The sequence below is a fragment of the Burkholderia sp. Z1 genome (assembly GCF_014893795.1).
In the GTDB taxonomy this organism is placed as follows: Bacteria; Pseudomonadota; Gammaproteobacteria; order Burkholderiales; family Burkholderiaceae; genus Burkholderia; species Burkholderia theae.
This window is the reverse complement of record NZ_JACFYL010000001.1, coordinates 3191050-3642691: the sequence shown is the minus strand read 5'-3', so window position 1 is coordinate 3642691 and position 451642 is coordinate 3191050. Positions and strand designations below refer to the sequence as shown.

Annotated in this window: 412 protein-coding genes, 2 tRNA genes and 1 pseudogene (1 of these 415 cut by a window edge); 225 read left to right on the top strand and 190 right to left on the bottom strand. The window is 67.6% G+C overall.

Translation table 11 applies throughout. The features are described 5' to 3' along the window. Positions 1 to 182: 182 nt before the first annotated feature. From rsmB to H3H55_RS16835, 10 genes are all read left to right on the top strand, one after another. On the top strand, positions 183 to 1574 hold the full coding sequence (gene rsmB / locus H3H55_RS16880) for a 16S rRNA (cytosine(967)-C(5))-methyltransferase RsmB (RefSeq protein WP_193099400.1): 1392 nt from the start codon (positions 183 to 185) through the stop codon (positions 1572 to 1574). After that, positions 1571 to 2161, top strand: a complete 591-nt coding sequence (locus H3H55_RS16875) for a DUF4390 domain-containing protein (RefSeq protein WP_048244696.1) — start codon at positions 1571 to 1573, stop codon at positions 2159 to 2161. Before rsmB ends, H3H55_RS16875 begins: the two co-directional genes overlap by 4 nt. Beyond that, positions 2151 to 4568, top strand: a complete 2418-nt coding sequence (esaS, locus tag H3H55_RS16870) for a sensor histidine kinase EsaS (protein ID WP_129513256.1) — start codon at positions 2151 to 2153, stop codon at positions 4566 to 4568. The genes H3H55_RS16875 and esaS overlap by 11 nt, the downstream gene beginning before the upstream one ends. After that, entirely contained in the window at positions 4569 to 5270 is a 702-nt protein-coding gene (gene esaR, locus H3H55_RS16865; RefSeq protein WP_048244693.1) for a response regulator transcription factor EsaR, read from the top strand. A 61-nt stretch (positions 5271 to 5331) separates the two neighbouring features. Further along, positions 5332 to 5407, top strand: a tRNA-Phe gene (locus H3H55_RS16860). 351 nt (positions 5408 to 5758) lie between these two features. After that, positions 5759 to 6493 carry a 7-cyano-7-deazaguanine synthase QueC gene (gene queC / locus H3H55_RS16855; RefSeq protein WP_193099399.1) on the top strand — a complete coding sequence of 245 codons (735 nt, stop codon included), beginning with the start codon at positions 5759 to 5761 and terminating at the stop codon, positions 6491 to 6493. A 75-nt stretch (positions 6494 to 6568) separates the two neighbouring features. Beyond that, a complete protein-coding gene (queE, locus tag H3H55_RS16850; RefSeq protein WP_048244690.1) occupies positions 6569 to 7201 on the top strand; it encodes a 7-carboxy-7-deazaguanine synthase in 633 nt (210 codons plus the stop codon). Positions 7202 to 7219: 18 nt separating this feature from the next. Next, complete coding sequence (gene queD / locus H3H55_RS16845) at positions 7220 to 7672, top strand: 6-carboxytetrahydropterin synthase QueD (RefSeq protein WP_006477472.1); 453 nt, start codon at positions 7220 to 7222, stop codon at positions 7670 to 7672. A gap of 303 nt (positions 7673 to 7975) precedes the next feature. Continuing rightward, the gene (locus H3H55_RS16840) at positions 7976 to 8761 is read left to right on the top strand and encodes an HpcH/HpaI aldolase family protein (RefSeq protein ID WP_193099398.1); all 786 of its coding nucleotides are present in this window, start codon (positions 7976 to 7978) and stop codon (positions 8759 to 8761) included. Beyond that, positions 8758 to 9519 (top strand): tetratricopeptide repeat protein, encoded by a 762-nt coding sequence (locus H3H55_RS16835; RefSeq protein WP_193099397.1) that lies wholly within the window; start codon positions 8758 to 8760, stop codon positions 9517 to 9519. The genes H3H55_RS16840 and H3H55_RS16835 overlap by 4 nt, the downstream gene beginning before the upstream one ends. A gap of 89 nt (positions 9520 to 9608) precedes the next feature. On the opposite strand, the gene rodA is transcribed toward H3H55_RS16835, so the two are convergent. From rodA to H3H55_RS16810, 5 genes are all read right to left on the bottom strand, one after another. Next, a complete protein-coding gene (rodA, locus tag H3H55_RS16830) occupies positions 9609 to 10757 on the bottom strand; it encodes a rod shape-determining protein RodA (RefSeq protein WP_069746727.1) in 1149 nt (382 codons plus the stop codon). Positions 10758 to 10768: 11 nt separating this feature from the next. Next, positions 10769 to 13054, bottom strand: a complete 2286-nt coding sequence (gene mrdA, locus H3H55_RS16825) for a penicillin-binding protein 2 (protein ID WP_193099396.1) — start codon at positions 13052 to 13054, stop codon at positions 10769 to 10771. Positions 13055 to 13155: 101 nt separating this feature from the next. Then, entirely contained in the window at positions 13156 to 13668 is a 513-nt protein-coding gene (mreD, locus tag H3H55_RS16820) for a rod shape-determining protein MreD (protein ID WP_009687274.1), read from the bottom strand. After that, positions 13665 to 14726, bottom strand: coding sequence for a rod shape-determining protein MreC (mreC, locus tag H3H55_RS16815; protein WP_193099395.1), 1062 nt, complete (start codon positions 14724 to 14726; stop codon positions 13665 to 13667). Before mreC ends, mreD begins: the two co-directional genes overlap by 4 nt. Before the next feature lie 126 nt (positions 14727 to 14852). Continuing rightward, positions 14853 to 15896, bottom strand: coding sequence for a rod shape-determining protein (locus H3H55_RS16810; protein WP_004189550.1), 1044 nt, complete (start codon positions 15894 to 15896; stop codon positions 14853 to 14855). Positions 15897 to 16266: 370 nt separating this feature from the next. Between H3H55_RS16810 and gatC the strand changes: the two genes are divergently transcribed. The 5 genes from gatC to H3H55_RS16785 all read left to right on the top strand — a co-directional run bounded on the left by gatC (position 16267) and on the right by H3H55_RS16785 (position 21376). Continuing rightward, a complete protein-coding gene (gene gatC, locus H3H55_RS16805) occupies positions 16267 to 16566 on the top strand; it encodes an Asp-tRNA(Asn)/Glu-tRNA(Gln) amidotransferase subunit GatC (RefSeq protein ID WP_006477478.1) in 300 nt (99 codons plus the stop codon). Between the two features lie 69 nt (positions 16567 to 16635). Then, a complete protein-coding gene (gatA, locus tag H3H55_RS16800) occupies positions 16636 to 18126 on the top strand; it encodes an Asp-tRNA(Asn)/Glu-tRNA(Gln) amidotransferase subunit GatA (RefSeq protein ID WP_129513249.1) in 1491 nt (496 codons plus the stop codon). A gap of 2 nt (positions 18127 to 18128) precedes the next feature. Then, positions 18129 to 19604 carry an Asp-tRNA(Asn)/Glu-tRNA(Gln) amidotransferase subunit GatB gene (gene gatB, locus H3H55_RS16795; RefSeq protein WP_129513248.1) on the top strand — a complete coding sequence of 492 codons (1476 nt, stop codon included), beginning with the start codon at positions 18129 to 18131 and terminating at the stop codon, positions 19602 to 19604. A 118-nt stretch (positions 19605 to 19722) separates the two neighbouring features. Continuing rightward, the gene (locus H3H55_RS16790; RefSeq protein WP_193099394.1) at positions 19723 to 20562 is read left to right on the top strand and encodes a polyphosphate kinase 2 family protein; all 840 of its coding nucleotides are present in this window, start codon (positions 19723 to 19725) and stop codon (positions 20560 to 20562) included. A gap of 40 nt (positions 20563 to 20602) precedes the next feature. Beyond that, positions 20603 to 21376 carry an exodeoxyribonuclease III gene (locus H3H55_RS16785; RefSeq protein WP_129513246.1) on the top strand — a complete coding sequence of 258 codons (774 nt, stop codon included), beginning with the start codon at positions 20603 to 20605 and terminating at the stop codon, positions 21374 to 21376. 104 nt (positions 21377 to 21480) lie between these two features. On the opposite strand, the gene H3H55_RS16780 is transcribed toward H3H55_RS16785, so the two are convergent. Beyond that, positions 21481 to 22533 carry an NAD(P)-dependent alcohol dehydrogenase gene (locus H3H55_RS16780; RefSeq protein WP_193099393.1) on the bottom strand — a complete coding sequence of 351 codons (1053 nt, stop codon included), beginning with the start codon at positions 22531 to 22533 and terminating at the stop codon, positions 21481 to 21483. A 229-nt stretch (positions 22534 to 22762) separates the two neighbouring features. Between H3H55_RS16780 and H3H55_RS16775 the strand changes: the two genes are divergently transcribed. Next, a complete protein-coding gene (locus H3H55_RS16775) occupies positions 22763 to 23707 on the top strand; it encodes an AraC family transcriptional regulator (RefSeq protein WP_193099392.1) in 945 nt (314 codons plus the stop codon). A gap of 3 nt (positions 23708 to 23710) precedes the next feature. Here the strand turns inward: H3H55_RS16775 and H3H55_RS16770 are convergent, their stop codons facing one another. The 4 genes from H3H55_RS16770 to metX form a co-directional block, all read right to left on the bottom strand. Next, positions 23711 to 24754, bottom strand: coding sequence for a M48 family metallopeptidase (locus H3H55_RS16770; protein WP_193099391.1), 1044 nt, complete (start codon positions 24752 to 24754; stop codon positions 23711 to 23713). Further along, a complete protein-coding gene (locus H3H55_RS16765) occupies positions 24744 to 26165 on the bottom strand; it encodes an AmpG family muropeptide MFS transporter (RefSeq protein WP_193099390.1) in 1422 nt (473 codons plus the stop codon). The genes H3H55_RS16770 and H3H55_RS16765 overlap by 11 nt, the downstream gene beginning before the upstream one ends. Positions 26166 to 26261: 96 nt before the next feature. After that, positions 26262 to 26870, bottom strand: coding sequence for a methionine biosynthesis protein MetW (metW, locus tag H3H55_RS16760; protein ID WP_021156285.1), 609 nt, complete (start codon positions 26868 to 26870; stop codon positions 26262 to 26264). Beyond that, entirely contained in the window at positions 26867 to 28012 is a 1146-nt protein-coding gene (gene metX, locus H3H55_RS16755) for a homoserine O-succinyltransferase MetX (protein ID WP_129513241.1), read from the bottom strand. The genes metW and metX overlap by 4 nt, the downstream gene beginning before the upstream one ends. 696 nt (positions 28013 to 28708) lie before the next feature. Between metX and H3H55_RS16750 the strand changes: the two genes are divergently transcribed. The 3 genes from H3H55_RS16750 to H3H55_RS16740 all read left to right on the top strand — a co-directional run bounded on the left by H3H55_RS16750 (position 28709) and on the right by H3H55_RS16740 (position 43475). Continuing rightward, positions 28709 to 40264, top strand: coding sequence for a YadA-like family protein (locus tag H3H55_RS16750; RefSeq protein WP_193099389.1), 11556 nt, complete (start codon positions 28709 to 28711; stop codon positions 40262 to 40264). A 156-nt stretch (positions 40265 to 40420) separates the two neighbouring features. After that, positions 40421 to 41143: an OmpA family protein gene (locus H3H55_RS16745; protein ID WP_193099388.1), complete on the top strand. Its 723-nt coding sequence runs from the start codon at positions 40421 to 40423 to the stop codon at positions 41141 to 41143. Between the two features lie 154 nt (positions 41144 to 41297). Then, positions 41298 to 43475, top strand: a complete 2178-nt coding sequence (locus H3H55_RS16740) for an Ig-like domain-containing protein (RefSeq protein WP_193099387.1) — start codon at positions 41298 to 41300, stop codon at positions 43473 to 43475. Here H3H55_RS16740 and H3H55_RS16735 read toward each other — a convergent pair whose 3' ends face one another. Then, positions 43476 to 43667, bottom strand: a complete 192-nt coding sequence (locus tag H3H55_RS16735; protein ID WP_193099386.1) for a hypothetical protein — start codon at positions 43665 to 43667, stop codon at positions 43476 to 43478. Positions 43668 to 44051: 384 nt separating this feature from the next. Between H3H55_RS16735 and H3H55_RS16730 the strand changes: the two genes are divergently transcribed. The 5 genes from H3H55_RS16730 (at position 44052) to H3H55_RS16710 (ending at position 52730) form a co-directional block, all read left to right on the top strand. Then, a complete protein-coding gene (locus H3H55_RS16730) occupies positions 44052 to 46187 on the top strand; it encodes an Ig-like domain-containing protein (RefSeq protein WP_193099385.1) in 2136 nt (711 codons plus the stop codon). A gap of 572 nt (positions 46188 to 46759) precedes the next feature. Then, on the top strand, positions 46760 to 49069 hold the full coding sequence (locus H3H55_RS16725; RefSeq protein ID WP_193099384.1) for a type I secretion system permease/ATPase: 2310 nt from the start codon (positions 46760 to 46762) through the stop codon (positions 49067 to 49069). Continuing rightward, a complete protein-coding gene (locus H3H55_RS16720) occupies positions 49066 to 50313 on the top strand; it encodes an HlyD family type I secretion periplasmic adaptor subunit (RefSeq protein ID WP_193099383.1) in 1248 nt (415 codons plus the stop codon). Before H3H55_RS16725 ends, H3H55_RS16720 begins: the two co-directional genes overlap by 4 nt. A 1-nt stretch (position 50314) precedes the next feature. Next, positions 50315 to 51784, top strand: a complete 1470-nt coding sequence (locus tag H3H55_RS16715) for a TolC family protein (protein ID WP_226800057.1) — start codon at positions 50315 to 50317, stop codon at positions 51782 to 51784. 55 nt (positions 51785 to 51839) lie between these two features. Continuing rightward, the gene (locus tag H3H55_RS16710) at positions 51840 to 52730 is read left to right on the top strand and encodes a hypothetical protein (RefSeq protein ID WP_193099382.1); all 891 of its coding nucleotides are present in this window, start codon (positions 51840 to 51842) and stop codon (positions 52728 to 52730) included. 254 nt (positions 52731 to 52984) lie between these two features. On the opposite strand, the gene slmA is transcribed toward H3H55_RS16710, so the two are convergent. Genes slmA through argB form a run of 3 tightly spaced genes read right to left on the bottom strand, consistent with a single transcriptional unit; the run spans position 52985 to position 55307 of the window. Continuing rightward, positions 52985 to 53653: a nucleoid occlusion factor SlmA gene (gene slmA / locus H3H55_RS16705; RefSeq protein WP_048244654.1), complete on the bottom strand. Its 669-nt coding sequence runs from the start codon at positions 53651 to 53653 to the stop codon at positions 52985 to 52987. After that, positions 53620 to 54411, bottom strand: coding sequence for a pyrimidine 5'-nucleotidase (locus H3H55_RS16700; RefSeq protein ID WP_129513233.1), 792 nt, complete (start codon positions 54409 to 54411; stop codon positions 53620 to 53622). The genes slmA and H3H55_RS16700 overlap by 34 nt, the downstream gene beginning before the upstream one ends. Next, positions 54408 to 55307 carry an acetylglutamate kinase gene (argB, locus tag H3H55_RS16695; protein WP_006754950.1) on the bottom strand — a complete coding sequence of 300 codons (900 nt, stop codon included), beginning with the start codon at positions 55305 to 55307 and terminating at the stop codon, positions 54408 to 54410. The genes H3H55_RS16700 and argB overlap by 4 nt, the downstream gene beginning before the upstream one ends. Before the next feature lie 284 nt (positions 55308 to 55591). Here argB and H3H55_RS16690 point away from each other — a divergent pair, with 284 nt between their 5' ends. From H3H55_RS16690 to H3H55_RS16680, 3 genes are all read left to right on the top strand, one after another. After that, complete coding sequence (locus H3H55_RS16690; protein ID WP_193099381.1) at positions 55592 to 55816, top strand: cysteine-rich CWC family protein; 225 nt, start codon at positions 55592 to 55594, stop codon at positions 55814 to 55816. Positions 55817 to 55907: 91 nt separating this feature from the next. Next, a complete protein-coding gene (locus H3H55_RS16685) occupies positions 55908 to 57326 on the top strand; it encodes an ATP-binding protein (protein ID WP_129513231.1) in 1419 nt (472 codons plus the stop codon). 13 nt (positions 57327 to 57339) lie between these two features. Then, positions 57340 to 57882 (top strand): response regulator transcription factor, encoded by a 543-nt coding sequence (locus tag H3H55_RS16680; RefSeq protein WP_021156278.1) that lies wholly within the window; start codon positions 57340 to 57342, stop codon positions 57880 to 57882. Between the two features lie 101 nt (positions 57883 to 57983). Here the strand turns inward: H3H55_RS16680 and hslU are convergent, their stop codons facing one another. The 8 genes from hslU to dapF all read right to left on the bottom strand — a co-directional run bounded on the left by hslU (position 57984) and on the right by dapF (position 66153). Beyond that, the gene (hslU, locus tag H3H55_RS16675) at positions 57984 to 59327 is read right to left on the bottom strand and encodes an ATP-dependent protease ATPase subunit HslU (protein ID WP_048244649.1); all 1344 of its coding nucleotides are present in this window, start codon (positions 59325 to 59327) and stop codon (positions 57984 to 57986) included. Positions 59328 to 59337: 10 nt separating this feature from the next. Then, positions 59338 to 59874: an ATP-dependent protease subunit HslV gene (hslV, locus tag H3H55_RS16670; protein ID WP_006477497.1), complete on the bottom strand. Its 537-nt coding sequence runs from the start codon at positions 59872 to 59874 to the stop codon at positions 59338 to 59340. Between the two features lie 234 nt (positions 59875 to 60108). Then, positions 60109 to 60525, bottom strand: a complete 417-nt coding sequence (gene dksA / locus H3H55_RS16665; protein ID WP_006477498.1) for an RNA polymerase-binding protein DksA — start codon at positions 60523 to 60525, stop codon at positions 60109 to 60111. Between the two features lie 494 nt (positions 60526 to 61019). Next, complete coding sequence (locus tag H3H55_RS16660) at positions 61020 to 62102, bottom strand: CobW family GTP-binding protein (RefSeq protein ID WP_129513229.1); 1083 nt, start codon at positions 62100 to 62102, stop codon at positions 61020 to 61022. A 193-nt stretch (positions 62103 to 62295) separates the two neighbouring features. Then, positions 62296 to 63510 carry a class I SAM-dependent rRNA methyltransferase gene (locus tag H3H55_RS16655; protein WP_129513228.1) on the bottom strand — a complete coding sequence of 405 codons (1215 nt, stop codon included), beginning with the start codon at positions 63508 to 63510 and terminating at the stop codon, positions 62296 to 62298. A 76-nt stretch (positions 63511 to 63586) separates the two neighbouring features. Next, positions 63587 to 64507 (bottom strand): tyrosine recombinase XerC, encoded by a 921-nt coding sequence (xerC, locus tag H3H55_RS16650; protein ID WP_193099380.1) that lies wholly within the window; start codon positions 64505 to 64507, stop codon positions 63587 to 63589. A 13-nt stretch (positions 64508 to 64520) separates the two neighbouring features. Then, complete coding sequence (locus H3H55_RS16645) at positions 64521 to 65246, bottom strand: DUF484 family protein (RefSeq protein ID WP_129513226.1); 726 nt, start codon at positions 65244 to 65246, stop codon at positions 64521 to 64523. 37 nt (positions 65247 to 65283) lie between these two features. After that, the gene (gene dapF, locus H3H55_RS16640; protein WP_193099379.1) at positions 65284 to 66153 is read right to left on the bottom strand and encodes a diaminopimelate epimerase; all 870 of its coding nucleotides are present in this window, start codon (positions 66151 to 66153) and stop codon (positions 65284 to 65286) included. 416 nt (positions 66154 to 66569) lie between these two features. Between dapF and H3H55_RS16635 the strand changes: the two genes are divergently transcribed. Both H3H55_RS16635 and H3H55_RS16630 read left to right on the top strand, forming a co-directional pair. Further along, the gene (locus H3H55_RS16635) at positions 66570 to 66848 is read left to right on the top strand and encodes a type II toxin-antitoxin system RelE/ParE family toxin (RefSeq protein ID WP_193099378.1); all 279 of its coding nucleotides are present in this window, start codon (positions 66570 to 66572) and stop codon (positions 66846 to 66848) included. Positions 66849 to 66861: 13 nt separating this feature from the next. Next, the gene (locus H3H55_RS16630) at positions 66862 to 67164 is read left to right on the top strand and encodes a HigA family addiction module antitoxin (protein WP_193099377.1); all 303 of its coding nucleotides are present in this window, start codon (positions 66862 to 66864) and stop codon (positions 67162 to 67164) included. 36 nt (positions 67165 to 67200) lie between these two features. Here H3H55_RS16630 and H3H55_RS16625 read toward each other — a convergent pair whose 3' ends face one another. Beyond that, positions 67201 to 68085, bottom strand: coding sequence for a lipid A biosynthesis lauroyl acyltransferase (locus tag H3H55_RS16625; protein ID WP_193099376.1), 885 nt, complete (start codon positions 68083 to 68085; stop codon positions 67201 to 67203). A 265-nt stretch (positions 68086 to 68350) separates the two neighbouring features. On the opposite strand from H3H55_RS16625, the gene metK reads away from it, so the two are divergent. Then, on the top strand, positions 68351 to 69538 hold the full coding sequence (gene metK, locus H3H55_RS16620; protein ID WP_048244636.1) for a methionine adenosyltransferase: 1188 nt from the start codon (positions 68351 to 68353) through the stop codon (positions 69536 to 69538). A gap of 110 nt (positions 69539 to 69648) precedes the next feature. Here metK and H3H55_RS16615 read toward each other — a convergent pair whose 3' ends face one another. Continuing rightward, positions 69649 to 69996, bottom strand: coding sequence for a hypothetical protein (locus tag H3H55_RS16615; RefSeq protein WP_193099375.1), 348 nt, complete (start codon positions 69994 to 69996; stop codon positions 69649 to 69651). Between the two features lie 353 nt (positions 69997 to 70349). On the opposite strand from H3H55_RS16615, the gene H3H55_RS16610 reads away from it, so the two are divergent. After that, positions 70350 to 71123, top strand: coding sequence for a phytanoyl-CoA dioxygenase family protein (locus tag H3H55_RS16610; RefSeq protein ID WP_193099374.1), 774 nt, complete (start codon positions 70350 to 70352; stop codon positions 71121 to 71123). A gap of 154 nt (positions 71124 to 71277) precedes the next feature. Here H3H55_RS16610 and H3H55_RS16605 read toward each other — a convergent pair whose 3' ends face one another. Further along, positions 71278 to 71484, bottom strand: a complete 207-nt coding sequence (locus H3H55_RS16605; protein ID WP_193099373.1) for a DUF3185 family protein — start codon at positions 71482 to 71484, stop codon at positions 71278 to 71280. A gap of 184 nt (positions 71485 to 71668) precedes the next feature. On the opposite strand from H3H55_RS16605, the gene mgrA reads away from it, so the two are divergent. Next, positions 71669 to 72712: an L-glyceraldehyde 3-phosphate reductase gene (gene mgrA / locus H3H55_RS16600; RefSeq protein ID WP_129513219.1), complete on the top strand. Its 1044-nt coding sequence runs from the start codon at positions 71669 to 71671 to the stop codon at positions 72710 to 72712. A gap of 107 nt (positions 72713 to 72819) precedes the next feature. Here the strand turns inward: mgrA and H3H55_RS16595 are convergent, their stop codons facing one another. Both H3H55_RS16595 and H3H55_RS16590 read right to left on the bottom strand, forming a co-directional pair. Then, positions 72820 to 73005, bottom strand: a complete 186-nt coding sequence (locus H3H55_RS16595; RefSeq protein WP_014895742.1) for a hypothetical protein — start codon at positions 73003 to 73005, stop codon at positions 72820 to 72822. A 300-nt stretch (positions 73006 to 73305) separates the two neighbouring features. Beyond that, on the bottom strand, positions 73306 to 74187 hold the full coding sequence (locus H3H55_RS16590; RefSeq protein ID WP_129513218.1) for a DMT family transporter: 882 nt from the start codon (positions 74185 to 74187) through the stop codon (positions 73306 to 73308). Positions 74188 to 74837: 650 nt separating this feature from the next. On the opposite strand from H3H55_RS16590, the gene H3H55_RS16585 reads away from it, so the two are divergent. Next, on the top strand, positions 74838 to 75050 hold the full coding sequence (locus H3H55_RS16585) for a hypothetical protein (RefSeq protein WP_011353523.1): 213 nt from the start codon (positions 74838 to 74840) through the stop codon (positions 75048 to 75050). 49 nt (positions 75051 to 75099) lie between these two features. Next, positions 75100 to 76131 (top strand): serine/threonine protein kinase, encoded by a 1032-nt coding sequence (locus H3H55_RS16580; protein WP_193099372.1) that lies wholly within the window; start codon positions 75100 to 75102, stop codon positions 76129 to 76131. 70 nt (positions 76132 to 76201) lie between these two features. On the opposite strand, the gene H3H55_RS16575 is transcribed toward H3H55_RS16580, so the two are convergent. Beyond that, on the bottom strand, positions 76202 to 77644 hold the full coding sequence (locus H3H55_RS16575; RefSeq protein ID WP_193099371.1) for a coniferyl aldehyde dehydrogenase: 1443 nt from the start codon (positions 77642 to 77644) through the stop codon (positions 76202 to 76204). A 728-nt stretch (positions 77645 to 78372) separates the two neighbouring features. Between H3H55_RS16575 and H3H55_RS16570 the strand changes: the two genes are divergently transcribed. Continuing rightward, positions 78373 to 80013 carry a GMC family oxidoreductase gene (locus H3H55_RS16570; protein WP_193099370.1) on the top strand — a complete coding sequence of 547 codons (1641 nt, stop codon included), beginning with the start codon at positions 78373 to 78375 and terminating at the stop codon, positions 80011 to 80013. 27 nt (positions 80014 to 80040) lie between these two features. Here the strand turns inward: H3H55_RS16570 and H3H55_RS16565 are convergent, their stop codons facing one another. From H3H55_RS16565 to fliF, 6 genes are read right to left on the bottom strand one after another with little or no spacing between them, the layout of a single operon-like run. Next, entirely contained in the window at positions 80041 to 81447 is a 1407-nt protein-coding gene (locus tag H3H55_RS16565; RefSeq protein ID WP_193099369.1) for a flagellar hook-length control protein FliK, read from the bottom strand. 30 nt (positions 81448 to 81477) lie between these two features. After that, positions 81478 to 81936, bottom strand: coding sequence for a flagellar export protein FliJ (gene fliJ, locus H3H55_RS16560; RefSeq protein WP_048244615.1), 459 nt, complete (start codon positions 81934 to 81936; stop codon positions 81478 to 81480). Between the two features lie 5 nt (positions 81937 to 81941). Continuing rightward, the gene (gene fliI, locus H3H55_RS16555) at positions 81942 to 83492 is read right to left on the bottom strand and encodes a flagellar protein export ATPase FliI (RefSeq protein WP_193099368.1); all 1551 of its coding nucleotides are present in this window, start codon (positions 83490 to 83492) and stop codon (positions 81942 to 81944) included. Further along, complete coding sequence (gene fliH, locus H3H55_RS16550) at positions 83486 to 84169, bottom strand: flagellar assembly protein FliH (protein WP_129513210.1); 684 nt, start codon at positions 84167 to 84169, stop codon at positions 83486 to 83488. The genes fliI and fliH overlap by 7 nt, the downstream gene beginning before the upstream one ends. Beyond that, positions 84162 to 85157, bottom strand: coding sequence for a flagellar motor switch protein FliG (gene fliG, locus H3H55_RS16545; protein WP_048252004.1), 996 nt, complete (start codon positions 85155 to 85157; stop codon positions 84162 to 84164). Before fliG ends, fliH begins: the two co-directional genes overlap by 8 nt. Then, a complete protein-coding gene (gene fliF / locus H3H55_RS16540) occupies positions 85147 to 86910 on the bottom strand; it encodes a flagellar basal-body MS-ring/collar protein FliF (protein ID WP_193099367.1) in 1764 nt (587 codons plus the stop codon). The genes fliG and fliF overlap by 11 nt, the downstream gene beginning before the upstream one ends. A 250-nt stretch (positions 86911 to 87160) precedes the next feature. Between fliF and fliE the strand changes: the two genes are divergently transcribed. From fliE to H3H55_RS16510, 6 genes are all read left to right on the top strand, one after another. Next, positions 87161 to 87505, top strand: coding sequence for a flagellar hook-basal body complex protein FliE (gene fliE, locus H3H55_RS16535; protein ID WP_129513208.1), 345 nt, complete (start codon positions 87161 to 87163; stop codon positions 87503 to 87505). Positions 87506 to 87663: 158 nt separating this feature from the next. Then, complete coding sequence (gene fliS / locus H3H55_RS16530) at positions 87664 to 88098, top strand: flagellar export chaperone FliS (RefSeq protein ID WP_129513207.1); 435 nt, start codon at positions 87664 to 87666, stop codon at positions 88096 to 88098. Continuing rightward, on the top strand, positions 88095 to 88427 hold the full coding sequence (locus tag H3H55_RS16525; RefSeq protein WP_129513206.1) for a flagellar protein FliT: 333 nt from the start codon (positions 88095 to 88097) through the stop codon (positions 88425 to 88427). The genes fliS and H3H55_RS16525 overlap by 4 nt, the downstream gene beginning before the upstream one ends. 94 nt (positions 88428 to 88521) lie before the next feature. Next, entirely contained in the window at positions 88522 to 89892 is a 1371-nt protein-coding gene (locus tag H3H55_RS16520) for a flagellar hook-length control protein FliK (RefSeq protein WP_193099366.1), read from the top strand. Then, entirely contained in the window at positions 89889 to 90206 is a 318-nt protein-coding gene (locus H3H55_RS16515) for an EscU/YscU/HrcU family type III secretion system export apparatus switch protein (protein WP_129513204.1), read from the top strand. Before H3H55_RS16520 ends, H3H55_RS16515 begins: the two co-directional genes overlap by 4 nt. A 269-nt stretch (positions 90207 to 90475) precedes the next feature. Next, positions 90476 to 91195 (top strand): PepSY-associated TM helix domain-containing protein, encoded by a 720-nt coding sequence (locus H3H55_RS16510; protein WP_193099365.1) that lies wholly within the window; start codon positions 90476 to 90478, stop codon positions 91193 to 91195. Positions 91196 to 91286: 91 nt separating this feature from the next. Here the strand turns inward: H3H55_RS16510 and H3H55_RS16505 are convergent, their stop codons facing one another. The 10 genes from H3H55_RS16505 to H3H55_RS16460 form a co-directional block, all read right to left on the bottom strand. After that, positions 91287 to 92312: an XdhC family protein gene (locus H3H55_RS16505; RefSeq protein WP_129513202.1), complete on the bottom strand. Its 1026-nt coding sequence runs from the start codon at positions 92310 to 92312 to the stop codon at positions 91287 to 91289. A gap of 265 nt (positions 92313 to 92577) precedes the next feature. Continuing rightward, complete coding sequence (locus tag H3H55_RS16500) at positions 92578 to 93081, bottom strand: hypothetical protein (RefSeq protein ID WP_048252171.1); 504 nt, start codon at positions 93079 to 93081, stop codon at positions 92578 to 92580. A 546-nt stretch (positions 93082 to 93627) separates the two neighbouring features. Then, complete coding sequence (locus tag H3H55_RS16495) at positions 93628 to 95034, bottom strand: amino acid permease (protein ID WP_129513201.1); 1407 nt, start codon at positions 95032 to 95034, stop codon at positions 93628 to 93630. A gap of 216 nt (positions 95035 to 95250) precedes the next feature. After that, the gene (rqpR, locus tag H3H55_RS16490; protein WP_048248296.1) at positions 95251 to 95907 is read right to left on the bottom strand and encodes a response regulator transcription factor RqpR; all 657 of its coding nucleotides are present in this window, start codon (positions 95905 to 95907) and stop codon (positions 95251 to 95253) included. Positions 95908 to 95914: 7 nt separating this feature from the next. Next, positions 95915 to 96730 carry a quorum system sensor histidine kinase RqpS gene (rqpS, locus tag H3H55_RS16485; protein ID WP_193099364.1) on the bottom strand — a complete coding sequence of 272 codons (816 nt, stop codon included), beginning with the start codon at positions 96728 to 96730 and terminating at the stop codon, positions 95915 to 95917. A 416-nt stretch (positions 96731 to 97146) separates the two neighbouring features. Further along, positions 97147 to 97917 (bottom strand): ferredoxin--NADP reductase, encoded by a 771-nt coding sequence (locus tag H3H55_RS16480; RefSeq protein WP_129513199.1) that lies wholly within the window; start codon positions 97915 to 97917, stop codon positions 97147 to 97149. Between the two features lie 227 nt (positions 97918 to 98144). Then, a complete protein-coding gene (locus tag H3H55_RS16475) occupies positions 98145 to 98792 on the bottom strand; it encodes a LysE family translocator (protein WP_193099363.1) in 648 nt (215 codons plus the stop codon). Between the two features lie 109 nt (positions 98793 to 98901). Next, entirely contained in the window at positions 98902 to 99717 is an 816-nt protein-coding gene (locus tag H3H55_RS16470; RefSeq protein ID WP_129513197.1) for an endonuclease/exonuclease/phosphatase family protein, read from the bottom strand. Between the two features lie 5 nt (positions 99718 to 99722). After that, positions 99723 to 100211 (bottom strand): hypothetical protein, encoded by a 489-nt coding sequence (locus H3H55_RS16465; protein WP_129513196.1) that lies wholly within the window; start codon positions 100209 to 100211, stop codon positions 99723 to 99725. Positions 100212 to 100357: 146 nt separating this feature from the next. Next, entirely contained in the window at positions 100358 to 101077 is a 720-nt protein-coding gene (locus H3H55_RS16460; protein WP_193099362.1) for a nitroreductase, read from the bottom strand. A gap of 239 nt (positions 101078 to 101316) precedes the next feature. On the opposite strand from H3H55_RS16460, the gene H3H55_RS16455 reads away from it, so the two are divergent. The 10 genes from H3H55_RS16455 to H3H55_RS16410 all read left to right on the top strand — a co-directional run bounded on the left by H3H55_RS16455 (position 101317) and on the right by H3H55_RS16410 (position 112613). Next, positions 101317 to 102297, top strand: a complete 981-nt coding sequence (locus H3H55_RS16455) for an AAA family ATPase (RefSeq protein ID WP_129513194.1) — start codon at positions 101317 to 101319, stop codon at positions 102295 to 102297. Between the two features lie 121 nt (positions 102298 to 102418). After that, a complete protein-coding gene (locus tag H3H55_RS16450) occupies positions 102419 to 103528 on the top strand; it encodes an NAD(P)/FAD-dependent oxidoreductase (RefSeq protein WP_129513193.1) in 1110 nt (369 codons plus the stop codon). 137 nt (positions 103529 to 103665) lie between these two features. Next, positions 103666 to 103977, top strand: a complete 312-nt coding sequence (locus H3H55_RS16445; protein ID WP_048248305.1) for a high-potential iron-sulfur protein — start codon at positions 103666 to 103668, stop codon at positions 103975 to 103977. Positions 103978 to 104165: 188 nt separating this feature from the next. Beyond that, entirely contained in the window at positions 104166 to 105473 is a 1308-nt protein-coding gene (locus tag H3H55_RS16440) for an MFS transporter (RefSeq protein WP_048248306.1), read from the top strand. A gap of 314 nt (positions 105474 to 105787) precedes the next feature. Then, positions 105788 to 107416 (top strand): ABC transporter substrate-binding protein, encoded by a 1629-nt coding sequence (locus tag H3H55_RS16435; protein ID WP_193099361.1) that lies wholly within the window; start codon positions 105788 to 105790, stop codon positions 107414 to 107416. Positions 107417 to 107532: 116 nt separating this feature from the next. After that, on the top strand, positions 107533 to 108543 hold the full coding sequence (locus H3H55_RS16430) for an ABC transporter permease subunit (protein ID WP_011353491.1): 1011 nt from the start codon (positions 107533 to 107535) through the stop codon (positions 108541 to 108543). A 4-nt stretch (positions 108544 to 108547) separates the two neighbouring features. After that, positions 108548 to 109465 carry an ABC transporter permease subunit gene (locus H3H55_RS16425; RefSeq protein ID WP_129513191.1) on the top strand — a complete coding sequence of 306 codons (918 nt, stop codon included), beginning with the start codon at positions 108548 to 108550 and terminating at the stop codon, positions 109463 to 109465. 1 nt (position 109466) lies between these two features. Further along, a complete protein-coding gene (locus tag H3H55_RS16420; RefSeq protein WP_193099360.1) occupies positions 109467 to 110465 on the top strand; it encodes an ABC transporter ATP-binding protein in 999 nt (332 codons plus the stop codon). After that, entirely contained in the window at positions 110462 to 111475 is a 1014-nt protein-coding gene (locus tag H3H55_RS16415) for a peptide ABC transporter ATP-binding protein (protein WP_129513189.1), read from the top strand. Before H3H55_RS16420 ends, H3H55_RS16415 begins: the two co-directional genes overlap by 4 nt. Then, positions 111468 to 112613: a TraB/GumN family protein gene (locus tag H3H55_RS16410; protein WP_193099359.1), complete on the top strand. Its 1146-nt coding sequence runs from the start codon at positions 111468 to 111470 to the stop codon at positions 112611 to 112613. The genes H3H55_RS16415 and H3H55_RS16410 overlap by 8 nt, the downstream gene beginning before the upstream one ends. Positions 112614 to 113180: 567 nt before the next feature. On the opposite strand, the gene pxpA is transcribed toward H3H55_RS16410, so the two are convergent. Genes pxpA through pxpB form a run of 3 tightly spaced genes read right to left on the bottom strand, consistent with a single transcriptional unit; the run spans position 113181 to position 115721 of the window. After that, on the bottom strand, positions 113181 to 113945 hold the full coding sequence (gene pxpA, locus H3H55_RS16405) for a 5-oxoprolinase subunit PxpA (RefSeq protein WP_034190296.1): 765 nt from the start codon (positions 113943 to 113945) through the stop codon (positions 113181 to 113183). Positions 113946 to 114000: 55 nt separating this feature from the next. After that, positions 114001 to 115068, bottom strand: a complete 1068-nt coding sequence (locus tag H3H55_RS16400; RefSeq protein WP_129513186.1) for a biotin-dependent carboxyltransferase family protein — start codon at positions 115066 to 115068, stop codon at positions 114001 to 114003. After that, positions 115065 to 115721 (bottom strand): 5-oxoprolinase subunit PxpB, encoded by a 657-nt coding sequence (pxpB, locus tag H3H55_RS16395; RefSeq protein ID WP_193099358.1) that lies wholly within the window; start codon positions 115719 to 115721, stop codon positions 115065 to 115067. The genes H3H55_RS16400 and pxpB overlap by 4 nt, the downstream gene beginning before the upstream one ends. Before the next feature lie 148 nt (positions 115722 to 115869). Here pxpB and H3H55_RS16390 point away from each other — a divergent pair, with 148 nt between their 5' ends. After that, positions 115870 to 116382, top strand: coding sequence for a winged helix DNA-binding protein (locus H3H55_RS16390; protein WP_129513184.1), 513 nt, complete (start codon positions 115870 to 115872; stop codon positions 116380 to 116382). A 74-nt stretch (positions 116383 to 116456) separates the two neighbouring features. Here H3H55_RS16390 and H3H55_RS16385 read toward each other — a convergent pair whose 3' ends face one another. Next, positions 116457 to 117065 (bottom strand): 5-formyltetrahydrofolate cyclo-ligase, encoded by a 609-nt coding sequence (locus tag H3H55_RS16385; RefSeq protein WP_193099357.1) that lies wholly within the window; start codon positions 117063 to 117065, stop codon positions 116457 to 116459. A gap of 8 nt (positions 117066 to 117073) precedes the next feature. Between H3H55_RS16385 and H3H55_RS16380 the strand changes: the two genes are divergently transcribed. From H3H55_RS16380 to H3H55_RS16365, 4 genes are all read left to right on the top strand, one after another. Next, on the top strand, positions 117074 to 119026 hold the full coding sequence (locus H3H55_RS16380) for a lytic transglycosylase domain-containing protein (RefSeq protein WP_193099356.1): 1953 nt from the start codon (positions 117074 to 117076) through the stop codon (positions 119024 to 119026). Positions 119027 to 119085: 59 nt separating this feature from the next. Beyond that, positions 119086 to 120048, top strand: coding sequence for a complex I NDUFA9 subunit family protein (locus H3H55_RS16375; RefSeq protein ID WP_193099355.1), 963 nt, complete (start codon positions 119086 to 119088; stop codon positions 120046 to 120048). Positions 120049 to 120110: 62 nt separating this feature from the next. After that, positions 120111 to 120758, top strand: a complete 648-nt coding sequence (locus H3H55_RS16370) for a glutathione S-transferase family protein (protein WP_193099354.1) — start codon at positions 120111 to 120113, stop codon at positions 120756 to 120758. Continuing rightward, positions 120755 to 121996: a multifunctional CCA addition/repair protein gene (locus tag H3H55_RS16365; RefSeq protein ID WP_193099353.1), complete on the top strand. Its 1242-nt coding sequence runs from the start codon at positions 120755 to 120757 to the stop codon at positions 121994 to 121996. Before H3H55_RS16370 ends, H3H55_RS16365 begins: the two co-directional genes overlap by 4 nt. A 30-nt stretch (positions 121997 to 122026) precedes the next feature. Here the strand turns inward: H3H55_RS16365 and H3H55_RS16360 are convergent, their stop codons facing one another. Then, positions 122027 to 122812, bottom strand: coding sequence for a helix-turn-helix domain-containing protein (locus H3H55_RS16360; RefSeq protein WP_193099352.1), 786 nt, complete (start codon positions 122810 to 122812; stop codon positions 122027 to 122029). A 430-nt stretch (positions 122813 to 123242) separates the two neighbouring features. Between H3H55_RS16360 and H3H55_RS16355 the strand changes: the two genes are divergently transcribed. Next, positions 123243 to 125093 (top strand): M24 family metallopeptidase, encoded by a 1851-nt coding sequence (locus tag H3H55_RS16355; protein ID WP_193099351.1) that lies wholly within the window; start codon positions 123243 to 123245, stop codon positions 125091 to 125093. A gap of 89 nt (positions 125094 to 125182) precedes the next feature. Here the strand turns inward: H3H55_RS16355 and H3H55_RS16350 are convergent, their stop codons facing one another. The 4 genes from H3H55_RS16350 to flgA form a co-directional block, all read right to left on the bottom strand. Next, a complete protein-coding gene (locus H3H55_RS16350) occupies positions 125183 to 126526 on the bottom strand; it encodes an SGNH/GDSL hydrolase family protein (RefSeq protein WP_193099350.1) in 1344 nt (447 codons plus the stop codon). A 169-nt stretch (positions 126527 to 126695) separates the two neighbouring features. Continuing rightward, positions 126696 to 127136: a flagella synthesis protein FlgN gene (locus tag H3H55_RS16345; RefSeq protein ID WP_034208608.1), complete on the bottom strand. Its 441-nt coding sequence runs from the start codon at positions 127134 to 127136 to the stop codon at positions 126696 to 126698. 76 nt (positions 127137 to 127212) lie between these two features. Further along, positions 127213 to 127539, bottom strand: a complete 327-nt coding sequence (flgM, locus tag H3H55_RS16340; protein WP_193099349.1) for a flagellar biosynthesis anti-sigma factor FlgM — start codon at positions 127537 to 127539, stop codon at positions 127213 to 127215. A gap of 118 nt (positions 127540 to 127657) precedes the next feature. Beyond that, the gene (gene flgA, locus H3H55_RS16335) at positions 127658 to 128908 is read right to left on the bottom strand and encodes a flagellar basal body P-ring formation chaperone FlgA (RefSeq protein WP_193099348.1); all 1251 of its coding nucleotides are present in this window, start codon (positions 128906 to 128908) and stop codon (positions 127658 to 127660) included. Between the two features lie 204 nt (positions 128909 to 129112). On the opposite strand from flgA, the gene flgB reads away from it, so the two are divergent. The 13 genes from flgB to H3H55_RS16270 all read left to right on the top strand — a co-directional run bounded on the left by flgB (position 129113) and on the right by H3H55_RS16270 (position 142595). Then, entirely contained in the window at positions 129113 to 129601 is a 489-nt protein-coding gene (gene flgB / locus H3H55_RS16330) for a flagellar basal body rod protein FlgB (protein ID WP_129513173.1), read from the top strand. Between the two features lie 84 nt (positions 129602 to 129685). Beyond that, entirely contained in the window at positions 129686 to 130111 is a 426-nt protein-coding gene (flgC, locus tag H3H55_RS16325) for a flagellar basal body rod protein FlgC (RefSeq protein WP_006485701.1), read from the top strand. A 64-nt stretch (positions 130112 to 130175) separates the two neighbouring features. Then, positions 130176 to 130937, top strand: a complete 762-nt coding sequence (gene flgD / locus H3H55_RS16320; RefSeq protein ID WP_193099347.1) for a flagellar hook assembly protein FlgD — start codon at positions 130176 to 130178, stop codon at positions 130935 to 130937. A gap of 27 nt (positions 130938 to 130964) precedes the next feature. Continuing rightward, positions 130965 to 132206, top strand: a complete 1242-nt coding sequence (gene flgE, locus H3H55_RS16315; protein WP_193099346.1) for a flagellar hook protein FlgE — start codon at positions 130965 to 130967, stop codon at positions 132204 to 132206. Positions 132207 to 132226: 20 nt separating this feature from the next. Next, positions 132227 to 132985, top strand: coding sequence for a flagellar basal-body rod protein FlgF (gene flgF, locus H3H55_RS16310; protein WP_129513170.1), 759 nt, complete (start codon positions 132227 to 132229; stop codon positions 132983 to 132985). Positions 132986 to 133019: 34 nt separating this feature from the next. Further along, entirely contained in the window at positions 133020 to 133808 is a 789-nt protein-coding gene (gene flgG, locus H3H55_RS16305) for a flagellar basal-body rod protein FlgG (RefSeq protein ID WP_021164160.1), read from the top strand. Between the two features lie 20 nt (positions 133809 to 133828). After that, positions 133829 to 134518 carry a flagellar basal body L-ring protein FlgH gene (flgH, locus tag H3H55_RS16300; protein ID WP_193099345.1) on the top strand — a complete coding sequence of 230 codons (690 nt, stop codon included), beginning with the start codon at positions 133829 to 133831 and terminating at the stop codon, positions 134516 to 134518. A gap of 5 nt (positions 134519 to 134523) precedes the next feature. Next, on the top strand, positions 134524 to 135702 hold the full coding sequence (locus H3H55_RS16295) for a flagellar basal body P-ring protein FlgI (RefSeq protein ID WP_193099343.1): 1179 nt from the start codon (positions 134524 to 134526) through the stop codon (positions 135700 to 135702). Next, the gene (gene flgJ, locus H3H55_RS16290) at positions 135703 to 136671 is read left to right on the top strand and encodes a flagellar assembly peptidoglycan hydrolase FlgJ (RefSeq protein ID WP_193099341.1); all 969 of its coding nucleotides are present in this window, start codon (positions 135703 to 135705) and stop codon (positions 136669 to 136671) included. Positions 136672 to 136888: 217 nt separating this feature from the next. Beyond that, positions 136889 to 137644, top strand: a complete 756-nt coding sequence (locus tag H3H55_RS16285; protein ID WP_129513166.1) for a flagellar brake protein — start codon at positions 136889 to 136891, stop codon at positions 137642 to 137644. A gap of 195 nt (positions 137645 to 137839) precedes the next feature. Next, positions 137840 to 139774 (top strand): flagellar hook-associated protein FlgK, encoded by a 1935-nt coding sequence (flgK, locus tag H3H55_RS16280; RefSeq protein ID WP_193099340.1) that lies wholly within the window; start codon positions 137840 to 137842, stop codon positions 139772 to 139774. 17 nt (positions 139775 to 139791) lie between these two features. After that, positions 139792 to 141027 carry a flagellar hook-associated protein FlgL gene (gene flgL, locus H3H55_RS16275; RefSeq protein ID WP_129513164.1) on the top strand — a complete coding sequence of 412 codons (1236 nt, stop codon included), beginning with the start codon at positions 139792 to 139794 and terminating at the stop codon, positions 141025 to 141027. A 260-nt stretch (positions 141028 to 141287) separates the two neighbouring features. Further along, positions 141288 to 142595, top strand: a complete 1308-nt coding sequence (locus H3H55_RS16270; RefSeq protein WP_193099338.1) for a solute carrier family 23 protein — start codon at positions 141288 to 141290, stop codon at positions 142593 to 142595. A 40-nt stretch (positions 142596 to 142635) separates the two neighbouring features. Here H3H55_RS16270 and H3H55_RS16265 read toward each other — a convergent pair whose 3' ends face one another. After that, complete coding sequence (locus H3H55_RS16265) at positions 142636 to 143520, bottom strand: transcriptional regulator GcvA (RefSeq protein WP_048248346.1); 885 nt, start codon at positions 143518 to 143520, stop codon at positions 142636 to 142638. Between the two features lie 96 nt (positions 143521 to 143616). On the opposite strand from H3H55_RS16265, the gene H3H55_RS16260 reads away from it, so the two are divergent. Together H3H55_RS16260 and H3H55_RS16255 are read left to right on the top strand one after the other, a co-directional pair. Then, positions 143617 to 144240 carry a chromate transporter gene (locus H3H55_RS16260; protein ID WP_193099336.1) on the top strand — a complete coding sequence of 208 codons (624 nt, stop codon included), beginning with the start codon at positions 143617 to 143619 and terminating at the stop codon, positions 144238 to 144240. Next, entirely contained in the window at positions 144240 to 144767 is a 528-nt protein-coding gene (locus H3H55_RS16255; protein WP_065499028.1) for a chromate transporter, read from the top strand. The genes H3H55_RS16260 and H3H55_RS16255 overlap by 1 nt, the downstream gene beginning before the upstream one ends. 49 nt (positions 144768 to 144816) lie before the next feature. On the opposite strand, the gene H3H55_RS16250 is transcribed toward H3H55_RS16255, so the two are convergent. After that, a complete protein-coding gene (locus tag H3H55_RS16250) occupies positions 144817 to 145155 on the bottom strand; it encodes a hypothetical protein (protein WP_193099333.1) in 339 nt (112 codons plus the stop codon). A gap of 289 nt (positions 145156 to 145444) precedes the next feature. Here H3H55_RS16250 and H3H55_RS16245 point away from each other — a divergent pair, with 289 nt between their 5' ends. The 7 genes from H3H55_RS16245 (at position 145445) to H3H55_RS16215 (ending at position 152377) form a co-directional block, all read left to right on the top strand. Next, the gene (locus tag H3H55_RS16245; RefSeq protein WP_129513158.1) at positions 145445 to 146158 is read left to right on the top strand and encodes a YoaK family protein; all 714 of its coding nucleotides are present in this window, start codon (positions 145445 to 145447) and stop codon (positions 146156 to 146158) included. A gap of 448 nt (positions 146159 to 146606) precedes the next feature. Beyond that, positions 146607 to 147728, top strand: a complete 1122-nt coding sequence (locus H3H55_RS16240; protein WP_048248353.1) for a porin — start codon at positions 146607 to 146609, stop codon at positions 147726 to 147728. A 376-nt stretch (positions 147729 to 148104) separates the two neighbouring features. Then, positions 148105 to 148335 (top strand): hypothetical protein, encoded by a 231-nt coding sequence (locus H3H55_RS16235; RefSeq protein ID WP_048248366.1) that lies wholly within the window; start codon positions 148105 to 148107, stop codon positions 148333 to 148335. Between the two features lie 234 nt (positions 148336 to 148569). Further along, complete coding sequence (gor, locus tag H3H55_RS16230; RefSeq protein ID WP_193099331.1) at positions 148570 to 149925, top strand: glutathione-disulfide reductase; 1356 nt, start codon at positions 148570 to 148572, stop codon at positions 149923 to 149925. A gap of 566 nt (positions 149926 to 150491) precedes the next feature. Continuing rightward, entirely contained in the window at positions 150492 to 151163 is a 672-nt protein-coding gene (locus tag H3H55_RS16225; protein WP_193099503.1) for a CsgG/HfaB family protein, read from the top strand. A 94-nt stretch (positions 151164 to 151257) separates the two neighbouring features. Beyond that, positions 151258 to 151701 (top strand): DUF4810 domain-containing protein, encoded by a 444-nt coding sequence (locus H3H55_RS16220; protein ID WP_193099329.1) that lies wholly within the window; start codon positions 151258 to 151260, stop codon positions 151699 to 151701. 10 nt (positions 151702 to 151711) lie between these two features. Continuing rightward, positions 151712 to 152377, top strand: coding sequence for a DUF799 domain-containing protein (locus tag H3H55_RS16215; protein ID WP_048248357.1), 666 nt, complete (start codon positions 151712 to 151714; stop codon positions 152375 to 152377). A 122-nt stretch (positions 152378 to 152499) separates the two neighbouring features. On the opposite strand, the gene H3H55_RS16210 is transcribed toward H3H55_RS16215, so the two are convergent. The 11 genes from H3H55_RS16210 to H3H55_RS37300 all read right to left on the bottom strand — a co-directional run bounded on the left by H3H55_RS16210 (position 152500) and on the right by H3H55_RS37300 (position 165399). Continuing rightward, positions 152500 to 153801, bottom strand: coding sequence for an NAD(P)/FAD-dependent oxidoreductase (locus tag H3H55_RS16210; protein ID WP_193099327.1), 1302 nt, complete (start codon positions 153799 to 153801; stop codon positions 152500 to 152502). Between the two features lie 25 nt (positions 153802 to 153826). Continuing rightward, positions 153827 to 155131, bottom strand: a complete 1305-nt coding sequence (locus H3H55_RS16205; protein WP_193099325.1) for an NAD(P)/FAD-dependent oxidoreductase — start codon at positions 155129 to 155131, stop codon at positions 153827 to 153829. Between the two features lie 108 nt (positions 155132 to 155239). Then, a complete protein-coding gene (locus tag H3H55_RS16200; RefSeq protein ID WP_193099323.1) occupies positions 155240 to 156814 on the bottom strand; it encodes a DUF3138 family protein in 1575 nt (524 codons plus the stop codon). A 101-nt stretch (positions 156815 to 156915) separates the two neighbouring features. Next, positions 156916 to 157755 (bottom strand): ABC transporter permease subunit, encoded by an 840-nt coding sequence (locus H3H55_RS16195; protein ID WP_048252093.1) that lies wholly within the window; start codon positions 157753 to 157755, stop codon positions 156916 to 156918. Further along, positions 157752 to 158738, bottom strand: coding sequence for an ABC transporter permease subunit (locus tag H3H55_RS16190; protein WP_193099321.1), 987 nt, complete (start codon positions 158736 to 158738; stop codon positions 157752 to 157754). Before H3H55_RS16190 ends, H3H55_RS16195 begins: the two co-directional genes overlap by 4 nt. Before the next feature lie 10 nt (positions 158739 to 158748). After that, positions 158749 to 159903, bottom strand: coding sequence for an ABC transporter ATP-binding protein (locus H3H55_RS16185; RefSeq protein ID WP_129513150.1), 1155 nt, complete (start codon positions 159901 to 159903; stop codon positions 158749 to 158751). Positions 159904 to 160091: 188 nt separating this feature from the next. Beyond that, the gene (locus H3H55_RS16180; RefSeq protein ID WP_129514708.1) at positions 160092 to 161207 is read right to left on the bottom strand and encodes a polyamine ABC transporter substrate-binding protein; all 1116 of its coding nucleotides are present in this window, start codon (positions 161205 to 161207) and stop codon (positions 160092 to 160094) included. A gap of 61 nt (positions 161208 to 161268) precedes the next feature. Then, complete coding sequence (locus H3H55_RS16175) at positions 161269 to 162702, bottom strand: aspartate aminotransferase family protein (protein ID WP_193099319.1); 1434 nt, start codon at positions 162700 to 162702, stop codon at positions 161269 to 161271. 37 nt (positions 162703 to 162739) lie between these two features. Further along, the gene (locus tag H3H55_RS16170) at positions 162740 to 164077 is read right to left on the bottom strand and encodes a glutamine synthetase family protein (RefSeq protein ID WP_129513148.1); all 1338 of its coding nucleotides are present in this window, start codon (positions 164075 to 164077) and stop codon (positions 162740 to 162742) included. Between the two features lie 28 nt (positions 164078 to 164105). After that, positions 164106 to 164891, bottom strand: a complete 786-nt coding sequence (locus tag H3H55_RS16165; protein ID WP_193099317.1) for a gamma-glutamyl-gamma-aminobutyrate hydrolase family protein — start codon at positions 164889 to 164891, stop codon at positions 164106 to 164108. Positions 164892 to 165174: 283 nt separating this feature from the next. Beyond that, a complete protein-coding gene (locus tag H3H55_RS37300) occupies positions 165175 to 165399 on the bottom strand; it encodes a hypothetical protein (protein ID WP_072437498.1) in 225 nt (74 codons plus the stop codon). Between the two features lie 413 nt (positions 165400 to 165812). Between H3H55_RS37300 and H3H55_RS16160 the strand changes: the two genes are divergently transcribed. Beyond that, the gene (locus tag H3H55_RS16160; RefSeq protein ID WP_129513146.1) at positions 165813 to 166364 is read left to right on the top strand and encodes a cupin domain-containing protein; all 552 of its coding nucleotides are present in this window, start codon (positions 165813 to 165815) and stop codon (positions 166362 to 166364) included. An 88-nt stretch (positions 166365 to 166452) separates the two neighbouring features. After that, a complete protein-coding gene (locus H3H55_RS16155; RefSeq protein ID WP_193099315.1) occupies positions 166453 to 167943 on the top strand; it encodes an aldehyde dehydrogenase in 1491 nt (496 codons plus the stop codon). Between the two features lie 56 nt (positions 167944 to 167999). Here the strand turns inward: H3H55_RS16155 and H3H55_RS16150 are convergent, their stop codons facing one another. Continuing rightward, on the bottom strand, positions 168000 to 168200 hold the full coding sequence (locus H3H55_RS16150) for a heavy-metal-associated domain-containing protein (RefSeq protein ID WP_193099313.1): 201 nt from the start codon (positions 168198 to 168200) through the stop codon (positions 168000 to 168002). A 347-nt stretch (positions 168201 to 168547) separates the two neighbouring features. On the opposite strand from H3H55_RS16150, the gene H3H55_RS16145 reads away from it, so the two are divergent. Then, the gene (locus tag H3H55_RS16145) at positions 168548 to 168880 is read left to right on the top strand and encodes a cupredoxin domain-containing protein (RefSeq protein ID WP_193099311.1); all 333 of its coding nucleotides are present in this window, start codon (positions 168548 to 168550) and stop codon (positions 168878 to 168880) included. A gap of 12 nt (positions 168881 to 168892) precedes the next feature. Continuing rightward, positions 168893 to 169729 (top strand): FTR1 family iron permease, encoded by an 837-nt coding sequence (locus H3H55_RS16140; protein ID WP_193099309.1) that lies wholly within the window; start codon positions 168893 to 168895, stop codon positions 169727 to 169729. A gap of 110 nt (positions 169730 to 169839) precedes the next feature. Here H3H55_RS16140 and H3H55_RS16135 read toward each other — a convergent pair whose 3' ends face one another. The 9 genes from H3H55_RS16135 to H3H55_RS16095 form a co-directional block, all read right to left on the bottom strand. Beyond that, positions 169840 to 170058: a hypothetical protein gene (locus H3H55_RS16135; protein WP_048247805.1), complete on the bottom strand. Its 219-nt coding sequence runs from the start codon at positions 170056 to 170058 to the stop codon at positions 169840 to 169842. Then, positions 170058 to 170510 (bottom strand): hypothetical protein, encoded by a 453-nt coding sequence (locus tag H3H55_RS16130; protein WP_193099307.1) that lies wholly within the window; start codon positions 170508 to 170510, stop codon positions 170058 to 170060. Before H3H55_RS16130 ends, H3H55_RS16135 begins: the two co-directional genes overlap by 1 nt. An 82-nt stretch (positions 170511 to 170592) precedes the next feature. Then, positions 170593 to 170913, bottom strand: coding sequence for a helix-turn-helix domain-containing protein (locus H3H55_RS16125; RefSeq protein WP_048247801.1), 321 nt, complete (start codon positions 170911 to 170913; stop codon positions 170593 to 170595). Beyond that, entirely contained in the window at positions 170906 to 171058 is a 153-nt protein-coding gene (locus H3H55_RS16120; protein WP_193099305.1) for a type II toxin-antitoxin system RelE/ParE family toxin, read from the bottom strand. The genes H3H55_RS16125 and H3H55_RS16120 overlap by 8 nt, the downstream gene beginning before the upstream one ends. 130 nt (positions 171059 to 171188) lie before the next feature. Next, positions 171189 to 173006: a glutamine--fructose-6-phosphate transaminase (isomerizing) gene (gene glmS, locus H3H55_RS16115; protein WP_193099304.1), complete on the bottom strand. Its 1818-nt coding sequence runs from the start codon at positions 173004 to 173006 to the stop codon at positions 171189 to 171191. Between the two features lie 55 nt (positions 173007 to 173061). Continuing rightward, on the bottom strand, positions 173062 to 174423 hold the full coding sequence (gene glmU / locus H3H55_RS16110; protein ID WP_193099302.1) for a bifunctional UDP-N-acetylglucosamine diphosphorylase/glucosamine-1-phosphate N-acetyltransferase GlmU: 1362 nt from the start codon (positions 174421 to 174423) through the stop codon (positions 173062 to 173064). 135 nt (positions 174424 to 174558) lie between these two features. Then, entirely contained in the window at positions 174559 to 175554 is a 996-nt protein-coding gene (gene ttcA / locus H3H55_RS16105) for a tRNA 2-thiocytidine(32) synthetase TtcA (protein ID WP_193099300.1), read from the bottom strand. Further along, on the bottom strand, positions 175551 to 175955 hold the full coding sequence (locus H3H55_RS16100; RefSeq protein ID WP_048247794.1) for a dihydroneopterin aldolase: 405 nt from the start codon (positions 175953 to 175955) through the stop codon (positions 175551 to 175553). Before H3H55_RS16100 ends, ttcA begins: the two co-directional genes overlap by 4 nt. Before the next feature lie 78 nt (positions 175956 to 176033). After that, positions 176034 to 176777: an SDR family oxidoreductase gene (locus H3H55_RS16095; RefSeq protein WP_193099298.1), complete on the bottom strand. Its 744-nt coding sequence runs from the start codon at positions 176775 to 176777 to the stop codon at positions 176034 to 176036. Between the two features lie 13 nt (positions 176778 to 176790). Here H3H55_RS16095 and H3H55_RS16090 point away from each other — a divergent pair, with 13 nt between their 5' ends. Next, positions 176791 to 177987 carry a class I SAM-dependent methyltransferase gene (locus H3H55_RS16090; protein WP_193099296.1) on the top strand — a complete coding sequence of 399 codons (1197 nt, stop codon included), beginning with the start codon at positions 176791 to 176793 and terminating at the stop codon, positions 177985 to 177987. A gap of 297 nt (positions 177988 to 178284) precedes the next feature. After that, positions 178285 to 178479: a DUF2905 domain-containing protein gene (locus H3H55_RS16085; protein WP_193099294.1), complete on the top strand. Its 195-nt coding sequence runs from the start codon at positions 178285 to 178287 to the stop codon at positions 178477 to 178479. Between the two features lie 25 nt (positions 178480 to 178504). Here H3H55_RS16085 and H3H55_RS16080 read toward each other — a convergent pair whose 3' ends face one another. From H3H55_RS16080 to H3H55_RS16055, 6 genes are all read right to left on the bottom strand, one after another. Then, complete coding sequence (locus tag H3H55_RS16080; RefSeq protein ID WP_129513135.1) at positions 178505 to 178726, bottom strand: hypothetical protein; 222 nt, start codon at positions 178724 to 178726, stop codon at positions 178505 to 178507. A 118-nt stretch (positions 178727 to 178844) separates the two neighbouring features. Beyond that, complete coding sequence (locus H3H55_RS16075) at positions 178845 to 179753, bottom strand: carbohydrate kinase family protein (protein WP_193099292.1); 909 nt, start codon at positions 179751 to 179753, stop codon at positions 178845 to 178847. Beyond that, positions 179750 to 181030, bottom strand: coding sequence for an AGE family epimerase/isomerase (locus H3H55_RS16070; protein ID WP_193099290.1), 1281 nt, complete (start codon positions 181028 to 181030; stop codon positions 179750 to 179752). The genes H3H55_RS16075 and H3H55_RS16070 overlap by 4 nt, the downstream gene beginning before the upstream one ends. Then, positions 181027 to 182046 (bottom strand): LacI family DNA-binding transcriptional regulator, encoded by a 1020-nt coding sequence (locus tag H3H55_RS16065; RefSeq protein WP_048247783.1) that lies wholly within the window; start codon positions 182044 to 182046, stop codon positions 181027 to 181029. Before H3H55_RS16065 ends, H3H55_RS16070 begins: the two co-directional genes overlap by 4 nt. Before the next feature lie 368 nt (positions 182047 to 182414). Then, positions 182415 to 184253 carry an EAL domain-containing protein gene (locus tag H3H55_RS16060; RefSeq protein WP_193099289.1) on the bottom strand — a complete coding sequence of 613 codons (1839 nt, stop codon included), beginning with the start codon at positions 184251 to 184253 and terminating at the stop codon, positions 182415 to 182417. Positions 184254 to 184431: 178 nt separating this feature from the next. Continuing rightward, positions 184432 to 185466 carry a bile acid:sodium symporter family protein gene (locus tag H3H55_RS16055; protein WP_193099287.1) on the bottom strand — a complete coding sequence of 345 codons (1035 nt, stop codon included), beginning with the start codon at positions 185464 to 185466 and terminating at the stop codon, positions 184432 to 184434. A 346-nt stretch (positions 185467 to 185812) separates the two neighbouring features. Here H3H55_RS16055 and H3H55_RS16050 point away from each other — a divergent pair, with 346 nt between their 5' ends. The 3 genes from H3H55_RS16050 (at position 185813) to H3H55_RS16040 (ending at position 188872) form a co-directional block, all read left to right on the top strand. Continuing rightward, positions 185813 to 186304 carry a peptide-binding protein gene (locus H3H55_RS16050; RefSeq protein WP_193099285.1) on the top strand — a complete coding sequence of 164 codons (492 nt, stop codon included), beginning with the start codon at positions 185813 to 185815 and terminating at the stop codon, positions 186302 to 186304. A 345-nt stretch (positions 186305 to 186649) separates the two neighbouring features. Next, a complete protein-coding gene (locus tag H3H55_RS16045; RefSeq protein WP_048247776.1) occupies positions 186650 to 187726 on the top strand; it encodes a porin in 1077 nt (358 codons plus the stop codon). Positions 187727 to 187909: 183 nt separating this feature from the next. Next, entirely contained in the window at positions 187910 to 188872 is a 963-nt protein-coding gene (locus H3H55_RS16040) for a LysR family transcriptional regulator (protein WP_129513129.1), read from the top strand. Between the two features lie 117 nt (positions 188873 to 188989). Here H3H55_RS16040 and H3H55_RS16035 read toward each other — a convergent pair whose 3' ends face one another. Then, positions 188990 to 189949, bottom strand: coding sequence for an NAD(P)H-dependent flavin oxidoreductase (locus tag H3H55_RS16035; RefSeq protein WP_129513128.1), 960 nt, complete (start codon positions 189947 to 189949; stop codon positions 188990 to 188992). 284 nt (positions 189950 to 190233) lie between these two features. Here H3H55_RS16035 and H3H55_RS16030 point away from each other — a divergent pair, with 284 nt between their 5' ends. After that, the gene (locus H3H55_RS16030) at positions 190234 to 191130 is read left to right on the top strand and encodes an alpha/beta fold hydrolase (protein ID WP_193099283.1); all 897 of its coding nucleotides are present in this window, start codon (positions 190234 to 190236) and stop codon (positions 191128 to 191130) included. A gap of 30 nt (positions 191131 to 191160) precedes the next feature. On the opposite strand, the gene H3H55_RS16025 is transcribed toward H3H55_RS16030, so the two are convergent. Further along, a complete protein-coding gene (locus tag H3H55_RS16025; RefSeq protein ID WP_048247769.1) occupies positions 191161 to 191652 on the bottom strand; it encodes an Lrp/AsnC family transcriptional regulator in 492 nt (163 codons plus the stop codon). A 112-nt stretch (positions 191653 to 191764) separates the two neighbouring features. On the opposite strand from H3H55_RS16025, the gene H3H55_RS16020 reads away from it, so the two are divergent. Then, positions 191765 to 192667, top strand: a complete 903-nt coding sequence (locus H3H55_RS16020) for a DMT family transporter (protein WP_193099281.1) — start codon at positions 191765 to 191767, stop codon at positions 192665 to 192667. Positions 192668 to 192922: 255 nt separating this feature from the next. Here the strand turns inward: H3H55_RS16020 and H3H55_RS16015 are convergent, their stop codons facing one another. From H3H55_RS16015 to H3H55_RS16000, 4 genes are read right to left on the bottom strand one after another with little or no spacing between them, the layout of a single operon-like run. Beyond that, positions 192923 to 193135 carry a DUF1289 domain-containing protein gene (locus H3H55_RS16015; protein ID WP_193099279.1) on the bottom strand — a complete coding sequence of 71 codons (213 nt, stop codon included), beginning with the start codon at positions 193133 to 193135 and terminating at the stop codon, positions 192923 to 192925. Then, a complete protein-coding gene (locus H3H55_RS16010) occupies positions 193132 to 193638 on the bottom strand; it encodes a YbaK/EbsC family protein (protein WP_048247763.1) in 507 nt (168 codons plus the stop codon). Before H3H55_RS16010 ends, H3H55_RS16015 begins: the two co-directional genes overlap by 4 nt. A 26-nt stretch (positions 193639 to 193664) precedes the next feature. After that, positions 193665 to 194597: a hydroxymethylglutaryl-CoA lyase gene (locus tag H3H55_RS16005; RefSeq protein WP_193099277.1), complete on the bottom strand. Its 933-nt coding sequence runs from the start codon at positions 194595 to 194597 to the stop codon at positions 193665 to 193667. A gap of 39 nt (positions 194598 to 194636) precedes the next feature. Further along, positions 194637 to 195578, bottom strand: coding sequence for a 2-hydroxyacid dehydrogenase (locus H3H55_RS16000; protein WP_193099275.1), 942 nt, complete (start codon positions 195576 to 195578; stop codon positions 194637 to 194639). A gap of 348 nt (positions 195579 to 195926) precedes the next feature. On the opposite strand from H3H55_RS16000, the gene H3H55_RS15995 reads away from it, so the two are divergent. Then, positions 195927 to 196550: an RBBP9/YdeN family alpha/beta hydrolase gene (locus tag H3H55_RS15995; protein ID WP_048247756.1), complete on the top strand. Its 624-nt coding sequence runs from the start codon at positions 195927 to 195929 to the stop codon at positions 196548 to 196550. Between the two features lie 61 nt (positions 196551 to 196611). Here H3H55_RS15995 and H3H55_RS15990 read toward each other — a convergent pair whose 3' ends face one another. The 3 genes from H3H55_RS15990 to H3H55_RS15980 all read right to left on the bottom strand — a co-directional run bounded on the left by H3H55_RS15990 (position 196612) and on the right by H3H55_RS15980 (position 200158). Next, positions 196612 to 198732, bottom strand: coding sequence for a phosphocholine-specific phospholipase C (locus tag H3H55_RS15990; protein WP_193099273.1), 2121 nt, complete (start codon positions 198730 to 198732; stop codon positions 196612 to 196614). A gap of 45 nt (positions 198733 to 198777) precedes the next feature. Then, positions 198778 to 199062: a hypothetical protein gene (locus tag H3H55_RS15985; RefSeq protein ID WP_129513121.1), complete on the bottom strand. Its 285-nt coding sequence runs from the start codon at positions 199060 to 199062 to the stop codon at positions 198778 to 198780. A 175-nt stretch (positions 199063 to 199237) separates the two neighbouring features. After that, a complete protein-coding gene (locus H3H55_RS15980; RefSeq protein WP_193099272.1) occupies positions 199238 to 200158 on the bottom strand; it encodes a LysR substrate-binding domain-containing protein in 921 nt (306 codons plus the stop codon). 112 nt (positions 200159 to 200270) lie between these two features. Here H3H55_RS15980 and H3H55_RS15975 point away from each other — a divergent pair, with 112 nt between their 5' ends. Next, positions 200271 to 200909 (top strand): glutathione S-transferase family protein, encoded by a 639-nt coding sequence (locus tag H3H55_RS15975; protein ID WP_193099270.1) that lies wholly within the window; start codon positions 200271 to 200273, stop codon positions 200907 to 200909. A 55-nt stretch (positions 200910 to 200964) separates the two neighbouring features. Here the strand turns inward: H3H55_RS15975 and H3H55_RS15970 are convergent, their stop codons facing one another. Continuing rightward, a complete protein-coding gene (locus H3H55_RS15970; RefSeq protein ID WP_193099268.1) occupies positions 200965 to 202239 on the bottom strand; it encodes an MFS transporter in 1275 nt (424 codons plus the stop codon). 106 nt (positions 202240 to 202345) lie between these two features. Here H3H55_RS15970 and H3H55_RS15965 point away from each other — a divergent pair, with 106 nt between their 5' ends. The 3 genes and pseudogenes from H3H55_RS15965 to H3H55_RS15955 all read left to right on the top strand — a co-directional run bounded on the left by H3H55_RS15965 (position 202346) and on the right by H3H55_RS15955 (position 204096). After that, positions 202346 to 203398: a LysR substrate-binding domain-containing protein gene (locus H3H55_RS15965; RefSeq protein ID WP_193099266.1), complete on the top strand. Its 1053-nt coding sequence runs from the start codon at positions 202346 to 202348 to the stop codon at positions 203396 to 203398. Between the two features lie 115 nt (positions 203399 to 203513). Further along, on the top strand, positions 203514 to 203717 hold the full coding sequence (locus H3H55_RS15960; RefSeq protein WP_193099264.1) for a hypothetical protein: 204 nt from the start codon (positions 203514 to 203516) through the stop codon (positions 203715 to 203717). Then, positions 203717 to 204096: pseudogene (locus tag H3H55_RS15955) on the top strand (type II toxin-antitoxin system VapC family toxin). Before H3H55_RS15960 ends, H3H55_RS15955 begins: the two are co-directional and overlap by 1 nt. Positions 204097 to 204152: 56 nt before the next feature. Here H3H55_RS15955 and dapA read toward each other — a convergent pair. Continuing rightward, positions 204153 to 205046, bottom strand: coding sequence for a 4-hydroxy-tetrahydrodipicolinate synthase (dapA, locus tag H3H55_RS15950; protein ID WP_193099263.1), 894 nt, complete (start codon positions 205044 to 205046; stop codon positions 204153 to 204155). 451 nt (positions 205047 to 205497) lie between these two features. On the opposite strand from dapA, the gene H3H55_RS15945 reads away from it, so the two are divergent. After that, positions 205498 to 206517 carry a sulfate ABC transporter substrate-binding protein gene (locus tag H3H55_RS15945; protein ID WP_193099260.1) on the top strand — a complete coding sequence of 340 codons (1020 nt, stop codon included), beginning with the start codon at positions 205498 to 205500 and terminating at the stop codon, positions 206515 to 206517. 191 nt (positions 206518 to 206708) lie between these two features. After that, entirely contained in the window at positions 206709 to 207671 is a 963-nt protein-coding gene (locus tag H3H55_RS15940; RefSeq protein WP_193099258.1) for an ion channel, read from the top strand. Between the two features lie 32 nt (positions 207672 to 207703). On the opposite strand, the gene H3H55_RS15935 is transcribed toward H3H55_RS15940, so the two are convergent. Beyond that, positions 207704 to 208318 carry a glutathione S-transferase family protein gene (locus tag H3H55_RS15935; protein ID WP_193099256.1) on the bottom strand — a complete coding sequence of 205 codons (615 nt, stop codon included), beginning with the start codon at positions 208316 to 208318 and terminating at the stop codon, positions 207704 to 207706. 346 nt (positions 208319 to 208664) lie between these two features. Between H3H55_RS15935 and H3H55_RS15930 the strand changes: the two genes are divergently transcribed. Both H3H55_RS15930 and H3H55_RS15925 read left to right on the top strand, forming a co-directional pair. Continuing rightward, positions 208665 to 209222 (top strand): sugar O-acetyltransferase, encoded by a 558-nt coding sequence (locus tag H3H55_RS15930; protein WP_193099255.1) that lies wholly within the window; start codon positions 208665 to 208667, stop codon positions 209220 to 209222. A 1735-nt stretch (positions 209223 to 210957) separates the two neighbouring features. After that, positions 210958 to 214530 (top strand): indolepyruvate ferredoxin oxidoreductase family protein, encoded by a 3573-nt coding sequence (locus H3H55_RS15925; RefSeq protein WP_193099254.1) that lies wholly within the window; start codon positions 210958 to 210960, stop codon positions 214528 to 214530. 85 nt (positions 214531 to 214615) lie between these two features. Here the strand turns inward: H3H55_RS15925 and H3H55_RS15920 are convergent, their stop codons facing one another. Next, positions 214616 to 216283, bottom strand: a complete 1668-nt coding sequence (locus H3H55_RS15920) for a Na+/H+ antiporter (RefSeq protein ID WP_193099252.1) — start codon at positions 216281 to 216283, stop codon at positions 214616 to 214618. A 296-nt stretch (positions 216284 to 216579) separates the two neighbouring features. Between H3H55_RS15920 and H3H55_RS15915 the strand changes: the two genes are divergently transcribed. The 5 genes from H3H55_RS15915 (at position 216580) to H3H55_RS15895 (ending at position 220794) form a co-directional block, all read left to right on the top strand. Continuing rightward, positions 216580 to 217866 (top strand): EAL domain-containing protein, encoded by a 1287-nt coding sequence (locus tag H3H55_RS15915; RefSeq protein ID WP_129513106.1) that lies wholly within the window; start codon positions 216580 to 216582, stop codon positions 217864 to 217866. A 165-nt stretch (positions 217867 to 218031) separates the two neighbouring features. Then, a complete protein-coding gene (locus H3H55_RS15910; RefSeq protein WP_129513105.1) occupies positions 218032 to 218418 on the top strand; it encodes a hypothetical protein in 387 nt (128 codons plus the stop codon). Then, positions 218415 to 218822, top strand: coding sequence for a hypothetical protein (locus H3H55_RS15905; RefSeq protein WP_193099251.1), 408 nt, complete (start codon positions 218415 to 218417; stop codon positions 218820 to 218822). Before H3H55_RS15910 ends, H3H55_RS15905 begins: the two co-directional genes overlap by 4 nt. An 83-nt stretch (positions 218823 to 218905) precedes the next feature. Further along, the gene (locus H3H55_RS15900; protein WP_193099249.1) at positions 218906 to 219631 is read left to right on the top strand and encodes a copper homeostasis protein CutC; all 726 of its coding nucleotides are present in this window, start codon (positions 218906 to 218908) and stop codon (positions 219629 to 219631) included. A 74-nt stretch (positions 219632 to 219705) separates the two neighbouring features. Continuing rightward, positions 219706 to 220794: a suppressor of fused domain protein gene (locus H3H55_RS15895; protein WP_193099248.1), complete on the top strand. Its 1089-nt coding sequence runs from the start codon at positions 219706 to 219708 to the stop codon at positions 220792 to 220794. 36 nt (positions 220795 to 220830) lie between these two features. Here H3H55_RS15895 and H3H55_RS15890 read toward each other — a convergent pair whose 3' ends face one another. The 6 genes from H3H55_RS15890 to H3H55_RS15865 all read right to left on the bottom strand — a co-directional run bounded on the left by H3H55_RS15890 (position 220831) and on the right by H3H55_RS15865 (position 226791). Next, positions 220831 to 222186 (bottom strand): purine-cytosine permease family protein, encoded by a 1356-nt coding sequence (locus tag H3H55_RS15890; RefSeq protein WP_193099246.1) that lies wholly within the window; start codon positions 222184 to 222186, stop codon positions 220831 to 220833. A 238-nt stretch (positions 222187 to 222424) separates the two neighbouring features. Next, positions 222425 to 223420: a biotin-dependent carboxyltransferase family protein gene (locus H3H55_RS15885; RefSeq protein ID WP_193099244.1), complete on the bottom strand. Its 996-nt coding sequence runs from the start codon at positions 223418 to 223420 to the stop codon at positions 222425 to 222427. After that, the gene (locus H3H55_RS15880) at positions 223410 to 224285 is read right to left on the bottom strand and encodes a 5-oxoprolinase subunit B family protein (protein WP_193099243.1); all 876 of its coding nucleotides are present in this window, start codon (positions 224283 to 224285) and stop codon (positions 223410 to 223412) included. Before H3H55_RS15880 ends, H3H55_RS15885 begins: the two co-directional genes overlap by 11 nt. Next, positions 224282 to 225739, bottom strand: a complete 1458-nt coding sequence (locus tag H3H55_RS15875) for an acetyl-CoA carboxylase biotin carboxylase subunit (protein WP_193099242.1) — start codon at positions 225737 to 225739, stop codon at positions 224282 to 224284. Before H3H55_RS15875 ends, H3H55_RS15880 begins: the two co-directional genes overlap by 4 nt. 4 nt (positions 225740 to 225743) lie before the next feature. Next, positions 225744 to 225986, bottom strand: a complete 243-nt coding sequence (locus H3H55_RS15870; protein WP_193099240.1) for an acetyl-CoA carboxylase — start codon at positions 225984 to 225986, stop codon at positions 225744 to 225746. A gap of 22 nt (positions 225987 to 226008) precedes the next feature. After that, a complete protein-coding gene (locus tag H3H55_RS15865; RefSeq protein ID WP_193099239.1) occupies positions 226009 to 226791 on the bottom strand; it encodes a 5-oxoprolinase subunit PxpA in 783 nt (260 codons plus the stop codon). 259 nt (positions 226792 to 227050) lie between these two features. On the opposite strand from H3H55_RS15865, the gene H3H55_RS15860 reads away from it, so the two are divergent. Next, complete coding sequence (locus tag H3H55_RS15860; RefSeq protein ID WP_176049534.1) at positions 227051 to 227968, top strand: LysR family transcriptional regulator; 918 nt, start codon at positions 227051 to 227053, stop codon at positions 227966 to 227968. A gap of 81 nt (positions 227969 to 228049) precedes the next feature. Here H3H55_RS15860 and bioB read toward each other — a convergent pair whose 3' ends face one another. The 9 genes from bioB to aceK form a co-directional block, all read right to left on the bottom strand. Further along, complete coding sequence (bioB, locus tag H3H55_RS15855) at positions 228050 to 229069, bottom strand: biotin synthase BioB (RefSeq protein WP_193099238.1); 1020 nt, start codon at positions 229067 to 229069, stop codon at positions 228050 to 228052. Between the two features lie 41 nt (positions 229070 to 229110). Continuing rightward, positions 229111 to 229830, bottom strand: a complete 720-nt coding sequence (gene bioD, locus H3H55_RS15850) for a dethiobiotin synthase (RefSeq protein WP_193099236.1) — start codon at positions 229828 to 229830, stop codon at positions 229111 to 229113. Beyond that, on the bottom strand, positions 229827 to 231011 hold the full coding sequence (bioF, locus tag H3H55_RS15845; protein WP_193099235.1) for an 8-amino-7-oxononanoate synthase: 1185 nt from the start codon (positions 231009 to 231011) through the stop codon (positions 229827 to 229829). Before bioF ends, bioD begins: the two co-directional genes overlap by 4 nt. After that, the gene (gene bioA / locus H3H55_RS15840) at positions 231008 to 232354 is read right to left on the bottom strand and encodes an adenosylmethionine--8-amino-7-oxononanoate transaminase (protein WP_193099234.1); all 1347 of its coding nucleotides are present in this window, start codon (positions 232352 to 232354) and stop codon (positions 231008 to 231010) included. The genes bioF and bioA overlap by 4 nt, the downstream gene beginning before the upstream one ends. A 514-nt stretch (positions 232355 to 232868) precedes the next feature. Further along, positions 232869 to 234137, bottom strand: a complete 1269-nt coding sequence (locus tag H3H55_RS15835) for a dienelactone hydrolase family protein (RefSeq protein WP_193099232.1) — start codon at positions 234135 to 234137, stop codon at positions 232869 to 232871. A gap of 106 nt (positions 234138 to 234243) precedes the next feature. Next, the gene (locus tag H3H55_RS15830; protein ID WP_193099231.1) at positions 234244 to 234681 is read right to left on the bottom strand and encodes a YchJ family protein; all 438 of its coding nucleotides are present in this window, start codon (positions 234679 to 234681) and stop codon (positions 234244 to 234246) included. A 39-nt stretch (positions 234682 to 234720) separates the two neighbouring features. Beyond that, positions 234721 to 235398 (bottom strand): SDR family oxidoreductase, encoded by a 678-nt coding sequence (locus H3H55_RS15825; protein ID WP_129513088.1) that lies wholly within the window; start codon positions 235396 to 235398, stop codon positions 234721 to 234723. A gap of 90 nt (positions 235399 to 235488) precedes the next feature. Continuing rightward, positions 235489 to 236256, bottom strand: coding sequence for a carbonate dehydratase (can, locus tag H3H55_RS15820; RefSeq protein WP_193099229.1), 768 nt, complete (start codon positions 236254 to 236256; stop codon positions 235489 to 235491). 56 nt (positions 236257 to 236312) lie between these two features. Beyond that, positions 236313 to 238130, bottom strand: a complete 1818-nt coding sequence (gene aceK, locus H3H55_RS15815; protein ID WP_129513086.1) for a bifunctional isocitrate dehydrogenase kinase/phosphatase — start codon at positions 238128 to 238130, stop codon at positions 236313 to 236315. A gap of 305 nt (positions 238131 to 238435) precedes the next feature. Here aceK and H3H55_RS15810 point away from each other — a divergent pair, with 305 nt between their 5' ends. Continuing rightward, entirely contained in the window at positions 238436 to 239515 is a 1080-nt protein-coding gene (locus H3H55_RS15810) for an MBL fold metallo-hydrolase (RefSeq protein WP_193099228.1), read from the top strand. Between the two features lie 16 nt (positions 239516 to 239531). On the opposite strand, the gene H3H55_RS15805 is transcribed toward H3H55_RS15810, so the two are convergent. The 6 genes from H3H55_RS15805 to argS form a co-directional block, all read right to left on the bottom strand. After that, on the bottom strand, positions 239532 to 241172 hold the full coding sequence (locus tag H3H55_RS15805; RefSeq protein WP_193099226.1) for an ABC-F family ATP-binding cassette domain-containing protein: 1641 nt from the start codon (positions 241170 to 241172) through the stop codon (positions 239532 to 239534). Positions 241173 to 241361: 189 nt separating this feature from the next. Continuing rightward, the gene (locus H3H55_RS15800) at positions 241362 to 242957 is read right to left on the bottom strand and encodes an ABC transporter substrate-binding protein (protein ID WP_193099224.1); all 1596 of its coding nucleotides are present in this window, start codon (positions 242955 to 242957) and stop codon (positions 241362 to 241364) included. Between the two features lie 356 nt (positions 242958 to 243313). Continuing rightward, a complete protein-coding gene (locus H3H55_RS15795; RefSeq protein WP_129513081.1) occupies positions 243314 to 244087 on the bottom strand; it encodes an SDR family oxidoreductase in 774 nt (257 codons plus the stop codon). A 19-nt stretch (positions 244088 to 244106) separates the two neighbouring features. Next, on the bottom strand, positions 244107 to 244745 hold the full coding sequence (locus H3H55_RS15790; RefSeq protein WP_193099223.1) for a thiol:disulfide interchange protein DsbA/DsbL: 639 nt from the start codon (positions 244743 to 244745) through the stop codon (positions 244107 to 244109). Positions 244746 to 244814: 69 nt separating this feature from the next. Further along, positions 244815 to 245705, bottom strand: a complete 891-nt coding sequence (locus H3H55_RS15785) for an SPOR domain-containing protein (RefSeq protein ID WP_193099221.1) — start codon at positions 245703 to 245705, stop codon at positions 244815 to 244817. Between the two features lie 89 nt (positions 245706 to 245794). Then, positions 245795 to 247576 carry an arginine--tRNA ligase gene (gene argS / locus H3H55_RS15780; RefSeq protein WP_193099220.1) on the bottom strand — a complete coding sequence of 594 codons (1782 nt, stop codon included), beginning with the start codon at positions 247574 to 247576 and terminating at the stop codon, positions 245795 to 245797. A gap of 199 nt (positions 247577 to 247775) precedes the next feature. On the opposite strand from argS, the gene H3H55_RS15775 reads away from it, so the two are divergent. Next, positions 247776 to 248099, top strand: a complete 324-nt coding sequence (locus H3H55_RS15775; RefSeq protein WP_048251702.1) for a DUF1840 domain-containing protein — start codon at positions 247776 to 247778, stop codon at positions 248097 to 248099. 110 nt (positions 248100 to 248209) lie between these two features. Here the strand turns inward: H3H55_RS15775 and metH are convergent, their stop codons facing one another. The 5 genes from metH to H3H55_RS15750 all read right to left on the bottom strand — a co-directional run bounded on the left by metH (position 248210) and on the right by H3H55_RS15750 (position 255000). Next, positions 248210 to 250927 carry a methionine synthase gene (gene metH, locus H3H55_RS15770; RefSeq protein WP_193099218.1) on the bottom strand — a complete coding sequence of 906 codons (2718 nt, stop codon included), beginning with the start codon at positions 250925 to 250927 and terminating at the stop codon, positions 248210 to 248212. 40 nt (positions 250928 to 250967) lie between these two features. Further along, on the bottom strand, positions 250968 to 252035 hold the full coding sequence (locus H3H55_RS15765; protein WP_129513077.1) for a homocysteine S-methyltransferase family protein: 1068 nt from the start codon (positions 252033 to 252035) through the stop codon (positions 250968 to 250970). Positions 252036 to 252239: 204 nt separating this feature from the next. After that, positions 252240 to 252497: a DUF3567 domain-containing protein gene (locus tag H3H55_RS15760; protein WP_006477667.1), complete on the bottom strand. Its 258-nt coding sequence runs from the start codon at positions 252495 to 252497 to the stop codon at positions 252240 to 252242. 245 nt (positions 252498 to 252742) lie between these two features. Continuing rightward, entirely contained in the window at positions 252743 to 254014 is a 1272-nt protein-coding gene (locus tag H3H55_RS15755) for a DUF3108 domain-containing protein (protein ID WP_193099216.1), read from the bottom strand. 119 nt (positions 254015 to 254133) lie between these two features. Continuing rightward, positions 254134 to 255000, bottom strand: coding sequence for an IclR family transcriptional regulator (locus H3H55_RS15750; protein ID WP_129513075.1), 867 nt, complete (start codon positions 254998 to 255000; stop codon positions 254134 to 254136). 128 nt (positions 255001 to 255128) lie between these two features. On the opposite strand from H3H55_RS15750, the gene H3H55_RS15745 reads away from it, so the two are divergent. From H3H55_RS15745 to rfaE2, 6 genes are all read left to right on the top strand, one after another. Continuing rightward, positions 255129 to 256121 carry a fumarylacetoacetate hydrolase family protein gene (locus H3H55_RS15745; RefSeq protein WP_129513074.1) on the top strand — a complete coding sequence of 331 codons (993 nt, stop codon included), beginning with the start codon at positions 255129 to 255131 and terminating at the stop codon, positions 256119 to 256121. A 104-nt stretch (positions 256122 to 256225) separates the two neighbouring features. After that, the gene (locus tag H3H55_RS15740) at positions 256226 to 257053 is read left to right on the top strand and encodes an enoyl-CoA hydratase/isomerase family protein (RefSeq protein ID WP_193099214.1); all 828 of its coding nucleotides are present in this window, start codon (positions 256226 to 256228) and stop codon (positions 257051 to 257053) included. Positions 257054 to 257132: 79 nt separating this feature from the next. After that, a complete protein-coding gene (locus tag H3H55_RS15735) occupies positions 257133 to 257882 on the top strand; it encodes a PhaM family polyhydroxyalkanoate granule multifunctional regulatory protein (protein WP_193099212.1) in 750 nt (249 codons plus the stop codon). A 24-nt stretch (positions 257883 to 257906) separates the two neighbouring features. Further along, positions 257907 to 259133, top strand: a complete 1227-nt coding sequence (locus H3H55_RS15730; protein ID WP_193099210.1) for a patatin-like phospholipase family protein — start codon at positions 257907 to 257909, stop codon at positions 259131 to 259133. 466 nt (positions 259134 to 259599) lie between these two features. Continuing rightward, entirely contained in the window at positions 259600 to 260478 is an 879-nt protein-coding gene (locus H3H55_RS15725; protein WP_011353352.1) for a diiron oxygenase, read from the top strand. Positions 260479 to 260625: 147 nt separating this feature from the next. Continuing rightward, on the top strand, positions 260626 to 261111 hold the full coding sequence (gene rfaE2 / locus H3H55_RS15720; RefSeq protein WP_129513070.1) for a D-glycero-beta-D-manno-heptose 1-phosphate adenylyltransferase: 486 nt from the start codon (positions 260626 to 260628) through the stop codon (positions 261109 to 261111). Between the two features lie 16 nt (positions 261112 to 261127). Here rfaE2 and H3H55_RS15715 read toward each other — a convergent pair whose 3' ends face one another. The 3 genes from H3H55_RS15715 to H3H55_RS15705 form a co-directional block, all read right to left on the bottom strand. After that, entirely contained in the window at positions 261128 to 261370 is a 243-nt protein-coding gene (locus H3H55_RS15715) for a hypothetical protein (protein ID WP_048247171.1), read from the bottom strand. Between the two features lie 251 nt (positions 261371 to 261621). Further along, positions 261622 to 262410 (bottom strand): type III pantothenate kinase, encoded by a 789-nt coding sequence (locus H3H55_RS15710; protein ID WP_193099208.1) that lies wholly within the window; start codon positions 262408 to 262410, stop codon positions 261622 to 261624. Continuing rightward, on the bottom strand, positions 262407 to 263327 hold the full coding sequence (locus H3H55_RS15705) for a biotin--[acetyl-CoA-carboxylase] ligase (protein WP_193099206.1): 921 nt from the start codon (positions 263325 to 263327) through the stop codon (positions 262407 to 262409). The genes H3H55_RS15710 and H3H55_RS15705 overlap by 4 nt, the downstream gene beginning before the upstream one ends. 470 nt (positions 263328 to 263797) lie before the next feature. On the opposite strand from H3H55_RS15705, the gene H3H55_RS37295 reads away from it, so the two are divergent. Genes H3H55_RS37295 through H3H55_RS15690 form a run of 3 tightly spaced genes read left to right on the top strand, consistent with a single transcriptional unit; the run spans position 263798 to position 265223 of the window. Then, positions 263798 to 264409, top strand: coding sequence for a PAAR domain-containing protein (locus tag H3H55_RS37295; RefSeq protein WP_226800056.1), 612 nt, complete (start codon positions 263798 to 263800; stop codon positions 264407 to 264409). Then, positions 264385 to 264972, top strand: a complete 588-nt coding sequence (locus H3H55_RS15695; RefSeq protein WP_080970864.1) for a type VI secretion system amidase effector protein Tae4 — start codon at positions 264385 to 264387, stop codon at positions 264970 to 264972. Before H3H55_RS37295 ends, H3H55_RS15695 begins: the two co-directional genes overlap by 25 nt. Then, positions 264969 to 265223, top strand: a complete 255-nt coding sequence (locus tag H3H55_RS15690) for a hypothetical protein (RefSeq protein WP_155420244.1) — start codon at positions 264969 to 264971, stop codon at positions 265221 to 265223. Before H3H55_RS15695 ends, H3H55_RS15690 begins: the two co-directional genes overlap by 4 nt. Before the next feature lie 998 nt (positions 265224 to 266221). On the opposite strand, the gene H3H55_RS15685 is transcribed toward H3H55_RS15690, so the two are convergent. The 3 genes from H3H55_RS15685 to H3H55_RS15675 form a co-directional block, all read right to left on the bottom strand. Continuing rightward, the gene (locus tag H3H55_RS15685) at positions 266222 to 266764 is read right to left on the bottom strand and encodes a hypothetical protein (RefSeq protein WP_193099204.1); all 543 of its coding nucleotides are present in this window, start codon (positions 266762 to 266764) and stop codon (positions 266222 to 266224) included. Positions 266765 to 266953: 189 nt separating this feature from the next. After that, positions 266954 to 267799, bottom strand: coding sequence for a tetratricopeptide repeat protein (locus H3H55_RS15680; RefSeq protein ID WP_193099203.1), 846 nt, complete (start codon positions 267797 to 267799; stop codon positions 266954 to 266956). Positions 267800 to 267807: 8 nt separating this feature from the next. Further along, on the bottom strand, positions 267808 to 269877 hold the full coding sequence (locus tag H3H55_RS15675; protein ID WP_193099201.1) for a bifunctional 2',3'-cyclic-nucleotide 2'-phosphodiesterase/3'-nucleotidase: 2070 nt from the start codon (positions 269875 to 269877) through the stop codon (positions 267808 to 267810). Positions 269878 to 270159: 282 nt separating this feature from the next. Between H3H55_RS15675 and H3H55_RS15670 the strand changes: the two genes are divergently transcribed. The 10 genes from H3H55_RS15670 (at position 270160) to H3H55_RS15625 (ending at position 279280) form a co-directional block, all read left to right on the top strand. Further along, entirely contained in the window at positions 270160 to 271284 is a 1125-nt protein-coding gene (locus H3H55_RS15670) for an MlaE family ABC transporter permease (protein WP_193099199.1), read from the top strand. Continuing rightward, positions 271281 to 272141 (top strand): ABC transporter ATP-binding protein, encoded by an 861-nt coding sequence (locus H3H55_RS15665; protein WP_193099197.1) that lies wholly within the window; start codon positions 271281 to 271283, stop codon positions 272139 to 272141. Before H3H55_RS15670 ends, H3H55_RS15665 begins: the two co-directional genes overlap by 4 nt. A 27-nt stretch (positions 272142 to 272168) precedes the next feature. Then, positions 272169 to 273098, top strand: a complete 930-nt coding sequence (locus tag H3H55_RS15660) for an MlaD family protein (RefSeq protein WP_193099195.1) — start codon at positions 272169 to 272171, stop codon at positions 273096 to 273098. Between the two features lie 23 nt (positions 273099 to 273121). After that, a complete protein-coding gene (locus H3H55_RS15655; RefSeq protein WP_412022957.1) occupies positions 273122 to 273760 on the top strand; it encodes an ABC-type transport auxiliary lipoprotein family protein in 639 nt (212 codons plus the stop codon). A 19-nt stretch (positions 273761 to 273779) separates the two neighbouring features. Next, complete coding sequence (locus tag H3H55_RS15650) at positions 273780 to 274931, top strand: VanZ family protein (RefSeq protein ID WP_193099192.1); 1152 nt, start codon at positions 273780 to 273782, stop codon at positions 274929 to 274931. Between the two features lie 150 nt (positions 274932 to 275081). After that, positions 275082 to 275399: a (2Fe-2S) ferredoxin domain-containing protein gene (locus H3H55_RS15645; RefSeq protein WP_006485233.1), complete on the top strand. Its 318-nt coding sequence runs from the start codon at positions 275082 to 275084 to the stop codon at positions 275397 to 275399. Between the two features lie 13 nt (positions 275400 to 275412). Further along, positions 275413 to 276057, top strand: coding sequence for an alpha/beta hydrolase (locus tag H3H55_RS15640; protein ID WP_048247130.1), 645 nt, complete (start codon positions 275413 to 275415; stop codon positions 276055 to 276057). Between the two features lie 623 nt (positions 276058 to 276680). Further along, positions 276681 to 277997: a D-alanyl-D-alanine carboxypeptidase family protein gene (locus H3H55_RS15635; protein ID WP_048247128.1), complete on the top strand. Its 1317-nt coding sequence runs from the start codon at positions 276681 to 276683 to the stop codon at positions 277995 to 277997. Between the two features lie 48 nt (positions 277998 to 278045). Beyond that, entirely contained in the window at positions 278046 to 278972 is a 927-nt protein-coding gene (locus tag H3H55_RS15630) for a D-amino acid aminotransferase (protein ID WP_048247127.1), read from the top strand. Continuing rightward, positions 278972 to 279280: a YbeD family protein gene (locus H3H55_RS15625; protein WP_011546305.1), complete on the top strand. Its 309-nt coding sequence runs from the start codon at positions 278972 to 278974 to the stop codon at positions 279278 to 279280. The genes H3H55_RS15630 and H3H55_RS15625 overlap by 1 nt, the downstream gene beginning before the upstream one ends. Here H3H55_RS15625 and H3H55_RS15620 read toward each other — a convergent pair. Further along, complete coding sequence (locus H3H55_RS15620) at positions 279264 to 280250, bottom strand: transcriptional regulator GcvA (RefSeq protein WP_193099190.1); 987 nt, start codon at positions 280248 to 280250, stop codon at positions 279264 to 279266. The two genes, H3H55_RS15625 and H3H55_RS15620, sit on opposite strands and share 17 nt — an antisense overlap. Positions 280251 to 280352: 102 nt before the next feature. On the opposite strand from H3H55_RS15620, the gene H3H55_RS15615 reads away from it, so the two are divergent. The 8 genes from H3H55_RS15615 (at position 280353) to H3H55_RS15580 (ending at position 287572) form a co-directional block, all read left to right on the top strand. Then, positions 280353 to 280679 carry a DUF2917 domain-containing protein gene (locus H3H55_RS15615; protein ID WP_048247164.1) on the top strand — a complete coding sequence of 109 codons (327 nt, stop codon included), beginning with the start codon at positions 280353 to 280355 and terminating at the stop codon, positions 280677 to 280679. A gap of 83 nt (positions 280680 to 280762) precedes the next feature. Beyond that, on the top strand, positions 280763 to 281509 hold the full coding sequence (lipB, locus tag H3H55_RS15610; protein WP_129514705.1) for a lipoyl(octanoyl) transferase LipB: 747 nt from the start codon (positions 280763 to 280765) through the stop codon (positions 281507 to 281509). Next, a complete protein-coding gene (gene lipA / locus H3H55_RS15605; RefSeq protein WP_048247121.1) occupies positions 281502 to 282494 on the top strand; it encodes a lipoyl synthase in 993 nt (330 codons plus the stop codon). Before lipB ends, lipA begins: the two co-directional genes overlap by 8 nt. Positions 282495 to 282823: 329 nt before the next feature. Continuing rightward, a complete protein-coding gene (locus H3H55_RS15600) occupies positions 282824 to 283192 on the top strand; it encodes a helix-turn-helix domain-containing protein (RefSeq protein WP_193099188.1) in 369 nt (122 codons plus the stop codon). A 7-nt stretch (positions 283193 to 283199) separates the two neighbouring features. Beyond that, a complete protein-coding gene (locus H3H55_RS15595) occupies positions 283200 to 284525 on the top strand; it encodes a type II toxin-antitoxin system HipA family toxin (RefSeq protein ID WP_193099186.1) in 1326 nt (441 codons plus the stop codon). A 237-nt stretch (positions 284526 to 284762) separates the two neighbouring features. Next, entirely contained in the window at positions 284763 to 285779 is a 1017-nt protein-coding gene (gene tauA / locus H3H55_RS15590; RefSeq protein ID WP_193099185.1) for a taurine ABC transporter substrate-binding protein, read from the top strand. A 30-nt stretch (positions 285780 to 285809) separates the two neighbouring features. Next, positions 285810 to 286607 carry a taurine ABC transporter ATP-binding protein gene (locus H3H55_RS15585; protein ID WP_048247118.1) on the top strand — a complete coding sequence of 266 codons (798 nt, stop codon included), beginning with the start codon at positions 285810 to 285812 and terminating at the stop codon, positions 286605 to 286607. Continuing rightward, a complete protein-coding gene (locus tag H3H55_RS15580; RefSeq protein ID WP_129514704.1) occupies positions 286607 to 287572 on the top strand; it encodes an ABC transporter permease subunit in 966 nt (321 codons plus the stop codon). The genes H3H55_RS15585 and H3H55_RS15580 overlap by 1 nt, the downstream gene beginning before the upstream one ends. Positions 287573 to 287624: 52 nt before the next feature. On the opposite strand, the gene ggt is transcribed toward H3H55_RS15580, so the two are convergent. Both ggt and H3H55_RS15570 read right to left on the bottom strand, forming a co-directional pair. Beyond that, the gene (ggt, locus tag H3H55_RS15575) at positions 287625 to 289499 is read right to left on the bottom strand and encodes a gamma-glutamyltransferase (RefSeq protein WP_193099183.1); all 1875 of its coding nucleotides are present in this window, start codon (positions 289497 to 289499) and stop codon (positions 287625 to 287627) included. Between the two features lie 93 nt (positions 289500 to 289592). Continuing rightward, positions 289593 to 290555 (bottom strand): LysR family transcriptional regulator, encoded by a 963-nt coding sequence (locus H3H55_RS15570; protein WP_193099181.1) that lies wholly within the window; start codon positions 290553 to 290555, stop codon positions 289593 to 289595. 151 nt (positions 290556 to 290706) lie between these two features. Between H3H55_RS15570 and H3H55_RS15565 the strand changes: the two genes are divergently transcribed. From H3H55_RS15565 to H3H55_RS15525, 9 genes are all read left to right on the top strand, one after another. Then, on the top strand, positions 290707 to 292842 hold the full coding sequence (locus H3H55_RS15565; protein WP_193099179.1) for a 3-hydroxyacyl-CoA dehydrogenase NAD-binding domain-containing protein: 2136 nt from the start codon (positions 290707 to 290709) through the stop codon (positions 292840 to 292842). Between the two features lie 29 nt (positions 292843 to 292871). Next, positions 292872 to 294080 carry an acyl-CoA dehydrogenase family protein gene (locus tag H3H55_RS15560; RefSeq protein WP_129513055.1) on the top strand — a complete coding sequence of 403 codons (1209 nt, stop codon included), beginning with the start codon at positions 292872 to 292874 and terminating at the stop codon, positions 294078 to 294080. A 14-nt stretch (positions 294081 to 294094) separates the two neighbouring features. Next, positions 294095 to 295231, top strand: coding sequence for an acyl-CoA dehydrogenase family protein (locus H3H55_RS15555; protein ID WP_193099177.1), 1137 nt, complete (start codon positions 294095 to 294097; stop codon positions 295229 to 295231). Positions 295232 to 295261: 30 nt separating this feature from the next. Beyond that, entirely contained in the window at positions 295262 to 296467 is a 1206-nt protein-coding gene (locus H3H55_RS15550; RefSeq protein WP_193099175.1) for a CaiB/BaiF CoA transferase family protein, read from the top strand. Positions 296468 to 296564: 97 nt separating this feature from the next. Further along, positions 296565 to 296870, top strand: a complete 306-nt coding sequence (locus H3H55_RS15545) for a DUF485 domain-containing protein (protein ID WP_048247102.1) — start codon at positions 296565 to 296567, stop codon at positions 296868 to 296870. Positions 296871 to 296881: 11 nt separating this feature from the next. Next, positions 296882 to 298567: a cation/acetate symporter ActP gene (gene actP / locus H3H55_RS15540; protein ID WP_193099173.1), complete on the top strand. Its 1686-nt coding sequence runs from the start codon at positions 296882 to 296884 to the stop codon at positions 298565 to 298567. A gap of 397 nt (positions 298568 to 298964) precedes the next feature. Beyond that, positions 298965 to 300254, top strand: a complete 1290-nt coding sequence (locus tag H3H55_RS15535; RefSeq protein WP_048247097.1) for a dicarboxylate/amino acid:cation symporter — start codon at positions 298965 to 298967, stop codon at positions 300252 to 300254. Positions 300255 to 300258: 4 nt separating this feature from the next. Further along, positions 300259 to 302259, top strand: a complete 2001-nt coding sequence (locus tag H3H55_RS15530) for a sensor histidine kinase (RefSeq protein ID WP_193099171.1) — start codon at positions 300259 to 300261, stop codon at positions 302257 to 302259. Between the two features lie 97 nt (positions 302260 to 302356). Continuing rightward, the gene (locus tag H3H55_RS15525) at positions 302357 to 303712 is read left to right on the top strand and encodes a sigma-54-dependent transcriptional regulator (RefSeq protein WP_129513049.1); all 1356 of its coding nucleotides are present in this window, start codon (positions 302357 to 302359) and stop codon (positions 303710 to 303712) included. 91 nt (positions 303713 to 303803) lie between these two features. Here H3H55_RS15525 and H3H55_RS15520 read toward each other — a convergent pair whose 3' ends face one another. Next, positions 303804 to 304340, bottom strand: coding sequence for a TlpA disulfide reductase family protein (locus H3H55_RS15520; RefSeq protein WP_048247089.1), 537 nt, complete (start codon positions 304338 to 304340; stop codon positions 303804 to 303806). A 162-nt stretch (positions 304341 to 304502) separates the two neighbouring features. Here H3H55_RS15520 and H3H55_RS15515 point away from each other — a divergent pair, with 162 nt between their 5' ends. Continuing rightward, entirely contained in the window at positions 304503 to 305075 is a 573-nt protein-coding gene (locus H3H55_RS15515) for a hypothetical protein (RefSeq protein ID WP_193099169.1), read from the top strand. Between the two features lie 333 nt (positions 305076 to 305408). Here the strand turns inward: H3H55_RS15515 and H3H55_RS15510 are convergent, their stop codons facing one another. Both H3H55_RS15510 and H3H55_RS15505 read right to left on the bottom strand, forming a co-directional pair. Further along, complete coding sequence (locus H3H55_RS15510) at positions 305409 to 307007, bottom strand: YifB family Mg chelatase-like AAA ATPase (protein ID WP_193099167.1); 1599 nt, start codon at positions 307005 to 307007, stop codon at positions 305409 to 305411. Positions 307008 to 307296: 289 nt separating this feature from the next. Continuing rightward, positions 307297 to 307548: an accessory factor UbiK family protein gene (locus H3H55_RS15505; protein WP_006489451.1), complete on the bottom strand. Its 252-nt coding sequence runs from the start codon at positions 307546 to 307548 to the stop codon at positions 307297 to 307299. A gap of 355 nt (positions 307549 to 307903) precedes the next feature. Here H3H55_RS15505 and H3H55_RS15500 point away from each other — a divergent pair, with 355 nt between their 5' ends. From H3H55_RS15500 to ptsP (H3H55_RS15470), 7 genes are all read left to right on the top strand, one after another. Next, on the top strand, positions 307904 to 308242 hold the full coding sequence (locus H3H55_RS15500) for a P-II family nitrogen regulator (protein ID WP_038711752.1): 339 nt from the start codon (positions 307904 to 307906) through the stop codon (positions 308240 to 308242). Positions 308243 to 308279: 37 nt separating this feature from the next. Then, complete coding sequence (locus tag H3H55_RS15495) at positions 308280 to 309797, top strand: ammonium transporter (RefSeq protein WP_129513044.1); 1518 nt, start codon at positions 308280 to 308282, stop codon at positions 309795 to 309797. Between the two features lie 243 nt (positions 309798 to 310040). Continuing rightward, positions 310041 to 311330, top strand: coding sequence for a glutamate--cysteine ligase (gene gshA / locus H3H55_RS15490; protein WP_048247079.1), 1290 nt, complete (start codon positions 310041 to 310043; stop codon positions 311328 to 311330). A gap of 27 nt (positions 311331 to 311357) precedes the next feature. Beyond that, positions 311358 to 312314: a glutathione synthase gene (gshB, locus tag H3H55_RS15485; protein ID WP_193099165.1), complete on the top strand. Its 957-nt coding sequence runs from the start codon at positions 311358 to 311360 to the stop codon at positions 312312 to 312314. Positions 312315 to 312545: 231 nt separating this feature from the next. Beyond that, the gene (locus H3H55_RS15480) at positions 312546 to 313016 is read left to right on the top strand and encodes a PTS sugar transporter subunit IIA (RefSeq protein ID WP_193099163.1); all 471 of its coding nucleotides are present in this window, start codon (positions 312546 to 312548) and stop codon (positions 313014 to 313016) included. 39 nt (positions 313017 to 313055) lie between these two features. After that, complete coding sequence (locus H3H55_RS15475) at positions 313056 to 313325, top strand: HPr family phosphocarrier protein (RefSeq protein ID WP_072437289.1); 270 nt, start codon at positions 313056 to 313058, stop codon at positions 313323 to 313325. A gap of 201 nt (positions 313326 to 313526) precedes the next feature. After that, entirely contained in the window at positions 313527 to 315299 is a 1773-nt protein-coding gene (gene ptsP / locus H3H55_RS15470) for a phosphoenolpyruvate--protein phosphotransferase (protein ID WP_193099161.1), read from the top strand. 68 nt (positions 315300 to 315367) lie between these two features. Here ptsP (H3H55_RS15470) and H3H55_RS15465 read toward each other — a convergent pair whose 3' ends face one another. The 3 genes from H3H55_RS15465 to gpmA all read right to left on the bottom strand — a co-directional run bounded on the left by H3H55_RS15465 (position 315368) and on the right by gpmA (position 318768). Beyond that, positions 315368 to 316120, bottom strand: coding sequence for a HesA/MoeB/ThiF family protein (locus H3H55_RS15465; protein ID WP_129513041.1), 753 nt, complete (start codon positions 316118 to 316120; stop codon positions 315368 to 315370). A gap of 105 nt (positions 316121 to 316225) precedes the next feature. Further along, positions 316226 to 317776: a S41 family peptidase gene (locus H3H55_RS15460; protein WP_129513040.1), complete on the bottom strand. Its 1551-nt coding sequence runs from the start codon at positions 317774 to 317776 to the stop codon at positions 316226 to 316228. 245 nt (positions 317777 to 318021) lie between these two features. Then, the gene (gpmA, locus tag H3H55_RS15455) at positions 318022 to 318768 is read right to left on the bottom strand and encodes a 2,3-diphosphoglycerate-dependent phosphoglycerate mutase (protein WP_021164239.1); all 747 of its coding nucleotides are present in this window, start codon (positions 318766 to 318768) and stop codon (positions 318022 to 318024) included. A gap of 134 nt (positions 318769 to 318902) precedes the next feature. Here gpmA and H3H55_RS15450 point away from each other — a divergent pair, with 134 nt between their 5' ends. The 5 genes from H3H55_RS15450 to H3H55_RS15430 all read left to right on the top strand — a co-directional run bounded on the left by H3H55_RS15450 (position 318903) and on the right by H3H55_RS15430 (position 321813). Further along, the gene (locus tag H3H55_RS15450) at positions 318903 to 319325 is read left to right on the top strand and encodes a rhodanese-like domain-containing protein (protein ID WP_048247066.1); all 423 of its coding nucleotides are present in this window, start codon (positions 318903 to 318905) and stop codon (positions 319323 to 319325) included. Beyond that, on the top strand, positions 319322 to 319582 hold the full coding sequence (gene grxC, locus H3H55_RS15445; protein ID WP_129513039.1) for a glutaredoxin 3: 261 nt from the start codon (positions 319322 to 319324) through the stop codon (positions 319580 to 319582). The genes H3H55_RS15450 and grxC overlap by 4 nt, the downstream gene beginning before the upstream one ends. A gap of 107 nt (positions 319583 to 319689) precedes the next feature. Continuing rightward, positions 319690 to 320172, top strand: a complete 483-nt coding sequence (gene secB / locus H3H55_RS15440; RefSeq protein ID WP_047899099.1) for a protein-export chaperone SecB — start codon at positions 319690 to 319692, stop codon at positions 320170 to 320172. A 25-nt stretch (positions 320173 to 320197) separates the two neighbouring features. Further along, positions 320198 to 321196, top strand: coding sequence for an NAD(P)H-dependent glycerol-3-phosphate dehydrogenase (locus H3H55_RS15435; RefSeq protein ID WP_193099159.1), 999 nt, complete (start codon positions 320198 to 320200; stop codon positions 321194 to 321196). A 92-nt stretch (positions 321197 to 321288) separates the two neighbouring features. Further along, positions 321289 to 321813, top strand: a complete 525-nt coding sequence (locus tag H3H55_RS15430) for an O-acetyl-ADP-ribose deacetylase (protein WP_129513037.1) — start codon at positions 321289 to 321291, stop codon at positions 321811 to 321813. A gap of 34 nt (positions 321814 to 321847) precedes the next feature. Here H3H55_RS15430 and trmL read toward each other — a convergent pair whose 3' ends face one another. Together trmL and H3H55_RS15420 are read right to left on the bottom strand one after the other, a co-directional pair. Beyond that, a complete protein-coding gene (trmL, locus tag H3H55_RS15425) occupies positions 321848 to 322318 on the bottom strand; it encodes a tRNA (uridine(34)/cytosine(34)/5-carboxymethylaminomethyluridine(34)-2'-O)-methyltransferase TrmL (protein WP_193099158.1) in 471 nt (156 codons plus the stop codon). Positions 322319 to 322419: 101 nt separating this feature from the next. Further along, positions 322420 to 323226, bottom strand: a complete 807-nt coding sequence (locus tag H3H55_RS15420) for a ComF family protein (protein WP_193099502.1) — start codon at positions 323224 to 323226, stop codon at positions 322420 to 322422. 83 nt (positions 323227 to 323309) lie between these two features. On the opposite strand from H3H55_RS15420, the gene H3H55_RS15415 reads away from it, so the two are divergent. The 8 genes from H3H55_RS15415 (at position 323310) to H3H55_RS15380 (ending at position 330357) form a co-directional block, all read left to right on the top strand. After that, positions 323310 to 324275 (top strand): methyltransferase domain-containing protein, encoded by a 966-nt coding sequence (locus H3H55_RS15415; RefSeq protein WP_129513036.1) that lies wholly within the window; start codon positions 323310 to 323312, stop codon positions 324273 to 324275. Between the two features lie 195 nt (positions 324276 to 324470). Further along, positions 324471 to 324995, top strand: coding sequence for a DUF2244 domain-containing protein (locus tag H3H55_RS15410; RefSeq protein ID WP_129514702.1), 525 nt, complete (start codon positions 324471 to 324473; stop codon positions 324993 to 324995). A 57-nt stretch (positions 324996 to 325052) separates the two neighbouring features. After that, positions 325053 to 326642, top strand: coding sequence for a cytochrome c oxidase subunit II (gene coxB, locus H3H55_RS15405; RefSeq protein ID WP_193099156.1), 1590 nt, complete (start codon positions 325053 to 325055; stop codon positions 326640 to 326642). Positions 326643 to 326685: 43 nt separating this feature from the next. Next, positions 326686 to 328293, top strand: a complete 1608-nt coding sequence (gene ctaD, locus H3H55_RS15400) for a cytochrome c oxidase subunit I (RefSeq protein WP_048247050.1) — start codon at positions 326686 to 326688, stop codon at positions 328291 to 328293. Between the two features lie 69 nt (positions 328294 to 328362). Continuing rightward, positions 328363 to 328503 carry a cytochrome oxidase small assembly protein gene (locus tag H3H55_RS15395; protein ID WP_034179107.1) on the top strand — a complete coding sequence of 47 codons (141 nt, stop codon included), beginning with the start codon at positions 328363 to 328365 and terminating at the stop codon, positions 328501 to 328503. A gap of 35 nt (positions 328504 to 328538) precedes the next feature. Beyond that, positions 328539 to 329147, top strand: coding sequence for a cytochrome c oxidase assembly protein (locus H3H55_RS15390; RefSeq protein ID WP_129513034.1), 609 nt, complete (start codon positions 328539 to 328541; stop codon positions 329145 to 329147). Positions 329148 to 329163: 16 nt separating this feature from the next. Further along, the gene (locus H3H55_RS15385; RefSeq protein WP_048247046.1) at positions 329164 to 329361 is read left to right on the top strand and encodes a DUF2970 domain-containing protein; all 198 of its coding nucleotides are present in this window, start codon (positions 329164 to 329166) and stop codon (positions 329359 to 329361) included. A 138-nt stretch (positions 329362 to 329499) separates the two neighbouring features. Further along, positions 329500 to 330357: a cytochrome c oxidase subunit 3 gene (locus tag H3H55_RS15380; protein WP_048247044.1), complete on the top strand. Its 858-nt coding sequence runs from the start codon at positions 329500 to 329502 to the stop codon at positions 330355 to 330357. Positions 330358 to 330541: 184 nt separating this feature from the next. Here H3H55_RS15380 and H3H55_RS15375 read toward each other — a convergent pair whose 3' ends face one another. Beyond that, a complete protein-coding gene (locus H3H55_RS15375; RefSeq protein WP_048247042.1) occupies positions 330542 to 330751 on the bottom strand; it encodes a twin transmembrane helix small protein in 210 nt (69 codons plus the stop codon). 84 nt (positions 330752 to 330835) lie between these two features. On the opposite strand from H3H55_RS15375, the gene H3H55_RS15370 reads away from it, so the two are divergent. Genes H3H55_RS15370 through H3H55_RS15350 form a run of 5 tightly spaced genes read left to right on the top strand, consistent with a single transcriptional unit; the run spans position 330836 to position 334918 of the window. Continuing rightward, positions 330836 to 331546 carry an SURF1 family protein gene (locus H3H55_RS15370; protein ID WP_226800240.1) on the top strand — a complete coding sequence of 237 codons (711 nt, stop codon included), beginning with the start codon at positions 330836 to 330838 and terminating at the stop codon, positions 331544 to 331546. Between the two features lie 60 nt (positions 331547 to 331606). Continuing rightward, a complete protein-coding gene (locus tag H3H55_RS15365; RefSeq protein WP_193099153.1) occupies positions 331607 to 332233 on the top strand; it encodes an SCO family protein in 627 nt (208 codons plus the stop codon). A gap of 25 nt (positions 332234 to 332258) precedes the next feature. Further along, positions 332259 to 333371: a COX15/CtaA family protein gene (locus tag H3H55_RS15360; RefSeq protein ID WP_129513031.1), complete on the top strand. Its 1113-nt coding sequence runs from the start codon at positions 332259 to 332261 to the stop codon at positions 333369 to 333371. 8 nt (positions 333372 to 333379) lie between these two features. Beyond that, positions 333380 to 334282 carry a heme o synthase gene (gene cyoE, locus H3H55_RS15355; RefSeq protein WP_048247036.1) on the top strand — a complete coding sequence of 301 codons (903 nt, stop codon included), beginning with the start codon at positions 333380 to 333382 and terminating at the stop codon, positions 334280 to 334282. 18 nt (positions 334283 to 334300) lie between these two features. Beyond that, positions 334301 to 334918, top strand: a complete 618-nt coding sequence (locus H3H55_RS15350; protein WP_193099151.1) for an SCO family protein — start codon at positions 334301 to 334303, stop codon at positions 334916 to 334918. A gap of 157 nt (positions 334919 to 335075) precedes the next feature. Here the strand turns inward: H3H55_RS15350 and H3H55_RS15345 are convergent, their stop codons facing one another. Beyond that, on the bottom strand, positions 335076 to 335366 hold the full coding sequence (locus tag H3H55_RS15345) for a YciI family protein (RefSeq protein WP_034179097.1): 291 nt from the start codon (positions 335364 to 335366) through the stop codon (positions 335076 to 335078). Positions 335367 to 335602: 236 nt separating this feature from the next. On the opposite strand from H3H55_RS15345, the gene H3H55_RS15340 reads away from it, so the two are divergent. Together H3H55_RS15340 and H3H55_RS15335 are read left to right on the top strand one after the other, a co-directional pair. After that, positions 335603 to 337237 carry a methyl-accepting chemotaxis protein gene (locus H3H55_RS15340; RefSeq protein ID WP_193099149.1) on the top strand — a complete coding sequence of 545 codons (1635 nt, stop codon included), beginning with the start codon at positions 335603 to 335605 and terminating at the stop codon, positions 337235 to 337237. A 188-nt stretch (positions 337238 to 337425) separates the two neighbouring features. Further along, entirely contained in the window at positions 337426 to 338241 is an 816-nt protein-coding gene (locus H3H55_RS15335; protein WP_129513028.1) for a MetQ/NlpA family ABC transporter substrate-binding protein, read from the top strand. A gap of 110 nt (positions 338242 to 338351) precedes the next feature. Here H3H55_RS15335 and H3H55_RS15330 read toward each other — a convergent pair whose 3' ends face one another. Beyond that, positions 338352 to 338660 (bottom strand): VF_A0006 family four-cysteine protein, encoded by a 309-nt coding sequence (locus H3H55_RS15330; RefSeq protein WP_048247028.1) that lies wholly within the window; start codon positions 338658 to 338660, stop codon positions 338352 to 338354. 333 nt (positions 338661 to 338993) lie between these two features. Here H3H55_RS15330 and H3H55_RS15325 point away from each other — a divergent pair, with 333 nt between their 5' ends. From H3H55_RS15325 to nagE, 11 genes are all read left to right on the top strand, one after another. Then, positions 338994 to 339959 carry an ABC transporter substrate-binding protein gene (locus H3H55_RS15325; protein WP_048247026.1) on the top strand — a complete coding sequence of 322 codons (966 nt, stop codon included), beginning with the start codon at positions 338994 to 338996 and terminating at the stop codon, positions 339957 to 339959. Between the two features lie 138 nt (positions 339960 to 340097). Continuing rightward, positions 340098 to 340994 carry an ABC transporter permease gene (locus H3H55_RS15320; RefSeq protein ID WP_129513027.1) on the top strand — a complete coding sequence of 299 codons (897 nt, stop codon included), beginning with the start codon at positions 340098 to 340100 and terminating at the stop codon, positions 340992 to 340994. 1 nt (position 340995) lies between these two features. Beyond that, positions 340996 to 341790 carry an ABC transporter ATP-binding protein gene (locus tag H3H55_RS15315; protein WP_048247023.1) on the top strand — a complete coding sequence of 265 codons (795 nt, stop codon included), beginning with the start codon at positions 340996 to 340998 and terminating at the stop codon, positions 341788 to 341790. Positions 341791 to 341934: 144 nt separating this feature from the next. Continuing rightward, positions 341935 to 342642 (top strand): translesion DNA synthesis-associated protein ImuA, encoded by a 708-nt coding sequence (imuA, locus tag H3H55_RS15310; RefSeq protein ID WP_048247021.1) that lies wholly within the window; start codon positions 341935 to 341937, stop codon positions 342640 to 342642. Further along, complete coding sequence (locus H3H55_RS15305; RefSeq protein ID WP_193099147.1) at positions 342575 to 344062, top strand: Y-family DNA polymerase; 1488 nt, start codon at positions 342575 to 342577, stop codon at positions 344060 to 344062. The genes imuA and H3H55_RS15305 overlap by 68 nt, the downstream gene beginning before the upstream one ends. A 6-nt stretch (positions 344063 to 344068) precedes the next feature. Next, entirely contained in the window at positions 344069 to 347293 is a 3225-nt protein-coding gene (locus tag H3H55_RS15300; RefSeq protein ID WP_193099145.1) for an error-prone DNA polymerase, read from the top strand. Between the two features lie 309 nt (positions 347294 to 347602). Further along, the gene (locus H3H55_RS15295; RefSeq protein WP_129513022.1) at positions 347603 to 348337 is read left to right on the top strand and encodes a GntR family transcriptional regulator; all 735 of its coding nucleotides are present in this window, start codon (positions 347603 to 347605) and stop codon (positions 348335 to 348337) included. A 98-nt stretch (positions 348338 to 348435) separates the two neighbouring features. Beyond that, positions 348436 to 349539 (top strand): N-acetylglucosamine-6-phosphate deacetylase, encoded by a 1104-nt coding sequence (gene nagA, locus H3H55_RS15290; protein WP_048247011.1) that lies wholly within the window; start codon positions 348436 to 348438, stop codon positions 349537 to 349539. Continuing rightward, complete coding sequence (locus H3H55_RS15285; protein ID WP_048247009.1) at positions 349532 to 350539, top strand: SIS domain-containing protein; 1008 nt, start codon at positions 349532 to 349534, stop codon at positions 350537 to 350539. The genes nagA and H3H55_RS15285 overlap by 8 nt, the downstream gene beginning before the upstream one ends. A gap of 15 nt (positions 350540 to 350554) precedes the next feature. Then, complete coding sequence (gene ptsP, locus H3H55_RS15280) at positions 350555 to 353137, top strand: phosphoenolpyruvate--protein phosphotransferase (RefSeq protein WP_193099143.1); 2583 nt, start codon at positions 350555 to 350557, stop codon at positions 353135 to 353137. A gap of 89 nt (positions 353138 to 353226) precedes the next feature. After that, entirely contained in the window at positions 353227 to 354990 is a 1764-nt protein-coding gene (gene nagE / locus H3H55_RS15275; protein WP_129513020.1) for an N-acetylglucosamine-specific PTS transporter subunit IIBC, read from the top strand. A 157-nt stretch (positions 354991 to 355147) separates the two neighbouring features. Here the strand turns inward: nagE and H3H55_RS15270 are convergent, their stop codons facing one another. The 6 genes from H3H55_RS15270 to rpoH all read right to left on the bottom strand — a co-directional run bounded on the left by H3H55_RS15270 (position 355148) and on the right by rpoH (position 362664). Next, complete coding sequence (locus H3H55_RS15270; protein ID WP_193099142.1) at positions 355148 to 357628, bottom strand: family 20 glycosylhydrolase; 2481 nt, start codon at positions 357626 to 357628, stop codon at positions 355148 to 355150. Positions 357629 to 358177: 549 nt separating this feature from the next. Continuing rightward, the gene (cydX, locus tag H3H55_RS15265) at positions 358178 to 358300 is read right to left on the bottom strand and encodes a cytochrome bd-I oxidase subunit CydX (RefSeq protein WP_006477761.1); all 123 of its coding nucleotides are present in this window, start codon (positions 358298 to 358300) and stop codon (positions 358178 to 358180) included. Between the two features lie 54 nt (positions 358301 to 358354). Continuing rightward, positions 358355 to 359491 (bottom strand): cytochrome d ubiquinol oxidase subunit II, encoded by a 1137-nt coding sequence (gene cydB / locus H3H55_RS15260; RefSeq protein WP_129513018.1) that lies wholly within the window; start codon positions 359489 to 359491, stop codon positions 358355 to 358357. Positions 359492 to 359522: 31 nt separating this feature from the next. After that, a complete protein-coding gene (locus H3H55_RS15255; RefSeq protein WP_193099140.1) occupies positions 359523 to 361103 on the bottom strand; it encodes a cytochrome ubiquinol oxidase subunit I in 1581 nt (526 codons plus the stop codon). Continuing rightward, complete coding sequence (cydP, locus tag H3H55_RS15250; RefSeq protein WP_048246999.1) at positions 361093 to 361371, bottom strand: cytochrome oxidase putative small subunit CydP; 279 nt, start codon at positions 361369 to 361371, stop codon at positions 361093 to 361095. The genes H3H55_RS15255 and cydP overlap by 11 nt, the downstream gene beginning before the upstream one ends. Before the next feature lie 357 nt (positions 361372 to 361728). Beyond that, complete coding sequence (gene rpoH / locus H3H55_RS15245) at positions 361729 to 362664, bottom strand: RNA polymerase sigma factor RpoH (RefSeq protein WP_129513016.1); 936 nt, start codon at positions 362662 to 362664, stop codon at positions 361729 to 361731. 360 nt (positions 362665 to 363024) lie between these two features. On the opposite strand from rpoH, the gene H3H55_RS15240 reads away from it, so the two are divergent. Together H3H55_RS15240 and H3H55_RS15235 are read left to right on the top strand one after the other, a co-directional pair. Then, positions 363025 to 363594, top strand: coding sequence for an acyloxyacyl hydrolase (locus H3H55_RS15240; protein ID WP_193099501.1), 570 nt, complete (start codon positions 363025 to 363027; stop codon positions 363592 to 363594). A gap of 45 nt (positions 363595 to 363639) precedes the next feature. Continuing rightward, positions 363640 to 364023 (top strand): nuclear transport factor 2 family protein, encoded by a 384-nt coding sequence (locus tag H3H55_RS15235; RefSeq protein WP_193099138.1) that lies wholly within the window; start codon positions 363640 to 363642, stop codon positions 364021 to 364023. Between the two features lie 143 nt (positions 364024 to 364166). On the opposite strand, the gene leuA is transcribed toward H3H55_RS15235, so the two are convergent. Both leuA and ybiB read right to left on the bottom strand, forming a co-directional pair. Then, positions 364167 to 365813: a 2-isopropylmalate synthase gene (gene leuA / locus H3H55_RS15230; protein WP_193099136.1), complete on the bottom strand. Its 1647-nt coding sequence runs from the start codon at positions 365811 to 365813 to the stop codon at positions 364167 to 364169. Between the two features lie 380 nt (positions 365814 to 366193). Beyond that, positions 366194 to 367168 (bottom strand): DNA-binding protein YbiB, encoded by a 975-nt coding sequence (gene ybiB, locus H3H55_RS15225; protein WP_193099134.1) that lies wholly within the window; start codon positions 367166 to 367168, stop codon positions 366194 to 366196. Between the two features lie 194 nt (positions 367169 to 367362). Between ybiB and maiA the strand changes: the two genes are divergently transcribed. Continuing rightward, positions 367363 to 368007: a maleylacetoacetate isomerase gene (gene maiA / locus H3H55_RS15220; RefSeq protein ID WP_193099132.1), complete on the top strand. Its 645-nt coding sequence runs from the start codon at positions 367363 to 367365 to the stop codon at positions 368005 to 368007. 75 nt (positions 368008 to 368082) lie between these two features. Here maiA and ftsY read toward each other — a convergent pair whose 3' ends face one another. Then, a complete protein-coding gene (gene ftsY / locus H3H55_RS15215; protein WP_193099130.1) occupies positions 368083 to 369237 on the bottom strand; it encodes a signal recognition particle-docking protein FtsY in 1155 nt (384 codons plus the stop codon). Positions 369238 to 369453: 216 nt separating this feature from the next. Here ftsY and rsmD point away from each other — a divergent pair, with 216 nt between their 5' ends. The 3 genes from rsmD (at position 369454) to H3H55_RS15200 (ending at position 371003) form a co-directional block, all read left to right on the top strand. After that, on the top strand, positions 369454 to 370068 hold the full coding sequence (rsmD, locus tag H3H55_RS15210; protein WP_193099128.1) for a 16S rRNA (guanine(966)-N(2))-methyltransferase RsmD: 615 nt from the start codon (positions 369454 to 369456) through the stop codon (positions 370066 to 370068). A 111-nt stretch (positions 370069 to 370179) separates the two neighbouring features. Beyond that, the gene (gene coaD / locus H3H55_RS15205) at positions 370180 to 370677 is read left to right on the top strand and encodes a pantetheine-phosphate adenylyltransferase (RefSeq protein ID WP_021163047.1); all 498 of its coding nucleotides are present in this window, start codon (positions 370180 to 370182) and stop codon (positions 370675 to 370677) included. Between the two features lie 59 nt (positions 370678 to 370736). Next, complete coding sequence (locus H3H55_RS15200; protein ID WP_193099126.1) at positions 370737 to 371003, top strand: YfhL family 4Fe-4S dicluster ferredoxin; 267 nt, start codon at positions 370737 to 370739, stop codon at positions 371001 to 371003. A gap of 84 nt (positions 371004 to 371087) precedes the next feature. On the opposite strand, the gene hisC is transcribed toward H3H55_RS15200, so the two are convergent. From hisC to H3H55_RS15160, 8 genes are all read right to left on the bottom strand, one after another. After that, on the bottom strand, positions 371088 to 372155 hold the full coding sequence (gene hisC, locus H3H55_RS15195; RefSeq protein WP_193099124.1) for a histidinol-phosphate transaminase: 1068 nt from the start codon (positions 372153 to 372155) through the stop codon (positions 371088 to 371090). A 118-nt stretch (positions 372156 to 372273) separates the two neighbouring features. Next, the gene (gene pth, locus H3H55_RS15190) at positions 372274 to 372873 is read right to left on the bottom strand and encodes an aminoacyl-tRNA hydrolase (RefSeq protein ID WP_048246979.1); all 600 of its coding nucleotides are present in this window, start codon (positions 372871 to 372873) and stop codon (positions 372274 to 372276) included. 108 nt (positions 372874 to 372981) lie between these two features. Further along, a complete protein-coding gene (locus H3H55_RS15185; protein WP_048246977.1) occupies positions 372982 to 373584 on the bottom strand; it encodes a 50S ribosomal protein L25/general stress protein Ctc in 603 nt (200 codons plus the stop codon). A gap of 161 nt (positions 373585 to 373745) precedes the next feature. Continuing rightward, positions 373746 to 374702 carry a ribose-phosphate pyrophosphokinase gene (locus H3H55_RS15180; RefSeq protein WP_129513006.1) on the bottom strand — a complete coding sequence of 319 codons (957 nt, stop codon included), beginning with the start codon at positions 374700 to 374702 and terminating at the stop codon, positions 373746 to 373748. A gap of 45 nt (positions 374703 to 374747) precedes the next feature. After that, positions 374748 to 374824, bottom strand: a tRNA-Gln gene (locus H3H55_RS15175). Positions 374825 to 374879: 55 nt separating this feature from the next. Further along, on the bottom strand, positions 374880 to 375761 hold the full coding sequence (gene ispE / locus H3H55_RS15170) for a 4-(cytidine 5'-diphospho)-2-C-methyl-D-erythritol kinase (protein WP_193099122.1): 882 nt from the start codon (positions 375759 to 375761) through the stop codon (positions 374880 to 374882). 23 nt (positions 375762 to 375784) lie between these two features. After that, entirely contained in the window at positions 375785 to 376405 is a 621-nt protein-coding gene (gene lolB / locus H3H55_RS15165; RefSeq protein ID WP_193099120.1) for a lipoprotein insertase outer membrane protein LolB, read from the bottom strand. Beyond that, the gene (locus tag H3H55_RS15160; protein WP_193099118.1) at positions 376405 to 378228 is read right to left on the bottom strand and encodes a tetratricopeptide repeat protein; all 1824 of its coding nucleotides are present in this window, start codon (positions 378226 to 378228) and stop codon (positions 376405 to 376407) included. The genes lolB and H3H55_RS15160 overlap by 1 nt, the downstream gene beginning before the upstream one ends. Before the next feature lie 367 nt (positions 378229 to 378595). Here H3H55_RS15160 and mutM point away from each other — a divergent pair, with 367 nt between their 5' ends. Together mutM and mutY are read left to right on the top strand one after the other, a co-directional pair. Further along, the gene (mutM, locus tag H3H55_RS15155; protein ID WP_048246970.1) at positions 378596 to 379423 is read left to right on the top strand and encodes a bifunctional DNA-formamidopyrimidine glycosylase/DNA-(apurinic or apyrimidinic site) lyase; all 828 of its coding nucleotides are present in this window, start codon (positions 378596 to 378598) and stop codon (positions 379421 to 379423) included. Between the two features lie 37 nt (positions 379424 to 379460). After that, complete coding sequence (gene mutY / locus H3H55_RS15150; protein WP_129513000.1) at positions 379461 to 380567, top strand: A/G-specific adenine glycosylase; 1107 nt, start codon at positions 379461 to 379463, stop codon at positions 380565 to 380567. 108 nt (positions 380568 to 380675) lie between these two features. Here mutY and H3H55_RS15145 read toward each other — a convergent pair whose 3' ends face one another. The 11 genes from H3H55_RS15145 to kdsD all read right to left on the bottom strand — a co-directional run bounded on the left by H3H55_RS15145 (position 380676) and on the right by kdsD (position 389911). Further along, positions 380676 to 381311: an LON peptidase substrate-binding domain-containing protein gene (locus H3H55_RS15145; RefSeq protein ID WP_048246968.1), complete on the bottom strand. Its 636-nt coding sequence runs from the start codon at positions 381309 to 381311 to the stop codon at positions 380676 to 380678. 27 nt (positions 381312 to 381338) lie between these two features. After that, complete coding sequence (rapZ, locus tag H3H55_RS15140) at positions 381339 to 382247, bottom strand: RNase adapter RapZ (RefSeq protein ID WP_129512999.1); 909 nt, start codon at positions 382245 to 382247, stop codon at positions 381339 to 381341. A 75-nt stretch (positions 382248 to 382322) separates the two neighbouring features. Further along, the gene (gene hprK / locus H3H55_RS15135) at positions 382323 to 383291 is read right to left on the bottom strand and encodes an HPr(Ser) kinase/phosphatase (RefSeq protein ID WP_011353227.1); all 969 of its coding nucleotides are present in this window, start codon (positions 383289 to 383291) and stop codon (positions 382323 to 382325) included. Positions 383292 to 383420: 129 nt separating this feature from the next. Then, the gene (locus H3H55_RS15130; RefSeq protein ID WP_048246965.1) at positions 383421 to 383933 is read right to left on the bottom strand and encodes a PTS sugar transporter subunit IIA; all 513 of its coding nucleotides are present in this window, start codon (positions 383931 to 383933) and stop codon (positions 383421 to 383423) included. Between the two features lie 197 nt (positions 383934 to 384130). Next, complete coding sequence (hpf, locus tag H3H55_RS15125) at positions 384131 to 384490, bottom strand: ribosome hibernation-promoting factor, HPF/YfiA family (RefSeq protein WP_006477786.1); 360 nt, start codon at positions 384488 to 384490, stop codon at positions 384131 to 384133. Between the two features lie 158 nt (positions 384491 to 384648). Continuing rightward, positions 384649 to 386154, bottom strand: a complete 1506-nt coding sequence (locus tag H3H55_RS15120) for an RNA polymerase factor sigma-54 (RefSeq protein ID WP_129512998.1) — start codon at positions 386152 to 386154, stop codon at positions 384649 to 384651. A 160-nt stretch (positions 386155 to 386314) separates the two neighbouring features. Beyond that, positions 386315 to 387091: an LPS export ABC transporter ATP-binding protein gene (lptB, locus tag H3H55_RS15115; protein ID WP_193099116.1), complete on the bottom strand. Its 777-nt coding sequence runs from the start codon at positions 387089 to 387091 to the stop codon at positions 386315 to 386317. Next, a complete protein-coding gene (lptA, locus tag H3H55_RS15110) occupies positions 387088 to 387753 on the bottom strand; it encodes a lipopolysaccharide transport periplasmic protein LptA (protein WP_048246959.1) in 666 nt (221 codons plus the stop codon). Before lptA ends, lptB begins: the two co-directional genes overlap by 4 nt. A gap of 20 nt (positions 387754 to 387773) precedes the next feature. Next, the gene (gene lptC / locus H3H55_RS15105) at positions 387774 to 388388 is read right to left on the bottom strand and encodes an LPS export ABC transporter periplasmic protein LptC (protein ID WP_193099115.1); all 615 of its coding nucleotides are present in this window, start codon (positions 388386 to 388388) and stop codon (positions 387774 to 387776) included. A gap of 3 nt (positions 388389 to 388391) precedes the next feature. Then, a complete protein-coding gene (locus H3H55_RS15100; RefSeq protein WP_129512994.1) occupies positions 388392 to 388928 on the bottom strand; it encodes a KdsC family phosphatase in 537 nt (178 codons plus the stop codon). Then, positions 388928 to 389911, bottom strand: coding sequence for an arabinose 5-phosphate isomerase KdsD (kdsD, locus tag H3H55_RS15095; protein ID WP_129512993.1), 984 nt, complete (start codon positions 389909 to 389911; stop codon positions 388928 to 388930). The genes H3H55_RS15100 and kdsD overlap by 1 nt, the downstream gene beginning before the upstream one ends. Positions 389912 to 390037: 126 nt before the next feature. Between kdsD and H3H55_RS15090 the strand changes: the two genes are divergently transcribed. The 5 genes from H3H55_RS15090 to purU all read left to right on the top strand — a co-directional run bounded on the left by H3H55_RS15090 (position 390038) and on the right by purU (position 395160). After that, on the top strand, positions 390038 to 392044 hold the full coding sequence (locus tag H3H55_RS15090; RefSeq protein ID WP_048247155.1) for a monovalent cation:proton antiporter family protein: 2007 nt from the start codon (positions 390038 to 390040) through the stop codon (positions 392042 to 392044). Positions 392045 to 392122: 78 nt separating this feature from the next. Next, positions 392123 to 392689, top strand: coding sequence for an adenine phosphoribosyltransferase (locus H3H55_RS15085; RefSeq protein WP_011353218.1), 567 nt, complete (start codon positions 392123 to 392125; stop codon positions 392687 to 392689). Between the two features lie 25 nt (positions 392690 to 392714). Next, the gene (locus H3H55_RS15080) at positions 392715 to 393329 is read left to right on the top strand and encodes a LysE family translocator (protein WP_048246952.1); all 615 of its coding nucleotides are present in this window, start codon (positions 392715 to 392717) and stop codon (positions 393327 to 393329) included. A 5-nt stretch (positions 393330 to 393334) separates the two neighbouring features. Further along, positions 393335 to 394201: an NUDIX hydrolase gene (locus tag H3H55_RS15075; protein ID WP_129512992.1), complete on the top strand. Its 867-nt coding sequence runs from the start codon at positions 393335 to 393337 to the stop codon at positions 394199 to 394201. Between the two features lie 74 nt (positions 394202 to 394275). Next, positions 394276 to 395160, top strand: coding sequence for a formyltetrahydrofolate deformylase (gene purU, locus H3H55_RS15070; protein WP_193099113.1), 885 nt, complete (start codon positions 394276 to 394278; stop codon positions 395158 to 395160). Between the two features lie 76 nt (positions 395161 to 395236). On the opposite strand, the gene H3H55_RS15065 is transcribed toward purU, so the two are convergent. Beyond that, the gene (locus H3H55_RS15065) at positions 395237 to 396322 is read right to left on the bottom strand and encodes an AI-2E family transporter (protein WP_193099111.1); all 1086 of its coding nucleotides are present in this window, start codon (positions 396320 to 396322) and stop codon (positions 395237 to 395239) included. Positions 396323 to 396569: 247 nt separating this feature from the next. Beyond that, complete coding sequence (uvrA, locus tag H3H55_RS15060; RefSeq protein WP_193099109.1) at positions 396570 to 399455, bottom strand: excinuclease ABC subunit UvrA; 2886 nt, start codon at positions 399453 to 399455, stop codon at positions 396570 to 396572. A gap of 265 nt (positions 399456 to 399720) precedes the next feature. Here uvrA and H3H55_RS15055 point away from each other — a divergent pair, with 265 nt between their 5' ends. From H3H55_RS15055 to H3H55_RS15015, 9 genes are all read left to right on the top strand, one after another. Then, complete coding sequence (locus H3H55_RS15055; RefSeq protein WP_048246943.1) at positions 399721 to 400908, top strand: MFS transporter; 1188 nt, start codon at positions 399721 to 399723, stop codon at positions 400906 to 400908. Positions 400909 to 401008: 100 nt separating this feature from the next. Further along, the gene (locus tag H3H55_RS15050; protein WP_060067283.1) at positions 401009 to 401563 is read left to right on the top strand and encodes a single-stranded DNA-binding protein; all 555 of its coding nucleotides are present in this window, start codon (positions 401009 to 401011) and stop codon (positions 401561 to 401563) included. 120 nt (positions 401564 to 401683) lie between these two features. Further along, positions 401684 to 402232, top strand: coding sequence for a G/U mismatch-specific DNA glycosylase (gene mug / locus H3H55_RS15045; RefSeq protein WP_193099108.1), 549 nt, complete (start codon positions 401684 to 401686; stop codon positions 402230 to 402232). Beyond that, entirely contained in the window at positions 402219 to 402842 is a 624-nt protein-coding gene (locus tag H3H55_RS15040) for a DNA-3-methyladenine glycosylase (RefSeq protein ID WP_193099106.1), read from the top strand. The genes mug and H3H55_RS15040 overlap by 14 nt, the downstream gene beginning before the upstream one ends. Before the next feature lie 102 nt (positions 402843 to 402944). Then, the gene (locus tag H3H55_RS15035; protein WP_193099105.1) at positions 402945 to 403709 is read left to right on the top strand and encodes a ParA family protein; all 765 of its coding nucleotides are present in this window, start codon (positions 402945 to 402947) and stop codon (positions 403707 to 403709) included. Positions 403710 to 404216: 507 nt separating this feature from the next. Beyond that, positions 404217 to 404801, top strand: a complete 585-nt coding sequence (gene phaP, locus H3H55_RS15030) for a TIGR01841 family phasin (protein ID WP_193099103.1) — start codon at positions 404217 to 404219, stop codon at positions 404799 to 404801. Between the two features lie 284 nt (positions 404802 to 405085). Further along, positions 405086 to 406267: an acetyl-CoA C-acetyltransferase gene (locus tag H3H55_RS15025; RefSeq protein ID WP_193099101.1), complete on the top strand. Its 1182-nt coding sequence runs from the start codon at positions 405086 to 405088 to the stop codon at positions 406265 to 406267. Between the two features lie 216 nt (positions 406268 to 406483). After that, complete coding sequence (phbB, locus tag H3H55_RS15020; protein ID WP_048242790.1) at positions 406484 to 407227, top strand: acetoacetyl-CoA reductase; 744 nt, start codon at positions 406484 to 406486, stop codon at positions 407225 to 407227. A gap of 109 nt (positions 407228 to 407336) precedes the next feature. Next, a complete protein-coding gene (locus tag H3H55_RS15015; RefSeq protein ID WP_129512984.1) occupies positions 407337 to 407543 on the top strand; it encodes a hypothetical protein in 207 nt (68 codons plus the stop codon). An 89-nt stretch (positions 407544 to 407632) separates the two neighbouring features. On the opposite strand, the gene H3H55_RS15010 is transcribed toward H3H55_RS15015, so the two are convergent. The 10 genes from H3H55_RS15010 to H3H55_RS14965 all read right to left on the bottom strand — a co-directional run bounded on the left by H3H55_RS15010 (position 407633) and on the right by H3H55_RS14965 (position 418027). Then, positions 407633 to 407962 (bottom strand): hypothetical protein, encoded by a 330-nt coding sequence (locus H3H55_RS15010; RefSeq protein ID WP_226800052.1) that lies wholly within the window; start codon positions 407960 to 407962, stop codon positions 407633 to 407635. Next, positions 407959 to 408462: a hotdog family protein gene (locus tag H3H55_RS15005; protein WP_193099097.1), complete on the bottom strand. Its 504-nt coding sequence runs from the start codon at positions 408460 to 408462 to the stop codon at positions 407959 to 407961. The genes H3H55_RS15010 and H3H55_RS15005 overlap by 4 nt, the downstream gene beginning before the upstream one ends. Beyond that, positions 408459 to 409277 (bottom strand): beta-ketoacyl synthase chain length factor, encoded by an 819-nt coding sequence (locus H3H55_RS15000; RefSeq protein WP_193099095.1) that lies wholly within the window; start codon positions 409275 to 409277, stop codon positions 408459 to 408461. Before H3H55_RS15000 ends, H3H55_RS15005 begins: the two co-directional genes overlap by 4 nt. 8 nt (positions 409278 to 409285) lie before the next feature. After that, positions 409286 to 410497 carry a beta-ketoacyl-[acyl-carrier-protein] synthase family protein gene (locus tag H3H55_RS14995; RefSeq protein WP_193099094.1) on the bottom strand — a complete coding sequence of 404 codons (1212 nt, stop codon included), beginning with the start codon at positions 410495 to 410497 and terminating at the stop codon, positions 409286 to 409288. A 63-nt stretch (positions 410498 to 410560) separates the two neighbouring features. Further along, complete coding sequence (locus tag H3H55_RS14990; protein WP_193099092.1) at positions 410561 to 411451, bottom strand: polysaccharide deacetylase family protein; 891 nt, start codon at positions 411449 to 411451, stop codon at positions 410561 to 410563. Next, positions 411448 to 413910, bottom strand: a complete 2463-nt coding sequence (locus H3H55_RS14985) for an MMPL family transporter (RefSeq protein ID WP_193099091.1) — start codon at positions 413908 to 413910, stop codon at positions 411448 to 411450. Before H3H55_RS14985 ends, H3H55_RS14990 begins: the two co-directional genes overlap by 4 nt. After that, the gene (locus tag H3H55_RS14980; protein ID WP_193099089.1) at positions 413910 to 414569 is read right to left on the bottom strand and encodes an outer membrane lipoprotein carrier protein LolA; all 660 of its coding nucleotides are present in this window, start codon (positions 414567 to 414569) and stop codon (positions 413910 to 413912) included. Before H3H55_RS14980 ends, H3H55_RS14985 begins: the two co-directional genes overlap by 1 nt. Next, positions 414566 to 415543, bottom strand: coding sequence for an acyl-CoA synthetase (locus H3H55_RS14975; RefSeq protein ID WP_193099087.1), 978 nt, complete (start codon positions 415541 to 415543; stop codon positions 414566 to 414568). Before H3H55_RS14975 ends, H3H55_RS14980 begins: the two co-directional genes overlap by 4 nt. Continuing rightward, positions 415540 to 417309 carry an acyl-CoA synthetase family protein gene (locus H3H55_RS14970; RefSeq protein ID WP_193099085.1) on the bottom strand — a complete coding sequence of 590 codons (1770 nt, stop codon included), beginning with the start codon at positions 417307 to 417309 and terminating at the stop codon, positions 415540 to 415542. The genes H3H55_RS14975 and H3H55_RS14970 overlap by 4 nt, the downstream gene beginning before the upstream one ends. Positions 417310 to 417373: 64 nt before the next feature. Then, entirely contained in the window at positions 417374 to 418027 is a 654-nt protein-coding gene (locus H3H55_RS14965; RefSeq protein ID WP_193099083.1) for a hypothetical protein, read from the bottom strand. Between the two features lie 574 nt (positions 418028 to 418601). On the opposite strand from H3H55_RS14965, the gene H3H55_RS14960 reads away from it, so the two are divergent. From H3H55_RS14960 to H3H55_RS14940, 5 genes are all read left to right on the top strand, one after another. Then, entirely contained in the window at positions 418602 to 418862 is a 261-nt protein-coding gene (locus H3H55_RS14960) for a phosphopantetheine-binding protein (RefSeq protein ID WP_193099082.1), read from the top strand. Between the two features lie 95 nt (positions 418863 to 418957). Further along, on the top strand, positions 418958 to 419674 hold the full coding sequence (gene fabG / locus H3H55_RS14955; RefSeq protein ID WP_193099080.1) for a 3-oxoacyl-ACP reductase FabG: 717 nt from the start codon (positions 418958 to 418960) through the stop codon (positions 419672 to 419674). A gap of 90 nt (positions 419675 to 419764) precedes the next feature. Next, positions 419765 to 421057 (top strand): endoribonuclease L-PSP, encoded by a 1293-nt coding sequence (locus tag H3H55_RS14950; RefSeq protein WP_193099078.1) that lies wholly within the window; start codon positions 419765 to 419767, stop codon positions 421055 to 421057. 125 nt (positions 421058 to 421182) lie between these two features. Beyond that, positions 421183 to 421965 carry a glycosyltransferase family 2 protein gene (locus H3H55_RS14945; RefSeq protein WP_129512969.1) on the top strand — a complete coding sequence of 261 codons (783 nt, stop codon included), beginning with the start codon at positions 421183 to 421185 and terminating at the stop codon, positions 421963 to 421965. Between the two features lie 198 nt (positions 421966 to 422163). Continuing rightward, positions 422164 to 422925, top strand: a complete 762-nt coding sequence (locus H3H55_RS14940) for a M48 family metalloprotease (RefSeq protein ID WP_193099077.1) — start codon at positions 422164 to 422166, stop codon at positions 422923 to 422925. Between the two features lie 112 nt (positions 422926 to 423037). Here H3H55_RS14940 and H3H55_RS14935 read toward each other — a convergent pair whose 3' ends face one another. The 4 genes from H3H55_RS14935 to H3H55_RS14920 are packed head-to-tail and all read right to left on the bottom strand — an operon-like array spanning position 423038 to position 427772. Next, the gene (locus H3H55_RS14935) at positions 423038 to 424753 is read right to left on the bottom strand and encodes a lactate permease LctP family transporter (protein WP_193099076.1); all 1716 of its coding nucleotides are present in this window, start codon (positions 424751 to 424753) and stop codon (positions 423038 to 423040) included. A 57-nt stretch (positions 424754 to 424810) separates the two neighbouring features. After that, positions 424811 to 426256: a LutB/LldF family L-lactate oxidation iron-sulfur protein gene (locus H3H55_RS14930; protein ID WP_193099075.1), complete on the bottom strand. Its 1446-nt coding sequence runs from the start codon at positions 426254 to 426256 to the stop codon at positions 424811 to 424813. Then, positions 426253 to 426978 (bottom strand): LutC/YkgG family protein, encoded by a 726-nt coding sequence (locus H3H55_RS14925; RefSeq protein ID WP_193099074.1) that lies wholly within the window; start codon positions 426976 to 426978, stop codon positions 426253 to 426255. Before H3H55_RS14925 ends, H3H55_RS14930 begins: the two co-directional genes overlap by 4 nt. Next, the gene (locus tag H3H55_RS14920) at positions 426975 to 427772 is read right to left on the bottom strand and encodes a (Fe-S)-binding protein (RefSeq protein ID WP_193099073.1); all 798 of its coding nucleotides are present in this window, start codon (positions 427770 to 427772) and stop codon (positions 426975 to 426977) included. The genes H3H55_RS14925 and H3H55_RS14920 overlap by 4 nt, the downstream gene beginning before the upstream one ends. A gap of 134 nt (positions 427773 to 427906) precedes the next feature. On the opposite strand from H3H55_RS14920, the gene H3H55_RS14915 reads away from it, so the two are divergent. The 5 genes from H3H55_RS14915 to H3H55_RS14895 all read left to right on the top strand — a co-directional run bounded on the left by H3H55_RS14915 (position 427907) and on the right by H3H55_RS14895 (position 433229). Beyond that, positions 427907 to 428620 (top strand): FadR/GntR family transcriptional regulator, encoded by a 714-nt coding sequence (locus tag H3H55_RS14915; protein WP_129512963.1) that lies wholly within the window; start codon positions 427907 to 427909, stop codon positions 428618 to 428620. A 221-nt stretch (positions 428621 to 428841) separates the two neighbouring features. Continuing rightward, positions 428842 to 430467 (top strand): phospholipase D family protein, encoded by a 1626-nt coding sequence (locus H3H55_RS14910; protein ID WP_193099072.1) that lies wholly within the window; start codon positions 428842 to 428844, stop codon positions 430465 to 430467. Positions 430468 to 430614: 147 nt separating this feature from the next. Then, positions 430615 to 431388 carry a class II aldolase/adducin family protein gene (locus tag H3H55_RS14905; protein WP_048242764.1) on the top strand — a complete coding sequence of 258 codons (774 nt, stop codon included), beginning with the start codon at positions 430615 to 430617 and terminating at the stop codon, positions 431386 to 431388. Between the two features lie 354 nt (positions 431389 to 431742). Continuing rightward, complete coding sequence (locus tag H3H55_RS14900) at positions 431743 to 432177, top strand: CHRD domain-containing protein (RefSeq protein ID WP_129512960.1); 435 nt, start codon at positions 431743 to 431745, stop codon at positions 432175 to 432177. Positions 432178 to 432266: 89 nt separating this feature from the next. Continuing rightward, positions 432267 to 433229 (top strand): alpha/beta hydrolase, encoded by a 963-nt coding sequence (locus H3H55_RS14895; protein WP_193099071.1) that lies wholly within the window; start codon positions 432267 to 432269, stop codon positions 433227 to 433229. Here H3H55_RS14895 and H3H55_RS14890 read toward each other — a convergent pair. After that, entirely contained in the window at positions 433199 to 434041 is an 843-nt protein-coding gene (locus H3H55_RS14890) for an EcsC family protein (protein ID WP_193099070.1), read from the bottom strand. The two genes, H3H55_RS14895 and H3H55_RS14890, sit on opposite strands and share 31 nt — an antisense overlap. Before the next feature lie 106 nt (positions 434042 to 434147). Between H3H55_RS14890 and H3H55_RS14885 the strand changes: the two genes are divergently transcribed. Further along, on the top strand, positions 434148 to 435743 hold the full coding sequence (locus tag H3H55_RS14885) for an MDR family MFS transporter (RefSeq protein ID WP_193099069.1): 1596 nt from the start codon (positions 434148 to 434150) through the stop codon (positions 435741 to 435743). Positions 435744 to 435794: 51 nt separating this feature from the next. Beyond that, positions 435795 to 436241 carry a MarR family winged helix-turn-helix transcriptional regulator gene (locus H3H55_RS14880; protein WP_193099067.1) on the top strand — a complete coding sequence of 149 codons (447 nt, stop codon included), beginning with the start codon at positions 435795 to 435797 and terminating at the stop codon, positions 436239 to 436241. Between the two features lie 112 nt (positions 436242 to 436353). Here the strand turns inward: H3H55_RS14880 and H3H55_RS14875 are convergent, their stop codons facing one another. Next, positions 436354 to 436935 (bottom strand): DJ-1/PfpI family protein, encoded by a 582-nt coding sequence (locus H3H55_RS14875; RefSeq protein WP_048242758.1) that lies wholly within the window; start codon positions 436933 to 436935, stop codon positions 436354 to 436356. Between the two features lie 191 nt (positions 436936 to 437126). Then, positions 437127 to 438407 (bottom strand): amino acid deaminase, encoded by a 1281-nt coding sequence (locus H3H55_RS14870; RefSeq protein WP_193099066.1) that lies wholly within the window; start codon positions 438405 to 438407, stop codon positions 437127 to 437129. Positions 438408 to 438525: 118 nt separating this feature from the next. Here H3H55_RS14870 and H3H55_RS14865 point away from each other — a divergent pair, with 118 nt between their 5' ends. The 3 genes from H3H55_RS14865 (at position 438526) to H3H55_RS14855 (ending at position 441451) form a co-directional block, all read left to right on the top strand. Then, positions 438526 to 439455, top strand: coding sequence for a MurR/RpiR family transcriptional regulator (locus H3H55_RS14865; RefSeq protein WP_193099064.1), 930 nt, complete (start codon positions 438526 to 438528; stop codon positions 439453 to 439455). 2 nt (positions 439456 to 439457) lie between these two features. Further along, positions 439458 to 440939 carry an N-acyl-D-amino-acid deacylase family protein gene (locus H3H55_RS14860; protein WP_193099063.1) on the top strand — a complete coding sequence of 494 codons (1482 nt, stop codon included), beginning with the start codon at positions 439458 to 439460 and terminating at the stop codon, positions 440937 to 440939. Positions 440940 to 441064: 125 nt separating this feature from the next. Further along, positions 441065 to 441451 carry a RidA family protein gene (locus H3H55_RS14855; protein ID WP_011353171.1) on the top strand — a complete coding sequence of 129 codons (387 nt, stop codon included), beginning with the start codon at positions 441065 to 441067 and terminating at the stop codon, positions 441449 to 441451. Between the two features lie 124 nt (positions 441452 to 441575). Here the strand turns inward: H3H55_RS14855 and queF are convergent, their stop codons facing one another. After that, entirely contained in the window at positions 441576 to 442406 is an 831-nt protein-coding gene (gene queF / locus H3H55_RS14850) for an NADPH-dependent 7-cyano-7-deazaguanine reductase QueF (protein ID WP_048242752.1), read from the bottom strand. A 12-nt stretch (positions 442407 to 442418) separates the two neighbouring features. Further along, positions 442419 to 443942: a threonine ammonia-lyase, biosynthetic gene (gene ilvA / locus H3H55_RS14845; RefSeq protein ID WP_129512950.1), complete on the bottom strand. Its 1524-nt coding sequence runs from the start codon at positions 443940 to 443942 to the stop codon at positions 442419 to 442421. Between the two features lie 578 nt (positions 443943 to 444520). On the opposite strand from ilvA, the gene H3H55_RS14840 reads away from it, so the two are divergent. The 6 genes from H3H55_RS14840 to H3H55_RS14815 form a co-directional block, all read left to right on the top strand. Then, entirely contained in the window at positions 444521 to 448552 is a 4032-nt protein-coding gene (locus H3H55_RS14840; protein WP_193099062.1) for a DUF3683 domain-containing protein, read from the top strand. A gap of 85 nt (positions 448553 to 448637) precedes the next feature. Continuing rightward, positions 448638 to 449081, top strand: a complete 444-nt coding sequence (locus H3H55_RS14835; RefSeq protein WP_048242749.1) for an HIT family protein — start codon at positions 448638 to 448640, stop codon at positions 449079 to 449081. Beyond that, positions 449078 to 449491 carry a gamma-butyrobetaine hydroxylase-like domain-containing protein gene (locus tag H3H55_RS14830; RefSeq protein ID WP_129512947.1) on the top strand — a complete coding sequence of 138 codons (414 nt, stop codon included), beginning with the start codon at positions 449078 to 449080 and terminating at the stop codon, positions 449489 to 449491. Before H3H55_RS14835 ends, H3H55_RS14830 begins: the two co-directional genes overlap by 4 nt. Before the next feature lie 52 nt (positions 449492 to 449543). Further along, complete coding sequence (gene ubiE / locus H3H55_RS14825) at positions 449544 to 450275, top strand: bifunctional demethylmenaquinone methyltransferase/2-methoxy-6-polyprenyl-1,4-benzoquinol methylase UbiE (RefSeq protein ID WP_193099060.1); 732 nt, start codon at positions 449544 to 449546, stop codon at positions 450273 to 450275. 41 nt (positions 450276 to 450316) lie between these two features. After that, the gene (locus H3H55_RS14820) at positions 450317 to 451357 is read left to right on the top strand and encodes a Tim44 domain-containing protein (RefSeq protein WP_048242746.1); all 1041 of its coding nucleotides are present in this window, start codon (positions 450317 to 450319) and stop codon (positions 451355 to 451357) included. A gap of 164 nt (positions 451358 to 451521) precedes the next feature. Then, positions 451522 to 451642: the beginning of an SCP2 domain-containing protein gene (locus H3H55_RS14815; RefSeq protein ID WP_048242745.1), read on the top strand. The gene runs 506 nt beyond the window's last position; the window shows 121 of its 627 coding nt (coding positions 1-121); its start codon is at positions 451522 to 451524; its stop codon lies off the right edge, out of view.

Here is a 451642-nt window from a genome sequence, read left to right as displayed (position 1 = left end):
GCCACGCCACCCCGCACGCTTCGCGCTGCGGGGTGTTTCATTTGCGCATGCGGTAAAGGGGCCAAAGGGACCGCATGGTCGCACGCTACAATGCGCGGTTTGGGATCGCGAGGCCACGAGGCCAGCGTGATCCCGCCGTTTGCCGCATTTGTTTGCCGCGCCCGTTTGCCGATTTCGCACCGATGACACGAACCCGTTCTTCCGCTCCGTCTTCTTCCGGCCGCCCGGCGCGCCTGTCCGCGCTGCATCTTGCGCCCGAATCGCTCGGCTTCGCACTCGACGCGGCCGCGCAGGCGGTCGATGCGGTGCGGCGCGGCACCGCGCTGCCGGCAGCGCTTTCGACGGTGTTCGCGCAGATGGTGCCCGGTGCGCAGTCGCTCGCGCGCGGCGCGACGCAGGACGTCGCGTACCGGACGATGCGTCGGCTCGGCAGCGCGGACTGGCTGATCGGCCGGCTCGTCAGCAAGGCGCCTCCCGCGCACGTGCAAGCGGTGCTTGCCGGCGCGCTCGCATTGCTGCTCGACCCGGTGGACGACGCCGCGTACTCGCCATTCACGGTGGTCGATCAGGCCGTGACCGTGATCGGCGCGCGCCGCGAATTCGCGTTCGCGAAGGGGATGGTCAACGCGGTGCTGCGCCGTTTCCTGCGCGAGCGCGACGCACTCGTCGCGGCGATGCAGGACGATGCCGTCGCGCGCTGGAATTACCGCGCATGGTGGGTCGACGCGGTGAAGCGCGCATGGCCCGACGCATGGCAGGCGATCCTCGCGGCCGGCGAGCGCCAGGGGCCGCTGACGCTGCGCGTGAACGCACGTCGCGCGAGCGTCGACGCATATCTCGACACGCTGCACACGAGCGGAATCGAAGCGACCGCGATCGGCCGGCATGCGGTGCGGCTTGCGTCGGCGCTGCCGGTCGATCGCATTCCAGGGTTTGCCGACGGTGTCGTGTCGGTGCAGGACGCCGGCGCACAGCTCGCGGCCGAATGGCTCGGCGCGCGCGACGGCATGCGCGTGCTCGACGCGTGTGCGGCGCCCGGCGGCAAGACCGGCCATATTCTCGAGCTGGCCGCCGCGGAAGTCGTTGCGCTCGAAAGCGACGCGACGCGTGCGGCGCGTATCGGCGAGAACCTCGTGCGCCTGTCGCTCGAAGCGGACGTGCGCGTCGGCGATGCGGGTGCACCCGACGCGTGGTACGACGGGCGCCCGTTCGACCGCATCCTGGCCGACGTGCCGTGCTCGGCCTCCGGTATCGTGCGGCGGCACCCCGACATTCGATGGCTGCGCCGCGAGGCCGATATCCCGGCGCTCGTCACGGAACAGCGCCGCATCCTGTCGGCGCTGTGGCCGCTCGTGAAGCCGGGCGGCGAACTGCTTTACGTGACCTGTTCGATCTTCCCCGAGGAAGGCGAGTTGCAGGCCCGCTGGTTTGAAGCGGCCTGTGAAGATGCGGTACGATTGGACGCCCCCGGCCAGCTGCTGCCGGGCGGAGTGCAGGGAGGGGCGGCCGCCGGCGGACTCGACCAGAACACCGATCACGACGGATTTTTCTACGCGCGGTTTCAGAAACGGTGACGATCAAACACCTTTTTCCACTTCGGCTTGCGGCCGTCCTGATGGTCGCGTTGGCGCTGTGCCTGGCCGTCGTCCGGCCGGCGCATGCCCAGTCGATCGCCGTGCAGCGCGCGTCGCTCCAGGCCGACGGAAGCGGCTGGAGCCTCGACGCCCGCTTCGATTTCGAGCTGAATCCGAACCTCGAGGATGCCGTCAACAAGGGCATCCCGCTTTATTTCACGACCGACTTCGAGCTGAGCCGCGCGCGCTGGTACTGGTTCGACGAGCAGCCGGTGTCGGTGACGCAGACCATGCGCCTGTCGTTCCAGCCGCTCACGCGCGAGTACCGCGTGTCGACGGGCGGCTTGCAGCTCGGCTTCCCGTCGCTGAAGGATGCGCTCGCGGTCGTCAGGCACATCACGTCGTGGCACGTGATCGACCGCAACCAGGTGCGCTTGGGGGAAACCTACAACGCATCGGTGCGGATGCAGCTCGACACCGCGCTGATGCCGAAGCCGTTCCAGGTCGACGCCGTGAACAATCGCGACTGGACGCTCGGGTCGGACTGGAAGCGCTTCAACTTCACGGTGACCGAACGTGCTAAATAAAGTGCGCCGCGCGGCCAGCGGGAAGAGCCTCCTCGTTCGCGTGATCGTCTCGACCGTCGCGCTCACCGCGCTGCTGCTGCTCGTGCTGCTCGCGGCCGCGAGCGCGAACACCGAATTCTTCGATCGCTACTACTCGTGGCTGTACGCGACCAACATCGTCGTCGCGCTCGTGTTCCTGCTCGTGGTGCTCGGGCTGATCGGGATGATCGTCGTGCGCCTGAGGAAGGGCAAGTTCGGCACGCGGCTGCTGGCGAAGCTCGCGGTGTTCTTCGCGCTCGTCGGCGTCGTGCCGGGCGGGATCATCTACATCGTGTCGTACCAGTTCGTGTCGCGCAGTATCGAGTCGTGGTTCGACGTGAACGTCGAGACGGCGCTGACGGCCGGCCTGAACCTTGGCCGCGGGATGCTCGATGCGTCGCTGTCCGACCTGCAGACCAAGGCGCGGCTGATGTCCGACCAGCTCGCGAGCGTCGATGCGAACACGAACGGCACGACGCTCACGCTGCTGCGGCTGCGCGATCAGTTCGGCGTGCAGGACGCGACGATCGTCGAGCCGACCCGCGCCGGCTCGGGCGCGGCGCCCGACCTGCATATCGTCGCGCAGGCATCGGGCAATTTCGCGGCGCTGATTCCGGACGACCTGCCGACGTCGCTGATGCTGAGCCAGGCGCGCGAACACGGCGCGTACGCGGCGATCGAGGGCGAAGTCGACGGCGATCCGCGTGCGCACGGCGCGAAGGGCGCGCTGCGGCTGCGCGTCGTGCGGCCGATTCCCGATGCGTCGACGTCGCTGCTGCAGCCGGCCGAACGCTTCCTGCAGCTCACGCAGCCGGTGCCGCCGACGCTCGCGCACAACGCCGACGCCGTGCAGCGCGCGTACCGCGAGTACCAGGAAAAGTCGCTCGGCCGCACGGGCCTGCGCAAGATGTACATCGGCACGCTGACGCTCGCGCTGTTCCTCGCGACCTTCATCGCGATGATGCTCGCGCTCGCGCTCGGCCAGCAGCTCGCACGGCCGCTGTTCCTGCTCGCGCAGGGCACGAAGGAGATCACGGAAGGCGACTACACGCCGAAGCGCGAGATCAAGACGCGCGACGAGCTCGGCTTTCTCACGCAGTCGTTCAACGCGATGACGCGCCAGTTGTCCGAGGCGCGGCTCGCGGTCGAGAAGAACCGCGTCGCGCTCGAGCATTCGAAGACGTATCTCGAAAGCATCCTCGCGAACCTGACGGCCGGCGTGTTCGTGCTCGACCGCCAGTTCCGGCTGACGACGGCCAACCGTGGCGCCGAGCGGATCTTCCGGCAGCCGTTCAACGCGCTGATCGGCACGACGCTCGACCGGATCGGCGTTGCCGCGGGATTCGGCGCGATGGTGCGCAAGGCCTTCGCCGATCGCGAGGCGGCGTCCGACGGCGGCAGCGGCGATCGCGGCCACTGGCAGCAGCAGTTCGCGATCGAGATGCCGGGCGAAACCGAACCGCTGACGCTGCTCGTGCGCGGCGCGCGCCTCGTGTCGACGGTCGAGGGGCAGGCCGACGATCCGCAGACGTCCGGTTACGTCGTCGTGTTCGACGACATCTCCGACGTGATTTCCGCGCAGCGTTCGGTCGCGTGGGGCGAGGTCGCGCGCCGGCTCGCGCACGAGATCAAGAATCCGCTGACGCCGATCCAGCTGTCGGCCGAGCGGCTGCAGATGAAGCTGTCCGACAAGCTCGCGCCGTCCGATGCGGATGTGCTCAAGCGCGGCGCGACGATGATCGTCAACCAGGTGGCCGCGATGAAGCGGATGGTCGACGATTTCCGCGAATACGCGCGCACGCCGCCGGCGGTGCTCGCGAACCTGCAGTTGAACGAACTGGCGAGCGAGGTGCTCGGGCTGTACGGTGTCGGTGATGAAGGCAAGAGCCCGATCGTCGCCGAGCTCGCGCCGTCGCTGCCGGTGATTCGTGGCGACGCGACGCAACTGCGCCAGGTGATTCACAACCTGCTGCAGAATGCGCAGGATTCGGTCGCGGAAGCAGCGCATCCGCGTGTGTTGATCGAAACCAAGACAGTAGAATATGGCGATCCCGACGCCGAGGGCAAAACGCGCGTCGCGGTACGTCTTACCGTGTCCGACAACGGGCCCGGTTTTCCGGCGCGCATCCTGACCCGCGCGTTCGAGCCTTACGTGACGACGAAGGCGAAGGGCACGGGGCTCGGGTTGGCCACGGTCAAGAAAATCGTCGATGAGCACGGTGCGCGGATCGATCTGCGCAATCGCATGCACGGCGAGACCGTCGAGGGTGCGCAGGTGTCGATCCTGTTCCTGCAGATGGCGAGTGATGCGCCAGGCGCCGAAGCGGGCGCGCAGGGCGGGGCGACGCCCGCTAAGACAAAAGCAAGTGTGCAGACAAAGGCAGCGTAAATGGCAACCATCCTGGTGGTAGATGATGAAATGGGCATCCGGGAATTGCTCTCGGAGATCCTCAGCGATGAAGGACATGTCGTCGAGGCGGCGGAGAACGCGCAGGCCGCGCGGGAATACCGGCTGAATCAGGCGCCCGATCTCGTGCTGCTCGATATCTGGATGCCCGATACCGACGGCGTGACGTTGCTCAAGGAATGGGCGGCGCAGGGGCTGCTGACGATGCCCGTGATCATGATGTCCGGGCATGCGACGATCGATACGGCCGTCGAGGCGACGAAGATCGGCGCACTCGATTTTCTCGAGAAGCCGATCGCACTGCAGAAGCTGCTGAAGTCCGTCGAGCACGGTCTCGCACGCGGCGCGGCGCCCGTGTCCGCCAACGCGGCGGCGAAGGCCGGTGCCGGGCAGGCGGCGGGGCCCGCGGCGGTTGCGTCCGCGGCGGCGCTGCCGACGCTCGGCGACGACATGGCGGCGGCACTCGGCCTCGCGGGCCAGACGGCCGCGATCCCGTTCGACATCCCGTTGCGCGAAGCGCGCGATGCGTTCGAGCGCGCGTACTTCGAATATCACCTCGCGCGCGAGAACGGCAGCATGACGCGCGTCGCGGAGAAGACGGGCCTCGAGCGCACGCACCTGTATCGCAAGCTCAAGCAACTCGGCGTCGAGCTCGGCAAGAAGCCGTCCGAAGGCGCGATATAAAATTTTTTGCGAAAAACGCTTGAGCAGGTGGAGAAAGCTCGATATACTTTCATTCTTCGTTGGCCCGGTAGCTCAGTTGGTAGAGCAGCGGATTGAAAATCCGCGTGTCGATGGTTCGATTCCGTCCCAGGCCACCAGCAGTTCCAACCCCAAGAATCGGAAGGTTCTTGGGGTTTTTCGTTTGTGGTGGGTATTGCGTGCCATCGGCGGCGCACCCGGCAGCATTCGCGGGGGCATGATAAAATCCGTGCCCGCTCAATGACTTAGCGCATCGCTTCATGCGCACGGCAGGCCGCCAGCCACGCGCCGCCGTGACGCGCGGCAACGATGCCGCGCGATGGGCGGTATAAGCGCTCCGCCGCGTTCGCGGCCGACCGCGCTGCCTATACTGGTCGAGCCGGCGCAGGCCGGCACGCGTCGGGCCGCCCGGCGGCAGCCGGCCCCGGGGCGCAGCGCGACGCGAGCCTACACATTCACGGAGTATCACGGTGATTCGGACAGACGCTAAAGACGGCGCGCTCGTGTTGTTTTCCGGCGGGCAGGACTCGGCCACGTGCGTGGCATGGGCACTCGAACGCTACCAGACGGTCGAGACCCTCGGTTTCGATTACGGCCAGCGTCATCGTGTCGAGCTCGAATGTCGCGAAGGCGTGCGCGAAGCGCTGAAGCGCAAGTTTCCCGCGTGGTCGGACCGGCTCGGCGACGATCACATGATCGACCTGTCGGTGCTCGGCGCGATCAGCGATACCGCGATGACGCGCACGATCGAGATCGAGACGACGGCGAACGGCTTGCCGAACACGTTCGTGCCGGGCCGCAACCTGATGTTCATGACGATCGCCGCGGCGATCGCCTATCGCCGCGGGCTGCGCGTGCTGGTCGGCGGGATGTGCGAGACCGACTTTTCGGGCTACCCCGACTGTCGCGACGACACGATGAAGGCGCTGCAGGTTGCGCTGAACCTCGGGATGGACACGCGCATCGTGCTCGAGACGCCGCTGATGTGGCTCGACAAGGCGCAAACCTGGCAGCTCGCCGAACAGCTCGGCGGCGAAGCGCTCGTCGAACTGATCCGCGTCGAGACGCACACGTGCTACGTGGGCGAGCGCGCGGAACTGCACGACTGGGGCTTCGGCTGCGGCGAATGCCCGGCCTGCAAGCTGCGCAAGCGCGGCTACGAGGCCTACCTGAAGGGCGAGCGGGTGACCGAAGCGCCGCTGTGACGCGAGTGCGCCGGCAGCGCTTGATGGACAACGGATTCTGATCGACAGCGAGCGGCGCGAGCCGGACGAAGGACGATGACTTACGCGGTCAAGGAAATTTTCTACACGTTGCAGGGCGAGGGCGCGAATGCGGGCCGGCCGGCCGTGTTCTGCCGGTTCGCCGGCTGCAACCTGTGGTCGGGCCGCGAAGAGGATCGTGCGGAGGCCGTGTGCCGCTTCTGCGATACGGACTTCGTCGGCACCGACGGCGAGAACGGCGGCAAGTTCAAGGACGCCGAAGCGCTCGTCGCGACGATCGCCGGCCTGTGGCCGGATGGCGAAGCGCACCGCTTCGTCGTCTGCACGGGCGGCGAGCCGATGCTGCAGCTCGACCAGCCGCTCGTCGACGCGCTGCACGCGGCGGGCTTCGAGATCGCGATCGAGACCAACGGCTCGCTGCCGGTGCTCGAATCGATCGACTGGATCTGCGTGAGCCCGAAGGCCGACGCGCCGCTCGTCGTCACGAAGGGCAACGAACTGAAGGTCGTGATCCCGCAGGACAACCAGCGGCTGGCCGACTACGCGAAGCTCGACTTCGAGTATTTCCTCGTCCAGCCGATGGACGGCCCGTCGCGCGACCTCAATACGAAGCTCGCGATCGACTGGTGCAAACGTCATCCGCAGTGGCGCCTGTCGATGCAGACCCACAAATATCTGAACATTCCCTGAGCCCCGGCTTTTGACATCGTGCTGATTACCCGAAAACTCGAATTCGACGCGGGCCACCGCATTCCCGATCACCGCAGCCAGTGCAGGAACCTGCACGGCCATCGCTACGTGCTCGAAATCACGCTGCGCGGCGATCTCGTCGATACCGAGGGGGCGCCCGACCGCGGCATGGTGATGGATTTCGCCGACGTGAAGGCGCTTGCGATGGAGCACCTCGTCAGCAAGTGGGACCACGCGTTCCTGGTCTATGCGCGCGACGACGTCGTGCGCTCGTTCCTCGAACAGATGGCCGACCACAAGACCGTCGTGATCGACCGGATCCCGACCGTCGAGAACCTCGCGGCGATCGCGTTCGACCTCCTCGCGAACGTGTACGACGCGCACTACGGCGTGAACCTGCGCCTCGAGCGCGTGCGCCTGTACGAAACGCCGAACTGCTGGGCCGACGTCGAGCGCCAGCCCGGCCGCTGATCCTGCCTTCCCGGCAGCCCCGCCAGCCGGCGCGGGCTGCCTGTCACCGCACGCCGCGGCCTGGTTCCGCGCCGGCGCTGCTTCCCCGTCCATTCCCACATTCCGCGTAACGCCGCGCTATGATCGTTGCGTGGCACCGAAAAAAACGCGCCCGCGCGCTGTCAGATCGGGCGCCCTCGGCCGACTGACGTTCAGGGCCCGGTGCGGCGCCGCCGTGCTTTGCTGCCTGGCGTGTTGCGCTCCGCTCCGCTTCGCCTGTTGCTTGTCCCGTTCGATTGCCGTTCCGTCCAGGAGGCCGTATCGATGAGCACGCTCACCAATTCCCTCAAACAACGCCTGCGCGACGGCGACGACCCGCTGTACGGCCTGTGGCTGTCGCTCGGCAGCGACTCGGCCGCGGAAGCGCTCGCGCACGCCGGCTACGACTGGCTCTGCATCGACATGGAGCACGCGCCGAACGACAGCCGCGATGTTGCGTCGCAACTGCGTGCGATCGCTGCCGCGCACCTGCCGAGCGAGCCCGTCGTGCGCGTGCCGGCGCGCGAGCCGTGGCTCGTGAAGCGCGCGCTCGACGCCGGCGCGCGCACGCTGATGTTTCCGTGCATCGAGACGCCCGACGATGCCGCGCACGCGGTGCGGCTCACGCGCTTTCCATCGCCTGAATCGCCGGACGGGCTGCGCGGTGTCGCGGGCATGGTGCGCGCGGCGGCGTTCGGCATGCGCCGCGATTACCTGCAGTCGGCCAACGCGCAGGTCGCGGTGATCGTGCAGATCGAATCGGCGCGCGGCGTCGACGAAGTCGAGCGGATCGCGGCCCTGCCCGGCGTCGACTGCCTGTTCATCGGCCCGGCCGATCTGGCGGCGAGCCTCGGGCATCTCGGCGACATCCGCCACCCGGACGTCGAAACCGCGATGGCGCGCGTGCTCGCGGCCGGCAAGCAGGCCGGCGTCGCGGTCGGCATCTTCGCGGGCGATACGGCGGGCGCGCGCCAGTACCGCGAGGCCGGCTACCGGATGATCACGCTGTCGGCCGACGTGAGCTGGCTGTTGCGCGCGACGCGGCAGGCGCTGCAGGAGGTACGGTCATGAACGGTGGCGAGGGTGCCTGCGGCGCGCGTGCGCAGGGTGCAAACCGGGTGCGTGGGCGGATCGGCGCGATGCTCGGCCTGTGGGCCGTGTGCATCGCGGCCGCCGCGCAGGGCGCGCCGCAAGCGAAGCCCGATCCGTCGCGCGAGACGCAATCGGCGGTCGCCGACTACAACGCCGGCGACTATCGCGCGGCGCTGGTGCAGTTCCACGACGCGGCCGAGCGCGGCGACCGTCTCGCACAATTCAACTACGCGATGATGCTGCTGACAGGCGAAGGCGTGACGGCGAACGTCGACGAAGGGCTGCGCTGGCTGAAGCGCGCGGCCGACGCGAACATGTCGCATGCGCAGTACGTGTACGGCCGGATGTTCGACGACGGCGAGTTCGTCGCGCGCAATCCGGCCGAAGCGCATCGCTGGTTCCTGCGGGCGGCGAAGCAGGGGCACGTGCAGGCCGAGCTGTCGCTCGCGAACCAGTTCCTCGACGGGCGCGGCACGCCGCGCGACAACCGGCAGGCGTTCGCGTGGTACAAGCAGGCCGCCGACGCGGGCGAGCCGACCGCGCAGTACGTGACCGCGTCGTTCTACGAGCGCGGCGGCGACGGTGTCGCGCAGAACCTGAACATCGCGCGTGCGTACTACGCGGCGGCGGCCGCGCAGGGCGACGAGACGGCCGGGCTGAAATTCAAGGAGTTGAGCGCGCGGCTGAAGGGGCAGGCGCCGGCGCCGGCATCGGGCGGCGGCGAGGCACCGCAGTGAGCGGGTGCGGCGTCGCATCGCCGCATTCGAAACACACAAAAAAACGGCGCCGGAGCGCCGTTTTTCTTTGCCGCGGCCGTACCGCGCGGTCAGCTCTTCATCAGCCGCCGCTGCCGCCCGACACTCATGATCATCCCGATCGCGATGCCGAGCGTCGTGAGCGCGGTGCCGCCGTAACTCATGAACGGCAGCGGCACGCCGACGACCGGCAGCACACCGCTCACCATCCCGATATTGACGAACGCATAGACGAAGAACGCGAGCGTGAGCGAGCCCGCGAGCAGGCGCCCGAACAGCGTCGCGCCCTGCGCGGCGATATAGAGCCCGCGCGCGATCAGCGCCATGTACAGCGTCAGCAGCACGAGCCCGCCCGCGAGCCCCCATTCCTCGGAGAACACCGCGAAGATGAAGTCGGTGTGCTTCTCCGGAATGAATTCGAGGTGCGCCTGCGTGCCTTTCAGGTAGCCCTTGCCGAGCACGCCGCCCGAGCCGATCGCGATCACGGCCTGGATCGTGTGGAAGCCCTTGCCGAGCGGGTCCGAGGTCGGGTCGAGCAGCGTGCACACGCGGTGCTTCTGGTAGTCGTGCATCAGCGGCCACTGCACTTCGGGCTGGCAGATGCGCTGCTCGAACACGGCGATCGAGCCGACCGCGATCACGCCCGCGACGAGCACCGGCACGATCAGCTTGAACGACAGGCCCGCGAGGTAGATCACGAAGAAGCCGGCCGCGAACACGAGCAGGCCCGTGCCGAGGTCGGGCTGCTTCGCGATCAGCCCGACCGGCACCAGCAGGATCCCGAACGCGGCGATGAAGTCGTACCAGCGCAGCCCGCCTTCGCGGCGCTGGTAGTACCACGCGAGCATCAGCGGTGTCGCGATCTTGAGGATCTCGGACGGCTGGATCACGACGCCGACATTCAGCCAGCGCTTCGCGCCCTTCTTGGTCATCCCGAACAGCGCGACCGCGACCAGCAGCGCGACCCCGAACGTATAGAGCGGGACCGCGAAGCGCATCAGCGTCGTCGGCGGGATATTGGCGATCACCCACATCAGCACGAACGTCAGCAGGATGTTGCGCAACTGGTCCTCGACGCGGCCCGGCATGTCGATCGCCGCGCTGTACAGCGTGACGATGCCGACACACAGCAGCAGGAACACGATGAGGGCGAGCGGGCGGTCGAAACCCGCGAACATCTGCTTGATCTTGTCGAGCCAGGCGCGCTTGTCGAATTGCATGCCTTTCTCCGTTAATGAGCGGTGCCGGCGTCCGCCGCTTTCGCGGGGGCCGTCGCACGGTGGTTGTCGTCCCGCGGCGTGGCGACGAGCGGTTGCGCGTCGCTGGCGGGCCGGCGCGGCCGGTGCGGGCGCCGGATCGGCGGCAGGCTCGCGGCCATCGGCGCCGCGGCGCTCGCTTCGGCCGGCCGCGTCGCGCTGACGCCCGCCGCCCCCGATGCATCGGGCGCCGACGCGGCCGATGCCGCATCCGCCGCGCTGGCCGCGGTCGGCACGACGGGCTGCGGCAGCGCCTTGAAGCCGGTCGCGACGGCGGCGGGCTTGTTCGCGTCGCCGATCACCGGCGCGTTGACGGGTTCGGTCGCCGACGCCGCGGCAGCCACGGCCGCGGCCTCGTTCTTCGGGTTCTGGCGCTCGACGAGGTAGAAGTCGAGCACGCGGCGCGCGATCGGGCCCGCGGCCTGCGCACCCCAGCCGCCGTTCTCGACGACCAGCGCGACGGCGATCTGCGGATGGTCGACCGGCGCGTACGCGATGAACAGTGCGTGGTCGCGCAGGTGCTCGGCGAGCAGGTGGCCCTTGTAGTTGGAGCCCTGCAGCGAGAACACCTGGGCGGTACCGGTCTTGCCGGCGGCAAGGTACGGCGCGCCGCGGAACACCTTGTACGCGGTGCCGGACGGGTTCTCGATCACGTTCTCCATCCCGCGCTTCACGACGTCGATGTCGGACTGCTTGAGCGGGATCACTTCGCTTTCCTTCGGCACGGTCAGGCGGCGCCCGCGCGAGATCGGATCCTCGATTTCCTTCACGAGGTGGGGCTTCATCACGACGCCGTTGTTCGCGAGCGTCGCGGTCGCGTGGGCGAGCTGCAGGATCGTGAACGAGTTGTAGCCCTGGCCGATCCCGAGGCTGATCGTCTCGCCGTCGAACCACTTCTGCTGCGCGGCCTTCTTGAACGCCTTCTTCTTCCAGTCGGTCGACGGCAGGATCCCGCGCGCTTCGCCCTGGATGTCGATCCCGGTGATCTGGCCGAAGCCGAACGGCTTCATGAAGTTCGCGATCGCGTTCACGCCGAGGTCGCGCGCGAGCATGTAGAAGTAGGTGTCGTTCGACACCATGATCGCCTTGTTCATGTCGACCCAGCCCTGGCCCGAGCGCACGTCGTTGCGGAACGTGTGGCCGCCGAACGTGAAGTAGCCGGGATCCTGGAAGCCCCAGCCCGGCGAGCGCTTGCCGAGCGTCAGGCCCGCGAGCGCCATGAACGGCTTGTACGTCGAGCCGGGCGGGTAGGTGCCGTGCAGCGGGCGGTTCAGCAGCGGCTTGTCGGTCGAGGTGTTCAGCTCGTCCCAGGTCTGCTGGTCGATGCCGTCGACGAACGAATTCGGGTCGAAGCTCGGCGACGACACGAACGCGAGCACGTCGCCCGTCTTCGGCTCGATCGCGACGAGCGCGCCGCGCTTGCCGGCGAACGCCTGCTCGGCGACCTGCTGCAGCCCGATGTCGAGCGATAGCACGAGGTTGTTGCCCGGTGTCGCCTGCGTGCGCGACAGCGTGCGCACGGGCCGGCCGCCGGCCGTCACCTCGACTTCCTCGAAGCCCGTCAGTCCGTGCAGCTCGGTTTCGTAGCTCTGCTCGACGCCGATCTTGCCGATGTAGTCGGTGCCCTTGTAGTTGTTCGCGTCGCGGCGCGGATCGTAGTTTTCCTGATCGCTGTCGTTGTCGTCGCTCATCGCGTCGATACGATCCTGGTCGCGCTTCGAGATCCGGCCGATGTAGCCGATCACGTGCGCGGCGGTCGTGCCGAGCGGATATTGGCGGAACAGCCGCGCGCGCACGTCGACGCCGGGGAAGCGGAAGCGCTGCGCGGTGAAGCGCGCGACTTCCGCGTCGGTGAGCCGCGTGCGGATCGGCAGGCTCTCGAAGTTCTTCGAGTCTTCCTGCAGCTTCTTGAAGCGGCGGCGGTCGCGTGCGTCGATCGGGACGATCTCGGACAGCTTGTCGATCGTGTTGTCGAGCGTGTCGTCGAGCTTCGACGGCGTGATTTCGAGCGTGTAGGCCGAGTAGTTCTTCGCGAGGATCACGCCGTTGCGGTCGGTGATGATCCCGCGGTTCGGCACGATCGGCGCGACCGAGATGCGGTTTTCCTCGGCCTGCAGCGCGTATTTGCCGTGCTGCATCAACTGCAGGTAGAAGAAGCGGCTCGCGAGCAGCCCGAAGCAGACGAACACGAACACGCCCGCCGCCGCGACGCGCAGGCGGAACTTCGAGAGCTGCTGTTGGGTGTCGTTGAATTCGGTCATGCGATTAACGTCTGTCCGGCCCGCGCGCGGGCGGGCGAGGTGCCGCCCCGGAGCGCGGTGCGCGGGCGTGGGGGCGGCGGGTATTCAAGGGGCGGTCCGGCTCAGATGGGGCGCGTATCGTCCGGATCGACCGGGCGGCGTTGCGGCATCAGCAGCAGGTGGCTCGCGATCGGCCACAGCGCGGCTTCGACGAAGCCGTCGACCAGATAGCGCCAGCCGGGGAACGCGGCGCCCATCACGAGACGGATCACGAACGGCACGAGTTGCGCGACGACGAGCAGCGGCGTGACATACAGCACCTGCACGCCGATCGGCATCCACAGCACGCGGCGGTGGATCGTGATCGCGCCGTACGACAGCAGCGTATAGGCGAGCGCATGCTCGCCGAGCAGCCCCGCGTCATGCACGTCCATCAGGATGCCGAGCGCGAACGCGACGCCCATCCCGACCTTGCGCGGCTGGTGGATGTTCCAGAACAGCAGCACGAGCGCGACGAAGTCGGGCACGCCGGGCAGGCGGCCCCACGGCATCAGGTTCAGCAGGAACGCGGCGGCGAGGCTGAAGACGATGAAGTACGGATTGACCGGCTGCAGGATGTATTGCGGGCGGTTCATCGCTGGGCTCCTGATTGCCCGGCTGCAGGCTTCACGGGTGCGGCGGCGGGCTTGGCCGGAGCGGCAGGCGCAGCCGGCGCGGGCTTCGCGCCGGGCTGGGCCGGCTTCGCGTTCGCGTCGGCCTTGTCGGCTTTCTCGCCCTTCGCGGCGGCCTTCGCGCCCTTCTTGCCGCCCTTCGCGTTCTTGTCGGCCGTCGAGTCGGGCTCGGCCGGGCGCGGCGGGATGTCGTTCTGGTAATGCAGCACCAGCATCTGGCGGGCGCCGCGCACGGCGGCGATCGGCGCGCAGGTCACGCGTGCGAACGCGGTATCGGCGAGCTTGTCGACGCGCGCGACCTTCGCGACCGGCAGGCCGGGCGGATAGACGCCGTCGAGGCCGCTCGTGACGAGCTCGTCGCCGACGACGAGATCCGCGCTCGTCGGCACGAAGCGCAGGTCGAGCGAATCGCCCTTCGGCGTGCCGTAGATCACGCTGCGCAGGCCGGTGCGCAGCACCTGCACGGGAATCGCGAGGTCGCGGTCTGTGATCAGCGTGACTTCGGCCTGCAGCGGGAACACGCGCGTGACCTGGCCGATCACGCCGTCCTCGCTGACGACCGGCGAGCCGCCCTGGATGCCCTGCTGCGAACCTTGCCCGATCACGATCTTCTGCGTGAACGGATCGCTCGTGTCGTACTGGATCTCGACCGGCGTCGATTGCGTGGCGATGTGCTGGCGCAGCTCGAGCACCGCGCGCAGATGTGCGTTTTCCTGCGAGAGCACCGCGGCCTGGTTGGCCTGCGTGGACAGTTGCAGGTTGCGCTTGCGGAGGTCGTCGTTCTCGTGGCGCAGCGACGCGCCGGTGACGGCGATGTCGGCCGCGCCCATGAACAGGTCGCGCGGCACGAGCGCCGCGCGCTGCAGCGGATAGAGCACGGTGCCAAGCACGCCGCGAAGGATTTCGAGCGTGCTGAAGCGCGCGTCCGACACGAGGAGCGCGATGGCGAGGGCGACGAAGAAGATGAGCCGCGCGAGCGCGGGCGGACCTTGCTTGAAGAGGGGCGGCGGACTGTATTCCATGGTCGGCGCCGGGCGCGTGGGATCGGTTAAATGATGCTCAGACGCGCAAACGGCGCGGCGGTTCGTTCTAAACGAGCGATCCGGCCACGCCGCAGGTGCGTCATATCAACGAAACTGCCTAGACGATCACTCGTACGAGAAGATGCTGCCCAGCTTGTCCATGCGCTCGAGCGCCATGCCCGAACCGCGTACGACGCAGGTCAGCGGATCTTCCGCGACGAGCACCGGCAGGCCGGTTTCTTCCGCGAGCAGGCGGTCGAGGTCGCGCAGCAGCGCGCCACCGCCCGTCAGCATCATCCCGCGTTCGGCGATGTCGGCGCCGAGTTCCGGCGGGGTTTGTTCGAGCGCGATCTTCACCGACGACACGATCTGGTTCAGCGGATCGGTCAGCGCTTCGAGGATTTCGTTGCTGGAGATCGTGAAGCTGCGCGGGATGCCTTCCGACAGGTTGCGGCCCTTCACTTCCATTTCCTTCACTTCGGAGCCCGGGAACGCGGAGCCGATTTCCTTCTTGATCGCCTCGGCGGTCTGTTCGCCGATCAGCATCCCGTAGTTGCGGCGGATGTAGTTGACGATCGCCTCGTCGAACTTGTCGCCGCCGACGCGCACCGAGCCCTTGTACACGATGCCGCCGAGCGAGATCACGCCGACTTCCGTCGTGCCGCCGCCGATGTCGACGACCATCGAGCCGGTGGCTTCCGACACCGGCAGGCCCGCGCCGATCGCGGCCGCCATCGGCTCCTCGATCAGGTAGACCTGCGATGCGCCGGCGCCGTGCGCGGCTTCCTTGATCGCGCGGCGCTCGACCTGGGTCGAGCCGCACGGCACGCAGATGATGATGCGCGGCGACGGCGAGAACATGCGCGACTCGTGCGCCGTCTTGATGAACTGCTTGATCATCTGCTCGGTGACGGTGAAGTCGGCGATCACGCCGTCCTTCATCGGGCGGATCGCCTCGATGTTGCCCGGCACCTTGCCGAGCATCTGCTTGGCTTCCTTGCCGACCGCCTGGATCGTCTTCTTGCCGTTGGGGCCGCCTTCCTGACGAATCGACACGACGGACGGCTCATCGAGAACGATGCCCTTTCCGCGCATGTAGATCAGGGTGTTTGCGGTGCCGAGGTCGATCGCGAGATCGTTGGAGAAGTAGCTGCGCAAAAAACCGAACATTCAGAATCCTGTTTCGCTCTGAGCCGGCCCTGCGTGGCGTGCAACGCTGAGGGCGGCAGCGGAAAAAATAACAGCCTCGGGAAGCGTGGCGGAAGCGACCGCCGCGGCGCACGAAGCTGCGAGTGATGTCTACCGGGGATCGCACGAAGCACGCACGGCTTGCCGAAGCGGGGCGAAACGGTGCGGGAAAAGGCTGCCGGGTTTGGGTCGAACGCGTAATGATACCTTATAATTTCACGGTATTTGAATCGAAACGGGCGGTATTTTTGCCGCTTCGGTCCCGATTTTTGAGGGTGGGATCGCACCCTCCAACCCCCCGCCGCGGCGCTGCTTTTGATGCGCCGCGCAGCCTTGTTTTTCCGGTGATCGCATGGCCCTGACCCTGACCGATGTGAAACGCATCGCGCACCTGGCGCGACTCGAAATGGCCGACGCCGACGCCGAGCACATGCTCGGCCAGCTCAATGAATTCTTTGGCCTCGTCGAGCAGATGCAGGCGGTCGACACCGCCGGCATCGCGCCGCTCGCCCACCCGATCGAACAGATCCAGGAAGTCGCGCAGCGCCTGCGCGACGACGCCGTGACGGAAGTTGTCAATCGCGACGACAACCAGCGTCCGGCGCCGGCCGTCCAGGACGGCCTCTATCTTGTGCCGAAGGTGATCGAGTAAGCGTTCGATGACAAGTGCGCCGGCCGGCTTGCGCCGCGCGCCACCCAGAATTCCCAGGAAAACCACTCAATGCACGCAAAAAGCCTGACCGAACTGCGCGCCGCGCTCGCTGCCAAGGAATGCTCGGCCGTCGAGCTCGCGCAGCACTACCTGAAACGGATCGACGCCGCGCGCGACCTGAACGCGTTCGTTCACGTCGATACCGATCTGACCCTCGCGCAGGCGAAAGCCGCCGACGCGGAACTCGCGCGCGGCGCGGGCGGCGCGCTCACCGGCCTGCCGATCGCGCACAAGGATGTCTTCGTCACGCGCGGCTGGCGCTCGACCGCCGGCTCGAAGATGCTCGCGAACTACGAGAGCCCGTTCGATGCGACCGTCGTCGCCCGCCTGCAGGCGGCCGGCATGGTCACGCTCGGCAAGACCAACATGGACGAGTTCGCGATGGGCTCGTCGAACGAGAATTCGGCGTTCGGCGCGGTGAAGAACCCGTGGGACACGAACGCGGTGCCGGGCGGCAGCTCGGGCGGCAGCTCGGCCGCCGTCGCCGCGCGCCTCGCGCCGGCCGCGACCGGTACCGACACCGGCGGCTCGATCCGCCAGCCCGCGTCGTTCGCGGGCGTGACGGGCATCAAGCCGACCTACGGCCGCGTGTCGCGTTACGGGATGATCGCGTTCGCGTCGTCGCTCGACCAGGGCGGCCCGATGGCGCAGAGCGCGTCCGACTGCGCGCTGCTGCTGAACGCGATGGCCGGCTTCGACGAGCGCGACTCGACGAGCCTCGAGCGCGACGACGAGGATTTCACGCGCCATCTCGGCCAGCCGTGGGCGGCCGGCAACGACGCGGGCAAGCCGCTCGCGGGCCTGCGCATCGGCTTGCCGAACGAGTATTTCGGCGACGGCCTTGCCGACGACGTGCGCGCGACGATCGACGCGGCATTGAAGCAGTATGAAGCGCTCGGCGCGACGCTCGTGCCCGTGTCGCTGCCGAAGACGGAACTGTCGATCCCCGTGTACTACGTGATCGCGCCGGCCGAGGCGTCGTCGAACCTGTCGCGTTTCGACGGCGTGCGCTTCGGCCATCGCGCCGCGCAGTACGGCGACCTGCTCGACATGTACAAGAAGTCGCGCGCGGAAGGCTTCGGCCCCGAGGTGAAGCGCCGGATTCTCGTCGGCGCGTACGTGCTGTCGCACGGCTACTACGACGCGTATTACCTGCAGGCGCAGAAGATCCGCCGCATCATCGCGCAGGATTTCCAGGAAGCGTTCAAGTCCTGCGACGTGATCATGGGCCCGGCATCGCCGACGGTCGCATGGGATCTCGGCGCGAAGGGCGACGATCCGGTGCAGATGTATCTCGCGGATATCTACACGCTGTCGGTGAGCCTCGCCGGCCTGCCCGGCATGAGCGTGCCGTGCGGCTTCGGCGCGGGCGCGAACGCGAAGCGCCCGGTCGGTCTGCAGATCATCGGCAACTATTTCAACGAAGCCCGGATGCTGCAGGTCGCCGACGCGTTCCAGCGCGCGACCGACTGGCACAAGCAAGTTCCGGCAGGGGTGTAAGCATGGCTACTCAATGGGAAGTCGTTATCGGTCTCGAGACGCACGCGCAACTGTCGACCGTCTCGAAGATTTTCTCGGGCGCGTCGACGCAGTTCGGCGCCGAGCCGAACACGCAGTCGTGCCCGGTCGACCTGGCACTGCCGGGCGTGCTGCCGGTGCTGAACCGCGGCGCGGTCGAGCGCGCGATCCGCTTCGGCCTCGCGATCGGCTCGACCATCGCGCCGCGCAGCATCTTCGCGCGCAAGAATTATTTCTACCCCGATCTGCCGAAGGGCTATCAGATCAGCCAGTACGAGATTCCGGTCGTGCAGGGTGGCCAGATCACGATCCAGGTGCCCGCCAACGAAAAGGCCGGCAAGGAAGCGTACGAGAAGACGGTCAACCTGACCCGTGCACACCTCGAGGAGGATGCGGGCAAGTCGCTGCATGAAGACTTCGCCGGGATGACGGGGATCGATCTGAATCGCGCGGGCACGCCGCTGCTCGAGATCGTCACCGAGCCGGAAATGCGCAGCGCGGCCGAGGCCGTGGCCTATGCGAAGTCGCTGCACGCGCTGGTCGTGTGGCTCGGCATCTGCGACGGCAACATGCAGGAAGGCTCGTTCCGCTGCGACGCGAACGTGTCGGTGCGCCCGGTCGGCCAGGAGAAGTTCGGCACGCGCGCGGAAATCAAGAACCTGAACTCGTTCCGGTTCCTCGAGGAAGCGATCAACTACGAAGTGCGTCGCCAGATCGAGCTGATCGAGGACGGCGGCGAAGTCGTGCAGGAAACGCGCCTCTACGATCCGGACAAGCGCGAGACGCGTTCGATGCGCAGCAAGGAAGACGCGCACGATTACCGCTACTTCCCCGACCCCGACCTGATGCCGCTCGTGATCGGCCAGGACTGGATCGAGCGTGTGCAGTCCGGGATGCCCGAGCTGCCGGCCGCTATGCAGCAGCGCTTCGTCGAGCAGTACGGTGTGTCCGCGTACGACGCGGGCGTGCTCACGTCGAGCAAGGCGATGGCCGCATACTTCGAGTCCGTGGTCGCGAAGGCGGGTGCCGCGAACGCGAAGATCGCCGCGAACTGGCTGATGGGCGACGTGTCGTCGCAACTGAACCGCGACGGCATCGAGATCGACGCGATTCCCGTGTCGGCCGCGCAGCTCGCGCTGGTGCTGCAGCGCATCGCCGACGGCACGATCTCGAACAAGATCGCGAAGGAAATCTTCTCGACGATCTGGGACGAGAAGGCCGACGACGAAGGCGCGGCCGACCGCATCATCGACGCGAAGGGGCTCAAGCAGATCTCCGATACCGGCGCGCTCGAAGCGATCATCGACGAGGTGCTCGCCGCGAACGCGAAGTCGGTCGAGGAGTTCCGCGCGGGCAAGGAAAAGGCGTTCAACGCGCTGATCGGCCAGGCGATGAAGGCGACGAAGGGCAAGGCCAATCCACAGCAGGTCAACGAACTGCTGAAGAAGAAGCTCGGCTGAAGATGACCGCGCGCCTGAACCGCGCTTGACGACGGGCCGCCCCGAACCAGTTCGGGGCGGCCCGTTGCGTTTGGTGGATGCGTTATCGTATGCACCACACCGTCCAACGGAGGAACGAATGGCGAAACAACCGTCGCTCGACGATTTCCGCGTGCCGTACAGCACGCGCGAGAAGGAAACCGCCGCATTCAAGCTCGATGCGTTCGACCCGGCCGCGAAGCCGTTTTCGACCGGTTCGAAGGACGCCGACCGCGAACGGCTGTCGGCCGTGTCGACCGAGCTCGACGTGCAGCAGGAGCGCCTGCACACGCAGCAGAAGAAGCGCGTGCTGCTCGTGCTGCAGGGGATGGATACCAGCGGCAAGGACGGCACCGTGCGCGCGGTGTTCCGCGAGGTCGATCCGCTCGGCCTGCGCGTCGTGCCGTTCAAGGCACCGACGCCGATCGAGGCCGCGCACGACTTCCTGTGGCGCGTGCATGCGCAGGTGCCGGCCGCGGGCGAACTCGCGATCTTCAACCGCAGCCACTACGAAGACGTGCTCGTGCCGCGCGTGCTCGACGCGATCGACGCGAAGGAATGCGAGCGCCGCTACCGGCAGATCCGCGATTTCGAGACGATGCTGGTCGAGAACGGCACGACGATCATCAAGTGTTTCCTGCACATCTCGAAGGACGAGCAGCGCGCGCGGCTGCAGGCACGCATCGACGATCCGGCCAAGCACTGGAAGTTCGACATCTCCGATCTCGACGCGCGCAAGCACTGGGACGCGTATCAGTCCGCGTACCGCGACGCGCTCGCCGCGACGTCGGCCGAGCACGCGCCGTGGTACGTGATCCCGGCGGATTCGAAGACGCACCGCAACGTGATGATCGCCGAGCTGCTGCTGCGCACGCTGACCGACATGAAGCTGGAATTCCCGCCGCCGAAGCCGGAGCTCGAAGGCGTGAAGATCCGTTAAGCTGCCACCCTGTAAAACATCGAACTGAACGGAACCCGACATGATGCGAGTGATTACCGCCAACCTGAACGGCATCCGCTCCGCCGCGAAGAAGGGCTTCTTCGACTGGCTCGGCGAGCAGAACGCCGATTGCGTGTGCGTGCAGGAAATCAAGGTATCGGCCGACGACCTGCCGGCCGAATTCGTCGAGCCGCACGGCTACAAGAGCTATTTCCACCACGCCGAGAAGAAGGGCTACAGCGGCGCGGGCGTGTACAGCCGCCACGAGCCCGATGACGTGATCATCGGCTTCGGCAGCAGCGAATTCGATTCCGAGGGGCGCTACGTCGAGGCGCGCTACGGCAAGCTGTCGGTCGTGTCGGTGTACGTGCCGTCCGGGTCGAGCGGCGAAGAGCGCCAGCAGGCGAAGTACCGCTTCATGGACGAATTCATGCCGCACCTCGCGCAGCTCAAGAAGAAGCGCGAAGTGATCCTGTGCGGCGACGTGAACATCGTCCACAAGGAAATCGACATCAAGAACTGGAAGAGCAACCAGAAGAACTCGGGCTGCCTGCCGGAAGAACGCGAGTGGCTCACGAAGCTGTTCGACGATGTCGGTTACGTCGACGTGTTCCGCACGCTCGACCCGCGCGCCGAGCAGTACACGTGGTGGAGCAACCGCGGCCAGGCGTACGCGAAGAACGTCGGGTGGCGGATCGATTACCAGATCGCGACGCCCGGCGTGGCCGGCACCGCGAAAAGCACGTCGATCTTCAAGGACATCAAGTTCAGCGATCATGCACCGCTGACGATCGACTACGACTACAAGAAGTGACCGCCGACGCTACGCGGTGCGCGTAGCGGTCGAACCGTCCGGTTGCAGGATGCAAAACGGGCCGCATGTCTGACATGCGGCCCGTTTCGTTTGAGGCGCGACGCTTATTGCTTGAGCGACGCCATGTCCACCACGAACCGGTACTTCACGTCGCTCTTCAGCATCCGCTCGTAGGCCGCGTTGATCTGCTGCATCGGAATCGTTTCGATGTCCGACGTGATCCCGTGCTCCGCGCAGAAATCGAGCATTTCCTGCGTCTCCGCGATGCCGCCGATCAGCGAGCCCGCGAGGCGGCGGCGCTTGAAGATCAGGTTGAACACCTGCGGCGACGGATGGTCGTGCTCCGGCGCGCCGACGAGCGTCATCGTGCCGTCGCGCTTCAGCAGGTTCAGGAACGGGTTCAGGTCGTGCTGCGCGGCGACCGTGTTCAGGATGAAGTCGAAGCTGTTCAGGTGCGCGTTCATCTGCGCTTCGTCCTTCGAGATCACGACCTCGTGCGCGCCGACGCGCTTGCCGTCCTCGATCTTCGACGGCGACGTCGTGAACAGCACGACGTGCGCGCCCATCGCGCGCGCCAGCTTCACACCCATGTGGCCGAGGCCGCCGAGACCGACGATGCCGACCTTCTTGCCGGGGCCGACGTTCCACTGCCGCAGCGGCGAGTACGTCGTGATCCCCGCGCACAGCAGCGGCGCGGCGCCGGCCGGGTCGAGCGTCTCGGGCACGCGCAGCACGAACGCCTCGTCGACGACCAGCTGCGTCGAGTAGCCGCCGTACGTAACGTCACCCGTCACGCGATCCTGGCCGTTGTAGGTGCCGACGAAGCCGTTCTCGCAATACTGCTCGAGGCCGTCGGCGCAGCTCGGGCAGGTGCGGCACGAATCGACGAGGCAGCCGACGCCGACCAGCTCGCCGACCTTGAAGCGCGATACCTGCGGGCCGGTCGCGGTCACGCGGCCGACGATTTCATGGCCCGGCACGACCGGATAGATCGTGTTGCGCCATTCGTTGCGGGCCTGGTGCAGATCCGAGTGGCAGACGCCGCAATAGAGGACGTCGATCTGGACGTCGAGGTCGCGCAGTGCGCGACGCTGGAATTCGAACGGGGCGAGCGGCGACTGCGAATCGGTTGCCGCGTAAGCGTAGGTGGTGCTCATGCTAGGGGCTCCTTGTCCGGGACAAACATCCGGCGAATCAGACTGCCGTCGCATCATGTGGCGATGCGGCGAGGCAGGACGTCATCGTAAGGAGCGCGGCGCCGCGGCGAAATACACGAAGGTCTCGAAGATTTGCCTAATCCTCTCGAATTGCACGCGAACAGCCGTCAAAACACCATCATGGTGCTACATTGCGAGCCAGATTCTCTTGCCGAACAGGACCACGCAGATGAGCTTCCAGCCCCTTTTTGCCGACGCGGGCGACCGCGTGCAGCGCCGCATGATCGAGCTGCACGCGCGCCTCGCGCCGAACGAGGGCGATACGCTCGCGGCGCTCGACGGCGTGCGCTTCATCCGCGTGAGCCGTCCCGCGCCGCGCATGCCCGTGCTGTACGAACCGAGCATCATCGTCGTGTGCCAGGGGCGCAAGCTCGGTTATCTCGGCGACCGCTCGTTCGTCTACGACGCGCAGCAGTATCTCGTGCTGTCGGTGCCGCTGCCGTTCGAATGCGAGACCTTCGCGAGCATGGACGAGCCGTTTCTCGCGATCTCGATCCGCGTCGATCTCGCGGTGATCGCCGAGCTCGCGATCCTGCTCGACGAGACGCTCGGCGCGGCGGTCAGCGAGCCGCTCGGCGTCTATTCGACGCCGCTCGATGCGCCGCTGGCCGACGCGGTGGTGCGGCTGCTCGAAGCGCTTGCGTCGCCGCACGACACGCGCGTGCTGGGGCCCGCGATCATGCGCGAGATCGCGTATCGCGTGCTGACGGGAGAGCAAGGCGACGCAATCCGCGCGGCGCTCGTCCAGCAGCATCATTTCGGCCGCATCGCGAAGGCGCTGCGGCGCATCCATGCGGAACTGACGGCCGATCTCGACGTCGAGACGCTCGCGCGCGAGGCCGGGATGAGCCTCGCGGTGTTCCACGCGCAGTTCAAGCACGTGACGGCGACGTCGCCGATGCAGTACGTGAAGGCCGCGCGGCTGCATCAGGCGCGGTTGATGATGGTGCAGGACGGGGTCGGCGCCGGCACGGCGGCCGCGCGCGTCGGTTATGCGAGCGCGTCGCAGTTCAGCCGCGAGTTCAAGCGGCTGTTCGGCCGCAGCCCGGGTGACGAGGTGCGCTGGATGCGTGAAATCGGCGTCCGGCCGGCCGCGGCGGACGTGGACGCCTAGCGCTCAGCGCCGCACGACCTTGCGCCGCTGCGCGCTGATGCCCGCGTAGTCGGGCAGCGTGTCGACGCGTTTGGCCGTAGCCTTTGCGTACAGCGGCATCAGGTCGGGCAGGCGGTTCAGCAGATCCTGACGGCGGGCGGTGCTGTACGGGTGCGTGTAGATGAAGCCCGTCGCCTTGTTCGCGCGCGTCGCGACCGCGAGCTTGTCCCACAGCGTGATCGCCGCGCGCGGATCGAAGCCCGCGCGTGCGGCGATGTCGCCGCCGATCACGTCGGCTTCGGTCTCGTCGGTCGGGTCGTAATGAAGCGCCTGCAGGCGCTCGCCGAGGTTCAGTGCCTGCGGCAGCGGATCGCCGACGCCGAACAGCGGCGGCAGCGCGGCCGCGCGCAGCGATGTCTGCGAGGTCGCGCTGAAGTTGCTGCGCGCGTGTTCGCGCAGCGCGTGTGCGATGCCGTGCGCGAGCAGCACGCCGAGCTCGTCGTCGTTCAGGCGGACGCGGTCGAGCATGCCGCCGTACACGAGCACCTTGCCGCCGGGCAGGCAGGTCAGGCGGATGTCGCGCGAGCGGATCATGTTGACGTCCCACGTCCAGTTCTTCACGCGGTCGTTCCATTTCACCGAATACGGCGCGAGCTTCGCGACGATCGCGCGCAGGCGCTTCACGCGCGGCTGGTTCGCGGGCAGCAGCCGGTCGCTGTCGGCGGCCGCTTGCACGATCTGCGCGTATTCGTTCGCGGTGAGCTGCTCGAGCAGCGGCGACGGGATCAGCGTGCGGAAGGCGATCGCGTTGCCGTAGCGGATCTGCTGCGGCGTCTGCGTATAAGCCTTCGCCTGTACGGCGCCGCCGGTCGGCTGCGCGGCTTCGGCGGCGGATGGCGCGACGGGCGCGGCGGCGGTCGAAGGCGTGGGCGGTGAAGTGGCCGGCGCGGAGCCCGCCGCGCTCGCGCCGGTGTCGGCCGCGTGTGCGAACCCCGCGGCCAATGCCGCGGCACCGACGCTCCATGCAGCCGCAACGCGCGCGAGGCGGTGCAGGCAGTTACTGCGCACGGCTGGCCTCGCCGTTGCGTGCGGTACCGTTCCACGGTGCGATCTTGAACAGCAGCAGCATGCCGGGAATCGCGAGCGCGGTGCACACGATGAAGTAGTCGAACCAGCCGATCTTCGCGACGACGAAACCGCTCGCGGCCGATGCGAGCGTGCGCGGCACCGACGCGAGGCTCGTGAACAGCGCGAACTGCGTGGCCGTATAGCGCGGATCGGTCGTGCTCGCGATATACGCGACGAACGCGGCCATCGTCAGGCCGGTGGTGAAGGTTTCGGCGCCGTAGACGAGCGCGAGCGCGACCGTCATCGGGCTGAATTGCGGCGCGACGGCAATGCCGAAGATCGACAGCGCCGATGCGATCGCGTGGCTCGTCGACACGGTGAAGTCGTAGAGCATCGCGAGCACGGGCGAACCGGGGCCGAGCTGTGCGAGCCACGCGAAGCCGAGCGTCGACACCATCTGCAGCGCGCCGAAGATCCACAGCCCGCGGCCGATGCCGATCTTCACGAGCCAGACGCCGCCGATGATGCCGCCGGCGACGCTCGCGACGAGCGCGGTGGTTTTCGCGACGATGCCGATCTCGGTGCGCGAGAAGCCAATGTCGAGGAAGAACGACGTCGACAGCGTGGTGGCCATCGTGTCGCCGATCTTGAACAGGAAGATGAACGCGATGACGAGCAGCGCGCCGGCCCAGCCGTCGCGCTGGATGAATTCGCGGAACGGCAGCACGATCGCGTCGCGCAGGTTGCGCGGCGGCGTGCCGACCACTTCGGGCTCGCGCACGACGAGCGTCATCAGGATGCCCGGCAGCATGAACGCGCCGGTGATCGCGAACACGACGTCCCACGGCATGTGATCGGACAGGATCAGCGCCAGCGAGCCGGGGATCAGCGCGGCGAGCTTGTATGCGTTCACGTGCACCGCATTGCCGAGGCCCTGCTCGGTGTCGCGCAGCAGCTCGCGGCGGTACGCGTCGATCACGATGTCGGAACTCGCGCCGAAGAACGCGACGAGCGTCGTGAGCGCGGCCACCGTCCAGATCGAATCGCGCGGCGACACGAAGCCGAGCGCGGCGATCGCGCCCGCGACCAGCACCTGCGTGAGCAGCATCCAGCCGCGCCGGCGGCCCGGCCGCCAGCCGGGCAGGCGCGGGAGGTAGCGGTCCATCAGCGGCGCCCACAGGAACTTCCACGTATACGGGAACTGGATCAGCGCGAACAGGCCGATTTCCTTCAGGTTCACGCCCTCGGAGCGCAGCCATGCCTGCACGAGGTAGACGAGCGTGAAGAGCGGCAGCCCCGACGTGAAGCCGAGGAACACGCAGATGAGCATGTGCGTGTTCAGATAGGCTCGCCAGCCGGGGTGATCCTCGTGGGCGGTGAGTGCGGGCGCCTCGTGTGGCGTTTTCGACATGGACTGGAACTGGGTAGCGTTGACTGATTGCGGCGGCAGCGCGCGGCGGAGGGAGCGGCGCGGGCCGGGCCCGGCGTCCGTCAACGGCCCCCCGGCTCAGCTGCGCTTGACACGGTAGACAGCAAGACTACCACGCCAGTTCGCTCCCCATCGAATCGGCTGGCCTTCGTGCAGCACGACGCGATCGAGGATCGTGACGCCGACTTCGGGCGCGAGCGCCTCGAAATCCTTGATCGTCAGCACCCGGACGTTCGGCGTGTTGTGCCACTGGTACGGCAGCGATTTCGACACGGGCATGCGACCGTGCAGCACCGACAGCCGGTGCGACCAGTAGCCGAAGTTCGGGAACGACACGATGCACTCGCGGCCGACGCGCGCCGTTTCGCGCAGGATCGCGGCGGTCTGGTGGATCGTCTGCAGCGTTTGCGACAGGATCGCGATGTCGAAGCTGTGGTCCTCGAACAGGCGCAGGCCGTCCTCGAGATTCTGCTGGATCACGTTGATGCCGTTCTTCGCGCTGGCGAGCACGCCCGCGTCGTTCAGCTCGATGCCGTAGCCGGTGACGTCCAGCTCCTCCATCAGCAGCGCGAGCAGCGAGCCGTCGCCGCAGCCGAGGTCGAGCACGGTCGAGCGCGGCTCGACCCAGCGCGCGATCGTGCGGAAGTCCGCGCGCGCGGACAGGGAATTCAGCGCTTGCTGGTTCATGCACCCACCTCCGTGGCGATTCGTTCGTAATACGCGCGGATCAGGTTGTGATAACGCGCGTCGTCGAGCAGGAATGCGTCGTGGCCGTGCGGCGCATCGATTTCCGCGTAGCTGACCGTGCGCTTGTTGTCGAGCAGCGCCTTCACGATCTCGCGCGAACGCGCCGGCGCGAAACGCCAGTCGGTCGAGAAGCTCGCGATCAGGTATTTCGCCTGCGTTTGCGCGAGCGCGGCCGTCAGGTTGCCGTCGAACGCCTTCGCCGGGTCGAAGTAGTCGAGCGCGCGCGTGATCAGCAGGTACGTGTTCGCGTCGAAGTAGTCGGCGAACTTGTCGCCCTGGTAGCGCAGGTACGACTCGACCTCGAATTCGACGTCGAAGCTGAAGTTGTACGCGTCGAGCGCGCCGTCCGCGCGGCGCAGCGCACGGCCGAATTTCTCGGCCATGTCGTCGTCGGACAAATACGTAATGTGGCCGATCATCCGCGCGACGCGCAGGCCGCGCTTCGGTTTCACGTCGTGCGCGTAGTAGTCGCCGCCGTGAAAGTCGGGATCGGACAGGATCGCCGAGCGCGCGACCTCGTTGAACGCGATGTTCTGCGCGGACAGCTTCGGCGTCGACGCGATGTCGATGCAGTGCGCGACGCGCTCCGGATACATCAGGCTCCACGCGAGCGCCTGCATCCCGCCGAGGCTGCCGCCCATCACCGCGGCGAAGCGCTCGATGCCGAACGCGTCGGCGACGCGCGCCTGCGCGTGCACCCAGTCCTCGACGGTGACGACCGGGTAGCGCGCGCCGTACGGCTTGCCGGTCGACGGATCGATGCTCATCGGGCCGGTCGAGCCGAAACACGAGCCGAGGTTGTTCACGCCGATCACGAAGAAGCGGTTGGTGTCGAGCGGCTTGCCGGGGCCGACCATGTTGTCCCACCAGCCGGTGCTGCGCGGATCGTCCGCGTACACGCCGGCGACGTGGTGCGACGCGTTGAGCGCGTGGCAGACGAGCACCGCGTTCGAGCGCGCGGCGTTGAGCTCGCCGTACGTCTCGACGACGAGCTGATAGTTGCCGATCACGCTGCCGCTTTGCAAGCGTAGCGGTTCGGCGAAGTGCATGGTCTGTGGAGCGACGATGCCGATCGATTCCATTCGTTCCGCCTTATGACTGGGCAGCTAAATGGTGTCGGCGATGCGCGGAGTCGGAGGTGCGCGGCTGACGACCTCTTTAGCCGCATTTGTAGTGAACCCGCCGGGACGAGGCCCCGGCCGGTTCGCGCGCCCGCAATCGAGTCAGCAAATCGGCGCGCTTCCGACATGCCGCCAAGGGGGCGACATGTCGGCAAAGTATAGCGGATTTTTCCCGGGGGGCGAGCGCGCAATCCCGATGGCCGCGACGCATCGGGTGCGAGGGCATGCAGGACACGTTCAGGCGAAACCACGCATCGCCGCGATTTTTAATATCCACAATATTGAATTAATTCTCTAATGTCTTGATGAAGGTAATTTTATAAATTTCTTAACAATCATTAAATCTTAAAAACAATTAGTACTTGTTCCAGATGCAATTATTCCTATTTGGTAATCGTCCTATTTTTGGGACGGATGGCTGTTAATAGAGTTTCATCCAGCTTTCAGTATTCGGTTGAAGCGCGTGATTTCACGGCTTTTCGGCACGGCGCCCCGCCTCCTGGGCGCCGATTTCCCGGAATGCGAGCGCCGCGCTTTTTTCCTCGAAAGCAGTAGGCATGGAGCTACTTGTCACCGCTCTCGCGTAGTCGTCGTGTCGATATGACCGTACCAGCTCGATACGCATCGTGAAGCGTTTTACCAAAGGAAAATGTTCATATGAACAAGTCGTATCGTGTCGTGTGGAACGCCTCGACCAGCACCTGGTGCGCGGCATCGGAAATTGCACGCGGGCGCTCGAAATCGTCGGGGTCCGCCAAGTCGTCGAAGGCCGCGGCTGCCGCTGCGTTCGTCGTCGTTTCGATGGGGTCCGCCTACGCGGAGGAAAGCGGCGCGGCGGACGCGATGGCCGGCGATTCCGCGCAACTCGCCGAAGGGCTGCGGGCCGACTGGACGAGCGCCAAGCGGAGCGTGCCGGCCACCCGGATGGTCGTGCCCGACAACGCCGCATACGTGAAGATCGATGCGAAGGGCGACGGTTCGGACAACGCGCTCGCGCAGGGCGAGAGGTCGATCGCGATCGGCGCCAACGCGAGTACCCGCCCGTCTGCGGCGGGCCTCGGCGGCGCGGTGGCGATCGGCGACGCGGCGACGGCCTCGGGCAATAACGTCGCGCTCGGCGCCAACGCTTCGGCGCTCGGCGACCTGGGGGCGGTGGCCGTGGGCGGCGGCGCGAATGCGAGCGGCAAGTCGTCGATCGCGCTCGGCAACGACGCGCAGGCGACGGGCTGGGGTGCTTACGCGCTGGGCCGGAAGGCGAAGGCGAGCGCGGAATCCGCGCTGGCGATCGGCGATTCCTCGATGGCGACGCGGCAAGGCACGATGGCGCTTGGTTCTCAGGCTGCCGCATCGGCGGAAAACGCGATCGCGATCGGTCAAAGCGCGGCGGCGCGCGGCGCCGATTCCATTGCGCTCGGCTCGTATTCCGAGTCCGATCGGGATCAGACGGTATCGGTGGGCAGCGCCGGGTTCGAGCGCCAGGTCGTGAACGTCGGGCGCGGCACGCAGTCGACCGATGCCGTCAACGTCGCGCAGCTCAAGGGCGTGGCCGAGGTATTGGGCGGCAGCGCCACCATCGACACGAACGGCAACGTCAAGAAGCCGACCTATACGATCGGCAGCAAGACATACGACAACGTCGGTGATGCGTTGCAGGCAGCCTCCTCGTCGGGCGGCGGAACTGAAAACGCGGTGCAGTACGATTCCGATGCACAGAATTCCGTGACGCTCGGCGGTGCCGATGCGGCCGCGGTCAAGCTGACCAACGTACGCGCGGCGGCGCTGTCGGCAAAAAGCACGGACGCCGTCAACGGCGCACAACTGTTCGCGACCAACGGCCGCGTGACCGACATCGAGAAATCGCTGACCGATAGCGGCCTGATCGATTCGTCGACCGGCGAGTCGCTTGCGGTCGTCTACGACAGCGCGACGAAGGGCACGGTCGCGCTGGGCGGCACGGGCGGTACGGCCATCACGAACGTGAAGGCGGGCAAGATCGCGTCGACCAGCAAGGACGCCGTGAACGGCGGCCAGTTGTACGGTGTGTCGTCGAGCATCGCGTCCGCACTCGGCGGCGAATCGGCCGTCAACACGGACGGCACCGTGTCGAAGCCGGCATACAAGATTGGCGACAAGACCTACGACAACGTCGGCGATGCGATTCAGGCTGCGGCCGCGACAGGCGGCGCCGGCGGCGGTGAGGACGCGAGCGCCGTGCACTACGACGGGACGAACAAATCGAGCGTGACGCTGGGCGGCACGGGGGCATCGAAAGCGGTTTCGCTGAAGAATGTCGCGACGGGCGTGGCGGACACGGACGCCGTCAATGTGGCGCAACTCCAGAACGGCCTGAGCGACGTCAAGACCGAAATTACGGACAGCCTCAAAGACGGTTCGCTCGACATGAAGTACATCAAGGTCAATGCGAAGGGGATTCAGGCGAATGCGCTGGGGCCGAACAGCGTGGCGATCGGTTCGTCGGCAAGTGCGACGAACAGGGATACGCTGGCAATCGGCTCCGGCGCGCGGGCGTCGGGCACCAGCTCGGTCGCCATCGGCATCAATTCGGTTGCGACCCAGGCGAATACCGTGTCGGTGGGGAGCAGCGGTGCGGAGCGCCGAATCGTGAATCTCGGCGACGGCGTGGACGATAACGACGCGGTCAACATGAAGCAGTTGCACGACGCGTTCCAGACCGCCGGCTCGCAGGTTCGGGAATGGGTGCAGGAAGGGGTGACCCGGGCGGTGCCGAAGGGGGGCATGACGCGCGACACCATCTCGAAGCCGGGCAGCTTCGTCGCGGTCGAGGGCATGGGTGACGACGGCAGTCTGCCGTCGATCGCGTCGATGAACGGCAGGGATCCGACGTCGGGTACCGCGGCCGCCATCGGCGTGTCGTCGGCCGCGGCCGGCGTCAATGCGATTGCAGTCGGTTTGCAGTCGGTCGCGCAGTCCGACCACTCCGTCGCCATCGGCAGCATGGCGCAAACCGGGGTCGATCAACCCTATTCGGTTGCCATCGGCACCATGGTGACGACGAATGGAACGAAAGCGATCGGTATCGGCGCGGAAGTGAGGTCGAACGGCGAAAACTCGGTGGCTGTCGGGAACAATTTCGTCAGCGCGATTGGCGACAATTCCGTGGCGATCGGCAGCGCGGCGAAAGCGGCGGCCGGTGCCGTCAACAGCATTGCGGTGGGCAAGAGCGCGAACGTTGCACTGAACGTCACGGACGCTCTTGCGCTGGGTGCCAACACGAGCGTAACGGCAGCGGGGGCGGGTGGCGTGGCACTCGGTTCCGGGTCCGTTGCGAATCGTGGCACCGCGGTTTCCGTCGGGTCGGGCAAGGCACAGCGGCAGATCGTCAATGTCGCCAAGGGAACGCAGAGTACCGACGCAGTGAACCTGAGCCAGTTGAAGGGCGTAACGGATGCGCTCGGCGGCGGCTCGGCCATCGGGACGGACGGTGCGGTAACGGCCCCGTCGTATACGGTCGGCGACAAGACGTACAACAATGTCGGCGATGCGCTGGCGGCGATGTCCGAGTCCTCGGGCGGGACGGATCCGAATGCCGTGGCTTACGACGGCGAGAAAAAGGACAAGGTGACGCTGGCTGGCGAGAACGGCACGACGCTGTCGAACGTGAAGGCGGGCAAGGTGAGCGCGGACAGCAAGGACGCGGTCAACGGCGCGCAGTTGCACGGCACGGCGCAGAGCGTGGCGGACGCATTGGGCGGCGGCTCGTCGGTGGACGAGAACGGCGAACTGACGGCGCCGACTTACAGCCTGGCCGATCCCGAGGACGAATCGAAGCAGACCGAATACCACACGGTCGGCGATGCGCTGGAGAACCTTGACGGCCGGGTGGCGGGCAACACGACCGAAATCACGAACATCAAGAATCAGTTCACGAACACAGGGCTGGTGGATGGCGACGGTGATACGCGCGCGGCGGTGACGTACGGCAAGAACGCCGACGGTACGCCAGACTTCAAGTCGGTGAAGCTGGCCGGCGAGGGTGGCACGACGCTGTCGAACGTGAAGGCCGGCGTGGCGGACATGGATGCGGTGAACGTATCGCAACTGAAGTCGTCGGGTCTGATCGGCGGTGATGGCAAAGCGCGCGCGGCGGTGACGTACGACAAGAATGCGGACGGCACGGCGAACTACAAGTCGGCGACGCTGGCCGGCGAGGGCGGCACGACGCTGTCGAACGTGAAGGCGGGCAAGGTGAGCGCGGACAGCAAGGACGCGGTCAATGGCGCGCAGTTGCACGGCACGACGCAGAGCGTGGCGGACGCGTTGGGCGGCGGCTCGTCGGTGGACGAGAACGGCAAGTCGACGGCGCCGACATACAGCCTCGCGGATCCAGCGGACGGTACGAAGGAAATTGCGTATCACAACGTCGGCGACGCATTGGAGAACCTTGACGGCCGGGTGGCAGGCAACACGACAGAGATCACGAACATCAGGAACGAGTTCAAGGACGCGGGCCTGGTGGATGGCGATGGCCATACTCGAGCCGCGGTGACGTACGACAAGAACGCGGACGGCACGGCGAACTACGGTAAGGCGACGCTGGCCGGCGAGGGTGGCACGACGCTGTCGAACGTGGCCGACGGCAAGGCGGACAAGGACGCGGTGAACGTATCGCAACTGAAGTCGTCGGGTCTGGTTGGCGAGGATGGCAAGGCGCGCGCCGCGGTGACGTACGACAAGAAGGCCGATGGCACGCCGGACTACGGCAAGGCGACGCTGGCCGGCGAGGGCGGTACGACGCTGTCGAACGTGAAGGCAGGCGTGGCGGACAAGGATGCGGTGAACGTGTCGCAACTGAAGTCGTCGGGTCTGGTTGGCGAGGATGGCAAGGCGCGCGCCGTAGTGACGTACGACAAGAACGCGGACGGCACGGCGAATTACGGCAAGGCGACGCTGGCCGGCGAGAACGGCACGATCCTGTCGAACGTGAAGGCGGGCGTGTCGGACAAGGACGCGGTGAACGTATCGCAACTGAAGTCGTCGGGTTTGATCGGCGAGGACGGCAAGGCGCTGGCCGCGGTGACGTACGACAAGAAGACCGATGGCACACCGGACTACGGCTCGGTGACGTTCGGGAATGGCAAATCCGCCGATCCGGTGAAGCTGTCGAATATCGCGAAGGGCACCGACGGTGCGGACGCGGTGAACGTCGATCAACTGACCGAGGCGATTCGCAACGTTGAGGGCGGCATGAATCCGCTGTCCTTGTCTTACGACGATGTATCGAAGAGCAAGGCGACGCTGGCAGGTGAGAACGGCACCACGCTGTCGAACGTGAAGGCGGGCGCGGTGAGTGCGGACAGCAAGGACGCGATCAACGGCGCGCAGTTGCACGGCACGGCGCAGAGCGTGGCGGACGCGTTGGGCGGCGGCTCGTCGGTGGACGAGAACGGCAAGCTGACGGCGCCGACGTACAGCCTGTCCGATCCGGTGGACGGCTCGAAGCAGATCGAATACCACACGGTCGGCGATGCGCTGGAGAACCTTGACGGTCGGGTAGCGGGCAACATGACCGAGATCACGAACATCAAGAATGAGTTCAAGGACGCGGGTCTGGTGGACGGCGACGGCCATACGCGTGCCGCGGTGACGTACGACAAGAACGCGGACGGCACGGCGAACTACGGCAAGGCGACGCTGGCTGGCGAGGGTGGCACGATCCTGTCGAACGTGAAGGCGGGCGTGTCGGACAAGGACGCGGTGAACGTATCGCAACTGAAGTCGTCGGGCCTGATCGGCGAGGACGGCAAGTCGGTGGCCGCAGTGACGTACGACAAGAACACGGACGGCACGGCGAACTACGGCAAGGCGACGCTGGTCGGCGAGAACGGCACGACGTTGTCGAACGTGAAGGCGGGCAAGGTGAGCGCGGACAGCAAGGACGCGGTCAACGGCGCGCAGTTGCACGGCACGGCGCAGAGCGTGGCGGATGCATTGGGCGGCGGCTCGTCGGTTGACGAGAACGGCAAGCTGACGGCGCCGACGTACAGCCTGTCCGATCCGGTGGACGGCTCGAAGCAGGTCGATTACCACACGGTTGGCGATGCGCTGGAGAACCTTGACGGCCGGGTAGCGGGCAACACGACCGAAATCACGAACATCAAGAACGAGTTCAAGGACGCGGGCCTGGTGGACGGCGACGGCCATACGCGCGCCGCAGTGACGTACGACAAGAACGCGGATGGCACGGCGAATTACGGCAAGGCGACGCTGGCCGGCGAGGGTGGCACGACGCTGTCGAACGTGAAGGCAGGCGTGGCGGACAAGGACGCGGTGAACGTATCGCAACTGAAGTCCTCGGGCCTGATCGGCGAGGACGGCAAGTCGGTAGCCGCGGTGACGTACGACAAGAAGACCGATGGCACACCGGACTACGGCTCGGTGACGTTCGGGAATGGCAAATCCGCAGATCCGGTGAAGCTGTCGAATATCGCGAAGGGCACCGATGGTGCGGACGCGGTGAACGTTGACCAACTGACAGAGGCGATTCGCGACGTTGAAGGCGGCATGAATCCGCTGTCCTTGTCTTACGACGATGTATCGAAGAGCAAGGCGACGCTGGCAGGCGAGAACGGCACGATCCTGTCGAACGTGAAGGCGGGTGTGTCGGACCAGGACGCGGTGAACGTGTCGCAACTGAAGTCGTCGGGCCTGATTGGCGAGGACGGCAAGGCGCGCGCCGCGGTGACGTACGACAAGAACGCAGACGGCACACCGAATTACGGCAAGGCGACGCTGGCCGGCGAGAGCGGCACGATGCTGTCGAACGTGGCCGACGGCAAGGCGGACAAGGACGCGGTGAACGTATCGCAGCTGAAGTCTTCGGGTCTGGTTGGCGAGGATGGCAAGGCACGCGCCGCAGTGACGTACGACAAGAACGCGGATGGCACGCCGAACTACGGCAAGGCGACGCTGGCCGGCGAGAGCGGCACGATCCTGTCAAACGTGAAGGCGGGCGTGTCGGACAAGGACGCGGTGAACGTGTCGCAGCTGAAGTCCTCGGGTCTGGTTGGCGAGGATGGCAAGGCACGCGCCGCAGTGACGTACGACAAGAACGCGGATGGCACGCCGAACTACGGCAAGGCGACGCTGGCCGGCGAGAGCGGCACGATCCTGTCGAACGTGAAGGCGGGCGTGTCGGACAAGGATGCGGTGAACGTGTCGCAGCTGAAGTCCTCGGGTCTGGTTGGCGAGGATGGCAAGTCGCGCGCTGCAGTGACGTACGACAAGAACGCGGACGGCACGCCGAACTACAAGTCGGCGACGCTGGCAGGCCTCGGCGGTACGACACTGTCGAACGTGGCTGACGGTAAGGCGGACAAGGATGCGGTGAACGTATCGCAGCTGAAGTCGACCGGCCTGATCGACGAGGACGGCAAGGCACTGGCCGCAGTGACGTACGACAAGAACGCGGACGGCACGCCGAACTACAAATCGGCGACGCTGGCAGGCCTCGGCGGTACGACACTGTCGAACGTGGCTGACGGCAAGGCGGACAAGGATGCGGTGAACGTGTCGCAGCTGAAGTCGACCGGCCTGATCGACGAGGAAGGCAAGGCACTGGCCGCAGTGACGTACGACAAGAACGCGGACGGCACGCCGAACTACAAGTCGGCGACGCTGGCCGGCGAAGGTGGCACCACGCTGTCGAACGTAAAGGCCGGCAAGGCGGACAAGGATGCGGTGAACGTGTCGCAACTGAAGTCGTCGGGCCTGATCGGCGAGGACGGCAACGCATTGGCCGCAATGACGTACGACAAGGATGCGGACGGCACGCCCAACTACGGCAAGGCAACGTTGGCTGGCGAGAGCGGCACCACGCTGTCGAACGTGAAGGCCGGCAAGGCGGACAAGGATGCGGTGAATGTGTCGCAACTGAAGTCGTCGGGCCTGATCGGCGAGGACGGCAAGGCGCTGGCCGCGGTGACGTACGACAAGAACACCGATGGCACGCCGAACTACAAGTCGGCGACGCTGGCAGGGCTTGGCGGCACGACACTGTCGAACGTGGCCGACGGCAAGGCGGACAAGGACGCGGTGAACGTGTCGCAACTGAAATCGTCGGGCCTGATCGGCGAGGATGGCAAGGCGCTGGCCGCAGTGACGTACGACAAGAACGCGGACGGCACGCCGAACTACAAGTCGGCGACGCTGGCAGGCCTCGGCGGTACGACACTGTCAAACGTGGCCGACGGCAAGGCGGACAAGGACGCGGTAAACGTATCGCAACTGAAGTCGTCGGGCCTGATCGGCGAGGACGGGAAGGCGCGTGCCGCAGTGACGTACGACAAGAACATCGACGGCACGCCGAACTACAAGTCGGCGACGCTGGCAGGGCTTGGCGGTACGACGCTGTCGAACGTGAAGGCCGGCAAGGCGGACAAGGATGCGGTGAACGTGTCGCAACTGAAGTCGTCGGGCCTGATCGGCGAGGACGGCAACGCGCACGCCGCGGTGACGTACGACAAGAACATCGATGGCACGCCGAATTACGGCTCGGTGACGTTGGGCGGCGGGAAATCCGAGAAGACGGTCATGTTGTCGAACGTGGCAACGGGGGTGCTCGGAACCGATGCCGTCAACGTCGATCAGTTGACCGATGGGCTGTCCAATCTTGAAGACAAGCTCGTCAACGGCGCAATCGACCTCAAGTACATCAAGGTCAAGTCGGACGGGATCGCGGCACGCGCCATGGGTGACCAGGCCGTAGCCATCGGCGCGTCGGCCAACGCGGCGGGTCAATATGCGATGGCGTTGGGATCGGGCTCGCGGGCAACCGGCAAGAACTCGGTGGCGATCGGCGTCAACTCGGTGGCGGACGAGGCCAATACGGTAGCGGTCGGTCGTGTAGGCGAGGAGCGTCGGATCGTTCACGTGAAGGCGGGTCAAGTCGATGCATCCAGCACCGATGCCGTGAACGGCTCGCAGCTTTATGCCGCGCTGGATCAGATCAACGCATCGGTGGCTGAGCAGCAGCGCAGCCTCCGCACCCTGTCTCAGACGCGTGACGTGACGTCGCCGCCGGGGAGTTTCATCGCGGTCGAAGGGTTGGCCGCGGACGGCCGTTCGCCGAACATGGCATCGATCAACGGCAAGGACCCGAAATCGGGAACGGCCGCGGCCATCGGCATTTCGAGCACGGCGGCCGGCCTTGATACCGTCGCGGTCGGTTTGCAGAGCGTCGCCCAGTCGGACAATGCCGTCGCCATCGGCAGCTTCGCTCAGACGGGGGTGGATCACGAGTATTCGGTTGCCATCGGCAGCATGGTCACGACGAACGGCGTAGGGGCCATCGGGATCGGCTCGAAGGTGAGATCAAACGGGGAAAACTCGGTGGCCGTCGGCACGAACGGCGCTGCGGCCATAGCTAACAGTTCGGTCGTCGTTGGCGATCGCGCGAAGGTATGGGCGGGCGGCGACAACAGTATTGCGATCGGTTCGAATGCATCCGTCGGCTTGGACGTGACCAATGCAATCGCCCTTGGCGCCAACGCGAAGGTGCTGAAACCGGGCAGCATTGCCATCGGCGCCGGCTCGACGGCGGATCGTGCGAATGCGGTGTCGTTCGGTGCGCTCGGTGCGGAGCGGCAGCTCGTCAACGTTGCGAAGGGCACCGTGAATACCGACGCGGTCAATGTCGGTCAATTGCGGGACGCGATGGCAGCGTTCGGTGGCAACGCGGACATTGCAAAGGACGGTTCAGTCACGGCGCCGACCTACACGATCGACGGTCAGACCTATCACAACGTCGAGGCGGCACTGAACGCTGCGGCGCAAAGCGGCGGCGCGGCCGATCCGAATGGCGTGGCTTACGACGATGTCCTGAAGGACAAGGTGACGCTGGCTGGCCAGGATGGCACGACGCTGACGAACCTGAAGGCCGGCGACCTGACGGAGACGAGCAAGGATGCGGTGACGGGCGCTCAGTTGTTCGCGACGAACGAGAGCCTGGACGGCCTCCAACAGTCGCTGAAGGACGGCGGCGTGATCGACTCGAAGACGGGCGAGTCGCTGGCGGTGACGTACGAAAGCACGCTGAAGGACACGGTGGCGCTGGCCGGCCAGGACGGCACGACGTTGTCGAATGTGAAGGCGGGTACGGCGGACATGGACGCCGTGAACGTATCGCAACTGAAATCGTCGGGCCTGATCGGCGACGGCGGCAAGTCGCTGTCGGCCGTGACCTACGACACCCGCGCCGACGGGACCACGGACTTCGCATCCGTGACGTTCGGCGGCGTGAACGCCAATATCCCTGTCGCACTGCATAACATCGCTGCCGGCAAGGCATCGACGGATGCGGTCAATGTGTCCCAGTTGAAGGGCGTGACCGATGCGATCGGCGGCGGTGCGGGCATCGATACGGACGGCAAGGTCACCGCGCCGGTCTATACGGTCGACGGCACCGAATATGCATCGGTCGGCGATGCCATCAAGGCGCTGGAAAAGCGGGAGGGCGGTTCCGGAAACGGTTCGGATCCGAACGCGGTTGCCTATGACGACGACGCCAAGACAACGGTGACGCTGGCGGGCAAGAAGGGCACGGTGATCGGCAACGTGGCAGGCGGCTCGCTCGCCGTCGACAGCACCGAGGCCGTCAACGGGGGCCAGTTGAACGCCGTTACGCAGAGCATTGCGGACAGCCTTGGCGGTGACGCCAAATTCGATCCGGTGACCGGCAAGATCGCGGCCCCGAAGTATGAGCTCACCGAACTCGACGGCTCGAAGTCATCGTTCGGCAACGTCGGCGATGCCTTCCAGCATCTCGACGGCCTCACGTCGGAGAACGCGAAGCAGATCGAGGTGCTGAGCAAGGGCGTCGCGAATGCGGTTCAGTACGACGACGAGAAGCACACTTCCGTCACGCTCGGCAGCATCGATGTCAAACCCGTGACGCTGAAGAACGTCGCGGACGGCACCAACGAAACCGATGCGGTCAACGTGCGGCAACTGCGCTCGGCGGGCCTCGTCGATGACAAGGGCGTGATGCAATCGGCGGTCGTGTACGACAAGAACACGGACGGCACGACGAACTACGGTTCGGTGACGCTCGGCGGATTCGGGTCGGTCACGCCTGTCGGTCTGCACAACGTCGCGGCGGGCGTCGCGGCGACGGACGCAGTGAACGTCAGTCAGTTGAGCGGTGTGGTCGGTGCGCTTGGCGGTAAGGCACAGATCGACGAAAAGACCGGCGAGGTGATCGCGCCGAAGTATGAGGTCGGCGAAAAAACCTTCAGTAACGTAGGCGATGCGCTGAGCAACATCGACGGCCGGGTCCAGAAGATTCAGGACAACATCACCAAGCCTGTGGAGCTCGCTGGCGCGGTCATGTATGAGAAGGACGGCGACGGCACCGTGAATTTCGGGATGGTGAAGCTGGGCAATGGCTCGAAGAACGTGGTGTTGACGAACGTCGCGGACGGAACGACTCGGTACGACGCCGTGAACTACGGTCAGCTCTCGGAACTGAAAGGCCGCGTCAGCGACATCGACGAACGCCTGAACGCGGTGACCACGCCTGGCAACGGCGGTGGTTCGGGCACGACCGGCAACGGCCTGATCGACGGCACGGGCGGCAGCGGCACGAACAGCGCTGAAATCCTCGCCGCGAAGCCGGGCACCGGCAACGGCAACGTCGCCGCAGGCTCCGGTTCGCAGGTCGCGGACGGTCAGCACAACGGCACGTCGGTCGGCGGCGGTTCGAAGGTGATGGCCGACAGCGGCACGGCGATCGGCCACGGCGCAACGGTCTCGGCCGACGCGACCAACTCGGTCGCGCTGGGTCAGGGGTCGAAGGCGACCGAAGCCAACACGGTGTCGATCGGTTCGGAAGGCGCCGAACGCCGGATCGTCAATGTCGCAGATGGCGTGAAGGCCACGGATGCCGTCAGCAAGGGGCAGTTCGACCGTGCGATGGGCGGGATGCAAGGCCAGATCAACGATCTGTCGCGCAACGCGTACTCCGGTATCGCGGCCGCCACGGCGCTGGCGATGATCCCGAGCATCGATCCGGGCAAGAACATCTCGTTCGGCATCGGCGGGGCTTCCTACAAGGGGTATCAGGCCGTATCGCTCGGCGGTGAAGCACGTATCACGGAGAACCTGAAGATGCGCGCCGGCATTGGCATGAGCAGCGGCGGCAATACCTTCGGTGTGGGGGCTTCCTACCAGTGGTAACGCGGGAGGGCGGACCTTCGGGCCGCCTTCCGTCCACGTTCGCGACGGGCCGGCGAGGTCGTTTCTCGCCGGCCCGCAAGCGTCGAACGCTGCAAGCCGATCGAGGCTCGTTCATCCCACCTTCTCAATTTTCCGCTGAACGCGGGGGGCAGCATCATGCAAAAACGTCATTTCTTCCGCGCCGGTTTGGCCGGCGCGCTCGTCGCATTGCTGAGCGCGTGCGCAACACAATCCGGACCGACCTACAGCATTCGCGCAGTCAATGTGCCGAATCAGTCGCAGCCCCTGTTTCGCGTGACTTGCGACGGCTTGTTGTCGAGCGGCAAAGCTTGCCGTGCGGCAGCCGAAAGGCAGTGTGCCGGCAACGGCGTGACGGTGTTGGAGGCCGTCGACCGCATGCGCGGAAACGCCGCGCTGCAGGATCAGCGCGAACTCACCTTCATGTGCGGCAAGCCGGTGCCGCGAAAGGTCGAGCAGCCCGTGGCACCGCGCCCGGCGCCCGCACCCGAACCCCGTCCGGAGCCTGTCGCGCAACGTCAGGTACTGCTGCAAGGCAATGCCAATTTCGAGGTCGATCGCGCCACGCTGACACCGGAGGCGCGCCGTCAGCTCGACCGGTTCGTCGACGCGAACCGAGGAGTGGGGTTTCGTCGCATGACGATCACCGGTTATACGGATTCGACAGGCTCGCTTTCGCATAACCGGCGCCTGTCGGAAGCGCGCGCGCGAGCGGTCACGACGTATCTGCGCACCAGCGGCTTGCAGGTCGGGCAATTCGTGTCGGAAGGCAAGGGGCCGGCCGATCCGGTGGCATCGAATGCGACGGCCGACGGGCGCGCGCAGAACCGGCGCGTCGAGATCCAGGTCGTGCCGCAGTAACCGGGGGCGGTCTTCTTCGTCTTGCAGCCGTGCGGCGAGCGGCGCACTGGCTTCAAGGCGATTTCATACAGGAAAACTAAATTTTTTTGAGGCAGAAGTTATGGCAACGGTAAAGGCAACGACGCGACCGTCGCGTCCGACGATCGATACGGTAATGGACAACATGCCGCCGTACACCGGCGTGATCGAGAAAGGCGGTCTGACGAACGATTCGCGTCCGACGGTAAGCGGACGTGGCGATGCCGGATCGATCATTCACGTGCTGGTGGACGGCCGTGAAGTCGGCACGGTGGTGGTGAAGGCGAACGGCACGTGGAGCTTCGCTTTGCCGCAGTCGCTGAGCGACGGCGAATATCGGCTGACGGCTCGCGCGAGCAACGACGTGGGGTGGAGCGTGCCGCCGGCGTCGTACGGGATCGTGGTGGACACGACGCCGCCGTCGCGTCCGACGATCGAAGCGGCGACGGAAGGGACGCAGCCGACGCTGTCGGGGCGTGCGGAGGCGTATTCGACGGTGACGGTGTACGACGGCACGAAGGTGCTGGGGACGACGACGACGGGCATCGATGGTGCGTGGACGTTCAAGCTGCCGTCCGGGTTGTCGAACGGGACGCACTCGCTGACGGTGACGGCGATGGATCCGGCAGGCAACACGAGCGTCGGATCGGCGGGCTTCGACGTGACGATTGGGCCGGTGGCGCCGCCGACGCCGACCACGCAGGCGATCCTGGACGAGATGGGGCGCGACAGCGGGAGTTTCAATTTCGACCGGTTGACGAACGACGGGACGGCGGGGCGCTTGATGAGCGGCCACCTGACGGCGGCCTTGGTGACGGGCGAAAAGGTGCAGGTGTCGACGGACGGCGGGAAGACATGGGTGGACGCGTCGATGAAGTCGGACGGTAAGTGGGTGGCAGTCGATTCGAGTGCACACACCGGAAACTGGACGATTCAGACGCGGGTGGTCAACAGTAGTGGTGTCACGGGGCAGTCGAAAACTTATGACGTAACACTTGATACCGCGGCATTGAACGCGCCGGACAGTCTCACGTTTGACGTGTTGACTGGTGTTGTACGAGTTGGTATTTCGAAAACTGGCGTTGTTGCGGGCGAAATGATCAAAGTCATCGTCGGAAATTACACGATCGATCATGTGCTGACAAAGGAGGAGATAGCGTTTGGTGCGGTGGATGTCAAGATTCCGAACGATATACGAACAGCATTGGATACAGGTTGGAGCAGCGATACCAAAGTTTCCGCGGCCGCGATTGATCTGAGCGGGAATTCGTCGGAGTGGCGGTGGGCTGAGTGGGAGGCTCGGGAATACGATTTCCAAGAGGCGGGGGGCAGCTTGAAAACGGTCGGCAGTAAGCTGAATTACCACGGACTCGAGATCACGGCGAGCATGAACGGAAAGGGGCAGGCGCAAGAAGGGGATAGTTATACCGGGGGCGTGGGGAGCGGTTCGCTCAAATTCAGTGGCGGGATCTCAATCAAGTTGAATGGATTTTCCTCTCGTCGAGTCGATTTCGATTTCTACAATGTCCCAGTAGGTGGTGGGGAAGAACTGCTCAAGGCTGCCTCCGTTACATACATCGACAAGAACCGTAAGATTATTGGCCAAGAATATTTGGCGGGGAGTAAACGAGCGACTCATACTTTTATCGCTCCTGAGGGATCTGAAATAGATTCGATTTATATTACGAGCGAAAAGTCTGGAGGTCGATTTTCCGGTTACAACGTTACCTCAATATTCGATATGGTTTTTGATCAGGGAATTGGCGGTGCCGATAGCGGAACATGGAAGACTGGGGTGGAATCGGTGCATGAAAATCAGGTTGTTCTTGAGCTTTCAGGTGCATATCACGGTGGAAGTAGTGACGACGTTTTCAGCGTGTCCGACGTTAGATATTTTGACGGGGTGGGCGCCGGTGTTCATGGCGGGGCGGGTACGGACACATTGAAGCTGACGGGCAGCGGCCAGACGCTGGACGTGTCCAAGCTGCTGAGCGTGAACGGTCACGACAAGCTGTCGTCGATCGAGATCATCGATATCACGGGCACCGGCAACAATACGCTGAAGCTGTCGATGCGCGACGTGCTGGAACTGGGCCATGAAGACGTGTTCCGCACCGACGGCCATACGCAGATGATGGTGAAAGGTAACGCCGGAGATCGCGTCGAACTGGCGGGCATGAGCGATCTCGATGGCGGGAACTGGACGAATCAGGGGATGGTGGCCGTCGACGGCATGGCCTATATCGCCTATGAAAATACGGCGCTGAACGTCGAACTGCTGGTGCAGTCAGCGGTGTCGACACAACTCGTCTGATCATCCGTCGAGCAGGCAGTCCTGCATCGCTTGAGCCATCGCGCCGCCATGTTCTCGTGGCAACGCTTTGCTTTCCGGCATTTTTACGTTGCCCGGTTCATCCTGGCACGCTCGACGAGCGAAGCCGCGCATTCCAGTCGCACCCCCTATCGATTCGTCGTTATCCAAATGGTTTGGGTTCTGGTCCGGCAAGAAGGCCGATCTCGTGCTTGGCAGCTATACGGATTTGACAGACTCGCTTTTGCATAACAGTCGCTTGTCGGAAGCGCGCGAGCGGTCACGACGTATCTGCGCACCAGCGGCTTGCAGGTCGGGCAATTCGTGTCGGAAGGCAAGGGGCCGGCCGATCCGGTGGCATCGAATGCGACGGCCGACGGGCGCACGCAGAACCGGCGCGTAGAGATTCAGGTCGTGCCGCAGTAACCGGGTGCGGTCATCTTCGTCTTGCAGCCGTGCGATGAGCGGCGCACTGGCCGCAAGGCGATTTAATACAGGAAAACTAAATTTATTGAGGCAGAAGTTATGGCAACGGTAAAGGCAACGACGCGACCGTCGCGTCCGACGATCGATACGGTAATGGACAACATGCCGCCGTACACCGGCGTGATCGAGAAAGGCGGTCTGACGAACGATCCGCGGCCGACGGTAAGCGGACGTGGCGATGCCGGATCGATCATTCACGTGCTGGTGGACGGCCGTGAAGTCGGCACGGTGGTGGTGAAGGCGAACGGCACGTGGAGCTTCGCGTTGCCGCAGTCGCTGAGCGACGGCGAATATCGGCTGACGGCTCGCGCGAGCAACGACGCGGGGTGGAGCGTGCCGTCGGCGTCGTACGGGATCGTGGTGGACACGACGCCGCCGTCGCGCCCGACGATCGAAGCGGCGACAGAAGGGACGCAGCCGATGCTGTCGGGGCGTGCGGAGACGTATTCGACGGTGACGGTGTACGACGGCATGAAGGTGCTGGGCATGGCGACAACGGGCATCGATGGCGCGTGGACGTTCAAGCTGCCGTCCGGGTTGTCGAACGGGACACACTCGCTGACGGTGACGGCGATGGATCCGGCGGGCAATACGAGCGCGGCGTCGGCAGGCTTCGACGTGACGATCGGGCCGGTGACGCCGCCGACGCCGACCACGCAGGCGATCCTGGACGAGATGGGACGCGACAGCGGGAGTTTCAATTTCGACCGGGTGACGAACGACGGGACAGCGGGGCGCTTGCTGAGTGGCCATCTGACGGCAGCGTTGGCGGCAGGCGAAAAGGTGCAGGTGTCGACGGACGGCGGGAAGACCTGGGTGGACGCGTCGATGAAGTCGGATGGCGTATGGGTGGCGGTCGATCCGAGCGCACATGCCGGTGACTGGAAGATTCAGACGCGGGTGATGAATGACGCGGGCGGCACGGGCAAGATCGCGACGACGGACGTGACGTTGAAAACTTCGGCTATGGCGCCGACGGCAGTAGCCTCGAAAGACGGAGTGATAACGGTAAAGTTTATTGGATTGCTGACCGAATCCGGTTCGAAACTTTCCGTCTTATGCGACAACCAGACTGTCACGCACGTGCTGACCGCGGCTGAAATTGCCGCAGGTACGGCGGCGGTGAGGGTGCCTGGCGGTGCCGGGCTCGCGTACGCCGCGGCCATCGTCGATACAGCAGGAAATGCGTCGCAGTATAAGAAAGTAGATGGGTTTAAATTCAAGGAGGATTTCAACAGCTATAAATCAATATCTTTGTACAGTGAGGAAAAGGCCTCGTTCCAATATTTTGACATTACGGGAATTAAGGATCTGGGGCGAACCTACTGGAAACAAGGGCTATATAGCGGTAACGATTGCGCGATCCCGGGGGGCTATGTATTGTCATCGCCGCCCTCGACAACCGCACTGATAATTACCGGGGAAATTCGGCTCGACCTTCGCGATGGATTGAGCGCCACTCACTTTGCCTGTGATGTCGGTGATGTCACGACGTCTGAAAATCTGGTTCTGACCTTTTACGACCGGAATGGCAAGGCGATCCACAAGGCACAAGCCATTACCGCAAGCAAGGGAGCCCTGCAGCACATCGAAATCGATATGCCCGACGGTTTGTTGTTCACTTCGATCAAATTCGAACAAACCTGGACATCCCAACCTAACTGGATCGCGACATGGGTGGATAACCTCGCGTTCTCCGGGCCGCGGGACGGAGGGTTCGTCGACTCCCCGTCCGTACAGAATCTCGTAGGTGATTCCGCCTATTACGGAGCCCGCCACGGCACGACGTTTACGGTTGAGAGCCTGTCGTATTTCGCGAACGGCGGCAGCGGTGCGTACGGTAGCGCTGGCATCGATACGCTGAAGCTGACAGGCAAGAATCAGGTTCTCGATATTGCGGCGTTGAACAGTGGCATCACGGAAAAGATCACCGGCATCGAGGTCTTCGATTTGACCGGCACGGGCAACAACACGCTGAAACTGACCATGAAGGACGTGCTGAATCTGGGGCATGAGGATCTGTTCATGCGGGACGGCCATACGCAGTTGCTGGTCAAGGGCGATGCGGGCGATCAGGTGTATCTGTCGGGCATGCCGGGGCTGGAGGCGGGTACCTGGAGCAACAAGGGGCTCACTGCGATCGATGGATACGCTTACAACGTCTACGAAAACGCTTCGTTGAATGTCGAACTGATCGTGCAGCATGCGGTCACGATCCATATGGTCTAAGGCACCTCGTTGGTGCTTGCTCTCTAAATTAAATAAGTATCGTCTATGAAAATGCGGCGCGGAACGTCGAACTGCTGGTGCAGTCAGCGGTGTCGATGCAACGCGTCTGATCATCCGTCGAGCAGGCTGTCCTGCATCGCTTGAACCATCGCGCCGCCACGTTTTGTGGCGGCGCATTTCTTTCTGGCATGTCTCACGCGCTTGACTCCTTCCCTGCCCACTCAATGGAAGGGGGCGCTCCTCCAGTCACAAACCTTCATCGATTCGTCCTTGTCCTAATGGTTTGGGGTTTGATTTGGGACTTTTCATATGTCGTGTCGCATGTGCTTTCCGTACAGTCGCTATCTTTCGATAGCGCAGTCGATACGGCGATGCCGCTCAATCGAGGTGTCGTGAGACCGAGCGGAACGATGAGGTGCCAAGGCCTTGCAACGGGTGCCCGACGACGCGGAAATACGACGCGCGCGGCAACGGGCGCGCCAGCCTCACGCATGCTTTCCGCATGCGTTGCCCACGTAAGCGTTCCTGGCATCGGCCCCGAAACCGTCAGCATCGCGTGACGACCTGATCACATGGATACCCAAACCTTCAATCGCGAGAGCCCACCGGGCAGCAGGACCGTCCGGCCCGAAATGCTCGAGCGCGACAGCCTGATGGACGCCGCGTTGTGGATCTGCGACTACTACGGCCGCGGCCGCACGCGTGAAGCATTGACGGCCGGGCTCGCAATGTCCGCGTCGTTGACGCCGTCGCTTGCGCTCGAATTGCTTGTGCAAGCCGGATTGTCGGCGAGACTGGTCGAGCGGAAGCTGTCGCAGCTACCGAGCCATCTGATGCCCGTGCTGCTGCTGCGTCGAGACGGCGGCGCATGCGTACTGCTCGGGGAGGGCGTCGAGCGAGACGGTGCGGAAGGGGCGAGCATCACTTACCGGGTCGTGATGCCCGAAATGGGCCACGATCCCGTCGAATGCGGCGAAGCCGAGATCGATGACACGTATTCGGGCCATGCGATTCTCGTCAAGCCACGCGCGAAAGCCGATACCCGCGACGGCGAACCGCCGCCCGAGCCGGCCGGGCACTGGCTGCTGCGAACGCTGTGGCGCTACCGCGGTTATTACGCGAGCGCCGCGCTCGGCGCGTTCCTGGTCAACGTGCTCGGTCTCGCCAGCGTGTTCTTCACGATGAACGTATACGACCGTGTCGTGCCGAATCAGGCGTACGTGACGCTCTGGTCGCTCGCGATCGGAGTCGCGCTCGCGATGTCGATGGAGGCGGTTTCGCGGCATGTGCGCGCGCACGTGCTCGACACGGCCGGCAAGAAGGCCGATCTCGTGCTTGGCAGCTTGCTGTTCCGCCAGGCGCTGTCGATCCGGATGGAGCGTCGTCCGGCGTCCTCCGGTTCGTTCGCGCACCGGTTGCGCGAATTCGAGTCGGTACGCGATTTCGCGACGTCGGCGACGCTGTCCGCCATATCGGATCTGCCGTTCGTCCTGCTGTTCGTCGCGGTGATTTTCGCGGTCGCGGGCCCGCTCGGCTGGGTTCCGTTGCTGATGATTCCGCTGCTCGTCGGTATCGGCGTGATCGTTCAGTGGCCGCTCGCGCGGGCGATGCGGGAGAACTTGCGCGAAGCGTCGCTGAAGCAGGGCGTGCTGATCGAATCGGTGGAAGGGCTCGAGACGTTGAAGGCGGTCGGCGCGGAGGGCGCGATGCGGCACCGGTGGGACACGTTCAGCGCGAAGGCCGCCGTGTCGTCGATGAAATCGCGTCAATGGTCGAGCGTCGCGACGTGCATGGTGACGTGGCTGCAGCAGATGCAGACCGTCGTGATCGTGGTGGCGGGCGTCTACCTGATCGGCGCGGGCTCGCTCACGCAGGGCGCGCTGATCGGTGCGGTGATGCTCGCCGGCCGCGTGACCGCGCCGCTCGGCCAGGTCATGGGGCTCGCATTGCGTTTCCAGCAGGCGAAGGCCGCGCTGCGTTCGCTCAACGAGCTGATGGTCATGCCGGTCGATCACGATACCGAACGGGAGTATCTCGCTCGTCCGCCGCTGACCGGTCACGTGAAGCTCGACGACGTTTCGTTTTCCTATCCGTCCGCGACGATGCAACAGGATGTTCCGGTTCTGCAGGCTGTGTCGATCGAGATTGCTTGCGGCGAGCGTGTCGCGATACTGGGCCGGGTCGGCAGCGGAAAGTCGACGTTGCTGCGGCTGATCGCACGGCTCTACCTGCCGACCGGCGGCAAGGTGCTGGCCGACGGTCTCGACGCCGAGCAGATCGCGCCGGCGGACTGGCGCAAGACCTTCGGGTACGTCGGTCAGGACAGTCGATTGTTCTACGGCTCGCTGCGCGACAACGTGACGCTCGGTCGCCCTGATGCGACGACGGACGAATTGCTGAAGGTGCTGAAGCTGACCGGCCTCGACGAGCTTGCCGCGCGCCACCCGCTGGGCGTCGGCCTGCCGGTCGGCGAGAACGGCAGCGAGCTGTCGGGCGGCCAGCGGCAGCTCGTCGCGCTCGCGCGCAGCCTGATCGCGCAGCCGCGCGCATTGCTGCTGGACGAGCCGACGAGCGCGATGGACACGCAGACGGAAGGGGTGTTCATCGAGCATCTGCGACAAGCGACGGCGGGCCAGACGCTCGTCGTCGTCACGCATCGAACCTCGCTGCTGTCGCTCGTCGATCGCATCGTGATCGTCGATCGAGGCAAGGTCGTGATGGACGGTCCGAAGGCGCGCGTGCTCGCGGCGCTGTCGGGGCAATCCGTGCCGGACGCGAGCGCCGCCGCGCACGATTCGGCGCGCGCGGCGCTGCGCTCCGTCCGAGTCACGGAACGCTCCGAGGCCGCTGACGGCGAGCGGATCGGGGAGGCCGCGCGATGAGCGATCGATCGACATTCCGGCGACGCCGGCGCGTGCCGCGGTTGTCCGCGCAAGACGCGGCGTTCATGGACGACGTGCGCGAAGCGCTGCTGGTGCGCTCGTCGGCCGGCGCGCAAGCCGTGCTGTACGTGGTGGTCGCCGTGCTGGTCGCGGGGCTCGTGTGGGCGCATTTCGCGCGCGTCGAAGAAGTCACGCGCGGTGAGGCCACCGTCGTGTCGCAAAGCCGCGAACAGTCCATCCAGAGTCTCGAGGGCGGAATCGTGCGGCAGATCGTGGTGCGTGAGGGCGAACGGGTCGAGAAAGCGCAACTGCTGGCCAGGATCGATCCGACTCGCGCGGCGTCGAGTTATCGCGAATTGCGATCGAAGGCGCTCGGCCTGAAGGCGACGATCGCGCGCTTGCGCGCGGAGGCGTACGGCGTGGCGCTGGCGTTTCCGGACGACGTGACGCGCGAACCTGCACTCGTCAGGCAGGAGATGGCGGCCTACGAGGCCCGCCGGCGCGTGACGGAGGAAGGAATCGCAGCGCTGTCTCGCAGCCGGGCGCTGGTGTCGCGCGAGATTGCGATGTCGGAACCGCTCGCGGCAAAGGAACTGATTTCCGAAGTCGAGATCCTGCGCATGCGGCGGCAAGCCGCCGACCTCGACGCGCAGATCGTCGAGCGCCGGAATCGCTACCGTGCCGAAGCAGGCGCGGAACTCGCACGGCTGGAGCCGGAGCTTGCGCAGACGAACGAGTCGCTCGTCGGTCGCGCCGACGTGCTCGCGCGCACCGAAGTCGTCGCGCCGATGCGCGGTGTCGTGAAGAACGTGCGGATTCACACGTCCGGTGCGGTCGTGCAGCCGGGCGAACACATCATGGAGATTGCGCCTGTCGACGACACGCTGCTGGTCGAGGCGCGCATCAAGCCATCGGACGTCGCGTTCCTGCGCCCCGGGCTGCCTGCGCTCGTGAAGGTGAGTGCATACGACTACGCGATTTACGGCGGCCTGCACGGACGCGTCGTCAGCGTTGGCCCCGACACGGTGACGGACGAGCAGCGCGCGGCGTCGGGGCGGCCCGACGCGACGTATTACCGGCTGATGGTCGAGACCGATGCGTACGTGCTGGACGTCGCGGGACGGCGGCTGCCGATTCTTCCGGGCATGCAGGCGACGGTCGACGTCCGCACTGGCGAAAAGACGGTGCTCGACTATCTTCTGAAACCGATCTTCAAGGCCCGCGAGGCTTTCAGGGAGCGCTGACATGGGCCGTCGTCGACATGCCGCGCGCGACGCCGGGCGCGGGTATCTGCATGCAATGCTGGCAGCGGCGATCGCCGTCACGATGCCGATCGCCGCATTCGCGGGGCAAGCGAATGAAAGCGGCCACGGGGCCGACGGCATGTCGAAAGACATGCATGCCGCAGCGGCTCGCGAGCCGCTGCGAAGCGATTTCGCCGGGCGGCAAGCGCGGGAGGCCCGTCAGGATGCGTACGTCGATCCGGCCGCGCCGACGCTCGCGACCGAGGCGGACGTGCGGCGCTTTCTGTACGCGGCGGCCGAGGCGGCCGTCGACGTCAGCCCGCAAGTGCAACGGCTGTATGCCGAATATCAGGCAGCTCAAGCGGACGTCGATCAGGCGAAGGGCGCGCGCTGGCCGCAACTGCAATTGAGTGGCCGGACGCGCTCGGCGCAGTTCGGCGCGAATGCCGGCATCGGCTACGATCCCGGCAATTCGGTCGGCGCGGATCTCACGACGACGCTGTTCGACTGGGGGCGCAACGAGAAGCTGATCGGGAGCCGCCGCGCGCTGGCGAGCGCGAACCAGGAGCGTTACGTCGCGCAAATGGAGGACTCGGCCTATCAGATATCGACCACGCTCGTTGAACTGGCCAAGCAACGCAATATCGCGGCACTGAGCCAGCAATTCGTCGACCGGATGACTCGGCTCGTGAGCATGCTCGACGAGATCGTCGCGGTCGACCACGGGCGCGGCAGCGAACTGACGCAGGCGAAGGCGCGCCTGTTGCAGGCTCAGGCCGGTCGCGACGCCGCGCTCGCGAAGTGCCGCGACGCGGAGCTGAACCTGCGCAAGCTGGCGGGCGAGCGGCCGGTGCGCGTTCCTGTGATGTCGAGCTGGCCGCTGCTGCCCGGCAACCTCGAGCGCCTGATGTCGGCGCTCGACGAGAATCCGCGTCTCCAGCAGGCGCGTGCGGAAGCGAATGCGGCCGACCTCAATCGGGACGCCGTGCGGGCGTCGTCGAAACCGCGCGTCGATTGGGTCGTCAGCACGAGTACGGGCCGCGATGCGCTTGGCCGCAGGACGCCGTGGCAGTCGATGCTCACGCTGAGCTGGAATGCGTTCACGGGCGGCGCCGCGACGGCGGCGACCGGCGCTGCCGCATACCGGGCGCAGGCCGGCTGGCATCAGGTCGAGCAATCGCGTCTCGATCTCGAATATCAGGTGCGCCGTGCCGACCAGGACGCACGGGAGTTCGGCGCGCGCGCCGACCAGTATCGCGATCTGACGGTGGAATCGGATCGCGTGCGCAGCGCGTTCTTCGATCAGTGGTATCACCTCGGGCGACGCTCGTTGCTCGACGTGCTGATCGCGGAGAGCGACGACTACAACAATCGCGTCAACGAAGTCGCGTATCGGTTCGACGGATACGCGGCGACGCTGCGCGGCTACGCGTCGGCGGGAATGCTCGTTCGCTGGTTGCGCGAGGGATGAGGCGCCGTCGCTTGTCGGCAGACTGTCGCGCGGCGTGTGCGCAACGGAGAACGCTATGAAAGCCGAATCAATCGTAAGCCGGTTCGGGCCGGTGCAGTGCTTGCCGGCGACCTATCTGCCGCCGCCGTACGGTTCCCGACGCGGCGCAGTCGCCGCGTTCGCACGGTCGCCGGGGCGCGCCGCATACCCGATCGAGCGGCCTGTCGCGTGGCGCGTGGTCGGGCAGGGCAGCGCGAAGCAGCGGGCCATGCGCGCGGCCGATTTCGGGCACGACAATCTGGCATGGAGCCGTCCGTACGTGCGCCGCGGCCGGGGCCGGGCCGCGTGGGCCGCGGTGGGCGGCGCGCTATCCGGCGCGACGCTGGCGCTGTGGCTCGGTGCAATGCCGGTCGGTTTCGGTACGTTTTCGGGGGGGACGGTCGATACGCAGGTATCGGCGACAGCGCATGCGCCGGAGCGAGCGTCCGTAGCAGGGTCTGGAGATCGTGGCGACGAGCCGCCCATGCGCGAGTTGAGTGTCGCGACTGCTCCGCTCGAACCGGACGAACTGATCGGGCAGCACGACTTGAACGAGCGTCCCGCCGTAGGGACGCGGAGCGCGCCTGACGACGGAGCGCCTCCGGTCGTATCGGTCGAGCGTTCAGGTATATCGGACGTGCAGGTTGCCGAGAGCGGCACCCGGCGGACGGGAACGATGCGGATGAAGCACGCCCCGCCAGTGTTGCGCGCAACACGCGATCCGCAGCCCGCTCTTCCTCCGCCGGCGCCCTTGCGGCATGAGGCATGCGGCGGCGATTGGCCTTGCGGCGAGACGCTGCGGTCGATGCGGATCGAACTGGCGAACTGGGAAGCCGAATTGGCGCAGCGTGCGCAGGCAGATCCGCCTGACGTGCAGCCGGCCGCGTCAGGCTGGATGAGCGAACACACGCGGCTCAGCGACCGATGAGCCGCGTGGCGCCGGTCGTTGTTCGCGCGGACCTGAAACTCTGCCGGCGACCTCGACGCTAACAGGTCCGCCGGGGCGCGGCGGCCCGGGTTTCGTTTCGACGCGGGAGCCGGATGACACCCCGACGATATCGCGATCGGCCCGATCCGGTAGCGAGTACGTGCGATCGGGCGGCACGCGCTGGCCGATCGCACGGGGGCATCAGCCGTTTCGCGGCAACCGGGAGCCGGGCGAACCGCGGCGGCGGCGTCACTTCATTGCAGGATCAACCGCAAATGCGCGTCGGCCTGCTCGCCGGGCGGCTTCTGGAACCCGCCTTTCGCGAAGCGGTGCCACCGGCCGATCACGTAGCTGACGAGCAGGCTCGCCCGCGCGGCCGGGTCGTAGTCGGCCGGCAGCGCGAACGGCGCCGCGCCGTCGGGCGCATTCGCCTCCGTGCGCGCGACCCGCAGGCACTGCTTGACGGTTGCTTCGATGCGGTCGAGCAACTGGTTCACGCGTTCGGTGAGCCGCTCGTCCTCGCCGACCAGCGCCTCGCCTGTCAGCACGCGCGTCATGCCGGGGTTCTTCGCGGCGAAACTGAGCATCGTCAGCGCGATCGTGCGGGCCTGCAGCACGCCGTTCGGCTCCTTCTCGACGATCTGGTTGACGAGGCCGAACAGCGACTGCTCGATGAACTCGATCAGCCCTTCGTACATCTTCGCCTTGCTGGGGAAATGGCGGTACAGCGCGGCTTCCGACACGTCGAGCCGGGCCGCCAGCGAGGCCGTCGTGATCTTCTCGCGCTTCGGCGCCTCGAGCATCGTCGCAAGCGTCTGCAGGATGTGCACGCGACGCTCGCCCGGTTTCGGACGCGTACGGGTGCGGGTGGGTGATGCCTGATCGTCCGTTACGGCTTGGTCCTGCGGGTGAGTCGGCTGCATTTCTGTCGCCCCGATCGAGTGCCCAGTCGCAGCGATTTTAACGAACGAATCCGCTGGTCGACATAAAGCGGGCGGCCGGTACCCGGCAGGTCGCCGGGAAGATGGCCGGTAATCCAGACCGTGCCGATGCCGAGGCGCTTGTAGCGCTTCAGGTGGCCGCGCGTGTCCTCGACAAGGATCGCGTCGGCCATCCGCACATGCGCGGCACGCAGCGTCCGGCGCAGCATCGTGTGGTCGGGCTTCGCGCGCCACGTGCGGCGGTCGCGCATGTGCTCGATCGCGATCACGCGCTCGAACAGCCGTTCGATGCGCAGCTCGCGCAGCACCGCGCGCGCGTAGTTCTCCGGCGCGTTGGTCAGCACCAGCTTGCGGCCCGGCAGCGCGGCGAGGATGCGCGCGAGGCCGCGCTCGGCGCGCAGCATCCCGGGCAGGTCGGAAAACGTATGGACCGCGCGCAGGAAGTCGTGCGGATCGATCGGATGATGGCGCGTGAGGCCGAGGAGCGCCGCGCCGTAGCGCTGCGTGTAGCCGGTGCGCAGCCGGTCGGCTTCGACGCGCTCGACCTTGAGCGCGTCGATGATGTATTGCGTCATCGCACGGTTGATCTCGGGAAAGATCGCGTGCGACGCGTGATGAAGCGTGTTGTCGAGATCGAACAGCCAGACCGGCGCGCCGGCACGCGGCCGGCTGCGCGAGATGCGCCGGCGCCGCAGCGGGGCCGGCAGGTCGGGGCTGACGATCTTGCGGCGCGCGCTCAATGCGAGCGGATCATCGTGCCGAACGGCTGCTCGGTCAGGATTTCCAGCAGCACCGAGTGCTCGATCCGGCCGTCGACGATGTGCACCGACTTCACGCCGCTCTTCGCGGCGTCGAGCGCCGACGAGATCTTCGGCAGCATGCCGCCCGAGATCGTGCCGTCCTCGAACAGCGCGTCGATCTCGCGCGCGGACAGATCGGTCAGCAGGTTGCCGTCCTTGTCCATCACGCCCGGGATGTTGGTCATCATCAGCAGCTTCTCGGCGTTCAGCACGGTGGCGAGCTTGCCCGCGACGAGGTCGGCGTTGATGTTGTACGACAAGCCGTCTTCGCCGAAGCCGATCGGCGAGATCACCGGGATGAACGCGTCGTCCTGCAGCGCCTTCACGACCGCCGGGTTGATCGCCTCGACTTCGCCGACCTGGCCGATGTCGATGTACTGGCCCGGGTTGTCGCGGTCCGGCATCAGCAGCTTGCGCGCGTGGATCAGGCCGCCGTCCTTGCCCGTCAGGCCCACCGCGTGGCCGCCGAAGTGGTTGATCAGCGTCACGATGTCCTGCTGCACTTCGCCGCCCAGCACCCATTCGACGACTTCCATCGTCTCTTCGTCGGTGACGCGCATGCCCTGGATGAAGGTGCCGGCCTTGCCGATCTTCTTCAGCGCCTGGTCGATCTGCGGGCCGCCGCCGTGGACGATCACCGGATTGATGCCGACCAGTTTCAGCAGGATCACGTCGCGCGCGAAGCCCTGCTTGAGCCGTTCTTCCGTCATCGCATTGCCGCCGTATTTGATGACCACGGTCTTGCCGTGGTAGCGGCGGATGTACGGCAGCGCTTCGGCGAGGATTTCTGCTTTCAGAGTAGGGGCGATCTGCGAGAGGTCGATGGGCTCGGACATGGCGGCAGCTCTGGCTGGGAACGGTTGAAACAGGGCGAATTGTACAGGAGTGGCGCAGCGCAGCATCGGGTTTTTGGGCTGGCCGGAAGGCGGTCTGCGCGGGTCTGACACCTTGTGCGGCGGCCCGCCGGCTATGGCGCTGCGCGATGCGGGCGGCGGTGCGCGGGCAGCGCCGCCCGGTTCGTTCGGGACGCACTTCGGCCGGGCGGCCGACGTGCAAGATCCGTGCGCCGCGCTATGCTTGTCGCGTGGGGCGACTTCACGCCCGCTTTTGCGATTCCGCCATGACCGATTCCGCTGCCGCCCGTTCCGCCCCGCACCGCGCGCGCTGCCCGCGCTGCGGGCGCGGCTTCGACTGCGGCGCGCGCACGCAACCGTTCGACTGCTGGTGCGCGTCGATGCCGGCGCTGCCGGGTGGCGGCACCCAGCCTGCGGCCGGCGCGCGCTGCCGGTGCCCCGAGTGCCTGGCCGACGAGATCGCGCAGCGCATGACCGGCGCGGCCGGCTGACGGCGCGGGCCGTGCATGCGGTGCGCGCCGTTCGCCGGTTCCGATCCGGCCCCGCTAGGGGCGCCGCCCGCTAAACGGGTAAACTGCCCGGATGCAACGAATCACCACCACCGGGCGCGTCAACCTCAGTCACCTGTTCTGGCTCCGCAATCTCGCGATCATCGGCCAGCTCGTGACGATCGGCGTCGTGCAGACCTATTTCGGCGTGCATCTGCCGTTGCCGGCGATGCTGATGGTCATCGCGCTCGAAATCGTTTTCAACGCGCTGACCTGGGTGCGTGTGCTGCGCGCACGGCCCGAAACCAATTTCGAGCTGCTCGGCCAGCTGTGGGTCGACCTCGGTGCGCTGTCCGCGCTGCTGTTCCTGTCGGGCGGCACGACCAACCCGTTCGTGTCGCTGTACCTGCCGTCGCTCGCGATCGCGGCGGCCGTGCTGCCGTGGCACCTGATGATCTGGCTCGCGGCGTTCGCGGTCGCCTGCTACGCGGCGCTCGGCTTCGATTCGGTGCCGCTCAACATGGACAATCCCGCGAACCTGTTCGACTACTACCGCACCGGGATGTGGGCGAACTTCATGGTCAGCGTCGGGTTGATCGCGTGGTTCGTCGCGCGCATGTCGAAGGCGCTGCGCCAGCGCGATTCGGCGCTCGGCGAAGCGCAGCAGCACTTGCTGCGCGACGAGCGGGCGGTTGCGCTCGGCGTACAGGCCGCCACCGTCGCGCACGAGATGGGCACGCCGCTGTCGACGATCGCGATGCTCGCGGAGGAACTGCGCGACGCGGCGCGCGCCGATCCGGGGTTGGCCCGCTACGAGGCCGACCTGAAGGTGCTCGAGGAACAGATGACGCTCTGCACGTCGGCGCTCGCGCGCCTGCGCAGCCGCGCGAGCGCGCCGGCGAGCCGCCAGCCGGTGGACGACTGGCTCGATACGTTCGTCGAGCACTGGCGCCTGCGGCATCCGCACGTGCAGTTCGAGCTGCTTGGCGCGCGTCCGGCGGGCGTCGCGCTCGACGATACGGTCGCGGCCGGCCAGATCCTGACGATCCTGCTCGACAACGCCGCGCGGGCGAGCCCGCAGCGCGTGACGCTGGCCGCGAAGGTCGCGCACGACCGCGCGGCCGACGAGATCGAATTCGAGGTATGCGACGACGGGCCCGGCATTCCTGCCGCACTGCGCGAATCGCTCGGCGCGATGCCGGTCGACAGCACGCAGGGCGGGCACGGGGTCGGCTTGTATCTCGCGTTCAGTGCGGCCGCGCGGCTCGGCGGCGAAATCGAACTGTCCGATGTCACGCCGCGCGCGGCGGGCGGCAACGGGCGGGCCGGCGGTGCGGCGAATGGTCACGCCGCTGCTGCATCGGGTCATCGCGCGGGCGAACGCGTGGCCGAACGAACGGCCGGCACGCCGGACGGCCGCCCGGCCGGCGCAACCGCCGGGCGCGGCACGCGGGCCGTGCTGCGCCTGCCGGTCGTGCGCGTCGCGGCGCCGGCCGCCTCAACCAACACGTAGACGGAGAAACCACATGAGCGAGAACAATTTCCTGGTGATCGACGACAACGAGGTGTTCGCGGGCACGCTCGCGCGCGGCCTCGAGCGCCGCGGTTATGCGGTCCAGCAGGCGCACGACAAGGAGGCGGCGCTGCGGCTCGCCGCGGGCGGCAAGTTCCAGTTCATCACCGTCGACCTGCATCTCGGCGAGGATTCGGGGCTGAGCCTGATCGCGCCGCTGTGCGACCTGCAGCCCGATGCGCGGATTCTGGTGCTGACCGGCTACGCGAGCATCGCGACCGCCGTGCAGGCGGTGAAGGAAGGTGCCGACAACTACCTCGCGAAGCCCGCGAACGTCGAGTCGATCCTGGCCGCGCTGCAGACCAACGCGACCGAAGTGCAGGCCGACGAGGCGCTCGAGAATCCGGTCGTGCTGTCGGTCGACCGGCTCGAATGGGAGCATATCCAGCGCGTGCTGGCCGAGAACAACAACAACATCTCGGCGACCGCGCGCGCGCTGAACATGCACCGCCGCACGCTGCAGCGCAAGCTCGCGAAGAAGCCGGTGCGGCAGTAAGCGGCGCGACGCGCGTTGATTCCGTACGACGTACGGCGCACCAACGAAAAACGGGCGACCCCGCGAAGGGGCCGCCCGTTTTTCATCGGATAGCGCGCGCGTTACAGCACGTAGCGCGACAGATCCTCGTCCTGCGACACTTCGCCGAGCGCCCGGTCGACATACTTCGCGTCGATCGTCACGCGCTCGCCGGCGTGGTTGCCGGCCGAGAACGACACTTCCTCGAGCAGTTTCTCGATCACCGTGTACAGCCGGCGCGCGCCGATGTTCTCGGTTTTCTCGTTGACCGCATACGCGATCTCCGCGAGGCGGCGGATACCGTCGTCGGCGAAGTCGAGCTGCACGTCCTCGGTCGCGAGCAGCGCCTGGTACTGCTTGACGAGGCTCGCGTCGGTCGCGTCGAGGATCGCCTCGAAGTCTTCCACCGACAGCGAGTCGAGCTCGACGCGGATCGGGAAGCGGCCCTGCAGCTCCGGAATCAGGTCGCTCGGCTTCGCGAGGTGGAACGCGCCGCTCGCGATGAACAGGATGTGATCGGTCTTCACCATCCCGTACTTCGTGTTGATCGTCGTGCCTTCGACGAGCGGCAGCAGGTCGCGCTGCACGCCCTGGCGCGACACTTCGCCGCCGCTGCCTTCGTTGTTGCGCGACGTGATCTTGTCGATCTCGTCGAGGAACACGATGCCGTTCTGCTCGACGTTCTGCACGGCCTTCGTCTTCACTTCCTCTTCGTTCAGCATCTTCGCCGCTTCCTCGTCGGTCAGCAGCTTCAGCGCTTCCTTGATCTTCACCTTGCGGCGCTGCTTCTTGCCGCTGCCGAGGTTCGAGAACATCGAGCGGATCTGCTCGGTCATCTCTTCCATCCCGGGCGGCGCCATGATGTCCATGCCGGCCGACGGCTGCTCGAGGTCGAGCTCGACTTCCTTGTCGTCGAGCTGGCCTTCGCGCAGGCGCTTGCGGAACGTCTGGCGCGTCGCGTTGTTGTCGTCGTTCGCGTGTTCGGCGTTCCCGCCGAAGCCCACCGCGCGCGGTTGCGGCAGCAGGATGTCGAGGATGCGGTCTTCGGCCTGGTCGGTTGCCTTGCTGCGCACCTTGCGCATTTCGGTTTCGCGCGTCTGCTTGACCGAGGTCTCCATGAGGTCGCGCACGATGCTGTCGACGTCACGGCCGACGTAGCCGACTTCGGTGAACTTGGTCGCCTCGATCTTGATGAACGGCGCATCGGCGAGCTTCGCGAGGCGGCGCGCGATTTCGGTCTTGCCGACGCCCGTCGGCCCGATCATCAGGATGTTCTTCGGCGTGATTTCCGTGCGCAGCGGGTCGGCGACCTGCTGGCGGCGCCAGCGGTTGCGCAGCGCGACCGCGACGGCCTTCTTCGCCTTGTTCTGGCCGATGATGTGCTTGTCGAGTTCCGAGACGATCTCGGCAGGGGTCATGGTGCTCATGGTGCGGTCCTTACTCGATCGTTTCGATGATGCGGTTGTGGTTCGTGTAGATACACATGTCGCCCGCGATCCCGAGCGACTTCTCGACGATCTCGCGCGGCGACAGCTCGGTGTTCTCGACGAGCGCGCGGGCCGCGGCCTGCGCGTACGCGCCGCCCGAGCCGATCGCGCAGATGCCGCCTTCCGGGTCGAGCACGTCGCCGTTGCCGGTGATCACGAGCGTGGTGGTCGCATCGGCCGTGATCAGCATCGCCTCGAGGCGCCGCAGCATCCGGTCGGTGCGCCAGTCCTTCGCGAGCTCGACGGCCGCACGGGTCAGGTTGCCCTGGTGCTTCTCGAGCTTCGCCTCGAAGCGGTCGAGCAGCGAGAACGCATCGGCGGTGCCGCCCGCGAATCCGACCAGTACCTGGTTGTTGTAGATCCGCCGCACTTTCCGCGCGCCACCCTTCATGACGATGTTGCCGAGGGTTACCTGGCCGTCGCCGCCGAGCGCGACCTTGTCGCCGCGCCGGACCGAAACGATGGTCGTGCCGTGAAATTGCTCCATCTGCGTTCCTTGAGAAAAACGGGGAAGATTCGGGCGGCGCGAGGCGCCGCCGCGTGAATCGCAGTGCGCCGGGGAGCGGCCCGGCGCGCGTCCGTTTCATTTTAGGGCGGGCGCCGGGATATCAAGAGGCGGGAGGCAAATCGGCGACCCGGGAACCGGTGCCGGAAAAACAAAAAGCGCGCGGCAGGCCGCGCGCTTTCGGGAAGCAGCGTGTCGGAGCGGAACGCCGCTCGATCAGTCGCCGAACAGCTTCTGGCGCAGTTCGCGGCGCTCTTGCGCCTCGAGCGACAGCGTGGCCGTCGGGCGCGCGAGCAGTCGCGGGATGCCGATCGGCTCGCCGGTTTCCTCGCACCAGCCGTAATCGCCGGAATCGATGCGGGCGAGCGACTGCTGAACCTTCTTGAGGAGCTTGCGTTCGCGATCGCGCGTACGCAACTCGAGCGCGTGCTCTTCCTCGATCGTCGCGCGATCGGCGGGATCGGGGACGATCACCGTCTCGCGGAGGTTCTCGGTCGTCTGGCCTGCATTCTTGAGGATGTCCGCCTGCAACTGTTCGAGCCGATTTTTGAAGAAGGCGAGCTGATCCTCATTCATGTAATCCTTGTCGCTCATCTTCAGGATTTCGGCTTCGGTCAAGAGTTTCTTCGTCATCTGCTTGCTTCTTCAATGTGCGGCAAATCAAGAGATATTGCCTGCACTTTGGGATTACCCGCAACCGCGCTTGCAATCATTTGCGATTTGCCGCCGCGGGGCCGAAAGCCTCTGGAAAAACCGGTTCTCAAATACCAGGACAGGCCTGGCGCGGATTTGCGCGCGGCGAACCGGTGTGCTGCGCGGCAGATCGCATCGGCCGCGGCCGGTTGGCGGATGGGCGATCCGGCGCGGTTGCGATGCCCGGGTATTGGTTCAGCAAGAACCGGGCCTGTTTGTTGCCGTACTCCAGCGGGCACGTATTGTAACTGAATCGCAAGCGGGCGCCGTATCGGGTCGATCCCCGTCGGCTGCGCCAATATCTAGAAAATATAACGCGCAAATCGCGAAAAAGCGATGACGGCGAAACCCTGCCCGGAAAGGGCGCCGCGCGACCGCCGCGGCGGCCCGCGGAGGCGGCCGGGCGGCGGGGTGCGCGGCGGCGCCCGCGTGCGTCAGGCGAGGCAGGCGTCGAGGCCGTCGGTGATCAGGTCCTGCGGCAGGTCGACACCGATGAACACCATCTTGTTGGTCTTCTTCTCGGCCGGCAGCCACTTCGCGGCGAGGTCGCTGCCCATCATCTGGTGCACGCCCTGGAACACGACCTTGCGGTCGACGCCCTTCATGAACAGCACGCCCTTGTAGCGCAGCATCCGCTCGCCGTAGATCTGCAGGATGCCGCCGAGGAAGTCTTCCAGCTTGTTCGGGTCGAACGGGCGGTCGTTGCGGTACACGAACGACTTGATCTTGTCGTCGTGGTGCGCGTGGTGGTGGTGATGGTGGTGGCCGTGGTCGTGATCGTGCGCGCATTGACCGTGATCGTGGTCGCAATCGGCGTGATCGTGGCCATGGTCGTGATCGTGGTGGTCATGCGCGTGATCGTCTTCGGCGAGGAAGTCGGGGTCGATCTCGAGCTTCGCGTTCAGGTTGAAGCCGCGCAGGTCGAAGATTTCCTTGATGTCCGCCTCACCGAAATTCACGACCTTGATCGCCGCCTTCGGGTTCATGTGCATCAGGCGGTGCTTGAGGCCGGCGACGGTCTGGTCGTCGACGAGGTCGGACTTCGTGACGAACAGGCGGTCGGCGAAACCGACCTGGCGCTGCACGACTTCGTGTTCGTCGAGCTGCGCGTTCGCGTGCTTCGCGTCGACGAGCGTGATGACCGCGTCGAGCAGGAAGTCGTCGGCGATTTCGCTGTCGATGAAGAAGGTTTGCGCGACCGGGCCCGGGTTCGCGAGGCCGGTCGTCTCGATCACGATGCGGTCGAAGTCGAGCTTGCCTTCGCGCTTCTTCGCGGCGAGATCGCCGAGCGCGCGTGCGAGGTCGCCGCGGATCGTGCAGCAGATGCAGCCGTTGCTCATCTGGATGATCTGCTCGTTCGAATCCTGCACGAGGATTTCGTTGTCGATGTTCTCTTCGCCGAACTCGTTCTCGATCACGGCGATCTTCATGCCGTGCTGTTCGTTCAGGATGCGCTTGAGCAGCGTCGTCTTGCCGCTGCCGAGAAAGCCGGTAAGGATGGTGACGGGAGTGGCCATGTCGGTCGCCTGTGGTTCGTGAATCGGGGTCAAAACCAGAATGTGCGTCGCGCCCTCGCGCTGCGAGCCGGGGCGCACAACCATTCATTGAAACATACCTGTCAAGCCCTCGCCCGTCGTCCGGACGACAGGCGAAAGCGCTGGCCCGCCAGGCAGGGCCGGCGGACGGTGGTGTCCGCCAAGATCGGGGCGATCAGACGATTTGCAACAGCAGGCCCTTCAGATATTCGCCTTCCGGGAACGCGGCGAGCAGCGGGTGATCGACGCCCGCGCCGAGCCGCTTCAGGATGCGCGCGTCGACCTTCGCGTCGGCTGCCGCGCCCGCGACGATCTTCTGGAACAGATCCATGTCGATCGCGCCCGAGCATGAGTACGTGAACAGCAGGCCGCCCGGACGCAGCAGCTTGAAGCCGCTCAGGTTGATGTCCTTGTAGGCGCGCGCCGCGCGATCGACGCTGTCGCGGGTCGGCGCGAACTTCGGCGGGTCGAGCACGATCAGGTCGAAACGCTCGCCTTCGTCGACGAGGCGGCGCAGCGTCTTGAACGCGTCCGCGTCGAGCCAGGTCGCGCGTTCGGCGTCGAAGCCGTTGGCCACGACGTTCTGCTGCGCGAGCGCGAGCGCATCGCCCGACGAGTCGATCGACACCACGCGTTTCGCACCGCCCTTGAGCGCCGCGAGCGAGAAGCCACCCGTGTAGCAGAAGCAGTTCAGCACGTCGCGATCGGCCGCGTATTGCGCGACGAGCGCGCGGTTGTCGCGCTGGTCGACGTAGAAGCCCGTCTTGTGGCCGTTCGGCACGTCGACGTGATAGCGCACCCCGTTTTCGTTCGCGATCAGCGTCGCGGGCGGCGCATCGCCCGCCAGCACGCCGGTCGTCTGTTCGAGCCCTTCCTTGTCGCGGATCGACACGTCCGAGCGCTCGTACACGTTCGGGCAGCCCGTCGCGCCGGCCAGCGCCGCGACGATCGCGTCCTTCCACGCTTCGACGCCCGCGGCCATGAACTGGCAGACGAGCTGGCCGCGCGGCGCCGCGCCGGCCTCGGCGGTGTCCGCGACGTAGTAGTCGACGATCAGCCCCGGCAGCCCGTCGGCCTCGCCGAATACGAGCCGCACCGCGCCGGTGCCCGACACCATCGTCGTGCGGTGCGCGACCGCACGCTGCACGCGGCGCTTGAAGAACGCGTGGTCGATCGGTTCGTTCTCGTCGAAGCTCCATACGCGCACGCGGATCTGCGACTGCGGGCTGTACGCGCCGCGCGCGAGGAAGCGGCCGTCGTGCGCGCGCACGATCACGGTCGTGCCGGGCGCGGGCTTGCCGTCGACGTGGTCGATCGCATTGGCGTAGACCCACGGATGGCGGCGCAGCAGCGACTTTTCCTTGGACGGCTTGAGTGTGACGGTTTGCATGATGAGATCGAGGTGGGCCGCGCGCGAAGCCGACCGCTGTCGGTCGCCGCGCACGGCGGGTAACACGGGAAACGCGTCAGTCGCGCTTCTTCGCGCGCGGATGCGCGCTGTCGTAAATCTTGGCGAGATGCTGGAAGTCGAGCGACGTATAGACCTGCGTCGCGGCGACGCTCGCGTGGCCGAGCAGTTCCTGCACCGCACGCAGGTCGCCGCTCGACTGCAGCACGTGCGTCGCGAACGAGTGGCGCAGCACGTGCGGATGGACGTTGGCGGGGATGCCCGCGGCGAGCGCCGCGCGCTTCACGCGCTCGCGCACGACACCGGGCGCCATCCGGTTGCCGCGCACGGACAGGAACAGCGGATGCGGGTCGTGCTTCACGAATTCGCCGCGCACCGCGAGCCATGCGTTCAGCGCATCGATCGCCTTGCGGCCGACCGGCACCTTGCGCTCCTTGTTGCCCTTGCCGAGCACGGTGACTTCGGCTTCGGCGAGATCGAGCCAACCGGCCGAGCGGTAGCCGTCGGCCTGCGTGTACACGGCATCGAGCCCGATCAGCTCGGCCAGGCGCAGCCCCGACGAATAGAACAGCTCGAGGATCGCGTGGTCGCGGATGCCTTCGGTCGTGCCGGGGACCGGCGCGTCCATCAATGCCGATGCGTCGTCGACCGACAGCGCCTTCGGCAGGGTTTTCGGCCGTTTCGGCGCGCGCACCGCGGCAACCGGGTTCGCGGGCATCTCGATGCGCTGCGCGAGCCATCGGTAGAACGCGCGCCAAGCGGATAGCCGATGCGAGATCGACCGCGCGGACAGCCCGCCCGAATGTGCGCGCGCGACCGCGCCGCGCATGTCGGCGGCCGTCAGCGCTTCGAGCGGCCGGCCGGCCGCGAGCTTCTTCAGCTCGTCGAGTTCGTGCGTGTACGCGCGCAGCGTGTGTTCCGACAGCTGCCTGACGTGCTTCAGGTTCGACAGGTAGGCGGCGACCGGATCGTCTGTCATCGCGTGCGGCGGATCAGTGCGGCAGCAGGCGCGTGAGCGCGGCGCTGGCGAGCGTCGAGATCTGCGCGAGGAAGTCGGTGGCCATCCCGTCGTGGAAGCGGCGCGGATCGGGCGAGCCGAGCACGAGCAGGCCGAACGCGGGCGCGTCGGTGCCGGCGAGCGGCGCGCGCAGCGCGAGCAGCGCGACCGATGCGGCCGAGCCGTCGCCGGCCGGCGCGGCTTCAGCGCCTTCCGCCGCATGCGCGGCCGACGCGGCTACCGCGGGCGCGAGCCACTGCGCGGCCTCGAAGCCCGTGTTCGCGCCGCAGTACGGCGTCGACAGGCCGTTCGTGAAGAGGCGCACTTCCTCGCCGACCTGGCGTGCGAAGTCGGCCTGCGCGTAGGTGTCGGCGACGTCCCACACGCGCAGTGCCGTCTGCGGCACGTCGAACACGTCGGCGATGCCGTCGGCGATCGTGCGCGGCAGCGCGTACGGATCGCGTTCCGCGATCACGCGCGCGGTCCAGCGGCTGAACTTCGCGGACAGGCTGTCGTTCTCGTGGCCGTAGCGCACGAGCTCGGCGAGCCGGCGCTCGAGATGCTTGTTCTTGTCGCGCAGCATCTCCATCTGCCGCTCCTGCAGCGAGATCGCGGCCTTGCCGTGCGGGTTCGCGAGACGGATCGTCGCGAGCAGTTCGGCATGCTGCGCGAAGAATTCGGGATTGGCGAGCAGGTAGTCGGCGACTTCGCGATCGTTCATGTGGCTGGCGCGTTCAGTTATCAAGGACGTTGCAGGGTCAGGCGTTCAGGTCGATCTCGCCTTCGAACACGGTCGCGGCGGGGCCGGCCATCATCAGCGCGGCGGTTTCGTCGCGCGCACCGTCCCAGCCGATCGTCAGCGTGCCGCCGTGCGTGTGCACGGTCACGGGCGAATCGAGCAGGCCGCGCCGGATACCGGCCGCCACCGCCGCGCACGCGCCCGTGCCGCACGCGAGCGTCTCGCCCGCGCCGCGTTCGTACACGCGCAGCTTCACTTCGTTGCGCGACACGATCTGCATGAAGCCGGCGTTCACGCGCTGCGGGAAGCGCGCATGGCGCTCGATCAGTGGGCCTTCTTCCAGCACGGGATACGCTTCGGCATCGTCGACGATCTGCACCGCGTGCGGATTACCCATCGACACCGTCGAGATCCAGCGCGTCGCGCCGCCGACGTCGAGCGGCCACAGCGTGTCGCGGCCTTCGGTGCGGCCGTCGAGGCCCGACGCCTCGAACGGCACCTGCGCCGGCGCGAACACGGGCGCACCCATGTCGACGACGACTTCGCCGTTGTCCTGCAGCGTCAGCGTGATCAGGCCCTTCATGACCTGCACGCGCACGCTGCGCTTGTCGGTCAGGCCGCGATCGCTGACGAACTTCACGAAGCAGCGTGCGCCGTTGCCGCAGTGTTCGACTTCGCCGCCGTCGCAATTGAAGATCCGGTACTTGAAATCCACGCCGTCGACGGTCGGTTTTTCGACGAGCAGCAACTGGTCGGCGCCGATGCCGAAGTGCCGGCTGGCGAGCGCGCGCACCTGCGCTTCGGTGAGCGGCGGTAACGCGCGCGAATAGCCGTCGAGCACGACAAAGTCGTTGCCCGCGCCGTGCATCTTGGTGAACGAGAGTTTCACTGGGTCCGGAATTCCATGGCGAACAAGGCGGTCGGCACGATGCGAACGGCCCGCCGTCACGCCGGGCGGCTTCGTTCGTCATGCTGATCTCAACCGCAAATGATACATGCAGCCGACAGGGGCGTCCTGCGCGGGCGGGCGTTTCGCGTCGTCGGCGAAGGCGGAACGGGCGGCCTCTGTCGATCGGTCGACTGGTCGCGTCCGCGGCGAGGGGACAAATTGACGCGGTGTGGCGGGTGTTCTCGCGGCACAGGCGAGGCCGGCGATGCGTGCCCGACGCGCGGCGAAAGCACTGGGCGCTCGGGACGCACGATTTCGTACGGGTCAAATTGACAAGGTAATCGCGCGATTCGTATAGTGTGGCTATACGCATATAGACCATGCTGTCGACACCGCGACTCGAGCGCGGGAGGTCCATGATCAAGTCATGGCAGCACAAGGGACTGGAAGCGTTTTTCATGAACGGGAGCAAGGCGGGCATCGTGCCGGACCACGCTCCAAGGCTGCGGCGCCAGCTTGTCCGTCTCGACGTGTCGAGCCGGCCGCTCGACATGAACGTGCCGGGCTGGCGCTTCCACCGCCTTGCCGGCGGGCTGGACGGTTACTACTCGGTGAGCGTGAGCAGCAACTGGCGCCTGACGTTCCGATTCGATGGTCCCGATGTCATCCTGGTCAATTACCAGGACTATCACTGAGATGATTCAAGCCATGACACGCATCTTCAATCCGCCCCATCCGGGCGAAGCGCTGCGCGAGGACGTGCTGCCGGCGCTCGGCCTGACCGTCACCGAGGCCGCCGCTCAGCTCGGCGTGACGCGCGCGGCGCTGTCGCGCATCCTGCACGGCCATGCCGGCATCTCGCCGGAAATGGCATTGCGCCTCGAAGCGTGGCTCGGCGAGGAAAACGGGGGAAGGGCGGATCTGTGGCTCGCGCAGCAGTCGGCCTACGATCTGTGGCAGGCGCGCGCGAAAGGCGCGCCGAAGGTGGCGAGGGCGCAGGCGCGCACCTGACGGCGCGCCCGCGGCTTTCGCCCCGGCAGGGTCAGGTCAGTACAGGCTCGGCTCGCCGGGCGGGCGCGTCTTGAAGCGCTTGTGGACCCAGTAGTACTGCTCGGGCATCAGCGGGATCTGCTCCTCGAGGAACTCATTCATCCGCCGCGCGTCGAGATCGTCGTCGCCGGTCGGGTAGTTGGCCCACGGCTTGAAGACCTTCAGCCGGTAGCCCTTGTAGTTCGGCAGCACCTCGCCGATAAAGGGCAGAACCTGCGCGTGGCCGGTCTTGGCGAACCGGCCGACCGCCGTCAGCGTGCAGGCCGGTACGCCGAAGAAGGGCACGAACGTCGAGTTGCGCAGCCCGTAGTCCATGTCGGCGCCCAGCATCACCGGCTTGCGGTCGCGCAGCCAGCGCAGCACGGTGCGCGCGCTGTCCGCCCGGCTCGCCAGCTCCGCACCGAAGCGGCTGCGACCGGCTTTGGCCGCGGCTTCGATTTCCGGGTTCTTCATCGGCGTGTAGAGCGAGCCGCACATGCGGCCGAGTGCGAGATTGATCGCCATCGAGCCGGCCTCGATGCCGACGAAATGGAAACCGAGCAGGAGGGTCGGCGGCATGTCCGGATCGCTGAGGTCGACCTCGCTCTCGACCGTAAACAGCTTGCGGTAGGCCTGTTCCGACGCGAACCACTGGTAGCTGCGCTCGACATAGCTGCGGATCGCGTGGCGGAAATGCAGGCCGGCCACTTCCTCGCGCCGCTCGTCGCTCCACTCCGGGAAGCAGAGTTTCAGATTGGTATGTACGATGCGCTTTCGCCCGCTGGGGATCTGGTACAGCAACCAGCCGAGACCGTCGCCGAGCCGTGCGGTCAGGCCGTACGGCAACCGGGCGAGCAGTTTCAGGAAGCCGATGGCGAGGTGCGTGCCGAGGCGGCCTAGCATGCGAAACCTCCGTGGGGCTGGCTGACCGGCGCGTTGCGAACGGGGGAGTAAGACGGTGGAAGATGCAGCACGAGCAGCACTCTGTGACAATTCAGGAAAGCCGCTATAATACGGTCTTCGCCGAGTTAACTGACAACTTGCGGGGCGAAGCCGGACGGTGCGATACGCGCTGCCCGGTACTGGTAATCCGCTAAAGCGTCGCCGCTTCAGGCCCCACGAAGCTGGCTACGTGAAACCAACCGTAACCAAACAGGAGCCTGAAAAAGTGGCAAACGATTATCTCTTCACGTCCGAATCCGTCTCCGAAGGCCATCCGGACAAAGTCGCGGACCAGATCTCGGACGCGATTCTCGACGCCATCCTCGAGCAGGACAAATATTCGCGCGTTGCGGCGGAAACGCTGTGCAACACGGGTCTCGTCGTTCTGGCCGGTGAAATCACCACGACGGCCAACATCGATTACATCCAGATCGCGCGCGACACGATCAAGCGCATTGGCTACGACAACACCGAGTACGGCATCGACTACAAGGGTTGCGCGGTGCTCGTCGCGTACGACAAGCAGTCGCCGGACATTGCACAGGGCGTCGATCGTGCACACGACGACAACCTCGACCAGGGCGCGGGCGACCAGGGCCTGATGTTCGGTTACGCGTGCGACGAAACGCCGGAACTGATGCCGCTGCCGATCTACCTGTCGCACCGTCTCGTCGAGCGCCAGGCCAGCCTGCGCCGCGACGGCCGCCTGCAATGGCTGCGCCCGGACGCGAAGTCGCAGGTGACGGTTCGCTACGTCGACGGCAAGCCCCATTCGATCGACACCGTCGTGCTGTCGACGCAGCACGCACCGGAGATCGAACTGCCCGCGCTGCGCGAAGCCGTGATCGAGGAAATCATCAAGCCGACGCTGCCGGCCGACCTGATCAAGGGCGACATCAAGTTCCTCGTGAACCCGACCGGTCGATTCGTGATCGGCGGCCCGCAGGGCGATTGCGGCCTGACCGGCCGCAAGATCATCGTCGACACGTACGGCGGTGCCGCACCGCACGGCGGCGGCGCGTTCTCGGGCAAGGATCCGTCGAAGGTCGACCGTTCGGCTGCTTACGCAGGTCGCTACGTCGCGAAGAACATCGTCGCCGCCGGCCTCGCGTCGCGCGCGCTGATCCAGGTGTCGTACGCGATCGGCGTCGCGGAGCCGACCTCGGTGATGGTCAACACGTTCGGCACGGGCCGCGTGTCGGATGCGGTGATCACGAAGCTCGTGCGCGAGCACTTCGACCTGCGTCCGAAGGGCATCATCAAGATGCTCGACCTGCTGCGCCCGATCTACGAGAAGACCGCTGCTTACGGCCACTTCGGCCGCGAAGAGCCGGAATTCTCGTGGGAAGCGACCGACAAGGCGCTCGCACTGGCCGAAGCGGCCGGCGTGGAGCCGACGGCACGCGTCGCGTAAGCGTCGTTCGCCTGAAATGAAAAACCCCGCCATTGGCGGGTTTTTTTTATGGGTTTCGATCGCCGGCGCAACGGCGGCGATCATGGCGGGCGGTGCCCGCCGGCGCGATTTCAGCGCGCGCCGAACCCGAACCCGAACCAGCCGTTGCTGGCCGCGAGGCGGCGCGGGCGGTTGACGCGGCGCTGCGGGCCGAGCGCACGGCGCAGCGCGAGCGCGCGCAGCGACGACGGCTTCTGCAGCAGCGAGCGCAGGCCGGCACGGCGGGCGAACGCCTGCGTGCTCACCATCGAGAAAAACGCGTGGAACCACGCACGGATGCCGTCCAGCCGGCTGTGTGCGTGCGTACGCTCGGCCAGCGCCTGCGTGCGTGCGCGGTGATGGCGCAGCGAGCGGGCGGGAGCGGACGGCACGACGCGCTTCGCAGCGTGGCTGAATCGGGAAGTCAGACGGAATGGCATGTGAACGATGCTTCGCTTGTATGGGTGGCGCCCTTGAAGAGCGCACTGGTATGAACGGCCTCGGATGGCGCAACGGATCTTATCGAATGTCGCTGCGTGCCGCGCCCGCCAGAACTGACAGGCCGCGTCAGGCTACAGGGGATTCATGACGGGCAAAAGTCGCGATAAACCCTTGTGCCACAAGGCGTGTGCCGCATACCGCCTGTCGGTGAGGCCATCGCCGCGCCGCACAGTTCCCTTGACCCGGATCAAATCGGCGATTGGCATGCCCCTGCGCACGACAATGGCGCTGTTCGCGGCATCCGGCGCCGATTTACAATCGTCACATTCACACAATAAACGTCTGGCATCCCATGTCGTCTCTATTGCAGTCGGAATCGATCCGCGCGCAAGTCGCGGAATTGCGCGAACGCGGTTTCGTGGTCGCGCGTGGCCTCGTCGGTGAGCAACAGTGCGCGGCGCTCAAGCAGATCGCGGAGCGCCAGTTGCGGGAGGCCGCGGAGCCGATCGAGTTCGAGGCGGACCTGCGCTACCCGGGCGCACCCGAGTCGAAGCATGCGCCGGGCGGGCACACGGTGCGGCGGCTGCTCGATGCGTACACGCGCGATCCGGCATTCGCCGAGCGCGCGATCGCACCCGAAATCGGCGCGTGGATGCGCGAGTATTTCGGCGAAGAGCCGGTGCTGTCGCGCGCGCATCACAACTGCATGATGACGAAGCACCCCGCGTACGGCAGCCTGACCGGCTGGCATCGCGATTTCCGCTACTGGTCGTTCGAGCGGCCGGACATGGTGTCGGTGTGGCTCGCACTCGGGCCGGAAACGAACGAGAACGGCGCATTGTGGCTCGTGCCGGGTTCGCATACGGCCGAATTCGGGCCGGAAGCGTTCGACGATGCGAAGTTCTTCCGCAGCGACCTGCCGGAGAACCGGAAGATGATCGATGCGGCCACGTGCCCGCCGCTGCAGACGGGCGATGTCGTGTTCTTCCACAGCAACACGCTGCATTCGGCCGGGCAGAACCGTTCCGACCAGGTGAAGTTTTCGCTCGTGTACACCTATCATGGCGCGAGCAACCGGCCGGTGCCGGGTACGCGTTCGGCGGCGAAGCCGGAAGTGCAGTTCTAGGCGCGGATCGGGCGGCCGGCGAGGCCGTCGCGATCGCGAGATGCGACACTGCGCATCGCGGGCGAATGAAGCAACGGGCGGCCTGGCCGCCCGTTTCGTTTTGCGCGGCCCGATCGGGTGACGCGGGCCGTTCGCGCGTCGCGCGGTTGCGCGATCAGCGCTTGCTGCCCGGCATCGCAAGGCCGATCAGGCCGATGAACGAGACGACGGCGCCGCCGACGATCAGCAGGATCGTCTTCGTCGCGGGCGAGCCGGTGAAGAAACGCGACATGTCGTCGTTGATCGAATGGAACGACTGTCCGCCGAAATACAGCAGCACGACGCCGCCGACGAGCAGTGCAACCGAGATGACCCGGGACATACCAACCTCGCTGTAACGGTGATTCGAGACGCCGCAGTGTAGGCGACCACCGCGGTCGCGTCCATTGCCGTGCGCGCATCGGTCGCCTTCGCTACCATAGCCGTCATGCGTTTTCTTCGCCGCCGTCGCGCCCTGGGTGCGGCCGGCGTGCGCCCCTCCCTCCGACGTCCCGACGGAAATACTCATGGCCTACGAAGCAGCTTCCGAACGTTATGCCGACATGCAATACCGCACCTGCGGCAAATCCGGGCTCAAACTGCCCGCCCTGTCGCTCGGCCTGTGGCACAACTTCGGCGACTCGACGCCGATCTCGACGCAGCGCGAGATCCTGCGCACCGCGTTCGACCTCGGCATCAACCACTTCGATCTCGCGAACAACTACGGGCCGCCATACGGCAGCGCCGAAACCAACTTCGGCCGGTTGCTGAAGGAGGATTTCCGGCCATATCGCGACGAGCTGCTGATCTCGACGAAGGCCGGCTGGGACATGTGGCCGGGGCCGTACGGCAGCGGCGGCGGGTCGCGCAAGTATGTGCTCGCGAGCCTCGACCAGAGCCTGCAGCGGATGGGGCTCGACTACGTCGACATCTTCTATTCGCACCGCTTCGACGCGCACACGCCGCTCGAGGAAACGGCGGGCGCGCTCGCGTCGGCCGTGCAGCAGGGCAAGGCGCTCTACATCGGCATTTCGTCGTATTCGGCGGCGAAGACGCGCGAGATGGCCGAGCTGCTCGCGCAGTACCGCGTGCCGCTGCTGATCCACCAGCCTTCGTACAACATGCTGAACCGCTGGATCGAGAGCGAGCTGCTCGGCACGCTCGACGACGTCGGTGCGGGCAGCATCGCCTTTACGCCGCTCGCGCAGGGGCTGCTCACGTCGAAGTACCTGAATGGCGTGCCGGCCGACGCGCGCGTGAACAAGCCGGGCGGCGGCTCGCTGAAGCAGGATCACTTGAGCGCCGACAACCTCGAGCATGTGCGCAAGCTCAACGCGATCGCCGAACGGCGCGGGCAGAGCCTCGCGCAGATGGCGCTTGCGTGGGTGCTGCGCAACGGCCGCGTGACGTCCGCGCTGATCGGCGCGAGCCGGGCGGAGCAGGTGCGTGAAAACGTCGGCGCGCTGAAGAACCTCGAATTCTCGGCGGAGGAGCTCGCGGAGATCGATCGTCACGCGACGGAAGGCGGCATCAATCTTTGGGAAAAGCCGTCCACCGATCAGGCCATCTGACCGGCAGGCGATACGGCATGCGAAACATCGCGTGCCGTATTGCAGACAGCCTGACGCATCGCCGCGGTGCAGCGATGCGCGTCAGGCAGGGGGTGCGCTAGCTCGCGCTAGAGCAGCGCAGGCAGGCCTTCGACCAGCAATACCGCGACGCCGACACCGAGGATGACGCCCAGCACGCGCAGCAAGTTGTGGCGGAATTCGGTTGCGCACGGCACCGCGCCGAGAAATAGCGCTCCGGCCAGCGCCATCGGAATCAACAGGATGAAGTCGCCGATCGTGAAATAGGTGGTCATGCGTGTCTCCAGTGTCGGCCGGAGGGCGCTTCAGCGCTTACTCCAGATCCATGCCGGGTGTTTCTAGTCTTGGTCCGACCCGATTGCGAGCAGGGCGGTCAATTCGAGTATAGGCAACCGGCAGCGCTTTTCGCTATCCGAACCATTAAAAATCAGCGGAAAGCCCGGCGAATCGCGCACTTTTCCTGCAAGCAAGACGAACGCCTTGCACGTATCTTTCCCATTCCTTTCGATATTTGCGGAATTGTCGTATGTGTCCGATGCGGGCCGCCGCACCCGCGGGCACGGCGGCCTGTCCGCTTACGCGCGGTCGGGTTGCGCGCGGGCGGCCGGCGCGCGGAACACGAGCGCGAGCCCCGCGATGATCGCACCCATGCCGGCGAGCGCGAGCGGCTCGGGCCGGTTGCCGAGCCAGACGGCATCCATCAGCGTGGTGACGACGGGCACGAGATAGAACAGGCTCGTCACGTTGACGAGATCGCCACGCTGCATCAGCCGGTAGAACAGCAGTTGCGCGATCACCGAAATCACGATGCCGAGCCACAGGAGCGGCACGACGAACGCCCAGCTCATGTCGAACGACACCGGCCGGAACGGCACGATCGCCACGCACAGCGCGAGACCGATCGCATTCTGCAGCGGCAGCACGTCGGCGGGCGCCGCGCGTACGCGTTTTTGCAGCAGCGAGCCGACGGTCAGCGCGACGAGCGCCGTGAGCGCGCACGCGATGCCCGCGGCCGACAGGCCGGCGCCGCCCACGCCGCGGCACACGACGAGCGCGAGGCCGGCCAGCGACAGCGCGAGCCCCGCAACGCGCACGGGCTGCCAGCGCCGCTCGACGATCGCGAGCGTGAGGATCGGCTGCACGCCGAGGATCGTCGCGAGCACGCCCGGCGCGATCCCGCGCTCGAGCGCGAGCAGATAGAAGATCGAATAGCCGCCCATCATCAGCAAGCCGGTCAGCGCGGCCATGCGCCGCTCGCCGCGCGGCGGCAGCCAGCGTCTGCGCATGAAGGCCAGCGCGAGCAGCACGAGCGAGGCGAGCGCGAAACGCGCGGTGAGAAAGACGAACGCGGATGCGTGACGCAGACCGAGTTCAGCGAAGATCGCGCCGCTGCTCCACAGCAGCACGAAGAGCGACGTCGCGCCATGCGCGGCAAGCGCGCGTTTGAACGAAACCATGTGAATCCACCTGTCGAACGGATCGGAACGTTCCATCCGCACGCGCAGCAGCGAATCGTGCGTCACAACGCACGAACGGCAACTGACGGCGAATGGAAGACGAAACGGAAGCCGGCTGGTCAGCCGGCGCGTGCCGCCGGAGGGGGCGGCGCGGCGCCGACGAGCGGCGGTGCGACAGGAGGCGGGAGAACCGATGGATGCGCGCACGCCTGCGGCCGCGAGTCGAACTGCGGCCGGGATTTTGCGAGGGCGGACGTGAGCGGATGCATCGTGTCGGAATGCGGTTGAACGCGAACGAGTGTCAAAGGTAACGCAAGGCCGGCATCCCGTGCAACTGGCATCGGCTTCGCGTGGCGCACGCCCGTTGCGTCGATCGCGTGCGCGCCGCGGCGCCGGGCGGATTCGGCGGGCGGTCACATTCGACAGGGTATGATGGGGGTAACCGCGCATGCAAGCGCACGCGCGGCGCAGTGGTTGATTGGAGACATTCGACGAATTCGCGGCACATCGCCTGCTTCTTCTTCTTTTCGCGCTTCGATAAACCGTGAACAATGGGATTACGCGCAACGCTCCGATGAGAGCGGCGCGGATCGTGCATTTGCCGGCTCGTCAGCGGGCCGGGTTTCAAGATTCAAGAGTGGGGAACCATCATGCATGTCGGGTCGATTGTCTGCACTACCCATATCGCGGTGCCGAAGGGCGCGCGCGGCATCGTCCAGCGCGTCCTGGGCGACATGGCCATGGTGACCTGGTACGCGGGCGTACCGGGCGAGTCGAAGGAACTCAACACCGAGCCGTTCTTTCTCGAGGACCTGATCGACACCGGCGAATCCGTACTGCCGGCCGGCGCGGCGCTTCACTGAGCACGCGCGCCGCACCGGACGCTCGTCTTTCGACCCGGCTGGCGGCACAATGCGGGACATGACAGACGCTACTTCCGCTCCCGCTTCTCCCGCCGGCCCGCCGTTCGCCGGGCTCACGCCCGAGTGCGTGCTCGATGCGCTCGACAGCGTGCTGATGCCGGCAGGCCAGCGCACCGACGGGCGCCTGCTCGCGCTCAACAGCTACGAAAATCGCGTCTACCAGGTCGGCATCGAAGACGGCCCGCCGGTCGTCGCGAAATTCTACCGCCCGGCGCGCTGGACGGACGACGCGATCCTCGAAGAGCACGCATTCGTCGCCGAACTCGCCGCGCGCGAGATTCCGGCGGTGCCCGCGCGCACGCTCGACGGCCGCACGCTGCACGCGTTCGACGGTTTCCGCTTCTCGATCTTCGAGCGGCGCGGCGGCCGCGCACCCGATCTCGATCGCAGCGACACGCTCGAATGGCTCGGCCGCTTCATCGGCCGGATCCATGCGGTCGGCGCGACGCAGCCGTATGTCGCGCGTCCGGTGCTCGACATCGGCACGTTCGGCTACGAGCCGCGCGACTACCTGCTCGCGCACGATTTCATTCCGGAAGACGTGCGGCCCGCGTACGCGACGGCGGTTGCGCTGGCGCTCGAAGGTGTCGAGGCCGCGTTCGAACGTGCAGGCGAGATTCGCCTGCTGCGCACGCACGGCGACTGTCATCCAAGCAACGTGCTGTGGACCGATTCCGGTCCGCATTTCGTCGACTTCGACGACAGCCGGATGGCCCCCGCGATTCAGGATCTGTGGCTGCTGCTGCCGGGCGATCGCGAAGGCGCGTCGCGCGCGCTGGCGGACCTGCTGGCCGGCTATGAGGATTTCTGCGAATTCGAGCCGCGCGAGCTGCATCTCGTCGAAGCGCTGCGCACGCTGCGGCTGATCCACTACGCGGCATGGCTCGCACGGCGCTGGGACGATCCCGCGTTTCCGGCCGCGTTCCCGTGGTTCAACACGCATCGTTACTGGGAAGCGCGCGTGCTCGAACTGCGCGAGCAGATCGGCGCGATGCAGGAAGGGCCGCTCTGGCCCGTGTGACGGCGCGCGGCACCTGCGCCGCGCGGCGGACTTGCGCGGGCCGCGGCGCGATGCGCGCGGCCCGTTCCGATCAGAACTTCAGCATCAGCTTGATCACTGCGGCGAAGCGCTTGCCGTACGGCGGCGCGATCAGGCCGCGCGTGTTCAGCCGCGCCTGCGTGAGCACGGGCTTCATCTTCGAGAACGTCACGAAGCCGTCGTAGCCGTGATATGCACCCATGCCGCTCGCACCGACACCGCCGAACGGCAGGCTGCCGCATGCGATGTGCATCAGTGCTTCGTTGATCGTCACGCCGCCCGAGATCGTTTCGTGCATCACGCGGTCGATCGTGCCGCCATCCTCGTCGAACAGGTAGAGCGCGAGCGGACGCGGGCGCGCATTCACGTACGCGATCGCCTCGTCGAGCCGCTCGTACGGCACGAGCGGCAGCAGCGGCCCGAAGATTTCCTCCTGCATCAGTTGCGACGCGGCCGGCACCTGCGTGACCGCGCACGGCACGAAGCGGCGCGACGCGGGATCGGACTGCACGTCGGACAGCGGATGCAGTTGCGCACCGGCGGCCTGCGCGTCGCTCGCGAGTTGCTGCAGCCGCGCGTAATGGCGCGGCGACACGATCGTCGTGTAGTCGCCGTTGGCCGACAGGTCGGGATACATCTTCGCGAACCGGGCGCGCGCGCGCTCGATGAACGCGGCTTCCATCCCGCGCGGCAGCAGCACGTAGTCGGGCGCGATGCAGGTCTGGCCCGCGTTCAGCGTCTTGCCTGCGACGATCGCGTCGACGGCCGCATCGAAGCGCGCGTTCGGGCCGACGATCGCCGGCGACTTGCCGCCGAGTTCGAGCGTGACGGGCGTGAGGTTGTCGGCGGCCGCGCGCATCACGTGGCGGCCGACGTGCGTCGAGCCGGTGAACAGCAGGTGGTCGAACGGTAGCGCGCTGAACGCGGCGCCGACTTCCGCATCGCCGTTCACGACCGCGACGTGATCGCGCGTGAAGGTCTTCGCGATCAGTTGCTCGAACAGCGCCGACGTACGCGGCGTCAGTTCGGACATCTTGATGATCGCGCGGTTGCCGGCGGCGAGCGCGCAGATCAGCGGGCCGGCCGCGAGCAGCACCGGGTAGTTCCACGGCACGACGATGCCGACCACGCCGAGCGGCTGCGGGATCACCTTCGCGCGCGCCGGGCGCAGCCACTTGTTCATCGGCTTGCGGATCGGCTTCATCCAGCGCTTGCCGTGCTTGAGCGCGTCGTCGATCTCTTCCTTCGCCATCCAGATTTCCGACAGCAGCACTTCCTGCTTCGCGCGATGGCCGAAATCGGCGCTGATCGCTTCGGCGAGCGCGTCCGCATGGTCGATCAGCATCGTGCGCAGCGCACGCAGGTGCTGCACGCGGGTCTCCCATGCCGGGTAGGGCGCGCGCAGGTAGGCCGCGCGCTGGTCGCGCAGCAGCGACGTCAGCGCATCGGCCGACGGCAGTGCTTGCGGGGCCAGTTCGGGCAGGTCGTTCTTCATGTCGTCTCCTCCAGTTGGGCCTGGCTTGTCGGCCAGCCGTCACGCCGCACGCGAGCGCTCGGCGAGCGCGGCGGCACGGATCGGGATGATGCGCGTCGCGCGGCGCGGGGCCGGATGCGACGGGTGTTCGAAAACCGGTTGCTGCGTGCGGCGGGCGTCGCATCCGCGCGACGGTTTCAGCAGCCGAAAACCGCGCCGCGGCACATGCGCGTGCCGTGCGATACGACCGTTGCCGGGCCAGCGACGCGGCAGTGTGTGCGCCGGCCGTTGCATCGCAGCGGGGCAGCACGATACGCACGCCGATACGGGCCGCGGCGCATCCTGCCGCTGCGGCGGAAAGCCGTCCAAACGGTCGGCGACGACGCATGCCGTTCGATTTCGATCGGCTGCGCGCATGACGCTGTGCGTCTTCGCGCGGGCAGCCGTTTGAAATGAAATGCGGGCCGCACGCGTCGCCTCCGGACAACCCGGTCGGCACACGGCCAGCAGAACCTGGCGCTGCATCGTCGTCTCTCCCGTTTCGCGACGGATCGGCTTCTCGTGGCCGGTGCGTCGCGCGAAGTGAACCAATACATCTTAAATTTAGTTCACGCGGGCGTTTAGAGGAATCGCTCTTGAATCCGCGCGCCGCGCGCGCGAGGCCATTCCTACAATGCCCGAACATTACAAGAGGGGACGCGGTCGCGCGGCGGTGCCGGGCGCCTTCCATGACACGACGGAGACGTGACATGCAATACGACTACATCATCGTCGGCGGCGGTTCGGGCGGATCGAGCCTGGCAGGCCGTCTCGCCGATGCCTGCCCCGACGCGACGATCGCGCTGATCGAGGCCGGGTCGCATACGGAGCGCAACCTGCTCGTCAACATGCCGGTCGGCATCGCGGCGCTGGTGCCGTTCAAGCTCGGCACGAACTACGGCTACGAAACGGTGCCGCAGCCGGGCCTCGGCGGGCGGCGCGGTTATCAGCCGCGCGGGCGCGGGATGGGCGGCTCGAGCGCGATCAACGCGATGATCTATACGCGCGGCCACCCGGGCGATTACGACGAATGGGCGCAGCTCGGCGCGACGGGCTGGGGCTGGCAGGATGTGCTGCCGTATTTCCGCCGCGCGGAAGGCAACGAGCGCGGCGCCGACGCGTGGCACGGCGCGGACGGCCCGCTGTCGGTATCGGATCTGCGCTTTCGCAATCCGTTCTCCGAACGATTCATCCAGGCCGCGCACGCAGCCGGCTATCCGCTGAACGACGACTTCAACGGCGCGACGCAGGAAGGCGTCGGCTTCTATCAGGTCACGCACCGCGACGGCTCGCGCTGCAGCGTCGCGCGCGCCTATATCTACGGCCGCAACCGGTCGAGCCTGCATGTGATCACCGACGCGACGGTGCTGCGCGTCGCGTTCGACGGCAAGCGCGCGGTCGGCGTCGAGCTGTCGCGCAACGGACGCGTCGAGACGCTCGGCGCGCGCGCGGAAGTGATCCTGTCGGCCGGCGCGTTCAATTCGCCGCAATTGCTGATGTGCTCGGGGATCGGCCCGGCGGAGCAATTGCGCCGGCACGGGATCTCGGTCGTGCAGGATGCGCCGGACGTCGGCACGAACCTGATCGACCATATCGACTTCATCATCAACACGCGCGTGAATTCGTCGGAGCTGGTCGGCGTATGCCTGCGCGGGATCGCGAAGATGACGCCCGCGCTCGCGCGCTATTTCTCGAGCCGCACGGGGATGATGACGAGCAACGTCGCGGAGGCCGGCGGCTTCATCAAGAGCGATCCGTCGCTCGAGCGTCCCGACCTGCAACTGCATTTCTGCACGGCGCTCGTCGACGACCACAACCGCAAGATGCACTGGGGCTTCGGTTATTCGCTGCACGTCTGCGCGCTGCGGCCGTTCAGCCGCGGCACGGTGGCGCTTGCAAGCGGCGACGCGCGCGACGCGCCGCTGATCGATCCGCGCTTCTTCAGCGATGCGCGCGATCTCGACCTGCTCGTGCGCGGCACGCAGGCGATGCGCCGGATCCTGTCGCAGGCGCCGCTCGCGTCGCAGGGCGGGCGCGAGCTGTACACGCGGGCGGACCAGAGCGAAGCCGAGTTGCGTGCGACGATCGTCGCGCATGCCGACACGATCTATCACCCGGTCGGCACGTGCCGGATGGGCTCTGATGCGCGCGCGGTCGTCGATCCGCAATTGCGCGTGCGCGGCGTCGAAGGGTTGCGCGTGGTGGATGCGTCGGTGATGCCGACGCTGGTCGGCGGGAACACGAATGCGCCGTCGGTGATGATCGGCGAACGCGCGGCGGACTTCATCGTCGCGGCGCGCAAGGGCGGCGTGCCGAGCGGCGCGGTAGCCACGGCGGTGCACGGCCGCTGAGCGGCGCGCACCGGGCGGCAATCATGCTCAGGCGAACGTATCGACGAGGCCGGCGCGGCTCACGCTCGTGGCGGCCGGTGCGGATTGCGCAGCGTCGGCCGGTGCATCGACGGCTGACGATCCGGCGTTCCCGCGTCGCGGCGACTGGCCGCCGGCGAAAGTCTGTTGTGGGTTCTGCTGCTGCGATGCGAAGCCGCCGTCGCTGACGGTCGCGCTGCCGAGCCCGAGCCCGCCCGCTTCCATCGCTTCGCGCAACTTGGGCAGCGCGGCTTCGACCGCGTCGCGCACCTGCGCGTGCTGCGACACGAACAGCGCGTGTGCGTGGTTGTCCGCGACGCGCAGCACGACCTGCAGCGGACCGAGATCGGGCGGATTGAGCGTCAGCTCGGCGCTCTGCTGATGCGCATTCGACAGGAACACGACCTTCTGGCTCAACGCGTCCGTCCAGTCGGGCGTGCCGACGTGCGGAGCGAGCATGTGCGCGTTGGCGGCGGCGATCGCGCTCGCGGCCGGCGACAGCTGCAGGTTGGCCTGCGCCGCGGCCGCAGCCGTTGCGCCGGCCGCGAGCGTCGCGCTGGCGGCCGGATCCGTCGCGTCGCTGGCTGCCGCGAGCGCGTGCTGCGTGCCGGACTGCGCGTTCGCGGCGGCCTGCAGCGACTGCGCGGTGGCCTGCGTCGGCGTCTGCTGGGTGGCGGGCGCCCCTTTCGCGTCGGCGAGCGTGCGGTCGAAGGTCGGCACCTTCGGCGTCAGCGGTGCGTCGGCGGCGCCGGTCGATGTGGTGGATGCGGTCGACGCCGGTGCCGAAGCGGCGGCCGACGCCGTCGTGCCGGTCGCGGGCATCGCGATCGCACCCGAGCCGCCCGTCAGCTTGGCGAGCGCCGCCTGCAGCGCATCGTGGCCCGACGCCGGTGCGTCCGGCTGGGCGGCAGCATCCTTGGCGGCGTGATCCGCGAGCGTCGCCGTGGCGTCGGGCTGGCCGGCCACGGCCGTCTTTTGCGCCGTGCCAGCGGCAACGGCGGCGGCAGCCGCGGTAGCGGCATCGGCCGGCGTCGCGTTGTCCGGGCGCGCCTGCAGTTGCGCCTGCACGGCCGCGGCTGCGGCGAGCGCGGCTGCGTCGGGGCTGGGGTTCGGGTTGGCAGCGACGTTCGTGTCGTCGTCCGACGAATCGTCGTCGGTGGCGGACGGCTTCGCGCCGGCAGCCGGCGTCGACGAAGCCTGTTTCGTCGATGCATCGCGTGTGCCGGAAATCGTCGCGTCGTGACGCGTGACGACGCTTTGCTTCAGCGTCTGCGCGAACGGTACGGCGGCCGTGGCAGTCGACGCGGATGCGGCGTCGTTGCCGGTGGTGGCGCCGGACGAATTCGAGCCGCGGGCGGCCTTGAGTGCGGCGCCGGCGGTGTCGATCAGCGCGCCGAGCAGGGGCAGGGGAGGCATGGCGTTCTCTCGTTCGAATGCGGTGGTCGGTTACGACGAGCGGGCCGCGTCGGCCCGCATGCGCAGGATTTTCGCGGCGTGTTCGTCGGAGTCGCGCTGTTCGCGCCGCGCGTCGCGTTGTGCTTCCTGCGCGACGCCGCGCGCCTGCAGGATTTCATACGAGCCGACGGTGCGTTTCTTCTGTTGCCAGTTCGGGCGCGCCTCGTCGATACGGACTTCGGCCGCGGCCAGCACGTTGCGCTGTTGCGCGATCGCGGTGTCGAGCGTGTCGATGAACGCCTGGAAATTGCGCCAGTTGCCGGCCGGCATCCCGTGCTGCGCGGATTGCGCGAAGCGTGCGTGATATTCGTCGCGATAGCGCAGCAGCGCGTCGAGCTGCTCGGCGGCCGAGCTGCGGTCGCGTTGCGCGGTGCCGAGCTGCTTCGCGGCGGTGTCGAGGTCTTCCTGCGCGCGGTCGAGCAGCAACTGCAGGGGAAAGCCGTGAGCCATCTGGATCAGCCTCCGTAAGCGTCGAACAGCGCATCGAGCGCGGTAAGGCTCGATACGAACGGCGCGCATTCGCGAAAGCCTTGCTGCAGGAATGCCTCGATGCGCGGGTAGAGCGCGATCGCGCGGTCGAGCTGCGCGTCGCGGCCGGGGGCGTAGGCGCCGACCGCGATCAGGTCGCGATTGCGCTGGTAGCGCGACAGCATCTGCTTGAACTGCCGGACGTGGTCGAGATGCGTTTCGTCGATCAGCGCGGTCATCGCGCGGCTGATCGATGCCTCGATGTCGATCGCGGGATAGTGGCCGGCCTCGGCGAGCGCGCGCGACAGCACGATGTGGCCGTCGAGGATCGCGCGCGCCGAATCGGCGATCGGATCCTGCTGGTCGTCGCCTTCGGTCAGCACGGTGTAGAACGCGGTGATCGAGCCGCCGCCCTCCGGCCCGTTGCCGGTGCGCTCGACGAGCGCGGGCAGCTTCGCGAACACCGACGGCGGATAGCCTTTCGTCGCGGGCGGCTCGCCGATCGCCAGCGCGATCTCGCGCTGCGCCATCGCGTAGCGCGTCAGCGAATCCATCAGCAGCAGCACGTGCTTGCCCTGGTCGCGGAAATACTCGGCGAGCGACGTCGCGTAGGCCGCGCCCTGCATCCGCAGCAGCGGCGACACGTCGGCCGGCGCCGCGACGACGACCGAGCGCGCGAGCCCGTCCTCGCCGAGGATCTGCTCGATGAACTCCTTCACTTCGCGGCCGCGTTCGCCGATCAGCCCGATCACGATCACTTCCGCGCTCGTGTAGCGGGCCATCGTGCCGAGCAGCACCGACTTGCCGACGCCGGAGCCCGCGAACAGGCCCATCCGCTGCCCGCGGCCGACGGTGAGCAGCGCGTTGATCGCGCGCACGCCGACGTCGAGCACGTGGTGGATCGGTTCGCGCTCGAGCGGGTTGATCGACGGCGCCGACAGCGGCGCATCGACCTTCGACGCGAGCGGGCCGAGGCCGTCGAGCGGGCGGCCCGACGCATCGACGACGCGCCCGAGCATTTCCCAGCCGACCGGCAGCCGCTTCGCGCCCGCGAGCGGATCGGCGACGGGCGCGCTTTCGAGCGGCCACACGCGCGCGCCGGGCAGCACGCCGGCGACGTCGGTGGTCGGCATCAGGAACAGGCGATCGCCGGCGAAGCCGACGACTTCCGCTTGCGCATGCGGCAGCGTGCTGCCGGGCGGCAGTTCGATCGTGCATTCGGCGCCGACCGACAGGCGCAGCCCGATCGCCTCGAGCACGAGGCCCGCCGCGCGCGTGAGGCGCCCGCACGGCCGCAGCGGCAGCGCGCGGTGGCTGCGCGCGGCGAGCCCGTTCAGGTGCGTGCGCCAGTGTGCGAGATGCGGATTGTGCGGTGCGCGCGGCGCGGCGTCGGCCGCGGCTGCTGCGTGCTGTTTTGCGTCGTGTGCGGTGTCGTACGCGGCATCGTGCGCGGCGGGGCCGAACGACGCGAGCGCGAGTTCGCGCTCGAGCGGCGTCATGCCGTCGTGTGCGAGCGATTCGGGCGGCCGCGTCACCACGTGCTCACCTTGCCGATCGCGGCGGCGACGCGCTGCCAGCGCGTGGGTAGCGTCGCGTCGACCTCGCCGGTCGCGGCGTGCGCGCGGCAGCCGCCGCGCTCGATCGACGCATCGGTGCGCACGTTCCAGCCGAGCGTATCGAGATCGTCCTGCAGATAGGCTTCGACGACGGGCAGGTCGGCCGGATTCACCGCGAGATGCGGCGCGCCGGACAGCGCGGGTTCGGTGGCGAGCACGTCGCGCACGGCCGCGACGAGCGCGGCCGGGTCGTGCTTCACGTGCTGGCGCACGACCTGCTGTGCGATGTCGAGCGCGAGCTGCGCGATGTCGGCCGCGAGATCGTGCTCGGCGGTCGATACGGCCTCGCGGAACGACGCGGCCAGCGCCGCGAGCTGCGCGGCCTGTTCGCGCACATCGGCCTGGCCGGCCTCGAAACCCTGCGCGCGGCCCTGCTCGAAACCGGCCTGGTAACCCAGCGCCTGGCCTTCGACGTGGCCGGCCGCATGGCCTTCGGCGTGCGCGGCGTCGCGCACGCGCTGCAGTTCCTCGGCGAGCGCGGCGGCGGCCGCGGCCGCGTCGTCGGGCGGCGGCGGGGGCGGCGGCGGGTCGAACGACGCCATCTCCCACCGCTGGTATGCTGTGAGGGTGCCCGCGCGATCGCTCGCCGAATCAGACATACGCGTCTTCCGCCTTGCCGCCGATCACGATCTGGCCGCTCTCGGCGAGGTTGCGCACGATCTGCAGGATGCGGCGCTGCTGCGTCTCGACTTCGGACACGCGCACCGGGCCGCGCGCGTCGAGATCCTCGGCGAGCAGTTCGGCCGCGCGCTGCGACATGTTCGCGAGGAACTTCTGGCGCAGCGCGGGCGGCGCGCCCTTCAGCGCGACGATCAGCGTTTCCGATTCGACTTCCTTGAGCACCATCTGGATCGCGCGATCCTCGAGCTCGAGCAGGTTCTCGAACACGAACATCTGGTCGATGATCTTCTGCGCGAGATCGGCGTCGTACTGGCGCACGCTTTCGAGCACGCCTTCCTCATGCACGCTGGTCATGAAGTTCAGGATCTCGGCCGCGGTGCGGATGCCGCCCATCGGGCTGCGCTTCAGGTTGTCGCTGCCGGACAGCAGGCCCGTCAGCACGTCGTCGAGCTCGCGCAGCGCGGCCGGCTGGATGCCGTCGAGCGTCGCGATCCGCAGCAGCACGTCGTTGCGCAGCCGCTCGGTGAAGCACGACGCGATCTCGGACGCCTGGTCGCGGTCGAGGTGCACGAGGATCGTCGCGATGATCTGCGGATGCTCGTTCTTGATCAGTTCGGCCACGGCGCCCGAGTCCATCCACTTCAGGCCCTCGATGCCGCTCGTGTCGCTGCCCTGCAGGATGCGGTCGATCAGCACGCCGGCCTTGTCCTCGCCGAGCGCCTTCGTCAGTACCGAGCGGATGTAATCGCTCGAATCGAGCGACAGCGCGGTGTGCTGCTCGGCTTCCTTCACGAAGTCCTGCAGCACGTCCTCGACCTGCTCGCGCGTGACGTTCTTCAGCGCGGCCATCGCGGCGCCGATCTTCTGGACCTCGCGCGGCGCGAGGAACTTGAATACCTGCGCGGCTTCTTCCTCGCCGATCGACATCAGCAGGAGCGCGCTCTTGGTCAAGCCTTCAGCGTTCATCGGACACCCAGTTCTTCACGACGGTGGCGACGATCTTCGGATCCTGGCGGGCGATCGTGCGCGCGTAGTCGAGGTTGCGTTCGTAGCGGTTCTTCTCGTTCTCGAAGCCGAGCAGCAACGAGTCGGGCTCCTCGGCCTTGACCGGCGCGGGCAGGCCGTCGAGCAGGACCGGATCTTCCGGCGCCGCGAGTGCCGGCGCGGCCGGCTCGGCCGGCGGGAAGGCGCGGCGCATCGCCGGGCGCACGAACATGAAGTAGAGCGCCGCCGCGGCCGCCGCGATGCCGAGCCACTTCGCGGCTTCCTTCGCCATCGCGATCATGTCGGGCTGGCGCCACCACGGCAGGTCGGCGTACGGGTCGCTCACGGTCGAGAACGCGCTGTTCACGACGTTCACCGAGTCGCCGCGCTTCTCGTCGTAGCCCATCGCGTCCTTCACGAGCTGCTCGACCTGCGCGAGCTTCGCGGGCGGCAGCGGCTGCATCGTCACGTGGCCCTTCGCGTCGGCGACCGGCTGGTAGTTGACGACGACCGCGACCGACAGCCGCTTCACGTTGCCCATCGGCTGTTCGAGATGGCGGATCGTCTTGTCGACCTCGTAATTGGTCGTCTGGTCCTTGCGGTCGCTGACGGGCGTCGTCTGCGGCGCGTTCTGGCCGTTGCCGGCGACGATCGGCGCCGAGGCCGGCTGCGGCGGCGTGTTCGACAGCGCGCCCGGCACGCCCGACGCGCCGCCCTGCGCGAGTTCGGTCGCGCTGCTGGTCTGCTGGCTGCGAATCGCGGCCTGCTGCGGCACGCCGTTCGGGCCGTAGCTTTCCGACGTCTGTTCGATCTTCGAGAAATCGAGGTCCGCGCTGACCTGCGAGCGCGCGTTGCCGGCGCCGAAGATCGGCGCGAGGATCGCGTCGATGCGCTTCTGCGTGTTGTGCTCGACCTGCTGCACGTACTTGAGCTGGCTCGCGTCGAGGCCGGACGCCGAAGCCGGCTGGGTCAGCAGGTTGCCGTCCTGGTCGACGATCGTCACGTTCTTCGCGGGCATGTCGGGCACGCCGGACGACACCATCCGCGTGATCGCCTGGACCTGGCCCTCGTCGAGCACGCGGCCCGGGTAGAGGTCGACGAACACCGACGCGCTCGGCGCTTCCTTGTCGCGCACGAACACCGACGGCTTCGGGATCGCGAGATGCACGCGCGCGCCGCGCACGGCATTGATCGATTCGATGGTGCGCTGCAGCTCGCCTTCGAGCGCGCGCTGGTAGTTGATCTGTTCGGCGAACTGGCTGATGCCGAATTTCTGGTTGTCCATCAGCTCGAAGCCGACCGAGCCGCCCTTCGGCAGGCCCATCGCGGCGAGCTTCAGACGCGTTTCATGCACCTGGTTCGACGGCACGAGGATCGCGCCGCCGGCGTCGGCGAACTTGTAGGGAACGTTTGCCTGCTGGAGCGCGGTAATGATCGCGCCGCCGTCGCGGTCCGACAGGTTGCTGTACAGCACGCGGTAGTCGGGCGTCCGGCTCCACAGCACCAGCGCGGTGATCGCGGCGATCGCGAACGCGACGGCGATCAGGAACGGCAGCTTCGGGTTGCCCTTCATCCGCGAGATGCCGGGAATGCGTTCGGCGAAGCCGCCAAGGCCGAAGTCCGCGCCAGCGCCACCCACGCCCGGCAACGCGGCGGCCGCGGCGGCGCCGGGCGCCGGGCTGGCGAGGCCCGCGCGGGCGTCGGGATTGATCAGCGAGTTGGCCTGCGAATCCATGCGTCGAGTTTCTCCGGAGCGGGACGACTGAGCTCGCTCGGACGAGCGGGCGGACAATGACACGATGCGATTATCGTGATCCGGGCCGTACTCCGATCGACCGAAAAGAGCGGGGTTTCCCCCGTACTTTCTCGGCTTTGACGCGCGGCGCGCTGCTATTCTTTGCTGCGATCCGGCATGGTGCGCGTGGTGCGGCGCCGGCGGAAACGCCCGGTGCGTCCGGGTCTCTTCTCTCAATTCTGGGGACAGCATGACTGCGAACGTCAGCGGGATCGGTTCGGTGTTGCAACAGATGCAGTCGATGGCCGCGCAGGCGTCCGGCGGCGTCGCGAGCCCGACGGCGGCGCTTGCCGGCTCCGGCGCGGCGACGGCCAGCACGTTCGCGAGCGCGATGAAGGCGTCGCTCGACAAGATCAGCGGCGACCAGCAGCACGCGGCCGGCGAGGCGCAGGCGTTCGAGGTCGGCGCGCCGAACGTGTCGCTGAACGACGTGATGGTCGACATGCAGAAAGCCAACATCGGCTTCCAGTTCGGGCTCCAGGTCCGCAACAAGCTCGTGAGCGCTTACAACGACATCATGCAGATGTCGGTGTGACGGGGCCGGGCGGGCCCGGCGGGCCGGCCTCCCGCGCCCGGCGGCGGCCCCGCGCGCCTAAAGCTTTCCAAATCCCTTCCGATAACTCCGGAGAAGGCCGCGTCGTGCGATGCACGACAGCGGCTCCCGTATAGCTACCGCATGACAAGGAGATGCGCATGTTTTCCCCAGGACACGCTGGAGCCAATGCCTACGCGCGTGTCGGCGTCGAGACCGGGGTGATGGGCGCCTCCCCGCACCGGCTGATCGCGATGCTCTACCAGGGGGCGCGGCAGGCGATTGCACTGGCGCGCATGCACCTGCAGCAGGGCAACGTGTCCGCGCGCGGCGAAGCGATCGGCAAGGCGATCCGGATCGTCGAGAGCGGCCTGAAGGCGTCGCTGAACCGCGACGTGGGCGGCGAGATCGCGGATCGGCTCGATGGGCTCTATGCGTATATCGGCCGGCGTCTGCTGGAAGCGAACGCGCAGGCGAGCGACGCGATGCTGGTCGAAGTCGACGGGCTGCTCGCGACGCTCGAGGAAGCATGGACGGGGATTGCCCCGGAAGCCGCGCGCATGGCCGCGCAACAGGCAGTGGAAGCATCAAGATGAATCGCAAGGCCGAATACTTCGCTCGTTACGAGGCGCTCGCAGCCGTGTCGGGCCGGATGCTGTGTGCCGCGCGCGGCGCCGACTGGAGCGCGTTGCCGGGGTTGCAGGCCGAATTCCTGCAACTCGTCGACGGGCTGAAGGAGGCCGATCCGGGCGTTGCGCTCGACGAATCGGATCTCGGCCGCAAGCTCGACCTGATCCGCCGCATCCTGGCCGACGACGCCGCGATCCGCGATCTCGCGAGCCCGGACGTCGCGCGGCTGTCCGCGCTGTTCGAGGCGCGGCGCTCGACCAAGGTATTGACCGATCTCTACCGCGCGCGCGGGTAGGGCCCGTTACCGCAGGCGCGCTGTTCCCGAGGGCGGCACGGATGTGCCGTTCCCGGATTCGCAACGATGTGGCTGAGGTGAGCAGGCTCCGATCATGACCGGTATCGACCCCGTTGCAGCCGCGCTGCTGGCGAGCCGTCTCGACAGCCTGCTGACCGGCACCGTGTCGGCGCCCGCCGGCGGCGGCGCGACCGCGCAGGTCGGCACGCCGGGTGCCGGAGCGTCGTCCTCGCCTGCGCCCGCCAGCCCGCCCGCCGCACCGCCGGCTTCCACGCAGACCGCGCTGTCCGATATCGGGCGCGTGCTCGACGCGATCTCGCGCGCGGGCGGCGATGCGACGCCGGTTATTGCCGGGCGCACGCCGCTGCTGGCCGATCCCACCGTGCTGCTGACCGAGACGACCGTGCCGGCGCGTGCGCCGGCCGAGTCCGATCCGGCCGCGCCTTCCACGCCGGCTCCCGCCGCGGCGTCGTCCACTGCGGCGTCGTCCGCCGAGGCTGCGCGCGAAGCGGCCGGGTTGCCGCCGGTCGCGGCGCTGCGCGCGGCGCTCGCGCAGGCCGTGAGCGAGAGCGGCCTCTTCTACGAATCCCATCTGGCGCAGTGGCTGGCCGGCCAGCGTCCGCTCGCGGCGCTGATGCGCGAGCCGCAGGCGCGCCTGACCGCTACGCTCGCGCCGATCGACCCGGATGCCGCGCAGCACGACTCGACCGATGTGCTCGACGAGCTGCTCGCACAGCGCCTGCCGCTGCCCGCGAACGCGCGGGCGGCCGCGCAACCGGGCGCACCGGCCCAAGGCGGCGCGCCGGCTCGCGACCCCGCGCAGGCTTTGCCGGCGGCCGCCCGGCAGGGCGCGGCGTTGCCGCACGACACGGCCGATCTGCTCGACGCGCGTGCCGACACGCGCTGGACGCCCGCGCGAGCCGAACTGGCCGCCGCGTCGTCCGATCCGCAGGCGCAGACGCTCGCGCCCGTGCATCCGGCCGCCGTGCCGATCGTCCGGCAGCAGCTCGACGCGCTCGCGACCGACCAGTTCCGCTGGGCGGGCGAGGCGTGGCCCGGCGCGCGGCTCGACTGGACGATCGAGCCCGACGATCCGGGCAGCCACGCGCCGCACGGCGGCGACGACGCGGGCGACGGCATCGCCTGGCGCACGCGGCTGACGTTGACGCTGCCGTCGCTCGGCACGGTCGATGCGGAGCTGGTGCTGAACGGAACGCAGCTCGTCGCGCGGCTGCGGGCGAACCAGACGGGCGCCGACCGCCTCGCGCGGCACGAGGCCGCGCTGCGGCAGCGGCTCGAGGGCTCGGGGCTGCAGGTCGGCGGGCTGTCGATCCGCGCGGTCGACGACGGGCCGGACGGTTTCGACCTGTTTGCCGTGCAGGCCGCCGCCGCCGCGTATGCGCGCGGCGCGGCCGGCGGACCGGCGCCGCGTACACCGGGCGCCGACGACGAGGCGTGGCAATGAGCATGACGTCCCGCAAGCGCGCGGCCGCGCTCGTCTACGACCCGAAAGGCGGCGATGCGGCGCCGCGCGTGGTCGCGAAGGGTTACGGCGTGCTTGCCGAGATGATCGTCGCGCGCGCACACGATGCGGGGTTGTACGTGCATACGGCGCCGGAGATGGTGTCGCTGCTGATGCAGGTCGACCTCGACGATCGCATTCCGCCGCAGCTCTACCAGGCCGTCGCGGATCTGCTCGCGTGGCTGTACGCGCTCGATCGCACCGAGCCCGCGCCGGACGACACCGTGCCGCGTTTCCCGCTGCCGCCGCTGCGCTGAACGGCCCGGCATCGCGCGGCCTCTTACGAAATGCTGTCTCGGCCTTGCATGGTCATTTAGTCGACATTTGTCGTCTATCGATCGCCATCGTGGTGCAACGTGCGCGCTTCGTTCGTATTTCTTCGCTCGCCGAGCGCGCCACTGCGTCCCCGGACGGATTGAGCCGGCATTTGATTTGTGTAATGATATCCATTCTCATTTTCATGTTGCTCGGGCGGCGTGCGATTTCTGCGCGCCGCCCGTTGTTTTGAACGAATGGATACTTTCGCGTGAACGCGCCCGAAACGATCAATCCGCCCCGCGCAGGCGTCACGGTATTGCGCCCGGTGGCCCGCCCGCTGAGCGACGACGAACTGGCCGCGCGCCGCCAGCGCTCGCGCCGCGCGACCTTCATCAAGTGGCTGCGCAAGGTGCACGGCTGGGTCGGCCTGTGGGGTGCGGTGCTCGGGCTGCTGTTCGGCGTGACGGGCGTGCTGCTCAATCACCGCGCGCCGCCGCTGAAGATTTCGACCGGCGAGCCGCAGGTCGAGGAGATGCAGATCGCGTTGCCGGCGTCGGTGCCGAAGACACCCGCCGCGATGACGAAATGGCTGCAGCAGGAACTGCATTTCGACGGCAAGCCGGGCCGCATGCGCAAGGAGCCCGCGCAGGCCGTTGCGTGGGGCGACCGGCGCGTGATGCAGCCCGAGCACTGGCAGATGGGCCTGTTCGGGCCGCACCAGAACCTGCAGGCCGAATACTGGGTCGGCAATGGCTACGTGTCGGTGAAGCGCACGGGCAACACGTTCCTGACGACGCTGAACAACCTGCATCGCGGCGTCGGGATGAACCTTGGCTGGGTGCTGCTGATGGACACGATCGCAGGCTCGCTGATCCTGCTGTCGCTGACGGGCGTGCTGTTGTGGACCGAGCTGAACAAGCGCCGCACGGTCGGCGTCGTGCTGGTCGTCGGTTCGGTCGCCGCGGCGCTTGCCGCCGGCCTGACCTGATCGACGCTCGCGCCGGCGTGCCGCCGGCGCGAATCGTTTCGATCGTGCGTCTGGTGCATCCGGCGCGGCCGAAGCGGCCGGCCGGTGCGGATCAGAGGCCGCAGGCCGCGCCGCTGTTCGCCGCGATCTCCCGAGCGGCTTTCGCGCCCTCGACCTGCAGGATCGTCGGCAGCGACACGTTGTTCTTCGCGGCAGTGATCTCGGCCAGGATCGAGATCGCGATTTCCGGCGGCGTCCGGCTGCCGATGTAGATGCCGGCCGGCCCGTGCAGCCGGCCCAGTTCCGCTTCGTTCAGGTCGAATTCGCGCAGCCGCTCGCGCCGTGCCGCGTTGTTGCGCCGCGAGCCGAGCGCGCCCACGTAGAACGCGGGCGTCTTCAACGCTTCCATCAGCGCGAGATCGTCGAGCTTCGGATCGTGCGTGAGCGCGATCACGGCCGAACGCGCATCGAGCTTCATGTCGAGCACCGTATCGTCCGGCATCGTGCGCACGACGCGCGTGCCCGGCACGTCCCACGCATCCGTGTATTCCTCGCGCGGATCGCACACCGTCACCTGGTAGTCGAGCCCGACCGCGATCTGGCACAGATAGCGCGACAACTGGCCGGCGCCGATCACGAGCATCCGGTAGCGCGGCCCGTGGATCGTCATGAGCCGCTCGCCGTCGAACGCGAGTCCGTCGGTCGCCTGCGCGGGCGACAGCGACGCACGGCCGGTCGCGAGCGTCATCGTGCGCGTGACGAGGCGGCCGGCCTCGACTTCCGCGCACAGCGCGGCAATCCCGCTGTCGCGCGTGAGCGGCTCGAGCACGAGCTGGATCGTGCCGCCGCACGGCAGCCCGAAGCGGTGCGCTTCCTCGGCCGTCACGCCGTACTTGAGCGCTTCCGGGCGCGCATCGGCCGCGATTCCGCTTGCGTGCACGCGAGCGATCAGGTCGTCCTCGATGCACCCGCCGGACACGGAGCCGACCACGAGCCCGTCCTCGCGCACCGCGAGCGTCGCGCCTTCGGGGCGCGGCGACGAGCCCCACGTTTTCACGACCGTGACGAGCAGTACGCGGCGCCCTTCCTCGAGCCAGCGCGCGCTCGTCTTCAGCACGTCGAGATCCACACTTTCCATCATCGGTTTCCAGTTACAGGACGGGCCTGGCGGCCCGTCGTTCGATGGCGGAATTATGAACCGCCCGGCGCAAGCGTGCAGGAAGGGGGGGCGAGCAGGGAAGCAGGGAAGCCGCGACGCGGGAAGGCGGGGCGACGCGGATGGCGGGCGCGCCATCCGAAGGCGAGACCCGTAGCGGAGCCGGTTGGCGCCCCGCCCGGGCTGGTCCGGGCGAGGCGCGCTGGTGCGTTGCCGGGCGGGCGGATCCGCCCGGCGGGGTGATGCGTCAGAGCGAGCCCAGGTACTTCTTCAGGTTGCTAATGTCGGTGTCGTACGCGCTCGACGAGCCGAGCTCGACGCCGCCGCTACGCACGTAGTACTCGAACGGCACCGAGCGGGTGCCGAAGAACGGGAGGAAATTGTCCGGCTGCAGCGTCGTGCCGTTCAGGCCGATTGCCCAGTTCTTCGACTTGTACAGCTCGAGATCGCGGATCGTTGCGTTGACCGCGTTCGTCTCCGATGCGCGAATCGCGGCGATGTGGTGTGTGAGCGTCTCGATGTTCGCCTGGTATGCGCTCGGCTCGCCGACCGAAACGCCTCGCGCACGCACGTAGTAGCTGAATGGCAGGTTGCGTTCGGTGAAGAAGGACAGGAAACCATCCGGCGCCAGCGTATCCCCGTTCAGCCCGATCGCCCAGTTCCTGCTCTGATAATCCTTGAGCTCGCTGATCGTCTTGTTGGCGGCGTTGATTTCGACCTTCGCCGTGACGTTAACCAATGTATTGCTCATGACAGACCTCTCAGATTCTTGTTGAACTTCGGACAGGTGCTGCAACATGCCTCCGGAAGGAGGCAATTCAATACCAGCGGCCGGGTTATCCGGTTTCGGTTTTTCTTAATTAAAAATGTGCTGAAAATTAGTTTGCGAGCGCGCAATGAATTTCTGTTTAATGGAAAGTCGATTCGATGAAATCGATTGCATCTCGCCGCGCCCCTGCTGCGGCGTCTTCCCCGTCTGATCAAGGCTGGGCGGGTGTGTGCGCTCGGCCGACCTGAATACTAGTTTGACGAATGCAAGAGTTCAACATCGATCGCGAGATTATTTTCTTCTATTCATATCTAATTCAATCGAATTACATTTTTAATCGATCGATGTGCTGATCCGAATCGAATATATCGGTATTCGGAAAACGATCGGTGAAAATGGAAATTGCCGCCCGAATCGTTGCAGGAAATGCAACGTGGCGGCGTGACGAACGTTGGAAGGGTGGGGAGGGTGCGAGGCCGGTATCAGGCCCCGCGGGTGCGCACCGTGCCGCGTGCGGCACGGCGGCGCTCAGTGCGCGTCTTCGTGACCGTGCGCGAGCTTCGAGTGATGCCGCGAGTACAGGAAGTAGATCACGAGGCCGATCACGAGCCAGATGCCGAACGCGGCCCACGTGATGGGCTGCAGGTTCAGCATCAGGAACAGGCACGACGCGACCGCGAGGATCGGCACCACCGGCACGCCGGGGCAGCGGAACGCGCGCGGCAGGTCGGGGTGCGTGCGACGCAGCACGAGCACCGCGATCGACACCATCGAGAACGCCGCGAGCGTGCCGATGTTGATCAGCTCGGCGAGCACGTTGAGCGGCACGAGCGCGGCGATCAGCCCGAAGAACAGGCCGACGAGCCAGGTCGTCAGGAACGGCGTCGCGAAGCGCGGATGCACGCGCGACAGCGTCGCCGGCAGCAGCCCGTCGCGCGACATCGCGAAGATCACGCGCGTCTGGCCGTAGCTCATCACGAGGATCACGGTCAGCATGCCGAGCACCGCGCCGAGATCGATGAAGCCCGCGACCCAGTTCTCGCCGGCGACCTGCAGCGCGTACGAGATCGGGTGCGAGATGTTCGCGTACTGCGCCGACGGCACGATGCCGGTCGCAACTGCCGCGACCGTCACGTACAGCACCGCGCACACCGCGAGCGACGCGATGATGCCGATCGGCAGGTCGCGCTTCGGGTTCTTCACTTCCTCGGCCGCCGACGACACCGCGTCGAAGCCGATGAACGCGAAGAACATCACGGCCGCCGCGCCGAACACGCCGTTCCAGCCGTGCGGCATGAACGGCTTCCAGTTCGCGGGCGTCACGTGGAAGATGCCGACCGCGATCACGAGCAGCACCACCGACACCTTGATGAACACCATGATGTTGTTGATGCGGGTCGACTCGCGGATGCCGATCGACAGCAGCGTCGTGATCACGAGCATCACGAGGAACGCGGGCAGGTTGAACCACGTGACGACGCCCGGCACCGCGCCGGGCGCCGCCGTCAGCACGGCCGGCAGCGACAGCCCGAAGCCCTGCAGTAGCGACTGCAGGTAGCCCGACCAGCCGACCGACACGGCCGACGCGGCGAGGCCGTACTCGAGCATCAGGTCCCAGCCGATGATCCACGCGACGAGCTCGCCGAGCGTTGCGTACGAATACGTGTAGATCGAGCCGGCGACGGGAATCGACGATGCGAACTCCGCGTACGACAGCGCCGCGAGGCCGCAGGCGATCGCGGCGATCACGAACGACAGCATCAGCGCGGGGCCGGCCTGCACGGCGCCGGTGCCGGTCAGCACGAAGATGCCGGTGCCGATGATCGCGCCGATGCCGAGGAAGGTGAGGTCGATCGCGCCGAGCGCTTTCTTGAGCCCGGCGGCGTGTGCGCCGGCGATCATGCGATCGACGTTTTTCTTGCGGAAGAGGGACATTGCGGATGAATCGCCAGCGCGCGCGAGCGCGGCGGCGCTGACTGAGTGAAAACCCGTAATTTTAGCCGATTTGGCGAACAAGACCCGCTGCGATGCAGCGGCGCGTCGCGGAATCGTCCGAGAAAACAAGCGCTTGCGCGCAAGACGGGCGGCGGTTGAGGGCGACGCGGCGCGCGCCGCGCCGTTGAATCCGGCGAATCGGGTGTCTCGGGCGAATCAGGCGCCGGCCGTGGGCGCCATGTCGACGAGCTGGTTGCTCATCACGTAGAACGTCAGCTCCGCGTTGTTCGACAGCCGCATCTTCTCGAGCAGCCGCGACCGGTACACGCTCACCGTCTTCACGGACAGCGACAGCGTGTTCGCGATGTCGGTGAGCCGCTTGCCCGACGCGAGCATGCAGAGCGTCTGGTATTCGCGGTCGGACAGCTTCTCGTGCGGCAGCGGTTCGTTCTCGAACGACACGTATTCGGCGAGCGCCTCGGCCATCGCGGGGCTCACGTACTTGCGGCCGGCCGCGACCTGCTGGATCGCGCCGATCATCTGCGCGGCGTTGACCGTCTTCGACAGGTAGCCGGCGGCGCCGGCCTTCAGCGCGCGCACCGCGTACTGGTCCTCGCGATACATCGAGAACATCAGCACGGGCGTGCGCGACAGCTTGCGCTTCAGGCGCTTGAGCACCTCGATGCCGTTCGTGTCCGGCAGCGAGATGTCGAGCAGGATCACGTCGAATTCCTGTTTGTCGGCGGCGGCCATGGCGTCGCCGCCGTTTTCGGCCTCGGTGACGTTGCGCGCGATGCCGCGGTCGAGCAGCAACTGGCGGATCCCTTGCCGGACGATCGCGTGATCGTCCACGAGCAGGATGTTCAGGCTCATGACGACCTCACGAAAGCGACGCGCGGCGTGCCGCGACGGGCACCGCGAGCAGCGAATCCCACGCGAAGCGCGCGGTGACGCGCGTGCCGTGGCCGGTTTCCGGCGTGGCCGTCTCGAAGCTGCCGCCGAACGCCTCGCAGCGGGCGCGCATGCCGGCGAGGCCGTAGCCGGTGCGGCGGGACCGGGCGAAACCGGTCCCATCATCGGAGACAATCAGTGACAGATGCGTGCCGTCGGTGGCGATCCGTACGTCGACCGACGCGGCGCGCGCGTGTTTCGCGACGTTCGACAGCGCTTCCTGCGCGACGCGGAACACCGCGAGCGCACTGGCGCCGGCGATCTGCGTCAGGCGCGCGTCGGCCGCGCACACGAAGCTCGTGCGCAGTCCCGTGCGCGTCGCATGGCTGTCGACCCACGACGACAGCGCGCCGACCACGCCCGCGTCGAGCGCCGGCGTGCCGCGCTCGTCGATCAGCCGGCGATTGGCGTCGGTTGCGGCGTCGAGCGCCTGCTGCGCCAGCTCCAGCGCACGCAAACAACCGTCCGGGGTATCGGCCGGCAGCCACGTTTGAACGTTTGCGAGCGCGAAACGCGCAGCGGTGAGTTCGGCGCCGAGCCCGTCGTGCAGCTCGCCGGCCAGGTGGCGGCGGGCGGCTTCGTCGGCGGCCAGAAGTTGGGCGGACAGCGCCGCGATCCGCGCGGCGGATGCGTCGCGTTTCGACGGGGTTTTGGCAATGGGCGGAGTAGCGGCGCAGCTGTGCACGAGCTGCCGCGACGGGAACGGGGCGTGGGCGCCCGCGGGCGCGTTAAGCGACGTATCCATGACTCTCCCTGCTGTCAGAAAGCGGTTCAGACACCGGTTGGCTGCGTGGATCGGCTGCCGTTTCGATGACGGTCGCCGCCAGAGAATCGCCCCCTACCGAGGTAACAAAAGTTACGTCTTGTAACACTTGCATCCGACCCTTCCACTGTCATCCGAACGGCAACCACGCGCGGCGAATAATATCTCAAAATTTCTGAAAACGTCATGTCGGGCGGACATTTAAGGGTAAATGTGAATAATCGGCGTGAACGTGTTGTAGGAAAAACACTGACACCCGAGCACCGGCCGATGACGTATCCAAATGTAACTATTTGAGATGGAATGGTCCCAGTTTGTTACGAATTCGCCAAGTGGGGACGAAAAAAAACCGGAGCAAAAGCTCCGGTTTTTGATGCCGCACAAATTTCGGGGGCGGATCAGTCCACGAATGCGCGCTCGATCACGTAGTGGCCCGGTGCGCTGTTCTTGCCTTCGACGAGGCCGGCCTGCTTCAGCAGGTCGGTCGTGTCCTTCAGCATCGCGGTGCTGCCGCACAGCATCACGCGGTCGTTTTCCGGCGAGAACGGCGGGACGTCGAGATCCGTGAACAGCTTGCCCGTCGCGATCAGGTCGGTGATCCGGCCTTCGTTGTCGAACGCTTCGCGCGTGACCGTCGGGTAGTAGATGAGCTTTTCCTTGATGATGTCGCCCAGGTACTCGTGGCCCGGCAGGTCGTGCTTGATGTAGTCCATGTACGCGAGCTCGCCCTTCAGGCGGCACGTGTGCGTCAGGATCACCTTGTCGAAGCGGTCGTAGATGTCCGGATCGCGGATGATCGACATGAACGGCGCGAGGCCCGTGCCGGTCGACAGCATCCACAGCGTCTTGCCCGGCAGCAGGTTGTCGGCGACGAGCGTGCCCGTCGGCTTCTTGCCGATCAGCACGGTGTCGCCCACCTTCAGGTGCTGCAGGCGCGACGTCAGCGGGCCGTTCTGCACCTTGATGCTGAAGAATTCGAGATGCTCTTCGTAGTTCGGGCTGACGATCGAGTAGGCGCGCGCGAGCGGCTTGCCGTCGACCTCGAGGCCGACCATCGTGAATTCGCCGTTGTTGAAGCGCAGGCTCGCCTCACGGCTGCAGGTGAAGCTGAAAAGCGTGTCGGTCCAGTGGTGGACGGATTGGACGGTGGCGGTGTCGTATTTGCTCATGGCTTTGAAAACGGACGCGCGTGGCGAACGCGTGTAACGGGCCCAAAAACGGGCAAAAAAACCGAGTGCGACGGCCCGATCGCGGATCGGCCGGCCGGCGCGTCGGACACGCGCCTTCTCGATGACAGACGATTGACGAACTGGTTATTTTACCCTGTTGGCGCTGATCGCGGGCTTGACCCCCGTGGTGGCGCGGATTTGGCGCAACGTATTATTTCAAATCGCTTTCAGCGATCGGCCGCGAGTTTCGCGCCGAGGCCGACGAGCGCCACCCCGCACAGCGCGTCGAGCGGGCGCCGCACGCGCCGGTAGCCGCGCTGCGCGCGCGGGCTCGCGAACAGGTACGCGACGCACGAATACCAGCCGGCCGACAGCACGCCGATCGTCACCAGCACCGCGCCGTTAAACCACAGCGGCACGTGCGCGGGCAGCATCGCCGCGAACACGCTGGTCCAGAACGCGCACGATTTCGGGTTCGTCAGGCAGGTGAACAGGCCGCTGCGATAGGCGCGCAGGTAGTCGCGCGCGTGCGGCGCGGCCAGCGGCGCGGGTTCGTCCGGCGCGTCGGCCGGCGCCGCGTCGCGGCGCACGCCCGAGCGCAGCAGCTTGAAGCCGAAATACACGAGATACACGGCGCCGCCGATCCGGATCGCCTCGTACAGCCATTCGACCTGGTGCAGCACGGCCGCGAGGCCGAGCATCGCGAGCGTCGCCCATGCGATCGACGCGGTGCCGACGCCGAGCGCCGACGCGGCGCCGAGGCTGCGCCGCCCCGCGAGCGACAGTTGCGAAATCATGAAGAAATTCGGGCCGGGCGTGATTGCCGCGACGAGATAGACGACGGCGATTTGCAGCAGGATCGGCAGGTAGGACATGGCGGCGCGGCCCCGGGGCGGGGCGGTGGCGGGATGGGCAAGCCGTTAATGTAACGTGCGCCGCGCGGCCGTGCTTCAGCGGAACGTGATCGAACCGCGAGCGGGATCGTTATGGCGGATCGAGGCGCAGGCGCGCGATGTACGGCAGGTGGTCCGACAGCCACGCGGCCTCGCCGGACGGCGCGCGCCATTCGAGCGGCGTCAGGCCGCGCACGAACATCTTGTCGAGCGCGAGCGCCGGCGAGAACGCGGGGAACGTGCGGCCCGATTCGCCGAGCAGCGTCGCGACCTCGGACATCCCGATCTCGCCGAACAGCGCGACGGAATCGTTGCGCCAGTCGTTGAAGTCGCCGGCGAGCATCAGCGGGCCGTCGCCCGCGTTGCGCACGATCCAGTGCGCGATCCAGTGCATCTGGCGCAGCCGCGCGGCGCGCGTGAGCGCGAGGTGCGCGCACAGCAGCGTGACCGGGCGCGCGCCGGCGAGCGTCGCGCGCGCGACGAGCAACCCGCGCCGTTCGAAGCGGTGCGCGGAGATGTCCCAGCGGCCGCCGAGGTCGAGCGGATGCGGCGACAGGATCGCGTTGCCGTGCCGCCACGACGGCTTGAACACGTTCGGCCCGAGCGCGATCTGCCAGTCGAGCGCATGCGCGATCTCGGTGGCCTGGCAGTGCCACACGTCGTCGACCGCGTCGTCGATCTGCGCGCCGAAGCCGGGCGCGAGCACGGGGCGCGGCATGCGGCGCGCCATCGCTTCCTGCAGGAAATACACGTCGGCGTGCGTCGACTGCATCCAGTTGCGCATCGCGTTCCACGCGGTGAAGCCGAGCGGCGAGCGGCCCTTGTGCAGGTTCCAGCTGACCGCGGTGATTTCGTCGGGCGCGGCGTGCGGTTCGGCGAACGGCAGGGACAGGGCGTCGGCGGACATGACGTTCAGTCCTTCGCGACGTGCGCCCGCACGCGGTACACGAGGTGCGGGTGCTGTTCGACGAGCGTCCAGTCGGTCCACGCGTCGCCGCCAACCGACAGGCCGGGGTGGCTTGCGACGATCTGCCGCGGCGATGCGGGCACGCACGGATCGCTGCGCGTCGCGTTCTCGTCGTCGAGCGTTTCCTGCACGTCGAGCGCGAGCGACACCGTGTTCGCGCTAGCGTCGACCGCGAGCGGCGCGACCGTCACCGAGCGCGAGCGCTCGGTCGGCACGACGCGCGCGGCATTGCCGCAGCCGACCGGCACGGCGGACGGATAACGATGGGTATCGGTGCGGGTCTGACCCACGGTGGTGCGTTGCTGGAACGTGTCGATCGTCTGACCGTCGCGCACCACCTGGATCTCCCACGCGACGGAGGCCGGCGCGGGGCTCTGCGCATGGGCGGCGAGCGCGATGCTCGCGAGCAGGACGGCCAGGCCGTGTTTCAGCATGAAACGTCTCCGGAAACGCGGAATAGCGGGGAACGGACGCACATCTTACGCCCGAACGATTTCGATCGTGATGTGACAGGACCCGCCGCGACAGGTTCGCCGCGCGAGGCGGCCCTCTTCGAAAGGTAGGGCCGCGTCACGTGTTTTCAAGCGAAAAAGCGCGCGAACTCGGCGACCGGCGCGCGCTCGGTGACGAGGCGGTTCTCGATCGCGTCGGGGTCCGCATGGCCGAGCGACATGCCGCAGACGAATTGTTCGTTGGCGGGAATGCCGAGGTGTTCGGCGACGATCCGGTGAAACGGCACGAACGCGGCCTGCGGGCAGGTATCGAGCCCGCGTGCGCGCGCGGCCGTCATCACGCCGTGCAGGAACATCCCGCAGTCGAGCCATGCACCGTGCGTCATCACGCGATCGAGCGTGAAGAACAACGCGACCGGCGCATCGAAGAAACGGAAGTTGCGCGCGTGCTGCGCGTGCATGCGCGCCTTCTCGTCGCGGCCGATGGTCAACAGGCCGTACAGGTCCCAGCCGACCTTGCGGCGCCGGTCGATATACGGCGACACCCATTCGCGCGGGTAGTAGTCGTACTCGGCGACGTATTTTTCGTCGCGCGCGGGATCGTCGTGGGCTGCGCTCAGCGCGGCGGCGAGCGCATCGCGCGTGGCGCCCGTCGCGACGTACACGCGCCACGGCTGGATGTTGGTGCCCGACGGCGCGCGGCTCGCGGCTTCGAGGATCGCCTCGAGCGTGTCGCGTGGCACGGGTGTCGGCAGGAACGCGCGGATCGCGCGGCGCGACGTGAGCGCCGCGTCGACGGCGCCGATCGCATCGGCATCGACGCGCGCAGAGGCAGTGGGAACGGACATCGGCATACCTTCGGGACCGGGCGCGACGCGCCGCGCGGGCGCCGTCGGCGAGGGCCGGCTCGGCGGTTGAATGGGTGGGTGAACCGACGATCATACGCCGCGGTGTGCAGGCGTGCAGCGCGCGCCGGCTGTTAGCAGCACACTCGCGCGGCTGCTTGCTTGCGTGCGGTTACGGGACCGCTACACTGAAATCGTAAGGGTCTGATGGTTGTGTGACAGCAAGCGGCAGCGAGGTTGGTATGACGACGGCGATGGTGAAACAGGAACTGGCGGTGGCGTCCTTCAGCACGGTGTACGACCTCGAGCAGGTCGAGACCGCGCTGAGCGACCTGAACGAGAGCGCGAGCGACGCACTGCGCGCGACCTACGAGAGGATGCTCAAGACCGGCAATCTGCGCTTCTGCGTGAAGCCGAACCGGATGCCGTCGTTCGACACGCTCGGCGACGCGTTGCCGAATTTCACCGAGCCGCTCGGCGATGTGCGCAAGCAGGTCGCGTTGTGCCTCGAAACGGACGACCGGCTCGAACTGATGCCGATCCTGCTGCTCGGGCCGCCCGGCATCGGCAAGACGCATTTCGCGAAGGCGCTCGCGCAACTGCTCGGCACCGCATACCACTACGTGCCGATGAGTTCGCTGACGGCCGGCTGGATCCTGTCGGGCGCGTCGTCGCAATGGAAGAACGCGAAGCCGGGCAAGGTGTTCGAGGCGCTGGTGAACGGCAGCTACGCGAACCCGGTGATCGCGGTCGACGAGATCGACAAGGCCGGCAGCGACGCGCAATACGATCCGCTCGGTGCGCTGTATGCGTTGCTCGAGCACGACACCGCGCGCGCGTTCGTCGACGAATTCGCGGAAGTGCCGATCGATGCGGGCAACGTGATCTGGATCGCGACCGCGAACGACGCGCAGGCGATTCCGGAGCCGCTGCTCAACCGGATGAACGTGTACGAGATCGCGCCGCCCGATGCGGCCGGCGCGCGCCGGATCGCGCAGACGATCTACGACGAGATCCGCACGTCGCATGCGTGGGGGCGGCGTTTCCCCGAGATGCTCGGCGACGACGCGCTCGACGTGCTCGCCGCGACGCCGCCGCGCACGATGCGCCGCGCGCTGCTGCACGCATTCGGCGCCGCGCGGCTCGATGGCCGCGACGCGATCGCGCCGGGCGACATCCGCGCCGACGAGGGCGCCGCGAAGCGCCGGCCGATCGGCTTCTGAACTGGCGGCGCGCGCCGCGTCGCGCGCCGCGGTGGCGCGATCCGCATCCGTTCGGCAAGCGAATGAGCCGGGACGTACAATTCTCTTCTCTCCCCTCGACGCGTTAGCGACGCGAAACGTCATGGAGCAGATGGATTGTGTAGTCATCGGCGCGGGCGTGGTCGGTCTTGCGATTGCGCGCGAACTGGCCGCACGCGGGCGCGACACGCTCGTGCTCGAGGCCGCCGATGCGATCGGCACGGGCACGAGCTCGCGCAACAGCGAAGTGATCCACGCGGGGCTCTACTATCCGCGCGGGTCGTTGAAGGCGATGTCGTGCGTGCACGGGCGCGACCTGCTGTACGAATTCTGCGAGACGCATCACGTGCCGCACCGGCGTACCGGCAAGCTGCTCGTCGCGACGAGCGCCGCGCAGGTGAAGCAGTTGAAGGCGATCGCCGCGCGCGCGGCCGAAAACGGCGTGCTCGACCTGCTGCCGCTCACGCATGCCGAGGCGCAGACGCTCGAACCCGCGCTCGAATGCGTGGCGGCGCTGTTCTCGCCGTCCACCGGCATCGTCGACAGCCACCAGCTGATGCTCGCGCTGCTCGGCGCCGCGGAACGCGACGGCGCCGTGTGCGCGCTGAAATCCCCGGTCGAATCGATCGACGTGCTGCGCGGCGGGCGTTTCGTCGTACGCACGGGCGGCGATGCGCCGACCGAGATCGAGGCCGCCTGCGTGATCAACAGCGCGGGCCTCGGTGCGCAGGCGCTGGCGCGCCGCACCCGCGGCCTCGACCCGCGCTGGGTGCCGCCGCTCTATCTCGCGCGCGGCAATTACTTCAGCCTGTCGGGTCGCGCGCCGTTCTCGCACCTGATCTACCCGATGCCCGACCGCGCGGGGCTCGGCGTGCACCTGACGCTCGACTTGGCCGGGCAGGCGCGCTTCGGGCCGGATGTCGAATGGTGCGATTCGCTGCGCTACGAAGTGGATCCGGCCCGCGCGAGCGCGTTTTACGCGTCGATCCGCGCGTTCTGGCCGGGCCTGCCCGACGACGCGCTGCAGCCGGCGTACGCGGGCATCCGGCCGAAGCTCGCGGGGCCCGGCGAGCCGCCGGCCGATTTCATCGTGCAGGGCGCCGCGCAGCATGGCGTGCGCGGGCTCGTGAACCTGTTCGGCATCGAGTCGCCGGGGCTCACCGCGTCGCTCGCGCTCGCGCAGCGCGTGGGCGACATGGCGGCTTACCGCTGACGCGGCGCGCGCGCCGGCCGTGTGAAATTCCTTATCTCCAGGATTTCGGCGCGCACATTTATTCGCTTGAGCGTTATTCTGTCGAACGGCTGTCGCCAGAACAGCTTTCAAACCGATAACGTTGGAGCGAGTCCCCCATGAAAACATCCCGTCGGAGTTTCCTGATTACGAGCGTTGGCGTCGTCTCCGCGCTGGCGCTGTCGCGCGAAGCGCTGGCCGATGCGCCGATGCTGTCGGAAACCGATCCGACCGCGGTGGCGCTCGGCTACAAGGCCGATGCCACGAAGGTCGACAAGACGAAGTACCCGAAATACGCAGCGGGCCAGGATTGTGCGGCCTGCATGCTGTACCAGGGCAAGAAGGGTTCGGCTTCGGGCCCGTGCGGTGCCTTCCCCGGCAAGCAGGTGTCGGCGAAGGGCTGGTGCAGCGCATTCTCGAAGATGGGTTGAGGCCGCGGCGGCATCGTGCGATGCCGCAATGTGGCGAAAACCGCAAAACGCCCGCCATCGAAAGATGGCGGGCGTTTTTATTGCTTGAAAACGGTTCCGTCGCTTTCTACACTCGCTGCAAACCAGCGCGCTGCGGCACACCGCGTGCCGCGCCGGCCGACACGGCGAATTCACGAGGACGAGGCAGCATGGCGACGATTGCGAATTCAACGAAAACGATCCGGCCCGAGCGTGCGCTGAACCGGCGCGCGGTCGCGGCTGCCGTGATCGGCAATGCGCTCGAGTGGTACGACTTCACGGTGTTCGGTTTCATGACGGTCGTGATCGCCGAGCTGTTCTTCCCGACCTCCAGCGAATATTCGTCGCTGCTCCTGACCACCGCGACGTTCGGCGTCGCGTTCTTCATGCGCCCGATCGGCGGCATCGTGTTCGGGCTGTACGCGGACCGCGCCGGTCGCAAGGCCGCGCTGTCGCTCGTGATCCTGCTGATGACCGCCGGCATCTTCCTGCTCGCGATCGCGCCGCCGTATGCGGCGATCGGCATCGGCGGCCCGATCCTGATCGTGCTCGGCCGCCTGCTGCAGGGCTTCTCCGCGGGTGGCGAATTCGGCAGCGCGACGGCGCTGCTGATCGAGGCCGCGCCGTTCTCGAAACGCGGTTTCTACGGCAGTTGGCAGATGGCGAGCCAGGCGGCCGCGCTGCTGATCGGCGCGCTCGTCGGCGCGGCCGTCACGCGCGGGCTGTCGCACGACGCGCTGCACAGCTGGGGCTGGCGCGTGCCGTTCGTCCTCGGGCTCGTGATCGGCCCGATCGGTTTCTACATCCGCCGCCATCTGGCCGATTCGGAAGCGTTCCTGCATGCGCAGCAGAGCGCGCCCCGCGCGACGCTCGGCGACGTGTTCACGCGCCACCCGCGCGAGGTGCTGTGCGGGCTCGGCTCGGTGATCGCGCTGACGGTGACGATCTACGTGCTGATCAGCTATCTGCCGACCTTCGCGGTGAAGCAGCTGAAGCTGCCCTACGCCGAATCGTTCTACGCGGTGATCGTCGGCAACCTGCTGCTGATGGTGCTGTCGCCGGTCGCGGGCGCGTGGTCGGACCGCATCGGCCGCAAGGGGCTGTCGCTGTGGTCGCTCGTGCTGACGCTCGCGCTGATGTATCCGCTGTTCGCGTGGCTCGACGCGGCGCCGAGCATCGGGCGGCTGATCGCGGTGCAGGCCGTGCTGTCGGTGACGCTCGCCGGCTATTACGGGCCGTTCGGCGCGATGATCGCCGAGCTGTTCCCGGCCAACGTGCGCTCGACCGGGCTGTCGATCGCCTACAACGTCGCGGTGATGCTGTTCGGCGGCTTCGGACAGTTCATCGTCACGTGGCTGATCAAGGTCACGGGCACGCCGCTCGCGCCGACCTATTACGTGATGGCGGGGCTCGCGCTGTCGATCGTCGCGGTCGCGTTCGTGCCCGCGCGCAGCGCCGACCTCGACGCGCCGGCCTGACGGCCTACGGGCGCGTCATCGGATCGTTTCGCAAAACGCAATGATGTGCGGCCCGACGCGGAAAACGTCACGGTTCGCGTTCGCATTCGCGCCCGAATTGTTTAGTGGTCGAAGGAAACTTGCGCGGGATGAACGGAACTGTCGCTCGCGCGCGTTTTCGCATTTTTCGCCGGCGCAATACATCCGCAAAAACCCGCGCGCGCGTGTCTAGAAGAGTTTTTTCTCCTGCTTGTTGCACTATCGTTAGCTCAAGTAATATCCGCGTACACCGGCCCCTGGCGGGACCGGTTCCGATCTGGAGACCTGGAGGAAACATGGAATACAACCGTCTGTTGCACACCCTGCGTGTTACCGCCATTGCAGGCGTGGCAGCGGCATCGCTCGGCGTCGCGGGCTCTGCATTCGCACAGATCCCGAACAAAACGCTCGTCTACTGCTCAGAAGGCAGCCCGGCGGGTTTCGATTCCGCGCAATTTACGACCGGCGTCGATTTCACCGCCGCCACGTTCACCGTCTACAACCGTCTCGTCGAATTCGAGCGCGGCGGCACCAAGGTCGAGCCGGGGCTCGCCGAGAAGTGGGACGTATCGCCCGACGGCAAGGTGTACACGTTCCACCTGCGCCACGGCGTGAAGTTCCACACGACCGACTTCTTCAAGCCGACGCGTGAATTCAACGCGGACGACGTACTGTTCTCGTTCCAGCGCATGCTCGACCCGAACCAGGCGTTCCGCAAGGCGTATCCGGTGTCGTTCCCGTACTTCACGGACATGGGCCTCGACAAGCTGATCACGAAGGTCGAGAAGGTCGATCCGTACACGGTGAAGTTCACGCTGGCCGAGCCGAACGCGCCGTTCATCCAGAACATGGCGATGGAATTCGCGTCGATCCTGTCGGCCGAATACGGCGACCAGCTGATGAAGGCCGGCAAGGCCGCCGACATCAACCAGAAGCCGGTCGGCACGGGTCCGTTCATCTTCCGCAGCTACACGAAGGACGCGACGATCCGATTCGACGGCAATCCTGATTACTGGAAGAAGGGCGAAGTGAAGATCTCGAAGCTGATCTTCTCGATCACGCCGGATCCGGGCGTGCGCGTGCAGAAGATCAAGCGCAACGAATGCCAGGTGATGAGCTATCCGCGTCCGGCCGACATCGCGACGCTGAAGGCCGATTCGGGCGTCGACATGCCGTCGCAGGCGGGCTTCAACCTCGGCTACCTCGCGTACAACGTCGAGCACAAGCCGGTCGACAAGCTCGAGGTGCGTCAGGCGCTCGACATGGCGATCAACAAGAAGGCGATTCTCGAATCCGTCTACCAGGGTGCCGGCCAGGCCGCCAGCGCGCCGATGCCGCCGACCCAATGGTCGTACGACAAGAACCTGAAGATGGCCGCGAACGACACCGCGAAGGCGAAGGCGCTGCTCGCGAAGGCCGGTTATGCGAACGGTTTCGAGATCACGCTGTGGGCGATGCCCGTGCAGCGCGCGTACAACCCGAACGCCCGCCTGATGGCCGAGATGATCCAGGCCGACTGGGCGAAGATCGGCGTGAAGGCGAAGATCGTCACGTACGAGTGGGGCGAGTACATCAAGCGCGCCCACACGGGTGAGCAGGACACGATGCTGATCGGCTGGACGGGCGACAACGGCGACCCCGACAACTGGCTCGGCACGCTGCTCGGCTGCGAAGCGATCAAGGGCAACAACTTCTCGCACTGGTGCTACAAGCCGTTCGACGAACTGGTCCAGAAGGGCCGCACGACGACGGGCCAGGACGCGCGCACGAAGCTCTACATGCAGGCACAGCAGATCTTCGCGCAGCAGCTGCCGTTCTCGCCGATCGCGAACTCGACGGTGTACCAGCCGGTGCGCAAGAACGTCGTTGACATGCGCATCGAGCCGCTCGGCTATGCACGCTTCGACGGTGTCGGCGTGAAGTAATACGACCGGCGTAAGCTGTCTACGAAGACCGAAACCGGTAATTCATCCGGCGGCGGGAGGCCACGAGCTTCCCGTCGCCGGTCGCACATTTCCCACAAGAAAATACGAGACGCATCATGTTCACATTCGTGTTGCGCCGCGTGGGCATGGTGATCCCGACTTTCATCGGCATCACCATCCTGGCGTTTGCGCTGATTCACCTGATACCGGGCGACCCCATCGAAGTGATGATGGGCGAGCGCGGCGTCGATCCCGCCATGCATGCGGAGGCGATGAAACGCCTCGGGCTCGACCAGCCGCTGCCCATGCAGTACCTCCACTACATCGGCCGTGCGCTGCATGGCGACCTCGGCACGTCGATCATCACCAACACGAGCGTCGCGGGCGAGTTCTTTGCGCGCTTCCCGGCGACCGTCGAGCTGTCGCTGTGCGCGCTCGTGTTCGCGCTCGCGGTCGGGCTGCCGGCCGGCGTGATCGCCGCGCTGCGGCGCGGCTCGGTCGTCGACCACGGCGTGATGGGCACCGCGCTCACCGGCTATTCGATGCCGATCTTCTGGTGGGGGCTGATCCTCATCATGGTGTTTTCGTCATACCTCGGCTGGACGCCCGTGTCGGGGCGCATCGCCGTCGAATACGACTTCCCGCACCCGACGGGCTTCATGCTGATCGACGCGCTGCTCGCGCCGGACGAAGGCTCGTTCAAGTCGGCGGTCAGCCACCTGATCCTGCCCGCGATCGTGCTCGGCACGATCCCGCTCGCGGTGATCGCGCGGATGACGCGCTCGTCGATGCTCGAAGTGCTGCGCGAGGACTACATCCGCACCGCCCGCGCGAAGGGGCTGTCGCCCGCGCGCGTGGTCGTCGTGCATGCGCTGCGCAATGCGCTGATCCCGGTCGTTACCGTGATCGGCCTGCAGATCGGCACGCTGCTCGCGGGCGCCGTGCTGACCGAGACGCTCTTTTCGTGGCCCGGTGTCGGCAAGTGGCTGATCGATGCGATCGGCCGCCGCGACTATCCGGTCGTCCAGGGCGGCATCCTGCTGATCGCGACGCTCGTGATCGTCGTGAACCTGGTCGTCGACCTGCTGTACGGCGTGCTGAATCCGCGCATCCGCCACACGAGGTAATTCCATGAGCAATCTGCAAAACACCCTGCCGACCGAAACCGCGCCGGCCGGCGGCCGTGCGCTCGCGCTGCGCGAGTTCTGGGCCAACTTCTCGCGCAACCGCGGCGCCGTCGGCGCCGGCATCGTCGTGCTCACGCTGATCCTGATCGCGCTCCTCGCGCCGCTGATCGCGCCGCACAGCCCGGTCGAGCAATACCGCGACTACGTGAAGATCCCGCCCGCATGGCTCGACGGCGGCAACTGGAAATTCATCCTCGGCACCGACGAAGCGGGTCGCGACATTCTTTCGCGCCTGATGTACGGCGCGCGGATGTCGTTCTGGATCGGCTTCGTGTCGGTCGTGCTCGCGCTGATCCCCGGCATCGTGCTCGGGCTCGTCGCCGCGTTCTTCCAGAAGTGGGCCGACACGCCCGTGATGCGCATCATGGACGTGCTGCTCGCGCTGCCGTCGCTGCTGCTCGCGGTCGCGGTCGTCGCGATCATCGGCCCGGGCCTCATCAACACGATGTTCGCGATCGCGATCGTCGCGCTGCCGGCCTATGTGCGCCTCACGCGCGCGTCGGCGCTCGGCGAGCTGCAGAAGGAATACGTGACCGCGTCGCGCGTGGCCGGTGCCGGCACGCTGCGCCTGATGTTCTCGCAGGTGCTGCCCAACTGCACGGCGCCGCTGATCGTGCAGGCGACCCTCGGCTTCTCGTCGGCGATCCTCGATGCAGCCGCGCTCGGCTTCCTCGGTCTCGGCGTTCAGCCGCCGACCGCCGAGTGGGGCGCGATGCTGGCGTCCGCACGCGACTACATCGACAACGCATGGTGGATCGTGACGATGCCCGGCCTGTCGATCCTGATTTCGGTGCTTGCGATCAACCTGCTCGGCGACGGGCTGCGCGACGCGCTCGATCCCAAACTGAAACGGATGGCGTGACATGAGCAACAATCTTCTGACCATCCGCAATCTCGCGGTGAACTTCAACGGCCTGCCCGCCGTCGACCGGATCAACATGTCGATCGCGCCGGGCGAGGTGGTGGGCGTCGTCGGCGAATCGGGCTCGGGCAAGAGCGTGACGATGATGGCGCTGATGGGCCTGATCGACGCGCCGGGCAAGGTGACGGCCGACGAGGTCACGTTCGACGGCGTCGACCTGCTGAAGGCATCGCCGAAGGCGCGCCGCAAGATCGTCGGCAAGGACATCGCGATGGTGTTCCAGGACGCGCTGACGAGCCTGAATCCGAGCTACACGGTCGGCTACCAGATCAAGGAAGTGCTGAAGCTGCACGAAGGCCTGCGCGGCGACGCGCTGAACCGGCGCGCGCTCGAGCTGCTCGACCAGGTCGGCATTCCCGATGCGAAGAACCGCATCACGTCGTTCCCGCACCAGATGTCGGGCGGGATGAACCAGCGCGTGATGATCGCGATGGCCGTCGCGTGCAACCCGAAGCTGCTGATCGCCGACGAGCCGACCACCGCGCTCGACGTGACGATCCAGGCGCAGATCATGGATCTGCTCGTGAAGCTGCAGAAGGAGCGCGGGATGGCGCTCGTGCTGATCTCGCACGACCTGGCCGTGGTGTCGGAGGTCGCGCAGCGCGTCGCGGTGATGTACGCCGGCGAGATCATCGAGACCAACAGCGTGCCCGAGATCTTCCGCGCGCCGCATCATCCGTACACGGAAGCGCTGCTCGCGGCGATTCCCGAGCACAATAAGGGGGCGCGTCGCCTTGCCGCATTGCCCGGCATGGTGCCCGGCCGCGATGATCGCCCGTCCGGGTGCCTGTTCGCGCCGCGCTGCAAGTATGTCGTCGACGATTGCCGCAAGGCGCGGCCGGCGCTCGATACGCTGGTGTCCGGCAACGATGCGATGCGCGCGCGCTGCATCAAGCCGCTCAATGTTTCCAACCTCGACCTGACGGGAGGCGCGCGATGAACGCAGTCCACGAAACGAGCGCGCCGCACGACGAGGACGTCGTCCTGGTCGCCGACCAGCTCGCGAAACACTACTCGGTGAAACGCGGCATGTTCGGCCAGGGCACGGTGAAGGCGCTCAACGGCGTGTCGTTTTCGCTCAAGCGCGGCAAGACGCTCGCCGTCGTCGGCGAATCCGGTTGCGGGAAGTCGACGCTCGCGCGGCAGCTGACGATGATCGAGACGCCGACGTCCGGCCACCTGTCGATCGACGGCAAGGACGTCGCGGGCGCGGACCGCCACCGGGTCGCCGACCTGCGCCGCCGCGTGCAGATGGTGTTCCAGAACCCGTTCGCGTCGCTCAACCCGCGCAAGACCGTCGAGCAGACGCTCGCCGAGCCGCTCGAGATCAACGCGAACCTGACGGCCGCCGAGCGCGCGCAGCGCGTCGCGCAGATCATGCGCACGGTCGGCCTGCGGCCCGAGCACGCGAAGCGTTATCCGCACATGTTCTCGGGCGGCCAGCGGCAGCGTGTCGCGATCGCGCGGGCGATGATCCTCGATCCGCGGATCGTCGTCGCGGACGAGCCGGTGTCCGCGCTCGACGTGTCGATCCAGGCGCAGATCCTGAACCTGTTCATGGATCTGCAGGAGCAGTTCAAGACGAGCTACGTGTTCATCTCGCACAACCTGTCGGTGGTCGAGCACGTCGCGGACGACGTGATGGTGATGTACTTCGGCAGTGTCGCCGAGCTCGGCGACAAGGCGACGATCTACGCGCGGCCGCGCCATCCGTACACGCGTGCGCTGATGTCGGCGACGCCGGCGATCTTCGAGGAAGACCGCCGCGTGCAGATCAAGCTGCAGGGCGAGCTGCCGTCGCCGCTCAATCCGCCGTCGGGCTGCGCGTTCCATCAGCGCTGCCCGTACGCGGTCGAGCGCTGCCGCGCCGAGGAGCCGCAACTGCGCGACGTCGACGGCCGGCGCGTGGCCTGCCATCGCGCCGAGGAGGTAGGGGAGGCGAATGCCTGAAGCGTTGGCGGCGCGCGCGTCCGGCGTGCGCCGTTCGGGGGCTGGCAGTGCGCGCGTGATGCGCGCGTACCGCCACGCACGCCGCTGGGGCGTGCGTACCGTCACGGGCGCGGCGCTGGCCGGCGCGTGCGTGGTGGCCGGCTTCGTGGTTCCCGTCGAGTCCGCGCGCGCCGAAGGGCGCGCGCCGGCCACCTCGCCGATTCATCCGTCGCAAGTCCCGCCGCCCGGCATGAGCCTGCCGGGCTTCCACGCGCCTGCCGTGTCGGACGGCACGGTCGCGCGCGGCACGGTGCGCGTGCAGCCCGCGCGCATGCCGTTCTACGTCGCGACCAAGGGCAAGGTCACGCTCTACGTGCTCGGCACGCTGCACACGGGCGACCCGTCCGATTACCCGAGCGCGCAACCGTTCCGGCCGCGCATCCTCGCGGCGCTCGCCGCGTCGCCGACGCTCGCGCTCGAGCTGTCGCCGGACGATCTGCTCGAATCGCAGGACGACGTGTCGAAGTACGGCATCTGTCGCTACCCGTGCCTGCAGCGCCTGCTGCCGGAGCCGCTGTGGCTGCGGCTCGCGGCGCGCCTGCACGGCAACCCGGCCGCGCTCGCCGAGATCCGCAAGATGCGGCCGTGGCTCGCGGCGCTCGTCGTCGAGACCTACGATTCGCTGTCGGCCGGCCTGCAGACCGAATACGGCACCGAGGCGCAGCTGCAGAACGTGTTCCTGAAGAAGAAGGGCGGCCGCGTGATCGGGCTCGAGACGCTCGCCGAACAGATGCGCGCGTTCACCGGGCTCACGCTGGCCGAGCAGCGCGAGATGCTCGCGCAGGACATGGTGCAGACACCCGCGCAGAACGCCGACGACATCAAGTCGCTGCACCGGCTGTGGCGAATTGGCGACGCCGATGCGATCTCCGCATGGGCGGTCGCGAAGACCGAGCGGCTCGCGCGTTCGAAGGCGTTGTCAGCGTCGATCGACAACAAGATCGTGTACGAGCGCAACCGGCGCTTCGTTGCACGGATGACCGCAATCGCCGCGCCGAACCGGCCGCTGTTCGTCGCGATCGGCGCGCTGCATCTGGGCGGCCCGCGCGGCGTGCTCGAATTGTTGCGTCAACAAGGTTACAGCGTCGACGCGAACTGAACATCGCCGTCGCGCCCGAATCGATCCTCCCCTGTTTGATCGACGCCGTCCGGATCGCGTCAAACGCCTGTATGGGCGTGCCATTCGATAAGGAAAACCCTCGATTCGTCGGAAAATAGCGTTTCAAACGATTGACATCCCGTTCTGCCAATATCTATTCTTCGATCCACAAGTTGAAAAAATGAAAAGAATAGAAAAAGTTCTACGGGGTAGCAGAAAAGAAAGCGCGGGGTGAGCGCGTTGCCGGCACGTGGTGCACACGTGCCGGCCGCGGAAAGTGTCTGCATGTACGGCGGGGCCAATCATCGTCGGACAACAACAAGGCATGCAGGCCGACTTGCGAATAAGCAACGCTCCGTCGTCCAACCGGGGTAAGCAGTGAATCGGGCGGCGGCGGACGTTTTTTAATCCGGAAGATTTTTCCGGTCACCGTCGAAAGACGGTTTCGGGGGGTGAATCGACAGACGGCGAAGCCGCAGCGATTGCACCAACGGAAAAGCGCCACGAGGGCGCTTTTTTCTTTTGGGCGACGGCATCACGCATTGCGCGCGATACCGCGGATACGTGTCACGCGCCTTCGTCCGCCTGCAGCGCACCCGGCGCCACCACGTCGACACCGGCTGCCTCGAGCGCCGCCCGAATCCGCTTCGCGAACGCCAACGCGTGCGGTCCGTCGCCGTGCAGGCAGACGGTCTGCGCATTGAGCGGCACCCATTCGCCGCTCAGTGCACGCACCTGCCGGTTGCGCACCATGTCGAGCGTGCGCGCGAGCACCGCGTCTTCATCGTCGATCAGCGCGCCGGGCTGGCTGCGCGGCACGAGCGAGCCGTCCGCCCGGTAGCCGCGATCGGCGAACACTTCCTCCACCGCGGCGAGCCCCGCATGCCGCGCGGCCGCGACGAACACGCTGTTCGCGAGCCCGAACACCGCGAGCGACGGATCGAAATCGTGGATCGCGGACACCACCGCATCGGCGATCATCGGGTCGCGCGCGGCCTGGTTGTACAGCGCGCCGTGCGGCTTCACGTGCGCGATGCGCCCGCCTTCGGCCTGCGCGATCGCCGACAGCGCGCCGAGCTGGTACAGCACGCCGGCATAGATGTCGCCGGCCGGCAGCTGCATTTCCTTGCGGCCGAAATTCTCCGGATCGTGAAAGCTCGGGTGCGCGCCGATCGACACGCCCTTCTGCACGGCCCAGCGCACGCAGTCGCGCATCGCATTCGCGCCGCCTGCATGCCACCCGCATGCGATGTTCGCCGACGTGACGAGGTCGAGCAGCGCCTCGTCCGATCCGCATCCTTCGCCGAGATCGGCATTCAGATCGATTTCCATGATGTTCCTCGTCCACAAATTGCGTGGCGCGTCTTTCGTACTGCTTCCGCCATTGTCACGCTGCGCGCGATTGCGCGCGGCGGCGCGCTTCCTCGCGCATGTCGATCGCGACGTCGATCTGCCGCAGATAGGCACGTTCTGCAGTCAGGGCGGCGCGCGCGGCGTCGGGTGTCGTGCGCACGAAGCGGATCGGCAGGTTGAGCCGCGCCTGCGCAAGCTTCCACAGATCGGCGCGGATCACCGTGCCGATCTTCGGGTAGCCGCCGGTGGTCTGCGCGTCGTGCATCAGCACGATCGGCTGGCCGTTCGGCGGCACCTGGATCGTGCCGGGCAGCACCGCGTGCGACAGCAGCTCGACCGGCCGCTCGCGCACGAGCTCCGCGCCGGCGAGGCGATAGCCCATCCGGTTGCTGTTCGCGGTGACGAGCCATTCCTCGTCCCAGAACGCCTGCTGCGAATCGGCCGCGAACGACGCGTAGTCGGGGCCCGGCAGCACGCGCACGGGCATCGCCCACGGCGCATGCGCGGGGCGGTGCCGGCGCGGCGGCTCGTCGATGCGCACGAACGCGCACCACGCGGGCGCCTTCACGCCGAATTCGGGCGCATCGGCCGCAAGGCAGCCCGCGCCGGCCGGCGGCACACCGACCGGGAGCCGATCGCCGTCGCGCAGCGTGCGGCCGCCGAGGCCGCCGAAGCGCGACGCGAGATCGGTGCTGCGCGAGCCGAGCATCGGCAGCACGTCGATGCCGCCCGCGATGCACAGATAACCGCGCATCCCGCGTTTCGCGGCTGGCAGCACGAGCGTCTGACCGGCGTCGACCGGCAGGCTCCACCACGAATACACGCGTTCGCCGTCGAGCGTCGCGCCGAACTCGGTGCCGGTGATCGCGATGCGGGTGGCCCGCGTGAAGCGGAAGGCGGCCGGGCCGATCGTGATCTCGACGGCCGCCGCGTCGGGGCGGTTGCCGACGAGCCGGTTGCCGACCTCGAGCGCGAGGCCGTCGAGCGCGCCGCCCTGCGCGACGCCGAGATGGCGCGCGCCGCGGCGCCCAAGATCCTGCACGGTCGACAGCGGGCCGGCCCGCAACACTTCGATGGTGCCCGGTGCGTTGCTCTGGGTCATCGTGCGTCGACTCCCGCAATGGTGAAGCGGACCCGGTCGCCGGGCAGCAGCAGCGTCGGCTGCGGTCGCGTCGGATCGAACAGCACGTGCGACGTGCGGCCGATCAGTTGCCAGCCGCCGGGGGACGTGGCCGGGTAGATGCCCGTCTGCGCGCCGCCGATGCCGACCGAGCCGGCCGGCACCTCGAGACGCGGCGCCGCGCGGCGCGGCGTGTGCAGCGACGTATCGAGGCCGCCCAGATACGCGAAGCCCGGCTGGAAGCCGACGAAGAACACGACGTATTCGCCGGCAACATGGCGCGCGACGACCTCGTCGGCCGACAGGCCAGTGTGCGCGGCGACGGCCGGTAGGTCGGGGCCGGCTGCGCCGCCGTACTCGACCGGGATCTCGACGTCGCGGCCGTCGGCGTGCTCGACGTCGGCGGTTTCCCACGCGTCGCGCAGCGCCGGCGTGAGCGACGCGGCCGTCGCGGCGAGCGGGTCGAAGACGATGGTCAGGTTGTTCATGCCCGGCACGACGTCGATCACGTCGGGCCACGCGCGCGCGGCCTCGGCAACGGCCCAGACGCGGCGCTGGCAATCGAGCGTGGCGGGCGGCGGCACCTCACAGACGAGGGCGGCATCGCCGAGCGGATAAATGCGGGGTTGCGTCATCGGACTGGCACGGTTCGGACGGCAATGTTAGCGCACATTGTCAATAAGATATCGATAACTTCCCAATAAGCGTTTTCGCCTAGCCCGTATACCCGGGCTTCTGACGTACACTCGGCAAACCCTGACATCCTGCTTGCGCCGCCCTTCCATGAAGCGTCCTCCGACCAAGATCGTGTCATCCGAACACCTCGTTTCCGATTCGAGCGCGGAGCTGTCGGAGCTCGAATACGGGCTCATCATGGCCGGCAACGCGTTCAATCGCTGGATGGTGCGCTGCATGTCGGCAGCCGGCGCGAAGGACATGACGGCGGTCGAGGTATCGCTGCTGCACCACGTCAGCCATCGCGAACGCAAGAAGAAGCTCGCCGACATCTGCTTCGTGCTCAATATCGAGGATACGCACGTCGCGACCTATGCGCTGAAAAAACTGATCGCCCGCGGCTATGTGAAGAGCGAGAAGAGCGGCAAGGAAGTGTTCTTCTTCGCGACCGACGCGGGCCGCGAACTGTGCCTGAAGTATCGCGAGGTGCGCGAGCACTGCCTGATCGAGACGCTGAAGGACAGCGGGCTCACCAACGCGCAGATCGGCGACGCGGCGCAGTTGCTGCGCCACGCATCGGGCCTGTACGACACGGCCGCGCGCGCGGCGGCGTCGCTGTAAACGATTGCGGAAATCATTGCGCGCGGCCAGGCGCTGACGGGCGTGCGGCGACGACCGTGGCGCGCCGCGCCGCGTCATCCGGCGGCCGGGTAGAGCGCGCCGTCGGTCACGATCCAGCGCAGCGCGAGATCGTGCGCTTCGGCCGGCAGCGCATCGACGCGGCACGCTTCATAGGCGATGCCGACCGTCACGGGCAGCGCGTCGCCCGGCCATGCGGCGAGCGTGCGGTCGTAGTAGCCGCCGCCGTAGCCGAGCCGGTAGCGCTGCGGATCGAATCCCACACAGGGAATCAGCAACAGGTCGGGCACGACGTCGATTCCCGACGTCGGTTCCGGAATCCGGTGATGACCTTCGCGCATCGGCGTGTGCGCATCCCATGCATGGAACGCGAGCGGCGCGTGCCGCTCGCCGATCACCGGCAGCGCGGCGCGCCGGCCGGCGCCCGCCGCGCACCACGCGAGCACCGCGTCGCGCGCATCGAATTCGCCCGGCAGCGGCCAGTAGAACCCCACCGTGCGCGGCGCGAGCCGTTCGAGCAGCGTGCGCAGCCGCGCGTCGAGCGCGGCGTTCGCGGCGGGTTGCGACGCGGCGTCGCGGCGCGCGCCGGACAGCGTTTTGCGCAGCGCAACCTTCGGGTTCGGCACAGGGTTGCGTGCTATGCTTTCGCTCAATTCGTGCTCCATTCAAAACGATGTCGAACAGCCTTTTTCGAGTATATCGCGCGGTCGCGCTGACGCTTTCCGCCGCCGCGCTCGTCGCGGGCACGACCGCGTGCGCGGCACCGGGCGACGACACGGTCGCCGGGGATGACCAGACCTTCGTGCAGCTTCGCGAAGCCGCGCGCCGCAACGACGCGGCGAAAGCCGCGCAGCTCGCGTCGATGATCCCGAACTATCCGGTACCGTCCTACGTCGAGTATTTCCAGATCAAGCCGCAGCTGTTCGATTCGACGGGCCGCGCGCGCGTCGATGCGCCGGACGCGCCCGTGCAGTCGTTCCTGCAGCGCTACGACGGCCAGGCGATCGCCGACCGCCTGCGTAACGATTACCTGCTCGTGCTCGGCGCGCGCCACGACTGGCGCAGCTTCGACGATCAATACAAGCGCTTCGTGCTCGACGACGACACGCAGGTCAAGTGCTACGCGCTCGAATCGCGCGCGGCGCGCGGCGAGAACGTCGCCGAGGCGGCGCGCGCGCTGCTCGTCGAGCCGAAGAACTATGGCGACGCGTGCGTCGACCTGATCACCGCGCTCACGGTCAACCAGCAGTTCACGAACGACGACGTGTGGCAGCAGGCGCGTCTCGCGTACGAACAGAACTACACGACGCTCGGCGGCAAGATCGTCGACGCGCTCGGCCCGCGCCCGGTCGGCTTCGACCAGGCGACGAGCGCGCCGCCGCTGTACCTCGCGCGCGGCGTCGGCCCCGACGCGGTGTCGCACCAGCTCGCGCTGATCGCGCTCGGCCGCATGGCGCGCAACGATCCGGACGCAGCCGCCGGGATGCTGACGTCGGTCGCCGGCTCGCTCACGAAGCAGGAGCAGGCGATCGCGTGGGGTGCGATCGGCTACCAGGGCGCGATCAAGCGCTCGCCGCTCGCGTCGGTCTGGTATGCGAAATCCGCGAATGCACCGCTGTCGAACCCGGGCTACGAATGGCGCACGCGCGCCGCGCTGCTCGCCGGCAACTGGCCGATGGTGCGCTGGTCGATCGAGCAGATGCCGCCGTCGCTGCGCGACGATCCGGCGTGGATCTACTGGCATGCGCGCGCGCTCAAGCAGAGCGGCGACACGCTGCAGGCGAACCAGGAATTCGAGCAGGTCGCGGGCCAGTTCAACTTCTACGGGCAGCTCGCCGGCGAAGAACTCGGCCAGCGCACGACGATCCCGCCGCGCACGAAGGTGAGCGACGCCGAGATCGACGCGATGAGCAAGATTCCGGGCTTCGCGCTCGCGCAGCGCTTCTACGCGCTGAACCTGCGCCTCGAAGGCAACCGCGAATGGAACTGGCCGCTGCGCGGGATGACCGATCGCCAGCTGCTCGCGGCCGCCGAGTACGGCAAGCGCGTCGAGCTGCTCGACCGCACGGTCAACACGGCCGACCGCACGAAGGCCGAGCACGACTTCACGCTGCGCTACCCGTCGCCGTACCGCAACATCGTCGAGCGCTATGCGCAATCGACGGGCCTCGACGTCGAATGGGCGTACGGGCTGATCCGCCAGGAGTCGCGCTTCATCACGAGCGCGCGTTCGTCGGTGGGCGCGGGCGGCCTGATGCAGCTGATGCCGGCCACCGCCCAGATGGTCGCGAAGAAGCTCGGCATGGGCGCGATCACGCGCGCGCAGATGCACGACATCGATACCAACATCCAGCTCGGCACCTGGTATCTGTCGGACATCTACAATAACTTCGACAGCTCGCCGGTGCTGGCCACCGCCGGCTACAACGCGGGCCCGGGCCGGCCGCGCCAGTGGCGCCAGGTGTTGACGCAGCCGGTCGAAGGCGCGATCTTCGCGGAGACGATTCCGTTCAACGAGACGCGCGACTACGTGAAGAACGTGCTGTCGAATACCGTCTACTACGCGGCGCTCTTCGAGGGCAAACCGCAGTCGCTGAAGAAACGTCTAGGCATGATCTCGCCCTGATCCGCAATCTTCACACTGCCGCGCGAGACGCGGCAGTGTTCTTTTGAGGTCCCGAACATATGGATCGCCAGACCGTCGCGCTGCTGGGCGGCACCGGCTTCATCGGCAGCCGGCTCGTCAATGCGCTGATCGACGCCGGCAAGCAGGTACGGATCGGCACGCGGCGGCGCGACCACGCGCGCCACCTGCAGATGCTGCCGGTCGAGATCGTCGAGCTCGAGGCGCTCGACACGCGCACGCTCGCCCGCTTCGTCGCCGGTGCGCACGCGGCGATCAATCTCGTCGGCGTGCTGCACGGCGGCCGCGGCACGCCGTATGGGCCCGGCTTCGAGCGCGCGCACGTCGCGCTGCCGGCCGCGCTCGCGAGCGCCTGCACCGAGGTCGGCGTGCGGCGCCTGCTGCACATGAGCGCGCTCGGCGCCGATTCGCGCGGCGCGAGCATGTACCAGCGCTCGAAGGGCGACGGCGAAGCGGCGCTGCATGCGATCGCGGCGACCGATTCGCTCGCGCTGACGATCTTCCGCCCGTCGGTCGTGTTCGGCCCCGGCGACGCGTTCCTCAATACGTTCGCGAAGCTGCAGCGCACGGTGCCGGTGCTGCCGCTCGCGATGCCCGATGCGCAATTTCAGCCCGTGTTCGTCGGCGACGTCGTGCGCGCGTTCGTCAACACACTCGATCTCGCGGCCGCGCACGGCAAGACCTACGAGCTCGGCGGCCCGACCGTCTATACGCTCGAGCAACTGGTGCGTTATTGCGGCACGCTGGTCGGCCGGCAGGCGCGCATCGTGCGGCTGCCCGACGCGCTCGCGCGGCTGCAGGCCAGCGTGTTCGAATGCCTGCCCGGCGAGCCCGTGATCACGCGCGACAATCTCGCGTCGATGTCGGTGCCGAACGTGCTGTCGGGGCCGCTCGCGCCGGAACTCGGGATCTCGCCTGCGAGTCTCGAAAGCATCGCGCCCGCCTATCTCGGCAACGCCACGCAGCGGTCCCGGTTCGACTGGTTCCGCTCGCGTCGCCACTAGGCCTGCCCGGTGCCGTCGTTCGGCACCGCTTTTTTCACCTTCGCGTTTTCCGGAACACCGTCATGAAACTCGTCATTGGAGACAAGAACTACTCGTCGTGGTCGATGCGTCCGTGGCTGCTGCTCACGCATTTCGGCATCCCGTTCGACGAGATCGCGGTCGAGCTGCGTCGCGACGACACGACCGCGCGCATCCTCGAGTATTCGCCGTCCGGCAAGGTGCCGTGCCTGGTCGACGACCACGGCGTCGCGATCTGGGATTCGCTCGCGATCGCCGAGACGCTCGCCGAACGCTATCCGCAGTTCCCGATGTGGCCGGCCGACCCGCTGGAGCGCGCGCATGCGCGCTGCGTCGCGGCCGAGATGCACGCGGGCTTCGCGGCGCTGCGTACGCAAATGGGGATGAACGTGCGCGCGTCGATGCCGGGGCGCGGCGCGACGCCCGACGCGCTCGCCGATGTCGCGCGCATCGATGCGCTGTGGAGCGCATGCCTCGAAGCGTCGGGCGGGCCGTTCCTGTTCGGCGAATTCGGGATCGCCGATGCGATGTACGCGCCCGTCGTGATGCGCTTCAACACGTACGCGCCGGGCCTGTCGCCGGAAGCGGCCGGTTACGCGGCACGCGTGACGGCGCTGCCGGCCGTCCAGCGCTGGATCGACGCGGCGCGCCGCGAAACGACCGTGATCGCCGACTACGAGCCGACGCGATGAACATCTATGCGGTAGGCGGTGCGATCCGCGACGAATTGCTCGGCGTGCCCGTGCAGGACCGCGACTACGTGGTGGTGGGCGCGACGCCCGAGCAGATGGCCGCGCAGGGTTTCCGGCCGGTCGGCAAGGATTTCCCGGTGTTCCTGCATCCGCAGACGCAGGAGGAGTACGCGCTGGCGCGCACCGAGCGCAAGACGGCGGCCGGCTATCACGGCTTCCAGTTCCATTACGCGCCGGACGTGACGCTCGACGAGGATCTCGCGCGGCGCGACCTGACGATCAACGCGATGGCGCGCGAGGTGAGCCCGGAGGGCGTGCTGGTCGGGCCCGTGATCGATCCGTTCGACGGGCAGGCCGACCTGCGTGCGCGCGTGTTCCGGCACGTGAGCGACGCGTTCGTCGAGGATCCGGTGCGGATCCTGCGCATTGCGCGCTTCGCCGCGCGGTTCGCGGATTTCACGGTCGCGGACGAAACGCTCGCGCTGATGCACCGGATGGTCGACGCGGGCGAGGTCGACGCGCTGGTGCCCGAACGTGTGTGGCAGGAAATCGCGCGCGGGCTGATGGAGGCGAAGCCGTCGCGGATGTTCGCGGTGCTGCGCGAGTGCGGCGCGCTCGCGCGCATCCTGCCCGAAGTCGATGCGCTGTGGGGCGTGCCGCAGCGCGCCGACTACCACCCGGAAGTCGACACGGGCGTGCACGTGATGATGGTGGTCGACTATGCGGCGAAGCAGGGTTATTCGCTGCCGGTGCGCTTCGCGGCGCTCACGCACGATCTCGGCAAGGCGACGACGCCCGCGGACGTGCTGCCACGCCACGTCGGCCACGAAGGCCGCAGCGTCGACCTGCTCAAGCCGTTGTGCGAGCGGCTGCGCGTGCCGAACGAATGCCGCGATCTCGCGCTGGTGGTCGCGCGCGAGCACGGCAACCTGCATCGCGTGATGGAGATGGGCGCGGCCGCGCTGGTGCGGCTGTTCGAGCGCAGCGACGCGTTGCGCAAGCCCGCGCGTTTCGCCGAGATGCTGCAGGCCTGCGAATCGGATGCGCGCGGGCGGCTCGGGCTCGACACGCAGCCGTATCCGCAGGCCGAGCGGCTGCGCGTGGCGCTCGCGGCCGCGCGCAGCGTCGATGCCGGCGCAATCGCGCGCGGCATCGGCACCGATACGGAGAAGATCAAGGATGCCGTGCATCGCGCGCGGATCCAGGCCGTCGCGCAGGCGCTCGAGATCGGCGAATAAGGACGGGCGGCGCGCGCCCGCAAGCCGCCGTTACGACTTCTTGCGCGTGGCCGCCTTGCGGGCCGGGGTGGCGGCGGCCGGGCGTTTGCCGGCGGCGGCGCGCGGCTTCGCCGATACCTTCTTTTTTTCCACCGTGCTGGCCGGCCGTGCCGCGTCGGCGTCGCGCTCGCGTTTCGGCGCCGGCTCGCGGCGGCTCACGCGCGGCTCGCCCGGCGCGGGCTGCCTGATTTCCATCGTCGCGGAGACGAATTCCGCGCAGCTGTCGTCGAACAGCGGCAGCGTGCCGACCGCGATCAGCTCGGCGGGCCCGTCGCCCACGTTGGCGACGCGATGCCGCTTGCGCGCGTCGAAGTGCAACGAGTCGCCGGGCGACAGCGGGTAATCCTTCTTGCCGACCGTGTAGCAGATGCGGCCGGTCAGCACGTACACGAACTCGTCGCCGCCGTGCGACACCCATTCCGAGCGGTAGCCTTCCATCATCCGCACCTTCACCGCGTTGATCAGGCTGCCGTCGAACGTGGTGGAGAGGCGTTCGTACCACTGCGACGTGCTGTCGACCGCGTACGGCTCGCGGCTGCCCGCGTGCGAATCGGGTTGCGCCTGGCGCGGCTGGTCGATCAGCGCGCCGAGCGGCACGTCCAGCGCTTTCGCGACGTTGACGAGCGACGACAGGGAGATGCCCGTGAGATGGCGCTCGACCTGGGACAGGAACCCGACCGACAGCTTCGCTTCGGTCGCGACTTCCAGCAGCGTCTTCTTTGCTTCCCGGCGCAGGCGGCGAATGCGCTGGCCGATACGCATGATGTCTGAATCCATGAATCTCTTTCGTGGCAACGAGTCGGGAGGCGAGCGGAGGGGCGGTGCAGTCGCCGGGAAGTTGGGTTCCGCGAATCGCACGAAGCACGGCCGTCGGGACGCCGATGCCGGCGCATTGTACCGCGCGGTTCGGGCGCGCGAAGCCGCGTTGCGCGGGCCTGCGGCACCGTGTCGCCGATTTTAGTCCTACGAAAATTTTAGCTTGACCTCAATTTCCGCCTGCTCTAGATTCTGTCGCGCGCATCAAAAAAAGTTAAGTGAGACAAAAATTTCCGCGGACCTGCCGCTGGCACAGCCCGGCGGCCCGGCGACGTGCAGTGCCGCGCGTCGTCCGCGCAGCGGCGCCGTGTCGCGTCACGCCCGTTTCAGGCGTGCGCCCCGCCGCGTCGCACCGCCGACCGCCGACAACAATGAATAACGTGGGGATCCGATGATCGATCGACTGCAATACAACTTCTCCGGCCTTCCCCCGTACGACGCGTCCGTCGCCGACACGCAGGCCGGCCTGGCGCGCCTGCTCGACGCCGCGCGGCTCGACGCGGTGGTGGTCACGTCGCAGGACGAATACGTCACCGAATACCTGCCGCGCAGCAACAACCCGCGCTACGCGCTGTCGGGCTTCGACGGCTCGGCCGGCTGCGGGATCTTCCTGAGCGCGGCGACCGCGCAGGCGCTCGGCGTGCCGCCGTTCGTGCTGTTCGTTGACGGCCGTTATCACTTTCAGGCGGACCAGCAGTGCGATCCGGCACGCGTGCGCATCGAGAAGCTCGGGATGGGCGTGACGATCTGGCAGGCGCTGGCCGACTGGCTGGTCGCGCACGCAAGCCGGCTCGCCCGGGTCGGCTACGACGCGCTGCGGGTCAGCGTCGCGCAGCGCGACCGGTTGTTCGAGCAGGCGCAGGCCGCGGGGCTGGACTGGACGAGCTTCGCCGAGCGCGAGATCGACCGCGCGATCGCGCTGCCGGGCTGGGTCGTCGAACGGCCGATTTTCGAACTGCCGGAATCGATGACCGGCCTGAGCGTCGCGCAGAACCTCGACACGCTGAGCCGCAAGCTCGCCGCGCATACCGGCGCGGCCGACGGCAAGACCGCGTTCTTCTCGTGCGCGTCGGACGATCTCGCGTACCTGCTGAACAGCCGCGGTTATCACATCCCGAACGCGTCGTCGCACCTCGGCTTCCTGTTCGCGGTCGGCGGGCAGGTCGCGCTGTTCCTGCCGGAAGGCTGCGACCGCTGCGACGTCACGCTCGAATCGTATCCGGCGCTGCACGTGATCCGGCGCGATGTCGCGGCGCTCGAGCGCTTTCTCGCGCAGTTTGCAGTCGATCACGTGTGCTACGGCTTCGAATCGGTGAACTGCGCGCTCGTCGACGCGGTGAGCCGCGTGTGGCCGCAGGCGCGGCATGCCGACTTCAACCCGATCGAGGCGATGCGGGCCGCCAAGACGCCGGCGGTGCTCGACCGGTTCCGCGACGCGTTCGCGCGCAGTTCCGCGGCGATCGCCGAGACGATGCGCTGGGCGAAGACCGGCGAGCCGGGCGCACGCCACACCGAATACGACCTGGCGCGCACGATCAACGACGCGTACGGCGCGCGCTCGGCGGTGGCGCTGACGTTTCCGTCGATCGCGGCGAACGGCGCGAACAGCGCGTTCGCGCATTACACGGCGGCGAGCGCCGACGTCGAGCTGACGGAAGGCGAGCTCGTGCTGCTCGATAGCGGCGCGTACTACGAAGCCGGCTTCGCGACGGACTGCACGCGCGTCGTGCTGCGCCGGACGCATGCGGATACGGTCGCGCAGCCGTGGCAGCGCGAGATCTACACGGTCGCGCTGAAGGCCTGCATCAAGGGGCTCGTCACGCGCTTTCCGAGCACGGCGACGGGCGGCGACGTCGATGCGGTCGTGCGGCAGGTGTGCCTCGACCACGGCCACGATTTCGGTCACGGCACCGGTCACGGCGTCGGCATTCACGTGCACGAGGGCGGCGTGCGGTTCGCGCCGGGCGCGAAGTACGGGCTGGTGCCGAACGCGGTGATCTCGGTCGAGCCGGGCATCTACGTGCAGGGCAAGGGCGGCGTGCGGATCGAGAACATCGTGATCATCCGGCCGGACGAAACGCAGCCGGACACGGTGACGTTCGAGAACATCGTGACGGTCGGCTACGACTGGGACCTGATCGATCTCGACCTGCTGAACGACGACGAGCGCGCGTACCTGCGCGACTACGAGCGGCTGTGCGCGGAGCGCGGCACGCAGGTGACGGCGTGCCCGCTGCTGTAAGCGGCGCCGGCGCGGGCGGCGTCGGCCGCCCGCTTTTCCCCGGTCATCGATGACCGGTCATCAGAGCCGGATCAGGATCCGGCTCCATTTCAGTCCAGCAACCGCGCGCGCACGAACGGCGTGATCCGCTCGGCGAGCCACGCGTGCGTGCGCGTCGTCGGGTGCAGCGTGTCCCAGAACACGAAGCGCGCCGGGTCGCGGCAGTCCGCGCGCGGCGTCTGCGCGGCCATATAGGTGAGCGACGACGGCTTCGGGATGTCGAGGCACGAGCGCTTCGAATCGTCGAAGCCGTATTGCGCGGGGCGGCTCAGCAGATCGTCGAACGGCGCGTACGCATCGAACACCTCGAGCCGCAGCGTTGCGCCGTATCGGGCCCGGACGGCGGCGGCCGCGTCGGCGAGCCGCTGGTTGTAGTCCTTGACCTGCGCGGCGACGCTGGCGGTGTCGGTGCGCGTCGCGAACACCGGCGCGCGCGACACGTCCGGCAGCGTGACGAGCAGGATGCGCGTCGCACCAGCCGCGGCGAGCCGCTCGAGACTGTCGCGCACCGCGTTCGCCGCCTGCTCGGGCGTGCGGCCGTAGTTCACCAGATCGTTGCCGCCCGCGAACACCACGAACAGCGTATTGGCGGGCCGGTAGTTCGGCGCGCGATCCATGTATTCACGCCACGAGTCGACCTCCTGCACCAGGCCCGGCACGACGAGGTGCTGGTCGGTCGCCGCGCCGCCGATTGCCCAGTTGTAGAACGGCAGCCGCAGCGCGTTCGCGACGTATTCGGCCCACACCGGCCCGTTGCTGAAGCGGCCGGCGTGCCAGCTCGTGCCGTTCGGCAGCTTCCACTGGCTCGCGTTGAACATGTTCTGCGTGTCGGACAGGCTGTCGCCGAACACGATCAGCTTGTTGACCCGCGCGTCCTGCTGCGCGGCGTCGATCGTCCAGACCGTGTAATTGAACGACAGCGCGTTGTTGGCCGCGACCGCCTGCGTCAGGTTCGCGCGGATGCCGCGCGCGGCGAGCGTCTGGCGGCAGACGTCGGCGAGCGTGTCCTGCGTCGTCGCGCTGTAGAACATGTTCTTCCACTGCGTGATGCCGTCCGCCCACCAGTAGCCGGGCACGCGATACCAGTCGCCGCCCGACGGATCGCGCGCCCACTCGTAGGTCGCCTCGGGCTTGAGCGGATCGTCGCTGATCCGGTACCAGCAGCGCAGGTAGGTGTAGGTGTCGCTGCCGCGCGATGCGGCGCGCGGCGCCCTGCCGGGCGGTGCGGAGGCCGGCGCCGCGAGCGGGCCGGCCGGCGACAGCGACATGTCGCCGGTCGGCGTCGGCAGCGGGGTCGGGGCGCCCAGCGCGAGCGACGCGGTGAAGGTCAGCGCGGCGCCGAGCGTGGCGACGGCGGCCTGACGGCGTGCGGATTCAAAACGGGAATGATGCATCGATGCCCTCCGATCGGTTGTTGTTGGATCAGGCCGCGCGGCTGCGCTGCCGCGTATCGGGGGGACGGTTGTGCCGGGCTGGAGCCCGGTCTGTCGAAGCGGAATTCGGGGTGAAGCGGGTAAGGCGGGTGAGGCGGCGGCGGACCGGACTGCGGGCCGCCGCGGGGCGTCAGCGCGTCAGCGCCGACACGCGCCCGTCGGGGCCGTAGACGCCGGCCGGTGCGGGTGCCGAGCGCAGCACCGCGAGGGCGCGCTCGTTGTAGTCCATCCGGATTCGGATCAGCATGCCGTTGTTCGCGTTGGCCTGGCGCGCGCGTTCGGCGGCCTGTTGCAGCAGTTGCCAGCGGCCGGCGAGGCGCGCATCGCGCTCGGCGGCCTGGTCCATCCCTTTCTTGCCGGCCGGAAAGCCGAGCGCGGAAAGCTGCGTGTCGCGCGTGCGTTCGAGCTGCGCGAGCCGGTCGATCAGCGCGCTTTTCTTCTCGACGATCCCGGGCAGCATCTCGAGCGGCTCGGCCGTCGTCAGCGCCTTTTCCTCGTAGACGAGCAGGGACGCGAACGCCTCGACCGTCGCGTGTTCGTCGTTGACCGTGGCCAGCAGCTCTTCTCTCATCGCGTCATGCTCGTCGCGCCGGTGCGCGGGGTGCGGCGCGCCGGCAAACCGGGGGACCGGCCGCGAGGCGGCCGGCTCAGCTGCCCGGGCGCTGCTGCTGCAGCAACTCGCGGGCGGTATTCAATACGCCGTCGGCAATCTTGTTCGCGTCGATCGTCAGCGTGCCGTTGTTCAGCGCGTCCTTGATCGACTGGACCAGGCCCGTGTCGATATCGGCGCCGCCGGACGCGGATACCGAGCGCAACTGGCCGGACAGCCCCGACAGATTCACGTTCGTGTCGCCGCCGGTCGTGCCTGCGTCGGCCGCCTGCGCGGACGACGGGGTCGCGCCGGATTGCGCACGGGTCGCGCCGTTGCCGGTCGGCGCGAGAGGGCTCGGGTTCGGAGTGGAATCGATCTTCACGATGGGGTTCCTGTACGGTATGACCCAGATAACGGCCGGGTCGGCCCGAACTTTAGCATCGTGAGCCCGAAATTCTCCGAATAAACAATTCTTTGCAATCTTGCGGCGATATCCGTCCCTATAGCGGAATTTCCACGGTGCCGGCGTCCTTGACGATCGCCGTGACGATCTGGCCCGCCGCCATTCGCACCCGCACCGACTGGCCGGGCGCTGCATTCGCGAGCACGCTGCCCTCGGCCGAAATCGTGAAACCGGGCCCGGCCGCGACGACCCGCACCGTCTGGCCGGCCGACACCGACGCCGCGCTCTTCAGCATGTCCTGCCGCAGCGGCAGCCCGGCCGAGATGCGCGCGAGCGCGGTCGAGCCGATCGCCTGCGCCGGATCGGTGATCACCGCGAGCGGCAGCACCGTCAGGTCGCCGTCGCGTGCGACCAGGTCGGCCGCGCTCAGCGGCTCGCCGGGCGCGATCTGGCGCGCGGCGACGTAATAGGTGGCCTGTACGGTGACCTTCGCCTGCAGGTAGACGGTCCACGGCCGCTCGCCCGCGCAGCGCACGCCGACCGTCGTGCGGCCCCACAGGCGCGCGCCGGTCGGCATGAACGGTTCGAGCGTCGTGCACGCGGCGAGCCCGCGCGGGAAGGCGGTCGTGACCGTCGCGGTGGTCTTGCCGGGCAGGCCGGCGATCTGCTGCTGCAGGAACGTGAGGGCCGCGCGGCGGAGCGCTTCAGGGTCCTGCTGGCCGGGCGGCGTCGCGGGCTGGGCCGCGGGGGCCGCCTGGGCCGGGTTGGCGGCCACCGCCGCCGTGCGCGGCGCCGGCGCGGCTGGCGCGGCGCGGGCCGCCGCCATGCGCGCGGCGCTTGCCTGCGGCGTCGGCCGCGCGGGATTCGATGCGGGCTCGGCCGTACCGGCGACGACCGTCGCGATGGCGTTGGGATCGGTGGCGCGCGGCGTGCCGTAGGCGGGCTTCGCGCGTGCGGCTGCGTAGACCGGCGCAGGTGCCGGGGCCGGCACGGAAGCCGGCGGCGGGACGGTCGTCACGACCATCGCGCCGGACGGTTGCGCCGCGTAGCCGGCCGCGGCAGCACCGGCCACACCGGCCGACCCACCCGCGCCCGCCGCCGCGCGCCCGGCATCCGGCGCGATGCCCGGACCCGAACCCATCCCCGCATTCCCGCCGAACTGCCCGCCGCTCGCCGCGTTGGCGTGCGCGAGCGCCGTTTCGGCCGTCTCGCCGCGTCCGGGAATCACGATCATCCCGTCGTCCGCGTGCGCGGCCGGCACGGCGATCCACAGCGCCGCGGCGAGCGCAAACGCACGCCGGACGTGCGTGAGCCGCCCGTTGCTGCCGCGAAGTGCGCTGCCAGTCATCGCCGTGTCCTCGATCTGTTGCTCCGCTTCGCATTCTAGGGAGCGGGGCCGTCGCGCAAACGATGAATAGAGGGGGGCTTTGCCGCGTTATTCGCCCGATTGCCGGTTGCGTGCGACGCCTACCATCGCTGTCATGGAAAAAAGCCTCTCGGGTCGCCATCCGGCGCGAGGGGCGTGCAGCGCTTCATACGGAGAGACGCACACATGCTGGACAAACTCGATGCGGAATTCGCGTTCGGCCGACAGGCGCTCGACGTGCGCGCCTACCGGCAGGAACTGCTGTCGTCGAACATCGCGAACGCCGACACGCCGGGCTACCAGGCCCGCGACGTCGATTTCGCGTCGACGCTCGCGCGCTCGCTGAAGTCGACGAACGGCGGCCTCGCGCCGAGCAACGCCGGGCAACTGCCGATGACGCAGCCGGCCGGCGTGACGAGCGGCATGTCGATGGTGTCGACGGCGCAGGGTCACATGGCCGGCACGGCGAAGCTGATCCCGACCGGCGGCCCGGCGGACGACTACGGCCGCGCGCAGTACCGGATGCCGCTGCAGCCGTCGCTCGACGGCAACACGGTCGATCTCGACGTCGAGCGCGTGCAGTTCGCGAACAACGCGCTGCACTACGAAACCGGGATGACCGTGATGACCCAGCAGATCAAGGCGATGATCGCCGCGATCACGACGAACTCGTAAGCGCGCCGCTTCCGAACCCGAGCACAAGCACACGCACACGCACACGCACACGCACACGCACACGCACACGCACCAGGAGCCTCCATGCCTTCGTTGATGAACATCTTCGGCGTCGCCGGTTCGGCGCTGTCCGCGCAATCGCAGCGCCTGAACGTCACCGCGTCGAACCTCGCGAACGCCGACAGCGCCACCGGCCCCGACGGCAAGCCGTACAAGGCCAAGCAGGTCGTGTTCGCGACCGACCCGATGGGCGGCGCACGCACCGCGTCCGGCCAGGGCGTGGGCGGCGTGCGCGTGACGAAGGTGATGGACGACCCGTCGCCGATGAAGTCGACCTACGACCCGGCGAATCCGGCCGCCGACGCGAACGGCTACGTGCAGATGCCGAACGTCGATCCGGTGCAGGAGATGGTGAACATGATCTCGGCGTCGCGCTCGTACCAGGCCAACGTCGAGACGCTGAACACCGCGAAGACGCTGATGCTCAAGACGCTGACGATCGGCTCGTAAGCCGCGCGCCGCCCGATCTTACCGACCCGACAGTTCCGATAGTTCCGACAGAAGGCTAGCCAGGATGACCTCCTCCAACACGACGATCGGCAGCAACGGCACGAACGTGTCGACCTTGCCGACCGACACGATGAACACCAACAACGTGTCGTCGACCAACGGCACGTCCGCGAGCGACCTGCAGGCGACGTTCCTGAAGCTGCTGGTCACGCAGCTGCAGAACCAGGATCCGACCAGCCCGGTCGACAGCTCGCAGATGACCTCGCAGCTCGCGCAGATCAACACGGTGAGCGGCATCGCGCAGCTGAACACGTCGCTCACGTCGCTGTCGACGCAGCTGACGGCCGGCCAGCAGACGCAGGCCGCGATGCTGATCGGCACGAACGTGCTCGCGCCGGGCAACGCCGTCGCGGTGAAGAGTGGCGCGGCGTCGCCGTTCGGCGTGTCGCTGGCGAGCTCGGTGTCGAACCTGACGATCACCGTGAAGAACTCGGCGGGCACCGTCGTGAACACGATCAACGCGGGCGCGCAGTCGGCCGGCACCGTGCCGTTCAACTGGACGCCGACCGACGCGGCCGGCAACGCGCTGCCGGACGGCAAGTACACCGTCAGCGCGTCGTACACCGACAGCAACGGCACGCCGCAGCCCGCCACGACGCTCGCGGCCTCGACGGTGCAGAGCGTGATCAAGCAGGCGGACGGCACCGCGGGGCTCGTGCTGTCGAACGGAACGACGGTGGGGCTCAGCCAGGTCGCGTCGATTTTCCCGAACACGACGTCGTCCGCGTCGTCCTCTTCCTCGTCCGGCGGCACCGCCACCAACTGATCGAGCTTTCTCGAAACGGAGACCGAAATGGGTTATCAACAGGGTCTGAGCGGCCTCGCCGGCGCATCGAACGCGCTCGACGTGATCGGCAACAACATCGCGAACGCGAACACGGTCGGCTTCAAGTCGAGCACCGCGCAGTTCGCCGACATGTACGCGAACTCGGTCGCGACGTCGGTCAACACGCAGATCGGCATCGGCACGGCGCTGAACTCGGTGGAGCAGAACTTCGGCCAGGGCACGATCAATACAACGAGCTCGTCGCTCGACGTCGCGATCAACGGCAACGGCTTCTTCCAGATGTCGAACAACGGCGTGACGACGTACTCGCGCGACGGCACGTTCCAGCGCGACAAGAACGGCTACATCATCGACTCGCAAGGCCGCAACCTGATGGGCTACGCGGCCAACGGGGCAGGCGTGATCAACACCGCGCAGACCGTGCCGCTGCAGGCGCCGACCAACAACATCGCGCCGACCGCCACGACCAAGATCACCGGTCAGTTCAACCTGAACTCGCAGGACACGGTGCCGGCCAAGACGCCGTTCAGCGCGACCGACAACACGACGTACAACTACTCGACGTCGATCCAGGTGTACGACTCGCTCGGCGGTTCGCAGGCGGTCAACATGTACTTCGTGAAGTCGGCGGCCGGCACGTGGGAAACCTACGCGGGCGTCCAGGGCGGCGCGACGACCGATCTCGGCACGGTCACGTTCAACTCGTCGGGCGCGATCCAGAGCACGACGACCGGCAACCCGGCCACGCCGACCGCGTCGCTCGGCCAGTTCCAGTTCACCGTGCCGAACACCGACGGCTCGGCGACGCCGCAGGGCCTCACGCTCGACCTGACCGGCACGACGCAGTACGGCGGCAAGGACGGCGTGAACAACCTCGCGCAGGACGGTTACGCGAGCGGCACGCTGACGACCTACACGATCGGCACCGACGGCAAACTGACCGGCAACTACTCGAACGGCCAGACCGCCGTGCTCGGCCAGATCGCGCTCGCGAACTTCAACAACCCGAACGGGCTGGTGAACCTCGGCGGCAACCAGTATGCGGAGTCCGCGTCATCGGGCGTGCCGCAGGTCTCCGCGCCGGGCAGCACGAACCACGGCACGCTGCAGGGCAGCGCGCTGGAGAACTCGAACGTCGACCTCACGTCGCAGCTCGTGAACCTGATCACCGCGCAACGCAACTACCAGGCGAACGCGCAGACGATCAAGACGCAGCAGACCGTCGACCAGACGCTCATCAACCTGTAACCCAGGGATAACGGGCAGCCATGGACCGACTGATCTACACGGCGATGACGGGCGCGTCGCAGTCGCTCGACCAGCAGGCGACCGTCGCGAACAACCTCGCGAACGCGTCGACGACGGGTTTTCGCGCGCAGCTCGCGACGTATCGCGCGGTGCCGATGAATTTCGGCGACGGCAGCACGAGCGACCCGACGACGACGCGCACCTACGTGCTCGCGTCGACGCCCGGCGCGGATTTCGCGCCGGGTCCGATCACGCGCACCGGCAATCCGCTCGACGTCGCCGTGCAGGGCGCGGGCTGGCTGTCGGTGCAGACGGCCGACGGCAGCGAGGCGTACACGCGCGCCGGCAACCTGCACGTCGACGAGAACGGCCAGCTCGTCAACGCGAGCAACCTGCCGGTGATCGGCAACGGCGGCCCGATCTCGGTGCCGCCGAATGCGGAAGTGACGATCGGCAAGGACGGCACCGTTTCCGCGCTGATGCCGGGCGACCCGCCGACGGCGGTCGCGATCGTCGACCAGATGAAGCTCGTCAATCCCGATCCGGCCACGCTCACGCGCGGCAACGACGGCTTGTTCCGCACCGCCGACGGCAATCCGGCCGACGCCGACGCGAACGTGGTCGTCACGCCGAATTCGCTCGAAGGCAGCAACGTCAACCCGGTGACCGCGATGGTCGCGATGATCGACAACGCGCGTGCGTTCCAGCTTCAGCAGAAGCTGATCCAGACGGCCGACCAGAACGAGCAGTCGGCGAACCAGCTGCTCAACTTCAGCTGAGCGTCCGCGCCAGCCCACGCAGGAGACCTTACAAGTGAACCGTTCGCTCTACATCGCCGCCACCGGCATGAATGCGCAGCAGGCGCAGATGGACGTGATCTCGAACAACCTCGCGAATACCAGCACGAACGGCTTCAAGGCGTCGCGCGCGGTGTTCGAGGATCTGCTTTACCAGACGATCCGCCAGCCGGGCGCGAACTCGACGCAGCAGACCGAGCTGCCGTCGGGCCTGCAGCTCGGCACCGGCGTGCAGCAGGTCGCGACCGAGCGCCTGTACACGCAGGGCGGCCTCACGCAGACCGGCAACTCGAAGGACGTCGCGATCAACGGCGCGGGCTTCTTCCAGGTGCTGATGCCGGACGGCACGAACGCGTACACGCGCGACGGCTCGTTCCAGACCAACGCGCAGGGCCAGCTCGTCACGTCGAGCGGCTACCAGATCCTGCCCGCGATCACGATCCCGCAGAACGCGACGTCGCTGACGATCGGCAAGGACGGCGTCGTGTCGGTCACGCAGGCGGGCTCGACCAATTCGGTGCAGATCGGCTCGCTGCAGATCGCGACCTTCATCAATCCGGCCGGCCTCGAGGCGCGCGGCGAGAACCTGTTCTCCGAGACGACGTCGTCGGGCGCGCCGAACGTGTCGCAGCCGGGCCTGAACGGCGCGGGCGTGCTCAACCAGAACTACGTCGAGGCGTCGAACGTGAACGTCGTGCAGGAGCTCGTCAACATGATCCAGACGCAGCGTGCCTACGAGATCAACAGCAAGGCCGTGACGACGTCCGACCAGATGCTGCAGACCGTCACGCAGATGAAGAGCTAACCGGAATACCCGTCGTCGCCATGAAGCAGGTTCGCCTCCTCCCGTCAGCCACCGTCCGCGCCCTAGGCGCGCTCGCGGTGGCGGCGCTCGCCGGTTGCGCGCAGATCCCGCGCGATCCGATCATCCAGCAGCCGATGACGGCGCAGCCGCCGGTGCCGATGTCGATGCAGGCGCCCGGCTCGATCTACAACCCCGGCTACGCGGGCCGGCCGCTGTTCGAGGATCAGCGGCCGCGCAACGTCGGCGACATCCTGACGATCATGATCGCGGAGAACATCAACGCGACCAAATCGTCGGGTGCGAACACGAACCGGCAGGGCAACACCGATTTCAACGTGCCGACGGCCGGTTTCCTCGGCGGGCTGTTCGCGAAGGCGAATCTGTCGGCGACCGGCAACAACAAGTTCGCGTCGACGGGCGGCGCGAGCGCGGCGAACACGTTCAACGGCACGATCACGGTGACCGTCACCAACGTGCTGCCGAACGGCAACCTCGTGGTCAGCGGCGAGAAGCAGATGCTGATCAACCAGGGCAACGAATTCGTGCGCTTCTCGGGCGTCGTGAACCCGAACACGATCTCGGGCGCGAACTCGGTCTACTCGACGCAAGTCGCCGACGCGAAGATCGAATATTCGGCGAAGGGCTACATCAACGAAGCCGAGACGATGGGCTGGCTGCAGCGCTTCTTCCTCAACATCGCGCCGTGGTGATGACGATGCAGACGACCCTGTTCAACCGCCTGTCGGCCCGCGCGCATGCCGCCGCGCGGCTCGCCGTCGCGTTCGCGGCCGTGGCCTGCGTGTTCGGCGCGGCGCCCGCGCATGCGGAACGCCTGAAGGATCTCGCGCAGATCCAGGGCGTGCGCGACAACCCGCTGATCGGTTATGGCCTCGTCGTCGGTCTCGACGGCACCGGCGACCAGACGATGCAGACGCCGTTCACGACGCAGACGCTCGCGAACATGCTCGCGAACCTCGGCATCTCGATCAACAACGGTTCGGCCAACGGCGGCCCGTCGTCGCTGAGCAACATGCAGCTGAAGAACGTCGCGGCCGTGATGGTGACCGCCACGCTGCCGCCGTTCGCGCGGCCCGGCGAGGCGCTCGACGTCACCGTGTCGTCGCTCGGCAACGCGAAGAGCCTGCGCGGCGGCACGCTGCTGCTTACGCCGCTGAAAGGCGCGGACGGACAGGTGTACGCGCTTTCGCAGGGCAACATGGCGGTCGGCGGCGCGGGGGCCAGCGCGAACGGCAGCCGCGTGCAGGTGAACCAGCTCGCGGCCGGCCGGATCGTCGGCGGCGCGATCGTGGAGCGCGGGGTGCCGAACGCGATCGCGCAGATGAACGGCATGCTGCAGCTGCAGCTGAACGACATGGATTACGGCACCGCGCAGCGGATCGTGTCCGCGGTCAACTCGAGCTTCGGCCCGGGCACCGCGACGGCGCTCGACGGCCGCACGATCCAGCTCGCGGCGCCGGCCGACTCGGCGCAGCAGGTCGCGTTCATGGCGCGGCTGCAGAACCTCGACGTGAGCCCGGACAAGGCCGCGGCGAAGGTGATCCTGAACGCGCGCACCGGTTCGATCGTGATGAACCAGATGGTCACGCTGCAGAGCTGCGCGGTCGCGCATGGCAACCTGTCGGTGGTCGTCAACACGCAGCCGGTCGTGTCGCAGCCGGGGCCGTTCTCGAACGGGCAGACGGTGGTGGCGCAGCAGTCGCAGATCCAGCTCAAGCAGGACAACGGCGCGCTGAAGATGGTGACGGCCGGCGCGAACCTCGCCGACGTCGTGAAGGCGCTGAACACGCTCGGCGCGACGCCCGCGGACCTGATGTCGATCCTGCAGGCGATGAAGGCGGCCGGCGCGTTGCGCGCCGACCTGGAGGTCATCTAAATGGCAGCCACTCTCCCGAACGCAAACGACCTAACGCAGCGCTTCGCGCTCGACGTGCAGGGTTTCGATGCGCTGCGCGCGCAGGCGAAGCAGTCGCCGCAGGCCGGCGCGAAGGCCGTCGCGGGCCAGTTCGACGCGATGTTCACGCAGATGATGCTCAAGAGCATGCGCGACGCGTCGCCCGACGGCGGGCTGTTCGATTCGCATACGTCGAAGATGTACACGTCGATGCTCGACCAGCAGCTCGCGCAGCAGATGTCGACGCGCGGGATCGGCGTCGCCGACGCGCTGATGAAGCAGCTGCTGCGCAACGCGGGGCAGGGCGCGGGCAGCGACACGGCGGCCGATGTCGGCGCGGGTGGCCTCGGCACAGGCGGCAACGAAGGCAGCCTCGCCGCGATGAACGCGATGGCGAAGGCCTACGCGAACGCGTCGAACAACGGCGGGCTGGCCGGCGCGCGCGGCTACTCGGCCGGCAGCGCGCTGACGCCGCCGCTGAAGGGCGCGAGCGGCGCGCCGGACGCCGACGCGTTCGTCGACCGGCTCGCGGGCCCCGCGCAGGCGGCCAGCGCGTCGACCGGCATCCCGGCGCGTTTCATTGTCGGCCAGGCCGCGCTCGAATCGGGCTGGGGCAAGCGCGAGATCCGCGCCGCCGACGGCTCGACCAGCTACAACGTGTTCGGCATCAAGGCGAACAAGGGCTGGACCGGGCGCACCGTGTCGGCGCTGACGACCGAATACGTGAACGGCACGCCGCGCCGCGTGGTGGCAAAATTCCGCGCGTACGACTCGTACGAGCACGCGATGACCGATTACGCGAGCCTGCTGAAGAACAATCCGCGCTACTCGGGCGTGTTGAGCGCCAGCCGCAGCGTCGAAGGCTTCGCGCACGGGATGCAGAAGGCCGGTTACGCGACCGACCCGAACTACGCGAAAAAGCTGATCTCGATCATGCAGCAGATCGGCTGACGGGCCCGCCGGCCGCCTGCAGCCTCCTTTCGGACCGCGCCCGGCAGCCCGCCGCGCGCGGTTTCAACGTTTGCGCGAAAAAAATCGCCAATTCGATCTAAACTTTCGGTCAGCACTGCCGCTAAGTGTGAGAGACCTGCGACCGGGCCCCCGTTCTGGCCCGGTTTTACTGCGCACCGGTTGTCCGGGCGCCCATGACAAGAAAGACCGGCTAGCCATGAATATCGAAACGTCGACCGACCCCAGCCTGGATGCAGGCCACTCCGGGCCCGACTTTGCCCGCCGCAATCCGCTGGAAATCGGCGTGCAGCTGCGCAACCTGGTGAATCGCGGCGATTTCCTGACCGTCCAGTATCCGGGCGGCCAGCTCGTCACGCGCCTGCTCGAGGTCGACGTCGGCGCGCGGACGTTCACGTTCGACTGGGGTGCGCTGTCCGAGCAGAACGCCGGCATCCTCGGCGCGTCGCATTGCACGTTCGCGGCCTCGCCGGAGGGCGTGCGCGTCGAATTCACCACGGGCACGCCGCGCGAGACGCGCTACGAGGGGCTGCCCGCGTTCGTCGCCGATTTCCCCGACGTGCTGGTCTGCATCCAGCGCCGCGAATATTTCCGCGTCGACGCGCCGATCGTCGATCCGTTCCTGTGCCGCGGCAAGCTGCCGGACGGCGAGAGCTTCCTGTTCGAGGTGCATAACCTGTCGCTCGGCGGCGTGGGGCTGCGCACGGCCGACGAACGTGTCGAGGCGCTCGAGGTCGGCACGCTGCTGCCCGACGTCGAGCTCGAGCTGACCGGCCACGGCAAGCTGTCGCTCGACCTGCAGCTCGTGTCGCAGCGTTCGACGCAGATGCCGAACGGGTCGCGGCGCTACCAGCTCGGTTTTCGCTACATGTCGCTGCCGGGCAGCGCGGAGAACACGCTGCAGCGCCTGATCACGCAGCTCGAAATGAAGCGCCGCTCGCTCGCGCGGGCCTGACGCGCACGCGGGAACCGGCCCCGCACGGGCCGCCCCGCGCCCCTTCGCCGGCACCGGTTGCCGGGCACCTTGACCGGCGACGCGCGCGTGCGCGTCGCGCGTGATTTTTTTCCTCAATTTTTTCAATCGGCGGCCGTTATACCGGGAGTCACGCAACCCGGCGGCCGCAGCGCGGCCGGCTCATCAGGATCGCGCATGTCCAACTCACTCATGAACCTCGGCGTCAGCGGCCTGAATGCCGCGCTCTGGGGCCTCACGACGACCGGCCAGAACATCAGCAACGCCGCGACGCCAGGCTATTCGGTCGAACGACCCGTCTATGCCGAGGCGAGCGGCCAGTACACGAGCAGCGGCTACATGCCGCAAGGCGTCAACACCGTCACCGTGCAGCGGCAGTACAGCCAGTACCTGGGCGACCAGCTGAACGGCGCGCAGACGCAGGGCGGCGCGCTGTCGACGTGGTATTCGCTCGTCACGCAGCTGAACAACTACGTCGGCAGCCCGACGGCGGGGATCTCGACCGCGATCACGAGCTACTTCACCGGGCTGCAGAACGTCGCGAACAGCGCGTCCGACTCGTCGGTGCGGCAGACCGCGATGAGCAACGCGCAGACGCTCGCGAACCAGATCACGGCGGCCGGCCAGCAGTACGACGCCCTGCGCCAGAGCGTGAACACGCAGCTCACGAGCACCGTGACGCAGATCAACACGTACACCGCGCAGATCGCGCAGCTGAACCAGCAGATCGCGTCCGCGAGCAGCCAGGGCCAGCCGCCGAACCAGTTGATGGACCAGCGCGACCTCGCGGTGTCGAACCTGTCGAACCTCGCGGGCGTGCAGGTCGTGCGCAACAGCGACGGCTACAGCGTGTTTCTCGCGGGCGGCACGCCGCTCGTCGTCGCGAACAAGAGCTACCAGCTCGCGACCGTCACGTCGCCGTCCGATCCGAGCGAGTTGACCGTCGTGTCGCAGGGGATCGCCGGCGCGAACCCGCAGGGGCCGAACCAGTTCCTGTCCGACGCGTCGCTGTCGGGCGGCACGCTCGGCGGCCTGCTCGCGTTCCGCAGCCAGACGCTCGACCCGGCCGAAGCCCAGCTCGGCGCGATCGCGACCAGCTTCGCCGCGCAGGTCAACGCGCAGAACGCGCTCGGCATCGACCTGTCGGGCAAGCCCGGCGGCAACCTGTTCACGACCGGCGCGCCGGTCACCTACGCGAACCAGGGCAACACCGGCAACGCGGCGCTGTCCGTGTCGTTCGCGAACGCATCGCAACCGACCGCGAGCGACTACACGCTGTCGTACGACGGCACGAACTACACGCTGACCGACCGCGCGAGCGGCACGGTGGTCGGCACGCTGTCGAACGCGCAGATGCCGGGCCAGATCGGCGGCCTCAACCTGTCGCTGACCGGCACGATGAAGCCGGGCGATTCGTTCACCGTGCAGCCGACGCGCGGCGCGCTGAACGGCTTCGGCCTCGCGACGTCGAACGGCTCCGCGATCGCGGCGGCGGCGCCGTACGTGCCGTCGGCCACCACGACGAACACGGGCACCGGCACGATCGGCGGGCTGTCGGTCACGAGCGCGGCGGCCGCGGCCAACGCGCACAACTACACGATCACGATGACCGGCACGGCCGGCAATCTGCAGTACACGGTCACCGACAACTCCGCCAACCCGGTAACCACGAGCGCGCCGCAGAATTACCAGGCCGGCACGCCGATCACGCTGACGGCCGGCGTCACGGTGACGGTGTCGGGTACGCCGGCGGTCGGCGATACCTTCAAGGTCGCGCCGAACACGGGCGGTACGAACGACGGCAGCAACGCGCTCGCGCTGTCGAAGCTCGTCAACTCGAAGACGTTCGGTAATGGTTCGAGCACACTGACCGGCGCGTACGCGAGCTACGTGAACAGCATCGGCAACACGACGAGCCAGCTGAAGTCGTCGAGCGCCGCGCAGACCGCGCTGGTCGGCCAGATCACGCAAGCGCAGCAGTCGGCGTCGGGCGTGAACCAGAACGAGGAAGCGGCCAACCTGATGCAGTACCAGCAGCTCTACCAGGCGAACGCGAAGGTGATTCAGACCGCGTCGACGCTGTTCCAGACCGTGCTCGGCCTGTTCAACTGATTTCGGGGATCGAAGCGATGCGGATTTCCACCACCCAGTTCTACCAGATGAACGTCGCTCAGATGAGCGACCAGCAGGCGCAGCTCGCGCAGCTGTACCAGCAGATCTCGAGCGGCGTGAGCCTGGCGACGCCGGGCGACAACCCGCTCGGCGCCGCGCAGGCCGTGCAGCTGTCGATGACGTCGGCGACGCTGTCGCAGTACGCGTCGAACCAGAACACCGCGCTGTCGTCGCTGCAGAAGGAAGACCAGACGCTGATCAGCGTCAACAACCTGCTGAACAGCATTCATACGGTCGTGATCCAGGCCGGCGCCGGCTCGCTGTCCGACAGCGATCGCTCGGCACTGTCGACGCAGCTGCAGGGCTATCGCGACCAGCTGCTGACGCTCGCGAACTCGACCGACGGCTCGGGCAACTATCTGTTCTCGGGCTTCCAGTCGACCACGGCGCCGTTCTCGAACGCACCGGGCGGCGGCGTGACCTACAGCGGCGACGCGGGTACGCGGCAGGTGCAGATCGCCGACACGCGTGCGATCTCGCAGGGCGACAACGGTGCGAACGTGTTCCTGTCGGTGCCGATGCTCGGCAGCCAGCCGGTGCCGGTCGCCACCGCAACCAACACGGGGACGGGCACGATCGGCGCGGTATCGATCACGAGCCCGTCGGCCGCGACCAATGCGGACCAGTTCCAGATCACGTTCGGCGGCACGGCGGCCGCGCCGACCTATACGGTTACCGACAACTCCGTCGTGCCGCCGACCACGACCGCCGCGCAGCCGTATTCGGCCGGCGCCGGGATCGCGCTCGGCAATGGCCTGTCGGTGCCCGTGTCGGGCTCGCCCGCGCCCGGCGACTCGTTCACGGTCACGCCCGCGCCGAAGGCCGGCACCGACGTGTTCGCGGCGCTCGACACGATGATTGCCGCGCTGAAGGTGCCGGTCAGCAGCAACACGACGGCCGCCGCCGCGCTCCAGAACGCGATGACCACAGGCACGACGAAGCTGAACAACATGATGACGAACGTGCTCACCGTGCAGGCGTCGGTCGGCGGCCGCGAGCAGGAAGTCAAGGCGATGCAGACGGTGAACCAGACCAACACGCTGCAGGTCACCAGCAACCTGGCCGACCTGACGAGCACCGACATGGTGTCGACGATCAGCCAGTTCCTGCAGATGCAGAACGCGCTGACCGGCTCGCAGAAGGCCTACTCGCAGCTGCAGAACCTGTCGCTGTTCCAGTACATCAACCCTTGATGCACGGCGCGTCCGCGGCGATGTGAGCGCACGCTTACGTTGCCGTCGACGCGCTTCACCGCCCGCGCGCCCTGCACGGACGGCCGCTTCTCCGGGCCGCGCGGCCGCGCCCCGGTTCGCGCACGCGGCATGCCGCGCGCCGCGCTTGCCGGCCCGGTGTATCGGCCCGCTTGCCAGCCCCATTCCCGCTCCGTAAACTCGCGCCAGATTCCAGACCGGCGCACCCTCCGCAGCCGGCGACCGACAGGAGCCCTTTCCCCATGTCCGATTCCTACTTCCCGCGCTGGCGGGTGCAATCGACCGGCGCGGCGTCGCGCGTGGTCGGCCCCGACGAGCGCCTGCCGTGGCCGCAGATGGTCGCGATGGGCGTGCAGCACGTCGTCGCGATGTTCGGCTCGACCGTGCTCGCGCCGCTGCTGATGGGCTTCGACCCGAACCTGTGCATCTTCATGTCGGGCATCGGCACGCTGCTGTTCTTCGCGCTGGTCGGCGGCCGCGTGCCGAGCTACCTCGGCTCGAGCTTCGCGTTCATCGGCCTCGTGATCGCGGTGACGGGCTACGGCGGCAGCGGCCCGAACCCGAACATCCCGGTCGCGCTCGGCGGGATCGTCGCGTGCGGCGTCGTGTACGTCGCGCTCGGCGCGCTGGTGCAGGCGATCGGCACGCGCTGGATCGAGACGCTGATGCCGCCCGTCGTCACCGGCGCGGTGGTCGCGGTGATCGGGCTGAACCTCGCGCCGATCGCGGTGAAGGGCGTGTCGGCGTCGACCTTCGACTCGGTGATGGCGCTCGTCACGGTGCTCTGCGTCGGCCTGGTCGCGGTGTTCGCGCGCGGGATGATGCAGCGCCTGCTGATCCTCGTCGGGCTGATGATCGCGTATGCGATCTATGCGATCGCGACCAACGGGATGGGCCTCGGCAAGCCGATCGACTTCGCGATCGTCGGGCATGCCGCGTGGTTCGGCGTGCCGGCCTTCCGCTCGCCGGTGTTCGACCCGCACGCGATGCTGATGCTCGCGCCGATCGCGGTGATCCTGGTTGCCGAGAACCTCGGCCACATCAAGGCCGTCAGCGCGATGACGGGGCACAACCTCGACCGCTACGTCGGCCGCGCGTTCATCGGCGACGGCCTGGCGACGATCGTGTCGGGCAGCGTCGGCGGCACGGGCGTCACGACCTACGCGGAGAACATCGGCGTGATGGCCGTCACGCGGATCTATTCGACGCTCGTGTTCGCGGTTGCCGCGCTGATCGCGATCGTGCTCGGCTTCTCGCCGAAGTTCGGCGCGGTGATCCAGACGATCCCGGGCCCGGTGCTCGGCGGCGTGTCGATCGTCGTGTTCGGGCTGATCGCGGTGACGGGCGCGCGGATCTGGGTCGTCAACAAGGTCGACTTCTCCGACAACCGCAACCTGATCGTCGCGGCCGTCACGCTCGTGCTCGGCGCCGGCGACTTCTCGCTGAAGTTCGGCGGCTTCGGGCTCGGCGGGATCGGCACCGCGACGTTCGGCGCGATCATCCTGTACGCGATCCTGCGCAAGGAAAAGGAACCGGGCCCGGTGGTCTGACCGAAACACGGGCGGCGCAACGCCGCCCGTCGGCGCGCACTCACGCGCCGGTATTGGACTGCGCCTGCAGCCACGCGCAGAACTGCGCGACGAGCGGATCGTCGGCCGGCGCGCGCGGCGCGATCCACCAGTAGCTGCGGGTCGCGATGCGCGGCCCGTCGAGCGGCATCACGAGCCGGCCGCTCGCGAGTTCGTCGTCGATCAGCGGCAACGGGCCGAGCGCGACGCCGAGCCCGTCGACGGCCGCCTGCAGCGCCAGGTAGAAATGGTCGAACGACTGGCGCTTGCGCCCCTTCATCGTCACGCCGGCCGCCGCGAACCAGTCGCGCCAGCCTTCCGGCCGCGTATCCGAATGCAGCAGCACGTGCCGTGCGAGGTCGTCCGCGCGCGCGATCGGCGTGCGCTTGAGCAGCGCGGGGCTGCAGACCGGAATCACGCTTTCGTCGAGGAAGTGGCCGCTCGTGCAGTTCGGCCAGTGGCCGGGGCCGCGGCGGATCGCGACATCGAAGCCGTCGAGCGCGTCGAGCGGTGCGTTCGACGTCGACAGCTTCAGCTCGACGTTCGGCACGTCGCGCTGGAACCGCGACAGGCGCGGCAGCAGCCATTTCATCGCGAAGGTCGGCAGCGCGTTGATGCGCAGCACGCGCGCCGCGCCGGTGTTGCGCAACTGCTCGGTCGCGTGCGCGATGCTGTCGAACGCGGCGCGCACGGTGTCCAGGTAGCGGCGGCCTTCGTCGGTGAGCTTCACGCGTTTGCCGTAGCGGTGGAACACCGGCTTGCCGAGCCAGGCCTCGAACCCGGCGATCTGCCGGCTGATGGCACCGTGGGTCACATGCAGCTCGTCGCCGGCGGCGCTGAAGCTTTCATGTCGTGCCGCGGCTTCAAAGGCCCGAAGCGCGGAAAAGGGCGGGAGATCGCGTGCCATGCTTGTGATTCTAGATCACAAGGACGCGCCGATAAAATCGTTTTGCCGGATTCCTGAACGGCGGTAACCTCGGCTGACCGTTTGATGAGGAGCCCCATGCAATCCGTTTCCCCGCCGCCTGCCGCGTCACCCCGCAGCGTCGGCCTCGCCGAGCTGTTCACCGGCTTCCTGTCGCTCGGCCTCATGTCGTTCGGCGGTGCGCTGCCGTTCGCGCGCCGTACGATCGTCGACGAGCGCAAGTGGCTCTCCGCCGACGAATTCACCGATCTGCTCGGCCTGTGCCAGTTCCTGCCGGGCGGCAACGTGATCAACCTGTCGGTCGCCGTCGGCATGCGCTTTCGTGGTGTCGCCGGCGCGTTCGCCGGCATTCTCGGGCTGATCGCGGGGCCGACGCTTGTTGTCGTCGCGCTCGGCGTGCTGTACGCGAAGACGCAGAACGATCCGCACGTGCAGCACCTGTTCGCGGGGCTCGCGGCCGCGGCCGCCGGGCTGCTCGTCGCGATGGCCGTGAAGGTCGCGAAGCCGCTGCGGCATGCGCGCGCGGCGGCCGGTATCGCGGCGCTCGCGTTCGTCGCGATCGCGGTGCTGCGCATGCCGCTGCTGACCACGATGCTGGTGCTGACGCCCGTCAGCGTGTGGCTCGCGTCGCGGCGGCGCGATGCGGGCACGCCACGGCCGGCGCCGGCGGCCGTGCGCGACGCGCAGCACGGAGGCCAGTGATGAACGACACGCTGGTCGCGATCGCGACGATTTTCAGCCAGCTGTCGCTGCTGGCGTTCGGCGGCGGCAACACGATCCTGCCGGAGATGCAGCGGCAGGTGGTCGACGTGCATCACTGGATGAGCGCGCACGAGTTCACCGCGCTGTTCGCGCTGGCGCAGGCGGCGCCCGGGCCGAACATGATGATCGTGTCGCTGGTCGGCTGGCACGTGGCCGGCTGGGCCGGGCTGCTCGTCGCGTCGCTTGCGAAGTTCGGGCCGTCGTCCATTGTCACCGTGCTCGCGCTGCATGCGTGGGAACGCTTTCGCGACCGGCCGTGGCGTCGTTACGTGCAGCAGGGGATGATGCCCGTCACGGCCGGGCTCGTCGCGGCGAGCGCGGTGCTGATCTCCGAGGCGTCGAACCGGACGGCGATCCAGTGGGGCATCACGGCCGCGTGCGCGGTGCTCGCATGGCGCACGCGCATCCATCCGCTGTGGCTGCTCGCGGGCGGCGCGCTGATCGGGCTCACGGGCATCGGGCAGTGAGCCGCCGTGCCGCCGGCCGTTGCCGGTTGCGATCGCCGGCCATGGCAGGCTACCGCGGCGCCGGCAGGTCGCTGTTCACCATCCCGAGCAGCCGGCCGCGCTCGCTGTAGACGTCGTCCGTCGTTGTCGGCCAGTCGACCACGTATCCCGCGTCGAGCGCATCGCGCATGATCGTGCCGTAATCGGCCTTCGCGAGCCTGCCGCCGCGCAACGCGTCGGCCACCTCGTGTTTCAGCTTCGGCGTGAACGACGGATAGGCCGCCACCAGCGCCGCATACTGGCGCGCATCGATCTCGCCCGATTCGCGGTTGAACGCCCAGACGGCCACCAGCACGATCGCGGCGAGCGGGATGACGGTAAAGCGCAGGAAGAACTTCGCGAGTGTCATTCGAAGGCTCGATGAAGAGGCGCGGGGCGGCGATCGGGCCCAGGCGGGCCTCAATCGGCCCGCAACCGGCCCGGTATACTCGGCCGGTCCGTCGGCGGCGAAACCCGCCCGGGCAACACGTTCCCGCCGGGCGATACGCGGCGGCAATCCGCACCCTGACGGCGAGCATTATATTGGCGCGCGGCAAGCGGCGAGGCCCGGCCGCGCAGCGCCGACGGCGTTACGCGCCGGCCGGCGGGACTGAATTTCGCACCGCCCGCCGCGCGCGGCGCGCACCACGGGAGGATCGATGGATCTCGACGGCGCCAGCCGCAATCTCACTGTCGCCGCGTTGCTGACGCTGTCCGGCGGCTACCTCGACGCGTACACGTACGTCGGCCACGGCCACGTGTTCGCGAACACGATGACCGGCAACGTCGCGCTGCTCGGCATCAACCTGTCGGCCGGCGAATGGGCCGCCGCGCTGCATCACGTGCCGCCGCTCGTCGGCTTCGTGATCGCGGTGTTCGTCGCGCACCTGCTCGGCCTCGCCGCGCAGCGCGGCTGGATGCGGCACACGGCGTTCGCGAGCCTGATCGTCGAGATCGCGTTTCTCTGCGTTGCCGCGAGCGGCCTCGTCGGCGCGTCGAGCGCCTGGCTGATTCCGGGCATCTCGTTCGTCGCGACGCTGCAGACGCTGTCGTTCACGCATCTCGAGGAACTGTCGTACACGTCGGTGATGACGACCGGCAACCTGCGGCGCGCCGCGCAGAAGCTGTTCGTCGGGTTGATCCCGCGCTACGACGCGGGCGCGCTGCACGACTCGGCGCTGCTCGCGACGATCAGCTTCTGCTTCCTGGCCGGCGCGGTGGCCGGCGGCCTCGTGACGCGGCTCGTGCCGGACATCGCGCTGTGGGGCGCGGTGCTGCTGCTCGTCGGCGCATTCGCGGAGATCGTGCGGCGTGCGTGGCGTCGCGCGGGGAATGGCGGCGATGGCGGCGGCGAGGCCGCGCAAACGGCCTGACCGCACGCTTCAAGCGGCAGCCGTTGGCGCCGCGTTCCGGAATCACCGAATCACTCATTCATCGACCCGCCGGTGCCCCCGACGCGGGCCGGTTGCACCACCCGCGCCCGCTGTCGGTATGCGCGGCATCTTCCGGTTGCGTCGATCACGCGGGCCGGCCTGCCGCGATACCGCTTTCACCGCGCCGCACCAGCGCCGATCCTTACAGCGCAGCACGCAAATGCCGATGGCCTCGCGACCCGTATCGCCGCCGCGTCAGGCAAGCCCGGCGCGGGAAACGTTGTTCCCGGGCGACAGTCGCGCCATTACGGCGCGTTTCAATTTCTTTCAGCGAAGGCACTCGTCATATGATTCAGGCCACATCGCGCGCGCCATGAACGTGCGCGATCGCCACCCGGCTGCGCACGCGGCCGGCAATGAACGGAGACACCTACAAAAAGGAAAGCTCATGAAGCAGACCACCCGACTCGCAGCCATCGCAGGGGGCGCCGCGCTCGCATTCGCCAGCCAGTACGCGGCGGCACAAAGCTCGGTCACGCTGTGGGGCGTCGCCGACGTCAGCGTCCGCTACCTGACCAACGCGAACGCCAAGAACGACGGCCTGCTGTCGATGACCAACGGCGCGATCACCAACAGCCGCTTCGGCATCTACGGCACGGAAGACCTCGGCAGCGGCCTGAAGGCCGTGTTCAACCTCGAAAGTGGCGTGAACCTGCAGAACGGCGCATTCGCCGACAGCGGCCGCCTGTTCAACCGTGCGGCATACGTCGGCCTGCAGAGCCCGTACGGCACGGTGACCCTCGGTCGCCAGAAGACGCCGCTGTTCGACCTGCTGTCGGACACCTACGATCCGCTGACGGTCGGCAACTACCTCGAGAACGCATGGCTGCCGGTCGCACTCGGCGGCGGCCTGTATGCGGACAACCAGATCAAGTACACGGGCAAGTTCGCGGGCCTGACCGCGAAGGCGATGTACTCGACCGGCACCAACTACGAATCGACCGGCGCCGGCGGCTTCTCGGGCCAGATTCCGGGTTCGCTCGGCAAGGGCAACGCATGGGGCGTGTCGCTGTCGTACGTGATGGGTCCGCTCAGCATCGCGGCCGGCGCGCAGCAGAACAGCGACAACTCGGCGCGCAAGCAGACGATCTACCACGCGAACGTCGTGTACGCGTTCAGCAAGGCGAAGGTCTACGCCGGCTACCTGCGCTCGAAGGACGACACGGGCTTCGTCGACAGCCTGCTCGCACAGCAGACGATTCCGGTCGCGAAGGGCACCGGCCGGATCGACGACGGTCCGTTCGCGGGCGTGAGCTGGCAGGTCAGCACGCCGCTGACGCTGACGGGCGCGTTCTACTACGACCACATGCGCAATGCGATGACCGCGAACGGCACGCTCGCGAGCGGCAACCGCTATGCGGTCGTCGGCATCGCCGAGTACGCGCTGAGCAAGCGCACCGAAGTCTACGGCACCGTCGACTTCAACAAGACGAACGGCGCGGCGAACGTCGAACTGCCGGGTCGCAGCAACCAGACCGGCATCGCGATCGGCCTGCGCAATATCTTCTGACGAACGTCGGAACACGTGCGCCGGCATGCATCCGGCACGCATCGAAGAGGCTCCGAAAGGGGCCTCTTTTTTTTCGTCACGCGGCCTTCATATGCGCGCACGACTATTCAGCGATCGCTCCATCACGCAATGCCCGCGCCGTAAGCCATCCGTCGGCAATCCAGAACATACTTTTACAGTACGCGCGTAGGCTTTCCGCTACGCTGCGTGCATCGCCCGTTGCGTGCCGTCGTGCGCGCGCGTGCGCTGTTCCGGCAGGCGCTCGGCGAGCGCGGCCGGCCTGGTGCGTAACTTGTGTATCCGGTGATGACAATCGCGGTGCGCCGGTTTTTTTCGTGGGACGATGCGCTCACGATTTTCTTGAAAGGGGATGACGATGGGTATCCTGAACACGGTAGGTGAAATCGCTGGCGCAGTGGCGGCTGTCGAAGGCGCGGAAAAGCTGGACCCGGATGCGGGTCTGCTGACCAAGGCGGCCGCGGCCGTCGCCGGCTTCAAGGGCGCCGAGGCAGTCGAAGGCCTGCTCGAGAAGAAGAAGGAAGACCAGCCCGAGCAGCAGGCAGACGATACGCAGGCGACGGACGGCAGCGACACGTCGCAGGCATGAGCATGGCGGCTGGTCCGGCCGCGGGCGCGCACTTCGCGCGCCCGGGCGGACCGGTGCCGCGCGGCCGGCAGGTCGGGCATGCGGTCGATCGGTGACGCATGACACACCCGGCAGCTGGGTTGACCGGCGAGAGGCAATGTCTCTCGCCGTTTTTTATTGGGCGCGCGCCGCGGCCCGCAAGAATTCCGGAATCTTGCTATCGTGCCGTCATCCGAACTGCGATGAGGCAATGCGATGGATTTCGACTACGACCTGTTCGTCATCGGGGCCGGCTCGGGCGGCGTGAGGCTCGCGCGGATGTCGGCGTCATACGGCGCGCGCGTCGGCATAGCGGAACAGGAGCAGATCGGCGGCACCTGCGTGCTGCGCGGCTGCATTCCGAAGAAGCTGCTCGTCTACGCATCGCACTACCCGCACGAAGTCGAGGACGCGAAGGGCTTCGGCTGGACCTTCGGCGCCGGCACGCTCGACTGGTCCGCGCTGATCGCCGCGAAGGATCGCGAGATCAATCGGCTCAGCGACATCTACATCAGCCTGCTGCGGCAATCGGGCGTCGACATGCACGCGGGGCGCGCGACGCTCGTCGATGCACACACGGTCGCCATCGGCGAGCGCACGATTCGTGCGCGCCACATCGCGATCGCGACCGGCTCGCGTCCGTCGCTGCCGCCGCGGCCCGGCATCGAGCATGCGATCACGTCGCGCGAGGCGCTGTCGCTCGCGACGCTGCCCAAGCGTATCGCGGTGGTGGGCGGCGGTTATATCGCGGTCGAATTCGCGGGCATCTTCAACGGCTTCGGCAGCCACGTCGACCTGTTCTATCGCGGCGAGAAAATCCTGCGCGGCTTCGATGATGACGTGCGTCAGTTCCTGACCGACGAGATGACGAAGCAGGGCGTCACGATCCATTCGCGCGCGGTGGTCGAGTCGATTTCCCGCGCGGACGACGGCACGCTGAGCGTGCGCGTCGGCGATGCGCGGCATGGGCCGTACGACGCGGTGCTCTATGCGACCGGCCGCGTGCCGAACGTCGACGGGCTCGGGCTCGAGCAGGCGGGCGTCATGCTCGATGCACGCGGTGCGATTGCCGTCGATGCGTATTCGGCGACGTCGGTTGCGTCGATCCATGCGATCGGCGACGTTACGTCGCGTCCGCAGCTCACGCCGGTGGCGACACGCGACGGCGGGCTGCTTGCGCGGACGCTGTTCGGCGGGTCACGCGTCGCGGCCGATCACGCATGGGTGCCGTCGGCCGTGTTCAGCCAGCCCGAGGTCGCGACGGTCGGCCTCACCGAAGCGGATGCGCGTCGCGCGCACGGCGACGTCGACATCTACCGCACGTCGTTCAAGGCACTGCGTCATACGCTGTCGGGCCGCGACGAACGCACGATGATGAAGCTCGTCGTCGCGCGCGACAGCCAGCGCGTGATCGGCGCGCACATGGTCGGCCGCGACGCGGGCGAGATCATCCAGGGCATCGCGATCGCGATTCGCGCGGGCGCGACGAAGGCGCAGTTCGACGACACGATCGGCATCCATCCGACCGCGGCCGAGGAGTTCGTGACGATGCGGCAGAAGGTGGCCGACTAGCGGAAGGGGGCGCGCGTCTGCACGCGCGCGCTGGATTGCGTATTGGCCGGGATACTGTTTTTTGCGTGGCAGGGCCCGACGATATTCGGCGATTATTTTCGAGATATTGGTAATCCGGGCTGACTGCGCGGGCAATATGTCTCGATATTGACGGATCGGCGCCCCATTCGCCGCCGCACTCCGGTCATATACAGGCGAAGCCCTTATCTGCAAGGCATTCCGCCTGATTCGACCGTGCATTTCATATAGATACGAAAATCGTCAACTATTATCAAGATTGCCCGTCTCAATAATCAGGCTTGATATGATCGCGAAAAATCATATACGGGGCCGATCATGCGCGATCAACAGCGCAGTAACCAGCGTCACGATGTAACCGGCGCGCGCGAGCCTGTCGCGCACTGCGTCGTCCATCCGCTTTTTGCCGCAACACATCGGTTGCGCATTCCACTTCTTCACATCTAGCTATCGCCGGCCCGGCGATGAGTTCGCGTGCGCGCGCATCGCGCCGATGCACGCGCACTCGTTCCGGGCAATCTTTCCACGCAAGGAGACCAGCAGTGAACATTCAGACACGACGCACCGTTCTCGTGGTGGCAGCGGTTGTCGCAGCGCTGTCCGGCTGCGCGACCGAATCGTCGCGCACGCTCGACGTGCCGGCCGTGAGCAGCGCGCAGAAGCCTTATGCAGGCAAGCCCGTCGCGATCGCGGTCGGCAAGTTCGACAACCGCTCGAGCTACATGCGCGGCATCTTCTCGGACGGCATCGACCGCCTCGGCGGACAGGCGAAGACGATCCTCGTCACGCGCCTGCAGCAGAGCCGGCGCTTCAACGTGCTCGATCGCGAGAACCTCGACGAGATCAAGCAGGAAGCCGGCTTCATGAAGAAGGCCCAGGCCGTGAAGGGCGCGAACTACGTGGTGACGGGCGACGTGACCGAGTTCGGCCGCAAGGACGTCGGCGATCACCAGCTGTTCGGCATTCTCGGCCGCGGCAAGACGCAGGTCGCGTACGCGAAGGTCAACCTGAACATCGTCGACACGACGACGTCGGAAGTCGTGGCATCGAGCCAGGGCGCCGGCGAGTTCAGCCTGTCGAATCGCGAGGTGATCGGCTTCGGCGGCACGGCGGGATACGACTCGACGCTGAACGGCAAGGTGCTGGACCTCGCGATCCAGGAAGCCGTGAACCATCTGGCCGAGCAGGTTGACGCCGGGGCGCTGAAGGTACCGCAGTAAGTACCGCAGCGCGTATCGAAGGACGTGCCGCAGCGGGCGCCGGGGCCGGCGTCGCGCTCGAGCGATTCACCACGACATCAAAAGAGAAAAGACCATGAAACGGGGTATCTGGCTGCCGGCGACGGCCGCCGCATTGCTGCTCGCCGGCTGCGCGAGCTCGCCGCCGCCGCTCTATCAGTGGACGGGCTATCAGCCGCAGGTGTACGAATACTTCAAGGGGCAGAAGTCGCCGCAGGAGCAGATCGACGCGCTCGAAAAAGCGTTGCAGGACATCCGCGGGAAGGGCCATACGCCGCCGCCGGGCTTCCATGCGCATCTCGGGATGCTGTACGCGAGCGTCGGCAACGAGCAGCAGGCCGAGCAGGAACTGCAGGCCGAGAAGCAGTTGTTCCCGGAATCGTCGACCTACATGGATTTCCTGCTGAAGAAGAAGACCGGCGCGGCGAAACCCGCGGATCAGAAGGCTGCCGGCCAGAAGGGGGCCGACCAGACGATCGCCGGGCAGAAGAACGCCGATTCGAACCCCGCCAAACAGTGAAGCGCCCGCCATGTTCAAGACACTTTCATTCAAGCTGATGTCCGTGCTGTCGATCGTCGCGCTGCTGAGCGCGTGCGCGCAGCCGGTGAAACGGCCCGATTACACGGCGTTCAAGAAGAGCCAGCCGCGCTCGATTCTCGTGCTGCCGCCCGTCAACGAGACCTCCGACGTCGGCGCGACCTACGGGATGCTGTCGCAGATGACGCTGCCGCTCGCCGAGTCCGGCTATTACGTCGTGCCGGTCGCGGTGATGGACGAGACCTTCAAGCAGAACGGCCTGACCAACGCGGCCGAGATCCAGGAGACGCCGCCCGCGAAGCTGCGAGAGATCTTCGGCGCGGACGCCGCGCTGTATTCGAAGGTTTCGAAATACGGCACCGTGTACCGGATCCTCGCGAGCGCGACGGTCGTGTCCGCGTCGGCGAAGCTCGTCGACCTGCGCACGGGCGACGTGCTGTGGCAGGGCAGCGCCAGCGCGGCCAGCGACGAAGGCGGTAACAGCGGCGGTGGCGGCCTGATCGGGATGCTCGTGACGGCAGCGGTCAAGCAGATCGCGAACACGCTGATGGACCAGAGCCACGATGTCGCCGCGTTTACGAGCGGACGGCTGCTGATGGCAGGGCCGCCGAGCGGCCTGCTGTACGGTCCGCACTCGCCGAAGTACGGCACCGACTGAACGGCGCGGGCGCCGCATCGAAGCCCCGCCATCCGATCGAACGGCCGCGCGAACGCGCGGCCGTTTTGCATGGGCGCGCCGCGTGCGTTTGCCTCCCGCATCGCGCCGCTGCCTCGTGACGCTCAATGCACGCCGAACGCGTCGAGTAGCCGGTACCAGCTCATCGCGAGCACCAGCGCCGGCGTGCGCAGCGCCGCGCCGCCCGGGAAGTCGCGATGCCGGATCTTGTCGAACAGGTCGAAGCGGCTCGCCTGCCCGTCGATCGCCTCGGCGATCAGCTTGCCCGCGAGCGCGGTCGTGTTCACGCCGTGCCCGGAAAAGCCCTGCGCGAAGTACATCGTCGGCGCAACGCGGCCGAAGTGCGGCGCGCGGTTCATCGTGATGTCGACGAAGCCGCCCCATGCGTAGTCGACCTTCACGTCCGCGAGCTGCGGGAACGTCTTCAGCATGTCCTGGCGCATCGCTTCCGCGAGATCGCGCGGCTCGCGCGTCGAATAGCTGACCTTGCCGCCCCACACGAGCCGCGTGTCGGGCGCCGGCCGGAAATAGTCGAGCACGAAGCGGCTGTCGCAGATCGCCGCACGCGCGGGCATCAGCGCGGCGGCGCGCGCTTCGCCGAGCGGCTCGGTCGCGATCACGTAGGTGCCGACCGGCATGATCTTCTTCGACAACGCGGGCGCGAGCGTACCGACGTAGGTATTGCACGCGAGCACGACGAAGCGCGCGCGGACGTTGCCGCCGCTCGTCTCGACGACGTGGCCGCCCGCGACGTCGCGCACGCGCGTCACGCAGCTGTCCTCGTGGATGCGCACGCCCGCGCCGGTCGCCGCGCGCGCGAGGCCGAGCGTGTAGTTGAGCGGATGGAGGTGGCCGCTGTCGGGGTCGTACAGGCCGCCGCAATAGCGCGCGGACTGCACGTAGTCGCCGAGCTCGTCGGCTTCGACGAAGTGGAAGCGGTCGTAGCCGAAGCGCTTCGCGGCTTCGTCGCGCCAGCGCTTCAGCGCATCCGCGTCGCGCTCGGTGTTCGCGGCGGTCAGGTAGCCGGGCACCAGCGCGCAATCGATGTCGTGCTGCGTGATCCGCGACTTCACGAGCGACAGCGTTTCGAGCCCCATGTCCCAGATGCGCTTCACGTCGCCTTCCGGCATGAATTGCCCGAACGTGTCGATGTCGCACGCGAAGCCGCCGATCAACTGGCCGCCGTTGCGGCCGCTCGCTGCCCATCCGACCCGCGACGCTTCGAGCACGGTCACCGAATGGCCGCGCTCGGCGAGGTTGAGCGCGGTGGACAGGCCCGTGAGGCCCGCACCGATCACGCACACATCGGCGTCGATCGTGCCGGCGAGCGGCGCATGGCGGGTCGTATCGTTGGCGGTCGCCGCGTAGTAGGACGCGACGTGCGGCTGGTTGGCGAATGTCTGCATATTCAGGAAAACAGAGTAAGAGGGCTCAGAACAGCTCGCGCACGCGGTGGTACAGCATCCCGAGTTCGAGCGCGGGTTGCCGCCATGCGTCGCCGCCGGGGAAGCGCCGGTGGCGCATGCGCGCGAACAGGTCGAACGCGCGCGTGTCGCCCGCGATCGCGCCGGCGACCGCACGTCCGGCGATGCCGGTGAGCGCGACGCCATGCCCGCTGAAGCCCTGGACATAGAAGAAGTTCGGATCGAGTGTGCCGAAGTCCGGTGCGCGGTTGCGCGTGACGTCGACGAAGCCGCCCCATGCGTGGTCGACACGTACGTCGCTGAGCTGCGGGAACACGCCGACCATGCGTTGCCGGATCGTTTCGGCGAGCGTGGCGGGCGACGCGCCGGCCGAGTTCGCGCGGCCGCCGAACAGCATCCGGTGGTCGGCGGACAGCCGGAAGTAGTCGAGGAAGAAGTTGTTGTCGCACACGGCATCGCGCTGGGCGATCAGCGCATCGGCGCGCGCCTGGCCGAGCGGCTCGGTCGCGATGATGTACGACGCGATCGGCGCGATGCGGGCAGCGGTCGCGGCGGGCAGCACGCCGCCCGGGCCCGCGTTGCAGCACGACACGACGAAGCGGCAGCGCACCTCGCCCGACGGCGTGCGCACGACGGGCCGCGCGCCGCGCACGACATCGAGCGCGGGCGTGTGCGCATACAGCGCGACACCTTCGCGGCGCGCCGCATCGGCGAGGCCGAGGCAGTACTTGAGCGGATGCAGGTGGCCCGACAGCGGATCGTGCACGCCGGCCAGGTAGCGCGTCGATGCGATGCGCGCGCGGATCTCGCCGGTGTCGAGCCACGCGAGCGACGGATGGCCCCAGCGCGACGTCGCGGCGTCCATCCATGCGCGCAGGTCGTCGATGCGGCGCGGTTTCGTCGCGACCGTCAGGTAGCCGCGCGTGAAGTCGCAGTCGATCCCGTAGTGCGCGATCCGCTCGGCGATCAGCGCGACGCCGTCGAGCGACAGCGACCACGCGGCGCGCGCGCCGTCGGCGCCGAGCTGCCGCTCGATCTCCTCGTCCTTCGCGAAGCCGGTGATCGCCTGCCCTCCGTTGCGGCCCGACGCACCCCAGCCGGGCCGGTGCGCATCGATCACCGCGACGGACAGCCCGCGCGCGCGGCAGTCGAGCGCCGTCGACAGGCCCGCGAAGCCGGCACCGATCACGCAGACGTCGACGTCGATCGTGTCGTCGAGCACCGGGTCATCGACCACGGGCCGCGTGACCGTCGCTTCGTAGTACGAGTCGCGCGCGAGCGCATCGGCGCGGCGGGTGAAAGACTGCGTCATGAAACCGACTCCCTCGAAAAGGCTGCCACGGCCGCGACCTGCCGGCAGCCACCCTTGAAAATGGCGCGGGACGCCGTGCGCGCGGCACGGCGTCCCGCGTGTGCTGCGTCAGAACGAATAGATGAACTGCGTCGCGAGCAGGTCGTTGGACTTGCTGTACGAACCGTCGTTGCGCAGGAACACCTTGTTGTTCGCCCAGTCGTGCCGGTATTCGACCTTCACGGTGATCTGCTGGGTCGGATAGAACAGCAGGTCGAGCGCAACGTCCTGACGGATCGCGCCCTTGCACTCGAAGCCGAGGCCACCGCCGGCCTTCGACGTCGCGAGGCAATCCGAATCGACGCCGAAGCCGTTGTTCGGATCCATCCCGTTGCCGTTCAGCGAGATGCCACCGCCGCCGCCGCCGTTCTTGCTGTTCACGAGTGCATCGTAGCGCAGCGTGACGCCCATGCGGCCGACCACCGGTGCGTTGAACTTGCGGTGCGCGAGCAGCGACAGGCCGTACCACTGCGCGAGCCCGCCGTTGTACGCCGCATGCTGCTGCTGGCCGTAGTCGAGTTCCGCGTTGTACTGGATGTCGGCGAGCGTGTAGGTCGCATCGGCTTCCGCGAAGAAGAACGTGCCGTATCCACTCGGCGATGCGCCGCCCGGGCCGTAGTGCACGACGCCGTTCGAATCGATCGCGCTCGACAGCGTCTGGCGGCCGATGTTGAACGATCCGCCGATGTCGAGCGCGCTCGACCACGTGTAGTCCGCACGCGCGGTGAAGGTCGGCACCTTGTTGCTGGTCGTGATCGGGTCGCCGAGCGCATTGGTGCCGGTCTGCGTGACCGAGCCGTAGGTGCGGTACTGCTCGTTGCCGACGAAGAACTTCCACGCCCAGTTGCCCTTCGTGTAGTTCGCACCGGCACCGATGTAGCTGCCCGGATCCGAGAAGTCGTACAGCAGGTTGTGCGTGAGCGTGAGCATCTGGTTCGACTGCTGCACCTCGTAACCGCCGAAGCTCGGGATCAGGCCGGCCACGAGTGTCGTCTCGGCCGTGATCGGCACGTTGACGACCGCCGTGTTCAGGATGTTGTTGCCGATGTTGCCGCGCGAGTTCTGCAGCAGCGTGATGCCGTTGCCGCGGTTCGGCATCAGCGTGATTTCGGCCGACGGCGCCATCGGGCCGACGCCGAACGTCTTCTTGATGTCGAGGTAGAGATCGCCGAACGTGCTGTTGAAGTAGTTGTACGCGCTCTCGTGGTTCGCGAACAGGAACGACGACGTGCCGGCCGCACGGTTGTAGATGTAGGTCGGATCGATGTAGCCCGTCACCGACAGGCCGGCGAGCGGGCCCGTGTTGGCCGCGTCCGTCAGCGAGTCGACCTTCAGCTGCTGGTTCGCGATCTGCTGCTTCATTTCGCCGACCTCGTCGTTGGTCAGCGTGGCCTGCGCCTTGCCGTAATCCGGCGAGCCCGGATCGATGGCCACCGCAACCGGCGCCGCGCCGGCCTTCGCACCGGCCTGCGCGACGGCGCCGCCGCCCGGCTTCGCGGTGAGCTGCGCCTGCATGGCCTTCATCTGTTTCTGCAGCGCCGCGACCTGCGCCTGCAGCGCCTTGATCTCGGCTGATGTCGAGTCGGCCAGCGCGATGCCCGGCAACGCGCCGGCCACCAGCAGGCAGATCAGTTTCTTCTTCATTGCGGATTCTCCTTGTCGTGCGCCTGTCAAAGTGCGATCGGTTTGCGCGCCGCATCACGCGGCGCGCGGGTCTTGTTATCGATGAAAGGGAAAGGGGAGGGTCACGCCACCGCGAACGCCGCCTTCATGTCGGCCACCCGGCGTCGCTCGCGCGCGATCATCATCCGGTTCACGACGATCACGCCGATCGTCACGGCCGTGATGAACAGCGTCGCCAGTGCGTTCATCTCCGGGTTCAGCCCGAGCCGCACGCGCGAGAACACCACCAGCGGCAGCGTCGTCGACCCCGGCCCCGACAGGAACGCCGACAGCACCAGGTCGTCGATCGACAGCGTGAACGACAGCAGCCACCCCGACAGCAGCGCCTGCGAGATCAGCGGCAGCGTCACCACGAAGAACACCTTCAGCGGCGTCGCGCCCAGATCGAGCGCGGCCTCCTCCAGCGACTTGTTCATCTCCTTCACGCGCGACTGCACGATGATCGCCACGTACGACACGCACAGCATCACGTGACCGATCCAGATCGTCAGCATCCCGCGCCCCTTCGGCCAGCCGAACATCTGCTCCAGCGCCACGAACAGCAGCAGCAGCGAGATGCCCTGGATCACTTCCGGAATCACCAGCGGCGCGTTGATCATCCCCGTGTACAGCGTGAAGCCCTTGAAGCGGCCGAAGCGCGCGAGCACGAAACCCGCCCACGTGCCGATCACGACCGACGCGGTGGCCGTCAGCAGGCCGATCTTCAGCGACAGCCACGCGGCGGTCAGCAGCTCGTCGTCCTCCAGCAGCGCCGCGTACCACTTCAGCGAGAAGCCCGACCACACCGTCACCAGCTTCGACTCGTTGAACGAGTACACGACCAGGCTGATGATCGGGATGTACAGGAACAGGAAGCCGAAGGCGAGGACGCCCGTCGACAGCGGTTTGCTCGGCTTGATCATTTCGCGTCCTCCAGTTCCTTGACCTGGTAGTACTGGAACAGCGCCATCGGCACCAGCAGCAGCATCACCATCGCGACCGTCACCGCGGACGCCATCGGCCAGTCCATGTTGTTGAAGAATTCATCCCACATCACGCGCCCGATCATCAGCGTGTCGGCGCCGCCGAGCAGCTCCGGAATCACGTACTCGCCCACCGCCGGGATGAACACCAGCAGGCTGCCGGCGATGATCCCGTTCTTCGACAGCGGCAGCGTGATCCGCGTGAACGCGACCCACGGCTTCGCGCCCAGGTCGTACGCGGCTTCGAGCAGCGTCAGGTCCATCTTCACCAGGTGCGCGTACAGCGGCATCACCATGAACGGCAGGTACGAATAGACCATCCCGATGTAGACGCCCGCATCGCTGTGATACAGCCGCAGCGGCGTGTGGATGATGCCGAGCGCGATCAGCGTGTGGTTCAGCAGGCCGTCGTCCTTCAGGATGCCGATCCAGGCGTACACGCGGATCAGGAACGAGGTCCAGAACGGCAGCATCACGGCCATCATCAGCACGTTGCGGCGGTTCGGTTCCGAGCGGGCGATGTAGTACGCCATCGGGTAACCGATCAGCAGGCACAGCACGGTCGACACGGCGGCCATCTTCAGCGAGCTGAGGTAGGTCGCGATGTACAGGTCGTCCTGCCGCAGGAACGCGTAGTGCGACAGCTGCAGCGCGAAGTGCACGACGCCGTCCTTGAACTCGACGAGCGACGTGTACGGCGGGATGCCCATCACCTGGTCGGCGAAGCTGATCTTCAGCACCAGCACGAACGGCAGCGCGAAGAAGACCGCGAGCCACAGGAACGGCACGCCGATCGCGACGCTGCGGCCCGACGGCAGCAAGCGCGACAGCGCGGCGAAGCGGCCCGGGCGGGCCCGGCCCGCGCCGGTGCTCGCGGCGCCGGGCGACACCGGCGTGGACGGAGTGGAAGCAGAGGTTCTCATCGTGTTGTCCTCATTGCGTCAGCACGACGCCGCTGGCCGGCGACCACGACACGAACACATCGTCGTTCCAGGCCGGTGCCGTGTCGCTCATCAGGTGCGAGCTCGACAGGTTCGACACGACCGTCTTCCCGCTCGGCAAGCGCACGTGATACAGCGAGTAGCTGCCCATGTACGCGATGTCGGTCACGACGCCGCGCGCCCAGTTGTGCTTCGAACCCGGCTTCTCGCGCGACACGTGCACGCGTTCCGGGCGCACCGAGATGCCGACCGGCATCCCGAGCGGGCCCGTGATGCCGTGGCTCACGTACATGCGTGCTTCGAGGTCGTCGCTCTCGACGAAGATGTGATCGGGCTCGTCCTCGACGACGCGGCCCTCGAACAGGTTGGTCGAGCCGATGAATTCGGCCGAGAAACGGCTGTTCGGAAACTCGTACACCTCGCCCGGCGCGCCGATCTGCACGATCTTGCCTTCGCTCATCACCGCGAGGCGGCTCGCCATCGTCATCGCCTCTTCCTGGTCGTGCGTGACCATCACGCAGGTCACGTCGACCTTGTCGATGATGTTCACGAGTTCGAGCTGGGTCTTCTGGCGGATCTTCTTGTCGAGCGCGGACATCGGCTCGTCGAGCAGCAGCAGCTTCGGGCGCTTGACCAGCGAGCGGGCCAGCGCGACGCGCTGCTGCTGGCCGCCGGACAGCTGATGCGGCTTGCGCTGTGCGTACTTGCTCATCTGCACGAGTGCGAGCGCGTCGGCCACGCGTTCCTTGATTTCGTTCTTCGGCGTGCCTTCCTGCTTCAGGCCGAACGCAACGTTCGATTCGACCGACATGTGCGGGAACAGCGCGTACGACTGGAACATCATGTTGACCGGGCGGCGGTACGGCGGCAGCGCGGCAAGATCTTCGCCGTCGACGAAGATCTTGCCGGAGGTGGCCGTTTCCAGCCCGGCGAGCATGCGCAGCAGCGTGGACTTGCCGCAGCCCGAGCTGCCGAGCAGCGCGAACAGCTCGTTTTTCGCGATCGTCAGGTTCACGTTGTCGACGGCCGTGCTGTCGCCGAATTTCTTCACGACGTTCTCGATGCGCACGAAGGCATCGTTTTGCGTACGGGGCGCGGCGGCCGGTTGGGTCTGTCGTGCAGCAGCGGAAGAGGGTATCGATTGCATGGGAGTCACCATTCGTTCTTCACGGATTGCAGGCGTGAGCGTCCCCGCGCGAGGCGTGAAACGCGACTCGCGGACAACGGCTCATGCCGGATGGAACAGTGCGCGCGGCGCGCGCGGGCGGACGGAGGTCCGCGAATCTCAGGCGGGCAGGCGTGGAGCGATGCCTGCGCCGCCGTGATGCCTGGCGATCAGTGGCCGGTCTTCAGCTGCGCCCACAGGCGGTTCTGGAGACGCAGGATGTCGGCCGGCATCGGCTTCATCAGCACCATCTTCTTCAGCACGTCTTCAGGCGGGTAGACGGTCGGGTCCTGCGCGACGCCCGGCGTGACGAACTGGTGCGCGGCCTTGTTCGCGGTCGGGTAGAACACCGTGTTGGTGATCGCCGCGTTGACCTTCGGATCGGAAATGTAGTTGATCCACTTCAGTGCAGCCTCGGGGTGCGGCGCATCCTTCGGGATCACCATCACGTCGAACCACAGCAGGCCGCCTTCCTTCGGGTTCGAGAACTTGATGTCGTACGAGCGCTTCGCTTCGGACGAGCGGCGATGCGCGATGCCGACGTCGCCCGACCAGCCGAGCGCGACGCACACGTCGTTGTTTGCGAGGTCGTTGATGTAGCCGGACGAGTTGAATTGGGTGATGTACGGGCGGACTTTCTTCAGGACTTCGAATGCAGCCTGGTAATCGCCGGGGTTCTTGCTGTTCGGATCCTTGCCCATGTATTGCAGCGTGGCGGCGAACACGTCGACGGCCTGGTCGAGGAACGACACGCCGCAGCCCTTCAGCTTCTCCATGTTGGCCGGATCGAACACCAGTGCCCAGCTGTCGACGGGCGCCTTGTCGCCGAGTGCCTTCTTCACTGCCTGCGCGTTATAGCCGATGCCGTCCGTGCCGTACGCCCAGGGGACACCGTACTGGTTGCCCGGGTCCGCATCCGAGATCATCTTCATCAGCAGCGGATCGAGGTTCGCGAGGTTCGGCAGCTTCGACTTGTCGAGCTTCTGGTACACGCCGGCCTGGATCTGTTTGGCCATGTAGTTCGACGTCGGCACGACGATGTCGTAACCCGAACTGCCGGCAAGCAGCTTCGCCTGAAGCGTGTCGTCGCTGTCGTAGTTGTCGTACTTGACGTGGATGCCCGTCTGCTTCTGGAAGTTCGGGATCGTGTCCGGCGCGATGTAGTCGGACCAGTTGTAGACATTCAGGTCCTCGGCATGCGCCGATGGGCTGGCGACTGACGTGAACGCTGCCGCGGCGGCGAGGGCGGCAACAGAACAGGCTTGGCGAAGAAAGCAGGCACGCATGGTGGAATTCCCCTGGTTATGGCGGCGTGCGGCGCCCGCCGCACGCCTGTAGGCAAAGCCGTTACGAAATACCCAGTTGCTGGGCGGTTGCATCGACGGCCTTCTTCGCCTTCGACACGAGTTCATCGATTTCCGGACGCGAAATCACGAGCGGGGGCGACAGCAGCATCCGGTCGCCGGTCGCACGCATGATCAGGTTGCCGTTGAAGCAGAAGTCGCGGCAGATCGTGCCGACGTCGCCGCCGTTCGCGAAGCGGCGGCGTTCGGCCGGCGCTTCGGCAAGCTGAAGGCTCGCGACGAGGCCATGGCCATGCACTTCGCCGATGATCGGGTGACGCGCGAAGGTTTCGCGCATCAGCGCCTGGAAGTACGGGCCGGTATCGTTCTTCACGCGCTCGACGATCCCTTCGTCGCGCAGCAGCTTCAGGTTTGCAACGGCAACGGCCGCGGCGACCGGGTGCCCCGAGTACGTAAGGCCGTGGTTGAATTCGCCGTTGTCGATGATCGGGCGTGCAACGCGCTCGTGAATGCCGACCGCTCCCATCGGCACATAACCCGACGTGAGGCCCTTCGCCATCGTGATCAGATCCGGCTCAAAGCCGAAGTGCTGGTGCGCGAACCATTCGCCGGTGCGGCCGAACCCGCCGATCACTTCGTCGGCGACGAGCAGGATGTCGTACTTGCGGCAGATCCGCTGGATTTCCGGCCAGTACGTCGACGGCGGGAAGATCACGCCGCCCGCGCCCTGGAACGGCTCGCCGATGAACGCCGCGACGTTCTCCGCACCGAGTTCGAGAATCTTCGCTTCGAGCTGCTGCGCCCGTGCGAGACCGAACGCTTCCGGTGTTTCGCCCGGCTGCGCTTCGCCGAAGAAATACGGTTGATCGATATGCACGATGTGCTCGACCTTCGACGGCATCTGCTCGTGCATGTAGCCCATCCCGCCGAGCGTGCCGCCCGCGATCGTCGAGCCGTGGTAACCGTTCTTGCGCGAGATCACATACTTCTTTTGCGGCTTGCCCTGCACGCGCCAGTACTGGTGCACGAGGCGCAGCACGGTGTCGTTGCCTTCCGAGCCGCTGTTGCAATAGAAGAAGTGGTTGAAGCCGGCGGGCGTCACTTCCGCGAGCATGGCCGACAGTTCGATCACCGGCGGGTGCGTCGTCTTGAAGAACGTGTTGTAGAACGGCAGTTCCTGCAACTGGCGATACGCGGCATCGGCGAGTGCCTTGCGGCCGTAGCCGACGTTCACGCACCAGAGGCCGGCCATCCCGTCGATGACCTTGTTGCCGTCCGAGTCCCAAAGGTAGACGCCGTCGGCCTTCACGATCACGCGGCTGCCCGCGCGGTTCAGCGCGCCCATGTCCGAGAACGGGTGGATGTGGTGCGCGGCGTCGAGCGCGCGGTATTCGGCGGTCGAGCGTGCCTGCGTCGCGCGCGGCGCGGCAGCCGGCGCGGCCGGCTGGATCCAGGCAGATTCGTTGCGGTAAGTCATGTTTCCTCCGTGATTCCGTATGCGGTTGTGCGCGCGCTTAGACGTGCAGCAGCAGATGGCGGCGTTCCCACGAGCTGATCACGCGGAAGAACGCTTCGTATTCGGTTTCCTTCAGCGCGAAATACGCCTTCAGGAACTTGTGGCCGAGGATCTCGCCGAGCGGCTCGCATGCGGCCATCAGCGTCAGCCCTTCCTCGAGGTTGCGCGGCAATTGGTACGGCAAGTCGTAGCCGTCGCTCACGAGCGGCTCGGTCGGCTCCAGGCGCTGCGTCATGCCGAGGTAGCCGGCTGCGAGCGTCGCGGCGAGCGCGAGGTACGGGTTGCAGTCGACGCCCGGGATGCGGTTCTCGATACGGCGTGCCGACGGGCCCGAGTGCGGGATGCGGAAGCCGACCGTGCGGTTGTCGTAACCCCACTGCACGTTGATCGGGGCGGCCATGAAGCGCGACAGCCGGCGATACGAGTTGATGTACGGCGCGAAGATCGGCATCAGTGCCGGCGTGTACTTCTGCAGCCCCGCGAGGTAGTTGTAGAACATCGACGTCGCGCCGCCGGTCTCCTGCGACGTGAACAGGTTCTGGCCCGTTTCCTCGTCGACGATGCTCTGGTGTACGTGCATCGCCGAACCCGGCTCGTCTTCCATCGGCTTGGCCATGAACGTCGCGTACATGTTGTGACGCAGCGCGGCCTCGCGCACCGTGCGCTTGAACAGGAACACCTGGTCGGCCAGCGACAGCGCGTCGCCGTGCATGAAGTTGATCTCCATCTGCGCGGCGCCGACTTCGTGGATCAGCGTGTCGATGTCGAGGTTCTGCGCTTCGCAGTACTCGTAGATGTCCTCGAACAGCGGATCGAACTCGTTGACGGCTTCGATCGAATACGACTGGCGGCCCGTTTCGGGGCGGCCCGTCCGGCCGACCGGCGGACGCAGCGGCAGGTCGGGGTCCTTGTTCATGTCGACCAGGTAGAACTCGAGCTCGGGCGCGACCACCGGCTTCCAGCCCTTCGCCTTGTACAGGTCGAGCACGCGGCGCAGCACGTAGCGCGGCGAGATCTCGACCGGCGAGCCGTCGAAGTGCACGCAGTCGTGGATCACCTGCGCGGTCGGGTCGGTGGCCCACGGGATCAGGCGGATCGTCGATTCGTCGGGCACGCACACCATGTCGGGGTCGGTCACGCCGGTCAGCGAGCCGTCTTCCGGATATTCGCCGGTGACGGTCTGCACCATCACGGCCTGCGGCAGGCGCATCGATTCGCCGGACGTGAACTTGTTGCGCGGCGTGATCTTGCCGCGCGCGATACCGGCCATGTCGGGAATGATCGCCTCGACTTCGGTGATCCGGTGTTGTTTCAGAAAACTTTCGATATCTTGCATGTCTGTTCTCGTTGTTTGGTCGGCGCGCTCAGGCGAGCGCGGCAGCGGCCAGGGTTCGCGTGCGGGCATTCCGGCGGGCGCGGCATGCGTCGCCGAAGGCGCGGAAGATCGCGCTCGACAGCGGGTCATGCGCATGCCGCCATTCCGGATGCCACTGCACGGCGAGTGCGAAAGCGGGGGCATCGACGACGCTCACGGCCTCGATCAGGCCGTCCGGCGCGACGGCCTCGACGGCGAGGCCGGAGCCGAGCTGCGCGATGCCTTGCTTGTGCAGCGAGTTCACGTTCACTTCGTCGCGGCCGCCGGCGAGCGCATGCAGCTTGCCGCCGGGCGTCAGGTGCACGACGTGCGCGGGGCCGTATTGCGTGTCCATCGGCGCGGCGTCGTCCTCGCGGTGATCGGCGAGGCCCGGCACTTCATGCACGCGCTGGTGCAGCGTGCCGCCGCAGACGACGTTCAGCTCCTGGAAGCCGCGGCAGACGGCGAGCACCGGCACGCCCGCGGCGATCGCCGCGCGCAGCAGCGGCAGCGTCGTCGCATCGCGGGCCGGGTCGTGCTTCGTGCCGGGCGCGCTCGGCTCGCCGCCGTACAGGTGCGGCTCGACGTTCGAGTAGCTGCCGGTAAACAGCAGGCCGTCGACCGTGTCGAGGATGTCGTCGACCGACTGGCGCTCGCCGAGCGCGGGCAGCACCATCGCGAGCGCCTGCGCACCGTCGACGATCGCGGCGACGTATTTGTCGCCGACCGTATGCGACGCGTGTGCGCCGATTTGCGTGAGGTCGGCGGTGATGCCGACGAGGGGTTTCCTTTCCATGACGTCAATCAGTTATCCAGAGGACTGCTGCGTGCGCGTTGCCCGATTCGACAAAACGCAGGCGTGCAGCCGCCCCGCAGCCTCGCGAAAAGCGCAAGGCCGCTGGTGAATGGGCGCAGCGGGATGACGTGGCGATCCGCGCTGCGCGCGACGATCAGGCCGTCGTTCGTTGGGTTGCGATACGCGACGCGGCAACGAATGCGCGAACGCGTTCCGTCACCGCATGGACCATGCGGTTGGCGAATCAGCAGACAAAACGAACGACGTAAAGAAAGGAGAGGCGCTACGGCAGCAGCGACGCCACTTCGTCGGTATCGACGGCGACGAATGCGCGTGCGGATACGGCGTTGTGACGCCGAACGGAACGACGGGACAGGATGGTGTAGATCGACAGATGCTGCAGGCGAGGACTATGCCAGCCGCAACTGCCATCGGAAGGGGATGCCGCGCTGCGCGAACTTCGCGCCACGCTTCGATCCCACCTCACCAGAGGGCCACGGACTCTCACGATTACACTCGACTGGGTTGTTGAAAGTATTGAACACCCGACCTTCTCGACGCGCTGGGCGTTTAAAATAATCAAGGCGCCGGTTACGCGTCATTTACATTGATGGGCATCAATTTTTGCGTTGCAGTAACGCGTTTTGCTGCCTATGAAAACTAAATGACGCTGACCTGAGAGCCAGCATATACGAGCCAAAAACGGCGTCAAATGTTTTTTAACGGTCCTGCATCAGGGGTTTCCCGAGCAGTGCGAACAAAAGATTCGCAACTGGAATGATCCGCGGCGTGTTCATTATTTCGAACGCCTTTCAGGGTTTTCCCCGTTAATACGCGGCATAAAGTGATTAGAATATTCAACGGCTGTCCACTGCGTCGTTTCACTTTGTCATCGCACTTATCGTGTCCGAAACCGAATCGATGTCCACCGAAGTCGCCGAGCGCCTGCGTTACGTGCGCAACAAGCATGGCCTGTCGCAACGTGAACTCGCGAAGCGGGCCGGCGTGACCAACGGCACGATCTCGCTGATCGAACAGGGCCGCGTGAGCCCGTCGGTCGGCTCGCTGAAGAAGTTGCTCGAATGCATACCGATGAGTCTCGCGGAGTTCTTCACGTTCGAGCTCGTCGAATCGCGCTCGGTCGTGTCGCGTCGCGACGACATGCCGAACCTCGGCAACGACACGCTCGCGTTTCATCTGGTCGGCGCGAGCGTGAAGGACCGCAACATGTGCATCCTGCGCGAGATCTACCAGCCGCACGCCGACACCGGGCCCGAGATGCTCGTGCACGCGGGGCACGAGGGCGGCGTTGTCGTGTCGGGCCGGCTCGAGCTGACCGTCGACGGCGCGACGTGGCTGCTCGACCCCGGAGACGGCTACTACTTCGAGAGCCGTTTGCCGCACCGTTTTCGCAATCCCAGCGCGGAACTGATCTGCGAGGTCGTCTCGGCCAATTCGCCGGCGACCTTCTGACCGCGCATCACCGCATTCGCTGACGGCCGGCCGCGCATCAGGCGCGCGGCGTGTCGCATCGCGAATGTCACAACATTGAGGCATCCTGATGAACAAGTTGACTTTGGCTGACTGGCAGGACAAGGCGGCGTCGCTCAAGATCGAAGGGCGCGCATTCATCGACGGCGCGTCGCGCGACGCGCACGGCGGCAAGACGTTCGACTGCGTGAGCCCGATCGACGGCCGCGTGCTGGCGAAGGTCGCCGATTGCGGCGAAGCCGATGTGAATGCGGCCGTTGCGGCCGCGCGCCGCGCGTTCGACGCGGGCGTGTGGGCCGGCCTGAATCCGCGTGCGCGCAAAGCGGTGCTGCTGCGCTGGGCCGCGCTGATGCGCGAGCATCTCGACGAGCTGTCGCTGCTCGAGACGCTCGACGCGGGCAAGCCGATCGGCGACACGACGACGGTCGACGTGCCGGGCGCCGCGTACTGCGTCGAATGGTTCGCGGAAGCCATCGACAAGGTCGGCGGCGAGGTCGCGCCGGCCGATCATCATCTCGTCGGTCTCGTCACGCGCGAGCCGGTCGGCGTGGTGGCGGCCGTCGTGCCGTGGAACTTCCCGATCCTGATGGCTGCGTGGAAGTTCGGCCCCGCGCTGGCGGCCGGCAACAGCGTCGTGCTGAAGCCGTCGGAGAAATCGCCGCTGACCGCGATCCGCGTCGCGCAACTCGCATATGAAGCCGGCATCCCGGCCGGCGTGTTCAACGTCGTGCCGGGCGCGGGCGAACCCGGCAAGCTGCTCGCGCTGCATCGCGACGTCGACTGCATCGCGTTCACGGGATCGACGGCGGTCGGCAAGCTGATCATGCAGTACGCCGCGCAATCGAACCTGAAGCGCGCGTGGCTCGAACTCGGCGGCAAGTCGCCGAACATCGTGCTGCCCGATTGCCCCGATCTCGACCGCGCCGCGCAAACGGCGGCCGGCGCGATCTTCTACAACATGGGCGAGATGTGCACGGCCGGTTCGCGGCTGCTCGTGCATCGCGACATCAAGGACGCGTTCGTCGAGAAGCTCGTGGCGGCCGCGCGCGCTTACGTGCCCGGCAATCCGCTCGATCCGTCGGTGTCGATGGGCGCGATCGTCGACGGTATCCAGCTCGAGCGCGTGCTCGGCTACATCGAGGCAGGGCGCAGCGAAGGCAAGCTCGTCACGGGCGGTGCGCGCGTGAAGGAGGAAACGGGCGGCTTCTACGTCGAGCCGACGGTGTTCGAGGTGAAGCACGACGCGAAGATCGCGCGCGAGGAGATCTTCGGGCCCGTGTTGTCGGTGATCGTGTTCGACGATGTCGACGAGGCCGTGCGGATCGCGAACGACACCGAATACGGGCTCGCCGCGGCGGTGTGGACGTCGAACCTGACGACGGCGCATGACGTGTCGCGCCGCTTGCGCGCGGGTACGGTGTGGGTGAATTGCTACGACGAGGGCGGCGACATGAACTTCCCGTTCGGCGGCTACAAGCAGTCGGGCAACGGCCGCGACAAGTCGCTGCACGCGCTCGAGAAGTACACCGAGCTGAAGTCGACGCTCATCCGGCTGCGCTGACGCGCTACTGCTGGCGCATCGCCGTTCGGCGGTGCGCCAGCAGCCCGCGTTACGCGTTACGCGCTGCGCAGCGCGGGGTGGAAGCCCGCGGCCTCGATGATCGACTGCACGCGCTCGGCGCCTTGCGCCGATTCGACCTTGACGCGCTTCGCCGCGACGTCGATGTCGAGCTTCGCGGCGGGATCGGCGGCCGTCACCGCGCGCGTGATCGCATTGGCGCAGCCGCCGCAGGTCATGTCCTGGACTTCGAATTCCATCGTGTTCTCCTGAGTTGACGATTGACGAGTAGGGTCAGCATGAAGCTTGCCATGGTGGGAAGGTCAAGCGCATTCATGCAGCATGGCACATGCGCGGTCACCCCGCGCGGCGAGACCGCTCGCCTGCGTGAAGTCAGACGAATCGGAAGGCAGCCGCATGAGTCGGTCGGAATCTTTCCCGATTGACGCCGATGCGCCACCGGCGCCATGCGACGAGAGCCTTGCCAGGCAACGCACGGTGCGATCTTGTGAAACGCTATCTCCATATTGTTAGTAAGGGCGCGCGATATGAAAATGCGAATCGATCTTAGTATCAATGCCCTTCGATATTTCATTTCGTTACGCACATGAACCGTTTCGCACTGGGTTTCGCCGCTGTCCTGCTGGGCGCGTCCGCCGCCACCGCATTCGCCGCCGCCGACGTCGTCAACCTGACGCTGAAGGACCACAAGTTTTCGCCCGATGGCGTAACGATTCCGGCCGGCAAGAAGGTGAAGTTCGTCGTGAAGAACCTCGATGCGACGCCCGCGGAATTCGAGAGCGACGACTTCAAGGCCGAGAAGGTGATTCCTGCAGGCAAGTCGGCCGAGATCCTGGTCGGACCGCTGAAGGCCGGCACCTACGAGTTTCACGACGAGTATCACGAAGCGCAGTCGAAGACCCACCTGACCGCCAAATAAGCGAATCCCGCCATGCTGTCTACCGCGCTGATTGTCTTTCGTGAAGTGCTCGAGGCCGCGCTGGTGGTCTCGATCGTGATGGCCGCCACGAAGGGCGTGCCGCGGCGCGGCTGGTGGGTCGGCGGCGGGCTCGTCGGCGGCGTGATCGGCGCGGGCCTGATCGCGGCGTTCGCCGACGTGATCTCGCAGTGGGCGTCCGGCATGGGGCAGGAAGTCTTCAACGCGGGCGTGATGTTCGTCGCGACGCTGATGCTGGCCTGGCACTGCATCTGGATGAGCCGGCACGGCCGTGAGATGGCGCTGCACATGGGCGCAGTCGGCCGGGCCGTCGCGGCCGGCAGCCGGCCGTTGACGGGGCTGGCGATCGTGGTCGGCGTCGCGGTGCTGCGCGAAGGCTCCGAGGCCGTGCTGTTCCTGTACGGCATCGCCGCGGGCGATCCGGGCCAGACGCCGCAGATGATTGCCGGCGGGCTGCTCGGCGTGCTCGGCGGGGCCGGGCTCGGTTATGCGATGTATGCGGGCCTGCTGCAGATTCCGCTGAAGCGCCTGTTCTCCGTCACCAACGCGCTGATCGTGCTGCTGGCGGCCGGGATGGCGAGCCAGTGTGTCGGTTTCCTGCTGGCGGCCGGCCTCGTGCCGTCGTGGGGCGACATGATCTGGGATACGTCGTGGCTGCTGAAGGAGACGAGCATCGTCGGCAAGGCGCTGCATACGCTGATCGGTTATACCGCGCGTCCGGCGGGCATCCAGATCGCCGCGTACGTCGCGACCCTGGTGGCGATCGTCGTGCTGACGCGGCTCGTCGGCCGTCCGCACGCGGCGGTGAGGCCGCCGCGGCCGGCCGCGTGAGGGTTCGGGGTCAGCACGAAAGAAGGGGCGTCATGGACGCCCCTTTTTTCATTTGCGGTTCGCGGCCGGCCTGTGTCCGGCGACGTGCCGGATAGACGCGACCGTGCCGGTCAGCGGTGGCTGTCGATCCACGCGCGGGCCCATTCGAGTCCGGCCTCGCGTGCGTCGTCCTCGGTGTCGAACACGCCGAGCACGCCCGACGCTTCGACGAGCCGGTTGTTCTGCGTGATCGTGCCGCTCGCCGCGAAGCGTTCGGGTTGCAGGATCTCGTCCTGCTGCAGGATCGCGTGGCCCCAGATCTGGTAGCCGAGGTAGGTTTGCGCTTCCATTATCGAGTCACCTCCGCGGAGCGGTTGTGCGTGCCGACCCGCAGCACGTTGCCGTCCGGCGTGTATTGCCGCGGGATGTCGGAGAACTTGAGGGTGTGCGTTGCGTCGGGATCGGCAGGCTGCATCACCGTGAGGCGGCCCGGCGCGGGCTGTGCGACGGGGCGCGGTGCGGCGGGCGCCACGGCCGTGGCGGCGGGGCGATGCGAACCGGCTTTCACGGCTTGCGCGACGCGGCGCTTGTGCGCCTTCACGGCGGTTTTCGGCGTTGCGCTCGCGTGCTTCTCCGCGCTCTTGCCGGCGTGCGCGTCGGCGCTCGCATGCGCGGCCGGCGCATGTGCTGCCGGCTGCCGCGCCTCGGGCGGGTTCCAGACTTCGACGTAGTGCTCGGCGGTCCAGCCGGTCGACGCGAACGTCAGCGCCAGCAATCCGCATCCAAACAGTCTTACTGCCATTGTGTCTCCGTCATATTCGTTGCGGGTCGCGTCGCGGTATCCGGTGCGGGGGCGGCCGTGCATGCGCATTCGGGGGGGCGGTTCAGGAGAACACCTCGAGCCCGTGTTTCTCGACGATCTGGAGCATCCGTGCGGCGATGCCGCTCGGCCGCTTGTCGCCCTGTTCCCATTGGCGGATCGTCGACGTTGTCGTGTTCAGGTAGAGCGCGAACACGCTCTGGCTGACGTTGACGGACTTGCGGATGCGGGCGATCGCTTCCGGATCGAACTGCGGGGCGGCTTCGATGCAGAGATCGTCGTATTCGCGCATCGTCTTCTTGTCGATCAGCGCGGCACGATAGAGACCCGATGCGGCGCTGTGGATCGCCTCCGTTGCGTCGCTCTTGAATCGACTCTTAGCCATTGCAAATCTCCACCAGCTCTTTCAGTGCGATCAGCGTCGCGATATCGGCGTCGGTGCGGCAGAGTTCGGCATCGGCGATGCCTGCTTTTCTGGCTGCCTTGTGAAACCACTTCGTCTTGAAGACGCGTCGTACGGAAGCAGGCATGTCGGGCCGATCGAATTAGCACAGGATTATATACCACTACGTGGTACATATTTCGACCTGGCCGAATGGCCTGCTTCGCGCCGATACGGGGTCGGGACGACCTCGCGGAGGCCGTCCCGGTCGACCGGCCTTACTCCACCGTCACCGATTTCGCGAGGTTCCGCGGCTTGTCGACGTCGGTGCCGCGTGCACACGCGGTGTGATACGCGAGCAGCTGCAGCGGCACCACGTGCAGGATCGGCGACAACTGCCCATAGTGTTCCGGCATCCGGATCACGTGCAGGCCGTCGTCGTTGACGATCTGCGTATCGGCGTCGGCGAACACGTACAGCTCGCCGCCGCGCGCGCGCACTTCCTGCATGTTCGACTTCAGCTTCTCGAGCAGCGTGTCGTTCGGCGCGACCGTGACGACCGGCATCGCTTCCGTGACGAGCGCGAGCGGCCCGTGCTTCAGTTCGCCGGCCGGGTAGGCCTCGGCGTGGATGTACGAGATTTCCTTCAGCTTCAGCGCGCCTTCGAGTGCGATCGGGTAGTGCAGCCCGCGGCCGAGGAACAGCGCGTTTTCCTTGCGCGCGAATTCCTCCGACCACGCGATGATCTGCGGCTCGAGCGCGAGCACGCTGTTCAGCGCGGCCGGCAGGTGGCGCAGCTGCTTCAGGAATTCGGCTTCCTGCGCGGCGTCGACGTGCCCGCGCAGCTTGCCGAGCGTCGCGGCCAGCACGAACAGCGCAACGAGCTGCGTCGTGAACGCCTTCGTCGACGCGACGCCGATCTCGGTGCCCGCGTGCGTCAGGAACTGCATTTCGGTGAGGCGCACCATCGCGCTCGTCGCGACGTTGCAGACCGCAAGCGTATGCGTGTGGCCGAGCGACTGCGCATGCTTGAGTGCCGCGAGCGTGTCGGCCGTCTCGCCCGACTGCGAGATCACGAGCACGAGTTGGCGCGGGTTCGGCACCGATTCGCGGTACCGGTATTCGCTCGCGATCTCGACCTGGGTCGGGATCTTCGCGATCGATTCGAGCCAGTACTTCGCGGTGAGGCCCGAGTAGTAGCTCGTGCCGCACGCGAGGATCAGCAGGCTGTCGATGTCCGCGAACGCGGCGGGCGCGGCGTCGCCGAACAGCGTCGCGTCGAACGCGTCGGTTTGCGGCACGGTGTCGCTGATCGCGCGCGGCTGCTCGAAGATTTCCTTCTGCATGAAGTGGCGATACGGGCCCAGTTCGACCGCGCCGCCGTATGCGCTGACGACGCGCACTTCGCGCTGCGCGAGCGCGCCGTTGCGGTCGAGAATCTTCACGCCGTCGAGCGACAGCTCGCACACGTCGCCTTCCTCGAGGAACGTGAAGCGGTCGGTGCTGCCCGCGAGCGCGAGCGCATCGGACGCGAGGAAGTTCTCGCCGTCGCCGTGGCCGACGACGAGCGGCGAACCCTGGCGTGCGCCGACGACGGTGTGCGGCTGGTCCTTGTGGATCACGGCGATCGCATACGCGCCGTGCAGCTGCAGCACGGCTTCGCGCACGGCGTCGAACAGGTTGCCGCGATACAGGCTGTGCACGAGGTGCGCGATCACTTCGGTGTCGGTCTGCGACACGAATTCGTAACCCTTCGCGCGCAGCGCTTCGCGCAGCGGCTCGAAGTTCTCGATGATGCCGTTGTGGACGAGCGCGAGCGCATCCGACGAGAAGATCGGGTGCGCGTTGTGCGTGACCGGCGCGCCGTGGGTGGCCCAGCGCGTATGCGCGACGCCTGTCGTGCCTTCGAGGTGCGATTCGTGCACCTGCGCGTCGAGATCGGCGACGCGCGCGACGCTGCGCGCGCGCTTCGGACCGTTCGACTCGAGCACGGCGACGCCGCACGAATCGTAGCCACGGTATTCGAGGCGCCGCAATCCTTCGATCAGCACCGGAACGATATTACGCTGCGCAACTGCGCCGACAATGCCGCACATGAATGGGTCAGTCCTGTAAGTCGACGCGGGCGCCGCTCCGGCGCCCGCAAAGGGTTCAGCTTTTCTTCTTGACCGGGCGGACGTAGCCGCTCTTCGTGGTCTGGGTCTTGTCGTTCAGCGCGAGAAGACCGTCGGCAACGTCCTTCCAGATCGTCGTGCCGGCGGCGATCGTCACGCCGCGGCCGACGCGCACGGGCGCGACGAACTGCGTGTCGGAGCCGACGAACACGTCGTCCTCGATCACGGTGCGGAACTTGTTCGCGCCGTCGTAGTTGCAGGTGATCGTGCCCGCGCCGATGTTCACGCGCGCGCCGATGTCGGCGTCGCCGATGTACGTGAGGTGGTTCGCCTTCGAGCCGTGGCCGATCACCGCATTCTTCACCTCGACGAAGTTGCCGACGTGCGCTTCGTCCGCGAGCTGCGCGCCGGGGCGCAGCCGCGCGTACGGGCCGATCACGGTGTTCGCGCCGAGCTCGGCGCCGTCGATGTGCGTGAATGCGTCGATGCGCGTGCCGGCGCCGACCGACGCGTTGCGGATCACGCAGTTCGCGCCGATCGTCACGTTGTCGGCGAGCGTCACGTTGCCTTCGAACACGCAGTTCACGTCGATCGACACGTCGCGGCCGCAGCGCAGCGTGCCGCGCACGTCGAGGCGCGCCGGGTCGGCGAGCGTGACGCCGTCGACGAGCAGCGTTTCCGCGACATTGCGCTGATGAATGCGCTCGAGTTCGGCGAGCTGCGCCTTGCTGTTCACGCCGAGCGTTTCCCATTCCTCGTCGGGCTGCGACGTGACGACCTCGAAGCCGGCCTCGATCGCGAGTTCGACGACGTCGGTCAGGTAGTACTCGCCTTGCGCGTTTTCGTTCTTCAACGCACCGAGCCACATCGACAGCTGGGCCGTGGGCGTGACGATGATGCCCGTGTTGATCTCGGCGATCTTCAGCTGTTCCGGCGATGCGTCCTTCTGCTCGACGATGCGCGTGACGAAGCCGGACACGTCGCGCACGATGCGGCCGTAACCGGTCGGATCGTCGAGCGTGACGGTCAGAATCCCGTAGCGGCCTTCGCGCGCGGCTTCGACGAGACGCTGCAGCGTCGACGCGCGGGTGAGCGGCACGTCGCCGTACAGCACGAGCGTCGGTTGCGCCGGATCGAGGAGCGGCAGCGCCTGGCGCACCGCGTGGCCGGTGCCGAGCTGTTCGGCCTGCACCGCGAACTGGACGTCGGGCGCGGCGACGGCGGCCTGCACCCGCTCGGCGCCGTGACCGACGACGACGACCAGCCGGGACGGCTGCAGCGTGCGCGCGGTGTCGATGACGTGGGAGAGGAGCGGCCTGCCGGCCAGGGGGTGAAGCACTTTCGGCAGCGCGGAACGCATGCGCTTGCCGGTGCCTGCCGCCAAAATCACGATATTCATGGCGCCAGCTTGTCAGAGGAGTTCGAAGCCGTCCATTTTAGCATGCGGCCCCCGCCGTTCCGGGGCCGCCGCGCCGGTGCGGCAGCGCCGGAAACGGCGGCCGGCGCCCCGTTCCGGCGGGTGTTCCGGCCCCGCTTACAGGTCGTCGAACTGGACGATCGAGATCGGTTTGGCGGCGCCCGGCGCCGCGGTGTCGTCGCCCGACGCGCACGGCTCCTCGTCGAACGCGATGTCGCCGTGCGGATCGGCTTCGCCGGTCGCGCGCAGCGACGCGAACGGGAACAGCGTCGCGTCCATCAGGTGCGACGGCACGACCTTCGCGAGCGCGTTGAACATGTTCTCGACGCGGCCCGGGAAGCGCTTGTCCCATTCGCGGATCAGCGCCTTCATTTCCGCGCGCTTCAGGTTCGGCTGGCTGCCGCACAGGTTGCACGGGATGATCGGGAATTCGCGCAGCTCCGCGTATTTCTCGAGATCGGTTTCCTTCACGTACGCGAGCGGGCGGATCACGATGTTCTTGCCGTCGTCCGACTGCAGCTTCGGCGGCATCCCCTTCAACTTGCCGCCGTAGAACATGTTGAGCAGCAGCGTCTGCACGATGTCGTCGCGGTGGTGGCCGAGCGCGATCTTGGTCGCGCCGAGCTCGCCGGCCACGCGGTACAGGATCCCGCGGCGCAGCCGCGAGCACAGCGAGCAGGTGGTCTTGCCCTCGGGCACGAGCCGCTTGACGATGCTGTAGGTGTCCTGGTTCTCGATGTGGAACGGCACGCCGACCTGCTTCAGGTATTCGGGCAGCACGTGCTCGGGGAAGCCCGGCTGCTTCTGGTCGAGGTTCACCGCGACGATGTCGAAGTCGATCGGCGCGCGCTCGCGCAGGCGCAGCAGCACGTCGAGCATCGCGTAGCTGTCCTTGCCGCCCGACAGGCAGACCATCACCTTGTCGCCGTGCTCGATCATGTTGTAGTCGCCGATGGCCTGGCCGACCTGGCGCACGATCCGCTTGAACAGCTTGTTGTTCTCGTACGCTTCCTTCTGCTCGCGGCGCGTCAGCACCTGGCGGCCGGCCGGGGCGTCGGCCGCGTCGAGGGTGGCGGCATCGGCCGCCGTGTCATTCATGTGGGGGGCGTTCATGCGCGCTCCTCGTCCTTGATGCGAAAGACTTCGACGCCGACGGCGTCGCAGTCCGGATAAGCGTCCGGTTTCTCGGTACAGACGCGTACCGCGCGCACGGCATCGTGCGCCAGCAGGTGCGCGGCGATCGAGTCGCACAGCGTTTCCTGCAGGTGGATGTGGCCGCGCGCCACGCATTGCGCGACGCTCTGCTTCATCAGGTCGTAGTCGACGACTTCATGCAGCCGGTCGTCGACGGGGGTGGACAGCGCGAGCGGCACGAACAGGTCGACGTTGATGACGACGCGCTGCTCGCCGCGCTTCTCGTGTTCGAAGGCACCGATGTTGATGTGCACCTCGTAATCGCGCAGGTAGAGCCTGCGGCAATCCGCGAGGCGGGGGTGCAGGAGAGCGGAAAACATGGTCGTCCCAGTCAAATTGGCGTGCGCGCACGCAAAGCGGCGCGGGCGGCGGCGGTCAAGGCCGCACGCCCGCGCGGTTCATTCATTCGGGCCGGCGGCGGGCGGCACGAGGTGCTCGCCGCCGTCGACGGTCAGCGTCGCGCCCGTGACGCCGGGCGCGCTCGCGAGATAGCAGGCGGCCGCCGCGATGTCGTCCGCATGCGGCGAGTGGCCGCGCACGAGCGCCGCCACTCGCACCTTCGGCGCGAGCGCGACCGCCAGCGCCGCCGTCGCACGGTTCAGCGCGGCCTGCATCAGCGCGTGCGACAACTGTTCCGGCGCCGGGTGAAACAGCGCCTGGTCCAGCACGTGGATCGCGCACGCGCGCAGCGCTTCGTGCTCGCGCGCGGCGTCGGGCGTCGCGTCGGCGAGCGCGCGGGCCAGCGCGAGCGGCGCCGTCACGTTGCGGGCGAGCGCGCCGGCGAGCGACGCACCGTCCACCGTGAGCGCGTCGTCGGCGCCCGCGCTGGCGCTCACGAACACCGCGCACGCGGGCCGGCCGAGCGCCGCGCCGCATGCGGCGACGAGCGCGGCTGCATCGGCTTCCAGGGCCAGATCGGCGTCGAGCACGGCCGCATGGCGGCCGAGCGCCGCGACTTCGGCGACGATCGCGTCGGCGGCCGCGCGCGGCGCGCCCTGGCTGCGCTGCAGCGCGACGTCCCAGCCGTGCCGCGCGAATCCCGTCGCGAGCGCACGGCCGATCGACGCGGCGTCGGCCGCGCTGCCCAGGGCACCCGCGACGAGCACCACGCGCAGGGTCGACGTATCGGCTGAAACGGTCATTTACAATGCCGGGATGAACCCGAAAGCTCACGAACCCGCTAGTTTACCTGCTCCCGGCCCTGACGCGCTCGCGCAGTCCGAAACCCTCGCCGCGCAACTGCGCGACGAGATCGCGGCGGCCGGCGGCTGGCTGCCGTTCGACCGCTTCATGGAACGCGCGCTGTATGCGCCGGGCCTCGGTTATTACAGCGGCGGCGCGCGCAAGTTCGGGCGCCGCGCCGACGACGGCAGCGACTTCGTCACCGCGCCCGAGCTGTCGCCGCTGTTCGCGCAGGCCCTCGCGCAACCGGTCGCGGAAGCGCTCGCGGCGAGCGGCACGCGCCGCGTGATGGAGTTCGGCGCCGGCACGGGCAAGCTCGCGGCCGGGCTGCTCGTGGCGCTCGACGCGCTGGAGGCCGAACTCGACGAATACCTGATCGTCGACCTGTCCGGCGAGTTGCGCGAGCGGCAGCGCGACACGATTTCGACGGCCGCGCCGGCACTCGCGGCGAAGGTGCGCTGGCTCGACGCGCTGCCCGAGCGGTTCGAGGGCGTCGTGGTCGGCAACGAGGTGCTCGATGCGATGCCGGTGCGGTTGTTCGCGAGGGCGGACGGCGCATGGCACGAGCGCGGCGTCGCGCTCGACGCGCGGCAGGCGTTCGTGTTCGAGGACCGGCCGGCCGCGCCGGCCAGCCAGCCGCCGGTGCTCGCGGGGCTCGCCGCCGAGGTCGCCGACGGCTACGTGACCGAGACGCACGAGGCCGCGCTGGCGTTCACGCGCACCGTCTGCACGATGCTCGCGCGCGGCGCGGTGCTGCTGGTCGACTACGGTTTTCCCGCGCACGAGTACTACCATCCGCAGCGCGACCGCGGCACGCTGATGTGCCACTACCGCCACCACGCGCACGACGACCCGTTCCTGTACCCGGGGCTGCAGGACATCACCGCGCACGTCGAATTCACCGGCATCTACGATGCGGCCGTCGCCACCGGCGTCGACCTGCTCGGCTACACGTCGCAGGCGCGCTTCCTGCTGAACGCGGGCATCACCGACGCGCTGGCCGCGATCGATCCGTCCGAGATCCGGCAGTTCCTGCCGGCCGCGAACGCGGTGCAGAAGCTGATCTCCGAAGCCGAGATGGGCGAGCTGTTCAAGGTGATCGCGTTCTCGCGCGGCATCGACGGCACGCTCGACGCGTTCGCGCGCGGCGATCGCTCGCACGCGCTCTGAAGGGACTAGGGTCTGTTTACATATGGAACGTACATGCGAATGCCCGAAATCGCTCGTAGGGCAAGAAGTGAGGAGCGCCGTTTGGCCGAGCCAAACAAGCGACGAACGACGCCGCCATACGGGCGATTTCGGGCATTCCCGTGACATGAATTTTTTAATTTGGGGTTGCCACGAGAACGGCCGCTCGCCGCGTTGCGCTCCTTGCGAATACGTCCAGTATTCGCAGCGTCGCGCGCCTCGCGAGCGGCCGTTCTCGTGGCAACGCATGCACGTTCCATATGTAAACAGACCCTTGCCATGCTGCGCTGGCTGATGACGTCGTTCGTCGCGGTGATGATCCTGACGCGCTGCTGGCCGTGGCTCGGCAAGCTCGGCATCGGGCGGATGCCGGGCGACGTCACGCTGACGTTCGGCGGGCGGCGCTACCCGTTCCCGTTCATGTCGACGCTGGTGCTGACGATGCTGGTATCGATGGTGGCGCGGCTGCTCTGAGCCGCGCCGGTGAGGGCTGCGCGCGCTACAGTTCGATCTCGCCGAGGATCCGGTGCGCGAGCGCCTTCGCCTCGTCGAACGCCTCCTCCTCGCTGGGGCTCGTCGAGTGGACGTCGTAGCGCGTGTTCTCGGTATCGTCCCCGTCGTCCCGCGAGAGGATCACGTAACCCTGGAACTGCCCGTTGGCCGAATGCTGGGTATGCGCCTTGGCCGTGTAGATGCCTTTCGTGAACGTGTTGGTGTCCATCGTGCCTCTCCCGCAAAAGGACACTTCATCGTAGCACTGCGGCGCAGCATGTACAGCGGGGCTTATCGGTGACCGAACGGCCCGGTCGGCGCCCGGGCAGCCTTCGATCCACCCTCGATCAGCCTTCGATCAGCGCAACGACCTCGTCGAGCGTCGGCGCGTGCGCGCCCGTGTGCCGGCATGCGGCGGCGCCGGCCGCCAGCGCGAACACGAGATGCTCGCGCCACGCGCGCTGCGGCGCGGCCATCAGGCTGAACAGCATGCCGCCGATCGACGCATCGCCCGCGCCAACGGTGTCGGCCACCTCGACGCGCGGCGGGCTGGCTTCGTGCACGTCGCCGTCCGCGTAGAGCGTCGCCGCCTGCGCGCCGCGCGTGACCAGCACGGCCGCGCGCGGGTTCAGCGCGCGCACCGCCGCGACCGCGTCGGGGCCGTCGCCGCCGAACAGGTGCCGCAGATCCTCGTCGGACACCTTGATCAGGTCGGCGAGGCCGGCCATCTTCTCCAGCGTCGGCCGGTACGCGGCCGTCATCAGGTTCCGGACGTTCGGGTCGAAGCTGATCTTCACGCCGCGCGCATGCAGGTCGGCCGCGAGCGCGGCCAGCGTGCCCGCGAGCGGTTCGCGCACGAGGCTGATGCAGCCGAAATGCGCCCATTTCACGTGGTCGGTCCAGCCGGCCGGCAGCCGCGCGGGATCGAACGCGAGATCGGCACTCGCTTCGCCGATGAAGAAGTACGCGGGCGGGCGCGTCTCGTGGACGATCGCGAGCAGCGGCGGCCGCGCGACGCGCTGCAGGAAGCGCAGGTCGAGCCCGGCCGCTTCGCTCGTGCGCCACAGCGCGTCGGAGAAGCAGTCCTCGCCGATCGAGCCCGCGAGCGCGCTCGGCACGCCGAGCCGCGCAACCGCGCGCGCGACGTTCCAGCCGGCGCCGCCCGGCACCGACGTCCACTGCGCATCGCCCGCCCGCACCATGTCGGTCAGGATGTCGCCCGCCGACACGAAAGCCGGAAACGTGCCGCCGCTCATTGCGTCGGCTCGCTGCGCACCGTGCGCGCGAGGGTCGCGAGCACGTCGTAGCATGCGCCCATCGTGTGATAGTCGGTCTTGCCGGCCGGGCTCTTCTCGTCGCTGTACTTGCGGTTGTCGCAGGTGAGGATCCGGTACCACGCGCCGTAGCGGTGATCGACGAAGTGCGCCCAGCTATAGCGCCAGATCTCGTCGTACCAGTCCCAGAAGCGTTCGCTGCCGGTGCGTGCGCCGAGCATCGCGGCCGCCGCGAAGGTTTCCGCCTGCACCCAGAAGTACTTGTTGTGGTCGCAGATCGTGAAGTCGGGGCCGAAGCCGTAGTTCAGGCCGCCGTGGTCGGCGTCCCACGCGTGCGTGAGCGCCGCGTCGAACAGCTCGGCCGCGCGCGGCACGAGCCAGTCGAGCGGGCGGTGCCGTTCGAGGATCAGCAGCAGCTTCGCCCATTCGGTCTGGTGCCCGGGCTGGAAGCCCCACGGGCGGAAGATGTTCGAGCTGTCTTCCTTGTTGTAGTCCCAGTCGACTGACCAGTCCGCATGGTAGTGCTCCCACACGAGCCCGCCGGACAGCGCGGCCTGGCGCTGCGTGATGTGGCTCGCGAGCTTTTCCGCGCGATCGAGGTACGTGAGGTGGCCGGTCGCCTCGTAGGCCGCGAGCAGCGCTTCCGTCATGTGCATGTTCGCGTTCTGGCCGCGGTACGACGACACGATCCAGTTCGGCGTTGCGTCGTCCGCATACAGGCCCGCGGCCGCATCCCAGAAGCGGTGCTCGGCCAGTTCGTAGGTCGCCGCGATCAGCGGGCGCGCCTCGTCGATGCCGGCCATCGTCGCGTGCGAGGCCGCGAGCAGCACGAACGCGAGCCCGTAGCAGTGGCGCGCGCCGTCCAGCGTCGCGCGCTTAGCGCCGTCGCGCCAGTCGAGTTCCCAGTCGTAGCCCTGCAGTTCGTCGTCCCAGTGCGCGTCGCGCAGGAAGCGCAGCCCGTGGCGCGCGTACTCGAGGTGACGCGGATCGCCGAAATGCCGGTACGCCATCGCGTAGTTGAAGACGAACCGGCAGCTGCTGACGAGGTGGCGCGACGTGCGGTTGTAGATGCTGCCGTCGTCGCGGAAGTAGTGGTAGAAGCCGCCCGTCGGGTCGAACGCGTTGGTCGCGTAGAAGCGCAGCGTGTCCTCGATGTGCGACAGCAGGAACGACGGATCGCGGAAGCTCGCGACGAACGGCGCGGCTTGCGTGTGGGCGGCCGGCGCGGCCGTGCAGGGTTGGACCGGGGGCATGTTCATGATTCGGTGGCCGTGGCGATATCGAGTGCCGGGGAGCCGGCGGGCTGGCTGCTGGCCCGCACGATCAGCTCGACGGGCAGGGAAAGCTCGGTGCGCTCGGGCGATTCGGCGAGCAGCAGCTCGACGCCGCGGCGGCCGAGCGCTTCCTTGTCGACCGCGAGCGTCGTGAGCGGCGGGCTCGCGTGCGCGGCGGCCGGGATGTTGTCGAAGCCGACGATCGCGATGTCGTCCGGAATCCGCAGGCCGCGCGCGGTGCACACGCGCTGCGCGGCCAGCGCGGCCGCGTCGTTGTACGCGAACACGGCTTCGGGGCGCGGGCCCGGCGCGTCGAGCAGTTGTTCCATCGCACGCGCGGCGCCCGTGTCGGGGTCGAGCCCCGCGTCGATCGTTACTTCGTACGCGGGATCGAACAGCCGCCCGGCCTCGAAGAACGCGCGCCGGTAGCCGATCGCGCGCTGCGCGATGCTGTAGTGCGCGGGCGAGCCGCCGATGAACGCGATCCGCGAGCGGCCGGTGGCCAGCAGGTGGCGCATCGCGAGCGCGGCGCCCGTCGCGTTGTCGATGTTGACCGAGCGCAGCCCGGGCGCCCACAGGTCGATCAGCACGAGCGGCCGGCCGGTCGCAGCGAGCGCCTCGATCGTCTCGGGCTCGATGAAGCCGGCCACCGCGATCGCGTCGGGCGCGTGCGGACGCATCTGGCGCAGCACGTCGTCGTTCGGGCCGACCGTGAGCAGCGTCGGCACGATGCCGCGTTCGCGGCATGCATCCTCGACGCCGTGCAGCACGTGCGAGAAGAACGGACTCGCGGGAAAGCGGTTGTGCTGGCGGTGCAGCAGGAAGGTGAGCCGGCGGATGCGCGGCCGCAACTGCGCGGGATCGTAGCCGAGCTGCTGCGCGATCTCGACGATGCGCGCACGCGTTGCTTCGGACAGGCCCGGCTGGTTTTTCAGCGCGCGGGAGACGGTGCCGATCGAGACCTCTGCCGCCCGCGCCACATCGCGAATGGTGGTACCCATCGTTCGGGGTCCGGTTTGTTTAGGGTGAAAGCGATTGTATAGTAAAACGTATCGCGGAATTCGGGCCGGATAACCGGGGAATACCCGAAAATTACGGGAATTTAAGCGCTAATCTGCGAAAACGACGTTACTAAAAATACTAAACAAAACGCGAAAAAGGCAAGGTGACCGTGCGGGTGTCTGGCGGCGCGCACGGCGGGCGGGAAGTGAACGGGAAGCGCGCGTGTTTCGTGTGTCCGCGCGGGGGCTCGGTGGCCTGCACGGGCCGGCCGGAAGCCGGTGCGCTACGGTCCGGCGGAAGAAGGGCGGACGGTCGCTCCCGTCGCACGAGGCGCCCCCCGTAGCCGCGAACGGCAGTCGCCGGCCGTTCAGCGCATCGCCGCGGCCGGCGGTTCGCCGCGATTGCGCAGCGCGGCGCGCCCCGCGTCGAGATCGACGACCGCGAGCCCGTCCGGCTGCTGCTTGGCGCGCCGTTTCGCGAGCGCCGCGACCGACGCGATCTCGTCGCTGCCGTAGCGCTGCGCGCCGTGCGCGCCGGCCGGCACGCCGACCGCGCCGATCGCCATCGTCACGAAGCCGAAGAACGCCGGGTTGCCGTGGCGGTCCTCGCCGTGCAGCCCGCCCGCCTCGCGGTCGGCCTGCGTGTAGAAAAGTTGCGCGCCTTCGTTGAAGCGCGCGATCGCGTCGGCGGCGCGCGCGTGCCAGTCGTCGCGCTGGAACAGCACGAGGAAATCGTCGCCGCCGACGTGGCCGAGAAAGTCGCGCTGCGGATCGCACACGCCGGCCAGCACCGTCGCGGCGAACTTCAGCACCTCGTCGCCCTGCCAGTAGCCGTACTGGTCGTTGAACGGCTTGAACTGGTTCAGGTCGACGTAGCACGCATGAAAGCCGGCGTCGCGCTGCAGCAGACGGTCGATGTGCGCGCTGATCGGGATGTTGCCGGGCAGGAACGTCAGCGGATTCGCGTAACGCGCGGCCTCGATGCGCATCTCGGTCACCGCGCGCACCAGGCTCTCGCCGGTGCCGAGCCCGACGTAGCGACCGTGTTCGGTGATCACGAAGCCGTCCGCGAGATAGCGCTGGTCGTGGCTCGCGAGCAGCATCGCGAGCTCCTCGAACGTCGTCGCGTTGTCGATCATCAGCGGCGCGTCGTTCGCGAACTGCAGGCACGGCTTCTTCCCGAACACCTCGCGGTGGTACGGCAGCGCGAAGCGGTCGATGAAGCCGCGGCGATTCACGAGCGCGACGGGCCGCCCGCGTTCGACGAGCGCGACCGCGTGCAGCTCGGGCATCCGGTTGAACAGGTCGAGCACGTCGTTGCTGGTCGCGTCGCGCGGCAGCGCCGGCGCGGAGACGAGCATCTTCGCGGCGATCGTGCCGGCCGGCCGCACGGTGCGTGTCGCACCGGGAAACACCGCGATGTGCGGCGCGCGGATCGCGTCGCGCGCGGCCGGCGCGACGACCCGCGACGGCTGCGCGTTCGGCCGGCCGAGCAGGAAGCCCTGCACGCAGCAGATGCCCATGTCGCGCACGACGATCAGGTCGCATTCGTTCTCGATGCCTTCCGCGATCAGTTGCGCGCCGCTGGCGTGCGCGAAGTGCTGCATCGCCTTCACGGCCTCGAACTTGAGCGGGTCGCGCGCGATGTCGTGGATGAAGAAGCGGTCGATCTTCACGACGTCCGGATGCAGGCGCAGCCACAGGTTCATGCTCGCGTTCGCGGTGCCGTAGTCGTCGAGCGCGAACTGGATGCCGGCGTCGCGCAGCGAGGCGACCGCGGGCCCGATGTGCGCGATGTCCGGCACCGCGTTCTGCTCGGTCAGCTCGATCACGATGCGCTCGGCGCCGACCCGCGCACGGCCGAGCAGCACGCGTGCGCGCTCGCGTTCGCGCGCGAGTTGCAGGATCGTGCCCGCGCTGAAGTTGAGGAACAGCTTGCCGTCGCAGCCGAGCGCCGCGAACGCGTCGAGACAGGTGCGCGCGGCGGCCTGTTCGAGCGCGATGGTCGCGCCTTCGCGCGCGGCCTGCGCGAACAGCGCGGCGGGCGGCTCGAGATCGGTGCCGCGCGGGCCGCGTATCAGGCCCTCGTAACCGACGACGGTCCCCGACCCGAGATCGACGATCGGCTGGAAGACGGCGGCGAGCGCACGGTCCGCGATCAGGCGCGCGGTGCTGACGGCAGCGGGGGCGGGGTGGAGCGCGGGCATGGGCGAGGGCAGCCGAATCGACGGGACGCCCGGCTTAACGGCACCGCTCGCGGAGAGTTGAGTGAAGATTTCGTGACGCGATGCGCGCCGGTGGTGCATCGCGTCGGGGCGCGCAGCGGTGCGCGTCCGGCGGGTGACGGAAGGCCGCCTTCCGGCGGCCGTCGCGCCCCTGCGTGCGTCAGCGCTTGCCCGCGTTCAGCGCGCCGGGCGCCGATGCCGCGTCGTCCTGCCCGCCGCGCTCGCCGCTCATGTCGCGCGCACCCCAGCGCTGCGCGAGCGCCGCGCACGCCATCAGCTGGATCTGGTGGAACAGCATCAGCGGCAGCACGATCGCGCCGACCGCGTTCGCCGAGAAGATCACCTTCGCCATCGGCACGCCGGCCGCGAGGCTTTTCTTCGATCCGCAGAAGATGATCGTGATCTGGTCGGCGCGGTTGAAGCCGAGCCGCTTGCTGACGAACGCGGTCAGCAGCAGCGCGATCGCGAGCAGCACGAGGTTGACGACGAGCAGGCCGCCGAGCGCGTGGGCCGGAATCTGGTGCCACAGGCCCTGGTTGACGGCCTCGCTGAACGCGACGTAGACGACCAACAGGATCGAGCCCTGGTCGACGAAGCGCAGCACGCCGCGGTTGCGTTCGATCCAGCCGCCGATCACGGGGCGCAGCAACTGGCCGGCGACGAACGGCACGAGCAACTGCATCACGATGCTGCCGACGGTGCTCCACGGCGACGCGGCGGCGGCCGACTGCGACGTGATCATCAGCCCGACGAGCGCCGGCGTGACGAAGATCCCGAGCAGGCTCGACGCGGATGCCGCGCACACGGCGGCCGGCACGTTGCCCTTCGCGATCGACGTGAAGGCGATCGACGACTGGACCGTCGACGGCAGCGTGCACAGGAACAGCACGCCCGCATAAAGCGTCGGCGTGACGAGCGGCTGCAGCACGGGTTTCAGCGCGAGGCCGAGCAGCGGGAACAGCGCGAACGTGCTGAGCAGTACGACCGCGTGCAGCCGCCAGTGGGTCGCACCCGCGACGACGGCTTCGCGCGACAGCTTCGCGCCGTGCAGGAAGAACAGCAGGCCGACGGCGATGTTGGTCGCCCAGTTGAACGCATGGGCGGCCGGGCCGCGGCACGGCAGGAGGCTCGCGAGCACGACGGTGCCGACGAGCGCGAGCGTGAAGTTGTCGGGAAGAAAACGGGGACGGGCCATCGGAAACTCGATTCGGAAACGACAAAGGCGCGCGTCGCGCGCGCGGATGGCGTTATTGTCCCGGTTGGTCATTCACTACACAAATTCATTGTGGGAATCGATTGATGAATCTGCTGCATGCAATGCTGGCCATCGCTCGCGCCCGGCAATGCGCAAAACGGCAGAAGAATGTTCTGTCACGTTCGCGCCCTGAAGTGAAAAAACCTAGCAGTAACATGGTGTTACACCGATGCCCGCGACATAACACTTTTTGGCTCGACACACTTTCGGCCCGCTCATAAATTACTGCTGAAAGCCTTGGGTCGGCCGAAAGGAGCCGATGCAGGGCGTGGACAGGCACTGAACGATGACGGAACGGGTGAAACGGAAGATCGGACGATGGGTGGCAGGCGTGCTCGGCGCGCTGCTGATGCCGCTCGCGCTCGCGCAACCGCCCCACGGCGGTCATGGGTTCGGCGGCCACGGCTTCGGTGGCGGCGACATGCGCGCGTACGGTCAAGCGTACGGCCAGGCCGGCGGCGGGCCCGTCTGGCGCCGCGTTCCGCCCCCCGCTGGTGTGCGGCCCGGCGGCGTGAACAGCTACGGCTCCCGCTGGGGGCTGCGGCCGACGCCGTCGTACGGCCATTACGCCGCGCAAAGCCCGTATCGTCCGATTAGCGCCGACGCGCGCCAGATGCCGCGCCCGCCGGGCGGCGGCAACGTGCCGCTGCGCGCCGGTTCGATCCGCGCCGACGTCGCGCGCTACAACGAGGAACGCGGCGGCCGTCCGATGCCGCCGCCCCGCTCGCAGGAAGAGCCTGCACACTCGCCGCTGTTCTCCCCGTTCTACCGAAACTGAGCGCCCGCGCGCTCGTCCCCCCGCCGGCTGATGCGAATTCGCCACAGTCGCGCGCAGATTTCCGCTGATTTTCCCGTCGCATTGCGCTATCTTTCGCGCCCGGCTCGCGTGTGCCACGCCGCCGTCCCGCCGCGCCGTCGCTTTAGCGCCGGGCCGCCGACGTGTACCCGGCCATGTATCAATTCCTCGAAGTTAATGCTGGCGCTATACCAGCAATAAGTGTGCGCAATTTTGACCGGACGAATGATCCGTAAAGATGGCTGCGCCCCATACGACGCAAGCACTCGGCTCCATAAAACAACGCTCGCGCCACTTATCGACTATTCGACAAAACCTGGAGATCCCATGAAAGCATTCGCCCGCCGTGCGTCGCGCACGTCCGTCAAGCTGATCGCAGCCGCCGCCTGCGTGGCGGCTACCGCTCCCGTCCATGCGCAATCGAGCGTTTCGCTCTACGGTCAGGTCGACGAATGGGTCGGCGCAACCAAGTTCCCGGGCGGCGACCGCGCGTGGAACGTGAGCGGCGGCGGGATGTCGACGTCGTACTGGGGCCTGCACGGCACCGAGGATCTGGGCAACGGCTACAAGGCGATCTTCACGCTGGAAAGCTTCTTCCGCGCGCAGAACGGCCAGTTCGGCCGCTTCCAGGGCGACACGTTCTTCGCCCGCAACGCGTATGTCGGCATCGATTCGCCGTACGGCACGGTGACGGCCGGCCGCCTGACGACGCACCTGTTCCTGTCGACGATCCTGTTCAACCCGTTCTACGACTCGTACACCTTCTCGCCGATGGTGTACCACGTGTTCCTCGGCCTCGGCACGTTCCCGACCTACCCGAGCGATCAGGGCGCGGTGGGCGATTCGGGCTGGAACAACGCGCTGTCGTACACGTCGCCGTCGTTCGGTGGCCTGAATTTCGGCGCGATGTACGCGCTCGGCAACCAGGCCGGCGACAACCGTTCGAAGAAGTGGAGCGCGCAGTTCAACTATGCGAACGGCCCGTTCGCGGCGACCGCCACGTATCAGTACGTGAACTTCAACAACGGCCCGCAGGATCTGAGCGCGCTCGTCACCGGCATGAAGAGCCAGGGCATCGCGCTCGTCGGCGCGACCTACGACCTGAAGCTCGTGAAGCTGTTCGGCCAGTACATGTATACGAAGAATGACCAGGTCGCGGGCAGCTGGCACGTGAACACCGCGCAAGGCGGCGTGTCGGTGCCGCTCGGCGTGGGCAGCGCGATGGCGTCGTACGCGTATTCGCGCGACGCCGGTGGCCTCGACCAGACGCGCCAGACCTGGGCTGTCGGCTACGACTATCCGCTGTCCAAGCGCACGGACGTCTACGCGGCGTACATGAACGACCACATCAGCGGCCTGTCGAGCGGCAACACGTTCGGCGCAGGCATCCGCGCGAAGTTCTGACGCGTACGCGCGATCGGTGTGCCGGACGCGCGCGGAAATCGCGTGTCCCGGCTGCATGTTTTCCCGCCCGAAACGGCGCCGCTACCCGCGGCGCCGTTTTGCCTTTCTTGACCTTTCTGTTTCCCTGCCTTTGTTACCCTATCTCGTAATTGGACCATTCCCCCGTCATTACGAGCTAGTTCGATGGATACCCTCGTCAGCATGAATGTGTTTCGCTACGTCGTCGAAGTGGGCAGCTTCGTCGGCGCGGCCGAGCGCATGCAGATGTCGGCTGCGATGGCGAGCAAGCACGTGATGCATCTCGAGCAGCAGCTCGGCGCACGGCTGCTGCATCGCACGACACGACGCGTCGCGCCTACCGAGGCCGGACGCGAATATTACGAGCGCCTCGTGCAGGCGCTGTCTGAACTCGACGAAGCCGGGCAGGCTGTCGGCGCCGCGAGCGTGGTGCCGCAAGGCAGGCTGCGCGTGACGTCGCTGTCCGCGTTCGGGTTGCGGCACGTGATGCAGGCCGTCACCGATTACGCGGGCCGGTTCCCGGACGTGACCGTCGACATGACGCTGTCCGATCGCGTGGTCGACCTGATCGAGGAAGGCTACGACGTCGCGGTACGCGCGGCGCCGAACGGCTTGAAATCGTCGTCGCTGGTCGCGCGGCAGATCGCGACCGCGCACATCCTGCTGGTCGCGTCGCCCGAGTATCTCGACAAGCACGGCACGCCCGACACGATCGCCGATCTCGCGCACCACAACTACCTGCGGCGCGACTCGAATTCGACGATGCTCGACTCGATGGTGATCGACGCGGCGGCCGCGTCGCGCGTGAACCTCAACGGCAACCTGATCGTGAACCATCTCGAAGGGCTGCGTGCGGCCGTGCTCGCGGGCGCGGGCATCGCGCTGCTCGGCACCGAGGTGGTCGGCGACGACATCGAATCCGGCCGGCTCGTGCCGGTGCTGCTCGATTCGGTGCCGCCGCACGAGGCGCCGATCTATGCGGTCTACGCGAGCCGCCGGCACGTGTCCGCGAAGGTGCGTTCGTTCGTCGATTTCCTGGCGGCGCGTTTCGAAGGGCAGTCGCTGTGCCCGTCGATCGAATCGCGCCTGCGGGTGCTGCCGATCACGCGGATCAAGCGCACGGGCTGAGCGGCGCGTCCTGCTGCGACGGGGCCATGAAAAAAGCGCGAACCATTGCGGTTCGCGCTTTTTGTTGGGTCCGGCGTTATCGCGGCGGCGGCGGCCGGATCATGGCCGCCGCATCCTTCAGCGCGTAATGCCGAGCCGCGCCTTCGCGTCGTCGTACTCGCGCTTCAGACGCTCGACGAGCGCGCCCACGCTCGGCAGGTCGTCCATCAGGCCGACGCCCTGGCCGGCGCCCCAGATGTCCTTCCACGCCTTCGTCTTGTCGCCGCCGAAATTCATCTTGGTCTTGTCGGATTCCGGCAGCGCTTCCGGATCGAGGCCGGCCTTCTCGATGCTCTCGCGGATGTAGTTGCCGTGCACGCCCGTGAAGAGGTTCGTGTAGATGATGTCGGACGATTTCGCGTTCAGGATCGCGTGCTTGTAGTCGTCGATCGCGTGCGCTTCCTGCGTCGCGATGAAGCGTGTGCCCATGTACGCGAAATCGGCGCCCATCGCCTGCGCGGCGAGGATCGAGCCGCCGTTCGCGATCGAGCCGGACAGCACGATCGGGCCGTCGAAGATCTTGCGGACTTCGCCGACGAGCGCGAACGGCGACGTCGTGCCCGCGTGGCCGCCGGCGCCGGCCGCGACCAGGATCAGCCCGTCGACGCCGGCTTCGAGCGCCTTCTGCGCGTGGCGCAGGTTGATCACGTCGTGCAGCACGATGCCGCCGTAGCTGTGCACCGCGTCGACGATCTCGCGCGCCGGCGCGCGCAGGCTCGTGATGAAGATCGGCACCTTGTGCTCGACGCAGACGCGCACGTCGTGCTCGAGCCGCGCGTTCGACTGGTGGACGATCTGGTTCACCGCGATCGGGCCGATCACCGCGTCCGGGTGTTGTGCCTTGTGGTCGGCGAGCGCCGACTGGATCTGCGTGAGCCACTCGTCGAGCAGTTCGGCCGGACGGGCGTTGAGCGCGGGGAACGAACCGACGATGCCCGCCTTGCATTGCGCGAGCACGAGTTCGGGGTAGCTGACGATGAACATCGGCGACGCGATGACGGGCAGCGTCAGGTTCTGCAGGACAGTGGGCAATGCCATGTGATGTCTCCAGTCTCCAGGGGCGGTCGGCACCTGCGCGGTCGCGCTGACGCCGACACCATGCTTTGCGTTTCGAGCGGTGATTCGAGTGTAGCTGCGGAACGACTTCGTTCGCTCATATTAATACGAACGGTCGTGCGATTCTACGCGAGCTTAACAAACTGCGCGGTGTGGCGGCAATCGAGTGAGTGTTCTCTTTCTACGGATTCTGGCGGCTACCCCGCTGTGAAGACGCGCCAGCGCTCCTAAAATAGCCGCCATAACAAACCAACGAGAAATAAACCATGTCGTTTGAGGCGTTTGCACCGTTTCGCGTGACGGTGCAGGACACCGACATCTTCGGTGTCAAAGGAGGCGCGGGCCCGCCGCTCCTGTTGCTGCACGGGCATCCGCAAACCCACATGATCTGGCATCGCGTTGCCGCGACGCTCGCGAATCACTTCACGGTGATCGCCACCGACCTGCGCGGATACGGCGCATCGGGCCGGCCGCCGAGCGACGCGCAGCACGTGCCGTATTCGAAACGTGCGATGGCGGCCGACCAGGTCGCCGTGATGCGGCACTTCGGCTTCGAGCAGTTCCACGTGTGCGCGCACGATCGCGGCGCGCGTGTCGCGCACCGGCTCGCGCTCGATCACGCGGACGCCGTCGAGCGGATGATGCTGCTCGACATCGCGCCGACGCTCGCGATGTACGAGAAAACCGATCGCGCGTTCGCGACCGCGTATTTCCACTGGTTCTTCCTGATCCAGCCGGAGCCGCTGCCCGAGACGCTGATCGGCGCGCATACCGATGCGTATATCGAGCGCGTGATGGGCAACCGGTCAGCCGGGCTCGCGCCGTTCGCGCCCGAGGCGCTCGACGCGTACCGTGCCGCGCTCGCGCAGCCGGGAGCCGTGCATGCGATGTGCGAGGACTACCGCGCGTCGGCGACGATCGATCTCGAGCACGACCGTGCGGATCTCGAACGCGGCAACAAGGTCGCGTGCCCGCTGCGCGTGCTGTGGGGCGCGAACGGAGTCGTCGCCCGCTGCTTCGATCCGCTCGACGAATGGCGGCGCGTCGCGCGCGATGTCAGCGGCCGTGCGCTCGACTGCGGGCACTACATTCCGGAAGAGGCGCCCGTCGCGCTGATCGACGAACTGCTCGCGTTCTTCGAGGCGCGCGACCCGGCCGCATAAGGGCGCGGGCGAACGGTGCAGGCAGGCTGCTTAGCGGTGCGCGCCGTCGTCCTCGGCGAGCGGCGGCAGCCGGCGCGGCACGGGCGTCGATTTCACGATCGCGGTGCTCGTCTCCGCGCGCTCCGTCACCTTCGACAGGATGTCGTCGAGGTGCTCGATCGTGCGCAGGTAGAGCCGGCAGATGAAGCAGTCCTCGCCGGTCACCTTGTCGCATTCGACGAATTCGGGAATCCGCCGCAGCAACTCCTCGACCAGATGCAACTGGCCGGGCAGCGGCTTCACGCGGACGATCGCCTGCAGCGTGTAGCCCAGCGCGCGCGGGTCGAGCTCGACGGTGAACGCGGCGATCACGCCTTGCGCCTCGAGCCGCCGCACACGGTCGGCGGTCGCGGGTGCCGACAGCCCGATCTGCCGTGCGAGTTCGCTGGTTGCGATGCGCGCGTCGTCGGCAAGCGCCGCGAGGATCGCGCGGTCGGTCGCGTCGAGCGACGTGACGGCTGGCGGGGAAAGGCGTTTCGGCATGATCGCTTTGCTTTCGAAGGTGAATCGATTGTTTCACTTCAGTTTAGCCATGGTTGCGGCGAAAGCAAGTTTCTAGAATCGAAGTCATCCACTCTCTTCAACGGAGTTCATGATGGCCTCGAATGAAATGCGCCGCGGTGCCGCCGAGATGATCGTCGCGATGATGATGTCCGGCACGATCGGCTGGCTGGTGATGTCGTCGAAGCAGCCGCTGACGAACGTCGTGTTCTTCCGCTGCCTGTTCGGCGCGGCGACGCTCGCGATCGTCTGCGCGGCGTTCGGCTTCCTGCGCCGCTCGCTGTTCTCGCCGCGGATGCTCGCGCTCGCGACGCTCGGCAGCGTCGCGATCGTCGCGAACTGGCTGCTGCTGTTCGCCGCCTATTCGCGCGCGTCGATCTCGATGGCGACCGCCGTCTACAACACGCAGCCGTTCATGCTCGTCGCGCTCGGCGCGATCGTGTTCCGCGAACGGATCTCCGCGTCGACGATCGCATGGCTCGCGCTTGCATTCGCCGGGCTCGTCTTCGTGGTGCGCGTCGAGCCGGCCGTGCTCGCGGTGCCGGGCGAATATCTGGAAGGCGTCGCGCTGTCGCTCGGCGCGGCATTCCTGTATGCGATCTCGTCGATCGTCACGAAGCACCTGAAGGGCACGCCGCCGCATCTGCTCGCGCTGCTGCAGGCCGGTCTCGGCGTCGTGCTGCTCGCACCGTTCGCGCACTTCGGCACGTTGCCGGCGACCGCCGCGCAGTGGCTCGACCTCGTCGTGCTCGGCGTCGTGAACACGGGCCTGATGTATGTGCTGCTGTACGGCGCGATCCAGAAGCTGCCGACTGCAATGACCGGTGCGTTGTCGTTCGTCTATCCGGTCGTCGCGATCGTCGTCGATCACGTCGCGTTCGGGCAGACGCTCGCGTGGACGCAGGTGTTCGGCGCGCTGCTGATCCTGCTCGCGGCGGCCGGCGTGAATCTCGGCTGGCGCATCGTGCCCGTGCGTCGCGCGGCGGTCGGCAACTGAAACGATCGTACGATTCGGCGCCGCTGCGGGGGCCGCGCTGCGGCTTGTCTGGGGTGTTTGTCGAGAACGAGGATTGCGTGCGGACTGCTCACGAATGGGGCCCGCGCGCACGCGTGAAAGACGCTGTAAGAAGTTGTAGGGAAACACCCGATGCGATGCGGCCGCGTCGCTCGTATGATGCGGGCTGTGACGTTGATCACGTTCACAGGATTCCGATCTCGACGCCGTTCGCCCGTGAGGCTGAACGGCTTTTTTTTATGTCTCGCTGCCGGCGATCAGGCGCCGCCGCGCATCGAGCCGCGCGAGCAGCGCGCGCCTCGTGTCGTCGTCCGACGCACGCCACGCCTTGATCTCGCCGCGCGTACGCAGGCAGCCCGCGCACCAGTCGGTGCGCGGATCGATCCTGCAGACGTCCGTGCACGGCGATGCGACCGTGCCGACTACCACTGCCACCGGCACGTCGCTCATGCCTGGTCCCGCAACGCGACATCCGCGACCGGCGCGCCCGTCAGCGACACGAGTTCGTGCGGCGACAGGTTGAACACCGCGTGCGGATGGCCGGCGGCGGCCCACAGGCTGTCGAGCTCGAGCAGGTCGGCGTCGATCAGCGTGACGGGTTCGACGAGATGGCCGATCGGGCAGACGCCGCCGATCGCATAACCGGTGTTGTCGCGCACGAACTTCGCGTCCGCGCGGCCGACCGCGCCGACCTGCGCGGCGACCTTCTTCTCGTCGACCCGGTTGACGCCGCTCGCGACCACCAGCACGGGCGCGCCGTCCGACTGCCGGCGAAACAGGATCGACTTCGCGATCTGCGCGACCGAGCAGCCGAGCCCGGCCGCGGCCTCGGCCGAGGTCTTGCCGGTTTCGGCGAGCATCACGATGCCTTTCGCATGTCCGCGCTCGCGCAGCAGCAGCGCGACGCGCCGCGCGGAATCAGGGAGGGAATCGAATGAAGCAGGTGTCGTCATAGTGAGGAATCCATGGAATGCCGGGGTCAGACGCAGTTCGCGGCGTCGGCCGCGCTTTGCGCCTTGGCGATCAGCGCGCGGCCGGCGCGCGACACGTTCGTGCGGCCGATCGCGTTCGAGATGAAGTCGCCGGCGGCGACCACTTGCGCGAGATCGACGCCCGTATCGATGCCGAGGCCCTGCAGCAGGTACAGCACGTCCTCGGTCGCGACGTTGCCGGTCGCGCCCTTCGCGTACGGGCAGCCGCCGAGGCCGGCGACCGACGCGTGGAAGATCTCGATCCCTTCGAACAGCGCCGCGTAGATGTTCGCGAGCGCCTGGCCGTAGGTGTCGTGGAAGTGGCCCGACAGGCGTTCGCGCGGGAACACGCGCGTGACGGCCGAGAGCACTTCGCGCGTGCGGTTCGGCGTGCCGACGCCGATCGTGTCGGCGATGTCGATCTCGTCGCAGCCGAGCGCCGCGAAGCGTTCGACGACGTCGACGACCGATGCGACCGGCACCTCGCCCTGGTACGGGCAGCCGAGCGCGCACGACACGCTGCCGCGCAGCCGCAGGCCCGCATCCTTCGCGGCCTTCGCGACGGGCTCGAAGCGCGCGATGCTCTCGGCGATGCTGCAGTTGATGTTCCGCTGCGAGAACGCCTCGCTTGCCGCGCCGAAGATCACGACTTCGTCGGCACGCGCGGCGAGCGCGTTCTCGAAACCCTTCAGGTTCGGCGTGAGCACCGAGTACACCGCGCCCGCGCGGCGCTCGACGCCGGCCATCACGTCGGCGCCGTCGGCCATCTGCGGCACCCATTTAGGCGATACGAACGACGCGGCCTCGATGTTGCGGAAGCCGGCGCGCGACAGGCGGTCGACGAGCGCGATCTTCACGTCGGTCGGCACGAAGGTTTTCTCGTTCTGCAGCCCGTCGCGCGGGCCGACTTCGACGATTTTGACGGCGGTGGGGAACGTCATGGTTGTCTCCTGGTTCCTGATATCTGTGCAAGGCGGAATTCAATAGCCGCGCGCGTAGTCGACGATGCCGCCGACGCGCTCGCCGCGTTCGAATGCGCGGATCTTGCCGGCGATCTGCTCGATGGCCTCCGCGCGCAATGTCTCGGCCGAGCTGTGCGGCGTGATGGTGATACGCGGCGTGCGCCAGAACGGATGGTCTTCCGGCAGCGGCTCGCGATGGAACACGTCGAGCGTCGCCGCGGCGATCCGGCCGCTTTCGAGCGCGTCGAGCAGGTCGGCCTCGACGAGATGCGCGCCGCGCGCGACGTTGACGACATACGCGCCGGGCGCGAGCCGCGCGAACGTGCGCGCCGACAGGATGCCGTCGGTGTCGGGCGTGCTCGGCAACAGGTTGACGAGCACCTTCGCGCCGTCGATGCACGCGTCGAACGCCCCGTCGCCGGCGAAGGTCGTGACGCCGTCGAGCTGTTTCGCGCTGCGGCTGTAGCCGCGCACGGGCAGGCCGAGCGCGGCGAGCGCGAGCGCGACCTGCGCGCCGAGCACGCCGAGGCCGAGCACGGCGACGGTGAAGCTCGCGCGCGGATGCGGTTCGAGCGGGTGCCAGCGGCGCTCGCGCTGCTGCACGTCGTATTCGTCGAAGCGGCGCAGGTAGCGCAGCACTGCATGCGTCACGTATTCGACCATCTGCTGCGCCATGCCTGAATCCTCGAGCCGCACGAGCGGCACGTGCGGCGGCAGCGTGCCCGGATGCGCGCGGTCGAGCGCGAGCAGCGCGTCGACGCCCGCACCGAGGTTGAAGATCGCGCGCAGGCCGTCGCGCGGCGCGAAGAACTCGCGCGGCGCGCGCCAGACGAGCGCGTAGTCGGCGGCGGCCGTGTCTCCCGGCTGCCACGCGCGCAGTTCGGCTTCCGGCAGCGCGTGCGCGATCTCGTCGCGCCACGCGCCGGCTTCCTGATGAGGCGAATAAAAAAGGATCCTCATCGCGTGATTTCGCGCACGCCGGTGCGGCGCGTCGCGGGACAGGCGGGATGGAACGGGCGCAGCGCGCCGGCGGGCGTAGCGGACATCGGGGCGTCTCCTGACGACCGGGCCCGGCGCGTCGGCGCCCGGTCCGGTTCCGTGTGAAGCTGACGGGAAGCCCACATTCTACGGTTTCGCGGCGCATCGCGCGCCGCTGCGCGGACGGGCCGCCCGGCGCGGGGTGGCCCGCCCCGGGTCGCCGTCCGGCGGACGGCCGCCCCGCGCAAAAGCAAAGCACAAAATATTGGTTCGGCCGCCGGATACCGCGCGCCACAATCGAACCCCGTCTTCAAGCAAGCGAGGGCAATCATGCGCGCATGCAGCAAATCGGCGTGGCCGCCGCGGCTCGTCACCGTTCCGGGCCTGCACGGCAGCGAAGGCGCCCACTGGCAGACCTGGCTGGAACGACAGTTCCCGCGCTCGCTGCGGGTCGAGCAGGACGACTGGGATGCGCCCGATCTCGTGCGCTGGGCGCAATCCGTGCGCGCGCTGCTCGACCGCGAGCGCGGTCCGTTCGTGCTGGCCGCGCACAGCTTCGGCTGCCTCGCGACCGCGCATGCGCTCGCGCAGTGGCCGCATGCCGGCGACGTCGCGGGCGTATTGTTCGTCGCGCCCGCCAGCCCTGCGAAATTCAAGTTCGCCGGGCCGTTCGACGCGCGCCGGCTCGCGGCGCCGTCGATCGTGATCGGCAGCGAGACCGATCCGTGGATGCCGCTCGCCGATGCGCGCACGCTCGCGCAGCGCCTGGGCAGCGCGTTCGTGAACCTCGGCGACGCCGGGCACATCAACACGGCCGCCGGCTTCGGACCGTGGCCGCGCGCGAAGTACTTCATCGACACGCTGGTGCACTGCGCGGCGCCGCTGCGCTTTCGCGACGCGGACGACGGCTTCGAAGCCGCGCTCGTCGACCGCGCGCTCGCGCACGCGGTCTGACGGATCGGGCCAGGTAGCGCGCGCTGCGCGGCGGGTGCCGCGCAACGTCGCGCCGTCGCGCTTACGACGCGGAGACGGGCTGCACCGCAGCCGGGTCCGAATAGCTCGGCCGGCCGTTCTCGACGTGGCCCGCGAAACGGCGCGAGAACGTGCCGTTCGCGCCGTCGCTCACCGTCACGTCATACCATTGGTGGCTCGATGCGAGCGCCCACTGCTCGACGCGCTCGTCACCGCCGTGCAGCGTGACCTGCCGCGCCGGCGCGCCGTACGCGTTGTCGGTCAGCGTCAGCGTGATGTGCGCCCCGCCGTGGTTGTGCAGCTTCAGGTACAAATTCCCGTTCGCGACGTCGTAGCCGGCCTTCACCTCGGGCTGCGCCGGGTGGCGATGAGGCGCGGTCGCGGCCGACACGTTGCCCGAGAACACGCGCACGAAGCCGTTCGGCCCGTACACCGAGAACGCATACGCGCCGTTCGTCACCGTCAGGTCGAAATCCGCATGCAGCAGGCGGCGTGCGCCGACCGTATAGCGCCACGGGCCGTCGGTGCGGTTCGTCGAATACACGTGGAAGTGCGCGCCCTGGTTGCCGCGGTTCGCGAACTCGATGCGCAGCGTGTTCCCGCCGTAGACGCTCGCGTTCACGTGAAGTTCGTACGGCAGCGCGCGCGCCGGTCGCACGCCGGGCTCCTGCGGGGCGACCGGCGACGGCGTCGCGGGCACGGTCGGCGCGGGCTGCGACGTGCACTGCTGGTCCGCGATCGAGCGGTACTGGCTCGTGTCGGGCAGCGGCGGGAACGACGCGTCGGACGAGCGGAAGTCGAACGCGGCGGTGAGGTCGCCGCAGATGGTGCGGCGCCACGGCGTGATGTTCGGTTCGTCGACACCGAAACGCTCGCCGATGAAGCGGATCACCGACGTGTGGTCGAACACCTGCGAGCACACGAAGCCGCCCTTCGTCCACGGCGACACGACCGTCATCGGCACGCGCGGCCCGAGACCGTACGGCAGCCCGTCGGCCGTGTAGCTGCCGCCGCGGCCGGGGTTCACGACCGTATGCAGCTCACCGTCGGTCGTCACGGTCGATGCGCCCTGCGCGGCCGACGTCGGCGGCTGCGGCGGCACGATGTGGTCGAAGAAGCCGTCGTTCTCGTCGTACATGATGAACAGCACGGTCTTGCGCCATACGTCCGGGTTCGACGTGAGCGCGTCGAGGATCTGCGACGTGTAGTTCGCGCCGTACGCGGGCGTGTATTTCGGATGCTCGGAGAACGCGGCGGGCGGGCACAGCCACGACACCTGCGGCAGCCGGTCGTTGATCACGTCGTCCTTCAGGTTGTCGAGCGTGCGCACCGTCTGCGCGCGCTGGTACAGCGACGAACCCGGCTTCGCGTTGATGAAGTTCGCGAAGTTCTGCAGGACGTTCGTGCCGTAGTTGCCGTTGTACGGATCGTTGCCCGTCGTGCCCTGCTGGTAGATCTGCCACGACACGCCGTGCGCCTCGAGGCGCTCGGGAAAGGTCGTCCACGACAGCAGCTGATAGGCGGGCGGCCCGTCGCCGTCGACATAGTCGCTGTTGTCGAGCAGCGGGCCGCCGAACTTGCCGGTCGGGTCGACCGTGCCGGTCATCAGGTACGAACGGTTCGGGTGCGTCGGCCCCGGCAGCGAGCAGAAGTAGTTGTCACACACGGTGAACGCATCGGCGAGCGCGTAGTGGAACGGGATGTCCTCGCGCACGTGATAGCCCATCGTCATGTCGGTCTTGTTCGCGGGCCACTGGTCGTAGCGGCCGCCGTCGATCGCCGCGTGCGTCTTGTACCACGAGTGGTCGAGGTCGCCCACGCACTGTGCGCTCGTCGTCAGCGTATTCAGCCGGAACGGCAGCACGGGCTTGCCCGGATCGGCCTTCGACGGCTGGTACCACACCGGCTTGCCGTTCGGCAGCGGGATCGGGAAGCGGTCGTTGTAGCCGCGCACGCCGCGCAGGTGTCCGAAGTAATGATCGAACGAGCGGTTTTCCTGCATGAACACGACGATGTGCTCGACATCGCGGATCGTGCCGGTGCCGCGCGCGGCGGGAATCGCGAGCGCGCGGCGGATCGATTCGGGAAACGCATTGAGCGCAACGGCGGCGCCCGCGGATTGTGCGACGGTATGCAGGAAACGGCGGCGGCTCGATGACGGCATGTTGTTCACCTCGGTTCTGCGGTCAGGGGGACGGAAACGGCGGAATCAGCCTGGCGACGACGCGGCGGTGGCCGACGCGGCCGCGTTCATCGCGGGCTTCGCGTCGTCGTCGTCATCTGGCGGGTAGTGCACGACCGGCGGCGCGAGCGGGGCGGCATCGGACGCGGCGGCGTTCGCGGATGCATCGTTGTTGAACGCGCTGGCGGAGCCGGCCGATGCGCCGGCCTGCTGCGAGGCGTCGGTCGCGTGCGCATCGTGCTGCGCGTCATCGCTGCAGGCGGCGACGAAAGCGGCGGCACACAGAACGACGGCGACAAAAACGCGACGCATGACTTCTCTCCTGGCAGGCTGATCGGGAAACGTTCTCGAGTATGCCGAAGCGATGCGACGTTTCGGTGAATCGTTTGCGACCGGTGCGTGATCGCGAAATGCTTTCGCCAAGCCGACTAATTGCTTTCGCGTGTGTGCATGCGGGCGGCGTGCGGCCATCGCCGCGTGCCGCCTGTCAGCGTCGCGGCGTTTTGCGCCGCACCTCGCTGCGCAGCCAGTCGAGCCAGGTGCGGATCGCCGCTTCGTGCGGATGGCCGGGGCGCCACACGACGTAGTGCGCATACACGTCGGTCACGCGCACCGTCGACACGCGCACCAGCGTGCCGTCCGCGAGTTCGGGTTCGATCAGCGAGCGACGCGCGAGCGCGACGCCGCGTCCTTTCAGCGTCGCGTCGATCAGCGCGTTCGCATCGGTGAAGCGCGGCGCGCGCGCGGATTCGGTGAGGTCGAGCCGTGCGGCCTGGAACCACGGTTCCCACGGCTGCGCCGGGTGGCGCAGCAGCGTCGCGCGCACGAGGTCGGCCGGCGCGCGCGGCGCGACGCCGTCGCGATTGCGGTACGCGGGGCTCGCGACCGGGAAGATCGTCTCGTTCATCAGCTTCTCGGCGATGACGCCCGGCCACGCGCCGGGCCCGTAGCGCAGCGCGACGTCGATGCGGTCGCGCTTGCGCAGCGGCGCGAGCGCCACGTCCGGGTGCAGCGCGATCGCGATGTGCGGATGCGCGGCCGCGAAGCGCGGCAGGCGCGGCGCGAGCCAGCGCTCGGCGACGCTCGGCAGCACGCTGACGTTCAGCGTGACGTCGCAGGTGCGCGGGCGGCTGCGCACGGCGAGCGCCGGTTCGAATGCGCGTTCGAGCACGCTCAGGCCCTGGCGCACCTGCAGCGCGAGCGCATGCGCGGCCTGCGTCGGGGTCGCGCCGTTGCGCTCGCGCGTGAAGAGCGGATAACCGAGCTGCGCCTCGAGCGCGCGGATGTGCTGGCTGACCGCGCCTTGCGTGAGCGCGAGTGCATCGGCCGCGCGCGTGAAGCTCTGCAGCCGCACGGCGGTCTCGAACGCACGCAGCGTCTGCAGTGGAGGAAGGTGGATGCGTCGCATGCGGGTATTAGTAACACTAATGTCCGAGCACGACAATTCATCGTTTGCGGCGCACGGGCACGCGTTCCTACACTCGGTTCCGTCTTCCACAGCCCCGTCGGGCCACACCACCATGAACGCATATCGTCTCTATCTTTCGCCGGGCGCCTGCTCGCTGGCCGCTCACATCGCGCTGGAGGAAACCGGCGCGCCGTTCGACGTCGAGATCGTCTCGGTGCAGAAGCAGCAGAACCTCGAAGCGCGTTATCTCGCGATCAACGCGAAGGCACGCGTGCCCGTGCTCGCGATTCCGGGCGAACCGCGCGTGCTGACCGAAACGCCCGCGATCCTCACGTATCTCGCGCGCCGTTATCCGGACGCCCAATTGCTGCCGCTCGGCGATCCGCTGCGCGAGGCGCGCTGCCATGAATGGCTCGCCTGGCTGGTCGGCTGGGTGCATGGCGTCGGTTACGGCGCGCTGTGGCGACCGGGCCGCTTCATCGGCGATCCGGCCCTGCACGGTGCGGTCAGCGAGCACGGTCGCGGCGTGATCGAAACCGCGAACGCGTCGATCGAAGCCGCGCTCGCCGACGGCCGCACGTGGGCCGAGCCGGGCGCCCATTCGATCGTCGATCCGTTCCTGTTCGTGCTGTATCGCTGGGGTGTCGCGATCGGACTCGACATGGCGCGGCATCCCGCGTGGACCGCGCATGCGCAGCGCGAGGCCGAACGGCCGGCCGCGCGGCGTGCGCTGGCGCGCGAGGCGGGCTGACGCAGAGGCGGGCGTCGTGGTGCATGCCGCGACGCCAGCAAGCAACGCGCGGTGGCTATCGCGCGGCGAACAGCGGATAGGTCGCGCCCGCGACCAGTGCGGCCGCGAGCCACACCACGCTCCACGAACTGACGGCGAGCAGCGGCGGAATCGCGAGCGGCGTCGCGAACAGCCCGAGGTAGACGATCGTGTTCGCCATCCCGAGCGCGGTGCCCGCATGGTTCGCGCCCGCGAGCGTCGCGAGCTCCGTGTACGCGACGCCGTGCCACGCCGATACGCAGATGCCGGCGAACACGAGAATCGCGACGATTACCGCGAGCGGCACGTGTGCGCTGCCGGCCGTCGCGGCCGCGAGCAGCGTGAACGACCCGGCCGCGACGAGCACCGAACCGCGCAGGTACGCACGCCGGTTGCCGTGCCGGTCGGTATGGCGGCCGCTCCAGACACGCATCACCATCGCGCCGAGCTGCAGTGCGACCATCGCCGCGCTGATGCCGGCGAGGCCGAGCCGGCCGAAGTCGTGCAGGAACACCGTCGCGAACGTGAGCACCGCGAACTGCGGCGCGCACAGCGCGCCGATGCCGAGCACGATGCGCCACACGGCGCCGCTCGCGAGCGGGCTGCGCGAGTGCCGTGCGGGCTGATGCGACTGCTCGACCGGGCGAGGCGCGGCGACGTGCGCGGCAGCCGGTGCGGCGGGCGGCTCGTGCAGCCAGCGCCACGTCAGCGCGGCCGATCCCGCGCACAGCAGCATCAGTGCGCCGAACACCGCGGCGAAGCCCAGATGCGACGCGAGCGACGGCAGCAGTGCCGCGCCGACGCCGCCGCCGAGCGGCACGGCGGTCTGCCGGATGCTCATCGCGAGCCCGCGTTCGCGTTCGCCGAACCAGCGCATCACCGCGCGCCCGCTCGACCCGTTCACGCTGCCGCCGAGCAGGCCGACGCCGCACATCGCCACGACGACGCGCATCAGCGGCGGCACCGTGTGCGTGGTCGGGACGATCGTGCACACCATCAACGCGAGCATCGCGGCCGTCGCGACGAGCCCGGTCAGCAGCACGCGGCGATCGCCGAAGCGGTCGGCGGCGATCCCCCACGGCAGCTCGGATAGCGCGACGCCGAAGCCGAGCGCGCCGAGCACGAGACCGAGCGCGCCGTTGTCGAGGTGATAGGCCGTGCGCATCCACACGGCGGTGGTCGGAATGCCGGCCGCGGCGGCCGAAAAGCTCATGTTCGCGGCGACGCCGGCCGCCAGCACGCGCCAGCGATGGGCCGGGCCGCGCGTGGCGCGGACGGGCGAGGAGGGAGAAGCGATGCACGAGGTGTCCATGGCGGCAGTCCCGGTTGGAAATTGACATCGACAGTGTGGCGGCCTACATTCATCCTGAAAATCGGAAAGTTTTTGATGAATCGTTCGATAAAACGGGATGGTTGATATGTCCGGACAAGATATCCCGCGCGGCGGCGGCGAGTCGCTCGCGGTGCCCGATGTCGCGCAGGCCCGGCCCAACTTCGACGTGGCGGCGCTGCGCAGCCTCGTCGCGGGCGTGGATCTCGGCAGTTTTGCGAAGGCGGCCGACCGCGTCGCGCGCTCGTCGTCGGCGGTGAGCGCGCAGATCCGCAAGCTCGAGGAGCAGGCCGGCACGCCGCTGTTCGTGAAGGCCGGGCGCGGGCTCGCGCTGACCGACGCCGGCGACGCGATGCTGCGCTATGCGCGGCGGATGATCGAGCTGAACGACGAGGCGGCCGCGGCCGTGCGCGGCGTGAATCTCGACGGCTGGGTGCGGGTCGGGCTGCAGGAGGATTTCGGCGAGGCGATCCTCCCCGACGTGCTGGGGCGATTCGCGCGTGCGCATCCGAAGGTGAAGATCGAGGCGCGCGTGGCGCGCAATGCCGATCTGCTCGACCGGCTCGACGCGAATCAGCTCGATCTCGCGCTCGTGTGGGGCGATCCGGCGTCGGCGGCGTTCGTCGCGCGGACGGGGATCGACGGCGAAGTGATCGCGCAGGTGCCGATGCAGTGGATCGGCGCGGCGGGCGCGGGCGGCTTCGGGGGGGCGGACGGCGGCGCGGAGGATGGCGCAGGCGGCGGTGCGGGAGAAACCGGCAGTCGTGCGGTGCGCGCGCCGGACGAGCCGCTGCCGCTCGTCGTGTTCGACCGGCCGTGCCGGTTCTTCGGCGCGGCGACCGGCGCGCTCGACCGCGCGGGCGTGCCGTGGCGCGTCGCGTTCACGACGCCGAGCCTTGCCGGGTTATGGGCCGCGGCGGCGGCCGGCCTCGGGCTGACGGTGCGCTCGCACTACGGGCTGCCCGCGTCGGTGCGCGTGCTCGACGCTTCGTCGTTCGGCCTGCCGGCACTGCCGAGCCTGCCGCTGATCCTGCTGCGGCGCACGTCGTCGGCGACGCCGACCGTCGACCGGCTCGCGCAGATCGTGACGCAGGCGGTGCGGGAGGCGACGGAGGGAGCGGCGGTGGCGCTGGCGGCGTGACGAGACGTTCGATTGCCGCGGCGGGCCGCGACTCGGCAGTCCCTCTGCCGATCGGTCGAATGGATCGATCGCGAGAACCTGACTACAGTGAGGGTCACCTGTAACGGAGGTCATCATGCAGAACGCAAACATTCCCGGCGCGGGCGCGATCGATCCACGGGCCGACGCCCCGATCCACGGTGACGGGGCAGCAGCCGATCGACTCGCATCTGCCACGCAACCCATTCAGTTCGGCGTCCTGCAAGGGCAGGCGTGGATCGCGGACGACTTCGACGCTCCGCTTCCCGATTACCTGCTGGATGCTTTCGAAGGGCGGTGATGCGGCTGCTGCTCGATACGCACATCTTCTTGTGGATCGTGACCAATGCCCGAGGCTCAGCGCACGGGCGCGCAGACTGATCTCGGCTGCCGACGAACGTTTCGTCAGCAGCGCGAGTATCTGGGAAGCCGCCATCAAGGCCGGCCTGGGAAAGCTCGACATCGACGTGGGCAAGCTGGTCCGCGCGATCGGCGCAAGCGGGATTCGCGAGTTGCCGGTCAGGGCCGTGCATGGGGCGGCAGTCCGTGATTTGCCCCACCACCATCGCGATCCGTTCGATCGCTTGCTGGTCGCGCAGGCGCGGCACGAGCCGCTTCAGCTCGTGACCGCCGACGCGCTTCTTGCGCGGTACGGCCTGTCTCTGGTTCTGACAGTTTGAAATAGTCTCCGGGTCGAGATTCACCCGTCGCCTGCGCCCTGGGGAGTCGCAGCAGCCTATGCCGCTGCGACGTTCGACTCGATTTTGTCGAGTGCCGCGCAGAGGGCAACCAGCCTTTCCCGCAACCCTTCGCTCGCCGGCACGAACGGCAGCCGCAACCCGTCCTCGCACCAACCTTGCGCGGCCAGCACGGCCTTCACCGGTGCCGGGTTCGGCTCCGCGAACAGCGCCGCGACGAGCGGCTGCAGCGCGACCGACAGGCGCCGCGCATCGGCGAGCCGCCCGTCGCGCAGCAGCGCATGGATGCGCACATGCCATTCGGGCAGCACGTGCGCGCTGCTCGCGATCGCACCGTGCGCGCCGGCGCACAGTGCCGCGAAGTTCTGGTTGTCGTCGCCGGACAGGATCGCGAGCGGTGTGTCGTGCACGAGCCGGCTCATCCGGTCGAGCGTGCCGCCGCATTCCTTGATGCCCGCGACACGCGGGTCGCGCGCAAGCGCCTGCAGCGTGTCCAGTTCGACGTTCACGCCGGTGCGGTAAGGGATGTTGTAGACGAGCACCGGCAGGTCGGCCGCGTCGACGATCGCCTCGACATGGCGGCGGATGCCGTCCTGCGTCGGCCGTACGTAGACGGGCGGCGTGACGAGCAGTCCGTCGGGCCGCAGCGCGGCGAGTTCGCGTGCGCGGGCGGCCGCGAAGTGCGTCGCGCTCGCGGTCAGCCCGACGACGATCGGCAGCCCGGGCGCCGCGTCGCGCAGCGTCGCGAACACGGCGTCCTGTTCGCGCGCGTCGAGCAGCACGCCTTCACCGGTCGTCGCGCCCGCGACGAATCCCGCGATGCCCGCGGCCGCATAGTGGCGCGCGAGCCGCGCGAGTGCCGCATGATCGACTTCGCCGTGGTGGAACGGCGTGATGATCGGCAGCCAGATACCTTCGAAACGTGTGTTCATGCAAAGCCTCATGGTGGAAACGGAGTGGGAAGGAACCGTTCCGCCGGCGGTTTGCCGGAATGAGGCATGCGTGCAAGGAGAAAGAAACGACCTGCGGGCATCCCGTCCGGCATTCGCCTGACGGGACGCGACGTCCCCGTCAGTCGAGGAGTCGTTTTTTCAGTTTCAGCCCGGCCGCGCGCGCACCTGCCGCGATGGCGGCAAGGATCGAGGGCGAACGCAGGGCAGCGGACATGGATGAACCGTGAAGTGGGCTGAGCGGCGATCTTAACATTGGATCGGACGCACGCGCGAGCGTCCGCCGCCGGTTAGCAGGATTCGAGATTTGCTTTCCACGACTGATTGGAAAGCGCGCCGCGCCCGGCCGCTAGAATGCCCGCTTACGTTTCGATGACAGCGCGTACGCGTGCCGTCACGCACTTTTACCACCACTGGAACGGGGCATATCACGATGGCAAGCATGAAGGGGATCGGCCGCTGGCTGCATACGGGCGCGGCGGCGGCGCTGGTCGTGGCGGCGACGGCGGCCCACGCGGATACGTCGATCCTGAACGTGTCGTACGACGTGACGCGCGAGCTGTACAAGGACATCAACACGAGCTTTGCCGCCGCCTACAAGCAGAAGACCGGCGAGACGGTCGCGATCAAGCAGTCGCACGGCGCGTCGAGCGCGCAGGCGCTGTCGGTGCTGCAGGGGCTGCAGGCCGACATCGTGACGATGAACCAGCCGAACGACATCGACCTGCTCGCCGAACGCGGCCAGCTGCTGCCGAAGGACTGGCGCGCGCGTTTCCCGGACAACAGCTCGCCGTACTCGACGACGATGGTGTTCCTCGTGCGCAAGGGCAACCCGAAGGCGATCAAGGACTGGAGCGATCTCGCGAAGCCGGGCGTCCAGGTGATCATCGCGAACCCGAAGACGTCCGGCAACGGCCGTTATGCGTATCTCGCCGCCTGGGGCTTCCAGAAGCAGAAGGGCGCGACCGACCAGCAGGCGCTCGACTTCGAGAAGGCGATCTTCCGCAACGTGCCGGTGCTCGACTCGGGCGGCCGCGGCGCGACGACGACGTTCACGCAACGCGGGATCGGCGACGTGCTGGTCACGTTCGAGAACGAAGTCGCGCTGATGGACACCGGCGCGTCGGGCGCGCAGTTCGACGCCGTGTATCCGTCGGCGAGCATCCTCGCGGAGCCGCCCGTCGCCGTCGTCGACAAGGTCGTCGACAAGAAGGGCACGCGCAAGGTCGCGCAGGCGTATCTCGACTTCCTGTATACGCCGCAAGCGCAGGAGATCATCGCGCAGCACCATCTGCGCCCGCGCGACGCGAACGTGCTGAAGAAACATGCGGCCGAGTTCAAGTCGCTGAAGACGTTCAGCGTCGAGCAGGTCTTCGGCAGCTGGGCGAACGCGCAGAAGACGCATTTCGCCGACGGCGGCACGTTCGACCAGGTGATCGTCGACCGGAAGTGACCGGGGCGCGCACCGCGCGCTCGTTCGCACGATGACGATGCAGCCGGCCGCCCACGCGGCCGGCTTTTTTTCGACGCTGCGCGGCCGCGCGGATCCGGTGGCGCGGCGGATTTCCGTTCCGAACCCGTCTTCATTCCACGTCGCCGCCGCGCGTGCTACGCTCATCGCCTCCCTGCAACAGGCACCGTGCGATGAACGTCGATTCGTCCTCCTCCGCTCCCCGCCGTCGTGGCCGCAAGATCTGGTCGGGCACCCGCCCGGTGATCGCGTACGGGATGCCGCCGCTCGGCTGGCGCGACTTCTATCACCGCGCGCTGACGGTGAGCTGGCCCGTGTTCTTCCTGTCGCTCGCGCTGGTGTTCCTGCTGCTCAACGGCGGTTTCGCGACGCTCTACCTGCTTGGCCGCGCGCCGATCGCGAACCAGTCGCCGGCCGGGTTCGGCGGCGCGTTCTTCTTCAGCGTCGAGACGCTCGCGACCGTCGGTTACGGCGACATGCATCCGCAGACCCTCTATGCGCACATGGTCGCGACATTCGAAATCTTCGTCGGGATGTCGAGCATCGCGCTGGCCACGGGGCTCGTGTTCGCGCGGTTTTCCCGGCCGCAGGCGAAGATCCTGTTCGCGCGCTACGCGATCGTGCGGCCGCTGAACGGCCGGATGACGCTGATGGTGCGCGCCGCGAATGCGCGCCAGAACGTGATTGCCGAGGCGCAGGCGAAATTGCGGCTGATGCGCGTCGAAGGCACGCACGAGGGCTACTCGCTGCGCAAGATCCACGACCTGTCGCTCGTGCGCAGCGAGCATCCGATCTTTTTGCTCGGCTGGAACCTGATGCACGTGATCGACGAATCGAGCGCGCTGTTCGGCGAGACGCCCGAGTCGCTTGCCGCGCGCGACGCGTCGTTGCTGATCACGATCGAGGGCTCGGACGAGACGACCGCGCAGGTCATGCAGGCGCGTCACTCGTGGGCGCATGGGGAAATCCGCTGGCGTCACCGCTATGTCGACCTGATGCACGACGAGGACGGCATCACGCACATCGACTACACGCATTTTCATGAGGTCGTGCCGGTCGATGCGGATACCGACGAGCGTGGTTCACCGGGCGTGGTGGTCGAAGCCGGCGCCGCGGCGCCGGGCCCGGCCGCGTAAGCGCGCCCGGGGCGGCCGGCGGCGCCCAGGCATCACGCGTGCAGCAGGCGGGCCGCTTCGCGCTGTTCGATCGCGACCGCGCGGCGGAACGCATCGCGGTCCTCGGCGCGCGCGACGTAATCGCCGAGCACGCCTTCGTGCGGCAGCAGATGCGCGTCGAGCGCGATCTTCAGCGTGCTCGCGAGCAGCAGGTCGGCCGCGGTGAAACGGTCGCCGACGAGCCACGGGCTATGGGCGAGCGCTTGCGCGAGGGCACGCTGTACGCGCGTGATGTTGCCCCAGCCGAACGCGACCGGATTGCCCGACGCGCCCGTGAATTTCTCGGCCATCGCCGGTTCGAGGCAGGTCGGCGTGAAGAACAGCCACTGGAGGAAACGGCCGCGCAGCGGATCGTCGGGTGCAATGCCGAGCCCGGCGCCCGGACAGCGGTCGGCAAGATAGAGCAGTACGGCGCCCGATTCGGCGAACGGTACGCTGCCATCGTCGAGCGCGGGCAGCTTGGCCATCGGGTTGACCTGCACGAACGCGTCGCTGCCCTGTTCGTGCGAGCGCAGGTCGATCGGCACGAGTTCGTACACCACGCCGATTTCCTCGAGCATCCACAACGCCCGGAATGCCCGGGTCTTCGGCCAGTAGTAGAGCTTCATCGCGCCTCCGCGTGTGGATGCAGGTGTTGGTCCGGTGGATGTTCAAGCGTACCCGAGCGCAGGAGGTTCGGACAGGGGCGCCCGGCCAGGTGTGCGAGTCTGGTTCGACGCGTTGTGTCGAACAGGAATCGGGCGGAAAGCCGGGCAAAGCCTGCTGCAATAAGAGTTCAATGAATAACTAGTTATATTAAAACTAGTTATAAGGTGTGCGAAAACTGACGCGCAGATCGGCATCTCTACAATCTGCCCCGGCCGATCCCGCAGCACCCACGCGCTCGGCAAAGCAAACCTCCGGCCGCAATCACCGCGCGTCGTGAGACGCTGAAATCAAGGAGACAAGTCACGCATGGCAAACCACGATCGCACCACGAGCATTCCGCGACGAACACCGGAATCGGCGGCGATGGTCGCCGAGGTAAAACGAGCCATGGCGATCACCGCGAAGCTCAACCGTCTGACGTTCGACGATGCGGCTGAAGTTCGCGCGTTGTTCAGCGAACTCGTCGGCACGCAGGTGGACGACGGCTTCGTGCTGATCCCGCCGTTCCATGCGACGGGCGGCGCCGGCATGAAGGTCGGGCGCAACGTGTTCGTGAACCAGAACTGCACGTTCTACGACCTGGGCGGGCTCGAGATCGGTGACGACGTGATGATCGGGCCGAACGTCAGCCTCATCACGTCCGGCCATCCCGTCGAACCTTCCCGGCGGCGAGACTTCGTCGTCGCGAAGCCGATCCTGATCGAACGGAATGTGTGGATCGGCGCCGGCGCGACGATCATCGGCGGTGTGACGGTGGGCGAGAATTCGGTCGTCGCGGCCGGGGCGGTCGTCACCAAGGACGTTCCCCCGAATACGCTGGTCGGCGGTAATCCGGCGACGGTTATCCGGTCGATTGCCGAATAGCGCCGCCCGCGAGCGCGTGCCTGCTCGACGATGCTTGGCCGGACGGATGTGGACAACCCACCGTCAAGGCGACTCGAAACGCTGTGCATTTGAACGGTGAGGGTGCCGCGGAGGCCGTCTGGATGGGGCTTTCCGGTTATCGCTCGATTGCCGCGAGCCGATGCGCGGGCCGGTTCTGCCGATGTGGAGATGCAGGTTTCTTTGCGCCATCGGTTGTGGATATCCACACCCCGAAACGACTCGGCACCCAGTGCATTTCACCGGTGAGGATGACCGGATGCCGCGAAACGCATGAAGAGGGTTGTGGACAACTCGCCCGCGAGACGAAGCGAAATGCTGTGAAATCCAACGGTGAGTGTCGGTGCCCGATCTCGCGACGCGCCCGCTCCAGCGCCGTTTCCCGGTCTTTGGCGTGGTTCCGGGCGCCGCGCATTCTAGCCGAACGCGTGCATGCGTGACCGAACCGCGAGTGCGCCGCGACGTGGAGATCCGGTTCCGCAAGCCACTCGAAGGGGTGTGCATTCTAACGGTGAGCGCCGGCGCGTGGTCTGCAACGCGCAGATTTTGCTGCGCATGCCCGCCTTATCAAGCAACTCGAAGCGCTGTGCAATTCAACGGTGAGCGTCTGCACGCGATCGGCGGAAAGCCCGCCAGGATGCGGCCATTCGGCTGTCGAAGTCGCCTGACACGTTGCGTGGGTCCGGCTCGGATGCCAGCACGCGAACGAAGACAGCACGGATTCCAGTGTGGATATCCGGCTGCCGAAACAACTCGCGGCACTGTGTATTTTGAAGGTGAGCGCCGGCGCCCGATCGGACGGTGCGCGGTGTCAGGCGTGGGTTGCCGGTCGTCGGTGTGCTTCGAAACGCGCGTCCGCGATCGATCGGCCGATTCTCGTTCATGTGGATATCCTGCCCTCCGGCCCACTCGAAGCGCTGTGGTTTTCAACGGTGAGGGTCGGTGCGAGACCGGGTGGCAATGCCGGTTCCGGTGTGAACAACGGCCATCGCAGCCACTCGAAGCCCTGTGTGTTTCAGCGGTGAGCGCGAGCCCCGCGATTGCGCAGCAGGCGGGTCCGACCTGGATATCCGGCCGGCGAGCGCACTCGCGATCCTGTGTATTCGAACGGTGACGATGAACGGTGGACCGACACAGTGCGTCAATCCCGGTGTGGATATCCGCCGTCGGAACCCACTCGCCGCGCTGTGAATGTCGACGGTGAGGGTCGGCGCCCGAGCGAATCGCAGACCGATGACGGATGTGGACATCCCCGGCTCGACGCCACTCGAAACGCTGTGCAATCGAACGGTGAGCGCGCGCGCCAGATCGCCCAGCGGGCGCGGCATTGTGGACATCCCGCGCCGTCGACCAATCGGAACGCTGTGCATTTCAACGGTGAGCGTGACCGCCTCAAGCTGCCGAAACCCTTGTCACACGGGGCGCCAGCGCCTGTCGCCGCACCGGCGGGTCGTCTTCCGACGCACATCGGCTTTCCGCCAAGCCGCCCGACCTTCCCGACACCCCACCCATCCCGCCCCCACAGCCGCGCGCGAAAACTCTCTCAAATCCCGGTAAAAAGCTGCGCAGTTTTTCTCGCCGCGGGCCTGTCCGAGCAAGAAGAGAAAAAACATTCTCGTCTGCGCACGAAAAAATAGAGGCATTCGCTGCCGGTGGCCACACGTCGCCCGACGTCCCGCCGCGCAGCCCAGAACAGCACAATCAGGAGACATCCCCCATGACCGCCCGCTTGCCCATCGACGGCACGCCTGCCCTGTCCGACTACCGCCTGACCGACAACCTGACCGCGACGCGCGGCCGGATCTTCCTGACCGGCACGCAAGCGCTGGTCCGCCTGCTGCTGATGCAGCGCACGGTCGACGCCGAGCAGGGGCTCAACACAGCCGGTTTCGTCAGCGGCTATCGCGGCTCGCCGCTCGGCATGGTCGACCAGCAGCTGTGGAAGGCGAAGAAACTGCTCGACGGCAGCGGCGTGCGCTTCCTGCCCGCGATCAACGAGGAACTCGGCGGCACGGCCGTGCTCGGCACGCAGCGCGTCGAGGCCGATCCCGAGCGCACGGTCGAGGGCGTGTATGCGATGTGGTACGGCAAGGGCCCGGGCGTCGATCGCGCCGGCGACGCGCTGAAGCACGGCAACGCGTACGGCTCGTCGCCGCACGGCGGCGTGCTGGTCGTCGCGGGCGACGATCATGGCTGCGTGTCGTCGTCGATGCCGCACCAGAGCGACTTCGCGATGATGGCGTGGCACATGCCGGTCGTGAACCCGGCGAACATCGCCGACATGCTCGAATTCGGGCTGTACGGCTGGGCGCTGTCGCGCCATTCGGGCGCGTGGGTGGGCTTCAAGGCGATCTCGGAAACGGTTGAGTCGGGTTCGACCGTCGACCTCGACGCACTGCAGACGCAGTGGCCGGCGCCGGCGGGCTTCACGCCGCCGGCGGGCGGACTGCACAACCGCTGGCCCGACCTGCCGAGCCTCACGATCGAGGCGCGCCTCGCCGCGAAGCTCGACGCGGTGCGCCATTTCGCGCGCACCAACAGCATCGACAAGTGGATCGCGCCGAGCGCGCAGGCGAACGTCGGCATCGTCACCTGCGGCAAGGCGCACCTCGACCTGATGGAAGCGCTGCGCCGTCTCGACCTGACGGTGACCGATCTCGACGCGGCCGGCGTGCGGATCTACAAGGTCGGCCTGTCGTATCCGCTCGAGATGACGCGCATCGAGACCTTCGTCGACGGGCTGGCCGAAGTGCTCGTGATCGAGGAGAAGGGCCCGGTCATCGAGCAGCAGATCAAGGACTACTTGTACAACCGCACGGAAGGTGCGCGCCCGCGCGTGCTCGGCAAGCACGACGCGGCCGGCGCCTGCCTGCTGTCCGAGCTGGGCGAGCTGCGTCCGTCGCGCATCCTGCCCGTGTTCGCCGAATGGCTCGCGCGGCACAAGCCGGCGCTCGACCGCCGCGAACGCGTCGTCGATCTCGTCGCGCCGCAGATCCTGTCGAACGAGGCCGACGCGGTGAAGCGCACGCCGTACTTCTGCTCGGGCTGCCCGCACAACACGTCGACGAAGGTGCCGGAAGGCTCGATCGCGCAGGCCGGCATCGGCTGCCACTTCATGGCGTCGTGGATGGAGCGCGACACGACGGGGCTGATCCAGATGGGCGGCGAGGGCGTCGACTGGGCCGCGCACGCGATGTTCACGAACACGAAGCACGTGTTCCAGAACCTCGGCGACGGCACCTACTTCCACTCGGGCATCCTCGCGATCCGCCAGGCGGTCGCCGCGAAAGCGAACATCACGTACAAGATCCTCTACAACGACGCGGTCGCGATGACGGGCGGCCAGCCGGTCGACGGCAGCATCTCGGTGCCGCAGATCGCGCGGCAGGTCGAGGCGGAAGGCGTGTCGCGCTTCGTCGTCGTGTCCGACGAACCGGAGAAGTACGACGGCCATCACGGCCAGTTCCCGACGGGCACGACGTTCCATCACCGCAGCGAACTCGACGCCGTGCAGCGCGAGTTGCGCGAGACGCCGGGCGTCACCGTGCTGATCTACGACCAGACCTGTGCGGCCGAGAAGCGCCGCCGCCGCAAGAAAGGCGAATTCCCCGATCCGGACAAGCGCCTGTTCATCAACGACGCGGTGTGCGAAGGCTGCGGCGATTGCGGCGTGCAGTCCAACTGCCTGTCGGTCGAACCGCTCGAAACGCCGCTCGGCCGCAAGCGCCGCATCGACCAGTCGTCGTGCAACAAGGACTATTCGTGCGTGAACGGCTTCTGCCCAAGCTTCGTGACGCTCGAAGGCGCGGCGCTGAAGAAGGCTGCGGGCGCGGCGTTCGACGAAGCGGCGCTTGCCGCGCGCGTCGACGCGCTGCCGGTGCCGGCGACGCATCTCGACGCGGCGCCGTTCGACATGCTCGTGACGGGCGTCGGCGGCACGGGCGTCGTGACGGTCGGCGCGCTGATCAGCATGGCCGCGCACCTCGAAGGCAAGAGCGCGTCGGTGCTCGACTTCATGGGCTTCGCGCAGAAGGGCGGCTCGGTGCTGTCGTTCGTGCGGATCGCATCGAGCGACCAATGGCTGAACCAGGTGCGCATCGACACGCAGCAGGCCGACGTGCTGCTCGCGTGCGACATGGTCGTCGGCGCGAGCGCCGAAGCGCTGCAGACGGTGCGTCACGAGCGTTCGCGGATCGTCGTCAACACGCACCGGATCCCGAACGCGTCGTTCGTGCAGAACCCCGACGCGAACCTGCATGCGGACGCGCTCCTCGAAAAGATGCATCACGCGGCCGGCGACGGCTACCTGTCGAGCTGCGACGCGCAGGCGCTCGCCGCGAAATTCCTCGGCGACTCGATCGGCGCGAACATCCTGATGCTTGGTTACGCGTGGCAGCTCGGCCTCGTGCCGGTGTCGCTCGCCGCGATGATGCGCGCGATCGAGCTGAACAACGTCGCGGTGCCGATGAACAAGCTCGCGTTCTCGATCGGCCGGATGTCGGCCGGCGACGCGGCGGGCCTCGATGCGTTGTGGAACGCGCGCCACACGGTGGCCGTGCACGCCGCGCCGGAGACGCTCGCCGAACTGATCGCCGATCGTGAGGCGCGTCTCGACGCGTACGGCGGTGCGCGCTACGTCGAGCGCTATCGTGCGCTGGTGACGGCGGCGCGCGCGAAGGGCGACGACGCGCTGACGCGCGCGGTCGCGACGACGTTCTACCGGCTGCTCGCGGTGAAGGACGAATACGAGGTCGCGCGGCTTTACACGGACGACGCATTCCGCACCGCGCTCGAGGCGCAGTTCGAAGGCGTGCCGGGGCAGGCCTATCGCGTGAAGTTCAACCTTGCGCCGCCGACGGTCGCGAAGGCCGGCAGCGACGGCAGCACGCCGAAAAAACGCGTGTTCGGCCAGTGGATGTGGCCGGTGTTCGGCATGCTGGCGCGCGTGCGCAGCCTGCGCGGCACGTGGCTCGATCCGTTCGGTCGCACCGTCGAGCGCAGGATGGAGCGCGCGCTCGCCGACGACTACGAGACGACGCTCGCGCGTGCGCTGGCCGCGATGACGGCCGGCAATGCAGAGCAAGTCACGCAGCTAGCCGACCTGCATGCCCGCGTGCGCGGTTTCGGTCACGTGAAGGTGCGCAACCTGGCCGGCGTGAAGCGCGCCGAGCGCGAGCTCGCGCTGCAGCTCGGCATCGACGCGGCGACGAGCGCGGCCGTGCAGCATGCGCTCGACGAGATGAAGGGCGCCGGCATGCTGAAGGGGATCCCGGTCGTCGTCGCGAAGTAACGCGAACGCGGGCGGATGCAAGAACGGCGACGCTGCGGCGTCGCCGTTTTTTATGGGCGGCTGCGCGCGAGCATCGGCCGGCCCGTCAGAGAATGCCTTTCTTGCGCGTCGACAGCGCGGTTTCCGACAGGTCGATCTCGCGGATCAGCTTCGTCAGCGTCTCGTCGGAAATCTTGCTGTCGCTGCGCAGCCGGTACAGCACCGAGCGCTCCGCGCGGATCGCGGCGATCCGCATCTGCAACTCCATCGTTTCGCTCTGCTTCGCTTCGGCGCGCGGCGTCGGGCCGTCCTCGGCGAGCGCGGCGAGCCGGCGGCGATACTGGTCCATCACGCGCGCGGAGATGTCCGCGCAGCGCGCGGCACCCGATTCGTCGAGATCGGCCGAAATCGCGTCGTGCGACGAATCGATCGCGCGGATCGCGGCCTGCGCGGCCGCCGAGCGCGCGGTGCGCTCCTCGTCGGCAAGCGGGTTGCGCGACGAACGCACGCCGCGCAGCAGCAGCGGCAGGCCGATCACCGCGACGACGAGCGAGCCGAGGATCACGGCCGACGCGATGAAGATCGCCGTGTCGCGCCCCGGCAGCGGCGCGCCGTCGGCGAGCGCGACCGGGATAGACAGCACGCCGGCGAGCGTGACCGCGCCGCGCACGCCGCCGACCGTCATCACCGCGATCGTGCGCACGCCGGCCATCGTGCCCGCGAGGCCCTGGCGCGCGGCGCGGCGGCTCGCGATCCAGCGCAGCAGCCAGACCCACAGGAAGCGGATCGCATACAGCGCGAGCATCATCGCGCACACGTTGAAGATCATCCGGCCGACGAGCGCGTCGCTCGTATGGTGCGCGTCGACGAGCGCACGGCCGATGATGTGCGGCAGCTGCAGCCCGAGCATGATGAACACCATGCCGTTGAACACGAACTCGATCATCGCCCACGTGCTTTCGGCACGTACGCGCGACGCGACGGTGCTTTTGCGCGAGAAGCTCGTGTAGTTCATCATCATCCCGGCCGACACGGCCGCCAGCACGCCCGACAGGTCGAGATGCTCGGCGAACAGGTAGGCCGCGAACGGCACGAGCAGCGTCATCACGATGCCGGGGGCCGGATCGCCTTCCTGCTCGGCGTTCAGGAAGCGCGTCGACAGCGCGCTGAACACCCACGACACGATCGCGCCCGTCGCGAGCCCGCCGGCGGCGACGATCACGAACGTGACCGACGCGGCCCGCAGCGAGAACATGCCCGTCAGCGCGGCCGCGATCGCGAACTTCAGCGCAACGAGGCCCGACGCGTCGTTCATCAGCGCCTCGCCTTCGAGGATGTGCATCAGCTGCGGCGGGATCCGGCCACGGCCGGCGATGCCCGCCAGCGCGACCGCGTCGGTCGGCGACAGCACGGCCGCGAGCGCGAACGCGATCGGCAGCGGCAACTCGGGAATCAGCCAATGCGCGAAGTAGCCCACTGCGAGTACCGTCATGAACACGAGCCCGAATGCGAGCATCAGGATCGCGCGGCGCTGCAGGTACAGCTCGCGTTTCGGAATCCGCCAGCCGTCCGCGAACAGCAGCGGCGGAATGAACAGCAGCATGAAGATTTCGGGATCGAACGTGACGTGCAGGTTCAGCTTCGGCCACGCGAGCATCGCGCCGAACACGATCTGCATCAGCGGTAACGGCAGTTGCAACGGCAGCAGGCGCGTGACCGCGCCGGACAGCGCGACGGTCAGCAGCAGGATCAGGACGGTGAAGACGATTTCCATCGATACGGCGAATACGGGGAATGAAACGATCGTACGGAGTGTAGCGTGCCGGCGTAACGGGTGCGTTCGAGCGGCCGGTGCGTGCGCACGAAAATGGTGCATCGGACACGCGCCACGGTGGTGCGGCAGTCCGGCGCGCCCGCACGGCATATGGGCTGAACGCACCTTGCACGGAGCTTGCTTGATGCAGGTCAGCCGTCCGGCATCGACCGGGCAACCGAGGGTCCAACCATGACATTGCGCGCGTCGTCCGTTTCGTCGGTCGTCGCGCGCGAGTGCATCACCAGGAGGAAGGCATGACGATCGTGCAACAGGAGCGTCCGGCCGCCGCGTCGCCGTACCGGTTCGAGCGGGAGATGAGCTCCGGCCTCGAACGTCTGGCGACGCAACATCGCGACCTGACGCTCACGACCGTGTTCCAGCCGATATTCAGCCTGTCGCACCAGCGTGCGGTCGGCTACGAGGCGCTGTTGCGCGCACACGATGCGCTCGACCGCCCCGTGTCGCCGCTCGACGTGTTCGGCGAAGCCGCGCGCCAGGGCGAGCTGCTGCAGCTCGACCGGCTCGCGCAGGCGCTGCATCTCGAGAACTTCGCGCTGCTCGGCGCCGAGCGCGAGTGGCTGTTTCTCAACGTCCATCCGGGCGTGCTCACCGATCCGTTCCAGGCGGCCGCGCTGCTCGCGAACCTGAAGCGGCTCGGCATGCCGCCGCGCCGCATCGTGCTCGAAGTGCTCGAACAGCGCGCGGACGACGTCGAGCGGCTCGCCGAGGCCGTGCGCGAATTCCGCACGCATGGCTTCCTGATCGCGCTCGACGATTTCGGCGCGGGCCACTCGAACCTCGAACGGATCTGGCAACTGAACCCGGACATCGTGAAGCTCGACCGGATCATGCTGTCGCACGCGGCACACCGCACGGGGCTCACCGCGATCCTGCACGGGCTCGTGACGCTGCTGCACGAGGCCGGCAAGCTCGTGCTAGTCGAGGGGATCGAGACCGAGCACGAGGCGCAGATCGCGCTGTCGTGCGAGGCCGATTTCGTGCAGGGCTACTACTTCGGCCGCCCGGCGCCCGGGCTGCCCGACAGTGCGGCCGCGACGGGTTGCATTGGTGAGCTGACCGAGCGCTTTCGTCAGCAAACCGAAGTGCGCGAGCGGCGCGACGCGCAGCGGCTTGCGCCGTACCTGCGCGCGTTCGAGCGCGCGGCCGAGCGTCTCGCGTCCGGCGAGCCGCTCGACGAGGTGTGCTGGAATTTCCTCGCACTCGACGCGGCCGCGCGCTGCTTCCTGCTCGACGCGCACGGGCGGCAGTCGGGCCGCAACGTCGTGCTGCGCGCCGATCGCGCGCTGAGCGAGGCGCGTTTCTCGCCGCTCGCGGACGCGCAGGGCGCGAACTGGCTGCGCCGGCCGTATTTCCGCTCGGCGATCGCCGAACCGGGGCGCGTGCAGGTCACGCGGCCGTACCTGTCGATCAACGAGGCGCAGCCATGCGTGACGCTGTCGGTGGCCGTGCGCGTCGGCGATGCGCAGCGCGTGCTGTGCGGCGATATCGACTGGGCCGACGACGAAGCGGACGCCGGTTAGCGCCGCCTGCGCTGCGTGCGGCGATCCTGGCGACCGGGGCGCACCGGCGCCGGCCGGCCGTTGCATTCGCCGCGCGCTTCCCCGAGAATGGCCCGATCGCGGCCGTCGTGACCGCGATTGCGCCGTCCCGGGGGCCACCATGGCGGCGAATAAAAGGAAAACATAATGAAAAGACCGATTTCGCTGACCATCCTCGCGTGGATCATCATCGTGACCAACGCGATCACGTGCGTCTATACGCCGTTCTCGATCGGCATGCCGACCACCCAGGCGCTGCTGTCGCACTACCTGCTGCCCGTCTGGGCGACGCTCGGCGTCAGCGTGATCATCGAAGCCGCGAACGTCGTGATCGGCATCGCGATCCTCAAGGGCCGCGAGTGGTCGCGTAAGGCTTACATCGCGACGTCCGTGTTCGGCTTCGCGTTCTCGTTCGTCAACATGCCGGCGTCGATGTTCGCGGTGCTGATTCCCGGCTTCCTGCTGTTCGCGCTGTTCATCTACCTGCTGTTCCGGCGCCCGGCGACCGCGTATTTCCGCCAGTCGCTCGCATGAGCTTCGTGCGCAATGCGCTGGCGATCGTGCTGTTCACGATTGCGGGAACCTGCCTGATTACAGCGCAGACGGCCGTGTTCATCGACGCCGGTCACCCGGTCGTGATGCTTGCGTTCGTCGGTGGGCTGTTTGCCTTTTCGGCCGTGCTGCTCGTCGCAGGCGCGTTTGCCGGCAAATTCCGGCCGCGCGCGCGCAGTGCGGGCATCGCACTGCTGGTCGCGACGGCCATCAGCGCGCTCGGGACGATGGGCTGGGCGACGATCCTGCTGTCGCCGGAGATCGTCGACACGATGCGGCAGCAGGGGCTGGAAGTGGCGGCACGGATGTTCCGGTTCTGGCCGAGCGGTATCACGGTGACGGCCGTGTCCGCGCTCGTCGGCGTGGGGCTTGTGCGGCGCGGCTGACGCACCCCGCGCCCGGTACGCTGGCGCCCGTCACGCCGCTCGGCTAGGATGCGCGAATTGTCCTGACGAATCGCGAGCCGCCGATGAACCGAAACGCCGCTTCCTCCGTCCTCCTCGAGGTGATCGCCACGACCGTCGGCGATGCGAAAGCCGCCGCCCGCGCGGGCGCCGACCGCCTCGAACTCGTGACCGCGATCACCGAAGGCGGGCTGACGCCGAGCGTCGGCCTGATCGAGGCCGTCGTGGCCGCCGTGCCAATTCCCGTCAACGTGATCGTGCGCCCGCACAGCCGGTCGTTCGTCTACGACGCCGACGACCTGCGCGTGATCGAGCGCGACGTGCGCGCGGCCGTCGCGGCCGGCGCGAACGGCGTCGTGTTCGGCGCGCTCGACGCGCGCGGCGATATCGATCTCGGCGCGCTGGCCCGCATCGCGGCCGCCGCGGATGGCCGCGCGCTGACATTCCACCGTGCGTTCGACGTGTCGCGCGACCTCAACGCCGCATTCGACGCGCTGCTGCGCGTGCCGGCCGTCACGTCGGTGCTGACGTCGGGCGGCCATCCGTCGGTGCTCGACGCCGCCGCGACGATCGCGCGGATGGTGCGGCAGGCCGAAGGCTCGACGTGCACGGTGCTGGCCGGCTCGGGGCTCACGGTCGACGCAGTCGGCGAGTTCGTCCTGGCGACCGGCGTACGCGCGGTGCATTTCGGCTCGGGCGTGCGGCCGCGCGGCGAGGTGCTGGCGGGCGTCGACGTGCAGCTCGTCGAACGGGTGCGCGCGGCGCTCGACGGCGCGGCGTCGCACGTGTGACACGCGTGTAATGCGTACGGCCGCCGCACGCGCGTGCCCGACACGCAAAGACTCCACCCGGGAGAGAGGGCCACATGACGGACGCAACACACGACACGCAGGGCGGCGCGGACGATGACGGCGCGCCGGGCTGGGACGCGATCGACGGTGCGCTCGCACGCCTCTATCCGGGCCAGGAACCGAAGCACTACGGCACGTTGATCAAGTGGCGGCTCGGCGGCCCCGATCCGCTCGACGGGATCAGCGTGTGGAAGCGGGCGGAACCCGTGCCGCACTGGCATTTCGTCACGTACGGGTTGAGCGAGCTGTATGCGAAGGAGTCCGACGATCCGGCCGTCAGCGGCTTCGGGTTCGAGCTGACGATTCGCGTCGCCTGCGATGCCGGCGATGAAGAGCCGCCGCGCTGGGCGTTCAGCTTCCTGCAGAATCTCGCGCGCTACGTGTTCCAGAGCGGCAACGCATTCGACGACGGCCACTGGATGACGGCCAATGGCCCGATCGCGCTCGACACCGATACGGCGCTCTGCTCGATGGGCTTCGCGTTCGATCCGGAACTGCCGGCGATCGACACGCCGCACGGCCGCCTGGCGTTCCTGCAGATCGTCGGGCTGACGCTCGACGAGGAGCGCGCCGCGAAGCGCTGGCGCACGCGCGCGCTGCTCGACACGCTGCTGCCGCACTTGCCGCTGTGGGTGACCGATCTCGGCCGCGCGTCGCTGCTCGAGCGCGCGGACGTGCGTGCGCAGGTCGACGCCGGCACGCAGCGCGACGGCTCGGCGAGCGGCTACCTGTTCACCGACGTGCTGGGCTGGGAAACGCGCAAGCGGCTGCTGCGCGCGCCGGTCGTCGAGATTACCGTCGGCGCGCGGCAGGTCGACGAACTCGTCACGCTGTTGCCGTTGCGGCTGCCGTTCGACCGGCCGTTCCGGCTGGTCGGTCAGGCCGGCGCGGTGCGGTTCGTGCGCGGCGACGCGAACGGCGTGACCGACGAGGACGGCACGCTGACGCTGCAGCTTACCGACGCGACCGTGCAGGCACTGGCGCGCACGCTGCAGCCGCGCGCCGGCGAGTATGCGGTCGACGGGCTCGACGGCGTGCGCTGGCGTGTCGAGAAGACCGTGATCCGCGACGCGCAGGGCAACGCGGTGCAGACGATCGGGTGACACGCGGCGGCGCACGTTCGAGCTACGTCTTCACCGTCACGTATTGCGCACGAACCAGGTTCGTTTCGCGGTGCCCAGCAACGTGCGATAGACCACCCACGACACGACGAAAGTCGCCGGCGCCGACAGCGACGCGGCGAACCCCGTTGCCTGGTTCAGCGCGAGTCCCGCGAACGCGCCGGAGAACCACGCGGTCAGCCCGCCCGGGTTGAACGTCGGCACATGCGCGTCGCGGCATTCGACGTCGTCGCCGACGAGCTGCCCGTAACGCGCCGACAGGATGTGCGCGAGCGCGACGCCGACCCACGCGACGACGAAGATGCCCTGGTACGCGAGCGCCTGCAGGATCCGGGAGAAGATGTCGGCCATCATCAGCGCATAGACGACCGCGCCGACCACGAGCGCCCAGACGAATTTCGGCGCGCGCAGGCCGGCCACTTTCAGGAAGAACGCCTGCATGTTGACGGTCGCGAGGTAGTAGTTCGCGGTGTTGATGCGCGATTGCGTGACCCACACGAACAGCAGCCCCCACAGCCCCATCAGCTTCAGCAGCGCGAGCACGACCGACACTTCGGATAGCGTACCGAGCCCCGGAATCGTACTGACGAGATAAATGCCGGCCGCGCCGTTGACGAGGAACGTGACGAGATAGAACGGCATCCCGAAGTTGAAGCGGCCGTGATAGTCGGCGTCTTCCTTGCGCCCGAAACGCGCATAGTCGAACGTGAACATCATCAGCACCCACACGCCCATGTAGTAGACGAAGCAGTGCCACCAGCCGCCGGCCGGTGCGCCGCCGGCGGGGCCGAAATCGAGCCACGCGGCGTGGTAGCCGTACTCGGCCGTCGCGAGCCCGACGGCCGCGAGCAGCCCGAGCAGGTAGAACGGCAGCAGCACGCCGTTGAACTTGTCGAGCCAGTGCTGCACGCTGCCGAACACGAGCGGCACGCTGTAGCAAACGACGATCAGCGCGGCCCACTTGTAGTCGAGCGCCGGAAACTGATGGTGCGCGGCGACCGCGATCACCGAGCCTTCGAACACCGCGTAGTAGATCGCCGTCGCAAAGAAGATCAGCGTCGCGAGTGCCGCGCCCGCGCTGCCGAACAGCACGCGCGAGAACAGCGCGACCGACAGGCCGGTGCGGATCGCGTAGCGGCTGATGATCGAATTGACGACGCCGTACGACACGACCGACAGCGCCATCCCGATCAGCGCGTTGCGCGCGCCGTAGGTGAGTGCGAGCGTCGCGCCGACGACGATGTAGAACACCGCGCTGCACACGGCCCACCACGCCATCGTCAGCGAAAAGGGCGGCATGCGCGCGTGATCGGGAATGGCGAGCGTCGACAGGTCGAGATCCTCGTCGGTGCGTGCCTGAGCCAGGTTGGCCATGATCGTGCTCCTCGATGAGCAAAATTGCGAACGACGTCTCGGCCGCGGCACATGCGATCCGCAGGGCTGCCCCGACGTCGGGCGGGCAACCGGTCCGGCAGAAAAAACGCGCAAGCGCCCCCGCCGCGCGGCGCGTGGCCGCGCGGGCGGGAAACGGATAGCGAAAAACGGAACGCGTGAAGCGCTGGCGGCGTGCGGCCGCAAACAGCGCCCGGCGCGACGGCCGGGCGCGCGGCGATCAGTCCCGCAGCACGGCGCGCAGCAGCGCGAGGCGTCGCTGGTATTCGCGGCGCGCCGCGAGCGCGTCGGCCATCGTCACGCGCACGAAGCGCGCGCGGTGGTTCGGCTGCATCTGGCCGATCAGGTCCATGTCGGCGCTGATGACCGTGCCGATCGTCGCATAGCCGCCGCCCGACACCGCATCGCGATGCAGGATGATCGGCTCGAGTCCGGCCGGCACCTGGATCGAGCCGATCGGGTAGCACGCGTCGACGATGTTCGACGGATCGGCGCCCGCGCCGAACGGCTGCTCGCGCGGCCGGAACTGCAGCGGGCGGCCGTTCCTGTAGCGGTAGCCGATGCGATCCGCTTCGGGCGCGACCGTCCATTCGTCGTCGAAGAACGTCTGCGCCGATGCGTCGGTGAGCCGGTAGTGGTACAGGCCCGGCAGCACGCGCAGCTCGACCTGGCTGTCGAGCGGCCGGCTCACGGCCGCCGGCAGTTCGCGCCCCTCGCGGTGGGTGCCGTGCGCGGCGCCGATCGGCAGCCGGTCGCCTTTCTGCAGACGCCGGCCCGCATGGCCGCCGATCGCGCCGAGCGCATACGTCGAGCGGCTGCCGAGCACGACCGGCACGTCGATGCCGCCCGCGACGGCGAGGTACGCGCGTGCGCCGCCCTTCACGTAGTTGAACGACAGCACGCTGCCGGCGCGGATCCGCAGCGCGACGTTGCAGCGCTGCCCGACACCGTCGATCTTCGGCGTCATCTCGGCGCCGGTGACGGCGATCAGCGCGTCGACATGGAACATCAGCTCGGGGCCGAGCAGCGTGCATTCGAGCACGGCCGCCTGTTCGGGATTGCCGACGAGCAGGTTCGCCGCGCGCGACGCGTACTGGTCGAGCGCGCCCGACGGCGGAATGCCGACGTGGTAATAGCCTTGCCGGCCCGTGTCCTGGACCGATGTCGCGAGGCCGGGTTTCACGACCTCGATCACGTTGTGCGCGTCAGCTTGCATGCAGCACCTCGACGAGAGAGCGGTTGTACGCGTCGGGATCGCGCAGGAATGCGTCGAGCGAGAACTTCACGGGGCGCACGCGCAGGGAGAAGGTGCCGGCATCGACCGCCGCGACGGCGGCGTCGTACGCATCGCGGTCGATCGGCGTGAACTTCACGATGTCGCCGGGCCGGAAGAACACCATGAAATCGTGCAGGTAGTCGAGCCGCTGCGCGGGATCGAAGATCGGCGCCGGCGTCACGCCGAACATCTGGTAGCCACCCGCGCCGCGCACCGAATAGATGCAGCCGAAACAGCCGCCGTGGCCGACGGTGAGCTTCGGCGTGTCGGTGCGCGGCCGCAGGTATTTCGGCACTTCGAGCTGGCGCGCGCGCTCGACCATCTGGTACATGAACGGCAGGCCCGCGACGAAGCCGACCATCGAAACGAACCATGGCGAGCCCGAATGCGCGGCGATGAATTCGTCGACGTTTTGCTTGCCGTTGATGCGCGCCGCATATTCGAGATCGGTTGACGACGGATCCTGGTGGCGCTCGCGAAACCGCATCAGCGTTTCATGCGTCCACGGATCGTTGTAGAGCACGGGTATCTCGACGATGCGCGTGTCGAGTTCGAGCGATGCTTCGCCGACGTCGGCCTCGACCGTCTTCAGCAGCGCGACGAGCGCGTCGGGATCGATCACGTCCGGGTCGTAGCGCACCTGGTACGACGCGTTCGCCGGACAGATCTCGGTGATGCCCGGCACCGCGCGCCGCTGCAGTTCGCGCGTGATTGCCGTGCCCTTGAAGAACGCGTCGAGCGACATGGCTTCGCCGATTTCGACGAACACGAACTCGTCGCCGCCGAACGTATAGCGGGTCGTCACAGGGCCTCCCCGACGCGCACGGCGTCCTCGGTTGCATGCTCGCGCGCGGCGTCCGTCGCGGCTTTGCGCCACTGCGGCATCCACGCTTCGAGAAAATTCGTGTGGTAGCGTCCGGCGCGCACATCGTCGTCCGCGAGCAGCGCCACGTGCAGCGGCGCGGTGGTCTTCACACCGCCGACGTGCAGTTCGCCGAGCGCGCGTGCGAGCCGTTGCAGCGCGGCCGCGCGGCTCTCGTCGTGCACGATCAGCTTCGCGAGCAGCGAATCGTAGAACGGCGGCACGACGTAGCCCGGATAGAGCAGCGAATCGACGCGCACGCCGGGGCCGGTCGGCCACTCCAGTGCATCGATCCGGCCGGGATTCGGGCGGAAATCCTGCAGCGGGTCCTCTGCGTTGATCCGGCATTCGAGCGCCGCGCCGCGCATCGCGATGTCCTGCTGCACGAAGCGCAGCGGTTCGCCGTCGGCGATGCGCAGCGTCTCGCGCACGAGATCGATGCCGGTGATCGCCTCGGTCACCGGATGCTCGACCTGGATGCGCGTGTTCATCTCGATGAAGTAGAACTCGCCGCGCGCGTCGTCGAACAGGTATTCGAGCGTGCCCGCGCTGCGATAGCCGACTTCGCGCGCAAGGCGCGTCGCCGATGCGCACAGTGCGTCGCGCTGCGCCGGTGCGAGCGACGGCGACGGCGCTTCCTCGAGGATCTTCTGGCGGCGGCGCTGCAGCGAGCATTCGCGCTCGAACAGGTGGACGACGTCATGCCCGTCGCCGAGCACCTGCACCTCGATGTGCCGGGCGCGCGCGATGAAGCGTTCGAGATAGACGCCGCCGTCGCCGAACGCGGCCTGCGCCTCGCGCTGCGCGAGCGGCAGTTCGGCGTCGAGCTGCACGGCGTCGTGCGCGACGCGGATGCCGCGCCCGCCGCCGCCCGCTGCCGCCTTGATCATGATCGGGTAGCCGATGCGCGCGGCGACTTCGCGCGCTTCGTCGAGCGACTGCACGACGCCGTCGCTGCCGGGCACCGTCGGCACGTTCGCACGCCGCGCGGTGTCGCGGGCGCGCGCCTTGTCGCCCATCGTCGCGATCACCTGCGAATCCGGGCCGACGAAGATCAGCCCGGCCGCCTCGACCTGGGCGGCGAATGCGGCGTTCTCCGACAGGAAGCCGTAGCCCGGATGGATCGCGTCCGCACCGCATTGCCGCGCGGCGTCGAGGATCGCGGCGGGATTCAGGTAGCTCTTCGCTGCGTGCGACGGCCCGATGTGGATCGCTTCGTCGGCCATGCGCGCGGCGAGGCTGTCGCGGTCCGCGTCGCTGACCACGGCGACCGCGCGCATGCCGAGCTCGCGTGCCGCGCGAATCACGCGCACCGCGATTTCGCCGCGGTTCGCGACCAGTACGGTTCGGATCCGCGACGGGCGATAGAACGCGCCGGAGGAGATTGCCGGATTCATCGCGTCACCCCTCGATTCGCATCAGCACCTGACCCGCGTCGACCGGCTCGCCGTCCTCGACGAGCAGCTCCGCGACGCGGCCGGCCAGCTCGGCTTCGATCTCCGTGAACTGTTTCATCACTTCGACGAGGCCGACGACAGCGCCGGCTGCGACCGTCGCATCGACCGCGACGTAGTAGTCCGCGTCGGGCGACGGGCGCCGGTAGAAGGTACCCGGCAGCGGGCTGACGATATCGTGCAGTGCCATCTTGTGTCTCCTTGAATCGGTATTAGTGATGCGCGGCGAGCGGCTGCGGGCCGGCGGTCCGGATGCCTTCCCGGAGCAGCGCGTGGCGCGTTTCGCGCACGAGGTCGAGCGCACCCGGCGTGTCGCTGTGGATGCAGACCGAATCGAAATCGATGTCGATGTCGTCGCCGTCGATCGTGCGCACCTTGCCGTCGATGCATGCGCGCAGCACCTTGTCGGCGACCTGGTGCGGGTCGAGGCGGCCGACGCGGCGCGTGAACACGATCGAGCCGCTGCGGTCGTAGTCGCGATCCGCGTAGAACTCGCGGATCACCGGCTGTTCGTACTCCATTGCCACGCGATAGGTAACCGATGCTTCCATGCAGTACAGCCACAGGCCGGGGTCGACGCGCTGCAGCGTCTCGATCAGCAGCCGCGAGAACGCTTCATTGGATGCCGCATGCATGTAGAGCGCGCCGTGCGGCTTGACGTGCTGCAGGCTCACGCCGTTCAGGCGCGCGAATTCGCGTAGCGCGCCGAGCTGGTACAGGATGTCGTGGACGAGCGCCTGCGGCGTTTCGGTGATCGTGCGGCGGCCGAAGCCGACCAGATCGCGAAAGCCCGGATGCGCGCCGATGCCGACGCCGGCGTCGCGCGCGAGTCGCACCGTGCGCGCCATGATGTTCGGATCGCCGGCATGAAAACCGGTGGCGATGTTCGCCGAGCTGATGAGCGGCATGATCTGCTCGTCGACGCCGTCGCCGATCGTCCACGGGCCGAAACCCTCGCCCATGTCGGAATTCAGGTCGACACTGTGCTTCCTCATACGGTTCGTTCCTCCAGGTTCTCCGGTCTCGTTTGCGCCGGGGCGCGGGCCGAAACCGTGTTGAACGCAGGTTAGCCGTGCGGGGTGCGTCAAAATAGTTCTATTTTTATATGCGACCGTATCGATTTTTCAGATATCGCGCGAATCGGCCGCGCAGCGCCGCCACAGGCCCGTGTGCGTGGGTCGGGCGGTCACGGATTGCCGCCGGCGGAGCGGTTGATATGATGTTTGCCGTGTGCCCATCAGTTTTCCACCGGACATGGCCCTGACTCTCAGACAGCTCAAGTACTTCGTCGCGACCGCCGAGCTCGGACAGATCTCGCAGGCCGCGATCCAGCTCACGATCTCGCAGTCGGCCGTGACGAGCGCCATCAAGGAGCTGGAGGACAGCCTCGGCACGCAGCTGTTCCTGCGCACGTCGGCGGGCGTGACGCTCACGGATACCGGGCGGCGCTTTCTCAATCATGCGTACACGATCCTGTCGTCGGTCGACGAGGCGATGCGGATCCCGAACCTCGAAAGCACGCTGACCGGCACGCTTGCGATCGCCGCGAGCTACACGGTGCTCGGCTACTTCCTGCCGCATCACGTGCTGCGGTTGAAGACGCTCTATCCGCGCCTGACGATCCACCTGCATGAACTGAACCGCGAGTCGATCGAGGAAGGGCTGATCGCGGGCCGCTACGACATGGCCGTGCTGCTGACGTCGAACGTGTCGAATCCCGAGCTCGTGCTGGAGCCGGTGATCCATTCGGTGCGCCGGCTGTGGGTCGGCGCGCATCATCCGCTGCTCAGGCGCGAGAGCGTCACGTTCGCGGAGGTCGCACACGAGCCGTTCGTGATGCTGACGGTCGACGAGGCCGGACAGACGGCGCTGCGCTACTGGAACGAGACGCCGTACCGGCCGAACGTGATCCTGCGCACGTCGTCGGTCGAGGCCGTGCGCAGCATGGTCGCGAACGGCAGCGGCGTCGCGATCCTGTCCGACATGGTGTATCGCCCGTGGTCGCTCGAAGGGCGGCGTATCGAGACGATCGTGCTGCGCGACCCGGTGCCGCCGATGAGCGTCGGCCTCGCGTGGCGCAAGAACATCGAGTTGAGCCCCGCGATGCACGCGGTGCGCGACTACTTCAGGCACACGTTCATGGAGCCGCGCGCGCTGGGCGGCGCGACCTGAGTGCGCGGCGAACCCGCATGAAAAAAGCCGGGACGCATCCCGGCTTTTTTCTTCGGTGGACGAATCCGCCGTGCGTTGCGCTTACGCGCTGGCCGACATCGCGTCCGCGTCGCTCGCGCGGATGCCGAGGCGTTCGAACAGCGCGCGATCCTTCTGCGATTGCGGGTTGCTGGTCGTCAGCAGCTGGTCGCCGTAGAACATCGAGTTCGCGCCGGCGAGGAAGCACATTGCCTGCAGCCCGTCGTCGAGCTGCTCGCGGCCGGCCGACAGGCGCACGACGGCCTTCGGCATCGTGATACGCGCGACCGCGATCGTGCGCACGAACTCGAACGGGTCGAGCGGCGCGGTGCCTTCGAGCGGCGTGCCTTCGATCGCGACGAGGTTGTTGATCGGCACCGAATCCGGATACGGGTTCAGGTTCGCGAGCTGCGAGATCAGGCCCGCGCGTTCGCGGCGCGATTCGCCCATCCCGATGATGCCGCCGCAGCACACGTTGATGCCGGCGTCACGCACGCGGTCGAGCGTGTCGAGGCGGTCCTGGTACGTACGCGTCGAGATCACCTGGCCGTAGAACTCCGGCGACGTGTCGAGGTTGTGGTTGTAGTAGTCGAGGCCTGCGGTCGCGAGCTGCTGCGCCTGCTCGTCTTCCAGCATGCCGAGCGTCATGCAGGTCTCGAGGCCGAGCTCCTTCACGCCGCGCACCATCTCGGTCAGCGCCGGCATGTGGCGCTCCTTCGGGTTGCGCCACGCGGCGCCCATGCAGAAGCGGCTCGCGCCGTTCGCCTTCGCCGCGCGCGCGGCGTCGAGCACCGCGTCGACGTCCATCAGCTTTTCGGCCTTCAGGCCCGTGTCGTGATGCGACGACTGCGAGCAGTAGCCGCAATCTTCCTCGCAGCCGCCCGTCTTGATCGACAGCAGCGTCGACAGCTGCACCGCGTTCGCATCGAAGTGCTCGCGATGCACCTGCTGTGCGCGGAAGATCAGGTCGTTGAACGGCAGCGCGAACAGCGCGACGACGTCGGCGACGCGCCAGCGCTGCGGGGCCGGTGCGGCCACGGGAATCGCGTCGGGTTGCACGGCGGCGGTCTGGGCTTGGGTCATTTCGTTTTCCTGTCCTGGGCGGGAGTGGGGATTCGGTTGGGTCAACGCTGCGCGGTGCGCAGCGACTCGACGAGCGCGTCGATGTCGAGCATCGCCGCGGCGGATTCGGAGGCAGCCGGGCTCATGTGCGGAATGCGGCCGAGCAGCGGTGCGCGGTGCTCGCGCGCGAGCCAGTCGCGCATTGTTGCGATGTTCTCGTCGGGGAACGACATGGCCGGGTCGACGTGGTTTGCCACCCAGCCTGCGAGCTTGAGGCCGCGTGCGGCAATCGCGTCGGCGGTGAGCAGCGCGTGGTTGATGCAGCCGAGCCGCACGCCGACCACGAGCACGACCGGCACGCCGAGCGCGACTGCGAGATCGGCCATGTCCTGCGTGTCGTTCATCGGCACGCGGAAGCCGCCGGCGCCTTCGACGACGACGATATCCGCACGCGTCAGCGCTTCGCGGTGGCATGCGACGATCGTGTCGATGTCGAGCGTCACGCCTTCCTGCACGGCGACGATGTGCGGCGCGGCCGGCGCCTTCAGCAGGAACGGCGTGCGCAGCTCGGGCGGCAGCACCACGTTCGCGGCCGCGTCGAGCTGGTCGGCATCCTCGTTGCGCCAGACGCCGTCGCGCTCGTACGCGCCGGCCGCGACGGGCTTCAGCGCGGCCGCGCGCAGGCCGAGCCGCGCGAAGCCGTGCAGCATCGCGGCCGATACGAAGGTCTTGCCGATTTCGGTGTCGGTGCCGGTGACGAAGAGCGAGAGCGGGGCCGTCATGCTGCGGCCTCGCTGGCTTCGATCAATGCCGCTTCGAGCCGCGCGAGATCGTCGAACGAATGCGCGGCCGACAGCGACACGCGCAGCCGCGACGTGCCGGCCGGCACCGTCGGCGGCCGGATCGCGGGCACCCACAGGCCGTGCGCGTCGAGTGCACGCATCGCCGCGAGCGTCGCGTCGTTGCTGCCGATCACGAGCGGCTGCACGGCCGTGTGCGAATCGACCGGCTGCCAGCGCGTGTTGCGCAGCAGCGCGCGGGTGCGCTCGATCAGCGCGGCGAGATGCGCGCGGCGCGCGTCGCCTTCGTCGCCCGCGATCACCTTCAGGCTGGCCGATACCGCATGCGCGACGGCGGGCGGCGCGGCCGTCGTGAAGATGTAGCTGCGCGCACGCTGGATCAGCCATTCGATCACGGTCTCGTGCGCGATGACGAAGGCGCCCGCGACGCCGGCGGCCTTGCCGAGCGTGCCGACGTAGACGAGATTCGGCGAACGCAGCGCGGCGGCCGCGAGCGCGCCGCGGCCCTGCGGGCCGAGCACGCCGAAGCCGTGCGCATCGTCGACGACGAGCCACGCGCCGTGGCGTTCGGCCAGCGCGACGAGTTCGGCGAGCGGCGCGAGGTCGCCGTCCATGCTGAACACGGTATCGCTGACGATCAGTTTCGTTTCGGCATCGGACGCGTCGAGCAGCGCGGCGAGCGCGGCCGTGTCCGCATGCGGATAGACCTGCACGTTCGCGCGCGACAGCCGCATGCCGTCGATCAGCGATGCGTGGTTCAGCGCGTCGGAGAAGATCGTCGCGCCTTTGCCGGTGAGTGCCGTCATCGCGGCGAGGTTCGCCATGTAGCCGGTGCTGAAGTACAGCGCGCGCGGCGCGTCGGAGAAGCCGCCCGAGAAGCCCGCGAGTTCGTCCTCGAGCGTCGCGTGCGCGCGCGAATGGCCGCCGAGCAGGTGCGAGCCGCCGCTGCCGGAGCCGTAGCGCTGCGCACCTTCGCCGAATGCGGCGACGAGCGCCGGATGCGCGGCGAGGCCGAGATAGTCGTTGCTCGCGAAGCCGACGATCTCGCGGCCGTCGACGGTCATGCGCGCGTCGCACGCGGTATCGGCGGTGCGGCGCACGCGGCGCAGCCCTTGCGCGTCGAGATCGGCGAGGCCGCGCTGCAGGGTGTCGAGCAGGCTCATCGTGCAATCTCCGCAAGCGTTGCGTCGAGCGTGTCTCGCGTGCGCTGCGCGAGCCACGCGATGTCGTCGTCGCTCATCACGTACGGCGGCATCAGGTACACGGTCGTGCCGATCGGGCGCAGCAGCAGCTCGCGTTCGAGCGCGCGTTCGAAGAAGCGCCGCGAGAAGCCGCGCGCCGCGTCGCCGTCGAGCGCGACGTCGAACGCGAACAGCGTGCCGCGCTCGCGCAGGTGGCGCACCTGCGGGTGCGTGTCGAGCGGCGCGAGCGCGGTGCGCATCGCGGCCGACTTGCGGGCGTTTGCCGCGAGCACGTCGTCGCGCGCGAACAGGTCGAGCGTCGCGACCGCCGCGCGGCACGCGAGCGGATTGCCGGTGTACGAATGCGAGTGCAGGAAGCCGCGCGTCGTGTCGTCGTCGTAGAACGCCGCGAACACGTCGTCACGCGTGAGCACGAGCGACAGCGGCAGGTAGCCGCCGCTGATGCCTTTCGACAGGCACATGAAATCGGGCCAGACACCGGCCTGTTCGCACGCGAAGAAGGTGCCGGTACGGCCGCAGCCGACCGCGATCTCGTCGGCGATCAGGTGCACGCCGAATTCGTCGCACAGTGCGCGCAGGCCGCGCACGTACGACGGATCGTGCATGGCCATGCCGGCCGCGCACTGCACCAGCGGCTCGACGATCAGCGCGGCGATCCGGTCGCCGCGTTCGACGAACAGGCGCCGCACGTCGGCGAGCGCGCGGCCCGCGACGTCGGCGGCCGTCTCGCCCGGCAGCGCGCCGCGCGCATCGGGCGACGCGACGACGTGCGCATGGCGGATCAGCGGGTCGTACGCGTCCTTGAACAGCGCGACGTCGGTCACGCCGAGCGCGCCGATCGTCTCGCCGTGATAGCTGTTCGCGACGCACACGAATTCCTGCTTGCCCGCGCGGCCGCGGTTGCGCCACGCGTGGAAGCTCATCTTCAGCGCGATCTCGACGGCCGACGCGCCGTCCGACGCGAAGAACGCATGGCCGAGCGTGCGCGCGGTGAGCGCGTGCAGCCGCTCGGCGAGCTCGATTGCGGGCTCGTGCGTGCAGCCGGCGAGCATCGCGTGCTCGAGCGTGTCGAGCTGGTCCTTCAGCGCCGCGTTGATGTCCGGGTTCGCATGGCCGAACAGGTTGACCCACCACGAGCTGATCGCGTCGAAGTAGCGGCGGCCGTCGCGGTCGTACAGCCATACGCCCGCACCGCGCGCGACGGGAACGAGCGGCAGGCGCTCGTGGTGCTTCATCTGGGTGCAGGGGTGCCAGACCGCGCGCAGGCTGCGCGCGACCCAGTCGTCGGTGGCTGGCGTACTCAAGGCAACTCCGGAGGCTAAAACGGCCGCGCGGCATCGACGGGATGCCGCGCGGCAGATACGAAAACGCGCTGAGATTAGCGTGTTCCGCGCGACGTTGCACTAGCGGTTACAAACACCGCAAAGCCTTACGGGGCGGGAGTTCGGCGCAGATCGGAGCGGCTCGGAACGGAACGGATCGGATGCCCGGAAATGACGGCAGATGACGACGTTCGAGTGAGACCCCCCGACAGAAAAAAATCGCGGGGCGGCATGCGGTGCGATCGCGAAAAATCGGGGATCGAAGGGGGCGCGACAGAGGGAAGCGATACCACGCACGAGAGGTGGCGGCGGAATGGTCTGCGGAATCAGGCGCGGGAGCGGACCGCCGGAACGGCAGGTGATGGCGAGACGGCGCAAGCGCGTAGACGGCGACGCGCGAGGCGATCGCGCACGGAAGAATGAGGGATGAGGAGCGAGACGGGAAGCGGGAACGGCAGCGAAACAGGCGCGGCTTACTACCCGCCGCGCGTCAGTATCAGCGCGAAGCCAGCGCGGGCGCAGCAGTGTCGCGCGTGTTGTCGTCGCCGTTGTCGGCCGTCTGCGTCGTGTTCCACACGACGCGGTCGTTGACCGCGTACAGCCGGCACGCGCCCGCGTCTTGCTTCGCGCAGTTGTCGAGCGCGAGCGCCATCGGGTCGTCGCCGCCTTCGGCCCACGACCACGCGCCTTCCGACGACACCGCGAACGCGCGGCTCGGATGCTGGTTCAGGAAGCGGCGGTAGCCGTCGCGGCCGGCTTCGTCGACATACGGCACCGCGTTGACCGCATCGATGGCCGCATAGCCGGTGGCTTTGGGTTCGTGCGGGTTCGCGACCGCATAGTGCACCGTGGTCGGCAGGTTCAGTTTCGCGAGGAACGCGTTGACGGCCGGCCACCAGATCGGCACGCCGTCGCGATCGACGATCAGCCGGTGCGCGTCGTCCTTGTAGCGGCCGAAATCGATGAACTGGGCCTGCGTGCCGTGCGACACGTACGCGTCGTGCATTTGCGCGACGAGCCCGGGCGTCCACACCGAATCGTTGTCGCCGTACAGCCACAGCGACTGCACGGCCGTGTGCGCGCCGTACTGGTCGAACGCGTCGACGAGGTTGCGCTGCCAGCCGTCGCACAGGTCCTGGCGCAGCCCGCCCGAGAAGTTGATGATGCCGCGCACGCCCGGTGCGGCTTCGGTGCCGTACGCGACCGACACGAGGCCTCCGTGCGACGTGCCGGCGACGACGATGCGCGACGCGTCGACGTAAGACTGGCGCGACATGTAGCGCACCGTCGCGTCGACGTCGGCGGCCTGCGCGAGGCCGTTCTTCCCGACGTTGCAGCCTTCCTGCTGGTAGGTGCCGTCCGAGCCGGCGAAGCCCTGGCGGTTCGGCGCGATCACCGCGTAGCCGCGGCGCACGAATTCGCGCGCGAACGCGAGCGGCCGGCTGCGCGGCTGCAGATGGAGATCGCCGGTGTTCTTGCCGTGGTTGAAGACGACGAGCGGGAACGGGCCGGGGCCGTCCGGCTTGAAGAGGGTCGCTTCGAGCGTGACGGAGCCCGAAGCATCGGCCGGAATGCGGAGGATTTGTTCGTTGAGGTCGGCCGCGACCTGCGGCAGGTTTGCGTCGCTGTAATCGAAGCGCTCGGCGTGGGCGAGCGATCCGGTTGCCGTGCCGGCACCCGTATTCGCGTTCGGCAGCGTACCGGCCTGAGCGGCCGACAGCGCACAGGCCGCCATCCATCCCACCAATACCTTGCTGAACGCCATTCGTAAGCCCTGCCATGCAACATGACCAATTCGAGGTCATCGTAGCCCGACAAATTCGGGTTGTGCAATGCGGGAATTACCCGGCGTCTGACACAGCAACTATTTGTCAGCGTTCACTTACTTCACCGTCGACATAGCGCCAGAAACCGTGCTCGTCGCGCTCGAAACGGCTCGTCTCGTGGAGCCGGTAAGCGCGTCCGCCAACCTTGTAGCGGGCCACGAACTCAACCTCCGCGTGCCGTTCGTCGAGCGGCGCATGGCGTTTCACCGCGAGGCCGAGCCAGCGCGGCGCATCGGGCGCTTCGGGGTCGGTGTCGAGATCGGGCGGGCAGGTGCGCGCCGCCCACGTCGCGCGCAGGTAGTCGGTGGCGCCGAGCACGTACGCGCTGTACCGCGAGCGCATCAACTCGAGCGCGGTCGGCGCGGCGGCGCCGCCGTCGATGAAGCGGCCGCAGCAGGCCGCATAGCGGGGCGCCGGGGCTTTGCCGGCGGGAGCGGGGGACGCGCCGCCGCACGGGCACGCGTCAGGTCGGGTCAAAATCATGCGAAACGGGAATTAACGACGCCGGGTTGTCGGTTCGGCTCACCAGCTCAGCTCGATGCCGTCGTACTGGAAGAAACGGCCGTTGGCCTGCGACACGTCCGCGTTGGCTTCGGCGATCACGCGGCGCATGCCGGTCACGCTGGTTTCCGGATCGATCGCGGCCTGCGCGCCGCCCATGTCGGTGCGCACCCAGCCGGGATGGAGCGAGATGCACGCGGCGTGACGCGTCTGCAGCGACGCGATGCGCAGCACGTCGTTCAGCGCGGCCTTGCTCGCGCGATACAGCCAGCCGGTGGTGCCGGTCGCCTCGGCGATGCTGCCCATCCGGCTCGACACGACGGCCAGCACGCCGCGCGCATCCTCGACGAGCGGCAGCAGGATCGGCAGCAACTGCATCGGCCCGCGCACGTTCGTGTGCATCACCGCGTCGAAATCCTCGGCGGTGATCGTCTCGACGCCTTCGGTGCGCGGCCCGTAGACGCCCGATACGAGCACGGCCGCATCGAGCCGTTCGCCGTCGAGCTTCCAGCCGAGCGCCGCGATCTGCTCCGGCTGCGCGATGTCGAGCGCGTGGGCTTGCGCGCCGAGCGCGTGCAGTTCGGTGAGCGACGCTTCGTCGCGCGCGGTGGCGATCACGTTCCAGCCGTCGCGCCGGTATTGCCTGACGAATTCGCGGCCGAGGCCGCGCGATGCGCCGACGATCAGTACGGTTTTCATGCCCGTCGCTCCTTTGCAGTGCCGTGGTGACGGCGTCAGGTCAGTTCGATGCAGGTTGCCGTTGCGTCGCCGCCGACGCGGAACGCGTGCTTACTCCGCGTCCGTGCACGGCTTCAGCGTATCGACCACCGCCTGCGCGACTTCGTTCATTTGCGCGGCATCGGCGACGACCATGTCGTTGTCGGGCGCATGCTCGCCGCGTGCGGTGAGCGCGGCAACGCAGCGCTTGTAGGTTTCGTCGAGCGCGTCGAAGCTCGACACGGCCATCCCGAGGTTGCGCATCCGGCCGTCGTGCACGCCGTACACGAGCCCGTGCACGGTGAGCGACTGGCCACGCGCCCACGCGTCGTTGACGATCGTCGTGCGGCACACGTTGACGACCTGCTCGATCGAATTCAGTTCGATCAGGCGGCGATAACGCGCTTCGCCCACCGGCCATTCGTCGAGCAGGGCCGCGTGGCGCTCGCGCACGTCCTGCACGTGATGCAGCCAGTTGTCCGCGAGGCCGACGCGGCGGTTGTGCAGCGCCGCGTTCACGCCCGAGCAGCCGTAGTGGCCGACGACCATGATGTGCTTCACGCGCAGGATGTCGACCGCGAACTGGATCACCGACAGGCAGTTCAGGTCGCTGTGCACGACGACGTTCGCGATGTTACGGTGCACGAACACTTCGCCCGGCGGCAGGCCGATGATCTGGTTCGCGGGCACGCGCGAATCCGAGCAGCCGATCCACAGATATTCGGGCGCCTGCTGGTCGGCGAGGCGCGTGAAGAATTCGGGATCGTCGGCGAGCTTGCGTTTGACCCACGCGTCGTTGTTGTCGAACAGGTGTGAAAGCGGATTGTCTTGGGTGTTCATCGGTGTGGATTCCGTGTGCGGAAATCAGGTCGATATCGGATTCGGTGTCACCGGCGTCAGGCGGCGCGCTGCGCGTCGCCTTCGCCGTCGTTCTGGTCCGTCGCGCCGAAGCGCGCCGGGTAGCGCGCGCTGAAGCGCAGCGCCGCGTCGTACGGATAAAAATCGGGCAATTCGCCCTGCAGCAGCTTGTCCTTGCTCGCCTGCCACAGCGCGGGATCGAAAAAGTCCGCGTGATGCTTCATGAAGACGCCCCGCACGCGCGGGTCGCCGAGCAGGAACGGCCCGTAGGTCTCCGGAAAGATGTCGTGCGGGCCGACGGTATACCACGGTTCGCCGGACAGCTCGTCTTCCTCGTTGCGCGGCGGCGGCACGCGGCGCACATTGCAGTCGGTCAGGTACTCGATCTCGTCGTAGTCGTAGAACACGACGCGGCCGTGGCGCGTGACGCCGAAGTTCTTGTACAGCATGTCGCCGGGGAAGATGTTCGCCTTCATCAGTTCCTTCACCGCGTTGCCGTATTCCTTCACGCCGTGCTCGATGTCCGCGTCGGTGCCGTTCTGCAGGTACAGGTTGAGCGGCGTCATCCGGCGCTCGATATACAGGTGCTTGATCACGAGATTGTCGTCCTCGTATTCGAGCAGCGACGGCACTTCCTTCTCCAGTTCGCGCACCAGCGCGTGGTCGAGCCGCGCGAGCGGCAGCGCGACGCTCGAATACTCGAGCGTGTCGGCCATCCGCCCGAGGCGGTCGTGGCGCTTCACGAGCTGGTACTTCTCCATGATCTGCGCGCGCGTCGTTTCCTTCGGCGGCGGGAAGTGATCCTTGATGATCTTGAACACGTACGGGAACGACGGCAGCGTGAACACGAGCATCACGAGGCCCTTGATCCCGGGCGCGATGATGAAGCGGTCGCTCGAATGCGACAGGTGGTGCAGCAGGTCGCGGTAGAACAGGTTCTTGCCCTGCTTCTGCAGGCCGACCGACGTGTAGATTTCCGCCTTCGGCTTGCCGGGCATGATCGTGCACAGGAAGTCGACGTACGCGGACGGCACGCCCATGTCGACGAGGAAATACGAGTGCGAGAAGCTGAAGATGATCTGCAGCAGGTCGCGGCGCAGCAGCACGGTGTCGAGCGCGAGCAGGCCCGGGCGCACGTGACGGATCGGTACCGCGAACGGCAGCACGCGGTCGGCGTTGATGATGCGGCCGACGATGTACGCGCTCTTGTTGCGGAAAAACAGCGACGACAGCACGTGGATCTGGAAATTCGGCGCTTCGTCGAAGTGGCCGAATTCGTCGTCGATCGCCTGCATCACGCACGCGATGTCGCGCGTGAGATCCTCGAACGCCGGTTCGAGCTGGAAGTTCGTGACGATGCGCTCGAGCGTGACCGCGAGCCCGTCGGTGCCCGGATAGTACGCACGGTAGGTCGGTTTCGCGGCCGGCTCGTCGTTCTCGAGATATTCGGTCGAGATCGCCGGGCGCACGAAGATGAAATCGTTGCTGAAGTACGAGCGGTGCAGGATCTTGCAGCACACCGAATTGAAGAACGTTTCCGCGCACTCGGGCTGGCGGTGCGACGTCAGCAGGCCGATGTAGTGCAGCTTGATCTGCTGCCAGACCTCGTCGTCGATGTTCTCCGCGTCGTATTCGTCCTCCAGCCACTCGACGCATTCCTGCACGCGTTCGTCGTACGACGTGATCCGCTCGCGCGCGAGCCGCTGCAGCCCGTGCCAGTCGGCGCGCTCGTACAGCGTCTTCGCCTCGACGGCCGCTTCGCGGAAGATCCGGTAGTGGCGGTCGAAGTTTTCGAGCATCGTCTGCGCGACGTCGAAACCGATCTGCGAAGACAGCAGTTTGGGGAAGTGATTCATCGCGTGCAGGCTCGTTCGGGAGGGGCTGTAAGCACTCGCCATTTTAGCGCCCAAGTCGGCGTTTCAATGACTTTAGCGGGGACGCACCGGCGGTCTTCAATCGGCGCGTTATTCGCCGTTGGGGGCCGTTCGGTGCATCTTCGCGTAAAGATACGGGTACGGAACCGATTCTGACACGAACTTTTTTTGACGGGCCGGCTGCCGCCGGGCACGCGTTCCGTGCGACGGCGATAGAATCGACGGATCGCCCGCCGCGGCCTGCCGCCGGCGCGCATTCGCACCGATAACGACGAGACGCCCCACCGATGAACGCACTGGAACACCAACTCGACTATCCCTTCGCCGACACGCTGCCCGCCGCGGGCGACACGTTCGAGGTCGCGCCCGGCGTGCGCTGGCTGCGCATGCCGCTGCCGTTCTCGCTCGACCACATCAACCTGTGGCTGCTGCGCGACGAGATCGACGGGCAGGCCGGCTGGACGATCGTCGATTGCGGGATCTCGTCGGACGCGATCCGTACGCACTGGGAACAGATCTTCGACACGCATCTCGACGGCCTGCCGGTGCTGCGCGTGCTCGTCACGCACTGCCACCCCGATCACTTCGGCCTCGCGAACTGGCTGTGCGAAGGTGGCGACCGGGGCCGCTGGAACGTGCGGCTGTGGATGACGCTCGGCGAGTACATGTTCGGCTGCCTGATGGCGGCCGGCAACGGCTCGAACGCGGGTGGCGCGGCGGCCGCCGATCACTTCGCGCGCCACGGGCTGACCGATCCCGCCGCGCTCGACAAGCTGCGCAACCGCCGCAACTACTACTCGGATCTCGTGCCGGCCGTGCCGCCGCGCTACCGGCGCCTGCGCGAAGGCGACGCGGTGACGATCGGCACGCGCACGTGGCGCGTCGTCACCGGCTTCGGCCATTCGCCTGAACATTGCGCGCTGCACAGCGAAGCGGACGACGTGCTGATCTCCGGCGACATGGTGCTGCCGCGCATCTCGACCAACGTGTCGGTGTTCGACCTCGAACCGGAAGCGAACCCGCTCGCGCTGTACCTGCAGTCGCTCGGCCGCTACGAGACGATGGCACCCGACACGCTCGTGCTGCCGTCGCACGGCAAGCCGTTCCGCGGCGTGCGCACGCGCATCGCGCAACTGCGTGCGCACCACGACGCGCGGCTCGACGAAGTGCGCGTCGCGTGCGCGGAGCAGCCGACGAGCGCGGCCGATATCGTGCCGATCATGTTCCGCCGCCGCGAGCTCGATATCCACCAGATGACGTTCGCGCTCGGCGAGGCGCTCGCGCACCTGAACCTGCTGTGGCTCGCGGGCGAACTCGTGCGCGAGCAGGGCGACGACGGCGTGCTGCGGTTCCGCACCGCCCGCTGATACCGCTTCGTTGTCCTCACACGACGGGTTCGTAACGCCACCCGTCGTGATGCCATTGCATCGCGTGCGTCGGTGCGAGCGCCGCGAGAAACGCGGTGTCGTGCGACGCGACCACGATCGCGCCCGGGAAGCCGGCCAGTGCGGCTTCGATCGCGCGCACCGATTCCAGATCGAGGTGATTGGTCGGCTCGTCGAGCAGCAGCAGTTGCGCGGGCGTGCCGCGCCACAACGCGCATGCGAGCGCGGCCTTCAGCCGTTCGCCGCCGCTCAACTGCCGCGCCGGCTGCGTCGCGCGTGTCGCGTCGAGTTGCAACAGCGCGAGACGGCTGCGCAGGTCGCCTTCGGCGAGCGGCGTATCGAGCAGCCCCAGTTGCTCGACGATCGAGCGCTCGGGATCGAGCAGCGCGAGCCGCTGGTCGAGATACGCGGCGCTCACGTGCGTCGCGCATGCGCCTGAACGCGGCGCGAGCTCGCCCGCGAGCATCCGCAGCAACGTCGATTTGCCGCATCCGTTCGGGCCCGTCAGCGCGATGCGCACGGCGCCGCTCGCCGACCACGTGATCGTTTCGGCGTCGCCCGCGACGCGCCACGGCAGTCGCGCGTGTTCGAGCGTGAACAGCTGGCGCCGTGCGCTGACCTCGGTGCCCGGCAGCGACACGAGCACGGGCGCATCGGCTTCGACGCGCGCGGCGGCCTGCTGTACGCGTTCGTCGAGCGTCGCCTTGGTTTCGTGCTGACGCCGCCGTACCTGACCCATGATGTTGCGCGCCGCGCCCTTGCGCGACTCGCGTGCCCCCGACGACAGGTTGGCCGTCTTCGCGTGGTAAAGCGAGTCGGCCGCGTGGCGCTGGATGGTGTCGTGTTCGTCTTCGAGCCTGCGTCTGATGCGCCCGCGCGCGCTGCGCGCATGATCGAGTGCCGCGTGCGCGGCATCCTGTTCCGCGTCGCGCTGCGCGCGGTAGAGCGCGTAGTTGCCGCCGTACGAGCGCGCGCCGTGCGGCGTCAGTTCGACGATGCGCTGCACGTCGGCCAGCAGCGCGCGGTCGTGGCTCACGATGACGAGGCCGCCGCGCCAGCCGTCGAGCGCCGCACGCAGCCACGCGCGGCCCGGCGCGTCGAGATGGTTGGTCGGTTCGTCGAGCACGAGCAGGCCGGCGCCGGACAGCAACGCGCCGATCAGCGCGACGCGCGCGAGCTGGCCGCCGCTCAGCGCCTGCGCGGGCGTGGCGGGCTGCACGTCGTGCAGGCCGGCCGCGTCGAGCGCCGCGCGCAACTGCTCGGCGAGATTCCAGCGCTCGCCGATCAGGTCGAAGTCGTGCGGCTCCGCGCGGCCGTGGGCGAGACGCGCAAGCGCGCCGAGCGGCGCATCGAGCGCGGCGATTTGCGCGACGGTGCGCGGGCCGACCGACGCATCGTCGTGCTGCTGCGCGACGTAGACGACTGGCGTGTGCCTGTCGATCGTGCCCGAGCTCGGCGCGCGGCGGCCGGCGATCAGCTGCGCGAGCAGACTCTTGCCGATGCCGTTGCGGCCGACGATGCCGGTCGGCGTGCGGTCGATGGAAAGGTCGAGCGAATCGAACAGCGTGACGCCGTCGTCGAAGCGCAAGGAAACGTGATGAAGCGCGACGAGCGCGCCGGTCGGCGTGGCAGCAGCCATAAGCACCTCCGAAAATGCGTGAAGACCTTCGCGCGGCGTGCGTGGCACGGCGGCGAAAACATTTTGGGAAGGCTTAGTTGTTCACTTTGGCTGGCGTCCGGTATGAGGAATAGGAGCGGAGTGTAGCAAGCGCCGCACGCGGGCCGCAAGCGACGGGCGCGCACGCCGTCGCTTGCGCGCCACGCGCGATTACTGCACGGAGACCGTCGTGAAGTTCTGTCGTCCGAACGGGCTCACGTGATAACCGCTCACGTTCGTGCGCGTGAGCGCGGCCGCGGTCGGGTAGCCGAGCGGGATCCACAGCGCCTGGTCGTGGATGATCTTCTGCGCGGTTTCGTACAGCTTCGCGCGCTTGGCCTGGTCGGCGGTCGACTTGCCGTCGGCGATCAGCTTGTCGAGCTGCGCGTCGCAGAAGCGCGCGAAGTTGATGCCCGATTTCACCGCGTTGCAGCTGAACAGCGGCGACAGGTAGTTGTCCGGATCGCCGTTGTCGCCGGCCCAGCCCATGAACAGCATGTCATGCTGGCCGAGCTTCGCCTGCTTGATCAGCTCGCCCCATTCGATCACCTTCACGTCGGCCTTCACGCCGATCTTCGCGAGGTCGGCCTGCAGCAGCTCCGCGCCGACCTTCGGGTTCGGGTTCAGCACGCTGCCGGTCGGGCGCGTCCAGATCGTCGTCGAGAAGCCGTTCGGGAAGCCGGCCTGCGCGAGCAGCTGCTTTGCCTTCGCGGGATCGTACGCATACGGCGACACGTCCTTCGCGTAGCTCCACGTGTTCGGCGGATACGGGTTGTTGGCGGCTGTCGCCGTGTTGTCGAACACGACCTTCAGGTAGGTCGCACGGTCGAACGCGAGGTTCAGCGCCTCGCGCACCTTGTCGTTGTCGAGCGGCTTTTTCTGCGTGTTCAGCGCGACGAACGCGGTCATGAACGCGGGCGTCTGCACGACCTTCAGCGCGCTTTCGCCCTTCGCGGCGAGCACGTCCTGCGGCTTCGGCGACAGCGCGATCTGGCATTCGCCGGCCTTCACCTTCTGCAGGCGCACCGACGGGTCGGGCGTGATCGCATAGATCAGCCGGTCGACCTTCGGCTTCGTGCCCCAGTACGTCGGGTTCACGTCGTAGCGGATCAGCGCGTCCTTCGTGTAGCTCTTCAGCACGAACGGGCCCGTGCCGACCGGCTTCGCGTTCAGGTCGGCCTGCTTGCCGGCCTTCAGCAACTGGTCCGCGTATTCGGCCGAGTAGATCGACGCGAAGCCCATCGTCAGGATCGGCACGAACGTCGCGTTCGGCTCGTTCAGCACGAACTTCACGGTGCTGTCGTCGACCTTCGTGACCGACTTCACGAGCTTCACGAGGCCCATCGACTGCGCGTGCGGGAAGCCGCTCGCGCCGGCCACCTTGTGCCACGGGTTCGCATCGTCGAGCATCCGGCTGAACGTGAACACGACGTCGTCCGCATCGAGTGCGCGGCCCGGCTTGAAGGTGTCGGTGGTCTGGAACGCGACGTTCGGGCGCAGGTGGAACGTGTAGGTGAGGCCGTCGGCGCTGGCGTCCCATTTGTCGGCGAGCGCGGGCACGACCTTTTTCGCGGCTTCGTCGTACGACACGAGCGTGTTGAAGATCACGTCGGCCGACGCGTTGGTCGTGACGAGCGAGTTGTACTGCACGACGTCGAAGCCGTCCGGGCTCGATTCCGTGCAGACGGTGAGCGGCTTGGCGGCGGCGAGGCCGGGGGCGGCGAGTGCGGCGGCGACCGCGGCCGCGGCGAACAGCTTGACGTGCATAGGATCTCCCACGTGGCTTGTGTTTTTTGCTGGGTAACGGGATGCGGGCGCGGCCCGGAGGCGGACAGGGCCGGCGCGGCTGACGAATAGCATACCGTCAAAGCATGCGACGCGTGAAAAAAGGCGCCGGAACGCGGCGAATTGGCCGACAAACGGCTGCGTTCGCGACGGAACGGGTGTTGATGCGGCGGTGGGTGCCGCAGTGGCGGCGGGAGAGGCCGGCGGCGGGGAGGGGCGCGGCGCCGTCAGGGCGTGCGGCGGGAGCGGCGCTGACGCAGCGGGAATTGCCGCGAAATCGAAGCTTCGATGCGGCGATACGGCCCGGCGCGTGTCGCGCGGGCCGGGCCGCCGGTGTGTCAGTGCGCGCCGGCCTTCGGCTTGCGCGGCGCCTTCTCGAACAGGCGGTCGTAGAGCCAGCGCGGCAGCACGTGCAGCACCTTCGCGACGACGCCCATCTGCCACGGAATCACGCGGAACGCGTGCTGCCGCGCGATCGCGCGCGCCGCGCGCGCGGCGAAGCGGTCGGCGTCCATCAGGAACGGCATCCGGTACGGGTTGTGCGCGGTCATCGGCGTGCGGATGTAGCCGGGCGCGATCGTCACGACGCCGACACCGGCGGCACGCAGCTCGACGCGCAGCGATTCGAGATACTTGATCGCGGCCGATTTCGACGCGCTGTACGCGCCGGAGCCGGGCAGGCCGCGCACGCCGGCGACGCTCGCGACGCCGACCAGCGTGCCGTGGCGCGAAGCCGTCATCGGGCCGACGAACGGCTCGAACGTCGCGACCATCCCGTAATAGTTGATGTCCATCACGTCGCGGAACGTCGCGAGATCGCCCTGGCCCGTGACGGCGCCCTGGCTGATGCCCGCGTTCGCGATCACGACGTCGGGACAGCCGTGCGTCGCGATGAACGACGCGGCGGCCGTCGCGAGCGCGTCGGCATCGCGCACGTCGGCGGAATAGACGGAGATGGACAGCTTCGGGAACCGCCGCGCGAACGCATCGAGCGCATCGGTGCGGCGCGCGACGAGCGCGAGCGTGGCGCCCTGACGGGCGTATTCCTCGGCCATCGCGAGGCCGAGGCCGCTCGACGCGCCGGTGATGAAGACCTTCAGCGGAGTAGTCATGCCGGCGCGCGGGCGGGGATCAGAGCTTCTTGTCCTGAACCTGCTTCACGAGGAAGTCGAGCACCTGGGCCGTACCCGGGATGCTGTTCGTGTAAGCGGGGCCCGTCTTGTACTTGCCCTGGATGACGACCGTCGGCACGCCGTCGATCGCGTAGTCCTTCAGCAGCTTGGCCGACTGGTTCACCTCGCCCTGCACGCTGAACGAGTTGTACGCGTCCATGAACTGCTTCTTGTCGACGCCCTGCGTGGCCAGGAAGTCGGCCTGTGCCTGCGGCGTCAGCAGGTAGTTCTTCTGCTTGTGGATCGCGTTGAAGATCGCCGGCGTGACCTTCTCGGAGATGCCGAGCGCGGACACCGCGTAGTACAGCTTCGAGTGCGGGACGAAATCGTCGCGGAAGGCGACCGGCACGCGCTTGAAGTCGATCTTGTCGCCCTGCTTCTTCACCCAGGCCTCGATCGTCGGCTCGAATTCGTAGCAGTGCGGGCAGCCGTACCAGAAGAACTCGATCACCTCGACCTTGCCGGCCGGTGCGGACACCGGCTGCGGCGACTTCATCACCTCGAAGTCCTTGCCGGCGACCGGCGCTGCGGGCGAAGCCTGGGCGAAGCCGGCCGCGAGGCCCAGGGACAGAAGGAGCGTGCTAAGCAGTTTTTTCATGTTGTGAACGTCGAATCAGTTGCTCGGGTTGCGAAACGTAGCGGGTTCTGCGTGGGCTCGGCCGGCGGCTTACTGCTTCGTGAAGCGGATCACTGCCGTGTCGACACCTGCATCGGACAGGCGCTGACGGGCCGAGTTCATATCCTCGAACTTCGAGAACGGGCCGACGCGCACGCGGAAATAGGTCACGCCGCTGACGTCGCGCTTCGACACCTTCGACTCGAAGCCCTGGAAGCCGAGGCGCGCGCGCTGCTGCTCGGCATCGCCTTCGGTCTTGTACGCGCCGACCTGCAGGAAGTAGCCGGTATTCGCGTCGCTCGCGGTCGGCGGCTTCGCTGCCGCGGCGGCCGTGGCCGACGACGTCGGTTTCGGCGTGTTGGCGGCCACCTGCTGTTGCTGCTTTTGCGCGGCGGCTTGCTGCGCCTGCTTCTGCGCGGCGAAGCGCGCGAGGTCGTCCTCGCCTGCCTGCTGCTGTTGCTGCTGCGCCGGCGGCGTCTTCTTCGGCGGCGTGTTGTCGGCCGGCTTCGGCGCGACGGCGACGCCGTTGTTCGACGACGGATTGTTCGACGCGGTCGTGTTGTTCGAGCTGCCGGTGCTGTTCGAGCCGTTGGCCGACGGCGGCACTTCGACGATCTGCGGCTCGGGCAGCAGGCCGCCCTGGGTCTGGTTCGCGGCCTGGCCGGGCGCGGTGTTGGGCGGCGCGGGTTGCGCGGCCTGCGGCACCGGCTGGCCGGGCGTCTTGCCCTGCAGCGCGCGGTTCGGGTCGAACTGCTGCGGCTGGCTCGCGCCGGCGTCGGCCGGCGGCGGCGCGACCTTCGACACGAACGGAGACGGCGAACGCGTGATGTAGAGCGCCACCACCACGGCGATTGCGAGGCCGACGATCAGGCCCAGCACGATTCCAAGAAATGTTCCTCCGGCTTGTTTCGATTGCTTCGAAGTTCGGCGTGGTTGTGCCATTGCTTGAGTCACCTGCAAAAAGAATCGTGAAAAGGCCGTGGCGAGCGCTGCCGCGGCCATTCGCTGCCCGGTTCGGGCCGCTTACATCCTTACATCTTGGCGGGCGCGGATACGCCGAGCACCGCCAGACCGTTCTCGAGCACCTGCCGGGTCGCGGCGAGCAGCGCGGCGCGCGCATTGCGCGGCGCTTCGTCGTCGACCAGCACGCGCTCCGCATTGTAGAACGAGTGGAATTCGCCAGCGAGATCGCGCAGGTAGAACGCGACCGCGTGCGGCGCCAGCTCGTTCGCCGCGTGCGTGAGCATGTCCGGGTACTCGGCGAGCTTCTGCATCAGCGACGTGGCCTGCGCGCTCGTGAGCTGCGACAGGTCGGCGCCCGGCAGCTGCGCGGCGTCGACGTTGTAGCGCGACTTCAGTTCGTTGAGCACCGAGCAGATCCGCGCATGCGCGTACTGGACGTAATAGACCGGGTTTTCGTCGTTCTGTTTCAACGCGAGATCGATGTCGAACACGAACTCGGTATCGGCCTTGCGCGAGATCAGGAAGAAACGCACCGCGTCGCGGCCGCGCGTGATGGTCGCCTCGTCGATCAGGTCGGGTGCCGCTTCCTGGCCCGGCGCCGCGCCGCCCGACCATTCGATCAGGTCGCGCACCGTCACGTAGCTGCCCGCGCGCTTCGAGAGCTTCACTTCCTGGCCGTCGCGCATCACGGTGACCATCTTGTGCAGCACGTAGTCGGGATAGCCCTTCGGGATCCCGATGTGCAGCCCCTGCAGGCCGGCGCGCACGCGCGCGATCGTGCCGTGGTGGTCCGAACCCTGGATGTTGATCACCTTCGTGAAGCCGCGCTCCCATTTCGCCACGTGGTACGCCACGTCCGGCACGAAGTACGTGTAGGTGCCGTCCGACTTGCGCATCACGCGATCCTTGTCGTCGCCCTCGTCGGTCGTGCGCAGCCACAGCGCGCCGTCCTGCTCGTAGGTCATGCCGGCCTTGATCAGCGCGTCGACCGTCTTCTCGACGCGGCCTTCGCTGTACAGCGACGACTCGAGGTAGTACTGGTCGAACTTCACGCCGAACGCCTGCAGGTCCATGTCCTGCTCGCGACGCAGGTACGTCACCGCGAACTTGCGGATCGCGTCGAGATCCTCGACGTCGCCCGTGCCCTTCACCGGTTCGCCGTCCGACGCGGCGACCGTTTCGCCGTTCAGGTAGTCGCGTGCGATGTCGGCGATGTATTCGCCGTTGTACGCGGCTTCCGGCCAGCCCGCGTCGCCCGGCTTCAGGCCGCGCGCGCGCGCCTGCGTCGAGATCGCGAGGTTGCCGATCTGCACGCCCGCGTCGTTGTAGTAGAACTCGCGGTGCACCGCGTAGCCCTGGCTCGCGATCACGTTCGCGAGCACGTCGCCGAGCGCGGCCTGGCGGCCGTGGCCGACGTGCAGCGGGCCGGTCGGGTTCGCCGACACGAATTCGAGCAGCACCTGCTTGCCTTTCTCGCGATCCGACGTGCCGAACGCGCGGCCCTGGGCGAACACGGCGGCGATCACCGCCTGTTTCGCGGCGGCCGACAGGCGCAGGTTGATGAAGCCGGGGCCGGCGATTTCGGCGGCTTCGACGAGCCCTTGCGCGGCCGGCTGCGCGTTGAGCGCGGCGACGATCTGCTCGGCGAGCTGGCGCGGGTTCGCGCCGAGCGGCTTGGCGAGCTGCATCGCGACGTTGCACGCGACGTCGCCGTGCGCGGCGACCTTCGGGCGCTCCAGCGTGATGGCCGGGGCGACGAACGCCGCGTCGGCGCCTTTCAGCGCGTGTGCGACCTGCTTGACGCTATCCGCGAGCAGGGCTTCGAGGGTCTGTTTGTGTGCTGGCAGCATGCTGGTAGAAGGCTTGGTTGGTGGCGGCCGGAAACGCCGGCCCGCCGGCGCGCTTTTTAAGCGCGCGTTTCAGGGATCGCAGAATTTTAACAGGTGCTAATATGCCGATCAGGCGGCCCGTGTCCGCGAGGCCGGGCGCCGGTCTGCCGGCGTTCCCCAACGGCATCGCGCAGGCACAACAAGAGAAAAGGGAATAGTCATGATTACGTTCAAGAGCAAGGCGGCACAGGATCTCGACGTGCTGAAGGATTTCGCCGTATATGTGTTGAGCCTCGTCGGCAAGCAGCTGGGCGAGCGCGGCGTGATTACGCACGACGAACTGGACAGCGCGATCGCGAAGCTGGAAGGGGCGGTTGCGCAGGCGAAGCAGGAGCGCGCCGAGCACGCCGGCCATTTCCACGAAGACGAAGCCGACCATGCGCACCACGAAGTGCCGCCGAACCTGGCACAGCGCGTCGCGCCGTTCCTGATGATGCTGCGCGAAGCGAAGGCCGGCGAGGCCGACGTGCACTGGGGTTTCTGAGCTTCCTTGCCCGGCGGTAAGCGGGTCGGAAAGGCAGGAAAAAGCCCGCTTTCGAGCGGGCTTTTTCTTTTTGTCTGACCAAACGGGCGGGGGGCACCCGCCGGCGCCACTCAGAGCTGCGGCGCGAGCGCGCGGCGCGCGTCGTCGAGCGACAGCGCCATGCGCTGAGCGTAGTCCTCGAGCTGATCCTGCCCGATTTTCCCGACCGAGAAATACCGGCTGTCCGGGTTCGCGAGGTAGAAGCCCGACACGCTCGCGGCCGGCAGCATCGCCAGCGAGTCGGTCACGCTCATGCCGATCTCGTCGGCGCGCAGCACGTCGAACATGTCGCGCTTCACGAGGTGGTCGGGGCAGGCCGGGTAGCCGGGCGCCGGGCGGATGCCCGCGTATTTCTCGGCGATCAGCGCGTCGTTGTCGAGCGTTTCGCCGTTCGCATAGCCCCACAGCTCGCGTCGCACGCGTGCATGCATCGCTTCCGCGAGCGCTTCCGCGAAGCGGTCGGCGAGCGCTTTCAGCATGATCGCGCTGTAGTCGTCGTGGTCGGCTTCAAACTGCTTTTCCTTCACGTCGACGCCGAGGCCGGCCGTCACCGCGAACATCCCGATGTAGTCGGCGACGCCCGATTCCTTCGGCGCGATGAAGTCGGCGAGCGAGCGGTTCGGCCGCATCACGCCGTCGACCACCGGACGCACGCTCTGCTGGCGCAGGTTGCGCCACGTGAGCAGCACTTCCGAGCGCGACTCGTCGCTGTAGATCTCGATGTCGTCGTCGTTGACGGTGTTCGCCGGCAGCAGCGCGATCACGCCGTTCGCGGTCAGCCAGCGGCCCTGGATCAGGCGCGCGAGCATCGATTTCGCGTCGGAGAACACGCGCCGCGCCGATTCGCCGACGATCTCGTCGTTCAGGATCGCCGGGTACGGGCCCGCGAGATCCCACGTCTGGAAGAACGGGCCCCAGTCGATGTAGTTCGCGAGATCGTTCAGGTCGTAGTTCTTGAACACGCGGCGGCCGATGAACTTCGGTTTCGCGGGCGTGGTGTTCGCCCAGTCGATCTTCGCCTTGTTCGCGCGCGCTTCGGCCAGCGTGACCATCGGCTGCGCCTTGCGGTTCGCGTGCTGGTCGCGGATGCGTTCGTAATCGGACTTCAGCTCGTCGAGGTACTTCGTCGCGCCTTCGTCCGACAGCAGGCTCGATGCGACCGACACCGAGCGCGACGCATCGGGCACGTAGACGACCGGGCCTTCGTAGTGCGGCGCGATCTTCACGGCCGTGTGCACGCGCGACGTGGTCGCGCCGCCGATCAGCAGCGGGATCTTCTTCACGCGGAAGTAGTCGTCGCGCTGCATTTCGGACGCGACGTAGGCCATTTCCTCGAGGCTCGGCGTGATGAGGCCCGACAGCCCGATGATGTCCGCGCCCTCGACCTTCGCTTTCGCGAGGATCTCGTTGCACGGGACCATCACGCCCATGTTGACCACTTCGAAGTTGTTGCACTGGAGCACGACCGACACGATGTTCTTGCCGATGTCGTGCACGTCGCCCTTCACGGTCGCGATGACGATCTTGCCCTTCGCGCGCACGTCGCCGCCCGCTTCCGCGAGCAGGCGTTTTTCTTCCTCGATGAACGGGATCAGGTGCGCGACGGCCTGCTTCATCACGCGCGCCGACTTCACGACCTGCGGCAGGAACATCTTGCCCTGGCCGAACAGGTCGCCGACGATGTTCATCCCGTCCATCAGCGGGCCTTCGATCACGTTGATCGGGCGGCCGCCCGCCGCGTCGATCTTCGCGCGCACTTCCTCGGTATCCTCGACGATGAAGGTCGTGATGCCGTGCACGAGTGCGTGCGAGAGCCGCTTCTCGACCGGCTGGTTGCGCCACTCGAGGTTCTCTTCCTTCTTCGCGCCGCCGACCTTGAACTTGTCGGCGATCTCGAGCAGGCGGTCGGTGGAATCGTCGCGGCGGTTCAGGATCACGTCCTCGACGCGCTCGCGCAGCTCCGCGTCGAGATCGGCATACACGCCGAGCTGGCCCGCGTTCACGATGCCCATGTCCATCCCCGCCTGGATCGCGTGGTACAGGAACACGGTGTGGATCGCCTCGCGCACCGGGTCGTTGCCGCGGAACGAGAACGACACGTTCGACACGCCGCCGCTCACCTTCGCGTACGGCAGGTTCTGCTTGATCCAGCGGGTCGCCTCGATGAAGTCGACCGCGTAGTTGTTGTGCTCCTCGATGCCGGTCGCGACCGCGAAGATGTTCGGGTCGAAGATGATGTCTTCCGGCGGGAAGCCGACTTCGTTCACGAGGAAATCGTACGAGCGCTTGCAGATCTCGGTCTTGCGCGCGTACGTATCGGCCTGGCCCGTCTCGTCGAACGCCATGACGACGGCGGCCGCGCCGTAGCGGCGGATCAGGTTCGCGTGATGGCGGAACGCTTCCTCGCCTTCCTTCAGCGAGATCGAGTTCACGATCGCCTTGCCCTGCACGCACTTGAGGCCGGCCTCGATCACGTCCCACTTCGACGAGTCGATCATGATCGGCACGCGCGCGATGTCCGGCTCCGACGCGATCAGGTTCAGGAAGCGCACCATCGCCGCCTTCGAATCGAGCATCGCCTCGTCCATGTTGATGTCGATCACCTGCGCGCCGTTCTCGACCTGCTGGCGCGCGACGGCCAGCGCGTCGTCGAACTGGCCGTTGAGGATCATCCGCGCGAACGCCTTCGAGCCGGTGACGTTGGTGCGTTCACCGACGTTGATGAAGAGCGTTCCGGACGTGACGTTGAACGGCTCGAGGCCGGCAAGGCGCATCATGTGATCGGTCATGGCGTGCGAATTCGTGTAATGAAGGGCGTGGGCGGTCGGGTCAGGCGTTGTCGCTGTACTGGTTCGGCCAGCGGCGCGGCTTCACGTCGGCGAGCGCCTTCGCGATCTCGGCGATGTGCTCGGGCGTCGTGCCGCAGCAGCCGCCCGCGAGGTTCACGAGCCCGGCCTGCGCGAATTCCTTCAGCAGGCCCGACGTGACGTCAGGCGTTTCGTCGAAGCCGGTGTCGCTCATCGGGTTCGGCAGGCCCGCGTTCGGGTAGCACGACACGTAGGTGTCGCACAGCTTCGCGAGCTCGGCGATGTACGGGCGCATCAGCGCCGCGCCGAGCGCGCAGTTCAGGCCGAACGTGAGCGGCTTCGCGTGGCGCAGCGAATTCCAGAACGCCTCGACCGTCTGGCCCGACAGGATCCGGCCGGACGCGTCGGTGACGGTGCCCGAGATCATGATCGGCAGGCGCTCGCCGGTGTCTTCGAACAGCTCGTCGAGCGCGAACAGCGCGGCCTTCGCGTTCAGCGTGTCGAAGATCGTCTCGACGAGGAACAGATCGACGCCGCCGTCGAGCAGCGCCTTCGCCTGCTGGTAGTACGCGGTGCGCAGCTCGTCGAACGTGACGTTGCGCGCGCCCGGATCGTTGACGTCCGGCGAGATGCTCGCCGTCTTCGGCGTCGGCCCGATCGCGCCCGCGACGAAGCGCGGTTTGTCGGGCGTCGCGTATTTCGCGGCCGATTCGCGCGCGAGCCGCGCCGATTCGACGTTCATCTCGACGACGAGATCTTCCATCCCGTAGTCGGCCTGCGCGACGGTCGTCGCGCCGAACGTGTTGGTCTCGACGATGTCGGCGCCGGCGGCGAAGTACTGGTCGTGGATCTCGCCGATGATCTGCGGCTGCGTGAGCGACAGCAGCTCGTTGTTGCCCTTGATGTCGCGCGGGAAATCCTTGAAGCGCTCGCCGCGATACGCGGCTTCGTCGAGCTTGTAGCGCTGGATCATCGTGCCCATCGCGCCGTCGAGGATCAGGATGCGCGATTTCAGCAGCGCGGGCAATGCGGCGCCGCGCGTGTAGCGCGCGTCGAGCGGGGCGGAAGCGGCGAGAGGAGTCGCAGACATGGGCGATGGACCGGCGAAGACGGGAAAAGCGTCATTGTAGCCGGTGCGCCTGGCTGCCGCCCGGCCTTGCGCGGCGCCGGCGGCGTGCCCGCCAAATGAAAACCCCCGCGCGGCGAACCGGGCGGGGGCATGATCGGAGTGCTCGCGGCGCCGCGTCGGTGCGCGGCGAATGGCCCGGCCGCGCGAGGCGCCGGGCTGAGGTCGTCAGTGCAGCACGACCGGCATCATCATCAGGCTGTCGAATTGTCCGAGGAATTCGTCGACTTCATCGAGCGACGGTTCATCCTCGATCAGCTGTTTCACGTGTGCGCGGAAGCGTTCGGCAAGTTCGCCGTCGATGAAGATTTCGCGCTGCGCGTTCTTGTCGACGATTTCGTACCCACCGGCATTCATCAGATGGTGGCCGGCCTGCGGCGCGAATTCGACGACGCAGTAGTTGGGGCTGTTGTAGATCATTTGCATGGCGGCACTCCTCTTCGCAGTGGCATCTGGCCTTGTTGTCCCCTAGGTGGGGCGAGCCTTGCCGGTTTCAAGGGGCTTGCGCTGCACACCCTGTTCCCGTTGTGTAGGGTGTATCGGTTAGAAGCCGATGTCTATGAAACGTTTCTTATTGTCTGCCGGTGTACTGAAATAGTTGTTAAAGAGTGTCATCGGCCATTTCGCGGAAATCTGTAATCGGTCGAAATTGCCGAATCGCGTGCGTTCATTCACGGTGCAGCCGGTGACGATGCGGGCGGTGCAGCCGGTTGTGCCGGCGGTTGCACGACGGCCGGCGGTGCGGGTTGTGCCGGTTCGTCGGTTGATGTGTCGGGCGCCGCTGCGGCGGCGGGCGGGTTCGTTGCGCCGCCTGCCGGCGCGGCATCGGACGGCGCGCTCGGCGCCGCGAGACGGCCGTGCCACAGCAGTTCGATCTGCGCGCCGCTCGGCTCGGTCTGCACGAGCCGTGCTGGCAGCCAGTCGAGCGACGGCGCGAGCCACATGTCGATGCGGCGCGTGTCGCCGTCGCGGCGCGGCAGGCGCATGAAGTGCCGCGCATTGATGATACCGGCTTGCGTCTGCACCTGCTCGTCGCCGATCACCGTGATCGGCCAGGTCTCGCCGCTGTTGTTGTCGATCACGAAGAACTGCTGCGTGACGCCCGGCTTGTATGCGGCGGGATTGCCGCGCACGAGCCCCGACAACTGCATCAGCATGCTGAAGCGGTCCTGCACGCCGTCGGGCAGCGGCGCGTTGTTCGGCGTGCGCGTAAACACGACCTGCCGGATCTCGCGGTTGAAGATCGCGATGTCTTCCGGCCGCTTGCCGCGCTTCTCGACGTAACGGTCGGGCGCGACGCCGAACGCGTCGATGCGGCCTTCGCTGCGATAGGTGAACGGGCCGACGAACGGCACGGGCATCGACACCGACAGGTCGTAGGTGCGCCCGTCGGTGCGCCAGTGGATCGTGCCGATCATGTTCTGCATCCCGTTGTAGAACGTGTCGTACTGCAGGTCGCCGGACGGCGGCGCGGAGAACTTCACGCCGTTCGTCGCGGGGCCCGGCGTCACGGCACTGGCGGCACTGGCAGCCGACGCGGCGTGCGCGCCCGATGCGCCCGATGCGCCGGGTACGCCGCTTGCCGCGGATGCGGCGGCCGGTGGCGGCTCCGCGTGCTCGGCGGTCTGTGTCGATGTGAGAACGGGCTCAGGCGCGGGTTTCGGTGCAGCGGCCTTGGGCGCGGCCGCTGCGGCCGCGGCCGGATGCTCGACCGGCTTCGGCGCGGGCGGCGCGGGCTGGCGCTCGATCGGTTGCGGCTTCAGCAGCTCGATCTGCACGGGGACGTCGGCGGGCGCGGGCGGCGTGAACGAATCGCGGTTGCGCATCAGCCAGAGCGCGGCGAGCGCATGCAGCACCAGCACGACGACGAGCGCGATACCCACGCGCAGCCAGCGGCGGGGCAGGGCGTGACGCGGGCGGATGTCGGCAGGCTGCATGGGCATCGGAACAGGATCGGGGCGAGCGTGTGACGTCGGGCGCGCAGTGCGCGCCACAGGAGTCGGACCGTCGGATGCGCCGCGCGTTCGCGGTGCGCGGCGTGTACCGGGGTGTCGCGCGCGAGTCAGGCGTCGCGCGCGTCGGGACTATAGCCGAGTTCGTAAGACAGTTTCCGCGCGCACGCGCGCAGCGCCGTGTCGATCTCGCCGCCCCACGCAATGTCGAACGAGCCTTCCTGGCCGAGCGCGACGATCGCGAGCGCGAGTTCGCCGACCGCATCGAACACGGGCATGCAGAACGCGTGGATCGTCGGCAGCAGCATCCCCTCGACGCGCGCGGCCTCGTGCTCGCGCACGTCGGCGAGCACCGCGTCGACCTCGTCGAGCGTGCGCGGGCCGCCGTGGTGCGGCGAGCGGCGCGTATCGGCGAGTTCGCGCTCGAGCATCGCGGCGGTCTTGCCGCGCGGCAGGTACGCGGCGAACAGCAGCCCCGTCGCGGAGCCGAGCAGCGGCATCACGTCGCCGAGCTTCAGCGACGCCTTCGCCGGATGGCTCGACTCCATCCAGTGCACGATCGTCGGCCCCTGGTTGCCCCACACCGCGATGCCGACCGTCTGGTCGAGGCGGTCGCGGAATTCGGTCAGCGCGATCCGCGCAAGCTTCACGCCGTCGACGCGCGCGAGCCGCGCGAGCCCCATCTGCAGCGCGAAGCCGCCGAGCTCGTAGCGGCCCGAGACCGGGTCCTGCGACACGACGCCGAGCCGCGAGAAGCTGACCAGATAGCGGTGCGCCTTCGCAGGGCTCATGCCCGCGCGCTGCGCGAGGTCGCGCAGCATCATCGCGCGCGGCTCGCTCGTCAGCACGTCGAGCAGGCGGAAGCCGACCTCGATCGACTGGATGCCGGAACGGACCTTCTCGCCGTGCTCGCCGGAGCCGGCGTCATCGGTGTCGGAGTCGGCGAGATCGTCGTCGGGAAGCGGGTTGGCGGGCATGGGCAGCGGGTGCGCGAAAATGCGGCAAGGATCGGAGCGAAGACGGCGTGCGCGATCGTGGCGCGCCGCATGGATTCACCATCGTAAAATAGATTCCTTCCATCGTCACTACAACGGCAGAACTCCCTATGAAACTTGCTTCGCTGAAGGACGGCACACGCGACGGCCAGCTGATCGTCGTGTCGCGCGACCTGCACACCGCGGCGATCGCCGACGCGATCGCGCCGACGCTGCAGCGCGTCCTCGACGACTGGGCGTTCTACGCGCCGCAGCTGCGCGACCTGTACGACGCACTGAACCACGGCCGCGCGCGCAACGCGTTCACGTTCGATCCGGCCAACTGCATGGCGCCGCTGCCGCGCGCGTTCCAGTGGGCGGACGGCTCCGCGTACGTGAACCACGTCGAGCTCGTGCGCCGCGCGCGCGGCGCGGAGATGCCGCCCGAGTTCTGGACCGACCCGCTGATGTACCAGGGCGGCAGCGACGATTTCCTTGGCGCGCGCGACGACGTCGTGTGCCCGTCCGAGGAGTGGGGCATCGATTTCGAGGCGGAAGTCGCGGTGATCACCGGCGACGTGCCGATGAGCGTTTCGCCCGACGACGCGCTGAAGGCGGTGCGGCTTGTCACGCTCGTCAACGACGTGTCGCTGCGCAACCTGATTCCGGCCGAGCTCGCGAAGGGCTTCGGTTTCTTCCAGAGCAAGCCGGCCACCGCGTTCGCGCCGGTCGCCGTGACGCCCGACGAGCTCGGCGACGAATGGCGCGATGGCCGCGTGCACCGGCCGATGATCGTCCACTGGAACGGCAAGAAGGTCGGCCAGCCCGATGCGGGCACCGACATGGTGTTCCACTTCGGCCAGCTGGTCGCGCACGCGGCGAAGACGCGCAACCTGCGCGCCGGCTCGATCGTCGGCTCGGGCACGGTGTCGAACAAGGACGCGAAGCGCGGCTACTGCTGCATCGCCGAGAAGCGCTGCCTCGAGACGATCGAGCACGGCGCGCCGCAGACGGAGTTCATGCGTTACGGCGACACCGTGCGCATCGAGATGTTCGATGCGGCCGGCAAGTCGATCTTCGGCGCGATCGAACAGTCGGTCGCACCGCCCGACGGCGCGGCTTAAGCCGCGCGACCCGCGCGAAACCCGATCCCGGCCCGCGCGCCGGGTTTCGCCTGATGTTTGCTCGCGCAGGCTTGGCTACACTCGATCAAGCATAGGAGCAGCCCATGTCCGATCTCGCCGCGTACAGCGGTTACGAAGCACTGAAGGTGACGCGCCGCGACCACGGCGTGCTCGACATCGTGATGAGCGGCGAGGGCGCGAACCGCAGCGGTCTCGCGACCGCGAACGCGCGCATGCATCGCGAGCTGGCCGACATCTGGCGCGACGTCGACCGCGATCCCGACACGCGCGTCGCGGTGATCCGCGGCGAAGGCAAGGGCTTTTCGGCGGGCGGCGATCTCGCGCTCGTCGAGGACATGGCGAACGACTTCGACGTGCGCGCCCGCGTGTGGCGCGAGGCGCGCGACCTCGTCTACAACGTGATCAACTGCAGCAAGCCGATCGTGTCGGCGATGCATGGCCCGGCCGTCGGCGCGGGGCTCGTCGCCGGGCTGCTCGCCGACATCTCGATCGCCGCGAAGGATGCGCGCATCATCGACGGCCATACGCGGCTCGGCGTCGCGGCCGGCGACCACGCGGCGATCGTGTGGCCGCTGCTGTGCGGAATGGCGAAGGCGAAGTACTACCTGCTGCTGTGCGAGCCCGTGAGCGGCGCGGAGGCTGAGCGGATCGGCCTGGTGTCGCTCGCGGTCGAGCCGGCCGACCTGCTGCCGAAGGCGTACGAAGTGGCCGAGCGGCTCGCGCACGGTTCGCAATCGGCGATCCGCTGGACCAAGTACGCGCTGAACAACTGGCTGCGCACGGCCGGGCCGACCTTCGATACGTCGCTCGCGCTCGAATTCATGGGCTTCTCGGGGCCCGACGTGCAGGAAGGGATCCGTTCGCTGCGCGAGCGGCGCCCGCCCGACTTCCCCGGCGACGCGCCGTTCTGACGCGCGTTATGATCGAACCACGCGCGGCTGCGCGACGCATGGCGGCCGCCTCGCTCCCCCAGTCAACCAGGACGCCCGTATGACGACCGATGCCTCCGGCTCCAACCCTTTCGCCGGCTTTGCCGGTTTCAAGCCCGCCGACATGATGGACCGGATGTGGGACATGATGCGGATGTCACCGTTCGGCGGGATGGCGTCGTTTCCGGGCGCCGCGCACGGGCTGCCGCCGTCGCTGTCGAGCATGTCCGACATGATGGCGCCGCTCACGAGCGTCGAGGAACTCGACAAGCGGATCACCGATCTGCGCGCGGTCGAGCAGTGGCTGAAGCTCAATCTCGGGATGCTGCAGTCCGCGATCCAGGCGCTCGAAGTGCAGCGCGCGACGCTCGCGACGCTGCGGGCGTTCGGCGCATTCGCGCAAAGCTCGATGTCGGCGGCCGAGGAAGCGGCCGTCGCGGCGGCGCAGGCGGCGAAAGCCGCATCGGCATCGCCGGACGCCGCGGCTTCCGCGTCCGCCACGGATGCGCCGCCGGAAGGCGATGCCGCGCAGCAGGCCTTCGACCCGTCCGGCTGGTGGAACCTGCTGCAGTCGCAGTTCAACCAGCTCGCGAGCCTCGCGATGGCGCAGCCGGGCATGCAGCCCGCGGCGCCGGGCGACGCGCCGCCGGATGCGGCCGCCGCACCGCCGGAGCCGGCCGCGAAGCCCGCGCCGGCTGCCGCCGCACCGCGCAAGCCCGCGGCGAAGCGCGCGAAGCCGGCCGATTCGGCCGCGGCACGCGCGGCAGCCGCGTCGTCGCCCGCAACCCGTCCGCCGAAGCGCTCGACGTGACGCGGCGCAGATAGCAGGTCGATCATGCGGCTCGCGCTCGTTCTGATGGGAGGCGGCGCGCGTGCCGCCTACCAGGTCGGCGTGCTGAAGGCGCTGGCCGAGATCGCGCGCGAGGCCGATCCGCAACGGCACACGCTGCCGTTCGCGGTCGTGTGCGGCTCGTCGGCCGGCGCGATCAACGCGACGTCGATCGCGAGCCACGCGGACGACTTTTCGCACGGCGTGCGGCGCCTGCTCGAATTCTGGGAGCCGCTGCGTGCCGACTACGTGTATCGCACCGACTGGCTCGGCGTCGCGGCCGCCGGCGCCCGCTGGCTCGCGGCGATGACGTTCGGCTGGGCGTCCCGCCGCTCGCCGCGCGGGCTGCTCGACAACACGCCGCTCGCGCACCTGCTGCACCGCGAACTGAGCTTCCACCGGATCGAGCAGATGCTCGAGGCGCGCCTGCTGCACGCGCTTGCGGTGACGGCGCTCAGCTATTCGAGCGGCCGGCACCTCACGTTCTACCAGGCGGCCGAGCCGATCCAGGCGTGGCGGCGCGCGCAGCGCACCGCGCGGCTCGTCGACCTGTCGGCGTCGCACCTGCTCGCGTCGTCGGCCATTCCGTTCGTGTTCCCGGCCGTGCCGCTCGTGCTCGACGGGCAGATCGAGTACTTCGGCGACGGTTCGATCCGGCAGATCGCGCCGCTGTCGCCGGCGATCCACTTTGGCGCGGACCGCATCGTCGTGGTCGGCGCGGCCGACCCGCGGCCCGAGATTCCGGCCGCGAACGGCGCGGGCCTGGTGCGCGGCTACCCGACGCTCGCGCAGATCGGCCAGCAGGTGCTCGCGAGCGTGTTCCTCGACTCGATCGGCTCGGACATCGAGCGGATCGAGCACATCAACCGGATGATCGAGCACCTGCCGCATCAGGTCGAGGTCGACAGCGGTTGGCGGCACGTCGACGTGCTCGCGATCGCGCCGTCCGAGCGCATCGAGCTGATTGCCGCGAAGCACCTGAAGCAGATGCCGGCGACGATGCGCGGGCTGCTCGGCGCGATCGGCGGCAGCCAGCCGGCCGGCGCGTCGTTCGCGAGCTACCTGCTGTTCGAGGAGGCGTTCACGCGCGAACTGATCGAGCTCGGCTACCGCGACGGGCGCGCGCAGCGCGACACGCTCGCCGGCTGGATCGCGCTGGCCGACGGCGGCAGCGCGCCGGCGGCCGGCACGTCGCCGGAGGACGGCCGCGCGACAGGCGAAATACGGGTCTGACGCGCGTGAATGGCGCGAGGTTGTGTTTTCGCGACGGTCGGCCGCGACCGATCGCCGCACTGCGATGGGCGACGCGCGGCCCGGCAGGCGTCTCGGAACCGACATGTACGCGTGATATCATGGCCGCCGCCGTATACACCATATCGAGCAGCCCGCCGATCCGGCATCCGCACGGGAACCTTGCCGGGAACCCGCCTGGGGCAGGGGACGGGCGCGCCAACGAGCCGGCCAGCGCCGGCCCCCAACTCAGGCAAGCGCGGCCGGCACCGTTCGAACGGTGCGGGGCGGCGGGATGCCCAACGGCGGCGGCGCGGCCGCCCGGCTGCCGGACGTGGAATCAGCGTCCGGCGGGTCGGTTTCACGCGTAAAATTACAGTCTTGGCTGCAAAAAGCGCGCTCGGTGCGCTTTCGCGGCAACAGTCACGTTTAGCGAAGTCGCATTGCGCAGAACAGGGGTGGGACCATCATGAACACGATGCTTTATCCGGAACTTTACAGGTCGCTCGAAGCCGTCCGCTGGGACATGGAGAAGGACATTCCGTGGGACAAGTTCGACGCTTCGCTGCTCACCGACGAGCAGGCGAAGACGATCAAGATGAACGCGATCACCGAATGGTCGGCGCTGCCCGCGACGGAAATGTTCCTGCGCGACAACCAGCACGACAGCGACTTTTCCGCATTCATGAGCGTGTGGTTCTTCGAGGAGCAGAAGCATTCGCTCGTGCTGATGGAATACCTGCGCCGCTTCAAGCCGGAAATGGTGCCGACCGAAGAGGAACTGCACGCGGTGCGCTTCCAGTTCGATCCGGCGCCGCCGCTCGAGACGCTGATGCTGCACTTCTGCGGCGAGATCCGCCTGAACCACTGGTACCGCTGCGCGGCCGACTGGCACACCGAACCCGTCATCAAGCAGATCTACGAAACGATCTCGCGCGATGAAGCGCGCCATGGCGGCGCGTACCTGCGCTACATGAAGAAGGCGCTGAACAACTGCGGCGACGTCGCGCGTGCCGCGTTCGCGAAGATCGGCGTGCTGATGGCGTCGGCGCGCCGCACCGAGAAGCCGCTGCACCCGACCAACCTGCACGTGAACCAGGCGCTGTTCCCGCGCGACACCGTGCAGTCGCGCCTGCCCGATCCGGAATGGCTCGAGCGCTGGCTCGACGAACAGATCCGGTTCGACGGCGAGTGGGAAAAGAAGGTCGTCGAGCGCATCCTGCACAACCTGTCGATCCTGTTCGAGCGCACGTTCGCGACCGCGCAGGAACTGAACCGGTATCGCAAGGAAGTCACCGGCCGCCTGCAGGCCGAAAGCGGCCCGTCGTCGGCCGCGCAGCCGGCCTGAGGCCGCACGGCGCCGCGTTGCGCCGTTTCGCATCCGTTGCATGAAGCCCGCCCGGCCGGTCCGGCGGGCTTTTTATCTGGCGCCGCCGCCGCGTCCTGTCGTCAGGTCCGCCGCGCGCGCCGTTGCTCATTCCGTCCGATCGCCATCATGTCCGCCACTTTCGAACGCAAGCTGATCACCCGTGATGCCCTCGTCGCGCTGCGCGCGTCGCTGCCGTCGCCCGTCGTGTTCACCAACGGCGTATTCGACATCCTGCACCGTGGCCACGTCACGTATCTCGCCGATGCGAAAGCGCTCGGCGCATGCCTGATCGTCGGCGTGAACAGCGATGCGTCGGTGCGCATGCTCGGCAAGGGCGACGATCGGCCGATCAACCGCGAGGACGACCGCGCGGCGCTGCTCGCGGCGCTGGAAAGCGTCGACTGGGTCGTGAAGTTCGAGGAAAAGACGCCGGTGTCGCTGATCGAGGCCGTCCGTCCGGATATCCTCGTGAAGGGCGGCGATTACGACATGGATGCGCTGCCGGAATCGGCGCTTGTGCGCGGTTGGGGCGGCCGCGCGCTGGCGATTCCGTTCGAGCACGACCGCTCGACCACCGCGTTGCTGAAGAAGGTGCGCGCGCAGCAGTCCTGAGCGCGGCCTGACGAGCTCAGGGCGCGGACGCCGCGAGCGGCGCGGCCGTGACGGCCGGTGGCACGATCGGGCCGCCGACGACGGGTTGGTCGGTCGCCTGTGCCAGCGGCGTCACGCGCAGCGCGTCGGGTTGCACCTGCCGCGACAGCACGCCGGGTTCGCGCGGGCCGGCCGCCGGCAGCGGCCCGAACACGCCGCGCGCCACCACGAACGCCAGCATGTTGGCGAGAAAGAGAACAGCGATCAGCCAGCGCAACATCGTCGACACTCCTTTTCGTCGGTTCTTCGTTCAGTCGTTTCGTCGTTCAGTCGGATCGGCCACATGGCCGGCCTTTTCGTTGCTTCCATGACGGTTCGCAACAGTCAGGCAACACACCTTCGACCTTGGCCGCGCGAACGGCCTGCCGCCTGTCTCGCCGCGGCGCACCCTTCCCTATCGTCACCGCGACGAAGCCCTGCATGAGCGTTCGTCGAATCCGCCGCCGCGGCAGCGAAGCCGGCAAATTTCCGTCAATCCTGCGCGGCCGCTTCCTCGGCGATCAGCGCGAGCCCGGACAGGATCAGCGCGTCATGCCGCGTATGCGGGACCGTCAGCGCGCGCGCGACGTCGTCCGCCGCACCGCCGGCCAGCACGAGCCGCACAGGCGCCTGCCACGCATCGACGAGGTCGCGCCATGCGCGTTCGATCAGCCCGGCCTGCGCGTACAGGCAGCCGGCCGACAGCGAACGCGGCGTGTCGACCTGAAACGGTTCGGCCTGCGCGCCCGCCAGCAGCCCGCTTGCGATGTCGGTGGTCAGCGTCGGCAACTGCGCGGTGTGCGTGCCGAGCGCGCGCATCATCAGCGCCCAACCCGGGGCGATCAGCCCGCCCGTGAAGCGGCCGTCCGCGCGCAGCGCCTCGAGCGTCGTCGCGGTGCCGAACGTCGCGATCAGCAGATGCTCGCCCGGAAATGCCGCGCGCGCGCCGATCAGGCCGGCCCAGCGGTCGCTGCCGAGCTGTTCGGGCGTCGTATAGCCGTTCGTCACACCGCATTGTGCGGCGCGCGAGCGGATCGCCGCGCGCGGCAGGCCCGGCCAGCGGGCGTCGAGCAGCGCGTCGAGCCGTGCGGCCACGTCGGCGCCCGCGACGTTCGAGATCCATGCGCCGCGCGGACGCGGCAGGTTCGACCAGTCGGGATCGGCGCCGCCGTCGCGCGTGTGGCCGAACGCGCCCGTATCGACGAGCGTGCGCCGCGCGTCGGCGAGCGCCCACTTGATCCGGCTGTTGCCGGCGTCGATCAGCAGGTGCGGCTCGCTCATTGCGCCTCGCGCAGCGACACGTCGCCGGCCGCGATCGCCTGCACGCCGTTCGGCGTGTCGAGCAGCAACTGGCCAGTCGCATCGATCCCCGTCGCGATGCCGCGCACGCGTTCGACGCCCTGCTCCAGCAGGACGACTTCGCGGCCGGCGAACGCGTGCAGCGCGTGCCAGCGCGGCAGGAACGGCGCGAGCCCGTCGGCGCCGTACTGAGCAAGCGCAGGGGTGAGCGCGTTCAGCGACGCGGCGAGCGTATCGGTGAGGTTGGCCGATGCGCACGCGATCGACAGCGCGGCGGGCGGCAGCCCGCTCGCGAGTGTCGCTTCGCGCGCGCGCAGCGCGTCGACCTGCGCGGCGACGGCTTCCGCGCCGCGCACGTTGATGCCGAAGCCGATCACGACGGCGGTCGCGTCGGCGGTGGTCCAGACGGTTTCGATCAGGATCCCGGCGAGCTTGCCGACGATGCGCGGCGTGTTGTCGCCGGGGGCCGTCAGCAGCAGGTCGTTCGGCCATTTGAGCGCGACGCGCATGCCGGCATCGAGCGGCAGCGCGGCCAGCCCTTCGGCGAGCGCGACGCCGATCGCGATGCTGAGGCCGGCGAGCGCGTCGACGGGGCGCGGCACGATGCAGCCGACCGAGCAGAGCAGCGCATTGCCGGGCTGCGCGAACCACGGGCGGCCCTGCCGGCCGCGACCTGCCGTCTGCTCGAACGCGACGCGCACGAGCGGCGCGGGCAACGCGTTCGCGTTGCGCGGCAGCGCCTTGAGCCGCGTCGCGACGTCGGCGTTGGTCGAGCCGGTGGCGGCGACGATGTCGAGCGGCCACGCGCGCGGCGCGGCGTCCAGGTGCGCCTCGAGCCGGTTGCGCGCGATGTGCGCGTCGCCGGAATCGGGCGTGTCGGAGGAGGTGGGGGCGTTCATGGTGGCTATTGTAGCGACAGGGGGCTGGGGGCGCGTCGGGATGCGGGGAGGTGTTTGTCGGGGCGCTTGCCTGGATCGTCGCGACGCGTTGGCTCGAATTTCGTTGCCGTCAGGCGAAGATGTCGTGCAATCAAGCGGAAGTGCATCGTCCAGCAAAATGAAGTCTGGCCCGTTCTTGTCGGGTGATGAGGAAAACATCGTCGACCCATATAAATTGATTAGGATTTCGAATTCGTCTGATTGATTCCATTTTGCTGTTTTGGCATTTTGGATGCCAGCCATTGACGACGGGGAATCCAGATGAGCAACGGGCAAGAGTCGCCAGCATCTTCTTCTACGGTTATCCGCCGGCTTGCTGCAGAAAGCAGCGGGAGTATCCGGGCCGGCAATAAGGCAGTCATCGAACCGGGACCGGTTCGTCCTTATGCGGATGCGAAGCGTTCGGGCGCGACGTTTCGAGGTGAGTCAGCATGATTCGTTATTTCCTCGCCAAAGGTGACCGGGGCGGTAACGCCGTGATTACGGAAGGGCTGGAGTCCGTCACATGTTCTAATCCACCCCCACGCGTACAGATCGCAACGCTCTACATGAAGACCTACTGCGCAGCTTGCAAACAGGAAGGATTCATCGCGCCGGAAGGTCCGCGTTTGCCGGGCACGGGCCCCAATGGCAAACCATGGGCATTGAGCGGCGATATCAATGCATGCGGATGCAACCCGCCTCCTGTGTTCTATGCGGAGCGGGGCATGAAAATGATCGTGACCTCCGAAGAGGCGAGGGCGTCCAAGAAAGACAAGCTAGCTCAAACAGCCGATGACAAAGGGGAAGTCGTAGCGACACGAGCGGACGTCGCGCCCTGCTACGACGAACAGGTGCGTGTCGGCATAGGCACCACGTTACCGCAGAACTATCCATATCTGATCGAAATGAGTAACGGGCGCACCTTCGCAGGGTACGTGAATGGTGATGGCGTGTTGCCACGTATCCATTCCGAGACCGCCGACAGTTACACGATCTATTGGGGCGAAGACGCTCTTGTACACAAGGACTGGACGCCATGCCAAACAGCCCGACAACGGTAAGAACGAACACGACGCCCGATTCCATCAAGGGTGTGCAACTGAGGGCGGTAACATTCAAGGAGCTGTGGGACGCCTACCCGTCGGGCAATCCTTATGACAATCCGGCTTATACGAATCAATGCGCCATCCGCATGAGCGTCGCCTTTCATCGTGTCGGCGTTGAAATGAAGTCGTTTTCATCGAAACTGGTCAAGCCGCTTGCTGGTCAGTCGAGCATCGGGCGAATCCTGCTGAATGGAAAAGCAACCGCCACGCGCGCCAATGAACTCGGGGAATGGTTGAAGCTGCAGCCTTTTGCGGGCCTGGGGAGGGCGGAAAACGTCACCGGAGATGATTGGAGGGATAGAGTCAAAGGGCGAACTGGCATCATTATGTTTGACGGTTACTGGACTCGCGACGGGGAAGCAGAGGGAAACGCAAGCGGCGGGCACATTGATCTATGGAACGGCGAAAAACTCACGGGATTCGGTACTGGGCTTCGAACCCGCTGGAATATCGTGATTCCAGGATTGTGGTCTGATTTTCGTATGTCTAAAAAAATCATGTTCTTCCCGATAAAATGAAACTGTTGAAGCCCATCGTCGGTGCAATTTCTGGCTCGGTCATGGCCACGATTGTTTGTTGGGGCGGGTTGTATCTGTTCGGCGTGTTGATTCTTCACGGGAGAGGCAGTCTGTTCGATACGAACCCACATGTCGCCAACCTGTTTTTTGTTGGTTGGTTTGTGTCCCTGGTTGTGGCCTCGGTAATCGGCGGCTGGCGTGGGTATGTATGCGGACGAAACCGGGAAAGAAAAAAACGGAAAGGAGATTGAGGTGCATTGGTTCATCATGCCCGTCTCCAAATGATATGAATCAACTTTATCGCGATAAACAGAAGTGCGGACGATAGTGCTTGGTACGTTCCGTGCGTTGATCGGTTTTTCAGTGCCAAGTGTTTGCGGAATGGCTTTCGCGTGTAGTTTCCCGTTGCAGTACGGTGGAAAGATCGAGCGCGGTGTTACATCGCTTTCGAACGCGGACCGAGTCGAGCTTGCCGGTCTGTTGATCACCGTCCGTGATGGTGCGGCGAAGGACGGTCCCGTCGTAATTTACGGGTTCGCGGACGGAAGCGAACAAGATGCGATGACCGTTGCGCGTCGCCGAGCGGAATCTGTTGAGGTGTATCTTTAGAATCTTGGGATTTCGCGGAGTCGAATCAACATCGATACAAAGATGTGGCGAAACGATTCGCTCATTCTCCCGAGCCAGCGTAACCAGATCGAGATCGAGTTTATTCCCGCCTGTTCGCCTGGCTGCTGCGACAATTCTTGCGGCACAATCATGCTAGGGCGATATATCGGGATAGCATCATTTCGGCAGGGTGCGAGCGTTCTGCCAAGCCTCAGTTATTCCGATTTCGGGAGATCGAATTCAATCTGGTTTTGGGAGATTGCGTGAAGCGATTCTGGATTACGCTTTCTGGAACCATCGGTGGCTTGCTATTGACCTGGCTCTACCTTGATGCATACAGCCTTATAAGATGGCCGGAAACCCCAGGCACACCGGCGCGGGGGTGCTATGAGATCGACAAATGCCCGTTCTCATGGTGGCAAGGGCTGCTTTTCTTCACGTACTTGTTTGCGCCAGCGGTGCTCTTCAGCGTCGTCAATGCAATAGCGTATCGGCGTTGGTCATGCAAAAGATGGAGTGCAGCGCTCGGAATCGGGACCCTACTCGCGGGTCTGCTTTATCTTGAGCCTTACGTGTCCCGTTTGCTTTAGCGCCGCTCGCAATGACGGGGCGCTCGATTACCGGCACCCCGCCACACGCCTTACTGCTTTTCCATTTGCTCCAGCGCCTTGATGTCTTCCTCCGACGTCATCTCGCACGCAAGCAGCGTTTTTCCCTTCAGCGCCGGGCCCTGGCGGGCCGACACGAGGATCAGCGCGCCCCCCGGCCCGCGGACCGTCAGCCGGCGCGAATAGCCGACCGACGACGCGCCCAGCAGGTGGCCCTTCTCGGGCGTCAGCTGGTAGCGCGCGGCGAGCCGGTCGGCGACTTCGCCGTCGATGAGCACGCCGATCCCGGTACTGACGAACACGACGTGCTGGGTCGTGAAGCCGTCATGGTGGATCGGCTCCGGCAGACGAAAGACCGCGGCGCCGAGCATCGACTCGTCCGGCTTCGGATCGGTTGCCTTCGCGGTGTTGTAGATCGAATCCATCATGTCCGACGTGAACGGCGGCTTGCAGAGCGCGGCGTTGAAGATGTCGGGATGGGCGGGCGGCGCGGCGAGCGCAACGAGCGGGGCGGCGGCGACGGAAATGGCGGCGGCGCCGATGGCGGCGCGAAGCCGGGACAGGCGATCGGACATGGGTGCAGTTCTCTCAGGTTTTATTGTGAGGCTGCATGTTAAGGCATTGGCGCGCGCCGATCGACCGGCGCGCACGCCCGCGCCCCGCGATCGGTTCCGGTTCCGGACGATCGCGGGGCGCAGGTCATGCGCGTCAGGCAGCCGCGGTCCCGCTGGCGGGCGTTGGCGTTCGCGCGGGTAGACGAACCGTCACGGCGCGACGACCGGGTGCTTCAGCGCATGCGCGGTTTCGATCCACTGCGCGTGGAATTCGTCCGCGTCGGGCCGGAGTCCCAGCTCGCCGTTGCGATAGGCCATCGCAAGTGTCTGCACGGCTTCCGGCAACTCGTGTTCGGCGGCCCGGCGATACAGCGCCAGTGCGTGCGCGTCGTCGCGCGGCACGCCGCTGCCGTCGCGGTACGCGTTCGCGAGCATGAAGTCCGCGGCCGGGATCTCCGCGCGCGACGCGATCCCGAACCAGTGCGCGGCCTGCACCGGATCGGCGGCGATGCCGTAGCCGCTGCGATAGATCAGCCCGAGGTAATACGCGGCGGCCGGGTCGCCCTGTTCGGCGGCTTCGCCGAGCAGCGCGCGGGCGCGTGCGTAGTCCTTCGGGATGTCGCCGCTGCCGAGCAGCAGTGCCTTGCCGAGCGCGAGCTGCGCGCGCCGCGCGGCCGGTGCGTCGGCTTTGTCGTTCGCCTGCGCGGCGGTTTCCAGCCAGCCGCGCCCCTCGTCGCGCAGCCCCGGTTCGCGCGCGTCGACGAGCGCGATGCCGAGTGCCGCCTGCGCGGCGCCCGACCCGCGGCGTGCAAGGGTGCGCAATTGCGCGAGCGCGTGCGGCTCGGTGGCCTGCGTGACCATCGCCTGCCACTCGTCGAGCTGCGCGGCGCTCGGCGCGGGGCCGGCCCCGCGCAGGCCGGTCGCCGCGACGACGGCCGCGACGGTCACGGCCGCCGCCGCGAGCAGCGCGGCCGGCGGGAGTTTCGTGCGCAGCAGGCGCCGCGCGGCGGCGGCGAGGCCGGTTTCGGCCGGCCGCATCGTCCGGATCGGTTGCATCGCGTGTCTCATTGCGTCAGGTCGATCTCGTAAATGGCGAGGTTCTTGCCCGAGCCGTCGTCGGCCGCGACCTGCGTGATGCCGGCCAGACCGGCCGCCGCCGCGTCGCCGAGACGGTTCGGCGCGGACGCGAACTGCACGTGCGCGACCGAGCTCGCGAGCTTCGTGAAGCGCCAGCTGCGCTGCGCGCCGTCGGCCGTGCGCGTGATCTTGCCGCGCTGCTTCACGAACGCGATCAGCACGTCGCGGTTCGCATCCGGCGACGCGAAGATCGTCTTGCTGCCGTCGAGGCCCGGGAAGTTGCCGCCGCCGCTCGCGCGGTAGTTGTTGGTCGCGACGATGAACTGCGCGTTCGGGTCGATCGGCGCGCCCTTGTACGTGAGGTTCCTGATCCGGCTGCCGAGCGGCTGCGTGACGTCGATTTCGTACGCGAGATCGGCGGACGTGAACATGTCGAAGTTGTAGCCGGGGAAGGTGCTGACGAGCGGCTGCACGGTCGCCTTGGTCGGGTCGATCCGGTTGAAGCGCTTCGCGGCCGTTTCGAGCCAGTTCTTCACGTCGGCGCCGCTGACCTTCACCGCGTACACGGTGTTCGGATACAGGTACAGGTCGGCCGCGTTGTTGATCGCGAGCGCACCCGGCGCGACGTCGGTGTAGTCGCTGCCGCCGCCGAAGCCGCTCTTGAACGGCGCGCTGACCGACAGCACCGGCAGCGACGCGTACTGCGGCAGGTTCGCCTGCACGTAGGTCTTCACGTAATCGGCCTGCGCCTCGTTGACGATCTGGATCGCGCCCGGATCGCCGACATCCGCGAAGTACGAGTTCATCCGGTAGTCGGTCGAGCCGATCGGCGTCTTCACGTAGTCGATCGTCGCCTGGTGCTCGGCCGCGATCGCCGCGGATACCGACGGATCGGCCGCGACGTAGGACTTGTCGGCGTTCTGGATCGGCCGCGCCTCGACGGTCGTCTGCGACTTGTCGACGCTCCACGCCTTGCCGTCGAACTTCAGGCCGAGCTTGATCACGCCGAGGTGCTTGCCCCAGTAGTTGGCCATCACGGTCGGTACGCCGTTGACGGTGCCCTTGACCTTGTCGACGCCCGGCAGGTTGAACTGCGACACGGTGCTGTTCGCGTCCGGGAACACCTGGTGCGAGTGGCCGATCAGCATCGCGTCGATGCCAGACACAGTCGACAGCCACCAGCTGCCGTTCTCCATCGTCGGCGAATACGCGGAGTTGTCGAGGCCGCCGTGCGAGATCGCGACGACGAGATCGGCGCCCTTCGCGCGCATCTCGGGAATGTACTTCTCGGCGGCTTCCTTCAGGCCGGTCGTGTAGACCTTGCCGTCGAGCCAGCGCTTGTCCCAGTTCATGATCGCGGGCGGCGTGAAGCCGATGATGCCGATCTTCACGGGCGCGCTGACCGTCTTGCCGTCCGGCGTCGTCGCCGTCACCGTGCGGGTCAGGATCGTGTACGGCGTGAACAGCGGCGCGTTGGTCTTCGCGCTGATCACGTTCGCGAGCACCTGCGGGAAGTTCGGGCCCGCGCACTTCTTCTGCTGGGCCGGGGCCGGCAGGCCGTCGACCTCGAACGTGTTGCCGGTCACCTGCGACAGGTAGGGCAGCCCGTAGTTGAATTCGTGGTTGCCGATCCCGCCGCCGTCGAATTTCGCGGCGTTCATCACCTTGTAGATCGCGAGCGTCTGGTCGCAGCCGACCGGCTTCACGAGCGCCTGGTAGTCCGACAGCGCGGTGCCCTGGATCGTGTCGCCGTTGTCGAGCAGCAGCGTGTTCGGATACTGCGCGCGCGCCTGCGCGATCAGCGTCGACACGCGCTCGAAGCCGAGCGAATTGTCGGCGGCGAGCTTGAAATAGTCATACGACAGCACGTTGGTGTGCAGGTCGGTCGTCTCGAGCAGCGCGAGCGTGGCCTTCGTGCCGACCGGCGTCTGGGCCTGCGGCTGCGACGGCGGCGGGGCGGAGATGTCGTCGCCGCCGCAGCCGGCGAGGGCAAAGGCGAGGCTGGCGAGCGCGGTGGCGGCCGGTACGCGGCGGCGGGAAAGCGGGGGGAAACGCATCGGTTGTCCTGTTTGGAGTTCTGTTCTGTTTTGGCGAGGTGCGCAACACAATGGCGGCGCGGGGCGCCGACGGCCTGAGGTGCGGCGCGTGAGAGTATCGAAAGGAAACGTGACGGAAGAATGAAAGGTGACGACGCGGGCAGCGGGCCGCGGTGTGCGGCGGCCGACGAGCAGACCCGGGCCGGGCGCCCCCAGCCAGGCGCCCTCACGGAAATCCTCACGTCGCGGCGCCGGGCGGTTCGCTACAATGGCCGCTGTCATCCTTTTGCAAACAACCTGCCCTTGGACTTCGAGACTCCTCCCGGCCTGTCGGTCGACGCCGGCGGCCAGGGCCGGACGGTGCGCCTGTACGGCCAGTGGACCGCGCTCGCGCTCGCGCGCAATCGCGGCGCGGTCGCGCGTCGCGTCGCGAGCATCGGCTCCGGGCGCGTGAGCGAATGGGACCTGTCCGGCATCGAGCGGCTCGATCACGTCGGCGGCCAGGCACTGTGGCGCGTGTGGGGCCGCAAGCTGCCGGCCGGCGTCGCGCTGAGCGCCACGCAGCGCACGATCTTCGAGCGCATCGAGCGGCTCGACAGCGCGCGCGAGGCGCCCGAGCGCGTCGTGCGCTTCGATCCCGTCACGCGGCTCGGCCAGGCGATCTTCTCGTTCGGCGAACACCTGCAGGGCGGCATCGCGATGTTCGGCCTCGTGATCCTCGATGCGCTGTCGGTGCTGCGCCACCCGCGGACCATGCCGTGGAAGGAAACCTCGGCGAACATCTACAGCGCCGGCGCGCAGGCGCTGCCGATCACCGCGCTCGTCGCGTTCCTGATCGGCATCGTGCTCAGCTACCTGTCCGCGCAGCAGCTGCAGATGTTCGGCGCGAACCGCTACATCGTGAACATCCTCGGGCTGTCGGTGATCCGCGAGCTCGGGCCGGTGCTGTCGGCGATCCTCGTCGCGGGCCGCTCGGGTTCGGCGATCACCGCGCAGATCGGCGTGATGCGCGTGACCGAGGAGCTCGACGCGATGCGCGTGATGGGCATCCCGCACGGGCTGCGGCTGATCCTGCCGCGCGTGCTCGCGCTCGGCGTCGCGATGCCGCTGCTCGTGATGTGGACCAACATCATCGCGCTGACCGGCGGCGCGCTCGCCGCGAAGCTCGTGCTCGGGATCGACGTCAACTACTTCGTGCGCTCGCTGCCGGGCGTCGTGCCGATCGCCAACCTGTATATCGGCGTCGGCAAGGGTGTCGTGTTCGGCATGCTGATCGCGCTGGTCGCCTGCCATTTCGGCTTCCGGATCAAGGCGAACTCGCAGAGCCTCGGCGAAGGCACGACCACGTCGGTCGTGTCGTCGATCACAGTCGTGATCCTCGCCGACGCGGTGTTCGCGATCCTGTTCCAGAACGTGGGGCTCGGATGAACGCGTTGAACGAATCGGCGGCCGATACCGGCGACCTCGTGATCGAGGTGCGCAACCTGACGAAGCGCTACGGGCGCAACATCATTCACCAGAAGCTCGACTTCGACGTGCGGCGCGGCGAGATCGTGTCGGTCGTCGGCGGTTCGGGCTCGGGCAAGACCACGCTCGTGCGGCAGATCCTTGGCCTCGAGCGGCCGACGTCGGGCACGATCAAGGTGTTCGGCGAGGATACGGCGACGATCGACGACGCGAGCGCGCGGATGATGCGCACGCGCTCGGGGATGCTGTTCCAGCAGGGCGCGTTGTTCTCGTCGATGACGGTGTTCGACAACGTCGCGCAGCCGCTGCGCGAGCTCGGCCGCGTGCCGCCGGACCTGCTGCACGACATCGTGATGCTGAAGCTCGAGATGGTCGGGCTGCCGTGCAAGCACGCGTCGAAGATGCCGGCCGCGCTGTCGGGCGGGATGGTGAAGCGGGTCGGCATCGCGCGCGCGATCGCGCTCGAGCCCGAACTGCTGTTCCTCGACGAGCCGACGGCCGGCCTGGACCCGCAGGCATCGGACGAATTCGTCGAGCTGATCGCGACGCTGCATCGCACGCTCGGGCTGACCGTCGTGATGGTGACGCACGATCTCGACACGATGGTCGCGCTGTCGACGCGCGTCGCGGTGCTGGCCGACCGCAAGGTGCTGGTCGCCGCGCCGGTCGAGGAGGTCGCGAACGTCGACCATCCGTTCATCCACGAATATTTCCTGGGGCTGCGCGGGCGCCGCGCATTGCAGGCGCTGCCGCCCGAGCGGCGCGCGAAGCTGCCGAAGGCGGCCCTCGAACCGGCGCTGTCGAGCGTCGAGCTGTAGGCAAGGCAAGGAGCAAGGAATCCGCGAATGGAAAACAAATCACATGCGTTCTGGGCCGGCCTGTTCACGATCGCGCTGACGCTCGCGATCGCGGGCACCGTGTTCTGGTTCAACGTCGACCGCACCGTGCGCGTGCCGTACGACCTGCTCGCGCGCACCAACGTGACGGGGCTGTTCCCAGACGCGGCCGTGCGTTTTCGCGGCCTCGACGTCGGCAAGGTGCAGTCGATCGGCTTCGATCGCACGCATCCGGGCCAGATCCGGATCCGGATTCTCGTCGACCACGATGCGCCGATCACGCAGTCGACCTACGGCAGTCTCGGTTTCCAGGGCGTGACGGGCATCGCGTTCGTGCAGCTCGAGGATACGGGCCGCGACCTGGCGCCGCTGCCGTCGTCGCCGAAGGCGATCGCACAGATCCCGATGCGGCCGAGCCTGTTCGACCAGATCCAGGAGCGCGGCGACGTGCTGCTGCGGCAGCTCGAACTGGCCGCGAAGAGCGCGAATGCGCTGATGTCGCCCGAGATGCGCGAGCAGTTGCGCGCGACCGCCGAAAGCCTGCAGCACGCGGCCGACGGCGCGACGACGCTGTCGAAGCAGCTCGCCCCGGCCGTCGCCGCGCTGCCGGAGACGATGCACCAGGTGAACCGCACGATGGCGTCGGCGAACACGCTGCTGCAGCCGAACGGGCCGCTCGTGTCGAACCTGAACAAGGCCGGCACGGCCGCGGAGCAGGTCGGCGTCGCGCTGAACGATCTCAACGCGCGCGTGCAGTACGACACGCTGCCGCGCTTCAATGCGCTGGCCGGCAGCGTCGGCGACGCGTCGCGGCAATTGAAGGACGTCGCCGGTGAACTCGGCCGCAACCCGAGCAGTCTGTTGTTCGGTACGCCTGGCTCGGCGCCCGGGCCCGGTGAAGCGGGCTTTGTGTGGCCGGGTGCGACGGCCGGACAGTGACGCCCATCGAAACCGGAAACATCATGCAGGAACACGCCATGCCACGAATCCTTGACCGCGCGCTGCGTCCGGCCGCGGCCGCGCTCGCCGTGCTGACGCTCTCGCTTGCGGCCGGCTGCGCCGGCAACAGCGCGGCGCTGTCGAATGTCCGCTACGACCTCGGGCCGGCTGCTTCGGTCGTGACGGCCGGCGCGGGCCCCGCGCTGAAGGTGCTCGACGTCGCCGCGCCCGATGCGCTCGATTCGGACAAGTTCGCGTATCGCCTCGCGTACGCGGATGCGCAGCACGTGGCCGTCTATCGCGACAGCCGCTGGACGGCACCGCCCGCGCAACTGCTCACGCAGCGGCTGCGCGGCGCGCTGTCGGCGCGCGGCGCGGTGCTCGAAGGCTCCGACGGCGTGCGCGCGCCGACCCTCAAGGTCGACCTGAACGAATTCGAGCAGGTGTTCGACGGCCAGTCGCAGAGCCACGGCGCCGTCACCGCGCGCGCGACGCTGACGCTGGACGGCAAGGTGCTCGGCCAGCGCACGTTCGTCGCGCGCGCACCGTCGAGCACGCCCGATGCGGCCGGCGGTGCGCGCGCGCTCGCGGCGGCGAGCGACGAGCTCGTGTCGCAGATCGCCGCGTGGGTCGGCATGCAGGCGTACGCGGGCACGCCGTGACGCGTGCCGCGCAGCCGCGATGAACGCGCCCGGCGCGCCCCGCGCGTCGTCGCTCGCGCGGCAGGCCTTTGCCGCTTACGCGGCGCTCATCGTCTACGCATCGCTGTATCCGTTCGAAGGCTGGGTGTCGCTCGGCATCGGACCGTTCGACTACTTGTTCGCGCCGATGCAGCGCTACGTGACCGCATTCGACGTGGTCACGAACGTGCTCGGCTATTTGCCGTTCGGCGCGCTCGGCGTGCTCGCGCTGCACCCGCGCTGGCGCGGCGTTGCCGCGACGCTGATCGCGGGCGGGCTCGGCGTGCTGCTGTCGGGCTCGATGGAGGCGTTGCAAACCTACTTGCCGACGCGCGTCGCATCGAATCTCGATCTCGCGGCCAATGCGCTCGGCGCGCTGCTGGGCGCGGCGCTCGTCGCGCCGGCCACGGGCGCGCTGCTCGACCGCGGCGCGCTGCGCCGGCTGCGCTTCGCGTGGTTCGAGGTGGACGGCGCGACGCCGCTGCTGCTCGCCGGGCTGTGGCCGTTCGCGATCCTGTTTCCGTCACCGTTCCTGTTCGGTATCGGCGACTGGCCGGCCGCGCTGTGGGAGCGCGCCGACGCGTCGATGCAGGACGCGTTGCTCGCGTGGCTGCCGGCCGCGTGGCGCGTAAGCGAATGGCCCGAGCGCGTCGACGGCTGGTTGTCCGACTCCGCGTGGGAAGCCGCGCTCGGCGGGCTGATGCTGTTCGCCGCGCTGGCGATCGCGTCGCTCGCGATGCGGCCGCGCGCGCCGCGCATCCGGCTCCTGATCGCGTTCGTCGCCGCGACGCTCGTGCTGAAGGCGGCCGCTACGTTCATGCAGTCGGCCACCGGCCTCGTCGTCGTGTGGGCGACGCCCGGCGCGCGGCTCGGGATCGAGCTCGGTTTCGCGGCCGCGCTCGTCGCGCTGCGCGTGCCGGCGACGTGGCGCGCAACGCTCGCGGCGCTCGCGCTGCTGGCCGGCGTGGCGCTCGTCAACCTGCTGCCCGTCAATCCGTTCTTCGACTTCACGCTGTCGGGCTGGCGGCAGGGCCGCTACGTGCACTTCAACAGCATCGCGCGCTGGCTCGCGTGGATCTGGCCCTACGCGGCGCTGATCTGGCTCGGCCAGCGCGTCGAGCACGCGTGGCTGCCGGCCGCGTTGCGCCGCTGACGCGGCGCTTCGGGCGGGGCGGCCGCTGCTTCGTCGCGGGCAGCGGTGCGCGCCGGTCGCTATAATCGTCCGGACCATCATCCGTTGCCCCGTGCAACGGCAATCGCTCCTCTTTCCGCACGGCATCGCGCCGGGCCGCTCGCCACCATCATGGATTCCTACTACCAGCACCACGTCTTCTTCTGCCTGAACCAGCGCGACCCGGGCGCCGAACGCCCGAGCTGCGCGCAATGCGACGCGCAGACCATGCAGGAATACGCGAAAAAGCGCGTGAAGGAACTCGGCCTCGCGGGGCCCGGCAAGGTCCGCATCAACAAGGCCGGCTGCCTCGACCGCTGCGAGGAAGGGCCCGTGATGGTCGTGTATCCGGAAGGCACGTGGTACACGTATGTCGACCAGGCCGACATCGACGAGATCGTCGAATCGCACCTGCGCGACGGCAAGGTCGTCGACCGTCTGAAGATCTGAGCAGGCCGGCCGAATGAACGTTCATACGCAGAAGTCGCTGATCGCGGGCCCGGTCGGGCAGATCGAAATCGCGGTCGACCTGCCCGACGCCGTGCGCGAAGGCGGCGCCGCGCCGCGCGGCATCGCGCTCGTCGCGCATCCGCATCCGCTGTTCGGCGGCACGATGGACAACAAGGTCGCGCAAACGCTGGCGCGTACGCTGGTCCAGCTCGACTACGTCGTCTACCGGTCGAACTTCCGCGGCGTCGGCGCGACCGAAGGCGTGCACGACAACGGCACCGGCGAAGCCGACGACCTGCTCGCGGTGCTCGCGCACATGCGCGCGCAGCCCGCGTATGCGGACCTGCCGCTCGTGCTCGCGGGCTTCTCGTTCGGCACCTTCGTGCTGTCGCACGTCGCGAAGCGGCTGCGCGACGCGGGCGAGACGATCGAGCGGATGGTGTTCGTCGGTACGGCCGCGAGCCGCTGGCAGGTGGCCGACGTGCCCGAGAACACGCTCGTGATCCACGGCGAAACCGACGACACGGTGCCGATCGCATCGGTGTACGACTGGGCGCGGCCGCAGGAGCTGCCGGTCGTCGTGATCCCCGGCGCCGAGCATTTCCTCCATCGCAAGTTGCACGTGCTGAAGCGCATCATCGTCGACGCGTGGCGCTGACCGGCTGACCGCCGACGGCTCACGTCGCGCACCCGGCACCCGCCGGATGCGCCACTTCACCCGCGCGACATCGCGCCGCAGCGTGCGGCGCAACCCGACTTGCACACCGCCTGCGCGCGCTTTTCGCGCGGCTTCGAGCGTGATGACCCGCGGCGCACCCGCGCTATGCTCTCGAAGCCGGTATGCGGCCGTCCGGCGACCGTGCCGTGTCCGACGCCAATCCGTACTGATGTGCTGCACCTTCGCGCCCGTGGCGGCGTGGCAATTCCTCGCGATGCCGCTGCGCATCGCCGCGGTTTGCGCGTTGCCGCGAGCGTGAATCCGCCGGCACATCGGCACCGCCTGGCAGCGGGCACGACACCCGGTTCGCGAAAACGCCCTTCGCGGCCACGTATAATGGCCGCATTCCGCGTCGCCCGCGGCCCGGCTGGGCCCATGCGGCGCTCGTTTCGCCGCCTGTCCGCCCGCTCGCGACGGCCGCGAACCGAACGCGTCCGCACGAGTCCAACCGGCGCGTTTCGCGTCGCCCGACGATTTCGGGCGAGTGCCCGAAACGCCCGCCGCCTTGCCGTTCAACCCTGCGCGTTTCGCACCGCACTTTCTGCCATCAGCCTGAATCGATCATGCGTCTGTCTCCCCAAGGCCTCAAGTCCCTCGCTTCCTCCATCGCCTTTGGCACCGCCGCGCGTAACGTCGCGCTCGGCGTGATGCTGCCTGTCGCGCTCGCGTCGACGATCGTCGTCGCCGAGGCGAAGCCGGCCGCCAAGGCCAAGGCCGCGCATGCGGCGCCGGCCGCCGCCGCCGAGCAGTTCACCGGCGCGCCCGCGACCTACATGCCGGGCGCGGTGCCGCCGCCGGGCGTGAACGCGCGCTCGTGGGTGCTCGTCGATGCGACGAGCAATACGGTGCTCGCGTCGGGCAATGCGGACGAGCGTGTCGAGCCCGCGTCGCTGACCAAGCTGATGACGGCCTACCTCGTGTTCGAGGCGCTCGACAAGAAGAAGATCTCGATGGAGCAGATCGTCACGCCGAGCGACGCGGTACGCCGCGTCGGCCGCGACGAGTCGCGCATGTTCATCGAGGCGAACAAGCCGGTGTCGGTGCACGACCTCGTGTACGGGATGATCATCCAGTCGGGCAACGACGCCGCGATCGCGCTGGCTGAACTCGTCGGCGGCAGCGAAGGGCAGTTCGTCAACATGATGAACGACGAGGTCAAGCGCCTCGGCATGAAGGGCACGCATTTCGCCGACGTGAACGGCATGCCCGACCCGAACCACTACACGACGGCCGGCGATCTCGCGAACCTGTCGGCCCACCTGATCCGCGATTTTCCGCAGTACTACAGCATCTTCTCGGAGAAGGAATTCAAGTACAACAACATCCGCCAGGGCAACCGCAACCGTCTGCTGTGGCTCGACCCGACGGTCGACGGCCTGAAGACGGGCCATACGCAAGCGGCCGGCTACTGCCTGATCGCATCGGCCAAGCGCGCGATTCCGGGCGTGGACGGCCAGCGCCGCCTCGTGTCGGTGATGATGGGCGAGCAGAAGGAAGGCGAGCGCACGCAGGACAGCATGAAGATGCTGAACTACGGCTACAGCGCGTTCGATTCGGTGCGCCTGTTCAAGGGCGGCCAGGCGATCTCGACGCCGCGCATCTACAAGGGCAAGGAAAACACCGTGCAGGTCGGCGTGAAGAGCGACCAGTGGGCGACCGTGCCGCGCGGCCTCGGCGACAAGGTCAAGACGGAAGTCGACGTCAATGCGCCGCTGATCGCGCCGCTCGCGGAAGGCCAGCAGGTCGGCACCGTGAAGATCGTCGCCGACGGCAAGACGCTGTCCGAATTCCCGGTCGTTGCGCTGCAGGCGGTGCCGGAAGCGGGTATCTTCGGGCGTATCTGGGACTCGATCCTGCTGATGTTCAGCAAGAAGAAGTAAGCACGACGGGCCTTTGTTTTCACGACTTCATCCCCATCTGTCATAGCCATGAGCCAAGCCGAATTCGAACCGATCGTCTACCTCAGCGTCTCGTCGCAGGAGGAACTGGTGCCGCTGTCGGAAGCCCGTGTCCCGGTGCTCGACCGCGGGTTCATCTTCGGCGACGGCGTGTATGAAGTCGTCCCCGTTTATGCGCACGACGGCGCGCACGTGCCGTTCCGGATCGAGCAGCATCTGGAGCGGCTCGCGCGCAGCCTGAAGAAGATCGGCATCGAGAACCCGCACGACGCGGCCGGCTGGCGCGCGCTGATCGAGCGCGTCGTCGCGGCGAATGCCGAGGGCCTCGGCGACGGCAACGCACTCGTCTACCTGCAGGTGACGCGCGGCGTCGCGAAGCGCGGCCATGCGTTCCCGGCGAACACGGTGCCGACGGTGTTCGCGATGACGAGCCCGCTGCGCCTGCCGCCGGAAGAGGAGCGCGCGAAGGGTGTGCGCTGCGTGACGGCCGAGGATCGCCGCTGGCTGCATTGCGACATCAAGTCGATCTCGCTGCTCGGCAACGTGCTGATGGCGCAACATGCGGCCGAACGCGACGCGTTCGAGACGCTGCAGTTGCGCGACGGCTACCTGACCGAAGGCTCGTCGTCGAACGTGTGGATCGTGAAGAACGGCGAGCTGCTCGCGCCGCCGCGCAGCAACAAGATCCTCGAAGGGATCCGTTATGCGCTGGTCGAGCAGCTTGCCGACGAATGCGGCATTCGGTTCGTCGCACGCGAGATCAGCGAGGTCGAGCTGCGTGCCGCGGACGAGATCATGATCACGTCGGCCACGAAGGAAGTGCTGCCCGTCACGTCGCTCGACGATCTGCCCGTGCAGGGCGGCAAGCCGGGCCCCGTGTTCGCGGCGTTGTACGACGCGTACCAGCGTGCGAAGGCACGCGAGTTTGAACAGTTTGACCTAACCCGGAGAAAATGATGAGCGAACCGACCAAAACCGTCGAGGTCACCGGCGCGATCGAGACCCGGAAGGAGTCGCTGCTGGAGTTCCCGTGCGATTTCCCGATCAAGATCATGGGCAAGGCGCACCCCGAGTTCAAGGACACGATCTTCAAGGTCGTCGCCGTGCACGACAACGAGATCGATGTCGAGAAGATCGAGGAGCGCGCGTCGAGCGGCGGCAATTACACGGGCCTCACGATCACCGTGCGCGCGACGAGCCAGGAACAACTCGACAACATCTACCGCGCACTGACCGGCCATCCGATGGTCAAGGTCGTACTTTAAGCGCCTTCCATCCTCCTTCCTGCGCGCACTCGGCGGGGGTCTTCCCCGCCGCGCGCCGCGCGTCCAGCTCGTCGCACAATCGCTTGTATTCGGCGACTTCCTCGAGCAGCCAGGTCCTGAACGCCTGCACGCGCGGCGTGTTCAGCAGCGGCGGCGGACACACGAAAAAATAGTGCCACGGGCTCGGCCCGTCGATGTCGAACAGGCGCACGATGCGCCCGTCCAGCAGGTCGTGCACCGCGAGCGAGCGGCGCACCAGCGCGATGCCCTGGCCGTCGATCGCGGCCAGCAGCAGGTTCGACGAATCCTGGTACAGAATCCCCCGCTTCGGCTCGGTCAGCGTATCGAGCCCCGCCGCGTCGAACCACGGCCGCCACAGCTCGTCGTCCGAGCGCAGCAGGTTGTAGTGCACGAGATCGGCGGGCGTCTGCGGCAGCTTGCCGCCGTTCAGCGTCGGTGCGCACGCCGGAAAGAACACTTCCTCGAACAACGGCTCGACATGCAGCCCCGGATAGGTGCCGAAACCGAAGCGGATCGCGAGATCCACGTCGTCGCGCGCGAAATCGGTGAGCGAGTTGGTCGATTGCAGCTCGACGTCGATTTCCGGATGCCGCTCGATGAACCTGCCGATGCGCGGCGTGATGAAGCGCGCGGCGAACGACGACAGCATCGACACCACGAGGCGCCGGTCGCGGTCGCTCGCGCGCACGTCGCGGGTCGCGTCGGCGATCACCATCAGCGCGCCGCGCACCTGCTGCGCGTAGCGCATGCCGGCGTCGGTCAGGCACAGCCGCTTGCCGTTGCGCGTGAAAAGCTGCACGCCGAGCTCTTCCTCGAGCGCGCGCACCTGGTGGCTGACCGCGCCGTGCGTGACGAACAGCTCGTCGGCGGCGCGCGAGAAATTCTCGTGACGGGCGGCGGCTTCGAACGCGCGAATCGCATTCAGCGCAGGTAGCTGTCGGAGGTCCATTTGCTAATTTTCCTCACATCGACGTGAAAATTGGTCGTTTGGTCGGACGCCTTGAAGTGACTACGATTGTAGCCATCGAAGCATTTATTGGCGGAGTCGATCATGCAAGAAATTTCTTCAAGCATCACGTTCGAAATCCCCGCGGGCGAAACCGTGCCGATGAAGGTGCAACGCAGCACGCGGCTGGTTGTCCAGTGCGGGCCGGTGTGGGCCACGCGCAGCAACGACGTCGACGACTACTTCCTGGTCGACGGCGAGACGCTGAAGCTGCGCCGCGGCGAGCGGCTGTGGCTCAGCGCGGAAGGCCGGGAGGGCGCGTGCGTCGCGTTCTCGGTGTCGCGGCCGACCCGGGAGGTCGCGCTCGGCGGGCTGGCACGGCTGCGCGAACGCGTCACCGCGCTGTTCCATGACGGATGGCGCACCGTCTGACCGGCATTTTGTCCGACGGATACCGGGTATCCGTCCCTTTCCAGGGCCGGCGAGACCCATGGGTTTTCGGTAAACTACCGCCCATGTCCGTTTCGCCGGTTTCCATCGTGTCCACGCCTGTCGCCGTTTCCGCAACGCCCGCCGAATCGCCGGTTCACCCGGTCACCGTGCGCTGGCGGGGCGTCGAGCCCTACGAAACGAGCTTCGACGCGATGCGCGCGTTCACCGACACGCGCACGGCCGACACCGGCGACGAGATCTGGGTGGTCGAGCATCCGCCCGTCTACACGCTCGGCCAGGCCGGCGACCCGGCCCACCTGCTGGTGGCCGACAGCGGCGTGCCGCTCGTGAAGGTCGACCGCGGCGGACAAATCACCTACCACGGCCCCGGCCAGATCGTCGTCTACCTGCTGCTGGACCTGCGCCGGCGCAAGCTGATGGTGCGCACGCTCGTGACGAAGATCGAGGAGGCCGTGATCGAAACCCTCGCGGCGTATAATCTCGCTTCGGTCCGCAAGGCGGGCGCGCCCGGGATCTACGTGGCATCCGGCGCGCACGAAGGCGCGAAAATCGCGGCCCTCGGCCTGAAGATCCGCAACGGCTGCAGCTATCACGGGCTGAGCCTGAACGTGAAGATGGATCTGCGCCCGTTTCTTGCGATCAACCCGTGCGGCTATGCCGGACTGGAAACTGTCGACATGGCGAGCCTCGAGGTTGCCGCCGACTGGAACGACGTCGCCCACACGCTGGTGCGCCGTCTGATCGCCAACCTCGACGGCGCATCCGCGGCCGCCGACAAGCCGCAGGCACTGGAACATTCGAATGACTGACGTTACCGCTTCTCCCGCACCGGCCGATTCGGCCGCGACCCCGGCCTACGATCCGACCGCCAAGCAGAAGGCGCAGGCGAAGACGGCGCGCATCCCGATCAAGGTCATTCCGATCGAGAAGCTGAAGAAGCCCGAGTGGATCCGCGTGAAGGCGGCCACCGGCAGCTCGCGTTTCAACGAGATCAAGACGATCCTGCGCGAGCACAACCTGCACACCGTGTGCGAGGAAGCGAGCTGCCCGAACATCGGCGAATGCTTCGGCAAGGGCACCGCGACGTTCATGATCATGGGCGACAAGTGCACGCGCCGCTGCCCGTTCTGCGACGTCGGCCACGGCCGTCCCGATCCGCTCGACACCGATGAACCGAAGAACCTCGCGCGCACGATCGCCGCGCTGAAGCTCAAGTACGTGGTGATCACGAGCGTCGACCGCGACGACCTGCGCGACGGCGGTGCCGCCCACTTCGTCGAGTGCATCCGCGAAACGCGCGAGCAGTCGCCGGACACGCGCATCGAGATCCTGACGCCGGACTTCCGCGGCCGTCTCGACCGCGCGATCTCGATCCTGAACGCCGCGCCGCCCGACGTGATGAACCACAACCTCGAAACGGTGCCGCGCCTGTACAAGGAAGCGCGCCCGGGTTCGGACTACGCGCACTCGCTGAAGCTGCTGAAGGATTTCAAGGCGCTGCATCCGCACGTCGCGACGAAGTCGGGCCTGATGGTCGGCCTCGGCGAGACCGAAGAGGAAATCCTGCAGGTGATGCGCGACCTGCGCGCGCACGACGTCGACATGCTGACGATCGGCCAGTACCTGCAGCCGTCCGAGCACCACCTGCCGGTGCGTGCGTATGTGCATCCGGATACGTTCAAGATGTACGAGGAAGAGGCGTACAAGATGGGCTTCACGCACGCGGCCGTCGGCGCGATGGTGCGTTCGAGCTATCACGCCGACCTGCAGGCGCATGGGGCCGGCGTGGTCTGAGCGTCGCGTTCCCGCTGCATTCACGCAGTCGAAAAAGCCCGCAGCGATGCGGGCTTTTTTGTTGGGGCTGCTCGGAATATGCCCAACCGGCCGAATTGATCTCCGGCCGGTTGTGCTCGAGCATGGGTGGTGACGACGAAGTGTCGGTCCGTGTGATACGCCAAGGTTGCTGCCGATGGTGTTCGCGTTGTGCGCGACAGCATGCTGTTTCTCGGCGATATTCTTTAAGGTATCCGATAGGAGCTTTTATCTAATTTTATGATTCTCATGAGAGCTATTACAGATCCAATGACCTTGAGATCGTTGGATCTCCTCCTATAATAGGTCTCATGGAAACCGTAAATCGAGATAAAGGTCCGGGTGAGAGCCATAAGGATGAGCGACCCCTGCCTGTCACCGTGCAGCGTACGCTCAAGAAACTGGGCAGCGACATCAATCGCGGCCGGCGTCGGCGCGGCTTGACGCAACAGGCACTGGCCGAGCGCGTCGGTGCGGGGCTCAGCACGATCAAGCGTCTGGAGGCCGGCGATCCGCGCATGCAACTGCATGTGCTCGCGCGCGTGCTCCAGGTGTTCGGTGAACTCGACCGGCTGAGCGATCTCCTCGACAGCGCACAGGACGACGTCGGGCTTGCGCTGATGGACGAGCAACTGCCGCGGCGGATTCGCACGCGCAAGAAAACCACCCACGCATTTTGAGTAGCGAATGAACGGCAAAGCGATCAAACCGGATATCAGCGAGGCGCTGGACCTGCATATCGGCACGGCCGGGTTGCCTGTCGGGCAGGTGCTGTACGTGAGTCAGGGGCGGCGTGAGTTGTCCCAGTTCGTCTACGACGAGACCTGGCTGACGCATCCCGATCGCTTCGAGATTTCTCCCGACCTGCCGCTGCAACCCGGCTATCACACCCGTCGCGCGCCGCGTGCCGTGGATTCGGTCTTTCACTTCGCGCTCGCCGATACGGAGCCCGATGCATGGGGCCGGCGCGTCATCGATCGCGCGCACGCGAAGCTGCGCCGGACCCAGCCCGACCTGAGGCCACTCAACGAGCTGGATTATCTGTGTGCGGTGGACGACTTCAGCCGGGTCGGTGCGCTGCGCCTCTGTCGTGCGGGCCAGTACCTGCGGACCGAAGAGGGCGGTCGCCGGACCACTCCGCCGTTCATCGAGCTCGAGCGGATCGCCGATGCCACTCGCGCGCTCGAGGCGGGCACCGATACGACCGCCGATCTGCGTTACCTGCAGGGCAAGGGTACGTCGCTGGGCGGCATGCGCCCGAAATGCACGGTACTGGACGAGCATGGCAGGTTGGCGATCGGCAAGTTTCCGAGTATCGGCGACACCATCAGCGTGACGCGGGCCGAAGTGCTCGCGCTGCGTCTCGCGCGCGCGGCCGGGATCGACGCGGCGGGGGCGCGATGCGTGAAGGTAGGCGGCACGCCAGTCGCGCTCATCGAGCGGTTCGACCGGACCGACGACGGTCTTCGCATTCCGTATCTGTCTGCCGCATCGATGCTTCAGGCATCCCGCCATGAAGAGCATGCCTATACCGAGATCGTGGACGTCATGCAGCAGCGCGGCGCGCGTCCGCTCGACGATGTCCGCCAGCTCTGGCGGCGCCTGGTGTTCAACCTGCTCATCACGAACACCGACGACCATCTGCAGAATCTCGGTTTTCTGTACGACGGCGACGGGCGCTGGAGGCTCGCACCCGCGTTCGACGTGAATCCGATGCCCGGCAAGCTGCGTGAATCGAAAACGTGGCTTACCGAGGATACCGGTCCTATCGATTCGATCGACATGCTGCTCGAAACATGCGGCTATTTCGCATTGACGCGCGAGCAGGCGCTTGCCGTGACGGGCGAGGTGTTCGATGGGATTCAGGGCTGGCGGCGCGTTGGCCAGTCGGCCGATATCGGCATGACGGCCCGCGAGCTCGACGATCTCGAGGATGCGTTCGAACACGCTCAGACGGAACGGGCGCGCGCGCTTCTCGGCAGACCGCTGCGCCGCATCGCACACGAAGGCTGACCGATTCACGCCCATCAAGGCCGCGCATGACTCAAGTCGGGCATGTTCTCAATGAAACGTGCCACCCGCGCCCCCGCACCGCAACCGCCACCCGACCGGACGCGCAATCCGGTCGAGCGTGGAAAGCAAAGCTGAAACGGCATCGATAGCTTCGCAGGATAAGTTCGCTCCCGCCGCGCGCAAAGCTCCTATAGTCGGCTCTCCCGCAGCAATGCCCGCATTCCGAAGGAGAGCCGCATGTCCCGTTTCAGCTTCATCCGCCGCGCCGTCGTCGCGCTGACCGCCCTGGCCGCGTTCGGCGCGGCACACGCCGAATCGCGCGAAGTCGTGATCGCGTACCAGGACATGGTCGTGCCGTGGCGCTACGCGCAGGCGAGCGGTGAAGTCGAAAAGGCGACCGGCTACAAGGTGACGTTCCGCAAGCTCGACAGCGGCGCCGACGTGATCCGCGCACTCGCGTCGGGTTCCGTGCAGCTCGGCGAAGCCGGTTCGAGCCCGATCGCGGCCGGGTTGTCGCAGGGGCTCGACATCTCGCTGTTCTGGGTGCTCGACAACATCAACGACGCCGAGGCGCTCGTCGCGCGCAACGGCTCGGGCGTCACCAGCATCGCAGCGTTGAAGGGCAAGAAGATCGGCGTGCCGTTCGTGTCGACGTCGCATTTCCATACGCTCGTCGCGCTGCAGGCCGCGGGCGTCAATCCGAACGACGTGAAGATCGTCAACCTGCGTCCGCCGGAAGTCGCGGCCGCCTGGGCGCGCGGCGACATCGACGCGACCTATATCTGGGATCCCGTGCTCGCGAAGGTCAAGCAATCGGGCACCGTGCTGACGACGTCGGGCCAGGTTGCGAAAGAAAGTGGCAAGGCGACCTTCGACGGCTTCGTCGTGAGCCGCAAGTTCGCGCGCGACAACCCCGAGTTCGTCGCGCGTTTCGTGAAGGTGCTCGCGGCCGCCGATGCCGACTACCGTGCGCATGCGGCCGCGTGGAAGGTCGGCTCGCCGCAGGTCGCGGCGGTGGCGAAGGTGTCGGGCGCGAACGCGCAGGACGTGCCGGCCAGTCTCGCGCTCTACGCGTTCCCGACGGCGGCCGAGCAGGCGTCGCCGACGTGGCTCGGCGGCGGTGCGCAATCGGGCGCCGCGAAGTCGCTCGCGGCCACCGCCACGTTCCTGAAATCGCAGGGCACGATCCAGACGGTGCTGTCCGACTATTCGGCCGGCGTCGATCCGCAGTTCGTGCAGAAGGCCGCGCGCTGAGCGCGGCGACCCATCGCGGAGCCATCGACCATGAGCACGCTGGAAGTCCGTCAGGTATCGGTTGCCTATCCGGGCGAGCGCGGACGGCCGACGACGCAGGCGCTCGCGCGCGTCGACCTGCGCATCGACGCCGGTGAATTCGTCGTCGCGCTCGGCGCGTCCGGGTGCGGAAAGACGACGCTGCTGAACTGCATGGCCGGGTTCGTCGCGCCGACGACCGGCGACGTGCGCGTCGACGGCGTGCCGGTCACGGGCCCCGGCGCCGATCGCGGCGTCGTGTTCCAGAAATACGCGCTGCTGCCGTGGCTCGACGTGCTCGACAACGTCGCGCTCGGGCTGCGCTTTGCGCGCGTGTCGAAGGCCGAACGCGAAGCGCGGGCGCGCGAGATGCTCGCGCTCGTCGGGCTCGACGGCCATGCGCATGCGCGCGTGTACGAACTGTCGGGCGGGATGCAGCAGCGGGTCGGCATCGCACGCGCGCTCGCGAGCGATCCGCGCGTGCTGCTGATGGACGAGCCGATGGGCGCGCTCGACGCGATGACGCGCGGCACGATGCAGGCGCTCGTGCTCGACGTGTGGGCGCGTACCGGCAAGACGGTGTTCTTCATCACGCACGATGTCGAGGAGGCGCTGTTCCTCGCGACACGTCTCGTCGTGATGACGCCGGGCCCCGGCCGGATCGCGGAAACCTTCGAACTGCCGTTCGCGCGTCGTTACGTCGAATCGCGCGATGCGCGCGCGGTGAAGTCGTCGCCGGATTTCATCGCGTGGCGCGAGCGGCTGATCGCGTACCTGCATCGCGACGAGGCGGTCGCGGAGCCCGCGTGATGCGCGAGCTCGCGCGGCAGGGCGTGGCCGTCGGGCGCGGCCGGAACAGCACTTTGACCAGGCAGGACAACATGAGCACGCAGGATTCGTGGGCGGCCGATCGCGCGGCCGCGGGTTTCGAGCAGGACGAGCGCGCGACGCGGCGTCCTGCGGCGGCGCGCCCCGTGCGCGCGTCGCACCGGTACCGGTTGCCGGGGCAGGGGAAGACGGCCGGGCTGAGCGCGGCGACGGTCGCGGCGCTGGCCGCGCTGTGGTGGGTCGCGACGCATCGTCAGTGGCTGCCGCCGCTGTTCCTGCCGGCACCGGAAGCCGTATGGACGGCATTCGTCGACGCATGGCACGGCCGCATCCAGGGCGGCCTGCCGCTGTCCGAGCATCTGCTGTGGAGTGCCGCGCGCGTGTTCGGCGCCTTCCTGTTCGCGACCGCGCTCGGCGTGCCGGCCGGCATCCTGATGGGCGTGAGCCGCGTCGCGCGCGGCGTGCTCGATCCGCTGCTGGAGTTCTACCGGCCGCTGCCGCCGCTCGCATACCTGCCGCTCGTCGTGATCTGGTTCGGCATCGACGAAACGGCGAAGCTCGTCGTGATCTTCCTCGCGTGCTTCGCGCCGATCGCGATGGCCGCGCGCGCCGGCGTGCGTGCGGCGACGGTCGAGCAGATCAACGCCGCGTATTCGCTCGGCGGCAGCTTCGCGCAGATCGTGCGCCATGTCGTGCTGCCGGCCGCGCTGCCGGAGATTCTCACCGGGCTGCGGATCGCGATCGGGTTCGGCTGGACGACGCTCGTCGCGGCCGAGATGGTCGCCGCGACGGCCGGGCTCGGGCAGATGGTGCTGAACGCATCGAGCTTCCTGCGCACGGATATCGTCGTGATGGGCATCCTGATCATCGGCGCGATTGCGTGGCTGTTCGACCTCGCGATGCGATGGGTCGAGCGGCGGATCGTGCCGTGGAAGGGCAGGGGCTGATGCGGCCCAGATTACGCGGGCGACGCACACACGCCGCCCCGGCCTGCCGCGCTCATTCGCCCATCACGATCCCTTCTCGCCGCGGGTCCGCGCCGCCGAACCACACCGTCTGCCCCTGCACGTTCAGCCGCTGGATGCCCTGCAGCCCCGAGTTCATCTCGACGACCTGCACGTCGTGCCCGCGGCCCTTGAGCCCTTCGGCGAGCGCGTCCGACACGCGGCCGCGCTCGAGCTGCGTCGGCCCGTTCATCGACCCGAAGTTCGGCAGCGCGATCGCCTGCTGCATTGTCATGCCCCAGTCGAGCACGCCGACCAGCGCCTTCGCGACGTGATTGATGATCGCGGGGCCGCCGGCCGAGCCGACGATCATCGTCACCTGCTTCGTCTTCTTGTCGAACACAAGCTCCGGCGACATCGCCGAGCGCGGCCGCTTGCCGGGCTGCACGCGGTTCGCGACCGGCCGGCCGTTGTCGTTCGCCACGAACGAGAAATCGGTGAGCTGGTTGTTCAGCATGAAGCCGCGCACCATCAGCCGCGAGCCGAACGCATCCTCGATGCTGGTCGTCATCGACAACGCCTGCCCGTAGCGGTCGACGATCGCGATGTCGGACGTCGACGGCAGTTCGGGGCTGCGGTCGTCGGCCATCGCGAGCGTCGCGCCCTGCGGCGTGCCGGCCTGCGCGACGCCCATGCTGTTGTCGCCGATCAGGCGCGCGCGCTGCGCGAGATAGGTCTTGTCGGTGAGGCTCGCCCAGTTGCCGCCCGGCAGCGGCACGAAATCGGGATCGGCGACATAACGCGCGCGGTCCGCATACGCGAGGCGTCCGGCTTCGCTGAACAGGTGCGCGGCGAACGGCGTCGGCTCGTAGCCGACGTCGTTGCGCACCGGCTTCTGCGCGCCGATCTGCTGCCAGTCGGGCATCGCCTCGAGGATGCCGAGCATCTGCGCGATCGCGAGGCCGCCCGACGACGGCGGCGGCATCCCGCAGACGACCGAGCGCCGGTAGTCGGCGCACAGCGGCGTGCGCACCTTCGCCTTGTAGCGCGCGAGATCCTGCAGCGACAGCAGGCCCGGATTGGTCGGGTGCTTGCGCACCTTCGTGACGATGTCGCGCGCGATCGCGCCGGTGTAGAGCGCGTTCGCGCCGCGGTCGGCGACCTGGCGCAGCACGGTCGCGAGCGCCGGGTTCTTCAGCACCGTGCCGGCCGCCTTCGGCGTGCCGTCCGGGTTGTAGAAGTACGCGCGCGCGGCCGGGTCGTTCTTCAGGTACTTGTCGTTCGCGATCAGCATCGCGAGTCGCGGGCTGATCGTGAAGCCGTGCTCGGCGAGCCGGATCGCCGGCTGGAACAGCCGGCGCCACGGCAGCTTGCCGTGCGCGCGGTGTGCGGCGTCGAGCATGCGCAGCACGCCCGGCGCGCCAACCGAACGCCCGCCGACGACGCCTTCGTAGAAACCCATCGGCTGGCCGGTCGGGCCGTAGAACAGGCGGTCGGTCGCGGCGGCCGGCGCGGTTTCGCGGCCGTCGTACGCCTGCGTCGCCTTGCCGTCGAAGTACAGCATGAACGCGCCGCCGCCAATCCCCGACGATTGCGGCTCGACGAGCGCGAGCACCATCTGCGTCGCGATCGCGGCGTCGATCGCGGTGCCGCCGGCTTTCAGCATGTCGTAGCCGGCCTGTGTCGCGAGCGGGTTCGCGGCCGCGATCATGAAGTGCTGCGAGGTCCAGCCCGGCTTGTCGGTCCAGCCGGACGACTGCTCGGGCGCGTGGAAGCCGGGCAGCGGGACGGCGGTGCCCGACGCGGCGGCAACCGGGACGACGGCGCCCGACGGCGTGGACGGGGACGTGCAGCCGGCGTTGAACGCGACGAGCGCGACGGCGGCGAGCAGCGTCCAGGGACGCGAATGCGGACGAATCCGGTCGAACATTGAACCCTCGGCAGCAGTGAATTCGGTGGCGGCGGCGGTGCCGGCGCAACGGGGCTGCCCGCGCAGGCTGCGCGCCGTGCGCGCCCCGGCGCGCTATTGTCGCCGCGCGGCCGGCGGATTGTCACCCGACAGGAAACCCTGACGCATCCCGCCGGGCCCGCCCCGGCCGGTCTTTCCGGCCTGTTCGAGGATGAACTCTATGAACGTCGACGTCGCGCGCGTGTGGTGCCGGTTCGGCATGTAGAGCATGTACATGTGCGTGCCGAAGATGCTGAGCCGGTACGCGTCGAGCGACGTGACGACGGCGCCGCGCCGCATGTCGTCCTGCACCACGTAGTCGGGCACGATGCCGACGCCGATCCCCGCGAGGATCGCCTGGCGCAGGAACAGGAAGTTCTCCGAAATCAGCGTCGGCTCGAGCAGCACTTCATGCCGCTCGTCGCCGAGATACGCGGCGATCCTGAGCTGGCGGCCCATCACCGTCGCGGTGACGACCGGCGCGGCCGCGAGCGCGCCGAGGCTCGACGGCATCCCGTGCGCGGCCACGAACGCGGCCGACGCACACGCGACGTAGCGCACCGCGCCCATGTCGCGCGCGACGAGGTTCTGCGGCGGTTCGGGCATCACGCGCACCGCGATGTCGATCTCGTCGCGCATCAGGTCTTCCACGCGGTTCTCGAACACGACGTCGAGCACGATGCCCGGGTGCAGCCGCTTGAACGCGAGCAGCCATTCGGACATCACCATCTGCCCATAGCCGCTCGGCACCGACAGCCGCACGCGGCCCTGCAGGTCCTGGCCGAGCGTCGTCACCGATTCCTCCGCGGCGAGCAGCTCGTTGCGGATGCGCCGGCCGTGCTCGTACAGCTTCAGCCCGATCTCGGTCGGCTCGATGCGCCGCGTCGTGCGCCGCACGAGCTGCTGGCCGATCGAGCGCTCGAGCTGGTTGAGCCGATAGCTGACGTTCGCGCGACTCATCTTGAGCCGCTGCGCGGCTTTGCTGAGATTGCCGGCGTCGAGGATCTCGACGAGCAGCGTCAGCGCGTTCAGGTCCATGCGTGTGCTCCTGATCCGTCCCGTTTAACGGTCGGAAAGCATTCAGTGTCAAGTCAGACTTGACAGCTTGTAAAGGCGTGCGGGAATTGTCAATGAATCTCGATCAATCGAGAATCGGGACATGCTTGGTGCACACACCACAGGAGACACCATGAATTCCTCCGCATCGCCCGCCACACCCCAGGCCGGCACCGTCACGCGCGAGCGGCGCGACAAGGTGCTCGTCGTCACGATCGACCACCCGCCCGTCAATGCGTTGTCCGCCAACGTGCGGCGCGGCCTCGCCGACGCGCTCGACGCCGCGCAGGCCGACGACGCGATTCGCGCGGTGCTGATCGTCGGCGCCGGCCGCAACTTCATCGCGGGCGCCGACATCCGCGAATTCGGCAAGCCGCCCGTGCCGCCGTCGCTGCCCGACGTGTGCGAGCGGATCGAATCGGGCACGAAGCCGGTCGTGGTCGCGCTGCACGGCGCGACGCTCGGCGGCGGCCTCGAAGTCGCGTTGGCCGCGCATTACCGGCTCGCGGTGCCCGGCGCGAAGCTCGGGCTGCCCGAAGTCACGCTCGGCCTGCTGCCCGGCGCGGGCGGCACGCAGCGCGCGCCGCGCCTGATCGGCGCGAAGGCCGCGCTCGACCTGATGCTGACGGGCCGCCACGCGAGCGCCGACGAAGCGCTCACGCTCGGCCTCGTCGACCGCGTCGCGCACAGCGACGACACGCTCGCCGAAGGCCTCGCCTACACGCAGGAACTCCTGTCGCTCGGCGCGCCGGTGCGCCGCACGCGCGATGCGCAGGGGCTCGCCGATCGCGCGGCCGCGCAGGCCGCGATCGACGCGGCGCGCGCGGAGCTGCCGAAGAAATCGCGCGGGCTGTTCTCGCCGGCGAAGATCGTCGACGCGGTCGAGGCCGCGCTCACGCAGTCGTTCGACGCGGGGATGAAGTTCGAGCGCAGCCTGTTCCTGCAGTGCATCGACAGCCCGCAGCGCGCGGGCCTCGTGCATGCGTTCTTCGCGGAGCGCGAAGCGGCGAAGGCGCCCGAGGCGCGGCGGGCGAGCGCGCGGCCAGTCGAGCGGATCGGCGTGGTCGGCGGCGGCACGATGGGCGCGGGGATCGCGGTCGCGGCGCTCGACGCCGGATTGCCGGTGACGATGATCGAACGCGACGAAGCGTCGCTCGCGCGCGGCCGCGCGCACGTCGAGAAGGTGTACGACGGCCTCGTCGCGAAAGGGCGGATGACGCCGGCCGCGCACGCGGCGCGGCTCGCGCGTTTCAAGGGCAGCACGTCGTACGACGCGCTCGCGCAGGCCGACGTCGTGATCGAGGCCGTGTTCGAGGACATGGCCGTGAAGCAGGCCGTGTTCGCCGAGCTCGCGCGCGTCTGCAAGCCGGGCGCGGTGCTCGCGACCAACACGTCGTATCTCGACATCGACGCGCTGGCCGCGAGCATCGACCGGCCGGCCGACGTGATCGGCCTGCATTTCTTCTCGCCGGCCAACGTGATGAAGCTGCTCGAGATCGTCGTGCCGGCGCGCGTGAGTGCCGACGTCGTCGCGACCGCGTTCGCACTCGCGAAGCAGTTGAAGAAGACGCCGGTGCGCGCGGGCGTGTGCGACGGCTTCATCGGCAACCGGATCCTCGCCGTCTATCGCACGGCGGCCGACTACCTGATGGAAGACGGCGCGTCGCCGTACCAGATCGATCGCGCGGTGCGCGCATTCGGCTTCCCGATGGGGCCGTTCCAGGTCGTCGACCTCGCGGGCGGCGACATCGGCTGGGCGACCCGCAAGCGCCGCGCGGCGACGCGCGACCCGCGCGCGCGCTACGTGGAGATTTCCGACCGGCTGTGCGAGCGCGGCTGGTTCGGGCAGAAGACGTCGCGCGGCTACTACCTGTATCCGGACGGCGCGCGCGTCGGCACGCCGGACCCTGAGGTCGACGCGATCGTCGCGGCAGAGCGCGCGAAGAAGGGCATCACGCCACGCACGTTCAGCGACGACGAAATCCTGCGTCGTTACCTCGCCGCGATGATCAACGAAGGCGCGAACGTCGTGCACGAGAAGATCGCGCTGCGTCCGCTCGATGTCGACGCGGTGTTCCTGTACGGCTATGGCTTCCCGCGCTATCGCGGCGGCCCGATGCATTACGCGGACACGCTTGGCCTCGCGAACGTGCTCGCCGATATCCGCGCGTTCGCGAAGGAGGATCCGCTGTTCTGGAAGCCTTCGCCGCTTCTCGTCGAACTCGTCGCGCGCGGCGCGGATTTCGCGAGCCTGAACCGCGTCGACTGAACGCCAACCGCATTCGCAACGGACCGAAGATGGACCTCAATTTCACTCCCGACGAGGAAGCGTTCCGCACGGAAGTGCAGCGCTTCCTGCAAGCCGAACTGCCCGAGCGCATCGCGCGCAAGGTGAAGGGCGGCCTGCATCTCACGCGCGACGACATGCGCGAATGGCACGCGATCCTCAACGCGCGCGGCTGGCTCGCGAGCCACTGGCCGCGCGAATACGGCGGCCCCGGCTGGAGCGTCGCGCAGAAGTTCCTGTTCGACAACGAATGCGCGCTCGCCGGTGCGCCGCGCATCGTGCCGTTCGGCGTGAACATGCTCGGCCCCGTGCTGATCAAGTACGGCAACGAAGCGCAAAAGCGCCACTGGCTGCCGCGCATCCTCGATGGCACCGACTGGTGGTGCCAGGGCTACTCGGAGCCGGGCGCCGGTTCCGATCTCGCGGCGGTGAAGACGAGCGCGGTGCGCGGGATCGACGCGCAGGGCGAGCACTACATCGTGAACGGCCAGAAGACGTGGACCACGCTCGGCCACTACGCGAACATGATCTTCTGCCTCGTGCGCACCGCGACCGACGTGCGCAAGCAGGAAGGCATCAGCTTCCTGCTGATCGACATGAACACGCCGGGCGTCGACGTGCGCCCGATCATCACGCTCGACGGCGAGCACGAGGTGAACGAAGTGTTCTTCACCGACGTGCGCGTGCCGGCGGACAACCTCGTCGGCGAAGAGAACCGCGGCTGGACCTACGCGAAATTCCTGCTCACGTACGAGCGCACCAACATCGCCGGGATCGGCTTCTCGACGGCCGCGCTCGACCGGCTGCGCGCGGTCGCCGCGAAGGTGACGAAGAACGGCAGGCCGCTCGCGGACGATCCGTTCTTCGCGGCGCGCGTCGCGCGCGTCGAGATCGAGCTCGAGAACATGCGCACGACCAACCTGCGCGTGCTGGCCGCGGTCGCGGGCGGCGGCGCGCCGGGCGCGGAAAGCTCGATGCTGAAGATTCGCGGCACGCAGATCCGCCAGGAGATCACGTCGCTGATGCGGCGTGCGATGGGGCCGTACGCGCAGCCGTTCGTCGACGCAGCGCTCGATGCGGACTACGACGGCGAACCGGTCGGCCCGGACGACGCCGCGAGCGCCGCGCAGCAGTACTTCAACAACCGGAAGCTGTCGATCTTCGGCGGCTCGAACGAGATCCAGAAGAACATCATCGCGAAGATGATGCTCGGGCTGTAACGAGGGACGCGACGATGGATTTCCAGCACACAGAAGACCGCCGGATGCTGGCGGACACGTTGAACCGCTTCATCGCCGAACAGTACGCGTTCCCGGTGCGCGATCGCATCGCGCAGTCGGCCGAAGGCTTCGATCGCACGATGTGGCAGCGCTTTGCCGAGCTCGGCACGGTCGGCGCGCTGTTTCCCGAAACCGACGGCGGCTTCGGCGGCGCGGGTTTCGACATCGCCGTGGTGTTCGAATGCCTCGGGCGCGGGCTCGTTGTTGAGCCGTTCCTCGGCGCGCTGCTGGCCGGCCGCGCGCTGTCGCTGGCCGGCGGCGACGCGCATCGCGACAAGCTCGCGGCGCTGATCGACGGCAGCGCGAGCGCCGCGTTCGCGCACGACGAGCCGGGCTCGCACTATGAACTGACGACCGTGCGCACACGCGCCGAACGATCGGGCGACGGCTGGGTGCTGACGGGCGCGAAGGGCGTCGTCGACCAGGCCGCGCAGGCGGCATTCTTCGTCGTCAGCGCACGCGTGTCGGGCCGCGACGACGATGCGGCCGGCATCGGCCTGTTCGTCGTGCCGGCCGACGCGCCGGGCGTGTCGCTGCGCGACTACCGGAAGATCGACGGCGGCCGCGCGGCGGAGGTGCGCTTCGAGCGCGTCGCTCTGCGAGCCGATGCCGCGCTCGGCGATCACGACGGCGAAGCGGGCGCGGCGCTGCTCGAACGCGTGCTCGGCTACGGGTTGCTCGCGCTGTCGGCGGAAGCGCTCGGTGCGATGGACGTCGCGAAGGAGCACACGCTCGAATACCTGCGCACGCGCAAGCAGTTCGGCATGCCGATCGGGAGTTTCCAGGCGCTGCAGCACCGGATGGCCGACCTGTTGCTCGAAGTCGAGCAGGCGCGCTCGGCCGTGATCAACGCGGCCGCGCAGCTCGATGCGCCGCGCGTGGTGCGCGAACGCGCGCTCGCGGCAGCCAAGGTCAGCATCGGCCGGATCGGCACGCTCGTCGCGGAAGAGAGCATCCAGTTGCACGGCGGGATCGGGATGACGTGGGAGCTGCCGCTGTCGCATTACGCGAAACGCCTCGTGATGATCGATCATCAGCTCGGCGACGAGGATCACCATCTCGCGCGCTACATCGCGCTGTCGAAACAGTAAAAGCAAACGACGCGAATGGAGGAGACAAGGATGACGAACGAACCGCGCGCGTTGCCGCTGGCCGGCGTGAAGGTGCTCGATTTCTCGCGCGTGCTCGCGGGCCCGTGGTGTGCGATGGTGCTCGCCGATTTCGGCGCGGAAGTGATCAAGGTCGAGCATCCGGCGCGCGGCGACGATACGCGCGACTGGGGGCTGCGGATCGGTGACACCGAGACCACGTATTTCAACAGCGTGAACCGCAGCAAGCGGTCGATCTGCGTCGACCTGCAGACGGAAGCCGGACAGCGCGTCGCGCGCGAACTGGCCGCGCAGGCCGACGTGGTGATCCATAACTTCAAGTTCGGCGGCGCGGAAAAGCTCGGCCTCGGCTACGACGCGCTGGCCGAGCTGAATCCGCGCCTCGTGCACTGCGCGATCTCGGGCTACGACCGTTCGGGCGCCGAGGCCGCGCGGCCCGGCTACGACCTCGTCGTGCAGGGCGAGGCCGGGCTGATGGCGCTGAACGGCGAGGCCGGCCAGCCGCCGCTGAAGTTTGGCGTCGCGGCGGTCGACCTGTTCACCGGCATGTATTCGGCGCAGGCGATCCTTGCCGCGCTGTACGAGCGCCATGCGACCGGGCGCGGGCGGCGCATCGAGATGGCGCTGTTCGACTGCGGGCTGATGATCACCGCGTACTACGGGCTCGACGCGCTGCTGATGGGCGAGGACCCGCCGCGCTACGGCAACGCGCATCCGTCGATCGTGCCGTACGGCGTGTTCGACGCGGTCGACGGCCCGCTCGTGATCACGGTCGGCAACAACACGCAGTTCGCACGCTTCTGCGATGCGATCGAGCGGCCTGACCTCGCGGCCGACGCGCGTTACAAGACCAACCTCGGCCGCTCGGAAAACCGCGCGGACCTGCTGCCCGAGATTCGCCGCGAACTCGCGCGCCGGTCGCGCGCGACGCTGCTCACGGCGCTCGCCGACGCGGGCATTCCGTGCGGCGAAGTGCTCGGCTTGCACGAAGCGCTGACGTCCGAGCGCGCGACCCGCGCCGGGCTCGTCACGCGGCAGCCGCATCCGGTCGCGGGCGAGGTCGACTTGCTGGCACCGCCGTACCGCTTCGACGGCGCACGGCTGCCGGTGCGCGGCGCGCCGCCGGTGCTGGGCGCGGATACGGACGCGGTGCTCGGCGGCTGGCTCGGGATGTCGGCTGATGAAGTCGCGCGGCTGCGTGCGGATCGCATCGTGTAACGCGTTTAATTGCCGCCGCGGCGCGGGCGGATCGGATCACGCGCCGGCCATCCACAAGACACTTCTCGCGACATGACGAGAAGACATTGGAGACACCATGGAGCTTTCCGTCATCGAATCGGTCACGGCGCGCCGCGACTACCAGCAGCTCGTGCGTGCGCGGCGCCGCTTCAGCTTCGTGCTGACGGCGCTGATGATCGCCACCTACTACGGCTTCATCCTGTTCGTCGCGCTTGCGCCGCACGTGCTCGCGACGCCGCTGTACCGCGGCGCGACGACGACGGTCGGGATCGCCGCGGGCGTCGCGATCATCCTGGTCGCGATCGGCCTGACCGCGTGCTACGTGCTGCGCGCGAACCGCGTGTTCGACCGCCGGGTCGACGCGATTCTTCAGCGCTCGTGATGGAGGCCGACATGCGACGCACATCGATCGCGCTCGGCGCGCTTGCTTCTCTCGTTTCCTCCGTCGCCCATGCGGTATCCGTCGCGGGCCCGATGCCTGACAAGGTCGAACTGAACCCGGTCGCGATCGGGATGTTCTTCGCGTTCGTGTTCGCGACGCTCGCGCTCACACGCTGGGCCGCGCGCCGCACCCGCTCGACGCGCGACTTCTACACGGCCGGCGGCGGCATCACCGGGCTGCAGAACGGCCTCGCGATCGCCGGCGACTACATGTCGGCCGCGTCGTTCCTCGGGCTGTCCGGGATGGTGTTCATGTTCGGCTTCGACGGGCTCATCTATTCGATCGGCTTTCTGGTCGGCTGGCCGTTCGTGATGTTCCTGATCGCCGAGCCGCTGCGCAACCTCGGCAAGTTCACATTCGTCGACGTCGTCGCGTACCGCTTCGCGCAGCGGCCGATCCGGCTGATGACTTCCGCGAACGCGCTGACGATCGTCGTGCTGTACCTCGTCGTGCAGATGGTCGGCGCGGGCAAGCTGATCCAGCTGCTGTTCGGGCTGTCGTACGGCACGGCCGAGCTGATCGTCGGCGTGCTGATGGTGGTCTACGTGTTTTTCGGCGGGATGACCGCGACGACCTGGGTGCAGGTGATCAAGGCCGTGCTGCTGCTGTGCGGGGCGACGCTGCTCGCGTTGCTCGCGCTCGGCGAATTCGGCTTCAGCGTCGACGAGATGTTCCGCCGCGCGGTGGCCGTGCACCCGGGCGCGCTCGGCATCATGGGGCCCGGCAAGCTGATCCGCGATCCGGCCAACGCGCTGTCGCTCGGGATCGCGCTGATGTTCGGCACGGCCGGCTTCCCGCACATCCTGATGCGCTTCTTCACGGTGCCGAACGCGAAGGAGGCGCGCAAGTCGGTGCTCTATGCGACCGGCTTCATCGGCTACTTCTACCTGCTGACCTTCGTGATCGGCTTCTCGGCGATCGTGCTGCTCGCGCAGCATCCGGAATTCTTCCGGCTCGCCGCGAACGGCACGTTCAACCTGACGCACGACCTGCTCGGCGGCTCGAACATGGTCGCGGTGAAGCTGGCGCAGGCGGTCGGCGGGAACTGGTTCTACGGCTTCATCGCGGCCGTCACGTTCGCGACGATCCTCGCGGTGGTCGCGGGCCTGACGCTCGCCGGCGCGACGACGATCTCGCACGACCTGTACGCGCAGATGTGGGCGCGCGGCAAGCCGGACGAGCGCCTGGAGATGCGCATCTCGCGTGCGGCGACGATCGTGCTGTCGGCCGTCGCGATCGGGCTGTCGATCCTGTTCGAGCACGTGAACGTCGCGTTCATGGTCGGACTCGTCGCGGCGGTGGCCGCGAGCGCGAATTTCCCGGTGCTCGCGATGTCGATCTTCTGGCGCGGGATGACGACGCGCGGCGCGGTGCTAGGCGGCGGCCTCGGCCTCGTGTCGGCGGTGGCGCTCACGGTGCTGTCGAAGTCGGTGTGGGTCGACGTGCTGCACCACGCGCACGCGCCGGTGTTCCTCGACAACCCGGCGCTCGTGTCGGTGCCGCTCGCGTTCATCGGGATCATCGTCGGCTCGCTCGCGGATCGCGGCGAGCGCGCACGGCGCGAGCGCGCCGCGTTCGAGCAGCAGGAGTTCTACGCGCAGACGGGCCTGCTGGCCGGCAAGGCCGTGCAGCACTGATTCGTCGGATGAATGTGCGTATCCGTCCGGATCGCCGGACGGATATTTTCCGGAAATCCGGAATCCCGGATTTCCTTGCCTGCCGCATTGTGAGAAATACAATGAAAACAACGGCTTGAGGGGTTTCGGGAACCTGGCATCGACCTTGCAATATAAAACGCATGGCCGCCCACCGGCCTGACTATTAAACAAGCGTTGCATGGGACCCGAGTAAGCGCTGAAGCGCTAACTCGGGTCGACAGGAGACAATCGATGACCACTGCCTTCCTCCCCCTCCGGACGTCTTGAGGCATCGCTTGTTGCGGCACGGCAGCCGCGCGGGCGAGTGACTCCCCTGGCATTCGCCCGCGCGCGTGACGCCGTATCCACCGGCTCATCTACTTCAGCAGGAACCATCGTGAAGAAGAAACCCTTCTACAAAGTGCTCTATGTGCAGGTGATCTTCGCCATCATCGTCGGCGTGATCCTCGGCCACTACTACCCGTCAATCGCCACCGACATGAAGCCGCTCGGCGACGGGTTCATCAAGCTAATCAAGATGGTGATCGGTCCGATCATCTTCTGTACGGTCGTCACCGGCATCGCCGGCATGGAGGACATGAAGAAGGTGGGCCGCGTCGGCGGCAAGGCGCTGCTGTACTTCGAGATCGTGTCGACCTTCGCGCTGCTGCTCGGCCTCGCGGCCACGCACATCCTGCGTCCGGGCGTCGGCTTCAACATCGATCCGGCGACGCTCGACGGCAAGGCCGTCGCGTCGTATGCGGCGAAGGCGCACGGGCAGTCGACGGTCGACTTCCTGATGCACATCATCCCGAACACGATGGTCGATGCGTTCGCGCAGGGTGAAATCCTGCAGATCCTGCTGATCGCGCTGCTGTTCGGCAGCGTGCTCGCGCACCTCGGCGAGCGCGGCAAGGTCGTCACCGACTTCATCGACGGGCTCACCCGCGTGCTGTTCGGCATCGTGCACATCGTCACGAAGCTGGCGCCGATCGGCGCGTTCGGCGCGATGGCGTTTACGATCGGCAAGTACGGCGTCGGCTCGCTGGTGCCGCTGCTCAAGCTGATCGGCACGTTCTACCTGACGTCGGTCGTGTTCGTGCTCGTCGTGCTCGGCACGATCGCGCGCTTCACGGGCTTCTCGATCATCCGCTTCGTGTCCTACATCAAGGAAGAGCTGCTGATCGTGCTCGGCACGAGCTCGTCGGAAGCCGCGCTGCCGCAGCTGATGGAAAAGCTCGAGAAGGCCGGCTGCTCGCGTTCGGTCGTGGGCCTCGTCGTGCCGACCGGTTATTCGTTCAACCTCGACGGCACCAACATCTACATGACGATGGCCGTGCTGTTCATCGCGCAGGCGACCAACATCGAACTGACGTGGATGCAGCAGCTCACGCTGCTGGCGGTCGCGATGCTGACGTCGAAGGGCGCGAGCGGTGTCACGGGCGCGGGCTTCATCACGCTCGCCGCGACGCTGGCCGTGGTGCCGACGATCCCGCTGTCGGGCATGGTGCTGATCCTCGGCATCGACCGCTTCATGAGCGAATGCCGCGCGCTGACCAACATCGTCGGCAACGGCGTCGCGACGGTGGTCGTGTCCGCATGGGAGAAGGAGCTCGACCGCAACAAGCTGCGCCAGGCGCTGAAGGGCGGCGGCGAAGTCGCGGCGACCGAGACGGCCGGCGTCTGACATCATGAAGGAGCAGGCGGCGGCACCGCCCGCCGGCGGCGCGGCACGCGGCGGCAATCCGGAGGCCTATGACACAATAGGCGATCCGCATCGCCAGGAAGCCTCGACCGTGACGCGCCGCCTGCTCATCCTCGTCGTGCTTGCCGCCGCGCTCGCCGCGGCATGCACGCTGACGTGGACCATCACCTGGCGGCGCGGCGTCGCCGAGCTGCAGCGCAACGCTGCCGTGCGCGTCGACCGCACCACCAGCGCGCTCAAGAGCACGCTCGACCGCTACGAATCGCTGCCTTATCTGCTCGGCAGTCATCCGTACGTGCAGGACCTGCTCGCCGAGCCGAAGCGCGCCGACTACAGCGCGCGCGTCAATCGTTATCTCGAAGATCTCAACGAACACGCGCACGCGACCGTCACCTACGTGATCGGCGCGGATGGCCTGTGCGTCGCCGCCAGCAACTGGCGCGCGCCCGACAGCTTCGTCGGGATCGAATATCGGTTCCGCCCGTATTTCCTCGACGCGATGCACGGCCAGGTCGGCCGCTTCTTCGGGATCGGCACGATCTCGCGCGATCCCGGCTACTACATCTCGCAGCCCGTGTGGCGCGACGGCAAGATCGCGGGCGTCGTCGTCGTGAAGCTCAACCTCGAATGGTTCCAGGGCGCCGACGCGTCCGAGCCGCTCGTCGTCGCGGACGATCACGGCGTCGTGTTCCTGTCGTCGGTGCCCGCGTGGAAGTACCACACGCTGCGCCCGTTGACGGGGCCCGTCGCCGCGTCGATCTACGAGACGCGCCAGTACGCGCAGCAACCGGTCACGCCGCTGCCGCTGCGCATCGAGCAGACGCTCGGCGCCGATGCGGAGATCGTGCGGCTCGGCGCGGGCCTGCGTGCGCCGCGCTTCCTGGCCAGCAAGCGCCGGATCGGCGAGCCCGACTGGCTGCTCGTCACGCTCGCGCCGATCGCGCCCGTCGACGCCGATGCGCGCAACGCGACGATCGTCACGGGCTTCGGCTTCGTGTCGGTCGCGCTGTTCGCGTTCTACTGGCGGATGCGCCGCGCGCGCGTGCGCGAAATGATCCGCGGCCGTGCGCTGCTGCAACAGGCCTATGCGGAGCTGAACCGGCGCGTCGAGGAGCGCACGGTCGACCTGTCGGAAGCGAACGAGCAATTGCAGAAGGAGGTCGGCGACCGGATTCGCGCGGAGCAGGAGCTGCGCGCCGCGCACGACGAACTGATCCAGGCGAGCAAGCTCGCCGCGCTCGGCCAGATGGCGGCCGGCATCACGCACGAACTGAACCAGCCGCTCGCGGCGCTGCGCAGCTTCTCGGACAACACGCGCGTGCTGCTCGATCGCGGCGAGCAGGCGGCCGCGCGCGAGAACCTCGAGGCGATCGCCGCGCTCACCGAGCGGATGGGCAAGATCACGAACCAGCTGAAGCTGTTCGTCGGCCGCGCGAAGCCGCGCAACGAACGGGCGCTCGTCGTGCGTGCGCTGCGCAGCGTGCTGTCGCTGCTCGGCGATCGCCTGCGCGGCGTCGCGCTCACGCTGACGCTGCAGGACACGATCGTGTCGCCCGCGCACGACGCGCCGCTCGATCTGGCTTGCGACTATCCCGAACTCGTTGCCCGCTGCGAGGACCTGCGCCTCGAACAGGTGCTGATCAACCTGCTCGGCAACGCGCTCGACGCGGTCGCGGGCGTCGCGGCGCCTGCCATCGAGGTGACGATCGCGGTGTCGGCCGCGACGCTCGCGATCGAGGTGTGCGACAACGGGTCCGGCATTGCGCCCGACCTGCTGCCGCGACTGTTCGAGCCGTTCTTTACGACCAAGGAAATGGGGCGCGGGCTCGGGCTCGGTCTCGCGATCTCGTCGTCGATCGCGAGCGACGCGGGCGGCGCGCTGACCGCGCGCAACGCGCCGTCGGGCGGTGCGCAGTTCGTCTTGACGCTGCGGCGCGCACGCACGCATCATCCGGACTCCGTGTCCGAGCCGGCGGGCTCGCATTGAGCACACGCGAGTCTCAGGCCCGGTCGGCGAACGACCGGCATCAACGCCGCCGCGCGCGCGACAGCGCCGCGCGGCCCGTCAGGAGCAAGTGAGTACGATGGCCAACCGGCTGCAAGTGATCTATATCGAAGACGATGCGCTCGTTCGCCGGGCGAGCGTGCAGAGCCTTCAGCTGGCGGGCTTCGACGTCGCCGGCTTCGAGTCGGCCGAAGCGGCCGAGAAGGCGATCGTCGCGGACACCGCCGGCGCGATCGTCAGCGACATCCGGCTGCCCGGCGCCAGCGGCCTCGACGTGCTCGCGCAGTGCCGCGAGCGCGTGCCCGACGTGCCGGTGATCCTCGTCACCGGGCACGGCGACATCTCGATGGCCGTGCAGGCGATGCGCGACGGCGCGTACGATTTCATCGAAAAGCCGTTCGCGGCCGAGCGCCTGATCGAGACGGTGCGCCGCGCGCTCGAGCGGCGCGAGCTCGTGCTCGAGAACCATGCGCTGCGGCGCGAGCTGGCCGGGAAGGACGTCGTCGCGCCGCGCATCATCGGCAGGAGCCCCGCGATCGAGCAGGTGCGCAAGCTGATCGCGAACGTCGCGCCCACCGATGCGTCGGTGCTGATCAACGGCGATACGGGCGCCGGCAAGGAGTTGATCGCGCGCAGCCTGCACGAGCTGTCGCCGCGCCGCGACAAGCCGTTCATCGCGGTGAACTGCGGCGCGCTGCCCGAGCCGATGTTCGAGTCGGAGATGTTCGGCTACGAACCCGGCGCGTTCACCGGCGCCGCGAAGCGGCGTGTCGGCAAGCTCGAATACGCGTCCGGCGGCACGCTGTTCCTCGACGAAATCGAAAGCATGCCGCTCGCGTTGCAGGTGAAGCTGCTGCGCGTGCTGCAGGACGGTGTGCTGGAGCGGCTCGGCTCGAACCAGCCGATCCGCGTGAACTGCCGCGTCGTCGCGGCCGCGAAGGGCGACATGAGCGAGCTCGTCGCGGCCGGCACGTTCCGGCGCGACCTGCTGTACCGCCTCAACGTCGTGACGATCGCGCTGCCGCCGCTCGCCGAGCGCCGCGAGGACATCGTGCCGCTGTTCGAGCACTTCATGCTCGATGCGGCCGTGCGTTACGGGCGGCCGGCGCCCGTGCTGACCGATCGGCAGCGCGCGAGCCTGATGCAGCGCGACTGGCCCGGCAACGTGCGCGAGCTGCGCAACGCGGCCGACCGTTTCGTGCTCGGCGTGGCCGACATGCCGCAGGAAACGGGCGCGGGCGGCGACGAAACCGACAACGAGCAGACGCTGAAGGAGCGCATCGAGCAGTTCGAGCGCGCGGTGATCGCCGAGGCGCTGAACCAGACGGGCGGGGCGGTCGCTGCGACGGCCGACCGGCTGCATGTCGGCAAGGCGACGCTCTACGAGAAGATGAAGCGCTACGGGCTGTCGGCGAAAGGCGAAACCGAGCGCTGAAAAGCAAACGGACCGCGGAACCGGGCTGGCCGGTCGTGCGGTCCGTGGTCGGCGAAGGGCGCGCGGCCCTTCGATCCGGATCGGGCGGCGCTCAGGCCGCGTTGCTGTCGAGCGCCTTCTTGAGCAGCGCGTCGAGTTCCGCGAACTGCGGTGCGCCGACGTAGCGCTTCAGGATCTTGCCGTTCTTGTCGACGACGAAGGTCGTCGGCGTGAGCTGCACGTTGCCGAACTGCTTCGCGACGCTGCCGTCGTCGAGCGCGACCTTGAACGGCAGCTGGCGCGTCTGCGCGTAGTTCGCGACGTACATCGGCGGATCGTAGTTCATCGCGACCGCGACGAATTCCAGCCCCTGACCCTTGAAGCGATTATAGGTATCGACCATCTGCGGCATTTCCTGCATGCAGGTCGCGCAGCTCGTCGCCCAGAAGTTCACGAGATAGACCTTGCCCTTCAGGTCGCCGGCGGTCGAGACCTTCTGGCCCGACAGCAGCGTGAACGTCGCATCCGGCACGCTGGACTTGCCGTTGAACGCGAAGAAGCCGGCTACGGCGATGGCCGCGACGACGGCGGCCGCGACGATGTAGCGGACGGGGCCGGTGCTGCGGCGGGCGGGAGGCGTGGTGTTCATCTTCGGTGCTCTCGGAGTCGGTCGATGACGCGGATCAATGCAAAGGACGTCGAAATTCGGCGCTCATTTTAACGCGAATGCGCCGCGCGCACCGGCGGCCGCCGCACATCCCGGTTTTCACGTTCGGCGGATAATGCCCGTTTTTCCTGCCCGATCCACGCCATGTCGAAGGAAGTCATCGATTCGTTGCGCCCCCTTTTTCGTCCTCTGCGACACTTCGCCGCGCTAGCCTGCGCGAGCGTCGCGCTGGCCGCGTGCTCGCCGTCGTACGACTGGCGCACGCTGCACAACGACGCCGGCTACACGATCGACCTGCCGGCGAAGCCGACCGTCGAGGAGCAGCCGGTTGCGATCGGCGGCGCGTCGATGCCGATGCGGATGCAGGCCGCGCACGTCGATGGCGCGGTGTTCGCGGTCGGCACGCTGACGCTGCCCGACGACCGCGACGACACGCGCCGCGCGGCACTCGACTTCCTGCGCGCGGGGCTGTCCCGCAACCTCGAAGGCGCGCCGCAGACGGCTTCGGTGCCCGTGCCGCTCGCGGCCGGCGGCGCGGTGAACGGGCTCGAGCTGCGCGTCGCGGGCGCGGCCGCCGGTGGCGATCGCGCGCGCAAGACGATCGTCGCGCGGCTCGCCGCGCGCGGCCGGCACGCGTACCAGGCGGTCGTGATCGCCGACGGACCGCTCGCGCAGGAGCAGCTCGACCAGTTTTTCGGCTCGTTCAAACTCGACTGACGACGGCCGGCGAGGGCGCTCAGACTCTGTGTCGCAACTGAAAGTTCATTCGCAGCTTTCGACGCTAATCGCCGGATTTTGCGGGGGTTTTTCGGCTATCCACAGCGCATGTGGATAACTTTGTTGAAAAGTCGGCCGGATTTCCCGCTAAGCCGCGCCGGACGGCCTTCCGGCCCGTTTGGTCGCTCGCGCACGGTTTGAGAAAAATCAATCAAAACAACGAGATACGGATTCCGTCCGGCAAAGGCCCCGGCGAGGTGCGATCCGGGGCCGGATTCGAGAAATTGTGCATAAGTCAAGTCTTGACAGCCGTTTTTTGTCCCCTGAGGGCGTTCAGAGCCCCGTGAGCGCGCGCCGGTAGCGGATCGCCTCGGCGATCTGCGCGGCCGTCGGCAGCGGGTCCCCGGCCAGGTCGGCGATCGTCCGCGCGACCTTCAGCACGCGGAAATACGCGCGCGCCGACCAGCCGAAGCGCTCGCCGGCCTCGCGCAGCAGCCGCTCGCCTTCGTCGGTCGGCCGGCACAGGTCGTCGGTCTCGCGGCCGCTCAGCATGTGATTCGTCTTGCCCTGCCGGCCGAGCTGCAGCGCGCGCGCCTGCGCGACCCGCGCGGCTACGGCGGCGCTCGGTTCGCCGGGCGCCGACGCGCGCGACGCGAGTTCGGCTGGCGACAGCGCGGGCAGGTCGATCTGGATGTCGATGCGATCGAGGAGCGGCCCCGACAGCTTGCGCAGGTAACGCGCGGCGACGTCCGGCGAACAGCGGCAGCGCCCGGACGGATCGCCATGCCAGCCGCACGGGCACGGGTTCATCGCGGCGATCAGCTGGCAAGCGGCCGGAAAGTCGGCTTGCTGGGCCGCGCGCGAGATCGTGATGCGGCCGGCTTCCAGCGGCTCGCGCAGCATTTCCAGCACGTGCCGGTCGAATTCCGGCAATTCGTCGAGAAACAGCACGCCGAGATGCGCAAGCGTGATTTCGCCCGGCTGCGGCGGGTTGCGACCGCCGACCAGCGCGGCGGCGCTCGACGAGTGATGCGGCGAGCGGAACGGCCGCCGGCGCCACTGCGCGGGCGAGAAGCCGATGCGGCTCGCGGACAGGAGCGCGGCCGACGCCAGCGCCTCGTCGTCGGTCAGCGGCGGCAGGAGACCGGCTAGCCGCGCAGCCAGCATCGACTTGCCGGCGCCCGGCGGCCCGACCATCAGCATGTGATGGCCGCCCGCGGCAGCGACTTCGAGCGCGCGCCGGGCGCCGCGCTGGCCGACCACGTCCGCGAGATCGGGGGCGGCGGGCGCCGGCAGGCCGTCGAGGCACGGTGCCGCGACCGGCGCGAGCCGTCCGTCCGGCGCATCGGCGAGATGCGCGCACAGCGCGGGCAGGTCACGCGCGCCATATACCGTGACGCCCGGCACGAGCGCTGCCTCGGCCGCGCTGTCGAGCGGCAGGTACAGTTCGGGCGGGCGCGACGTCGCCGCGGCGCCGGACAGCGCGACGGAATCCGGGCTCGATCCGAGGCCCGATCCGGTTTCGCCCGCGCGCCAGTCCCGCGCCGCGCCGCACGCCATCGCGAACGCGCCGCGCATCGGCCGCAGCGCGCCGGTCAACGACAGCTCGCCCGCGAACTCGCGGCCGGTCAGCGCGTCGGCCGGGATCTGGCCGTTCGCGGCGAGGATGCCCAGCGCGATCGGCAGGTCGAACCGGCCCGATTCCTTCGGCAGATCGGCCGGCGCGAGGTTGACGGTGATACGGCGCACGGGGAATTCGAAGCCGCAGTTCTGCAGCGCGGCGCGCACGCGCTCGCGGCTTTCACGGACTTCGAGATCGGGCAGGCCGACGATCGAGAACGACGGCAGCCCGTTGGCAAGATGGACTTCGACGGTGACATCCGGCGCGCGGCCGGATGCGGGCGCGCGACTGCGCACCACGGCGAGCGACATGGCGAGGCTCCTGTAAGCAGACGGACGACGGCCGTTCGGGGCCGCATGCCGCGGGAATCGGAGGAATCGGTGCGCGCTTGCCGGCGTGGCGCGGGGAAAGAACGAGGCGCTGCGGAACGACGAACTGCGAAGAGCGGGAGTGTTGCGAAGAGCGATGAACGGCGAAGAGCGGGGGTGCTGCGGAGAACGACGGACTACGAAAAGCGGTGGAACGGCTTCGGCTTCGGGGCGGCGGGCGCGGGCCGCGCGAGGCGGCCCGCGCCCGGACCTTGCGGCCCGGGTGGAGGCGTCAGGCCTGCGGCGCTGCGAGCTTCTGCTCGAGTTCCGCGACGCGCTTTTCGAGTTCCTCGAGACGCACGCGGGTACGGGCGAGCACCTGCGCCTGCGTGTCGAATTCCTCGCGCGTGACGAGATCGAGTTTCGAGAAGCCTTGCGACAGCATGGCCTTCACGTTGCGCTCGACGTCCTTGGCCGGCGAGTTTTTCAGCAGATCGCTGACGCGCGACTGCAGATCGTTGAAAACGTCGCTGGGTTGCTTCATGTGATTCCCCTTCCTTGCACAAAAATTGTGCATCTTCAGTTGCGTACGTGCCCATGATGCACGCATGACCGGAAATGGTGCGCCCGGGGCGCGAATTCCGGGCATGGCGCCCGCATGGGTGAATGTCCCGGCGACCCGGGACGTGCGTGCACTCTAGCAACGTTCCTTTCGCCGCGCCAGCAAACCGCGCCACGTTGGCCATTCGGCCGGGCTTCCGCACCTTACATCGCGGGATGCGACCCCGTTCAGGAGCCGTTCGAGACGGTGCTCGGACAGACATGGCATGCGAGTTGCTGAGAAGAGTCCGTTACAACATTCCAACCAATTCGACGGGACAACCCAGCGAGAGGACTTCATGAAACTCATTACCGCAATCATCAAGCCGTTCAAGCTCGATGAGACACGCGAAGCGCTGTCGGCGCTTGGTGTCTCGGGCATCACGGTGACGGAGGTGAAAGGGTTCGGGCGCCAGAAGGGGCATACCGAGCTGTACCGCGGCGCCGAATACGTGGTCGATTTCCTGCCGAAGATGAAGATCGAGGCGGCCGTGTCCGACGATCTCGTCGACCAGGCGGTGGAGGCGATCGAGCGGGCCGCGCGTACCGGCAAGATCGGCGACGGCAAGATCTTCGTCACGCAAATCGAACAGGTGATCCGGATTCGCACCGGGGAGACCGGCGCAGACGCGCTGTAACAGAACAGACAAGACAAGCGACAAGAGGAAACCCAAGATGCGCAAACTTCTGATGTCCCTGCTGATGGCCGGCTCGCTGATCGCGACCGGCGTCGGTTCCGCGCTCGCGGACGACGCGGCGTCCGCCGCGGCTGCGTCCGCGCCCGCCGCAACGGCTTCCGACGCATCGGCTGCGGCCGCTCCGGCTGCTTCCGCGCCGGCCGCCACTGACGCATCTGCACCCGCCGCCGCGGCAGCCGCCCCGGCTTCGGGCGCCGCCGACGCATCGGCCGCCGCTGCCGCGTCCGCGCCGGCCGCACCCGCCGCGCCGACCGCGCCGTTCTCGGTCGATTCGTCGAAGATCAGCGCGGGCGACACCGCGTGGATGCTGACCTCCACCGCGCTCGTGCTGTTCATGACGGTCCCGGGCCTCGCGCTGTTCTACGCGGGCATGGTCCGCAAGAAGAACGTGCTCGCGACCGTGATGCAGAGCTTCGCGATCACCGCGCTGATCACGGTGCTGTGGACGGTGGTGGGCTACAGCCTCGCGTTCACGCCGGGCAACGGCTTCATCGGCGGCCTGTCGCGCGTGTTCCTGCACGGGATGAACTATATCCACGGCGACAAGGCGACCACGCTGACCGTCAGCCACCTGGCGCCGACGATTCCGGAGACGGTCTACTTCGTCTACCAGATGACGTTCGCGATCATCACGCCGGCACTGATCTGCGGCGCGTTCGCCGACCGGATGAAGTTCTCGGCGATGCTCGTGTTCATGACGCTCTGGTCGCTGATCGTCTATGTGCCGATCGCGCACATGGTGTGGGAGCCGACCGGCTGGCTGTCGTCGGACGGCGTGCTCGACTTCGCGGGCGGCACCGTCGTGCACATCAACGCCGGTATCGCGGGCCTGATGTCGTGCCTCGTGCTCGGCAAGCGGGTCGGCTACGGCCGTGAATCGATGGCACCGCACAACCTCGTGCTGACGATGATCGGTGGTTCGATGCTGTGGGTCGGCTGGTTCGGCTTCAACGCGGGTTCGGCGGTTGCGGCCGACGGCCGTGCCGGTTTCGCGATGCTGACGACGCAAGTCGCGACGGCCTGCGCGGCGCTGGGCTGGATGTTTGCCGAGTGGATCGCGAAGGGCAAGCCGTCGGTGCTCGGCATCGTGTCGGGTGCGGTCGCGGGTCTCGTCGCGATCACGCCGGCTGCCGGTTTCGTCGGCGTGACCGGCGCACTGGTGATCGGCATCGCGGCGGGCGTGGTCTGCTTCTGGTCGGCGACGTGGCTCAAGTCGAAGCTCGGCTACGACGATTCGCTCGACGCGTTCGGCGTGCACGGCGTGGGCGGGATTCTCGGTGCGCTGCTGACGGGCGTGTTCGCGGTCAAGGACATCGGCGGTGCCGACGGCAGCCTGCTGCTGCAGGCGAAGGGCGTGCTGATCACGCTGGTCTACAGCGGCGTGCTGAGCTTCGTGCTGCTGAAGCTGATCGACATGACGATCGGTCTGCGCGTGTCCGAAGAGGAAGAGCGCGAAGGCCTCGACGTGATCCTGCACGGCGAGCACGTCGAATAAGTCGTAAGGATGAACGGCGGGCCGCCGCGACGACGGCGCCCGCCACGAATGAGCGCAGCGACTTCGGCCCGCCCACCCGGCGGGCTTTTTTTCTCCTGTCACTTGCTGTCGTAGCGCATAACCCTGCGCACTATCGGGTCAATAGCCGAAAACTTCCTCCAAACCCTTGCGAAGCCGGGAACAATCCCCAAATGGGCAGGGCAATTGCTCTACAATCTTCATTCTCCCGCTCGCGAGTGATTCATGGTTCCCCACCTCGTTACCGCGTTGAACGGTCCGCTGCTCGAACTCGAGCAGAAGATCCTCGACGCGACGCCTGCGATCGAACGCTGGTTCAGGCTCGAATGGCAGGAACACACCCCGCCGTTCTATTGTTCGGTGGACCTGCGCAACGCCGGTTTCAAGCTGGCGCCCGTCGACGCGAACCTGTTTCCCGGCGCGTTCAACAATCTGCCGTCCGAAGTGCTGCCGCTCGCCGTGCAGGCCGCGATGGCCGCGATCGAGAAGATCTGCCCGGATGCGAAGAACCTGCTCGTGATTCCCGAGCTGCCGACCCGCAATGCGTTCTACCTGGAAAACGTCGCGCGCCTCGCGACGATCATGCGCCAGGCCGGACTGAACGTGCGCTTCGGCTCGCTCGACCCGAGCATCACCGACATGACGCCGATCACGCTGGCCGACGGCCAGAAGATCGTGCTCGAACCGCTCGAGCGTTCGCAGCGCCGCCTCGGCCTGAAGAATTTCGATCCGTGCTCGATCCTGCTGAACAACGACCTGTCGGCCGGCATCCCGGCCGTGCTGGAAAACCTGCACGAGCAGTACCTGCTGCCGCCGCTGCACGCGGGCTGGGCCGTGCGCCGCAAGTCGACGCACTTCTCGTGCTACGACGACGTCGCGAAGAAGTTCGCGAAGATGGTCGGCGTCGATCCGTGGATGGTGAATCCGTATTTCGCGCACGTCGAGGGCGTCGACTGGCAGGCGCATGAAGGCGAGCAGGCGCTCGCCGACGCGATCGACGGCGTGCTGAAGAAGATCGCGCGCAAGTATCGCGAATACGGGATCAGCGAGAAGCCGTACGTCGTCGTGAAGGCCGATGCGGGCACGGCGGGGCGCGGCGTGATGACCGTGCACGACGCGGCCGAGATCGGCCGCATGTCGAAGGCCGAGCGCGCGCAGATGGCCGAGACGAAGGCCGGCCTGACGGTGCGCGACGTGATCGTGCAGGAAGGCGTCTATACGTTCGAGCGCGTCGGCGACGAAGTCGCGGAGCCGGTCGTGTACATGATCGACCGCTACGTGGTCGGCGGCTTCTACCGCACGCACGGCGGCCGCGAGCGCGACCAGAACCTGAACGCGCCCGGCATGCACTACGTGCCGCTCGGCTTCGAGCACACCGCGCTGCCGGATGCCGGCGCCAAGCCGGGTGCCGCGCCGCCGAACCGTTTCTACATGTACGGTGTCGTCGCGCGGCTGTCGCTGATCGCGTCGTCGATCGAACTGGAAAAGACCGATCCCGAAGCCATCCAGGTGTAACGGACCTTCGCTACGTACAGGACCCGCATGGACATTCTCTTTATCGCCGACCCGCTCGAGCGCTTCAAGATCTACAAGGATTCGACCTACGCGATGATGGCCGAGGCCGCGCGGCGCGGGCATGCGGTGTACGCGTGCGAGCCGGGCCACCTCGCGTGGACGGGGTCGGCCGTCGAAGCCGACGTGCGGCGCATCACGTTCGTCGGCGAACTGGACGACCTGCATCGCGAGACCTGGTTCGAAGCGGGCACGGTCGACGCGCGCCGCCTCGAATCGTTCGGCGCGGTGCTGATGCGCAAGGATCCGCCGTTCGACATGGAATACGTGACGTCGACGTGGCTGCTCGAGCTGGCCGAGCGCGCCGGCGCACGCGTGTTCAACAAGGCGCAGTCGATCCGCGACCATTCGGAGAAGCTCGCGATCGGCGAGTTTCCGCAGTTCGTCGCGCCGACGCTCGTCACGCGCGACGCGAAACGGCTGCGCGCATTCCACGCCGAGCACGGCGACGTGATCCTGAAGCCGCTCGACGGCATGGGCGGGATGGGCGTGTTCCGCGTGAAGCCGGACGGCATGAACCTCGGCTCGATCGTCGAGATGCTGAGCCACGACGGCACGCGCTCGGTGATGGCGCAGAAGTTCATTCCCGAGATCAAGGCCGGCGACAAGCGCATCCTGCTGATCGGCGGCGAGCCCGTGCCGTATTCGCTCGCGCGGATTCCGCAGGGCAGCGAGGTGCGCGGCAATCTCGCCGCGGGCGGGCTGGGTGTCGCGCAGCCGCTGACCGAGCGCGATCGCGAGATCGCCCGGACGCTCGGGCCCGTGCTCGCGGCGCGCGGGCTGCTGCTGGTCGGCCTCGATGCGATCGGCGACTGGCTGACCGAGGTGAACGTCACGAGTCCGACGTGCTTCCGCGAGATCATGGAGCAGACGGGCTTCGACGTCGCCGCGATGTTCATCGACGCGCTGGAGCGTGCGGCCGCGTAGGCCGCTTCCCGCGCAACCCCGGCGGCGGCCGCGCAGGTCCCCCGTCGCCGGAGCAGCTTGACCGGCCTGCTACAATGCCCGCTTGCCAGGTGCCGAGATCGGCGCACCGAAGGCCCGGCGGTCGGGCCGAAACTGTCGCAAGGCTGAACATGAAACGTTTCCCACACTCGCTACGCTCATTGCCCCGCCGCGGGGTGTCGGCCCGCCAGGGGCGGCCGGGAGCGATCTGACATGGCCGGGATCCTGATCATCGCGCATGCCCCGCTCGCCACCGCGCTGCGGGACTGCATCGCGCACATCTACGGCGGCGTGCCCGCGCGCATCGGTTGTATCGACGTGACGGCGGACAGCGATCCGACCCAGGTGATGGCGTTCGCGCACGCGGAGCTCGCGCGGCTCAAGGAAGAGAACGGCGTGATCGTGCTGACCGACATGTACGGTGCGACGCCCGCGAACATCGCGGGCCAGCTCGCGAAAATCGACAACGTGCGTGTGCTGGCGGGCGCGAACTTGCCGATGCTCGTGCGGGCCGTCTGCTACCGCACCGTGCCGCTCGACAAGCTCGTCGACAAGGCGCTGTCCGGCGGCGCGAAGGGCGTCCACGAAGTGGCGGCCGGCACCCCGCCGCCGCCGACGGAAGCCGGCTGCGGCCAGTGCGCGCCGATTCCGCCCGAACCGCAGCCGCGCACCGAATCGCACTGATCATTCGTTTTCAGTTTTAGACCGACCCGACCGAGAATCATGCTTCAACAAGAAACCACCATCGTCAATAAATTGGGGCTCCATGCGCGCGCATCGGCCAAGCTTACGCAACTGGCCGGCAACTTCCAGTCGGAAGTCTGGATGACACGCAACGGGCGCAAGATCAATGCGAAGAGCATCATGGGCGTGATGATGCTGGCGGCGGGCATCGGCAGTACCGTGACGATCGAGACGGAAGGGGCCGACGAACGGGAAGCGATGGACGCGCTGCTGAAGCTGATCGCCGACAAGTTCGGCGAAGGCCAGTGATCATCGCGCGGGATCGTTGCCGTTTCCAGTCAGAATGCCGCGGATTTCGCGGCATTTTTTTCGTCGGAAGCATTGATGCGGAATGTGCAATGCTGCGGTGCATGCAGTCAGCAGGGAGTCGCGGAATTTATAATCACTAACCGGGGTCATAAGCGCATCGCAGCAGTGTGCCGCGGCTTTACTTGTACAGAGGAGGTGCGCGTGTCCTTCACGCTGCATGGCATTCCCGTCTCACGTGGTATCGCGATCGGGCGAGCGTATCTGATCGCGCCGGCGGCGCTCGACGTCGCCCATTACCTGATCGAGGCGAACCAGATCGACGCCGAGGTCGAACGTTTCCGCACGGCGCTCGACGTCGTGCATCACGAACTCGCCGCGTTGCGTGCCGACCTGACCGACGACACCCCGAGCGAAGTGGGCGCGTTCATCGACGTGCATACGATGATCCTCAGCGACGCGATGCTCGTGCAGGAAACCATCGATCTGATCCGCACGCGCCGCTACAACGTCGAATGGGCGCTGACCGAGCAGCTCGGGCTGCTTACGCGCCACTTCGACGACATCGAGGACGAATACCTGCGCGAGCGCAAGGCCGACATCGAGCAGGTGGTCGAGCGCGTGCTGAAGGCCCTCGCCGGTGCGCCGTCCGCGTCGCAGGCGCTCGACCGCGCGGCCGCGAACGGCACGAACGAGATGATCGTCGTCGCGCACGACATCGCGCCGGCCGACATGATGCAGTTCAAGTCGCAGTCGTTCCAGGCGTTCGTCACCGATCTCGGCGGGCGCACGTCGCACACGGCGATCGTCGCGCGCAGCCTCGGCATTCCGGCCGCGGTCGGCGTGCAGCATGCGAGCACGTTGATCCGTCAGGACGACCTGATCATCGTCGACGGCGACCAGGGCATCGTGATCGTCGATCCCGCGCCGATCGTCCTCGAGGAATATTCGTACCGGCAGTCCGAGAAGTTGCTGGAGCAACGCAAGCTGCAGCGTCTGAAGTTCTCGCCGACGCAAACGTTGTGCGGCACCAAGATCGAGCTGTACGCGAACATCGAGCTGCCCGACGACGCGAAGGCGGCGGTCGAGGCCGGCGCGGTCGGCGTCGGCCTGTTCCGCTCCGAGTTCCTGTTCATGCATCAGAAGGAGATGCCGGAGGAGGAGGAGCAGTTCGCCGCGTACAAGCGGGCCGTCGAGTGGATGAAGGGCATGCCGGTGACGATCCGCACGATCGACGTCGGCGCGGACAAGCCGCTCGAGGCGCTCGACGAAGGTTACGAAACCGCACCGAACCCCGCGCTCGGCCTGCGCGCGATCCGCTGGAGTCTGTCCGAGCCGCAGATGTTCCTCACGCAGTTGCGCGCGATCCTGCGCGCGTCCGCGTTCGGCCAGGTGAAGATCCTGATTCCGATGCTCGCGCATGCGCAGGAGATCGACCAGTCGCTCGACCTGATCCGCGAGGCGAAGCGCCAGCTCGACGACGCGGGCCTCGCATACGATCCGAACGTGCGGATCGGCGCGATGATCGAGATTCCGGCCGCGGCGATCGCGCTGCCGCTGTTCCTGAAGCGGTTCGATTTCCTGTCGATCGGCACCAACGACCTGATCCAGTACACGCTCGCGATCGACCGCGCGGACAACGCGGTCGCGCATCTGTACGACCCGCTGCATCCGGCCGTGCTGCATCTGATCTCGTACACGCTGCGCGAGGCGAAGCGCGTGGGTGTGCCGGTGTCGGTGTGCGGGGAGATGGCGGGCGATCCGGCGCTCACGCGCCTGTTGCTCGGGATGGGGCTCACCGAGTTCTCGATGCACCCGAGCCAGTTGCTCGTCGTGAAGCAGGAAATCCTGCGCGCGCACCTGAAGGCGCTCGAGAAACCGACGGCCGACGTGCTCGCGTCGTTCGAGCCGGAGGAAGTGCAGGCGGCGCTGCAGCGCCTGTCGGTCGCCGTGCCGCGCGCGGACGCCGCCGCTTAGGCATCCGCTGCGCGGCTAACCGCAGCGAAGCGTCACGCATGCGCCGGCCGGCGCATGCACGTCGCGCGTCAGTGTCGGCCCCCGCACACGGGGCAGTCGGCCTGGCGCGCGATCTTCATCGTCGTCCATTCCATCCGCAGCGAATCGAGCATCATCAGCCGTCCGTTGAGCGTCGTGCCGATCGCACCGATCACGCGCAGCGCTTCGGCGGCCTGCATCGCGCCGATGATCCCGACCGTCGGCGCGAACACGCCCATCGTCGCGCACGCGACTTCCTCGAACGGTTGATCTTCCGGAAACACGCACGCATAACAGGGCGCGGCCGGATCGCGGAAGTCGAACGTGCTGATCTGTCCGTCGAAACGCAGCGCGGCGCCCGACACGAGCGGCACGCCATGGGCGACGCACGCGCGGTTGATCGCGTGCCGCGTCGCGAAGTTGTCGGTGCAGTCGAGCACGACGGTCGCGCCCGGCACGTGCGCGTCGAGCCATGCGTCGTCGACGCGTTCCGCGACCGCGTTCACCTTCACGCCGGGGTTCAGTTGCGCGAGCGTGTCGCGCCCCGATTCGACCTTGCTGCGGCCGACCGATGCCGTCACGTGCAGGATCTGCCGCTGCAGGTTCGTGAGGTCGACCGTATCGGCGTCGACGAGCGTGATCGTGCCGACTCCCGATGCCGCGAGGTACATCGCCGCGGGCGAACCGAGGCCGCCCGCGCCGACGACGATCGCATGCGCGTCGAGAAAGCGCTGCTGCGCCTCGATGCCGATTTCGTCGACGAGGATGTGACGGGAGTAGCGAAGGAGTTGATCGTCGTTCATGGGGAGTCGTGGGCGAGGCGGGCGGACGTAGCGTTATTTTAGGCGCGCATGAAAAACGGGCCATCGCGGTCTTCCCGCGATGGCCCGTCGGATGCCGGTCGGCGCTTACTGCGGCGCTGACGCGGGCTTCGGTGCGGCGCTCGGCTTCGCGCTTGCGCCCGATGCCTTCGGAGCCGCGGTGGCCTTGCCGGCTGGGCTCTTCGTCGTGCTGTCGGCGAGCAGCGACTTCGATTGCTGGACGGGCTTGCCCTCGAGCTTGTTGAGCGCCTGCTGCATCATGAAGTCGTCGGCGCTGCCGAACTCGATCGGCTTGCGATCGCGGTCCTTCTGGCGCTGCTCCGGCGTCTTCTTGTCGTTCTGCTCTTCGAGAACGCGCAACTGATCCATCCGGCGCTGCTCGCGGTCTTCCTGTTCCTTCTTCTCGTTCGGGTCCTGCGTGTTCGCCAGGTGGTTCGAGTAATCGACCTCGCGCGTCACGAGCACGTCGTCCGGATCGCCGTCCGAGTACTGATCGACCGGCACGTCGGGCGTGATGCCCTTGTTCTGGATCGAACGGCCGCTCGGCGTGTAGTAGTACGCCGTCGTCAGGCGCAGCGCGGTGTCGGCCGTCATCGGGCGAACCGTCTGCACCGAACCCTTGCCGAACGTCGTCTTGCCCATGATCTGCGCGCGCTTCGAATCCTGCAGCGCGCCGGCGACGATTTCCGATGCGGACGCCGAATAGGCGTTCGTCAGCACGATCATCGGCACGGTCTTGAAGACCGGCGGCAGGTTCTTCAGCGGATCGCCGTCGAAGGACGGCAGGCGATAGTTGTCGTACGTATCGCGGTAGACCTGCTTCGAATCGGGGATCTGGCCGTTGGTCGACACGACGACGGAGTCGGGCGGCAGGAACGCGCCGGCGACGCCGACCGCGCTCTGCAGCAGGCCGCCGCCGTTGTTGCGCAGGTCGAGGACGAGGCCCTTCAGGTTCGGCTGCTGGCGCGCGATGTCCTGCAGCTTCTGCGCGAGATCGGGCGTCGTGCGTTCCTGGAAGCTCGTGATGCGGACATACGCGTAGCCCGGATCGAGGATCTTCATCTTGACGCTCTGGACCTTGATGATCGCGCGCGTGACGGTGACCGGGAACGTGCGGTCGTCGCTCTTGCGGAAGATCGTCAGCGTGACCTTGGTGCCCGGCTCGCCGCGCATCTGCTTGACGGCCTTGTCGAGCGTCATGCCGCGCACCGGCTTGTCGTTGATGCGCGTGATCAGGTCGCCCGGACGGATGCCGGCGCGGAAGGCAGGGGTGTCCTCGATCGGCGAGATCACCTTCACGAGGCCGTCTTCCTGCGAGATCTCGATGCCGAGACCCGCGAAGCGGCCCTTGGTCTGCTCCTGCAACTCGTCATAGTCGGTCTTGTCGAGGAACGACGAGTGCGGGTCGAGGCTCGACACCATGCCCTTGATCGCCGCCGTCAGCAGCTTCTTGTCGTCGACCGGTTCGACGTACTCGCGCTTGATCTGGCCGAATACTTCCGCGAACAGGCGGAGCTGGTCGAGGGGAAGCGGCGCCGTGGCGGTCTGCTCGGCCGATGCGGAAACCTGCAGCGTGGCGAACACGCCCGTGGCAAGGCCCGCGGCAATCAGGCCGATGTTCTTCAATTTCATTCGCATAGAGATCTGGTGCGGTCGGGAAGCGCGTGGCGGTAGCGGGGATGTAGCGGACAAGTATAACTGTTCGTCCGATGACTCAGTGGAACGGCGCGAAAAGGGCCCGGAGAAGGCCGGGCGGGCACCGCCGGGCGCGCTGCGGGTTCGAAAGCGGGTTCGACAGCAGCGGGGCCGCGAAGGTTCGCGCGGCGCGCCGGGCCGGGGCCGGGCACGCCGCGCCGGACGCGGCCCGCCCGGCCCGACGGGCGTCAGCCCGCCTTGCCCTGCTTCGCGACGGCGGCTTGCGCCTGCGCGATCGCGTCCTGGTCGCCGAGGTAATAGTGCTTGATCGGCTTCAGGTTCTCGTCGAGTTCATACACGAGCGGCACGCCGTTCGGGATGTTCAGGCCGACGATGTCGCTGTCCGAGATGCCGTCGAGATACTTGATCAGCGCGCGCAGCGAGTTGCCGTGCGCGGCGATCAGCACCTGCTTGCCGGCGCGCACGGCCGGCGCGATCGACTCGTTCCACAGCGGCAGCACGCGCGCGACCGTGTCCTTCAGGCACTCGGTGAGCGGCAGTTGCTCGCGCGGCACCTTCGCATAACGCGGGTCGTTGAACGGCGCGCGCTCGTCGGTCGGCTCGAGCGCGGGCGGCGGCGTGTCGTAGCTGCGGCGCCAGACGAGCACCTGGTCGTCGCCGAACTTGGCGGCCGTTTCCGCCTTGTTCAGGCCCGACAGCGCGCCGTAGTGGCGCTCGTTCAGGCGCCACGAGTGGACGACGGGCAAGTACATGAGGTCCATCCGGTCCTGCACGTGCCACAGCGTGCGGATCGCGCGCTTGAGCACCGACGTGTACGCGATGTCGAACGTGTAGCCGGCCTCCTTGAGCAATTCGCCGGCCTGGTAGGCCTCGTTGCGGCCCTGTTCGGTCAGGTCGACGTCGACCCAGCCGGTGAAGCGGTTTTCCTTGTTCCACGTCGATTCGCCGTGGCGGATGAGAACGAGTTTGTACATGGATCTTGCGGTCGGTAGTGAAGGAAGCGGTGCGCATCGCACGGGACCCGACCGGGGCCCGCCATCGCGCAAGACGGTTATTTTATAATGGCGGGATTGTCCTCATCCGATTTCTCTTTTTCCGGCGGAATTCCGTGACGTTCTTTACCGATTACACGAACCTGGCCCTTATCGCGATCCTGGTCGTATCCGGCGGCCTGCTGGCCTGGCCCGCACTGCGCCGCGGCCGCGGCGGCCTGTCGGCCGCAGAGGCGACGCAACTCATCAACCGCCGCAACGCCGTCGTGATCGACGTGCGCGCCGCGTCCGATTTCGCCGCCGGCCACCTGCCGTCGGCGCGTCAGGTCGCGGCGGGCGAGATCGGCGCGAAGATCGCGCAGGTCGCGAAGAACAAGAGCACGCCCGTGCTGCTCGTCTGCCAGAACGGCCAGCAGTCGCAGAAGGCGGCGCGCGAGGTCGAGGCGGCGGGTTATGCCGAGGTGCACGTGCTCGAGGGCGGCGTGGCCGCCTGGCAGCAGGCCGGGATGCCGGTCGTCAAACAAGGAGCGGCGAAGTGAACAAGGTTTTGATGTACAGCACGCAGGTGTGTCCGTATTGCATGCAGGCCGAGCGCCTGCTGAAGCTGCGCGGTGTCGAGCAGATCGAAAAGGTGCTGATCGATCGCGATCCGGCCCGCCGCGACGAAATGATGTCGCGCACGGGGCGCCGCACGGTGCCGCAGATCTATATCGGCGACACGCACGTCGGCGGCTACGACGATCTGTCGAAGCTCGACCGCGAAGGCGGGCTCGAACCGCTTCTGCAAGCGGCCTGATTAAGGCAGAATGGCCGCCGGCCGCGCCGCGGCTTGGGCGCGCAGGATTCATCCGCGGCGGCCGGCGAGAAGCCGGGCCGCCCCGTCACCACTTTTAGGGAAACACCATGTCCGACGTCGAAAACCAACCGTTCTTCAACATCCAGCGCGTCTACCTGAAGGATATGTCGCTCGAACAGCCGAATTCGCCGGCGATCTTCCTCGAGCAGGACATGCCGTCGGTTGAAGTCGAAGTCGACGTGAAGGCCGACCGCCTGGCGGAAAGCGTGTTCGAAGTCGTCGTGTCGGGTACCGTCACCGCGAAGGTGAAGGACAAGGTCGCGTTCCTGATCGAAGCGAAGCAGGCCGGCATTTTCGACATTCGCAACATTCCCGACGAACAGCTCGACCCGCTGGTCGGCATCGCTTGCCCGACGATCCTGTTCCCGTACCTGCGTTCGAACATCGCCGACGCGATCACGCGCGCGGGCTTCCCGCCGATCCACCTGGCGGAAATCAACTTCCAGGCGCTGTACGAGCAGCGTCTCGCGCAGCTTCAGCAGCAGCACGCCGGCGCAGAAGGCGCGCCGAACGGCACGACGCTGAACTGACGTATCACTCGGACCGGTGCTGGGTATGAAAGTAGCCGTTCTCGGCGCCGGTGCCTGGGGCACCGCGCTCGCGGGCCATCTGGCCGCGCGGCACGATACGCTTCTGTGGGCGCGCGACGCCGCGCTCATCGCCGAGCTGCAGGCTCGGCACGAGAATTCCCGTTATCTGGACGGCATCGCGCTGCCTGACGCATTGCGCTACGACGCCGATCTCGGCGCCGCGCTCGCGCATGGCGCCGCGGACGACGCGCTGTGCGTGATCGCCGCGCCGGTGGCCGGGCTGCGCACGCTGTGCCACGCGATGCGCGACGCGGGCTGCGTGCCCGCGCACGTCGTCTGGGTCTGCAAGGGCTTCGAGGCCGACACGCATCTGCTGCCGCATCAGGTGATCGCGGCCGAATTGCCCGAACAGCACAGCAACGGCGTGCTGTCGGGGCCGAGCTTTGCGCGCGAGGTCGGACAGTCGCTGCCTGTCGCGCTGACGGTGGCGAGCGCGTCCGCCGAATGCCGCGAGCGCACGGTCGCCGCGTTCCATCACGGCGCGATGCGGATCTATACGGGCGACGACGTGGTCGGCGTCGAAGTCGGCGGCGCGGTGAAGAACGTGCTGGCGATCGCGACCGGCATCGCCGACGGCCTCGGCCTCGGGCTGAACGCACGCGCGGCGCTGGTCACGCGCGGCCTCGCCGAAATGTCGCGGCTCGGCGTCGCGCTCGGCGGCCGTGCTGAAACCTTCACGGGCCTCACGGGCCTCGGCGACCTGATCCTCACCGCGACGGGCGACCTGTCGCGCAACCGCACGGTCGGCCTGCAACTGGCGGCCGGCCGCTCGCTGAACGACATCCTCGGCGCGCTCGGCCACGTGGCCGAAGGCGTGCGTTGCGCGCAAGCCGTGCTGGCGATCGCGCGCGCGCAATCGATCGAAATGCCGATCACCGAAGCCGTGTGCGGCGTGCTGTTCGACGGCATCGCGCCGCGCGACGCCGTCAGCGGCCTGCTGCGGCGCGACGCGCGCGCCGAGTAGCGCGGGCCGGCACCGGCCGGTGCGGCCGCGCCAAGCGCGCGGCGCCAAAGCGCACTACGCTTGAACAGTCTCCGGCGTTCCGGGAGGTTGTCATGCTGCAGATCCATTCCACCACGCTCGATGCGCAGCTGGTCGACATCACGACGCTCGATGTCGACGCGATCGTCAACGCCGCGAACGGTTCGCTGCTCGGCGGGGGCGGCGTCGACGGCGCGATCCATCGTGCCGCCGGCCCCGGCCTGCTCGCCGAGTGCCGCACGCTCGGCGGCTGCGACACGGGCGACGCGAAGCTCACGCGCGGCCACGGGCTGCCGGCGCGCTACGTGATCCATGCCGTCGGACCCGTGTGGCACGGCGGCGGGCGCGGCGAGCCCGACCTGCTCGCGTCGTGCTACCGGCGCGCGATCGAACTGGCCGAGGAGGTTGCCGCGACGTCGATCGCGTTCCCGGCGATCAGTTGCGGGATCTACCGCTATCCGGCCGGCGAGGCCGTCGACATCGCGGTCGGCACCGTCGCCGAAATGCTGCCGCAGGCACCGAGCCTCACACGCGTGGTGTTCGCGTGCTTTTCCTCCGACATCTACGACCTGTATCGCGCGCGGCTCGCGCGGACCTGACGCATTGCGCGGCGCGGGCCGCGCCCGGCACGCGTCAGGCGCCGCCTTCGAAGCCGGCCTGGCGCCACGCCTCGAACACGACCACCGCGACCGTGTTCGACAGGTTCAGGCTGCGGTTGTCCGGCCGCATCGGCAGGCGCACGCGCTGTTCGTTCGGGAAGCGTTCGAGCAGCTCGGCGGGCAGGCCGCGCGTCTCCGAGCCGAACACGAACCAGTCGCCGGGCAGGAACGCGTGATCGTGGAAGCGGCCCGAGCCGCGCGTCGTGAACGCGAACATCCGCGCGGGATCGGGCGATTCGGCCGTGACGAACGCGTCCCAGTCGCGGTGCACGCGCATCTGCGCATATTCGTGATAGTCGAGGCCGGCGCGGCGCATCCGCGCGTCGTCGAGCGGAAAGCCGAGCGGCTCGATCAGGTGCAGGCGCGCACCCGTGTTGGCGCACAGGCGGATCACGTTGCCGGTGTTCGGCGGAATTTCGGGGGCGACGAGGACGACGTTGAACATGTTTCGGTTTGGCTGGGCCGGCCGGGGCGGAGCAATGCGTGCTCGTTCCCGGCTGGCCGGTTCGTGACGGCCGCGTTCTGGCGGCCGGCCTCTGTATCTAATTAATCCCTGGCGGTGCGCAGCGCAACCAGATTCGTCACGCGCGCGGCGCCCGCCGCCTTCAGCGCATGCGCGGCGGCCGCGAGCGTCGCGCCGGACGTCATCACGTCGTCGACGAGCGCGACGTGACGGCCGGCGACGTCGCCGGCCACCGCGAACGCCGCCATTACGTTGTCGCGTCGCGCGCGAAGGTCGAGCCGCGACTGCGGCGCGGTGTCGGTCATGCGCGCGAGCAGCGCCGCATCCGCGCGGACGCCGAGCCGGCGCGCAAGCGGACGCGCGATCGCCCATGCCTGGTTGTAACCGCGCGCGACGAGCCGCCGGTGCGACAACGGCACCGGCGCGACCAGGTCGAAGCCGCTTGCGCCGTGTGTATCGTCGACCAGCCGGGCGAGCCGCGTTGCGAATTCGGCACCGATCGCGAGTCGCGCATGAAACTTCAGGCCGCGCGCGAGCCCGTCGAGCGGCGCGCGGTAATCCGCAAGCGCGAGCGTCGCGTCGAATGGCGGTGGCGCCGTGCGGCAAGCGTCGCACCGGTAGGCGGTAGCGCGGCCGGCACGGGTGTGCCCGCCGCGGGACGACGGGTCCGAACGCGGGCGCCCGGTGCCCAGCGGCAGCGCGCAGACGTCGCAGCGCAGCCGCGCTTCATTCCAGTACGCGGCGTCGCAAGCGCCGCAAATCACGGCGTGTGACAAATTGCCGCACAGTGCGCAGCGATTCGGCAGCGCGACCGCGGCGATGCGTGCCGCCAGCGCGCGAACCTGCGACAAAACGACGCGCATCGTGCGCGGAGCGGAACTGCGGATCATCGCGAACACTCCTGGCCGCCCCGTCTCGATGAAGCCTGCGGGGCGAGCGAGTATACTTCGGGCTCTTCGCCAGTGTGCCCGACATGTCCCCAGCTTCGACTTCAACCAGCCGTCCGGCCAATGACGCCGGGCGCCTGCGGCGGATCTTCGACCGCCGTGCCGCCACGTTCGACGCGGTCGCGTTCCTGCCGCGCGAGATCGCGCAGCGGATGAACGAACGCCTCGAATACATCAAGGTGAGTCCAACGGCCGTGCTCGACGCGGGCTGCGGCCCCGGCGACGACCTGCCGGCGCTGCGCGCGCGTTTTCCGGAGGCGCCCGTATTCGGCGTCGACCTGTCCGGCGCGATGCTCGCACGGGCCGGCCAGCGCGAGGTCGAGCAGGCGAGCTGGCGCCGCTGGCTGCCGGCTTCGCTCGGCCGGGCACTGGGCCAGCGCGGCCCGCGCGTCGCGCAGGCCGATTTCGCCGCGCTGCCGTTTCCGGGCGGCGCGTTCGACCTGATCTGGTCGAACCTCGCCCTCCACTGGCATTCGCGCCCCGACGCGGTGCTGCCCGAATGGCAGCGCGTGCTGCGCGTCAACGGCCTGCTGATGTTCAGCACGCTCGGCCCCGACACGCTGCGCGAACTGCGCGCGGCCTGCGCGGACGCCGAAGCGGCGCTCGGCATCGCGCCGCCCGCCGCGCGCGTGATCGATTTCGTCGACATGCACGACCTCGGCGACATGCTCGTCGAGAGCGGCTTCGAGATTCCCGTGATGGATCAGGAAGTGCTGACCGTCACCTACAAATCCCCCGACTCCCTGCTGGCCGACGTGCGCCGCTGGGGCGCCTATCCGTTCGAGCGCGCGGCGCCGCAACGCGCGACGCGGCGCTTTCGCGCGGCGCTCGGCGACGCGCTGGAGGCGCGCCGGCGCGCGGACGGCACGATTCCACTGACCTTCGAGGTGATCTACGGCCACGCCTGGAAGGCCGTGCCGCGCACGACCGCCGAAGGGCACGGGATCGTGCGCATCGAGGACATCGGGAAGGGCCGTCCGAAGAATCGGTAAAGCGGTAAAGAGGGGTTTTGTTATGTCTGAAATTAGCGGCGCAAAGCGGGGTCGAATTGGCGCCAAAAACGGCCGGAAAGCTTGTCGCGCTTGGCTTGCGGGGCGATAGGCGCTTGCTTGTGGATGCCATTGAACCCGCCTATAATGCGTCAGCTTGTCGTCCCGGGGTCCCCGCAATACGGGGCGACGAGTCCGATGCAGGCATGCATCGCATGCCATTCGCGTGAGGCGGCGATGGAAGCAGCGAGTGTTTCGGCGGAGACGACGAACGGCGAACCGGTCCTCCAGGACTGGCTGATCAAACGCAACTGTTCGGTGTCGCCACGCCAGTTCGTGCTGTTTTACGCGTCGCTTGCGGGCTTCTCGCTGGTGATTGCGACGTTGCTGATGTGGAGGGGGGCCTGGCTCGTCATGCCCTTCACCGGAATCGAGTTGCTGGTGGTGGGTGTCGCATTTGCGATCTATGCTCGCCATGCGGTCGATTACGAACGCATCAGGCTGTTTCCGCACCGGCTCGTGATCGAGCGGATGGATGCGGAGCGGCTCACGCAGATCGAATTCAACCCGCGCTGGGTGCGGGTCGAGCCGGGTGCGACGCCACGCGATCCGATTCGACTGGTATCGCGCGGGCAGACCGTCGTAATCGGGCAGCATCTCGCGCAGTACAAGCGTGCGCAGTTCGCCGACGAACTGCGCGTGTCGCTCAGGCGCTGCGGCTGACGAGGCGCGGGCACCGGCCGGGAACAGGCCGGCGGCTTGCGACGGGGGAGGGTTTGAATGGAAATTTTGGGTAAGGATGCTATGAAAACAATCAAGCGAGCCCTCACGGGCGTGCTGGCATGCAGCGGTTTGCTCTTTGCCGGTGCCGCCCTGGCGGTCGGTGATAGCCCGGGCGGCCCCCGCGTCAACGAGATCAACTTTCAGCCGCCGGTCACGAAAATCGCCGAGGAGCTCTACGATCTCCACACGATGATGCTGATCCTGTGTACGGTGATCTTCGTCGGCGTGTTCGGCGTGATGTTCTATTCGATCTTCGCGCACCGCAAATCCAAGGGCCACAAGGCCGCCAATTTCCATGAAAGCACGACCGTCGAGATCATCTGGACGATCGTGCCGTTCGTCATCGTCGTGCTGATGGCGCTGCCGGCGACGAAGGCCGTCGTCGCGATGAAAGACACGACGAACGCCGATCTCACGATCAAGGTCACCGGCTACCAGTGGAAGTGGGGCTACGACTACGTGAAGGGCCCGGGCGAGGGCATCGGCTTCCTGTCGACGCTGAGCACCCCGCGTGACGAAGTGATGGGCAAGAAGCCGATCACCGACACCTATCTGCAGGAAGTCGACAACCCGCTCGTCGTGCCGGTCAACAAGAAGATCCGCATCATCACGACCGCGAACGACGTCGTCCACTCGTGGTACGTGCCCGCGTTCGGCGTGAAGCAGGATGCGATTCCCGGCTTCGTCCGCGACACGTGGTTCAAGGCCGACAAGGTCGGTACCTTCCGCGGTTTCTGTACCGAGCTGTGCGGCAAGGAACACGCGTACATGCCGGTCGTCGTCGAAGTCCTGTCGGAAGACGACTACGCGAAGTGGGTGACCGCGCAGAAGGCCAAGATGGCCAGCGCGTCGGTCGATCCGAACAAGGTATACACGATGGCCGAACTCGTCGCGCACGGCGAGGAAGTCTACAAGGCGAACTGCGCGGCCTGCCACCAGGTGAGCGGCAAGGGCCTTGGCGCATTCCCGGCAATGGACGGCAGCCCGATCGTGAACGGCCCGATCGCCGGACACGTCGAGCGCGTGCTGCACGGCAAGGGTGCCATGCCGTCGTGGGCATCGCTGTCGGACCTCGACATCGCATCGGTCATCACGTACGAGCGCAATTCGTGGGGCAACCACAAGAACGACCTGCTGCAGCCGAAGCAAGTGGCTGACGCGCGCAACGGCAAGATGCCGGAAGACACGGCGGGCGCAGCGGCGCCGGCTGAAGCGGCGCCGGCGCAAGCCGCGTCGGGCGCAGCCGAGCAGCCGGCGGCAGCATCGGCATCGGCCGCGCTGTCGACGATCTACTTCGAAACGGGCAAGAGCGCGCTGCCGGCCGACGCGAAGGCGGCGATCGCCGCCGCGGCCGACTATGCGAAGGCACATCCGGACGCGAAGCTCGCGTTGTCGGGCTTCACCGACAAGACGGGCTCGGCCGACGCGAACGCCGAACTGGCCAAGCAGCGCGCACTGGCTGTGCGCGACGCGCTGAAGTCGGCCGGCGTGGCGGAAGACCACATCATCATGAAAAAGCCGGAAACGATCACGGGCGGGGCTGACGCTAAGGAAGCCCGGCGGGTCGAGATCGGTCCGGCGGCTTGACGTGTCGCTCAGTTAGTCGACGTATTCGCATTAGGAGATTCTCATGTCTAGCATCGGGCACGACGTAGCCGCGGACCACGCGCACGACGACCACGCGCACGAAACACCGCATGGCTGGCGGCGCTGGTTGTTCGCCACCAACCACAAGGACATCGGTACGCTGTACCTGCTGTTCTCGTTCATCATGTTCCTGTCGGGCGGCGTGATGGCGCTCGGCATCCGTGCCGAGCTGTTCGAGCCGGGCCTGCAGATCATGCGTCCGGAGTTCTTCAACGAACTCACGACGATGCACGGTCTGATCATGGTGTTCGGCGCGATCATGCCGGCGTTCGTCGGCTTCGCGAACTGGATGATTCCGCTGCAGATCGGCGCATCCGACATGGCGTTCGCGCGGATGAACAACTTCAGCTTCTGGCTGCTGCCGGTTGCTGCCGTGCTGCTGGTCGGCTCGTTCTTCGCGCCGGGCGGCGCGACGGCCGCCGGCTGGACGCTGTACGCACCGCTGTCGACGCAGATGGGCCCGGGCATGGACTTCGCGATCTTCGCGGTCCACTTGATGGGTGCATCGTCGATCATGGGCGGGATCAACATCGTCGTGACGATCCTGAACATGCGCGCACCGGGCATGACGCTGATGAAGATGCCGATGTTCGCATGGACGTGGCTGATCACGGCGTACCTGCTGATCGCGGTGATGCCGGTTCTGGCAGGCGCGATCACGATGGTGCTGTTCGACCGCCACTTCGGCACGTCGTTCTTCAACGCGGCAGGCGGCGGCGACCCGGTGATGTACCAGCACATCTTCTGGTTCTTCGGCCACCCCGAGGTGTACATCATGATTCTGCCGGCGTTCGGGATCGTGTCGCAGGTGATCCCGGCGTTCGCACGCAAGACGCTGTTCGGCTATAGCTCGATGGTGTACGCGACGGCTTCGATCGCGATCCTGTCGTTCATGGTCTGGGCGCACCACATGTTCGCGACGGGCATGCCGGTCACCGGCCAGCTGTTCTTCATGTACGCGACGATGCTGATCGCCGTGCCGACGGGCGTGAAGGTGTTCAACTGGCTCGCGACGATGTGGCGCGGCTCGATGACCTTCGAAACCCCGATGCTGTTCGCGATCGGCTTCCTGTTCGTGTTCACGTTCGGCGGCCTGACGGGCCTGATGCTCGCGATGGCGCCGCTCGACATCCAGTATCACGGGACCTACTTCGTGGTGGCGCACTTCCACTACGTGCTGGTGGCGGGCTCATTGTTCGCGCTGTTCTCGGGCTGGTATTACTGGGCGCCGAAGTGGACGGGCTGGATGTACAACGAGACGCGCGGCAAGATCCACTTCTGGGCGTCGATGATCTTCTTCAACCTGACGTTCTTCCCGATGCACTTCGTCGGTCTCGCCGGCATGCCGCGTCGTTATGCGGACTACCCGGCGCAGTTCACGGACTTCAACCAGGTTGCGACGATCGGCGCATTCGGCTTCGGCCTCGCGCAGGTGTACTTCCTGTTCGCGGTCGCGCTGCCGGCCTACCGTGGCGGCGGCGAGCTGGAAAAGGCGTCGGACAAGCCGTGGGATGGCGCGACGGGCCTCGAGTGGACGGTGCCGAGCCCGGCTCCCTTCCACACGTTCGAGCAACCGCCGCACGTCGAGTAAGTTTCACTGTGCGTTCCGCCGCTGCCTGCCGCGCAGGCAGGCGCGGCGGGCGCCGAACCGAAGTTTCAGATGACCCGGAATCCACAAGAAAGACGAACGCCCGAGCAGATCCGCGCGGGCAACAAGCGGCTCGGCCTCATCCTGCTCGTCATCGCCGCCGTTTTTTTTGTGGGTGTCGTGATCAAGCAGTGGTGGCTGTCCACACACTGAAGCAGTAACTGACGCAGTAGCGAGGAAGTTGTCGTATGTCGAAGCCGGAAGAGGGCGCCGTCGATCGCGCGTTCAATCGTTCGATGCTGGTGAAGCTCTTCGTCGTGGCCGGGCTGATGTTCGGGTTCGGCTTCGCGCTGATCCCGATGTATCGGGCGATCTGCCAGATCACCGGCATCAACAACCTGGTGCAGCGCGACGTCAGCGAGCGCGAGGTGAAGAACTCGCAGGTCGACTATAGCCGCACGGTGTCGGTCGAGTTCGATGCGAACGCACGCGGGCCGCTCGGTTTCAAGCCGGAGCACAACAGTCTCGACGTGCATCCGGGCGAACTGACGACGATCGTGTACGACGTGACGAACGGGCAGGGCAGGCCGGTCGTTGCACAGGCGATTCCGAGCTACGCGCCGAAGCAGGCGACGGAGTTCTTCAAGAAGATCGAGTGCTTTTGCTTCACGCAGCAGACGCTGGCCGCGAACGAGTCGCGCAAGATGCCGGTGGTGTTCGTGATCGATCCGAAACTGCCGAAGGACGTGAAGACGATCACGCTGTCGTACACGTTCTTCGAACTGAATACGCCGGCCGCACCGGCGCCGGCGACGCGCAGCACGGCATCGCAGGGCGCGGCGACGCCGGGTGCATGACGACGGAGGCGGGGCGATGACGGAGGTCAAGCGCGGCGGGTTCGGCCAGGCAGTGAAGGCCGTGCTGTGGTCGTTCTTCGGGGTGCGCAAGCGGCGCGACCTGGAGGCCGACGCGACGCAACTGAATCCGCTGCACGTGCTGATCGTTGCGTTGATCGCGGCCGGTGTGTTCATCGGCGTGCTGATCCTGATCGTGCGTGCCGTCGTGGGCTGAAGCCCGCGGCAACGAAAGAATGCAGTGCGCGGCGCCACGGCGACGCGTGCGGATAAGCGCGGTGGCGGTCACGCCGCGCAAGAAATAAAGCCGGAGCGGTTTCCGGTACACAAATTGGACTGAAGTGGAGAATCAAGCATGAGCGGTCAAAACCAGACCCCGTACTATTTCGTGCCGCATCCGTCGCACCATCCGATCAGTGCGGCCACCGGCCTGCTGGTCATGCTCGGATCGGCGGCGCTGTGGATCAACGGTCACGACTGGGCGCCGTTTACGGCGTTGCTCGGCCTGCTGTGGTTGCTCTTCACGCTGTATCACTGGTTCGGCGATGCGATCGCCGAATCGGAAGGCGGTCATTACGGCAAGAACGTCGACAAGTCGTACCGCTGGAGCATGAGCTGGTTCATCTTCTCGGAAGTCATGTTCTTCGGCGCGTTCTTCGGCGCGCTGTTCTACGCGCGTGAAATCGCGCTGCACCAGCTCGGCAGCCTCGACTACAAGCTGATCTGGCCGGATTTCTCCGCCGTGTGGCCGAACGAAGGCCCCGCAGCACTCGCCGGTCACTTCAAGACGATGGGCCCGTGGCCGGTCCCGACGCTGAACACGGCATTCCTGCTGTCGTCCGGCGTGACGCTGACGATCTCGCACCACGCACTGCGCGACGATCATCGCAAGAAGGCGATCGCCTGGATGGCCGCGACGCTCGCGTTCGGTATCTGCTTCCTGTTCCTGCAGGGCTTCGAGTACTACCACGCGTACAACGAACTGAACCTGACGCTGAATTCGGGCGTGTACGGTTCGACGTTCTTCCTGCTGACCGGCTTCCACGGTTTCCACGTGTTCCTCGGCGGCACGATGCTCGCGGTGGTGCTGGTGCGGATGATCCGCGGCCACTTCACGCCCGAACATCACTTCGCATTCGAAGGCGCCGCGTGGTACTGGCACTTCGTCGACGTCGTCTGGCTCGGCCTGTACGTCGTCGTCTACTGGCTGTAAATGGAAAAACGGCCCGCGCAGCAATGCGCGGGCCGTTTTCATTGGTGTCGAGCGGGCAGCGGCTGGCTGCCTGCCGACACCACCCTGGCGCCGCCGCGACTCAGTCAGGCGGCGCTTTTGCTTGGTGCCGCGGCCATGCGGCGAAATGTCACAGCGGGTGGCGGCGGCCGTGGCGGCACATGCATCAACGCCCGATCGGCAAGCCGGTCGGATGGATCCAGCCCATCCAGTTCGCGAGCAGGATGAGCAGGAACAGCGAGACCGACAGCCCGACGCGGGTGGCGAGCGACCAGACCATGCGTTTCGTGTGGCCGCGGTCGTGCATCATGAAGTAGAGCGCCGAGCCCATGCTGGCAATGATGAGGACGAAGGCGATGGGAACGAGTATGTGCATGACACGAACCGGACGACGGCAATTCGAAAGGAAGGGGATAATTATCGCACTTCGCTTTCGCGCATGTGCCGGGCGGGCGGCATGATGAAGATTCGCTGGCTGCCCGCGCTGCTGATCCTCGTCGTTGTCGCCGTCACGATCCGTCTCGGCTTCTGGCAGCGCGACCGTGCGCACCAGAAGGAAGCGCTGCAGGCGAGCATCGAGCGCTTCGAGCATGCGGTGCCCGTCGACATCGGCGCGCAGCCGATTCCGCTGGCGTCGATCGAGTTTCATCGCGTGCGTGCGAAGGGCCGTTTCGTGCCCGAGCAAGCCGTGTTCCTCGACAATCGGCCGTATAACGACCAGCCGGGTTTTTACGTCGTGATGCCGTTTAAACTCACGGGCGGCGGCGTCGTGCTGGTCAACCGCGGCTGGCTGCCGCGCAGCATCGCCGATCGCACGGCGATCGAGCCGTTCGCGACGCCCGCGGGCGACGTCGAGATCGTGGGCATCGCGCGCGCCGACGCGTCGCGCGCGTTCGAGCTCGGCGAAGGCGGGTCGGCGGCGCACCAGAAGATCCGGCAGAACCTGGACGTCGCCGCGTATGCACAGGAAACGGGGCTGCCGCTGCAGCCGTTCGTGATCCAGCAGACGAGCGACGACGGCGACAAGCTGGTGCGCGACTGGCCGGCGGCGACGACCGGCGTCGAGCGCAATTACGGTTACATGTTTCAGTGGTGGGCGATGGCGGCGGCCGCGCTCGGCTTCGGCCTGTACGCCGCGCGGCGTGCGGCGAAGAAGTCGGCCGGCGCGTGAGTGCCATGCCAGGACGCGGCGCAAGTGCCGCGGGTTCGTTTCGAGAGGTCTGATTTGTCCATGCAATCTTCCCGTCAGGGTCCGGCCGCCGAGCCGGTTTCGCCCGCGGCCCGCAAGCGCGGCCGCTGGATGCTCGTGCTGCTCGGGCTCGTGTGCGCCGCGCCGATGCTCGCGTCGTACTTCACCTATTACGTGATCAAGCCGAAGGGCGGCTCGACGAACTACGGCACGCTGATCGAGCCGCAGCGGCCGATTCCGGCGGATCTGCAGGTCACCGACGAAACCGGCAAGACCGTGCCGCTGTCGTCGCTGCGCGGCGTATGGCTGTTCGTGATGACCGACCGCAGCGCGTGCGACGAAGCGTGCGCGCAGAAGCTCTATTTCATGCGCCAGATCCGCGTCACGCAGGCGGGCGAACGGCACCGGATCACGATGGTGTGGCTGCGCGGCGATGCGGGCGCGATGCCGCAGAAGGTGCTGGATGCGTATCCCGACACGCGCCGGCTTGTCGCCGATCCGGCGGCGGTTGCCGCGTGGCTGCCGGCCGACGCCGGCACGAAGGACAGCGACCACATCTACATGGTCGACCCGAACGGCAACCTGATGATGCGTTTCCCGAAAGATCCGAATCCCAGCAAGATCAAGGCGGACGTCACGAAGCTGCTGAAGTGGTCGAGCATCGGCTAAGGCGAGAGAACGAGGCACCATTCCGATGTCGTATCTACTGCAACTCGGCCTGATCGGCTTCTGCATCGCGCTGCTGCCGCTGTCGTACGTGTGGGTGAAGGCCGACGACAACAAGTTCCGCAAGCTCGTGTGGATCACCACCTTCCTCACCCTCGATCTGGTGATGTTCGGCGGCTTCACGCGGCTGACCGATTCGGGGCTCGGCTGCCCCGACTGGCCCGGCTGCTACGGCACGTCGTCGCCGTTCATCGCGCACGCCGCGATCACGGCCGCGCACCAGGCGATGCCGACGGGCCCCGTCAGCATGACCAAGGCGTGGATCGAGATGATCCACCGCTATTTCGCGATGGCGATCGGCGTGCTGATCATCGCGCAGGTCGTGATCGCATGGTCGGCGCGGCTGCGCCGCCGCCCGCTGCACGTGTCGCCGTGGTGGCCGACGAGCCTGCTGCTGCTGATCGTCGTGCAGGGCGTGTTCGGCGCGTGGACGGTCACGATGAAGCTGCAGCCCGTGATCGTCACGACCCACCTGCTGCTCGGCCTCATGCTGCTCGGCACGCTCGGCTGGCTCGCGGCGCGGCAGACGCCGCTGCCGTCGCATGACCCGGAGGCCGGACGCTATCGCGCGGCCGCGCTCGCGGCGCTCGTGCTGCTGGTCGTGCAGATCGCGCTCGGCGGCTGGGTGAGCACCAACTACGCGGTGCTCGCGTGCACCGATTTCCCGACCTGCAATGGTCAGTGGATTCCGCCGATGGACTTCGGGCAGGGCTTCCACCTGTGGCGCGCGCTCGGGATGACGAAGGACGGCGACGCGATCACGCAGGACGCGCTGGTCGCGATCCACTGGACGCACCGCACGTTCGCGTTCGTCGTGGTCGCGTACCTGGTCGCGTTCGCGCTGAAGATGCGCCGCTTCGAGTCGCTGCGGCGGCCCGCGAACGGCGTGCTGCTGGTCGTCCTGCTGCAGTTCGTGACGGGCCTGACCAACATCGTGCTGCAGTGGCCGCTGCCGGTCGCCGTCGCGCACAACGGCGGGGCCGCGATCCTGCTGCTGCTCGTCGTCATGTTAAACTTTCGCATCCTTTCAAGCCGCCCCGGCCGTGTCGCGCAGCCTGCGCGCGACGCCGCCCCGGCGTGACCGCCCCCATGCAAAGCACCCTCTCCCAATCGCCCGGTAGCCGGTTTTCCCAGTACATGGCGCTGACGAAGCCGCGTGTCACGCAGCTCGCGGTGTTCTGCGCGGTGATCGGCATGTTCCTCGCGACGCCGGGCATGGTGCCGTGGCATGTGCTGATCGGCGGCACCGTCGGCATCTGGCTGCTGGCCGGCGCCGCGTTCGCGATCAATTGCCTCGTCGAACAGAAGATCGACGCGATGATGCGTCGTACCGCGTGGCGTCCGTCCGCGCGCGGCGAGATCACGACGCCGCAGATCCTGGTGTTCTCGGCCGTGCTCGGCAGCGTCGGCGCGTGGACGCTCTATACGTTCACGAACCCGCTGACGATGTGGCTGACGATCGCGACGTTTGTCGGCTACGCGGTGATCTACACGCTGCTGCTCAAGCCGATGACACCGCAGAACATCGTGATCGGCGGCGCGTCGGGCGCGATGCCGCCGGCGCTCGGGTGGGCCGCGGTCACCGGTGCGGTGCCCGGCGACGCGTGGATTCTCGTGCTGATCATCTTCGTGTGGACGCCGCCGCATTTCTGGGTGCTCGCGCTTTATCGCCGCAAGGATTACGAGAGCGCGGGGCTGCCGATGCTGCCCGTCACGCACGGCGAGAAGTTCACGCGGCTGCACATCCTGCTGTACACGGTGATCCTGTTCGCGGTCACGCTGATGCCGTTCATCTCCGGGATGAGCGGCGCTGTCTACCTGACGAGCGCGGTGCTGCTCGGCGCGGTGTTCCTCGCGTATGCGTGGAAGATCTACCGCGACTATTCGGATGAACTCGCCCGCAAGGCCTTCCGCTACTCGATCGTCTATCTGTCGCTGCTGTTCGCCGCGCTGCTCGTCGATCACTACGCACGCCCGCTGCTCGGCGTGTAACCGCACGGTTTGAACGCAATGCTCCATTCACGGTTCGGGCGCCGCGCGCGCCAAGGCTGGATGCTCGCGTGCGCATTCACGGCAGCGCTGCTGCTCGCCGGATGCGACAACGCGCCGAAATTCCAGAATCTCGACATCACCGGCAACACGCAGTTCGGCAGCGACTTCTCGCTGCCCGACACGGCCGGCAAGGTGCGCACGCTCGCCGACTTCAAGGGCAAGGCTGTCGTGATGTTCTTCGGCTATACGCACTGCCCGGACGTGTGCCCGACCACGATGGCCGAGCTGTCCGAGGCACTGAAGCAGCTCGGGCCCGATGCCGCGAAGCGCGTGCAGGTGCTGTTCGTCACCGTCGATCCGGAGCGCGACACGCCGGCGCTGCTCGGCCAGTACGTGCCCGCGTTCGATCCGTCGTTCATCGGCCTGCGGCCGGCCGACGAAGCGGCGCTGAAGAAGGTCACGAAGGATTTCCGCGTCTATTACGCGAAGGTGCCCGGCAAGACGCCCGACAGCTACACGATGGATCACACCGCCGCGAGCTACGTGTTCGACCGCGACGGCAAGCTGCGCCTGTTCGTGCGCGACGGCCAGGGCCCCGGCCCGTGGGTCCACGACCTGAAGCTGCTGGTCGACTGAGCGGCATCCGCCGGGCGCGCGGCCCGGCGATCGCGTTGACGGCCGCCACGCGCCGTCACGCCTTCTCTCTTTCCCTCTCGTTGTTTGCATGCGCTGCCCGTCGGGCGGCGCGTCGGCCTGCGCGTGCGTTGCGCGGGCGTGCCGTGCAGGCGTCGCGTTACGGCAGCGCCGGCACGTTGAAGCCGGATGCGGCGCGCGTGATCCGGAATTCCGTCACGCGATACGTGGCGAGCCCCTCGGTGACGAACGGATCGGTCTTCAGGATCGCGTCCAGCTCGTCGCGATCGATGCGGGCCGCGAGGATCACGCCGCCTTCGCGCGGCACTTTCGGCCCGGCCGCGATGAAGATGCCCTTGTCGAACAGCGGCTGCAGATACGCGCGGTGGCGTTCGAGCGCGTCGTCGATGCGCTCGAGCGACGCGGTGTAGTGGATGTCGATGACGTACATGGATGGCCCTGGAATATCGCCGGCGCTGCGCGCGCCGGCCAGCCGGTCTTTGTAGCACAGCGAATGCGGGCTGTCGCGCCGGCGGGCGCGTGGCGGGGCGGTTGCCGCATGTCGGCCGACTGTTCACGGCACCGGCGTGTATTCAAGTTGTAAGCCTGGTTGCCGTAAATAAAAGGGCAACCGTTTGCGCGCGGCGGGCCGTTCGTGCGCATCGACATCGACAACGAGGCACGCAGATGAGCAGAATGAGTTTGAACCGCAAGCTGTGGCTCGCGCTTGCGCTGGTATGGATCGGTCTCCTGGGCGTCGGCGCATGGAGCGCCTACGAGACGCGCGCGACGATGCTCGCCGAACGCAAGGCGGGCATCGCGAACCTGGTCGATTCGGCGGCCGGCATCGTGACGGCGTATCACGCGCTCGCGCAGAGCGGCACGCTGCCCGAGGCCGACGCGAAGCGCGACGCGCTCGCGAGTCTCGCCGCGATGCGCTACGGCGATTCGGGCTACGTGTTCGTGATGGACTCGAAGCCGGTCGTGCTGATGCATCCGACGCTGCCGAAGCTGGTTGGCACGCAGGTCGGCGACTATCTCGATCCGGACGGCAAGCCGCTGTTCGTCACGATCCTGAACGCGGCGAAGGCGACCGGCAGCGGTTTCGCCGAATATCGCGGGCGGTTGCCGCACAGCGAGACCGCCGTGCCGAAGATCAGCTACGTCACGCGTTTCGCGCCGTGGGACTGGAACATCTCGAGCGGCGTCTTCCTGAAGGACATCGACACCATCTACTACCGCACGCTGCTCGGCCACCTCGCGGTCGTGTTCGTGATCGGCTTCGTGATCAGCGCGGCGATGCTGGTGATCATCCGCAACGTGCGCGGCAGTCTCGGCGGCGAGCCCGACGAAGCGGCCGTGCTCGCGACGCGCATCGCGCAGGGCGACCTGACGCAGCCGGTGCCCGTGCGCGCGGGCGACCGCACGAGCATGATGGCCGCGATGCACGACATGCAGGCCCGGCTGCAGGCGACGATCGGCGGGATTCGCCAGTCGGCCGAAGCGATCGCGTCGGCGAGCCGCGAGATCTCGGCCGGCAACGACGACCTGTCGCAGCGCACCGAGGAGCAGGCCGCGTCGCTGGAAGAAACGGCCGCGAGCATGGAGCAGCTGACCGCGACGGTGAAGCAGAACGCGGACAACGCGCGGCAGGCGAGCGGGCTCGCGAACAACGCGTCGGACATCGCGCGCACGGGGAGCGACGTCGTGAACCGCGTGATCGGCACGATGGGCGAGATCGACGACAGCTCGCGCAAGATCGCCGACATCATCGGCGTGATCGAGGGCATCGCGTTCCAGACCAACATCCTCGCGCTGAACGCGGCGGTCGAGGCCGCGCGGGCGGGCGAGCAGGGCCGCGGCTTCGCGGTGGTCGCGGGCGAAGTGCGCTCGCTCGCGCAGCGCAGCGCGACGGCCTCGAAGGAAATCCGCGAGCTGATCGTCGACTCGGTCGAGCGCGTGCGCAACGGTTCGACGCTGGTCGGCCAGGCCGGCACGACGATGGGCGAGATCCTGCAGGCGGTCGCGCGCGTGACCGACATCATGGGCGAGATCGCGGCCGCGTCCGAGGAGCAGGCGAGCGGCATCACGCAGGTCGGGCGCGCGGTCACGCAGATGGACCAGGTCACGCAGCAGAACGCGGCGCTCGTCGAGGAGGCCGCGGCGGCGGCCGCATCGCTGCAGGAGCAGGCCGCGCGGCTGCGCGATGCGGTCGGCGCGTTCCGGACCGGCGACGCCGGCGGCCTGTCGCCGCGCCGGGCCGGCGCACGGTCGGCCGAACCCGCGTTCGGCGCGAAGGCGGCCGACGAGATGGTGGTTTGACGTTGGCGATTTAAACGCAACTAACGGCCGGGTCGTGCAGCCGCCGCCAGCACCGCTGCGGTGCATACCCATATGAGCGGGATGTATTTCACTTCCCGCCGATCCTGTGACACCATTTGCGCCTTCCTGCGAGTCGGGGCTTACCCGTATCGCGCCCTATTTCCAGTAAGCAAGAAAGCGAGAAACAGATGAAGCGTCGCAGTCTCCTGAAGGTATTTTCCGTGCTGGCTACCGGTGCAGCGCTGACGCTGTCGGCGGGCGCGCACGCCGAAGACAAGGTGATCAAGGTCGGCACGGTTGCCGGCCCGGATTCGGAAGTGTGGCAGCTCGTGCAGAAGGTCGCGAAGGAGAAGGAAGGCCTGAACGTGAAGGTCATCGAGTTCAACGACTACGTGCAGCCGAACGCGGCGCTCGACTCGGGCGACCTCGACGCGAACAGCTTCCAGCACCAGCCCTACCTCGACAGCCAGGTGAAGCAGCGCGGCTACAAGATCGTCAGCGCGGGCCTGACCTACATCTCGCCGATCGGCGTGTACTCGAAGAAGTTCAAGGCGCTGAAGGACCTGCCGCAAGGCGCGAAGCTCGCGGTGCCGAACGATCCGTCGAACGAGAACCGCGCGCTGCTGCTGCTGCAGACGCAAGGCGTGATCAAGCTGAAGGCGGGCGCCGGCACGGGCGGCAACAACGCGACGGTGCTCGACATCGCCGAGAACCCGAAGAAGCTGAAGATCTCCGAACTCGACGCCGCGCAACTGCCGCGCGTGCTGTCGGACGTCGACGCGGCCGTGATCAACACGAACTACGCGCTCGCAGCAAACCTGCAGCCGACCAAGGACGCGATCGCGCTCGAGGCGCTGACGAGCCCGTATGCGAACCTGATCGCCGTGCGCGCGAAGGACAAGGACCAGCCGTGGGTGAAGAAGCTGGTCAAGGCGTACCAGTCGCCGGAAGTGAAGGAATTCATCAAGAAGCAGTTCAAGGGCTCGATGGTCGCGTCGTTTTGAACGCCGCACACCGGTCGGACCGCTGAACGAAAAGGGCCTGCATCGCGCAGGCCCTTTTTCGTTGGCGCGGCCGATCGACGGCCGCGCGGCGCCAGGCGTTCAGTACTGGCTCACATCTCGCCGCGCCGCGAGCAGATCGACATGATCTGCTGGATCGCGTAGTTGTCGCGCACGCCCGGCAGCGACTGCACGACGCACTCGTGATAGCGCCGCTCGCGCGGCAGCAGCATCGCGTTGTTGCGGTACAGCGCGTCGCAGGAGCGCTGGATCAACTGGGCCGCCGCGCCGTTGCGGCTTTCGCGCAGCGCGTTGAGCATGCAGTCGTCGTATTGCTCGCTGCCGTCGGTCAGCGCGAACGCCGCGCCCGGCAGTGCCAGCGCGACGGCCGCGAATGCGATTGCACGGATCCCCCGTTTCATCTGTCCTCCGATGGAGTGGAATGGGTCGGCCGACAGCATAACGTAAAGCCGCAAGCGCGGCTGACGCGTTGCGCGGACACCGGCGGAAGTCGCCGCCGGGCGGGCTTCACACGGGGTCGCGGGGCTTCCACGGGCGGTGCGATCCGGTGCGTCGAGCGAAAGCGCGGAGTCAGGCGGTGGTCTGCGGAAATGGTATCCTCGTGCGTTCGCCGCCGCACGCCTTCCCGGGGCGCGAGCGGGTCGGCCGCCGCTGCGTTTCACGCGCGGCGCGCCCGCATGACGGCGGCGGGAATCCATCATCCAGAACCGACACAATACGGGGGAGACTCACCCATGAAGCGATTCAAGACTTTCGCGATCCGTTCGATCACGGCCGGCGTGGCCGCACTCGCGCTGGCAGGCGCCGCGCATGCGCAGACCGTCAAGGTTCTGTCGATCGTCGACCATCCGGCGCTCGACGCGATCCGCGACGGCGTGCGCGCCGAGCTGAAGGCGGAAGGCTTCGGCGACGACAAGCTCAAGTGGGAATACCAGAGCGCGCAGGGCAATACGGGCACGGCCGCGCAGATCGCGCGCAAGTTCGTCGGCGACCAGCCCGACGTGATCGTCGCGATCGCGACGCCGGCCGCGCAGTCGGTCGTCGCGGCGACCAAGAGCGTGCCCGTCGTCTATTCGGGCGTCACCGATCCGGTCGCCGCGCAGCTCGTGAAGGGCTGGGGCCCGTCGGGCACCAACGTGACGGGCGTGTCCGACAAGCTGCCGCTCGATCGCCAGGTCGCGCTGATCAAGCGCGTCGTGCCGAATGCGAAGACGGTCGGCATGGTCTACAACCCGGGCGAGGCGAATTCGGTCGTCGTCGTTCAAGCGCTCAAGGAGCTCCTCGCGAAGCAGGGGATGACGCTCAAGGAAGCGGCCGCGCCGCGCACCGTCGACATCGGGCCGGCCGCGAAGAGCCTGATCGGCAAGGTCGACGTGATCTACACGAACACCGACAACAACGTCGTGTCCGCGTACGAAGCGCTCGTGAAGGTCGCGAACGAAGCGAAGATCCCGCTCGTCGCCGGCGATACCGACAGCGTGAAGCGTGGCGGCATCGCGGCGCTCGGCATCAACTACGGCGACCTCGGCCGCCAGACGGGCAAGGTCGTCGCGCGCATCCTGAAGGGCCAGAAGCCGGGCGCGATCGCGTCGGAGACGAGCAGCAACCTCGAGCTGTTCGTCAACACGGGCGCGGCCGCGAAGCAGGGCGTGACGCTGTCGTCGGATCTCGTGAAGGAAGCGAAGACGGTCATCAAGTAAGCCGCGGCCCGACCGCCGCGCTGGCAGGCCCGATCCGGGCCTGAACGACACCGCCGGACGGGCGGCTCCCACCCGGGGCCGCCCGTCCGCTTCGCCCGGCCGTACACGTCCGGCCGGGAAGCAACAGGATTCCCCATCATGTCTCTGTTCTCGTTACTGGGCGCCCTGGAGATCGGCCTGATCTTCAGTCTCGTCGCCCTCGGGGTGCTGATCTCGTTTCGCATCCTCAACTTCCCCGACCTCACCGTCGACGGCAGCTTTCCGCTCGGCGGCGCCGTTGCCGCGACGCTGATCTCGGCCGGCTACGACCCGTTCTCCGCAACTGTGTTCGCGATCGTCGCGGGCGCGGTGGCCGGCTTCGTCACCGGCTGGCTCAACGTGCGCCTGAAGATCATGGATCTGCTCGCCAGTATCCTGATGATGATCGCGCTCTATTCGGTGAACCTGCGGATCATGGGCCGGCCGAACGTGCCGCTCATCACCGAGCCGACGCTCTTCACCGTGCTGCAACCCGACTGGATGCCCGACTACGTGCTGCGCCCGGCGCTGCTCGCGATCGTCGTCGTGGTCGCGAAGCTCGGCCTCGACTGGTTCTTCTCGTCGCAGCTCGGCCTCGCGATGCGCGCGACCGGTGCGAATCCGCGGATGGCGCGTGCGCAAGGCATCGCGACGGGCCGCGCGACGCTCGCCGGGATGGCGCTGTCGAACGCGCTCGTCGCGCTCGCCGGCGCGCTGTTCGCGCAGACGCAGGGCGGCGCGGACATCTCGATGGGGATCGGCACGATCGTGATCGGGCTGGCTGCCGTGATCATCGGCGAGACGCTGCTGCCCGCGCGCCGGCTCGTGCTGACGACGCTCGCCGTCGTGCTCGGCGCGATCGTCTACCGCTTCTTCATCGCGCTCGCGCTGAACAGCGAATTCATCGGCCTGAAGGCGCAGGATCTGAACCTCGTGACGGCCGCGCTCGTCACGATCGCGCTGGTGCTGCCGGCGACGCGCAAGAAGCTGTTCGCGCGCAAGAACGGAGGGGCATGACATGCTGTCCGCACAAGACCTGAAACTCACGTTCAATCCCGGCACGCCGATCGAGACGCGCGCGCTGCGCGGGCTGTCGCTCGAGATCCCCGACGGCCAGTTCGTCGCGGTGATCGGCTCGAACGGCGCCGGCAAGTCGACCTTCCTCAATGCGGTCAGCGGCGACCAGCGCGTCGATTCGGGGCGCATCTCGATCGACGGCACGGACGTCACGCGCCAGGCCGCGTGGGACCGCGCACACCTCGTCGCGCGCGTGTTCCAGGATCCGATGGCCGGCACCTGCGAGGCGCTGACGATCGAGGAGAACATGGCGCTCGCGACGGCGCGCGGCGTGCGGCGCGGCTTCCGGGCCGCGCTCGACCGGCCGTCGCGCGAGCTGTTCCGCGACAAGCTGCGGCTGCTGAATCTCGGCCTCGAGAACCGGCTGACCGACCGGATCGGGCTGCTGTCGGGCGGCCAGCGGCAGGCCGTGAGCCTGCTGATGGCGTCGCTGCGGCCGTCGCGGATCCTGCTGCTCGACGAGCACACGGCCGCACTCGACCCGAAGACGGCCGCGTTCGTGCTGGAGCTGACCGCGCGTATCGTCGCCGAGAGCAAGCTGACCACGATGATGGTCACGCACAGCATGCGGCAGGCGCTCGACTACGGCGACCGCACGGTGATGCTGCACCAGGGGCAGGTCGTGCTCGACGTGTCGGGCGACGCGCGCAAGGGGCTCGACGTGCCGGACCTGCTGCAGATGTTCGAGAAGGTGCGTCACGAGCAGCTCGACGACGACGCGTTGTTGCTGAGCTGACCGGCGGGCCGGCGCGCCGTAACATGACGCGCACGCCGGCTTTCCTCCCTGTTTTTCTCTGACGAAACACCGGTTTCGCACCGGTGCTGTGCGGCGCGAGCGCATTGCCATATACTGTATATCCATACAGTTGTGGGTGGCGTCATGCTCGCATCCTCCATTTCCCCCGAATCCCTTCATCCGTCGCTCTGGCGCGGCTCGCAGCTCGCGCGCGGCGGCCCGCGCACGATCGATACCGGCTTCGCGTCGCTGACCGCCGAACTGCCGGGCGGCGGCTGGCCGGTCGGCGGGCTCGTCGAACTGCTGGCCGCGCAGCCGGGTTGCGGCGAGATGCGGCTGCTCGCGCCCGCGCTCGCGCGCACCGTCAGCGCCCGGCGTCCGCTCGCGCTCGTCGCGCCGCCGCAATCGCCGCATGCGACCGCGCTCGCCAGTCTCGGCGTGCCGGCCGACGCGCTGCTGTGGCTGCGCGCCGGCAGCCGCACGGATGCATTGTGGGCCGCCGAGCAGGCGCTCAAGACCGGCTGCTGCGGCGCGCTGCTGCTCTGGCAGGACGCGCGGCCCGATGCGCTGCGGCGCCTGCATCTCGCGGCCGCGCGCACGGGCGACACGCTGTTCGTGATGCTGCGCCCGCTGTCGGCCGCGCGGCAGCCGTCGCCGGCCGTGCTGCGCGTCGCGCTGTATCCCGTGCCGGGCGGCGTCTCGCTCGACATCGTCAAGCGTCGCGGGCCCGCACGCAGCGAGCCGCTCGCGCTCGACCTGCCGTCGCCCATCGTGGAGAGTCGTTATGCGCGTCTTGCTCGGCATCCATCTGCCGCGCCTGCCGCTCGACGTGTGCGCCCCGCAGCCGTCTGACGCGGAGGCCGGCGCCGCCGGCTGCGCGGTGCTCGAGCAGGGCGTCGTGCTGATCGCCGATGCGCTCGCGCAGCGGCACGGCGTGCGCGCGGGCATGAAGCGCGGCGGCGTGCTGACGCTCGCGCCCGAGACGCAACTCGTCGAACGCGATCCCGCGCGCGAGGCCGATGCGCTGCGCGCGGTCGCGCTCGCGTTGCTGCGTTTCTCGCCGTGCGTCGCGCTCGACGACGAAGCCACGCTGATCGTCGACGTCGGCCCGAGCCTGCGCCTGTTCGGCGGCCTGCCGTCGCTGTGCCGCCAGGTGCGCGCGACGCTCGCGGCGCTCGGCTACGCGGCGCGCCTGTCCGCCGCACCGACCGGGCGCGGCGCGTGGCTGCTCGCGCGCACGTCGGCCCGTGCGCGCATCCGGCGCCGCGTCGCCGGTCAGGCCTCGCTCGTCCGCTCGCTCGACGGGCTGCCCTGTGTGCTGTTGCCCGATGCGCGTCCGTATGCGGGCTGGTTCGACGGCCTCGGGTGCCGCACGCTCGCCGATCTGCGCGGCCTGCCGCGCGCGGGGCTGCAGCGCCGCTGCGGTCCCGCGCTGCTGGCCGCGCTCGACCGCGCATACGGCGAGGCGGTCGAGCCGCTTGCATGGATGGCGGTGCCGCCCGTGTTCGACGTGCGGCTCGAATTGCCGGAGCGGGTCGAATACGCGGAAGCCGTGCTGTTCGCCGCGCGGCGGCTCGTCGTGCAGCTCTGCGGCTGGCTGGCCGCGCGGCAACTGTCGCTGGCCGCGATGACGTTCGATCTCGAGCACGAGCGCGGCCGTCAGGCCGTGCCGCCGACGCCGCTCGAACTCGCGTTCGCCGCGCCCGTGCGCGACGAGGTGCACTTCATGCGGCTGCTCGGCGAGCGGCTCGCGCGCGTCGAGTTGCCGGCCGCGGTGATCGCGGTGCGTCTGAAGGCCACGCGCGTCGAATCGGTCGCGCCGCCGGCCGACGATCTTTTTCCCGAGCCGGGCGGCACGCGCGAGACGCGTGCGCGGCTGTTCGAGTTGCTGGCCGCGCGGCTCGGCGCGGAGAACGTGCTGCGCGCGGCGCCGGTTGCCGATCACCGGCCCGAGGCCGCGAACCGCTGGCTGCCGCTCGATGCGCAGGCCGGCAAGCCGGCCGGCGGGCCGCCGGCCGTGCCGCCGCGTCCCGCGTGGCTGCTGGCCGAGCCGCAGCCGTTGTTGATGCGCGAGAACCGGCCGGTATTTCATACGCCGCTCAGGATGATGTCGTCGCCCGAGCGGATCGAGGCCGGGTGGTTCGACGGTCAGCTTGCCGCGCGCGATTACCACGTTGCGCAGGATGAAGCCGGTGCGTGCTACTGGGTGTTCAGGGAGCGAGCGGGGAGCGAGTCCGAGCCGCGCTGGTTCCTGCACGGCCTGTTCGGGTGAGCGGTGATGGCTGCGGAATTCAAGTTTCTTCCTGACTACGCGGAGTTGTTCTGCCGTTCGAACTTTTCGTTCCTGCATGGCGCGTCGCATGCGGAAGAACTGGTCGAGCGTGCGATCGAGCTCGGCTATCGCGGGATCGCGATCACCGACGAATGCTCGCTCGCAGGCGCACCACGCATGCATGTCGCGGCGAAGGCAGAGGCAAAGGCGAAAGGGCTGCCGGGGCTGCCGCTCGTCATCGGTTCGTATTTCGACGTCACGCCGGATGAAGTCGCGCCCGGCCACGATCCGGGCCCCGGTGCGTTCGGGCTCGTGTTGCTTGCGCAGAACCGCGAGGGTTACGGCAACCTGTCCGAGCTGATTTCGTGGCGGCGGATGGCATCGCCGAAGGGCACCTACAAGCTGACGTCGCGGATGCTGTCGGCACCCCCCGAGGAATTCGCACATCTGCGCGGGGTGCCGGATTGCTTCGCGATTCTTGTCCCCGCGTATCCGGTTCGCGCGAACGTGCTCGATGCGCAGGTCGCATGGTTTCGTGCGACGTTCGGCGAGCGTGCGCGGCTTGGGCTCGTGCAATTGCAGCGCGCGCTGGATGGTGTGCAGCGCGAGGAGATTCGCGCGGCGGGCGAGCGGCGTGGCGTGCGCGTCGTTGCACTCGGCGATGTGACGATGCACCGGCGTTCGTGCAAGGCGCTGCAGGATGTGATGACGGCGATCCGCGTCGGCATGCCGGTTTCGGAGTGCGGTTATGCGCTTGCGCCGAATGCGGAGCAGCATCTGCGTTCGCGCGGACGGATCGCGAAGCTGTTTTCGCCGGAGGAGATCGCGGAGACCTGCGCGATTCTCGATGCGTGTCATTTCGACCTCGGCACGCTTCGCTACGAGTATCCCGACGAGATCGTGCCGAAGGGGCATACACCAACGAGTTACCTCAAGCAGGAGACTCGGGACGGTGCACTTCAACGTTACTCCGGAACGATACCCGAGCACGTGCAGGAGCGGATCGACTACGAGTTGGCATTGATCGAGAAGCTGCGTTACGAACCGTTCTTCCTGACCGTCTATGACATCGTCAAATACGCGCGCAGCCAGAACATTCTTTGCCAGGGCCGAGGCTCGGCAGCGAACTCGGTCGTCTGTTTCTGCCTCGGCATCACCGAGGTGAATCCCGAACAGAGCACGATGCTGTTCGAGCGCTTCATCAGCGAGGAGCGCGGCGAGCCGCCCGATATCGACGTTGACTTCGAGCATCAGCGCCGGGAAGAAGTCATTCAGCATATCTACAGGAAATACGGCAAGGATCGCGCGGCAATCGCGGCGGCCGTTTCGACCTATCGTCCGCGCGGCGTGCTGCGCGAAACCGGCAAGGCGCTCGGTGTGGATCCGATGCTGATCGACCGTGTCGCGAAGGGGCATCGCTGGTTCGACGGCAGCCGCGATCTGCTGCAGCAATTCGCGACGACCGGGCTCGACCCGGCGACGCCGATGATTCGCGCATGGGCCGAACTGTCGGGGCGATTGCTCAACTTTCCGCGCCACCTGTCGCAGCACTCGGGCGGCTTCGTGATCAGCCGCGGCAAGCTCACGCGGCTCGTGCCGGTCGAGAACGCGGCGATGGACGGGCGGCGCGTGATCCAGTGGGACAAGGACGATCTCGAAGCGCTCGGGTTGATGAAAGTCGACGTGCTCGCGCTCGGCATGCTGTCGGCGCTGCATCGTGCGTTCGACATGCGCACCGCGTGGCGCGGGCCGCCGGAGCCGGACGGCGAGCCGTTCACGCTGAAGCACATTCCGCAGGACGATGAAGCGACCTACGACATGATTTGCCGCGCCGATACGGTCGGCGTGTTCCAGATCGAATCGCGCGCGCAGATGTCGATGTTGCCGCGCCTGCGGCCGCGCACCTATTACGATCTGGTGATCGAGGTCGCGATCGTGCGGCCGGGGCCGATCCAGGGTGGCGCGGTGCACCCCTATCTGAAACGGCGCCAGGGCATCGAGAAAGTCAGTTACCCGAAGGAAGACCTGAAGCCCGCACTCGAACGCACGCAGGGTGTACCGATCTTCCAGGAGCAGGTGATGCAGATCGCGATGATCGCGGCTGGTTTCACGCCCGGCGAGGCCGACGAACTGCGTCGCGCGATGGCCGCGTGGAAGCGCAAGGGCAATCTGGAGCAGTATCACCGCAAGATCGTCGACGGGATGCGCGAGCGCGACTATCCGCCCGAATTCGCCGAACAGATCTTCGAGCAGATCAAGGGCTTCGGCGATTACGGTTTCCCCGAGAGCCACGCGGCCAGTTTCGCGAAGCTCGCCTATGCCAGCAGCTGGCTCAAATGCCACGAACCGGCGATCTTCCTCGCCGCGCTGCTGAACAGCCAGCCGATGGGTTTCTATCCGCCGTCGCAACTCGTGCAGGACGCGAAGCGGCACGGCGTGCAGGTGCTGCCGATCGACGTCACGCAAAGCAACTGGGAAGCGTCGCTCGCAGCGCTGCCCGATCAGCCGCCGCCGCACGGCCAGCCGGCGGTGCGGCTCGGCCTTTCGCTCGTGCGCGGTCTCGGCGAGGCGGCCGCGCGGCGCATCGAAATCGCGCGCGCGGCCGGCCGCTTCGAGACCGTCGACACATTGGCGCGCCGCGCGCAGCTCGAACGCCGCGATCTCGAAGCGCTCGCCGCCGCGAACGCGCTCGCGACGCTCGCCGGCCATCGCCGCGATGCACTGTGGCAGGCCGTCGCCGCGGCGCCGGAGCGCGACCTGCTCGCGGCCGCGCCGATCGACGAAACGGAGAAGCCGGTGCTCGGCGCGCCGTCGGAGGGCGACGACATCCTTGCCGACTATCACACCACCGGCCTCACGTTGAACCGCCACCCGGTCGCGCTGCTGCGGCCCGCGCTGCGCGCGCGGCGGCTGTCGTCCGCGGCCGAACTGCACGACCGTCCCGACGGCCGGCTCGCCCGCGCATGCGGGCTCGTGACCGCGCGGCAGATGCCGGGCACCGCGAAAGGCGTGATGTTCATGACGCTCGAGGACGAAACGGGCTGCGTGAACGTGATCGTCCGGCCCGAGCTGCTCGCGCGGCAGCGCCGCGAAACGCTCGATTCGCGGCTGCTCGCCGCGTCCGGCGTGTGGCAGGTCGCGAGCGACGTGAGGCACCTCGTCGCGCAGCATTTCGAGGATCTGACGCCGCTGCTCGGCGGCCTGCGCACGTCGAGCCGCGAATTCCACTGACGCGTCGGCATCGGGCCGGCTTGTGCGATGCATACCAGTCGGCTCAACTGGTTCTATTCCGGTCTCATATTCGTACCCAAAATCCGGCCGGGGCGCGTACCGGAACCGTCCCCTTGCATACCAATCCGGGTAAATCCCTATCCCGCACTGCGTTGTAAACAAAGGCTTTGTCGATACTAAAACGCTTGCCGGGCAAGGCTTCCGGCGATTTTCGCACCGCTAATACCACTTCGTTGACTGGTATTATGGTGGTTATATAATGCGTTCACTTTCGACGGCCCGAGGTCGTTGTCCGACACCCGGAGACACATGGAAACCAGCTGGTCCGAACTGGCGCCCGATCCGCTCATCGACACGCCGCTTTATCTGCAGCTCGCCCGCAACCTGGCGAGCGCGATACACGGCGGCGCGTGGCAGGCCGGCGAGGCGCTGCCGTCGGAGCGGCTGCTGTCGGTGTCGGTCGGCGTATCGCGGATCACGGCACGCCGCGCACTCGCGCTGCTGGTCGAGCAGGGGCTGATCAAGCGGGCGCGCGGCGCGGGCAGCTTCATCACGCCGCGCGTCGCCGATCCGCTGTCGCGTCTCGTCGGCTTCACCGCGAAGATGCGGCAGCGCGGTTTCGTGCCCGATTCGGTATGGCTGTCGCGCACGCTGCGCGCCGCCACCCGCGACGAGCTCACGCGTCTCGGTCTCGCGCCCGGCGCGACGGTGGCGCGGCTCGAACGGCTGCGCCGCGCGGACGGCATCGTGATGGCGGTCGAGCATTCGACGCTGCCGGCCGCGGTGGTGCCCGATCCGCAGGCGCTCGGCGCGTCGTTGTACGAATACCTCGAAGCGCGCGGGATGACCGTCGTACGCGCGCTGCAGCACTTTCGCGCGGCGAACGCGACGCACGCGATCGCGAAATGGATGGCGGTGAAGCCCGGCTCGGCGCTGCTCGTGATCACGCGCATCGGCTACGGTGCCGACCAGCGCGCGATCGAAGTATCCGAAACGTATTGCCGCGACGACTATTACGACTTCGTCGCCGAACTGAAACGCTGACGCGCGAGACTGCCCGCGCGCGACAGGCGCGAAGTAACGACACGGATTTGCAAATCACGACGCGGATGCCCGCGTCACCAGATCATCAAGAGAACGTCATGCTGACTGGAAACATCCTCACCCCCGACGGCTGGATTCACGGTTCGCTCGATAGCGAGAACGGCCGCATCACCACGCTCGACGGCAAGCCCGTCGATCCCGCGAAGAACGACGCGCCGTACATCCTGCCGGGTTTCATCGACCTGCACGTGCACGGCGGCGGCGGCGCCGACGTGATGGAAGGCGGCGACGCGATCGAGACGATCGCCCGCACGCACGCGCAATTCGGCACGACGAGCCTGCTCGCGACGACGATGACCGCGCCGCGCGACGAACTCATGAAAGTCGTCGGCAACCTCGGCACCGTCGCTCGCACCCGCACGCCGGGCGGCGCGCGCGTGCTTGGCGTGCACCTCGAAGGGCCGTACATCAACCCCGGCAAGCTCGGCGCGCAGCCCGACGCGGCCGTGTCGGCCGTGCTCGACGAAGTGCTGAAGTACCTGTCGATCGCGCCGATCCGGGTCGTCACGCTCGCACCGGAAATCGCCGGCCACATCGAGATCATCGGCGAGATGGCCGCGCGCGGCGTGCGCGTGCAGCTCGGCCACTCGCTCGCGACCTACGACGACGCCGTCGCCGCGCTCAAGCACGGCGCTTGCGGCTTCACGCACCTGTTCAACGCGATGTCGCCGCTGCATCACCGCAACCCGGGCCTGGTGGGCGCGGCGCTGGCGCATGCCGAATACGCGGAAATCATTCCCGACCTGCTGCACGTGCACCCGGGTGCGATTCGTGCCGCGCTGCGCGCGATTCCGCGCCTGTACGTCGTGACCGACAGCACGTCCGCAACGGGCATGCCCGACGGCGAATACCGGCTCGGCAGCCAGCACGTGACGAAGTGCCTCGGCGGCGTGCGGCTGGCCGACGGCACGCTCGCCGGCAGCACGCTGACGATGGACCAGGCGCTGCGCAACCTCGTGTCGCTCGGCCTGCCGATCGCCGACGTGTCGAACCGGATGTCGCGTTATGCGGCCGACTACCTCGGCGTCGCCGATCGCGGCCGCCTCGAGCGCGGCGCATGGGCCGACCTCGCGGTGTTCGATCGCGACCTGAACCTCACCGCGACCTACGTCGAAGGAGAATCGATTGTCGAATATGCTTAAGGAAGCGCGCGAGTCCGCCCAGGTCGTCGCCGCGCAGATCGCCGACACCACGCGCGTCGAAGCGCTCGCCGGCCAATTGCTCGATCACCCGCCGGCTGTCGCGCTGACGGTCGCACGCGGCAGCTCGGATCACGCAGCGAGCTATTTCGCGAGCCTGACGATGAGCCGCCTCGGCGTGCCGGTCGCCTCGCTGCCGATGTCGGTCGCGACGCTGCAGCAGGCGCCGCTGAAGGTGCAGGACCAGCTCGCGATCGCATTCTCCCAGTCGGGCAAGAGCCCCGATCTCGTCAATACGATGGCCGCGCTGCGCGAAGCCGGCGCGCGCACCGTCGCCGCCGTGAACGTGCTGCCGTCGCCGCTCGCCGACGCGTGCGAGCATCAGTTGCCGCTGCTCGCCGGCCCCGAACTGTCGGTCGCCGCGACGAAGAGCTATATCGCGATGCTGTCGCTGTCCGCGCAGATCGTTGCCTACTGGCAGCGCGACGCCGCGCTGGTGAGCGCGCTGCGCGGCCTGCCCGACGTGCTCGCGCAGGCCGGCCGCCTCGACTGGTCGCCGGCCGTCGCCGCGCTCGAGGGCATCGAGCGAATGATCGTCATCGGCCGCGGCCTCGGTCTGGCCATCGCGCAGGAAGCTGCACTGAAACTGAAGGAAACGTCCGGCATCCAGGCCGAGGCGTTCTCGAGCGCCGAGGTTCGCCACGGCCCGATGGAGCTGATCGACCGCGACTATCCGCTGCTCGTGTTCGCGCCGCCGGGGCCCGAGCAGGCCGGCCTCCTGCAGCTTGCTGAAGACATGCGCGCACGCGGCGCCGCCGTGCTGCTCGCGGCGCCCGCCGGCACGCCCGGCGCGACGCTGCCGCTCGCGCAGTCCGCCCATTCGGCGCTCGACCCGATCGCCGCCATTCTTTCGTTCTACGTGATGGCAGCGGATCTCGCCGTCGCGCGCGGCCGCAATCCCGACACGCCGCGCCACCTGAACAAAGTCACCGAAACGCACTGATAGCCGAGACAGCCGATGAGACGCGCCGAGGAGTCCCAGTTGAAGAGCCCCACCCACGATCAGATCGTCCTGCTTGCCCCGCTGACGGGGCCGATCGTCGCGCTGGCCGACGTGCCCGATCCGGTGTTCTCCGGCGGGATGTTCGGCGACGGCATCGGCATCGATCCGCTCGCAGGCAAGCTCGTCGCGCCGTGCGCGGGCATCGTGTCGCATCTCGCGCGCACGGGCCACGCGGTGACGATCACGACGCCGCAAGGCGCGGAAGTGCTGCTGCACATCGGCATCGACACCGTCGAGCTGAACGGGCAGGGCTTCGCCGCGCACGTCGAGGCCGGCGCGCGCGTCGAAGCGGGCGATCTGCTGATCGAGTTCGACCAGGACACGGTCGCACGCAGCGCACATTCGCTCGTGTCGGTGATCGCGATCGCGAACTCCGACGCGTTCGAGGTCGTCGACCGCGCAAGCGGTTTCGCGACGGCCGGCGAGACGCCGCTGCTCGCATTGCGCGGCAAGGGCGAAGCCGCCGCACAGGCGGCGCAGGCCGGCGCGGCGGCACACAACGAAGTGCGCCGCGAGATCGTGCTGGCGCAGCCGGGCGGCCTGCACGCGCGGCCGGCCGCGCGTGCACGCGAAGCCGTGCGCGGGTTCGACGCGACCGTCGACGTGCGGTTCGACGGCCGCAACGCGTCGATCGCGAGCGTCGTCGGCCTGCTCGGCCTCGGCGCCGGCGAAGGCGCGACGGTCGAACTCGTCGGTCGCGGCGCGCATGCGCAGCAGGCCGTCGATGCGGTCGAGCACGAGCTGCTGCGCGAAGCGCACGGCGAAGTCGAGGAAAAACCGGCGCGGCTGAGGTCGCCCGCGCCGCAGACGGTTGCACGCAACGTCGGCGCACCCATCGATCCGAACACGCTCGCGGGCGTCTGCGCGGCACCCGGCATCGCGGTCGGCACGCTGGTGCGTCTCGACGACGCGGAAATCGTGCCGCCCGAGCAGGCATCGGGCACGCCGGCCGCGGAAAGCCGCCAGCTCGACCAGGCGCTGAAGGCCGTCGATGGCGAACTCGACGAAACGGTGCGCAACGCGTCGGCGCGCGGCGCGGTCGGCGAGGCGGGCATCTTCGCGGTGCATCGCGTGCTGCTGGAGGACCCGACGCTGATCGACGCGGCGCGCGACCTGATCAGCCTCGGCAAGAGTGCGGGCTTCGCGTGGCGCGCGACGATCCGCACGCAGATCGACACGCTGTCGAAGCTCGACGACGCATTGCTTGCCGAACGCGCGGCCGACCTGCGCGACATCGAGAAGCGCGTGCTGCGCGCGCTCGGCCACACGAACGGCGCGGCCCGTGCGCTGCCCGACGAGGCCGTGCTCGCGGCCGAGGAATTCACGCCGTCCGACCTGTCGTCGCTCGATCGCCAGCGCGTGACCGCGCTCGTGATGGCGCGCGGCGGCGCGACGTCGCACGCGGCGATCATCGCGCGGCAACTCGGCATTCCGGCGCTGGTTGCGGTCGGTGATGCGCTGTACGCGATTCCGGACGGCACGCAGGTCGTCGTCGATGCGAGCGCGGGCCGTCTCGAACACGCGCCGACCGCACTCGACGTCGAGCGCGCGCGCCACGAGCGCCAGCGCCTGGACGGCGTGCGCGAAGCGAACCGGCAGCTGGCGGGCGTTGCCGCCGAGACGGTCGATGGTCGCGCGATCGAGGTCGCCGCGAACATCGCGACGCTCGACGACGCGAACACCGCGGTCGACAACGGCGCGGACGCGGTCGGCCTGCTGCGCACCGAACTGATGTTCATCCATCGCCAGGCCGCGCCGACGGTCGCCGAACACCAGCAGAGCTACCAGTCGATCGTCGACGCGCTGCAGGGCCGCGCGGCGATCATCCGCACGCTCGACGTCGGCGCCGACAAGGAAGTCGACTACCTGACGCTGCCGCACGAACCGAACCCGGCGCTCGGCCTGCGCGGCATCCGCCTCGCGCAGGTGCGCCCCGATCTGCTCGACGATCAGTTGCAGGGCCTGCTCGCGGTGAAGCCGTTCGGCGCCGTGCGCATCCTGCTGCCGATGGTCACCGACGCGGGCGAACTCGTGCGGCTGAGAAAGCGCATCGACGAATTCGCGCGCGCGCAGGGCCGCACCGAGCCGATCGAGGTCGGCGTGATGATCGAAGTGCCGTCGGCCGCGCTGCTGGCCGACCAGCTCGCGCAACACGCGGATTTCCTGTCGATCGGCACCAACGACCTGACGCAGTACACGCTCGCGATGGACCGCTGCCAGGCCGATCTGGCCGCGCAGTCCGACGGCCTGCATCCGGCCGTGCTGCGCCTGATCGACATCGCGGTGCGCGGTGCCGGGAAGCACGGCAAGTGGGTCGGCGTGTGCGGCGCGCTCGGCGGCGATCCGCTCGCGGTGCCGATTCTGGTGGGCCTCGGCGTGACCGAATTGTCGGTCGACCCCGTGTCGGTGCCGGGCATCAAGGCGCGTGTGCGCCGTCTCGATTACCAGTTGTGCCGTCAGCGCGCGCAGGATCTGCTCGCACTCGATTCGGCACAGGCGGTAAGGGCAGCAAGCCGCGAGGTCTGGCCGCTCGACTGAACGTCGACGGCGGGCGCGTGGCCCGTTTCGGTACAAGAGCGCAATTAGGTCAACGACGATTAACGACGAGACAAGGATTGGAGGACTGAATGAACGGGAATCCGTTTCTGAAAATACAGGGCCTGGGACGGGCGCTGATGCTACCGATCGCGGTACTGCCGGTTGCCGGCATTCTGCTGCGACTCGGCCAGCCCGACGTGTTCAACATCAAGATGATCGCCGACGCCGGCGGTGCGATCTTCGACAACCTGCCGCTGCTGTTCGCGATCGGCGTGGCGGTCGGCTTCGCGAAGGACAACAACGGCGTTGCGGCGCTCGCGGGCGCGATCGGCTACCTGATCGAAACCGCGATCATGAAGGACATCGATCCCAAGCTGAACATGGGCGTGCTGTCCGGGATCATCGCGGGTGTGGTCGCGGGCTTGCTGTACAACCGCTACAAGGACATCAAGCTGCCGGACTACCTTGCGTTCTTCGGCGGCAAACGGTTCGTGCCGATCATCACGGGGCTGGTCTGCGTGATACTCGGCATCGCGTTCGGGTACGTCTGGCAGCCGGTCCAGCATGCGATCGACGCGGCCGGCCAGTGGCTGACGACGGCGGGCGCGATCGGTGCGTTCGTGTTCGGCTTCCTGAACCGCCTGCTGCTCGTCACGGGCCTGCACCACATCATCAACTCGCTCGCGTGGTTCGTGTTCGGCAACTTCACGCCGCCCGCCGGCGGCGATATCGTGCACGGCGACCTGCACCGCTTCTTCGCGGGCGACCCGACCGCGGGCACCTTCATGGCCGGTTTCTTCCCGATCATGATGTTCGGCCTGCCGGCGGCGTGTCTCGCGATGCTGCACGAGGCGCCGAAGGAGCGCCGCGCGATGGTCGGCGGCCTGCTGTTCTCGATGGCGCTCACGTCGTTCCTGACCGGCGTGACCGAGCCGATCGAATTCAGCTTCATGTTCCTCGCGCCGGTGCTGTACGTGATCCACGCGGTGCTGACGGGGCTGTCGCTCGCGATCTGCCAGATCCTCGGCGTGAAGCTCGGCTTCACGTTCTCGGCCGGCGCGATCGACTACGTGCTGAACTACGGGCTGTCGACGAAGGGCTGGATCGCGATCCCGCTCGGCATCGCGTACGGCGCCGCGTACTACGGGCTGTTCCGCTTCTTCATCCGCAAGTTCAACATGGCAACGCCGGGCCGTGAGCCGGCATCGGCCGATGCGGCAGTCGAATCGTACGCATCGGGTGGCTTCGTCGCACCGGCTGCGGGTGCCGCCGCGGCTGCGCCGCGTGCGCAGCGCTACATCGCCGCGCTCGGCGGCGCGGGCAACCTGTCGGTCGTCGACGCATGCACGACGCGTCTGCGCCTGACCGTCGTCGATCCGGAGAAGGTCTCGGAGCCGGAACTGAAGTCGATCGGCGCGCGCGGCGTGCTCAAGCGCGGCGGCAACAGCGTGCAGGTGATCATCGGGCCCGAGGCCGACATCATCGCCGACGAGATGCGCGCAGCGATCGGCAGCGGCGCGACCGGCGCGGCAGCGACGGCGACGGCCGCCGCAGCGCAGCCCGTCACGGGCGCGGCCGCCGGCCCGCTCGATCCGGAGCCGGCCCGCTGGCTCGCGGTGTTTGGCGGGGCGACCAACGTCGTGTCGCTCGACGCGATCGCGACCACGCGCCTGCGCGTCGTCGTGCGCGATCCGTCGGCGGTCGATCGCGATCGTCTCGGCGCGCTCGACGTCGCGTGGGTGTCGCTCGACACGTTCCACATCGTCTGCGGCAACGCGGCGCAACGCTATGCCGAGCAGCTCGGCGCGCGCCTGCCGCCGTCGGGCAGCGGGGCGGCCGCCCAGCCGGCCTGATGCGATGAAGCCGGCCTGATCCACAACACGGGTTCGGGCCGGCCGGCAAAACGAAAACGGCTTGCGATGTGTCGCAAGCCGTTTTTCTTTGGCGGGGCGATTGCGCGATGCGTTCGCCCGCATCGCGTATCGCTCAACCGTTCAATCGCTCAGCCGTTCACGGGTTCGTCAGCGTGAAGGTCGGCTTCCGGTAGCCGATGCCGGCCCGGTCGAGCTTCGGCAATTCGCGTTGCGTGAGCAGCGTCGCGAAACCGGCCCAGTCGCGCTGCAGCGCGGCCGTGTCGACGTGATGCGTGTCGCCGCGCTTGTAGCGCACGCCGGCCGCGTACGGCAGCTCCCAGTCGGCCCGGTGCCACGCGCGCTCGGCGAGCGCGAGCAGCCGCGGATAGGCCATGTATTCGAGGAAGGTGTCGTTGCGCATCACCTCGCCCCACGCCTGCCCCTGCATGCCTTCGATGCGCGGCGCGGGGCCCGTGCCCGTGACCTCGAACGTGTTGCCGTCACGGTCGCCCATCACCTCGGCGTTCTGCGGCAGGTTCTCCGGTGCGAGCGAGAACACCTTGTACTCGTCCGTCGCGTGCGAGCCCCAGTAGTAGCCGCGCTCGCGCGGGTTGAGCGTGTACGGGAAGTCGAAGTACAGGTAGTCGGGCAGCGCGAGCACCGTCAGGTAGCCCTTGCCGCTCAGGTCGCGTGCGCTGTCCGATGCGCCCCAGAAGATCGTGTCCCACAGCGACACCATCACGTGACGCGTGCTGAAGTCCTGCGGCCCGTTCGCATGCTTGATGCCGTCCTGCCACGCGGCCATCGTGTCGATCCCGTTCGCGTTGACTGCCGCGCTCACCTGTTGCGCGAAACGCGTCGGCAGTTCGTCGATCGACTTGATCTCGCCGCGCTGGAGCAGCGCCGTGCACGCGGGCGAACGCGCCCACGGTTTGTCCTGCGCGGCGAGATCGATGCGCCCCTTGCTCGGATCGGTGCCGTTCAGCGGCTGGAAGCCCGCGCCGAGGAAGATGTTCTTCGCCTCGTCGCCGCCGTAATGCCAGATGTGCAGCGGCGCCTGCGCATCCGCATGCATCGCCGCGATCTCGCGGATCACCTTCGATGCGAAATTGAGCGCGCCCGGTACGCACGGGTTCAGGTCGCTGCGCCGGTCGTAGAACTGCACCGTCGTCAGGTTCGACGTGTCCTGCGGATCGAGCAGCCGGTATGCATTCGCTTCCTGCTCGCGGCCGGCCGCATGCAGGCGGCGGTAGCGCGCCTCCATCGTCACGACGGCCGCGCGTGCATGCGCGGGCATGTCGATCTCGGGGATGATCTCGACGAAATGCGCGGCCGCGTAACGCACGAGCGCCACGTAGTCGTCACGCGTCAGGTAGCCGCCGCCGGAGCGGTTGTCCGGGCCGGAGCCGAGCTGCGGCAGCAGGCAGCGCGTTTCGCTCGGGTCGTGGCAGCGGCGTCCCCCGATCTCGGTCAGCTCGGGCAGGCCGGGAATCTCGATGCGCCAGCCCTCGTCGTCGGACAGATGCAGGTGCAGCCGGTTGAGCTTGTACGCGCTCATCTGGTCGATCAGGCGGCGCAGCGTCGCCGGGTGCTTGAAGTTGCGCGCGAGGTCGACGTGCATCCCGCGATGCGTGAAGCGCGGCGCATCCTCGATGAGCATCGCCGGGATCGGGCCACCGCCGGCCGGCGCGAGCGAGAAGAGCGTCTGCACGCCGTAGTAGAGGCCCGCGCGATCGTAGCCCTCGATGAACACGCCGCGCGGCCCGATCGCGAGCCGGTAGCCGCCCGGCGTCGCGATGTCGGCCGGCAGCCGGCGCGGCGCGACCGCGCCCCACACCGGCACGCGCGCGCCGTCGAGCCCGAGTGTCGTCGCGCGATCGCGCAGCGCCGCGACCTGCGCGTCCGGCAGGTTGGGCAGCGCGAGTTCGACGCCGCGCAGGTCGAGCGTGCCGGGCAGCGGCTGCTCGCGCTTCACGCTCGGCAGCGCACGGGTTGCGTCGGGCCGTGCCGCCACGGGCGGCGCGTTGCCGGTCGAGTTGTTCTGCGCGTCGGCCGGCAGCGATTCGACGTAGCGAAGCTCGTCGTCGGTGTCGTTGTAACGAAGCACGGCCGGCGGCGCGCCGTCGACGACCACGTACGGGCGCGGGATCACGTCGCTGTAGCGCAACAGCCAGTATTCGGCGACGAACGGCAGTTCGATACGTTCGCCCGGAGCAAGCCGCACCGAGCCAGGTTGCGGTGTCAGTTCGTACAGGTCGCCCGTGAGCCGCCGCAGCGCGAAGCCCGGACGGTCGATCCGCAGCAGGCGGCGGATGCTGTGCAGGTAGAGCTTCCAGCCGCCGTCGGCGATCGCCTGATGGCCGCGGTTCTGCAGGATCAGGCGGCCCGTCGCGCAGGCCGCGCCGTCGGCGCCGAGATCGGCGCACGGCACGCCGGCGGCCGCCGCGTGGTTGTTGTCGACGGCGACGCGCAACGCGAGGCCGTTCGACAGCAGCGCCGCGAGATTGGCCGGTTGCGCGGCCGGTTGTGCTGCCGATGGTGCGGTGCCGGCGGTCGACGCAGGCTGCGCGCCGATCGCGACCGGCGACAGCGCCGCGATCAACAGGCCGGCAAACAAGGATGGCAAGGTACGCTTCATTCGAACTCCTGAGAAAAAAGGGGGCGTGGCGGCGTCGTGGAGCGACGTCGCTGCGTTCGGGTCTTTCAATGGAGCTGCGGGAGATACTGCACGCGGGGCGATGCGGCCGCACCGCGCGCATTCGGCACGCGGGGGCGTGCGTTACGGAACGGGGGGCGGGCAGGCGTGCCGATCGGATCGGTGGGGTGGCGTACGCGTGCTCATCGGCGGCGCGCGGCAACCGCCGCGGCGGCGTGGCGGCCGCAACCGGCTGCGCTCGACCGGGCGCGCACGACGGCGACGGCGGCCGCCCACGGATGACGACACGGCGCGCAGGCGCGCGCCATATACGGGATTCGCATGTCTCCCCCACCAGATGGATTCGGCCTGTCAGCGGCCGTGTCCAAAGATCTTATGAAACCTTTGATTGGTATTCAAGTGGTATCAATCTGGCGCTAAATTGGCATCGGCGTGCCGGGCCTGTCCGCGTGGCCGGGACGAAAAAAAACCTCGCGCGAAGCGAGGTTCTGTCCGGACAGCGGCGGTGCGATCCGCCGCACGCGTCGCACGTCAGTCGCGGCGCGCCCGCACGGGCGCTTCCTGCGTCTTCTGCCGCGCTTCGAGCCACATCGCGTTGACGATGCCGAACGACAGCGCGACGCCGATACCGAGAATCCAGCTGAAATACCACATGATCCGACTCCTTGCGAAACGGTGGACGGGGGCGCCTGCGCGCCCCGGCCCGGTTCAATACATCGAGTGCTTGTTCTCTTCGAGCGTCTGGTGCGTGACCTTGCCGCGCATCACGCGATACACCCAGCTCGTATAGAGCAGGACGATCGGCAGGAACACGATCACCGCGAACAGCATCACCTGCAGCGTCATGTGGCTCGACGTCGAATCCCACACGGTCAGGCTGCTGCGCGGGTCGAGCGACGACGGCATGATGAACGGGAACATCGAGAAGCCCGCGGTCAGGATCACGCCGGTGATCATCAGCCCGGTGCAGAAGAACGCGGTCTTCTCCTGCTTCGAGCCGGCGAGCAGCAGCGCGAGCAGGCCGCCCGCGATCCCGACGACGGGCGCCGCGATCATCCACGGATACTGGCTGTAGTTCGCGAGCCACAGGCCCGAGCCGGCGGCGACGTCCTTGAGCAGCGGGTTCGCGACCGTGTCGGTCGCCGCGGCGCGCGTGATGTGGAAGCCGCCGATATATGAGGCGATCAGCACGCCCGCCAGCACGAACAGCACGACCGCGAGGAATGCCGACACGCGCAGCGCGATCGACGCACGGCGTGCGATCACGCCGTCGGTCTTCATCTTGATGAACGCGGCGCCGTGCGCGACGAGCATCGTGAGGCTGACGAGCCCGCACAGCAGCGCGAACGGGTTCAGCAGCGCCCAGAAGCTGCCGTAGTAGGTCACGCGCAGGTCGCTGTCGAACTTGAACGGCACGCCCTGCAGCAGGTTGCCGAACGCGACGCCGAACACGAGTGCCGGCACGAAGCCGCCGACGAACAGGCCCCAGTCCCAGCCCGCTCTCCAGCGCGGGTCGGGCCGCTTGCTGCGGTAGTCGAAACCCACCGGCCGGAAGAACAGCGCGAACAGCACCAGCAGCATCGCGAAGTAGAAGCCGGAGAACGACGCCGCGTAGACGAGCGGCCAGGCGGCGAACATTGCGCCGCCGGCCGTGATCAGCCACACCTGGTTGCCTTCCCACGTCGCGCCGACGGTATTGACGATGATGCGGCGCTCGTCGTCGGTCTTGCCGAGGAACGGCAGCAGCGCGGTCGCCCCCATGTCGAAGCCGTCGGTGACGGCGAAGCCGATCAGCAGCACGCCGACGAGCAGCCACCAGATCAGCTTGAGAGTTGCATAGTCCATAGCGATTCCTTGTTCCGTTTCGGGTGCGTGCTCAGGCCGGGGCGCGCTCGCTGGCGGCCGCGAGTTCGTGGTGGTAACGGCCGGTGTGCAGCGACGACGGGCCGAGGCGCGCGTACTTGAACATCAGCTTGATCTCGATGACGAACAGCACGGTATAGAACAGGATGAAGCCCGCGAGGCTCAGGTACAGGTCGGTCGGCGTCAGGCTCGATGCGGACAGGTGCGTCGGCAGCACGCCCGCGATCGTCCACGGCTGGCGGCCGAGCTCGGCGACGACCCAGCCGAATTCGATCGCGATCCACGGCAGCGGGATTGCCCACACCGCGTAGCGCAGGAACCAGCGGCGGTTGTCCTGCAGCAGTTCGCGGCGCGCGCAGAACCAGAACGCGGCAACGAACGTCGCGACGAACAGGAAGCCGAGGGCCACCATGATCCGGAACGAGAAGAACACGGGCGCGACCGGCGGGATCGTCTTCTTCGCGGCGGCCTTGATCTGCTCGGGCGTCGCGTCGATCACGTTCGGCGTGAACTGCTTGAGCATCAGCCCGTAGCCGAGATACTGCTTGTGCTGGTCGAACAGCTCGTGCGTCGCAGCGCTGGTGTCGCCTTCCTTGATCTTCTGCAGCGCGCCGTACGCGATCATCCCGCTCTGGATGTGCTCCTCGCTACGCTTCATCAGGTCCTTGAGGCCGATGACGGGCTCGTCGATCGAGCGCGTCGCGATCAGGCCGAGCGCGTACGGGATCTTGATCGCGTAGTCGGTGCGCTGTTCCTCCTGGTTCGGAATGCCGATCAGCGTGAACGGAGCGGGCGCGGGTGCCGTTTCCCATTCGGATTCGATCGCGGCGAGCTTCATCTTCTGCACTTCGCCGGTCGTATAGCCCGATTCGTCGCCGAGCACGATCACGCAGAGCGTCGCCGCGAGGCCGAAGCCGGCCGCGACCGCGAACGAGCGCAGCGCGAAGTCGACGTCGCGCTTCTTCAGCAGATACCACGACGACACGCCGAGCACGAACATCGCGGCCGATACGTAGCCCGCCGACACCGTGTGCACGAACTTCACCTGCGCGACCGGGTTGAACAGCACGTCGAACAGGCTCGTCATCTCCATGCGCATCGTCTGGTAGTTGAACTCGGCGCCGACCGGGTTGTTCATCCAGCCGTTCGCGACGAGGATCCACAGCGCGGACAGGTTCGAGCCCAGCGCGACGAGGAACGTGACGATCAGGTGCTTGACCTTCGACAGGCGGTTCCAGCCGAAGAAGAACAGGCCGACGAACGTCGATTCGAGGAAGAACGCCATCAGGCCTTCGACCGCGAGCGGCACGCCGAAGATGTCGCCGACGTAGTGCGAGTAGTACGACCAGTTCGTGCCGAACTGGAATTCGAGCGTGATGCCGGTCGTCACGCCCATCGCGAAGTTGATCCCGAACAGCTTGCCCCAGAACTGGGTCATGTCCTTGTAGACCTGCTTGCCGGTCATCACGTAGACGGCTTCCATGATGACGAGCAGCCAGGACAGGCCGAGTGTCAGCGGCACGAACAGGAAGTGGTAGAGCGCCGTGATGCCGAACTGCAGACGTGACAGATCGACGACTTCACTACTTATCATGGTGGTCTCCCTCGGTGGGTGCAGGCGCCGGCACCGAAAGCAGCTTCTCGGCGACGGCGGCAGGCGGAAGCGACATGTGCTCGGCCTGCGGATGATTGAAGAATGCGTATTTGAGCGACATCAGGAGGATCAACTTGACGATCAGCACCAGGGTGATGTCGCGGGCGAGGGTCGGGCCGCGTGCCCACGCGGCGATGCGCGCGCGCCAGCCGATCGTGCCGGCCGGCCGCGGGGGAGGCGGCGCAGGCTCTTTATTGATCGAGATCAAGGCGAATATCCTGAATCGATTTAGGTCGGTTTTGGGGCGACTTTACGTCGGATTTATGACGGCCGTGAAGCTGTTTTAATCCTTTTGCGCCGGACATGCCAATTTTAAAAGGACTGCTTTCCGATGCCGAGTGCTGCGCTGCGGCAGACCGTCGCGAAACGCGGACCGAAACTTGAGGCAGATCAAGGTTATGCGGAAGGGGGCCGCAAACAGCCTAATACCTGATGAATCAGGTCAATTAATCGGCGGAGAAACGAACGGAGAAGCGCGTGAAAAGCACGCGCAAAAGACGGGCGAAAAAAAACCGCTGCCGGTCGGGCAGCGGTTTTCGATGAGGCGCTCTAAATCGTCGGGGATTTATGCGTATTCGGCGAGGGCGGTGCGCATCTTTTTCATCGCACTCGCTTCGATCTGGCGGATACGTTCCGCCGACACGCCGAACTCGGCGGCGAGATCGTGCAGCGTCGAGCCGCCCGAGCCGTCGTCGTCGACGTGCAGCCAGCGCGCCTCGATGATGCGGCGGCTGCGCGCGTCCAGCGCGTCGAGCGCCTGCGCGATGCCGTCCGTCTGCAACGTGTCGCGCTGACGCGCGGCGAGCACGGCGGTCGGCTCGTTATGCGAGTCGGCCAGGTAGGCGATCGGCGCGTACGATTCCTCGCCGTCTTCAACCTGCCCTTCGAGCGCGATGTCGCCGCCCGACAGGCGCGTTTCCATCTCGGACACGTCTTCGCGCTTGACGTTGAGCTCCTGCGCGAGGCCGTCGATTTCCTCGGGCGTCATCGCCTGCATGCTCTTCTTGTGGCTGCGCAGGTTGAAGAACAGCTTGCGCTGCGCCTTCGTCGTCGCGACCTTCACCATGCGCCAGTTGCGCAGGATGTACTCGTGGATCTCGGCCTTGATCCAGTGGATCGCGTACGACACGAGACGCACGTTCTGGGCCGGATCGAAGCGCTTCACGGCCTTCATCAGGCCGATGTTGCCTTCCTGGATCAGGTCGCCGTGCGGCAGGCCGTAGCCGAGATAGTTGCGCGCGATCGACACGACGAGCCGCAGGTGCGACAGCACGAGGCGGCGCGCCGAATCGAGGTTGTTGTTTTCGCGGAATTCGGTCGCGTACTGGCGTTCCTCTTCCGGCGTCAGCAGCGGAATGCGATTGACGGCCTGGATATACGCGTCGATGTTGCCCAGCTGGCCCGGCAACATCGATTGAGCTGCGAGCGCCAGCGAGCCTGCCGATTCGGCCTTGGCCGGCGTCGGGCTCAGGGTGTTCGGAAGGGTCAGGGCGTTGCTCACTAAAAAACTCCTTTGGAATCAGGGACAAACCCCGGGTCTCGGATGAAAGACCGGAGCCAATCTTAGCACTCCCGTAATCCGAGTGCTAATTCCTTAGAGCGGGCGTGGGCATCGGAGTTCCCGGTTTTCTATCGAAGTAGTCGAGTCGATAGTCTAATCTGCGACCAAAGCGACGAATCGAAGTTCCGTAAACCGTTGTTTCTGATAGGAATCAGTAGACGATTTCGATTTTTGTCGTTTTGGAAGGAAGCCATTTCGCTTCGCGATGCCGATCCGAAAAGTCCTTTACCATACCATTCAGTTCGCTCGGGCCAGGCCGGTGCGGCCGGCTCCATTCAACCCAAAAAGTTGGAGTGTCAGATGAACAATAAGAAGAATCGCCGGCCCCGCAGCCGGCTTGCGCTGCACGCGATGCTGGCGGCGTCACTTCTGGGCGGATCGGGCGCGGCATTTGCGGATCGATGGGGGATCCAGGCGGGCGGCGGGTTTTCGGATCGTCACGGGATCGACAAGGCCGATCTCGGCGTGGTGTGGGATCCGGGCTGGAACTGGTGGGAAATCGGCGGCTGGCACTTCACGTTCGTGATGGAAGGCCACGTCGGCTACTGGCACACGGGCGGCAACGTTCACAGCGGACTCGGCGAGATCGGCGCGACGCCGATGTTCCGCTTCAGCAAGAGCGCGGGCCAGGTGCGCCCGTTCGTCGAGGCCGGCGCCGGCATCCGCTTCCTGACTTCGCCGACGATCTCCACCCATCTTTCGCTGGGGACCTCGTTCCAGTTCGTGGACGTCGTGGGTGTCGGCGCGCAGTTCGGAGAACGGCAACAATATCAGGTCGGTTACCGTTTTCAACATGTGTCTAACGCGGGTATCAAAGAGCCGAATCCTGGTATAAATTTCCACCAGTTCTACGTGCAGTACAACTTCTGATCCGCATGCCCGCGCACGGCGTGCGCGTTGCCGAGGAGTCAGGCGATGGCGAAGGTGGTCGATGCGATCCGCGCGCTCGAGCGCGATCGGTTCCGGGCGATGGTGGACGGGGACGGCGAGGCACTCGACGCGCTGTTGTCGGACAAGGTGTTCTTTGTTCACACCAACGGCAAACGTGAAACCAAGCAGCAGTTCATCGACGCCATCGTCGCAGGCCGCCGCCGCTATCGTCAGATCGAAATCCAGTCGCAGGACGTGTTGCCCGTTGGCGACGAAACCTGCGTCGTCACCGGGCGCGCGTTGATCGAGATGGAAACGAACAACGGCGGCCTGGTCTTCCCGATTGCCTATACGTCGGTCCACACCCACGAGCAGGGCTGCTGGAGCCTGCTCGCCTGGCAGGCGACGCGGTGCGCGACCGAGACATGAGCGCGCGTGGCGCTCTTTTTCATGTCCCGACCGAAGCGGCCTTCTGGGCCGCTTTTTGTTGCCTCGTGCGACGCGGATCGCGCGGCGCACGGGCGGTCACGCCCCGCTCGCTGACGTTTGAACCCTGAATCGAAGCCCGACGGTCAGGCCGCCGCGCGGCGGTCCGTGCAATGCCATGCCGAGCGGTTGATCGCACTGACGACCGCGTCGAGCGCGGCGCTCGCCGCTTCCGCGTGCAGGCCGACGCCGTGCCGCTGCGGTGCATCGCCGACCCGGCAGCCGACCGACACCGCGAACCGGCCGTCCGTCGTGCGCGCGTGTTCGCACGACGCGACGTCGATCGACGCGCCGGCGGCCGCCGCAAATGCCGCGGCCAAACGTCGCACGGCGTCCTCCGGCGTCGCGTCGGCTGCCGGCGCCGCCGCGATCTCGCGGTTCCGCCAGCGCGCGTTGCTGCCGTGGCGTGCAGCCGGGCCGTCGGTCTCGAAGAATTCGCGGGCGAACAGCGCGCAGATCGCGTCGCCCGTCACTTCCTCGCCGGACGCGTCGGCGAGCGTCTGCACCGCGTGACTGAATTCGATCTGCACGCGCCGCGTCGGCGTGAAGCCCATCCCGCGTTCGAGCAGGAACGTCGCGCCGCCCTTGCCGGACTGGCTGTTCACGCGGATCACCGCGTCATAGCTGCGGCCGAGGTCGGCCGGGTCGATCGGCAGGTACGGCACTTCCCAGAGCGCGTCGGGGCGCTGCTGCGCGAAGCCCTTGCGGATCGCGTCCTGGTGCGAGCCCGAGAACGCGGTGAACACGAGGTCGCCCGCGTACGGATGGCGCGGATGCACGGGAATCTGGTTGCAGCGTTCGACGACGCGGCGCACCGCGTCGATGTCGGAGAAATCGAGGCCCGGGTCGATGCCCTGCGTGTAGAGGTTCAACGCGAGCGTGACGAGATCGACGTTGCCCGTGCGCTCGCCGTTGCCGAACAGGCAGCCTTCGATGCGGTCGGCGCCCGCGAGCAGCGCGAGTTCGGCCGCCGCGACCGCGGTGCCGCGATCGTTGTGCGGATGCACGGACAGCACGATGCTGTCGCGATACGCGAGGTTGCGGTCCATCCATTCGATCTGGTCGGCGAACACGTTCGGGCTCGCGGCTTCGACGGTGGCCGGCAGGTTCACGATCATCTTGTGGTCGCGGGTCGGCCGCCAGGTCTGCGCAACAGCATCGCAGATCTCGCGCGCGAACGTCAGCTCGGTCATGCTGAAGGTTTCCGGCGAGTACTGAAAGGTCCAGTGCGTGTCGGGGTGCGCGGCGGCGTGCGCCTTGATGATGCGCGTGCCGTCGACCGCGAGCGCCTTCACGTCGTGCTTCGACATCCCGAACACGATGCGGCGGAACGACGGGCAGACCGCGTTGTACAGGTGCACGATCGCGCGCGGCACGCCTTCGAGCGCGTCGAACGTGCGTGCGATCAGGTCTTCGCGCGACTGCACGAGCACCTCGATCGTCACGTCGTCCGGAATCCGCTTGTCGTCGATCAGCTTGCGGACGAATTCGAAGTCCGTTTGCGACGCCGACGGAAAACCGACTTCGATCTCCTTGAAACCGATCGCGACCAGCATCTCGAAGAACTCGAGCTTCTGCTCGATGCTCATCGGCTCGATCAGCGACTGGTTGCCGTCGCGCAGGTCGGTGCTCATCCAGACGGGCGCGCGTTCGATGGTGCGGGCCGGCCAGCGGCGGCCATTGAGGCGGACGGGTTCGAACGGGCGGTATTTGTCTTGCGGATTGCGCTGCATCTTCGGGACCTCGGGTCTCAAGTCGCGAGCGAAGACGGGCGGCATGGGCGACGGTTGGCGCTGCCTCGCACCGCGGCACACGATGGCGCTGCGGATGCGGATGATCTTCGCGAATCGACCGACGGATAGACGGACGAATGCTGACGACTTCGGGTTGTAAAAACTGCGAGAGGGGTACTGCGAGGAACTGCTGGGAGGGACCGTGCGGACAGCACACGGCGCTACGACAGCCTTAGGCTAGTCGTAGCGATAGCGGCCGCGCTAGGCGGCCCGAGGTAATTCGGAGGGTGTTCGGAAAGGAACGCATGACGGCAACTCTATGCCAGATTGCGGGCGCGTGTCAAATGGCCGGGGCGCGGGGGCGGGTCGACGCCGCGCCGTCAGCGCGCGATGCGGGCGATCTGCACGATCGTTGCGACCTGTCGCGCGACCGTGTCGGGCACCGGCATCTCGCCGCGCAACACGGCGTCCGTCCACGCGGCCGTCGTCGCCGCATCGCGCGATTCGGGCAGTGCGACGGGCGGCGCATCGGTCGATGAACGTTCGGCTTCGATCAGCGTGTCGCATACGCCGTCGTGCAGCCAGTCGACCTGCACCTGGCGTCGCGTGTCGGCGACGGCCTCGCCTTCGGTGCCGCGCGCGAGCAGCGCGCCGCCGAGCGCGGCGTCCGGATGGTCGCGGAACAATTGCGCGAGGCTGTCGCGGTACGGCGGATGCGTGTAGTTGACGAGCCGCAGGCCGGCCGGCGCGAACGGCTGCAGGATCTTCACGAGCGTGTGTGTCGAGTTGCGCACGCCGAGCACGCTGCGCATCGACAGCAGGTGCGCGATGCGCGGCGCCAGCGCTTCGATCGGCGCGAATGCGACGCGGCGCTCGGCGAGCGTGTCCTCGATCGCGTCGTGCGACGTCGACGGCGGAAGCGACAGCGCCGAGAAGATCTCGGCGCTCGTCACGCGGCCCGGATCGCGCTCGACGCCGTGCACGAGCACCGGCACGCCTTCGCGCGCGAGCAGCAGCGCGAGCAGCGGCACGAGGTTCGGTTGCTTGCGCGCGCCGTTGTAACTCGGGATCGACACGGGGCGGAACGCGGCGTCCTGCACGTGCACGGGCTCGAACGACGCCTGCGCGGCGGCGAGCATCGCGGCCAGTTCGTCGGCGGATTCGCCCTTCAGCCGATAGGCGATCAGGATCGCGCCGAGTTCGAGGTCCGACACGCGTGCGTCGAGCATCGCGCGATAGAGTTCGAACGTGTCCTCGGCCGACAGCGCGCGCGCGCCGTGCGGGCCGCGGCCGATTTCCTTGATGAAGCGGGCGCAGGGGAACGGAACGGCGGCGGGATCGTGGGAAGCGGTCATCGGGGCGTGGGGCGGGCGGCCGGCATCGGGCCGCGCGGTGAGCGGTGAGGAATGTCCCGAGTATCGCACGGGCGCGGCCGGCGTCAGCGCGGCCGCGCATCGCGTCGCGCTACACTCTGGTTCCCGGCGGTGCGCGCGCCGGCTGCGCCGCGCCTGTGCCGTTGCCGGCCGAATACGACTACGAGAGACATCCCATGAAGCTCTACAGCTATTTCCGCAGTTCAGCGTCGTACCGCGTGCGGATCGCCCTGAACCTGAAGCAGCTGCCGTTCGACTATGTGCCCGTGCACATGCTGCGCAACGGCGGCGAGCAACTGAAGGACGAGTACCGCGCGCTCAATCCGGATGCGGTCGTACCGACGCTGACCGACGGCGACGCGACGCTGCAGCAGTCGCTCGCGATCATCGAATATCTTGAAGAAACCCATCCCGAGCCCGCGCTGCTGCCGAAGCAGCCGGTCGATCGCGCGTATGTGCGCGCGGTCGCGCTGCAGGTCGCGTGCGAGATCCATCCGCTCAACAACCTGCGCGTGCTGAAGTACCTGAAGCACACGCTGCAGGTGCCCGAGGAGGCGAAGAACGCGTGGTACCGGCACTGGATCGAGGCGGGCTTCGAAACGCTCGAGACGCGTCTGGCAAACGATCCGCGTACCGGCAAGCTGTGTTTCGGCGACACGCCGACGCTCGCCGACGTGTGCCTCGTGCCGCAGGTGTTCAACGCGAACCGCTTCTCGATCGATACGACGCGTTATCCGACGATCCAGCGGATCGCCGATCATGCGGCGACGCTCGACGCCTTCAAGGCCGCCGAGCCCGGCGTGCAGCCCGACGCCGAGTGAGCGTGGCGCCCGGTTTGCGGGCGCGCATGAAAAAGGGCGCCCGAAGGCGCCCCGTGCGATGCGTGCCGGCGGCGTTCAGCCGAGCAGCGCGTCCGCGAATTCCTCGGCGCTGAACGGCTGCAGGTCCTCGACCTTCTCGCCGACACCGATGAAGTAGACGGGCACCGGGCGTTGCCGTGCGATCGCGGCGAGAATCCCGCCCTTCGCGGTGCCGTCGAGCTTCGTGACGATGAGGCCCGTGAGGCCGAGCGCGTCGTCGAATGCCTTCACCTGCGTGAGCGCGTTCTGGCCGGTGTTCGCGTCGATCACCAGCAGCACCTCGTGCGGCGAGCCGTCGTGCGCCTTCGAGATCACGCGCTTCACCTTCTTCAGCTCTTCCATCAGGTGGAGCTGCGTCGGCAGGCGGCCGGCCGTGTCGGCCATCATCACGTCGATCTTGCGCGCGCGCGCGGCGCTGACCGCGTCGAAGATCACCGCGGCCGGATCGCCGCTTTCCTGCTGCACGACCGTCACGTTGTTGCGCTCGCCCCAGACCGCCAGCTGTTCGCGCGCGGCTGCACGGAACGTGTCGCCCGCGGCCAGCAGCACCGACTGGTCGAAGCTCTGCAGGTGCTTCGCGAGCTTGCCGATGCTGGTCGTCTTGCCCGCGCCGTTCACGCCGGTGATCATCATCACGAGCGGCTGCGCGCGGCCGAGCATCAGCGATTTCTCGAGCGGCTTCAGCAGCTCGACGAGCAGGTCGTGCAGCGCGCTCTTCACCTGCTGCGGGTCGGTCAGCCGGCCCGTGCGCACCTTTTCTCGCAGCGCGTCGAGCAGGTACTCGGTCGCGTCGACGCCCGCGTCGGACATCAGCAGCGCGGTTTCGAGCTCCTCGTACAGCTCCTCGTCGATCTTCGTGTTGACGAATACGCCGGTGATGCTCGAGCCGGTCTTGGCGAGCCCCGTTTTCAGGCGCGCAAGCCACGACTTCTTCGCGGATGCGTCCTGCGTCGGCGGCGGGACGATTTCGACCGTCTCGACGACTTCGTCGCGGCCGTCGTTGGTCGGCGTGACCGTCATCACGATGGCCGGTGCGGCCGGTTGCACGGGCGCTTGCGGCACGTCGGCCGCGGGCGGGGCCTCGACCGCGGGCGCATCGGACAACGCGTCCGCTTGCGACGCGTCGGCCGATTGCGATTCCGCCGGATCGGGCTCCTGCGTTTTCTTGAATCGTTTGAAGAAGCTGAACATGGTCTGACGTCGGGAAGAGGGCGGGCCGCCGCCAGGGGCGGGGTGCCGGAGGGGCCGTTCTGCGTTCGCGCGGACGCGGCGCACGGTGGCCGAAACCGTGCATTTTATCAGTGCGGCGTGGTGCTCGCGTCAGTGCGCGTCGCCGCTGTGGTAACGTGCGCCTGTTTGGCGGTGCGCCCCTGCGCGCGCCCGGTCCCTCCGTTGTCACTATTCCGTATGTCCCGTTCCTCTTCCGGCCGCCCGGCGGCCCCTCCCGGCCGCGGCAAGCCGCACACGATCCGCATCATCGGCGGTGACTGGAAACGCACGCCGCTCGCGGTGCTCGATCTCGACGGCCTGCGGCCGACGCCCGATCGTGTGCGCGAAACGCTGTTCAACTGGCTCGGCCAGGATCTCGAAGGGTGGCGCTGCCTCGACCTGTTCGCGGGCACCGGCGCGCTCGGTTTCGAGGCCGCGTCGCGCGGCGCGGCAAGCGTCGTGATGGTCGAGCGCCATCCGCGCGCCGCGCAGCAGTTGCGCGCGATCAAGGACAAGCTTGGCGCCCGTACGGTCGAGGTTGCCGAGGCCGACGCGCTGCGGCTCGCGGCCGGGCTCTCGCCGGGCGCGTTCGACGTCGTGTTTCTCGATCCGCCGTTCGGCGAGCCGGCCGTGCTCGAGCGCGCGCTCGCGCTGGCGGCGCCGCTCGTTTCGGCGGACGGCGCGCTGTACGTCGAGACGGGGGCGGAACTCGATCCGGCCGCGCACGACGCGCTGGCGGGCTGGCAGGTCGTGAAGCACGGCAAGGCGGGTGCGGTTCACTATCATTTGCTGCGGCGCGAAAATGATGAATAATGCGCGTTCGATACGAGGCGGCGCGCCGCAAAGGCGACGCATGCCCATCTCGGCAGTGGCGTGCGCATCGCACGGCTGCCATCCCGTTTGCGTGATGACAGGAGGAGCGACATGGTAGTCGCCGTGTATCCCGGTACGTTCGATCCGCTGACGCGCGGGCACGAAGACCTCGTGCGGCGTGCGTCGAGCATTTTTGATACGCTGGTGGTTGGAGTCGCCGACAGCCGCGCGAAAAAGCCGTTCTTCTCGCTGGAAGAACGTCTGACGATTGCGAACGAGGTGCTCGGCCATTATCCGAACGTGAAGGTGATGAGCTTCACCGGTCTCCTGAAGGATTTTGTCCGCACCAACAACGCACGCGTGATCGTGCGTGGCCTGCGCGCCGTGTCCGATTTTGAATATGAGTTCCAGATGGCCGGGATGAACCGCTATCTGCTGCCCGACGTCGAGACGATGTTCATGACGCCGTCCGATCAGTACCAGTTCATCTCGGGGACGATCGTGCGCGAAATCGCACAGTTGGGCGGCGATGTCAGCAAGTTCGTGTTCCCGTCCGTCGAGAAATGGCTGACCGAGAAAGTCACCGCGATGGGAGGCCCTGCCGCGTGACGCGGCGCCGGCCGGTTTCGTTGCGAAGCCGGCCGGCGGCCTGAAGAAGTGAGATCAGTATGGCTTTGATGATTACCGACGAGTGCATCAATTGCGACGTGTGCGAGCCCGAGTGCCCGAACGGCGCGATTTCGATGGGCCCGGACATCTACGTGATCGACCCGAACAAGTGCACCGAGTGCGTCGGCCATTTCGACGAACCGCAGTGCCAGCAGGTATGTCCGGTCGAATGCATTCCGCGCGATCCGCAGCATGACGAATCGCACGCGCAATTGATGGAGAAGTATCACGTGTTGATCGCCGCGAAGGGCGACGACGCGTCGTGACCCTGCGGTGACGCGCGCGCCTTCGTCTGTCGGCGCACGCGTCTCGCTTCCCGAGCGGCGCCGCCCGGCGCCGGTTCTTCCGTTTCAGGCCAGCAGTTCGCGCAATGCCGCGACGAGCGCATCGCATTCGGCGTCGGTGCCGACCGTGATGCGCAGATACTGGTCGACCCGCGGCAGCCGGAAGTGCCGCACGAAAATTTCCCGTTCCTTCAGCTTTGCCGCAAGCGCGCCCGCATCGTGCGCGGGATGGCGCGCGAACACGAAATTCGCGGCCGACGGCACGACGTCGAAGCCGAGCGCGTCGAGCGCGTGCGTGAGCCGCGTGCGGCTGTCGATCACGCGCCGGCAGGTCGCGTCGAAATAGTCGGTGTCCTCGTATGCGGCCTGCGCGGCGGCTTGCGCGAGCCGGTCGAGCGGATAGGAGTTGAAGCTGTCCTTCACGCGATTCAGCGCGTCGATCAGCGCCGCATCACCGAACGCGAAGCCGACGCGCATGCCCGCGAGCGAGCGCGCCTTCGACGTCGTGTGCACGACGAGCAGGTTCGGATAGCGGTCGATCAGCGTGATCGCGGACTGCGCGCCGAAATCGACGTACGCCTCGTCGATCACGACGACCGACGACGGATTCGCGGCCGCGATCCGCTCGACGTCCGCGAGCGGCAGCGCGCGCCCGGTCGGTGCATTCGGGTTCGGAAACAGCACGCCGCCGGCGTCATCGAGATAGTCGTCGACGCGAATCGAGAAGTCGTCCGCGAGCGGCACGACCGTCGTCGCGACGCCGTACAGGCGCGCATAGGTCGGATAGAAGCTGTACGTGATGTCGGGAAAGCGCAGCGGCCGGTCGTGCTTGAGCAGCGCCTGGAACGCGTGCGCGAGCACCTCGTCGGAACCGTTGCCGACGAACACCTGCTCGGGCTTGATGCGGTGATGGGCCGCGACCGTCTCGCGCAGTGCACGCGCGACCGGGTCCGGATAGCGGCGCAGCGTGTCGCCGGTGTCGCCGAGTTCGCGTGCGATCGCCGCGACCACGCGCGGCGACGGCGGATAGGGATTCTCGTTGGTGTTCAGCTTGACGGGGTGCGCGAGCGCGGGCTGCTCGCCCGGCACGTAAGGCACGAGTTGCTGAACGACGTCGCTCCAGTAACGGCTCACCGCTTGGCTCCTGTCGGGCAAAACGACGAGATTACCGCATGTGGACGTCACGGTGGGAAGGGCGGGGCCGCCCGGCGCGGCCGGACGGCTCGATGCACCGTGCCGGTGCGATGCGCGTTCAGTTGCGATGCAGCTGCATCGTCGCGCGGTCGAGTTCGCCCTTGACGACCATCGGCATCACGGCGAGCGCGCGTTCGATCGACGCGTCGATCACATCCTGTTCCTCGCGGCGCGGCGGTTTCAGCACGAAGTTCGCGACATCGGGCTTCGCGCCGGCGCGCGCGCTTTCCGGAATCAGGTCGCGCGGATGGCCGATGCCGATCCGCAGCCGCCAGTATTGCTGCGACGACAGGTGCGCGGAGATGTCCTTGAGGCCGTTGTGGCCGCCGCTGCCGCCGCCGAGCTTCAGCTTCACGGTGCCGGGCGGCAGGTCGAGCTCGTCGTGCGCGACGAGGATCTGGTCAGGCAGGATCTTGAAGAATTGCGCGAGCGCGACGACCGACTGGCCCGAGCGGTTCATGTAGGTCTGCGGTTCGAGCAGGTGGACTTCCTCGCCGTGCAGGCGCGCTTTCGCGTAGAAGCCGTGGAAGCGGCGCTCGTCGCGCAGCGTCGTGCCTGCTTCGCGGGCGAGCTGGTCGATCAGCCAGAAGCCGGCGTTGTGGCGCGTCGCGGTGTATTCCGCCCCGGGATTGCCGAGGCCGACGATCAGTTTGATCATGACGTTTCGAAGGCGGCAACTGCCGCCTGGGCGCAGAAAAAGAAAAACCCGCCGGGCAAGCCGCGGCGGGTTGCGTCGACCGTTTCGTGAAACGGATCGATTGGGCGCTTAGGCAGCCGGCGTATCGCCTGCTGCGTCCGACACGGCACCAGCCGGGACCGTCGCCGATGCGACAACCGGGTTTTCCGCATCGATGTGTGCGACCAGCGCGACGCCGTTCGGCAGCGTGATGTCCTTCGCGTGCAGCGATTGACCGGCTTCGATCTTCGACAGGTCGACTTCGAGGAACTCCGGCAGGGCAGCCGGCAGGCACTCGATTTCGATTTCCGTCGCGACGTGCGAAACGATCGCGCTCGACAGCTTCACGGCCGGGCTGACTTCAGCATTGATGAAGTGCAGCGGCACCTTCGTGTGCAGCTTCTTCGATGCGTCAACGCGCTGGAAGTCCACGTGCAGCACCAGTTGCTTGAACGGGTGATATTGCACGTCGCGCAGCAGAACCTGTTGCGACTGGCCGGCCACTTCGAGATCGAGGATCGACGAGTGGAAGGCTTCCTTCTTCAGGGCGTGCCACAGGGCGTTGTGATCGAGTTCGATCTTTTGCGGGGCTGCTTCGCCACCATAAACGATACCCGTGGTCTTACCGGCGTTGCGCAGGCGGCGGCTCGCACCCGTACCTTGCTCTTGGCGCTCGAAAGCGACGACTTTCATGTGATTCTCCAATAGCTGCCCGCGACCAGGCAGTAAAACGGGGCCGTCAAACGGCGGCCCCCGATGAAACGGCCGGGGTTTCGTCTATCCCGTCCGATTGTGCAAAAAGCGAAGCGTTGCCGCTTCGCTTTTTGCGAATGCTTGGTTGCGTCGAGTCGCGATCAGGATTCCGCGAACAGCGACATCACCGAGTCGCCGCGACGGATCCGCGAGAACGTCTCGGCCAGCAGGCTCGCGCTCGTCAGCGAGCGGACCTTCGTGCACGCCAGCGATTCGGCCGACAGCGGGATCGTATCGGTGACGACCAGCTCGTCGAGTGCCGATGCGGCGATGCGATCGGCGGCGCCACCCGACAGCACCGGGTGCGTCGCGTAAGCGAACACCTGCTTCGCGCCGCGGTCCTTCAGCACTTGCGCGGCCTTGCAGAGCGTGCCGGCCGTATCGACCATGTCGTCCATGATCACGCAGGTGCGGCCTTCGACTTCACCGATGATGTTCATCACTTCGGCGATGTTCGCCTTCGGACGACGCTTGTCGATGATCGCGAGATCGCAGTTGAGCTGCTTCGCGAGTGCCCGGGCACGCACCACGCCGCCGACGTCCGGCGATACGACGAGCAGATCCGAGTAGTTCTGCTTGCGCAGGTCACCCAGCAGGATCGGCGTTGCGTAGATGTTGTCGACCGGGATGTCGAAGAAGCCTTGAATCTGGTCGGCGTGCAGATCCATCGTGATGATCCGCTCGACGCCGGCGATTTCCAGCATGTTCGCGACGACCTTCGCCGAGATCGCGACGCGCGCCGAACGCGGGCGGCGGTCCTGGCGGGCGTAGCCGAAGTAGGGGATGGCAGCAGTGATCCGGCCGGCGGATGCGCGCTTGAGCGCATCGACCATGATCATCAGTTCCATCAGGTTGTCGTTCGTCGGCGCGCACGTGGATTGCAGGACGAAGACGTCCTTGCCACGCACGTTTTCCTGGATCTCGACCTGGATCTCGCCGTCGGAGAAACGGCTGACCATTGCTTTGCCGAGGGGGATTCCAAGAATGTTGACGACTTCCTGGGCGAGCGCGGGATTCGCGTTGCCAGTAAAAACCATCAGGCCGTCATGGCTGCTCATCGTGCACCTGCTTCAGGCTTAGGCGGGAAATGCGGGAAAAATTTTTGGCAGGGGAGGAAGGACTCGAACCCTCGCATGCCGGAATCAAAATCCGGTGCCTTGACCAACTTGGCGACTCCCCTACACTTAACTGATAACTCAACCGGACTTGTGTAGGCCGTCCGGCCAAGTAAAACTTCATGACGCGAAAGCGAAGAGCGGATGCTCGTTCAGGCTCTCGGCAACTGCACCGTTCCAACCGGTGGGCAGCTTGGCTTTCGCCGCTTCTGCCTCATGCTTGCTGCGAAACGCTGCAAACACGCTTGCTCCGGAGCCAGTCATCCTCGCGGGGGTCACATCATACAACCATTTAACCACCTGCGCAACTTCCGCGTACTTACTTGTCACAACTTGCTGCATATCGTTCCGGCCGAAGCTGTCTGGCCATCCCGCATCGCTGTTTTGCTGTGCAAGAAAGTCAGCAATTGTGACTGGCTTCGAATCTCTTGTCAACAACTCATCTGAAAATATTTCAGCGGTCGGGACATGAACACGTGGCGTCACAACCAAGAACCAGCGAGTCGGCAATTCTACCTCAGCTAATTCTTCTCCGATACCCTCTGCGAACGCATTTTTTCCAAAAATAAAAAACGGGACGTCCGCGCCGAGTTTTACCGCGAGCGACTGAAGCTCCGCGCGCGGCAGGTCGAGTCGCCACAGGCGGTTCAGCGCGAGCAGCGTCGTCGCCGCGTCGGAGCTGCCGCCGCCGAGGCCGGCACCCATCGGCAGGCACTTGTCGATCTCGATGTCGACGCCGGACGCGGTGCCCGTGTGCGCCTTCAGCAGGTTGGCCGCGCGCACGACGAGATCGCTTTCCTCGGGCACGCCGGGCACGTCGGTGACGCGTGACACGCGGCCGTCGTCGCGCAGCGTGAAGTGCAGCGTATCGCCCCAGTTCAGCAGTTGGAACACGCTCTGCAGATCGTGATAGCCGTTCGGACGACGGCCGGTGATGTGCAGGAACAGGTTGAGTTTCGCGGGCGCAAGGCAGTTGCGCAGCGAGCGGGTCGAATCGGTCATGCGGTTGTCGGGGCTAGGCGTGCTCACTGGTCGAGCACGAGCTTGATGTCGAGCGGCGGTGTCGCGCGCACGAGGTTGACGCGTTTGACGCCCGTGGCCGGGGCATCCGCGTAGGCAAGGTAATCGATGGTCCAGCCGTCCTGGCGGATCTGCTTCACGCGCGTGCCGTCGGCCGGATCGCGCACCGTCTCCGCGGGCGTCGCGGGCGCGGGCGTCGGCTGCAGCCAGTAGCGCAGGCCCGCGAGCGGCAGGTCGAAGCCGAGCGTTTTCTGCATCAGGTCGCCGACGTCCGTCGCATATTGCGTCGGACGGTTCGGCAACTCGAGCGACGCCGCACTCGGCGTCGATTTCACGACCGCGAGCGTCTGGCCGAGCGGGCTGCGCAACTCGAGCGACACGTCGTCGCCGTGCTCCTGCCAGTCGAAGTTGCCGTACACGTTCTGCTGCTTGCCGAGACGGTCGTCGTACTGCACCGCGAAGCGGCCATGGTAAGCGTGCGTCGCGGCGGTCTGCAGCGCCGCGCCTGTCGGCGCGCTGGCCGACGGCGGCGTGCTTGCGCAGCCGGCGAGCGCGAGCGCCGCGCCGGCCGCGGCCAGCGTGCGCTGCGCGCGGGAAGACAGGGAAAGCATCGGGAACATCTGCATCAAAGGCCGTTGATCTGGAGGCGTTTCAGCGTCTGCACGAGCGTGTCGTTGTCGGGCTCGAGCTTCTGCGCGGCACGCCACGCGGAACGCGCGTCGTCCTGCGCGCCGCTCTTCCACAGCACTTCGCCGAGGTGCGCGCCGATCTCGGCGTTCGGCTGCAGGTCGTACGCGCGCCGCAGGACCGTCGCCGCGCCGGTCGTGTCGCCCATCCGGTACTTCACCCAGCCGAGGCTGTCCATGATGTACGCGTCGTTCGGCGCGAGCGCCATCGCCTTGTCGATCAGCTTGCTGGCCTCGGGCAGGCGCTGGTTGCGGTCGGCGAGCGAATAGCCGAGCGCGTTGTATGCCTGCGGGTTGTCGGGTTGCGTGCGGATCAGCTCGCGCAGCTGCTTTTCCATCGTTGCGTAGTGGCCGGTCTTTTCGGCCGCCATCGCGTAGTCGTAGCGCAGGTCGGGATCGTCGGGGAAGTCCTGGACCGCCTGCCCGAGCCGCGCCTCGGCTTCCGGATAGCGCTTCGCGGTGAACAGGATCGACGCGTCGGTGCGCGCGACCACGGCTGCGTCGCGCGGATCCGAGATGGGCAGGTCGTCGAGCACCTTGCGCGCCTCGTCGGTCTTGCCCTGTTTCTGCAGCAACTGCGCGCGCGTGATCTGCGCGGGCAGGTAGTGCTGGCTCGTCTGGTCGACCTTGTCGAGCCATTGCGATGCCTGCGCGTCGTTGTCCTGGTCGATCGCGATCTGCGCGAGGTAGATGTAGCCCTGGCCGACGTCGAGGTTCGGCTGCTTGTCGCCGAGCTGCACGTACTGCTTCAGGTAGGCGGTCGCTTCGTCGAGTTTCTTCTGCTGGATCTTGATCAGCGCGAGCGCCATCAGCGGCGTCGGATCCTTCGAGTCGAGCTTGCGCATCGTCTCGAACTGCTTCTGCGCGTCCTCGAGGCGATCGTCAGCGAGATAGAGCTGCGACAACGCCAGCCGCGCGTCGCGCGACTTCGGATTCTGCTGAACATATTTCTCGAACGACGCGATGCCCGCCGCGCGTTCCGCCGGCCCCATCTGCGACAGCATCAGCGCTGCCGGCAGATAGTCGGGGCGGAGCTGCAGCGCCTGCTTCAGCGACTGCGCGGCGCCGTCTTTATCGTCGACCGCGAGCTGCTGCCGCGCGATCGCGAGCTGCGTCTCGGGCCGGTTCATGTCGCTCTTCAGCATGTCCTTCAGCACCGCGAGGCCGCCGACGCGGTCGGGGCCGCGCACGAGCAGCGCCTGCAGCGCGAGGATTGCCGGGCCGCGCGTCTCGCCGGTCGCCCTGGCCAGCTCGCGCGCGAGCATCGGCTGCGCGTCGGCCGGCTTGCCGGCGAGCACCAGCAGCGCGGCGTCGACCTGCGACGCCCGGTTCGAATCCGGCGCGTACTGGCGCCACAGGTTCGCGGCGGACAGCGCGTCGGCCGGGCTCTGCGCGCCGAGCGCGATCTCGGTCGCGCGCTGCGCCATGCGCGGATCGCGCGTGTCGCGGGCGAGCGCGAGGTAGGTCTGGTAGGCCGGCGCGGGCTGGTTGCGCTGGAGCGCGACCTCGGCGGCGAGCACCTGGTAGACGATCTGGCTCGTCAGCGGGACGCCGGGGAGATTCTTCTGCTCGTCCGGCATTACATGCTCGAACGCGCCCTGCGGCTCCGCGTCGTCCGATCCCGGATCCTGCGCGTGAGCCGGGAAGGCGGTGAGGGTCCAGGCGGCAAACAACGCGGCGCCGAGTGCACGGCGGACCGGGAAGGCGCGCGCGCCGCGCACGGCGGCGGGGCGCTTCTGAAGCAGCTTCGAGGGCAGGGTCATGGAAATCCGTTCGATGTTTCAACCGATTGTAACGCGCTCGCTACAATACACGCACGATCGTGATAGGGTCTGTTTACATAGGGGACGCACATGCGAATGCCCGAAATCGCCCGCACGGCAAGAAGCGAGGAGGGCCGTTTGGCGAGTCAAACAAGCGACGAGCGACGCCACCATGCGGGCGATTTCGGGCATTCCCGTGACATGAATTTTTTAATTTGGGGTTGCCACGAGAACGGCCGCTCGCCGCGTTGCGCTCCTTGCGAATACGTCAGTATTCGCGGCGTCGCGCGCCTCGCGAGCGGCCGTTCTCGTGGCAACGCATGCGCGTTCCCTATGTAAACAGACCCTAGCCTCAGACCCGCAAAACATGCCAGAGTTGCCAGAAGTCGAAGTCACGCGCCGGGGTATCGAGCCCTTTGTCGCAGGCCGCCGCGTCGAGCGTGTCGACGTCCGTACCGCGATGCTGCGCTGGCCCGTGCCGGCGGGGCTCGCCGAGCAGTTGCGCGCGCGCGAGGTGCTCGCCGTCGAGCGTCGCGGCAAGTACCTGCTGTTCGAGGTCGACGCGGGCTGGTTCATCGTCCATCTCGGCATGACGGGCACGCTGCGCGTGCTGCCCGCGGCCGGTGTGCCCGTTGCCGCGAAGCACGACCACATCGACTGGATCTTCGACGAATTCGTGCTGCGGTTCCGCGACCCGCGCCGCTTCGGCGCCGTGCTGTGGCACCCGCGCGAAGCGGGCGACGTGCATGCGCATCCGCTCCTCGCGAGCCTCGGCGTCGAGCCGTTCTCGCCGGCGTTCACCGGCGCGCTGCTGCACGCGCGCACGCGCGGCCGCACGGTATCGGTTAAGCAGGCGCTGCTCGCGGGCGACATGGTCGTCGGCGTCGGCAACATCTATGCATCCGAGAGCCTGTTTCGCGCCGGTATCCGGCCGACGACGGCCGCCGGCAAGGTCTCGCTGCCGCGTTATGAACGGCTGGCCGACGCCGTGCGCGCGACGCTCGCCGACGCGATCGAGCGCGGCGGCAGCACCCTGCGCGATTTTGTCGGCAGCAACGGCGAAAGCGGCTATTTCCAGCTCGACTGCTTCGTCTACGACCGAGCGGGCCAGCCTTGCCGCGTATGCGGCACGCCGATCCGCCAGATCGTGCAGGGCCAGCGGTCGACTTATTTTTGCCCGACCTGCCAGCGTTGAAACCCAGCGTTAAAACCTTTTCCCACGATTAGAAAACTTGAAGCCGCCCCGCACCGCTCCCGCCCCGTTCCCCGTCACGCCGCTGCATCGCACGTTCGCCACGCGCCTGGTCGCGTGGCAGCGCGAGCACGGCCGCCACGACCTGCCTTGGCAGAACACCCGCGATCCGTACCGCATCTGGCTGTCGGAAATCATGCTGCAGCAGACGCAGGTGTCGACCGTCGTCCCGTATTACACGCGCTTTCTCGAACGCTACCCTGACGTCGCCGCGCTCGCGGCGGCGCCGATCGACGACGTGATGGCGTTGTGGGCGGGGCTCGGCTACTACTCGCGCGCGCGCAACCTGCACCGCTGCGCGCAGGTCGTCGTCGCCGAGCACGGCGGCGCGTTTCCGTCGACACCCGACGCGCTGGCCGAACTGCCGGGTATCGGCCGCTCGACGGCCGCGGCGATCGCGTCGTTCGCCTACGCCGCGCGCGCGACGATCCTCGACGGCAACGTGAAGCGCGTACTCGCGCGGGTGTTCGGCGTCGAGGGTTTTCCGGGCGAGAAGCGTGTCGAGAACGACATGTGGGCACTCGCCGAATCGCTGCTGCCCGACGCCGCGAACGCGGCCGACGTGAGCGCCTATACACAGGGCTTGATGGATCTCGGCGCGACGCTGTGCGTGCGCGGCAAGCCCGATTGCGCGCGTTGTCCGTTCACGGGCGACTGCGTCGCGCAATCGACGGGCCGCCAGCGCGAACTGCCGGCCGCGCGACCGAAGAAGGCCGTGCCGACGCGCAAGACCTGGATGCTCGTGCTGCGCGACGGCGACGCCGTGCTGCTGGAGCGGCGGCCGCCGGCCGGCATCTGGGGCGGCCTGTGGAGCCTGCCGCAAGCCGACGGCGATGCCGCGCTCGCAGAACTCGCGCGTGGCTTCGGCGGCGGCGGTCCGGTGCCGCTCGCGCCGCTCACGCACACGTTCACGCATTTCCGGCTGGAGATCGAGCCGCGGCTGAGCGACATGACGGATGGCGGTGGTGTGCTGCCGCACGGGCGGGACGCGGACACCACATGGGTGCCGTTGAGTCGGCTCGACGCGTACGGTGTGCCGGCGCCGGTGCGCAAGCTGCTCGATGCGCTGAGCGGGCCGCTGCTGTAACGAAAAGAGAAGGGCGTGGCTCGCGCGCTCAAGAGAGCGCCGGGCCGCTCCAGGTGGGAAGTCTTCCCGGGGAATGACGCTGTCGGCGCAGGGCCTGGCCGAGGGTACTCAAAGCCAACCGTGCCGGTCGAGCACGTGATGCACGGCGTCGATGCGGGCGCCGACGTCAGGGAACTCCATCAGCTTTTGCCGCGCGCGCAGGTCGAGCGGCAGCAGTTCGGCCAGTCGGTTCGACACCCAGCTCGGATCGTCGAGGCGGAACGGTTCACCGAACGGCATCTTGCCCGGTTCGGACTTCTTCAGCGCGTCGATGATGCGCTCGAGCACTTCGGCGCACGAGCCGAACTGCGCGAGCGTCTGCTCGCCTTCGAGCGGGATGTCGTCGGGCAGCGGCTCCGCGATGCCGACCAGCAGCCCGTTGCCTTCGACGCGATACGACAGCAGCTCGAAACGCTGCGTGCCGACCGCCTGCAGATACAGCATCCCGAATTCACCGGTGTCGCATTCGGTGATGCGCGCCATGCAGCCGATGGTTTCGGGCACCGACACGGCACCATCCTGCGCGACCTCGGGCCCGCTCTTCAGCAGGCACACGCCGAACGGCGCATCGTCGCGCAGGCATGCGCGAGACATGTCGAGATAGCGCGCCTCGAACACCTTGAGCGGGAGCAAGCCTCCCGGAAACAGCACCGTATGCAGCGGAAACAACGGCAGGTCGATCAGGGTGGTCGATAGAGAGGACATGGCGCGCAAACGAAGGAGCGGGCGTCGCTACGGTCGGTGGACCTCGGAGACGAGCCGCGACGACGCGTCGACATCCACTGGCGCGTCACGATGCCGCACGATCACGTTCGCCTCGTGCGCGACGCGCGCGGCGAGCGTTTCCGCGATGAACACCGAGCGATGCTGGCCGCCCGTACAGCCGATGGCGACGGTCAGGTAGCTGCGGTTGTCATCGCGGAAGTGCGGCAGCCATTTCATCAGGAACGCATGGATGTCGTCGATCATCTGGTGGACGATCGGCAGTGCGTCGAGAAAGGCGATGACCGGTTGGTCGAGCCCGGTGAGCGGGCGCAACTCGTGGTCGTAGTACGGATTCGGCAGCGCGCGTACGTCGAACATCAGGTCGGCGTCGAGCGGCACGCCGCGCTTGAAGCCGAACGACTCGAACATCAGCATCAGGTCGTTGTCCTTCTGCTCGATGAAGCGCTTGACCCACGTGCGCAGCACGTTCGCGCGCAGCGTGCTCGTATCGATCTGGTGGCCGAATTCTGCGAGCGGCGCGACGAGGTCGCGTTCGCGCTCGATCGCTTCCTCCAGCGACGACAGCAGGCCGACGTTCGCGTCGTGCGACGGCGAGCCGGACAGCGGATGGCGGCGGCGCGTTTCGGAGAAGCGCTGGATCAGCGCCTGGGTGCTCGCGTTAAGGAACAGTACGCGCACGTCGTGCTCGCGCGACAGATCGCGGATCAGGCCGGGCATTTCGTCGAGCGATGCGCTCGAGCGCGCGTCGATCGCGACCGCGAGCCGACGCTTGCCGTCCTCGGCGAGGTAGCGGGCGAGTTCGGGGAGCACGTGCGGCGGCAGGTTGTCGACGCAGTAATAGCCTGCGTCTTCGAGCGCGTTCAGCGCGACGGACTTGCCTGAGCCGGAGATGCCGGTGATAAGGACGATGCGCATGGGAAGCAGAGAATCCTGACGTTTCATCATAGCACCGGCTCGACGCGTCGGCGTTGCGCGGCCGGCGCGTGCGGGTTACACCAGCTTGCCGGGGAACTGACTGTCGGGATCTTGCATCGCGAGTCGTTGCCGATCCATGAAATCGCGCAACGTGTCGATTCCGCGCAACTGCAGGATCGTGTTCCGGACGGCTGCCTCGACGAGCACCGCGAGGTTGCGGCCGGCCGCGACCTGGATCGTGACCTTGCTGATCGGCAGGCCGAGCACGTCGACGGTCTGGCTTTCGAGCGGCAGGCGCTGGAATTCGCCGTCGGGGCGGCGCACGAGCTGGACGATCAGCTTCAGCTTCATTTTCCGCCGCACGGCGGTCTCGCCGAAGATCGTCTTGATGTCGAGCAGGCCGAGGCCGCGAACCTCGAGCAGGTTCTGCAGCAACGGCGGGCAACGCCCTTCGACGAAATCGGGGCCAAGACGGACGAAATCGACCGCGTCGTCGGCGACGAGGCCGTGGCCGCGGCTGATCAGTTCAAGGCCGAGTTCGCTCTTGCCGAGGCCCGAATCGCCGGTCAGCAGCACGCCCATTCCGAGGATGTCGATGAACACGCCGTGCAGCGTCGCGCGCGGCGCGAGGATGCGCGACATGTAGAGCCGCAGGCTGTCGATCACCGCGGCGGCCGACATCGGCGTCGTGAACAGCGGGGTCGACGAGCGCGTGCAGCGCAGCACGAGTTCGGGCGGTGCCGCGGCGCCGCCGGCGACGACGAGGAACGGCGGTTCGAGCGCGATCAGCTCGGCCATGTGGCGCGAGCGGTCTTCGTCGGTCTGCCGCTGGTAGTAGTCGATTTCGGCTTCGCCGAGCACCTGGATCCGGTTCGGGTGGATCAGGTTCAGGTGGCCGACGAGGTCGGCGCTCGAGGTCGCATTGCCGACCGTGTCGGCCGAAAAGCCGCGTTCCCAGCCTTCATGCCCCGTCAGCCAGCTCAGTTTCAGCGTGGCCGCGTTGTCGTCGAAGATGCTCTGGGCGTTGATGCTGGACGTATCCATGACTTTCGTCACTCCAATGGGCCGGCGCATGCGCGCGGCGACGGACGTCGCCATGCCGGGCCGGCACCGGGCGGCCCTGGTGGGCGGCGCGTGCCGCCTCGTACGGGAAAATATTCCGCCCGGATCAACTCAAGGTTGCCACTGAGTGAGCAGGCGATGCAACTCGGCGATGTCCGTTTCGTTGTGCAGACGCTCGCGCGCGTCGCGATCGGACAGCAGTTGCGCGATTTCCGACAGGATTTCGAGGTGCTGCTGGGTGGCTTGCTCGGGGACGAGCAGGAAAATCAGGAGGCCAACCGGCTGGCCGTCGGGCGCTTCGAACGGGATCGCGTCGGCGAGCCGCACGAACGCGGCGAGCGGGTGCTTGAGACCCTTGATGCGCCCGTGCGGAATCGCGACGCCTTCGCCGAGCCCGGTCGAACCGAGGCGCTCGCGCGCGAACAGGTTGTCCGTGACGGTGCTGCGGGCGACGCCGTTCTGATTCTCGAACATCAGCCCGGCTTGTTCGAAGACGCGTTTCTTGCTGGTGACTGAGAGGTCGATGACGACGTTCTCTATGGGCAGGATTTTGGCTAGGCGATTCATGTTGGCAGGCGATTGGGCGGCCTGGGGTCTCCTTGCGGCGGCAGACTGATTTTCCATGTTCAGGCGATATCAAGGCATTTGGCATCGGCAACCTGCAACGCAGCTACCGCACCCAACGCCCCCCGGCGATAACCGGAACATTATAGAGCACAGCCGCGTGCGTGGCGCAGCATGGACGGACCGGTCGCACCACGGGCGCGGAGTCGCAAAAAAAACGCCCGGCGAACCGGGCGGCGTGCGTGTTGCGGTGTCGGTTACTGCGGCGGCAGTTCGATCTGGTCGATCGACGGCTGAAGCTTGATCGGGTCGTGCGCGTGCGTTTGCAGGCGCTCCATGTGCTTGACGACCTGGCGATCCAGCTTGTCGATCAGCAGATCGATCGCTGCGTACAGGTTACCGTTCGCGCTTTCGACGAAGATGTCCTTGCCCTTCAGGTGCAGGTTGATTTCCGCGCGCTGCTGCTTGTCCTTTTCCTTGTGATTGTCGACCGAGAGGATCACAGTGCCATCGATCACCTGATCGCTATGCCGTAGCACCCGGTCCAGCTTGGTGATGACGTACTCGCGAATTGCAGGCGTGACTTCGAGATGATGTCCACTGATCTTCAGGTTCATAGTGCTTCTCCAAGCGAGTGACCACCCGGCCGCATCGAGGCGGCGCTCCGGTCGACTTGCCCTTGCCGCACGAAGCGGCGTATCGCGGACAGGTCGCCCGGCTTGTTCCCCGTGTGCGCGGTGGCCGGAACACGCCTGCCGCCGGGCAGGCAGCAGGCCTAAAGAGACTTGCGCAGATTCACTGCCGGGATCTTGAGGGCTTCGCGATATTTCGCAACCGTGCGGCGCGCGACCACGAAACCCTGTTCTGCCAGCAGCTCGGCAATGCGGCTGTCCGAAAGTGGCGATTTTGGGTCTTCAGCTCCTATCAGTTGCTTGATGAGGGCTCGGATGGCGGTCGACGAGGCGGCGCCACCGGTGTCGGTCGAAACGTGAGATCCGAAGAAGTACTTAAATTCAAGCGTCCCGAACGGGGTCAGCATGTACTTCCCGGTTGTCACACGGCTGACAGTCGACTCGTGTAGGCCCAGCGTATCAGCTATTTCCCGCAAAACCAAGGGGCGCATGGCAATTTCACCGTGCGCAAAGAAATTCTTCTGACGCTCGACAATAGCCTGCGCGACACGCAGGATCGTGTCGAAACGCTGCTGGATATTTTTGATCAGCCAGCGTGCTTCCTGGAGCTGTTGCTTCAGCGAACCGGCCGACGGATCGCCGCGGCTGTTGCGCAGGATGTTCGCGTAGAGGTTGTTGATCCGCAGGCGCGGCACGACTTCCGGATTGAGTTCCGCGAGCCATCCCTGGCCGACCTTCTTCACCATGATGTCGGGTACGACGTAGTCGGCCTCGGCCTTGCCGTACGCGGCGCCGGGGAACGGCTCCAGCGAGCGGATCAGCGCATGCGCGTCGCGCAGCGCGTCGTCGCTCGCCTTCAGGTGCTTGCGCAACCGTGTGAAGTCGCGTGCGGCGAGCAGTTCCAGATGCTGCGACACGATCTCGAGCGCGAGCGTGCGCGTCGGGGACGGATCGAGGCGCAGCAACTGCAGCTTCAGGCATTCGGAGGCCGAGCGGGCGCCGACCCCGGCCGGGTCGAAACTGTGCAGCAGCGCAAGCGCCGCGTTCAGTTCGTCGCAGTCGATCTCCAGCTCGGACGGCAGGTCGGCGAGCACTTCGTCGAGCGTCGCGGTCAGGTAGCCGTCGTCGTCGAGCGATTCGATCAGGAACATCACGAGCGCGCGATCGCGCGGGCCGGCCTGCGTGACGCGCAACTGCGCGGACAGGTGGTCGCGCAGCGACGTCGCGGCTTCCTGTACCTGCAGCGGCGGGAGGTCGTCGTCGTCGGATGCGCCGCTCGAGCGGCCGTATTCGTCGAGATTCCATTGCGGGCCGTCGTTGCCGTCGCCGGACCCGTAACCGTCGTATTCGTCCGCGCCGGCCGGTTCGTCGCGCTCCGCGCGATCGCTCGACTGGCTGCTGCTGTTCGCCGCGCTGGGCTCGGTGTTCTGCGCGGGGGGCGTCTGCGCGATCAGCGATCCGTCCGATGCAACGCGCAACGGGCTCGCGATCCATTCGTCGTCGCTCTCGAGGAGCGGGTTCTGCGCGACGGCCATCGCGACTTCCTGTTGCAATTCGAGCGTCGACAACTGCAGGAGCCGGATCGACTGCTGTAGCTGGGGCGTCAGCGCCAGATGTTGCGACAGGCGGAGTTGAAGGCTGGCTTTCATGGCAAGGAGGGAGTCATACCGGCAGTGTGCCACGACCCAGGCGCGTTGAGCCATCCGCGATTACGCGCGGCGCGCCGCCCGGCCGCGGGCATGGCCGCGAAGCGGGGCACGGCCCCGCGCGGCGATGCCGGGCGGGGTGCAGCCAGCCACGAGGAGGGAGTTACATGCGGAAGTGTTCGCCGAGATACACGCGGCGTACGCTTTCGTTTTCGATGATATCGCTCGGCGCGCCGGCGGCGAGCACCGAGCCGTCGCTGATGATGTACGCGTGGTCGCAGATGCCGAGCGTTTCGCGGACGTTGTGATCGGTAATCAGCACGCCGATGTTGCGCTGCTTCAGGAACTTGACGATCTTCTGGATCTCGAGCACCGCGATCGGGTCGACGCCGGCGAACGGTTCGTCGAGCAGGATGAAGCTCGGATTGGTCGCGAGCGCGCGCGCGATTTCGACACGGCGTCGTTCGCCGCCCGACAGCGACAGCGCGGGGTTCTCGCGCAGGTGGCCGATCTGCAGCTCGTCGAGCAGCGCTTCGGTGCGCGCCGCGATCGCGTCCTTCGACAGCCGCTTGCCGTCTTCGCCGTACTGCAGTTCGAGCACCGCGCGGATGTTTTCCTCGACGGTCAGCTTGCGGAACACGGACGCTTCCTGCGGCAGGTACGACAGGCCGAGCGACGCGCGCTTGTGGATCGGCAGCAGGCTGATCGAGCTGCCGTTCAGCGAGATCTCGCCCGCGTCGAGCGGCACGAGGCCGACGATCATGTAGAACGAGGTGGTCTTGCCGGCACCGTTCGGGCCGAGCAGGCCGACGACTTCGCCGCTCTTCACGTCGAGCGACACGTCCTTGACGACCGTGCGCGAGCCGTAGCGCTTCTTCAGGTTGCGGACGACGAGCGAACTCGTGGTGCCGGCCGGCTGGCGGTTCGGTAACGCGTTCATTGGCCCGGCGCTCCCTGGATGGTGGTCGACGGCGACAGCTTCGCCGGCGCACCGTTCAGCGGAGCGGGGCCGCCGTTCTTCGGCGACAGCATCGCGCGCACGCGGCCGTTCGGGTTGCCCGGCGCGGCGACGTCCTTGCCGCCCTTGGCGGTGTAGAAGTCGCGCTGGCCGTCGTACGTGACCACGCTGCCGTGCACGGTATCGGCGATGGTCGACGTGCCCTGCAGGCGGCGCACGGTCGCGGCGGTCGTCAGTGTGGTCAGGTCCTGCTTGCCGTCGTAGTCGATGCGCTCGGCGTCACCGTCGATGTATTCGTCGAGGCCTTCGCGCTTCTGGCGGAACGTCGCGTGCTTCTTGCTGCTGCCGAACGACGTGGCGTACTGATAGCCTTCCGGGTCCTGGCGCACTTCGACGCGATCGCCCTTGATGATGATCGTGCCCTTCGTGATCACGACGTTGCCGGTCGCGACCGTGACCTGCTTCAGGTCGTCGTAGGTCAGGTTGTCGGCCTCGACGTTGATCGGCTTGCTCTGGTCGGCCTTCTCGGCATGGGCGAGCGGCGCCAGCCCGATCAGCGGGAGCGCCACGAGCGTCGCGGCAAGCGCGGCGCGGACGGCGCGCGCAGCGCCGCCGGAATTCTGTCGAGGGAACGGTTCGTTCATGCAGTCACGTGAGGGATGCGTCACTTGGGTTGACCTTTCGAGCCGCCGGACGTGTCCGCCGCGGCGATCGTGCCGCGCACGTTGCCGTAAAGCTCGATGACCCGGGTGACGTTGTTGTACTTCATGCCGTCGGTCGCGTTGACGAGCGACAGGCCGCGCTGAAGTTTAACCGGCTTTTCGGTCTGGATCACATCGTCATTGACGAAGATCCGGAAATGCTGGGAATCGGCCTGCATCTGCGGATCGCCGCCGCCGGCCGCGCGCAGGATGCGCGCGTTGTCGTACAAGTCGACGATCGACACGTCGCCGTTGACGGTGCCGCGCTTCGCGGTGGTCGTCACGACCGGCTTGCCGGGCTGGAAGGCGCGCATGGCCGGATCGACCAGGTCGCTGTTTTCGGTGTCTTCGTAATGGATCAGGTTCGCGGCCGTCAGCCGGTACTGGGTCGTGCCGGACTGGTCGAGCTCGGTGACCGAGAAGTTGTCCGCGAAATAATCGGGCGTGTGGCGCTTCGGCTGCGCGACGCCCTCGCCGGGCGGCGGCAGCGTGGCCTGCAGCAGCCACCAGGTGATGCCCGCGAGCGCGGCGACCGCGGCGAGCGGCAGCAGCTGGGTCCAGCGGAAATGCGTAGTCATCCGTCAGGCTCCGCAGGCGGCTGCGAGCAGCGCGTCGTAGCGGCGCTGCGCGCGCAGGATCGCGTCGCAGACTTCGCGCACGGCGCCCTGGCCGCCACGGGCCTCGGCCACCCAGTGCGCGCGGGCGATCACCTCGGGGTGCGCGTTGGCGGGCGCGGTCGCGAAGCCGCAGCGCAGCATCACGGGCAGGTCGGGCCAGTCGTCGCCCATGTAGCCGCATGCGTCGGCGGTGAGGCCGAGCGACGCGATCAGGTCGGCGAACACGGTGAGCTTGTTCTCGACGCCCTGGAACAGGTGCGCGATCTTCATTTCCCTGGCGCGCGCCGCGACGATTTCCGAGCGGCGGCCCGTGATGATCGCGGTCGCGATGCCGGCTTCGCCGAGCAGCTTCACGCCGTGGCCGTCGAGCGAGTTGAACGACTTCATCGCATCGCCGGCGGCGGTAAACAGCAGGCCGCCGTCGGTCAATACACCGTCGACGTCGAAAATCATCAGCTTCACGCGGCTCGCGCGCTCGGCCGCAGTCAACGCTGCGCTCATCAGATCACCTTCTTCGAAAACAGGTCGTGCATGTTCAGCGCGCCGATCAGCGCGCCGTCGGCATCGACGACCAGCATCTGGTTGATCCGGTGGCGCTCCATCAGTTCCACGGCCTCGACCGCCAGGTGGTCCGGCGCGATCGTGCGCGGGTTGTGCGTCATCACGTCGGCGATCGGCAGCGTGCGGAAGTCGCCATCGCGCGCGAGCACGCGGCGCAGGTCGCCGTCGGTGAAGATGCCGACGACCTTGCCGTCGGCGTCGACGACGGCCGTCATGCCCAGGCGCTTCGCGGTGATCTGGAACAGCGCATCCGACAGCGTCGCGTCGAGCCCGATGGACGGGACGTCGTCGCCCGAGCGCATCACGTCGCGCACGTAGGTGAGCAGGCGCCGGCCGAGCGCACCGCCCGGGTGCGAGCGCGCGAAGTCTTCCGAACCGAAGCCGCGCGCGTCGAGCACGGCAACGGCGAGCGCGTCGCCGAGCGCGAGCGCGGCGGTCGTGCTCGCGGTGGGCGCGAGGTTCAGCGGGCACGCTTCCTTCGACACCGCGGCGTTCAGGTTCACGTCGGCGAGCGTGCCGAGGCTCGATTCCGCGCGGCCCGTGATCGCGATCAGCTTCGCGCCGATCCGCTTGACGAGCGGCAGGATCGCGACGAGTTCTTCCGATTCGCCGGAGTACGAGATGCCGATGAAGACGTCGTCGGAGGTGACCATCCCGAGGTCGCCGTGGCTGGCCTCGGCGGGATGGACGAAGAAGGCCGGCGTGCCGGTGCTGGCCAGCGTTGCCGCGATCTTGCGGGCGATATGCCCCGATTTGCCGATTCCGGAAACCACCACGCGGCCGCTGCAGCCGAGCAGCAGCGCGACGGCCTGGACGAAGTCGCCGTCGAGCTGGTCGCGCAGCGCGCGCACGGCGTCCGCCTCGATGTCGAGCACGTCGCGGGCGAGCGCGAGCGCGCGGTTGTCATTGATTTTCGCTATCATGCGCGGAGTATAGCAAAGGCGTTTGTTCGCCGCGCCGGGCCCTCGGACTCGTCCGAAGTTGCCTATCCCACGCTACGCCACCGTGCCCGCTTTGCGGTGGCCCCGACGAACGAGGACGCTTTGCCCGTGATTTCCCCGCTCGAAATGACGCTCATGCTGCTGCTGGCTTCAGTGGTGGGCGTCGTCGTGTTCCGTTCGCTGAACCTCCCGCCGATGCTCGGCTACCTAACCGTCGGCATCCTGGTCGGCCCGCATGCGCTCGGGATCGCGGCGGATCTCGAACGTGCCGAGCACCTCGCGGAATTCGGCGTCGTGTTCCTGATGTTCTCGATCGGCCTCGAATTCTCCCTTGCGAAGCTGAGGTCGATGCAGCGGCTCGTGTTCGGGCTCGGGCTGCTGCAGGTGGTCGCGACGCTGGTGCTTGCGCTCGCGCTCGGCGCGCTGTTCGAGCGCTGGGTGCACATCACGTGGCAGGGCAGCATCGCGCTCGGCGGCGCGCTCGCGATGTCGTCGACGGCGATCGTGTCGAAGATGCTCGCCGAGCGGCTCGAGATCGAGACCGAGCACGGCCGCAACATCTTCGGCGTGCTGCTGTTCCAGGATCTCGCGGTGGTGCCGCTGCTGATCGTGATCGCCGCGTTCGGCGCCGAATCGTCGAAGGATCTCGCGCTGACGCTCGGCTTCGCGGCCGTCAAGATCGTGATCGCGCTCACGCTGCTGCTGGTCATCGGGCAGCGCTTCATGACGCGCTGGCTCAACGTCGTCGCGCGGCGCCGCTCGCAGGAGCTGTTCGTGCTGAACCTGCTGCTCGTCACGCTCGGCGCCGCGTTCATCACCGACAAGTTCGGCCTGTCGCTCGCGCTCGGCGCGTTCATCGCGGGGATGCTGATCTCCGAGACGCCGTTCCGCCACCAGGTGGAGGAGGACATCAAGCCGTTCCGCGACGTGCTGCTCGGCCTGTTCTTCGTGACGACCGGGATGCTGCTCGACCCGCGCGTGATCTGGGAGCATCCGTTGCTCGTGCTCGGCTTCTTCGTCGGCCAGGTGCTGTTCAAGGCCACGATGATCACGGGGCTCGCGCGGCTGTTCGGCGCGACGCCGGGCGTCGCGATGCGCACGGGCATCGGGCTCGCGCAGGCCGGCGAATTCGGCTTCGTGCTGCTGAACCTGATCCTCGACCGGCATCTCGTCGATTCGACGCTGCTGCAGGCGATCCTCGCGTCGATGCTGCTGTCGATGCTCGCCGCGCCGTTCCTGATCCAGAACGCCGACCGGATCGTGATGCGGCTGTCGTCGACCGAATGGATGCAGCAGTCGCTGCAGATGACGCGGATCGCGACGCAGAGCCTCAAGCAGCGCGGCCACGTGATCATCTGCGGCTACGGCCGCGCGGGCCAGAACCTGGCGCGGATGCTCGAGCAGGAAGGCATCTCGTATGTCGCGCTCGACCTCGACCCCGATCGCGTGAGCGCGGCCGCGACCGCCGGCGAATCGGTCGTGTTCGGCGACGCGGCGCGCCGCGAGTCGCTGCTCGCGGCCGGTATCCACCGCGCGGCGGCCGTCGCGATCACCTATGCGAACACGCCGTCCGCGCTGCGCGTGCTGCACCATGTGCACGAGCTCGAGCCGACGCTGCCCGCGATCGTGCGTACCGTCGACGATGCCGATCTCGAGAAACTGCTCGCGGCCGGCGCAACCGAGGTGATTCCGGAGATCGTCGAGGGCAGCCTGATGCTCGCGTCGCACACGCTGGTGCTGGTCGGCGTGCCGATGCGCAAGGTCGTGCGGCGCGTCGAGGAGATGCGCGACGAGCGCTACAGCCTGCTGCGCGGCTATTTCCGCGGCGCGGACGACGCGGACGACGACGACCACGAGCAGGTGCGGCTACAATCGGTGCCGGTCGATGCACGCGCGGACGCGGTCGGGCGCTCGCTGGAGGAACTCGGGCTGTATGCGCTCGGGCTGGAAGTCACGGCGATCCGCCGGCATGGCATTCGCGGCGTCGAACCCGACCCGCAGACCAAGCTGCGCGCGAGCGACATCGTCGTGCTGCGCGGGCTGCCCGAGGCGCTCGCGCTCGCGGAGGAGCGGCTGTCGCGCCATCGGCGCGATCCGCCGGCCGCGGCCGCGTGAGCCACGATTCAATAACCTGACCCGTATTTATTAGAAACGGTGCCCGATCTTCGCGCACCGTTTTTTTCGGAGAGTTTCATGCCGCATTCGTCGTCGGGCGCGCCGCTCGATCCGGTCGCCTTCATTCACAGCCAGATTCGCACGGTGCCCGACTGGCCGCAGCCGGGCGTGATGTTCCGCGACATCACGACGCTGCTGCAGAGCCCGAAGGCGCTGCGCATCCTCGTCGACCTGTTCGTCGAACGTTATGTCGATGCGAAGCTCGACTATGTCGCGGGCCTCGATGCGCGCGGTTTCATCATCGCGCCGATCGTCGCGTACGAGCTGAGCGTCGGTTTCGTGCCGATCCGCAAGGTCGGCAAGCTGCCGTACAAGACGCGTTCGGAGTCGTACGACCTCGAATACGGCAGCGCGACGGTCGAGATCCACGAAGATGCGTGCCGCCCCGGCGACCGCGTGATCATCATGGACGACCTGATCGCGACGGGCGGCACGATGATGGCGGGGCGCAACCTGCTGCAGCGGCTCGGCGCGGAAGTCGTCGAAGGCGCGGCGATCATCGACCTGCCCGATCTCGGCGGCTCGGCGCTGCTGCGCAACGCGGGACTGCCCGTCTATACCGTCACCGAATTCGCCGGCCACTGAACGCAGGCTCACCAGCGAGGTCACGATGCCCAACTTCATGCTGTTTCTCGCCACGTCGATCGCGATCACGTTCGCGCCGGGTCCCGACAACCTGCAGGTGCTTGCACGCGGCATCTCGCAGGGCCGCGCGGCCGGCTTCGTCGCCGCGCTCGGTTTCAGCGCCGGGATCCTGTTCCACACGACGCTCGCGGCGCTCGGCGTCGCGGCGTTGCTGCGTTCGTCGCCGGTCGCGTTCGAGATCCTGAAGCTCGCGGGCGCCGCGTATCTGGTGTGGATAGGCATCAAGGCACTGCGCAGCCAGGGCCTCGCGAATGCGCATGAGCGCCCGCCGCAGCCGCTCGGCACGATCTTCCGGCAGAGCGTGATCGGCAACCTGATGAACCCGAAGGTCACGCTGTTCTTCGTCGTGTTCCTGCCGCAGTTCGTCGATCCGCACGGCGTGCAGGGTGTGACGCTGCAGATGTTCGAGCTCGGCGCGCTGTTCATGCTGCAGACGGCCGCGATCTTTTCGCTGTTCGGCGTCGGCGCGGGTGCGATCGGCGCCTGGCTGAAGCGCCGCCCGAAGGCCGGCGTGTGGCTCGACCGGCTGGCCGGCGCGACCTTCATCGCGCTCGGCATCCGCGTCGCACTGAAGGACTGACGGCGATGACGTTTCCGTGCATCGCGGCCGCGCGGCGCTTCGATCCGGCCGCGCACCTGCGTTTCGAGATCGCCGGCCAGGCGGTTGGCTGGGTGCGCCGCCAGGACGTCGCGAAGCTTGCACGCTGGCCCGACGTGTTCGAACTGACCGGCGAGCGCGTCGTGCTGTCGGCGCGTTACGACTCGGTCGACGCGCGCAGCATGGCGCTGGCGAGCGCGATCGGCGCGCTCGCGGCCGAAGGCGCGATTCCCGGCTGGCGCGACGAGATCTACGCGATCCGCAACCGCTTCGACGATCCGCCGCTCGCGTACATCGAGCGCGCCGCGTCGCGCTTTTTCGGCACGCAGACTTATGCGGTGCATCTGAACGGCATCGTAGAATATGCGGTTGCGCCGGGCGAGCCGTCCGCCGCGGCCGTGCCGCAAATGTGGCTCGGCCGCCGCAGCGCGACCAAGGCAACCGATCCCGGCATGCTCGACAACGTCGTCGCGGGTGGCATCGGCTGGGGCTTGAGCGTTCACGAGACGCTCGCAAAGGAGTGCTGGGAAGAAGCCGGCATTCCGGCCGAACTGGCGGTGCGCGCGATCGCGGGCCGCGCGGTGCAGGTGCTGTGCTCGCTGCCGGAAGGCACGCAGTCCGAACTGATCTTCGTGTACGACCTGCCGCTGCCGCACGACTTCGCGCCGCGCAACCAGGACGGCGAAGTGGCCGAGCACCTGCTGGCCGGCGTGCCCGAGGTGATCGGCTGGTTGCGCGAAGGCCGCGCGACGATGGATGCGAGTCTCGCGACGCTCGATACGCTGCTGCGCCATCGCTGGCTCGCGGCGGCCGACGCCGCGGGCATCGACGCGCTGTTCGCGCCGGCCGCGTGACGCGCGCCGCGACTGGCGGCCCCGCGGCGCGAACGGGCAATTTGACGAATACGGAAACGAAGGGAGTAGCGGTCATGCCGACCGATCACAGCTTTATCTTGAAACTGTCGTGCCCCGACCGGCACGGCATCGTCCACGCGGTCTCGGGCTTCCTGTTCGAGCGCAGCAACAACATCCTCGATTCGGCGCAGTTCGGCGACAGCCGCACCAGCGAATTCTTCATGCGCGTGCACTTCGAGCAGGACGGCGGCGGCGCGGATGCCGCGTCGGCGCTCGACACGCTTCGCAACGAATTCGCGCCGCTCGCGGAACGCTTCTCGATGCGCTGGGAGCTGCACGACGCGGCCGTGAAGCCGCGCGTCGTGATCATGGTGTCGAAGATCGGCCATTGCCTGAACGACCTGCTGTTCCGCTATCGCACGGGCCAGCTGCCGATCGAGATCCCGGCGATCGTGTCGAACCACAAGGAGTTCTACCAGCTCGCCGCGAGCTACAACATCCCGTTCCATCACTTCCCGCTGATCGGCGGTTCGTCCGACGCAGCGAAGGCCGCGCAGGAAGCGCGCGTGCTGGAAGTGATCGACGAGCACCAGGCCGATCTGGTCGTGCTCGCGCGCTACATGCAGATCCTGTCGCCGAACATGTGCCAGCAGCTCGCCGGGCGCGCGATCAACATCCACCATTCGTTCCTGCCGAGCTTCAAGGGCGCGAAGCCGTATTACCAGGCGTTCGACCGTGGCGTGAAGCTGATCGGCGCGACCGCGCACTACGTGACGACCGATCTCGACGAAGGTCCGATCATCGAGCAGGAAGTCGAGCGCGTCGACCACAGCATGACGCCGGACCAGCTGACCGCGATCGGCCGCGACGTCGAGTGCGTGACGCTCGCGCGCGCGGTGAAGTGGCACGTCGAGCACCGGGTCGTGCTGAACGGGACGAAGACGGTCGTGTTCCGCTGATCGACCTGCCGGCACAAATAAAAACGCCGCGCCCTTCACGGGGCGCGGCGTTTTTTTATCGCCTGATACGCGGGCTTCAGATCAGCCGCAGCAGGTACAGCTCGCGCTTCAGGTACGCATAGAAGATCGGCGCGGCGATCACGCCCGGCAGCCCGAACGCGGCTTCCATGATCAGCATCGCGAGCAGCAGCTCCCACGCGCGCGACTCGATCTGGCCGCCGATGATCTTCGCGTTCAGGAAGTATTCGAGCTTGTGGATGACCACGAGGAACGCGAGCGACGCGATCGCGGTGCCCATGCTGACCGACAGCGACACGGCGACGATCAGCGTGTTCGAGATCAGGTTGCCGATCACGGGCAGCAGGCCGACGATGAACGTGACGAGCACGAGCGTTTTCGACAGCGGCAGCCGTTCGTGGAAGAGCGGCAGCGCGACGAGCAGGTAGATGCCGGTGAACACCGCGTTGATCGCCGAGATCTTGATCTGCGCGAACACGATGCGGCGGAACGCGTCGGAGAAGCGCGACACGCGCGTGACGAGCGCGGTCGACAGCGGCCGGCGCACCTTGCCGTGTTCGACGCCGATCGCGATCATCGCGCCGATGATCATCCCGAACAGCACGTGGCCGAAGCCGCGCGCGACGCTCTTGCCGCTCTGCTGGAGCTGGTCCATGTGCGAGTGCATCAGCACGGCGGCCTTGGTCTTCATCTGTTCGACGTCGACGGGCAGCAGGTTCGCGATCCAGGCCGGCGTGCGTGCGCGGGTTTGCTCGACGATCTGCATCAGCTGGTCGAGCAGGCTCTGCAGGTTCGGCACCGTGCGCTCGAAGTGTTCGATGATGCCGATCGTCAGGCCCGTGAGCCCGCCGACGATGACGATCGACAGCAGCACGACGGCGACCCAGCGCGCGCGCATGCTCGTGGTGTGGCGTTCGATCACGGGCGCGATCGTATGGATGAGCTGATAGACGAGCAGGCCGGCCAGCAGCCCGCCGAGCAGCTTGAGCTCGATCACGAGCCACATTGCGACGATCGCGAAGAGATAGCTGCCGATTTCGAGTGCCGACAGATTCGGCAGGCTGAAGTCGCTCGTCAGCCGCACGCTGCGCAGGTGCGGCTCGCGGTTCTGCGCATCGCGCGACGAGTCTTGTTGCTTCTCCATCGTGGATTCCTGTCGTTCGTGTGTCATGCCGCGGAATGCGCGACAGAGCGGTGCCCGCCCGGAGTTGCACCGGATTGGTGCGTAGGACGAACCTTACGACCGTAAAGTATAGCCGCCATTATGGTCCGCAACCGGGCCGTTTGGCGCATGGTGTAAACGCAGAAGGGAAAACGAGGGGAGGCGGGCGGCGCGTCGCGGAGGGACGCGCGCGGCCGGGCGGCCGCGCGCGGGAAGGGTGTAACGCGCGTCAGCCGACCGCGGCCTTGCGGGTCGGGCGCTTGAGCAGCGGCGCGAGGTACTTGCCGGTGAAGCTCGCCTTGGTCTTCGCGACCTGCTCGGGCGTGCCCTGCGCGATGATCTGGCCACCGCCGGCGCCGCCTTCGGGGCCGAGGTCGATCACCCAGTCGGCCGTCTTGATCACGTCGAGGTTGTGCTCGATGATCACGACCGTGTTGCCCTGGTCGCGCAGCCGATGGATCACCTCGAGCAGCAGCGCGATGTCGTGGAAGTGCAGGCCGGTGGTCGGCTCGTCGAGGATGTACAGCGTGCGGCCCGTGTCGCGCTTGGAGAGTTCGAGCGACAGCTTCACGCGCTGCGCCTCGCCGCCCGACAGCGTCGTGGCCGACTGGCCGAGGCGGATGTAGCCGAGGCCGACGTCGAGCAGCGTCTTCAGCTTGCGCGCGATGACCGGCACCGCGCTGAAGAACTCGTACGCATGTTCGACCGTCATGTCGAGCACTTCGCTGACGTTCTTGCCCTTGTACTGCACTTCGAGCGTTTCGCGGTTGTAGCGCTTGCCGTGGCACACGTCGCACGGCACGTAGACGTCCGGCAGGAAGTGCATCTCGACCTTCAGCACGCCGTCGCCCTGGCACGATTCGCAGCGGCCGCCCTTCACGTTGAACGAGAAGCGGCCCGGATCGTAGCCGCGCTCCTTCGAGGTCGGCACGCCCGAGAACAGCTCGCGGATCGGCGTGAACAGGCCGGTATAGGTGGCCGGGTTCGAGCGCGGCGTGCGGCCGATCGGCGACTGGTCGACGTTGATCACCTTGTCGAAGTGCTCGAGGCCCTCGATCGCCTCGTGTGGCGCCGGCTCGGCCGACGAACCGTACAGGTGGCGCGCGACCGCGTGATACAGCGTGTCGTTGATCAGCGTCGACTTGCCGGAACCCGATACGCCGGTGATGCAGGTCAGCAGGCCGACCGGCAGTTCGAGATCGACGTGCTTCAGGTTGTTGCCGTACGCGTCGACGATGCGCAGCATGCGCTCGGGATCGGGCGCGAGCCGCTCGTCCGGATATTCGATCGTGCGCTTGCCGAGCAGGTACTGGCCCGTCAGCGACTGCGGGTTCGACTGCACCTGCTTCGGCGTGCCTTCGGCCACCACCACGCCGCCGTGTTCGCCGGCGCCGGGGCCCATGTCGACGACGTAGTCGGCCGTGCGGATCATGTCCTCGTCGTGCTCGACGACGATCACCGAGTTGCCGAGGTCGCGCAGGTGCTTGAGCGTCGAGATCAGGCGGTCGTTGTCGCGCTGGTGCAGGCCGATCGACGGCTCGTCGAGCACGTACATCACGCCGGTCAGGCCCGAGCCGATCTGCGACGCGAGCCGGATGCGCTGCGCTTCGCCGCCCGACAGCGTTTCGGCGCTGCGCTCGAGCGACAGGTAGTCGAGGCCGACGTTGTTCAGGAACGTCAGGCGCGCGACGATTTCCTTGATCACCTTGTCGGCGATCTCGCGCTTCGCGCCTTCGAGCGTCAGGCCGTCGAAGTAACCGAGCGCATCGCGCAGCGGCCAGCCGCTGATTTCATAGATGCCGCGCGCGTAGTCGCCCGTGCCGATCCGCACGTGGCGCGCCTCGCGGCGCAGGCGCGTGCCTTCGCACGACGGGCACGGCTGGTTGTTCTGGTACTTCGACAGTTCCTCGCGCACCGCGACCGAATCGGTCTCGCGGTACCGGCGTTCGAGGTTCGGGATGATCCCTTCGAACACGTGCTCGCGGATCGTCGTGCGGCCGCGCTCGTTGATGTACGAGAACGGGATCGTCTGCTTGCCCGAGCCGAACAGCAGCACCTTCCGGATCTTTTCCGGGAGATCCTCGAAGGCGGCGTCGATGTCGAATTCGTAGAACGCCGCGAGGCTCTGCAGCATCTGGAAGTAGAACTGGTTGCGGCGGTCCCAGCCTTTCACGGCGCCCGCGGCGAGCGACAGCGACGGGTGCGCGACGACCCGCTTCGGGTCGAAGAACGTGATCTGGCCAAGGCCGTCGCATTCCGGGCACGCGCCCATCGGGTTGTTGAACGAGAACAGGCGCGGCTCGAGCTCCTGCAGCGAGTACGAGCAGATCGGGCACGCGAACTTCGAGCTGAACAGGTGCTCGTGGTCGGTATCCATTTCCAGCGCGATCGCGCGGCCGTCGGCGAGGCGCAGCGCCGTCTCGAACGATTCGGCGAGGCGCTGCTTCATGTCCGGGCGGACCTTCAGACGATCGACGACGACGTCGATCGTGTGCTTGTCGTTCTTCTTGAGCTTCGGCAGCGACTCGACCTCGTAGATCTTCGCGACGCCTTCGTTCGCGGTGCCGCCGCCCGAGCGCACGCGAAAGCGCACGAAGCCCTGCGCCTGCATGTCCTCGAACAGCTCGGCGTGCTCGCCCTTGCGGTTCGCGACGACCGGCGCGAGGATCATCAGCTTGGTTTCCTCGGGCAGCGCGAGCGCCGCGTCGACCATCTGCGACACGCTCTGCGCCTCGAGCGGAATCTCGTGATCGGGGCAGTATGGCGTGCCGACACGTGCGTATAAAAGTCGCAGGTAGTCGTGGATTTCGGTGACCGTGCCGACGGTCGAACGCGGGTTGTGGGACGTCGCCTTCTGCTCGATCGAGATCGCGGGCGACAGACCCTCGATCAGGTCGACGTCGGGTTTCTCCATCAACTGCAGGAACTGGCGGGCATACGCAGACAGGCTTTCGACGTAGCGGCGCTGGCCCTCGGCATAAAGGGTGTCGAACGCGAGCGACGACTTGCCCGACCCGGACAACCCGGTAATCACGATCAGCTTGTGGCGCGGCAGGTCGAGATTGACGTTTTTCAGGTTGTGGGTACGTGCCCCACGGATACGGATCTGTTCCATGAACCTGGCGAAAATGGAGGGAACCAAACCTGCTACTATAACGGCTTTTCGAGACCGTCGTTTGGGGCCCCCAGCCTTTACAGCAGGTGGCAGCAAGGCGGCGCCTGCGCCGGGGAAAGCGGTCGCGCCGCGCGGTTCAGGGCGGCCCGCAGGCCGCCGGCATCCTGCCCCGACGTGTCGCCCGTCAGGCCTCCCGGGCCGCTGGTCCTGATCTTCCGCCGCCCGGTGTCGGGCGGACATTCCGATCATTCGAAATTCATTCCCGATGTCCAATCCGTCTGCCACGTCTTCCCGCATGACTGCGCCCGAATTGCGCGCGACCACGTCGCTCGCGGCGATCTTCGCGCTGCGCATGCTCGGCCTGTTCATGATCATGCCGGTGTTCTCGGTCTACGCGAAAACCATCCCGGGTGGCGACAACGTGCTGCTCGTCGGTATCGCGCTCGGGGCCTACGGCGTCACGCAGTCGCTGTTCTACATCTTCTACGGCTGGGCGTCCGACAAGTTCGGCCGCAAGCCGGTGATCGCCACGGGCCTCGTGATCTTCGCGCTCGGCAGCTTCGTTGCCGCGTCCGCGCACGACATCACGTGGATCATCGTCGGTCGCGTGATCCAGGGGATGGGTGCCGTGTCGTCCGCGGTGCTGGCGTTCATCGCCGACCTGACCTCCGAGCAGAACCGCACGAAGGCGATGGCGATGGTCGGCGGGTCGATCGGCGTGTCGTTCGCGGTCGCGATCGTCGGCGCGCCGATCGTGTTCCACTGGGTCGGGATGAGCGGGCTGTTCGCGATCGTCGGCGTGCTGTCGATCCTCGCGATCGGCGTCGTGCTGTGGATCGTGCCCGACGCGGCCAAGCCCGTGCACGTGCCCGCGCCGTTCGCCGAGGTGCTGCACAACGTCGAGCTGCTGCGCCTGAACTTCGGCGTGCTGGTGCTGCACGCGACGCAGACGGCGCTGTTCCTCGTCGTGCCGCGCCTGCTCGTCGACGGCGGGCTGCCGGTCGCCGCGCACTGGAAGGTCTACCTGCCGGTGATGGGGCTCGCGTTCGTGATGATGGTCCCGGCGATCATCGTCGCGGAGAAACGGGGCAAGATGAAGCCGGTGCTGCTGGGCGGCATTCTGGCTATCCTGATCGGTCAATTGCTGCTGGGCAGCGCGCCGCATACCATCATGATTGTGGCGGCGATCCTGTTCGTGTACTTCCTGGGGTTCAACATCCTGGAAGCGTCGCAGCCGTCGCTCGTGTCGAAGCTCGCGCCGGGTTCGCGCAAGGGCGCGGCCACGGGCGTCTACAACACCACGCAGTCGATCGGGCTCGCGCTCGGCGGCATCGCGGGCGGCTGGCTGCTGAAGCACGGCGGAGCGAACACGGTGTTCTACGCGTGTTCTGGGCTCGTTGCAGCGTGGCTTATAATCGCGGCCAGCATGAAAGCGCCGCCGCGCAAGGCCTGAACCTATTGTCGGGCAGGCACCGGCGGCGTCGCCGGCTTGTCCGGCGGGCTGCTCCGACGCACGCGCGGGCGGCCCGGCATCGAATTTACTGGAGAAACACATGGCATCCGTCAACAAGGTCATCCTCGTCGGCAATCTCGGCGCCGATCCTGAAGTCCGTTACCTGCCGAGCGGCGACGCGGTTGCGAACATTCGTCTCGCGACGACCGACCGCTACAAGGACAAGGCAAGCGGCGATTTCAAGGAAATGACCGAGTGGCATCGCGTCGCGTTCTTCGGCCGTCTGGCGGAGATCGTCAGCGAATACCTGAAGAAGGGTTCGTCGGTCTATATCGAAGGCCGCATCCGCACGCGCAAGTGGCAGGGTCAGGACGGTCAGGATCGTTACTCGACCGAAATCGTCGCGGACCAGATGCAGATGCTCGGCGGCCGCGGCGGTGCGGGCGGCGGCGGTGGCGGTGGTGACGAAGGCGGTTACGGCGGCGGCTACGGTGGTGGTGGCGGCGGTCGTGGCGAGCAGATGGAGCGTGGTGGTGGCGGCGGCGGTCGTGCCGGCGGCGCGGCGCGTGGCGGTGCTGGCGGCGGCGCGCAGAGCCGTCCGAGCGCACCGGCCGGCGGCGGCTTCGACGAGATGGACGACGATATTCCGTTCTGACCGTCAAGTCGGCATCCCGCAGCACGATGGGCCCGAATGTCCGAGTCAAGCCAGTTGCTTGGCCCGGGTCTTCGGGCCTTTCTTCGTTTACGTCGATGAACCTTGCACCCCAGGCGACCCGTGGCTGACGAACTCCCCGACCTCATCGCTCCGCATCTCGACGTGCTGTTCTGCGGGATCAATCCCGGCCTGACCGCGGCCGCGACAGGGCATCACTTCGCGGGGAGAAGCAACCGCTTCTGGCGCGTGATCCATCTCGCCGGCTTCACGCCGATGGAAATTTCGCCGCAGGACGATCGCGCGATACTCCGGTACGGCTGCGGCTTGACGGCGGTGGTGAAGCGACCAACGGCGAGCGCCGATCAGCTTTCGCGCGCGGAATTCATCGCCGCGGCTGCGGCGTTCGAGCAGAAGGTGGCGCGTTATGGGCCGCGCTTCGTCGCGTTTCTCGGCAAGGCGGCGTATTCGGCGCTTTCCGGTCAGCGCGAAGTCGCGTGGGGATTGCAGCCGGCCCACATGCAGCGGGCGAGCGTGTGGGTGCTGCCCAATCCCAGCGGGAGAAATCTTGCGTTCGGCCTCGATGATCTGGTCGACGCGTACCGCCAGCTCCATCTGCAGGCGCAGACCGTTTCCGGTCGCCAACCGGAGGGGCAGGATGCGGCGCAATAAAACCGCGCCCGTGTGGCCGGGCACCGTGTTGCCGCGCGCGTTCTTCGACCGCATGGCTACCGACGTCGCTCCGCAACTGCTCAACAAGATTCTCGCGGCAGCGGACGGCCGGGCCGGCCGCATCGTCGAAGTGGAAGCCTATGCCGGTGCGATCGACCCGGCGGCGCATACCTATCGCGGCAAGACGCCGCGCAATGCGACGATGTTCGGCCCGCCGGGGCACCTGTACGTCTATTTCACGTACGGCATGCACTGGTGCTGCAACTGCGTGTGCGGGCCGGATGGCACGGGAACGGGCGTGCTGATCCGTGCGCTGGAACCGCTGCAGGGGCTCGCGCACATGCGCACGGCACGGCCGCCGCAGACGCGCGATCGCGACCTGTGCCGCGGGCCGGCCCGGCTGACCCAGGCAATGGGGATCGGCGGCGCCCAGGACGGCGTCGACCTGGTTGGCGCGCACGAAGGGTTCGCGATCGTGGACGACGGCATGGGGCCGCCCACGGATCTGGCGGGCGGGCCGCGCATCGGCATTCGCGTCGGCACGGATTTCCCGTGGCGGTGGAGCGTGCCCGGCAACCGGTATGTGTCGGGAACGCTGCGGCGCACCTGATGCGCGTCGCACACAAGTCGCGCGTTATTCGACCTGCGTCACGCGGACGCCATGATTGACCGGCTAAGCTGGTTTTTTCGACGTTTCGATCGAGGGGACACCATGCGGCGGGTCGTATTCAACCAGAAGGGCGGCGTGGGCAAATCGACGATCGTCTGCAACCTGGCGGCGATCAGCGCGAGCGAAGGGTTGCGCACGCTCGTCATCGACCTCGATGCGCAGGCGAACTCCACGCGCTATCTGCTCGGCGACGCCGCGCCCGACGCGCAACCGGGCGCCGCCGGTTTCTTCGAAACCGCGCTGACCTTCAACTTCCGTCCGGTCGACGTCGCATCGTTCATCCATCGGACCCCGTTCGAAGGGCTCGACGTGATGCCGGCGCATCCGGATCTCGACACGCTGCACGGCAAGCTCGAATCGCGCTACAAGATCTACAAGCTGCGCGACGCACTGAACGAGCTCGACACCTACGACGCCGTGTACATCGACACGCCGCCCGCGCTGAATTTCTATACGCGCTCGGCGCTGATCGCGGTCGAGCGCTGCCTGATCCCGTTCGACTGCGACGACTTCTCGCGCCGCGCGCTGTACACGCTGCTCGAGAACGTGAAGGAAATCCAGCAGGACCACAACGCGGCACTCGAGGTGGAAGGGATCGTCATCAACCAGTTCCAGCCGCGCGCGAGCCTGCCGCAACAGCTGGTCGACGAGCTCGTCGACGAAGGGCTGCCGGTGCTGGCGTCAAGGTTGTCCGCGTCGGTGAAGATCCGCGAGTCGCATCAGCAGTCGAAGCCGGTGATCCACCTCGAGCCCGGGCACAAGCTCGCGCAGGAATTCCGCGCGCTGCATCGCGAACTGGCCGGCTGATCTCGCGCATACCGGTGCCAGTGCCGGCGGCGGCCGTTTCATACGGCCGCTTTTTCATTGCGCCCCGCAATTCATCCGATCATTGATTTTGTCATTAATAATCCCGTAAACGATTTCAGAATAAATCTGCAAAAACGATTACATAAGCGGCCGCTTCATTTTCAATGCGCACCTGTTTTCTAATAACAGGAATAATGCATGGGTAAATGTTGCGAAAAGTCATGGTGCGCTATGCTGTAAAAAGGTAAAAATCGTTCCAGGGCAAGATGCTGCGGTGTTCCCATCTGCGATGTCGACGCGGCACGGGCTTCAGCGGCCGCTCGGCGGAAAAATAAGGGTTTACACCTAGTATTAATGCCATTTAATTGACAATTAATCGATCTAGAATGGCCTCCTTCAACTTCCCGCATCCAAATGGGTGACGGGTTGCCAATAAGGAAGCGATTGTCGATCTGGCTTCCATTTTTCTTTACGTCGTCTCTCGCATTGCTAACAGGAGCGTGCCCGATGTCCGTATTTGCCCCCGAAAAACTGACCGCCGATTATCAATCCGGAATCGCCGCATGGTTTGCGATCGCCCGTCCGGCGATCCAAGGCTTCGAGGCTGTCGTCGAACTCAACCTGCAAGCGGCCCGGACGGCGCTCACGGAGTACGAGGACAAGCTGAAGAACGCATTCAACAGCAGCAATCCGGCCGTGGGCTTCGCGCAGCAAGTGGCCGCACCGCAGGAAGCGGCAGGCAAGGTCGTGTCGTACGGCCGTCATCTGTTCGACATCGCGGTGTCGACGCAATCCGAATGGGCGAAGGTTGCACAGGCGCAATACGAACAGAACGACAAGCGCCTGAAGGACGTGATCGGCGAGCTGTCGAAGCATGCGCCGGCCGGCTCGGAGTCCGTGGTGGCCGCGTTGAATTCGGCGCTGTCCGCGGCGACCGCCGCGGCCGACTCCGTGCGTGCAGCGACGGGGCAGGCGATCGAAGCCGCGCAGAGCGGCTTCGATGCGGTCAGCGAAACGGCCACGCGCGGTGGCAAGCAGACGGCTGCCGCCGCACGCAAGGACGCAGCGGCCGCGCGCGAATCGGCTGCATGACGACGTGAGAGCGTGCCGCGCGAGTGCGCGGCACGATTGAACGGTGCCGGATGGCGCCGGACGCCGTGTGTGCCACGCGGTGTCCGGCGCCCCTCCGGTTTGCCGCAAGGTGTCGGTGCACGGGCGGCCCGTGCCGGTGTGCCGTCGGCGCGACCGGGCGTGGCTCGCGGCGCGGCGGTGCGCGATCGCCATCGCGCCGGGTGGCCCGGGATGCGCGATCGCCAGTTGCAGCCGGCCCTTGCCGGCGTCAGAACGACGAACTGATTTCGATGCAGGAATTGAACATGACGGATGTAGTGATCGTATCGGCCGCGCGGACCGCGGTCGGCAAATTCGGCGGCTCGCTTGCGAAGATTGCGGCGCCGGAGTTGGGCGCGACGGTGATCCGCGCGGTGCTGGAGCGTGCGGGCGTGAAGCCCGAGCAGGTCAGCGAAGTGATCATGGGGCAGGTGCTGACGGCCGGTTCGGGGCAGAACCCGGCGCGGCAGTCGCTGATCAAGGCCGGGCTGCCGACGGCAGTGCCGGGGATGACGATCAACAAGGTGTGCGGCTCGGGCCTGAAGGCCGTGATGCTGGCGGCGAATGCGATCGTGGCGGGCGACGCGGAGATCGTGATCGCGGGCGGCCAGGAGAACATGAGCGCATCGCCGCACGTGCTGCCGGGCTCGCGCGACGGGTTCCGGATGGGTGACGCGAAGCTGGTCGACACGATGATCGTCGACGGCCTGTGGGACGTGTACAACCAGTACCACATGGGCATCACGGCGGAGAACGTCGCGAAGGAATACCGGATCACGCGCGAGGAGCAGGACGCATTCGCGGCGCTGTCGCAGAACAAGGCGGAAGCGGCGCAGAAGGCCGGGCGTTTCAACGACGAGATCGTGCCGGTGTCGATTCCGCAGCGCAAGGGCGAGCCGCTGCAGTTCGCGACTGACGAGTTCGTGCGTCACGGCGTGACGGCGGAATCGCTGGCGGGGCTGAAGCCGGCGTTCTCGAAGGACGGTTCGGTGACGGCGGCGAATGCGTCGGGGCTGAACGACGGCGCGGCGGCGGTGCTGGTGATGTCGGCGCAGAAGGCGGCGGCACTCGGCCTGACGCCGCTGGCGCGGATCAAGGCGTATGCGAACGCGGGCGTGGATCCGAGCGTGATGGGCATGGGCCCGGTGCCGGCCTCGCGTCGGTGCCTGGAGCGCGCGGGCTGGACGCCGGGCGACCTGGACCTGATGGAGATCAACGAGGCGTTCGCGGCGCAGGCGCTGGCGGTGCACAAGCAGATGGGCTGGGATACGTCGAAGGTGAACGTGAACGGTGGTGCGATTGCGATCGGACACCCGATCGGCGCGTCGGGCTGCCGGATCCTGGTGACGCTGCTGCACGAGATGGCCAAGCGCGATGCGAAGCGCGGGCTGGCGTCGCTGTGCATCGGCGGCGGGATGGGTGTCGCGCTCGCGGTCGAGCGCGTCTGAGCAGGGTCTGACGACATCACGCGGATGCGGTGCCGGCAAGCACGGCATTCGCGCGAAGCGGTTTCGCGCACGACAAGCAACCAACAACAAGCGCGAGGTTCCGATGCGTGCCGCGCCCGCGACGCGGGCGGCTGCGCATCGTAGCGGTGGGGCGGCAGCATGTACGATGCCGCCGCCCCGCTTTCATCGATTACTTTTTTGTCGGTAATTTATAGGATGACTAAGCGAATTGCAGTTGTGACAGGTGGAATGGGCGGCCTCGGCGAAGCGGTCAGCATCAGGTTGAACGACGCGGGCCACCGGGTAGTCGTCACGTATTCGCCGAACAACACCGGCGCGGACCGCTGGCTGACCGAGATGCACGCGGCCGGTCGCGAGTTCCATGCGTACCCGGTGGACGTGGCCGATCACGATTCGTGCCAGCAATGCATCGAGAAGATCGTGCGGGACGTCGGCCCGGTCGACATTCTCGTGAACAACGCGGGCATCACGCGCGACATGACGTTGCGCAAGCTCGACAAGGTCAACTGGGATGCGGTGATCCGCACGAACCTCGACTCCGTGTTCAACATGACGAAGCCTGTCTGCGAAAGCATGGTCGAGCGCGGCTGGGGTCGCATCGTCAACATCTCGTCGGTGAACGGCTCGAAGGGCTCGGTCGGCCAGACCAACTACGCGGCCGCGAAGGCCGGCATGCACGGTTTCACGAAGTCGCTGGCGCTCGAGATCGCGCGCAAGGGCGTGACGGTGAACACGGTGTCGCCGGGCTACCTCGCGACGAAGATGGTCACGGCGATTCCGCAGGAGATCCTCGACACGAAGATCCTCCCGCAGATTCCGGCCGGCCGGCTCGGCAAGCCCGAGGAAGTCGCGGCGCTGGTTGCCTACCTGTGCTCGGAGGAGGCCGGCTTCGTGACGGGCTCCAATATCGCGATCAACGGCGGCCAGCACATGCATTGACGCGTGGCGGCCCGGACGGCGTTCGCGCACGTGCCGGGCCGTGTTCCGCTAGATCCAGTGCCGGAGCGGCGGCAGGCGCGCCGCTTCGGTCTCGCATTCCGGAGAAGGCATGGGCGATACCTGGATAGGACTCGCGATCGGCGGCGCGGCACTGGCCGTCGCGCTGACGATGATGATCTCGCTCTATTGGCTCGAGCGGCGCCGCGCGCGGCTGCTGCGGAACTTCGATCATCGCGACTGCTGGCTCGTCGCGTACGGCAAGTGCATCGCGCGCAGGCCGGCGGGGCCGGCACGCCGCATGCGCGGCGCGCGTTGACGGCGACGGTATCGCGGTATTGCGGTGTCACGGTTGGGCACGGTCATGCATCGCGCGCATGCAGTCGGTGATGCGCGCGATGCGCGTGCTCAATTGCTCTTTTCGCTCTTTCCACTCGACTCGCCCGAGTCGTTCTTGTGGAAGATCCGCTTGGTCGTGCGCTTGGTGGCATCCCAGCCTTCGCGCGATGCGTGTGCGACGCCGTGCCCGACTGCCTTCGCGGCGCTCGCGGTTGCATGGCCGAAGCTGCGTGCCGCCTCGCCGGTCTTGTGCGCGGCTTCCTTCGAATCGCGCTTGATGTCCTGCTTCACTTCCGACATGTCCGCATGCGCGATCGGGCTGATCAGCGCCAGAACGAGCGCGGTGCCAATGAACTGACGAACTTTCACGACCTGGTTTCCTTGAGTAAGCGTATTCATCGAGGATGCGTATTGCCGGCGGGCGCCGGGGAAAACGTGCCGGCCGACGATGCGTCGAGCATCACCGCGGCACGGCCGGACAGCAGCACGCGAGCGCCGCAGCGCAGCGCGAAGCCGTACAGCACCGAGCGGCCGTCGCCGCTCACGCGCTCCGCGTCGACGGTGAGCGGCTGGTCGAACGTGTCGAGCCGGTCGACGAACGCGTCGACGTTGCGCACGCTCGCGAGATAACCGACGCGCGGGCGCGCTTCCTGCGCACCGAGCAGCGCGCCGTGCACGGCCATCGCCTGCGCCGCGTATTCGATTCCGCAGACCGATGCGAGCCGGCCGTGCGAGCGCAGCGGGTTGTGCGGATTGCGGTGGCTCGTCGCGGTGCAGCTGATGCGCGTAGCGTCCCACTCATCGACCGTGTCGAGCACGCACATCGCGCCGCCGTGCGGAATGTGCGCGGCGATCCACGCGTGGTCGAGCGGCGGCGTCAGTGCGATCGTGGCGGTCATCGCGCGTGCTCCGCGAAGGTGTCCGGCATCGCGATGTCGACCTGCACGTGCGTGTCGGACAGGTAGTCGAGCACGACGCGCGCCGAGCGCCGCGCGGCAAGCGCATCGAGCAGCGGCAGCACGCGTGCGGCCGGATTGCCGGTGCGCAGCGCGTCGAGCTCGGCGTTCGCGAGTGCCGTGGCGGGCGCGTCGGTGAGCTGCGCGTCGATGCGGGCGAGCGTGCGTTCGCTTGCTTCGGGCGCGAGCACGAGCGCGACGCCGAACGCGTCGCCGATCGGTCGTACCGCGTGCAGCGGTTCCGGGTAATCGGTGTCGTACGCGATCAGCAGGGTCGGCACGCGATCGACGACGACCTGGCACAGGCTCTCGAGCAGGCCGGCGGCAAAACTGCCGTCGTGCGCGCACAGCACGTTCGACGTTGCCATCGCGCGGGTCGCGATGCTCCAGTAACCGGCCGGTGCGTTGTGCACGGAGTTGTGGAAACGCGTCGGCGACAGCTGGCGATCGTCGCCGGCGAGGGTTTCGCAGATCGCGTGGCAGTTCTGGCCATCGCCGCCGGACGCGCTGAACACGGTCGCGAGCGTCGCGGCATCGCGTCCGCTCGCGGCCACCGCCTCGTGGCCGACCGCGAGCGCGACGCGCACGACGGGGCCCGTGCGGCGCCGTTCGGCCGACGGCAGGCCGGCGGGCGGCGGCAGCTCGGTGCGTGCGTTCGCATAGGTCGCGCGGCCCGCGAGCACGTCGGCCGCGTGCGGCCAGTCGTTCAATCCCGGCCCGACGAGGCCGATGCTTTCGATGAAGGCGGTGAGTGTCATGTCGGGCCTCAACGGCGTGCGTGGTCGGCGCGGCCGAGGATCAGGCTGCAATTCGTGCCGCCGAAGCCGAACGAATTGGAAAGGGCGGCGCGCACGCGTGTATCGCGGCTCGCGAGCACGTAGTCGGCGGCGAGGGCCGGATCGGGTTGCGTCGTGTTGACGCCGGCCGGCACGAACTGCTCGCGCAGCGCGAGCGCGGCGACGACCGCTTCGAGCGCGCCCGCCGCGCCGAGCGTGTGGCCGGTCGCGCCCTTCGTCGAGCTGCACGGCGTGCGGGCGAACAGCGCGCCGACCGCACGGCTTTCCGCCGCGTCGTTGCTCGGTGTCGCGGTGCCGTGCAGGTTCACGTAGTCGATGTCGTTCGCGTCGAGGCCGGCGGATGCGAGTGCCTGCTCGATCGCGACGCGCGCGCCGAGCCCTTCCGGATGCGGCGACGACATGTGATGCGCGTCGCTCGATTCGCCGATGCCGAGCAGCAGGATCGCGTTGCCGTCGAGCGCGGCGGGCGGGTCGGGCATGCGCTCGACGAGCGCGAACGCGGCGGCCTCGCCGATCGAGATGCCGTCGCGCGCGACGTCGAACGGCCGGCACGGCCGGCGCGACAGCAGTTCGAGCGAATTGAAGCCGTACAGCGTCGTCAGGCACAGCGAATCGACGCCGCCGACGACGGCCGCGTCGATCAACCCGGCTTCGATCATGCGGCGCGCGGAGCCGAACACCTTCGCGCCGGACGAGCACGCGGACGAGATCGCCATCGCCGGCCCGCGCAGCGCGAAATACGCGCGCACGAACGCGGCCGGTGAATACGGGTTATGCGTGTGCGCATAGTGGAAGTCGGCGGGCAGCGCGCCGCTCGCCGGATCGCGGCGCTGGTACGCAAGTTCGGTCTCGAGGATGCCGGCCGTGCTCGTGCCGACGAACACGCCGACGCGCGCCGCGCCGTAGCGCGCCACCGCCGCCGCGACGCCTGCGTCGAAGCCGTCCTGCACGAGGCCGAGCTGTGCGAGGCGGTTGTTGCGGCATTCGAAGTCGGCGAGGTCCGCGCGCACGGGCTGCGCATCGACATCGTCCACCGCGCCGATCCACGTGTCGAGATCCGCGCGCTCGAAGTCGCACGGCGCGAGCCCGCCGCGGGCGTGGCGCAGCGCGTCGAGGGTCGCATCGAGGCCGCGGCCGATGCAGCTGGTGGCGGTGAAGTGCGAGAGCAGGAGAGGTTTCACGAGGGTCGCATCCGGTGGCCGGAACGGGCGCCGCAGCAGGGCTGGCACGCGCGCCGTTCGCGGTCAGATTTTATCAAACGGGGGGGCCGGAACGCCCGGCTGGCCGGGCGGTTCGGGCGCGAGCGCCGCGCGCAACGTGGTCCAGTGCAACTGCGCGTCGGCGGCCGCGCGCAGCACGGCCTGCAGCACGTCGAGCACGACCGGTTCGCCGCGTGTATCGCGCGCCGCGTGACCGTCGTGCACGAGCAGGATGTCGCGCGCGTCGAGGCCGTGCAGCAGGCGGCGCGTGACGGTCGCGGCATCGCGTGCGCGCGTGTCGAAGCCGCGCCGGGTCCAGCTCGCCAGTTGCAGGCCGAGCTCGCACAGCACCGGTTCGAGAAACGGATTGCGCAGGCCGGCCGGCGCGCGGAAGAACAGCGGGCGGGTGCCGGCGATCTCGGTCAGCGTCTGCTGCGCGGCCGCGATCTCGCGCCGCAGCGCGGCGGGCCCCGACAGCGAGAACGTATGCCGGTGCCGCTGGCTGTGGTTCTCGACCGCGTGACCGCGCGCGACGATCGCTTCGATCCACTGCGGATGACGGCGCGCCAGATCGCCGATGCAGAAGAACGTCGCGCGCGCGTCGTGGCGTTCGAGCAGGTCGAGCACGCGTGGCGTGACCTCCGGGTCCGGGCCGTCGTCGATCGTCAGTGCGATCCGGCGGCCGGCGCCGGCCGGCAGGCGCGTCCAGTTCGGGCCGAGCAGCGTGCTGCGCGGCCACAGGCCGGCGGCGGTCAGCGCGAGATGCGACGCGACCACGCCACTGACGGCCCACGGCCACGCGGCCGGCTGCGCGACGACGGCGGCCGCCGCGCCCGCATGCAGCGCGGCCGTGCCCGCGATCAGCGGCGTCGGTTTCCAGCGGCGCACGCCGGATTGGTCGGATTGGCGCGGCGGAACGGACGACGGTGCGTTCATGCCGGGCCTCCTTGGCGACGATCGTCCGCCGCGGCGCGCGGCGCGAGAATTGCCGCGAACGCGAGCGCGAGCATCGCGCCGGGGCCGACGGTCAGCCCGAAGGTCTCCAGCAGCGGCACGCGCGACAGCGCCAGCAGCCCGAAGCCGGCGACCGTCGCGAGGTTCGCGATCAGCAGCGACACGAGCGTGTACGGCGTGACGGGCTGCGCGTCGTCGCGCTTGCAGAAGAACAGCGCGTAGTTCGAGCCGACCGCGACGATCAGCAGCATGCCGACGAGGTGCAGGATCGTCAGCTGCACGCCGGCGAGCGCGAAGCCGGCCGTCACGACCACCACGGCCGCGACGAGCGGCGCGAGCGTGTGCACGACGCGGCGCGGCGAGCGCAACGCGATCAGCAGCAGCACGGCGATCGCGGCGAAACCGGCGAGCGACAGCCGGATATCCTCGTGCACGTAGCTCACGTACAGGCGATCGGCTTCGGCCTTCATGTCGACGAACAGCGCATCGGGCACACCCGCTCGGGCGACGGCCGCGCGGATTGGCGCCGCGTCGAGACCCGACGCAGGCTGCCCGCTGCGCGCGGCGTCCGGTGCGCGCAGCGGCAGCATCGCGTTCCAGCGGCCCGCGCGTTCGGTCAGCAGCGCATCGACGGCGAGCGCCATCGACGTGCCGCGCAAATCTGCGCGGGTGAGCAGCGGCGCGTGGCGCGCGGCCTCGACGTCGGCGATGAACGGCGCGAACAGGTCGGTCTTCACCGCGATCGGCTGGTTCGCGACGGCGTCGCGCATCCGTGCGGCGAGTGCGTCCGCATCCGGCAGGCTTGCCTGGCGCGCGCGTTGCGCGGCGTCGCTCGGCAAGTAGCGCGCGGGGCTTTCGAAGCCTGCGAGCGCGCCGCGGTCGACGAGCGGCTGCAATTGCGCGGCGACCTGTTCCGCGCGTTCGAGTGCGGCCTGTTCGGTCGGCGCGGAAATCACGACGAGGTAGCGCACGTCGGGCGCGCCGACATCGGCGCGCAGCCGCGCGTCGAGCGCCTGCGCACTGGCCGGCACGGGGCTGAGCGCGGCGAGCTCGCGGCTCCACAGGCCGTCGCGATGCAGCACGAGCGTCGCGCAGGCGGCAAGCACGAGCACGGCGAGCGGCCAGCGCAGCCGCGGCGCGGCGTTGGCCGCGCGGGCGAGCACGGCGCCGACGCGCGACACGTCGCGGATCGCGACATGCTCGCCGCGCAGGTGCGGCAGCACGAAGCGCGTGACGAGCGCGGCGGCCGTCAGCCCGACGATCGAATAGAGCCCGAGCTGCACGAGGCCCGGGAAGCCGGAGAACAGCATCGACGCGAACCCGCACACGGACGTCAGCACGCCGAGCCGGATCGTCGGCCAGTACGCGGCGACCCAGGCGCGCGTCGCGTCGGCCGGGCGTGCGGCGCCGCGCGTGCCGGCCTGCGCCGATTGCACGAACAGGTAGATCGAATAGTCGACGGCTTCGCCGATCAGCGTCGTGCCGAACCCGAGCGTCAGCCCGTGGACGGTGCCGAACGCGACGCTGACCGCCGCGATCCCGGCCGCGACACCCGTCAGCACCGGCAGCAAGCCGAGCGCGAGCGTGCGCGGCGAGCGGTACAGCGTCAGCAGCAGCGCGACGATCAGCACGACGCTTGCCGTCGACAGCCGTTCGACGTCGTGCCGGATCGTGTCGCGCATGTCGACCGAGAACACGCCGGGGCCCGTCATCGCGAGCGTGGTCGCGGCCGCGTTCGGCACGGCCTGCGTCGCGGCGGCGAACGCGCGGCGCACCGCGTTGATCGCGCGGGCCTGCGCGTCGGTATCGGAGCCGGCGGCGGCCGTCTGCACGACGAGCACCGCGCGCGAGCCGTCGCGCGACGCCCACACGCCGTCGCGGCTCGCCGGTTCCGCCGCGCTGTCGAGCTGGTCGACGAGCGCGGCGACTTCGCCGGTCGGGTCGCGCGGCAGCATCGCCTTGGCCACGAGGCCGGCCGACGAACTCAGCAGGTCGAGGCTGTCGCCGAGCGCCTGGTGCAGGCCGTCGGCGCTGAAGCGCTGCGGCGTGACCGCCGGGCTCAGCAGGTAACGGTGATCGAAGATGAATTGCCGGTCGCTTGCGTCGTTCGCGGCTTCGCCGTTGTGAACCGCCGCGAACTGCGGATCGGTGCGCAGCGCACCGGCGACGCGCCGCGACAGCGTGGCGCGCGTGCTTGCGTCGCCGCCGTCGATCGCGACGAGGATCAGCCGCGACACGATGCCGTCGCGCAACTGGTCGACGAGCACGCGCTGTCCGGCGCTCGGCGAGTTCGGCAGGAACGCGGACAGGTCGGCCGTGAAGTGCGCGCGCCCGATCGCCACGCCGCACGCGACGAGCGCGAGCAGCCACACGAGCACCGCGCGCTGTCGCAACGCGTGCAGGCGGCGGCTGACGGGCGAGGGCCGGATGCGCGGGTCCATCAGTTCGGGTTCGCCGGTACGGGTTGCAGGCGCATCACGGAATGATCGCCGTCGGCCTGCCGGATCGCGACGCTGCGCAACATGTCGCGCGTGCCGTCGAGCGTGATCGTGCTGACGACCTTCAGCATCCGCGAGTCGAGCGGCGTGAGCGTCAGCGTCCAGTCGTCGCCGCGTCCGGCGAGCGCGACCTTGTAGACCTGTTCGAGCGCGAAGCGGTTGCCGGCAAGCGTCGCGCGGATGCTGTCGATGAACGCGCCGAGTTCCGGATAGCGCGCGAGCGCGAGCGTGTACTTGCGGTTGTTGCGCTCGACGGTGAGCATGTCGCCGTCGACCACGAGGTGTTCGGGCTTCGGGCTCAGCGTGTGCTTCTCGAGATGGTCGGGCGCGACGAACACGAGTTCGCCGGACGATTCGACCGGCTGCGTGGCGATCGACAGGTACTTCGTCTCGGTGAACGTCGCGCGTCCCGACTTGTGCTGCGCGAGCGCCGCCATCAGCCGGTCGAGGTTCCAGGCCGACCCCGTGTCGGCCGCGTGCGCGGGCGTGGCTAGCGCGATCGCGGCGGCGGTCGCGGCGACGCGGAGCGTGCGGACGGCACGACCCAGCGCGGGCGGGAACGGAAGCAGCGGCAGGAACAGGAAGCGGCGAACGGCGGTCATGCGTCGGAATCCCTCGTGGCGGGCAGGTCGGCACCGGCGCGCGCCGCGTCGCGGCGTGCGGCCGCGGCATCGCCGCCGTGCCAGAAATCGAAATAGTTGAACCAGTTGTACGGTGCCGCGCGGCAGTACTGGTCGAGCAGCGCGACGTAGCGCGCGAGCGCCGCGTCGACGGCCGCCGCGCGCGCGTCGCGCGGCACGTCGGAGAAATCGGCGAGCGTCTCGAAGTGCACATCGTAGCGATTGCCGTCGCGATAGAGGCCCGTCATGAAGATCACCGGGCGCCGCAGCATCGCGGCCATGTACAGCGGCCCGAGCGGGAACGCGGCCGGCGCGCCGAGCAGCGGCAGCCGCCGCAGCGACGTGGCCGCGTCGTCGAGCAGCGTGCGATCGGCGAGCATGCCGATCATGCAGTTCGCGTCGAGCCGCTCACGCACCTTCAGCATCGAGTCGACCTGCCCGAGCGGGATCACTTCCGGCTTCGCGGCGGGATTCACCGCGGCGAGCGTCGCGTTGATCTTGCGCGCGTTCTTCTCGTACATCGTGACGACCACGCGCAGGTCCGGATGCGTGCGGCCGATCGCGCGCACGACCTCGAAGCTGCCGAGGTGCGCGCCCATCAGGAACGCGCCGCGTCCGCCCGCGAGCGCATCGTCGACGAGCGTTTCGCCGTGCAGCCGGATGTCGAACAGGTCGAAGCGTCCGTTCATCAGGTAGATGCGGTCGTGGATCGTCGCCGCGAAGGTGAACACGTGGCGGTACACGTCGCGCCAGCGCGCGGGGCGGCCGAGCACGCGGCGCAGGTAGTCGCGCGACGCCGCGCACGCAACCGGCGAGAACAGCACGAAATACGTCGCGATCAGATGCAGCACGATGCGCGCGCGCTGCCGGCCGAAGCGCAGCGAGATCCACGTCATCGCGCGCAGCAAGCCCGCATTGCTGCGCTCCTGGCGTTCGGCCCACGCGGTGCGCTTCATGGTTGCGCACCGTCCTGCGCGGCCGGCGGCGCCGACAGCACGCCGGTCGCGACCTCGCGCGACCCGGCACGCAGCGTGAAGCGGATCGCGCCGCTGGCCGCGGTATCGAACGCGAGATCGAGCGGTTCGCCGGGGGCGACCGGGCTCAGGAATTTCGCGGACCCGAGCCGCCACGCGTGCAGCGGACGATTCAGCGCCGCGCCGATCGCGTGGATCGCGTGATCGAGCAGCACGACCCCCGGTACGACCGGATGGCCGGGGAAGTGGCCGGGCAGCGCCGGATGGTCGGCGGGAATCGTGAACGCGAGCGAGGGCGCGGGCGTGCCTGCCGCGGCGGGTGCGGCGGGGGCGGGCATCGGCGCGGCCGTGGCGCGCGCGTGTCGCGCAACGAGCGCGGCAAGCACGTCGCGCGGCAGCTTGCCCGTTTCGTTGCGCGGCAGCGCGTCGACGAACACGAGCGGGCGTGGCATGAACGCGGGATCGATCCGCTCGCGCAGCGCGCGCTGCAGATCGGCGGCGGTGAGCGTCGGCGCGACGACGAGCGCGACCAGGCGCGTGACCGGTTCGAGATCCGTGTCGGCGTGCGCCGGCGCGGCTTCGTCGGGCATGAAGAACACGCCGTCGACCACCGCCGGAATCGCGTTGAGCTGATGGTTCAGGTACGCGAGCGACGTGCGCTTGCCCGCGATGTTGACGAGGTCCGCCTTGCGTCCGTGCAGCAGGAACCGGCCGTCGCCGAGCAGTTCGAGCGCATCGCCCATCGGCACGGGCGCCTCGACGTGCCCGCCCGACACCCAGACGGTCGGGCCGCCGTCGTCGCCCGTGCCGTCGCTTGCCGGTTCGTCGCGCGCGTCGAGCCGGATGCCCGGGAACAGTTGCCACGCCGCGCCTTGCGACGTGCGGCGGGTCGCGATCTGGCCGGTCTCGGTGCTGCCGTAGATCTCGACGAGCGGCGCGTCGAGCGCGGCCTCGGCTTCGCACGCGAGTTTTTCCGACAGCGGCGCGGTGGCCGACAGCACGAGCGCCGCGCGCGGCAGCGCATGGCCGGCCGACAGCAGCGCGCGCAGGTGGATCGGCGACGTGACGAGCACGCGCGGCTGCGGGATCGCGTCGAGTTCATCGCGAATGTCGATCGGGTAGAACGGCTGGCGGTTGCTGAACGCGAGGCCGCCGATCAGCGCGAGCAGCACCGTCGACTCGAAGCCGTACATGTGCTGCGCGGGCACCGTGCCGATCAGCGTCGCCGCGCGGCCGTCGAGCAGCCCGAGGCGGTCGGCCGCCGCGCGCACGCAGCCGACCAGGAAGCCCCAGGTCTTGCGGTGCGGCACCGGCGCGCCGGTCGAGCCGGAGGTGAATACGTAGGCCATGATCCGCGCCGCATCGATCCGCGGCACGGCGAACGGCGCATCGTCCGCGAAGTCGCCGGGCGCGGCGTCGGGATATGCGAAGCGCGGCAGGTCGATCGTGCAGTCGGGCGCGTCGTGCAGGCAGAACGCGTCGGGCGCGAAGGACGCGAGCTGGCGGACCATTTCCGGCGTATGCGTCGACGGCAGCAGGCTGATCTTGCCGGCGACGAGCGCCGCGCACAGGCTGACCGCGAAACGGTAGCGGTCGCGGCACACGTTGAACACGTGCGCGCCGGCGGGCAGCGCGGCGGCCACGCGTGCGACGTCGGCGACGAACGCGCGCACGGTGACGGGCGTGCCGTCGCGCCAGGCGATCGTCTGGTCCGGCGAGGAATGGAATACCAGCGGGTGAGTCGGCATAAATCGGTAAAAACGGGAGCAAAGGCCGGCGTGGCCGCGTTGCGGCGCCGCGCCGGCCGTGAATTCATCGTGAGGCCTGTGGCGCCTGTGTCGTCGCGCGATACGCGCGCACCGCGTCGACCATCCGTGGCCGCGGCTCGTGCGGCAGCGCGAAGCGCCGGCACGCATGCTCGGCGGCGAACATCACGGCGACGAGCGGCAGCGACAGGTAGTTCGCGAACGTCGACCACGCGACGATCGGCGCGGTCGCGAACAGCAGCGTCGACACGGCGGCGATCGCGACGAAGAACAGCGTCCACGCGAACGTGATCTGCCGCGTGTAGCGTGCGACGGCCGGCGTCACCGTGCCGTGGATCATCGCCGCGAAGCGCGTGCACAGCGGCACCTTGCCGGCCGCGAGCGTGCGGCCGAACAGCAGCGCCATCGCGATGTTGAAGCTCGCGTGTTCCAGATACAGGCCCCATTCGAAATGTCGCGCGAGCGGCGCGCGGGTGGCCCACAGCAAGGCGGCGGCAAGCAGCCATGCCGGCACGAACCACGCACGTCGCGGCGAGCGCAGCGCCGCGCCGAGCGCGAGCAACAGCGGTGGCACGAGCGCCATCGCGAGGCCGAAGCCATGTGCGCCGGGCGTCGCGGCCGCGTAGTGGGCGCCGGCCTGGTAGGCCACCACGGCGCCGACCGCGGCGACGCCGCGCGCGATGGCCAGCAGCCGGCTCATCGACGGCCTCCGGGCGCGCGGCGCGGGCACCCGTCCCCGGTGGCGGCCGAACGGCGGCGGACGGGCGGGTGAACCGGAACGGAGCGGAAGGACGGGCGCGGCATGACTGGAGACATCGGGCGGGTCGTGGCCGGACGCGGTGGTCGGGCCGTCAAACATCATATGAATGGCGGCCGGGACGCAGGTCCGGGCCGGTGGTCGGGCACGCTCATTTTAGGGCCCCGGCACCGCGTGTTCGGGGCGCGCGTGAACGGGTTTTGTAACCGATTGTATGGCACCGGATGAGGCGTTTCGCAGGGTCGGTCCATTTCCGTCCAAAGCGGCTCAAGCGTCTCGTGCATTCGGGTCCCGAAACGGGGTGCGGCGCAGGCCCGCCAGTCTGTAACCATTCCCGGTATACGACCCGATACCCTTCGTCTAGAATCCGCGTAACTTTTACCAACGATCCCCAAATAACGCAGGCGGGGACGCCGGCAGACGCCGGAGGGACGGAGATTTGCACGCGCCGGGCGTGCACGACAGTTGCCGTTTCCGGGCGCCTCCCGCTGCCTTGGGCCGCCTGCCCGCACGCATGATGAACGCACTGGAACAAGAGCTCGCCACGCTGATCGTCGGCGAATTGAATCTCGAAGACGTCCCGCTCGAAACAGTGACGGCCGGGACCCCGCTGTATGGCGAAGGGTTCGGGCTCGACTCCATCGACATCCTGGAAATCGCGCTGCTGATCTCGAAGAAATACGGCTTCGAACTGCGCTCGGACAATCCGGACAACCAGAAGATCTTTGCGACGCTCGGCGCGCTGGCCGCGTACGTCGCCGCGCATCGCACGAAGTGACGGCGGCGCGCAGGGAATGACGGCACGCGGCGGCAATCGGCAGACGATTCGCCGGCGCGTCGATCAAGGTGAAACGCGATGAACGGAGCAATTCGATGCGGGCGCTCGTGACGGGCGGCAGCGGCGCACTCGGGCAGGCGATCTGCACGGCGCTCGCGCAGGCCGGCCATGAAGTGTGGGTGCATGCGAACCGCCATCTCGCGCAAGCGGAAGCGGTCGCGCAGCAGATCGTCGCGGCCGGCGGCACCGCGCGCGCGATCGCGTTCGACGTGACCGACGCCGATGCGACGCTCGCCGCGCTGGCGCCGCTCGCCGACGACGTGCCGGTGCAGATCCTCGTCAACAACGCGGGCATTCACGACGACGCGCCGATGGCCGGCATGTCGCGCCAGCAGTGGCACAGCGTGATCGACGTGACGCTCAACGGCTTTTTCAACGTCACGCAGCCGCTGCTGCTGCCGATGATCCGCACGCGGCGCGGCCGGATCGTCAATATCGCGTCGGTGGCCGGCGTGACCGGCAATCGCGGGCAGGTCAACTACGCGGCCGCGAAGGCGGGGCTGATCGGCGCGACGAAATCGCTGTCGCTGGAACTCGCGTCGCGCGGCATCACGGTGAACGCGGTCGCGCCCGGCATCATCGAATCGCCGATGGCCGAGCACGCGTTTCCCGTCGAACGCATCAAGCAGCTCGTGCCCGCGCAACGCGCGGGCCGGCCCGACGAAGTCGCGGCGATGGTCGCGTATCTGGTATCCGACGCCGCAGCCTATGTGACGGGGCAGGTGTTGTCCGTCAACGGCGGGCTCGCATGACGAAGCGCGCGGCGTTGGCATGAACGTAATGCAACGCGGCGCAGTGGCCGCGTTGGCGCGCGGCCTGCGCCGCATAGTGAGGAAATCGAAGTGTCCGTGCATCCAGTCGACGCCGAACGGCGCCCGTGTTCCCTGTCGTCCGCCAGTGCGCCCTTTGCGCGCGGGCAGTCGGCAGCCGGGCGGGCCGCATCGCGATCGGACGCGCCGCTCGCGCACGGCGGCGGCCACGCATTGCGGCTCGTCCAGATGAGCCATGCGCGGCTCGCCGCGTTGCTGCACGATGCGCGTATCCGCGGCGATGGTTTCGACCACGCGTTTCCCGGTGCGCTGGGCGCGGTGTGCATCGGCTCGGCCGGGACGCACGACGAGTCGCAGGCCGGTGCCGCGGCACGGATGTTGACCGATGCCGCGCCCGATCTGCCGATCGCGCCGGTGCAGATGGCGCTGCTCGGCACCGGTGTTGCGCCGGCCGATGCCGTCTGCGAAATCTGGCAATGCAATGCGCACGACTTGCGCAGCGAACGGCGCGGCGCGCTGCACTATCGCTACAGCGAAACGGCGGGCCTCGTGTTCGGCAGCATCGTCGTGCACGAGCACGAAATGCCCGACGCGCATCGCGACGGCGGCACGCCGCTCGAACGTGCGACGCACGACGCATACCGCGCGCTGTTCGACGTACTCGATGCGCTTGGCATGCCGCATCCGCTGCGCATCTGGAATACGGTGCCGGCGATCAATGCGGTGCAGTTCGGGATCGAACGCTATCGTCAGTTCAATATTGGCCGTCAGCACGCGTTCGACGCGTGCCGCCGCGCACTGACGGGCGGCGTGCCGGCCGCGTGCGCGCTCGGCTCGGTCGAGGCGGTCGCGGGCGATGCGATGCCCGCCGCGCCGCTCGCGATCCATTTCCTCGCGAGCCGCACGCCGGCCGATCCGGTCGAAAACCCGCGCCAGGTCAGCGCGTATCACTATCCGGCGCAGTACGGCCCGCGTGCACCGACGTTCGCGCGCGCCGCCGCGTGGGCGGACGGCGACGCCGCGCCGGTGCTGTTCGTGTCGGGTACCGCGAGCATCGTCGGGCATCGCACCGTGCATCACGGCGATGTCGTCGCGCAAACGCGCGAGACGGTCGCGAACCTCGCCGCCGTGCTCGAGCAGGCGGCGCGGCAGGGGCATGGCCCGTTCTCGCTCGCCGACCTGAGCTATCGCGTCTACGTGCGCGATGCCGGCGACGCCGCGGCGCTGGCCGCGATCGAGTGCGTGCTGCGCGACGCGGCCGGCCCCGGCGTGCGGCCGCTGTTCGTGCATGCGGACGTGTGCCGCGACGACCTGCTGGTCGAGATCGAGGCCAGCGCGGGTCATACGACGGAGTGGCTGTCATGAAGCGCGACAACCTCACGCTCCGGCAACGGGCGCCGCACGCGGACGGCATCGACGAAGCCCGCCGGCAGTCGCCGGCAAGTCATAAACTTTTGTCAGGATCCCTGTCTTCGCAATCGGCCGTTCCCATGTCCACGCTGCACGCCTCGTCCACCCATCTCGTGCTGATTCCCAGCTACAACCCGGGCGCCAAGGTCGACACGACCGTGCGCAATGCCCGTGCGCAGTGGAATCCGGTGTGGGTCGTCGTCGACGGCAGCACCGACGGCAGCGCCGAACGGCTGCAGGCGATGGCCGAGCGCGATCCCGGGCTGCGCGTGATCGTGCTGCCGGAGAATCGCGGCAAGGGCGCCGCGGTGCTTGCGGGGCTCGACGCGGCTGCGGCGAGCGGCTTCACGCACGTGCTGACGATGGATTCCGACGGCCAGCATCCGGCCGACCTGATTCCCGCGTTCATGGCCGAGTCGCAAGCGGCACCCGACGCGATGGTGCTGGGTGTGCCGAAGTTCGACGCGAGCGCGCCGCAGTTGCGCGTGCAGGGGCGCCGGCTGTCGAACGCATGGGCCGACCTCGAGACGCTGTGGGCCGGGATCGGCGATTCGCTGTACGGCTTTCGCGTGTATCCGGTCGCGCCGCTGGCCGCGATCATGCGCCGCCAGCCGTGGATGCGCGGCTTCGACTTCGATCCCGAAGCGGCCGTGCGGCTGTGCTGGGCCGGCGTGCGTCCGATCCGCATCGACGCGCCGGTGCGCTATTTCGGCCGCCACGAAGGCGGCGTGTCGCACTTCCATTACGGCCGCGACAACGCGCTGCTCGCATGGATGCATCTGCGCCTCTTCACCGGCTTCGCGGTGCGGCTGCCGATGCTGGTCGCGCGGCGGCTGACACGTCGCCGCGATCAGGCGGCCTGAGCGCCACAGCCGTTTTCCGTCCCGATCATCGCCCGGCCGCGGCGATTGCCCCTATTTTCGCCGTCAATCCCGTCCCGGATTGCCGTTTCATCTCAATATGCTGAGTAATGAAGGTGTCATCGGATGTAAACATCTGGTAATTTTCTGCCGGATTATGCAAAATCGCCGCTTCCAAATACAACTATCGAGAGATCCGGGATGCAACTCAAGAAAGCGGTGGCAGCGTGTGGCGTGGCGTTCGTGTTGAGCGCATGCGGCGGGGTGCAGAGCCTCGACGCGAACAGCCTGACGTCGGCGGGCACGAACCTGTACAAGGCAGCGACGCTGTCGGATGCGGATATCGCCGCGCTGTCGAACGACTCGTGCAAGTCCAGCGACGCCGAATCGAAGATCGCGCCGGCGAACAGCGCGTATTCGAAGCGCCTGACGAAGGTGATGAAGGGCTTCGGCGACATGACGCTGAACGGCCAGAAGATCAACTACAAGGTCTACATGACCAAGGACGTCAACGCGTGGGCGATGGGCAACGGCTGCGTGCGCGTGTACAGCGGCCTGATGGACATGATGAACGACGACGAGCTGCGCGGCGTGATCGGCCATGAAATGGGCCACGTCGCACTGGGTCACTCGAAGAAGGCGATGCAGACCGCCTACGCGGTGAGCGCGGCGCGCAGCGCGGCCGGCGCGGCATCGCCGGGCGTGGCGGCACTGTCGAGCTCGCAGCTCGGCGACATCACCGAGAAGTTCATCAACGCGCAGTTCTCGCAGACGCAGGAAAGCGCGGCGGACGACTACTCGTTCGACCTGATGAAGCAGAAGGGCATGACCCAGAAGGGCCTCGTCACCGCATTCCAGAAGCTTGCGAAGCTCGATGGCGGCCAGAGCTCGATGATGAGCTCGCACCCGTCGTCGGCGAGCCGTGCGCAGCACATCGAGGATCGCATCGCGAAGGGCAGCTGATCGAGCAGCCGAGCGCCGGCCAGCGCAGGTCGGCATCGGCAATCGGTACGCAGAAAACAAAACCCCACGCTCTTTCGGGTGTGGGGTTTTGTTTTTTTGGGGTGCGCGCCGCTTACGGCACCATCCCCGGCAGCACGTAGGCCTGCACGAGCGTGATCAACCCGACGACCACCGCGAACAGCAGGCTGTGCCGCACCGTGAAGCGGAACAGCTCCGACTCCTTGCCGACGAGGCCCGTCGCCGCACAGGCGACCGCGATCGACTGCGGCGAGATCATCTTCGCGGTCACGCCGCCCGTCGTGTTCGCGGCCACCGCGAGCGTCTCGGGCACGCCAAGCTGATGGGCGGTGGCCTGCTGCAGCGAGCAGAAGAGGGCATTCGACGACGTGTCCGAGCCGGTCAGGAACACGCCGAGCCAGCCGAGGAACGGCGAGAAGAACGGGAATGCGGCGCCGGTCGCGGCCAGCATCAGCGCGAGCGTCGACGACATCCCCGAGTAGTTCGCGACGAACGCGAACGCGAGCACGAGGCCGATCGACAGGATCGGGCGCGTCAGTTCCTTCAACGTCTCGCCGAACGTGACGAGCGCGTCGCGCGGTTTCATCCGCAACAGCGCCATCGAGATCAGCCCGGTCACGAGGATCGCGCTGCCCACCGCCGATACCAGGTCGATCTTCAGCACGGCTTCGAGTGCCTTCGGCGTCGCGGCGATCGGCGCGGTCTTCACGACGAGCTGGTCGAGCCCCGCCACATGGAACTTCAGCACGGTCGACGCGAGCGCGCCGTGCGCGGCGAACAGCGCCTTGAACGGCGCGATGCTCCACACGGTGACGACGGCGGTCAGGATCAGGAACGGCGACCATGCGCGCACGGTCTGCGCGAGCGTGTACGGCGACGCTTGCCGGCTCGAACCGGCGCCGAAGCCGCCCGCGTCGAACCTGCCCGCGCCGAACCCGGCCAGCGCCGCGCCGCCGCCGGATGCGACGATGCCGCCGGCCGGCTGCCGCGCGGTGCGCGGCTGCCACACCTTCAGGAACGCCGCGAGCGCGACGAGGCTCACGAGTGACGACGTGATGTCCGGCAGCTCGGGCCCGATATGGTTCGACGTGAAGTACTGCGTGACCGCGAAGCTGCCGCCCGCGACGAGCGCGGCCGGCCAGGTCTGCCGCACGCCGCGCAGCCCGTCCATCATGAACACGAGCCAGAACGGCACCGCGAGCGACAGCAGCGGCAGCTGGCGGCCGGCCATCGCGCCGATATGGAACGGGTCGATGCCCGTCACCTGTCCGGCGACGATGATCGGGATGCCCATCGCGCCGAACGCGACCGGCGCGGTATTCGCGATCAGGCACAGCCCGGCCGCGTGCAGCGGGCGAAAGCCGAGGCCGACCAGCAGCGCGGCCGTGATCGCGACGGGCGCGCCGAAGCCAGCCGCGCCCTCGAGGAACGCGCCGAACGAGAAGCCGATCAGCAGCATCTGCAGGCGCTGGTCGTCGGTGATCGACAGCACGGACGCGCGAATGATGTCGAACTGGCCGGTCTTCACGACGATCTTGTACAGGAACACGGCCGCGACGATGATCCACGCGATCGGCCACAGGCCGTACGCGAAGCCGAAACCGGCCGCCGCGAGCGCCTGCGGCACGGGCATGCCATACGCGAGGATCGCGACGCCGAGCGACAGCAGCAGTGTGATCGCGGCGGCGACGTGGCCCTTCATCCGCAGCGCGGCCAGCGCGACGAAGAAGAAGATGATCGGGATCGCGGCGACGAACGCCGACAGCCCGAGGCTGCCGAGCGGGGTGTAGATCTGATGCCAAACCTGCATGGATGTCTCCTCCATCTGTGTCTGTATTTCTATGGGTAAGGGCGGGAAAACGGTGTTCTATTCGGGCTGGCCGCGTGCGCGCAGCAGGTCGGACAGGCTGCGCGGCGCCGGTTCGAGCGGCGTGCGGTGCTGCGTCCAGCCCATCTGTTTCGCGGGTGTCAGCGCACGCAGGCGCGTCGCGGCCCAGCGGAACGCGCGGTACGCACGCGGATGCGCGAACGCGCCCGACCAGAAGCGCCATACGAGGTCTTCCGCGCGGTTGTAGTTCGCGCCCTGGCCGCGCAGCGGATGCGCAACGGGTTCGTCGGGCTTGCGGTTCGCCTCGGTGCGCAGCCGCACGAGCAGTTGCGGGATCGGGATCCGGACCGGGCACACCTCGCCGCACGCGCCGCACAGCGTCGACGCGGTCGGCAGGTCGGCCGTCGCGTCGAGGCCGAGCAGGTGCGGCGAGATGATCTTGCCGATCGGCCCCGGGTAGGTCGTCCCGTATGCATGGCCGCCGATGCGCGTGTAGACGGGGCAGTGGTTCATGCACGCGCCGCAGCGGATGCATTGCAGCGTTGCGCGCAGTTGTTCGTCCGCGTAGGCCTGCGTGCGGCCGTTGTCGAGCAGCACGAGATGCAGCTCGCGCGGGCCGTCGCGTTCGCCGTCGCGGCGCGGGCCCGAGATCAGGTTGAAGTAGGTCGTGATCGCCTGACCGGTGGCCGAGCGCGTGAGCAGGCTCGACAGCGGCACGATGTGCTCGAGCTTGTCGACGACCTTTTCGATCCCCATGATCGCGATATGCGTGTCGGGTACCGTCGTCGACAGGCGGCCGTTGCCTTCATTCTCGACGAGCCACAGCGTGCCCGTGTCGGCCGCCGCGAAGTTCACGCCGGACAGCCCGATGTCCGCTTCGGCGAATGCACGGCGCAGCGCGCGCCGGCCGGTCTGGATCAACTCGTCGACGTCTTCCGTGTAGCGCGTGCCGGGGATGTGTTCCGCGAACAGTTCGGCGATGTCGCCGCGCGTCTTGTGGATCGCCGGCATCACGATATGCGATGGTTTCTCGCCCGCGAGCTGCACGATGAACTCGCCCATGTCGGACTCGATGCAGTCGACGCCGTGCTCCGCGAGGTAATGGTTCAGCTCGATTTCCTCGCTTGCCATCGACTTGCCCTTGATCACGCGGCGCGCCTTCTTCGCCTGCGCGATGCCGAGCACGATCGCGTTCGCGTCTGCGGCCGTCTCGGCCCAGTGTACGTGCACGCCGGCTTCGGTGAGCTTCGCCTCCAGCCGTTCGAGCAGCGCGGGCAACTGCGCGAGCGCGTGCTGCCGCACGGCTTCGCCGAGATCGCGCAACTGCTGCAGTTCGGTGTCGTCGGGGAACTGCGTCGCGCGCTTGCCCTGCAGGAAGTCCATCGCGCCGCGAAAGCTCTGGCGCAGCGCGGGATCGTCGAGCGCGGCGCGCGCGCGGGCCTTGAAGTCGCCGGGGGCGACGAATTGCAGCGTGCGGTCGCTCATCGCGGCAGGTCCTCGCAAGCGGTTGCGGCCGGCCGGTCGGCCGAGTCGGTGACGATCACGACCCACAGGCGGCGCGGGCCGTGCGCGCCATAAGCGAGCGTCTGCTGGATGTCGGAGGTCTTCGACGGCCCCGACACCAGCACGAGGTTGGTCGGCATGCCGGCATGCCAGCGTTCCGCGTGCACGGCAGCGTGCAGGTCCGCATGCAGCGTGCTTGCGTGGACGAGCGCGACATGCAGCGGCGGCACCAGCGACACCGTGCGCGGCGTGCCGGCATCGGGTGCGAGCACGACGGTGCCGGTTGCGGCGATGCCCGAGCGCGCGACGGTGAAGCCCGCGTCGATCGTGTCGAACAGTTCGGCCTTCCACGCGTCGATCGGCCGGTCGAACGGCACGGGCGCGACCGTGTCGGGCAGCGCGCGGGCGAGGGCCGCGGATTCGGCGCGGTGCGGATCGAGCAGCAGGCGGCGCACGCCGGCGTCGGCGAGCCGCGCGGCGAGCTGCGCGGGCCATTCGTCGCCGGTCGCGCACCAGACGTCCGCGTGCGATGCGGCGAGCGCGGCCTGCATCGCCTGGGCGAGCGCGTGCGGATCGCGCGTGGCCGATGCGCGGCGCGTGTCGTAATGCGTGTCGATGCGTGCGTCGAGCGCGGGGGCGGCCGTCGCGGCGACGCCGGGGGCCGTGGCGCGCAGGCGCGCGAGAATCGCGGTGCGCGCGCTCATTGCCGGTCTCCGCGCAACGACGCGGCGCCGGCCGTGCGGCGCCACAGGAAGCTCGCGAGATGTTCGACCGGCAGCGGCGCGCCGGACTGGGTCGCAGCGTGGCCGATATTCAGCAGGCAGCCGCAGTCCGCGGACACGAGCCGGTCGCAGCCGGTCGCGCAGGCCGACGCGACCTTGTCGCGCACCATCGCGCCGGAGATGTCGGGATGCTTGAGCGAAAACGTGCCGCCGAAGCCGCAGCATTCGGATTCGCGTTCGTGTTCGATGCGCGTCACGCCCGGCAGCGCGTCGACGAGTGCGACGCCGTGCCCGCGCGTGCCCATCTCGCGTCGCGCCGCGCACGACGTGTGCAGCACGACGCGTTCGGCGGGCCCGGCGCTTGCCGCGACCGCATCGAGTTGCACGTCGAGCACATGGACGAGGTATTCGGCGAGCTCGTAGGTCCGCTCCGCGATCGCGCGGGCCTTCGGGCCGTGGACCGGATCGTCGGCGAACAGCGCCGGCCAATGGTGCCGGATCATGCCCGCGCACGAGCCGGACGGCACGATCACGGGCCACGGTTCGGCGAACAGGTCGAGCTGCGCGGCCGCGACGCGGCGCGCTTCGTCGGGATTGCCGCTGCTGTACGCCGGCTGCCCGCAGCAGCTCTGGCCGCGCGGATAGTGGACGGTCAAACCCTCGCGTTCCAGCAGACGGACCGCGTCGAGCCCCGCTTCGGGGACGAACAGGTCGACCAGGCAGGTCGCGAACAGGTAAACGTGCGCGGTGGCGGCGGGGTACTGCCTTTCGTTCATGTCTCGCTCCAGAGGCGACGGCCCGGCATGCGGATGCGGGACGACGATTTCGCTGCATAATTCCCGCGACGGCGCCGCAGTTCAAATTGGTTGGGCCAATCGGCGTGACGGGCATGACGGGAGGAGACGCGACGATGGCAGCGATGACGGCACGGGGCCGGACCGAAGTGGTGATGCGCAAGATCGAGACGGCGCTGCTCGACGGCACCTGGCCGGCCGGTGCGCGCCTGCCGGCCGAGCGCGTACTCGCGCAGCAATACGGTGTCGCGCGCAATACGGTGCGCGAGGCGACCCAGCGGCTCGTCGCGCGCGGGTTGCTGCAGAGCCGGCGCGGCGCGGGCGTGTACGTGACGGACCAGTTGCGCGCGGGCATCGCGTCGCCGTGGGGCCAACTGGTCGCCGACCATCCGGCGCTGCGCGACGACATCCTCGAATTCCGCCGCGTGCTGGAAGGCGCGACCGCGTATTTCGCAGCGCTGCGGGCCGACGCGAACGACCGCCGCCGGATCCGCGCGCTGCTGCGCGAACTCGAAACCGCGCACGCGAACGACGACCGGACCGTCGAAGCCGCGACCGACGCGAAGCTGCACGAGGCGATCGCGCTCGCGTCGCGCAACACGATGTTCCTGCACCTGCATACGAGCGTGATCGGGATGCTGCGCGAGCACATTTCGATCAACGTGGTCGGCATGAGCGTGCAGAACGAGCAGGCGGACCAGTTGCTGCTGCAGCACCGCGCCGTGTGCGATGCGATCTGCGCGCACCGGCCCGAGGAGGCGCGCACCGCGATGCAGACGCACATTGATTACGTGCGCAGCCATTTCGAGCGCAGCGACGACGCGCGGTGAAATTGGTCGGACCGCTTCGGCGCATGGCCGGTGCGGCGGGCGGGGGCGACGGATGCATCGCCGGCTTCCGGACGGCGGCCGTTCGCCTGCGGCCCGCGCCGCCCGCGCTTGCCGCGCGATTGACCGGTTCATCGGGCGCCCACTAGAATCGGCCGGAACCGCCCGCCAGCCGCGCGCCGCGGCGAATGCGGACTTTTGTTCCGCCAGTCGAGGAAGTTTCCGTGCTCACGTCTTTCATCCGGCGCGCGCCGGCCGCGCCGTCGTGGCGCGCCGTATGCGGCCCGGCCCGTGCGCTGGCCGTCTGCGTGTTGCTGTCGCTCGTCGCCGCGTGCGCGACGCATCCGCCCGCCACCACGCTCGATCGCCCGGTTTCCCATGCGTTGCCGCCCGATACGGCGACGCCGTTGCGCGACGCACTGGCCGCGCCCGAGGCCGCGCACCCGGGCCAGTCGGGCTTCCGGCTGTTGCCCGACGGCGCCGCGGCGCTGCAGATGCGCATCGCGCTTGCCCGCGCGGCGACGAAGACGCTCGACATGCAGTACTACATCGCGACCGAGGACACGACCGGCAAGCTGCTGCTCGCCGCGGCGCTCTACGCGGCCGATCGCGGCGTGCGCGTGCGGATGCTGGTCGACGACTTGAACTTTCGCGACATCGATCGCATCATGGCTGCACTGAACACGCACCCGAACATCGAGATCCGCGTGTTCAACCCGTTCGGCGCGTCGCAGCAGCGCATGGCGGAGCGCACGGCCAACTTCTTCACGCGCATCGACAGCTTCACGCGCCGGATGCACAACAAGGCGATGATCGCGGACAACCAGATCGCGATCGTCGGCGGCCGCAATCTCGGCGATGAATACTTCAGCGCGAGCCCGACGCTGCAGTTCCGCGATCTCGACGTGCTCGCCGCGGGCCCTGTGACGAACGACATCTCGGCAAGCTTCGACACCTATTGGGCGAGCGCGAGCAGCTATCCGCTGAGCGTGCTGAATCACCAGTCGTTCGATCCGAAGGATCTCGACGCGATGCGCGACGAGTTGCGCGACCACTGGCGCAAGAACGCCGATCCGTACAACGCGAAGCCGCTGAACGCGACACCGCTCGCGCAGCAGATCGCGCGCGACGAGCTCGCGCTCGTGTGGGCGCCGGCCGAGTTTCAGGCCGACGCACCCGACAAGGTTGCGCAGCCAACCGACGCGTACGTGAGCCCGCCGATGCAGCGCCTCGTCGAGCTGACGCGCGGCGCGCAGCAGGAATTCCTCGCGTTCTCGCCGTATTTCGTGCCGCACGACGCGGGCGTGAAGATCCTCGGCGACACGACCGCGCGCGGCGTGCGCGTCGCGATCCTGACGAATTCGCTCGCCGCGACCGACGCGGTTGCCGTGCAGGCCGGCTACGGGCCGTACCGCGTGCCGCTGCTGCAGCACGGCGTCGAGTTGTACGAGTTCAAGGCGCAGCCCGGCCGGCAGCGCCCGCGCCTGTTCGGCTCGGGCTCGCGGGCGAGCCTGCACGCGAAGGCGTACGTGATCGACCGGAAGATTCTCGTGATCGGCTCGATGAATCTCGATCCGCGCTCCGCGCACCTGAATACCGAACTGGCGCTCGTGATCCACAGCCCGGCGCTCGCGCAGCAGGTCGCGACGATCTTCACGCGCGTGACGCAGCCGGACGAAAGCTATCGCGTGAGCCTCGCGACGCCGGCGGGCGGCGGCGCGCCCGCACTCGAATGGACCGGCACGGACAACGGCCGGCCGACCACCTATCACGTCGATCCGGGCGCGGGGCTGCTGCGCAACCTGATGACCGGCATCTTCATGTTGCTGCCGGTCGACGATCAGCTTTAAGGGACCGAAGCGCTCCGGCTAAACCCGCGTTAACGGTGCGCCGGGAAAGGTGATATGGTTGTGTGCGCAACCATAATGACGGTGTGACGATGCCACCCGACGGCCCGCGCCACGCGGGCCGCGCACACCCGCAACCGGAGTTCCTCCATGCAACGTGTACCGAACCAGCCGTTCACGCGTCCCGCCCGCTTCTCCGAAGCCGAATGGCAGGCGCGCGTGCAGCTCGCGGCGGCGTATCGCATCTTCGATCATCTCGGCTGGACCGAGCTGATCTACAACCATATCTCGCTGCGCGTGCCGGGCGAGGACGGACATTTCCTGATCAACCCGTTCGGGCTCCATTACCGCGAGGTGTGCGCGTCGAACCTCGTGAAGATCGATATCGACGGCAACGTGATCGGTCATTCCGACTGGCCGATCAATCCGGCCGGCTTCACGTTCCACAGCGCGATCCATGCGGCGCTGCCCGATGCGCACTGCGTGATGCACGTGCACACGACGCCCACGATGGCCGTGTGCTGTTCGCGCGACGGGCTGTCGTTCTCCAATTTCTATTCGGCGCAGTTGTACGGGAAGATCGCGTATCACGACTTCGAGGGCATCACCGTGCATCTCGAAGAGGGGCGGCGCATCGTCGAGAGCGCCGGCGGGCGGCCCGTGCTGCTGCTGCGCAATCACGGGCCCGTGACGATCGGCGCGACGCTCGCGCAGACGTTCTCGCTGATGTGGTTGCTCAATCGCGCGTGCGAGGTGCAGGTCGCGACGCATGCGATCGGTGATGCGCTGCCGATCGCGCCGCCCGTGCTCGAGGCGTGCGTGCGCGATTCGCTGAATTTCGACCCGAAGCATGGCGCGGGGCAGGACGCGTTCGACGCGCTGCAGCGCATCGTCGATCGTATCGATCCCGGTTATCGCGCGTGACGCGAAGCGCTGCGTTCACCGGCGGCTCACGCAAAAAAAACGCGGCCGGGTGGCCGCGTGAATACTCGCAGACTCCTTCGGACGAAGGAAACAAGCAACTGTGAAACGAAGTGTAGCGAAAGGCCGCACGCGGATTCAGCCGTCAGGCTGCAAAGGTCCGTTCCAGGTTGACGCAGACTGACGCGACGTGCGGCGCCCACCGCGCGAGATGGCCGGCCGCGCGCGGCGCCATCAAGGGTGGTGCGGCGATTCGCAGCATGGCCGTTCGGCGGACTGCCGGCGCGACGGCGATCGACTACCATCATGTCTGGCGCCCCCGCTCGGGCGGCGTACAACGTCGTACAAGGAGAGTCCATGCTCAAGCTGCGTTTGCTCCAGGTCGCGTTACTCGCGGGCGTGCTGGCCGCCGGCAGCGCCGCCGCCGAAACGGTGCGCCTGTCCGCCAATCTCCAGCCGTCGAGCGAAGTGCCGCCAACCGCGACCAAGGGTTCGGGCGCCGTCGATGCCACCTACGACACGGCCACGCACACGCTGCAGTGGACGGCGACTTACGAACACCTCACGGGGCCGGCCACCGCCGCGCATTTCCACGGGCCCGCGCCGGTCGGCCAGAATGCGGGCGTGCAGGTGCCGATTCCGAAGGACGAGCTGGCGAGCCCGATCAAGGGTTCGAAGGAACTCACCGACGCGCAGGTCACCGACCTGATGGGCGGCAAGTGGTACTTCAACGTGCATACGAAGGAGCACCCGTCCGGCGAGATCCGTGGCCAGGTGATGCCGGCGAACTGAGCGCCGGCGTTTGATATAGAGGCACCTGTCGAGCGGTGTGGGAACGTTCGCACGTACCATCGTCACACTGCGATTACGGAGTGGGTCCGATGAGTTGGCAAAGCAAGTTCGCCTGCTGGCTGCTGCGCTGGCAGTTCCGTCCCGAGACCACGCGCGAGGTGCTCGATCCCGCCCGCGCACGGCGCTTTACCGACCTGCGGATGTTCGTGCCGCGCCGCGCGCCGTCGGGCTACCGGCTGCGCCAATGTTACGGCGCGGGCGACGCGCCGCTGCGCGGCGAATGGCTCGAACGCACCGACGCGGTCGCGGGTCGCGGCCCCGGCCGCACGCTGCTGTATTTCCACGGCGGCGGTTATTACTTCTGTTCGACGAAGACCCATCGGCCGCTCGTGTTCGGGCTGACGAAGCGCGCGGGCGTGCGCTCGTTCTCGCTCGACTACCGGCTTGCGCCCGAAAACCGTTTCCCGGCCGCGCTCGACGATGCGCTGGCCGCGTACCGGCAACTGCTCGCGCTCGGCACGCCGCCCGAGTCGATCGTGCTCGGCGGCGATTCGGCGGGCGGCGGCCTTGCACTCGCGACGCTCGTCGCGCTGCGCGATCGCGGCGAGCCGCTGCCGGCCGGCGCGATCCTGTTCTCGCCGTGGACCGACCTGGCGGCCACCGGAGACACGCTGCGCACCAACGACGGCGCCGATCCGATGTTCGCCGGCGCGGCGCTGCCGAAGGCCGCGAAGCTCTACCTCGGCGACGCGCCGGCGACGCATCCGTACGCGTCGCCGCTCTATGCGGATTTCGCGGGCCTGCCGCCGCTCTACATCCAGGTCGGCAGCACCGAGGTGCTGCTCGACGATTCGCGCCGCGTCGCCGAGAAGGCGAAGGCGGCCGGCGTGGCAGTGGAGATCGAGGTGTGGCCGGATATGCCGCACGTGTGGCAGCTATACGTGCCGATGGTGCCGGAAGCGCGCGACGCGCTCGACCGCGCGGCCGCGTTCCTGCGCCGCGTCGCGGTCGAACGCGCGGTTCAGCGCGTCGGCGAGGCGTCGATCGCCTGATACGCGGCCTTGACGGCCACCGAACCGTACTTGCGCTCGAGCCGGCGCACGGTAAAGTGGCCGTGCGCCATCTGCTGGAAGTGGTCGATGAACAGCGTGTTGACGGTCGCGCCGAGTACGGCGCCGATCGCCGGAATCGACTTCGCGGCCATCTGCTCGGTCACCTGCACCGAGAAGCGCGATGCCACTGTCTGCACGAGCTTGAACACGGCCGCCGAGCTGTGCGCGGCGATGCCTTTCGTCGTGATGTCCGACGATGCCTTCGAGATGGCCTGCGCGAGCGCGCCGCGCAGCACGAAATAGCCGAGATCGGCGTCCTCTTCCTGCTTGTCCGGGTTGCCGCCCATGCCGAGCACGGCCAGGCATTGCAGCTGCGTATCGATCGACGTCAGGTCCTCGCCTTCGCTGCGCGCGATGTCGCATACCGAGCGGAAGATCAGCGTGGTCGTCACCGGCAGCTCGACCGGCAGCGCGAGAAAGCCGAACGCGCCGCCCGCCGCGCCGGTCGTCGCGACCGCGAGCTTGTGCAGCAGGTTGCTCGGCTTGTCGGGCTCGGCGTCCGGCGCCGGCGGCTTGCCGAGCGTGCGCAGCGCGATGTTCAGGCACTTGCGCAGCGCGAGCTGCGTTGCGTCGTTGATCTTGCCGGTCGCGAAATCCGGCAGCCGGGCGATCATTTTCTCGACCGGCGCGCCGAGCATGCCCGTCAGCTTCATCGTCAGCGACGGGCTTTCGAGCACCTGCTTCGCGCGCCACAGCGCGTCCCGATCCTCCTGCGACAGGGATATCGCGGGGGTGATTGAAATCGGTTCCATCATTCTCCTTGGCGGCCGGGATGGTTTGACCGCCGCCAGCCTAGATTACTCCGCCATGCTAGAATTTTAAGATTGATTGACTCGTCAAAAGTTGCATCAACAAAAAATGGCCGTCCACACTGCCGCCCACCATTCGAGCGGGCAAGTCTTGCCATTCCGCGAATCGCTGCTGGCGATGATCGGGATCTCGTTCGTCACCATGCTCGTCGCGCTCGACCAGACCGTCGTCGGCACCGCGCTGCCGACCATCGTCGCCGAACTCCGGGGCTTCGACCTGTACGCGTGGGTCGCGACCTCGTACCTGCTCAGTTCCGTGATCACGGTGCCGATCTTCGGCCGGCTCGGCGACTATTACGGCCGCAAGCCGTTCGTGATCGTGTCGATCATCGTGTTCACCGGCGCGTCCGTGCTGTGCGGCATGGCCAACGACATGCTGTATCTCGTGCTCGCGCGCGGGCTGCAGGGGATCGGCGGCGGGATGCTGGTCGGCACCGCGTTCGCGTGCATTCCCGACCTGTTCCCCGATTCCGTCGTGCGGTTGCGCTGGCAGGTGCTGATGAGCTCCGCGTTCGGCATCGCGAACGCGGTCGGCCCGTCGCTCGGCGGCGTGCTGACCCAGTCGTTCGGCTGGCGCTCGGTGTTCTACGTGAACCTGCCGGTCGGCCTGCTGTCGCTGCTGTTCGTGTGGCGCTACCTGCCGCACCTGCGCCACGTCGAGCACGATCGCAAGATGCGGCTCGACTGGCCGGGCGCGCTGCTGATCGCACTGTCGCTCGGTTCGCTGCAACTGTTCGTCGAATGGCTGCCGAAGTACGGCGTCGCGAGCTGGGCGTCGCTGCTGCTCGTCGTCGCGGTCGCGGCCGGCGTCGGCCTGTGGCACTGGGAAAAGCGCGCCGCGCAGCCGATTCTGCCGTTCGACATGTTCGGCAACCGCGCGCTGTCGGCGCTCTTCGTGCTCGCGATCCTCGCCGGCTTCTCGATGTTCTCGCTGCTGTTCTACGCGCCGCTGCTGTTCCAGGGCGGTTTCGGGATGTCGCCGAAAGAAGCGGGGCTCGTGATCACGCCGCTCGTCGTGTTCATCACGATCGGCAGCATCATGAACGGCCGCGTCGTCACGCGCATCCGCAATCCGAACGCGATGCTGCATGTCGGCTTCGTGCTGTTCGCGATCACGTGCGCGGGCATCGTCGTTTCGACGCACACGACGCCGACCTGGATGCTGATGGCGCTGATGGTCGCGGGCGGCATCGGGCTCGGCTTCGTACTGCCGAACCTCACCGTATTCGCGCAGCAGACGGCCGGCCGCGAGCACCTCGGCATCGCGACGGCGCTGCTGCAATCGCTGCGGATGGTCGGCGGGATGGTCGGCACCGCGCTGACGGGCACGCTCGTCAACCAGATGTATTCGGGCGGCGTGCGCAATGCGCTGTCGACCGACCATGCGATGCAGTGGCATGCGCAGCTTGCCGATCCGCAGATCCTGATCGATCGCACCGCGCAGGGCAGTCTCGTCGCCGAGCTGACGCGTGCCGGGCATAATGGCGCGCTGCTGCTGGAAGCGGCCCGCGAATCGCTGGTCAGTGCGATTCACCTGGGCGTCGCGATGGCGGCCGTCATCGCCGTGGTGTCGGTGTGGCAGTGCCGCCGCGTGCCGCCGATCGCGCTGCGGCGCAAGATCGAGCCGCATGTCGCGGCCGACTGACGGATTGACCGATTCAACGATTCATCGATTTACCGGAAACGAAATCAGCGCATGGAAGAACAGGACCGCGTCGCGATCTTGCAGCAATTCGGACGCACGTATCGCGCGTTCATGACCGCGTTCGAAACGCACGTCGGGCAGCCGATGCCGCGCTGGCGCATCATGGTCGCGTTGCACACGATGGGCGGGCATTCGTCGCAGAAGCGGCTCGTCGAAGTGCTGCGCATCGATCCGGGTGCGCTCACGCGCCAGTTGAAGTCGCTCGACGCACTCGGCTGGATCGAGCGTGAATCCGACGCGCGCGACAACCGCGTGACCAATGTCACGCTGACGGACGACGGCCGTGCCGCGTTCGACGCCTGCCTGCCGCGCCGCAAGGCGTTTCTCGAGCAGACGATGGCTCAATTGCCGGACGATGTGCTGAATGCGCTCTCGGGCGCACTGGCGATGCTCGAATCGCGAATCGCGGACGTCGGTTCGACGCCGGTCGCGCGCTGACGCACGGCGCGGGCAGGCGCGTCAGCCGCGCCCGCGACCGATCGCCACTGGCAGGCGGGCACGTTATCCCGCCGCCGGCCGGCGCTTCATCTCATCTCGATTCACTTCAGGTTTACAGCTCGATGCGCGTTCCCAGCAGCGCGAGGAATTGCGCGAGCCATGCCGGATGCGCGGGCCACGCGGGCGCGGTGACGAACGGCGCATCGGTCACGGCCGCATCGACCGGGATGTCCGCGTATTCGCCGCCCGCAAGCTTCACCTCGGGCGCGCAGGCCGGGTAGGCCGAGATGCGCTTGCCGCGGATCACGTCGGCGGCCGCGAGCAGTTGCGCCGCGTGGCAGATCGCGGCGATCGGCTTGCCGGCCTCGGCGAACGCGCGCACGAGCGCGATCACCTTCGGGTCGAGTCGCAGGTATTCGGGGGCGCGGCCGCCCGCGATCGCGAGCGCGTCGTAGCGCGACGCATCGACGTCGTCGAACGCCGCGTTCAGCGTGAACTGGTGGCCGGGCTTCTCGGTGTAGGTCTGGTCGCCTTCGAAATCGTGGATCGCGGTCTTGATCTTGTCGCCCGCGCGCTTGCCCGGGCAGACTGCATCGACGTGGTGACCGACGGCCTGCAGCGCCTGGAACGGCACCATCGTTTCGTAGTCTTCGGCGAAATCGCCGGTCAGGAACAGGATCTTCTTCGCGGCCATGGCTTTCTCCAGTGAAGCGGCGTGAGGGCCCGTTCGCGCCGTGCGCGGCAGACGGGCGCAACGGCCCCGAGACGCCGTTGCGCAGCACGCAACAGCCCGCCCCGAGGACGAAAGCGCAGTGTACTCCGGCAGATTGAAGCGCGCGTGACGGCCGCCCCGCGCGAGCGGCGGGGCGGCGCGCGCAATGCACGTCAGAAGAAGGTTTCGACGACTTCCGTCACGCGGAACTGCGGATCGAGCACGAGCACCTGGCGCCACTTGTCGAACGTCAGGCACGGGTGCGAGATGTCGAACGCGACCATGTCGCCGACCTTCACGTCCGCGCCCGGCGGGATCTGCAGGTACGCGTGCTGATCCATCATCCCGGTGACGGCCCAGCCTTCGGTGGCGGCGACGTCGCGCGGCGCGCTGTCGCGGCCCGGGCGGAAGTGGCGCGCCGGCTCGGGCAGGCCCGCGTCGAACGCTGCGTCGCGCTTGCCGAGCGCGACGATCGCGCGATCAGCTTCCGGCACCGACTGCACGTACGCCCACAGCTGCAGCGCGGGCAGCAGCCCTTCGCCCATCGTGCGTGCGATCGGGTTGCGCGCGAACACGTCGGTCTGCGCCTTCTTGTAGACGCCGACGTCGTGCGTCAGGTAGCAGCCCGGACGCAGCACGACTTCCGCGAAGCCTGCATTGGACGCCTTCGCGAATTCTTCCGCGACCACGTCGTACCACGCCGAACCGGCGCCGGACAGGATTGCCGGCGTGCGCGCGAAGCGGCCCGCGTCGGCCAGCTCGCGCGTGAGCGCGACCGCTTCCTGCAGGAATGCGCGGATCTCGCCTTCCTCTTTCAGCACGCCTTCATACAGTTCGATGCCGGCCAGCTTCAGCGTGTCCGGATAACGCGCGAGCGCGGCGAGCACGGCTTCGCGCTGCGCGGCATCGCGCACGCCCGCGCGGCCGCCCGGTACGCCAAGCTCGAGCAACACGTTCAGCGGCTTCTTCAACTCGCCGAAGAAGCGGCCGAGCTGGTCGACGCTCTCGGCGGAATCGACGAGGCAGAAGAATTCGAAGTCGGGATCGGACAGCAGCCCGGCGATGATCGTCATGTTCTGGCGGCCGACGAGCTGGTTCGCGAGCAGCACGCGCCGCACGCCGCCGTGATACGCGGCCTGCGTCTGGTGCGCGGTCGCGAGCGTGATGCCCCACGCGCCCGCGTCGAGCTGGCGGCGGAACAGTTGCGGCGCCATCGTCGTCTTGCCGTGCGGCGCAAACTTGACGCCATACTGCTGGACGAATGCCTGCATCCAGTTCAGGTTGTGTTCGATGCGATCCTCGTAGAGCACGGCAGCCGGCAGGCTGACGTCTTCCGCGAGCAGGTTCCACTCGAGGCGGCCTGCGTCGCCCAGCGGCACGCTCGCGCTCGGCAGATTGCCGAGACCCTTGCCGAACGGATCGATCGTCGCTTCCTGATAGTTTGTAACTTTCATGTCAATCTGCTCCATCATCACTATGCATTGCACTGAAGTTGACATGCAGATGGTACAGAAAGTAGGATTTGCGCGGTGATGTTATTTAGTAACATCAAGCTCCCCATCCTTTCCGCAGATGAATACGCCCGCTACTCCGTCCGCTTCGCACGCGGTCGAGCCCCATCCGGCTCCGCTGGTCCTCGACATCGTCGCTCGGATCGCCGAATGCGCGCCCGAACTGCGTGAAGCCGAGCGCAAGGTCGCCGCGTTCATCCTTGCCGATCTCGCGCGCGCCGCGCATGCGAGCATCGGCGCGCTCGCACGCGACGCGGAGGTCAGCGTCGCGACCGTCACGCGTTTCGCGAAGGCGGTCGGTTGCCGCGACGTGCGCGAACTGAAGGTGCTCGTCGCGCAGGCGGCGGCTGTTGGCCAGCGCTTTCTCGTACCGTCCGACGATGCGCCGGCCGACGACGCGAACCCCGCGTCGGTCGTCTACGACGAGATCCGCCTGGCGCTCGCGCACAACCACCAGTTGCTGCGCAACACGTCGTTCGACGCGGCGGCCGAGCTGCTCGCCGGCGCGAAGATGATCTACGTGTACGGGCAGGGCGGCGGCTCGACCGCGCTCGCCGACGAGCTGCGCTTCCGGCTCGTGCGCTTCGGCCGGCCGGTCGCGACCTATCAGGACAGCCTGCTGCAGCGGATGGTGTCCGCGACGCTGTCGCGCGACGCCGTCGTCGTTGCGCTGTCGGTCAGCGGGCGCGTGCCCGAGCTGCTCGAGAGCTGCCGGCTCGCGCAGCGCTATGGCGCGAAGCTGATCGTGATCACGGCGCCGGCTTCCCCGCTCGCGAAGCTGGCCGACCACCTGATTCCGGTTGTCGCGTTCGAAACCGATTTCATTTACAAGCCGTCGACATCGCGTTACGCGATGATGATGGCGATCGACGTGCTCGTCACCGGAGTCGCGTTGCGGCTCGGCGATGCGGGCCGAGAATCGTTGCGCCGCATCAAGCATGCGCTCGATGCGCATCGCGGCGGCGGAGACCGTCAACCGGTAGGAGACTGAACATGCATTCGCATCCCGAAGCGGCCGATACGCTGATCGTCGGCGCGCAGCTTTACGACGGTACCGGTGCGCCGCCCGTTACGCGCGACGTCGCGATCCGCAACGGCGTGATCGCGGCGATCGGCAACCTGTCGAACTGGCTCGCCGAGACCGTCGTCGATGCGGACGGCCGCGCGCTCGCGCCGGGCTTCGTCGACGTGCACACGCACGACGACACGCACGTGATCCGCGCGCCGCAGATGCTGCCGAAGATCTCGCAGGGCGTGACGACCGTGATCGTCGGCAACTGCGGGATCAGCGCGTCGCCGGTGACGCTCACGGGCGATCCGCCCGACCCGATGAACCTGCTCGGCGAGCGCGGCGCGTTCCAGTACCCGACCTTCGCCGACTACGTTGCGGCCGTGAACGACGCGCGTCCGGCCGTCAACGTCGCGGCGCTCGTCGGCCACACGGCGCTGCGCAACAACCAGATGGATCGCCTCGACCGCGCGGCGACCGACGGCGAAATCGCCGGGATGCGCGCACAGCTCGAGGAGGCGCTCGCGAACGGCGCACTCGGGTTGTCGTCGGGTCTCGCGTACGGCTCCGCGTTCGCGGCGCCGGCCGAGGAAGTGATGGCGCTCGCCGAGCCGCTCGCGAACGCGGGCGCGCTGTACACCACGCACATGCGCACCGAGTTCGACGCGATCCTCGATGCGATGGACGAGGCGTATCGCGTCGGCCGCCATGCGCGGGTGCCGGTCGTGATCTCGCACCTGAAGTGCGCGGGCCCGTCGAACTGGGGGCGCAGCACCGAAGTGCTCGCGTCGCTCGAAGGCGCACGCCGCTACCAGCCGGTCGGCTGCGACTGCTATCCGTACAGCCGCAGCTCGTCGACGCTCGACCTGAAGCAGGTGACGGGCGACATCGACATCACGATCACGTGGTCGGAGCCGCATCCGGAAGTCGCGGGCAAGCTGCTGAAGGCGATCGCCGCCGACTGGGGCGTATCCGAGCAGGAAGCCGCGCAGCGCATCCGTCCGGCGGGCGCCGTGTACCACAACATGTCCGAGGACGACGTGCGCCGGATCCTGTCGCACCCCGCGACGATGGTCGGTTCGGACGGCCTGCCGAACGATCCGCTGCCGCACCCGCGGCTGTGGGGCGCGTTCCCGCGCGTGCTCGGCCATTACGTGCGCGACACGAACCTGCTGCCGCTCGAGGAAGCGATCCGCAAGATGACGTCGCTGTCCGCGCGCCGCTACGGGATCGCGCGGCGCGGCGAGGTGCATGTCGGTTACCACGCGGATCTCGTGCTGTTCGATCCGGCGCGCGTGATCGACGCCGCGACGTTCGAGCAGCCGCAGCAGCCCGCGCACGGGATCGACGCCGTGTGGGTGAACGGCGTGCTGACCTACGAGAACGGCCAGCCGACCGGCGAGCGTGCCGGCGGTTTTGTCGCGCGCGGCGAGCGCGTGCCGGCGAGCGCCGACGCCGCGTTCTGAGCGCGGCATCGGTATCGATCTTCCGCGCGTGCCGCTGTCGGCGCGCGCATCCGCAACCGTGCGTTGCATGGGATCCGCGTCAGAGCTGAAGCGCGGCGCGGGTCGACAAAACAAGGAGTGAAACGATGAAGCGATATGGCGTAGGCGAAGCGAAGGGTACGGGCGGCCAGGTGATGCCGTTCGCGCGTGCGGTCGAGGCCGACGGCTGGCTGTATGTGTCGGGCCAGACGCCGATGGTGAACGGCGAAGTCGTCGAAGGCGGGATCGTCACGCAGTCGAAGCAGACGATCGAGAACGTGATCGCGATCCTGAAGGAAGCCGGTTACGGCCTCGAGCACGTCGTGCGCTGCGGCGTGTGGCTCGACGACGCGCGCGATTTCGCGTCGTTCAACAAGGTGTTCATCTCGTACTTCGGCGAGCATCCGCCGGCACGCGCATGCGTGCAGTCGAGCATGGTGATCGACTGCAAGGTCGAGGTCGATTGCATCGCGTACAAGGCGCCCGCCAAGTAACGCGGCCGCGCTCCCCGCGCACGGCAAAACAGCCCGGTCGGTGAATGCCGACCGGGCTGTTTCGTTTGGGGTTCGCCGCGATGTCGTTACGTTGCTTGCGACCCGCGGCGACCGCTTGCCGCCGTTACTGCCGCGCGGTGCGCGCGTTGTCCGGCATCGGCTGGTTGTAGTTCGTGCGGAACGGGTTGATGTCGAGCCCGCCGCGGCGCGTATAACGCGCATACACCGCGAGCTTGACCGGTTTGCACGCATGCAGGATGTCGAGGAAGATCCGCTCGACGCATTGCTCGTGAAAGCCCGTGTGGTTGCGAAACGAGATGATGTAACGCAGCAGGCCCGCGTGATCGATCTGCGGCCCGACGTAGTGGATCTGCACGCTGCCCCAGTCGGGCTGGCCCGTGACCGGGCAGTTCGAGCGCAGCAGGTCGGACACGAGCGTCTCCTCGACCGGCGCTTCATCCTCGGCGTCGGCCGCCGACAGCAGCGACGGATCGGGTTCGTACACGTCGGTATCGAGATCGAGCCGGTCGAGCGACAGCCCGTCGAGTTCGTCCATCTGCAGCTTGCCGAAGTCGTGCGGCGACACGAGCTGCACGGATACGCTCGCGCCGCACGCGGCCGAAACGTCGCGCTTCAGCGTGTCGCGCACCGCATCGACCGAGTCGAACGTCGACTGCGCGAACGAGCCGAGATACAGCTTGAACGACTTCGATTCGACGATGTTCGGCGATTCGGCCGGCACGTAGAAGGTCGCGACCGCGACCTGCGGCTTGCCGCGCGCGTTGAGCCACGACAGCTCGTACGCGTTCCAGATGTCGGTGCCGAAGAACGGCAGCGCCGACGTGATGCCGATCTGCTCGCGCGCACCGGCGCGCGGAATCGGAAACAGGAGCGACGCGTCGTACTGGGCTGCGTAGACGGTGGCCTTGCCGAGCGGGGAATGTTCGGGATTCATTGCGTGTCGCCTTTACGACAGGAAGAGGCGGTAAGCCGGGTTGGCGCTCTCTTCGACATACGGATAGCCGAGCGCCGCAAGGAAGCGTTCGAATTCGGCGCGATCGGCCTGCGGCACCTGCAGCCCGACGAGGATCGAACTGTAGTCCGCGCCCTGGTTGCGGTAGTGGAACAGGCTGATGTTCCAGTCCGGCGCCATCGACGACAGGAATTTCATCAGCGCGCCCGGACGCTCCGGGAATTCGAAGCGGAACAGGCGCTCGTCGAGCGCGAGCGGCGAGCGGCCGCCGACCATGTAGCGGATATGTTCCTTCGACAGCTCGTCGTGCGTCAGGTCGACGGACTTGAAGCCGTGCGACTCGAAGTTCGCGGCGATCTCCGCCGATTCGCCGCGGCGGCGGATCTGCACGCCGACGAAGATGTGCGCGGACTGCGCATCGGCGATCCGGTAGTTGAACTCGGTGACGTTACGATCGCCGACGAGCGAGCAGAAGCGCTTGAAGCTGCCGCGCTCCTCGGGGATCGTGACCGCGAACACGGCTTCGCGCGCCTCGCCGACCTCGGCACGCTCCGCGACGAAGCGCATCCGGTCGAAGTTCATGTTCGCGCCGGACGTGATCGCAACGAGCGTCTGGTTCTCGATCCCTTCGCGTTCCGCGTACAGCTTCGCGCCCGCGACCGCCAGCGCGCCGGACGGTTCGAGCACGCTGCGCGTGTCCTGGAAGACGTCCTTGATCGCCGCGCACAGTGCGTCGGTGTTGACCGTCAGCACGCCATCGAGGTGTTCGCTGCACAGGCGGAAGGTTTCCTCGCCGACGAGCTTCACCGCGGTGCCGTCCGCGAACAGGCCGACTTCGGTCAGCTCGACGCGCTTGCCGGCGTCGATCGACTGCGCCATCGCGCACGAATCCTCGGTTTGCACGCCGAACACCTTGATCTCCGGGCGCACGGCCTTGACGTACGCGACGATGCCCGCGGCGAGCCCGCCGCCGCCGATCGGCACGAAGATCGCGTGGATCGGGCCCTGGTGCTGGCGCAGGATTTCCATCGCGACGGTGCCCTGGCCCGCGATCACGTACGGATCGTCGAACGGGTGGACGAACGTCAGGTCGCGCTCCTGCTGCACCTTGACCGCGTGCGCGTACGCATCGCTGTACGATTCGCCGACCTGGATCACCTCGACGCTCGGGCCGCCGTGCGCGCGCACCGCATCGACCTTCACCTGCGGCGTCGTGACCGGCACGACGATCACGGCCTTGATGCCCATCCGGGCCGCCGAGAACGCGACACCCTGCGCGTGGTTGCCGGCCGATGCCGTAATCACGCCGCGCGCGAGCGCGTCCGCCGGAATGTGCGCCATCTTGTTGTACGCGCCGCGCAGCTTGAACGAGAACACCGGCTGGTTGTCCTCGCGCTTCAGGTAGACGGCATTGCGCAGCCGGGCCGACAGGTTGCGGGCGGGTTCGAGTTCCGTCTCGATCGCGACGTCGTAGACGCGCGCGGTGAGGATTTTCTTCAGGTAATCGTGGGATGCCATGGGTGCTCGCGTGCAGTGCGGAAGCAGACGGGAAAACGTCAATGATAGCGCCAAGGGTCCGCCTGCACGCAAGCGGCATGCCGGGAGAGCGGTCGCGGAGCCGTTCGGGTGGTGCGTTCACGACGCGGCGCGTCCCCTTTTTACCGGGTTAACCGCGTGGTTACCGACCGGACGGGCGGCGAATGATCGCCCGAAACCGTGCCGAACCAGGCGTGGCGCGGCTTGCGGCGATATCCCCACGGCCTGTCCGGCGTGTCACGTATGGCCCGATCATGGGTTAGAATTCCGTTTTGAATCAAGGATCGGAAGATGCAGAGGCACCCTCGGATCGCCCAGTTGAAGCCGTCGCCGCGCGCAGCCAGCCCCGCGGCGGAACGGCATGAGCGCCGCGCGCGATCGTGCTGATGGTTCCGAGTGCCGCCAGGCCCTGTCGCCGGCCAGGAGGGGCGAGTCAACGCCCGCTCCGGCCCCATGAAGGACAGCCGCGCGCCTGGTAACAGAACAGATTTCCCCAAGATTGCGCCCACGCGCTTGCCGACGCCCGTGCACGGGGTATCGGCCCTCCGAGTCGTCCGAACATGAACGCACCACAAGTTTTCGATCCGAATGGCGCGGCCGCCGCCGTCGCCGCTGACCCCGCGCCCCGATTGCGCGAGATTCCCTACAACTACACGTCCTTCTCGGATCGCGAGATCGTGATCCGCCTGCTCGGCGAGGAGGCGTGGTCGGTGCTCGACGAGCTGCGCGCCGAGCGCCGTACGGGCCGCTCGGCACGGATGCTGTATGAAGTGCTCGGCGACATCTGGGTCGTGCGTCGCAACCCGTACCTGCAGGACGACCTGCTCGACAACCCGAAGCGCCGCGCGCTGCTGATCGAGGCGCTGAACCACCGCCTGACCGAGATCGGCAAGCGCCGCAGCGCGGATCTCACCGCGCACCGCGACGACGCGGGCCGCGAGCGCGCGGTGCGCGTCGAGATGCTCGAAGCCGCCGCGCGGCGCGCGGTGAGCGAGTTCGCCGACGAATTCGAGAAGATGGCCGACCTGCGCCGCCGCGCGACCAAGGCGCTCGGCCGCTGCACGCAGAAGGACAACATTCGCTTCGACGGGCTGTCGCGCGTGTCGCACGTCACCGATGCGACCGACTGGCGCGTCGAATACCCGTTCGTCGTGCTGACGCCCGATTCCGAAGCCGAGATCGCCGGACTGATCAAGGCCTGCTTCGAACTCGGCCTGACCGTGATCCCGCGCGGCGGCGGCACCGGCTACACGGGCGGCGCGGTGCCGCTCACGCCGTTCTCCGCCGTGATCAACACCGAGAAGCTCGAACAGCTCGGCGCGGTCGAGTTGACCGAGCTGCCGGGCGTCGCGCACAAGGTGGCGACGATCTTCTCCGGCGCGGGCGTCGTCACGCGCCGCGTGACCGAGGCGGCCGAGGCGGCCGGCTATGTGTTCGCGGTCGATCCGACGTCGCTCGACGCGTCGTGCATCGGCGGCAACGTCGCGATGAACGCGGGCGGCAAGAAGGCCGTGCTGTGGGGCACCGCGCTCGACAACCTGGCCTGGTGGCGGATGGTCGACCCGGACGGCAACTGGCTCGAAGTCACGCGTCACGAGCACAACCAGGGCAAGATCCACGACATTCCGGTCGCGCGTTTCGAGCTGAAGTGGTTCGACGGCGCGTACGCGCCGGGCGAGAAGCTGCTGCGCACCGAGATGCTCGAGATCGAAGGCCGCCGGTTCCGCAAGGAAGGGCTCGGCAAGGATGTGACCGACAAGTTCCTCGCCGGCCTGCCGGGCGTGCAGAAGGAAGGCTGCGACGGGCTCATCACGTCCGCGCGCTGGGTGCTGCACAAGATGCCCGCGCACACGCGCACCGTCTGTCTCGAGTTCTTCGGCCAGGCGCGCGAAGCGATCCCGAGCATCGTCGAAATCAAGGACTACCTGTTCGAGACGTCGAAGCGGGGCGGCGCGATCCTCGCGGGCCTCGAGCACCTCGACGAGCGCTACCTGCGCGCGGTCGGTTATGCGACCAAGAGCAAGCGCAATGCCTTCCCGAAGATGGTGCTGATCGGCGACATCGTCGGCGATGATGCCGACGCAGTGGCGCAAGCGACGTCCGAAGTGATCCGGATGGCGAACGGCAAGAGCGGCGAAGGTTTCGTCGCGGTCAGCGCGGAGGCGCGCAAGCGCTTCTGGCTCGACCGCAGCCGCACGGCCGCGATCGCGAAGCACACCAACGCGTTCAAGATCAACGAAGACGTCGTCATCCCGCTGAACCGGATGGGCGAGTACACCGACGGCATCGAGCGGATCAACATCGAGCTGTCGCTGAAGAACAAGCTGCAGCTCGTCGACGCGCTCGAAGCATTCTTCCGCGCCGGCAACCTGCCGCTCGGCAAGACCGACGACGCGAACGAGATCCCGAGCGCCGAGTTGCTCGAGGATCGCGTGCAGCAGGCGCTGGAGCTGTTCAAGCGCGTGCGTGCGCGCTGGGAATTCGTGCGCGACCGGCTCGACCAGCCGCTGCGCGAGGCGCAGCACTACCTCGTTCAGCTTGGCTACGAGGCGCTGGCCGAGAAGTTCGCGGATCGCGCGGACGAGCAGCCGGGCGCGACCGTGTTCCACATCACGCAGGACCGCACGGTCCGCATCTCGTGGAAGCAGGAGATCCGCGCGGAGCTGCGCGCGATCTTCAACGGCGGCGCGTTCAAGCAGATCCTCGACGAGGCGCAGGCGATCCACAAGCAGGTGCTGCGCGGCCGCGTGTTCGTCGCGCTGCACATGCACGCGGGCGACGGCAACGTTCACACCAACCTGCCGGTCAACTCCGACAACTACGAGATGCTGCAGGACGCGCACGCGGCAGTCGCGCGCATCATGAAGCTCGCGCGCTCGCTCGACGGCGTGATCTCCGGCGAGCACGGGATCGGCATCACGAAGCTCGAGTTCCTGACCGACGACGAGATCGCCGAATTCCGCGCGTACAAGCAGCGCGTCGACCCGAACGGCCGTTTCAACAAGGGCAAGCTGCTCGACGGCGCCGATCTTCGCAACGCGTACACGCCGAGCTTCGGGCTGATGGGCTACGAGTCGCTGATCATGCAGCAGTCCGACATCGGCGCGATCGCCGATTCGGTGAAGGACTGCCTGCGCTGCGGCAAGTGCAAGCCGGTGTGCGCGACCCATGTGCCGCGCGCGAACCTGCTGTACAGCCCGCGCAACAAGATCCTCGCGACGTCGCTGCTGGTCGAGGCGTTCCTGTACGAGGAACAGACGCGCCGCGGTGTATCGATCAAGCACTGGGACGAGTTCAACGACGTGGCCGACCACTGCACGGTGTGCCACAAGTGCGCGACGCCGTGCCCGGTGAAGATCGACTTCGGCGACGTCACGATGAACATGCGCAACCTGTTGCGCAAGATGGGCAAGAAGAAGTTCAATCCGGGCCAGGCCGCGGGCATGTTCTTCCTGAATGCGACCAATCCGCAGACGATCAACGCCGCGCGCGGCGTGATGATGGGCGTCGGCTACAAGGTGCAGCGCTTCGCGAACGACATGCTGAAGAAGGTCGTGACGAAGCAGACGCAGCACCCGCCCGCGACGACCGGCAAGCCGCCCGTCGTCGAGCAGGTGATCCACTTCGTCAACAAGAAGATGCCGGGCAACCTGCCGAAGAAGACGGCGCGCGCGCTGCTCGACATCGAGGACAACAAGATCGTGCCGATCATCCGCAACCCGAAATCGACGACCGTCGATTCGGAAGCGGTGTTCTACTTCCCGGGCTGCGGCTCCGAGCGCCTGTTCTCGCAGGTCGGTCTCGCGACGCAGGCGATGCTGTGGGAAGCCGGCGTGCAGACGGTGCTGCCGCCGGGCTACCTGTGCTGCGGTTATCCGCAGCGCGGCGCGGGGCAGTACGACAAGGCGGAGAAGATCGTCACCGACAACCGCGTGCTGTTCCACCGGGTCGCGAACACGCTGAACTACCTCGACATCAAGACGGTGGTGGTGTCGTGCGGCACCTGCTACGACCAGCTCGCCGGGTATGAATTCGACAAGATCTTCCCGGGCTGCCGGATCATCGACATCCACGAGTTCCTGCTCGAGAAGGGGATGAAGCTCGACGGCGTGACGGGCACGCGCTACATGTATCACGACCCGTGCCACACGCCGATCAAGACGATGGACCCGGTCAAGCTCGTCAACGAGCTGATGGGCACGGAGAAGGACGGTTACAAGATCGAGAAGAACGATCGTTGCTGCGGCGAATCGGGCACGCTCGCGGTCACGCGTCCGGACGTGTCGACGCAGGTCCGCTTCCGCAAGGAAGAGGAGATCCGCAAGGGTGCCGCGAAGCTGCGCAGCATCCCGGTCGTGGCCGACGGCGCGAGCACGGCGGCGCCGGCCGCCGCGGCCGCGAACGGCCCGGACGTGAAGATCCTGACGAGCTGCCCGTCGTGCCTGCAGGGCCTGTCGCGCTACAACGAGGATGCGAACATCGAGGCCGACTACATCGTGGTCGAGATCGCGCGCCAGGTGCTCGGCGAGAACTGGATGGCCGATTATGTCGCACGTGCGAACCATGGCGGGATCGAGCGCGTGCTGGTCTAATGCGGGCATGACGACCGCCCGACCGGGCTTGGGATGAGCGGGCGCCGGCGCGGTAGCGCCGGCGCCCGTCCACATGGGAGCGACGATGGAATGCGTGTTTTGCCGTGAAGACGGCGGCGAGCTGCTTTGGCAGGACGATGCGCTGCGCGTCGTGCTGGCGACGGGCGAGCACGACTACCCGGGCTTCTGCCGGGTGATCTGGGGCGCGCACGTGGCCGAGTTCTCCGATCTCGGCGAACCCGAGCGGGCCCACCTGATGCGCGTGGTCTACGCGGTCGAGCGGGCCGTGCGCCGCGTGATGCAGCCGAACAAGGTGAATCTCGCGAGCCTCGGCAACATGGTGCCGCACGTGCACTGGCACGTGATCCCGCGCTTCTCGAACGACGCCCATTTCCCGCAGCCCGTGTGGGCGCCGCGCCAGCGCAGCGTGTCCGAGGCGCTGCTGCGCTCGCGCGCCGCGCAAGCCTCGCTGCTGCACAATGCGGTGCGCGAGGAAATTCAACGCATGACCGATTCGAGGCAGCCATGAGCGGTTTGACTTCCACGACGCCGATTCCGTCCGGCGTCGTCGTGCACGCGGTGTCGCGCGTGCTCGAATTGCAGTACCCGAACGGCGACAGCTACCGGATTCCGTTCGAGCTGATGCGCGTCTATTCGCCGTCCGCCGAGGTGCGCGGCCACGGGCCCGGTCAGGAGACGTTACAGACGGGCAAGCGCGAAGTGACGATCACCGCGCTCGAGGGCGTCGGCAACTATGCGCTGCAGCCGACCTTCTCCGACGGCCATTCGACCGGCATCTACTCGTGGGATCTGCTGTACGAGCTGGCGACGCAGCAGGACGCGCTGTGGCGCGACTATTTCGACAAACTGAAGGCGGCGGGCGTCGATCGAGACGCCCCGATGCAGGCGGCCGCGGCGCCGCACGGCCACTGCCACTGAAATCGACGGCGCCCGCTCGGCGCCGTCTTGCCATTTACTGAGGATCAACGCGATGAGCAAAACCCACTTCGGCTTCGAAAGCGTCGAGGAAAACGAAAAAGCGAAGAAAGTGGCGGGTGTGTTCCATTCGGTCGCGAGCAACTACGATCTGATGAACGACCTGATGTCGGCGGGCATGCACCGCGCGTGGAAGGCGTTCACGATCGCGCAGGCGAACGTGCGCCCCGGTTTCAAGGTGCTCGACATCGCGGCCGGCACCGGCGACCTGACCAAGTCGTTCGCGAAGGCGGCCGGGCCGACGGGCGAGGTCTGGCACACGGACATCAACGAATCGATGCTGCACGTCGGCCGCGACCGGCTGCTCGACAAGGGCATCGTGACGCCGTCGCTGCTGTGCGACGCGGAGAAAACCCCCTTTCCGGACAACTACTTCGATGTCGTCACGGTCGCGTTCGGCCTGCGCAACATGACGCACAAGGACGCCGCACTGGCCGAGATGCGCCGCGTGACGAAGCCGGGCGGCCGGGTGATGGTGCTGGAATTCTCGAAAGTCTGGGATCCGCTGAAAAAAGCGTACGATCTGTATTCTTTCAAAGTATTACCGTGGCTTGGCGACAAGTTCGCGAAAGATGCTGAAAGTTACCGGTATCTTGCTGAATCTATCCGGATGCACCCCGACCAGGACACGCTGAAGACGATGATGGAACAAGCGGGCCTCGATGCCGTCAAATATTACAATTTGTCAGGTGGCGTGGTAGCTTTACACATGGGAACCAAGTACTAAGGGGTTCTTTCCATACATTCGCCTTACATCTGGAGAAAGTGATGTCCGAATCGCGTTCGTTGTTCAACCGTAGCAAGCCGTCGAAGCCGTGGGCTCGACGGGTCGGCACGCTGCTGATGGTCGGCCTGCTCACGGCCGGCACGTTCGCATCGCTCGACGCCGAAGCCAAGCGCGTAGGCGGCGGGCGCAGCATCGGCCGCCAGAACTCCACCGTCACGCAGCGCCAGGCCACGCCGCCCGCGCAGCAGCCGATGCAGCAGGCCGCGCCGTCGCAGGCGCAGCGTGCAAACCCGGCCGCGCCCGCACCGGCCGCGCAGCCCAACCGTTCGCGCTGGCTCGGGCCGATCGCCGGCCTCGCGGCCGGTCTTGGCATCGCGGCGCTGCTGTCGCACTTCGGTCTCGGCGAGGCGTTCGCCGGCATGATGTCGAACATCATCGTGATCGCGCTGCTCGCGTTCGTCGGCATCTGGCTGATCCGCAAGTTCATGAACCGCCGTCGCACGCAAGAGCCGGCGTACTCGGTCGGCGGCTCGGCTTCGTCGTCGGGCGGCTACTCGCAAAGCCCGTCGTTCCAGCAGGGCAACACCGGCAGCAACTACGCCGGCAGCGGCAGCAGCTACGCGAACGAAGCGCAAGGCGTGTTCGGCGGCGGTGCCGCGGCCACCGGCGCGGCAGCAGGCGCGATGGCAGCGGCGGCGCCGCTCCAGGTGCCGGCGGGCTTCGACACCGAAGCGTTCCTGCGCAGCTCGAAGGTGTATTTCGTGCGCCTGCAGGCCGCGTGGGACCAGGGCAACCTGGCCGACATCCGCGAGTTCACGACGCCCGAAATGTTCGCCGAGATCAAGATCGACCTCGATTCGCGCGGCAACGAGTCGAACCAGACCGACGTCGTGCAGCTCGACGCGGAACTGGTTGCGATCGAGGATCGCGGCATCGAGCAGTCGGCGAGCGTGCGCTTCCACGGCCTGATCCGCGAATCGGCGAATGCGTCGGCCGCGCCGTTCGACGAAGTGTGGAACCTGTCGAAGTCGGGCAGTCAGGGCTGGCTGCTCGCGGGCATCCAGCAGCTCAACACGCACTGAGCGTGACCGGCGGCCGGCGCCGCCGGATGCCCGGGCGACGGCCGCCTCGCTGCGACCGCTTGCCGCTCGGGTGTGCGGTCAGGCACGGTCTGCCAGCGATCCGACGTTACAATAGAAACCCGCGTGGGCGCCCGGCCTGCGCGGGTTTTTTCTTTCCCAGCCCGATGACCTTTGCCGCCAAGCCTTTTGCTGCTGCCGTCAATCACTTGCTCGCGCGCGAATCGTGGGCACGCGACCGCCTGATTCCCTATGCGGGCAAGACTGCCCGGATCGACGTGCCTCCCG

What these genes read in the sequence shown, in the direction of transcription:
- gatB (WP_129513248.1), top strand. Translation starts at nt 18,129, where the DNA reads ATGGCTACTCAATGGGAAGTCGTTATCGGTCTCGAGACGCACGCGCAA.
- H3H55_RS15390 (WP_129513034.1), top strand. Translation starts at nt 328,539, where the DNA reads ATGTCGAAGCCGGAAGAGGGCGCCGTCGATCGCGCGTTCAATCGTTCG.
- H3H55_RS15510 (WP_193099167.1), bottom strand. Translation starts at nt 307,007, where the DNA reads ATGTCGCTCGCCGTGGTGCGCAGTCGCGCGCCCGCATCCGGCCGCGCG.
- mreC (WP_193099395.1), bottom strand. Translation starts at nt 14,726, where the DNA reads ATGGAATACAGTCCGCCGCCCCTCTTCAAGCAAGGTCCGCCCGCGCTC.
- H3H55_RS16165 (WP_193099317.1), bottom strand. Translation starts at nt 164,891, where the DNA reads ATGGAAAGGAAACCCCTCGTCGGCATCACCGCCGACCTCACGCAAATC.
- H3H55_RS15925 (WP_193099254.1), top strand. Translation starts at nt 210,958, where the DNA reads ATGACCGCCCGCTTGCCCATCGACGGCACGCCTGCCCTGTCCGACTAC.
- kdsD (WP_129512993.1), bottom strand. Translation starts at nt 389,911, where the DNA reads ATGATAGCGAAAATCAATGACAACCGCGCGCTCGCGCTCGCCCGCGAC.
- H3H55_RS16785 (WP_129513246.1), top strand. Translation starts at nt 20,603, where the DNA reads ATGATGCGAGTGATTACCGCCAACCTGAACGGCATCCGCTCCGCCGCG.
- argS (WP_193099220.1), bottom strand. Translation starts at nt 247,576, where the DNA reads ATGCTGCCAGCACACAAACAGACCCTCGAAGCCCTGCTCGCGGATAGC.
- H3H55_RS15395 (WP_034179107.1), top strand. Translation starts at nt 328,363, where the DNA reads ATGACCCGGAATCCACAAGAAAGACGAACGCCCGAGCAGATCCGCGCG.
- H3H55_RS15240 (WP_193099501.1), top strand. Translation starts at nt 363,025, where the DNA reads ATGAACAATAAGAAGAATCGCCGGCCCCGCAGCCGGCTTGCGCTGCAC.
- ubiE (WP_193099060.1), top strand. Translation starts at nt 449,544, where the DNA reads ATGAGCAAAACCCACTTCGGCTTCGAAAGCGTCGAGGAAAACGAAAAA.
- H3H55_RS15385 (WP_048247046.1), top strand. Translation starts at nt 329,164, where the DNA reads ATGACGGAGGTCAAGCGCGGCGGGTTCGGCCAGGCAGTGAAGGCCGTG.
- H3H55_RS16685 (WP_129513231.1), top strand. Translation starts at nt 55,908, where the DNA reads ATGCAACGAATCACCACCACCGGGCGCGTCAACCTCAGTCACCTGTTC.
- H3H55_RS16580 (WP_193099372.1), top strand. Translation starts at nt 75,100, where the DNA reads ATGCGGGACATGACAGACGCTACTTCCGCTCCCGCTTCTCCCGCCGGC.
- H3H55_RS14920 (WP_193099073.1), bottom strand. Translation starts at nt 427,772, where the DNA reads ATGAACGAAAGGCAGTACCCCGCCGCCACCGCGCACGTTTACCTGTTC.
- H3H55_RS16780 (WP_193099393.1), bottom strand. Translation starts at nt 22,533, where the DNA reads ATGAGCACCACCTACGCTTACGCGGCAACCGATTCGCAGTCGCCGCTC.
- H3H55_RS15160 (WP_193099118.1), bottom strand. Translation starts at nt 378,228, where the DNA reads ATGACCCTGCCCTCGAAGCTGCTTCAGAAGCGCCCCGCCGCCGTGCGC.
- rsmB (WP_193099400.1), top strand. Translation starts at nt 183, where the DNA reads ATGACACGAACCCGTTCTTCCGCTCCGTCTTCTTCCGGCCGCCCGGCG.
- H3H55_RS15930 (WP_193099255.1), top strand. Translation starts at nt 208,665, where the DNA reads ATGGCAAACCACGATCGCACCACGAGCATTCCGCGACGAACACCGGAA.
- H3H55_RS16480 (WP_129513199.1), bottom strand. Translation starts at nt 97,917, where the DNA reads ATGAGCAAATACGACACCGCCACCGTCCAATCCGTCCACCACTGGACC.
- H3H55_RS14990 (WP_193099092.1), bottom strand. Translation starts at nt 411,451, where the DNA reads ATGAACGCACCGTCGTCCGTTCCGCCGCGCCAATCCGACCAATCCGGC.
- fliJ (WP_048244615.1), bottom strand. Translation starts at nt 81,936, where the DNA reads ATGGCTCACGGCTTTCCCCTGCAGTTGCTGCTCGACCGCGCGCAGGAA.
- H3H55_RS16285 (WP_129513166.1), top strand. Translation starts at nt 136,889, where the DNA reads ATGAATATCGAAACGTCGACCGACCCCAGCCTGGATGCAGGCCACTCC.
- H3H55_RS16710 (WP_193099382.1), top strand. Translation starts at nt 51,840, where the DNA reads ATGAAAGCCGAATCAATCGTAAGCCGGTTCGGGCCGGTGCAGTGCTTG.
- H3H55_RS15320 (WP_129513027.1), top strand. Translation starts at nt 340,098, where the DNA reads ATGTCTCTGTTCTCGTTACTGGGCGCCCTGGAGATCGGCCTGATCTTC.
- H3H55_RS16610 (WP_193099374.1), top strand. Translation starts at nt 70,350, where the DNA reads ATGTCGTCTCTATTGCAGTCGGAATCGATCCGCGCGCAAGTCGCGGAA.
- ftsY (WP_193099130.1), bottom strand. Translation starts at nt 369,237, where the DNA reads ATGTTCAGCTTCTTCAAACGATTCAAGAAAACGCAGGAGCCCGATCCG.
- H3H55_RS16215 (WP_048248357.1), top strand. Translation starts at nt 151,712, where the DNA reads ATGTTCAAGACACTTTCATTCAAGCTGATGTCCGTGCTGTCGATCGTC.
- rapZ (WP_129512999.1), bottom strand. Translation starts at nt 382,247, where the DNA reads ATGCGCATCGTCCTTATCACCGGCATCTCCGGCTCAGGCAAGTCCGTC.
- ilvA (WP_129512950.1), bottom strand. Translation starts at nt 443,942, where the DNA reads ATGGCATCCCACGATTACCTGAAGAAAATCCTCACCGCGCGCGTCTAC.
- H3H55_RS15715 (WP_048247171.1), bottom strand. Translation starts at nt 261,370, where the DNA reads ATGTTGCGCTGGCTGATCGCTGTTCTCTTTCTCGCCAACATGCTGGCG.
- H3H55_RS14980 (WP_193099089.1), bottom strand. Translation starts at nt 414,569, where the DNA reads ATGACCGCCGTTCGCCGCTTCCTGTTCCTGCCGCTGCTTCCGTTCCCG.
- H3H55_RS16435 (WP_193099361.1), top strand. Translation starts at nt 105,788, where the DNA reads ATGGAATACAACCGTCTGTTGCACACCCTGCGTGTTACCGCCATTGCA.
- H3H55_RS15735 (WP_193099212.1), top strand. Translation starts at nt 257,133, where the DNA reads ATGACGACCGATGCCTCCGGCTCCAACCCTTTCGCCGGCTTTGCCGGT.
- H3H55_RS14985 (WP_193099091.1), bottom strand. Translation starts at nt 413,910, where the DNA reads ATGGACCCGCGCATCCGGCCCTCGCCCGTCAGCCGCCGCCTGCACGCG.
- H3H55_RS15790 (WP_193099223.1), bottom strand. Translation starts at nt 244,745, where the DNA reads ATGAAAAAACTGCTTAGCACGCTCCTTCTGTCCCTGGGCCTCGCGGCC.
- H3H55_RS15685 (WP_193099204.1), bottom strand. Translation starts at nt 266,764, where the DNA reads ATGTCCGATCGCCTGTCCCGGCTTCGCGCCGCCATCGGCGCCGCCGCC.
- H3H55_RS16055 (WP_193099287.1), bottom strand. Translation starts at nt 185,466, where the DNA reads ATGGCCCGTCCCCGTTTTCTTCCCGACAACTTCACGCTCGCGCTCGTC.
- H3H55_RS14965 (WP_193099083.1), bottom strand. Translation starts at nt 418,027, where the DNA reads ATGAGCCGGCTGCTGGCCATCGCGCGCGGCGTCGCCGCGGTCGGCGCC.
- H3H55_RS15765 (WP_129513077.1), bottom strand. Translation starts at nt 252,035, where the DNA reads ATGTCTGCGACTCCTCTCGCCGCTTCCGCCCCGCTCGACGCGCGCTAC.
- mutM (WP_048246970.1), top strand. Translation starts at nt 378,596, where the DNA reads ATGCCAGAGTTGCCAGAAGTCGAAGTCACGCGCCGGGGTATCGAGCCC.
- H3H55_RS15145 (WP_048246968.1), bottom strand. Translation starts at nt 381,311, where the DNA reads ATGTCCTCTCTATCGACCACCCTGATCGACCTGCCGTTGTTTCCGCTG.
- H3H55_RS16125 (WP_048247801.1), bottom strand. Translation starts at nt 170,913, where the DNA reads ATGGCTAAGAGTCGATTCAAGAGCGACGCAACGGAGGCGATCCACAGC.
- H3H55_RS15255 (WP_193099140.1), bottom strand. Translation starts at nt 361,103, where the DNA reads ATGATAAGTAGTGAAGTCGTCGATCTGTCACGTCTGCAGTTCGGCATC.
- H3H55_RS16575 (WP_193099371.1), bottom strand. Translation starts at nt 77,644, where the DNA reads ATGAAGAACGACCTGCCCGAACTGGCCCCGCAAGCACTGCCGTCGGCC.
- xerC (WP_193099380.1), bottom strand. Translation starts at nt 64,507, where the DNA reads ATGACAGACGATCCGGTCGCCGCCTACCTGTCGAACCTGAAGCACGTC.
- H3H55_RS14890 (WP_193099070.1), bottom strand. Translation starts at nt 434,041, where the DNA reads ATGGAACCGATTTCAATCACCCCCGCGATATCCCTGTCGCAGGAGGAT.
- lptC (WP_193099115.1), bottom strand. Translation starts at nt 388,388, where the DNA reads ATGACTACGCATTTCCGCTGGACCCAGCTGCTGCCGCTCGCCGCGGTC.
- H3H55_RS16400 (WP_129513186.1), bottom strand. Translation starts at nt 115,068, where the DNA reads ATGACCCAGAGCAACGCACCGGGCACCATCGAAGTGTTGCGGGCCGGC.
- H3H55_RS15920 (WP_193099252.1), bottom strand. Translation starts at nt 216,283, where the DNA reads ATGGAAATCGTCTTCACCGTCCTGATCCTGCTGCTGACCGTCGCGCTG.
- ptsP (WP_193099143.1), top strand. Translation starts at nt 350,555, where the DNA reads ATGAGACGCGCCGAGGAGTCCCAGTTGAAGAGCCCCACCCACGATCAG.
- H3H55_RS16025 (WP_048247769.1), bottom strand. Translation starts at nt 191,652, where the DNA reads ATGCCGAAACGCCTTTCCCCGCCAGCCGTCACGTCGCTCGACGCGACC.
- queF (WP_048242752.1), bottom strand. Translation starts at nt 442,406, where the DNA reads ATGAATCCCGAACATTCCCCGCTCGGCAAGGCCACCGTCTACGCAGCC.
- H3H55_RS15465 (WP_129513041.1), bottom strand. Translation starts at nt 316,120, where the DNA reads ATGAACGACGATCAACTCCTTCGCTACTCCCGTCACATCCTCGTCGAC.
- fliH (WP_129513210.1), bottom strand. Translation starts at nt 84,169, where the DNA reads ATGTCTGATTCGGCGAGCGATCGCGCGGGCACCCTCACAGCATACCAG.
- H3H55_RS15515 (WP_193099169.1), top strand. Translation starts at nt 304,503, where the DNA reads ATGTCGAAGGAAGTCATCGATTCGTTGCGCCCCCTTTTTCGTCCTCTG.
- H3H55_RS15625 (WP_011546305.1), top strand. Translation starts at nt 278,972, where the DNA reads ATGAGCGAACCGACCAAAACCGTCGAGGTCACCGGCGCGATCGAGACC.
- H3H55_RS15710 (WP_193099208.1), bottom strand. Translation starts at nt 262,410, where the DNA reads ATGAGCGAGCCGCACCTGCTGATCGACGCCGGCAACAGCCGGATCAAG.
- H3H55_RS16730 (WP_193099385.1), top strand. Translation starts at nt 44,052, where the DNA reads ATGGACAACATGCCGCCGTACACCGGCGTGATCGAGAAAGGCGGTCTG.
- H3H55_RS16425 (WP_129513191.1), top strand. Translation starts at nt 108,548, where the DNA reads ATGAGCAATCTGCAAAACACCCTGCCGACCGAAACCGCGCCGGCCGGC.
- H3H55_RS16060 (WP_193099289.1), bottom strand. Translation starts at nt 184,253, where the DNA reads ATGCCCGCGCTCCACCCCGCCCCCGCTGCCGTCAGCACCGCGCGCCTG.
- H3H55_RS16005 (WP_193099277.1), bottom strand. Translation starts at nt 194,597, where the DNA reads ATGACGTTCCCCACCGCCGTCAAAATCGTCGAAGTCGGCCCGCGCGAC.
- H3H55_RS15325 (WP_048247026.1), top strand. Translation starts at nt 338,994, where the DNA reads ATGAAGCGATTCAAGACTTTCGCGATCCGTTCGATCACGGCCGGCGTG.
- H3H55_RS15295 (WP_129513022.1), top strand. Translation starts at nt 347,603, where the DNA reads ATGGAAACCAGCTGGTCCGAACTGGCGCCCGATCCGCTCATCGACACG.
- H3H55_RS15420 (WP_193099502.1), bottom strand. Translation starts at nt 323,226, where the DNA reads ATGATCCGCAGTTCCGCTCCGCGCACGATGCGCGTCGTTTTGTCGCAG.
- metX (WP_129513241.1), bottom strand. Translation starts at nt 28,012, where the DNA reads ATGGAATCGATCGGCATCGTCGCTCCACAGACCATGCACTTCGCCGAA.
- H3H55_RS14915 (WP_129512963.1), top strand. Translation starts at nt 427,907, where the DNA reads ATGGCAGCGATGACGGCACGGGGCCGGACCGAAGTGGTGATGCGCAAG.
- lipB (WP_129514705.1), top strand. Translation starts at nt 280,763, where the DNA reads ATGTCCGTTTCGCCGGTTTCCATCGTGTCCACGCCTGTCGCCGTTTCC.
- H3H55_RS15570 (WP_193099181.1), bottom strand. Translation starts at nt 290,555, where the DNA reads ATGGACCTGAACGCGCTGACGCTGCTCGTCGAGATCCTCGACGCCGGC.
- pxpB (WP_193099358.1), bottom strand. Translation starts at nt 115,721, where the DNA reads ATGACGCAACCCCGCATTTATCCGCTCGGCGATGCCGCCCTCGTCTGT.
- H3H55_RS16035 (WP_129513128.1), bottom strand. Translation starts at nt 189,949, where the DNA reads ATGGCATTGCCCACTGTCCTGCAGAACCTGACGCTGCCCGTCATCGCG.
- H3H55_RS15065 (WP_193099111.1), bottom strand. Translation starts at nt 396,322, where the DNA reads ATGGAGAAGCAACAAGACTCGTCGCGCGATGCGCAGAACCGCGAGCCG.
- H3H55_RS15555 (WP_193099177.1), top strand. Translation starts at nt 294,095, where the DNA reads ATGGATTTCCAGCACACAGAAGACCGCCGGATGCTGGCGGACACGTTG.
- fliS (WP_129513207.1), top strand. Translation starts at nt 87,664, where the DNA reads ATGTTTTCCCCAGGACACGCTGGAGCCAATGCCTACGCGCGTGTCGGC.
- H3H55_RS15620 (WP_193099190.1), bottom strand. Translation starts at nt 280,250, where the DNA reads ATGGACCTCCGACAGCTACCTGCGCTGAATGCGATTCGCGCGTTCGAA.
- H3H55_RS15185 (WP_048246977.1), bottom strand. Translation starts at nt 373,584, where the DNA reads ATGAAAGTCGTCGCTTTCGAGCGCCAAGAGCAAGGTACGGGTGCGAGC.
- H3H55_RS15640 (WP_048247130.1), top strand. Translation starts at nt 275,413, where the DNA reads ATGAACGTTCATACGCAGAAGTCGCTGATCGCGGGCCCGGTCGGGCAG.
- H3H55_RS15000 (WP_193099095.1), bottom strand. Translation starts at nt 409,277, where the DNA reads ATGACACTCACCGCCTTCATCGAAAGCATCGGCCTCGTCGGGCCGGGA.
- H3H55_RS14835 (WP_048242749.1), top strand. Translation starts at nt 448,638, where the DNA reads ATGGAATGCGTGTTTTGCCGTGAAGACGGCGGCGAGCTGCTTTGGCAG.
- H3H55_RS14885 (WP_193099069.1), top strand. Translation starts at nt 434,148, where the DNA reads ATGGCCGTCCACACTGCCGCCCACCATTCGAGCGGGCAAGTCTTGCCA.
- H3H55_RS15630 (WP_048247127.1), top strand. Translation starts at nt 278,046, where the DNA reads ATGAGCCAAGCCGAATTCGAACCGATCGTCTACCTCAGCGTCTCGTCG.
- H3H55_RS15100 (WP_129512994.1), bottom strand. Translation starts at nt 388,928, where the DNA reads ATGAGCGCAGCGTTGACTGCGGCCGAGCGCGCGAGCCGCGTGAAGCTG.
- H3H55_RS16260 (WP_193099336.1), top strand. Translation starts at nt 143,617, where the DNA reads ATGCAATCCGTTTCCCCGCCGCCTGCCGCGTCACCCCGCAGCGTCGGC.
- H3H55_RS15740 (WP_193099214.1), top strand. Translation starts at nt 256,226, where the DNA reads ATGTCCGATCTCGCCGCGTACAGCGGTTACGAAGCACTGAAGGTGACG.
- H3H55_RS16100 (WP_048247794.1), bottom strand. Translation starts at nt 175,955, where the DNA reads ATGTTTTCCGCTCTCCTGCACCCCCGCCTCGCGGATTGCCGCAGGCTC.
- H3H55_RS16140 (WP_193099309.1), top strand. Translation starts at nt 168,893, where the DNA reads ATGCTGTCTACCGCGCTGATTGTCTTTCGTGAAGTGCTCGAGGCCGCG.
- ispE (WP_193099122.1), bottom strand. Translation starts at nt 375,761, where the DNA reads ATGACCGATTCGACCCGCTCGCTGCGCAACTGCCTTGCGCCCGCGAAA.
- H3H55_RS16810 (WP_004189550.1), bottom strand. Translation starts at nt 15,896, where the DNA reads ATGTTCGGTTTTTTGCGCAGCTACTTCTCCAACGATCTCGCGATCGAC.
- H3H55_RS14855 (WP_011353171.1), top strand. Translation starts at nt 441,065, where the DNA reads ATGAAGCGATATGGCGTAGGCGAAGCGAAGGGTACGGGCGGCCAGGTG.
- H3H55_RS14960 (WP_193099082.1), top strand. Translation starts at nt 418,602, where the DNA reads ATGAACGCACTGGAACAAGAGCTCGCCACGCTGATCGTCGGCGAATTG.
- H3H55_RS16585 (WP_011353523.1), top strand. Translation starts at nt 74,838, where the DNA reads ATGCATGTCGGGTCGATTGTCTGCACTACCCATATCGCGGTGCCGAAG.
- slmA (WP_048244654.1), bottom strand. Translation starts at nt 53,653, where the DNA reads ATGCAGCCGACTCACCCGCAGGACCAAGCCGTAACGGACGATCAGGCA.
- H3H55_RS15900 (WP_193099249.1), top strand. Translation starts at nt 218,906, where the DNA reads ATGAACCGAAACGCCGCTTCCTCCGTCCTCCTCGAGGTGATCGCCACG.
- H3H55_RS16150 (WP_193099313.1), bottom strand. Translation starts at nt 168,200, where the DNA reads ATGGAATTCGAAGTCCAGGACATGACCTGCGGCGGCTGCGCCAATGCG.
- fliG (WP_048252004.1), bottom strand. Translation starts at nt 85,157, where the DNA reads ATGAACGCTGAAGGCTTGACCAAGAGCGCGCTCCTGCTGATGTCGATC.
- mgrA (WP_129513219.1), top strand. Translation starts at nt 71,669, where the DNA reads ATGGCCTACGAAGCAGCTTCCGAACGTTATGCCGACATGCAATACCGC.
- H3H55_RS15865 (WP_193099239.1), bottom strand. Translation starts at nt 226,791, where the DNA reads ATGAGGAAGCACAGTGTCGACCTGAATTCCGACATGGGCGAGGGTTTC.
- H3H55_RS15915 (WP_129513106.1), top strand. Translation starts at nt 216,580, where the DNA reads ATGACGATCGTGCAACAGGAGCGTCCGGCCGCCGCGTCGCCGTACCGG.
- H3H55_RS15315 (WP_048247023.1), top strand. Translation starts at nt 340,996, where the DNA reads ATGCTGTCCGCACAAGACCTGAAACTCACGTTCAATCCCGGCACGCCG.
- H3H55_RS15055 (WP_048246943.1), top strand. Translation starts at nt 399,721, where the DNA reads ATGTCCAATCCGTCTGCCACGTCTTCCCGCATGACTGCGCCCGAATTG.
- H3H55_RS14830 (WP_129512947.1), top strand. Translation starts at nt 449,078, where the DNA reads ATGAGCGGTTTGACTTCCACGACGCCGATTCCGTCCGGCGTCGTCGTG.
- H3H55_RS16625 (WP_193099376.1), bottom strand. Translation starts at nt 68,085, where the DNA reads ATGCTAGGCCGCCTCGGCACGCACCTCGCCATCGGCTTCCTGAAACTG.
- H3H55_RS16180 (WP_129514708.1), bottom strand. Translation starts at nt 161,207, where the DNA reads ATGCGTGCCTGCTTTCTTCGCCAAGCCTGTTCTGTTGCCGCCCTCGCC.
- H3H55_RS15870 (WP_193099240.1), bottom strand. Translation starts at nt 225,986, where the DNA reads ATGGCACTGCACGATATCGTCAGCCCGCTGCCGGGTACCTTCTACCGG.
- rfaE2 (WP_129513070.1), top strand. Translation starts at nt 260,626, where the DNA reads ATGTCCGCCACTTTCGAACGCAAGCTGATCACCCGTGATGCCCTCGTC.
- H3H55_RS15410 (WP_129514702.1), top strand. Translation starts at nt 324,471, where the DNA reads ATGCAGGCATGCATCGCATGCCATTCGCGTGAGGCGGCGATGGAAGCA.
- H3H55_RS15675 (WP_193099201.1), bottom strand. Translation starts at nt 269,877, where the DNA reads ATGCGTTTCCCCCCGCTTTCCCGCCGCCGCGTACCGGCCGCCACCGCG.
- H3H55_RS16120 (WP_193099305.1), bottom strand. Translation starts at nt 171,058, where the DNA reads ATGCCTGCTTCCGTACGACGCGTCTTCAAGACGAAGTGGTTTCACAAG.
- H3H55_RS15680 (WP_193099203.1), bottom strand. Translation starts at nt 267,799, where the DNA reads ATGCAACCGATCCGGACGATGCGGCCGGCCGAAACCGGCCTCGCCGCC.
- H3H55_RS14865 (WP_193099064.1), top strand. Translation starts at nt 438,526, where the DNA reads ATGAATACGCCCGCTACTCCGTCCGCTTCGCACGCGGTCGAGCCCCAT.
- H3H55_RS16020 (WP_193099281.1), top strand. Translation starts at nt 191,765, where the DNA reads ATGGCCTCGAATGAAATGCGCCGCGGTGCCGCCGAGATGATCGTCGCG.
- H3H55_RS16085 (WP_193099294.1), top strand. Translation starts at nt 178,285, where the DNA reads ATGCTGCGCTGGCTGATGACGTCGTTCGTCGCGGTGATGATCCTGACG.
- H3H55_RS16790 (WP_193099394.1), top strand. Translation starts at nt 19,723, where the DNA reads ATGGCGAAACAACCGTCGCTCGACGATTTCCGCGTGCCGTACAGCACG.
- H3H55_RS15725 (WP_011353352.1), top strand. Translation starts at nt 259,600, where the DNA reads ATGAACACGATGCTTTATCCGGAACTTTACAGGTCGCTCGAAGCCGTC.
- flgH (WP_193099345.1), top strand. Translation starts at nt 133,829, where the DNA reads ATGAAGCAGGTTCGCCTCCTCCCGTCAGCCACCGTCCGCGCCCTAGGC.
- rsmD (WP_193099128.1), top strand. Translation starts at nt 369,454, where the DNA reads ATGTCCCGTTCCTCTTCCGGCCGCCCGGCGGCCCCTCCCGGCCGCGGC.
- rqpR (WP_048248296.1), bottom strand. Translation starts at nt 95,907, where the DNA reads ATGAGCCTGAACATCCTGCTCGTGGACGATCACGCGATCGTCCGGCAA.
- H3H55_RS14875 (WP_048242758.1), bottom strand. Translation starts at nt 436,935, where the DNA reads ATGGCCGCGAAGAAGATCCTGTTCCTGACCGGCGATTTCGCCGAAGAC.
- cydX (WP_006477761.1), bottom strand. Translation starts at nt 358,300, where the DNA reads ATGTGGTATTTCAGCTGGATTCTCGGTATCGGCGTCGCGCTGTCGTTC.
- H3H55_RS16210 (WP_193099327.1), bottom strand. Translation starts at nt 153,801, where the DNA reads ATGCAGACATTCGCCAACCAGCCGCACGTCGCGTCCTACTACGCGGCG.
- pxpA (WP_034190296.1), bottom strand. Translation starts at nt 113,945, where the DNA reads ATGGAAATCGATCTGAATGCCGATCTCGGCGAAGGATGCGGATCGGAC.
- H3H55_RS15495 (WP_129513044.1), top strand. Translation starts at nt 308,280, where the DNA reads ATGCGCAAACTTCTGATGTCCCTGCTGATGGCCGGCTCGCTGATCGCG.
- H3H55_RS16345 (WP_034208608.1), bottom strand. Translation starts at nt 127,136, where the DNA reads ATGAGAGAAGAGCTGCTGGCCACGGTCAACGACGAACACGCGACGGTC.
- H3H55_RS16495 (WP_129513201.1), bottom strand. Translation starts at nt 95,034, where the DNA reads ATGTCCCTCTTCCGCAAGAAAAACGTCGATCGCATGATCGCCGGCGCA.
- H3H55_RS15345 (WP_034179097.1), bottom strand. Translation starts at nt 335,366, where the DNA reads ATGTACGTCATCGACATCCACTACACCGCGTCGCTCGAGCGCATCGAC.
- H3H55_RS16220 (WP_193099329.1), top strand. Translation starts at nt 151,258, where the DNA reads ATGAAACGGGGTATCTGGCTGCCGGCGACGGCCGCCGCATTGCTGCTC.
- H3H55_RS16445 (WP_048248305.1), top strand. Translation starts at nt 103,666, where the DNA reads ATGAAAACATCCCGTCGGAGTTTCCTGATTACGAGCGTTGGCGTCGTC.
- H3H55_RS14820 (WP_048242746.1), top strand. Translation starts at nt 450,317, where the DNA reads ATGTCCGAATCGCGTTCGTTGTTCAACCGTAGCAAGCCGTCGAAGCCG.
- mrdA (WP_193099396.1), bottom strand. Translation starts at nt 13,054, where the DNA reads ATGACCGAATTCAACGACACCCAACAGCAGCTCTCGAAGTTCCGCCTG.
- H3H55_RS15635 (WP_048247128.1), top strand. Translation starts at nt 276,681, where the DNA reads ATGCGTCTGTCTCCCCAAGGCCTCAAGTCCCTCGCTTCCTCCATCGCC.
- H3H55_RS15745 (WP_129513074.1), top strand. Translation starts at nt 255,129, where the DNA reads ATGAAACTTGCTTCGCTGAAGGACGGCACACGCGACGGCCAGCTGATC.
- H3H55_RS16155 (WP_193099315.1), top strand. Translation starts at nt 166,453, where the DNA reads ATGAACAAGTTGACTTTGGCTGACTGGCAGGACAAGGCGGCGTCGCTC.
- coaD (WP_021163047.1), top strand. Translation starts at nt 370,180, where the DNA reads ATGGTAGTCGCCGTGTATCCCGGTACGTTCGATCCGCTGACGCGCGGG.
- H3H55_RS15370 (WP_226800240.1), top strand. Translation starts at nt 330,836, where the DNA reads ATGAAGATTCGCTGGCTGCCCGCGCTGCTGATCCTCGTCGTTGTCGCC.
- H3H55_RS15565 (WP_193099179.1), top strand. Translation starts at nt 290,707, where the DNA reads ATGAATTCCTCCGCATCGCCCGCCACACCCCAGGCCGGCACCGTCACG.
- H3H55_RS15040 (WP_193099106.1), top strand. Translation starts at nt 402,219, where the DNA reads ATGCGGCGCAATAAAACCGCGCCCGTGTGGCCGGGCACCGTGTTGCCG.
- H3H55_RS15270 (WP_193099142.1), bottom strand. Translation starts at nt 357,628, where the DNA reads ATGAAGCGTACCTTGCCATCCTTGTTTGCCGGCCTGTTGATCGCGGCG.
- H3H55_RS16765 (WP_193099390.1), bottom strand. Translation starts at nt 26,165, where the DNA reads ATGTCGAAAACGCCACACGAGGCGCCCGCACTCACCGCCCACGAGGAT.
- H3H55_RS16385 (WP_193099357.1), bottom strand. Translation starts at nt 117,065, where the DNA reads ATGGAGCACGAATTGAGCGAAAGCATAGCACGCAACCCTGTGCCGAAC.
- ybiB (WP_193099134.1), bottom strand. Translation starts at nt 367,168, where the DNA reads ATGACCGCTTCCCACGATCCCGCCGCCGTTCCGTTCCCCTGCGCCCGC.
- phaP (WP_193099103.1), top strand. Translation starts at nt 404,217, where the DNA reads ATGTCCGTATTTGCCCCCGAAAAACTGACCGCCGATTATCAATCCGGA.
- H3H55_RS16655 (WP_129513228.1), bottom strand. Translation starts at nt 63,510, where the DNA reads ATGCAAACCGTCACACTCAAGCCGTCCAAGGAAAAGTCGCTGCTGCGC.
- H3H55_RS15560 (WP_129513055.1), top strand. Translation starts at nt 292,872, where the DNA reads ATGGACCTCAATTTCACTCCCGACGAGGAAGCGTTCCGCACGGAAGTG.
- H3H55_RS14840 (WP_193099062.1), top strand. Translation starts at nt 444,521, where the DNA reads ATGAACGCACCACAAGTTTTCGATCCGAATGGCGCGGCCGCCGCCGTC.
- H3H55_RS15005 (WP_193099097.1), bottom strand. Translation starts at nt 408,462, where the DNA reads ATGACCGCCACGATCGCACTGACGCCGCCGCTCGACCACGCGTGGATC.
- H3H55_RS16680 (WP_021156278.1), top strand. Translation starts at nt 57,340, where the DNA reads ATGAGCGAGAACAATTTCCTGGTGATCGACGACAACGAGGTGTTCGCG.
- H3H55_RS16430 (WP_011353491.1), top strand. Translation starts at nt 107,533, where the DNA reads ATGTTCACATTCGTGTTGCGCCGCGTGGGCATGGTGATCCCGACTTTC.
- H3H55_RS15360 (WP_129513031.1), top strand. Translation starts at nt 332,259, where the DNA reads ATGTCGTATCTACTGCAACTCGGCCTGATCGGCTTCTGCATCGCGCTG.
- H3H55_RS16200 (WP_193099323.1), bottom strand. Translation starts at nt 156,814, where the DNA reads ATGAAGAAGAAACTGATCTGCCTGCTGGTGGCCGGCGCGTTGCCGGGC.
- imuA (WP_048247021.1), top strand. Translation starts at nt 341,935, where the DNA reads ATGCTCGCATCCTCCATTTCCCCCGAATCCCTTCATCCGTCGCTCTGG.
- H3H55_RS14945 (WP_129512969.1), top strand. Translation starts at nt 421,183, where the DNA reads ATGTCCACGCTGCACGCCTCGTCCACCCATCTCGTGCTGATTCCCAGC.
- lptB (WP_193099116.1), bottom strand. Translation starts at nt 387,091, where the DNA reads ATGAACGCGTTACCGAACCGCCAGCCGGCCGGCACCACGAGTTCGCTC.
- H3H55_RS15695 (WP_080970864.1), top strand. Translation starts at nt 264,385, where the DNA reads ATGCCAAACAGCCCGACAACGGTAAGAACGAACACGACGCCCGATTCC.
- ctaD (WP_048247050.1), top strand. Translation starts at nt 326,686, where the DNA reads ATGTCTAGCATCGGGCACGACGTAGCCGCGGACCACGCGCACGACGAC.
- H3H55_RS16740 (WP_193099387.1), top strand. Translation starts at nt 41,298, where the DNA reads ATGGACAACATGCCGCCGTACACCGGCGTGATCGAGAAAGGCGGTCTG.
- H3H55_RS16030 (WP_193099283.1), top strand. Translation starts at nt 190,234, where the DNA reads ATGTCGTTTGAGGCGTTTGCACCGTTTCGCGTGACGGTGCAGGACACC.
- queE (WP_048244690.1), top strand. Translation starts at nt 6,569, where the DNA reads ATGACTTACGCGGTCAAGGAAATTTTCTACACGTTGCAGGGCGAGGGC.
- H3H55_RS15660 (WP_193099195.1), top strand. Translation starts at nt 272,169, where the DNA reads ATGGAAAACAAATCACATGCGTTCTGGGCCGGCCTGTTCACGATCGCG.
- flgD (WP_193099347.1), top strand. Translation starts at nt 130,176, where the DNA reads ATGACCTCCTCCAACACGACGATCGGCAGCAACGGCACGAACGTGTCG.
- H3H55_RS16195 (WP_048252093.1), bottom strand. Translation starts at nt 157,755, where the DNA reads ATGATCAAGCCGAGCAAACCGCTGTCGACGGGCGTCCTCGCCTTCGGC.
- bioB (WP_193099238.1), bottom strand. Translation starts at nt 229,069, where the DNA reads ATGACCCAAGCCCAGACCGCCGCCGTGCAACCCGACGCGATTCCCGTG.
- H3H55_RS16190 (WP_193099321.1), bottom strand. Translation starts at nt 158,738, where the DNA reads ATGAGAACCTCTGCTTCCACTCCGTCCACGCCGGTGTCGCCCGGCGCC.
- flgB (WP_129513173.1), top strand. Translation starts at nt 129,113, where the DNA reads ATGCTGGACAAACTCGATGCGGAATTCGCGTTCGGCCGACAGGCGCTC.
- H3H55_RS15810 (WP_193099228.1), top strand. Translation starts at nt 238,436, where the DNA reads ATGAACGCACTGGAACACCAACTCGACTATCCCTTCGCCGACACGCTG.
- H3H55_RS15120 (WP_129512998.1), bottom strand. Translation starts at nt 386,154, where the DNA reads ATGAAAGCCAGCCTTCAACTCCGCCTGTCGCAACATCTGGCGCTGACG.
- H3H55_RS15805 (WP_193099226.1), bottom strand. Translation starts at nt 241,172, where the DNA reads ATGGCTGCTGCCACGCCGACCGGCGCGCTCGTCGCGCTTCATCACGTT.
- H3H55_RS16255 (WP_065499028.1), top strand. Translation starts at nt 144,240, where the DNA reads ATGAACGACACGCTGGTCGCGATCGCGACGATTTTCAGCCAGCTGTCG.
- H3H55_RS15520 (WP_048247089.1), bottom strand. Translation starts at nt 304,340, where the DNA reads ATGAACACCACGCCTCCCGCCCGCCGCAGCACCGGCCCCGTCCGCTAC.
- H3H55_RS15940 (WP_193099258.1), top strand. Translation starts at nt 206,709, where the DNA reads ATGAACGTCGATTCGTCCTCCTCCGCTCCCCGCCGTCGTGGCCGCAAG.
- H3H55_RS16460 (WP_193099362.1), bottom strand. Translation starts at nt 101,077, where the DNA reads ATGTCCGTTCCCACTGCCTCTGCGCGCGTCGATGCCGATGCGATCGGC.
- H3H55_RS15350 (WP_193099151.1), top strand. Translation starts at nt 334,301, where the DNA reads ATGCTCCATTCACGGTTCGGGCGCCGCGCGCGCCAAGGCTGGATGCTC.
- H3H55_RS16835 (WP_193099397.1), top strand. Translation starts at nt 8,758, where the DNA reads ATGAACGGTGGCGAGGGTGCCTGCGGCGCGCGTGCGCAGGGTGCAAAC.
- H3H55_RS16715 (WP_226800057.1), top strand. Translation starts at nt 50,315, where the DNA reads ATGGGCCGTCGTCGACATGCCGCGCGCGACGCCGGGCGCGGGTATCTG.
- H3H55_RS14925 (WP_193099074.1), bottom strand. Translation starts at nt 426,978, where the DNA reads ATGAGCGCGCGCACCGCGATTCTCGCGCGCCTGCGCGCCACGGCCCCC.
- H3H55_RS14905 (WP_048242764.1), top strand. Translation starts at nt 430,615, where the DNA reads ATGCAACGTGTACCGAACCAGCCGTTCACGCGTCCCGCCCGCTTCTCC.
- H3H55_RS15525 (WP_129513049.1), top strand. Translation starts at nt 302,357, where the DNA reads ATGGCCAACCGGCTGCAAGTGATCTATATCGAAGACGATGCGCTCGTT.
- lptA (WP_048246959.1), bottom strand. Translation starts at nt 387,753, where the DNA reads ATGAACGAACCGTTCCCTCGACAGAATTCCGGCGGCGCTGCGCGCGCC.
- H3H55_RS15010 (WP_226800052.1), bottom strand. Translation starts at nt 407,962, where the DNA reads ATGAATACGCTTACTCAAGGAAACCAGGTCGTGAAAGTTCGTCAGTTC.
- H3H55_RS15980 (WP_193099272.1), bottom strand. Translation starts at nt 200,158, where the DNA reads ATGCGACGCATCCACCTTCCTCCACTGCAGACGCTGCGTGCGTTCGAG.
- H3H55_RS16075 (WP_193099292.1), bottom strand. Translation starts at nt 179,753, where the DNA reads ATGAGCGGCGGCACGTTTCCGGCTTTCGTGTCGGCGGGCGACATCCTG.
- flgJ (WP_193099341.1), top strand. Translation starts at nt 135,703, where the DNA reads ATGGCAGCCACTCTCCCGAACGCAAACGACCTAACGCAGCGCTTCGCG.
- H3H55_RS16095 (WP_193099298.1), bottom strand. Translation starts at nt 176,777, where the DNA reads ATGACCGTTTCAGCCGATACGTCGACCCTGCGCGTGGTGCTCGTCGCG.
- H3H55_RS15595 (WP_193099186.1), top strand. Translation starts at nt 283,200, where the DNA reads ATGAACGGCAAAGCGATCAAACCGGATATCAGCGAGGCGCTGGACCTG.
- H3H55_RS16505 (WP_129513202.1), bottom strand. Translation starts at nt 92,312, where the DNA reads ATGGAAAGTGTGGATCTCGACGTGCTGAAGACGAGCGCGCGCTGGCTC.
- H3H55_RS16690 (WP_193099381.1), top strand. Translation starts at nt 55,592, where the DNA reads ATGACCGATTCCGCTGCCGCCCGTTCCGCCCCGCACCGCGCGCGCTGC.
- H3H55_RS16590 (WP_129513218.1), bottom strand. Translation starts at nt 74,187, where the DNA reads ATGGTTTCGTTCAAACGCGCGCTTGCCGCGCATGGCGCGACGTCGCTC.
- H3H55_RS16045 (WP_048247776.1), top strand. Translation starts at nt 186,650, where the DNA reads ATGAAAGCATTCGCCCGCCGTGCGTCGCGCACGTCCGTCAAGCTGATC.
- H3H55_RS16515 (WP_129513204.1), top strand. Translation starts at nt 89,889, where the DNA reads ATGAGCATGACGTCCCGCAAGCGCGCGGCCGCGCTCGTCTACGACCCG.
- rodA (WP_069746727.1), bottom strand. Translation starts at nt 10,757, where the DNA reads ATGCAATTCGACAAGCGCGCCTGGCTCGACAAGATCAAGCAGATGTTC.
- H3H55_RS37295 (WP_226800056.1), top strand. Translation starts at nt 263,798, where the DNA reads ATGATTCGTTATTTCCTCGCCAAAGGTGACCGGGGCGGTAACGCCGTG.
- H3H55_RS15505 (WP_006489451.1), bottom strand. Translation starts at nt 307,548, where the DNA reads ATGAAGCAACCCAGCGACGTTTTCAACGATCTGCAGTCGCGCGTCAGC.
- H3H55_RS16660 (WP_129513229.1), bottom strand. Translation starts at nt 62,102, where the DNA reads ATGGCCACTCCCGTCACCATCCTTACCGGCTTTCTCGGCAGCGGCAAG.
- H3H55_RS16370 (WP_193099354.1), top strand. Translation starts at nt 120,111, where the DNA reads ATGAAACTCGTCATTGGAGACAAGAACTACTCGTCGTGGTCGATGCGT.
- lolB (WP_193099120.1), bottom strand. Translation starts at nt 376,405, where the DNA reads ATGCAGATGTTCCCGATGCTTTCCCTGTCTTCCCGCGCGCAGCGCACG.
- H3H55_RS16595 (WP_014895742.1), bottom strand. Translation starts at nt 73,005, where the DNA reads ATGACCACCTATTTCACGATCGGCGACTTCATCCTGTTGATTCCGATG.
- H3H55_RS15975 (WP_193099270.1), top strand. Translation starts at nt 200,271, where the DNA reads ATGAACGCATATCGTCTCTATCTTTCGCCGGGCGCCTGCTCGCTGGCC.
- H3H55_RS15600 (WP_193099188.1), top strand. Translation starts at nt 282,824, where the DNA reads ATGGAAACCGTAAATCGAGATAAAGGTCCGGGTGAGAGCCATAAGGAT.
- H3H55_RS16145 (WP_193099311.1), top strand. Translation starts at nt 168,548, where the DNA reads ATGAACCGTTTCGCACTGGGTTTCGCCGCTGTCCTGCTGGGCGCGTCC.
- H3H55_RS16250 (WP_193099333.1), bottom strand. Translation starts at nt 145,155, where the DNA reads ATGACACTCGCGAAGTTCTTCCTGCGCTTTACCGTCATCCCGCTCGCC.
- H3H55_RS15500 (WP_038711752.1), top strand. Translation starts at nt 307,904, where the DNA reads ATGAAACTCATTACCGCAATCATCAAGCCGTTCAAGCTCGATGAGACA.
- H3H55_RS15965 (WP_193099266.1), top strand. Translation starts at nt 202,346, where the DNA reads ATGTCCGGACAAGATATCCCGCGCGGCGGCGGCGAGTCGCTCGCGGTG.
- H3H55_RS15985 (WP_129513121.1), bottom strand. Translation starts at nt 199,062, where the DNA reads ATGCGTCGCGTTTTTGTCGCCGTCGTTCTGTGTGCCGCCGCTTTCGTC.
- H3H55_RS15545 (WP_048247102.1), top strand. Translation starts at nt 296,565, where the DNA reads ATGGAGCTTTCCGTCATCGAATCGGTCACGGCGCGCCGCGACTACCAG.
- H3H55_RS15085 (WP_011353218.1), top strand. Translation starts at nt 392,123, where the DNA reads ATGCCGCATTCGTCGTCGGGCGCGCCGCTCGATCCGGTCGCCTTCATT.
- aceK (WP_129513086.1), bottom strand. Translation starts at nt 238,130, where the DNA reads ATGAATCACTTCCCCAAACTGCTGTCTTCGCAGATCGGTTTCGACGTC.
- H3H55_RS16615 (WP_193099375.1), bottom strand. Translation starts at nt 69,996, where the DNA reads ATGCCATTCCGTCTGACTTCCCGATTCAGCCACGCTGCGAAGCGCGTC.
- esaR (WP_048244693.1), top strand. Translation starts at nt 4,569, where the DNA reads ATGGCAACCATCCTGGTGGTAGATGATGAAATGGGCATCCGGGAATTG.
- purU (WP_193099113.1), top strand. Translation starts at nt 394,276, where the DNA reads ATGCCGACCGATCACAGCTTTATCTTGAAACTGTCGTGCCCCGACCGG.
- H3H55_RS15080 (WP_048246952.1), top strand. Translation starts at nt 392,715, where the DNA reads ATGCCCAACTTCATGCTGTTTCTCGCCACGTCGATCGCGATCACGTTC.
- tauA (WP_193099185.1), top strand. Translation starts at nt 284,763, where the DNA reads ATGTCCCGTTTCAGCTTCATCCGCCGCGCCGTCGTCGCGCTGACCGCC.
- phbB (WP_048242790.1), top strand. Translation starts at nt 406,484, where the DNA reads ATGACTAAGCGAATTGCAGTTGTGACAGGTGGAATGGGCGGCCTCGGC.
- H3H55_RS14860 (WP_193099063.1), top strand. Translation starts at nt 439,458, where the DNA reads ATGCATTCGCATCCCGAAGCGGCCGATACGCTGATCGTCGGCGCGCAG.
- H3H55_RS16040 (WP_129513129.1), top strand. Translation starts at nt 187,910, where the DNA reads ATGGATACCCTCGTCAGCATGAATGTGTTTCGCTACGTCGTCGAAGTG.
- H3H55_RS15415 (WP_129513036.1), top strand. Translation starts at nt 323,310, where the DNA reads ATGTCCCCAGCTTCGACTTCAACCAGCCGTCCGGCCAATGACGCCGGG.
- H3H55_RS15435 (WP_193099159.1), top strand. Translation starts at nt 320,198, where the DNA reads ATGAAAGTAGCCGTTCTCGGCGCCGGTGCCTGGGGCACCGCGCTCGCG.
- H3H55_RS16360 (WP_193099352.1), bottom strand. Translation starts at nt 122,812, where the DNA reads ATGGATTCAGACATCATGCGTATCGGCCAGCGCATTCGCCGCCTGCGC.
- H3H55_RS15340 (WP_193099149.1), top strand. Translation starts at nt 335,603, where the DNA reads ATGAGCAGAATGAGTTTGAACCGCAAGCTGTGGCTCGCGCTTGCGCTG.
- H3H55_RS15335 (WP_129513028.1), top strand. Translation starts at nt 337,426, where the DNA reads ATGAAGCGTCGCAGTCTCCTGAAGGTATTTTCCGTGCTGGCTACCGGT.
- H3H55_RS14870 (WP_193099066.1), bottom strand. Translation starts at nt 438,407, where the DNA reads ATGAAAGTTACAAACTATCAGGAAGCGACGATCGATCCGTTCGGCAAG.
- H3H55_RS15885 (WP_193099244.1), bottom strand. Translation starts at nt 223,420, where the DNA reads ATGCAAGCTGACGCGCACAACGTGATCGAGGTCGTGAAACCCGGCCTC.
- H3H55_RS16745 (WP_193099388.1), top strand. Translation starts at nt 40,421, where the DNA reads ATGCAAAAACGTCATTTCTTCCGCGCCGGTTTGGCCGGCGCGCTCGTC.
- H3H55_RS14880 (WP_193099067.1), top strand. Translation starts at nt 435,795, where the DNA reads ATGGAAGAACAGGACCGCGTCGCGATCTTGCAGCAATTCGGACGCACG.
- dksA (WP_006477498.1), bottom strand. Translation starts at nt 60,525, where the DNA reads ATGACGAAGAAACTCTTGACCGAAGCCGAAATCCTGAAGATGAGCGAC.
- H3H55_RS16205 (WP_193099325.1), bottom strand. Translation starts at nt 155,131, where the DNA reads ATGACGCAGTCTTTCACCCGCCGCGCCGATGCGCTCGCGCGCGACTCG.
- H3H55_RS15970 (WP_193099268.1), bottom strand. Translation starts at nt 202,239, where the DNA reads ATGGACACCTCGTGCATCGCTTCTCCCTCCTCGCCCGTCCGCGCCACG.
- H3H55_RS15665 (WP_193099197.1), top strand. Translation starts at nt 271,281, where the DNA reads ATGAACGCGTTGAACGAATCGGCGGCCGATACCGGCGACCTCGTGATC.
- H3H55_RS16630 (WP_193099377.1), top strand. Translation starts at nt 66,862, where the DNA reads ATGACACGCATCTTCAATCCGCCCCATCCGGGCGAAGCGCTGCGCGAG.
- H3H55_RS15480 (WP_193099163.1), top strand. Translation starts at nt 312,546, where the DNA reads ATGGCCGGGATCCTGATCATCGCGCATGCCCCGCTCGCCACCGCGCTG.
- H3H55_RS15775 (WP_048251702.1), top strand. Translation starts at nt 247,776, where the DNA reads ATGATTACGTTCAAGAGCAAGGCGGCACAGGATCTCGACGTGCTGAAG.
- gpmA (WP_021164239.1), bottom strand. Translation starts at nt 318,768, where the DNA reads ATGTACAAACTCGTTCTCATCCGCCACGGCGAATCGACGTGGAACAAG.
- H3H55_RS15825 (WP_129513088.1), bottom strand. Translation starts at nt 235,398, where the DNA reads ATGAAAACCGTACTGATCGTCGGCGCATCGCGCGGCCTCGGCCGCGAA.
- H3H55_RS15750 (WP_129513075.1), bottom strand. Translation starts at nt 255,000, where the DNA reads ATGCCCGCCAACCCGCTTCCCGACGACGATCTCGCCGACTCCGACACC.
- ttcA (WP_193099300.1), bottom strand. Translation starts at nt 175,554, where the DNA reads ATGAACGCCCCCCACATGAATGACACGGCGGCCGATGCCGCCACCCTC.
- H3H55_RS15705 (WP_193099206.1), bottom strand. Translation starts at nt 263,327, where the DNA reads ATGAACGCCCCCACCTCCTCCGACACGCCCGATTCCGGCGACGCGCAC.
- H3H55_RS15130 (WP_048246965.1), bottom strand. Translation starts at nt 383,933, where the DNA reads ATGGAAAATCAGTCTGCCGCCGCAAGGAGACCCCAGGCCGCCCAATCG.
- rqpS (WP_193099364.1), bottom strand. Translation starts at nt 96,730, where the DNA reads ATGGATACGTCGCTTAACGCGCCCGCGGGCGCCCACGCCCCGTTCCCG.
- H3H55_RS15305 (WP_193099147.1), top strand. Translation starts at nt 342,575, where the DNA reads ATGCGCGTCTTGCTCGGCATCCATCTGCCGCGCCTGCCGCTCGACGTG.
- H3H55_RS15910 (WP_129513105.1), top strand. Translation starts at nt 218,032, where the DNA reads ATGAAAAGACCGATTTCGCTGACCATCCTCGCGTGGATCATCATCGTG.
- metW (WP_021156285.1), bottom strand. Translation starts at nt 26,870, where the DNA reads ATGAACCAGCAAGCGCTGAATTCCCTGTCCGCGCGCGCGGACTTCCGC.
- H3H55_RS15795 (WP_129513081.1), bottom strand. Translation starts at nt 244,087, where the DNA reads ATGACTACTCCGCTGAAGGTCTTCATCACCGGCGCGTCGAGCGGCCTC.
- H3H55_RS16500 (WP_048252171.1), bottom strand. Translation starts at nt 93,081, where the DNA reads ATGAGCAATACATTGGTTAACGTCACGGCGAAGGTCGAAATCAACGCC.
- H3H55_RS16130 (WP_193099307.1), bottom strand. Translation starts at nt 170,510, where the DNA reads ATGGCAGTAAGACTGTTTGGATGCGGATTGCTGGCGCTGACGTTCGCG.
- H3H55_RS16455 (WP_129513194.1), top strand. Translation starts at nt 101,317, where the DNA reads ATGACGACGGCGATGGTGAAACAGGAACTGGCGGTGGCGTCCTTCAGC.
- hslU (WP_048244649.1), bottom strand. Translation starts at nt 59,327, where the DNA reads ATGAGCACCATGACCCCTGCCGAGATCGTCTCGGAACTCGACAAGCAC.
- fliF (WP_193099367.1), bottom strand. Translation starts at nt 86,910, where the DNA reads ATGGATTCGCAGGCCAACTCGCTGATCAATCCCGACGCCCGCGCGGGC.
- H3H55_RS15375 (WP_048247042.1), bottom strand. Translation starts at nt 330,751, where the DNA reads ATGCACATACTCGTTCCCATCGCCTTCGTCCTCATCATTGCCAGCATG.
- H3H55_RS15935 (WP_193099256.1), bottom strand. Translation starts at nt 208,318, where the DNA reads ATGAAGCTCTACTACTGGCCGAAGACCCGGGCATTCCGGGCGTTGTGG.
- H3H55_RS16475 (WP_193099363.1), bottom strand. Translation starts at nt 98,792, where the DNA reads ATGTCCTACCTGCCGATCCTGCTGCAAATCGCCGTCGTCTATCTCGTC.
- H3H55_RS16010 (WP_048247763.1), bottom strand. Translation starts at nt 193,638, where the DNA reads ATGACGACACCTGCTTCATTCGATTCCCTCCCTGATTCCGCGCGGCGC.
- H3H55_RS15730 (WP_193099210.1), top strand. Translation starts at nt 257,907, where the DNA reads ATGCGGCTCGCGCTCGTTCTGATGGGAGGCGGCGCGCGTGCCGCCTAC.
- H3H55_RS15430 (WP_129513037.1), top strand. Translation starts at nt 321,289, where the DNA reads ATGCTGCAGATCCATTCCACCACGCTCGATGCGCAGCTGGTCGACATC.
- H3H55_RS14975 (WP_193099087.1), bottom strand. Translation starts at nt 415,543, where the DNA reads ATGAAGCGCACCGCGTGGGCCGAACGCCAGGAGCGCAGCAATGCGGGC.
- H3H55_RS16355 (WP_193099351.1), top strand. Translation starts at nt 123,243, where the DNA reads ATGATCGATCGACTGCAATACAACTTCTCCGGCCTTCCCCCGTACGAC.
- H3H55_RS14930 (WP_193099075.1), bottom strand. Translation starts at nt 426,256, where the DNA reads ATGAGCGACCGCACGCTGCAATTCGTCGCCCCCGGCGACTTCAAGGCC.
- H3H55_RS16380 (WP_193099356.1), top strand. Translation starts at nt 117,074, where the DNA reads ATGTCGAACAGCCTTTTTCGAGTATATCGCGCGGTCGCGCTGACGCTT.
- H3H55_RS16525 (WP_129513206.1), top strand. Translation starts at nt 88,095, where the DNA reads ATGAATCGCAAGGCCGAATACTTCGCTCGTTACGAGGCGCTCGCAGCC.
- flgC (WP_006485701.1), top strand. Translation starts at nt 129,686, where the DNA reads ATGCCTTCGTTGATGAACATCTTCGGCGTCGCCGGTTCGGCGCTGTCC.
- H3H55_RS15760 (WP_006477667.1), bottom strand. Translation starts at nt 252,497, where the DNA reads ATGCAAATGATCTACAACAGCCCCAACTACTGCGTCGTCGAATTCGCG.
- H3H55_RS15300 (WP_193099145.1), top strand. Translation starts at nt 344,069, where the DNA reads ATGGCTGCGGAATTCAAGTTTCTTCCTGACTACGCGGAGTTGTTCTGC.
- argB (WP_006754950.1), bottom strand. Translation starts at nt 55,307, where the DNA reads ATGTCCGAGCCCATCGACCTCTCGCAGATCGCCCCTACTCTGAAAGCA.
- H3H55_RS16840 (WP_193099398.1), top strand. Translation starts at nt 7,976, where the DNA reads ATGAGCACGCTCACCAATTCCCTCAAACAACGCCTGCGCGACGGCGAC.
- H3H55_RS16520 (WP_193099366.1), top strand. Translation starts at nt 88,522, where the DNA reads ATGACCGGTATCGACCCCGTTGCAGCCGCGCTGCTGGCGAGCCGTCTC.
- H3H55_RS15650 (WP_193099192.1), top strand. Translation starts at nt 273,780, where the DNA reads ATGAACGCGCCCGGCGCGCCCCGCGCGTCGTCGCTCGCGCGGCAGGCC.
- H3H55_RS16465 (WP_129513196.1), bottom strand. Translation starts at nt 100,211, where the DNA reads ATGCTGAAACACGGCCTGGCCGTCCTGCTCGCGAGCATCGCGCTCGCC.
- pth (WP_048246979.1), bottom strand. Translation starts at nt 372,873, where the DNA reads ATGATCAAACTGATCGTCGGCCTCGGCAATCCCGGGGCGGAATACACC.
- hslV (WP_006477497.1), bottom strand. Translation starts at nt 59,874, where the DNA reads ATGGAGCAATTTCACGGCACGACCATCGTTTCGGTCCGGCGCGGCGAC.
- H3H55_RS16050 (WP_193099285.1), top strand. Translation starts at nt 185,813, where the DNA reads ATGACGGAACGGGTGAAACGGAAGATCGGACGATGGGTGGCAGGCGTG.
- H3H55_RS15800 (WP_193099224.1), bottom strand. Translation starts at nt 242,957, where the DNA reads ATGCACGTCAAGCTGTTCGCCGCGGCCGCGGTCGCCGCCGCACTCGCC.
- secB (WP_047899099.1), top strand. Translation starts at nt 319,690, where the DNA reads ATGTCCGACGTCGAAAACCAACCGTTCTTCAACATCCAGCGCGTCTAC.
- maiA (WP_193099132.1), top strand. Translation starts at nt 367,363, where the DNA reads ATGAAGCTCTACAGCTATTTCCGCAGTTCAGCGTCGTACCGCGTGCGG.
- H3H55_RS15050 (WP_060067283.1), top strand. Translation starts at nt 401,009, where the DNA reads ATGGCATCCGTCAACAAGGTCATCCTCGTCGGCAATCTCGGCGCCGAT.
- flgL (WP_129513164.1), top strand. Translation starts at nt 139,792, where the DNA reads ATGCGGATTTCCACCACCCAGTTCTACCAGATGAACGTCGCTCAGATG.
- H3H55_RS15835 (WP_193099232.1), bottom strand. Translation starts at nt 234,137, where the DNA reads ATGGCGTTCAGCAAGGTATTGGTGGGATGGATGGCGGCCTGTGCGCTG.
- H3H55_RS16090 (WP_193099296.1), top strand. Translation starts at nt 176,791, where the DNA reads ATGAACCCGAAAGCTCACGAACCCGCTAGTTTACCTGCTCCCGGCCCT.
- leuA (WP_193099136.1), bottom strand. Translation starts at nt 365,813, where the DNA reads ATGCAGCGCAATCCGCAAGACAAATACCGCCCGTTCGAACCCGTCCGC.
- H3H55_RS15035 (WP_193099105.1), top strand. Translation starts at nt 402,945, where the DNA reads ATGCGGCGGGTCGTATTCAACCAGAAGGGCGGCGTGGGCAAATCGACG.
- coxB (WP_193099156.1), top strand. Translation starts at nt 325,053, where the DNA reads ATGGAAATTTTGGGTAAGGATGCTATGAAAACAATCAAGCGAGCCCTC.
- H3H55_RS16185 (WP_129513150.1), bottom strand. Translation starts at nt 159,903, where the DNA reads ATGCAATCGATACCCTCTTCCGCTGCTGCACGACAGACCCAACCGGCC.
- H3H55_RS15755 (WP_193099216.1), bottom strand. Translation starts at nt 254,014, where the DNA reads ATGCCCATGCAGCCTGCCGACATCCGCCCGCGTCACGCCCTGCCCCGC.
- H3H55_RS16775 (WP_193099392.1), top strand. Translation starts at nt 22,763, where the DNA reads ATGAGCTTCCAGCCCCTTTTTGCCGACGCGGGCGACCGCGTGCAGCGC.
- H3H55_RS15475 (WP_072437289.1), top strand. Translation starts at nt 313,056, where the DNA reads ATGCTTCAACAAGAAACCACCATCGTCAATAAATTGGGGCTCCATGCG.
- metH (WP_193099218.1), bottom strand. Translation starts at nt 250,927, where the DNA reads ATGACCGATCACATGATGCGCCTTGCCGGCCTCGAGCCGTTCAACGTC.
- H3H55_RS16295 (WP_193099343.1), top strand. Translation starts at nt 134,524, where the DNA reads ATGCAGACGACCCTGTTCAACCGCCTGTCGGCCCGCGCGCATGCCGCC.
- H3H55_RS15615 (WP_048247164.1), top strand. Translation starts at nt 280,353, where the DNA reads ATGCAAGAAATTTCTTCAAGCATCACGTTCGAAATCCCCGCGGGCGAA.
- H3H55_RS15585 (WP_048247118.1), top strand. Translation starts at nt 285,810, where the DNA reads ATGAGCACGCTGGAAGTCCGTCAGGTATCGGTTGCCTATCCGGGCGAG.
- uvrA (WP_193099109.1), bottom strand. Translation starts at nt 399,455, where the DNA reads ATGGAACAGATCCGTATCCGTGGGGCACGTACCCACAACCTGAAAAAC.
- H3H55_RS15580 (WP_129514704.1), top strand. Translation starts at nt 286,607, where the DNA reads ATGCGCGAGCTCGCGCGGCAGGGCGTGGCCGTCGGGCGCGGCCGGAAC.
- flgE (WP_193099346.1), top strand. Translation starts at nt 130,965, where the DNA reads ATGGGTTATCAACAGGGTCTGAGCGGCCTCGCCGGCGCATCGAACGCG.
- H3H55_RS15895 (WP_193099248.1), top strand. Translation starts at nt 219,706, where the DNA reads ATGACGGACGCAACACACGACACGCAGGGCGGCGCGGACGATGACGGC.
- H3H55_RS14935 (WP_193099076.1), bottom strand. Translation starts at nt 424,753, where the DNA reads ATGCAGGTTTGGCATCAGATCTACACCCCGCTCGGCAGCCTCGGGCTG.
- H3H55_RS15655 (WP_412022957.1), top strand. Translation starts at nt 273,122, where the DNA reads ATGCAGGAACACGCCATGCCACGAATCCTTGACCGCGCGCTGCGTCCG.
- H3H55_RS14940 (WP_193099077.1), top strand. Translation starts at nt 422,164, where the DNA reads ATGCAACTCAAGAAAGCGGTGGCAGCGTGTGGCGTGGCGTTCGTGTTG.
- H3H55_RS15875 (WP_193099242.1), bottom strand. Translation starts at nt 225,739, where the DNA reads ATGAATCCGGCAATCTCCTCCGGCGCGTTCTATCGCCCGTCGCGGATC.
- H3H55_RS15905 (WP_193099251.1), top strand. Translation starts at nt 218,415, where the DNA reads ATGAGCTTCGTGCGCAATGCGCTGGCGATCGTGCTGTTCACGATTGCG.
- gshA (WP_048247079.1), top strand. Translation starts at nt 310,041, where the DNA reads ATGGTTCCCCACCTCGTTACCGCGTTGAACGGTCCGCTGCTCGAACTC.
- H3H55_RS16080 (WP_129513135.1), bottom strand. Translation starts at nt 178,726, where the DNA reads ATGGACACCAACACGTTCACGAAAGGCATCTACACGGCCAAGGCGCAT.
- gatA (WP_129513249.1), top strand. Translation starts at nt 16,636, where the DNA reads ATGCACGCAAAAAGCCTGACCGAACTGCGCGCCGCGCTCGCTGCCAAG.
- H3H55_RS15690 (WP_155420244.1), top strand. Translation starts at nt 264,969, where the DNA reads ATGAAACTGTTGAAGCCCATCGTCGGTGCAATTTCTGGCTCGGTCATG.
- cyoE (WP_048247036.1), top strand. Translation starts at nt 333,380, where the DNA reads ATGCAAAGCACCCTCTCCCAATCGCCCGGTAGCCGGTTTTCCCAGTAC.
- H3H55_RS15645 (WP_006485233.1), top strand. Translation starts at nt 275,082, where the DNA reads ATGGATTCCTACTACCAGCACCACGTCTTCTTCTGCCTGAACCAGCGC.
- mreD (WP_009687274.1), bottom strand. Translation starts at nt 13,668, where the DNA reads ATGAACCGCCCGCAATACATCCTGCAGCCGGTCAATCCGTACTTCATC.
- nagE (WP_129513020.1), top strand. Translation starts at nt 353,227, where the DNA reads ATGAACGGGAATCCGTTTCTGAAAATACAGGGCCTGGGACGGGCGCTG.
- glmU (WP_193099302.1), bottom strand. Translation starts at nt 174,423, where the DNA reads ATGAATATCGTGATTTTGGCGGCAGGCACCGGCAAGCGCATGCGTTCC.
- H3H55_RS15180 (WP_129513006.1), bottom strand. Translation starts at nt 374,702, where the DNA reads ATGAGCAGCCATGACGGCCTGATGGTTTTTACTGGCAACGCGAATCCC.
- H3H55_RS16605 (WP_193099373.1), bottom strand. Translation starts at nt 71,484, where the DNA reads ATGTCCCGGGTCATCTCGGTTGCACTGCTCGTCGGCGGCGTCGTGCTG.
- trmL (WP_193099158.1), bottom strand. Translation starts at nt 322,318, where the DNA reads ATGTTCAACGTCGTCCTCGTCGCCCCCGAAATTCCGCCGAACACCGGC.
- H3H55_RS16565 (WP_193099369.1), bottom strand. Translation starts at nt 81,447, where the DNA reads ATGCCTCCCCTGCCCCTGCTCGGCGCGCTGATCGACACCGCCGGCGCC.
- H3H55_RS16725 (WP_193099384.1), top strand. Translation starts at nt 46,760, where the DNA reads ATGGATACCCAAACCTTCAATCGCGAGAGCCCACCGGGCAGCAGGACC.
- H3H55_RS15990 (WP_193099273.1), bottom strand. Translation starts at nt 198,732, where the DNA reads ATGCCGTCATCGAGCCGCCGCCGTTTCCTGCATACCGTCGCACAATCC.
- bioD (WP_193099236.1), bottom strand. Translation starts at nt 229,830, where the DNA reads ATGACGGCCCCGCTCTCGCTCTTCGTCACCGGCACCGACACCGAAATC.
- H3H55_RS15860 (WP_176049534.1), top strand. Translation starts at nt 227,051, where the DNA reads ATGGCCCTGACTCTCAGACAGCTCAAGTACTTCGTCGCGACCGCCGAG.
- H3H55_RS16240 (WP_048248353.1), top strand. Translation starts at nt 146,607, where the DNA reads ATGAAGCAGACCACCCGACTCGCAGCCATCGCAGGGGGCGCCGCGCTC.
- H3H55_RS15995 (WP_048247756.1), top strand. Translation starts at nt 195,927, where the DNA reads ATGCGCGCATGCAGCAAATCGGCGTGGCCGCCGCGGCTCGTCACCGTT.
- H3H55_RS16175 (WP_193099319.1), bottom strand. Translation starts at nt 162,702, where the DNA reads ATGACTTACCGCAACGAATCTGCCTGGATCCAGCCGGCCGCGCCGGCT.
- H3H55_RS15460 (WP_129513040.1), bottom strand. Translation starts at nt 317,776, where the DNA reads ATGCGAATGAAATTGAAGAACATCGGCCTGATTGCCGCGGGCCTTGCC.
- gor (WP_193099331.1), top strand. Translation starts at nt 148,570, where the DNA reads ATGGATTTCGACTACGACCTGTTCGTCATCGGGGCCGGCTCGGGCGGC.
- H3H55_RS16015 (WP_193099279.1), bottom strand. Translation starts at nt 193,135, where the DNA reads ATGAGCGACGTGCCGGTGGCAGTGGTAGTCGGCACGGTCGCATCGCCG.
- hprK (WP_011353227.1), bottom strand. Translation starts at nt 383,291, where the DNA reads ATGGATACGTCCAGCATCAACGCCCAGAGCATCTTCGACGACAACGCG.
- H3H55_RS16720 (WP_193099383.1), top strand. Translation starts at nt 49,066, where the DNA reads ATGAGCGATCGATCGACATTCCGGCGACGCCGGCGCGTGCCGCGGTTG.
- H3H55_RS16420 (WP_193099360.1), top strand. Translation starts at nt 109,467, where the DNA reads ATGAGCAACAATCTTCTGACCATCCGCAATCTCGCGGTGAACTTCAAC.
- H3H55_RS16390 (WP_129513184.1), top strand. Translation starts at nt 115,870, where the DNA reads ATGAAGCGTCCTCCGACCAAGATCGTGTCATCCGAACACCTCGTTTCC.
- H3H55_RS16645 (WP_129513226.1), bottom strand. Translation starts at nt 65,246, where the DNA reads ATGAACGATCGCGAAGTCGCCGACTACCTGCTCGCCAATCCCGAATTC.
- lipA (WP_048247121.1), top strand. Translation starts at nt 281,502, where the DNA reads ATGACTGACGTTACCGCTTCTCCCGCACCGGCCGATTCGGCCGCGACC.
- H3H55_RS15830 (WP_193099231.1), bottom strand. Translation starts at nt 234,681, where the DNA reads ATGATTTTGACCCGACCTGACGCGTGCCCGTGCGGCGGCGCGTCCCCC.
- H3H55_RS15550 (WP_193099175.1), top strand. Translation starts at nt 295,262, where the DNA reads ATGACGAACGAACCGCGCGCGTTGCCGCTGGCCGGCGTGAAGGTGCTC.
- H3H55_RS15530 (WP_193099171.1), top strand. Translation starts at nt 300,259, where the DNA reads ATGAAGGAGCAGGCGGCGGCACCGCCCGCCGGCGGCGCGGCACGCGGC.
- hpf (WP_006477786.1), bottom strand. Translation starts at nt 384,490, where the DNA reads ATGAACCTGAAGATCAGTGGACATCATCTCGAAGTCACGCCTGCAATT.
- H3H55_RS15285 (WP_048247009.1), top strand. Translation starts at nt 349,532, where the DNA reads ATGCTTAAGGAAGCGCGCGAGTCCGCCCAGGTCGTCGCCGCGCAGATC.
- fliE (WP_129513208.1), top strand. Translation starts at nt 87,161, where the DNA reads ATGACTGCGAACGTCAGCGGGATCGGTTCGGTGTTGCAACAGATGCAG.
- H3H55_RS16450 (WP_129513193.1), top strand. Translation starts at nt 102,419, where the DNA reads ATGGAGCAGATGGATTGTGTAGTCATCGGCGCGGGCGTGGTCGGTCTT.
- gshB (WP_193099165.1), top strand. Translation starts at nt 311,358, where the DNA reads ATGGACATTCTCTTTATCGCCGACCCGCTCGAGCGCTTCAAGATCTAC.
- H3H55_RS16135 (WP_048247805.1), bottom strand. Translation starts at nt 170,058, where the DNA reads ATGGAAGCGCAAACCTACCTCGGCTACCAGATCTGGGGCCACGCGATC.
- flgA (WP_193099348.1), bottom strand. Translation starts at nt 128,908, where the DNA reads ATGACTGGCAGCGCACTTCGCGGCAGCAACGGGCGGCTCACGCACGTC.
- H3H55_RS15015 (WP_129512984.1), top strand. Translation starts at nt 407,337, where the DNA reads ATGGGCGATACCTGGATAGGACTCGCGATCGGCGGCGCGGCACTGGCC.
- cydB (WP_129513018.1), bottom strand. Translation starts at nt 359,491, where the DNA reads ATGGACTATGCAACTCTCAAGCTGATCTGGTGGCTGCTCGTCGGCGTG.
- H3H55_RS16070 (WP_193099290.1), bottom strand. Translation starts at nt 181,030, where the DNA reads ATGAACATGCCCCCGGTCCAACCCTGCACGGCCGCGCCGGCCGCCCAC.
- H3H55_RS16750 (WP_193099389.1), top strand. Translation starts at nt 28,709, where the DNA reads ATGAACAAGTCGTATCGTGTCGTGTGGAACGCCTCGACCAGCACCTGG.
- H3H55_RS16000 (WP_193099275.1), bottom strand. Translation starts at nt 195,578, where the DNA reads ATGAGGATCCTTTTTTATTCGCCTCATCAGGAAGCCGGCGCGTGGCGC.
- H3H55_RS15960 (WP_193099264.1), top strand. Translation starts at nt 203,514, where the DNA reads ATGCAGAACGCAAACATTCCCGGCGCGGGCGCGATCGATCCACGGGCC.
- H3H55_RS15890 (WP_193099246.1), bottom strand. Translation starts at nt 222,186, where the DNA reads ATGGCCAACCTGGCTCAGGCACGCACCGACGAGGATCTCGACCTGTCG.
- nagA (WP_048247011.1), top strand. Translation starts at nt 348,436, where the DNA reads ATGCTGACTGGAAACATCCTCACCCCCGACGGCTGGATTCACGGTTCG.
- fabG (WP_193099080.1), top strand. Translation starts at nt 418,958, where the DNA reads ATGCGGGCGCTCGTGACGGGCGGCAGCGGCGCACTCGGGCAGGCGATC.
- can (WP_193099229.1), bottom strand. Translation starts at nt 236,256, where the DNA reads ATGAACACCCAAGACAATCCGCTTTCACACCTGTTCGACAACAACGAC.
- actP (WP_193099173.1), top strand. Translation starts at nt 296,882, where the DNA reads ATGCGACGCACATCGATCGCGCTCGGCGCGCTTGCTTCTCTCGTTTCC.
- H3H55_RS16415 (WP_129513189.1), top strand. Translation starts at nt 110,462, where the DNA reads ATGAACGCAGTCCACGAAACGAGCGCGCCGCACGACGAGGACGTCGTC.
- H3H55_RS15945 (WP_193099260.1), top strand. Translation starts at nt 205,498, where the DNA reads ATGGCAAGCATGAAGGGGATCGGCCGCTGGCTGCATACGGGCGCGGCG.
- H3H55_RS15380 (WP_048247044.1), top strand. Translation starts at nt 329,500, where the DNA reads ATGAGCGGTCAAAACCAGACCCCGTACTATTTCGTGCCGCATCCGTCG.
- H3H55_RS16635 (WP_193099378.1), top strand. Translation starts at nt 66,570, where the DNA reads ATGATCAAGTCATGGCAGCACAAGGGACTGGAAGCGTTTTTCATGAAC.
- H3H55_RS16265 (WP_048248346.1), bottom strand. Translation starts at nt 143,520, where the DNA reads ATGGCACGCGATCTCCCGCCCTTTTCCGCGCTTCGGGCCTTTGAAGCC.
- H3H55_RS16570 (WP_193099370.1), top strand. Translation starts at nt 78,373, where the DNA reads ATGCAATACGACTACATCATCGTCGGCGGCGGTTCGGGCGGATCGAGC.
- H3H55_RS16235 (WP_048248366.1), top strand. Translation starts at nt 148,105, where the DNA reads ATGGGTATCCTGAACACGGTAGGTGAAATCGCTGGCGCAGTGGCGGCT.
- gatC (WP_006477478.1), top strand. Translation starts at nt 16,267, where the DNA reads ATGGCCCTGACCCTGACCGATGTGAAACGCATCGCGCACCTGGCGCGA.
- dapA (WP_193099263.1), bottom strand. Translation starts at nt 205,046, where the DNA reads ATGAACACACGTTTCGAAGGTATCTGGCTGCCGATCATCACGCCGTTC.
- ggt (WP_193099183.1), bottom strand. Translation starts at nt 289,499, where the DNA reads ATGTTCGACCGGATTCGTCCGCATTCGCGTCCCTGGACGCTGCTCGCC.
- H3H55_RS16375 (WP_193099355.1), top strand. Translation starts at nt 119,086, where the DNA reads ATGGATCGCCAGACCGTCGCGCTGCTGGGCGGCACCGGCTTCATCGGC.
- H3H55_RS15785 (WP_193099221.1), bottom strand. Translation starts at nt 245,705, where the DNA reads ATGGCACAACCACGCCGAACTTCGAAGCAATCGAAACAAGCCGGAGGA.
- H3H55_RS16470 (WP_129513197.1), bottom strand. Translation starts at nt 99,717, where the DNA reads ATGTCCGCCGACGCCCTGTCCCTGCCGTTCGCCGAACCGCACGCCGCG.
- glmS (WP_193099304.1), bottom strand. Translation starts at nt 173,006, where the DNA reads ATGTGCGGCATTGTCGGCGCAGTTGCGCAGCGTAATATCGTTCCGGTG.
- H3H55_RS16365 (WP_193099353.1), top strand. Translation starts at nt 120,755, where the DNA reads ATGAACATCTATGCGGTAGGCGGTGCGATCCGCGACGAATTGCTCGGC.
- H3H55_RS15025 (WP_193099101.1), top strand. Translation starts at nt 405,086, where the DNA reads ATGACGGATGTAGTGATCGTATCGGCCGCGCGGACCGCGGTCGGCAAA.
- H3H55_RS15200 (WP_193099126.1), top strand. Translation starts at nt 370,737, where the DNA reads ATGGCTTTGATGATTACCGACGAGTGCATCAATTGCGACGTGTGCGAG.
- H3H55_RS15235 (WP_193099138.1), top strand. Translation starts at nt 363,640, where the DNA reads ATGGCGAAGGTGGTCGATGCGATCCGCGCGCTCGAGCGCGATCGGTTC.
- H3H55_RS16270 (WP_193099338.1), top strand. Translation starts at nt 141,288, where the DNA reads ATGTCCGATTCCTACTTCCCGCGCTGGCGGGTGCAATCGACCGGCGCG.
- H3H55_RS16440 (WP_048248306.1), top strand. Translation starts at nt 104,166, where the DNA reads ATGGCGACGATTGCGAATTCAACGAAAACGATCCGGCCCGAGCGTGCG.
- H3H55_RS16410 (WP_193099359.1), top strand. Translation starts at nt 111,468, where the DNA reads ATGCCTGAAGCGTTGGCGGCGCGCGCGTCCGGCGTGCGCCGTTCGGGG.
- H3H55_RS16245 (WP_129513158.1), top strand. Translation starts at nt 145,445, where the DNA reads ATGGATCTCGACGGCGCCAGCCGCAATCTCACTGTCGCCGCGTTGCTG.
- H3H55_RS15330 (WP_048247028.1), bottom strand. Translation starts at nt 338,660, where the DNA reads ATGAAACGGGGGATCCGTGCAATCGCATTCGCGGCCGTCGCGCTGGCA.
- H3H55_RS15075 (WP_129512992.1), top strand. Translation starts at nt 393,335, where the DNA reads ATGACGTTTCCGTGCATCGCGGCCGCGCGGCGCTTCGATCCGGCCGCG.
- H3H55_RS16160 (WP_129513146.1), top strand. Translation starts at nt 165,813, where the DNA reads ATGTCCACCGAAGTCGCCGAGCGCCTGCGTTACGTGCGCAACAAGCAT.
- H3H55_RS14970 (WP_193099085.1), bottom strand. Translation starts at nt 417,309, where the DNA reads ATGCCGACTCACCCGCTGGTATTCCATTCCTCGCCGGACCAGACGATC.
- H3H55_RS15365 (WP_193099153.1), top strand. Translation starts at nt 331,607, where the DNA reads ATGCAATCTTCCCGTCAGGGTCCGGCCGCCGAGCCGGTTTCGCCCGCG.
- flgF (WP_129513170.1), top strand. Translation starts at nt 132,227, where the DNA reads ATGGACCGACTGATCTACACGGCGATGACGGGCGCGTCGCAGTCGCTC.
- H3H55_RS16065 (WP_048247783.1), bottom strand. Translation starts at nt 182,046, where the DNA reads ATGGGTACCACCATTCGCGATGTGGCGCGGGCGGCAGAGGTCTCGATC.
- flgK (WP_193099340.1), top strand. Translation starts at nt 137,840, where the DNA reads ATGTCCAACTCACTCATGAACCTCGGCGTCAGCGGCCTGAATGCCGCG.
- bioF (WP_193099235.1), bottom strand. Translation starts at nt 231,011, where the DNA reads ATGAGCCTGCTCGACACCCTGCAGCGCGGCCTCGCCGATCTCGACGCG.
- H3H55_RS14895 (WP_193099071.1), top strand. Translation starts at nt 432,267, where the DNA reads ATGAGTTGGCAAAGCAAGTTCGCCTGCTGGCTGCTGCGCTGGCAGTTC.
- H3H55_RS14900 (WP_129512960.1), top strand. Translation starts at nt 431,743, where the DNA reads ATGCTCAAGCTGCGTTTGCTCCAGGTCGCGTTACTCGCGGGCGTGCTG.
- H3H55_RS16170 (WP_129513148.1), bottom strand. Translation starts at nt 164,077, where the DNA reads ATGCAAGATATCGAAAGTTTTCTGAAACAACACCGGATCACCGAAGTC.
- H3H55_RS16350 (WP_193099350.1), bottom strand. Translation starts at nt 126,526, where the DNA reads ATGCATCATTCCCGTTTTGAATCCGCACGCCGTCAGGCCGCCGTCGCC.